This is a genomic window from Pseudomonas sp. G3-39 (genome assembly GCF_054790485.1).
Genome location: NZ_CP186497.1, coordinates 3,384,374 through 3,834,191, shown reverse-complemented (window position 1 = coordinate 3,834,191; position 449,818 = coordinate 3,384,374). Strand labels below are relative to the sequence as shown.

Here is a 449,818-nt window from a genome sequence, read left to right as displayed (position 1 = left end):
GTTTCAGGGTTGTTGCTTTCTTCAGGGAATGAAGCAATTTCGTCTTTTTCAGAAAAACTTCAATCCTGCTATTGACTTAGGTTCGCTACCTGCGTAAATTTCGCGGCCTCGGAGATGCAAACGGGTGATTAGCTCAGCTGGGAGAGCGTCTGCCTTACAAGCAGAATGTCGGCGGTTCGATCCCGTCATCACCCACCACTCCCCGAGAAACTTGCGAAAGCAAGAGGTAGGCTGAAAGTGCCTCCACCGACGCGCAGCGGTAGTTCAGTCGGTTAGAATACCGGCCTGTCACGCCGGGGGTCGCGGGTTCGAGTCCCGTCCGCTGCGCCATATTTTACGAGTCAGACATTGTCTGGTTCGCGATTGCAAAGCACCGAAGCTTTCAGTCAAAACGAGTTACTTGAGCGCAAGCTCAAAGCGATACGCAGCGGTAGTTCAGTCGGTTAGAATACCGGCCTGTCACGCCGGGGGTCGCGGGTTCGAGTCCCGTCCGCTGCGCCATATCTGTTTCAAGGACCACTGAACGCCTTGAAACACCGAAAGCAACCGCTGGTTGTTTCGGAATCGATAGCAAAGACCCTGGTCGAAAGACCGGGGTTTTTTGTGTCTGAAATTTGGCTTTCCTCTCTTCCTCCCTCCTCAATCCAGCGCAAATCCCTGTGGGAGCGAGCCTGCTCGCGAAAGCGGTGTGCCAGCTAATAATGTGCTGGCTGACAGTACGCCTTCGCGAGCAAGCCCGCTCCCACAGGGGGTTGTCGGTGTGCCCGGCGATCTGCTGCGGTGCCACGTCGCATTGATTTTTTGATTCTTTAGTCAAATTTTTGTAACTGGTTGTTTGCCGGACGCTCAGAAACCTTTAAAGTTAACCTTTCGGTCAGCTTTGCACTGTCAACACGCCCTTTGTTTCGCCAAGAAGGGCTTCTGCAAGACTCGAGATTCCCAGTAGATAACCAGAAGGGCGGACACATAACCGCCCAGAGGATGATCCATGTCCAACCGTGATATATCCCGGCGCTCGTTCCTCCAGGGCGGGCTGGTGGCGGGTGTGAGCGTCACGCTCACGCCGCTCAGCAGTCAGGCGCTGGCTGCCTTGATGGAAAACAGCGTCACCGTGCCGTCCGAGAAGTGGCTCGGCAACAACGGCAAGGCACGCCAACGTAACGACGCCCTGTCCAAGGTCTGCGGCAGCAAAGTGTTTGCCCGCGACATTCGCTCCAAGGACATGCCGGGCTGGCCTGAACAGCAAGGCCACGCCATGCTGCTGAAAACCATCAAGGCCGACCGAATCTACGAAGGCTACGACCTGTCGTGGCTGGGCGCGGACTTGCAACCTGACCGCATTGTCACTGCGGCCGATCTGGACAAGGACGGCATCGTCTTCCCCGAAGAACACGCGCCAGACCCTTTGCTGCCGGAAGGCAAAGTGCCGATGTTCATCGGCCACCCGGTGGCGATCCTGATCTGGAACGATTTCGAGCGTTTCCGCCAGGCCAAGAACAAACTCAAATTCAATGACAAGGCGATTCGTTACGGTGCACAAGTGCCGTACTACGAAGGCGACCCTTATGGCAGCTTCCGCTACGTGCGCGTGGGCGGTGCGACCTCGGCCGACGAAGACGAATTCGCCAGCCTGAAAGACTCGATTCTGTTCCCGATGCTGAAAAACCGGCGTCCGGTGTGGAATTCCCAGCCGAACCTGCACGGCAACCTGACCGAGCGCGGCCTGTTCTACGCCGACCGCATGAAAAAAGAGATCGATACGCCGCCGGACAACTGGCTGGTGTTCGACGAGCGCTACAAGACCCCGTCGATCGAACCGGCCGCCATGGAGCCGGACAACGGCAACGGCTGGTACGACCCGAAAACCAAGACCCTGCACTTCGTGGTCGCCACTCAGTGCCCGCTGGAAGCGGCGACCGAGACCGCGAAAATGATCGCGCCATCGCGCTTCGGCCTGGCAAACCTGAACATGCACCCGGGTTACACCGTGGGCTACGGTTCCAAAGACCACAACATCTTCGTCTACTACGCGGCCCTCGCTGCGCTGTATGGCGCCGGTGTGCCAATCCGTTTGGCCAACGACCGCTACGAGCAGTTCCAGAGCGGCATCAAGCGCCACCCGTTCGACATCCGCTACCAGCTCGCAGTGGACAAGAATGACTACAGCTTCAAGATTTTCCGTGCCGAGATGAGCGTCGACGGTGGCGGTCGCATCAACTACAGCCCGTCGGTGGCGGCAGTCGGTGCCACGGCAGCGCAGTCGATCTACTACATGCCGCAGAACGATCTGCAGGTCACCGCTTATCACTCGCGTGGTGTTGAAGCGGGTTCGATGCGCGGTTACGGCACCCTGCAAAGCATGGCCTCGACCGAAATGATGGTCGACGAAATCGCCAACCGCCTCGGCGTTGACGCGATTGATCTGCGTCGCAAGAACGCCTTGCGTTCGGGCATGAAAAACACCCAGGGCGCGATTCCGGCCGGTGCCCTGCGCCTGCACGAGATTCTCGACAAGGCCTCGGTGCACGAAGTCTGGAAAAGCCGCGACGCGATCAAGAAACAGCGCGAAGCTGCCGACCCGGACAACTGGTACGGCGTGGGTTTCGCCATTTGCCAGAAAGATTTCGGCACCGGTTCCGAAGCGCCGATGGCCAGCATCGAATTCACCGCTGAAGGTCGCATCACCCTGCGCCACATCGGTATCGAAATCGGCACCGGCATGTCCACTTCGCAGGCGCTGGTCGTTGCTGATTTCCTTGGCAGCCCGGCGCACGACGTGAAGACCGGCGAAACCGAATGGAAGGAAATGCAGCTGATCACCAGCGGCAACCCTTACATCATGAGCCAGGCCGAACAGGACAACCTGCTGCGCAACCCGCGCTGGGTTGGCAAGCTGGCCTCGGCGTCGTCCGCGACCAACTCGGCCTACTACTTCAGTCACGCCACCCGTGAAGCGGCGCGCGTGCTGTTCAACAACGGTTTGTGGCCGGCGGCCATGGAAATCTGGCGTCAGGGCCCTTACGGCGGTCAAGCCAACCCTTACGTGGTGCGTCGTGAAGATGCGCATTGGGTCGATGGCAAGCTCACTGCCAATGGCATGCAGCCATTGAGCTTCGAAGAGCTGGCCAAACGCGCTCACGAACGTGGTCTGGTCACCGGCGCCACCGTGCACGCGTTCAACCGCTGGAGCTGGGCCGAGGCCGAATACAGCATCGACGGCGTGCGCGAGCGTCTGCCGCTCGACGGTCTCGCAGTGAAGTACGGTGATGGCGCGCCGAAGGCGAAGAAAGCGTTGATGATCACGGCGGGTTTCCACCTGCTGGATCGCCAGAACATCAACTATCCGGTGGTCCAGTTGAACAACGCGGCGGTGACTTACTACAGCCCGGTGGCCACGTTGGTCGAGCTGAAGGTCAATAAAGGCTCGGCGGAAGTCGAGGTGCTCAACCACCATTCGTGGGTCGAGTGCGGTCGGGTGCTGGTCGAAGAACTGGTCAAGGGCCAGCTCGAAGGCGGGATTGCCATGGGCATCGGTCACGCGCTGATGGAAGAGATGCCGCTGTACGAAGGCGGACCGGGGGAGGGTGACTGGAACTTCAACCGTTATCGCCTGCCGATGGCCCGCCACGTGGCGGTGTGGAAGCAGACCGCGGAGATTCTGCCGCCGCTGTCGCCTAGCGATCCGTCCAAAGGCATCGCCGAAGTGGTGATGATCCCGGTGGTCGGTGCCATCGGTAACGCCGTGGCGCATGCCATCGGTAAACGTGTTCGCGATCTGCCAATCACTGCTGCGCGCATCAAGGAGGCCCTCAATGGCTAACCGTCCGCTTCAACTGACCCTCAATGGTCAATCCGTCGGCCCGGTGGACATCCCTGATGACCTGCCGATGATCGACTACCTGCACGAATACAAGAATCTCACTGGTTCGCGCCTGGGCTGCGGCCAGGGTATCTGCCACGCCTGCGTGGTGATCGTCGACAACCCGGACGGCACCAGTGAAGAAGTGCGCACCTGCATCACCGGCGCGCATTACTTCGAAGGCAAGAAAGTCCGCACCATCGAAAGTCACGCCAAGCGTGATGAGAGTGGCCAGGTCACTGAGCTGAACCCGATCCAGCAGCGTTTCGTCGACGAATTCGCCTTCCAGTGCAGCTACTGCGCGCCGGGGTTCGTCAACGCCGCGACGGTGCTGGTGGAGAAGCTGCAGCGCCAGCCGATCGTCAAAAGCCAACTGGAAAAAGTCATCGAGGACAGCCTCGGCCACCACATCTGCCGTTGCACCGGGTACGTGCGTTACTACAACGCCACGCGCAACGTGCTGACCGATCTCGGCCTGGTCAAGGAGGGTTGAGCATGAAGCATCTATTGACCCGCCTGACCCTGGCGGTCGGGCTGGCTGCGCCAGTGTTGTTTGCTCACGCTGATGATCAGGTCAAGCGCGGCGAATACCTTGCTCGCGCTGCCGATTGCATGGCCTGCCACACCGCACCGGGCGGCGCGCCGTTTGCCGGTGGTCTGCCGATCGTCTCGCCGTTCGGCACGATTTACGGCACCAACATCACCCCGAGTAAAGAGCACGGCATTGGTCTGTACAGCGATGACGAGTTCTTCGCTGCGCTGACCGAAGGCAAGCGTCGTGACGGGGCGAATCTGTATCCGGCGATGCCGTACACCTCGTATCACCTGATGCCGCGGGAAGACTCGGATGCGATTCATGCATACCTGAAAACCATCGAGCCGATCGAGCGCGCCGCGCCGGTCACCAGCCTGAGCTTTCCGTTCAACGTGCGTCCGGGCCTGATCGGCTGGAACATGCTGTACGGCAAGGCCTTGAAGCTGGAATCTACCGAAGGCAAAAGCGCAGCCTGGAAGCGCGGCCAGTACATGGTCGAGGTGCTCGGTCACTGCGGCGAATGCCACACACCACGCGGCCTGCCGGGCGCGATGCAGTTGGATAAACGCCTGACCGGCGGCATCCTCAACGGTTATCTGGCGCCGAGCCTGCTCGCCACCGATCTGGCGGCGCGCGGCTGGAATCAGCAGGATCTGAGCACGTTCCTCAAGCATGGCATGAGCGCCCAGGGCACGATGTTCAACGAGATGTTCCCGGTGTTCCACAACAGCACCCAGGGCCTGAACGATCAGGATCTGGCAGCGATGGCGACGTTCCTCCTCGGTGACAAACCACCTGCAGCCAAAGAGCTGACTGAAGTGTCGCTGGACAAACTCAGCCCGAGCGCCCAGCGCGGCCGTCAGGAATATTTGAACGTCTGCGCCGGTTGCCATGCCGCTGGTGGTGAAGGCAAACCGCACATCGCCGTGGCCATGCGTGGCAATACCACGCTGCGCCTGGAAGATCCGCGCAACCTGGTGCGGGTGATCGAGGACGGTATCGGTGAGCAGAAATTCGCCGGGTTCGAACATATGCAACCGATGCCGGGTTTCGCCGACAAGCTCAAGCCTGAGCAACTGACCGATCTGCTCAACTACCTGCGTCAAGGCTGGGGCGGCCAGTCGGCAGAGCTGGCGGTGAGCGACGTGCAGAAGCTGCAGGCTGACGCTCCAGCGGTCGAGCACAAGGCGCACTGACATGCAGCATCTCGATCTACAGGTTGTGCGGCGGGCACTGGAGTGGTCGGTGGCGGGGCAGCGCATTTGGCTCTCCACCGTGCTGACCACTTACGGCTCGGCGCCGCGTGCGCCGGGTTCGTTGCTGGCGGTGAACGATAGCGGCCAGTGGATCGGCTCGCTGTCCGGTGGCTGTGTCGAGGAAGACTTTCTCGAGCGCGTCGCTGAAGGCGCGTTTCTCGATGCGGTCAATGTCGTGCGTTACGGCGAAGGCGATGATCCGCGCTCGCGGGTCAGCTTGCCCTGTGGCGGCATTCTCGACGTACTGGTAGAGAAGTTTGACGCCGACTGCGAGGTGCAGGCGCATCTGCGTGAGCTTGAATCGGCGCTGCTCGGCCAGCGCCGTTTGATTCGCGAGGTCGATCTGGCCAGCGGTGCGCGCAGTCTGTTCACTGATCGCGAGCAGGGTGCGCGCATCGAGCGCGAGATTGATCGGGTGCGGATTCGCGTCGGTGCTGCTCAGCGTCTGTTGCTGGCGGGATACTCCAGCGTGGCGCAGGCCTGTGCCGAGTTCGCGGTGGGTCTGGGTTTCGAAGTGATTCTCTGCGATCCGCGCGATGAAGTGCTCGAAGGCGTGGTGCTCAACGGCGTGGAGATTCGTCGACAGTTGCCGTCAGTGTTCATCGCCGATGGCGGCTGTCATCGCGATACCGCGGTGGTGGCGCTGACCCATGATCCGCGCATCGACGATCTGGCGATGATGGAAGCGGTGCGCACCGAGGCGTTTTACATCGGCGTCATGGGCTCGCAGCAGACTTCGCAGAAACGCTTCGAGCGCTTGCGCAGGATTGGTGGGCTAGGGGAGGTCGAGCTGGCGCGGATTCATGCGCCAATCGGGCTTAACCTGGGCAGCAAAACACCCGCGGAGATCGCTTTGGCGGTGCTGGCGGATATCTTGCGGATTCGTAGCGGGATTAGCCGAGACCAACTTTGATCTGAATTCTGCAAATATTTGTGGCGAGGGAGCTTGCTCCCGCTGGACTGCGCAGCAGGCCTTCTTTTTAGATAAAAGAGAGTCCGCTGCGCGACCCGGCGGGAGCAAGCTCCCTCGCCACAGTTGTTTGCCAGTCAAGAAAACTGATCAGAACCCCAGCTTGTCACGCAACCCGTAATACCACGCACCCAATGCCGCAAATGGCGTGCGCAGCAACTGCCCGCCCGGGAACGGGTAATGCGGCAGATCGGCAAACGCATCAAAACGCTCGGCCTGTCCGCGCAACGCCTCGGCCAGTACCTTGCCGGCCAGATGTGTGTACGTCACACCATGGCCGCTGCAGCCTTGCGAATAGTAGATGTTATCGCCCAGGCGCCCAACCTGCGGCAGGCGCGACAGGGTCAGCAGGAAGTTGCCCGTCCACGCGTAGTCGATCTTCACGTCCTTCAGTTGCGGGAGCGCCTTGAGCATTTTCGGGCGGATGATCGCTTCGATGTTCGCCGGATCCCGCGCACCGTAAACCACGCCGCCGCCGAAGATCAGACGCTTGTCGCCGGTCAGTCGGTAGTAGTCGAGCAGATAGTTGCAGTCTTCGACGCAGTAATCCTGTGGCAGAAGAGATTTCGCCAGCTCATCGCCCAGCGGTTCGGTGGTGATTACCTGGGTGCCGCACGGCATCGATTTCGCCGCCAGTTCCGGTACCAGATTGCCGAGATAGGCGTTGCCGGCAACGATGATGAACTTGGCCCTGACCTTGCCTTGCGGCGTGTGCACCACCGGGTTGGCACCACGCTCGATGCGCACGGCTGGCGATTGCTCATAGATGGTGCCGCCGAGGGACTCGACCGCAGCAGCTTCACCGAGCGCCAGGTTCAGCGGATGAATGTGGCCGCCGCTCATGTCGAGCATGCCGCCGACGTATTGATCGCACGCCACCACTTCGCGAATGCGGCGCTGATCGAGCAGTTCCAGTTGCGTGTGGCCAAAGCGCTCCCACAGGCGCTTCTGCGATTCCAGGTGTCCCATCTGCTTGGCGGAGAGCGCGGCGAACACGCCGCCGTCCTTCAGGTCGCACTGGATGTCGTACTTGGCCACGCGCTCCCGAATGATCCGGCCGCCTTCGAAGGCCATCTGCCCGAGCAGTTGCGCCTGCTTTGGGCCAACCGTGCGCTCGATGACGTCGATGTCACGGCTATAGCTGTTGACGATCTGCCCGCCATTACGCCCCGACGCACCGAAGCCGACCTTGGCAGCTTCCAGGACTGTCACGCGAAAACCGTTCTCCAACAGAAACAACGCCGACGACAGCCCGGTATACCCGGCGCCGATCACACAGACATCCGTCTCCACATCATCCTGCAAGGCCGGACGTGGCGGTACGGCATTGGCCGACGCAGCGTAATAAGACTCTGGGTAAGGGGTGTTCGCCATCCTGCAGCCTCTGTTTAATATATTTTACGAGTGCGTCGATCCTACCCGAGTTGAAAAACCTCCGCCAGCCACCGGAAAAATCTTATCTGCCGGCCCGAAATTAAATATTTTGCATATTCATAGGGTTAGGTGAAAAAAAGGTGTTGACACCCCTCCGGAATTCCGTAGAATGCCGCCTCACAGCAGGCACGTAGCTCAGTTGGTTAGAGCACCACCTTGACATGGTGGGGGTCGTTGGTTCGAGTCCAATCGCGCCTACCAAACAAAATCCGCTCTGCTGGGCGGTCTAGAAGGGCTCACCGAAAGGTGGGCCCTTTTTTGTTGTCTGCGATTTGCCAAAGCCTTGTTTCAGGGGCTTGCTTCGATATCTTCAGATCTTTCGTTACCCTTAGTGCTTAGCGTGTTTCGAAATAACACGATCTGCTGATATGGCTTTCTGTTTATTTTTGGATCCGTCGAAAAAGTGTGGATATTGAACGGGTTACCGATATTTTTAACCGACCGGTTATCAAAAAAATGTTGTTGCAGTTCGTGAACTTCAGTAACATCTGTCCCGCGTTCACCACCACGGTTTATGCATTTTTAAATCCCAAGCTTCCATCAGCTGCTTGGGATTTTTTTTGCCTGCGATTTGGTGAATCGCGCTTTTTGTCTCCCGGCTTCCAGTGCGAAGCTTTCCAACCCCACGATCGTGTGCGGGCGCAACCGGCCTTTTTCGACTACTACTGACTGGCGTTTTCCAGGGATTTCTCAAAGGAGTTCGTTGATGCTGGTTCACTGGTTTCTCGCCGCTATTCATCTCTTGGCTTTTGCACTGGGCTTCTGGGCCGTGTTGACCCGTGGCACGGCGTTCAGTCGTCTGGCCGCTGGCGTCGGTGAGGCCAAGCGGGTTTTGCTCGCTGATAATCTGTGGGGGATTGCTGCGCTGGTGCTACTGGTGACCGGTGGCATGCGCGCCTTCGGTGGCTTTGAAAAGGGCACTGACTACTATCTGCACCAGCCGCTGTTTCATTTGAAGATGACGTTGTTCGTGCTGATTCTGCTGATAGAGCTGGCGCCGATGATCACGCTGGTCAAATGGCGGATCGAATTGGCGCGGGGCAAGGCGCTCGATACCGGACGTGCAAAGCTGTTCGCACGGATCAGCCATGTCGAGGCGCTGCTGTTGGTACTGATGATGATTGCAGCTACCGGCATGGCGCGCGGCGTGACGTTTGGCTAGCAGGGAGCAATTCCCTGTGTCCTCTCGGAAATGTCTGACAGCCAGGCTTGGCAGTCGCAGGTAGTATCGCGCTGCTGGAGAAAGGGAGGGGAGCGAATGAAGCGGAGAAGGGATGTGTCAGGCGCCGTGCCCAGTGGACTGGGGAGCGGATGGCAGTACGGCGCGTGAATCTTTAGCCAGTCATTACGCAGAGGCAAACGGACTGGCTACTGACTGCAATGCGGCTCAGGGAGTTTGTGGCTTGTCCGGGGCGGTCAGGCCAGCCTGAATGCGCTGATAGATCTCTTCACGGTGCACGGCAACGTTTTTCGGGGCGTTGATGCCGATACGGACTTGCTGACCGCTTACGCCGAGGATGGTGATCGTAATGTCATCACCAATATTTATGCTTTCACCGACTTTGCGGGTGAGTATCAGCATGGTCTTCTCCTTGATTGCTTTGTAGGGCACCTGATTCAGACAGTGCAGAGGTCGGTGGTACGTATAGATTAGTGCGAAGTCTCACGGTTTGGGTGCCTCTTTCTGACGCGCAGATGCGGCATTAATTCCCAGGGCGTAACTATACAGAGGCTGCAATCATCAATCTCGTTGTTTTGTGCCCATTTTGCGGGCCTCGCGAAGTATTTATGAATGTTAAGATCGCCGCTTTGTGATTTTCGAGGAAAGCGTTGTGCGCAAACTGGTCTGGATGGTCGCGGCACTGGCATTGGCGGGATGTGGTGAAGGCAAGAGTGTAGACGTGCAGAAGCCGAAAACGGCCGTCGCGGCCGCACCTGCGGCAGCGTCCGCCCCGCAATGGGACCTCGAAGTACGCGGCGAAACGCCTCAGGCTGTCAGTGACCTGAGTGGCTGGTTGATCGAGCATGCGTTCGTGCCGACCGTGATCAAGGACAGCAGCGGAAAGACGCGGATCCTGATTGGTCCGTTCAACTCCCAGGCCGACGCGCAAGCGCGCAAGGTAGAGGTGGATGCGGCATTGGTGAAGGCCAAGAAGCAGAACGTCGAGTCGGTGATCGTCGAGCATCCGCTCGCGCCGTAAGCAGCACTTTCAGCGGAGCGGCCTAAAGGACATCGCGGGCGATTCGTCTTATACGAGTCAATCACGATTTCCCGAAGGAGCTCCGCATGGCCTCCGCCGCTCCCTACAAACTCTTCAATGCGGTTTTGCACCGCAAGACGCTGGTGAGTCCGCACATGATGCGGATCACGCTCGCCGACCCTTCGATAGGTGGCATGGCCACTTGGGCGCCGGATCAGCGCGTCAAACTGTTCTTTCCTGCTGAAGATGGATCGCCTGCAAGTCTTGCGCAGGAGGAGGGCTGGTACAGCCGTTTTCGTTCGATGCTGGCGAGCCGCCGGCCAGCAATGCGCACCTACACCATTCGTCATTTGCGCGCCGAACAAGGTGAGGTCGACATCGACTTCGTTCTGCATGGCGAAACCGGTCCCGCGTCGCGCTGGGCGCTGCGTGCGCAGCCGGGAGCGTCGATGCAGATTCTCGCTCCCGACAGCGGTTTTTCCGCGCAGGACGCCGGCGGGTTTGAATGGAAACCGCCGCAGCTGCTCAAGGAGGTTTTGCTGGTGGCGGATGCCACGGCATTGCCGGCCGCCATGGGCATTCTTGACGAGTTGGCTGCCATGGCTGAACCGCCTCAGACTCAGGCGTACTTTGAAGTGGACAGCGTGCCAGACATGCTCCCGGTGCCGGATTGGTCTGGGCTGTCGGTGCAGTGGCTGATTCGCGATCAGGCGCCAGAAGTAGTGGCTGGGGCGCTGATGGTAGAGGCAGTGCAGCAGGCGTTCCTGCCGGCAGAGGATTCATCGGTCGGGCAAGCTGCCGAACTCGCCGAAGTCGATATCGACAAAGACATACTCTGGGAGATCGCCAACACGGCCCCTGAAGGATTTTATGGCTGGATTGCCGGAGAAAGCGCGGCGGTCATGCGTCTGCGCAAATACCTGATCAAGGAGTGCGGTATCCCCCGCGAGTCACTCAATCTGATGGGCTACTGGCGCTACAACAAGGCTGGCAGCTAAAAACAAAAAAGGCCTCGAACATCACGTTCGAGGCCTTTTCTTTTGCGCTGAAGAATCAGCCGCAGGCTTTCAGGTTTACCGGGCCGACAAATTCATTACCGCGTCCCATCACGCACGCCACGCTCTGATTGCGTTGACGTTCCCAGTCCTGCACTGGATAAGTTTTGTCCCACGCTTCGTACAGTTGCCGATCCTGTTTCGACAGGCGCAAGCCGTACTGCTTGCTCATGTAGAAATAGGTGCGCGCGATCATGCCGCGAATCGACGGACGCGGCATGACCTTCTTGGCCTTGAAATCGACCTGGGTCAGGCACGAGCCGTACTGCCCGGATTGCACCGGCAGCCAGCCATAACTGAAGTTGCTGCGGTCACCGTTGACCTCACCAATGCTCGGCACCAGGTTGTGCAGGTCGGCTTCGGCTTTCTGGTAACTCGGGTCATAGCGGGTGCAGTTCTTGCGCCCGCCCGACTGCCAGCATTGGCGCTGGTGACCGAACTCCCACGCCGGGACGATGTGCTCCCATTCGATGCGCGAGGCGCGTTTGGCATTTTTGCGCGGCACGTAACCGCATGCCTTCAAGTCAACCTTGTTGCCGGTGTACTTGCACCCGCAGTAAAACTCGGTGGACTGCGGTGCATAGAGTTTCCAGGCGGCCTTTTTGGCTTCGGTAAAGGTGCGGGGTGCGCCAGCCTGGGCGCCAAAAGCGATGAACAGCAGCAGCAAAGCAAAACAGCGGACACTCATTGAATCAATCTTCCTTCGGCACAACCCAAAAAATCTGCACGCCGCCATCGTCGCGATAGGCGAGTGTGACGTTGTCGTTCTCGTCGATTTCCTCGAGCAGTTGCTCCCATGCATCCACAGGCTCGTCCGGCAGGCGGAAGATCAGTGCGGCTTTGGCTTTTTGTGCGGTAGGAGAATTGATGATTTTCTGAACGCGCATGCCCATGCGTTCGTAAGCGTCAGGAGCATCAGGAGAGGTGGCCACGAGGTTATCCTTATTAAGCTGTACGTGCATACAGTATTTAACTGTAAGCATTTTCGCAACTGCTTAAAATTCAAGAAAATCCTCTGACAGCGCTTTTCCGATTTTGGTGTAGGTCGGGTCGATTATTTTGTATGAAAAAGTCGCGCTCAGCGTAAGTGGCAGCACCACCCGCCGCACGGGCGAGTGGTGAGCAGGTTGCCCGACCCGAAAGGGTCAGGCGAGGGCCAATCAATATTCCCAGAACATCCGCTGCAGTTCTTTGCTGTCGTTGGTTTTGGTCAGGGCGACCATGGCCAGGATGCGGGCCTTTTGCGGGTTCAGGTCGTGAGCGACCACCCAGTCGTACTTGTCGTCAGGTTGTTCGGCGTTACGCAGAACGAAACCACCGGCGTTGACGTGGGAAGAACGGATGATCTGCACGCCGTCTTTACGCAGGGCTTGCAGAGATGGCACAACGCGGGAGGACACCGAACCGTTGCCGGTACCGGCGTGGATGATGGCTTTGGCGCCGGCCTGGGCCAGGGCCTTGTAAGCGGTGTCATCGACGTTGCCGTAGGAGTAGGCGATTTCTACGTCAGGCAGGCTCTTGATGTTTTTGATGTCGAATTCCGAATCCATGGTGTGACGCTTGGCCGGCAAGCGGAACCAGTAGGATTTGCCTTCAACCACCATGCCCAGTGGACCCCAAGGGCTTTTGAACGCCTCGGTCTTGATGTTGATCATTTTGCTGACGTCGCGACCGGACTGGATCTCGTCGTTCATGGTTACCAGCACGCCTTTGCCGTGCGCTTCTTTGCTGCTGGCGACGGCGACGGCGTTGTACAGGTTGAGCATGCCGTCCGCCGACATGGCGGTGCCCGGACGCATCGAGCCGACCACGATGATCGGCTTGTCGGTTTTTTCCACCAGATTCAGGAAGTACGCGGTTTCTTCCAGGGTGTCGGTGCCGTGGGTGATGACGATGCCATCGACGTCTTTGCTGTCGGCCAGTTCCGATACGCGGCGACCCAGTTGCAGCAGGTTGTCGTTGGTGATGCTTTCCGAAGCGATCTGCATGACTTGTTCGCCACGCACGTTCGCCAGTTTGCTCAGTTCGGGGATGCCGGCGATCAGTTGTTCAATCCCGACTTTGGCCGCTTGATAGGTGGCGCTGTTGGCTGCGCTGGCGCCGGCACCGGCAATGGTGCCGCCCGTGGCAAGCACCACGACGTTGGCGAGTTTGGTCTGGGTTTCGACTTCTTTTGCCTGAAGGGCGGTGGGCAGGAGCAGGAGGAGGGCCAAAGCGCCCGGAACCAAGGTGTTGAAAGCAGATTTCATTATTTTTCTCTCTAGTAGTGAGACGGTGCTGATGCAGGTTCATCTAGATGCGCCCCGAGCCGATCTGAATGCCCGGGGTGCAGGCTAGGGAGCAGGATCTGTACCAGTGCTACTTTGCTTTAGAGAAATGTTTAACCTGATGATTTATATCAATATTTTGTAAGTTGGCGGATTCTTGAATGAATGGCTTGTCCGGGTTTCCGAACAAAAGAAGCTTTCGTGTTCGGTTCACCGAAAGGGACTGCACCTCCTGGCGACCGCAACGGCTTGCCGGTTCAGTTTTTCCGCTAAAGAAACCCGTCAGCAGGCCGATGGCTGTGGAAGGAAACGTTTATTTAGGGAGTTCACATGTCACTGACGATCGGTTTTTCAAATCCCGGCTCAGTCACCATTGGCGGTAAAACCGCAGCGACAATCAATGCAATGAACCAGGCGGAAGCAGATGCTGCCGACGAGGCGCTTGGCGTTGAAAAAGAACCGAGCAATCAAGTTCGCACCGGTGGTCCCGCGCAAGAAGCCAGCAAGGCGGATAGCGCTGACAGCGGCGACAGTCTGAGCGTGACCGTAAAAATGTTGCTCAAGCGCATGCAGGAATTGCAGAAGCAACTGCAGGAGCAGCAACAGCGACTGGCGGCGGCTCAGGCGGCGAGCTATCCGACGCCCGAGGCCAAGTCACAGGCGGTGATGTCCGTTCAGGGGCAGATCGCGCAAACTAGCGGCGCGCTGATGGAAGTCGCAGCGGCACTGGTCAAGGAAATGTCCAAGGATTCCACCAGCGGCAACCTGGTCAGCACCACGGCTTAAGCGGTAAGGGGTGAATCAGACGATTGCGCCCCGCAATACAACGACGATTTCTGATTGTTGACAAATGTCGGCGGGATTCGCATAGTTCGGTTTACGCAAACGTTTGCGCGGCTTCCCCGGTGCACTATTATCCGGAAGAGAGCGCTGAAGCTTACGCCAGCGCGAGCGTTGCTCACAATAATCATAAGATCGGAGTGAACCCATGAAGCTGCCATTCGCTGGACGTCTTCTTGCTGTCGCTATGCTGGCTGCCGCAGCCGCCGCACTACCTGTCTCTTCGGCTTTCGCCGAGTCCCCGGAAAAACCCAAAGTCGCACTGGTCATGAAATCCCTGGCCAACGAATTCTTCCTGACCATGGAAGATGGCGCCAAGGCCTACCAGAAAGAACACTCCGCCGACTTCGACCTGATCTCCAACGGCATCAAGGACGAGACCGATACCGCCGGCCAGACCCGTATCGTCGAGCAGATGATTCTGGCCAAGGTCAACGCGCTCGTTATCGCACCGTCCGATTCCAAAGCCATGGTGCCGGTGATCAAGAAAGCCGTCGATGCCGGCATCACTGTGATCAACATTGACAACCAGCTTGATCCGCAGATCGTCAAAAGCAAAAACATCAGCGTGCCTTTCGTAGGCCCGGACAACCGCAAAGGTGCGCGTCTGGTCGGCGAATACCTGGCCAAGCAACTGAAGGCCGGTGACGAGGTCGGCATCATCGAAGGCGTGTCCACCACCACCAACGCCCAGCAACGCACCGCAGGCTTCAAGGATGCGATGGAGGCGGCGCAGATCAAGGTTGTCTCCTTGCAATCCGGTGACTGGGAGATCGACAAGGGCAACAAGGTTGCTGCGTCGATTCTCAGCGAATACCCGGATGTGAAGGCGCTGCTGGCGGGTAACGACAGCATGGCCGTTGGCGCTGTTTCCGCTGTGCGTGCTGCCGGCAAGGCGGGCAAGGTACAAGTGGTCGGTTACGACAACATCAATGCGATCAAGCCGATGCTCAAGGATGGTCGTGTGCTGGCGACGGCCGATCAGTTCGCTGCCAAGCAGGCCGTGTTCGGTATCGAGACTGCGCTGAAAATCCTCAAGGGCGAAAAAGTCGACAGCGGCGTCAATGGCGTGATCGAAACGCCAGTCGAGCTGGTCACTAAGTAAGTCTTCCGGCGACACAACGGCGCTCGTCCGTCCGGACGAGCGCATGGAGAGTTTTTTATGTCAGTTTCCGCCCCGAACGCTGTCCTCTCGGTCAGCGGTATCGGTAAGACCTATGCGCAACCGGTGCTCACGGGCATCGACTTGACGCTGATGCGCGGTGAAGTGCTGGCGCTGACCGGTGAGAATGGCGCCGGTAAAAGCACGCTGTCGAAGATCATTGGGGGGCTGGTTACGCCCACCACCGGTCAGATGCAATTCCAGGGCAAGGACTACCGTCCGGGCAGTCGCACCCAGGCCGAAGAGCTTGGCGTGCGCATGGTCATGCAAGAACTCAATCTGCTGCCGACCCTGTCGGTGGCGGAAAACCTGTTTCTCGACAACCTGCCGAGCAACGGCGGCTGGATCAGTCGCAAGCAATTGCGCAAAGCCGCGATCGAGGCCATGGCGCAGGTTGGCCTCGATGCCATTGACCCGGACACCCTGGTCGGCGAACTGGGCATTGGCCATCAACAGATGGTCGAAATCGCACGCAACCTGATCGGCGATTGCCATGTGCTGATCCTTGATGAACCGACTGCGATGCTCACCGCCCGCGAGGTGGAAATGCTCTTCGAGCAGATCACTCGCTTGCAGGCGCGTGGCGTCTCCATCATCTATATCTCGCACCGCCTCGAAGAGCTGGCGCGCGTCGCGCAACGCATTGCCGTGCTGCGTGACGGCAATCTGGTCTGCGTCGAACCGATGGCCAACTACAACAGTGAGCAACTGGTCACCTTGATGGTCGGTCGCGAACTGGGCGAACACATCGACATGGGCCCGCGCAAGATCGGCGCCCCGGCCCTGACGGTCAAGGGCCTGACCCGCTCCGACAAGGTGCGCGATGTATCCTTCGAAGTGCGTGCCGGCGAGATCTTCGGGATTTCCGGGCTGATCGGGGCAGGGCGCACCGAATTGCTGCGACTGATCTTCGGCGCCGATCTGGCCGACAGCGGCACGATTGCGCTGGGTTCGCCGGCACAGGTGGTCAGTGTGCGTTCGCCGGTTGATGCGGTGAACCATGGCATTGCCTTGATCACCGAAGACCGAAAGGGTGAAGGCTTGCTGCTCAGTCAGTCGATCAGCGCCAACATCGCCCTGGGCAACATGCCGGAGATTTCCAGGGCAGGAATCGTCAATGCCAGCGACGAAATTTCCCTGGCGCAGCGTCAGATCAACGCCATGCGCATCCGCAGTTCCAGCCCAACTCAGTTGGTGTCGGAATTGTCTGGCGGCAACCAGCAGAAAGTGGTGATCGGCCGCTGGCTGGAGCGCGATTGCTCGGTGCTGTTGTTCGACGAGCCGACCCGCGGCATCGATGTCGGTGCCAAGTTCGATATCTACGCCTTGCTGGGCGAGTTGACGCGTCAGGGCAAGGCGCTGGTGGTGGTGTCCAGTGACCTGCGCGAGCTGATGCTGATCTGCGACCGGATCGGTGTGCTGTCGGCAGGGCGTTTGATCGATACCTTCGAGCGCGACAGCTGGACCCAGGATGATTTGCTTGCCGCCGCGTTCGCCGGCTACCAAAAACGTGATGCGTTGCTCAATGAAGCGGCGCCTAGGGATCTCCCATGAAAACTGCATCTTCCGCCGGCAAACGTAGTGGCAATTTCTACGGTCTGGGCACCTATCTGGGCCTGGCCGGGGCCTTGTTGGCGATGGTGGCGCTGTTCTCGATGATGAGCAGCCACTTTCTGTCCTATGACACTTTCAGCACGCTGGCCAACCAGATTCCCGATCTGATGGTGCTGGCGGTGGGCATGACCTTTGTACTGATCATCGGCGGCATCGACCTGTCGGTCGGTTCGGTGCTGGCACTTGCCGCTTCGACAGTCAGCGTGGCGATTCTCGGCTGGGGCTGGAGCGTGTTGCCGGCCGCGTTGCTCGGTATGGCGGTAGCGGCACTGGCGGGTACGGTGACCGGTTCGATCACCGTGGCGTGGCGCATTCCGTCGTTCATCGTTTCGCTCGGTGTGCTGGAAATGGCCCGTGGCCTGGCGTACCAGATGACCGGTTCGCGCACCGCCTACATCGGTGATTCGTTTGCCTGGCTGTCGAACCCGATCGCGTTCGGCATTTCGCCGTCGTTCATCATTGCCTTGCTGGTGATATTCATTGCGCAAGCTGTGCTGACCCGCACCGTGTTTGGTCGTTACCTGATCGGTATCGGCACCAACGAAGAAGCGGTGCGGCTGGCCGGGATCAATCCAAAACCGTACAAGATTCTGGTGTTCAGCCTGATGGGGCTGCTGGCCGGGATTGCCGCACTGTTCCAGATTTCCCGTCTGGAAGCTGCAGACCCGAATGCCGGCTCCGGTCTCGAATTGCAAGTGATCGCCGCCGTGGTGATCGGTGGCACCAGTCTGATGGGTGGCCGTGGTTCGGTGATCAGCACCTTTTTCGGTGTGTTGATCATTTCGGTACTGGCCGCCGGTCTGGCGCAGATCGGCGCGACCGAGCCAACCAAACGCATCATCACCGGCGCGGTGATTGTCATCGCGGTAGTGCTCGATACCTATCGCAGCCAGCGCGCCAGTCGACGGGGCTAACAGATGGCAACGATCAAGGATGTGGCGGCGCTCGCGGGGATTTCCTACACCACGGTTTCTCACGTGGTGAACAAGACGCGCCCGGTCAGCCAGGAAGTGCGGTTGAAGGTCGAGGCGGCCATCAAAAGCCTCGACTATGTGCCGAGTGCGGTGGCGCGTTCGCTGAAAGCCAAGACCACTGCGACCATTGGCTTATTGGTGCCCAACAGCCTCAACCCGTATTTTGCCGAGTTGGCACGGGGCATCGAGGATTACTGCGAGCGTAACGGCTACTGCGTGATCCTGTGCAATTCTGACGACAACCCGGAAAAACAGCGCAGCTATTTGCGCGTGCTGCTGGAGAAGCGCATTGACGGCCTGATCGTCGCCTCCGCCGGTGGCGACATCGGGCTCGCGCAAGGGCTGGCCGGGGTGAAAACGCCGATGGTCATCGTCGACCGCGGGCTGGATGGCGTCGACGCCGACCTGGTGCGTATCGACCATGAATATGGCGCTTATCTGGCGACGCGGCATCTGCTGGAGCTGGGCCATCGCGATATCGCCACCATCGGTGGTCCGTCGAGCACCAGCGTGGCGCAAATGCGTCAGGCGGGTTTTTGTCGGGCGCTGCAGGAGGCGGGCATCAAGGTGCGGGCCGAGCGCATGCTGGAAAGCGATTTCACCAGCACTGGCGGTTACAACGCGGCGGCGATCCTGCTTGAAAGCAATCCGCCGAGTGCGATCTTCGCCGGTAACGACATGATCGGGATCGGTGTGCTGCGCGCGGCGGCCGAGCGCAATGTGCGCGTACCGAGCGAGCTGTCGGTGATCGGTTTCGACGATATCCAGATGAGTCGCTACGTGTACCCGGCGCTGACCACGGTCGGCCAGTCAATCCTGCAGTTGGGCGAGATGGCTGCCGAAGTGTTGCTGCGAAGGATTGCTACCCCGAGTCTGGTCACCGATCAACGGATCGTGACCCCGAGTATTGTCTTGCGCGAATCGACTGCGTCGCTGTCCGGCGTATTCACCGAGTACCGCTGAAACCGAATTGACGAGTAGTGATGTATGCCAGCAAATGTAGTGGTAATAGGCAGCCTGAACATGGATCTGGTCACCCGGGCGCCACGGCTGCCCAAGGGCGGTGAAACGCTGATCGGTCATTCCTTTGCCACCGTGTCTGGCGGCAAGGGCGCCAATCAGGCAGTCGCTGCTGCGCGCCTGGGTGCGCGGGTGGCAATGGTCGGCTGTGTTGGCAACGATGACTACGGCGTGCAATTGCGTGAGGCATTGCTGGCCGAGCAGATCGATTGTCAGGCGGTGAGCACGGTCGAAGATTCCAGTGGCGTGGCGCTGATCGTGGTCGATGACAACAGTCAGAACGCCATCGTGATCGTTGCTGGCGCCAACGGTGCAATGACCCCGGCAGTGATCGACCGTTTTGATGCGGTGCTGCAAGCGGCCGACGTGATTATCTGCCAGCTCGAGATCCCGGATGCAACGGTAGGGCATGCGCTCAAGCGTGCACGTGCGTTGGGCAAGACGGTGATCCTCAATCCGGCGCCGGCCAGTCGTCCGCTACCGGCAGACTGGTTTGCCGCCATCGACTACCTGATCCCCAACGAAAGTGAAGCATCCGCGTTGAGCGGGTTGCCGGTCGATTCGCTGCAAAGCGCAGAAAGCGCTGCCAACCAGTTGATCGCAATGGGCGCGGGCAAGGTCATCATTACCCTCGGTGCGCAAGGTTCACTGTTTGCCAATGGCAAAGGTTTCGAGCATTTCCCGGCGCCGAAAGTGAAGGCTGTCGATACCACCGCCGCCGGCGATACCTTCGTCGGCGGGTTTGCCGCGGCGCTGGCCAGTGGCAAATCCGAGGCCGAGGCGATCCGGTACGGGCAAGTCGCGGCAGCGCTATCTGTGACCCGGGCCGGCGCACAACCTTCCATTCCAACCATGTCCGACGTACAGGCGTTCAAACCCGCATGAAAAAGACTCCTCTGCTCAACGTCGCGTTGTCGCGGCTGATCGCCTCCCTGGGCCATGGTGACATGGTGGTCATCGGTGACGCCGGACTGCCGGTGCCACCGGGTGTTGAATTGATTGATCTGGCGCTGACCCACGGCGTTCCGGATTTTGTCAGTACCCTGAAAGTCGTGCTCAGCGAGATGCAGGTGGAAAGCCATGTGCTGGCCAACGAAATTCTCGACAAGCAGCCGACCGCCCTGGTCGCGCTGGACGAGTTGCAGGAAGAGGGCGCCCTCGGTCGGCGCGATCTGCTGACGCATGAGCAATTCAAGGTTCTCAGCCGACAGGCGCGGGCGATTGTTCGTACAGGCGAATGTCAGCCGTACTGCAACATCGTGCTGGTGGCCGGGGTAACGTTCTAATCGGGTTCCGACCCTTTCATTTTCATCAGCACAAGGAATGCGCCATGCACCGCTATGCTCAAAAACTCCACCAATTGCTTCGGAGTCTGCTGCTTTTGTCTTTTATTACCGCCACCGGCGCTCAGGCTGCTGAAAAGATCGACCTGATCATCGACACCGACCCTGGCGCCGACGACGTGGTCGCTTTGCTGTTCGCCCTGGCTTCGCCGGATGAACTGAACATTCGTGCACTGACCACCGTGGCTGGCAACGTGCGCCTCGACAAGACATCGCGCAACGCGCGCCTGGCTCGCGAATGGGCAGGGCGCGAAGACGTTCCGGTGTATGCCGGTGCGCCGAAACCGCTGATGCGTACGCCGATCTACGCCGAGAACATCCATGGCAAGGAAGGCCTGTCGGGTGTCACCGTGCATGAGCCGAAAAAAGGCCTGGCCGAAGGCAATGCGGTCAACTACCTCATCGACACCCTGAAAAAAGCCAAGCCGCACAGCATCACCATCGCCATGCTTGGCCCGCAAACCAATCTGGCGCTGGCGCTGATCCAGGAGCCGGAGATCGTCAATGGCATCAAGGAAGTGGTGATCATGGGCGGTGCGCACTTCAATGGCGGCAACATCACCCCGGTGGCCGAATTCAACCTGTTCGCCGACCCGCAAGCGGCGGAAGTGGTACTCAAGAGCGGCGTGAAACTGACCTACCTGCCGCTGGACGTGACCCACAAGATCCTCACCAGTGATGCACGCCTGAAACAGATCGCTGCACTGAACAACAACGCAAGCAAGATTGTTGGCGACATCCTCAACGAGTACATCAAGGGTGACATGGAGCACTACGGCATCCCGGGCGGTCCGGTGCACGACGCTACCGTTATCGCTTACCTGCTCAAGCCTGAGCTGTTCACCGGTCGTTCGGTGAACGTTGTGGTGGATAGTCGCGAAGGTCCGACTTTTGGCCAGACCATCGTTGACTGGTATGACGGTCTGAAGGCGCCGAAGAACGCGTTCTGGGTGGAAAATGGGGATGCTCAAGGCTTCTTCGATCTGCTGACCGAGCGTCTGAAGCGCTTGAAGTAAGGCTGTGACCCGCAGGTGCCAGCCTGCGGGTTTTTATTTTCTCTCGGTGTCCTGCGTGCTCTCGTCGTCATGCTGGTACCGCTCGAACACTTGGGCGATAAACGTTTGTGCGCCCTGGGTTCCCATCGTCTTGACCAGCAGATCGATGCTGATCAATGCCAACTCCTCCGCACTGCCCGGGCTGTACGAGCTGTGCCCCTTCGGCCAATGAACCTTGATGTCGGCGGAGATGCTTACGGTGTTCATGAGTGCGCTCGAAAAGTCGGAAATGTCTGAAAGCGAGTTAACCACTTTGGCGGGCGTTTGGCACTGCGACTTAGGCATGAGCGCGGCGCTATGCGACACTTGGTCTTTTCCGGCTGATCCAAGGAATGTGCTGTGCAGATCGATATGAACACCCCCGACGGCCTGACACTCGACGCTGTGCGCCAGTTGCTGGCGTCGGCCAGCGATGATGAGCACACGCAACTGCGTGTGACCAAGGGTGGGATTGCCTATATCTCTTCCGGTGTGACCGGCGGCCAGGATATTGATGGCCTGCTGTTTCGCCTGGAGACCTGGGCCAAGGGCTCGGGTTATGTCGGCAATGTTGCGGCCAGCGATGAAGTCTGGGTGATGCAGATTTTCAACGCGCTGAAAGACAACTGGCCGAATCCGCCGCTTGATTACATCGACGTCTATTGAGCGTCGTTAATATTCGGTGACGATTGCGTGAGGATGCGGTGCCCGCACTTCAGGCAGACTCAGCGTTTTTCCGGGTCGTGGGGCAGGGTGATGGCACCGGCTGTGAAACCAAACGCCGGATTGGCGGTCGCACGATCTCAGCTTAACCATTTGAAAGAAGGAGGCTTCATGCCTTTGAAGTTCGCGTCTCTGGGTGCACTTATGGCCGTTGCCATGTTGGCCGGTTGCAGCACAACCTCCAGCGAGTCGGCAAAGGATCCTGTGGCGACCGATGCCGGTCATAGCCGCTGTGAAGCAAAAGCCGCGGAATTTGCCATCGGGAAAAAGGCTTCGCCGGAACTGCTCGATCAGGCTCGTGCCAAGGCTGGCGCGCAAAACGCCCGCTTCCTCAAGCCAACCGACATGATCACTCTGGAGTACCGTTCCGATCGCCTGAATCTGAACACCGACAACAACCTGGTGGTCACTCGCGTCAACTGCGGCTGATCGCAGACCGCTTTTGTTGCAGGCATAAAAAACCCCGTCACATGGACGGGGTTTTTTTAGTGCGCCAGGAAATTACTCTGGGCGAACTTGTGCAGCTTGCATACCCTTTTGGCCTTTCTCAGCCACGAAAGAGACGGTCTGGCCTTCTTTCAGGCTTTTGAAACCGTCGGATTCGATAGCTTTGAAGTGTACGAACAGGTCGTCACCGCCACCTTGAGGAGTGATGAAGCCGAAGCCTTTTTCATCGTTGAACCATTTAACGGTGCCGGTTTGGCGATTAGACATGGTGTATCTCCAAGAAACATATATTTTCAGTAGTACTGTGCTGCTCAGGCCAACTGGGCACACCGGAGTATCATAGTCGAAATGTTCGCTTTGGTAGCCCCCCGGACGTGCTGTTTGCTTTCATATTGCATCGATTTCAACCTCTGAAATGTCTGCAAGCCCCGGTTTCAGTGGCTTTCAGGCGAGTGAAGAGGGTGTAAAAAAAGCTATAAAACCTGCGTAAATTATCGATTTCGGGGTCTTTTTGGCGGTTTTCAACCTGCTGGACGCCCGAAAAAACATTCGTCAGCGCTTATTTCTGCACGCGGCAAACCGAGATTTCTTTCAGTGCGCGCTGACCCAGTTCACCACTTGGCGGGGTGTTCTTGTCCATCAGTTGCGCGATCTCTTGCGTGGTGAATTTCTTTTCCAGAACGTCGGCACCGCAAGCGCAATGTTTATTGGCTTCGGCCGGATTGACGCTCTTGCTGGCTGCGGCGGTGCAGTCGTTCATGTATTGGGCTTTGACGCCGGCAGGCCAGGCCGCGTTGGCGCTCAGCGGCAGCAGCAGGGCCAGCGGGGCCGCGAAAGCAAAAAGTCGGATGAGGCGCATGTCGGAAACTCCTTGGGTTGATATCGGCGACGATTCTCAGCCTATTTGAGGCAAAGCGTATATCCCAAGTTCACTTCGCGCCGCAAAAATGCGCAAATCAGCAACACCTCAATTCGATGACGTCGATGACCGCTCATCTGTGCTAGCATGCCGGGCTCAAGCGTTCTCAGGCTCCGGTTGGCCTTCAGCCCCGGCAGCGGTCAGCGTGCGAAAAATTCTGATTTGAATCCCAGTCACTCTGGTTCGGTTTTCCGGTTGGCCGCAAGGCTCCTGCCGCTGTAAGGCAGGCGTTCGTCATTGAATGGCCTGGATCGGATCTTGTACTGGCTCATCCCAACCCACGTGACCTTTGGTAGGGGTCACCACTAGGAGAGGAGGCGCCATGCCAACTATTACTCTTCCCGACGGCAGTCAACGTTCATTCGATCACCCGGTTTCCGTAGCCGAGGTCGCCGCATCCATTGGTGCCGGTCTGGCCAAGGCCACTGTGGCCGGCAAGGTCAACGGCAAGCTGGTCGACGCCTGCGACATCATCGACAGCGACGCGACGCTGCAAATCATCACGCCAAAGGATGAAGAGGGGCTGGAGATCATTCGCCACTCTTGTGCGCACCTGGTTGGCCACGCGGTCAAGCAGCTGTACCCGACTGCGAAAATGGTCATCGGCCCGGTTATCGACGAAGGCTTCTATTACGACATCGCCTTCGAGCGTCCTTTTACGCCGGACGACATGGCCGCCATCGAACAGCGCATGCATCAGCTGATCGACAAAGATTACGACGTCATCAAGAAAGTCACTCCGCGCGCCGAAGTGATTGAAGTGTTCAAGGCCCGCGGCGAAGACTACAAGCTGCGTCTGGTTGAAGACATGCCGAACGAGCAGGCCATGGGCCTGTACTACCACGAAGAATACGTCGACATGTGCCGCGGCCCGCACGTGCCGAACACGCGTTTTCTGAAATCCTTCAAGCTGACCAAGTTGTCCGGCGCCTACTGGCGCGGCGATGCCAAGAACGAGCAATTGCAGCGCGTTTACGGCACAGCCTGGGCTGACAAGAAGCAGCTGGCGGCTTACATCCAGCGCATCGAAGAAGCGGAAAAGCGCGATCACCGCAAGATCGGCAAGCGCCTGGGCCTGTTCCACACACAGGAAGAAGCGCCGGGCATGGTGTTCTGGCACCCGAACGGCTGGACTCTGTATCAAGTGCTCGAGCAGTACATGCGCAAGGTGCAGCGTGACAACGGCTACCTGGAGATCAAGACCCCGCAAGTGGTCGACCGCAGCCTCTGGGAGAAATCCGGGCACTGGGCCAACTACGCCGACAACATGTTCACCACCGAGTCGGAAAGCCGCGACTACGCCATCAAGCCGATGAACTGCCCATGCCACGTGCAGGTGTTCAACCAGGGCCTGAAGAGCTACCGCGAGCTGCCGATGCGTCTGGCCGAGTTCGGTGCCTGCCACCGTAACGAGCCATCAGGTGCGTTGCACGGCATCATGCGTGTGCGTGCGTTCACTCAGGACGACGCTCACATTTTCTGCACCGAAGAGCAGATGCAGGCCGAATCCGCGGCGTTCATCAAGCTGACCATGGACGTTTACCGCGATTTCGGCTTCACCGACGTCGAGATGAAACTGTCCACTCGTCCGGAAAAGCGCGTGGGTTCCGACGAACTGTGGGATCGCGCCGAAGCGGCACTGGCGGCGGCCCTTGATTCTGCGGGTCTGCCGTATGATCTGCAGCCGGGTGAAGGTGCGTTCTACGGTCCGAAAATCGAGTTCTCGCTGAAAGATTGCCTCGGTCGCGTCTGGCAGTGTGGTACCTTGCAGCTCGATTTCAACCTGCCTGTCCGTCTGGGCGCCGAATACGTCTCCGAAGACAACAGCCGCAAACACCCAGTGATGCTGCACCGGGCGATCCTCGGTTCGTTCGAGCGTTTCGTCGGGATTCTGATCGAGCATTACGAAGGTGCATTCCCTGCGTGGCTCGCGCCAACCCAGGCAGTGATCATGAATATCACTGATAAACAGGCAGATTTCGTTGCTCAGGTTGAAAAAACTCTCAACGAAAGCGGATTTCGTGCCAAGTCCGACTTGAGAAATGAAAAGATCGGCTTTAAAATCCGCGAGCATACTTTGCTCAAGGTTCCCTATCTTTTGGTTATCGGAGATAAGGAAGTCGAGATGCAGACTGTCGCTGTGCGTACTCGTGAAGGTGCTGACCTGGGCTCGATGCCCGTCGCCCAGTTCGCTGAGTTTCTCGCGCAAGCGGTTTCCCGGCGTGGTCGCCCAGATTCGGAGTAATTATTATTAAGCGTGAAATGAGACAAGATAAACGAGCTGCACCGAAAGCCCCGATCAACGAGAATATCTCGGCACGCGAGGTTCGGTTAATTGGCGCTGATGGCGAGCAGATTGGCATCGTCTCGATTGATGAAGCGCTTCGTATTGCTGAAGAAGCAAAGCTTGATCTGGTAGAAATCTCTGCTGACGCAGTCCCACCGGTTTGCCGGGTGATGGACTACGGCAAATCGATCTTCGAGAAGAAGAAGCAGATTGCAGCAGCGAAGAAAAACCAGAAGCAGATTCAGGTAAAAGAAATCAAGTTTCGTCCAGGGACGGAGGAAGGGGATTACCAGGTAAAACTGCGCAACCTGGTACGTTTCCTGAGTGACGGGGACAGGGCCAAGGTATCCTTGCGATTCCGCGGCCGTGAGATGGCCCACCAGGAGCTGGGGATGGAACTCCTCAAGCGGGTTGAAGCTGACCTGCTCGAGTACGGTTCGGTCGAACAGCATCCTAAGATGGAAGGACGCCAGCTGATCATGGTCATCGCCCCGAAAAAGAAGAAGTAATCAACAGGGCACGGCAGGCCTTCTGATTATGTTTATCAACTGAATGCGGAGTATCCGAACATGCCAAAAATGAAAACCAAAAGTGGTGCTGCTAAGCGGTTTCTGAAAACTGCTAACGGTATCAAGCACAAACACGCTTTCAAGAGCCACATCCTGACCAAAATGTCGACCAAGCGTAAGCGTCAACTGCGCGGTAGCAGCTTGCTGCATCCGTCTGACGTGGCAAAAGTCGAGCGCATGCTGCGCCTTCGTTAATTTTAGTCAAGAATAGAGGAAGTAACTCATGGCTCGTGTAAAGCGTGGCGTCATTGCCCGTAAGCGTCACAAAAAAATTCTGAAACTTGCTAAAGGCTACTACGGCGCACGCTCCCGCGTATTCCGTGTTGCCAAGCAAGCGGTAATCAAGGCAGGCCAATACGCCTACCGTGACCGTCGTCAGAAAAAACGTCAGTTCCGCGCTCTGTGGATCGCTCGTATCAACGCTGGTGCTCGTGTTAACGGTCTGTCCTACAGCCGTTTCATCGCTGGCCTGAAAAAAGCGTCCATCGAGATCGACCGTAAGGTTCTGGCTGATCTGGCAGTGAACGAAAAAGCGGCGTTTGCTGCGATTGTCGAGAAAGCTAAAGCCACCTTGGCTTAAGTACCCCCGACAGTCACCCGGCCTCACCTCTGTGGGGCCAGGTGTTAAACGTCATAAATAGGGGAAGAGCCTTCAAGCTCTTCCCCTATTTTGTATCTGGAGTCTGTACATGGAAAACCTGGATGCGCTGGTCTCTCAAGCACTAGAGGCTGTGCAAAGCGCTGAAGATATCAATGCCCTGGAGCAAATCCGGGTTCAATACCTTGGCAAAAAGGGTGAATTGACTCAGGTGATGAAGACCCTGGGGAATTTGCCGGCAGAAGAGCGTCCGCAAGTCGGCGCCCTGATCAACGTTGCCAAGGAGCGTGTTACAGGCGTTCTCAATGCGCGCATGGCTCTGTTTGAAGAAGCCGAACTGGCTGCCAAACTGTCTGCCGAATCCATTGACGTGACGTTGCCGGGCCGTGGCCAGACCTCCGGTGGTCTGCATCCGGTGACCCGGACTCTGGAACGAGTCGAGCAGTTCTTCACCCGCATCGGCTACGGCATCGCCGAAGGCCCTGAGGTCGAAGACGACTATCACAACTTCGAAGCGCTCAACATTCCAGGCCATCACCCGGCCCGGTCGATGCATGACACCTTCTATTTCAATGCGAACATGTTGCTGCGCACCCATACCTCGCCGGTACAGGTCCGCACCATGGAGTCCAGGCAGCCGCCGATCCGCATCGTCTGCCCAGGCCGTGTGTATCGCAGCGACTCCGATATCACCCACTCGCCGATGTTCCACCAGGTCGAAGGCCTGCTGGTCGATCGCGACATCAATTTCGCCGACCTCAAAGGCACCATCGAAGAATTCCTGCGGGTGTTCTTCGAAAAAGAGCTGGCCGTCCGTTTCCGTCCTTCGTACTTCCCGTTCACCGAGCCATCCGCTGAAGTCGACATGGAATGCGTGATGTGCAGCGGTAAAGGCTGCCGCGTCTGCAAGCAGACCGGCTGGCTGGAAGTCATGGGCTGCGGCATGGTGCACCCGAACGTGCTGCGCATGTCCGGCATCGATCCGGAAGAGTTCTCCGGTTTTGCCTTCGGCATGGGTGTCGAGCGTCTGGCAATGCTCCGTTACGGCGTGAACGACTTGCGTCTGTTCTTCGACAACGACTTGCGGTTCCTCGCGCAATTTCGCTAGTCGTAACGAATTCTTAGGAGAGCAGGATGAAATTCAGTGAACAATGGCTGCGTGGCTGGGTTAGCCCGCAGGTAAGTCGCGACGAGCTGGTTGCTCGTCTGTCGATGGCGGGTCTGGAGGTCGATAGCGTGACCCCGGCCGCCGGTGTATTCAGCGGCGTGGTCGTGGGCGAGGTGCTGAGCACCGAGCAGCACCCTGATGCCGACAAGTTGCGTGTGTGCCAGGTCAGCAATGGCGCGGAAACCTTCCAGGTCGTGTGCGGTGCGCCAAACGTGCGTCCGGGCCTGAAGATTCCGTTCGCCATGATCGGTGCCGAACTGCCGGGCGACTTCAAGATCAAGAAGGCCAAGCTGCGTGGCGTCGAGTCCAACGGCATGCTGTGCTCGCAAGCCGAGCTGCAGGTCGGTGAAGGCAACGACGGTCTGATGGAACTGCCGGCCGATGCGCCGGTGGGCGAAGATTTCCGTGTGTACCTGGATCTGGAAGATGCCAGCATCGAGGTCGACCTGACCCCGAACCGTGGCGACTGCCTGTCGCTGGCCGGTCTGGCCCGTGAAGTGGGTGCGCTGTACGACACGCCGGTCACTCGCCCGGTGGTCATGACCATTCCGGCTGTGCACGATGAAGTGCGTCCGGTAGAAGTGCTGGCGCCTGCCGCCTGCCCGCGTTACCTGGGTCGTGTCATCCGTAACGTTGATCTGTCCAAACCAACCCCGCTGTGGATGGTTGAACGTCTGCGCCGCGCCGATGTGCGCAGCATCGACGCTGCCGTCGACATCACCAACTACGTGATGCTTGAGCTGGGTCAGCCACTGCACGCTTTCGATCTCGCCGAAATCAATGGCGGCATCCGCGTGCGTATGGCGGAAGAGGGTGAGAAGCTGGTTTTGCTCGACGGTCAGGAAGTCAGCCTGCGTAGCGATACCCTGGTGATTGCCGACCACACCCGCGCTCTGGCGATTGCCGGCGTAATGGGTGGCGAGCACAGCGGTGTGTCCGCAACCACTCGCGACGTTTTCCTGGAAAGTGCCTTCTTCGATCAGATCGCTGTGGCGGGCAAGGCTCGTTCCTACGGCCTGCACACCGACGCCTCGCACCGTTACGAGCGTGGCGTGGACTGGCAACTGGCCCGTGAAGCCATGGAGCGCGCCACTGGCCTGCTGCTGGAAATTACCGGTGGTGAAGCCGGCCCGATCATCGAGACCGTCATTGAACAGCACCTGCCGTCGATCGCGCCGATCACCCTGCGTGCGCAGCGCATCACCCAGATGCTGGGGATGGAAATGGATTCGGCGCAGGTCGAGCGTCTGCTCAGCGCCTTGGGTCTGAAGATTTCCGCTGACGGCGCAGGGCAGTGGCGCGTAGAAGTGCCAAGTCACCGCTTCGACATCAGTCTGGAAGTCGATCTGATCGAAGAGCTGGCGCGTCTGTACGGCTATAACCGTCTGCCGGTTCGTTACCCGCAAGCGCGTCTGGCGCCGCAAGCGAAGGCTGAAGCACGCAGCGAATTGCCTGAGCTGCGTCGTCTGCTGGTAGCCCGTGGTTATCAAGAAGCGATCACTTACAGCTTCATCGATCCGAAACAGTTCGAACTGTTCAACCCGGGCGTTGAGCCGCTGTTGCTGGCCAACCCGATTTCCAATGATATGGCTGCCATGCGTTCCTCGCTGTGGCCGGGCCTGGTCAAGGCGTTGCAGCACAACCTGAACCGCCAGCAGGATCGCGTGCGTCTGTTCGAAAGCGGTCTGCGCTTCGTCGGTCAGCTGGAAGGTCTGAAGCAAGAACCGATGCTGTCGGGTGTTGTTTGCGGCAGCCGTCTGCCGGAAGGTTGGGCGCAGGGTCGCGACACCGTCGATTTCTTCGACGTGAAGGCTGATGTTGAAGCGGTGTTGGGCTTTGCCGGTGCACTGGATACCTTCACTTTCACTCCGGGTAAACACCCGGCGCTGCACCCGGGTCAAACCGCGCGCATCGAACGGGACGGGCGTGAAGTCGGCTTTATCGGTGCGATTCACCCCGAGCTGTCCAAAGCCCTGGGCCTGGATCGTCCGGTCTTCGTCTTCGAGCTGGTTCTGGCTGAAGTCGCTTCCGGAAAAATGCCGCAATTCCACGAGTTGTCGCGTTTTCCTGAAGTGCGTCGTGACCTTGCACTGATCGCACACAAAGACGTCGCGGCCTCGGCTGTATTGGACGTAATTCGTGAAAATGCAGGCGAATGGCTCACGGATCTCAGGCTGTTTGACGTGTATCAGGGTAAAGGTATTGATCCTGATAGAAAAAGCCTTGCAGTTGGCTTGACCTGGCAGCATCCATCGCGCACTCTTAATGACGATGAGGTGAATTCGACGACGCAAAATATCCTCACCTCGCTCGAACAAAGGTTGAACGCCACGTTAAGGAAGTGACGTATGGGGGCTTTGACGAAAGCTGAGATGGCGGAACGTCTGTATGAAGAGCTGGGCCTGAACAAGCGGGAAGCCAAGGAATTGGTTGAACTGTTTTTCGAGGAAATCAGGCACGCTCTTGAAGACAACGAGCAGGTCAAATTGTCCGGTTTCGGCAATTTCGACCTTCGGGACAAACGCCAGCGGCCTGGCCGCAACCCGAAAACGGGGGAAGAAATCCCGATCACGGCTCGCCGTGTGGTCACCTTTCGTCCAGGGCAGAAGTTGAAGGCCCGAGTTGAGGCTTATGCTGGAACCAAGTCATAACGACGAACTACCCGTCATCCCGGGCAAACGCTACTTCACCATTGGTGAAGTCAGCGAGCTGTGTGCGGTAAAGCCACACGTGCTGCGCTACTGGGAGCAGGAGTTTCCTCAACTCAACCCCGTCAAACGCCGCGGAAACCGCCGGTATTATCAGCGCCAGGATGTGCTGATGATCCGGCAGATCCGCGCGCTCCTTTACGATCAGGGATTCACCATCGGCGGCGCACGCTTGCGTCTGTCCGGTGATGAAGCCAAAGACGACACCACCCAGTACAAGCAAATGATCCGCCAGATGATCGCTGAGCTTGAAGATGTACTGGTGGTGCTCAAGAAATAAAAAGCTGCGTTTGAATACTTCCAGTTTTCAAAAGCTTGCGATATATTCTTGAGCGCTCTTCGAGACGAGGGGCGGGTTTCAAACCAGTCGGGGCGTAGCGCAGTCCGGTAGCGCACTAGCATGGGGTGCTAGGGGTCGAGTGTTCGAATCACTCCGTCCCGACCATTATTCCTGAGTAAAATCAGACACTTAAGCCGATCATCTAGATCGGCTTTTTTGTGCCTGCGCAAAGCTCGCGCAAAAAAAGGTCGCTGGATGAAAAATTTGGATCACTTGATAGACAAGCGGGATCCGGCGCTGCCCATCATTGAAAAAATGCTGGGGGAAGCCGTACTCAACTATCAGTTACTCCCTCCCTCCACCGAAAATGGCAGAGTTCTTTCAGGTCTTCAGCTCACGACTAAATCGACTTTAGGTGCGATCGCCTTCGAAACGGGTGGGCTGTTGATTGATCACGGCTGGTTACGTGAGCTCGGCTCCGGGCATCTGCAATTACCGCGAAATCTTCTGGATTGGAATGGCGGCCGTGCTGATGCTTATATGTTGGTCGCCGACGATGCCGCTGGAGGTTTTTTTGCTCTCAATGGCGGTGGTTTGGGTGAAGAAGTTGGGGCGATGTATTACTGGGCGCCTGACACGCTCTTGTGGGAGCCATTGCACATTGCTTACACCGACTTCCTTGGTTGGGCGTTGAGCGATCGGCTTGCGACCTTCTACGACGGTTTGCGCTGGAACGGCTGGATTCGCGACCTGCAGGCGCTGGAAGCGGATCAGTGCTTTTCGTTTTTCCCATTTCTCTGGACTCGGGAAGGCTCAGTCGAAAAGAGTCGCCGTACGGCGATTGATGTTAGCGAACAGTTCGAAATGAATGTCGAGTTGGCACGCAAGCTCGGCAAAGGTTCTGCGCAGTTACTCTGATGTCGGGTTAATACTCTGCCTGTCAGGGCTGATTTCCTTCTACTTCTTTACCTTCAGTGAGCCGAGCCATGTGCAGCAGTATTGCGGGGTTTGATAGACCGTACTGTCAGTGCGCTCGCCTCTGAAGCGCCACTAAATATTGGCGATCGGGTGCCGATACTTAGTCATCTAAATTCCGATCGAGCGAAGGCGCATGGACATCAGCAATACCAGCAGTGAATATCAAAAGCCGAAAAATCTCGCAGGGCTGGGCCGTCGCTGGGGTGGGCAGATCATCGATACGTTGATCACCTACTTTTTGATCCTCTTCGTAGGACGGCTGGCGGAGTTTATTGGTTTGCCGCCAAATGTGGTGGCTGTCCTGGCTCTTGGTACGGGTGTGGCGTATTACCTGTTTTCCGACGCAATGCCCAACGGGCAAAGCCTGGGTAAAAAGCTGCTGGGGATGTCGGTGATTGATGAGCGTAGCTACTTGAACTGCAATCTGTATCAATCGTTCATACGCAATATCACAACGCCGTTTCTGAACATCCTCGACTGGATTTTCATTTTCTTTGGCTCGCGCAAACGCCTGGGCGACATGCTTGCGTCAACAATTGTGATTCGTGTCAGGTGAGTCAAGTGGGCGACGGCAGTCGCCCAAGTGTTAAGGTTTCGAATCTTGCTGAATATCCTCCGAGTCACTGGAGGTTGCGGCGTCCTTCTGCGTTTCTTGCGGTTCGGCGCCGGAGTTTGAGCCTGACGCTTCTTCGCCTTTTTTATTGGCCTTTTCCTCGTTGGACTCTGAGCTTTGCGCCTGATTTGTGCCGGAGGAGGCCGTCGGTGTTGCTGCCGAACTGGTCTGCGTGAAGAGCGAGCCAGTCAACAGCAGGCTTGCAAGCGTCAGGGTTGCAATCGACTTGTTCATGATCTGAGTCTTCCGCGCGATGTGGGTAACTCTTTGGAGGCATGAACAGGCCTAAGGTGCTGGCCGTTGGACGAGCGGTAAAGTCACAGATACCCGGCCCAATGTGAAAGTAGAAGGATTTCTACCAAGCCGACCACAAACATGACCGCGACAAAGCGGCGCGAAAACACACGATTACTGCGCCGCCTTGATCTGAAGTCATCGTAAGCGACGAGTGCTGCCAGGAAATCAAAAAGCTCGCTCAAGTTGTAGTGGCTCTCATGGGGCATTATTTTTCGGGTGGCCGGCAATGAATGTCGAGCTTATGAGTGCATCTGCTTTCGTGCAAGCTGTGTGCCTCAGTCGAGGGCGCTATATTTTGCGGCCTTGCAAGTCGGCCCATTCAATCCCGAAGCGGCTCAGGTATTTTCTCAAGCGATCTGCATCATTCGGCTGCGCCTTGGCCTGGCGCGATACGCCGAACAGTCTGCGTCCGGCATCCGACAGGCTGTCCGCTTGCTGACATACTTCAAGCACCGCTTTCAATTGCAGTCGATCAAACAGGTCGAGGCTATCGGCGTCTCCCGGGAGGTCATCCGACACGCCGTCCGGTTGCGCCAGTCCCCACGCATAACGCAGTCGATCGATTTCTTCCTGCACTTGCGCCTCATCAATTCGTCCGCTGTCCGCCAGCGTGGCCATCCGGGTAATCGACGCTGACAGTTCGCGAAAGTTGCCCAGCCATGCCGCTTCGCGAGAGCTGGCGAAGGCGAGGTAGCGCCGCCGCGCTTCGAGGTTGAAGCGCACCAGTTGGCCGTGATCGCGAGCGTGACGTTCGAGCTCGAAATCGATGTTGGGCTCGATGTCTTCGCGGCGGCCGGCCAGGCCGGGCAAATCAAATGTCCAGAGGTTGATGCGTGCGTACAGATCCTCGCGGAACAGGCCTTCGGCAACGCGGCTGCGCAGATCGCGGTGAGTGCCGGCGATGATCAGGAAGTCGCTGTCGACCTCCTTGTCGGAGCCAAGCGGAAAGAAGCGCTTTTCTTCGATAGCCTTGAGCAGCATCGCCTGTTCGTCCGCGCCCAGCTCACCGATTTCATCGAGAAACAACATGCCGCCGTCCGCTGCCCGTAGCAGGCCGTCGCGGGCGTTCTGCGCTCCGGTGAATGCGCCTTTGACGTGACCGAACAGAGCCGACATCGCACCGTCGCCCCGCAGGGTGGCGCAGTTCACCTCAACAAACCGGCCCTGCATTTGATGGCGGCTGCGTTTGAGTTCATAGATGCGTCGGGCGAGAAACGATTTGCCGGCGCCGGTCGGACCGATCAGCAGCATGGGCGCCTTGGAGCGCACGGCCACGCGTTCAATCTGTTCGATGGAGCGGTTGAACGCCGCGTTACGGGTGGCGATGCCGGACTTCAAGAACTCCAGGCCCTCGAGGCGTTTGTTGGCGAAACGCGAGGCAATGCGGTCATAACGCGACAGGTCGAGGTCGATCAGCGCGTGAGTGCCGGTGGCTTGTTCATCTTCGCTTTTGCGTCGGGCGGGGGAGGTCTGGATCAGGCGCGCCGGCAGATAGCGTGCTTCGGTCAGCAGGAACCAGCAAATCTGCGCGACGTGGGTGCCGGTGGTGATGTGAACCAGATAGTCCTCGTGCTCGGTATCGAAGCTGTAGGCCGTCGTGAAGTCATGCAGTGCGCCGTAGACCTCTTCGAAATCCCACGGATTGCGCAGTGCCATGGGGTGCAGGTGTACCTCGGTTTCCGGCGAGACCTGCTGGATATCGGCGCGAACCCGTTCAGCGAGGCTGATGTCGCGCGCGTCGATACCGTGAATCAGTTCCAGACGATGGATCAACACGTCCGGTTGCTGGCACAGGCCAACGCTCGGTCGCCAGTGGCTCCAGCGATTGGCGCCTTTGCCAACGCGGTCCAGGGTGGCGCCGATAAAACCGATGGCGACGGTGCGTTTGTTGGGCATGGCTATCTCAAAAGATAAATGACGATATCAAATGATAGGTTTCTCACACTGGGTTTGTCTTCGGTTCAGCCCAAAGAAATCGATAAAAAATAAAAAAACTATATAAATCAATAAGATAAAAAATAAATTTTGCGCCTCTCAAAAACTGGCACAGCCGCTGCAATACCTATCGCAACGAACAGGACAACACAGCGAGACGCCACGATGGCCAACGTCAAACTCTTCAACACGCAATCGAAACAGCTGCCAGCCTGCGACACTTTGAATGCCTCCGGCGCCTCGGCATATGCCCACACGCCGAAGCATCAACTGGCCCAGCTGGCGGTCACCGGTTGCCTGAACCAGACGTTTTACGCCAGTGCAGAGAGTCAACTGGATCAAGTATTGAAGCTGGTGGCTGAACTCGACAGCCGTTTCGTGGCGAAGGCTGCTGTCTACGCTCGCCATAAGGGCCACATGAAAGACATGCCGGCGTTGTTGCTCGCGGCGTTGACGGCGAACCGTTCGGCGTTGGTACCTGAGGTGTTTGAACAAGTGATCGACAGCGGCAAGATGTTGCGCAACTACGTGCAGATCCTGCGCAGTGGCGCCACCGGGCGCAAATCCCTTGGTTCGCAACCCAAACGTCTGGTGCAGAACTGGCTGAACGGCGCGACCGAACGTCAACTGCTACAAGCGTCGATTGGCAACCAGCCATCGCTGGCGGACGTGGTGAAGATGGTTCACCCCAAGCCGGCTGAGGCCTGGCGCGAAGCGTTCTTCGCCTGGCTGATCGGCAAACCGGTGGATGTGCAGGCATTGCCCGAGTTGACCCGTGATTTGCTGGCATTTCGCAGCGGTGCGAGTCGCGAAGTCCCCGCGGTACCGTTTCAACTGCTCGGCAACGAAATTCTGAGCAAAGAGCAATGGGCGGCGCAGGCTTGCAACATGGGCTGGCAGGGGTTGCGCATCAACCTCAACACCCTGGCGCGGCATGGCGCGTTCGAGGTTCCGGGTTGCGTCGAGTACGTGGCCGCGCGACTTGCAGATCCGCAAGAAGTGGCCAAGGCGCGGGTTTATCCGTACCAGTTGCTGGCGGCCTACCGGATGGTTGGCGATAACGTACCGCTGCAGATCCGCGAGGCGTTGCAGGATGCACTTGAGTTGTCGCTGGCCAACGTGCCGAAGCTGGAAGGCGCGGTGGTGGTTTGCCCGGACGTATCGGGTTCAATGGGCAGCCCGGCGACCGGTTATCGTCAGGGTGCAACCACCGCAGTGCGTTGCATTGATGTGGCGGCACTGGTCGCGGCGGCGGTGTTGCGCAAACAGCCGGCGGCGCGGGTGATGCCGTTCGAAGTGACGGTGGTGGATATCAAGCTCAACCCACGGGACAGCGTGATCAGCAATGCGGAGAAACTGGCCGCGGCCTTTGGCGGCGGCACCAACTGCTCGGCGCCATTGAAGAAACTGGCGGACAGCAAGGCCAGGGTCGATACGTTGATTCTGGTATCGGACAACGAGTCCTGGATCGACACGCGGCGCCGTGGTGCCAGTGAGACCATGCTCCAGTGGGAGCGCATCAAGCGGATCAACCCGCAGGCACGGCTGGTGTGCATCGATATCCAGCCGGGTTATGCAACGCAGGCAGCCGACCGCGACGACATTCTGAATGTCGGCGGTTTCAGCGATGCGGTGTTCGATGTGGTCGAGCAGTTCACCAGCGGTCGTTACGGTGCCCAGCACTGGGTCGAAGCGATCGAGAAGATGCAATGAATTGATTTGTCACAGGCGCTGAATGCCGGTGGGACTACATCCAAGACGTCTCATCAAACCCTTGTCAGCGTGTGTGACGGCACGAATGCCTGATGGCTGTACATCTGAGGCCGGTTAACCCCGGTGCGCGGCGACGCGCAACAGTCATCAACTTTTGTCGTGCCACCTTATTGAAAAAGAAGGCAGCGAATGCAACAGGTACTCCATCGGAACGCGGGTTCGAATCCCGCCCCGGCAACGGGGGCTCGACTGGCAGAGCCACAGTGTCTGTTTTTTTGTCGCTGCACATGACGGAACAACGCCGAATCATCGGCCAACGAATAAAGAATAGAGAAATGAAAGCACACACTTACCAACTGCTCGAAGTCGCCAACGGCAAGCCGATCAAACTCTGGACTGAAGGCGTCCCGGTGGAAAACGAGGCCCGCGAGCAGCTGATGAACACGGCAAAGATGCCATTCATCTTCAAGCATCTGGCGGTGATGCCGGATGTGCATCTGGGCAAGGGCTCGACTATTGGCAGCGTGATTCCGACGGTGGGCGCGATCATCCCTGCGGCCGTCGGCGTGGACATCGGTTGCGGCATGATCGCCGCACGCACGTCGCTGACCGCAGCCGACTTGCCGGACAATCTGCAAGGTCTGCGCAGCGCCATCGAGCAAGCGGTGCCCCATGGCCGCAGTTCGAACCGTTCTCGGCGCGACAAGGGCGCATGGGACGAGATTCCGCAGCAAGCCGATCAGGCCTGGGCGGGGCTTCAGCCACGTTTCAAACTGATCACCGACAAGTACCCGAAACTGACCAACACCAACAACCGTGGGCATCTGGGCACGCTCGGCAGCGGCAACCACTTCATCGAAGTGTGCCTGGATGAAGCCAACCGGGTCTGGTTCATGTTGCACAGTGGTTCTCGCGGTGTCGGCAACGCCATTGGCAACCTGTTCATTCAGATGGCTCAGGCGGATATGCGGCAACACATCGCCAACTTGCCGGATCGTGACCTGGCGTACTTCGAAGAAGGCAGCCAGCACTTCGATGATTACGTGGAAGCGGTGAGCTGGGCGCAGGACTTCGCCAGACAGAACCGCGAATTGATGATGCGCGCGGTGATTCAGGCCACGCGCCAGATCATTCGCAAGCCGTTCGAGGTGGCGCTGGAAGCGGTCAACTGCCACCACAACTACGTGCAGAAAGAGCGGCATTTCGGCGAAGAAATCCTGGTCACCCGCAAAGGCGCGGTGTCGGCGAAGAAAGGTGAACTCGGGATCATTCCGGGTTCGATGGGCGCCAAGAGTTTCATTGTGCGCGGCCTGGGCAACGAAGAGTCGTTCAGCTCCTGCAGCCACGGCGCCGGCCGCACCATGAGCCGAACGAAGGCAAAGAATACATTCACCGTCGAAGACCAGATCCGCGCCACGGCGCATGTCGAGTGCCGCAAGGATGAAGCGGTGATCGACGAAATTCCGATGGCCTACAAGGACATCGACAAAGTCATGCACGCCCAGCGCGAGTTGGTGGAAGTGCTGCACACCCTGCGGCAAGTGGTGTGCGTCAAAGGATAAAAGGATCAGCAGTTATGGAATTTGCAGAACGCCACCCGCTGTGCGCCACGATGCGTGCGCGGGTACTGGAAGAGTTGGCGCGTGTAGAGCGCGAGCGCAATGTCACGGTGTTGTACGCCTGTGAGTCCGGCAGTCGGGCCTGGGGCTTTGCCTCGACCGACAGCGATTACGACGTGCGGTTCGTGTACGTGGAAAAACCGCAGTGGTTCGTTCAGGTCGACACGCCGCGCGCTGTGATCGAGCGGCCATTGGACGATGAGCTGGACGTCAGCGGCTGGGAACTGCGCAAGACCCTCGGGTTATTGCGCAAGTCCAATCCGACGTTGCTGGAGTGGCTCGACTCGCCATTGGTGTACCGCAGCGAAAGCGCGCAGGTTGCGCAACTGCGTGAGCTGGCCGAAGCGTTCTACAGCCCGCCGGCAGCCCGCAACCACTATCTGTCGATGGCGAAAAACAACTTTCGCCAGTACCTGCAAGGCGACAGCGTACGGTTCAAGAAGTACTTCTACGTGCTGCGGCCGTTGCTGGCGGTGCGCTGGATCGATCAGGGGCGTGGGCGTCCACCGATGACCTTCGCCGACCTGCTGACCACGGTCGACGACCGCGCACTGCTGGCTGAAGTCGACGAGCTGCTGGCACTTAAACGCAATGCCGACGAGCGCGCCTACGGCCCGCGTCGTCCGGCACTGCACAGGTTCATCAATGCCGAACTCGAACGCGATGTGCCCACATTACTCAGAACTCAGGAAGACTCGCGACGACTGGATGACTACCTCAGGGACATCGTCAGGTTGTATGCGTAAGGATTGAAATGGAACCGCAAGTGATTGAACTGGACGGCGCGATTGGCGGCGGTCAGGTGTTACGCAGCGCGCTGAGCCTGTCGATGGTGACGGGCCAGGCGTTTCGCATTAAACAGATTCGTGCCCGCCGCAGTCGGCCGGGATTGTTACGCCAGCATTTGACGGCAGTGATGGCGGCCGCCGAAGTCTGCGGCGCACGGATCGCGGGAGCGGAACTGGGCTCGCAGGAGTTGCGCTTCGAGCCGGGAGCGATTCGTTCGGGTGATTACCGGTTTGCGATCGGCACGGCCGGTAGTTGCACGTTGGTGTTGCAGACATTGCTGCCGGCACTGTTGCAGGCGCCGGGCACAAGTCGCGTACGGATCAGCGGCGGTACGCATAATCCGTTGGCGCCGCCTGTCGATTTCCTTACGCGCAGCTGGTTGCCGTTGATGCGGCGCATGGGTGCCGGCATTGAGCTGGATCTGCTGCGTCACGGCTTTGTCCCGGCCGGTGGCGGTGAGATCGACGTCACGGTGCAGCCGTCGCAACTGACGCCGCTGGACCTGTGTGAGCGTGGGGCGCTGCTGTCGCAGCAAGCCTTGGCGCTGACGGCCGGTCTCGCACCGAGCGTCGCCGAGCGTGAACTGAATCAGGTGGCGAAACGCATGCGCTGGGCAGCGGAAACTTTGCATCCGATCACGCTCGACCCGGCGCGTGGCCCCGGTAACGTGCTGTTACTGGAGTACGTGTTCGAGCAGGTCACCGAAGTCTTCAGTGCCTTTGGCCAGGTGTTGTTACGGGCGGAGAAGGTCGCTGATAGCGCAATCAATCAAGCGACAGACTGGTTACGCAGTGACGCTGCGGTGGCGGAACACCTCGCCGACCAGTTGCTGCTGCCGATGGCGCTGGCCGGTGGCGGATCATTCACTACCCCAAGAATGACCGAGCATCTGCACAGCAACATCGCGGTGATCGAGCGCTTCTTGCCGGTCACTATCGAATGCTCGGAAGCGGGCCCCGAGCGTCTGCGGGTTGAGGTCCGCAACGGTCGCTGACCGCGTCGCAAGCCCGGATCAATCTCGCGAATGCGGCAATTTGCTGGCCCCCAGGCTTGGGCTTCCCCGGCAAAATCGCCTTTTTTCAAAAGGTTAGGTTGGCTATATGCGGACGATTGTCATAACCGTTGCAACGCTTTCCCTGGCTGCTTTCGCTTCGGCCATTGAAGCGAGAGAGTTGAGCAAGAGTCACCGGTTTGCCTGTACGTGGGGCTCGGACATCGCCGCCGGCGCACAACAGTCGAAGCTCTCGGGGATCTCGTTGTACGGCGCGCGCAAGCAGTTGCAGGTGCGCAAGTTCCAGCAACCGTGGATGCGCATGACGGCAATGGGGATTACCGAGCAGACCTACAACAGCACGTCGAAGCTCAAACCTGCAGCGGTCAAGCAGACCTATTACGAACAATGCGTGCGGCATGAGCTGGCCCAGCGATAAATCGAAAAGCCCAACCTGAAGAGGTTGGGCTTTTTCATGCCTGACGAAACGTCGGCGTTACTTGTCAGTCTCGCAATTGACCATCCACGACACGCCGAAGCGATCGACCAGCATACCGAACCGGGCGGCCCAGAAAGTCGCCTCTAGCGGCATATCGACGCGACCGTCCTTGGCCAGTGCATTAAACACCCGCTCGGCTTCGGCAATGCTGTCGACGTTGAGTGAAATCGAGCAACCACTCATACCCCCGGTCGGCCGGTCAGGCGTGGTGTCCGAGGCCATGATCATCTGGTCGCCAACCTTCAGGCAGGTATGGATGACCAGGTTGTGGTGCTCTTTCGGTACGTGTTCGGCGGCGGGTGTTTCGCCGAAGGTCATGATTGCTTCGAGTTTTCCTTGCAGCGCTTGCTCATAAAAGGTGAAGGCTTCACGGCAGTTGCCGTTGAAGATCAGGTAGGGATTGATTCGCATGATGGCGTTCCTGGCAGTAGGCGCGGAGAGAGGCGATGTTCGCCAGGTTCCGCGAAAGGCGGTTAAACCATAGCAAAGCATTGGACGCCGCAACGGCCAGAGTTTTTCCAGATGTTTTTCTTCTGAAAACGCCGCGCTTCAGCACGGATAAAACCTGCGGAGTACCATGACACCCTGTACGACCTATCGAGCTTGTTCTGCCATGCCTTTGATTTCCCGCTTCAACGCCCTGTTCGATCAGGCCCGGCGCGCCTTGCTGTTGGTCTGGGCGACCTCACGCGGGTTATTTCTGGGCCTGGTGCTGGCGACCCTGATAGCGGGTGTCCTGCCGGCGCTGGCCGCATGGCTGGGTCAGCGCATTGTCGATGCGGTGGTGACGGCGATGCAGTTGCACGCGCAACAGGGCGATGCACCCCTGTGGCCGGTGTTGCGTTATGTGCTGATGGAGGCGGGCGTGCTGGCGTTGTTGTCCGGTACGCAACGGGCGCTCTCGGTGCAGCAGTCATTGTTGCGGGTGCAGTTGGGGCAGAAGGTCAACACGCTGATTCTGGAAAAGGCGCAGACCCTGTCGCTGGTGCAGTTCGAGAACTCCGAGTTCTACGACAAGCTGGTGCGCGTGCGCCGCGAAGCCTCGACCCGGCCGCTGGCGTTGGTGATGAAGTCGCTGGGGCTGATCCAGAACCTGATCATGTTGATCAGCTTCGGTGTGCTGCTGGTGCATTTTTCGCCGTGGGCACTGCTGTTGCTGGTGATCGGCGCGTTGCCGGTGTTCTTTGCCGAGGCGCATTTCTCCGGCGACGCTTTCCGCCTGTTCACCCGCCGGGCCCCGGAGAGTCGGCAGCAAAATTACATCGAAACCTTGCTGTCCCACGAAGCCTATATCAAAGAGGTCAAGCTGTTCGGCTTTGCGCCGTTGCTGCTGCAGCGTTATCGGGACACTTTTGCCAAGCTCTACGCCGAGGATCGGCGCCTGACATTGCGTCGTGATGGCTGGGGTTTCGGTCTCGGCTTGCTCGGTACAGGGGCGTTCTATCTGGCTTATGCCTGGGTGGTGATCGATGCGGTGCACGGCAATATCAGTCTCGGTCAGATGACCATGTACCTGGTGTTGTTCAAGCAGGGGCAGAGTGCGGTCAGCAGCAGCCTGAGTGCGATCAGCGGTTTGTATGAGGACGGTCTGTACCTGTCGAGCCTGTATGAGTATCTGGCCGAACCGGTGTTGGCTGATTGCGGTCATCTCACCGTCGGCGCGCATCCGGGTGATGGCCTGCGTTTTGAGAACGTCGGTTTCCGCTATCCGGGGGCCAGCCGTGCAGCACTGGAAGGCATCGACCTGCACCTGGTGCCGGGCAAGAGTGTGGCGCTGGTGGGGGAGAACGGCTCAGGCAAAACCACGCTGATCAAATTGCTGACGCGCCTGTATCGGCCCGATCAGGGGCGGATTCTGCTTGATGGCAGCGATTTGCAGGATTGGGAAGAGAACACATTGCGGCGGCGTATCGGCGTGATTTTTCAGGACTACATTCGCTACCAGTTCACCGTGGGCGAAAACATCGGCGTGGGGGATACCTCGGCGTTCAACGATGAATCGCGCTGGCAGGCCGCAGCGGCCGAAGGCATGGCCGCGCCGTTCATTGAAGGCCTCGACCGTGGCTATGCCACGCAGTTGGGCCGCTGGTTTGCTGGCGGTCAGGAGTTATCGGGCGGGCAATGGCAGAAGATTGCCTTGTCTCGGGCCTATATGCGCCGCGATGCCGACATCCTGATTCTCGACGAGCCGACCTCGGCGCTGGATCCGGCAGCGGAAGCGGCAGTGTTCGAGCATTTCAGCCAACACACCGAAGGGCGCATGACCTTGTTGATTTCCCATCGCTTTTCCAGTGTGCGCAATGCCGATCAGATCATGGTGCTGGAGGGCGGACGGATACTGGAGAAGGGCGATCACAACAGCCTGATCGCTGCAAACGGGCACTACGCCAAGCTGTTCGATCTGCAGGCTCGCGGCTATCGCTAGGAATCCTGCGCGCTGCGCACCAATGCTGGGCCGGCCACGCGCGGCGCGGGTTTGGACTGCATCATCGCATCGATCGCCTTGCGATAATTCTGCCCGCCCAGCGCCATGCTGTTGTTGTGGGTGGCACCCGGCACCAACAGCAGTCGTTTCGGTTGTCGGGCGGCGTTGAACAGTTGCTCGCTGAAACGTGGCGGCACGAATGCGTCGGCCATGCCGTGCACCACCAGCAATGGCATGTGAATCTCGGCGATCTTGTCGATGGAGTCGAATTTCTGCGACAGCAGCCAGCGCACTGGTAGCGAAGTGTTGGCCACGGCGGCAGCCACGTCGGCGAGAGAGGTGAAGGTCGATTCGATCACCAGACCTTTGACCGGCAGCGGTGTCTTGTCCCGTGCGGCGTCCTGGCCGAGTTCGGCGGCCAGATCAATAGCCACGGCGCCACCCAGTGAGTGGCCGTAGATCAGGCGCTTGCTCGGGTCGGGCTGCAGGAGTTTGAAGCGCTCCCACGCCACACGGGCGTCTTCATACACGCTGCTTTCCGAAGGCAGATCGCCCTTGCTCTGGCCGAAACCACGGTAGTCGATGGCCAGTACCGAGTAGCCGGCCGCGCGCAATTGCTCGATGCGGAACAGCTGTCCGGTGAGGTTCCAGCGCACGCCATGCAGATAGAGAATCGCCGGAGCGTTCGGTCGTTCCGCAGGCCACCACCAGGCATGAATATTCTGCCCGGCCTTGAAGCTCTTGGGCTGCAAGTCGAGTTCCTGCACGCTGCCCGGCAAGCCGTGATACCAGCCGGCCGTGCCCGGTTCGATGCGAAACAGCAGTTTGCGCTCGGTGTGCTCGAGCACCGCACAACTCGTCGGCACGCCAATGATCAGCGCAGCCATGCAGGCGAACGCCAGACGGCGACGACGCAAACGGGTCATGAAGGACAGGAACATTAAACGGTTCACCACAGCGCAGACAAAGAAGGCTTTTTACCAGAAGGCTCGGTCTGCGCGTGACTTTTTCGATCACCGTCTACTCGCAACGATTACAAAATGCTGCGGCTCAGCCCACGCGCAGAACGATTTTGCCGATGTGGTCGCCACCTTCCATGCGCGCATGCGCCTGGGCCGCATCGTTCAGCGAATAAACCTTGTCGATGATCGGCAGGCAGCGTCCGGCGGCCAGCGCCGGCCAAACGTGTTCGCGCAGTTGCTCGGCAATTTCGGCCTTTTCCTCAGCGGTTCGCGCACGCAGCAATGAGCCAGTGATCACCGCACGCTTGGCCATGATCGCCAGCAGGTCGATGTCGTTGGCCTTGCCGCCACCGAGAAAGCCCAGCATCACCAGCCGGCCATCCATCGCCAGCGCGCTGACATTACCGTTGAGGTACGAAGCGCCCATGATGTCGAGAATCGCGTTAACGCCTTGGCCAGCAGTTTTTTCGGCGATGACCGTGGCGAAATCCTGCTCGCGATAATTGATCGGCTGCCCACCCAGTTTGCTGATTGCCGCGCATTTATCGGCACTGCCTGCGGTGGCGAAGGCTTCGATGCCGAACTCGCGGCAGAGCATCAGCGCGGTGGTGCCGATGCCGCTGGTGCCGCCGTGAATCAGCACGCGCTGACCGCGCTGAACGTCGCCGAGGCCGAACAGGTTGGCCCACACGGTAAAGAAGGTTTCCGGGATAGCGGCGGCCTGCACCCAATCCAGTCCATCGGGGATCGGCAGGGTTTGTCCGGCCGGGACGTTGCAGTATTCGGCGTAACCGCCACCGTTGGTCAGTGCGCAGACCTTGTCCCCCACGGCAAACTGACTGACACCGGCACCCAGCGCCACCACTTCGCCGGCCACTTCCAGACCGGGGATCGGGTTCATGCCCGGCTTCATCGGGTATTTACCGGCCCGTTGCAGGGCGTCGGGGCGATTGATTCCGGCGGCATGCACGCGGATCAGCACTTCACCGGCTGCAGCGACGGGCAGGGGCACACGTTTGGCTTGCAAGACGTCCGGGCCACCGGGTTCAGTGATTTCGATCCGGGTCATTTCGTTGGGCAAAGTCATGTCGATTCCTGTTGCTTGAGGTTCTGAAGATGGGAGCGCAGCCCGCAGGCAATGATTCCCTTCAATTTTCACAGACGCGTGGTTCAGTCGCTGAGGGCAGCCATTTCAGGGCGTGCTCCAACAAAATCGCCACGACAATCGCCCCGGCGGCGATCACGAAAAGCATTGCGTGCTGACCGCCCGTGGCATTGAACAGCGCCGAATAGGCAAAACCGGCCAGCGCCTGAAACGTGGCAAACGATACGGTGGCGCGGCTCCAGGCGATTTGCTGGCGATGGTGATCCGGTACCAGTTCATGCACGCGGGCCAAGGCCAGCGGGACGATGCCCGGCGGGAATGAACCGATGATCACTGCCAGTACGGCCAACGCCATGAAAGAGTGGGAAACCGCCAGCAGTCCCAGCGCAATCGCCTGCACCACCAATACCAGCCGAATGCCCATCCGCGCGCCAAGCCGATCCGCGAGAAAGCCGTAACTTACCGGGCCGACAATTGCGCCCAGGCCATACATCACCCAAATCAGTGCACCAATCTGCGCCCCGGCACCGAGCCCGCGAGCCACGTAATCCACCAGAAACACCATGGCCGGCACCAGACCTGCGGCCATGAATGCGTATTGGCCGAACAGCAAATAGACGGCGGAGGGGGTTGGCTCAACCGTCGCGCCTGCGTGAGTGGCGGTCGGGTGCGGTAGATCAGCAGGCCAGCCAAACCAGCTTATTGCGGTCAGCAACAACGACAATCCGCCCAGTCCCAACCAGGTGGCGTGCAGGCCCATATTCAACAAGGGCGGGACGATGGTTCCGGAGGCGGCGATGCCCAGGCCGATACCGAGAAAAATCGCACCGCTGGCCAGTCCTTTGCGGGATGCCGGCACGTGGGACAGAACAGTCGCCGCCACCAGCACCATAATTGCGCCGCCGGTAATCCCCGACAACAACCGCCAGCCAAAGAACCAGATCACCGACAATGGAAATGCACAGGCAAAAAACGCTGCGGTGACCAGCAGCATCATCAGTCGCAGGGCGTTTTTATTGCCCAGTTGCCGCGCTATCGGCCGGCCGAGCAGGGCGCCGATCAGATAGCCGACCAGATTGGCTGCGCCGAGGTAGACCACGTCGTTGGCAGAAAACCACTGCGCCTGAATCAGCGAGGGAATAAGCGGTGTGTAGGCAAAACGCGCCAGACCAATGCCGACCAGGCTGGCGCAGAGTCCTGAGAAAATCGGTAACGCTGAGGTGGATGTACGCATGACAGCATTCCTGAGGAAGGTCTATGGCGCTCAGGATATCGGCTATCTTTGCTGCGGTAATGCAGCGATTTGGCTTTATAGTGATGCAAATTCGCATCGGTTGGGGGCAGCATGAACTGGGATGATGCGCGGGTATTTCTCGCGGTATGCAGGGAGTCGACATTACGCGGCGCAGCGCGGGTTCTGGGGGTGGATCAGGCGACCGTCGGGCGACGGATCACGGCGCTGGAAAAGTCCCTGAGCGCGACCTTGTTCCTGCGCACCTCCGACGGCTTCGCACTGACCGCAGTCGGCGAAGCCGCGCTCAAAAGCGTGGAAAAAATGGAGCATTCGGCGCTGGAACTTGAGCGGCAGATTCAGGGCCTGGATGATCGTCTGACCGGCAACGTACGCGTCAGCACCACCGACTCACTGGCCATCGACTTCCTGATCCCGGCCATGACCCGCCTGCACGCGCAGCATCCGGACGTGCGCGTTGAACTGGACGCCTCCACGCAGATCCTTAGCCTGGCCAAGCGCGAGGCCGACATCGCTGTGCGCAATACCCGGCCTGACAATCCCGATCTGATCGCGCGGCGGATTGCTCGCTGGCCCGTGGGATTGTTCGCTTCACAGGCGTATATCGACGCCCATGGCATCCCGCCGCAGGGTACGGCGTTCGAAGGCCATGATCTGGTGGTCTACCAGCCGTATTTGCAGACACACAAGGACATGACGCTGGTTTGCGAGCCGCTGCATCGCGGACGGATTGTCGCCAGCCTGAGTTCAAGTCTGTTGGTACGCCGCTCGATTGCGGCCGGCCTGGGCGTAGGAGAAATTCCGGTATACATGGGCGAGCGCGATGGCCTGATCAGGCTTTGGCCGGAGCGCAATCGCCCGCAACCGTATGAGGTCTGGCTGGTGACCCACGCGGACTTGCGCCACACCGCACGGGTCAGGGCGGTGATTGAGCAGATTGTCGAGGCGTTTGCACTGGAGAATGAGTGACGGCTCAAAGCGTTTTGGACAAGCTACAGCGTCTGACGAAACGCCCTACATCCACAGCAGAATCTGCCGGCTTGTGGGCTTGGAGCGCCAGTCCTAAGGTTGATGCAACTCGCAGCGCCAGGAAATCGGTGCGCCAGAGAAGGTATCGCTAACCCAGGGAAGGGGATCGGATTGAAAGCCAGGGAATTCGAGCAATATCAAAGCTTCGACACATTGAGCAAAGGTCGTAATACACAAATCATGAACGCTATCAGCCGTGAAGAATTCAACGCCAGGATCGAGACCATCGAGGCAAGGATGGATGCTCGGGTAGAGCGAGTGCACGCCGATATTCGAGAGTTCCTTTGCTCCCAGGCAGAGCGAGACAAGGCGAATGAGCGCATTCAGGTCGAACGGGATAAACGCTACGACTCGATGATTCAAGGCATTGCCATCGAGTCCAGAGAGGCGCTCAAAAAGGCGGGTACCGTAAATGCCAACGTCTGGATGGCAACGGCTGTGCATCTGTTTGGTGTGGTCAGCATTGTCGTCGGTGGCTATTTCGCCAGTCAGGCCAACCTGTATGCAGCGATACAAACAACATTGGCGGCGGTTCAGGCAGGCAAAGATGTCGGTGCAGCCAAGCCTGCCGAGCAGCCATCATCGGTGTTGCCAAAATAAAAAACGGCCTTCAATCGAAGGCCGTTTTTGTTGGCTAGGAAGCCCATGCCTCATGGCATTTGCGGCAGTTCTTGCGGACGCAAGTCAAACACCAGCACTTCGGCATCCACGCCATTGCTCAGGGTCAACGCCTGTTCCTCGCGAACCCGCACGCCGTCACCTTCCTGCAGCAACTGGCCGTTGAGTTCAACACTGCCGCGAGCCACATGCACGTAGGCGTAACGGTTGGCGGACAGTTTCAGGGTGGCGCTTTCCTTGCCGTCGAACAACCCGGCGTAAACCCGCGCATCCTGGCGCACTGTCAGCGAACCATCGCTGCCGTCCGGCGAGATGATCAGTTGCAGACGACCGCGTTTTTTCTGCGCGCTGAAGTGCTCCTGCTGATAGCGCGGTTTGGCGCCGCTGATCTCCGGCACAATCCAGATTTGCAAAAAGTGCACGGGTTTGGTGGCCGAATGGTTGAACTCGCTGTGCGCCACGCCGCTGCCGGCGCTCATCAGTTGTACGTCGCCAGGGCGGATCACCGAGCCGGTGCCCAACGTGTCTTTATGTTCCAGTGCGCCTTCGAGCACGTAGGAAAAGATCTCCATGTCACGATGCGGGTGCTGGCCGAAACCTTTACCGGCGGCAACGCGGTCATCGTTGATCACCAGCAGGTCGGAAAAACCCTGTTCACGCGGGTCGCGGTAGCTGGCGAAGGAAAAGGTGTGGAACGACTTCAACCAGCCATGATTGGCGAGGCCACGATCGGAGGCTTTGCGAAGAGTCAGCATGATGAAATCTCCTTGTGGGACGTGAATTCGTCCGAGTGAGGAGAAGATTACTGTTTACTCTGCGGGGTAATAAGTAGATGGAAATTGAAATACTGTCCGTTTCTGGTTGACAGTTGTGTGCGCTCGATCACGTATTTTTTTCCGACGACTGTGCCGCAGTTGGCCATAATGCTCAGCCAGTCTTGTCCGTCCATTTTTCATTATCAGTGATGTGTACCCCATGAAAACCGTGGCCATGGTGTTGTTCCCCGACTTTCTGCTGCTCGACATGGCCGGGCCGCTGGAAGTGTTTTCGGTGGCCAATCGCTATTTGAAACCGGAGTCGCACTATCAGCTGACGACCCTTGGCACCGAGCGCGGGCCGTTGCGTGCGTCCAACGGTGTGCTGGTACACACCGACCGGCATATCGAACAAGCCCTTGAGCGCTACGATTTGCTGCTGGTGCCAGGAGGGCCGGGGGCTTACAACGAAAAACACCCGGCGTTGCTGGCCTGGCTGAAAGCGGCCGTGCCCTGTGCCGAGCGATATGGTTCGATCTGCACCGGCGCCTTCGTGCTCGGCCATGCCGGGTTGCTCGACGGCTATCGGGTGACCACTCATTGGAACTACACCGAACGCCTGATCAAGGCATTTCCAAAGGCGAGCGTCGCCACCGACCAGATTTTCATTGAGGATCGCAATCTGATCACCTCTGGCGGGGTCACGGCCGGCATCGACCTGGCGCTGGCGCTGGTGGCGCAGGATCACGGCAAGAAGTTGGCCCAGGACGTCGCCAAAGTGCTGCTGGTGGTGATGAAACGTCAAGGCGGACAGGCGCAGTTCAGCCCCTTGATGGCGGCGGTGGCGCCTCAGGAAACACCGATCACCCGAGTACAGAATTACGTCCTGGACCATCTCGACGAAGTGTTCACTGTCGAGCGCATGGCAGGATTGGCCAACATGAGTGCACGGCACTTCGCGCGGACGTTTGTCCGCGACATCAATATGACGCCGATGGAGTTCCTGCAAAGTGCGCGTATCGACTGCGCACGAAATCTTTTGGAAACCACTGACCTGCCTTTGAAAACCGTGGCCTACAAGAGTGGTTTTGGCAGTGTTCGGCACATGCGTCTGTTGTTCGCGGAAAAACTCGGCCTTACCCCTGTGCAATACCGCGAACAGTTCAGCTAGAGCGGTTCTGTCCGTTGTGCGCACCCGGATGTCCGTGCTGCGCCCTGTGTGAAGGTTGTGCCGTCATCGCAGGCTGCCAAGATAGTTGGCATGAACAGCCTCAACGATTTGCACTCGGCGTCAGTCCTGTATTTCGGCCCTTACGCCTTTCATTTGCGCCAACGGCTGATCCTCGACGGGGATCGGCAACTGCGCATGGGCGGGCGGGCGCTGGACATTCTGCAGGTGCTGGTCGAGCGTGCAGGCCGAGTGGTCAGAAAGGAAGAGTTGATTGCACGGGTCTGGCCCACTTCGGTGGTCGAAGAGATCAATCTTCGCGTCCACATTGCCGCCCTGCGCCGGGCGCTCGGTGACGGTGAGAACGGCCAACGCTACATCGTCAATGTGCCGCAATGTGGCTACAGCTTCGTTGCTCCGGTGCACGGCGACAATTTTGAGCACGTGGCCCTGGAACACCTGCAAGCGCCACAACACAACTTGCCTGTGCGGCTGACGCCGGTGACCGGTCGCGATTCAGTGGTGGGCTCGATGGTGCGGCAATTGCCACTGTGCCGATTGATGACCGTGACGGGGCCTGCGGGTGTCGGCAAAACCACGGTGGCGTTGCGTGCTGCAGAGTTGCTGTTACAGCATTTTCGCGACGGGGTCTGGCTGGTGGACCTGGCGGTAGTCAACGACGCCACGCCACTGCTCGATTATCTGTTGCACACCCTCGAAACCGATCTCGTCACGCTGGCAGCGCGTCACAGCTTGCTGGTGCTGGATAACTGCGAGCATCTGCGTGAAGCCTGCAAGGCTCTGGTTGAACGTTTACTGGAGGCCGCGCCACGGTTGTCGATTCTTGCGACCAGTCGCGAAGCATTGCAGGCCAGTCTGGAGACCGTGCAAACCCTGCCGCCACTGGCCATTCCCAAGTCCTCAGCGTTGGGCAGTGTCGAAGAGACCATGAGCTATTCGGCCGTGCAATTGTTTGTCAGTCGTGCCCGAGCCCGGCAGCAGGGTTTTACCCTGCGTGAACAGGATCTCAATGCTGTGCGCGACATCTGTCGGCGGCTCGATGGGCTGCCACTGGCGATTGAACTGGCGGCGGCGCACATTGATGCGCTGGCGTTGGTCGGCTTGCAGTCACAACTCGACAATTGTTTACAGCTGCTCAGCCATGGTCGGCGTACTGCCGTGCCACGCCATCAAACCCTGAAAGCCGCGCTGGACTGGAGCTATCAGCACCTGAGTGAGCAGGAACAGCGGGTGCTGCAACGCCTGTCGGTCTTCAAAACGGCGTTTGCCATTGATGCGGCGATGGGCGTCATCAGTTGCGCGCTATTACCCCCGTCGACGTTGGCCCTGATGATTGATCGGTTGGCGCAGAAGTCTTTGCTGGCGGTGGAGCGGGGCAGTGCCGGGTTGCGCTATCGCATGCTCAACACCACCCGTCGTTACGCCCGCGAACAACTGGAACGCAGCGGTGAATCCAACGAGTACGAGCGTCGGCATGCGCGCTTCGTCAGCCGCAGTCGTTGGGTGTCAGGCTCGCAGTTGGCGGCCCAACTCGTCGAGTAACCAGCGCACCTTGCGCAGGTCCGGGGTGGCGTAGCCCTCGGTGAAGCGTTGATAGATCGGGTTCAATAACTCCAGTGCTTCGCGGTAGCGGTTCTGCCGTTGCCACAACTGCGCCAGCGAAGTAGCACTGCGCAGTTCCCAGGCCAGGGCGCCCTGGGTTTGCGCGATCGACAGTGCCTGGAGCAAGACCTTTTCGGCTTGCCGGGTGCTGCTGTCGGGGCAAGCCGATTGTTCAAGCAACATGCGCTCGGCCCGAGCCCGCAGAATCTCCGCCGTGCTCCAGCCTGCAGCTCCGCTGTGTGCCCGCTCAAGCAACGCATCATCAACAAAGCGGCTGTCCAGGGTCACCATGATTTCTCTGATCAGACCGCTGTCATCGGTCGCTATTGGCACGGCGGCATCGGCGTCGAGGACCTGCGCGTATTGCCGTGCCCAGCGATAGAACAGCAATACGGAATGCTTCTGCGCCTGCTCCAGCAACAGCTGCAGCAAAGCACGGGCGTTTTGCGCGTCACCGTTGTAATGAGCAATCAGGCAACTGGCCAGCGCCAGGGTGTAGCAGATCGAGGTGCCGTGGTTGATTTGCACGGCGATGTCCAGTGCCTGCCTGGCCGTACGCCAGGCCTGTTCAGGGAAACCTTGCAGCCACAACACCCGGGCCAGCACCGTCAGCGAGGCGACGCTCTGGTCGTACTGCACGCCGAAGCCATGGGTGAAACGGTTGGGATTGCCGTTTTGCGCCATGTGCTGAATCACTTGCTCGGCATGCAGGCGTGCCTGCTGCTGGTCGCCGGCGTAATGCAGCGCCAACACCCGCAGGCGATGTGTACTCAGCGACAACTGCGGGTCGCCGTGCAGGCCGAGGCGATCGAACTGTTCGCTCTGTTCCAGCGCCGATCGATAGTGGCCACAGCTGAGGTTGACCGCCATGTGCCCGGACACTGCACGCAGCTGGCCGGCCACGTCGTCGTACGCTTGCGCCAGCGCATGGGCATCGACGAACGCCGCGATGGTTTCCGGGGTACCACCCCAGGTGTGGTAGCAGGCGCTGCCGAGCGCCAGCTTCAGCGCGATCTTCACCCGAGGGCAAGGTTCGGCAGCGTTTTCCAGCAGGGCCAGCGCCTGACGCACGTAACCGCCGTATTCCTTGAGCAGCGACAACTCTTGCCACAGGGGCGCCGAGGTCGCGGCCAGATAAATCCCCACATCGTTGGGGCCTGCACCGTTCAGGCTCCAGTCGAGCGCCGCGCGCAGGTCTTCCAGACCGCGTGCGTAGCGTTCGATCCACAGTGCGGTTGAGGTGGTTTCCCAATCGGTCTGCCCCTGATACATCAGCGCCAGACAACGTTCAGCGTGGCGTTCGCGGGTTTCGGCGAGTTCGGCGCCTTGCTCGAGTTTTTCCAGGGCATAGCGGCGCGTGGTGTCGAGCAACCGATAAAACACTTCTTCGTCACCGACTTCGACGTTGAGCAACGATTTGGCGACCAGTTGGGTGATTGAGCCGAACACCTCGCCGGGCTGGATGTGCTGTCCACCGATCACCGCAGCGGCGGACTCCAGCGTGAAGCCACCCCGAAACACGCCGAGCCGGCGCAGGCAGGTCTGTTCGCAATCGGTCAGCAGGTTGAAGCTCCAGTCCAGCGTGGCACGCAGCGTCTGGTGGCGTTCCACGCTGCTCTGATTGCCGGTCGCCAATACCGGCAGACGCCCTTGCAACTGGCTGAGCAAACCCTGCAGGCCGAGTTCTCCAACCTGCGCCGCCGCCAGCTCCAGCGCCAGCGGAATGCCGTCCAGACGCCGACAGATTTCAAGCGCATCGGGCAACTCGGCGTCGCTCAATTCGAAGCCCTCGTGCGCGGCCAGGGCGCGTTCGGCAAACAGTTGCAGTGCCGAAAAACTCAACGCCTGCGCACGATCAAGCACGGCAATCGGCGGCGGGTAATCGAGGGATTCGAGACGTTGCACATACTCGCCTTCGGCACGCAGGCTCTCGCGGCTGGTGGCCAGAATGTGAACCTGCGGCGCACCGCGCAAAATGCTCTCGCTGAGCAGTGCCATGGCGTCGATCAGGTGTTCGCAGTTGTCGATCACCAGCAGCATCTGGCGCTCGCGCAGCGCATTGACGAGGTGGGTCAGCGGATCGTTGTCATGCGGCACCACATCCAACAGGGCCGCCAGGTGCGAGCAGATCATTCGTGCGTCGTTGATCGGCGACAGATCCAGCAGCCGGATACCGTCCCGATAGTGGCCGATCATCTGCTCGGCAACGCGCAGGGCCACGGTGGTTTTGCCGATGCCGCCGGGGCCGACCAGCGTGATGCAGCGCTGGCGTGGCAACTGCCTGATCAGGCTGTCGACCAGCGGCTGGCGGCCGATCATTCGCGTGCGGCGCAGTGGCAGGTTATGCCGGGTGCCGGTCTCTGCGCAGGTGTGCTGTTCGATCGATTGCAGCCTGATCGGTGCGACAAAGCTGTAGCCGCGCTGCGCCACCGTGACGATGTATCGCTGCCCGCCCTGACCATCGCCCAGGGCTTTGCGCAACGCCGCCATGTGCACCCGCAGATTGATGTCTTCGACGACGCTGTCCGGCCACACGCCGGCAATCAGTTGCTGCTTGCTCACGACATCGCCGGCATGCGCCAGCAGGATCAGCAGAATATCCATGGCACGTCGGCCCAGGCGTAACGGCTGCTCGCCTTCAAGCAGCAGCCGTTTGCCGGGCTGAATCCGATAGGGGCCGAAACCGAGGGCCTGATTCGGGGGAAGACTCAACAGCTCACTCCTGCGAAATTTTTATAATCCTGCCCACGGCGTGTGAAGCCTCCGTGAAGGGCAGCGCGGATCAGCGTCAGCGGCACGCAAGCCTTCTAATCCGCAGTTTTGCGGACATATTCCGCAGGTTCTGGCGTCAGTGCAACGTGCAGATTGCCGGCAATGCTCGAAAGTGATGCTGCGATCGGCATTTTTGCCCGCTGCAATGTTCAGACCAGCGCTTTGTCTCGCGGACAATTAACAACGATTAACTCGTCTGTGTTCGCTTCAACCCCAAAAATCCGATGAAGCAGGCCTGGACCTGACGGCTGCAATGGAGTGCACGCGTGCGGAGGGCGACGCAATGAGCAACGTGGTGGTGGTCTATCACAGCGGCTATGGCCACACTCGCGTCATGGCAGAAGCCGTGGCGCAGGGCGTCGAACGGCACTTGGGCAGTACCTGCCGGTTGGTGGCGGTAGAAGAGGTCGAGTTCTATTGGGATGAGTTGCACCGCGCCGACGCGATCATTTTCGGTGCGCCGACTTACATGGGCAGCGCCTCGGCGGGCTTCAAGCATTTCATGGAGGCCAGCGCGGCGTTCTATCTGGCAAAACCATGGCGCAACAAGGTTGCCGCCGGGTTCACCAATTCCGGAAGCCTGTGCGGCGACAAGCTCAATACATTGCTGCAAATGGCGGTGTTCGCCGCGCAACATTCGATGATCTGGGTGGGGCTCGACCTGCTCCCGGCGCGCTCGGTGGCGGGCTGCTTCGATGGTCAGTTGAATCGTCTGGGCAGCGCGCTCGGGGCCATGTCGCAATCCAATGTCGAACAGCCCCCCGAGCAGGCTCCGCCGCTCGAAGACCGGCGCACGGCGGCACACCTGGGCGAGCGGGTGGCGCAAGTGGCGCAGCGCTTGAGGCAGCAATGAAGCGCAGGGAAATGAGCTTGGCGCGCGACAGCGTCTAGACCGCCAGGCGTATGCCGACAGGCGCGGCCGCTGACTGCGGTCTTTCGGGCTTCATGCCCGGCACCTCACGACACCGCCAGGCGAACGGACTGATCCCTTCGCTGCGAGTGAAGATATGGCAGAAGTGTGCCTGATCACAGAAGCCACACTCCAGGCTGATCTGCGTCAGGCTCAAGTGAGTGAACCGGATCAACTGCTTGGCGCGAGCGATGCGCTGGGTGCGGATCCAGTCCTGTGGCGAGAGTCCGGTACTGCATTTGAACGCCCGGGAAAAATGACTGCGTGACAACGAACAGGCCTCTGCCAGTTCGGTGACTTCCAGGCTTTCACCCAGGCGATCGAGGATCAACTGTTTGGCCCGCCGTTCGCGTTGCGGACTGAGGCCGCCGATGCGCGGTGTGCGGGATTCGCTGGAGGGGGCGAGGGCGACTGTTTGTTGTAAGTGAGCCATGGCCAATGTCCGTGTCGGGGGGGTAACGCACGCTCGGCACGTTTCCCTCTGGTCAAAAAAACAATGTTTCGCAGAGGGTTTCATTGTTGGACGGGGCCGGAAGACTGACGAGTTAAACGTTGTTAATTGCGCCGCAAAACGTTGAACTCAGCACATCGCTGCAAGTCGTCGCCATCGACAAACACTTCCAATGGGTGCCGGTGAAATACGGCCCATACAAACGTGCGGCCAGCGTACCGTTGATCAAGTAAAGTACGGCGCTATCGCACCCGACTGAACACGACTTCTCAAGCAAGGAACTCGAGCCCATGAACCGTAACGATCTGCGTCGCGTCGACATGAACCTGCTGGTGATTTTCGAAGCGCTGATGTTCGAAAAGAACCTGACCCGCGTCGCCGAAAAACTGTTCATGGGCCAACCGGCGGTCAGTGCGGCGCTGGGGCGGTTGCGTGACCTGTTCGATGATCCGTTGCTGCTGCGCAACGGTCGCAGCATGGAGCCGACCGCCCGCGCGCTGGCGATTCTGCAGGAGCTGCAACCGGCGATGGATGTGATCTCCGGCGCGGTCAGCCGGGCCAAGGAGTTCGACCCGGCCAGCAGTTGCGATGTGTTCCGCATCGGCCTGTCGGACGACGCCGAGTTCGGTCTGTTTCCGCCGCTGCTGCGACAGCTTCAGCAGGAAGCACCGGGGATTGTCGTGGTGGTGCGCCGTGCCAATTATCTGTTGATGCCGGCGCTGCTGGCGTCCGGGGAAATCTCGGTCGGGGTCAGTTACACCACCGATCTGCCGGCCAACGCCAAGCGCAAGAAACTGCGCGACATTCCCTGCAAAGTGCTACGCGGCGATGATCGCCCGGGGCCGCTGACGCTGGACGAATACTGCGAGCGCCCGCACGCGATGGTGTCGTTCTCCGGTGACCTGAGCGGCAACATCGATCTGGACCTGGCCAAGGTTGGCCGGCGTCGGCGCGTGGTGCTCGGCGTGCCGCAGTTCAGCGGTTTGCGCGCGTTGCTTGCCGGGACCGAAATGATTGCCACCGTGCCGGACTATGCCGCGTGTGCGTTGGTCGAAGGCTGCGCGTTGCGCGCTGAAGATCCACCGTTCCCGATCGACGCCGCACAGCTGTCGATGGCCTGGAGCGGGGTGCACGACAACGACCCGGCCGAGCGCTGGCTGCGTTCGCGGATCAGCCAGTTCATGGCGGCGCCGCTGGATATCCCGCCTGCCTGACGCGCCAAGTTTCCCTGTGGGAGCGGGCTTGCTCGCGAAAACGGTATGTCATTCAACAATGATGCTGGCTGACCGGACGCCACTGTCGGATCGCCGCCCGCACCAGGCTCGCTCGCACAGGAATCCGACTCGCCTGAAAGAGAGCACATCCATTCAATTTTCCCTCGCCCGCACCGAGCATGATTCAACCCGATAAGGATTAAAGGGTAGGGTCATGAGCGCATCACAACACGATGAACAGGCACAGGATATCGGTCTGCTGTTTCTGCGGGTCAGCGGTGGACTGTTCCTGCTGTGGGTCCACGGTTTACCCAAGCTGCTGGATTTCAACGCGCAATTGCAGCAGATCGAAGATCCGTTCCACCTCGGCGCGCACCTCACACTCTGCCTGGCGATTTTCGCTGAAGTCCTCTGTCCGCTACTGATCGTCGCCGGGGTGCTGGCGCGATTGGCCTGCTTGCCTATTCTTTTTGTTCTGCTGGTGGCGCTGCTGGTCGTGCATCCGCAATGGAGTGTGGCCGAGGGGCAATTCGGCTGGTTGCTGTTGATCCTGTTCGCCACTGTGTTTATCGCCGGGCCGGGACGCCTGGCGCTCAATGTTCGTCTGCCCGGAGTGCTGCGTTATGCCTGAAGCCCTGAGTCCAAAAGCACCGGGGGTCGGTGAAACCGTGACCCTGATCGTCAAGCACCGGGTCAAGGCCGGATTCGAACAGCCTTACGAGGCGTGGTTGCGCAACATCGTCCGGGTCGCCGGGCAGCGCGACGGTCACCTCGGGGTCGACGTGGTGCGCGGCAAACTGGCCGGTCTCGACACCTACACCTGCGTCCTGCGCTTTTCCTCCACCGAGGCCATGCAGCTGTGGCTGGAGTCGCCGCAGCGTCAGGCGCTGGTGGATGAGGCGGCGCCGATGCTCGCCGATGGCGACCAGACTGAAGTCGCACCGGTCAACGAATTCTGGTTCGCGCCGCTGGCCGATGCCGCGAAGCCGCCGCCGCGCTGGAAGCAAGCGGTGATCACCCTGCTGGTGATTCTGCCGCACACGCTGTTGGTGCCGCTGATCTGGGGGCCGCTGCTCAAGCTGCACCCGCTGCTGTCCAACTACGTGGTCGCCACGTTCCTGATCACCCTGACCATCGTCCTGTCGGTGGTGTACGTGTTCATGCCCCGCGTGACCCGGTTGTTCGCGCCGTGGCTGGAAGCCGGTCAGGCCCATGCTCACGTCGAGCCGGCGAAACAGCCGTCACGCTGACACCCATTCATCTACTCGAAAGGAACTGCGATGAACGCCGATCTGATTCTGTTCAATGGCCAATTTCATACCGTAGACCGCAGCAAGCCGCTGGCCAGTGCCGTGGCGATCAAGGATGGCCGCTTTGTCGTCGTTGGCAACGACACCCAGGCCATGGCCCTGCGTGGTTCGGCCACGCAAGTGATCGACATGCACGGGCGCTGCGTGATCCCCGGTCTCAACGACTCGCACCTGCACCTGATCCGTGGCGGCCTCAACTACAACCTCGAACTGCGTTGGGAAGGCGTGCCGTCGCTGGCCGATGCACTGCGCATGCTCAAGGAGCAGGCCGACCGTACGCCGACTCCGCAGTGGGTGCGTGTGGTCGGTGGCTGGAACGAATTCCAGTTCGCTGAAAAACGCATGCCGACTCTTGAAGAGCTCAATCAGGCCGCGCCAGACACCCCGGTGTTCGTCCTGCACCTGTACGACCGCGCGCTGCTCAACCGCGCCGCACTGCGCGTCGCCGGTTACACCCGCGACACGCCGAACCCGCCGGGCGGCGAGATCGTGCGTGATGCCAACGGCAACCCGACCGGGATGCTGGTGGCAAAACCCAACGCGATGATTCTGTACTCGACGCTGGCCAAGGGGCCGAAGCTGCCGCTGGAATATCAGGTCAACTCGACCCGGCAGTTCATGCGCGAACTCAATCGCCTCGGCCTGACCAGCGCGATCGATGCCGGCGGTGGTTTCCAGAACTATCCCGACGACTATCAGGTGATCGAGCAACTGGCCAAGGATGATCAGTTGACCGTGCGCATCGCCTACAACCTGTTCACCCAGAAGCCCAAAGAAGAGCTGACTGATTTCCAGAACTGGACCGGCAGCGTCAAGTTGCACCAGGGCGACGATTACCTGCGGCACAACGGCGCTGGCGAGATGCTGGTGTTCTCCGCCGCCGACTTCGAAGACTTCCTCGAACCGCGCCCGGACCTGCCGCAGACCATGGAACAGGAGCTGGAACCGGTGGTGCGCCATCTGGTCGAGCAGCGCTGGCCGTTCCGTTTGCACGCCACGTACAACGAATCGATCAGCCGCATGCTCGACGTGTTCGAGAAGGTCAATCGTGACATTCCGTTCAACGGTCTGCCGTGGTTCTTCGACCACGCTGAAACCATCACCCCGCAGAACATTGAGCGGGTGCGGGCGCTGGGCGGCGGCATTGCGATTCAGGATCGCATGGCGTTCCAGGGCGAATACTTCGTCGACCGTTACGGCGCGAAAGCCGCCGAAGCCACGCCGCCGATCAAACGCATGCTCGCCGAAGGCATACCGGTCGGCGCCGGCACCGATGCCACGCGGGTTTCCAGCTACAACCCGTGGACCTCGCTGTACTGGATGGTCAGCGGTCGCACCGTCGGCGGTCTGGCCTTGTACGAAGAAGGTCTGCCACGCACTACCGCACTGGAACTGTTCACCCACGGCAGCGCCTGGTTCTCGTCGGAGCAGGGCAAGAAGGGCCAGATCAAGGTCGGGCAACTGGCGGATCTGGCGGCGCTGAGCGCGGACTTCTTCCACGTCGAAGAAGAAGCGATCAAGTGGATCGAGTCGGTGCTGACCGTGGTCGGCGGCAAGATCGTTTACGCCGCCGGCGATTTCGAAGACCTCGGCCCACGCTCGATCCCCGTGCTGCCGGACTGGTCGCCGGTGGTCAAGGTGCCGGGCCACTGGCGCCCGAACTCGCCTTTGCAGGCGCAAGTGCACCAGTGCGTCGGTGCCTGCGCAGTGCACGCGCACAGCCATGAAAAAGCCCGATTGTCCAACGCACCGGTCAGCGACTTCGCCGGTTTCTGGGGCGCGTTCGGCTGTTCCTGTTTCGCTTTCTGATCACTACAAAAAAGCGCCGGCCATCCGGTCGGCGCCTCACGCAACAACCATCCACCGAGGAGTTTCCCATGAGCGTTCCCTACAAGCGTCTGAACAAAGATGATGCGGTCGTGCTGCTGGTCGACCACCAGACCGGTCTGATCTCGCTGGTACAGGATTTCACCCCCAACGAGTTCAAGAACAACGTGCTGGCGCTGGGCGACATCGCCAAGTTCTTCAAGCTGCCGACCATCCTCACCACCAGTTTCGATGCCGGCCCGAACGGCCCGATCGTGCCTGAGCTGCGCGAGCAATTCCCCGATGCACCGTTCATTCAGCGCCCTGGCCAGATCAATGCCTGGGACAACGAAGACTTCGTCAAGGCGATCAAGGCCACCGGCCGCAAGCAACTGATCATCGCCGGTGTGGTGACGGACGTTTGCGTGGCATTCCCGACCCTGTCGGCCATTGCTGAAGGTTTCGAAGTGTTCGTGGTGACCGATTCTTCCGGCACCTTCAACACCACCGTGCAACAAGCCGCGTGGGCGCGCATGTCGGCCGCCGGTGCACACCTGCTGAACTGGTTCTCGGTAGCGTGCGAGCTGCAAGGTGACTGGCGCAACGACATGGAAGGCCTGGCGCATCTGCTGTCCGAACGCCTGCCGAACTACCGCAACCTGATCAACAGCTACACCAAGTTCACGGCCAAGTGATGCCTGAAGCCCCTCACCCTAGCCCTCTCCCAGAGGGAGAGGGGACTGACCGAGGGGTTTGTTCGCGATACGCCGACCTGCAATACCGAGCCGATCTCCGAAATTGAAGTACACGGAGATCGGCTCCCTTTCCCCCTCGTTTGGGGGGAGAGGGGACTGACCGAGGGGTTTGTTCGCGATACGTCGACCTGCAATACCGAGCCGATCTCCGAAATTGAAGTACACGGAGATCGGCTCCCTTTCCCCCTCGCCCCCTTGGGGGAGAGGGTTGGGGTGAGGGGGCTCTTGATCTTGCTCTCGCATCAGCGCTTTTGCAGCCAACCCAGAAAACCACCCTTGCGCACCGCCACCGGTTCGGCCATCAACGCCAGCCGGCTGTTCTGCTGTCGCACGGCCTGCAATTTGTTCAGCGCCTGGCCGACTTCGCTGCGCTGTTCCATGCATTGGCGGGTCAGCGCTTTGTCGAGGCGATAGATGATGCTCGACGTCAGCGCGGTGAACGTGGCTTGCGACGGGGTATCGGCGAGGATGCTCTGTTCGCCCATGACCTCACTCGGCCCCATGCGTCCGGCTTCGGTCTGGCCGTTGCCATCGGGCACGGTTGCACTGACCACACCAGTGGCGATGACAAACAGACTGTCGGGTACTTCATCCAGCCCCAGCACCACCTGACCGGCCGCGTATTGCTGCGCGACCATCGATTCGGCGAGGCGATCACGTTCTTCATGGCTCAGCGAGCGGAAAACTTTCACTTCATCGAGCAAGGCCCGGGCGCGGGTCGAGGGCTCGATCACGCCATCGGGGTGCCGGGAAATTCCTGCGGCTTCGAGATGCCGGTGGGCGAGGTCGAACAGTTGATTGCGCACCTCGCCTTTCTTGCTCAGTTCACTGATGAAACCGCTGGCGACATACTCCGACATCTCCTCACCGGCCTCTTTCAACACGGCTTTGGGCGGCGGATTGAGCAGCAGACTGCTGCTGCCTTGCAGCGTGCGGTCGAGGGCGTCGAGCACCCGCCGTGGGCGAATGTGATTCGGCACCTTGATGCTGATCGACACCCCGTGCAGGTTGGTCGGGCGACTGAGATTGACGATCTTCGCCTTGGCCGCCACCGAGTTCGGCACCACGGCCAGCGTGCCGGTGCTGGTCAACAGATGCGTGGCGCGCCAGTCGATGTCGATGACCTTGCCTTCGACGCCGTCGATCACCACGAAATCGTCGACCTGATATGGCTTGGTGGTGTTGAGCACGATCCCCGAGAACACGTCGCTCAAGGTGCTTTGCAATGCCAGACCAACGACGATCGCCACTACCCCGGAAGTCGCCAGCAAGCCCTTGACCGGCAGTTCCAGCACATAGCCGGCGGCCGCGACGATCGCCGCCAGAAACACCAGCGCACCGATCACGTCCTGCAACAGCCGACCGCTGTGGCCGATGCGCCGCATCAGTGCCAGACCGATCACCTCGGTGAGCACCCGCGCAGCGTACAGCCACCAGACAATTGCCAGCGCGGTCGCGCCCAGTTGCATCACCCGGTCATCGGCGAACAGCGGCGCCTGCAACGGGCTGATCTCGGCATTGATGATCAGTGCGCTGAACGCCAGAAACAGCGCCAGGCGAATGCCGACTCTCGGTGCGCGATGCTGAAACGGCGCGAGGTGCCAGAGCAGCGCATCGAGCAGCAGCAGGGCGGCGCTCCAGGACAGTGGGTGAGTGAGGAGGATGGACATGGCGATCTCCGGAACTGCATGAACGTTGGTGTTGAAGAGGCTTTTGTGGTGAGGGGATTCATCCCCGATGGACTGCGCAGCAGTCCCCTGCCTTTCTGGTTAGCGGCGGGGTCGCTTCGCAACCCATCGGGGATGAATCCCCTCACCACAAGGGTTCCTGCAGACAAAAAACTCGCCACACCGTCAGGTGTGGCGAGGGAGGGGGCTTAGTTCAGATGTGTTTTCAGCTCAGCCGCGGCCTGGCGCACGGCCGCTTTCACTTCGGGAATCTGGCTCAGCGGATTGAGCAAGCCAAAGTCATGAATCATCCCGTTGTAACGCACCGACGTCACCGGCACACCGGCCGCATCCAGATGCCGCGCATAGCCTTCGCCTTCATCACGCAACACATCGAACTCGGCGGTCTGCACCAGCGCGGCGGGCAGGCCCTTGAGCTGTTCGCTGCTGGCGTTCAGTGGCGAGGCGTGGATCTGTGCGCGCTCGGCCGGGTTGGTGGTGTAGTTGTCCCAGAACCATTGCATCATGCCCTTGGTGAGGAAGTGGCCCTCGGCGAATTGCTGGTACGAGCCGTCGTCGAACTGCGCGTTGGTCACCGGCCACATCAGCAGTTGGAAGCGCAGGGCCGGGCTCTGCTTTTCTTTGGCCATCAGCGCCACGACCGCTGCCATGTTGCCGCCGACGCTGTTGCCGGCCACCGCCAGACGCTTGCCGTCGACCCCGATCTGCTTGCCGTTTTTCGCGACCCATTGGGTCGCGGCGTAAGCCTGATTGATCGCTGTCGGATACTGCGCTTCCGGCGACGGCGTGTAATCGACGTAGACCGCGACCGCTCCAGAGCCGACCACCAGATCGCGAATCAAGCGTTGGTGCGTCGGGTAATCGCCCAATACCCAACCGCCGCCGTGGAAGAACATGAACACCGGCAATTCACCTTTGACCTTGGCCGGACGCACCACTTTGAGGTTGATCGTCTGGCCATCGACCTTGATTGCCTTGTCACTGACTTCAACTCCGGACAGGTCAACCTTTACCGAGGCCTGAGCGCCGGTCAGCACCGCACGGGCATCCTTCGGGCTGAGTTGCTCCAGCGGTTTGCCACCGCCGGCGGCGAGGGCTTCGAGGAACGCCTGTGTGTTGTGTTCGACACCCGGGCTGCCGGCGGCGAACGCGTTGCCGATGGACAGGGCGAGGAGGGATGCGGTCAGGGTTTTTTTGATGTTCATGCTCAATTCCATTTTCGAAAGTTATTGGTGTTGTGTCGGGCTGTTTTCAAACCGTGAGCACAGATTAATGAGCTGTCGAAAAGTGAAAAAGCGGCTATAAAGCGTTTGACTGTCTACCAGAGAGTGACAATGAACCCGTTCGAAGACATGCGTATTTTTTGCCAGGTCATGGACTCCGGCAGTTTCACTGCTGCGGCCGATCAGTTGGGCCTGTCCAAGCAGTTCGTCAGCCGCCGTTTGATGCAGCTCGAAGAGCGCCTCGGTGTGCGGCTGTTGAACCGTTCCACCCGACGCCTAGACGTCACGCCACTGGGCCAGAGCTACTACGAATCGGCGCTGCGTCTGCTGGGCGAAGTGGAACAGGTCGAGCAGGGCATCGCCGGGCAGACTGCCGAGCCGCGCGGGACCATTCGCGTCAGTGCACCGCTGTCGTTTGCCGTGGCGCATCTGGGCTGTCTGCTGCCGCTGTTCCTGCAGCGCTATCGCGATGTCACCGTGGAGGTGGATTTGAGCGACCGCCCGGTGGACCTGCTTGGCGAAGGTTATGACCTGGCGCTGCGCATTGGTGTGCTGGAAGACTCAACATTGATCGCCCGGCGCATCGCCGCCATCGAACGGGTGTACTGCGCCAGCCCGGCATATCTGGCCGAACGCGGCACGCCGCTCAATCCCGAAGACCTGCACAGCCACGACTGCCTGCCGTACGGCCATGGTCGTTCGGTGCAATGGCGCTTCAATGCGGGGCAGGGCAAGCCGCTGCTGGTCAATGTCACCGGACGCATGCGGGTGAACAATGGCGAGCTGTTGCGCGATGCGGCGGTGCAGGGGATGGGGATTACTTATCTGCCGACGTTCATCGTCGGCGCGGCGCTGAAGGACGGGCGGCTGATGCCAGTGCTCGACGACTACCGCCCCGAACCGCTGACCCTGTCGGCGGTGTACCCGCAACACCGCCAGGCTTCGCGCCCGGTGCAGGCACTGGTCGAATTCCTGCGCGAACGCCTCAACCAGATGTGACCACGCCAAAAGTGTGGGAGCGGGCTTGCTCGCGAAGAGGTCGTGTCAGTCGATGAAGATGTTGGCCGGACCGACGTCTTCGCGAGCAAGCCCGCTCCCACAGGTTGTGCGACGTGTGCAAATCTTGTGGGAGCTTTTTGCAGCGATGAGGCCCGGTCGCAAAAAGCTCTACGAAGCCGCCGCATTACCCCCTGTGGGAGCGGGCTTGCTCGCGAAAGCGTCCTGTCAGCCAACATCTCCGTTGCCTGACTCACCGCCTTCGCGAGCAAGCCCGCTCCCACAGTGGAACGGCGGTGCGGCTTACAAAGTCGCAACAACCGTACTGATCGGGCTGTTCTAGACTCGGGTCCGCTCAATCACGAGCATCGCCCGGAGTGCGCCATGGAAGTGCCCAACAATAAAACCGCCATCGACAGCAATCGACAGGCGTGGAACGATTCTGCTCGTCATCACCGTGAGTCGGCGGAATGGCAAGCGCTGTTGAACGACGTATCAAAGGCTGATTTCTCCTGCCTCGATGACACCTTGCGCGGTCAGCTGGAACAGGTCGGCGTCGATGGCAAAGCGCTGATTCAACTCGGTTGCAACAATGGTCGCGAAAGCCTGTCGCTGTTCGCCATCGGTGCGCGCAGTGTGGTCGGCGTCGATCAATCGGAGGCGTTTCTCGAACAGGCCCGTGAGTTGAACCAGCGCTCGCCGCACAACGCCGAATTCATCGAAAGCGATATCCATCACCTGCCGACTGCGCTGCACAGCCGCTTCGACGTGGCGCTGATCACCATCGGCGTGCTGAACTGGATGCCCGACATCGGTGAGTTCTTTCGCCATGTCGCGCTGACTCTCAAACCGGGCGGCAAACTGGTGATCTACGAAACCCATCCGTTTCTGGAAATGGTCGACCCCGACGCCGAAGACCCGTACCGCCTCGCCAGCTCCTACTTCCGCGCCGAGCCATTCGTGCAGGAAGAACCGATCGTCTACGTCGGCAAGGTCGAACAGCAGGCTGCCAAGTCCTACTGGTTCGTACACACCCTCGGCGCGATCTTCAGCGGCGCCATCGCGGCCGGCCTGAACATCGCGCACTTCAAGGAGTATGCGCATTCGAACCGGGAGGAGGTGTATGACCAGTATCTGAATCGCGAGGCGCAGATGCCGTTGTGCTTCACCTTGGTCGCTCGCAAAACCTGAGAATTTGTTGCTCCATCTGGCCTCATCGTGAGCAGGCTCACTCCTACACGTGATCGGTGTCGTACACAAATCCACTGTGGGAGCGAGCCTGCTCGCGATGGCGGCCAAAGAGCCGCCATCGCTTTTACGATTGAATCACGCCTGCGCCGCCGCACTCACCACCGGCCGCCCAGGTTTGCGCAGGGGGTCCAGGCGTGAGCCGTCATAGCGGCTTTCGCGGTAGAAGCGCCAGCGGCCGAACAGGCCGTAGACGTGGGTGACGCGGCCCTGTTCGTGGTAGCCCATGCGGATGTGCAGTTTCAGCGCCGGGATGTTGTGGGTTTCGCAGACGTCGACGACTTTGTCGCAGCCTTGGGCGGCCATGGCTTCCCAGAGCGCGACTTGCACGTCCACCGACAGGCTGGTGCCGAAATACGGGCGGGCCATTTCGCCGCCGAATTCGAAGAACTCGCCGGGTTTGACCGGGAACCAGCAGCCGTAATAGTGGCGGTCGTGGTAGTCGCGCATGCTGCCCCAGATGAATGCCACCGCGTGGCCGTCGGCATCCAGGTACATGTGCCCGGTGTGGCCCTCGGCGGCGAGTTCGGCCATGGTTTCCACGCGGTCGCCGAAGTGCTTGGCGAAGGCCCCGGTGTTGAGCTGGGTGATATCGACTTTGCGCAAACCTTCGTACGGGCGCAGCTTGTGCGGTGGCACCGGGGAAACCAGATCGCGCTCCATCCACAGCAGCTCCCAGTGGAAGAACACGTAGCGTTTCCACAGGGTGGCGAAGAGACGGCCGAGGCCCTTTTGACGAATGCGTTCGCGCAGTTTTTCGATAACACTCATGTTGCCCTCCGTGGCCGAAGCCCGGTGTGGTGGATGTTGCTGTTGGGGGGATGAATCAATCGAGTGCCGCGGCACCCCGTGAAAAATCCTTGTGCAGATCGGCATAGGACACCCGTGGCACACCCGGCAGCCGCTGCTCCAGCACGTGGCTCAGGGACTCTTCGGGGTTGAGGTAGGCATCACCGAAATCGCTGCCTAGCTGATTCGGGTGGGCAACGATTTCCAGCACGCCGTCGTTCGGCGCGGGGTCGTTACGCAGATCCACTGGCGTGCACACATAGTCCGCCGTGGCTCCGGTCAGACTCTGCAAGCGCCAGTTGAGCAAACCTTTGAATATGCGTTTCGGCAGACTGAGGTTCTGCCCCAGGTTGCGCGCCAGGCGAATCGGCACGCCTTGATGGGCAGCAAAGCGCGCGACGATTTCGCCGATCGGCCAGATGTTGTGCACGTGCTGATGCGAGTCGATATGGCTAGGTCGCACGCCATGTTCGACGCAGCGCTGCCACTGCGTCTGCAACTCTTCACGCACCGCTTCGCGATCTTCGCGACTCAGCCACAGGCTGTGCCGTGGCAGGCTCAGATCGAACACGCCGTGGCCGTCGCAGAAGGTGCGACTGCGCAGGATCGAAGCGCTTAACGGCCGCCCGTAAGTCAGGTTGAAGTGCAACCCGACCCGACCTTGAAGCGACGGATGCCGGGCCATCGCGCAGGCCGCTTCGAAGGCCGGCATGTTGGCCATGGCTGTGGCGCTACTGATAACCCCGGCCTGAAACGCGGCGAAGATCGTCGCGTTTTCGTTCGGGCTCAAACCGAAATCGTCAGCGTTGACTATGACTTGGCGAGGCATGATCGCCCTCCGTGGTGATGACGACAGGTGTGGGCGCCGATGCCGGTCTGGCCGCACGTCGCGCGCGCCATTGCTGCACCGTCGGTTTCAAGCGCTGCCAGAGCCGCAACCCCAGCCCCAGCAACATCCCGCTGGGGCGCCAGGAATAGAAACTCCAGCGCCAGTGTTCCAGTTGTCCGGTCATGCGTTCGTGCAGTTGGTGGCTGGAGTTTTCCAGACTGACCCGCGAGGCATCGATCCAGCACCAGTGCTCATCCAGCCCCCAGCGAATCCATTCCTCCAGCAACACCCGGCCGCTGCCCAGATCGGCGTATTGCGGCAGGAACGCGAGGTTGTAATCGTAGAGTCGACCCTGTTCCAGCAAGCCGAGGCGATAGCTGATGCAACGCCCGTTGAGTTCCAGCGTCACCACCCGCACCAGGCCCTGGCCGGCGAGGGCGGTGAAGGCGCGTTCGATCCATTGCCGACTGCGCTCGCTGGCAAAGATCCCCACGCCTTCGTCACCTTTCCAGCTCACCGCTTCGACTTCGCTGATCGCCCGCAACAGCGGACCCATGCTCAGCGCGTCGGGGCTGATGCGCCGCACCTGGGCGCCACACGCGGCAATCCGTTTGCGCGCCCGCCGCAGCTTGTAGCGCGGGTCGCCGGAGACCTCCTGGTGATCCGCGTCGCTGATCAGATGCACCGGCACCCGGCAACTGAGGCGGCGTTCGCCCGCAGAACTGTGGGCCATCCATTCGGTCAGGGCGCTTTCCTCACCCGCCGGCTCGGACAATTCGTTGAGTTGCAGCAGGGCGTGCGGCAGCTGTCGGCGGATCAGGTGCAAGGCTTCGCGCATGTCTTCGCCCTTGAGCAATGACAGCAGCGCCAGCCGGTCTGCCAGCGGATAGCCCAAGTGGTGCAGTACACGAAACGGCACGCCGGCAAAACGCTCGCGGCCCGCCACCAGCGGCAGGCACAGGCGCAATTCGTCCGCATCCCAACTGAGCAGGATGTGCAGGCGCTCACCCGCGCCCAGTGCCTGCTCCGCCGCGCACAACCAGCCCAGGTGGTTGAACGGCGTGTGATCCGTCACCTGCAGGCGCAGCGCTTCATAGGCGGCTGCCGGGAAGTCGGCGGCGCACAGTGAAGTGCGCCATTCGAATCGCGCCGTCATAGGCTCAGGCCGCCGTGGCTGTGACAGGTGGGCGGGACGGTTTGCGCAGCGCATCCAGTCGCGAACCGCTGTAGCGGGTTTCGCGGTAGAAGCGCCAGCGACCGAACAGGGTGTAGACATTCATGATCCGGCCTTGCTCGGTGTAACCCATGCGCAGGTGCAGTTTCAGCGCCGGGACGTTGTGGAACTCGCAGACGTCCACCACCTTGTCGCAGCCCTGGGCCGCCATGGCTTTCCACAGTTCCAGTTGCAGGTCCACCGAGAGTTCGCTGCCCCAGTAGGCACGGGTCAGCTCGCCACCGAATTCGAAGAACTCGCCGGGTTTCACCGGGAACAGGCAGCCGTAGTAATGCCGGTCGAAGTAGTCCCGTGCGCTGCCCCAGATGAACGCCACGGCATCGCCCTGATCGTCCAGGTGCATGTGTCCGGTGTGGCCTTCGTTGGCCAGCTCGGCCATGGTCCCGACGCGATCGCCGAAGTAGCGGGCAAAGGCGCTGGCGTTGTCGGCGGTGATCTTCACCACCCGCAGTGGCGGATACGGTTTGAGGCTGTGCGGTGGCACCGGACTGACCAGGTCGCGCTCCATCCACAGCAATTCCTGATGGAAAAACACGTAGTGCTTCCACGCCTTGGCGAGGGTGGCGCGCAGGCCTTTTTGTTTGATGTGCTGGCTGAGTTTGCTGACGGTACCCATGTTCTGTACTCCGGCGTTCCGGCAGGGCGAACAACTGTGGCGAGGGGCTCTGTGGCGAGGGGATTTATCCCCGATGGGCTGCGAAGCGGCCCCGCATTTACAGGCTAAAAGCGACGACTGCTGCGCAGCCGATCGGGGATAAATCCCCTCGCCACAAAAACTCCCTACCCACAAATCTTTGTTCGCTTTACCTTTTCTGATATTCGGAATTGGGTTCATGACGCGCTCCAGCTCAGGGCGAACAGGGTTTCTCCTGGCAAGTCGAAGCTGACGCGTCCGTCGCGGCAGGCGAATGGCGCGTCGCGGCTGCGGTTGTCCGCGCCGAAGTAACGCAGCGCACCGTTGTTCAGCGGGCACTTGGCGCCACTCAGGTCAACACGTTGCAAACGCGTGCCTTTGTTCACACCGAGCAGACCCCGCTGCTCGTCGCCGGCCATCGCCAGCACATCGACTTCAAAGCCATCGTTTTCTAGCCACAGCACTTGGTGCAGCCAATGCTGCGCGATGAACTGCTGGGCCAGACCTACCGGCTTCAACTCGAAACGCTCAGCGCCCAAAACCCGGATCATGCCCTTGGGATACTGCGGTTCATCGGCGGCCTGAAACCAGTTGAGCATCGTCAGCAAACCGTCCTGCGAAGCGTTGATCACCACCGAGGCCCACCACAGCGAGGCGTAGTGGGTTTCCTGATCGTAGGGGCTGAGGCTGGAGCCGCTGGACAGATTGGTCTGATCCAGCAGCAAGGCTTTGCGCGGCTGGCCGTGGGCGTCGAGGCCGACCAGTTCGGCGGCGCGGTGCACGCTGTCGCGGTAAACCCGGGTGGCGAGCAGGTCGCGGATCATCCATTCGTGCCACGCCAGTGCGTCGATCTGCTCGGCGGATTCACCGAGCAAACGTCGCGCCCAGTCGATGCCGCGCTTGTCTGCCGCGTTGTCGGCAAACGGCCCGTTGACCAGCCGTGAACTGGCCGGCATGGCGATGCGCACGCCGGCCCTGGCATTCGCCGGATCGCTGCGCACTTGCCTGGCCATGCTGGCGAAAATCGCCCGGTATTGCTCGAAGCTCGAATAGTTGAGGTTCGGCTCATCAGCAAAACCGATGTAGTGCGTGCCTTTGCCGCCCAAGGCGCGGGTGCCGGCCAGCCATGCATCGAGGCCGCCATTGCTTTGCACGTCGGCGCGCAGATCGGCCTGACGCTGGCTGCCGGCGAGCAGGGTGATGTCCTGACGGATGCCGAAGCGCTCCTGATAAGCCTGGCGGAACGCGTCTTCGAAGTGCGGATTTTTCGCCGTGACATCGACAAAGCTGTAGTAGCTGGCGGCGGTCGCTTTCAGCGCATCCAGCACCGCGTGACTACTGGCGGGTGGCATCACGTAGGGCAGGGCGATGCCCAGATCCGGGGTGCGGCCGAGGATTTTGTCATGCAGGGTCAGGTGGATCTGGCCGGACTCTTCGCGCACAGGTTTGAGTTGCTGCGGAGTTTGCGCAAACCGATTGGCCGTGCCGTCGAGCCAGAACGCCGCTTTGCCGCTGCCTTGCAGACGCAGGCGCCAGACCTGTTCGCGTTCGCTGACCGGCAACGCCAGTTGATCGAACTGCCAGTAGGCGCGATAGGGTTTGAGCGCCAGCGTCAGTGACTGATCATCGCCCACCCGTTGCGCCTGCAGCGCGTTGACCCCGCCATGAAACTTGCCGGCCAGCACCGCGTGTTCCCCCGGCGCCACCTTGAAATACAACTCGTCGCCGTTCTGCGTCTGCGCGCTGAAATGCACCTTGGCCGGTTCGAACAGCGCCACGGTGCGGTCGTCGTGTTCGACCCGGTAATTGCGGAAGCTGTAGCCGGGAATTTCCAGGCGATAACTGGCGGCACCCGGCAGCAACGCCCAGCTCTGGGTGCCACGGGTTTCGCTGGCTTTGATCAAGCGCTCGCCCTGCAATTTGCCCTGACCGTCGAGCAGGTACAGATGCTCTTCGTTGGCATCGGCCTGCCACGCCGGGGTCCAGCGCACGGTCACGCTGTCCGGGCGGTCGGTTTGCAGATACAGGCTGCCGTCGCGGATCTCGCCCCAGCGCATCGACGCGGCAAAGGCGTCCAGCGACAGGCCGAGACCGAGCAGCAGGACCAGGCCTTTCATGCGGCCTTCCGTTGCAACATCTGCCACATCGGCGCGATGTCACTGGGCAGGATGATCAAAGTTTGCCAGAACGCCACGCCGCTCAAACGGCAGTACAACACCAGCATCGCCACCGTCACCGCCAGATAGGCAATCGATGAAGCCGCCGCTGCGCCAATGATGCCGTAGGCCGGAATCAACACCAGGTTCAGCGCCAGATTGAGCAGGGCGCCGAGGCCCATCAGCAGCGACACCCTGCCGGGGCGGTTTTTCCCCAGCAGGTCCAGACGCAGGATGCTCGCGTAGCACAGGCCGAGCAGCCCCGGCAGCAAGGCGAGCAGCGCTGGATACGCCGGTTGGTAGGCGATGCCGAACAGGGTGACGATCAGCCAGTTGCCGATCACGGCCATGCTCAGGCACGCGCCGAGCATCACCGTGGCGGTCAGGCGCAGGGCCAGCGGAGTGACCTTGTCCATGCCTTCGTCCTGTTGCAACAGGCGTTTCATCAGCGGCGTGGTCACCGCTTCCGGCACGATCAGCAGCAGTTCGGCGGCGGCGCTGGCCATCGCGTAATGACCCAGCGCGGTGCTGCCGAGCAGGGCGCCGATGAACAGGTAATCCGAGCGCAGAATCACTTGCTGGAACAGCAGGTCCGGATGGCTGCGGGCGCTGTAGCGCAGCAGTTCGTTCTGGCTGGCGCGATCCCACTGCAACTGCAGCGGTTGCGCCCGTTTCAGCCAGACCCAACCGGCCAGCACTACCAGGCTGATCCCGGCCAGCCAACTGATCAACGCGGCTTCCAGCGCCGCGCTTTTCCACATCCAGAACAGCGCGAGAAACAGCAGCAACGGCGCCAGTGATTCGGTCAGGCGCAAGGCGTTGAACGCAACCACGCCACCGGAGGCGTTGTGCAGGGTCAGCAGGCCGCTTTTCAGCACGGTCAGCGGCACCGCCAGCAGCAACAGCCACGCCAGCAGACCAAGCTGCACGGTGACATCCAGTTCACTGCCGAACTCACGGACCAGCGCCACCACCAGCAGGGTAAGCAGACCCGCGAGCAAGCAACCGAACACCAGCACCTGACTCAGCAGCAGGCCCATCGGCCGTTGTTTGGCGGCCTGATAACCGACGGCTGAATTCAACCCGCCACTGGTGGCAGCGCTGATCAGATCGGGCAGGGTGCTAAGCAGCGCGAACAACCCGCGCTCACTCGGCCCTAGGATCCGCGCCAGCAACACGTTACGCAGCAGGCGCAAGGCGATCATCGCCAGTTTGGTGCCCATGCTCAGCGCCAGATGCTTGAGGTAATGGCTGCGGCTCATGGCCGGTTTCCACGAAAGATGCGCCACGAAAGCAGCTCAGGATTGCGCGCAGTACGCTGGCTGACACCGAAACGCGGCAGGTTCAGCGGATCGCCTTCACCGCGATAGATGCCGGTGCCGGTGCCCAGCGCGAACGGATAATCGTGCGCGGCAATCTGTTTTCTTACTCGCTCGTCGTTGTTGCCGTTGGGGTAGCAATACACCGGCAACGGCCGGTTGCAGCCGTTGCTCAAGGCGTCGCGGCTGCGGCTGATTTCTTCGCTCAGGCGCACATCGTCCAGTTCAGTGAGGATCGCGTGGCTGGCGCCGTGCGGGCCGAAACGCACCAGCCCCGAAGCCTCCAGCGCGCGTACCTGATGCCAGTCCAGCGCTTGCGGCTGCGCTTCGGGCGGGCATTCGTCGGTCAGGCGTTCGAGCATCGCCGGTTCAAGGGTTTTCAGGCTTTGCAGGTAATGCAGCAGCGACAGGCTGCGGCGATCGACGTCGATGTCATCCACCAGCACCGGCACCGGGTGGTGGATTACGTGCAGGCATTCGATCAAGTGCATGCGGGCCTTTTCGCCGTGGCTGCCCCACAGGGTTTCGCCAAGGCTTTCCCACCAGAAGCGCTGACGGCTGCCGATGAAATCGGTGGAGAGGAAAATGCTCGCTGGCACCTGATGTTTTTGCAGCAATGGGAACGCATTGACCGCGTTGTCGCGCCAGCCATCGTCGAAGGTCAGCGCCACCCTTGGGCGTTCGCTGCGCAGTGCGGTGGGCGTGAGGATGTCCATCAGCGGCACGCAATCGAAGTGCCGGCGCAGCCACACCAGCAGGTGCTCGAACGCCTTGGGCCCGACACACAGCTCATTGCGGTGCGGCAAGTCGGCGGCGCGGTCGTTGGCCAGCACCCGATGCAGCATCAGAATCACCCCGGCGCCGTGCAACTGGTTTCGTCCCACGGGCGAGTTGAGGTAAAGCCAGCCACTGGTGCGTTTTATCAGTTGTTTGATCGCCATGGCTTCGGTCCTCTCAACGGTTTTGTTCAGGGTTCCACTGGGCATATCGGTGGCCGCGCAGGAACTGCCACAGGCCGAGACTCATCCCGGCGAGGGTGACCAGCAGGAACGCGGCCAGACGAAACGGTTTGGGCAAGCGATGTTGCGAGTCCAGCAGTCCGGCCAGCGCAATGGCGTAGCCGAACAGTTGGGCGATCAGGGCCAGTCGATAGAAACCGTGGTCATCCCACAGCCAGAAGTTGCTCAGCAGCAGCGGCAGCAGGAGGATCGGTGCCAGGCGCCGAATCAGTTTGTGGCTGATCAGCGCCAGCGAATACAGGCCATGTTTGAGCGGGTTGAGCAGCTCACGGCGCTGGGCGAGGCTTTGCAGGCCACCGACGGTGACGCGTTGACGGCGGCGGAACTGTTTGTCCGCTTCGTCGACACCGTGGTCGATCACTTGCGCCTCGGGCACGTACACAATGCGCTTGAAGGCCACCGGTGCACAGGTGCTGAGAAAGAAGTCGTCGTTGACCTCCGCCGGCACGCTCTGGAACAGCTCGCGGCGCAGGGCGAGCAGGGCGCCGTCGGCCGAGACCATGCAGCCGGTGCGATTCTCCACCCGACGCAGCCAGCCCTCGTAATGCCGGTACAGACTGTCGCCGACGCTGAGGCCGCCGCCGGTCACCGGAATCACCATGTGCCCGGCGCAGGCCCCGACGTTGGAGTCGCTGAGTGGCGCGAGCAGGTAGCCGAGGGTTTCCCGCGACCATTGGTTGTCGGCGTCGGTGAACACCAGAATATCGCCAGTCGCCAGGGCTACGCCGGCATTCAGCGTCGCGGCTTTGCCTTGGCGCGGCAGGTCGAGGACAGTGATGCGCGAATCAACCACTTTGTGCGCGCGGGCCACGGTGTCGTCGGTCGAGCCATCGCTGGCGAGAATGATCTGCAGCGTGGCAGGCTGATAGTCCTGCGCCAGCAGCGTGCGCAACTTGTGCTCGATGTGTCGCGCCTCATTGTGCGCGGCAATCACGATGCTGATGTTCAGCGCTGGCGCCGGGCTGTGGCGCCAGGCCGGGAACAGCGGCGCCAGAACGGTCAGCAGCAGCGGGTAGCCGAGGTAGGCGTACACCGGCAGCAACAGGCACATCCAGAAAATGAATTCAGCCACGGGCAGGCCTCCTGGCGTTCCAATGACACAGACTGAGAATGAACGCGGCGCCCGCCAGGTGCAGACGCACCCAGTGCAGGCCCCACAGTTGCACGGTCAGGCCGATGTCGTGGTGTTTGATACTCTGCCGCACGCTTAGCACCAGCCCCGGCAGGAGGGTCAACGCGACCATGAACGCGGCGTGATGCGGGAAGCCGTCGAGCAACGCTGAAATCGCCAGAAAGTCGAGGATCCACACCGCAATCGACAGCAGCGGAAAGCGCAACAGACGCAGGCTGAAACCGTGAGTGCGCAGCAGTTGCAGATGACTGCCCTGACGCCACATTTCCTTGCCCATCCACTCGCGCCAGTTCATCTCATAGCCCCAATGCAGGGCCACGCTGCTGTTCACCGACAGCAGCCGCGCGCCTTGTTCGTGCAGGCGCAGGGTGAACTCCTTGTCCTCGCCGGTGCGCAGGTGTTCGTTGAAGCCGCCAACCTTGTCGAACCAGCACCGGCGCATCAGCAGGTTGGAACTTGGCAGCCAGTCCACCGGGTGCGAGCTCTGGCTGGACGGGCGCAGCGTGCGCCGTTGCCAGGCGGCGGCGTACCACGGCGCCGTGGCGGGGGTATGCAGGTCGAGGCCGAAGACGTCGGCCTGACCCTCGGCTTGCAGCTCGAACAAGGGCTTGAGCCAGTCTTCGGGCATTTCGACGTCGGCATCAATGAACGCGATCCACTCGCCGCTTGCCAGCAGCGCGCCGCGATTGCGCAGCGCACCGATCAGCAGGTCCGGCAGCACCAGCACCTGTGCACCGAACTGGCGGGCGATGTGCGGGCCGTCGTCGCTCGAACCGTTGTCGACCACAATCAACTCGCACTCGACATCGGCCGCATGTGCGGCTTTTTGCGCCGCCAGCAGCGTGCGACCGATGTGCCGGGCCTCGTTGTACATCGGGATGATGATGCTGATCCGGCTCATGTTCTGGCCTCGGTCAGTGGCGCTTGCTCGGCCTTGAGGCGCAGGACGCTGGTCAGCGCGAGCATGATCCACACGTACTTCTGGTTCGGTGCGCTGAGGAACATCAGGAACAGGGTCAGCGACAGGAAGCTCACCCCGAGGTGTGTCATCAGGTCCGCCTGCTGCCAGTCGCGTCGCAGCATCCACGCGGCGCGGGCGCGGATCAGGTTGTACAGACCGAGGCCGAGCATGCCGACAAACAGCAGGCCGGCGGGAATCCCCAGTTCACTGAAAATTTCCAGATAAGTGTTGTGGGCACGGCGGTACAGATCGCCGATCTTGCGGTTGGCGGAAAACGCTTTGGCGTAGCCGGTGGTCGCGTAGTGCAGCGGGAAGGTGCCGGGACCGGAGCCGAGCAGCGGGTTCTCGCGGATCATCTGCCCGCCGACCACGATGTACGAGGCGCGGCGGCCGAGGGATTCGTCATCGTGGCCCTTGGCCCCGGCGCTCAATACGCTCAGGGACTGGATGCGCGCGAGGTAACCGGCGGGCATTGCGTAGATCGCCAGCGGAATCACGATCGCCGCGCCGAGCATCGCGAACCCCAAGTGCCGTGGGCGAATGCGGGTCAGTTGCGTGCGGTAGTGCCAGCAGCCGATCAACAGACTCAGCGCCACCACCACCAGCCCCGAGCGCGATTCGGTCTTGGTCATGCCGCCCAGCAGTAACAAACAGCAGGCACCCCAGAACAAGCGGTGCAGCAGATTCGGCCCGCGAATCACCAGCAGCAGCGCCAGCGGAATGGCGAAGGCGATCAGCAAGGCAAACGCGTTGGGGTCTTCCAGAAGACCGGCAGCGCGCCCCTGATCCTGGAATTTGACCGAAAACATCGCCATGGCGCAGGTGGCGCTGACGCTCAGGGTCACCAGTCGGGCGAACAGGTCGAGATTCAGTTCACGGCCAATCAACAGGGTAATGACAAACAGGATCAGCCCGACGCTGAGTTCGCGCAGATGCCCCAGCGACATGCCCATGTCGTCGGTGTTGAGCAGGCTGAGGAAATACAGCACCAGAAACCACAGCAGAAACCGCCAGATATTGCTGCGCAGACGCTCGGACGGAATCTGATGCATGGCCAGTTGCAGCATCAGGATCACCGCCAGCGAGGCGCCGATCAGTTTGCTTCCGGACAATGCGCTGTCCTTGAAGAAACCTTCGAACGGCACCAGTGCGGCAATGCCCAGCAGGCCCCAGGCCGGCTTGCGATACAACACCGTGAAACCCACCAGGCCAATGACCGCGCCGGGTGCGAGAAACGGATAAGGGCTGGCGAGCAGACCGATGCACACCAGACCGAGCAGCGTGACGATCGAGAGCGGGAAAATCATGCGCGTGCCTCCCGTGCCGTGCGGATGTACAGCTGCGACCAGCGTTCGGCCAGGGCCTTGAGGTCGTAGCGATCCTGTTGCGTACGCTTTGCGTTGTCGCACAAATGCCGGGCCAGCTTCGGCTCGCTCAACAGGTTGTCGAGCTGACGGGCGAGGTCGGCGCTGTCGGCGGGTGTCGCCAGCAGACCGTTATGCCGGTGCTCGAGCACATCGGGAATGCCGCCGACGGCGAACGCCACCACCGGCACGCCGCTCTGCATCGCTTCGAGCAGAATCATCGGCGTGCCTTCGGTGCGCGAGCTGATCACCAGCGCATCCAGGCGCTGCCACCACGGTTGCATGGCAGTCTGGTAGCCGGGCAGACGAATTCGTTGGGTCAATCCGGCGGCGTCGATCCGCGCCTGCAGTGCTTCACGTTCCGGGCCGTCGCCGAGCATCACAGCGTCCAGTTGCGGATGCTGGTGACACAGCGGAATCAGCGCATCGAGAAACAGGTCCGGGCCTTTCTCGCTGCTCAGGCGCCCGACGTAACCGGCGAGCCAGCGCTGGCGGTCAACGGTGCTCACCAGCGCGTCAGCGGCGGGCAATCCGTTGGGGATCACCTGGAGTTTTTCTGCCTGCACGCTGGCCTGACGATGCAATACGGCGATGCTCTCGGCCACGCACACCACCCGATCCACCGACGCCGTGCGGCACAACTGCAGACTCAGCCAGGTGTAGAACTTCTGCTTGCGGCTGCGCGGGGTGAAGCCGTGTTGGGTGATGACCAGCGGCAAACGCAACAGCGTCGCACCGGCCCAGCCGAACAACAGCCCTTTGAAGTTGTGCGTATTGATCAGCGGCCGTTCGCTGCGCCGGGCCCGCAGGTGGCGCAACAGCTCACCCAGCCCGGCACAACCACGACAGTCCACCCCGGCCTCGCGAAAGCGTGCGATCAACGCCGGCGGTGCATCGAGGAACAGCACCTGGTGCTGTCCCGGTGTCGCCAGACAGTGATCGAGCAACATGCGCTCGGCCCCATAGAAGCCGCCGCTGCTGAGCAAGTGAATGATCGGCAGCGCGGCGTTCGGGGTGGACAGCGTGTTCAATTGCGCACCCAGTGCACGAAGCTTGGCACGGTCCAGTTCTTGTGCGGATTGCTCGGCAGCACGTTTTCGTCGTTGATCACCAGCAACACCGGCAGGCCCAGTTCGTGGGTGATTTGCGCCGGGTGTTTGAAACGGTGATCGAAGAACTCACGCACATAGACCAGGGCAATCGCCAGCAGCAGACCGGTGAACAGCCCGAACGGAATGATCAGCAGCGGTTTGGGGAACGCCGGCTCGGTCGGCTCGAACGGCGGGCTGAGCACCTTGGCGTTCGACAGGTCGTCGTTGAGCGAACCGGCGGTGCTGCTTTCGGCGAAGCGTTGCGCATAGGTCGAGAACGCCGTGTGCAGCGCGTCGATTTCCGTGTCCATCTGCCGCAGCTTGCTCTGGGTCTGCTGCAAGGTGTGGATGCGGTTCTTGAACTCGGCGATGCGCGCGGTTTTCTGATTGATCACCTGTTGCACCACGGCCAGGTCGTTGGTGCGTTCCTGAATGCGGTTGCTCACCACTTTGAGGAACTGCTGGCGAGTGCGGGCGATCTGCTCGCGGGTCAGCAGCATCGGCTCGCTGCCGGGCTGGAACACCGCGAGGTCATTCATGTAGCGGCTGACCTGAGTGGTCAGTTGCTCGCCCAACTGTTTGATTTCCCGATCCTCGAACGCCACGTTATCGACGGTGGTGGTGAAGGTGAAGGGGAAGGTGTAGTCGTTGAGCTTGTTGCTGCTGGCGGCCGTCAGCGCGGTTTTCAGGTATTCGAGCCAGCGCTGGCTCTGTAGCAGACGATCCTGGTACAGGTTCAGGGCTTGCTCTTCGGTGTTGATCGCGTTCAGGCGGAAGGTGATTTCTTCCTTCGGATCGGACGATGCAACACTTTCCAGCAGCGCTTGCCGATTACCTTCCAGCCCGTCGAGACGCACCTGATACAGGTGCTTCTTGGTTTCGTAGAAAGACTGCGGCAGGTCGATCGACTGCAGCGCCTGACGGCTGCCCAGATAGTTCTGCAGCAGAGTGGCGACGAACGTCGTGCCCTGATGCGGATCGGGGAAGCTGTAGACGATCGAGATCACGTTGGAGCCGGGCAGGGTCTCGATCTTCAGGCTGTTGATCGCATCTTGCGTCAGGCCGTCGAGCACGGTGTCACGCACCGGATCGGTTTGCAGCCCGAGCATGTTGCGCAGCGGGTTGATCAGGTACTGCCGCAGCGGCGACGTGACATAGCGGCGGAACGGTTCGCTCACCAGTTTGGCGAACACGCCCACCGGCGGGTTGTACTCGCCCTTGTCGCGCAGCTCGCTGATGGTCTGGCGGATCAGCGCCGGGGACCGCAGGATGTTGCTTTCGGTTTCCATGTCCGCCAGCGACGGCGGAATGAAGGTGGCGTTATCGACCGTCAGTGACGTGGTGGCGTCACCCTGGGAGAGTTTTTTCGACTGCACGATCACCTGAGCGGTGATATCGAAGCTCTGTTTGAGCACCAGCGGCAGCAGCAACGCGATGACTGCAAAGATCAGGAAGACCCGTTTCACCAATTGCTTGTTGGCGAAGAAGATCCTGAAGAACTCATGCAGGTAGTTTTCCTTTGGATTCATGATCGGTCACCTGAGAGTCAGTTGTTGTTACTGTCTTTGTTGTCGACGCGGTAGCCGAAGCTGAAGCCCACGCCCTGGAACAGCACCACGTCCGCCAGTTGCCGAGCCAGCTCACCGGCACTCGCCAGTTTGGTTTTCGGCACAAACAGCATGTCGTCCGGTTGCAGGTAGGCGATCTGCGACGCATCGCCCGACAGGGCTTTTTCCACGTCGTAGTGCACGGCCTGCACCTGGTTGCCGTTGCGCCGCATGATCACCACCGAGTCGAGGCGCGCCTTGACATTGGTGCCGCGCGCCAGGGTCAGCGCTTCAAGCACCGACACTGGACGGCGGATCGGGTAGGAACCCGGTTGGCCGACTTCGCCGAGCACGTAGATCTCGTTGCCGGCGGTGGACTTGAGCATCACATCGACGCTCATCCGCCCCGGCAATTGCGCGTACTTCTGGTTGAGGAAAGTTTCCAGTTGGTTGATGGTCATGCCTTGCAGCGGCACGGCGCCGATTTCCGGAAAGCTCGCATAACCGTCATTGCCCACGGTGATCTCGCGGCTCATGCCGGTGGCCGGGTGATTCAGTGCGCTTTTCAGGTTCTGCTCATTGGTCAGCGGGCTGATGACCTGCACGGTTAGCTGATTGCGGTTGGGCTGGAACAGCTGTTTGCGCTGGTAAGCACGCTGGATTTCATCGCGCGCCTCATCGGCGGTCAGGCCGGCGATTTTCACCGAGGTGTTGGCGCCGGGCAGGTTGATGGTGCCGTCGGGCAGCACCAACTGGTTGCCATTGAGCTGGCTGGCGGCGGTGAAGTTCAGGCCGATCTGGTCACCCGACTGCACGCGGTAGGCGTCCGAGCCGCTGGTGCTGATGTGGAAGATCACATCCAGCACGTCTTGCGGGCGCAAGGTCTGCTCGATCTTCGGCATGTCGGTGGCCTGGGCGTTAGCCGGGGTGGCGGTGAGAATGTTCACCGGCATGTTCTGGGTTTCGGAATTGCTCGAGCAGCCTGCAAGCGGCAGCATCAGCAGAACCAGTATCTTGGCGTTCATGGCGTCATCCCTCGCGTTTGCTTACAGGTTTTTGTAGAGCCACTTGGGCATGTAGTACTTGCGCCGGTTGAACACGCTGCCGACCACCTTCGCGCCGGCCTGGGTCAGGCGTTGCACGGCGGCCTGGGCGACTTCCCAGCGGGTGTCTTCGGCGCGCACCACGAACACCACGCCATCGACCTGAGTGGCGAGCACCAGCGTGTCGGCGGCGGAATACACCGCGTCACCGTCGATCACCACGAAGCGGTACTGGGTGCCAAGTCGGTCGAGCAGCGGGCTCAGGCGCTCGGCGGTCAGGTGTTCCAGAGTGCGGATCGGCCGGCCGTTGGGCAGCACATGGAAAGGCAGGCTGGAAACCTGCACCACGCAGTCCTGCAACAGTGGCGGGTTGTCCGGGTTGAACAGCAGGTCGCGCAGGCCGCGCTCCTTGCCCAGGTTCAATTGCTGCGTGAGGTTGCCTGCCGACTGGCTGGCATCGACCAGCAACACCTGGCCGCTGCTCATCTGCGCCAGTTGGCTGGCCAGTGCCAGGGCACTGGTGGTGGTGCCTGCGCCGGGGTTGGCGGCGGTCAGGAACAGGATCCGCAGATCCAGATCCAGCACGGTCGAAATCAGGTTCGATTCGCTGGGGTTGGCAATGCTCAGGCTTTTGTTGGTTGAACCGTCCATTAGCTTGCTCCGTGGCCGCTGAATACTTTGAAGGGGGTTTTCAACAAGATCTTCAGATCAAGCAAAAGGCTTTGCTCGGCGATATAGCTGAGGTCCAACTCAACGCGCTGGTCGAAGTCGATGTTGCTGCGCCCGGAGATCTGCCACAGGCCGGTCATGCCGGGGTAGATGCTCAGGCGCGCAAGGTGGTTGTCCTTGTAGCGGTAGGCGTTGAACGAGGTCGGCCGCGGGCCGACCAGGCGCATGTCACCGCTGACCACGTTGAACAGGTTGGGCAGTTCATCGAGGCTGGTACGCCGCAGGAAACCGCCGATGCCGGTGATGCGTGGATCCTTGTCGATCTTGAAATCGATGGCGTCGACCCCGTGCTTGTTGAGGTGGCGCAGCGATTCCTTCAGTTCTTCGGCGTTGCAGACCATGGTGCGGAACTTGTACATGCCGAAGGTGCGGCCGCGATAACCGGTGCGTTTCTGCACGAACATCACCGGGCCCGGGCTGGTGAATTTGATGGCCAGCGCCAGGCCCAGCAGCAGCGGCGAAAACACCACCAGAATCAGCAGCGCACCGAAGCAGGCCAATACCCGGTTGGTGCGTGACAGCGTCCATGGCCGGCCGCCGTCGCGGCCGGTCAGCCAGCCACGGCCCTGCCGGTGGATGGCGCTATCGAGGCGCATTCGGTGCTCGGGATCCATGCGCTTGTCGCGGCGCATCTGATTGATCGGTACACCTTGTTCATGTCCAGTCATGGGGTCCTCCGCTGATGTTCAGCCGCGAGCGGCGCGTGGGCGATAGGCAGTGGGGTAGTAGTCGCGAAACCAGGCGATGAAACGCCCCAGTCCTTCATCCAGCTCGATCCGGGGCTGGAACCCGGTGGCCTGGGCCAGATCATCGGTCTCGGCACAGGTGTTGAGCACATCGCCCGGTTGCAGGGGCAAGAGCTCGACAATGGCTTTCTGGCCGAGGTGTTTTTCCATCAGCGCCAGATAGGTTTTCAGCTCCACCGGGTGGTGGCCGCCGATGTTGAACAGGCACCACGGCGCCATGCTGCTGCCCGCGTCGGGATGTTCACGATCCCACTCCGGGTGGCTGTGCGGCGGATGGTCGGTGAGGCGCGCGATGCTTTCGACGATGTCGTCTATATAAGTGAAATCGCGCTGGTGCTCGCCGTAGTTGAACAGCTTCAGCGGCGTGCCTTCGGTGATCGCCCGAGCGAACTGGATCGGCGACATGTCGGGCCGACCCCATGGCCCGTACACGGTGAAAAAGCGCAGACCGGTGCTGGGAATGCCGAACAGATGGCTGTAACTGTGGGCCATCAGCTCGTTGGCTTTTTTGGTCGCGGCGTACAGCGACAGCGGATGATTCACCCCGTCATGCACCGAGTACGGCGTGTGCTGGTTGGCGCCATACACCGAGCTCGACGAGGCGTAGATCAAGTGCTCCACCGGATGGTGCCGGCAGCCTTCGAGAATATTCAGGAAACCGCAGAGGTTACTGTCGAGGTAGGCCTTCGGATTTTCCAGCGAGTAGCGCACCCCGGCCTGCGCCGCGAGGTGGATCACCACTTGCGGTTGCTCGCGGGCAAACAGCGCCTCAATCGCCGCGGCATCGGCCAGATCGATCCGCGCCAGCGGGAAATTCCCGACCTGATCGCGCACCCATTGCACCCGATCGTGTTTCAGCTGCGGGTCGTAATAGCCGTTGAAGTTATCCAGGCCGACCACCGCATGCCCGTCGCGCATCAGCCGCAACACGCAATGGGCGCCAATGAAGCCGGCTGCGCCGGTGACCAGGATTTTCATGGGCGCAGTCCTTCCGGAGCGATGTGGCGCAGGCCGATGCCGCTGTAATGCAGACCGGCGGCGGCCACGTGTTCCGGGTTGTAGAGGTTGCGACCGTCGACAATCACTTTCGAGCGCAGCTTGCTCGCCAGCAGCTCGAAATCCACTACGCGAAAATTCTTCCACTCGGTGCAGATCACCAGCGCATCGGCATCTTCCAGGGTGTCGTCGCGGGTGGCGCACAGGTGCAGGTCGTTGCGATAGCCGTACAGGCGCCGGCATTCGGACATGGCTTCCGGATCGTAGGCCTGCACGCTGGCGCCTTCGGCCCACAGCGCGTCCATCAGGTAGCGGCTGGGGGCTTCGCGCATGTCATCGGTATTGGGTTTGAACGCCAGGCCCCAGATCGCAATCGACTTGCCGGCCAGACCCTGCGGAAACTGCGCCTTGAGTTTGCCGAAGAGGATGTGCCGCTGGCTGTCGTTGACGTCGGTGACGCTGCGCAGCAATTTCAGCGGCATGCCGTTGTGTTCGGCGGTGTGCAGCAGGGCGCGCAGATCCTTGGGGAAGCATGAACCGCCGAAGCCGCAACCGGGGTAAATGAAGTGGTAACCGATGCGCGGGTCGGAGCCGATGCCTTTGCGCACCGCTTCGATGTCGGCGCCGAGCAGTTCGGTGAGGTTGGCCAGTTCGTTCATGAAGCTGATGCGCGTGGCGAGCATCGCGTTGGCCGCGTACTTGGTCAGCTCGGCGCTGCGGTTGTCCATGAACATCAGTTTTTCGTGGTTACGGCAGAACGGCGCGTACAGCTCGCTCATCTGTTCGCGGGCTTCGTCATCGCGGGTGCCGACGATGATCCGGTCCGGGCGCATGCAATCGGCGAGGGCGCTGCCTTCCTTGAGGAATTCGGGGTTGGACACCACGCGGACCTTGAGGGCGCTTTTGCCGCGACGCAGCAACTCTTCGCTGGCCTTGGCGGCGACCTGGTCCGCCGTGCCGACCGGCACCGTGGACTTGATGATCAGGGTGCGATCGGCCTCCATGTGCGAGGCGATCTCCCGAGCCACGTTCAGCACATGGGTCAGGTCGGCGGAACCGTCTTCATCGGCCGGCGTGCCCACGGCGATGAAAATCAGCTCGGCATGCTCCACCGCGTCGCTGGCCTGGGTGCTAAAGAGCAAGCGGCCGGCCTTGATGTTTTCTTCGAGGGTGCTGGAAAGACCTGGCTCACTAATAGGTGGCACGGCTTGTTGCAGTTGCTTGATCTTGTTGGGGTCAATATCGACACATAAAACCCGATGCCCTACATCTGCAAGTGCGGCGGCTTGAATTAATCCGACATAGCCGGTGCCAAATACGCTCACGTCCATCTGCGCACCCTCGATAGAGCGAAAAGAAGAAGTTCGGAAGAAGACTGTAAAAGGGGTATAGCGCAGGGTTTGGAAAGCGTGTCAGCAAAATGACATGTTGCACCTGTATAACACTTGAGCGCTTTTTGGCGATTGGCCATCAAGTCATTGCTGCGATTGGATTTGTTGTTTTTTTGCAGATTTGTTCAGATTTAAAATAAGCGATAAACGGTTGTAAGTCTTTAATTTAAAGGCTTCTAGCGTTTGGTGTGTGTCAGATTTGAGTCACCGGTTTTTTGACGCTTTCTAAAGAAAACAGTCAATTCTTGCGCTTTGATGGCTGGGTGCTAGTGTCAGGTTCTGACCGACAAACCTTTGACTCCCTGCCGTTTTGCACGAGCGGTATCGCCATGTTCAGATATGCCAAAGAAGTGCTTTTAATTGTTTATTTGCTGCTTTATTCCGAATATTACGTTGATCGGTTAAATGCTATCGGCGTCGGTTTTGCTGTACTTCTTTTTGGCGCGATGTTTTTGGCGCTTACTTTAGCGTTATATCTAACGGCTTATATTCGTCAGGCTCTCATTCGCCACTTATTCGCAATAACACTGTTTGTCTCGGCGGTGTTTTTCGATGTCTATACCCGGGTCACCGCGGATTACCTGAGCTACAGCAGTTTTGTCTCGCTGGTGTACTCCGGCGGCTTCATTCAGGAGGCCGCCTACCAGTATCGCGACGCGATCATTCATGGCGCGCTCAGTGGTCTGCTGTTGCTGTTTGGCATCGGTCTGAAACCGCGCCATGCACTGGTGGTGCCCAACACGTTGCGTGTGGCGGCGCCGGTGTGTGGTGTGCTGCTGTTGAGCGCGGTGTTGTTCCTGCGGGCGGGCGAGGGCGCGCGCGGTTTGCCGATCATGTACACGCCGCTGGCCTATCTGAACCTGTTCGCTTATGAAGCGCTGCACAACACGGTCGGCCCGCGCGAGCCGGTGACGCTGGCGCGCAACGCAGTGGCGATCAATCACGACATCGTGCTGATCATCGACGAAAGCATTTCCGGCAATTACCTGGACATCAACGCGCCGTTCGGAGTGCACAGCAACCTGAATCAGGCGCATCCGGGCGTCGACATTTTCAACTACGGCTACGCCGCATCCATCGCCAATTGCAGCGCCGACACCAACGTCACGTTGCGCTACGGCGGTACCCGTGCCGACTACATGCGCATCAACAGCACGCTGCCGTCGATCTGGCAGTACGCGAAAAAGGCCGGTTTGCGCACGGTGTACATCGATGCTCAGCGCACTGCCGGCAATCTGCAGAACCTGATGACCGACACCGAGAAAAAAGATATCGACGAGTTCGTCCAGTTTGACCAGACCAGCGTGCGTGACCGCGACATGGCCGCCGCCGCCAAGCTGATCGAGCTGCTCAACGATGATCAACCGGAGCTGGTGGTGATCAACAAGGTCGGCGCGCATTTCCCGGTGCACGACAAATACCCCGACGCCTTCATGGCCTACCGTCCGACCTTGCCGCGCGGGCAATTCACCGAAGTCGCCGACACCGGCAAACGCGACGGTTTCAACGGCCAGCCGAATGACTGGGTGCTGTACCGCAACGCCTACAAGAACACCGTGCTGTGGAATGTCGGCGAGTTCTTCGCCCGGGTATTTGCCCAGGCCAATTTGCACAATGCGCTGCTCATCTACACCTCCGATCACGGTCAGGACCTGCATGAACGCGGCAACCCCGGGCTCAATACCCACTGCGGCGGCGATCCGGTGGAGGAAGAAGGGCTGGTGCCACTGGTGGTGATTCAGGGCGATCAGCTGCACGGGCCGGACTGGGCGCAAGCGTTGCCGGCGAACAAGGATCGCTCCAGTCACTACAACATTTTTCCGACGCTGCTGCAGGTGATGGGTTATGACCTGGCGGGCATCGAGGCGCTGTACGGCAAACCGTTGACGCTGCCGACGGCGGACGACTTCACCTTCAACTACCGCTTCAATGCGCGGCTGGGGGCCAAGCCTGAGTGGAAGCACATTGATCTGAAGACCATCGTCACACCGGGTGCGGCGGCGACCAGTGTGGCGACCGGGGATTGAGATTTGTGTTGGATTCACTGCCCTCATCGCTGGCAAGCCAGCGCCCACAGTGTTTCAGGGTGTACTCAGTATTTGTGGACAACCTCAATCCCTGTGGGAGCTGGCTTGCCAGCGATGGGGCCAGTTCAAACACCGCTGATCTGAAGATATTTCCTACGGTGTTTGATGGTGAGTCCAGTATTTGTGAGCAACCTCAATCTCTGTGGGAGCTGGCTTGCCAGCGATGAGACCAGTACGAACACCACTGATCCAATCAGGCCGCTATCCGCTATCCTTGCCCCACATTGACCCAACGGATGGCGGCATGCTTCAGGTTCAAGGCGTGTTCAAAAGTTACCTCACCCCCCAAGGCCCGCTCCCGGTGCTGCAAGGCGTCGACCTGACGCTCGAAGCCGGTAGCAGTCTGGCGCTGATGGGCGAATCCGGCAGCGGCAAAAGCACCTTGCTGCACCTGATTGCCGGCCTCGACAAAATTGATCGCGGCAGCATCCACAGCGGCGAGCATCGGCTGGAGCAGATGAACGAAGCGCAACTGGCCGACTGGCGCCGCACTGAAATCGGTCTGGTGTTCCAGCAGTTCAACCTGATCGGCAGCCTGCGGGTCGAGGACAATCTGGCGTTCCAGGCGCGCCTGGCCGGGCGCCATGAACCGCGTTGGCAAGCGCATCTGGTGCAGCGTCTGGGGCTGGGCGATTTGCTCAAGCGTTATCCTGAACAACTTTCCGGCGGTCAGCAGCAGCGGGTGGCGCTGGCCCGGGCCTTGGCGTCGCGGCCGAAACTGCTGCTGGCCGACGAACCCACCGGCAGCCTCGACGAAGCCACCAGCGACGAAGTGCTGCGCCTGTTGCTCGAGTTGCTGGATGACACGCCGACCACGCTGTTGATGGTCACGCACAGCCCACGCGTGGCGGCGCGACTGGCGCAGCGGGTGGTGTTGTCCAGCGGCCGTCTGACGTGAACGTATTCTGGCAAACCCTGCGTGCGTTGCTCAGCCACTGGCGGCGGCATCCGGTGCAGTTTTTCAGTGTGCTGACCGGGTTGTGGCTGGCGACCAGTCTGCTGACCGGGGTCGAGGCACTGAACAGTCAGGCCCGCGACAGTTACGCCCGGGCCAGTCAGATGATCGGCGGCGAACCCCAGGCCAGTCTGGCCACACCGAGCGGTGCGACGTTCACCCAGCAGTGGTTCATCAATCTGCGCCGCGCAGGCTGGCCGGTGTCGCCGTTGCTGCAAGGCCGTTTGGTTCTCAAGGATCACCCGGATCAGCGCTTGCAACTGATGGGCATCGAACCGGTGTCGCTGCCGACGGACGCTGCGGTGGCCGGGCAGGCGATGCCGATCGAGCGCATCGTCGCGTTCTTCTCACCGCCGGGCAGCACCTGGATTTCCCCGGAAACCCTGCACGCCTTGGGCCTGACCGAAGGCGCCACGCCGCAAACCGCCAGCGGCCAGACGCTGCCGCCGCTGCACGCGCAAAAGGACATGGCGCCTGGCGTGTTGCTGGTGGACATCGGCGTCGCGCAAACCGTGCTCGAACAGCCCGGGCAATTATCGCGCTTGTTGCTGCCGAAGGATTTTCATGGCGAGCTGCCGGCCGCGTTCAATGGTCGGCTGCAGCTCAAAAGCAGCGCCGAGGAAAACAATCTGGCGCGCCTGACCGAGAGCTTTCACCTCAACCTGGATGCCTTGGGCTTTCTCTCGTTTCTGGTCGGACTGTTTATCGTGCACGCGGCGATCGGTCTGGCGCTGGAACAGCGTCGTGGCCTGCTGCGCACGTTGCGCGCCTGCGGGGTCAGTGCGCGGATGTTGATCGGCTGTCTGGTCGTCGAGCTCGGTGTGCTGGCGTTGGCTGGCGGGGTGTTCGGAGTCATCAGCGGTTACTGGCTGGCGAGCGTGTTGCTGCCGGATGTCGCCGCCAGCCTGCGCGGTCTGTACGGCGCGGAAGTGGCGGGGCAGTTGCGCCTGAGTCCGTGGTGGTGGTTCAGCGGTATTGGTTTGAGCCTGTTCGGCGCGTTGCTGGCCGGTGCCAATAGTCTGCTGCGTGCGGCACGCTTGCCGCTGTTGGCGGTGGCGGATCCGCAAGCCTGGCATCTGCAGCATGCGCGCTGGTTGCGCCGTCAGGGTTGGCTGGCGGCGGTGCTGGGCTTGATTGCGCTGCTGGCGTTGCTGTTTGGTGACAGCCTCGGAAGTGGTTTTGTGTTGATGGCCGGGTTGCTGCTCGGCGCCGCGCTGGCGTTGCCGGTGGTGCTCAGCGCAGTGCTTACTCCTTTGCTCGGGCGCAGTCGTTCGGTGCTGGGTCAGTGGTTTCTCGCCGATTGCCGCCAGCAACTGCCGGCACTCAGTCTGGCGTTGATGGCGTTGCTGCTGGCGCTGTCGGCCAATATCGGCGCCGGCAGCATGACCGCCGGTTTTCGCCAGACCTTCGACGACTGGCTCGAACAACGCCTCAGTGCCGAGTTGTACCTCAACCCGGTCAATCCGGCGCAATCGCGCGAGATGTACACCTGGCTCAAACAACAGCCGAACGTCAGCGCGGTGCTGCCCAACTGGCAAGTCGCGGTCACCCTGCAAGGCTGGCCGGCGGATGTCTTCGGGGTGATCGATCATCCTTATTACCGGCAGCACTGGCCGTTGCTCGAGGCGATCGCCGGTGATCCGTGGGCGCATCTGGCGAACGACGATTCAGTGATGCTCAGCGAACAACTGGCACGACGGCTGAAGGTGCGGGCGGGGGATCATTTGAGCGTGCCGACGCCGGGCGGGGCGTGGTCACCGCGGATCGTCGGGATCTACGCCGACTACGGCAATCCCAAGGGGCACGTGCTGGTCAACAGCAATCATCTGCTGCGGCTGTGGCCGTCACTGACACCGAACCGTTTCAACCTGCGCATCGCGCCGCCCGATATCCCGCCGTTTTTGCGCGCACTGCAAACGCGCTTTCAGCTTGATGACAGCCGCATCGTCGATCAGGCGCGACTCAAGGGTTGGTCGGTGCAGATTTTCGAACGCACCTTCGCCGCCACCGCCGCGCTCAACAGCCTGACCCTGGCGGTGGCCGGTGTGGCGCTGTTCATCAGCCTGCTGACCCAGAGCCAGAGCCGCCTCGGGCAACTGGCGCCGCTGTGGGCGCTGGGTGTGACGCGCCGTCAGTTGATGCTGCTTAACCTCGGCCAGACCTGGCTGCTGGCGGTGCTGACGCTGGTGCTGGCGTTGCCGTTGGGGATCGCGTTGGCGTGGTGTCTGGATGCGGTGATCAACGTGCAGGCGTTCGGCTGGCGCTTGCCGTTGCGGATCTTTCCGCTGCAACTGCTGCAGTTGCTCGGGCTGGCGTTGCTGGCGACGCTATTGGCCTCGGCATGGCCGCTGTATTCGTTGTACCGCACGCAACCGGCGGATCTGCTGAGGACGTTTGCCCATGAGGATTAACCGGGTTGCGCTGCTGTTCGCGTTGCTGCTGTTGGGCGGTTGCGATCAGCCTGTGCCTGAGCAGAAGGGTTTTGCCGGGCTCGGCGATCAGGCCGCGCAGTTCACACCGGTGGTGCCGGGGCGGGTGTTCAGCTTCCCGGCAGATCACGGCGCACATGATGGTTTTCGTATCGAGTGGTGGTATGTCACCGCCAATCTCAAGGATCAGCAGGGCCACGATTTCGGTGTGCAATGGACTCTGTTTCGCAGTGCGTTAAAGCCTGCGGCAGAGCAGCCGGGCTGGGGCAACCAGACGATCTGGCTCGGGCATGCCGCGGTGACTTCAGCCACCGCGCACCATGCCGCCGAGCGCTATGCCCGGGGCGGAGTGGGGCAGGCCGGGGTGAACGTGGCGCCGTTCGAGGCGTGGATCGATGATTGGCGCTTCGCCAGTCAGGCGCAGGATCCGCTGACCGATCTGCAACTCAGCGCCAGCGACAAAGCCTTCAGCTATCAATTGCACCTCACCTCCAGTCGTCCACTGGTGTTGCAAGGTGACAACGGTTTCAGCCGAAAATCCGAACAGGGTCAGGCTTCGTACTACTACAGTCAGCCGTTTTTTCAGGCCAGCGGCACCCTGCAAATCGACGGCCAGACCTACACCGTCAGCGGCCCGGCGTGGCTGGATCGGGAGTGGAGCAGCCAGCCGCTGGCAGCCAATCAGACCGGGTGGGACTGGTTTTCCCTGCACCTGGACAGTGGTGAGTCGCTGATGCTGTTTCGCACCCGGCAAACCGACGGCGCGCCGTATCTGACCGGCACCTGGATCAACGCCGACGGCCAGACCGAAACCCTGCACGGCGCGCAGATGAGACTCACACCCAAGGACACCGCAAAAGTTGTCGGCCGCCAGATGCCGGTGCGCTGGTCGATCAGCATTCCCGACAAACACCTCGACATCAGCCTCGACGCACTCAATCCCAATGCCTGGATGAACCTGCGCATCCCTTACTGGGAAGGGCCGGTGCGGATCAGCGGCAGCCATGGCGGGCGCGGCTATCTGGAAATGACCGGGTACTGAGTTTCGTACACAAACCCCTGTGGGAGCGGGCTTGCCCGCGAAGGCGCCGGTACAGTCACCCACAGAGCAATTGCCCGGAACTCCGCCCCGTCTACCACCCTCTACCGAACAATCCCGGCCCATTTCCGAGACCCCGGCGAGGAGCCCGCCCATGAGCGACGACCTGCAACCCCCAGATCTCACCACCTGGCAACGCCTGTTCGACGACCAGACCTACTGGCAGCAGTCCCCCGACGCTCACTATTTCGATCTGCAGCGCATCGCCGACGACCTGCTCGGTCAAGGCGCGATCGATCTGGAGCAGTGGCAGATCCTGCGCGCCAAGGCCGATGACCTGCACAAGGATTCGCCCGCCGCGAACGTCGCCAATGAACTGGATGACCCTGACGCCTGAGGAGAACCACCATGAAACCCGTATCCCCCAGCGAACACCCCGACGAACCCCGGCCACCGGGAGAAACCGAGCGCGACAACGACGCCCTGCGCCCGACCGACCCCAAACAGCGCGAGGACAGCGGCAAGGGCACCACCAGTGGCGAATCCACCGCGCAGGAGACCGCCGCGGCAGAAACGAAAGCCAAGCCCTGAACAGCGTCTATGCTCAGTGGCACATTCGGCGCCAAATACGCGTTGGCGCCGGTTGCTGCCATTCATTACAGGGAAAGTACCGCTTATGAAGCTCCACGCTCTGGCCAAGGCCATCACCCTCGCAACCGTCCTGTCCGCCACCAGCTTCGGCGCCATGGCGGCCGATATTCCGCTTTCTGCTACCGTCGAGGCCGATCAGGTCACCACCAAAGTGCTGGCTGTCGATGCGGCCAATCATCAGGTGGTGCTGGAAGGTGCCGAAGGTCAACAGGTTCACGTTCAGCTTAGCGACAAGGCGAAAAACCTCGCCAACCTCAAGGTCGGTGATCTGGTCAAAGTCGAAGTGCAGCGTTCCGTGGCGGCTTACCTCGATACCGATGTGGATAAAGGTCTGCCTGGCACCGTCGAGCGCAGCGGCGAGCTGCGCAACGCTCCGGGCACTGAAAACCCGGGCGGGGAGGCTTATCGCCAGATTCAGGTGCAACTGAAAATCACCAAAATTGATTTGAAGAATAATCAGGTAACCTTGGAAAACCCCCAAGGCCAGTCGAAAACACTCGACGTGAAAAAGCCTGAAATTCAAGCCAGGCTGAAAGATCTGAAAGTCGGGCAAAGCGTAGTTGTCACTTATACCGATGTATTAAAAGTGACCAGTCAGCATGAAAGCTGAGTATTAACTCTACAAGATGATTGTTCTTGTACAGATTATTGTATGAGAACAATCATCTGAAACGATTTGAGCCGTGCGTTGAAAGTTTCATGAAAGGATTTCGTCGATAAATATCTATTAACTTCTTCGTACATTAAATTTACCTTTAGGTATGACGACATATCCGCCAACTTCTATTAAAATCCTTCCCGTTCGCCCAGTGTCAGGGCTCTTTACCGGTGCATGGATTGCCAGGCCATTACACTGGGCGAACACCTCTTCGGAGCGGATGTATACAATTTAAGATAAAAAAAGGGCGACTTTGCAGTCGCCCTTTTTTGTGTTCGCGATTATACCGATGCCTGCCCCTCAAAGCGTTTGAGGGTGGCTTCATACATTTTGGTGCGGCGGTGGTTTTTGCCGTAGGTGCCGGCAGCGGCGACGGTTCCTGCCTGGATGTGATCCAGGTAGCGGAAAATCTTGCGCGGTGACAGCAGCTTGATGCCGTAGCCCAGACCGACCATTCGATCCTGCAGGGTATAACCGGGCACTCGGTCATCCATGCAAAAGTGCAGTCCCTGGGACTTCATCAACTTGGCGTTCCACAAGGTGCAAAAACTCTTGAGATGAGTTTCCCGATAAGGTTTCGGCTCTTTACTGTGCAGACCCAATGAGTTTTTCGCCCGGCGAATATAATGTTTGCAAAAGCGCGAAGTTAGTCGCCAGGTGTCTCTCAGAATCCCTCGATTGATTTGCTCGACACACCCGACTGCGGCGATGTCCGCAGACTTTGTACACTCACGCAGCATCATCGCGAAGACTTCCTTGTCGTAGACAAAGGTGTCGGTGTGCAGCAGAAACAGATAATCGGTTTCAACTTTTTCCAGCGCCAGATCCAGCGCCTTGCCATGCGCAATATGTCCCGCTTCTTTGCCGGGGGAGGGACGTTCGATCAGATTGATCCAGTCCAGCGAACGCAAGTAATCCAGGCTGGCGTCCGCCGAATCATTGTCCACCACCCAAACCGGAATGCGCTGCGCCTGAACGTGCTGACGCAATAACTCCAGGCACATCCGGGTGATGTCCGGGGTTTTGTAATTTACCAATACAAGACTGAAATTCGGCTGCGTAACGGCTGGTAAATCAAACTGGCTCATTCGGTAAGCTCATCCGCGGTTGATCGGCGACAGGTGTCTCTCGGGCCGGGATGCTAGCGACGCAAGCTTAGCTGAAGCTTAATTTGCTGTTCAGCAAGCCATTCGAAGTGTGTCGAGACACGACATCTCGCGCACGACGCAAGCCGTCCCACAGGCTAAACTGCGCGCCCCTAACACGCTTCAAGGACAAAACGGCGCCTGCCGTTGCCTCACGGATGAAACCACTTTCCCTCTACCACCCGGCCCTGTACTGGCTGCGCGTGTGGCAAAAAAGACTGTTCCGCCAGATCGCCTGGCGTTGCTCCAGCAAACGCTACGCACGCCTGGTTGCCGGCGCTGACCGTCTGCCATTCCGCTACCTCAAACACACCTCGAAACTCATCCGCAAACTCGGCGACTCCGACCTCGCCCTGCAACACAACAAAGTCATCAACCTGAAACTCGCCGTCGCCGCCATCGACGGCCTCATCATCGCCCCCGGCGAACACTTCTCCTTCTGCCGCCTCGTCGGCCGCCCAACCCGCAAACGCGGCTACGTTGAAGGCATGGAACTGTCCTTCGGCGAAGCACGCAGCGGTATCGGCGGCGGAATCTGCCAACTGAGCAACCTGATCCACTGGATAGCGATCCACTCACCTCTGATAGTGGTTGAACGCTCCAACCACAGCTTCGACCCATTCCCGGATGAGGGGCGAGTACTGCCATTCGGATCTGGCGCGGCGATTTTCTACAACTACGTTGATCTAGTACTGCACAACCCGACTGATCGGAGTTTTCAGTTGAAGTTGAACGTGGGGGTGACGCAGTTGGAGGGGGAGTTGTTGTGCGATCGGGTGCGGGCGTATCGGTATCACGTGTTTCAGGAAGGGCATCGGTTTGTGCGGGAGGGGGAGCGGGTGTATCGGGAGAATGAGATCTGGCGGGAAGTGCGGGAGAAGGGGCAGGTGGGGGAGTTGGTGGAGAGGGTGAGGTTGTATCGGAATCGGGTGGTGGTTAAGTATGAGGTGATGGACGAGTTGATCGGGTAGGGCGCACAAATAGCTACGATGATATTGGCGCCCACTGATCAGTTTCTGAAATAGAGCTCATCCAGTTGGCGTTTGCGTATGGATAGATACTCTTCCCATACCTTGGGGAAGTCTTCATCTTTGGTCAGCGGGAAGGTCAGATAGATGTGCCTTCCAACCACACTGATGTATTGCCTCACACGCTTGAAGGCGGGTTGTTCGTAAGCTGCCACGCTTTCGTCATAGGCGTCATGGTAGTGATGGATGCTCACTCGGTGCGGGGCGATCATGCACCGCGAGAAATCGATCACCCAGCAGCTGTCAACGGCTGTGCTCAAATAACCGTAGACACCGTCGCTGGATAGATGAATGCACGAATTAGCCTGGGTGCCGTCGTCATCGTTGACCAAAATGATCTTGTCCGCGAAGTAATTGATATTTCTGCCGTCAGGTCCTTGCAGGAGCAAGCTCCAGCCTTCGGCTCCCATGCGGAACTCACCGTTGTTTTCGAAGGTGGCGGTCCAGTTATTGGTGAGTGTGATTTGATGTTTATTCATGGGTGCTCATGTAAACCGAAGGGCCGCAAAGTAATGGGTATGGTTTCTGCATAGAGCCAAGAAGCTCACGAGCCAGATTTATGAAAGCGTTTAGGTTGTAAGATAATCACATCTATGTAATAAGAAACTGTGATCTTTTCCCGACATCGTCGGTAGTGTCTGAATGCACTACTGTCTATAAAAGTGTCAGTGAGCGCATTGCGCTACACTGCGCCGTCATTATTGTATGCCGTAATATTGGCTATATTAATATTTTTTGCTTGACATGTGGTTGTACAGTTATTTTCAAATTTAATTGTGGCTTTGTAGTCTGAGGATTTCCCCTCGATTGTTAAGGTGATGGTGCCGCTGAAGTTGAAATTCTCTATGTCTACTATGTAGAGCTGAAAATCATACTCGTTGTAATTCTTTGTCAGCCACTTTTTTAGGGGCTGCTTGCTCTATTTTGCTGGATAATTTTATGCATATAGAGTTTCCGTCCAGCATTACGTATGACATACGCATGCTTGAGGGGGAATATGTTTCTCCGAAAATCGACGTCCACTGCTTTTTGTTCGATATTGATGATGTCCACATGTTAGGTTGCTCAAAATGCTTAGTGGTTTCTACTAGATTCTTTGCTTTTACTAAGTTTTAAGTTGGTCATAGATTTAAGTTTAGCAAAAGGGAAGTATTTGTTTTTAATGTCTTCTGAGGTGTCTGTGGAATATGAATTTGTCCCTTTCATCTCTTGATTTTTCTTCATTTATTCGATGTCCATAGCTTTTCTATATTTTTCGAATGTGATAACGCATGCATCATCTTCATCGATTAACTTTTCATAAAAGCTGTCGTCATCAGCCCATTCGCAAAAAACGAGCTGTGTCTTGACTTTTTTATTGTATGTGTCTTTTGAGTTTAGGACCCAATAAGAAGAAAGTTTTTGATCTGTTATTTCAAAAAAATCTAGTGCGAACGGTTTGGGGTATTCATCGTAAGAGTCTGCGCATATATAAATCCATGGGCAATTATCCCAGAACTCTATACCGTAAACCGTATATTCTTTTCCAATTTCTATGTCTAGCTCACTGTCGCTGATCGAGATGTAACGCTCCAGTCTTGTTGCAGTATCTTGCGTAAAGCTGTTGTCTATTTTGTTTGTTTTGCATCTGACTTTCATTTTTCTTTATAGTCCCCAGGTGGCACGGATGGGTCGTTACCCCATGGTTTATATCATCAGTGCTGTGTTTTTTTCAAAAAGGTGACAGATTTGTTTTTTCAATATCTTTGAGTGCTATGGAAAATAATCTGTTTCCTTTGATCGCTGTCCTTATAGATGTAAGCGTATGGAAACTTCGCTGCTGATTATATCTATAAAAGTCTGTTGAGAATTATATGTTTGAAAATTTATTTAAGGTTTCCAAAATTTAATCCCTTCCATGTGGCGCTCAATGTCATCCATGTCATCATCTCCTAGTGTCGAATCAAAATTCTTGCTTATGATTTTTCTTACTTTGGCAAGTCGTTGGGTGACTCCTTCGTTATCAATGAAGTTAGTGGTGGCTTTTTGGTAGTTTTCGATTGGCTTGTCGGAGTAATAGCTACCCATTTTGTGCAGTGAAATTAATATGAACTCGATATCTGCTAGGACTTCGAGAGCATCTTCTCCGTTAAGAATAATTTTTTTGTTGGTTTCTAACATTATTTCCGCCGATTAAATGTGGGGTTTTCAAGCGTCACATTTCCTTTGGGTGTAAGATTTTTATGCCGTATCTACAGTTTTTTTATCCATTCAGGTTTAATAACGGGAAGTGATTTAAAGAGCGGGGTGGATTTGTTTTAGTGTTTTTTTGTAAAGTGTGAAAAATAAATTTTCCCTCTCGCTTTATTTGCTTTTGCTATATTGGTAGGTACTGGGTTTAGATGTCTGTATTTCACGATTCGATCATGAGTGATTCAATTTTTTTATAAATTCAATCTTGCTTTTGGTTCTGAACTCACCAAGAAAGACTTCGGAGTTTTTAACAGGTTTTCCTTTTTGGTCGTGATCGATTTTCAGAAAATCAATTACGAACTCTCCGTTGGGGTCGCCATCAGGTTCTACTCTAGAATCGAAGCAGTGCCCGCTACTTCGACGTACCCCGCCCAATAGTACTGAGCAGGTAAACCAGTCGGTGGTTTCTGGTGTAAATTCAACTTCAAAAAGGTTGTTGATTGTTACTGTCCAACCGCTTGGGACTCGAATCGGTTGAAGTTCATATTTGAGTTTTGGTCTAATTTTACATTGCCCATGTATTTTTTAATTAATTGAAAAAGTCGGCGGATTTATTTCCTTCAACAAAAAAATTAGCTCCCTCTGATTGCAGTTCGGCAACTAGAACGGGTATTCACACCGCCATGGAGTGGTGAAAAGTTCTGGGTCGATGTCATACTTCTCAAGAAGGGCGTTGATTTCCGCCTCAGAGTTCATGGTTTCTATTTTTAAGAGATTGATGTCTCGGTCGTCCACGCCGTCACTTATTTCAAGTGTTTCGGTTGGGATTGTAAATATCACTGTTGCATATCGGAAATTTTTCGATTGATGGATAAAGTCGTAATACTGATATGGATCACTGGTAAAGGGGTATTTGTAAATGGCGTATACTGAAATCCATTTTCTTAGTGAAGGATCTTCGGATTTTAGCTCTTGCGCAATGTTGTTGTAACCTGTTCCGTCGAGCCCATGCCATACGCTTCGTGGGATACATTTTTGTGTTGTCATTTTTGCCCCTCGAACGGATTTTGGTATTGCTTGCTCATATGTTGGTTGGGTGGATGGAGATTTCTTTTGCAATAATATCTACGTATATGGGTAGGGTATGTTTTTTTTGCTCAAGAGAAATTAGTATTATCGCATCCCCAATTTTTAATACACCGCAACCGTCGTCCTCAATAACGATTAACTCTCCTGTGATGTATGTGAATCCTAGTTCGAAGGATATGGAAGGCGTGTTTTTTGAGGAGGGGGTCAAGTTTTCTCCCCAAATGAACTCATCATCTATATTGATTTCGACATCAAGTGTTTGATTTGCGTTAGGGGGCGAACCTGTAAATACTGATAAGCCTTTTCCATAGGGTGTTGAATACTCGACAAGTATTTTATTGTGCGTACTTTTAACTATGCTTGCTATCGTAATATTCATTTATTTTGTTCCTAGTGGTACTCGTATTACGGTGTTGTCGACGTTCATTACATTGTTTATTAGATCTAGTGTCCACGTCTCTTCATGGTAGTGATGCTTATTCGGTTTGCTACTCATTTCGTGGTTACCATACCGAATACTTCTCTTGCCGTCGGCAGACACAATTCTATCGTTGTCTGGTAACCCAGTCCTAGGATGAATATTTGTATACGGCCCCTCACCTAAGAAATCTTCCCATCGTTTTACTGCATCTTGTGGTTTTACTGGTTTACTTCCATAAACCTCATTGTGATATCCCTGACCGATAGGTGGTGGTTCTGGGGGAGCGGAAGGTCCTGCGTCTTTGACTGTATCCCCTGAAGTAGACCCAGGGGTTGCACCTTGCGGTAATTTCTTATCCGCATCAGGACAGTTACCGCTCAAACCCAACGGATCCACCCACCCCGTAGGGTTAGGCACGTACTGGTAGTTATTCAACCCGCCCGCAAGCTTGATCGGGTCCGGCGTCAAAAACCGCCCAGTGCCCGGATTGTAGTAGCGGTGCCGGTTGTAATGTAACCCTGTCTCGGCGTCGAAATACTGACCCTGGAAGCGCAGCGGGTTATCGATTTCGCTGACGTCCAGCGCAGCGAGGTTACCGTAGGCGCGGTACTTCGCGGACCACATGATCTCGCCACTGTAGTCGGTGAGTTCCTGCGGTGTGCCGAGGTGGTCGAGTTGGTAGTAAAACGGCGTGGCTTTGCGCGGGCCTTCGCCATCAAGCATCGCCAGTGGACGGAAGCTGCCCGGCTCGTAAATGTAGCTGCGATAGCGATTGTCTGCGCTTTCGGCGATCAGCCGTTCGCCTTGCCACAAGAACTCGGTGGTCTGACCATCGACAGTTTTTTCGATACGACGACCGAAGGCATCGTATTTGTAGAACGCGGTGCTGCCACCCGGCAGGCTGACGCCGATTAGGCGATGCTGGCAGTCGTAGCGGTATTCGGTAACGAGTTTCTGGCCCGTGCCGCGACGTTCGCGGATCAGGTTGCCATAGGCGTCATAGTCGTAATGACGGTCGCCCTGCATCAGCAAGCGGTTGCCTTTGACGTTGGCGAGGTTGGCCGTGCCTTCGTTGTTCTGACCGAGCAGGTTGCCCGCCGGGTCGTGGGCGAAGCTTTCCGGTGTCGTGCCGCGTACGCTGACCAAGCGATCGAGCGGGTCGTAATGGTAGCTGCGATTGCCTTTGCGGCTGTCGTCAATGCCGGCGAGATTGCCGTTGGCGTCGTAGTTGTAGCGCCGCTGGAACAGGTTTTTATCACGCTGGCCGACGGTGTGTGCTTGCAGGCGGCCTTGTTCGTCGTATTGGTATTGGCTGAGCAACAGGCCTTGCTGGCGCTGTTGTTCGCGACCGGCGCTGAACTGGTGGCTGGTCAGGCGTGAGCCGTTGAGGTCGATGCTGCTCAGGCGTCCGCCGGACAGGTGACGGTAGTCGAGTGTGCTGCCGTCAGGGAGACGGCAGTGACTCAGTTGGCCAACGCTGTCGTATTCGTAACGCGTGGTGCCCCAGCCCTGGTGTTCGGTGATCAGGCGATCCTGCACGTCGTATTCATAGGCGAGCGGCCAGTGGCCGTCGTCGACATTCACCAGACGACCCAAAGCGTCGTAGCTGTAATGAATCTCTTCGCCATCGGCGAGGGTTTTTACCAGCAGACGGCCAGCGGTATCGCGCTGGTATTCGGTAACAAGTTCGCTGCCGTCATCACCGAATTCGGTTTTCTTCAGCAACTGGCCGTTGAGGTCGTATTCGTAGGCCGTGCGACGGCCGTCGAAGCCGGTTTCCTGTTGGATCAGGCCGTTCGAGTAGTAATCGAGCTGGTAATGTTCGCCGCGCTCGTTTTCGATGTCGGTGAGTAACAGACGCGAGTTGTCGTAGCGATAGCGCAGTTGGCTGCCGTCCGGATTGATGCGGCGGCTGACCAGGTGTAGGTTTTCCGCATACTCATATCGCGTGACGCGACCGAGTTCGTCGCGTTCGGCGGTGACGTTGCCATAGGCGTTGTAGGTGAAGGCACGTGTTGCGCCGCCCGGCAGCGTGACTTGTGCCAGGCGGTTGGCCGCATCCCATTGGTAGTGGGTGATGGCGCCGGATTCTTCCTGACGGGTAATCTGCCGACCCAGTGCATCGTAGCGATATTTACGCTGGCCGCCGTCCGGCAGGCGTTCTTCCAGTAACTGCCCGAGGTTGTTCCAGCCGAGTTGATGGCGGCTGCCATCGGGGTGGCGGATCTCCAGCAGGCGACCCTGGGCATCGTAGCTGTATAGCGTGGCATTGCCGTCCGGGTCGATTTGTTGGGTGATGTCGCCCTGACGGTTACGTTGGTACTTCCAGCTGGCTTTGCCGCGATGAACATCGCTGACGAAACCATTGATGTATTCATACGTGGTGGCTTCGTCTTCCGGCGGGATGACGGCAGTCATCAGTCCGTTGTCGTCGTACCGGTATTCGGTGACGGCACCCAACGGATCCTTTTCCGCGATCAACTGACCTTTGTCGTTGTACGCCTTGAGGTGTTCGGCGCCGTCCGGGTCGACCTTGCTGATCAGTCGCGCCTGGTCGTCGTGGGTGTAGACCTCTTCGCTGCCATCGGCGTTGGTTACCGTTACGCTGCCTTTATCGTCCCAGGCGTAATGCGCTTCCATCTGCGAGAAGTTGGCCCAGTGACGGATGCAACGAGACAGTTTGCCTTCGTTCTCCCACTCCCAATAGAAGGCCGCGCCGCCCGCCAGTTGGCGCTCCAGAATCACGTGCTGTTCGTTGTAGCGATAGCGCTCGGCTTCGCCGGCCGCGTTCTTCGCTTCGATCAGACGGTGCTGTGCGTCATAGCTGTACGTCACCAGCGTTTGAACGGTATTCCAGGCATCTTCCAGGTTGTCCGCTGGCAGGAACTGTTGATAGTCCACAGCGATAATGTGTTAGCGGTCGTAACGCAGCAGCAGGGCGCGACCGGCACCGTTATCGAGGCGCTTGATTAGACCGTGGATATCGCGCGTGACGTGCAGCCGATTGCCATAGCTGTCGCTGATGGCGATCAGGGTGGCGCCTTTGCTGTTGAAGCGGAAATGGTAGACGGATGAATTTTTGCCGTCTGGGGCCAGAATCAGAAAAGTGACAGATTTATTCTTGTAAGAAAAAACTGTCACCTAAGCTCGGTTCTCTTTTGTTTGCGTGTCTGTGGCGCTGAGAAGCGAAAAAGAGACAAGAGGTTAGTTTTATCATCATGGGTATATAAAATATACCTGTCAGTTCTCTTATTTCTTAATCATCTACACAGATGGAGTGAAAATTGAATGGTTCTAATTTTTTTCTGACAGAGTCTACTGCTTGTTCACTGGGTTTCTGTGTGCTGACAGATGCGTAGATGTCGTTTATGACTAAATCTGAATCGGTCTTGTTAATTTCTGAAATCAAGGAGGCTAGATTTCTATCAGAAAAATACTCATAAAGAAGAGTCAGTACAGGAAAGTAGTCTGGGGCGGATATACCTTCTGGGTAAGCCTGTTTCAACATGTGAAAAGCATCTAATAAGGACTCATCTAAATCACTTTTTGTCTTCACCTTTTACTCTCCTTTCAAAGGTACTGGGTCGTGAATGTGGACATCAAAATCAACGCCTTGACTGGATGCTCCTCGAACAAATTTGGCATCCGATGTCATTGTTTTAGCACCGATTTTATCTCCAGTACCAAAAATTATTTTATCGTTTTCGCCGACTTTTTTGGTCGTGGTTAACTTGATGGCCCTTTCAGATGGGTCGTCTGGAATGATCTTCACTTTTTCCATGAAACGTTCAGCCCGAGCTTTTTCTTGGGGGCCAGCAATTTTACTGGTGATGTTTTTAAATTCTCCAGCAGCTGTTTCAGTCATAACCATCTGTTTGCCTTGGACTTCGGCTTTCAGACCATGCCTGATAGGCGAGTTCTGCGAGACAAAGGCGTTCGCCGTTCCTGTATCGATATTAATTGGTGTTGGCTGCCCTTCATCTACTTTCACCTTTTCCGGCGGACTTTCGACCTTTCCTGACGATTGGGATGTGCTTTTAAGGCACTCGTTATTCAGGCCCAAAGGATCTACCCAGCCGGTAGGGTTGGGCACGTACTGGTAACTGTTCAGCCCACCTGCAAGCTTAATTGGATCAGGCGTCAAAAACCGTCCAGTGCCTGGATTGTAGTAGCGGTGCCGGTTGTAATGTAACCCTGTCTCTGCGTCGAAATACTGACCTTGGAACCGCAGTGGGTTATCGATTTCACTGACGTCCAGCGCTACCAGATTGCCGTACGCACGGTATTTCGCCGACCACATGATCTCACCGCTGTAGTCGGTGAGTTCTTGCGGTGTACCAAGGTGGTCGAGTTGGTAGTAAAACGGCGTGGCCTTGCGCGGGCCTTCACCATCGAGCATCGCCAGTGGGCGGAAGCTGCCAGGCTCATAGATGTAACTGCGGTAGCGGTTTTCTGCGTTTTCGGCGATCAGCCGCTCGCCTTGCCACAGGAATTCGGTGGTGTGACCGTCGACGGTTTTTTCGATGCGGCGGCCGAAGGCGTCGTACTTGTAACTCGCGGTACTGCCGCCCGGCAGGCTGACGCCGACGAGGCGGTGCTGGCAGTCGTAGCGGTACTCGGTGACGAGTTTCTGGCCTGTGCCGCGACGTTCACGGATCAGGTTACCGTAAGCGTCGTAGTCATAATGGCGGTCGCCTTGCATGAGCAGGCGGTTACCTTTGACGTTGGCGAGGTTTGCCGTGCCTTCGTTGTTCTGACCCAGTAGGTTACCCGCCGGATCGTGGGCGAAACTTTCCGGGGTTGCGCCGCGTACGCTGATCAAGCGATCCAGTGGATCGTAGTGATAGCTGCGGTTGCCTTTGCGGCTGTCGTCGACGCCGGCGAGGTTGCCGTTGGCGTCGTAGTTGTAACGACGCTGGAAGAGGTTTTTGTCACGCTGGTTGACGCTGTGTGCTTGCAGTCGGCCCTGTTCGTCGTACTGATATTGGCTGAGCAGCAGGCCTTGCTGGCGTTGCTGCTCGCGACCGGCGCTGAACTGGTGAGAGGTCAGGCGAGAACCGTTGAGATCGATGCTGCTCAGACGTCCACCGGACAGGTGACGGTAATCGAGCATACTGCCATCGGGCAGGCGGCAGTGACTCAATTGACCGACGCTGTCGTATTCGTACCGGGTGGTGCCCCAGCCCTGGTGCTCGGTGATCAAGCGGTCCTGCACGTCATATTCGTAGGCAAGCGGCCAGTTACCGTCGTCGACGTTGACCAGGCGACCTAGGGCGTCGTAGCTGTAGTGGATTTCCTTGCCGTCGGGCAGGGTCTTTACCAGCAGGCGGCCTGAGGTGTCGCGCTGGTACTCGCTGACCAGCTCACTGCCGTCATCGCCGAACTCGGTTTTCTTTAGCAACTGACCGTTGAGGTCGTACTCATAAGCCGTGCGGCGGCCGTCGAAGCCAGTTTCTTGCTGGATCAGGCCGTTGGCGTAGTAATCGAGGTGGTATTGCTCGCCGCGTTCGTTCTTGATTTCAGTGAGCAACAGACCTGCGTTGTCGTAGCGATAGCGCAGTTGGCTGCCGTCCGGGTTGATACGGCGGCTGACCAGATGCAGGTTGTCAGCGTATTCATAACGGGTGATGCGTCCGAGTTCATCGCGTTCGGCGGTTACGCGGCCGTAAGGGTTGTAAGTAAACGCGCGCGTGGCGCCTCCGGGCAGGGTGACTTGGGTCAGGCGATCAACAGCATCCCATTGGTAATGAGTGATGGCGCTGAATTCGTCTTGCCGGGTAATCAGCCGGCCCAAGGCGTCGTAGCGGTACTTGCGTTGGCCACCGTCCGGCAGACGTTCTTCGAGCAATTGACCGAGGTTGTTCCAACCTAATTGATGGCGGCTGCCATCGGGGTGACGAATTTGCAGCAGTCGGCCCTGACGGTCATAGCTGTACTGGGTTTCATTGCCGTGCGGATCGATTTGCTGGGTGATGTCGCCTTGCGGGTTGTAGTCGTACTGCCAGCGACCTTTGCCTCGTCTGACCTCGATCAGTTGGCCGTTGTAATAGTTGTAACGCGTGGGCTCGTCTTCTGGGGGAATCACGGCCAGCAACCGGCCAGCGTTGTTGTACTGATACTCGGTGATGGCGCCCATTGGGTCTTTTACAGCGATCAAACGGCCCTGATCGTCGTAGGCTTTTTGAGTTTCTGCGCCATCCGGAGCGGTTTCGCTGATCAGACGCGCATTTTCGTCATGCACGTAAACCTGTTCACTACCATCACCGTTGTAAACCGTTACCGTACCGTTGTCGTCCCACTCATAGCGTGTTTCCAGTGGCGAGTAGTTTGCCCAGTGGCGGACGCAACGGGAAAATTTGCCATCACGCTCCCACTCCCAGAAGAAGCTGGCGCCGCCTGCCAGTTGCCGCTCGAGAATCACGTGCTGCTGGTTGTACCGGTAATACTCGGTTTCACCGGCGGCGTTAGTTGCCGAAACGAGTTGATGTTGAGCGTTATACGCGTATGAGACTAGCGTCTTCAGGGTTAGCCATGGATCCTGGCGTTTCCCGGACTCGTCATATTCCGAACGTTGTTGCTGTTGATCCACGGCAATGATATGCCGGTCGTCGTAGCGCAGCAGTAAAGCCCGGCCGGCGCCATTGTCGATGCGCTGAATGCGCCCGACCAAGTCATAGCTGATGTGCACCTGGTTTTCATACGAATCACTGATGGTGGTCAGCCGGTTTGCGCGGAAATGATAGAAACGCGGTTTTGCCCCGGCCTGCGTAAGAATCAGTTCACCGGGTGCATCCCCCAGGAAAATCGCTGCTTGAGCAAGGCTGTTCGTGATGGCAGGTCTTTGCTCGGTCGGTATCGGGAACCGGGTTTGACGGTTTTCGTTGTCCGTCCACAGCACGCCTTCATCATTGATCTGCAGGCGATGAGAAAACGAGTGGCTCCAGCCCGGCCCCATGCGGTTATCGATTTCGACGGCGCTGCTGCGGTAGAGACGGGTCCACTCCAGGGGTAACAGGCCGCCCAGCTCACCGTCGGTGAGGGTGAGCAGTTCTTCACCGGTGACCATGGAAACGGGGTCACCGTTAGTGCAGGTTTTGTTGGCACACTGAGCGGGTTGATCAGCCTGGTTCTTGGCCTGGGCGGGCGCGTTTTCAACCTTCTCCTGCTGCTCGAGGCGGGTTTCGTTCTGGGTTTTGTTTCGTGCGTGGATTTGCGCGTCGTTTTCGACTTTCCCTCCTGTCGTGGGAGAGGGGCGCTTCGGAGCGGTGGCTGTTTGTGCAGGCGTATGATCAGCGACAGTAGCCACTGCTTTTTTGCCTGAATTGGTGACACCGTTGCCGTGAAACCTCAATGAAGCGGCTGCATCCGCATGGGCTTTGGAGCGAATCCTGCTGATTTCGATGAGCTTGGCGGTGACTTTCTCAACCATGTTGATCGCTTTTTGCGCTTGCAACGTGCCCTTGACCGTTTTAGCTCCTGCGCGCAATGCAACGCCCAGTCCACCTGTGAAAATGATCCCCAGCACGATATAGAGGATTTCCGACTTCAATCTGGCCAATACTTCGGTGCGGGTCTGCGGTGGCAGCATCGACACCCACGTCCAAACGGAAGAGACATAAACCCAAAGCAACGGCTCATCACTTGCGATTAGAAAACTGGTGCGAAGTGCTTCCGTGGAAGCGTTATAGATCTTCTTGATATTTTCGTCGGTGAAGAATTTTTTGAGCGTTTCATAGTTCTCGCGAGGGTGAGTCACCAGATGAAATAGCGACTTGATATCGCCCCAGATACCCATGACGAATTTCCAGAAACCATCCAGTTCGGATTGCAACTGCTGCCAGAAGCGCCCAGCGATCGAAGCGTCGTTATGTTCTTTCCACAACGGCAGGCAAGTGGTTGTCCATTCTGAAGACAACCACTTGCTTAGATCGCCGATGACGTCGTCGTAGGATTTGAACAGTCGATCGTTGTCTGCGCTGGTCAGGCCAGGGAAAAAGCTAATCCGGTACAGCTGGCGAGGCTTCAGGTCGCTGACGACTTCAATTCCGGTTGCCCCGATGGTTTTGCGCACGACTTCCCCTGCCACAGGGTTGTTCTTCGCATCGACGGGAGTCAGGACTACTGGCGTGTTGCCAATCGGCACAAAACGCGCCGATTCAAAACTATGAATCAGCGTGAGTTTTCCATTCTCGGGACAGGTAGCGAAATACACGGCTTTGTTCTTGCTGTCCGCCGCGACGGGTTTTTTGACCTCGTCCCCAACTTGAAATTGCTGCTCCATTTCCAGGCCAGGAATGACGCGGGCAGTGGAACGGTAACTTTTCAGGCAATTCTTGAACTCCGCAATGAGCGTGTTGAAGTCAGGCTGTTTAGCGGTGACATGAGCGATCGTATCCAATGGGGTCATACCACCACCTCTTTTTCCAAATAGGCCTTCAACAGCCCGGTAAAATTTTCTTCCGTGAGTGGCGTGCGTTTTACGAACCGCGCCACTTTTTGTTTCAGGTTTGATTCGGGGAAGGAGAAATACAGATCAGCATGTTCTTCTTGCAGCCACTGCAGCATATTGCCGATGACGGTCGACGGGTTTTCCTTGGTCAAGCTGTCCAGCAATGGTTTCGGCACCTCCCACCACGGCCAATCCTTCACCTTCGGCAGCACCCGTGTCCCAACCTCCAGCGTCTGCCCATTAATCAGATACCGCTCAAACACCGGCAGTACTTCTCCAGCCTTCTCCCCAAGCCCCTTCAGAATCGGATAAATATGCCGCCCATCCCAGAAGCGGAAAAACACCTCAGTCCCGTCGGGCATCTTCACCTGTGTCAGGCTGCGCAGGTGCTCGAACACGTCGTTCGGTTCGGCGTATGACACCGCCAGCCAGCCCCAGTCGAGGGCGTCGGTTTCGGCGATCCACGGCAGGAATGCCGAGTTCGGTTTGAGTTCGGTGACGTAGGGCATCACTGGTTGCCAAGTGGAGTAGGGCGTGCCGCCCCAGATTGGCAGGAGCTGGGCGGTGGGTTCGGTCAGGTACAGGGTTTTCAGCGCGTCGGCATCGCTTGCTGCGCTGACGATCAGGTACAGGCGCTCGCCACTCTGCAGCGGCTGTTGTGCCAGCCAGTCCTTGGGTGTCAGTCGATCAGATGGCACAGGCACCTGCCTTGCATTTTTCGCATTCTTCGCAGAACGGCGCGTTACGTTTGAGGGTGTTGATCTGGGCCGGGGTCAGGACCTGGCCGGCCTTGTCGGCGTCGGCCTGTTTCAGCACGCCGGGCATCAGCGGGGCGGCCCCGGTGCCGCTGCCGGGGCTGCCGCCGGAGTTGATGTTGATCGTCGGGCCGCTCATGGTCACGCCGCCGGCGTCGATCTTGATGAAGCTGCCGCCGCCGACCAGAGTCAACTCGGCGCCGGCTTCGAGCACGACTTTCATTCCGCTGCTGAGGTGGATTTCCTGGCCGGCATCAATGAACTGGCCGGTGCCGATCTTGATGTGCTGGTTGACGCCCACGGTCAGGTGGTCGTTGGCGCGGGCTTCGACTTTGCGGTCTTCGTAGACGGTGTGATGTTCTTCGGCTTTGAATTCCGTGTAGCTGTTCTGCTCGACGGTGTCGTGGCGTTCGTTGCCGACGCGGATCTTCTGGTCGTGCTCGATGTTCTCGTCCCAGTCGCGCTGGGCGTGGAGGAAGATCTGCTCCTGACCTTTTTTGTCTTCGATGCGCAGTTCGTTGTAACCGCCGCCACCCATCGAGCTCAGGGTCTTGAAGGTGCTACGGGTCTTGTTTGCCGGCAGCTCATACGGGACGGTGTTTTCCTTGTGGTACAGGCAGCCGCTGATCAGCGGTTGATCGGGGTCGCCCTCAAGGAAGGTGACCAGCACTTCCATGCCGATGCGCGGGATGGCGATGCCGCCGTACTGGGCGCCGGCCCAGGCGCTGGAGACGCGCAGCCAGCAACTGGTCTTGTCGTCGGCCTGGCCTTCGCGGTCCCAGTGGAACTGGACTTTGACCCGGCCGTACTGGTCGCAGTGGATCTCTTCGCCTTTCGGGCCGGTAACCACTGCGCTCTGGCTACCGAGGATGCGCGGTTTCGGGTGGCGCAGCGGTGGACGGTTCGGCACGTCCCACGGGGTCGCCTGGAAGCGGTTGCGATAGCCCTGATGGAAATCGTCTTTAAGGGCAGTGGTGTCGCTGGTCACCGATTCTTCCAGCACTTGCGGCTGCTTGCCTTCGTGCAGGACTTCGGTCAGCAGCCACAGGTCGTTCCACTTGGCCTTCGGGTGTTCGGTCAGGGCGAGGAAATGGCCGCTGACCAGCAGCGGCTGATCGCTCTTGCCTTCGGCAAGCTGGAAGTCGCTGCGGTGACGTTCTAGGGCGCGTTTGGCCAAGTGCTTGCCGCGCTCGCGGTCGATGAACCGGCCCGGGTAGTCGTAGTCTTCGAGGTCGGGCAGGGCGTCGCCACGGTTTTCGCTTTCCAGCGTCAGGCGCGGTTTTTCGAAGTCGTAATCGCGGCGCGTGGTACGGCTGGTGCGGGTTTCCAGACGCAGGTCGAAACGCTTGATCACCGGGTTGCTGGCGACCATGCCGGAGTCTTGCTGGTAGGCCACAGGCTGGAGTTTCGGGAACACTGTCTGGTCATCGCCGAACACCAGCTTGTGCGCCGTGGCGCTGTGCTGGAAGTGGTAGTGAATACCTTCTTCCTCGCACAGGCGCTGGATGAAATGCAGGTCCGATTCATCGTATTGCACGCAGTAGATGCGCTCGGGATAGATCGAACCGGTCTTGAACTCGTAGGCGTTGCTCTGGATGCCGTGCTCTTCGAGGACCATGCCGATGATTTTCGGCACCGTGAGGTTCTGGAAGATGCGTTGGTTGACGCGGTGCGCCAGGTACGACAATTGCGGGCGCAGGGTCACCGAATAGCGCGTCAGGCGCTTGCCCGAGTCACCTTGCGCGGCGCGGTAGATCTGGCCGTGGATGCCGCTGCCATCGGGCGACAGCTGCAGAAAGGCCGGTTTGTGCAGCAGGGTTTCGAGGTCCAGCGACGGCTGCTCACTGACCAGCTCCACCTCAAACACAAAAGGCTGGCTGATGGCTTCCCGGCCGGTCAGGGTAAATACCTGAAAATCGGCGGAGAGCCCTTCGATGGTCAGGGCAAAGTGGGTTTCATTGGCCGGCGCGAACATCCCTTGTTCCTCGTGCTGTACAGCGGCGCTCGTCGACGGCCGCAAAAAAAGCGGCTCAACGTACGCGAAATTCTGGAGGGGCGTAAACAACATCGACCAGCAGGGCTGGTCGATGCTTGTAACGATCAGCCGTAATTAAACGACTGGAGCACGCCAGTCATCGGAACCCGAAGTACCGGATACTTCGTGGGTCCAAGTGATTTTGCGGTAGGTGAACTGCACTTCTTCCAGGTGGGTGAAGTGCGAGTTGCCTGGATCCTGGCAGTTGTGCATTTTGTTGTTGATGGCGACGATGATCGCGTCTTCCAGTTTGGTGGTGTAGTAGTGCTCTTGGGTACCTTGAGCAGAAGTACGGTACCACTGGATAACGATTTCGCTCATGCGCTCGCCGGAGGTCAGAGCCGCTTGCAGCAGAGGCGAAGCCTTGTCGTAGACCTTGGTGATGATCACTGGCTTGTGAACGCGCTGACCGGTTGGCTGACCGGATTGTGGGTCACGCGGGATGATCACGTCGTGGCTGAAAGCCTGAACCATAACCTGGTCTTCGTGGCCTTCCTGGTAGGTGTTGCCAACGGAGTCGGCGGTGAAGGCGCCGGCAGTGATCAGGCCTTGTTTTTCGCCGGTAACCGACATGTACGCTGGTGTTGCCATGGGGTGCTCTCCTTGCGGATAAATTTAGGGTGCCCGGGAGGCGAAATCGCCCGGTGGGTGCCTGACTGTTATCAAGGAGCGTGCCAGGTTTGCCGAAGGTCCCGGCAACCGGGGGTGGAGTGGCTCTGGCGTGCGGTTTTGACGATGTTTTTTGCTGAATCGAGAGGGAAAGTGCGCAACTTCTTGCGCAGTACTGCGCAAGAAGTTGCGCACTTGGCTGTAAGCCACGCCAGTCAAGGCCTGCAGCGCGATGAATTGCCTTTTTCACCGAACAAGTGCGCAAGAAGTTGCGCAGTAAGGCCAAGGGCCAGCGTCGAGCGTTTCGCCTTGTTGTCGCGACTGCGCTAGAGGCAACATTTGATTCTGTGGCGAGGGAGCAAGCTCCCTCGCCACAGTCAGAACAGTTTCAGGTCCAAAACCTGGGCGCACTCCTCAATCGAACGCCGCTGCGTCTGGGCATACAACCCCAGCTCATCAATCGTCGCGCGGCCCAAGGCCTGTTCAAACGCCTGACGGTTCGAGTGTTCGCCATAGTGCGTCTGCGCAGCATCCCCAAGGTTCGACTGAAAAATCCCCGCCGCACTCACCGGCAGGAAATCTTCGTACACCAACGGTTCAGCTTTCACATGGCCCTCACGGAGCAAATCCTCCAGCGATGCCGACGTGAGGCTACCCGCTGCCAGGCCTTTTTCCGTAGGGAAGTAGCGAAAGTACGCCAGCTCCTGTTCGCGCATGCCTTCGACGCTGTCAGGAAATTCGCCAAAGTGCTGAGTCATCAGCTCGTTATAGCGTGCGGCGTTGCCTTCGTTGGGGAAGTCACCGAGTTCATCGCGGGCGGCATTCAGCAAACGGTCATACAGCGCTCGCCCCTTGGGAGTCAGCGCCGCACCGCGTTGTTCGATTTCGCCGAAGCGCGCGCTGTGGCTGCCACGGGTGTTGTGCTGGTCGGTGAAAGTGATCGGCTCATCCAGCGCTTTGAAACTGGTCTGGCGCAGCAGGATGGGGCAGTGCCGACGCGGCGGCCCTTCGATTACCGCTTTCGGGGTGATGCCATGCACCGGCATTTGCGCCTGAACCTTGTCGATGTCCAGCGTGCGCGGGGTCAGGTGGTTGATGTGCGGGCCTTTGAACGCCACCACATCGGCGATCAGACGGTGCTGAGCGCTGAGGGTCTGGTACTGCGCGGCGGTGACGGTTGCGCTGTGGTGCCAGCGAAAGGTCTCCAGGGCCTGCAGGACAAATTCCTCCGCTTCAGGCTCATTCAGCCCACCCGCTGACTCAGCCTGCTCGATCAGGTGCAAGACAGTAGGGGTAAAGATCGAACGCTGATTCAGTACCGATTCAGCAAACGCGCGCAGCTCGGGATCTTCGATCAGTTCCAGACGCAGCAACGAAGTGAACACCCGAAACGGACTGACCTGCAGCGCCGCTTCATGCACCGCGCGAAACGCCGTGGAGTGCACCGGCACGCCCGCCGGGGTCAGGTCGTAATAACCCACCGGTTGCATGCCCATCACCGCGAACAAACGGGCGAGGGTCGCCAGCTCCTTGGCCGTACCGACGCGGATGGCGCCGTGGCGCTCCATGTCCAGCCGTTGGATTTCACCGGTGCTGTCGAGCTGCCGTGCGATGTCCGGCTGAGCCGCCAGCACTTCGCGGTTGGTCTGATCCACCAGCTCCATCAGCGCGCCGTACAGCGGCACTTCTTCGCGGTACATGTCGGACATCGCTTTGGAGAAGCGTTGGCGGATCAGGTCGGGGCTGACGAAAGGCTGCACGGTCATGAAAAAAATTCCTGCCACGGTCACGGTTTGGATGGAGGAAAAGATCGCAGCCTTCGCCGACGGCGGCAAACGAAGAATCCTACGAACTTCATTCTGCCAACGACTGATCCACCAGTTCGATCCAGTGCAAAACCTGGGTGCGCCCGCCGCCGGCCAGATGATTCTGGCAACCGATGTTGGAGGTGACGATCAGGTCCGGGCGATCGCTCTCCAAGGCGTTGAGGCGGTTGTCGCGCAGTTGCCGGGCAAGGGTCGGTTGCGTCAACGAATAGGTGCCGGCCGAACCGCAACACAAATGCCCGTCCGGCACCGCCGTGAGGTTGAAGCCCAGCCGGGTCAACAGTGTCTCCACCGCGCCGCCGAGTTTCAGCGCATGTTGCAAGGTGCAGGGGCAATGCACGGCGATCCTGCGTTGGCTGGCGGCGCACAGTTTCTTCAAGGGTTCCCGGGCCAGGATCTGTACCAGATCCAGCGTCCGTTCGCTGATCTGCCGCGCCTTGTCGGCGTAGCGCGGATCCTGTGCCAGCAAATGCCCGTAATCCTTGATGAACGCGCCACAACCGCTGGCCGTCTGTACGATGGCTTCCGCGCCGTTTTCCAGGTGCGGCCACCACGCGTCGATGTTCTGCCGCGCGCGGTCGAGGCCCTTGGCCTGGGCGTCGAGGTGATAGTCCAGCGCGCCGCAGCAACCGGCCTCGGCCACCGGCGTCACGCTGATCCCCAACCGATCGAGCACCCGCGCCGTCGCATCATTGGTGTTCGGCGACAGGCCCGGTTGCACACAACCTTCGAGCAGCAGCACCCGCCGTGCGTGGCGCGGAGCAGGGCGTGTGCCAGACGCTGGCGAGCGCTGGGGCAATTTGCTTTCGAACAGGCGCGGCAGCAAAGGCCGGAACGTCGTGCCGACCCGCAACAAGCCCTTGAACACCCCGGGATTCGGCGCCAGTGCGCGCAGACCCTCGCGTAACAAGCGCTGGGCAGCGGGGCGCGGCACCGCCTGATCGACCACCGCCCGTCCGATATCCAGCAGGTTGTGATAGTCGACACCGGAAGGGCAGGTGGTTTCGCAGTTGCGGCAGGACAGGCAGCGATCCAGATGCAGTTGTGTCTGCTCGGTAGCGGGAGCGCCTTCAAGCACTTGCTTGATCAGATAGATGCGTCCGCGCGGCCCGTCAAGCTCATCGCCGAGCAACTGATAGGTCGGGCAGGTGGCGTTGCAAAAACCGCAATGCACGCAGGTACGGAGGATTTTTTCCGCCTCGGCCGCACGCGGCAGTTGTCGGGACTCTTCGCTGAGGGTGGTTTGCATGGCTAGAACTCCGCGTACATCCGGCCGGGGTTGAATAGCCCTTGCGGGTCGAGTTGCGCCTTGAGTTGCCGGTGATAACGCATGAGCGTCGGGGCTAGCGGCTGGAACGGTGTGTCGCTGGCACCATGGGTAAAGCTGGTGGCGTGGCCGCCGAGTTCCTGGGCGAGGATTTGAATGTGTTGGTGATCGGATTTCAGCCAGCGTTGCGCGCCGGCCCAGTCGAGCAACTGCTGGCCGGGCAAGTCCTGCGGCCCGAGATTGTTCGGCAGTGACAGGCGCCACAGCGGCAGACCTTCGTCGAAAAAGCTCAGGCGTTGCTCGTTCAGGTCGCGCCAGAACGTTGAATCCAGCGGCTCGCCGCCGAGCCGTTGATGCGCGGCGGTGACCGAGCCTTCGCCGCCCTCAAGGCGCAGATACAGGCTTTGCCCATCATGGCAGGCGCCGCTGATCGGCAACGGTTGCTGGCCCCACTCGGCAAGCCGCGCCAGCGCCCGCGCGCAATCGATATCGAGGCGAATGCTTAGACACTGGCGCGGTTTCGGCAGGACTTTCAGCGAGACTTCGGTGAGCACCCCGAGACAACCAAAACTGCCGGTCAACAGGCGTGAGAGGTCGTAGCCGGCAACGTTTTTCATCACCTCGCCACCGAAGCGCAAGTGCTCACCGAGGCCAGTGATGACCCGGGTGCCGAGGACAAAATCGCGCACCGAACCTGACCATGGCCGCCGTGGCCCGGACAGTCCGCTGGCGATCATCCCGCCCACCGTGGCGCTGTCGCCGAAGGCCGGCGGCTCGCAGGGCAACATCTGCCCGGCCGCGTCGAGCGCCGCGAGCAGCTCGCGCAACGGCGTACCGGCGCGCACGCTGACTACCAGTTCCGTCGGTTCATAGCGCACGATGCCGCGATGTGCGCGGACGTCGAGCACTTCACCGGCCACTTCGCGGCCGAGAAACGCCTTGCTGTTGCCGCCCTGAATCTTCAGCGGCGTGGCGTTGGCCCGGGCCTGGTTGACCTGATCGAGCAGCGCGCTGCTGGCGTCGAAATCAGCCATCAGAAGCGCTCCAGTTCGGGGAATGGCAGTTGTCCGGCATGAATGTGCATCGCACCGAATTCGGCGCAGCGATGCAGAGTCGGGATGTTCTTGCCGGGGTTGAGCAGGCCTTGCGGGTCGAACGCGGCTTTGACCGCGTGGAACAGGCTCAGCTCAGCGCTGTTGAACTGCGCGCACATCTGATTGATTTTCTCGCGGCCGACCCCGTGTTCACCGGTGATGCTGCCGCCAACCTGCACGCACAGTTCGAGAATCTTCCCGCCCAGCGCTTCGGCGCGATGCAGTTCGCCGGGCTGGTTGGCGTCGAACAGAATCAGCGGGTGCATGTTGCCGTCGCCGGCATGAAACACGTTGGCCACGCGCAAGCCGTATTCGGCGCCGAGGCGGGCGATGCCTTGCAACACGCCGGGCAACTCGCGGCGCGGGATGGTGCCGTCCATGCAGTAGTAGTCCGGCGACAAGCGGCCGATCGCCGGAAAGGCGTTTTTGCGCCCGGCCCAGAAGCGCACGCGCTCGGCTTCATCGCGGGCCTGCCGCACTTCGCTGGCGCCGGCCTCGAGCATGATCTCGCGCACCCGCAGGCAATCGTCGTGGACATCGGCTTCGACGCCATCGAGTTCGCACAACAGAATCGCCTCGGCATCAACCGGGTAACCGGCGTGGATGAAATCTTCGGCGGCGCGGATCGCCAGGTTGTCCATCATCTCCAGGCCGCCGGGAATGATCCCCGCGGCAATGATGTCGGCCACGGCGCGGCCAGCCTTTTCCACCGAGTCGAAACTGGCCAGCAAGACCTTGGCGACCTGCGGTTTGGGCAGCAATTTGACCGTAACTTCGGTGATGATTCCCAGCAATCCTTCGGAGCCGGTAAACAGCGCCAGCAAATCGAAACCCGGCGCATCGAGGGCGTCGCTGCCCAGCGTCAGACGTTCGCCCTCGATGCTCAGCACTTCGATTTTCAGCAGGTTGTGCACGGTCAGGCCGTACTTGAGGCAATGCACGCCACCGGCGTTTTCCGCGACGTTGCCGCCGATCGAGCAGGCAATCTGCGACGACGGATCCGGCGCGTAATACAGACCGAACGGCGCGGCCGCCTGGGAAATCGCCAGATTGCGCACTCCGGGTTGAACCCGTGCGGTACGGGCCGCCGGGTCGATGTGCAGGATGTTGTTGAAGCGCGCCATGACCAGCAACAGACCTTTTTCCAGCGGCAGCGCACCGCCCGACAACCCGGTGCCGGCACCCCGGGCCACCACCGGCACGTTGTGTTGATGGCAGAGCTTGAGCAGGGTCTGCACCTGATCGAGTCGCCGGGGCAGGGCGACCAGCATCGGCGTGGTGCGATAGGCCGAGAGGCCGTCGCATTCGTAAGGCTTGAGTTCGTCTTCACGCCAGAGCAGGTCGAGATCCGGGAGGGCGCGCTGCAGGGTTTTCAGCAACTCGGCCTTGTTCACCTCCGGTAGCGGGCCATCGAGGCGTTCGTCGTAGAGAATGTTCATTTCGACCCCATCGGCGGACGTGATTACCTGTGGTGAGGGGATTTATCCCCGATGGGCTGCGCAGCAGCCCCAACCCAGAGAATGCGGTGTGTCTGATTCAGCTTGGTGCTGGAGTTGGGGCTGCTCTGCAGCCAGTCGGGGATGAATCCCCTCACCACAAGGATAGTGTTGGGTTTCATCGCTGGTTTCCCAGAAACTCCCGATACAACCGCGCGGTATTCCCCGGTTGTTCGACCATCGGCATGTGCCCGACGCCATCCCACACTTCGACCCGCAGATTGGCGATGCCCTTGCTCCACACCGGCACGCTGCTGACGTCGATCAAGCGGTCCTTGCGCCCCCACAGCAGTAGCGCCGGGCATTTGATCTCGGCCAGTTTCGGCTCCATGGGTGGGCTGGCGCGAAAGTCGCGGAAGATCTCTTCCAGTTCATCACGCTGGCGTTCGTATCGCTGGGCGATGGCGTCCAGCACCAGCCCGGGCACCCACGGCGGCGAGGCCATGGTCATCGCATAAAACTGGCGGAACTCTTCCCGGGAGTTGATCAGGAACGGGTTATGCCCACGGGCGAGGTGGCGCTCCATGTCGCTGGCCTGCGGTGCAGTGACGCCGGCCGGGTCGATCAGCGCCACCGAGGCGATCCGCTCCGGGTAAGTTGCTGCCAGCCATGCCGCGATGTAGCCACCCATCGAGTTGCCGATCACGTGGACTTTCTCCACGCCGCACACGTCCAGCAGCTGGATCATGCGCTTGGCCTGCAGCGCAATGTCGTAGCCGCCACCGGCCTTGAACCCGGTTTCCCCATGACCGGCGATGTCCGGAATGATCACCCGGTACTGGCGGACAAAATGCCTGGCGAAGCGCAGCCACAGATTCTTCTCGGCGCTGTAGCCGTGCAGCATCAGGATCGCGCTGGCTGCTTCATAGGGACCACCCTGCCAGGTCGAGACGGTCATTTCGGCAATCGGCACCTCGATTTTGTGCAACTTGTACAACTTGGCCTCGAGCGCCGTGCTGAGGTCGTACAACCAATGCCCGACCGCCGGGTAACTCAACCAGCTCCAGGCCACGAAAACCGCGAGAGCGACAAACAGCACAAGCATCGACGTCTTCCTTTTACGTGTTCAGGACAGAATGTGGTCAGCCGGTTTCAGCGTCCGGGTCAACCGGTAGTAGCTGAAACTGAAGCCCGGAAATATCGCGATCACATGACCGCTCTTGCTCTGATACCAACTGTGACAGCCGCCGGACTTCCACACCGTGCGTTCCATCTCACGGTGGATCATTGCAGTGTAGGTACGTTCCGCTGCGGGGCGCACTTCGATGCTGCGCAGGCCTTTTGACTGCAGCGTGTGGATGCAGTCGAGGATGTAGTTCATCTGCGCTTCGATGATGAACAGCGCCGAGGTATGCCCGATGCCGGTGTTGGGCCCGGTGACGATAAACAGGTTGGGAAAGTCCGGCAGGCTGGTGCCCAGGTAGGCGCGCGGGTACTGCGCCCAGACGTCCTTGAGTTGCACGCCGTGCCTGCCGGTCACCGGATAGGAGACCACACCGTCGGTGGCGTCGTAGCCGGTCGACCAGATAATCAGATCGACATCGATGTGCTGGCCGTCGGTGGTGGTGATGCCGGTTTCGTCGATTTCGGCGATGCCTTGTTCGCGGCTGTGCAGCGTGACGTTGGGCCGGGTCAGCGCCGGGTAATAGGTGCTGGAAAGCAGGACGCGCTTGCAGCCGATAGTGAAGTCCGGAGTGAGTTTTGCGCGTAGAACCGGGTCCGGCACCTGCTGTTTGAGAAAGCGCAGGGCCTGACGCTGGACCAGATGAATCGCCGGTTTCGAATATTTGAAGGCGATGACCCGGGTTTCGAATTGCCAGTAGAGCAACCAGCGCAGCAGCTTGTAGGCCGGTTTCACCCCCAGCAACCAGCGCTGGAAAGGCCCGAACCTGCGATCGGCGCGCGGCAGCACCCAATGTGGCGTGCGCTGGAACACGTGCAATCGCTCGACTTCTGGAGCAATCGCCGGAATCACCTGCGCAGCACTGGCGCCGCTGCCGACGATGGCCACGCGTTTACCGCGGTAGTCGTAGCTGTGATCCCAATTGTTGGTATGAAAAGTCTTGCCCTGAAAGCGATCCAGGCCGGGGAAGGGTGGGATCACCGGTTGGCTCAACGGGCCGGAGGCGTTGATCACGAACTGAGCGTAGAAAATCCCCTTGCTGGTATGCACCGCCCAGCGCTGTTCGGCGTCGTCCCATTCGATGCGTTCGACGTTGGTTTGCAGCTCCACGCGCTCGCGCAGGCCAAAGCGCTCGATGACGTGTTCGGTGTATTGGTGCAGTTCAGCCTGGGCGGCGAACATCTGCGTCCAGCGGTACGGCGCGAAGGACAGCGAATACAGCGGCGACGGCACATCCACCGCCGCGCCGGGGTAGGTGTTCTGGCACCAAGTGCCGCCGAGGAAGTCGCGTCTTTCCAGCAGGCGAAAATCGTCGATACCGGCCTTGAGCAAATTGACGGCCGCACATTGGCCGCCAAATCCGCTGCCGATGATCAACACTCGGTAGGTCTGCATGGGCCTCCTTCTTATAGTCGTTTTTCCGTTTTCGTCCTTTCAGGTATAGCTAAAAATTTGCCCTGTGCGCGACGGCGATGGCGCGGTATTCAGCGGCTGGCCGGTGATAGCTATTTAACGGCTGCCTGTTAGACTTCCAGCACATCCGTCTGACGGTGTGCGCAGGTTCCGTTGAGTGGTCGAGGCCCTTATGCGAAACAAGGGGGGAAAGGGACTTTCATTGGCCAGGAGGCTTTATACATCGCGAACCCTCGGGCTGGTGCTGGGGCTGTTGTGCGTGAGCGCGGCGATGTACCCGCTAGACCCGCCGCTGTGGGTCTGGGCGTTGATGCTGTTCAATGGCCTGCTCTGGCCGCACCTGGCGTTTCAATGGGCCCGTCGTGCCAGCGTTCCTTACCATGCGGAACACCGCAATCTGTTGGTTGATGCCTTTATGGGCGGCTTCTGGGTCGCCGCCATGCAGTTCAATCCGCTGCCCAGTGCCACCACCATTTCGATGATGGCGATGAATAACGTCGCCATCGGCGGATTACGTTTTCTCGCCGCAGGCCTGGCGGCGCAGATCCTCGGTATCGGCGTCGGCCTGGTGGTTTTCGCCCCGGCGTTCATCCCGCAAACCTCGCCTCTGCAGCTTTATGCCTGCCTGCCGTTGCTGATGCTGTACCCGCTGGCGCTGGGCTGGATCTGCTTTCGCCAGGCCTACACGCTGGGCCTGCACAAGCGTGAGCTACTGGCCCTGAGTCGCACCGACAGCCTCACCGGACTGCTCAATCACGGCGCGTGGAAGGATCAACTGGAAATCGCCTTTCAACGTTGCCGCCGGCAGCAGCAGGGCGCAGCGATCGCGTTGATCGACATCGATCACTTCAAGGCGATCAACGACACCTACGGGCATGTGGCGGGTGACATCGTGCTGCGCCAGTTGAGCAAAATGCTCAAGCAGAACCTGCGCGCTGCGGACGTCGCCGGGCGCTATGGCGGCGACGAGTTTTGCGTGATCCTGCCTGACCTGCCGCTGTTCAATGCCGCGCAGGCCATGGAAGCCTTGCGCGAGCGTTTCGCCACCCTGGGTTACGAGCAGAACCCGGCGCTCAAGGTCAGTCTGAGCATTGGTCTGGCGGCTTACGAACCGGCACACGGCGACGCGACCCGTTGGCTCAATGATGCGGATCAGGCGCTGTACGAGGCCAAGGCGAGCGGGCGCAATCGGGTGATCTGCAACAGTGATGATCTGCCGAAGCAGGAACTGCTCGATTCGGTCTGACGGCCCAGCACAATTTCCTCCTACAGGTGTTCGGTGTCGGCCGCAGAGATGTCGCATCCGGTATAGAGCCTTGCGTCGATGTCAGGTACGGTTCAATTCCCCCCGACGCGAAACAAGGATCGATTCATGACGTTCTCATTTTCCCGCTCGCTGCTGGCCGCCAGCCTCGGCCTGTCCCTCGTCCTCAGCTCCGCCAGCGCCTTCGCCGAACCGCACAAGCAAGTGCTGGCGGATGCCGAGCAGTATCAGCCCGAAGCCCTGAAACTGCTGGAACGGCTGGTCAACATCGACTCCGGTTCCGGTTATGAACCGGGCCTGAAACAAGTCAGCGAGATCGCCATCGATGAGCTGAAGAAGCTCGGCGCCACCATCGAGCTGGTACCCAATACCCCGGAAAAATCCAACCACGTGCTGGCGACCTTCAAGGGCACCGGCAAGGCAAAAATCCTCTTGATGGCGCACATGGACACGGTGTTCAAGGAAGGCTCCGCCGCCGAGCGCCCGTTCCGCATCAAGGACGGCCGCGCCTACGGGCCGGGGGTGATGGACGACAAGGGCGGCATCGTCGCCGGGATCTACGCGCTGAAGATTCTGAAGGACCTCGACTTCAAGGATTACGCGCAAATCACCTTTTTGCTCGACGCCAGCGAGGAAACCGGTTCCGACGTCGCCACCGACCTGATCAAAAAAACCGCCAAGGCTCATGACGTGACCCTCAACCTCGAACCGGGGCGTCCGGCCGATGGTCTGGTGGTGTGGCGCAAAGGCAGCGCGACGGCGCTGGTCGAGGTCAAAGGCAAGGCGGCGCACGCCGGAGTCGCGCCGGAACTGGGGCGGAACGCGGCGATGGAAGCGGCGCACCAGATTCTGCAACTGGGCAAACTCGGCGACGAAGCGAAGAAAACCACCATCAACTTCACCGTGCTCGAGGCCGGTGATCGCACCAACGTGATCCCGGATCACGCCACCGCCAAGGCTGACGTGCGTGCGGCGGTGCCGGAAGAGTTCGACCGGATCGAGAAAGACCTGGCGCGAGTGTCGCAGGACAAGCTGATCGCTGAAACCGAAGTCACCACCAGCCTCAAACGCGGACTGCCACCGATGCCGCAAACGGCGGAGTCGGATCGCTTGATGGCCATGGCCCAAGGAATTTACGGCGAGATCGGCCGCAAGCTGACCGAGGAGGGCAGTGGTGGGGCGGCGGATGCCAGCCTGTCCGCCGGGGTGGGTACGCCGACGTTGGACGGTTTCGGAATTGTCGGCGGCAATATCCATACGCCTGAGGAATACGCCGAAGTGGCGAGCGTGGCGCCGCGGATTTATCTGTTGTCGCGGATGATCATGGAACTGGCCAAGCGCTGACTTCCTCGGATTGGCGGTGCTGCAACTGACGCCTTCGCGAGCAAGCCCGCTCCCACAATGGATCTGTGCCGAACACCAATGCTGTGTTCACTGAAGATCCACTGTGGGAGCGAGCTTGCTCGCGAAGGCGGCGGGTCAGGCTAGATGGGTGTTGAATGTGCCGACGTCATCGCGAGCAGGCTCACTCCTACATGGGATCTGTGTTCAACACCCATGCTGTGTTCACTGAAGATCCACTGTGGGAGCGGGCTTGCTCGCGAAGGCGGGGGGTCAGGCTAAATGGGTGTTGAATGTGCCGACGTCATCGCGTGCAGGCTCACTCCTACATGGGATCTGTGTTCACCACCCATGCTGTGTTCACTGAAAATCCACTGTGGGAGCGGGCTTGCTCGCGAAGGGGCCAGACCTGACGGAAGCTTATTCCTTGACGCTCATGTATTCCTTCGCCCACAGAATGTAATCCTCAGGCTGGGTATAGGTGTGCGTCAGCTCGGTGGCGCTCAGGTCCGAGGCCTGGGTGAAGATCTGGCGTTGTTCGCGCAGGCTGTCGTAGGTCGCCTTGATCGCGGCGAAGTAGGCGCCGTGGCCGTCGATGGTCACGCGCACCCCGAGTTCGGCCAGGCGCTTGTCGTCGCGCAGCGCCGGGTTGCCGTAGGTCACCAGCATCAGCGGGACCGTCAGGTGTTCGGCGATTTGCTCGAGCTGATCGAAGTCCTGCACCCCGACCATGCAGATGCCGTCGGCACCGGCGGCCTGATACTGCTTGGTGCGGCTGATGATTTCCTGATTCGGCAGAATGCCGGCATTGGTGCGGGCGATGATTGCCATTTCCGAATCGACCCGGGCTTCCAGCGCCGCGCGGATCTTGCCGACGCCTTCGGCGACCGAGATCAGGTCGGTGGACTTACGGCCGAATTGCGCCGGCAGCAGGGTGTCTTCGATGGTCAGGGCGGCGACGCCGGCGCGTTCCAGTTCGACGATGGTGCGCATCACGTTGAGGGCGTTGCCGTAACCGTGGTCGGCGTCGGCGATCACTGGCAATTGGGCGACGCGGCCGATGCGGGTGGCCTGTTCGGCGAATTCGCTGAGGGTGATCAGGGCAAAGTCGGGGGCGCCCAGCACCTGCAACGAGGCCACGGAGCCGCCGAGGATCCCCACCTCAAAACCCAGGTCTGCGGCAATGCGCGCGGACATCGGGTCGAACACCGAGGCGGTGTGGTAGCAGGTGTCGGAAGCCAGCAATTGACGGAAGTTACGGCGCAAATCTTGATGGGAAAGCCTGGTCATACGAGTTCCACCAATACAAAGGAATGGAACGGCTTGAGCAAAGGTGTCAACGCCGAAGAATGAAAAGGCTATCACGCGAATGGGTCAAGGTTCATGACGAATTTGCGAGTGAGGCGTTGATGAAGGATCCAGCGGCTGAAAGGTTTCATCGGCAGTCAGCGGATTTTCACTGGCTAAACCGCAGATCAGGCCGCTACCGCCTGTTGCTGTTGCCTGGGCAGCAGCACGGCGCGCACCGAATTGCCCGGTTGCAGTTGCAGGCGCTTGGCGGTGAGGCGATCGACCACCAGGGTATTGCCGACCAGACGACCGGGGGCCACGGTGATGCGGCAGTTCTCCAGGCGCCGGTTGTGGATCAGCCACAACGGTGCCTGATCGTCCGGCGTGCCGAGACTCAGGGTCAGCGCCAGGCTGTCGCGCACGGTACGAATGTTGCCGATCGGTGCTTCGATCACCGGGCCACCGTCGAAGATGTCGATGTAGCCCTTATGCACAAATCCTTCTTCGCGCAGGATCTTCAGCGCGGGCTCGGTATTGGGATGCGCCTGGCCGATGGCCGCCTGTGCCTGTTCGGTGAGCATGCAGGTGTACAACGGCTGGCGCGGCATCAGTTCGGCGATGAACGACTTGTTGCCCAGACCCGACAAGTGGTCAGCATGGCTGAAGTCCATCTGGAAGAAATGCCGGCCCAGACTGTCCCAGAACGGCGAGCAACCGAGTTCATCGGCACTGCCGCGCAGTTCGGCGATCATCTTCTCGCCAAACAGTTGCGGAAACTCGGCCACGAACAGCAGCCGCCCGAGCGACAGCAGCCGTCCATTGTTGCCATGGCGTTGCTCATGCTGAAGGAACAGCGAACACAGTTCCGACTGGCCGGTCAGCTCGTTATTGAGAAACAGCGTGGGGATCTGCCGCGAAATGCCCAGATCCGGTGCCGAACTCACGGTCAGGCCGACTCGGTAGTTGTACCACGGCTCGCGCAAGCCTACCGCGCCGGTCAGGGCGCTGACGCCGATCACCCGCAGGTCGTCATCTTCAAGCACGAACAGATAATCGGCGTCGGCCCGTTCCACTTGTCCGGAAAACGCGCGCTGGGCCCAACGCACCCGGTGGGCGAGGCGATCCTCATTGGCCGGGAGGGTGGTGAACCCCGGGCCGGCCTGTTGCACCAGGGTCATCAGTGCTGGCAGGTCGCTGACTTTGACCGGACGGACGATCATGCGGTAACTCCTTGTACGCGCCTGTTCGGGCACTGTCGTTGGGTGTGCAGCCGGTGGCGGTTCACAGGGCTATCACCCTGATCGTGCTGCCATCGGTGACCTTCAGTGCGGCACACAGATCCGGCGTCAGCGACAACGGTTGCTCAGGCTGGTAATCCAGTTCGGCGACGATGGCCCGGAAACCTTGCAGCGCGTCGTTACTCAGCAGGTAATGGCCACGCGTGTCGATCGGCGCTTGCTGGCGCACGCTGGCGGTCTGGCTGCGGGCGATCGAACGGATGTTTGCGGTGCGCGCATACAGGGTTGGGCCCGCATCGAACAGATCGATGTAGCTGTTGGTTTCAAAGCCTTCGCGTTCGAGGATGTCGAACGCTTCCTGACCGTCCGGGTGAATCCGGCCGATGCATTCCTGTGCTGCCGGGGGCAGCATCGGTACGTAAATCGGGTATTGCGGCATCAGTTCGGCGAGAAACGTGCGGCTTTGCAGGCCGCACAGGCGCTCGGCCTCGACGTAGGGCAGGTCGAAGAAGTGTTTGCCCAGTGCGTCCCAGAACGGCGAATGACCGTTCTCATCGCTATAGCCGACGATCTCGGTGATCACCGCATCGGCAAAGCGTTGTGCGTGAGCGGCGATGAACAGCAGCCGTGCCCGCGACAGCAATTCGGAAAAGGCGCTGCGCACCAGTGCGTTGTCGATGTGAAACCCGCGCAATAGCGTGTGTCCGCTGAGGTCGTGACACAGTGACAACGCCGGCACCCCGTGCTCGATGTTCAGTTCCCGCGAAGCACTGGTGAAGTGGCGATTGCGCAAGCTGTAGAACGGTTCGTTGAAACCGGCCGTGGCGAGGATCTCCGAGCAACCGACCAGCCGTTGAGTGTCGAGGTCTTCCAGCACGAAGAAGTAGTTCTCCGGGCCTTGCGCCTGAATGTCGTTGTCGAACGAGGCACAGGAGCCGGCGATTTTTTCGCGCAGGCGTTCGACGTCGTCAGGCAGCGACGTGACGCCGACCAGGCTGTCGCGGGCCAGCTGCTGCAATTGCGGCAGGTCGGTTGTCTCGACTGGGCGTAAGACCAGCATGGATGCACTCCTGTATCAAAGGGTCCGGTGATCCCCACCGAACCTGACTATCACTGTCGGTTGCCACGCTTTAAAGCGGCGGTCGCCTGATTTGATGTCAGACGCCGCTCTTTTTCTTGTCAGCCATTGCTCGGGTCAGGCAGCGCTGTGCTGGCGCCGAGCTTGTTCAGGAAGAACAGGTACACCAGACCCAGCGCAATCCAGATCAGGCCGAGTTTCTGCGCATCGACGCCCATGTTGTACATGATGGCGGCGACGATGATGAAGCCGATCACCGGGCAGATCAGATGGCGTACGACCTGACCGGACTTCTGCCGACGCCAGTAGTAGTTGATCACTGTCAGGTGCAGCAGCATGAAACCGCTGAGGGCACCGAAGTTGACCAGCGAGGTCAGGGTGTCGACCGAATTGATGAACAGGTAGCAGATCACCAGCGACAGCACCGCCACCAGATAAATGCTCAGGTACGGGGTGTTGTGCTTCGGGTGCACCTTGGCCAGGACTTTTGGCAACCTGCCATCGCGGGCCATGCCGAACAGCAGGCGCGACACTGCCGCTTGCGAGGTGATCGCTACTGCGACACCCCAGGCCAGCGCGGTCGCCACCCCGGTCAGGGTGGCCAGCCAGCTGCCAGCGGCGATTTCGGCGATTTCATAGAACGCGGTGTCGGCGGACTTGAAGCCCATGCCGGCGGCCAGATCGGTGGCGATCCAGGTCTGTACGACGAAAATCACGCCCATCACCACCAGCGTGATCAACGCTGCGCGGCCGACGCTGCGGCCCGGATCGCCTTTGATTTCTTCGGCGAGGGTCGAGATCGCATCGAAGCCAAGGAACGACAGCACGGCAATCGACACCGCTTGCATCAGCAGGGCGAAATTGAACGTTTCCGGGTGATACAGCGGCGCCAGGGTCAGCTCGCCGTTGCCGCCACCGTTGTGCAAAGCGTTCCAGGCATAGAACAGGAAAATCCCCAACACCACCAGCTGTGCCAGCAGGAAGATGATGTTCATCCGTGCGGTGAAGGTGATGCCGCGCAGGTTGACGAATGTCGCGCTGACCAGAAACGCCAGAATGAAGCCGACCTTCGGAATGTCCGGGTACAGATGGTTCAGGGCCATCGCCGCGTAGACGTACAGCAGCGGTGGAATCAGCAGGTAGTCGAGCAGCATCAGCCAGCCGGCGATGAAACCGACGTGTTGATTGAGGCCGCGTTGTGCGTAGGAATACACCGAACCGGCGATCGGAAACGCCTTGGCCATGCTGCCGTAGCTCAGCGCGGTGAACAGCATCGCGACCATGCCGATGATGTAGGCCAGCGGCACCATTCCGGGCGCCTCGGCATTCACGTAGCCATACACGCCGAAGGGGGCGATGGGGATCATGAAGATCATCCCGTACACCACCAGGTCGGTCAGTGTCAGGCTACGTTTCAACTCCTGTTTGTAGCCGAACTCTTCTATTTCCATGAAGCGCAACTCCTTGTCAGCCTATCCAGCGTTTTAGTTGTTATGTCGATCCATCGTTACAGCGTCAGCAGTCTTGCAGCATTCTTTACAGCAGCGGCGCCAGGCGCTCGGCCCACAACGATACCGCTTCGGGGCTGCGCAGCAGGTCGTTGCGCACCTCGATCAACACCGATTCCAGCCCCCGGGCATCGCCGTGCACTGGCACGGTCATGTCGCCCAGCGGATCAACCCGGTACGGCTGGTTGCCCGCGACGTTCAACGGGTGCTGGCCGAGGCCATCGATCACCCGTTGCGCATAGGCGCCGGCCTGACCGAACAGCACGCCGACTTCCAGTGAGCGCGGCTGGCCGTAATACACCGGGGTAAAACTGTGAATCCCCACTACCCGTACTGCTTGGCCTTGTGCAACGCGCTGGTCGATCAGGGTCTGCAGCCGGGCGTGAAACGGTTTGAACAGGGTCTGGCGCCGGTATTCGCGCGTGGCTTCGTCCAGCTCGCGGTTACCCGGCACCTGATAAATCTCGCTCTGCCCCGGAATGCTGTCGGGGGCATGCCGGGGCCGATTGAGGTCGATCAGCAGCCGTGAATAGTTGGCGCTCAACAGTGTCGCGCCGAGTGTCTCCGAGAGCTTTTCGGCCAGTTGCAGTGCGCCGATGTCCCAGGCGATGTGTTCGCGCGCGGCGGCATCGTCCAGGCCCAGATTGTTCAGGGCCTCGGGGATGTAGCGGCTGGCGTGCTCGCACACCAGAATCAACGGATGCGATGAATCTTCGCGGCTCAGGTTGTAGACCGGGCGGGTGTACAACCCCAGCTCGGCGGATTCAGTACAGGCGTGCATAGTGCTCACACAGGTCAGCGGGCGAGAGCTGTTCCGTCAGCGCCAGTTCCTCGGTTTTAAGGGCGTGGTAAGTGTCGAGCAGCGGCTTGGGCAGCCATTGATTGAAGGCTGCACTGTCACGCAGGCAATCCAGCGCCTGGGCCAGCGAGGCGGGCAGGGCCACAATGCCCCGGGCCTTGCGTTGCTCGTCGTTGAGTGAATCGGGAATTTCATCGGTGATCGCGTTTAGCGCCAGACGCTGTTCAATGCCCAGCCGTCCGGCGATCAGCAGCGCGGCCATTGCCAGATGCGGCGAGGCGGTGGCGTCCATCGCGCGGAATTCGAGGTTGTACTGCGCCGCCACGGATTTGCCGCCCAGGCTCACGGTCGGGCAGATGCGCAGCGCCGCTTCACGGTTCTGCTGCCCCAGACACGCATAGGACGCGCTCCAGTGGTGCGGCTGCAAACGCTCGTACGACACCGGTGTCGGCGCGGTGAACGCACACAGCGCCGGCAAATAATGCAGGATCCCGGCGGCCCAATGCTGGCCGAGGGTCGACAGACCGTTGCTGGTGCCGGCGTCGTAGAGCAGCGGCAGACCTTGCAGGTCGAGCAGACTGACGTGCAGGTGCACGCCGTTGCACACCGCGTCGGCCTTGATTTTCGGCGCGAAGCTGACGTCGACACCCATTTGTCGGGCGATTTCGCGGGTGATCTCGCGCACGTTGACCGCACGATCCGCCGCCGCCACCCCGAGGGTCGGCCGGCAGGTGATTTCGTATTGGTGCTTGCCGTATTCGGGCAGGAACATTTCCGGCTCGACACCGCCGGCGCGCAACGCGCTGAGCAGCCAGCCGCCGAACTCGGCCCCCTGCCGCTGGGCTTCAAGGGAAAACGCCAGATGCTCGGCAAAACCGGCATGCAGGTTGAATTCGTGTTCGAACGCCGCGTTGACCTGCAAACCGAGGTCGTCGCGATAGCGCTCGATTTCATCGCGCAACAACGTGCGCGGGCAAGCGCTCCACGGCCGGCCATCGGTCTCGCGGATGTCGCCATGGATGAAGTCCAGCGCCGGTGCTGCGGCGTCCGGGCCATTACCGACCGTCACGCGACTGGCCAGATCGGGAATCAACCGCAAATCACCATAAGCGCCCCATGGGTTGGTCGAGGCGATGATGTCCTGAGGCGTCAGTGCGCTGTTGGCTGGCACCCAGCCGCACCCGGCCGCTTGATAATGTTCCAGCTGATCGGTGGGAAACGAGCGGCCACGGGTGATGCCGATCAGGTCGGTGGTGACGATGGTGGTCATCGGCAACGGCGTCAGGCGCTCGCTCATGGACGCATCTCCTGCAAGCGGCCGAGCACGGTTTGTGTGTCAGTGATCCAGCAGTAACCCTTGATCGCGTTGAGGCAGGCGTCATGCCGCGCCGGGGTGTAGGTGGCGCAGGCGTCTTCGACCAGCGTCACCAGATAGCCACGGTCGGCGGCATCGCGCACGGCCATGTCGACGCACTGGTCGGTGACGATGCCGGCAATGATCAGGTGGCGGGTTTCGAGGTTGCGCAGTACGTAATCGATGTTGGTCGAGTTGAACACCCCGGACGAGGTTTTCGGCAACACGATTTCGTTTTCCACCGGGGTCAGGTCGTCGATGATCCGCGCCTGGGTGCTGCCCTTGGGCAAGTGCATGTCCGACAGTTTGTGATCCAGCGAGCGGTCGCGACCGTCGGCGGTCAGGCTTTCGATAATCGTGTGCAGCACATTCTGCCGCGCTTCGCGAAAGGCACTGAGCAAGCGGCGCTGGTTGGGCACCACCTGCATGTGCGCGCGGGTCAGGAAATACTCGGCATCCGGGCCGTTCAGGTGCGGGTCGAACTGCGGTTCGAGCCAGGCACGCTGCATGTCCACCAGCAACAGAGCGGTGTGACCGGTGACGAACGGCAAATCCCGCGGCGAGCGGTGGGGAAGACTGAACATCCTTATTTATCCTCCAGCAGATGGGTGTTGAAGTCGTTGCGCAGGGCGTCGATGCCTTCCAGGCGATCGGCCAGATCGGGGCTGCGCAGGGTCAGGCAGGCAATCAGCGCCTCGACCTGGGCCAGCGCCGGCACCATGGTGTCGAACGGCGAGGCCGATTCCACCGGAGCACTGATGATCAGGTCAGCCAGTTCACGCAGTGGCGAGGCATAGATGTCGGTGAACAGCACCACCCGCGCGTTGTTGTTCTTCGCCGCCGAGGCCACCCGCAGGGCCTGGGACTGGTAGCGCCGATAGTCGAACAGCAGCACCACGTCCTGGCGTTGCAGATCGAATAGGCGGTCGGGCAGTTGCGCGTTGTCCTCCAGGGCAAAGCAGCCGGGCCGCAGCAAGCGCAGGTGGTTGAGCAGGTAGTTGGCCATCAGGCTGCTGAAGCGCCCGCCGAAGCAGTAGATCTGGTGCCGGGTATCGAGCAGCCAGTCGAGCAGAATGCGCACGTCTTCGGGTTGCGTCAGAACCTGGGTTTCCACCAGCAGGCGTTGGCTGTCAGCCAGATAATGGCCCCAGGCATCGTCCTTGTTCAGGTGCGAACGCGGCTGCAACAGGGTGCGCGGCGAACGCAGACGGTGATCCATGTCGCTGAGCAGGGCGTCCTGAAACTCGGCGTAACCGCCGAATCCGAGCTTCTTCACCAGCCGCACGATGGTCGGATCGCTGACGCCGGCGTGCTCGGCCAGACGCGCCATCGGACCCAGGCCGTTGCGTGGATACTGGTCGAGCAGGGCGCGAATCACTTTGCGCTCCGACGGCGTCAGTTCCAGGCCGGGGTCGGTGATCAAGTCTCTCAGAGGGGGCATCCGGGCTCCTGCTGGATGAAGGGGGGGGGGTGTTGAATTCGTTTCACAATCCGTTAAAACAGTATTTATGTAACTCAGGTTACATGTCTAGTGAATTTTTAGCGTTGGCGATTCGACGTTTAAATAAGCTCACAACCCTGAGTAACAAGGGCTACACCTGAGTCTGTGCCTCTTGTAGTCCATTGCCTCCAGGCGTGTCAGACATTGCCGCTTTTTCTACTTCAGAGTACTGGGCTGGAGGTTCACGAGATCCCCTGAAGCGACCGTGTTACGGCACAATTGCCACAAGACCGGCGATTTGCCGCCGATTCAGCTGATGTTCATCGAGTGAAACCCTGTGCAGTCCACCCGTTTGACTTTGATTTGCCACGCGCGAACCGTCGCACAGAAATTGTCGCGCTTTCCTACGAACGAGCCTGTTGAAAATTCGCCATTCGCGATTGGCGCGTTGGCCGCGAAGTTCAGCGGTGCCAGCCGTTTGTTGTGCGGGCCGGAATTGCGTACGCGCCAGACCGCCGAATGGTTCGGTGCGCCGCCGCAGGTGGACGAAGCGCTGCGCGATTGCGATTTGGGGCGCTGGCACGGGCAAGCGATCAAGGATCTGCAAGTGCGCGAGGCCGAGGCCTTGCAGGCGTGGATCCATGATCCGCAGGCGGCACCGCATGGTGGCGAGTCGGTAATGCAGTTGAGCGAACGCGTGGCGGCATGGCTGACCAGTCTGCAAGGCGTATCGGGGCACATCGTCGCCGTCACCCATCCGTTTGTGGTGCGTGCGGCACTGATGCAGGTGTTACAGGGCGCGGCGTTCAACGCCATTGATGTTGAACCGTTGTCCATGGTTGAACTGCGGTTCAACGGCATCTGGCGGCTACGCTTGCCGGGTATCGATCTTGCGGGAGCACTGTAATGAAACGACTGCTGGTCATTGGCATCGGCGCCGGAAATCCCGACTACATCACGATGCAGGCGGTAAAGGCGCTGAATCAGGTCGACGTGTTCTTTCTGATGGACAAAGGCCCGAGCAAGGACAAACTGATCGATCTGCGGCGCGACATCTGTGCGCGCTACATCACCGACCCTGGGTATCGCTTCGTCGAATCCCACAGCCCCGAGCGCGCGCGCGGCGACGTGGACTACACCCGCGCGGTCGATGATCTGAACCGTGCCAAGCAGGAAACCTTTGAACGGCTGATCAATGAAGAATTGGCCGACAACGAATGCGGCAGTTTCCTCGTGTGGGGCGACCCGGCGTTGTACGACAGCACGATTCGTATCCTGCAGGCGATTCGGGTGTCAGGCCGCTGTGCTTTCGAGTTTGAAGTGATCCCTGGGATAACCAGCGTTCAGGCGTTGGCGGCGCAGCATAAAGTGCCGTTGAACAGCATTGGCCGGTCAGTCGAAATCACCACGGGCCGGCGTCTGGCGGCGGGGCAGGTGAGTGACACGGACAGCCTGGTGGTGATGCTCGATGCCGAGGACTCTTACCACAGCGTGGCGGATCAGCAGACCGAGATTTACTGGGGCGCTTACCTCGGCACGCCGGATGAGATTCTGATCAGCGGCAAGCTCAAGGATGTTGCGGATCAAATCGAGCGCACGCGCAAAGCGGCGCGGGCCGAGCATGGGTGGATCATGGATACCTATCTGTTGCGCAAGCCCTAGATTATGTCTGTCTGGGCTGGCCTCTTCGCGAGCAGGCTCGCTCCTACAGGGGGACCCATTTCAAATGTGGGAGCGAGCCTGCTCGCGAAGGGGTCATCACAGCCACCTCAGGATATCGCTTTGACCCCACGCCCAAACCGCTCCCGATACACCGACGGCGGCACCCCGACCACGCTGCGAAACGCCACGCGAAAACTTTCCACCGAGCGATAACCGCAGCGCAGGGCAATCTGCTCGGTGTTGTGCACGCTGCTCTCCAGTAATTCCCGCGCCCGGGCCAGTCGCTCGTGTTGCAGCCACGCTTTGGGCGATTGTCCGCTGGCTTCGGTGAAATGGCGCAAAAAGGTGCGCTCGCTCATCGCCGCTTCGCTGGCCAGATCGCGCACTTCCAGCGGTTGGTGCAAGCGCTCGCGGGCCCACTGCATCACCCGCGACAAGTCGTTGCGCGGCGTCGCGCTGACCGGCGTCGGGATGAACTGTGCCTGACCGCCAGTGCGTTGCGGCGACATCACCAGACGCCGGGCCACTGAATTGGCGACCTGGGTGCCGAAGTCCCGTGCCAGCAGATGCAGGCAGGCGTCGATCCCGGCGGCACTGCCCGCCGAGGTGATCAACTGGCCGGAGTCGACGTAAAGCACACCCGGATCGACCGCAATCGCCGGAAAGCGTCGCGCCAGTTCTTCGGTGTAGCGCCAGTGGGTGGTCGCACCGTGGCCGTCGAGCAAGCCACTGGCGGCCAGCACAAACACCCCTGAGCAAATTGACAGCAACCGCGCACCCTGGGCGTGGGCCTGTCGCAAGGCGCCGATCAGCGCCGGCGGCACCGGGGCCTCGCGGTCGCGCCAACCGGGAATGATGATGGTGCGCGCCTGCGCCAGCAGCTCCAGGCCGCCGTCGGCCAATACGTGAATCCCGCCCATGGCGCGCATCGGCCCTTGATCGACGGCGACGATGCAGTGCTCGTACCACGGGAAATCGAATTCCGGCCGGGGCAGGCCGAAAATCTCCACGGCAATGCCGAACTCGAAGGTACAGAGGCCATCGTAGGCCAGAATCGCAACCAATCCAGGTGAGTCAGGCATTTGGCGGAAAATTCCCGGTGAGTGTCTTGCGCGCCACTGTAGCGCCAAGCGCTGGCCCGATAAAGTCTGCTCACACCCCAACAGATGAAGGAGCCACACAACATGACCAGCCTGGTTCGCAACATTCCTGCTGCACCGTCGGCCATTGCCCTGATGCATTTCAGCAACCGTCTGACGTTTGAAACCGATTGTTCTGACGTGTACAGCAGCCAGGAGGCCGGTGAAGTCGATTTTGTCCTGGTCGATGTGCGCGGTCCTCTGGCGTTCGAGCGCGGTCACGTGCCGGGCGCGATCAACATTCCGACCCGCTTGCTGACCGCCGAAGGCCTGGCGGAGTATTCGACGAGCACGTTGTTCGTGGTCTATTGCGCCGGCCCGCACTGCAACGGCGCCAACAAGGCTGCGGTGAAACTGGCGGCGTTGGGTTACCCGGTCAAGGAGATGATTGGCGGCGTGACCGGCTGGCTGGATGAGGGTTTTTCGCTGAGTGTCGAACAGCCTGCCCGAGTTGTCATTGCCTGCGAATGCTGACAGTTTTTTCAGCCATTTCCTGAGCAGAATCGGAGTTTGTCCTACAGCCTTTGCACCATGTCGGCGCACTGTTGATCCCGGTCAACGCGTGCGCCGATTTTCTGTAAGTATTTGTCGCCTAAACACAATTTGCCCTGTGCGCCCCGCCATAGACTGCCGGCCACGTCGGTTTTTGCTGCTCAATGGCCATGACCGAACGCCAATCGAAAGCTGCCAATAAAAGCCTCCGCACACAGGAGTAATAAATGAAGAAGCTAGTGATGTTCGGTGCCCTGGCACTGTCGATGTTGTCCCTGACCGCAGTGGCCGAAGACGCCAAACCGATTCGTCTGGGGATCGAAGCCGCTTACCCGCCATTCTCGATGAAAACCGCTGATGGCAAACTCACCGGGTTCGACGTCGATATCGGCGATGCCCTGTGCAAACAGATGGATGTCAAATGCGTGTGGGTCGAGCAGGAATTCGACGGCCTGATCCCGGCACTCAAAGTGAAGAAGATCGACGCAATCCTGTCCTCGATGACCATTACGGATGACCGCAAGAAAAACGTCGATTTCACCATCAAGTACTACCACACCCCGGCGCGCTTCGTGATGAAGGAAGGCTCCGGTGTCAAAGACCCGCTGACCGAGCTCAAGGGCAAGAAAGTCGGCGTGCTGCGCGCCAGTACCCACGACCGCTACGCCACCGACATGGCCAAGGACGCCGGGTTTGAAGTGGTACGCTACGGCTCGCAACAGGAAGCCAACCTCGACATGAAATCCGGTCGTCTCGACGCGATGCTCGCCGACTCGGTCAACCTCAGCGACGGTTTCCTGAAGACCGACGCCGGCAAAGGCTTCGAATTCGTCGGCCCGACCTACGAAGACGCCAAGTACTTCGGCGGCGGCGCGGGCATCGCGGTGCGCAAGGGCGATACCGAGCTGGCCGAGAAATTCAACAAGGCCATCACCGAAATCCGCGCCAATGGCGAGTACAAGAAAGTCCAGGACAAGTACTTCGACTTTGACGTGTACGGCCATTAATACGCTGTAGAAAAAAGTGGTCCCGTTTGCGCGGTGGCCACTTTTTTTGTGCTCTGATTCATAGGAGAACCCTGTAGGAGTGAGCCTGCTCGCGATAGCGGTTTAACATTCAGCCGCTTTAGTGCCTGACACACCGCTATCGCGAGCAGGCTCACTCCTACAGGGGATCTGCGTGATCCAGCCATTCAGGAGTTTTCCCATGCAACGCATCGACCATGTCCTGCCCTGGAGCCATCTGGGCAGCGAACGTTCCCTCAGCGTCTTCCGTTACGGCGCGGGCAGCCGCAAGGTGTACATCCAGGCCAGCCTGCACGCCGACGAACTGCCGGGGATGCGCACCGCGTGGGAACTCAAGCAACGCCTCAACGCGCTGGAACAGCAGGGTCGTCTGCAAGGCGTGATCGAGCTGGTGCCGGTGGCCAACCCGATTGGCCTCGACCAGCATCTGCAAGGCAGCCACATGGGGCGCTTCGAGTTGGGCAGCGGGAAGAATTTCAACCGCGCGTTTGTTGAACTCAGTGCGCCGGTGGCGGCGCGCATCGGCGAGCAACTGGGCAGCGACGCCGAGGCCAACATCGCGCTGATCCGCCAGACCATGGGCCAGGTGCTCGATGAGTTGCCAGCCCCGGCCTCGCAACTGGAAGCGCTGCACCGCTTGCTGCTGCGCCATGCCTGCGACGCCGACATCACCCTCGATCTGCATTGCGATTTCGACGCGGCGATTCACATTTACGCATTGCCGCAACACTGGCCGCGCTGGCAATCGCTGGCGGCGCGACTGAAGGCCGGCGTGGCCTTGTTGTGCGAAGACTCCGGTGGCAGTTCGTTCGATGAATCGTGCTCATCGCCGTGGCTGCGTCTGGCGCGAGCGTTTCCGAGTGCGGCGATTCCCCCGGCGAACCTCGCCACCACCCTTGAACTGGGCAGCATGGGCGACACGCGGGTCGATCAGGCGCAGGCCAATTGTGAAGCGATTCTCGGCTTTCTCGCCGAGCAGGGCTTCATCAGCGGCGAATGGCCGGCGGCGCCGAGCGAATGCTGCGAAGGCATGCCGTTCGAAGGCACCGAATACCTGTTCGCGCCGCACCATGGCGTGGTCAGTTTCCTGCGCAATGCCGGGGAGTGGGTCGAGCAGGGCGATGCGCTGTTCGAGGTGGTGGATCCGTTGAACGACCGCCTCACCACCGTCCGCGCCGGCACCAGTGGCGTGCTGTTTGCGATTGATCGCGGGCGTTATACCCAGCCGGGGATCTGGCAGGCCAAGGTGGCGGGGCGTGAGCCGATTCGGGAGGGCAAGCTGATAAACGACTGACAGATTTCCTTGGATTTTCCGGCCTCATCGCGAGCAGGCTCACTCCTACATTTGGAATGCGTTTTCCCTGTAGGAGCGAGCCTGCTCGCGATAGCGGTCTCGCCAGCACCACAATCTTCAGAGAGTGTTAGGCTCACCGACGAACCCGACACTCTGTGAAGGAAGGCTCTATGTTGAAGGCGTTTGCCCTGTTAACCCTGCTGGCGTCCAGCGTCGTCCACGCGCAAACCACGCTGCAAAGCGATTTGCCACTGAAATACATCGAACAGGTTCACCCGGACGCGAACACTCGGCCGCTGGTGATTTTTCTGCACGGTTACGGCAGTAACGAAGCCGATCTGATCGGTATGAAGTTTCAGCTGCCGGCGCAGTACAACTACCTTTCGGTGCAGGCGCCGTTGGCGTTGGGCGAAGGGCGTTTCCAGTGGTTTCGCAAAAAAGGCGAAGGCGCCTACAACGGTGAGACCGATGATCTGAAGGCCAGCGGTCAGAAACTGCGGGAGTTTGTCGCCCAGGCGGCGAAGAAATATCACGCCAGCCCGGACAAGGTGTACCTGATCGGCTTCAGCCAGGGCGCGATGATGACGTACGAGGTGGGCTTGCGTCCGCCCGTGGCGGTCGGTGGCATCGCGGCGTTGAGCGGACGCCTTTTGCCGGTGTTGAAAACCGAGCTCAAGGCGCAGCAGCCACCGTTGCCGCTGAAGATCTTCATCGGCCACGGCACCGCCGATGATCGGGTGCCGTACCGCGACGGCACCGCGGCCAATGCGCTGCTGCAAAAACTTGCCTACAAACCCGAGTTTCACGCTTATCCCGGTGTCGGCCACAGCATCAGTTCTGCCGAACTGCGGGACTTGAACGCCTGGCTGCAGCAGCTCAATCCGTAAGGATCACTTGTCCTTGAGGATGGTTTTCACCAGCGCATCGTGACCGCTCTTGTCGCTGGCCCGGGAAATCACCTGGACCAGCGCCATGCGCTTGCCGGAGGCGGCGAGCAGCGTGGTATTGAGGGTCTGGCCGCCGCCCTGAGTGGCGGTGCTGTCGACCTGACGCACGCCGAGGCCGCTGCTTTTCTGGGTCAGGCTTTTTTCGCTGAGCTTGTTGAAGTCCGGCAGGGCCTTGCGCTGGTCATCGATGAAACTCGCCAGGCTGCCATCGAGAAATTCGTTGTCGTTGTCCTTGACGCTGGCGCCGCCGGCGATCTGGTTTTCCGCGGCGATCACCACAGTCTTGGTCGCCTGATTGGTGTACATCGTGCCCTTGGCACCGGTTGGCCCGGCCGGCAGCGGGTCGGCGGTGAAGCCTTTGGGCAGGACGAAGGTGAACTTGCCGTCGAGCATCGACACGTTGTTGGTCGAGGCCTTTTCCTTGGGCTTGGCTGCCTGGGCGTTGAGGGCGCCGAAACCGGCGACCGCCGCCAGCAACAGGACGACGGCTTTCTTGCTGAGCAATGACATGTGAATCTCCGAGGGATGGTCGCGCCAGGGCGGCGATGATCCCACGGAGCATGCCTGGCATTCCAGCGCGGTTTTTCAGGCGTTTGCGTCAGCCTTGAGGTTGTGGGCTTTTGGCGGGAGTCGGTCGGGCCAGCAGTTTGCGGGTGACCCCGAGCATGGCCACCGACACCGCGACACCGGTGATGAATCCGCTGAGGCCGAGACTCGGCAGGGTCAGCGCCGTCACCAGGCAAAACGCCGAAAACGAGTACATGCCGGTCGCCGTCGCCCGCAGCAATGCCGCGGTAAACGCCGGGCCGCGAGTCTGCTGAGAGAACACCGCCATCACACTGCCGAGCACCGGGAACACCGCGAGCAGGCCGCTCCAGCGCTCGCCCACGGTACTCGCAAGCATGGTCACCAGTAGCGTCAGCGCCGCGCCGGCAATCATCCGCCAGAGCAGTTTGTCCGACTTCGGTGCCGGGCCGCTCAGCACCGGCTGCACGTCGGGAAACAGGTACGGCGCGGCGAGCAGGGCAATCGCCGCCGCAGCGACCGAGAACGTCAGTGACGACGGAATCAGCGACAACACCAGCGCCAGTACCGCCCACACCGACAGTGACGCCGTCAGCGCCAACGGCCAGTTCGCCCGCTGCGCCACCTGCGCGTAGGTGATGCAGAACGCGATCATGGCGAACATCGCCGACAGCGCCGCCACCGCCGATTGCGCAGCAAACTGCGGCCCCTGTTCGATGGCGAGGAAAAACAGAATCGGCCCGACCACCACCGGCAGCCCCGACAGCCAACCGGCGACGCTTGGTCCCCAGCGCTTGCCGGCGAGAGAAATCAGCAGCAGAAAAGCGGGGATCAGCAGTAATTTGAGGATCAGCACGCGGGAGGCCTCCGGGGATGGAACGGCCAATGTAACCGATTGCTGCATTGATCGACAATTTTTGTATACAAAGTCTGCGAGTGATATCCGCTATGCTCTGAAGATCAGGTTTTAACGGAGTCGATGCCGCGATGAGCAAACCATCGAAGTTGCTGCGTGGGTGCTGTGGCATCGGCTTGTGGGCGTTGTTGCTGACGCCGACCTGGGCCAATTGGCAGGACGCCGTGCCCGGCGCGCAAATCATCGGCACCGGTGATTTCAGTGTGTTCGGCTTTGACGTCTACAACGCCCGGTTGTGGAGCGCGGCACGCCCGTTGTCCACCGAGCAGCCCTTCGCTCTGGAGCTGATCTATCGGCGCAAGATCTCCCGTGACGATCTGGTGCAGGCCAGTGTCGATGAAATCAAACGGCTGGCAGGCTCGAGCGTCAGTCCCGCACAACTGTCCAGGTGGCAAGAGCAAATGCAGCAATCGTTCGTCGATGTGCAGGCCGGCACGCGGATTACGGGCGTGTATCTGCCGGGGCAGGGTGCGCGGTTTTTTATCGGTCAGCAGTTGCAGCATGAAATCGATGATCCGCAATTTGCCCGGGCGTTTTTCGATATCTGGCTGGATCCGCGTACGCGCAATCCCGAACTGCGTGAGCAACTGTTGGGCATGAGCCGATAGAGTTTTTGTTCTTCAAGGCGCTGACTGAAACCTCTAAGCTGCGTCTTTCGAACTTGTTTCTGGATGTGTGCGTGAAATTCAGCTTACCCAAAATAGCCACCGCGCCGTTCTGCCCGCCGGAAGTGGCCGGCAGCGTCGCGGTGGATCCGAGCGCTTCGTTCTTCAAACGCGTGCTGCGTTTTGCCGGTCCGGGCTTGCTGGTGTCGATCGGCTACATGGACCCGGGCAACTGGGCGACCGCGATCGAGGCCGGTTCGCGTTTTGGTTACAGCCTGCTGTTTGTGGTGTTGCTGGCGAGCCTGGCGGGGATGGTCGTGCAATGCCTGTGCTCGCGGCTGGGCATCGCCACCGGCCGCGATCTGGCGCAATTGTCCCGCGAGCGCTACAGCACCCCGACCGCACGCCTGCAATGGGTGCTGGCGGAAATTTCGATCATCGCCACTGATCTGGCCGAAGTGCTCGGCTGCGCCCTGGCGTTTCACTTGTTGCTTGGCTGTTCGCTGACCTTCGGTATTGCCCTGACCGCCTTCGACACGCTGCTGGTGCTGGCCTTGCAGAACCGTGGCTTCCGTCGGCTGGAGGCGATCATGCTGGTGCTGGTGGCGACCATCGGCGTGTGTTTCTTCGTTGAACTGGTGCTGATCAAACCCTACTGGCCGGATGTGTTCGCCGGTTTCAAACCGTCGCTCTCGGCGATCAGCGATGCCGCACCGCTGTATCTGGCGATCGGTATTCTCGGCGCGACGGTGATGCCGCATAACCTCTACCTGCACACTTCGATCGTGCAGACACGGATGATCGGCAGGGACCTGGCCAGCAAGCAGGACGCGGTCAACCTGGCGCGCATCGACACTATCGGCTCGCTGGCGCTGGCGCTGCTGGTCAACGCGGCGATCCTGATTCTGGCGGCGGCTGCGTTTCACCAGTCCGGGCATACCGACGTGGTCGACATTCAGGACGCCTACCATCTGCTCGACCCGCTGGTCGGCGGCGCGCTGGCCAGTGTGCTGTTCGGCGTGGCGTTGCTGGCGTCGGGGCAGAGCTCGACGTTCACCGGGACCATCGCCGGACAGGTGATCATGGAGGGTTATCTGAACCTGCGGATTCCCTGCTGGCAGCGGCGTTTGATCACTCGCGGACTGGCACTGATCCCGGCGTTCCTCGGCGTGTGGCTGATGGGCGATAACGCGGTGGGCAAATTGCTGGTGCTGAGTCAGGTGGTGTTGAGCCTGCAGCTGCCGTTTGCGCTGTACCCGCTGATCCGCATGACCAGCGACAAGCAACTGATGGGGCCGTTTGTGAACCGGCTGCCGACCCGGGTGCTGGCGTGGGGCTTGTTTGCGGTGATCAGTGGGGCGAATGCCTGGTTGATTCTGCAGATGGTGGTGTGATTTTCAAAGCACCCTGTGGCGAGGGGATTTATCCCCGATCCAGTGCGAAGCGCTGGCAAAGATGTGTGTCGAGGCAATAAAAACTGGGGCTGCTGCGCATCCCATCGGGGATAAATCCCCTCGCCACAAAAGCGATGAAACCAGGCAGCGAGCGGATGTCGTGGATCCGTCCGCCGCCTGTATTGCTCCTTTGGGTTAAGCGCGCTCCAGCGCCAGCGCCACACCCTGACCGCCGCCGATGCACAGGGTCGCCAGACCTTTTTTCGCATCACGCTTGATCATTTCGTGCAGCAGCGTCACCAGCACGCGGCAGCCCGATGCACCGATCGGGTGACCGAGGGCGATGGCGCCGCCGTTGACGTTGACCTTGTCCAGATCCCATTGCAGATCCTTGGCCACTGCCAGCGATTGTGCAGCGAAGGCTTCGTTGGCTTCGATCAGGTCCAGTTGGCCGATGTTCCAGCCCGCCTTGTCCAGGCAGCGACGGGTGGCCGAGACCGGGCCGATGCCCATGATCGCCGGGTCCACACCCGCATTGGCATATGCGGCGATTTTTGCCAGCACCGGCAGGCCCAGGGCCTTGGCCTTTTCGGCGCTCATCAGGATGACTGCAGCGGCGCCATCGTTCAGCGACGAAGCATTACCGGCGGTGACGCTGCCGTCCTTCTTGAACGCCGGACGCAGTTTCGCCAGCGATTCGGCGGTGGTGTCGCCGCGTGGTTGTTCGTCGACCTTGAACGCCACCGGGTCACCTTTGCGCTGCGGGATCAGAATCGGGGTGATCTCATCGACAAAGCGTCCGGCCTCAATGGCCGCAGCGGCTTTGCGCTGCGAAGCGGCGGCGAAGGCGTCCTGCTGTTCGCGGCTGATCTCATATTTATCGACCAGATTCTCGGCAGTGATGCCCATGTGGTAATCGTTGAACGCATCCCACAGACCATCGCTGATCATGGTGTCGACGATTTGCGCGTGACCCATGCGCAGACCGGTGCGTGCGCCCGGCATCACGTAGTTGGAAAGGCTCATGTTCTCCTGACCGCCGGCGATGATCACCTCGGCGTCGCCGCAACGGATCGCTTGCGCGCCCAGGTGCAGGGCTTTCAGGCCCGAGCCGCAGACCTTGTTCAGGGTCATGGCCGGCACGGCGTGGGGCAGGCCGGCCTTGATCGCGGCCTGACGCGCCGGGTTCTGGCCAGCGCCAGCGGTCAGCACCTGGCCCATGATCACTTCATCGACCTGCGCACCGTCCAGACCGGTTTGTTCCAGCAACTGGCGAATTACCGCAGCGCCCAGATCCACGGCGGACACGCTGGCCAGCGAACCCTGGAAACTGCCGATCGCGGTGCGGGTGGCGGCAACAATTACGACGTCTTGCATTTTCGAATTCCTCACTGGGCAGCGAACTGCATTTCCGGTACGTGATCCGGGACGATCAGTTTACCAGCGGTTTTGGCGACGATTTCCTCGACGCTGACGCCAGGTGCGCGTTCCTTGAGGACAAAAGCGCCATTTTCGATTTCCAGGTAGGCGAGGTCGGTCAGCACGCGCTTGATGCAGCCGGCGCCGGTCAGCGGCAGGCTGCACTTGGCCAACAGTTTGGACTCACCGTCCTTGGAGGCGTGGGTCATGATCACGATGATGTTGTCGGCACCGGCCACCAGATCCATCGCACCGCCCATGCCCTTGACCAGTTTGCCGGGAATCATCCACGAGGCGATGTTGCCTTCAACGTCGACTTCGAACGCGCCCAGCACGGTCAGGTCGACATGCCCGCCGCGGATCATCGCGAAGGATTCGGCGGAGTTGAAAATCGATGCGCCGATGCGCGCGGTCACGGTCTGTTTGCCGGCGTTGATCATGTCGGCATCGATGGTGTCTTCCGTCGGAAACGGGCCCATGCCGAGCAGGCCGTTTTCCGATTGCAGCATGACTTCCATGCCGTCGGGAATGTAGTTGGCGACCAGGGTCGGAATGCCGATGCCGAGGTTCACGTAGTAGCCGTCCTGCATTTCGCGGGCGACGCGCTGAGCCATTTGTTCGCGGGTAAGTGCCATGTTTTTATTCTCCGTCAGCCTGGATTATTTGCGGATGGTGCGCTGTTCGATGCGCTTTTCGAACGTGCCGCAAATGACCCGGTCGACGTAGATGCCGGGGGTGTGGATCTGCGACGGATCCAGCTCGCCGGGCTCGACGATTTCTTCGACTTCGACCACGGTGATCTTGCCGGCGGTGGCCGCCAGCGGGTTGAAGTTCTGCGCGGTGTGACGGTAGACGACGTTACCGAAATGGTCGGCTTTCCAGCCTTTGACGATGGCGAAGTCGCCGGTGATGGACTCTTCCATCAGGTACTTGCGCCCTTTGAATTCACGCACTTCCTTGCCTTCGGCGACCGGGGTGCCGACGCCGGTGGCGGTGAAGAAGGCCGGGATGCCGGCGCCGCCTGCACGCATTTTCTCGGCGAGGGTGCCTTGCGGGGTCAGGATGACTTCGATGTCGCCCTTGAGCAATTGCTCTTCGAACAGTTTGTTTTCGCCGACGTAAGAGGCGATCACCTTGCTGATCTGGCGGTCGGTCAACAGTACACCGAGACCGAAACCGTCGACGCCGCAGTTGTTGGAGACCACAGTGAGGTCGCGCGTGCCCTTGCGTTTGATCTCGGCGATCAGGTTTTCCGGGATGCCGCACAGGCCGAAGCCGCCGGCGATCACGGTCATGCCGTCTTCAAGACCGGCCAGAGCTTCCTCGTAGGAACTCACGCGCTTGTCGAAACCTGCCATATGCACCTCTTTTATTGTTGGTCGGGCGGCTGGCTAGCCGAATGACTGGAGTGTCTCGCTGGAGAATATATTTGTTAAGTTGATTTTTAAGGTTGATTGATTGATAAAGTTAAACAATTGGCTGATTGCAGATACGGAAGCATAGCGCTCATGACCATCAAACAGATCCGTGCTTTCCTCGCTGTGGCTCAGAGCCTGAGCTTCGCCGTGGCCTGCGAGCGTCTGCACTTGTCGCAATCGGCCCTGAGCCTGACCATCAAGGCGCTGGAAGAGGGGCTGGGCGGGCGGTTGTTCAGTCGCAACACGCGCAATGTGGCGCTGACCGCCGAGGGCGAATCGCTGCTGCCGCTGGCCCGGCGTCTGATTGCCGACTGGGACAACGCCGAAGACGAAATGCGTCAGCGCTTCAGCCTGCAACGCGGGCGGGTGACGCTGGCGGCGATGCCGTCGTTTGCCGGCAACCTGCTGCCGCCGATCCTCAAGACCTTTCGCGCGCGCTATCCGAACGTCAATGTCACGGTCAACGACGTGATCAACGAGCAAGTGCTGGAAATGGTTCGCGACCGCCACGTTGAGCTGGGTGTCGCGTTCGAACCGATGCAGAACACCTCCCTGACCTTCACTCCGTTGTACATCGACCGCTTTGTCGCCGTGGTGCCACAGGATTCAGCGCTGGCCGGGCTTGGCGAAATCGACTGGCAGACCTTGCTGCAGGAACCGTTCATCACCCTGCAACGGCCGTCGACAGTGCGGGTGATGCTCGAAGAACACTTGCAGGCCCGGGGTCTGAAGCTGCCGGTGGAATTCGAGAGTCATCAACTGGCAACCGTCGGGCGCATGGTCGCCAGTGGCCTGGGGGTGAGTGCGGTGCCAGCGTTGTGCGCCGAGCAGATGCTGGAGCTGGGCGCGCATTGCCTGACCTTGAATGATTCAGTGGAGCGGGCGATTGGTGTGCTCACGGAGCCGGGCAATGAGCTGTCGGCGGCGGCGCAGGCACTGTTCGACATCCTCAAAGCCGAACATTGATCCTGTGGGAGCGGGCTTGCTCGCGAAGGCGGGGTATCAGTCGAGGAAAGTCTTGGCTGAAAGGACGCTATCGCGAGCAGGCTCGCTCCTACAGGGGATTTCGCGAGTCAGGAAGTCAAGCGTTGCACCAGCAACGGCAGCAGCTGTTCGCATGACGCCTCGATCTTCAGATCCAGCAGGTCATCGGCGCGAGTCTTGCCCAGATTGATCGCCAGCAACGGCTTGCTCCGATCGGCGATCACCCGGCACAGACGAAACGCCGAATACGCCATCAGCGACGACCCCACCACCAGTAATCCCGCAGCATTTTCTGCCGCCGCCATGGCCCGCGCCGCCGTCGGCTGCGCCACGTTCTCACCGAAAAACACCACGTCCGGTTTCATCCGTTCACCCTCGCAATACGGGCATTGTGGCGTCTGAAAACGTGCTTCGAAGGCCGGGTCGAGCAGGGTATCGCCGTCCGGCGCCTGCACCGCATCGACCCCGGCCAGATACGGATTCTGCTCGACCATCCGCTGCTGAATGTCGTCACGCGCGCTGCGCTGGCCGCAATCCAGGCACAACACACGGTGCAGGCTGCCATGCAGTTCGATCACGTCCTGACTGCCAGCCTGATCGTGCAGAGTGTCGACGTTCTGCGTGATCAAGGCGCTGACCAGACCCCGGCGCTGCAAATCGGCCAGTGCTTGATGCGCGGCATTGGGCCGCGCCTGACGCACCCGCGGCCAGCCAAGCATGGCCCGCGCCCAGTAGCGGCGACGGGATTCCGGAGCGGCGAGAAATTCCTGATACATCATCGGCTGCCGGCCCCGGCGTACACCCTCACTGTCGCGGTAATCCGGGATGCCCGACGGCGTGCTGATACCGGCGCCGGTCAGCACTACAAAGCCGCCATCGGCCATGACTTGGTGCAAGGTGTCGAGGTGTTCGCGGGTCGGGCTGTCGAGCATGGTCAGCACTCCGGGGAGGACGATGCCCGCAGGTTAGCATTAACCGTGTGGCGAGGGAGCTTGCTCCCGCTGGACTGCGCAGCAGGCCTGTTTTTGGGCTTGCTTTGCAATCCGACGGGAGCAAGCTCCCTCGCCTCCGGTGATAGCGGTGATTTATTTGCGCGCCTCCAGTATCAGATTGAACGGCGTCTGCGTCGCCCGGCGAAAATGCTTGAACCCGGCCTCGGTAAACACCTTGCGCAAGCGCATTTCACCGGCCTGCGCACCCAGCCCCAGGCCAACTTCCTGGGACAGCGAATTCGGCGTGCAGATAAAGGTCGAGGCCGCGTAAAACAGGCGTCCGACCGGGTTGATGTTGTCGTCCAGCGCATCATTGGCAAACGGCTCGACCAGCAGCACCGTGCCGTCCTTCTTCAATGATTTGAATGCATGCCGGGCCGCGCCGACCGGGTCGCCCATGTCGTGCAGACAGTCGAAGTAGCAGATCAGGTCATAGTCGTCGCCGGGGTAGTTTTTGGCGTTGTTCTGGAAGAACTTCGCCCGGCTGCTGACCCCTCCTTCTTCGGCGCGCTGGGTGGCGACGGTGATCGACGGCGCGTGATAATCGAAACCGACGAAGCGCGAGTTGGGATACGCCTGGGCCATGATCACCGTCGACGCGCCGTGGCCGCAGCCGATGTCGGCGACTTTGGCGCCTTTTTCGAGTTTGGCGACCACGCCGTCCAGCGCCGGCAGCCATTCAGCGATCAAGTGACCTTTGTAGCCGGGGCGAAAGAAGCGTTCGGTGCCGCTGAACATGCACGGATGGTGATCGCCCCAGGGCAGGGCGCCATTGCCGCGCATGGCTTTGACCAGTTTGTCCTTGTCGTGGAAAAACGAGGCCACCACACCGAGCCCGCCGGCGACGTACACCGGCGAGTCTTCCACGGCCAGTGCCAGCGCCTGCTCTTCCGGCAACCGAAACTGGCCATCGTGATGCTCCATATAGCCGGACGCGACATGTGCGCTGAGCCATTCGCGTACCAGACGCGGGTTGCAGGTGGTTTTTTCGGCGAGGGCTTGCGGGGTGATCGGCTGACTGTCGGCCATCGCCCGGTACAGCCCGAGTTCTTCGCCAACGATGACGTTCGCCAGCATCGCGGCGCCGCCCATGTCGTTGACCAGTTTGCCCATGAAGGCGTTGAGTCGTGTTTCGTCCATCACGAGTGCTCCTGATACAGGATCACCGTCCGGTGGCAAAACGTTGTCGAGGCATGGGCCGCTGGGCGGTGGTCACAGAAGTGGGCAGGGCACAGCTGACGTCGTCCTGCAATCCCCCTCGACTGGGTAATGAATCAGTCTAGCCGGGCTGGGGCAAGATGCAGTGTTTGTGCGCCATGCAAATTCCAATGTGGGAGCGGCGGTACGAAGCTTCGACTTGCTCGCGAACGCGGTGTGTCAGTCGATGCATCAGGGGCTGATATGCCGCTTTCGCGAGCAAGCCCGCTCCCACAGGGGGTTGGTATGGGGTTCAGCGCAGGGGCAGTTTGAGTTCGGCGCACAGGCCTCCGCCCTCGCGGTTGCTCAGGGTCAGCGATCCGCCGAGGGCCATGGCAAGTTGCTGGGCGATGGCCAGGCCCAGGCCGGTGCCGCCGGTGCTGCGGTTGCGCGAGTTTTCCACCCGGTAGAACGGCTGCATGACCTGTTGCAACTCGGCTTCGGCAATGCCTGGCCCGCGATCGAGGATTTTGATGCAAAGACCGTCGTCGATATCGACCTGCAACTGCGCGGCACCGGCGAATTTCAGTGCGTTGTCGGTCAGGTTCACCAGCACCCGGCGCAGGGCCTGGGGACGGGTATCGATCACCGCCGCGCTCTTGCCGCTCAGTTGCACGTCCTTGCCCATGTCCTGATAGTCGAACACCAGGCTGTCGAGGAACGAGTCGAGATCGGTGCGCCGGCTTTCCTCGGTCGAGCCGTGGATGCTGCGAGCGTACGCCACGCCTTCGCGCACCAGATGCTCCATCTCGCCGAGGTCGTTCCACAGTTTGTCTTTCTCGACCGAGTCGTCCATGAACTCTGCGCGCAATTTCATGCGGGTGATCGGGGTTTGCAGGTCATGGGAAATCGCCGCCAGCAGTTGCATGCGCTCCTTCAGATACGCAGCGATCCGCGCCTGCATCGCGTTGAAGGCCCGTGCGGCGTAGGCCACTTCGGTCGGGCCGTGTTCGTCGAGCATCACCGGGTGCGCGTTGGGGTCGAGGGATTCCACGGCATTGGCGAGGCGGGCGAGGGGGCGTATGGCAATGCGCACCGCCAGCCAGGTACAGGCGATCAGCAGCGCCAGTTGCCCGAGCAATACCCCCGGCAGCCACGGCGACAGGGGAGGCATGGCCGGACGCACATCGATGGTCAACGGGCTGCCGTCGCTGAGGCGCAAATGGGCCTGGAAGTGTTTTTTCTCTGCGGAAAATCGGCTGAAGGACAGCGGATGGGCGCCGCCGATCGCACCGCTGATCGAGGTCGCGGCCACCGGTACCTCCTCGGCGTCGAGCGGGGCGCCGGGATCGCCGTCGTTCAACCGATAATCGTAGTTGGTGCGAGCCAGTCGTGGCAGCCAGGCGGGGCGTTCCTGCGCGGGCAGGCGGTCGAGGATGGCAACCGACGTCGAAACGTCGTTTTGCATATTGCTTAGCATGGTGCTTCTGGCGCTTTGGAAACGCTCGTAATACTGCGCGCCAAACGACAGGGCCTGGGCCAGGATCAGCCCGATCAGAAAGATCAGCGACAACCGCGAAGCCAGGGTGCGTGGCCAATGCAGCTTGAGGCTCATGCCGAGGCCCCGAGGATCTCCACCGGCAGCGAGAACACATAACCCTCACTGCGCACGGTTTTAATGTAGGCCGGCTCACGCGCATCGTCGAGCAGGCGCTGGCGCAAACGGCTGACCAGCAGATCAATCGAACGGTCGAACAGATCGGCCTCGCGGCCCTGGGTCAGGTTGAGCAATTGATCACGGCTGAGCACCCGTTGTGGATGATCGAGGAACACCCGCAGCAAGCGGTATTCGGCACCACTGAGGGCGACCAGCGTGCCGTCATTGTCCAGCAGATGCCGGGCCGAGGTGTCGAGTTGCCAACGGCCGAAGGCCAGCAGGCGACCGCTTTCGGTGACCACCAGATTCGGTGGCAGCATGCGCGTGCGCCGCAGCACCGCGTTGATCCGCGCCAACAGTTCGCGGGCGGCGAACGGCTTGGTCAGGTAATCGTCGGCGCCCATTTCCAGGCCGATGATGCGGTCGGTTTCATCGTTGCGCGCCGTGAGCATCAGCACCGGCGTGGCCTTGTGTTTGCCCACGCGTAGTTCGCGGCACAGCTGTAGGCCATCATCGCCGGGCATCATGATGTCGAGCACAATCAGGTCGACGGTGTTGGCTTCGAGAAAACTGCGCATCTGCCGGCCATCGGCGACCACGGTGGTGCGCAGTCCGTTCTTCTTCAGGTAATTGCCGACCAGCTCGCGGATCTCGCGGTCGTCGTCGACGATAAGGATGTGATCGACATGTTCCATCGGTGCAGAACCTCTATCAAAGGGCAATGCCATGCAGTCTATCGAGCCTGCGCCGGCTTGCCTGCCCGGGTTTGTATTGCAGTGTATCTGGCGTAATGGCGGATACACACACATGCAAAAACGCGATTTTTTCAGGGTTTTGTATCGCTGTGTATCTCCGGGCGGCAGAGATACACAGCGATTGATAGCGACCGTTTCCTGACACAGACGCGATACCTCAAGCGCTTCAAATAGGCTCCATCGAGGCCCACACAGCTTGCCTCGGCTCAACCCATACAAGCCTTGAGGAAACCACCATGACGCACAAAACCGTTGTCGCCGCCTGCCTGTTCGCCGCCCTGAACATCTGCACCCTGTCGGCCCGGGCCGAAGCCGATGTCAGCCCGCACACCTACACCTACGGCACGCACCTGGACATCCAGAAAGTGCTGTCGATGACCGAGGACAACGCGGTGAACTGCGGCATTATCGATGCGCGCATGACGTACCTGGATTCGGCCGGAAAAACCCAGGTGCTGGATTACCGCAAATTTGCCGATGGCTGTAACAACCAGAACTGAGTGCTCAGATGCATCGACAGTCACCGCCCGCGCATATCAATGGCTCACAGGTCGCGCACCATGAGCCATTGCTCGTTGTCCCAGGCGCGAAAGCGCTCCAGCACTGTCCAGCCGCGTTTGGCGTAGTAGTCCTGCTTGTTCTGTGTGTGCAGATAGAAACGTGCGAAACCGCGCTGTTTCGCCGCCTGGCTGATGCCATCGATCAACCGCTCTGCCAACCCCTGGCCACGAGCTTGCGGGCTGACAAACACGCACGCCAGCCAAGGGCCGAGATCCGGACGCAGGGCCAGATCCGCCCGGGCCAGCGCCGCACCGCCGAGCAGACGCTCGCCGTCCAGCGCAATCAGGCATGACCAGTCGCCATTGTTCTGGCCGGCAGCGAACTCGCGTTGCCATTCGGCCAAGGGTTGCTCGGCGTATTCGTAGGCGAACTGGCGGTGGATCCACGCGGCGTAAGTGTCGCTGTGCTGCGGGTGATTGACGAGCCATTCAAGACGCAGGGACATGATGGAATCCATTCACGGAAGACGGGAAGGCATAAAAGCCGATTGCCCCACGCAATGGCAATCTCGGAGTGTCTCGAGGCCTTTACAAAAAACCGCCACTCATCGGCCCGGCCGTTGTTTTGCCGGCTCTTCGGACGATTGGCAGGGACGCCATCGACCCTCGGCGCGATAGTGGATGAGCAGGGCCACTGTCGGCCCTGTCACTGATAAAAAGAACGCGAGGTTGCCATGCCGAAATTCGTGATTGAACGCGAGATTCCAGGGGCCGGAAAGCTGTCGCCGCAAGAACTCCAAGCCGTATCGCAAACCTCCTGCCAGGTGTTGCGTGAACTCGGGCCACAGGTGCAGTGGCTGCAAAGTTACGTCACCGCCGACAAAATCTATTGCGTCTACATCGCCCCTGACGAAGAGCAGGTGCGCGAGCACGCCAGGCTGGGTGGATTCCCGGCCAACAGCGTGGCGCGGGTGATGACGGTCATCGACCCGACCACGGCCGAATGAAGTCCTTCTACCTGCTGCGGAGCACGATTGATGAGTACTCCCATTGATCTGACGGGTCTGAAAGAGCGCCAGAAAGTCGCCTGGGCCAGCGGTGATTACGCGGTGATCGGTACCACCTTGCAGATCGTCGGCGAAAACCTCGCCGAGGCCTGCGACCTGCACTGCGATGAGGAAGTGCTGGATGTCGCCGCCGGTAACGGTAATGCGACTCTGGCGGCGGCGCGACGTGGTTGTCAGGTGACCTCGACCGACTATGTCGCGGCGCTGCTGGAGCGGGGACAGGATCGGGCACGGGCCGAGCATCTGGATGTGATTTTTCAGGTCGCCGATGCCGAAGCGTTGCCGTTCGCCGACGAGAGTTACGACGCGGTGCTGTCGACCTTTGGCGTGATGTTTGCCCCGGATCAGGCGACTGCCGCAGCGGAACTGGCGCGGGTCTGCCGAAGGGGCGGGCGCATCGGTCTGGCGAACTGGACGCCGGAAGGTTTCGTCGGCCAGATGTTCAAGGTGCTCGGTCGCCACGTCCCGCCCCCCGCCGTGGCCCAGCCGCCGTCGAACTGGGGCACCGAAGCGTGGTTGCACAGCCACTTCAATGAGCGCGAATTTTTGCTGCAGGTCACCCGCCGCACCTTCAATTTCCGCTATCGCTCGGCGGCGCACTTCATCGACATTTTCCGTCACTGGTACGGGCCGGTGCACAAGGCATTTGCGGCATTGCCGCCGGAAAGCGGGCAGGCGCTGGAGAGTGATCTGGCGGATCTGCTGAACCGCTCGAACCGGGTGGGAGAGACGTCACTGGTGGTGCCGAGCGAGTATCTGGAGGTGGTCATCAACAAGCGCTGAATGTTCAGAATCATGCCAAAACCTGTGGGAGCTGGCTTGCCAGCGATGGCGGCCGTCCTGTCCAAACGATGTCGACTGGCAGTCCGAAATCGCTGGCAAGCCAGCTCCCACAGGTATTCGTGATTGGCAGGTCTGGTGCTATTTCAGGTGCGGCCGATCAAACCACTCCAGCGCCGTACGCCAGATGCAGATCCCCAGAAAGTACGCCGACGCCAGCAACCACAAACCCATCACCAGCGGATTGATCACCGGGTGATTAAGCACCAGCGACAGGCTGCACAGCAGCCAGATGGCCGTCACCGCGATGTTGATCGGCATGAACCGGCGTACCCGGAACGGGTGCAGGAACTTCATGCGGGTCACGGTCAGCAGCGCCAGACCGATGATGGTCAGAAAGGTGATCCACGGCCCCGGGTCGATGATGTACAGGCACAGGGCAACCACGTTCCACGCGGCGGGGAAGCCGACGAAGTAGTTGTCCTTGCTCTTCATGTTGACGTTGCAGAAACAGAACAGCGACGACACCAGAATCAGCGATACGCTCAGCAGCAGGGTGTAGTCGGGCAGGGGAATGTAGCGATAGATGAACAGCGCTGGGATGAATACGTAAGTCAGGTAGTCGATCACCAGATCGAGGATCGAGCCGTCGAAACTCGGCAGTACCGACTGCACATTGACCTTGCGCGCGAGCGCTCCGTCGAGACCGTCGACGATCAATGCCACGCCCAGCCACATCAGACAGTGTGTCGGCTGGTTCTCCAGCAGGGCGAGGGTCGCCAGAAAGGCAGTGACCACGCCGGTCGCGGTAAAACCATGGGCGCCCCATGCTTTGAGCCTGGCGATGTGTACGGTCGATATCACAGGGGCGTTCTCCAGAAAAATGAAGCATGCCGGGTATTACCCTTGGGCAAAGGGCGCCGGCAAACCGGGTCGGGGTTGCAGCTATCGACCGGTTTGGCCGGGATAAGGTTCACCACCTTTGAATCTTAGCTGGCCGCTCGAAAAATACCTCGGCGAAATCTGCAGGTGGCAGCCGGCGTCAGCCAGACGGTGCTGGCGCGCCGGCGTCGGCGGTCTATTGTTGCCTGACGCATTTATTGCCAATGGCTGAGGACGAGATCATGAACACCAGTGATTTGCTCGAACAACTGCTGCGGGGCCAGGCCTCGGTGGGACAACAAGGTGCTGGTTCGGCCGGCGCTGGGCTGGGTGGATTGGGCGATTTGCTTGGCGGTCTGTTGGGTGGCGGTGCAGGCCCCGGCGGCAGTGCGGTGCAGTCCGGAGGGCTGGGCGGTTTGGGCGGTTTGCTCGGTGGCCTGCTCGGCGGCGGTAGCGGTGGTGGCTTGGGCGGCGCGCTGGGTGGGGCACTCGGTGGCGGCGGAACACAAAGTCGTTCCGGCGGCACCAATTATGCGGCGCTGGCCTCATTGGGAATGATGGCGTTCCAGGCGTATCAGGCCTGGCAGCGCAGTCAGGCGTCGGCGGCGCCACAACAGATTCCGCCAACCGCAAATCTGCTGGCCGGGCCCGAAGTCGAGGAGCACGGGCATGCTGTGCTGCGGGCGCTGATCGCGGCAGCCAAGGCTGACGGCGAGATCGACCCCCGGGAACAACAGATGATCAACAGTGAAATCAGCAAGCACACCGACGATCCGCAATTGCAGCAGTGGTTCGAAAGCGAAGTCGCCAAATCGCTGGACGCCAACGAAGTCGCCACGGCTGCAAACGGCGACCAGGCCATGGCCGCCGAGATGTACCTGGTCAGCGTGATCCTGGTGGACGATCAGCAAGACGCCGAACGCAACTACCTGGATGAACTGGCTGCCGCGCTGCAGATCGACCCGCAATTGCAGGTGCACCTGGAGGCTCAGGCCAAAGGTCGGGCCTGAAGCACCGTCAAAAATCGCGGTCTCGGGCAGCCCTTGCCGGGACCACGATGCTCCGTCCGTCAGGGCAATTTTCATGTCGATTGAATTTTTCTCCGTAGCGGTTGCTCTGCTGATGTAGAGGCGTGAAACAACGCCCTGACCGGCCAACCGAGTGAGAACACTGACATGACTGCCCTGACCCCTCTGCATGCGCCGAGTGCGCAGCAACAGCCCATCACTGCCGACGGTGACCTGCGGCGTATTTATGAGGCACTGCTGCTTGAGGATGCGCCTGAAACCCTCGCACAGGACTTTCTTGCCGAGCAGTTGCAGCGCGCCGCGCTGTTGCCCGAGGAACTTCCGCAGGATCCGTCGGCGTGGCAAGGCTGGGTCGCCGAGCACTGCACAGAAGTTGCCCGGCAGTACGCCGATTACCTGCAACAGCGCCAGGCCGGCGGACCGCGCCAGTTCTTCAGCAACAAAGCCCATGCGCTGTACTTTCTGCAAGCCGTGGCGCCGACCAAACTGGTGGATGGCGCGTGGCTGTACGGTTTGTTGGCGCAGTGGCGCGACCCGCGTTTCGACGGGTTGCTGTGTACCTATCTGGAAGAGTTGGGCGACGGCAATCCAGCGCAAAACCACGTGGTGATCTACCGCAAACTGCTCGCTGAGCACGGTTTGCAGGACGCCAGCGCCATCGCCGATGAACGCTACCTGCAAGGTGCCCTGCAACTGGCACTCGGCGTCTGTGGCGAAAGCTTTCTGCCGGAGGTGATCGGCTACAACCTCGGCTACGAACAACTGCCGCTGCATTTGCTGATCAGCGCCTATGAACTCAGCGAGTTGGGCATTGATCCGTACTACTTCACTCTGCATGTGACCATCGACAACGCCAGCACCGGGCATGCGCAAAAGGCCGTGCAATCGGTACTTGACTTGCTGCCGCTGGAAGCCGATCGCGGCGAATTTCTGCGCCGGGTGTCGCTGGGCTATCGACTCAATGACTTGGGGCAGGGCAGTCGCGCGATCATCGAGGGCTTTGACCTGGAGCACGAAGTGCTGGCGATGCTCGAGCGCAAGCGCCCGTTCGGTCAGCACATGCACTCCGACTACTGCCGTTTCGAAGGCAAAACCGTCAATCAGTGGCTGGCCACTCCCGAACAGCTACCTGGTTTCCTGCAGGCAATGCAGGACAAAGGCTGGATCAAACGCAACGAAGATCCGCAAGCCAGCCGTTTCTGGCAGCTGATTGACGGCGACGGTGCGGCGATGTTCGGCGTGTTCAGTCCATATGAAAAGCAACTGCTGCACGACTGGATTGCCGGCGACTGGACCCCATCCGACCAACGCAAAGCGCCACGACGCAGCCGTCAGGTCGCCACCCCGGACGCCGCCGTGCCCGAACACGATCCCGATGTGCAGCGCCTGACGGCCGCACTGCAAGGTCAGGACGGACACGCACAAATGGCGACGCTGATCCCATGGTTGTCACCGGCCCGGCATGCCCACCCGGCGGGGCTGCTGGCGACACGTCGCTTCATCGAACTCAAATCCAGTCTGCGCTAAGGAAATCTCCATGAATCAGGAAGAACAACTGTCCGCCAATGATCTCACGCTGCTGCAACTCGGCCGGCGCTTGCAGGCCGACGGCTACCGTTTCATCACGCCGACGCCCTTGACCCATCAGCGGGTCAATCAGCGCGACGAAGGGCAGGTCGCAGATACCCTGCGCGACGTCTTCGGCTGGTCGCGGCCGTTCGAACCGGGGCTGTTGTCCGCTGACGAACAGCGGCAGTTGCAGGATGCTCAAGTGATTGATGTCTACGACGGCCGCTTGAAAAGCCGGGTGCGCTGGTCGAGTCTTGATGACTTGTTGTTCGTGCATTCCGGCTTTCCCACCGATGCCGCCGATTCGGTGTTTTTCGGCCCGGACACCTACCGTTTCGCGCAGCTGATTCACGCGCATCTGCAACAGAGCTTCGCGCCGATTCAGCGTGCGGTGGACATTGGCTGCGGCGCCGGCGTCGGCGCCATCCTGATTGCCCGCGCACGGCGAGAAGCGCAGGTGCTGGCGGTCGACATCAATCCCGCCGCGCTGCGCCTGACCGCGATCAACGCAGCATTGGCCGAGGTCGCCAATGTTGAGGTGCAGACCAGTGATGTGCTGCAGGGCACCGAAGGCAACTTCGACCTGATTGTCGCCAACCCGCCGTACATGGCAGACCCGGCCGGGCGTGCTTATCGGCATGGCGGTGGCTCGCTCGGTGCAGGGTTGTCGCTGCGCATCGTCGAGCAGGCGCTCAATCGACTGGCGCCCGGTGGCTCGTTGCTGTTGTACACCGGGGTAGCGATGGTCGATGGTCGTGATCCGTTTTTCGACACCGTGGTGCCACGCCTGGATTCGACGCGATTCGGCTGGACCTATCGCGAACTGGATCCTGACGTGTTCGGTGAAGAGTTGTTGAACCCCGGTTACCAGCGCGTGGACCGGATCGCCGTGGTCGCGCTGACCGTGACCCGCATTGGCTGACACAAGGCAGGTGCGCCATGAACAGGAACCTCGACGATTACAACCGCATGCGCGATTTCTCGGCGACCTCGGAGCCCGCCGCCGTCAAACGCCGTGGCCGCAGCAAGGCCACTGAACATGCGCTGCAGTTCTGCATCCAGAAGCACGACGCGTCGCACCTGCATTATGACTTTCGCCTCGAACTCGATGGCGCACTGAAGAGCTGGGCGGTGCCCAAGGGCCCGTCGCTCGATCCCAAGGTCAAGCGCCTGGCGGTGCACGTCGAAGATCATCCACTGGATTACGCGACGTTCGAGGGCAGCATCCCCGAGGGGCATTACGGCGCCGGCGATGTGATTGTCTGGGATCGTGGCGTGTGGATTCCCCTGGAGGATCCGGCCAAGGCTTACGCCAAGGGCAAACTCAAGTTCGAGCTGCAGGGCGAAAAGCTCTCCGGGATCTGGAACCTGGTGCGCACGCACATGCCGGGCAAGAAGGAAAACTGGTTTCTGATCAAACATCAGGACAGCGCCGCGCGCCCGCAAGACGACTACGACGTGCTCAGCGCCGAGCCGGACAGCGTGCTCAGCGAACGCACCCTGATCAGCAAACCCAAGCTCGCCGCCGAGCAAGCCAAGCCAGTGAAGAAGTCCCCGGCCAAACCGCGCAAGGCGGCGTCCGGGACGCTCACCGGTGCGCGCAAGGCCAAACTGCCGGCGCAGCTCAAACCGGAACTGGCGACTCTGGTCGACAGCGCACCCGAAGGACAGTGGAGCTACGAAATCAAGTTCGACGGTTACCGGATCATGGCGCGCATCGATCACGATCAGGTGCAACTCTTCACCCGCAACGGCCACGACTGGACGCACAAACTGCCGCAACAGGCGCAAGCGCTTGCCGAATTGGGGCTGGAATCGGCATGGCTGGATGGCGAAATGGTGGTTGCCAACGAACACGGTGTACCGGACTTCCAAGCGCTGCAAAATGCCTTCGAAGCCGGGCGCAGCGCCAGCATCATGTACTACCTGTTCGACATGCCCTATCTCAACGGCGTCGACCTGCGTGAGGTGCCGGTCGAGGAACGCCGCGCGGCGTTGTCCACGGTACTCGGTGGGCATGAACAGCCGTTGCTGCGCTTCTCCGAAGCCTTCGATGAAACTCCGGACGCGTTGCTTAACAGCGCCTGCCAGATGCAGATGGAAGGGCTGATCGGCAAACGCCTCGGCTCGCCCTACGTGTCGCGGCGCAGCAGCGACTGGATCAAGCTCAAGTGCAAGCATCGGCAGGAATTCGTGGTTGTCGGCTACACCGATCCGAAAGGTGCGCGCAGTGCTTTCGGTGCGCTGTTGTTGGGCCTGCATGATCGCGACAGTGGCGAGTTGCGCTATGCCGGCAAGGTCGGCACCGGCTTCAACGAAACCACGCTGAAAAGCATCCTCGCTCAGCTCAAGCCATTGCAGGTGAAGAAGGCTGCCGTGGTCAATCCGCCGAGCGGCTTCGAGGCCAAAGGTGTGCACTGGCTCAAACCCAATCTGTTGGCAGAAGTGGCGTTCGCCGAAATGACCAAGGACGGTTCGGTGCGCCACGCTGTGTTCCATGGTCTGCGCAATGACAAACCGGCCAAGTCGATTACCGAGGAGCGCGCGAAACCCGTGAAGACTTCAGCGAAAGCCACCCCGTCGAAAAAAGCTCCCTCGACGAAGAAAACTGCAGAATCAAAGAAAGCCACTGAGCCGAAGAAAGCCGAACCGGCGCCGTCCCAGCTGGGGCTGGCCAGCGGCAAAGTGCGCATCACCCACCCCGACCGGGTGATCGATGCGGTCAGCGGCGCCACCAAGATGCAACTGGCCGAGTATTACGCCAGCGTCGCCGAGTGGATCCTGCCGCAGCTCAAGGATCGCCCGGTTGCGCTGGTGCGGGCGCCGGACGGCATTGCCGGCGAGCTGTTCTTCCAGAAAAACGCCGAGCGCCTGGCGATTCCCGGCATCACCACGCTGGACAAGGACGTTACCGGGCAACCGGTGATGTTGATCAACAATGCCGAGGCCTTGATCGGCGCAGTGCAGATGAGCACGGTCGAGTTGCACACCTGGAACGCCACCACCGTCGATCTGGACAAGCCTGACCGCTTCGTCCTCGATCTCGACCCTGACCCTGCGCTGCCGTGGAAAAGCATGGTCGAAGCCACCGCACTGACCCTCACCGTGCTGGATGAACTGGGGCTCAAGGCCTTTCTCAAGACCAGTGGCGGCAAGGGCATTCACCTGGTGGTGCCGTTGACCCGCAAGCATGGCTGGGACGAGGTCAAGGATTTCAGCCATGCGATCGTCAGTCACATGGCCAAGCTGTTACCGGAACGTTTCTCAGCGGTGTCCGGGCCGAAAAATCGTGTCGGGCGAATCTTTATCGATTACCTGCGCAACGGTCTGGGCGCCACCACTATTTGTACCTATGCCGCGCGTACCCGTGAGGGCCTGCCGGTGTCGGTACCGCTGTTTCGCGAAGAAGTGGGTGAAATCAAGGGCGGCAATCAGTGGAACATCAGCAATGTCCATGAGCGCTTGAACGATGTCGGCGATGAGCCGTGGGCCGACATGAAGAAAACCCGCCAAAGCATCACCGCAGAGATGCGCAACCGGGTCGGGATGAAACGCTGATCAGGTATCGCGCAGCAAGTCGTGGGCGTTGAGCAGTTCGAAGGCGATTTCGGGGTGGTTGTTCAGGCCCCGGCGAATCGCGGCCGGGATTGACTTGCGCGTCTTGCGGCACAGCCCCGGCAGTGCCTCGATTTGAATCTCGATGCCGAGCATGCTGCGCACTTCATGAAAGCCCGGGGAGATTTCCACCCGCAGGCCCAACTGTTCGTGCATGCGCTGTTGCAGATGCCGCAAGTCCGCAAGGTCTTTGAGTTGTTCCAGGCGGGCGAGGAGGATTTTTTCCTGCTCGCGGGTCAGGCGCAGAATGCGCAGATCCGTGCCCGGCGTTTCCAGCAACGCGTCGCGCCCGCAATCGCAGGCGCCGGGCGGGCAGGGTGAGCGCAAAGGCGCAGGAGGCGCAAGAGTCGTCATGGCCTCCATCATAGAGGCCGTCAGACGGTTTTGCCTATGCGCCCTCAGCTGCCGTCCATCGGCCGCTGCGTCCCTGGCAACTACTGATTCAGGCCTTCGTAATGCACCAGAATCGCGTTGGCGAGGTCTTCATCGCTGGCATTGAGGCCGGGGTTGTCGTGCCGCACCTGTTGCAGTACCGACTCAAGATAAACCCCACGGATGGCCCCGCCGCTGGCGACGAACGCTGACAGGTCGTCGCGCGCCGGGATCACCATTTTGTGATCCTTGAAGGTCGAGTACAGCGACGCGGAAACGCCCGCCGAGGTGGCGACATCGCCGGCGTCGACACGGGCCAGAGCCGAGCCGACAGGGAGGCAGAGCAGGAGAGAAGAAATGAGCACTAACTTGCGCATGACGATGTTCCTCCACAAGCGCGAAGCAAAAAGGAAGGACTACATAATCTCAGAGGTGCGACCTTTGCCGGAGTTCCGTTCGAACACGCGGATACTTGCTGAAACGCTCTGAAGCGGCACATCTGCACAAATAAGCTTAACTGAAATCCTGAAAGGCGCATTCCGGCGCGCCTCAGGGGAGGAACCCACCGTGTCGATCAAATTGCGTTTGCTGCTGCTGATTGCCACCAGTCTGTTGACGGCGCTGATCGTGAGTCTGGTCAGCTATGTGGGGAATACGCGCATGTCCGCAGCGGTGAACGACAACGCGGTGAGCATGACCGCGCTGCGCAATCACATGGAAGCCGACATGATGCACGATGCGCTGCGGGCCGACGTGTATTCGGCGATGCTGGTGGGCTTGGGCAAAAGTACCGGCACGGCCGCAGAGGTGCAGGACTCAATCAACGAGCACGCCACGCATTTTCGCGAAGTGCTGGAAGAAAACCTCAAATTGCCGGTCAACCCGACGATCAAGTCTGCGCTGGAACACATAAAACCCAGCCTGGACACCTACATTGCAGCGGCCGAGCGCATTGTCGGTCTGGCATTGGACAACCCGGATAGCGCGCAACGGGAGCTGGGCACGTTCAATGCGGCCTTCAGTCAGCTCGAAGAGCAGATGGCGGCCCTCAGCGAACTGATCGAAAGCAACACCCGTGACACCAGCCAGGCCACCGAAAGCGCTATTCGCAACGCCAACATCGCCCTCGGCGCAGTATTGCTGGCCAGCCTGCTGCTGTTATTGGGGCAAGGGCGTTGGGTGACCCGCAGCATCATGGGGCCGCTGAAATCCGCCAACCAGATCGCGCAAAGCATTGCCCACGGCAACCTCAGCGAACCGATCAGCGAGCCGGCCGGCAAGGACGAGGCCAGTACGCTGATCCGCAGTCTGGCGACCATGCAGCGCGACCTGCGCAACATGATCGACGTCGTTCGGCGCAACGCCCATGGGGTCAGCGGCATGAGCGAGCAACTGAGCCACGGCTGCCATCAGGTTGCCGACAGCAGTCAGCAGCAAAGCGCCGCCGCCGGCACCATGGCCGCCGCCGCGAGCCAAATGACCGCCAGTATCGAGGAAATCACCCGTCATGCCGAACGCGCGCTGGGCATGGCCAATCAGGCCGAGTCGCTGGCCAAGAGCGGCGGGCAGGTGATCCATCAGGTGGTCAGCGACATGGACGACATCGCCCGCTCGGCGCAACAGTCGGCACAGGTGATCCGTACGCTGGATCAGGAATCCGAAGGCATCTTCAACATCATTCAGGTGATCAAGAGCATCGCCGACCAGACCAACCTGCTGGCACTCAACGCCGCCATCGAGGCAGCGCGGGCCGGCGAGCAGGGCAGGGGCTTTGCCGTGGTTGCCGACGAAGTGCGCAGCCTGGCGGCACGCACCAGTGCCTCAACCCAGGAAATCGCCGCGATGGTTGCACGGATCCAAAACAGCACCCGGGAGGCGGTCAGCAGCATGGAGGCCGGCGTGGCCCAAGTCGACAAGGGCATGGCGGTCACGGCTGAAGTCGAACGGGCGATTCGCGAAATCCTCGACGCCACCCTCAGCACCACGCAACTGGTCAACGACATCACCCGCACCATCGGCGAGCAAAGCCAGGCCAGCAACGAAATCGCTCATCAGGTGGAAATGATCGCCGGGATGTCCGAGGGCAACAGTAAAGTGATCGGGCAGACGGCCAATACCACCGATGAACTGTCGAGTCTGGCGGGGGCGTTGGCGTTGTCGGTGGATCGGTTTCGGTTGTAGTGCCGCCATCGCGAGAGCAGCCCATTCCCTGTAGGAGTGAGCCTGCTCGCGATGGATCCAACCCAGCCACCACAGGTTTCTGAATCATGTTCAGCCCAAACCGGCCGATAACGCCCACAGCGGAAAAAGACTCTCAAGTCGGGAACAGACGCGCGGGTTTGCCCTGACGTGATATTCTTCGCGCCAACTTGGTTTGACCTTATTCGGTTTGCCTGCCTTTGGGGCGGGCTGACGGAATCCCTGTCGCTCAAGTAGCTGAAGCCAATAATGATAAGAAGTCAGTTCAGAAGGGACATTAACTGAGGTCGATGCGGTACGTCGGCCTTGTGTGCCCACCCGTCAAAATTGAAGTGTGCCGGAATCTGCGACGCGAGCCTGAGCGTCATCAAAGCGGATCGCATACAGATAACAGCGGCGGGCGGAAGGCGTTTTATCATAGGTGCAACGGATGTTTAAGAAAGTGAACACAGCCTTGCTCGGGCTGGCTTTGGCGATGGGGATGTCGTCCGCCAATGCTGCAGAAGCAAAGAAAGTCGACGTTCTGCTGATCGGCGGCGGCATCATGAGCACCACCCTGGGTGTGTGGATCAATGAGCTGGAGCCAAGCTGGTCGATGGAAATGGTCGAGCGCCTCGACGGCGTCGCCCTGGAAAGCTCCAACGGCTGGAACAACGCCGGTACCGGTCACTCCGCCCTGGCTGAGCTGAACTACACCCCGGAAGACGACAAAGGCAACGTGACGATCCCGAAAGCGGTCGAGATCAACGAAGCGTTCCAGGTGTCCCGTCAGTTCTGGGCCTGGCAGGTTCAGCAAGGCGTTCTGAAGAACCCTCGCTCGTTCATCAACACCACGCCGCACATGAGCTTCGTGTGGGGCGATGACAACATCAAGTTCCTGAAAAAGCGCTACGAAGCCCTGCAAGCGAGCCCGCTGTTCGCCGGCATGCAGTACTCCGAAGACCCGGCTGTGATCAAGAAGTGGGTCCCGCTGATGATGGAAGGGCGTGACCCGAACCAGAAAATCGCGGCCACCTGGAGCCCGCTGGGTACCGACATGAACTTCGGCGAAATCACCCGCCAGTTCGCCGGTTACCTGCAGACCAAGCCTAACTTCGACCTGAAGCTGTCGAGTGAAGTCGAAGACATCACCAAGAACGCCGACGGCACCTGGCGCGTCAGCTACAAAAACCTGAAAGACGGCACCAAGACCGAAACCGACGCCAAGTTCGTGTTCATCGGCGCTGGTGGCGGCGCTCTGCACCTGCTGCAGAAGTCGGGCATTCCTGAAGCCAAGGAATACGCTGGCTTCCCGGTCGGCGGCTCGTTCCTGGTGACCGATAACCCGGCCATCGCCGAGCAGCACCTGGCCAAGGCCTACGGTAAAGCTTCGGTTGGCGCACCGCCGATGTCGGTTCCGCACCTGGACACCCGTGTTCTGGACGGCAAGCGCGTCATCCTGTTTGGCCCATTCGCGACCTTCAGCACCAAGTTCCTCAAAGAAGGCTCGTACCTGGACCTGCTGACCAGCACCACCACCCACAACATCTGGCCGATGACCAAGGTCGGCATCAAGGAATACCCGCTGGTCGAGTACCTGGCCGGTCAACTGATGCTGTCGGATGAAGACCGTCTGAACGCGCTGAAGGAATACTTCCCGAACGCCAAAGCCGAAGACTGGCGCCTGTGGCAAGCCGGCCAGCGCGTGCAAATCATCAAGCGTGATGAAGCCGCTGGCGGCGTGCTGAAACTGGGCACCGAAATCGTTGCTGCACAAGACGGCTCCATCGCCGGCCTGCTGGGCGCATCGCCAGGCGCGTCGACCGCTGCACCGATCATGCTGAGCGTGCTGCAGAAAGTCTTCAAAGACAAAGTCGCCACCCCTGAGTGGCAGGCCAAGCTGCACCAGATCGTGCCAAGCTACGGCACTCAGCTGAACAACGATCCGGCAAAAGTGGCACAAGAGTGGGCGTACACCGCCAAGATCCTCGAACTGCCAACTCCACCGGTGATCGGTCAGGCTGCTCCGGCTGCACCTGCACCTGCAACTGAAAAAGCTGAAGCACCGAAGGAAAATGCTGCACGTGACATGGCGCTGTAACTAGACGCCACATACGCAAAAGCCCACTGAACCGGTAATGGTCAGTGGGCTTTTTTTGTGGCGCCTGATCCTACTTTGGTTTCGCGCTTGCCAGATACGCACCAAGCCGCCGCCCCATCTCTTCGCCGAGAGCCTGCAACCCGCTCAACGGCCGCACCATCACCTCGAACTCGACAATCTTCCCGCTCTCATCAAAGCGAATCATGTCGATCCCTTTCAGTTCTTTCGTCCCCACCTTGGCGCTGAACTCCAAAACCACATTCAAGCCATCGGCAGTCGCCAGTTCGCGGTGGTATTTGAAGTCTTCAAACACGTCGAACACGGTGTTGAGGATCATCGTCACCACTGGGGCGCCGGGGTAAGGCGAGTGGGCCATGGGCGAGCGGAATACCGCGTTCGGGTCGAGCAGTTCGGGCAAGGCCTTGAGATTGCCGGTGCGGATCATCTCGTGCCAGTGCTTTAGGGATTCGGCGGCGTTGGGGTGCAGGTTCAGTTCGGACATTGACCACTCCTGGGATTGTTATTGTTCTTCGCGCGACGGCAATCACTCTAGTTCAAAGCGGCGGATCACGAACCGTTGTGTGCCGATCTGAATACCAGATCATGTCCGGAGCGGATCAGATGGGCATCTGATCCGTATTTTTCTGTTGGATCTGCCTCTGTAACCGGCTCAGTCAGGCGCTCAGAATAGCCCGGCAATTCGGTCACCCGCGGCAGCCCTTCATCCCGAAGCGCCCGGTGCACCGCAAGCTCAACATTAAGGAGAGCAGCATGAACAAGATGGCGATTTTCCTCGGTGGGTTTCTGACGTTGACCATTCTGATCGGAATGCTTGCGACGATTTCTCCGGTCTGAACCCCGGTCGTTTTACTCCAGACTCCAGCGCCCTTTTTTATCGAAGGGCGCAACTGTTTCTACTGCGCTGTAACTTCTCGCATCACACCGAACTGGACTGAACCGGGAGGCGGCGCAAGCGATTGAGGGTGTCTGTACCAGCCTCTACGAGCAAGCCCGCTCCCACATGGATTTGTGAACAACACAGATCCAGTGTGGGAGCGGGCTTGCTCGCGAAGAGGCCAGTAGCGTCACTGAAAAGCTCTCAAGCGAATCAAGGCGCGCCAAACACCATCGTCCAGTAAACCCCCTCATCACTGCGCGCCTCACTGGCGAACCCGGCACCGACCTGAGTGAACATCGGGTTCATCAGGTTGGCGCAATGGCCGGGGCTGGCCAGCCATCCGGCCATCGCCTTGCCCGGTGAACTCTGGCCGGCGGCGATATTCTCGCCGATCTGCCGACCTCGATAACCCGCCGCCCGGGCGCGATCCGCCGGCATATCGCCGTCCGGGTCGCGGTGGGCGAAATAGTTGCCGTATGCCATGGCTTTGCTGTGCCCTTGTGCGGCGGCGCCCAGCGCCGGGTTCCAGCTCAGGGGGCGGGCGGCGGCAAAGCGTTGGCGCCCGCACATCCGGGGGCGTGCCCGAGCGGCGTTGACTTCGGCGAGCAAGGCCTTGCCGACGCTGCGGTTGTCGCCGACACGACTGTCGAGCACCGGTTGCGCCAGCACCACTTGCCATTCACCACGGGAGCGGCTGACGCCGATGTCGGCGTACTGATCGTCGAGCAGTGCGCTGCAGTGGCTGTCTTGCAGCTGTTCGAAGGCTTCCTCGGCATCCCCGGCCCCAATGATGCGGATACTGCGTACCGCCACCGACGAATACCCCGAAGATTTCAATCTCTCGCGCAAGCCACCGCCGTAGCCATAGCCGATCGGCAGCGCCAGATTCGATTTCAGCGACAGTGGCGCCAGGCGCTGGGCCGGGCGGCGGTCGCAGCGTTGCGGATGGGCGCGGTAGTCGTTGATCGCGGCCACGAGTTGCCGCTCTTCGCTGGCGTGGGTGGTCTCGGTGAACAATGGGGCAAGGATCAGCAGGCACAGCGAAACGAAGCGTGATGAGCGAACGACATGGCGCATGGGACGGCAGACTCAGGGAAAAGGACAGTGCTGAAGTGGGCAGCCGCGGAATACGGCGCCACTAGGACTGGGCTTTTTGCACTTGGTTCATGCTGGCCATCTGGCTTTTTTGGTGGGTGATGAAGGGGAGGGCGATCCTTGGATTTTGTGTTGTTCGCACTGGCGCCTTCGCGAGCAAGCCCGCTCCCACAGGGGATTGCATTATCAAGGTGGGAGCGAGCCTGCTCGCGAAGGGGCCAGTTCAGCCAACGCAATAATCGGCTATCAGCGATCAAGCACTTCCTGCATCCACTGCAGATACTGCACCCGCTCGGAAATCGAGTTGTGCCCCGAATCCGGCACCACCCGCAGCGTCGCCACGCCTTTGGGGAAATGCGTCAGCAGCCGCTGCGTGCTGTCTCGTGGAATCACTTCGTCATCGCTGGCCGCCAACAGCAACGTCGGCACGCGAATGTGCGCGGCATAGCGGCCCGATTCGAAGCGATCCTTCAGCAGCCACTTCACTGGCAACCACGGATATTGGCGGACGGCAATTTCTTCGAGGCTGTTGTACGGCGTCACCAGAATCAATCTGGTCGCCGGACGCTGACTCGCCAGCCGCACCGCCACCCCCGATCCCAGGCTGCGGCCGATCACGGCAATCTGCGGATGGCTGGCGTACACCTGATCAAACAGCGCCAGCGCATCTTCGGCAATCGCTTCTTCCGAAGGTGAGCCGCCGCTGCCACCGAAGCCCCGGTAGTTCAGCAAAAACACCGCGTAGTCGGGAAAAGCCTCGCTGAGCGACGGCAGATTGCGCGACACATCTTCGGCATTGCCGCCAAAGTAGATCAGCGCTTTTGGCCCGGCATGCGCGCGCGTGGTCACCCACACATCGGCCTCCGGCATCGCCAGTTTCAGCCGCGAATCTTCCGTAGTCACGGCGTTGTCAGGCTGGGGGAAATAGATCAGCGAGCGCTGAAAAATGAACAGCGCCCCGCACAGCAACAGGTAGAGGGCGATGAGCAAGGCGACGAGTGACATCAGTTTTCTGGACATTCGACTAACTTTAACGGGGCGCGGGTGTTCGCAGTCGCAGTGTAGTCCAGCGAATCGGGCCGGCAGCCGTCGCACATAACGTGCAACAGATTCACGCAGCAGGGGAACCCGCATGAGCCACACTGAGGGTTGTTCCCGGCGCCGCTTGCTCACGCTGGCTGCCGGGGTTTCGGCGGTCCTGACCTTTGACCGGGCGTTGGCCACTGCCATCACGCCGACTGCCACTTCGCCGAGCCAGGCAGGAGACCAGACCATGCAGACCCGCGCCATCCCTTCCAGCTCCGAGCTGTTGCCCATAGTGGGCGTGGGCACTTATCGCGGCTTTGACGTTGCTCCCGGCGATCCGGCTTATAAGCTATTGCCAGCAGTGCTCGACGAGCTGTTCAAAAAGGGTGGCACGTTGATCGACAGCTCGCCGATGTATGGCCGCGCCGAGCAAACTACTGGCGAGCTGCTATCGATTCACGAACCGCGTTCACCCGCGTTTCTGGCGACCAAGGTCTGGACCCAAGGGCGCAAGGAAGGTATCGCGCAGATGGAGGAATCCTTCCGTCTGCTGCGCACCGAACGCATCGACCTGATGCAGATCCACAATCTGCTGGACTGGCAGAGCCATCTGCCAATCCTGCGCGAATGGAAAGAACAGGGGCGCATTCGCTACATCGGCATCACCCATTACACGCCGTCGGCCTACGATGAAGTCGAAGCAGTGCTCAAGGCCGAACAACTGGATTTTTTGCAAATCAACTACGCCCTCGATGACCGTGGCGTGGAGAAACGCATTCTGCCGCTGTGCCGTGAACGCGGGGTGGCGGTGATCTGCAATCGGCCTTTTGGCGGCGGCGGGTTGCTCGCCCGTCTCAAGGCCAAGCCGTTGCCGGCCTGGGTCTCGGACGTGCAGGTCAACAGCTGGCCGCAACTGGCGTTGAAGTTTTTGCTGTCGCACCCGGCGGTGACTTGCGTGATTCCCGGCACCGGCAATCCGCGCTACATGGCCGACAACGCTGGCGCCGGATTCGGGCCGATGCTCACCGATGCGCAGCGGCATCAGTTGATTGCGCTGCTGGGGTAGGCGGTCAACCGCGATACCGCAACGCCTCCACCAACAGCGCAAACGCCGGCGCAGCCTGCCGTCGGCTCGGGTAGTACAGGTGGTAACCGGCAAACGTCGGGCACCAGTCTGCCAGCACTTGCACCAGACGCCCGTCGGCCAGATACGGCGCGACGATGTTTTCCGGAATGTAGCTGAGGCCGAAACCGTCGACTGCGGCGTCGAGTAGCGGGTAGACGCCATTCAGCGTGACTTGCCCGGACACTCGTACCTTGAGGCTTTCGTCACCCTTCTCGAATTCCCAGGTGTACAGCCCGCCGTTGGTGGGCAGACGCAGGTTGTTGCAGGCGTGGTCAGTCAAGTCTCTTGGTGTTTGCGGGCGTGCACGGTTGGCGAAATAGGCCGGCGAGCCGACCACCGCCATGCGCATGTCCGGGCCGATGCGGGTGGCGATCATGCCTTGGGCCACGTCTTCGCCCAGCCGAATGCCGGCGTCGAAGCCTTGTCCGGCGATGTCGACGAAACCGTAATCGCAGATCACCTCGACGGCGATGTCCGGGTACTGGGGCAGGAATTCCTTGAGCACCGGGCGCAGCAGCCAGTTCAGCGAATGGTCGGTGGCGCTGATGCGGATCCGGCCGGCCGGGGTTTCGCGCAGGTTGCTCAGGGCCGCCAGTTCCTGTTCGATCTCTTCGAAGCGCGGGCCGATGGTCTGCAGTAAATGTTCGCCAGCCTCGGTGGGTGAGACGCTGCGCGTGGTGCGGGTCAGCAGGCGCAGGCCCAGACGCGCTTCAAGGGCGCGAATGGTATGGCTGAGCGCCGATTGCGAAACGCCGAGTTTGGCTGCGGCTTTTGTGAAGCTGCGCTCGCGGGCCACGGCAAGGAAGGCGAGCAGGTCACTGGCGTTTTCTCGAAGCATTGATGAGTGTCCTGCATAAGTTTTTTCGAATTCTAGTCGATTATCTGAAGAGTACGGCCCGGTAAAGTGCGGCTATTGATCACCGGAGACCATCGCCATGAACCCGATTGCCGCTTCTGCACTGACCCTGTCCTTACTGGCGGGTGAGGCCCAGGCCAACGAATCCCCGCGCGTCATTGTTACTCCCAACGGCTCGCAACCCTCGGCCCAAGGCCCGGCAGACTGGTTCACCGGCACTGTGCGTGTTGACGCGCCGTTCAAGGGCAGCGATGCCGCGCGTGTCAGCGGCGCCACGGTGACCTTCGAGCCCGGCGCACGCACGGCGTGGCACAGCCATCCGTTGGGTCAGACGCTGATCGTCACCGCCGGTTCAGGTTTTGTGCAGGAGTGGGGTCAGCCGGTTCGACAGATCCGTCCCGGCGATACGGTGTGGATCGCGCCGCAGGTGAAGCACTGGCATGGCGCCGCGCCGACCACGGCGATGACGCACATTGCGATTGCCGAAGTGCTGGACGGTGAAGTGGTGGAGTGGATGGAGCAGGTGAGTGCGGCACAATACCCAAGATCGGAATAACTTCCGCATCCTCGACCCCTAGCACCCCATGCTAGTGCGCTACCGAAGCCCTCACCCCATATCGCTTGGGGAGAGGGCTTGAATGTGCAGATGACTAGATCATCTCCGGCAACGAATCGAGGATCTTGTCCAGCGTAATCGGATACTCACGCACCCGCGCCCCGGTGGCGTTGTAGATCGCATTTGCCACCGCCGCACTCACGCCGCAAATCCCCAGTTCCCCCACACCCTTGGCTTTCATCGGCGATGAAATCGGATCGGTTTCGTCGAGGAAAACCACCTCCTGATGCGGGATGTCGGCATGCACCGGCACCTCGTATCCGGCCAGGTCATGATTGACGAAAAAGCCCAGCCGCTTGTCCACCGCCAGCTCTTCCATCAACGCCGCGCCGACGCCCATGGTCATCGCGCCGATCACCTGGCTGCGTGCGGCTTTCGGGTTGAGAATCCGTCCCGCCGCGCACACCGCGAGCATGCGCCGCACGCGGACTTCGCCGGTCGCTGCATCCACCGCAACCTCCACGAAATGCGCGCCGAAAGTCGATTGCTGATACTGCTTGGCGAGGTCGGCGAACTCGATGCTGTCCTCGGCCTCGACCACGCCATCTTTTGCCGCATCACGCAGCGGCAGGGTCTTGCCGCCGGCGCGCACCTGACCGTCAGCAAACTCGACGTCACTACCGCTCATGCCCAGCTTCGTCGCCACCGCTTCACGCAGCTTCATGCACGCGGCATACACCCCGGCAGTCGAGCAATTGCCGCCGAACTGGCCACCGGAGCCGGACGATACCGGGAAGGTCGAATCCCCCAGATGCACGCTGACGTCCGCCAGGTCCACGCCCATCATCTCGGCCGCGGTCTGCGCAATGATCGTGTAGCTGCCGGTGCCGATATCGGTCATGTCGGTTTCCACCGTGACCTTGCCGTCGCGCTCCAGCCGCACTCGGGCGCCGGACTTCAGCAGCAGGTTGTTGCGAAACGCGGCGGCGACGCCCATGCCGATAAGCCAGCGACCTTCGCGACGGCTGCCGGGAGTAGCATTGCGCTGGTTCCAGCCGAATTTCTCGGCACCGGTCTGCAAGCATTCGATCAGGCGTCGCTGGGAAAACGGACGCTCGGTTTTTACCGGGTCGACCTGGGTGTCATTGAGGATGCGGAACTGCACCGGGTCGAGCTTGAGCTGCTCGGCCATTTCGTCCATGGCGATCTCCAGCGCCATCAGCCCCGGCGCTTCACCCGGCGCGCGCATGGAGTTGCCTTCGGGCAGATCCAGCGGCGCCCGGCGCATGGTCACCCGGCGATTTTCCCCGGCATAAAGCAACTGGCTCGGTTGCGCGGCGACCTCGACTTTGCCGTCCTTGAGGTTGCCCGACCAGCCTTCGTGAGCGATGGCGCTGAGCTTGCCGTCCGCCGTCGCGCCCATCCGAATGCGCTGGATTGTGGCCGGGCGGTGGGTGGTGTTGTTGGCCATTTGCGGGCGGGCGAGGGCGACTTTCACCGGGCGGTTGGCCAGGCGCGCACCGAGGGCGGCGAGGATTGCGTCGGCACGAATGAACAGTTTGCCGCCGAAGCCGCCGCCAATGTACGGCGAGATCAGGCGCACGTTTTCCTTGGGCAGGCCAAGCGTCGTGGCGACGTCGCCGACGCTCCAGGCGATCATCTGATTGGAGGTCCACAAGGTCAGATGATCACCCTTCCAGGCGGCCAGGGTCGCGTGCGGCTCCATCATCGCGTGGGACTGATCGGGAGTGGTGTAGGTCTGGTCGAACTGCACCGGCGCAGCGGCGAAGGCTTTGTCGAAATCGCCGTGGGTGACGTCGGGCAACTCGTCGTCTTCGACGCCTTGGTCAAGCACTTTGGCCAGTTCGAACTCGCCTTTGGCCGCGACGTAATCGACCTTGACCAATTGCGCCGCAGCGCGAGCCTGTTCGAAGGTCTCGGCGACCACCAGCGCCACGGCCTGGTGATAGTGCTGCACCTCGGGCCCGGCGAGCAGCGGCGCCGAGTTGTATTGGCCTTTGCCAAGCTTGCCGGCATTGGCGGCGGTGACGATGGCCAGCACGCCGGGCGCCGCTTGTGCAGCGTCGAGATCGATGTGGCTGATGCGGCCCTTGGCGATGGCCGAGCCGACCATGAAACCGTAAGCCTGATTCGCCACGGCCTCGTGCTGCTCGTAGGCATATGGCGCCTGACCGCTGGTTTTCAACGGGCCTTCGATGCGGTCGGTGGGTTTGCCGACGACCTTGAGCTGGTCAATCGGGTTGGTGGTGGCGGGCGTGTCGAACTTCATGCTTCATCCCTCGCTTGCGCCAACACCGAGCCGAGCGTGCGCTCGACCAGCGTCAGTTTGAATTGGTTGTCGTGGGTTGGCGTGGCACCGTCGAGCAAGCGTTCGCTGACGGCTTTTGCGCCTTTGGGCAGCAACGCGTCGGCGTCTTCCACCCGCCACGGTTTCGGCGCAATACCGCCGACCGCCACACGGCCGCTGCCGTCCTTTTGCAGGATCAGACCGACCGACACCAGCGCGAAAGCGTACGACGAGCGATCGCGCACCTTGTGATAAATGTGCGTGCCGCCAACCGGGGCCGGCAGGGCTACCGAAGTGATGAATTCGCCGGGCGTGAGGCTGGTTTCGATGTTCGGCGTATTTCCTGGCAGTTGATGGAAATCGGCGATGGCGATGCTGCGTGTGCTGCCGTCCGGCTTCACCGTTTCAACCTGCGCATCGAGGGCGCGCATGGCAATCGCCATGTCGCTGGGGTGGGTGGCGATGCAGGCGTCGCTGACGCCGATCAGCCCCAATTGGCGACTGACCCCGCCAATCGCCGCGCAGCCACTGCCGGGCTGGCGTTTGTTGCAGGCCTGATTGACGTCGTAGAAGTACGGGCAGCGGGTGCGTTGCAGCAGGTTGCCGGCGGTGCTCGCCATGTTGCGCAACTGGCCGGAAGCCCCGGCGAGCAGGGCGCGGGAGAGCAGCGCGTAGTCCTTGCGCACGCGGCTGTCAGCGGCCAGGTCGGTGTTGCGCACCAGCGCGCCGATGCGCAATCCGCCTTCAGGCGTGGCTTCGATCTGATCGAGGCCCAAGTGGTTGACGTCGATCAGATGCAGCGGGGTTTCGATGTCGAGTTTCATCAAGTCCAGCAGGTTGGTGCCACCGGCGATGAACTTCGCGCCTTCGACCTGCGCCGCCAGCGTTGCGGCTGCGGCGGGGGAATCGGCGCGGCTGTAATTGAACGCTCTCATGCTGGCACCTGCGCGACTTCAGTGATGGCTTCGATGATGTTCGAGTAGGCGCCGCAGCGGCAGATGTTGCCGCTCATGCGTTCCTGGAATTCGCTGGCGATCAGTTGCGGGGCTTCGGTCAGGCTCGGGCTGACGTGGCTGGGAATGCCCTCGCGGATTTCCTTGAGCACCGCCACCGCCGAACAGATCTGCCCCGGCGTGCAATAGCCGCACTGGTAGCCGTCATGCTTGATGAACGCGGCCTGCATCGGGTGCAGGTTGTCGGGCATGCCCAGGCCTTCGATGGTGGTGATCTCGCTGCCTACATGCATCACCGCAAGCGTCAGGCAGGAGTTGATCCGGCGGCCGTCGGCGATGACGGTGCAGGCACCGCACTGGCCGTGGTCGCAGCCTTTTTTGCTGCCGGTCAGGTGCAGGTGCTCGCGCAGGGCGTCGAGCAGGGTGGTGCGGTTGTCCACCTCAAGGGCTTGGGGTTTACCGTTGACGTTGATCGTCAGTTTGGCCATGGCGGGTTGCTCCAGACTGGCCGCGTAGGCCTTGAGGCTAATGAAGGGGGGCATTGCAAACGCGGTGGCGGTCACCGCGCCGAGGATCAGGAATCTTCGTCGGGAAATCGTCATGCTTCGATTCCTCTCTGGCTTAATCAGGACGGCAGGGATTGAAGGGCCCAAACGGGCGCGCCGGCATGTTTACCGGTCTCGTTCTTGGAATGACCTGCGCGGAGGGGAAAAGGTTTTTGCGGATTTGCGCTATAGAGTTATGCGCATGGCTCATCAATTGGCTGGGCAATGCTTAACCTTGTGGGAGCTGGCTTGCCAGCGATGAGGTCGTGTCAGTCAGCCTTTCGCTTAAATGACACACCGCCATCGCGGGCAAGCCCGCTCCCACAGAGTTTGTGATCAATGCCCGCCAACCACCATGTGCGTAAACGGCGCCACATACGCCTGCAATGTCACCAGCCCGCCCACCAGGATGGCCAGCACGATCGAGTGGAAGAACACGTAGCGCAGAATCTCGCCCTCGTGCCCATACCAGCGGGTGGCAGTGGAGGCGACCACGATCGATTGCGCATCGACCATTTTGCCCATCACCCCGCCGGAGCTATTGGCTGCGGCCATCAGCACCGGGCTGATGCCCAGTTGTTCCGAGGTCACCCGTTGCAGTCCGCCGAATAGCACGTTCGAGGCCGTATCCGAGCCGGTCAACGCCACGCCGAGCCAGCCGAGCAGGGTGCCGAACATCGGGTAGAACACCCCGGTCGCGGCAAACGCCAGACCCATGGTGGCGTCCAGTCCGGAATAACGCGTGAGAAATCCCAGCGCCAGCATCGCGGCAATGGTGATCAACGAAAAGCGCACCACCCACAACGTGCGCAGGTATTGCTTGATCAGTTGCGGGATCGAATAGCCCATCAGCAGCCCGCCGACAATCGCCGCCAGCAGGATGCCGCTGCCGGTGGCAGTGAACCAGGTGAACTTGTAGATCGCCTCTTCGGCTTTCGGCGCCGGCACCACCGGTGGGACTTTCTGCACTTGCAGGTGCAGGGTGGTAAAGGTCAGCGCCGGCGAGAAAATCGGATTGGCCTCATTCAGCGGTTTGCCTTGCGCATCAAGTTTCACCGAATGGGTTACCGGATCCAGCGCCGGGCGCACGTCGAAGATGTTCTTGAAGCCCTGGGTGCCCCAGGCAAACACGAACACCGTGAGGATGATCCACGGCATCCACGCACGCATCACCGCCGGGCGCGCCTGATCGCGGAAGGCGGCGCTGGCGGTGACTTTTTCTTCCTCGACCCGGGAGTTGTCGACCCGCCCGGACAGGGCGGCCGAGGTGTACACCGTCGCCGGTTTCCAGACCCGCAGGAACAGGGTCAGGCAGGCCATGGAAATCAGCGCGGCGATCACGTCCACCAGCATCGGCCCGTGGTAGTTCGATACGAGGAACTGCGGCACGGCGAAGCTGACCCCGGCCACCAGAATCGCCGGCCAGATCTCCAGCATCTTGCGCCACCCGGCAAACGCCCAGATCAGCCAGAACGGCACCAGCACCGAGAAAAACGGCAACTGCCGACCGACCATCATCGACAGCTCCATCTCGTCCAGCCCGGTGACTTTCGCCAGGGTGATGACCGGCGTGCCGAGGGCGCCGAACGCCACCGGTGCGGTGTTGGCAATCAGCGCCAGCCCCGAGGCGGCTAACGGCGAAAAACCGAGGCCGATCAGAATCGCCCCGGTCACCGCAACCGGCGTGCCGAACCCGGCCGCGCCTTCGAAAAATGCACCGAAGCAGAACGCGATCAGCAGCAACTGCAAACGCCGGTCATCGGTGATTCGCGCCAGAGAATCCTGCAGCACTTTGAACGAGCCGTTCTCGGTGGTCAGGCGGTGCAGAAAGATGATGTTGAGCACGATCCAGCCGATCGGCAGCAAGCCATTGGCCGCGCCGAACAGCGCGGCTGAGCCGGCCATGCTCGCCGGCATACCGAAGGCGAAGATCGAGATGAGCAGGGCCGACGCCAACGCCAACAGGGCGGCCAGATGCGCCTTGACGTGAAAGAACGCCAGCGCCGCGAGCATCACCACCACCGGCACTGCAGCCATGAGCGTGGAGATCAACGGGTTGCCGAACGGGTCGTAAATTTGCTGCCAGACCATGGTCCACCTCTGCTTGTTGTTATCGAGGCGCAGATCCGTTGCGTGGGAGTCGCTAAGCAGCAGTATAGGTGGCATTTCGCCGCTGCCCGGATGCTGGCGGCGGGCCGATCAACGGTCGTGGTCGGGCAGTGAATCAAAGTCCTTTTGTCCGGTCGTATCAGCGGCTGCGCGCACTGCGTCCTGAAGGCGCGGGCAGTGACAGCCGTTCCGTGGTCAAGACTTTGGTGTTAGGGAAGTTTGAATGAAGCGTGCAACAACCTTGCTGTTGACGATATCCGCCGCTGTTTTGCTGGCTGGCTGTGTGGCGGACTTTGATGATGATCATCGCCACGGACGACATTACGACCGTGATCACGGGCGCTATTACGACCATGACCGGCGTTGGGATGACCGCGACGATGGTCGTCGCGACGGGCGTCGTTACTATCGTGATCGCGATGATGACTGAGTAGAAATCAAAAGGGCGTTCCCGCAACGGGAACGCCCTCGTCGATTAAAAATGAGCGCTCGCCCGGACGCTGGAATGCGCAGGCGCGGTGGCCTCGAGATCCAGCAGATGGGTGGCGAGTATGTCGCTCAGAAAGCGGAACTGATCGTTGATGCCGACCACTTCATTGCTGAAATGATTGCTCGCGGCGGGCATCAGCACATCGTCGAAATCTTCGTTGAACAGCAGCGCCTGGGACTTGCGCGAGACGACTTGCTGGTCGTAGTAGTTGCTGCCGAACACCGGGAAGCTCACGGAGAGGGTGATGGTGCGAATCATGATGGGTACTCCTCGTTGCGTCTCGGATGGGTGAATCGTGCCTTCGCCGGGCGGCGGGCGGAAGGCAATCGTGGCGATGGTGAATATCGACGGCGTTGATGGTTGATGTTCCCCCCCAGTAGGAGTGGGCTTGCTCCCACCTTGAAATGCGTCCCCCTGTGGGAGCGAGCCTGCTCGCGATGGGGCCAGCTTGGCCACAACCGACAAATGGCCCAATACCCGCACCTATACTCAAATCTGTTTTCCTCCATTCAAGGACTCCACCACCGTGAACCTGCGTGCACTGAGCCTCGCCGCACTGTGTCTGCTGGCTGGCTGCGCCTCCTCGGCGCGGGCTCCGGTGGCGCCGCGAGCAGTGGTGGTATCGCCGGCGATCTGGCAGCAGATCGATCGCGACATCGTCAGCGCCTCGCAGCAATCCACCGAGCAAGTCAAAGTATTTGCCCGGGGTTCGATGGAACATTGGCGCACTCGCGTCTATCAGCAAACTGAAGAAAATTTCATTCCGTGGTTCAGCAGCTACTGGACCCAGGAATGGCTGTCGATGAAGGTCAGTTGGTACACCATCAGTGCCGGCGGAGAGCAGGATGCGTCGGCCAAGCGCCTGGCGAGCTATCTGCTTGAGCAATATCAGGAAAGGGTGCTGGCACCGGTGGCGGTGGAGATCGATCCGGACGCGATCCTCGGGCAGGCCACGGCGTTCTACGCGCAACTGATGGCCCGGCAGATGCCGCTCATCGCCCAGCGTTACGGTGTGCCGGTGGCCCAGCTCAACGGGCGTCTGCAGAAGGTCCCGGCGATTGCCCTCGGCCCGCCGCCGGCGCGGGATGCGTCGCTGTATCAAATAATCAGCACCGAGCCGCTGAACACCTTGCCGGCGTATGCCGCGCTGATCGACAAGATCCACACCGAAGGCGGCAGCAAGGGCATCGCTTCGACCGACGCCGGCATGGCCCCCGTGGCCAAACGCGCCAGCCAGCGGATGGAGGCGGAAATGGCTCCACGCGGTGCCGCCAGCGCCGTGGCGGCTGCGGCGGGCAAGTTGGTCGGCGGGGTGATCTCGATCGGCGTGGCGGGCATCCGCGCGATCATCCAGGCCAACGACCGGCCCGACAGCGAAGCGCTGATTCGCAGCAGCCTGGGCAGCACGTTCGACAAGGCCTGGGCGAAACTGCTGCAGAACCCGACCACCGGGGTCATGGCCGGAACCCTGCATATCGCCGGGCAGGTCGAGGGCAGCCTTGGCGGGGGCGAACAACCGTCGGTCGGGCAGGGCGTGAATCGTGTCGAATGGCAACCGCCGCAATCGACTACCCGGCAGATCGAACCCAACGTGCAAGGAGAGTGATCATGGCTTACATCGATATTTTTGTAGCACCCGTGCCGAATGCCAATCGCGAACAGTACAAAAAACACTGTGAGATCGCCGCGAAACTGTTCAAGGAATACGGAGCGAAGGAGGTGGTTCAGTGCTGGGGCGATGACGTGCCGGAAGGCAAAGTCACGTCATTCCCGATGGCGGTAAAACTCAAGGACGGCGAGACGGTGTCGTCCGGCTGGCTGATCTGGCCCGACAAAGCCACCCGCGATGCCGGTATGGCAAAGATGATGGAAGACCCGCGCATGCAACCGGACGTCAATCCCATGGGGTTTGATGGACAGCGGATGATCTTTGGTGGTTTCAAGAACATTCTTGAAGCCTGAAACTCACCAGATTCCGTGTAGGAGTGAGCCTGCTCGCGATGGCGGTGTGTCAGTCAGCGGGTTTGCAAAATGTGCCGGCCTCTTCGCGGGCAAGCCACGCTCCCACAGGGTTTTGCGGATGGCGACGATCATGGGCACGCCACAAATCCAGTGTGGGAGCGGGCTTGCTCGCGAAAGCGGCGTGTCAGGCAATGTGAGGCTGAATGTGCGGACGCTTTCGCGAGCAGGCTCGCTCCCACATGGGGTGGTGGTCACTCCGGAGTGGGGGTGATCCGGCAGCCTTTGCGGTTGCGAATCTGCTCGTCCGTGGGCCGTTCGCGGACGAATTCGAAACGCGGTTCACCTTCGCTGTAATGCACCAGCCAGCCCCATTCCAGCTCGGTTTCATCCTGCCCGGGGCTGGGTGGCCGGGCCCACCACGGTTCTTTGCTGAGGATCTCGCGCATGGCGACCTCCGGTTCGATGGCAATCCTTGAACTATAGCCGGGTGTCGCCAGTCGCCAGAAGAGCCTGTGTAGAATCGGCTGATCGACGAGCGAAGGAGTTGGCCCATGACCGATGATGCGCGCAGGGATGAACCGTTCAAGCGACTGTTTTTTGCCCTCGACTGCCCGCCACCGCAACGCAAGGCCATCGCTCAGTGGCGCGGCGAGTTGGGGTTGCGCACTGGCAAAGCGGTGCCGGCGGATAACTTTCACCTGACGTTGCTGTTCCTTGGTGCCGTGCCGCTGGCGCAAATCCATGAGGTCTGCGAGGCCGCCGGCAAGGTGCGCACGCCGGGTGAGCCGTTGCGGATTGCGCTGGATCGGCTGCAGGTCTGGCATCGGGCCGGGATTCTGTCTTTGGCGCCGGAGCAGGCACCGCCGGGGTTGTTGCGTCTGGTGTATGCGTTGGAGCAGGCGATGCTGCCGTTCGGCTTCGAAGAATCACCGCGCGAGTTTCGCCCGCACCTGACCCTGGCTCGGGACTATCGAACAGAGGCGCCGGAGGCCACTACGCCGCCGGAGTTTTTCCTGCGCGCCGAGCGCTTTGCCTTGTTCGAATCGCACAAGGGTCGCTACCGGATTCTTCAGGATTGGCCACTGAATTGAGCGCAGAAAAAAAGGCGCCCGAGAGCGCCTGAAAATTCACCTGAGCCGAGGGAGCCAGGTGAGGCCGTTCATTGCAGGGTGCAGCGGTGGTAAGGCGCTGCGTGAACGGGAAATCGAAAGTCAGACACAGACCCTGTGGGAGCGAGCCTGCTCGCGAAGGCGTCGGCACATTCAGCATTTTGGTTAACTGAACCACCGCTTTCGCGAGCAGGCTCGCTCCCACATTTGGATCTGCGCTTGGCCTATTTACCGAGCTTCACCCGGGTCCAGCCGCGGGTCATGATCCGCTGCGTGGCAATCGGCTGATCCGGCACCGCATACAACGTCGCCATCACCGCCTGCGACGGATACGAACCTGGATCGTTGCGGATCGCTTCGTCCACCAGTGGCGTCGCCGCCGAGTTGGCGTTGCTGTAGCCGTTGCTGTTGGTGATCTCGGCGATGATGTCCGGGCGCATCAGGAAGTTCATGAACAGGTAGGCGTTCTCGACGTTCGCCGCATCGCGCGGGATCGCGACCATGTCGTAGAAACTGCCGGCACCTTCCTTCGGAATGCTGTAATCGATCTGCACTTTGTTGCCGGCTTCCACCGCGCGGGCCTTGGCCTGTAGCACATCTCCGGAGTAACCGACCGCCACGCAGATGTTGCCATTGGCCAGGTCGGAGATGTACTTCGAGGAATGGAAGTACGCCACGTACGGGCGGATCTTCATGAACAGCGCTTCGGCTTCGAGAATGTGCGCCTTGTCCTTGTCGTTCACCGGGTAGCCCAGATAGTGCAGGGCGGCCGGGATCATTTCGGTCGGCGAGTCGAGGAAACTGATGCCACATGCTTTCAGCTTCTCGGCGTTTTCCGGCTTGAACAGCAAGTCCCAAGAGTTGGTCGGGGCCTTGGCGCCCAGCACTTCCTTGACCTTATCCGGGTTGAAACCGATGCCGATCGAGCCCCACATGTACGGGAACGCGTGAGCGTTGTCCGGATCACTGGCGGCGGCGTTTTTCAGCAGCACCGGGTTGAGATTCTTCCAGTTCGACAGCTTCGATTTGTCGAGCGGCTGATAGACCCCGGCCTTGATTTGCTTGGCCAGGAAACTGTTGGACGGCACGACAATGTCGTAACCGGATTTGCCCGCCAGCAAACGCGCCTCGAGGGTCTCGTTGCTGTCGAACACGTCGTAGGTCACCTGGATACCGGTCTCGTCTTCGAACTTCTTGACGGTGTCCGGCGCGATGTAATCGGACCAGTTGTAAACACGCAGCACCTTGTCGTTGGCCTGGACGCCCGTGGCGATTGCGCCCATTAAGGACAGTGTCAGCAGAGTCCTGCCAAACATTTTCATCGGTGAAACTCCATTTTTTTTATTCAAAAACCCAACATAAAAAATCGGTGCACATAAAACCTGTGGCGAGGGAGCTTGCTGTGGTGAGGGGATTTATCCCCGATGGGTCGCGAAGCGGCCCCAAGCCAGGCACTTGCGGTGTAACAGGGACACCGCATGCAATGGTTTGGCGACTGCTTCGCAGCCGATCGGGGATGAATCCCCTCACCACAGTGTTCATCGGTGTTGCTTAGGCGGTGGCTGCGCGCTGAGGCTGCCACGCCTCGTTCGCGGTCTGATCCATCGCTTCCTGAATCGCACGCTTGCGGTTGGCTTCTGCCTTGCGGCCGAAGTACCAGACCAGGAAGGTCACCAGCGACACCGCGAGCAGAATCAGGCTGGCCACGGCGTTGATCTCAGGCTTCACGCCCAGACGTACTGCCGAGAACACTTCCATCGGCAGCGTGGTCGAACCCGGGCCGGAGACGAAGCTCGCCAGCACCAGGTCGTCCAGCGACAGGGCGAACGACATCATGCCGCCCGCTGCCAGCGACGGCGCGATCATTGGAATGGTGATCAGGAAAAACACCTTGAACGGCTTGGCCCCCAGATCCATCGCGGCTTCTTCGATCGACAGATCCAGCTCCCGCAGGCGGGCGGAGACTACCACCGCCACATAGGCGGCACAAAACGTGGTGTGGGCGATCCAGATCGTGACGATGCCACGCTCCTGCGGCCAGCCGATCAACTGCGCCATCGCCACGAACAGCAGCAACAGCGACAGACCGGTGATCACCTCAGGCATCACCAGTGGCGCCGTCACCAGACCGCCAAACAGCGTGCGACCCTTGAAGCGCGTCACTCGCGTCAGGACGAAGGCGGCGAGGGTGCCCAGTGCGACGGCGGCAATCGCGGTGTAGCAGGCGATTTCCAGCGAGCGCACCACCGAGCCCATCAGTTGCGTGTTGTCGAGCAGGCCGACGTACCACTTCACTGACCAGCCTCCCCATACTGTCACCAGTTTTGAGGCGTTGAACGAGTAGATCACCAGAATCAGCATCGGCAGATAGATGAACATCAAGCCGAAGATCAACATGAACTTGGAAAAACCGAAGCGTTTCATCCCCGTGCCTCCATCTCTTTGGCCTGGCTGCGGTTGAACAGCAGAATCGGCACAATCAGGATCAACAGCATCACCACCGCCAGCGCAGACGCCACCGGCCAGTCGCGGTTATTGAAGAACTCTTGCCACAGCACGCGACCGATCATCAGCGTCTCCGGGCCACCCAACAGTTCCGGAATCACGAACTCGCCGACCACTGGAATGAACACCAGCATGCAGCCGGCAATGATGCCGTTCTTGGCCAGCGGCACGGTGATTTTCCAGAAGTTGTTGAAGTTGCTCGAACCCAGATCTGACGCGGCTTCCAACAGGCTGCCATCGTGTTTCACCAGGTTGGCGTACAGCGGCAGCACCATGAATGGCAGGTACGCATACACCACGCCGATATACACCGCGGTGTTGGTGTTGAGGATCTCGATCGGGTGATCGGTCAGCCCGGTCCACATCAGAAACGCGTTGAGCAGACCGTTGTTGCTGAGGATGCCCATCCACGCGTAAACACGGATCAGGATCGCGGTCCAGGTCGGCATCATGATCAACAGCAGCAGGACGTTTTGCGTTTCCTTGCCGGTCTTGGTGATTGCGTAGGCCATCGGAAAACCGATCGCCAGGCACATCAGCGTGCTCAGCGCCGCGACCTTCAGCGAACCGAGGTAGGCCGACAGGTACAACTCGTCTTCGCCGAGCAGGGTGTAGTTGCCGATGTTGAGCAGCAGCTGGAATTTCTGTTCGGCGTAGGTGTAGATCTCCGAGTACGGCGGGATCGACAGCGCGGCTTCCGAGAAGCTGATCTTCATCACCAGGAAGAACGGCAGCATGAAGAACAGGAACAGCCAGATGAACGGGATGCCGATGACGAATTTTCGCCCGCTGGGCACCAGGCGCAGGAATTGCTGATTGAAGGTTCTCATGAGCGCAGTACCACGCCGCTGTCGTCTTCCCACCAGACGTAGACCTTGTCGTCCCAGGTCGGCCGCGCGCCACGGCGTTCGGCGTTGGCCATGAACGACTGGACGATTTTGCCGCCGGGCAGTTCGACGTAGAACACCGAGTGGCCGCCGAGATAGGCGATGTCATGCACCTTGCCTTCGGACCAGTTGTAGCGGGTCTCTGGCTTGAGCGTACTGACGAGCATTTTTTCCGGGCGGATTGCGTAGGTGATCGACTTGTCCTGCACCGAAGTGCTGACGCCGTGGCCGACGTAGATCTTCTGCTGCAGGTCCGGGCTGTGGATGATCGCGTGACCTTCAAGGTCTTCCACCACGGTGCCGTCGAAGGCGTTCACGTTACCGATGAATTCGCAGACCATGCGGCTGACCGGCGCTTCATAGATGTCGACCGGGCTGCCGATCTGGGCGATCCAGCCCAGATGCATGATCGCGATGCGCTCGGCCATGGTCATGGCTTCTTCCTGGTCGTGGGTCACCATCACGCAGGTCACGCCGACGCGCTCGATGATCTCGACCAGTTCCAGTTGCATCTGCGAACGCAGTTTTTTATCCAGCGCGCCCATCGGCTCGTCGAGCAGCAACAGCTTTGGACGCTTGGCCAAAGAGCGGGCGAGGGCGACGCGCTGGCGCTGACCGCCGGACAACTGATGAGGTTTGCGTTTGGCGTATTGGGTCATGTGCACCAGGCGCAGCATCTCTTCGACACGGGCATCGATTTCGCTGGCCGGCAAACGGTCCTGCTTGAGGCCGAAGGCGATGTTCTGCGCCACAGTCATGTGCGGGAACAGCGCGTAGGACTGGAACATCATGTTGATCGGCCGCTCGTACGGCGGCATGTCGGTGATGTCCACGCCGTCGAGCAGAATCCGCCCTTCGGTCGGGCGCTCGAAACCGGCGAGCATGCGCAGCAGGGTCGATTTGCCCGAGCCGGAGCCACCGAGCAGGGCAAATATTTCGCCCTGATGGATCTCCAGGGACACATCGTCCACTGCCGTGGTTTCGTCGAACTTCTTGGTGACACGATCGACTTTCACCAGAACCTTTTTCGGTTGCTGGTGGCCTTCAAGTGCCTTCCGGTAAGTGCTGGAGGCGTTTGCCATGTGAAACTCCCAACAGGTTTCAGTCGCCGGGCCAATGTGGCCTGGCTTAAGTGGATTGCAAGCCTGTAAGCGCAATTTCAGTCATTACATATCCCCCTGTAGGAGTGAGCCTGCTCGCGATGAGGCCATCTCAGTCGACATCTCTGTTGACTGGTCTACTGCTATCGCGAGCAGGCTCACTCCTACAGGGGAATTGCGCATGCCTGACTGACCTTGCGCTGCCGAGGGCTTGGTCGGCGCCGCCGTCCTGGCTGCCTGGGTCGTACTTGTTGTTATTACGGTTTGTTGTTTTCACGGATGACGGATGCGCACACGCGCAACCGCCGACCCCGTGGGGGCAGTAAACAGTTTTGAAATGCTGGGTTGAGTCAGCGCTGGTTGCGTCGCGCTGCCCGTTGCCGGCAGGCCTCGCCGAATGCCTGGAAAATCTTCAGGTAGTTCGGGTTGTCCAGCACCTGCCATTCCGGGTGCCATTGCACGCCGAGGGCGAAGGTCGGGCTGTGCTCGACCGAGATCGCCTCGATCAGGCCATCCGGCGCCACCGCTTCGGCACGCAGGCCGGGTGCGAGGCGGTCGATGCCCTGACTGTGAATCGAGTTGACCTGGAACTCGCCCGGCAACTCCAGCGCTTCGAACACGCCGCCCGCCAACACGCTCACGGCATGCGCCGGTGCGTATTGCACGGCCACGTCCGGGCTGTCGGCTTCACGGTGATCGAGCATGCCCGGCAGCTCGTGCACCTTTTGGTGCAGGCTGCCACCGAAGGCCACGTTCATTTCCTGGAAGCCACGGCAAATGCCGAGCACCGGAACGCCCGCGGCAATGGCTGCACGCAATAAAGGAAGGGTAGTGGCGTCCCGCGCCGGATCGTGATCCGTACCGGGTTCGCTGGCCGGACCTTGATAGTGGAAGGGCTCCACGTTCGAGGGTGAGCCGGTCAGCAACAGACCGTCGAGTTGACCGAGCAGGTCTTCGATTTCAGTCAGTTTGCCAAGGGAAGGAATGACCACTGGAAGACCCTGAGCGCCAACGCTGACAGCACGTACGTACTTGTCGCCGCTGATGTGATAGGGGTGCAGGCCAATCTGTTTGACGCACGCAGTAACGCCGATCAATGGCTTGAATGCCATTTTTATTCACCTCGAAGTTTGACACTTGAACGAGCTTTTCCGGAGCTTAGCCTCGTTGATTTTAATTAACAACTGCCATGTAAAAAATTCTAAACGCCGTTCATCCAATCTTCATGATTCCAGGCCTTGCGGCGCCTGCATTGGCACGTGAGTGTTAAAAAAAGCCCGAAAAATAAACGCTGAGCGGCCAGGTGTTCGCTATTGACTTCACTTTGCCTTTCGGATTGACTGGCTCGGCGAAACAGCGGTGAACATAATAATTAACAGCTAAATAGGTGCATCATGTCGGTCCCTCTGCGTGCCGTTCAACTCAACGAAGCAAACGCATTCCTTAAGAAACATCCTGAGGTTTTGTACGTCGACCTTCTGATTGCAGACATGAACGGTGTGGTGCGCGGCAAGCGCATCGAGCGCACCAGTCTTCACAAGGTTTACGAGAAAGGCATCAACCTGCCGGCCTCGCTCTTCGCCCTCGACATCAATGGCTCCACGGTGGAAAGCACCGGTCTGGGCCTGGACATCGGCGACGCCGACCGCATCTGCTACCCGATCCCGGGCACCCTGAGCATCGAGCCGTGGCAGAAGCGCCCAACCGCACAGTTGCTGATGACCATGCACGAGATCGAGGGCGAGCCGTTCTTCGCCGATCCGCGTGAAGTACTGGCCAACGTCGTGCGCAAATTCGACGAGCTGGGCCTGACCATCTGCGCCGCGTTCGAACTGGAGTTCTACCTGATCGACCAGGACAACGTGAACGGCCGTCCGCAGTCGCCACGGTCGCCGGTCTCCGGCAAGCGCCCGGTGTCGACTCAGGTGTATCTGATCGACGATCTCGACGAATACGTCGACTGCCTCCAGGACATTCTGGAAGGCGCGAAAGAGCAGGGCATTCCGGCTGACGCCATCGTCAAGGAAAGTGCCCCGGCGCAGTTCGAAGTCAACCTGCATCACGTCTCCGACCCGATCAAGGCCTGCGACTACGCGGTGCTGCTCAAGCGTCTGGTGAAGAACATCGCCTATGACCACGAGATGGACACCACCTTCATGGCCAAGCCGTATCCGGGCCAGGCGGGCAACGGTCTGCACGTTCACATTTCGATCCTGGACAAAGAAGGCAACAACATCTTCGCCAGCGAGGATCCCGAGCAGAACGCCGCGCTGCGCCACGCGATCGGCGGTGTGCTGGAGACCCTGCCTGCGCAAATGGCGTTCCTGTGCCCGAACGTCAACTCGTACCGCCGCTTCGGCGCGCAGTTCTACGTGCCGAACTCGCCGAGCTGGGGCATCGACAACCGCACCGTTGCAGTACGTGTGCCGACCGGTTCGGCTGACGCCGTGCGCATCGAACATCGCGTGGCTGGCGCCGACGCCAACCCGTACTTGCTGATGGCTTCGGTACTGGCCGGTATTCACCACGGCCTGACCAACCAGATCGAACCGGGCGCGCCGGTTGAAGGCAACAGCTACGAGCAGAACGAACAGAGCCTGCCGAACAATCTGCGCGACGCATTGCGTGAGCTGGACGACAGCGAAGTCATGGCCAAGTACATCGACCCGATGTACATCGACGTGTTCGTCGCGTGCAAGGAAAGCGAGCTGGCCGAGTTCGAGAACTCGATTTCCGACCTTGAGTACAACTGGTATCTGCATACGGTGTGATTTGCAGACCAACACCGATCCAATGTGGGAGCGGGCTTGCTCGCGAAAGCGGAGTATCTCGCAATGAAGACGTTGGATGTAACGACGCCTTCGCGAGCAAGCCCGCTCCCACAGGGGATTCGGTTACCCAATTCGATTGACGGGTGTTTGCCCGTCATCCACCCCCTTGTCGAGCCACAACCATGACCACCACACGCAACGACTGGGAACAACGCTTCCAGTCCCTGACCATCGAATCCCGCGCGTTCATCAACGGTGAATATCGCCCGGCGATCAGCGGCGCCACCTTCGAATGCCTGAGCCCCGTCGACGGCCGTTTTCTCGCCTCCGTGGCCAGCACCGATGAAGCCGACGCCAACCTCGCCGTCGAAGTCGCGCGCCAATCGTTCAACTCCGGCGTGTGGGCCAACAAAGCCCCGGCCGAGCGCAAACGCATCCTAATCCGCTTCGCCGATCTGATCCTGCAACACCAGGAAGAACTGGCGCTGCTGGAAACCCTCGACATGGGTAAACCGATCAGCGACTCGATGAGCATCGACATCCCGGCGACCGCCAATGCGATCCGCTGGAGCGCCGAGGCCATCGACAAGATCTACGACGAAGTCGCCGCCACCCCGCACGATCAACTCGGTCTGGTGACCCGCGAGCCGTCCGGCGTAGTCGCCGCGATCGTGCCGTGGAACTTCCCGCTGATCATGGCCAGCTGGAAATTCGCCCCGGCTTTGGCGGCGGGTAACTCGTTCATTCTCAAGCCTTCGGAAAAGTCGCCACTGACCGCGATCCGCATCGCGCAGCTTGGACTGGATGCCGGCATCCCGAAAGGCGTGTTCAACGTGCTGCCGGGCTTCGGCCACACCGTCGGCAAGGCGCTGGCGCTGCACATGGACGTCGATGTGCTGGCCTTCACCGGCTCCACGGCGATTGCCAAACAGCTGATGATTTATGCCGGCCAGAGCAACATGAAACGCGTCTGGCTCGAAGCCGGTGGCAAGAGCCCGAACGTGGTGTTCGCCGACGCCCCGGACTTGCGCGCGGCCGCCCAGGCTGCGGCCGGTGCGATCGCCTTCAACCAGGGCGAAGTGTGCACCGCCGGTTCGCGTTTGCTGGTCGAGCGTTCGATCCGCGAGCAATTCATCCCGCTGCTGGTGGAAGCGCTGCAAGCGTGGAAACCGGGGCACGCACTGGATCCTGCGACCACCGTCGGCGCGGTGGTCGATCAGCGTCAACTGGACAACGTGCTGCGCTACATCAGCATCGGTCGCGAGCAGGGCGCCGAGCTGATTGCCGGCGGCCAGCGCACCCTCGAAGAAACCGGCGGCCTCTACGTGCAACCGGCGATCTTCGACGGCGTGACCAACGCCATGACCATCGCCCGCGAAGAAATCTTCGGCCCGGTGCTGTCGCTGATCACCTTCGACACCGTTGAAGAAGCGCTGCAGATCGCCAACGACAGCATCTTCGGCCTCGCCGCCGGTGTCTGGACCAGCAACCTGAGCAAGGCGCACACTTTCGCCCGTGGCCTGCGTGCCGGCAGCGTCTGGGTCAACCAGTACGACGGCGGCGACATGACCGCGCCGTTCGGTGGTTTCAAACAGTCGGGCAACGGTCGCGACAAATCGCTGCACGCGTTCGACAAGTACACCGAGCTGAAAGCGACCTGGATCAAGCTCTGATTTTCTACAGCGGTGGTCGCCCTTGATGGGCGACCCTCGGAGAACAAAAAAATGAAGCAACAACACGTCAACAGCTACTACGCCGCCACGCGCAACGAAGTCATCGACTTCCCGACCCTTGAAGAGTCGGTCGAGTGCGATGTCTGCATCATTGGCGCCGGCTACACCGGCCTGTCCTCGGCGCTGTTTCTGAGCGAGGCCGGCTACAAAGTCACGGTGCTGGAAGCGGCGAAAGTCGGCTACGGCGCCAGCGGTCGCAACGGCGGGCAACTGGTGAACTCCTACAGTCGTGACGTCGATGTGATCGAAGAGCGCTACGGCGACAAGACCGCGGAAATCCTCGGCAGCATGATCTTCGAAGGCGCCGACATCATCCGTTCGCGGATCAAGGAATACGACATCCAATGCGACTACCGTCCGGGCGGCATTTTCGCAGCGATGAACAAGAAACAGCTCAACGGCCTGGCCGAGCAGAAGCGCAGCTGGGAACGTTACGGCAACAAGAACCTGAAGATGCTCGATGCCGCTGACATCCGTCGCGAAATCGGCTCCGACGCCTACGTTGGCGGCCTGCTGGACCTGCAGGGCGGCCACGTTCATCCGCTGAACCTGGCCCTCGGTGAAGCCGCAGCCATCGTGCGTCTGGGCGGCAAGATCTACGAGCAATCGGCTGCCGTGGAAATCAAATACGGCGAGCCGAACGTCGTGCGCACCGCCAAAGGCCAGGTGCGTGCCAAGTACCTGCTGATCGCCGGCAACGCCTACCTGCCACAAGGTCTGGACAATCGCGTGACCGCGAAAAGCATGCCCTGCGGCTCGCAGATCGTCGTCACCGAGCCACTGACCGAGAAGCAGGCGCGCAGCCTGATCACCAACAACTACTGCGTCGAAGACTGCAACTATCTGCTGGATTACTACCGCCTGACGGCCGATAACCGTCTGCTGTACGGCGGCGGTGTGGTCTACGGCGCGCGGGAACCGGACGACATCGAACAACTGATCCGGCCGAAGATCCTCAAGACCTTCCCTCAGCTCAAGGACGTGAAAATCGACTACCGCTGGACCGGCAACTTCCTGCTGACCATGTCACGCATGCCGCAATTCGGCCGCATCGAGAAAAACGCCTACTACATGCAAGGCTACAGCGGCCACGGCGTCACTTGCTCGCATCTGGCCGGCAAACTGATCTCGGAAATGATCCGTGGCGACGCCGAACGCTTCGACGCCTTCGCCTCGCTGCCGCACATGCCAATGATCGGCGGCCGCACCTTCTCCGCCCCGTTGACCGCCCTCGGCGCCGTCTACTACTCGCTGCGCGACCGTTTCGGCATCTAGTTACCTCCCCGGCGGCGGCCCCCAGGACCCCGCCGGTTTTTTACCTGAAACACCAAGGTGACCACTGTAGGAGTGAGCCTGCTCGCGATGGCGCCAGTACAGGCACCATCACTCCCACAGAAACACTGCAAACCCTGTGGGAGTCTGGCTTGCCAGCGATGACTCCCTGACAACCGCCACAAAGCCAACTGACACAAAAGTGATCCAACTGTGGGAGCGAGCCTGCTCGCGAAGAGGCCATATCAACCAACATCGTTGTCGACTGACACACCGCTTTCGCGAGCAGGCTCGCTCCCACAGTGACTGTATTAACAAGGCAAGAGGGACTTTTGCCCCACCGTCCATCGAACCTGCTGAGCAACACCGGCAAACGTGATTTAATAGCCGCCTTTCACGGTTCCGGGACACGGGAGCAACGTGATCCGCGCGCCTTGCGCGGCACCCGCCACCCACCCCCATTACCCTTAAGTACTACTCACATAAGGCTGTCATGGATACGGGTTCTCGACTCAAACTAGTACGCGAAAGCTACAAACTCTCCCAGCGCGAGCTGGCCCGGCGTAGCGGCGTGACCAATGCCACCATCTCCCTGATCGAACAGAATCGCGTCAGTCCTTCCGTCAGCTCGCTGAAAAAGCTGCTCGAAGGCATCCCGATGTCCCTGGCCGACTTCTTCACTTTCGACCAGCCCCCGCGCGAACACCAATACGTGTTCCGCGCCAACGAACAACCCGACCTCGGCCGCCACGGCCTGCGCCTGCTGCTGATTGGCGCCTCGGTGCCGAGCCGTCAGATGCGCTTGCTTCGTGAGCAGTACGCTCCGGGCGCGAGCTCCGGGGAAGAGCCGATCGTGCATGCGGAAGGCGAGGAGTGTGGGCTGGTGACGCGTGGAACGGTTGAGTTGACCGTGGATGGGCAGGTGAGTGTGTTGAATGCCGGGGATGGGTATTACTTTCCTACGACGCTGCCGCATAAATTTCGGAATATTGGGGCGGATGAGGCGGAGATTATCAGTGCGAATACGCCGGCGAATTTTTGATTTGTTTCACTTTGAAATTCAATTTAATTAATTGTGCTTGAGCATGTTTGCTGAAAGTGTACCGCTGAACTCGAAAGAGACAGCGGTACTTCTTTAAGGCGTGTAGAGCAGTTTTTTATAGATCAGTAAGTTCGAAGTTATTGCTTTTCGTGCTTAGGGTTTTCTCCAGGTAGTATCTTTATTATCCGATGATGGAGGGGGGTATTCTGGCAACTTTATTTTTATAGGGGGGAGTGTCTTGGGATCAGGTGAAGTCCGGTATTTTTCGCGATTGATTTCAAATTCCTGCGCAGTGATGAACTTTTGACTATTTTCATCGTAATACCAACCCTCTTTTATTTCCTCCGTGCATGAAACGCTCTCACCTTCAAAATGCATCGCCTCTGCCCCTCTCATGAGTCCAACTTTTATTATGCAATGGGCAGAAAACTCGTTGGACTTATTGTAGTAGGCATATAACGCACTCATGGATAATCTCCTGAACGATAAATATTGATCTTGCCGAAAACATAGGTTATCGCAGTAGCCGTTTTTTCTAACCTGTCATTACTGACAGGTTTTTAAATGAAAAACTAATAATCTGCCTTTTAATCAGTTATAACGCTTCACGTTTACTGACTCGACGGTACCGCTAGCAAAACGGACCATCCGGTTTTGGGGCCGCTTCGCAGCCCAGCGGGAGCAAGCTCCCTCGCCACATGAAGTGTTTTCCTACGAAGTTTTCAGATATCGAAACTGCGCGAAATGACTGGGCGACAACCATTCGTCCGACACACCGCACCTTCGCCACACACCTTCTTCCAATGCTGTAACTCCCCACGCAGAGGAAGAGCCACCATGCTGAACCATAAAATCGCGGTGTTTACCCTCGCGGCGTTGCTGTCCGGCAGCTCGCTGTATGCGATCGCGGCCGGCGATATGCCCACCCCAACGGCAAACGACGGCAACAGCCAGACTCGCGACCCGGCGTCCCCTGCCACCCATGCCGATCCGGATGCCAATTCGCTACCTGAAGGTGGGGATGGTGGCAAGACCGACAATGGGCCGGTGCCTTCTGCCTCCAAGCCCAGCTCCGCGGGTCAACCGTCCGATAGCAGCAGTGGGGGTAACGGCGGTGGTTAACGGATATTGCGCATTAAAAAGCCCGGTCTTTTGAGCCGGGCTTTTCTTTGCCTGTCGCAAACACAGATATCAAACGCTTACTTCGCCTTCCAATGCCCACCACCATTCTCACAATCAATTCGCGCCTGGGCCAAATGATCCACGTCATAGTAATACGTGGTCACTTGGGCGTTGTCGGGGATATTCAGCGCCTTGGCATTTTTGTCTTTGCTGGTGGAGTGAGGGTTGGCCAGGGATTCCTGAGTGATCGTGGCGATACACGTGGCCTGAAAGTGGTCGGCACAGTGCTCGACCTTGGTTTTCTTACTGTTGAGCATGTCTTTGCTTTCATTGCTGCACGACCAGTCGATGGAGCTGACGGGCATGCCTTCGTATTCGTAGCAGCTGTGCGTTTCCACCGCTGGCACCGAAGCGCTGGAGGATTGGGTCTGAACGTCGCAGCCTTCGGCCATGACGCAGGTGGGGATGACGGCGAACGTGGCGATTAGAAGCAGGAAGCGAATGTTCATCGGGGTTTCCTCTTCAGGGGCGCCGGGTCTGATCGAAGCTTTTGGCGCTTTCGCTTTATAGTTTCGAGATGGCGTGGAGGAGGGAGGTTCCATCGGGTTTTTGATTTGCTCCTGTGGCGTACACTGCGAAACAATCGGAAACATTAAGCGCCCAAGGATTGGAACATTGCCCATGATCGAAATCGGCAGCCGCAATAACGCGCTCCCCTCGCAGCATCCCTTTCACGACATCTATCTGTTTCACATTGACCCTGCAAAGCCAGACTCGCCTTTCTGTTTCGAGCAGTCGATGTCTGGCGGGCACATGGAACACGGCGGTGCGCGGTGGTTGGCGCTGGATGAGCTGTACGCCTGGCCGGGCGAGTGGCGTGAACACCTGAGAAAAGCTGATTGTGCGTGGGTTGTCGAGTTGATCGATGCCCATCCAAATGCCGATCAGTCCACCGTGGTCTCGCTGATCCTTCAACGTCATTCCGGGCCTGCGAAGCCAACCGGACGGCTTGCAGCGATCCGCAACTGGCTCAAACGCAACATCCACATTGGCGGCCGCTATGGCGTTTAAACCACGGAGACTTCCATGACCCAGACCCTCGAACGCGCTATCTCCATCGCCGCCACCGCCCATGCCGGGCAGGTCGACAAGGGCGGTGCGCCGTACATTCTGCATCCGCTGAAAGTCATGTTGCGCATGACCACGCTGGAAGAACGCATCGTCGCCGTGCTGCACGATGTGGTTGAGGATTGCGGCGTCAGCCTCGATGACTTGCGCAAGGAAGGTTTCAGCGAAGAGGTGCTGACGGCGATTGAATCAGTGACCAAAGTGCCGGGCGAGTCTTACGAGGATTTCGTCGAGCGTGCGGCGCAGAACCCGATCGGTCGGGTGGTCAAGCTGGCGGATCTGGAAGAGAACAGCGACCTGTCGCGGATTGCCTCGCCAAGTTGGGAAGATCTGGAACGGGTCGAGAAGTATCGGCGGGCGATCGGGCGGTTGCGCACGTAAAAACGAACACCCCCTGTAGGAGCCTTCGGCAGCTCCTACATGGGATTGATGTCGGGTCAGTTGAATAGCCAGGAAGGCGAAGAATATGAAATCGATTCTGTGTTTGTTGATCGCTGCTGCTGTCGGCGCTGCGTTGCAGGTCAGCGGTGTTCCTCATGGCCTGTTGCTGGGGGCGATTCTTGTCACCGCATTGGTCGCCACCAAGTTCGGGTTTGCCCCCGCCACCCCTTATGGTCTGGGCTACATCCAGGTCACGCTGGGCATCGCCACCGGGCTGATGTTCGAAGCGTGGGACAGTGCGACGGCTTCGGCGATGTTGCCAAGCCTCGGCGTTCTGCTTCTATGCCTGACGGTACAGATCGCCCTCGCCGGATGGTGGCTGACCCGCGGCGCTGGCTGGAACCGTACCGATGCGCTGTTGGCGGTGTACCCCGGTGCATTGGCGGCGGTGTTCGATTTGCTGGAGTCGGAAAAGGCTTCGAGCAAAGTCATCATCGTGCACCTGATGCGCTTGCTGTTGATCACGGTGCTGGTGAGCTTTTTGATTCCCGGGCAGGCATCGGTGGCGGTGGTTGAAAGCGCTCCGTTGAGCACGGGTATGGCGTTGACCGTGCTGGCGCTGATCGGCTTGAGCATCGTCATCGGGCGACTGCTTTTGGTGATCGGCGTGCCTGCGCCATTCATGTTGACGGCGATTCTGCTCACTGCCGTGTTTGTGAAATCGGGATGGCTGCACGGCTTTCACATGCCGGACTGGAGCCTGAACCTGGCGGCGCTGATTCTCGGCGTGCGGATCGGCTCGCGCTTTCAGGGACTCGGCCTTGCGGAGCTGGGGCGGCACGGGCGGACGGCGTTGGTGTCGGTGGGGATGATGATCGTGGTGGCGGCGGCATTTGCCGAAGTGGCGGCGCGCTGGCTGGGCAGTGATCCGCTGTCGCTGTGGCTGGCGTACATGCCGGGGGCGATCGAGACGATTGCGATTGTCGCGTTTGCCGGTGGCTTGAATGTAGTGTTCATCCTCACGCACCACTTGGCGCGGATGGTGCTGCTGCACTTTGCACCGGCGTTGCTGGTGCAGGTGCGGCGGGTGCGGGAACAAAGCTGATCCGGCCTGGACGTCGGGCCGGTGCGCCTACAGCACATTAGAAGCAAAAGATCGCAGCCTTCGGCAGCTCCTACACAGGAATCACGTTTTCCCTGTAGGAGCTGCCGAAGGCTGCGATCTTTTCCGGGCATCAACGCAAATGCGCGGCGAAGCCTTCTTCACCCGGAGCAATATCATCCTTGAGCGTCAACGCCGGGATCTCGTAATCCCCGGCATTCTGCTGCCGATACGCTATCGGCCGCGTGCTCCACAATTCATCCAGACGCGTGCCCAGCGCCTCGCAGGTCTCGGCAAACCGCGCTTGATCCATGCGGCTGGCGCGGTACACCAGGAAGGGCGGCACCACGTCGAAACCGGGGTAGAACAGCACGCCGTGCTGGATCGGAAACAGCAAATCATCAATCGGCCCGTTGATCCCGCGCGGGCTGTAGTGAGAATCCCAGCCTCCGGTGGTGACCAGCAGCATCGCGCGTTTGCCTTTCATCTTGCCTTCGCCGTAGCGCTCGCCCCAGCGCGCATCGGAGTGTTCGCCGACACCGTAGGCAAACCCGTAGGCATACACGCGCTCGACCCAGCCTTTGAGGATCGCCGGCATGGTGAACCACCACAGCGGGAATTGCAGGATCAGCGCGTCGGCCCACAACAGCTTTTCCTGCTCGCGGGCGATATCGGCGGACTGCCGGCCCTGTTGGTAAGCCAGTTTCGAATCGATCGAGGCGTGGAATGGCCGGCTTTCATCGCGACCGGGGGCGTCATCGGCGTCGATCGTGGTCTTCCAGTTCATCGCATACAGGTCGGAGACCTGCACGGTGTGACCGGCGGCTTGCAGACGCTGGACGGTGAAGTCCCTGAGCGAGCCGTTGAGCGAAGTGGGTTCGGGGTGGGCGTAGACCAGTAGCACATTCATGTGGCAACTCCTTGGTTGAATGCAGGCAGGATCAATCCTTGATCGGTATATTGGAAATGAATGTCTGATATGTCAGGTATAGCCATGAATAATTTACGACGTCTGGACATCAACTTGCTGTTGACCCTAGACGTGTTGTTGGCAGAACACAACGTAACCCGCGCCGCAGAGCGCTTGAGCCTGTCGCAGCCGTCGGTGAGCGTGCACCTGGCCAAGCTGCGCGAGATCTTCGGCGACCCGCTGTTGCTGCCCGGGCCACGGGGCATGCGCCCGACGGCGCGGGCCGATGAACTGCGCGAGCCGTTGCGCGAGGCGCTGGAAGCACTGGAACGCGCGGTGGCGCCGGCCAGTGCCTTCGATCCGGCGCAGGCCCGCCACATCTGGAAAGTTGCGGCGACGGATTACGGCGAATCGACGGTGGTGCTGCCAGCGCTCAGCGGTTTGCGCACTCAGGCGCCGGGCACGCGGCTGGCGGTGCTCGATCTGGTGCCGGCACAGTTGGCCAGGCAGGCGGAGCAGGGCGTGTTTGACCTGGCGCTGCACATCACCGAAGAGGCGCCGCTGGATCTGCATCAACGGGTGCTGTTCACCGAGCATTACGTGTTGGCCGGTCGCGTCGGGCATCCGGGGTTGAAGCGTAAGCCGACTCGCGAACAGTTCTGTGCGCTGGAACACGTGATGGTGTCGCGCGAGGGCGGGGGCTTTTTCGGGGTGACCGACAAGGCGCTGGCCGAGGTCGGCCTGGCGCGCAAAGTGGTGCTGTCGGTGCCGCATTTTCTGATGGTGATGTCGGTGCTGGCGAGTACCGATCTGGTGGCGATGCTGCCGTCACGCTTGGTTCGCGACAACCCGGCGTTGCAGGTAGTCGATGCGCCGTTGCCGGTGCCGGGCTACGAAATGGCGATGTTCTGGGGCGAGCGCGCGCATCGCGATCCGGCACACAAATGGTTGCGTGAGCATCTGGCGGCGTCGGTGTGACGGATCAGGCGTGGCCCAGGGCAATCGCAAAAGACACCACGATCATGCACGCAAACGCAAAATTGAGATTCATCAGCTGTTCATCCTGAGCCTTTTTAAAGTGAGGCCATTCTGAACAGGCTGAATGCAAAGAAAAAATTCGGCATGTTGATTCCAATGATCGAAACAATTGATACCCGCCGGTTTGTGTTTGCCCAAAGCTTTCGCTAGTCTCGGCAAAACCTGCAACTACAAGCATAAACAGGCAAAACCATGCACGATCATTCGGTCACCGAACTCCCGTCCCTGCGCCGGCAGAAAATCCTCCTGATCCTCGAACGCGACGGCAAGGTCATGGCCTCCGAGTTGAGCCAGCACTTCGCTGTGTCCGAAGACACCATTCGCCGCGACCTCTCCGAACTGGACAACGCCGGCCTGGTGCAGCGCGTGCATGGCGGGGCGCTGCCAAGGCCCAAGGACAGCGGCAAGGATTACTTCACCCGGCTGGATGAGACTGATGAGGTGAAGGTGCGTCTGGCGCAGTTGGCGGCGCAAAAGGTCGAGGATGGGCAGATTGTGCTGTTCGATTCCGGCTCGACCGCGTTGCAGGTGGCGCGCTCGTTGCGCGCGGATATCCAGATCACTGCGGTGACCGCCGCGCCGATGACAGCGATTGCCTTGTCCGAATACAAGGGGGTGAAAGTGATTCTGGCCGGGGGACAACTGAACCCGCGCACGATGTCGGCCAGTGGGCATGAAGCGGTGCGCATGCTGGCCGGGATCAAGGCGGATCTGGTGTTTACCGGGGTCTGTGCGATTCACCCGGAGGTGGGCATCACCTCGCTGCATTTCGATGAAGTGCCGGTGAAACAGGCGCTGCTCGACAGCGCGACGCGGGTGATTGCGGTGACCACCGCGGACAAGCTGGGGGCGGTGGAGCCGTTTGTGGTGGCCGCGTGTACGCGCCTGCATACGCTGATTACCGAGCGGCATGTGGCGTCGGGGAGTGTCGAGGATTATCGGCGGTTGGGGATTGTGGTGGAGCAGTTGCCGGACTGAGATTTGTAGTGAGGCTGCTGGCCTCTTCGCGAGCAAGCCCGCTTGTGTCTGAGTAAGGGGATAAACTCTGGGGTGAGAGGGGTGGATGGCAAGCTGTGAGTCCGCGGTGCTTGAAGCACGAGTGGGAGCAAAGCTGCCATCCACCTTTCTACTCTGGCCCCTAAGCCCGAACAGTTGGACGAGCGCCACTCGAATCACAAGCGTGGGCAAAGCCAGAGCACTCTCACTTCTGAGTGTAAGAGGGTTTTGCCATGATTTCCTGGGTCGGCATCGATATCTCCAAATCCAATCTGGTCGTCTGGGTTCAACCACAGAAAGACGGCTTTGAAGTTCCCAATACCGTTGAAGGCTTTGATGTGCTGGTCGCGCGTTTAGGTCAGTACACGGTTGGCCGCGTGTTGCTGGAAGCCACAGGCGGCTATGAACGCAAGGTCATGGCGGCATTGCAGCAGGCAAGTTTCAGCGTGTTGAGGATCAATCCTCGCCGGGCCAGAGCCTTTGCCGTAGCAATGGGCAAGAACGCCAAAACCGATCCCATCGACGCGGCGGTTCTCGCCGATTTTGCCGAAGCGCTGCATGCGTCTCGCGAAAAGCCCATCTCGCCTGAGCGTGAAGCCCTGCGCGAGTTGATTCAATTACGCGAGCACTTCGTCCAGCAGCGCGACGACAACAAGCGTCGACTCCAGCAGGCCCAGTTGCCTGCGGTTGTAGAGGCGATCAAGGACCATATTCGCTACCTGCAAACCCAGATCAAGCAGCTCGGCAAAGCCATCGATCAAAGCATGCGTGAGCTGGATGCGGAAAAAGCCGATCGGCTTATCTCTGTCAAAGGCATCGGCACTGTGGCGACCGCCAGCTTGCTGGTTTATCTACCCGAACTCGGCGAGCTGGATCGCAGGGAGATCGCCGCACTGGCGGGAATCGCCCCCTACAACGACGACAGTGGAAATCACAGCGGGAAACGTCAGATTTACGGAGGGAGAGCGCGCGTCAGACGTGCGCTTTACATGTCGTGCTGGGTCGTTATCCGTTGCCAGGCCGACTTCAAGGCCCGTTATGAATCCTTAAGAGAACGGGGCAAGAGCGCGAAAGTCGCGCTCATCGCCTGTATGCGAATACTGCTGATCAGACTGAATGCCATGCTGCGAGACGGCACAGAGTGGCGGTGACGAACGGTGGTAGTAAGACAGTTGCTCCCACATTTGGAATGCATTTCAATGGTGGAGCAGTTGCCGGAGTGAGATTTGTGTGAGGCTGATGGCATCATCGCGAGCAGGCTCACTCCTACAGTTGGAACGCGTTTCCCTTGTAGGAGTGAGCCTGCTCGCGATGGGGCCGGTGCGGTCAACGCAACTTTTCAAGCATCTGGTAATACCACATCCCCGCCGCCAGCAACGGATTGCCCAGCCAATCCCCCATCGGTACCCGGATGTGTTGGCACTGCGCAAAGGTCTCGAACTGTTCCATCTGCCCGGTGATCGCGCGGCTCATGATTTCGCCCATGATGTGGGTGGTAGCGATGCCGTGTCCGGAATAACCCTGGCAATACCAGACGTTTTCCGAGAGCTTGCCCAGTTGCGGGATGCGGTTGATCACGATGCCCATCGCGCAGCTCCACTGGTAGTCGATCTGCACCCCTTTGAGCGCGGGGAAGGTCTGCTCGATGCACGGGCGCAGCTCGGCGGCGATGTCCCGTGAATCCTTGCCGCTGTAGTTCGCGCCGCCGCCGAACAGCAGGCGCCCGTCGGCCGTGAGGCGGTAGTAGTCGAGGACGAAACGGCAGTCGTACACCGCGAGGTCTTCGGGATTGATCTGCCGCGCCAGATCACCCAGCGGCGCGGTGGTGACGATGCCGCCCATGGCCGGGAAAATCTTGCCCTTGAGCTGGCCCGGTTCGAGCTTGTGATAGACGTCGCCGGCGAGCATCACTTGATTGGCATCGATCTGGCCGTGGGCGGTGCGCACGCCTGGCGTCTTGCCGTGAATGATTTCCAGCACCTCACTGTTCTCGAAGATCAAGGCACCTAGACTTTCCGCCGCCCGCGCTTCGCCGATACACAGGTTGAGCGGGTGCAGATGCATGTTGCGGGTGTTCTTGATTGCGCCGTGGTAGAGGTCGCTTTGCAGCAGGTCGCGCACCTGACTGCGGTCTAGCAGGCTGACCTCATCACCCAGGCCGCGACGCACGGCTTCGTCGTAATCCTGGCGCAAACCGTCCATGTGGCTTGGCTTGTAGGCGGCGTGCAGATGGCCGTGCTTGAGGTCGCACTGGATGCCGTATTTCGCCACACGCTGCCGGATGATTTCATGCCCGCGCCAGCGCAGGTGCCAGATGAAATCGTCGACTTCATCACCGAGTTTCGGGCGCATCTGTTTGCGCATCGCACCGTCGCCGGAGAGGCTGCCGGTGACTTGTCCGCCATTGCGTCCCGTGGCGCCCCAGCCGATCTTGTGGCTTTCGACGATGGCGACTTTCAGGCCTTTTTCGGCGAGTTCGACGGCGGTGGCGACGCCAGTGAAACCGCCGCCGATGATCACCACATCGACCTGATGCCGGCCCTGCAGGGTCGGGTAGTCGGTGTCCTGGTTGAGGGTGGCGGTGTAGTAGGAATTGCAGCGTTGGGTCATGTCGGTGTCCACACAAATTCTTCGGTTGTACGCGGTCCCCTGTAGGAGTGAGCCTGCTCGCGATGAGGCCATGTCAGACACATTATTGCTGAATGACACACCGCTATCGCGAGCAGGCTCACTCCTACAGGGGTTAGTGGTGAGGCTTCAGGCTTCGGTCAGATACCAACGCCAATCCTGTTCACCCACCTCGGCCATGAACTGCCGGTACTCGGCACGCTTCACCGCCAGATACACCCCGAGAAATTCCTGGCCCAGGGCATCCCGTGCCCACGCAGAATTCTCCAGCGCCTGCAGCGAAGTCAGCCAGTCGGTCGGCAGCAGTTCCTTGGCTTGCGCGTAGCCGTTGCCCTCGACCGGCGCACCCGGATCAAGACTTTCGCGAATCCCGCGATGGATCCCGGCGAGGATCGCTGCCGCCGCCAGATACGGGTTGGCGTCGGCGCCGCAGATGCGGTGTTCGATGTGCCGGGTGTTGGCCGGGCCGCCCGGTACGCGCAGGCTGACGGTGCGGTTGTCGACGCCCCAGGTCGGCGCCAAAGGCGCATAGCTGTTGGCCTGGAAGCGGCGGTAGGAGTTGGCGTTGGGGCAGAACAGCAGCAACGTATCGAGCAGCGAGGCGAGCATGCCGCCAATCGCGGTGCGCAGCAGCGGGGTACCGGCCGGGTCTTCGGAAGCAAACAGATTGCGCCCTTCGGCATCGGCGAGGCTGACGTGCATGTGCATGCCGGTACCGGCCAGATCATCGAACGGCTTGGCCATGAACGTCGCCTGCATGCTGTGCTTGTGCGCCACCGCTTTGACCAGACGTTTGTAGCGCACCGCCTGATCCATCGCGAGCAACGCGTCGCCGTGTTCGAGGGTGATTTCCACCTGGCCCGGGGCGTATTCCGAGATCGCCGTGCGCGCCGGAATGCCGTGCAGTTTGCAGGCGCCGTAGAGGTCGGCGAGGAACGGTTCGATCTGCTCCAGTTCACGCAAACCGTAGACCTGGGTGTGTCGCGGTCGGCCACCGTCGGCGTCCAGCGCCGGTTGCGGACGGCCGTTGTGATCGCGTTTGGCGTCGAGCAGATAGAACTCCAGCTCGCACGCCATCACCGGGTGAAAACCCTCGGCCTTGAGGCCGTCGATCACCTTGATCAGTAGATGACGCGGGTCGGCGATGCTCGCCGGCATTCCCTCGCTCGGGTGCATGCTGACCTGCACCGCTGCGGTCGGAATCTGCCGCCACGGCAGGCGCACCAGACTGCCTTCGAGCGGGTAGGCGCGGCAGTCGATGTCGCCGACGTCCCACACCAGCCCCGAGTTTTCCACGTCCTCGCCCTGCACGGTCAGGCCAAGGATGGTGCTGGGCAGCGGGCGTCCGCTTTCGTATACAGCGAGCAGTTCCTCGCGGTGCAACAGCTTGCCGCGCGGCACGCCGTTGGCGTCGAGGATGAACAGCTCGATCATGTCGATATCGGGGTTCTGTTCAAGGAACAGGCGTGCGTCTTCGATGGCTGCGAATTTCATGGTCAATCACTCACGATGGCGCCGCACAGGCGCGCAGATTCGGGCCGGACACGACGCGGTAAATAGGCGTGGGTGTCCTGGCAGGGATATCAAAAAGAAAAAAGTATTTCGCTAATGCCCGGCAGTCAGAAGTGACACTGAACCTGTGGTGAGGGGATTTATCCCCGACGGCGCGCGTAGCGGGCCAAAAAGATAGGGACTGCTGCGCAGTCCATCGGGGATGAATCCCCTCACCACAATGGATCTTTTCTGACTGATGGAAATCAGCAGGCGATATCCGGCGGGCGTGCGGAGTGACGCAGCTTGGAACGGCGCAGGGCCATGGGGAGATTGACGATGCGATTCATGCGCGGCCCCTGTGACAGAGGGCGCACACAGCGGAGACGTTCAACCTTTCTGGTTGTTGTGGTGACGTGCTCATAACGCGTGTTTCCGTTGGCGGAAAACGTCGGTGGCGGGGCAGGCCCGCCGACCGGTGTGCCCGGATAGTAAGGGGGAATTCGCGGGCGTGTAAACGGGAGATTCGCAGGCCAGGATTCAGCGCATCAGATGAAAGCCCAGCCCGGCAAGGGCGCAAACGATCAACACTTCGATCACCCCGCGTTTGAAAATGAACAGTGCCAACGCTGCCAGCAGCGCCAGCCCGATCGAAAACAGATCCGCGTGCCCGGCAAAACCGTTGGGCCAGAACACGTGATAAGCGAAGAAACACGCCAAGTTGAGAATCACCCCGACCACCGCTGCGGTGATCGCAGTCAACGGTGCGGTGAACTTCAATTCGTTGTGCGTTGATTCCACCAGCGGCCCGCCGGCGAGGATGAACAGGAACGAGGGCAGGAAGGTGAACCAGGTCACCAGCGTCGCCGCCAATGCACCGGCGGCGAACGCATGTTCTGCGCCGAACGCCGGTTGCACGTAGCCGCCGATGAAACCGACAAACGCCACCACCATGATCAACGGCCCGGGCGTGGTTTCGCCGAGGGCGAGGCCGTCGATCATTTGCGTCGGCGTCAGCCAGCCATAGTGCCCGACCGCGCCTTGATAGACATAGGGCAACACCGCGTAAGCGCCACCAAACGTCAGCAACGCGGCCTTGGTGAAGAACCAGCCCATTTGCGTGAAGGTGCCATCCCAGCCGAACAGCGCGGTCAGCAGGCCCATCGGTAAACACCACAGCGCTGCGCCAACCAGCAGCAGACGCCACAGTTTCGGCAGGCTGAATCGCGCATGCTCAGGTGTCGGTGTGTCGTCATCGATCAGCGCCGGGCCGAAGGATTTGGCACTGCTGCGCTGCCCGCCATTGTTGAAGCGCTGTGGCGCCAAGCGTCCACCAAAATAGCCGAGCAATGCCGCGCCGAGGACGATCAGCGGGAACGGCATATTCAAGGCAAAAATCGCCACGAATGACGCCCCGGCGATCGCCCACAACCAACTGTTTTTCAGCGCCCGCGAACCGATACGGTGCGCGGCGTGCAAGACGATCGCGGTCACCGCCGGTTTGATTCCATAGAAAATTCCGGCCACCACCGGTACATCGCCGAACGCGATGTACAGCCACGACAGCGCAATCAGGATGAACAGCGACGGCAGCACGAACAGCGCCCCGGCGATCACCCCGCCCCAGGTGCGATGCAACAGCCAGCCAATGTAGGTTGCCAGTTGCTGGGCCTCGGGGCCGGGCAGCAACATGCAGTAGTTGAGTGCATGCAGAAAGCGCCGCTCGGAGATCCAGCGCCGGCGCTCGACCAGTTCCTGATGCATGATCGCGATCTGCCCGGCCGGGCCGCCGAAACCGATGCAGCCGAGCTTGAGCCAGAAGCGCCAGGCCTGGCGCAAGGTGACGGGAGCGGGGCGGGGCAGGTTGTTGGGCGCTGTGCTCAAACGAAACTCCGGAGTTTAATCCTGGCGGAGTGGCTATCTAATCAGACTTTCAACCCTCACCCCAGCCCTCTCCCAGAGGGAGAGGGGGCCGACCGAGGTGTCTGGCGTCATCCATCGACCTGAAAGATCGAGTCGATTATGGATTCAGAGCCAATCTTTCAATTCGGTGAATTTCTTCAATATTCCCCAATCAGTCCCTCTCCCTCGGGGAGAGGGCTAGGGTGAGGGGCTTTTGCTCTTCAGGCATGCGCCAGACTCCAGCGCAGTGCCGCATTCTGATCACTCTCCCGCGCCTCGACCCAGTGCGAACCCTGCGCCGTGCTCTCACGCTTCCAGAATGGTGCACGAGTCTTGAGCACGTCCATGATAAACGCGCAGGCTTCGAACGCCATGTGCCGGTGCTTGCTGCTGACGCCAACAAACACGATCGGCTCGCTGACCGCCAGTGCGCCGACCCGATGCACAATCTCCACACCCAGCAGCGGCCAGCGCTCGCGCGCTTCGTCGGCGATCCGTTCGAGGGCTTTTTCGGTCATGCCCGGATAGTGTTCGAGGAACAGCTCGTTCACGCTCTGGCCAATGTTCAGATCGCGCACATAGCCGATGAAATTCACCACCGCGCCGACCCGTGGATTGCGCGCATGCAGGTCGGCGGTCAACTGGCCGACGTCGAAGCTTTTGTACTGAACTCGAACCGTCATGCTCAGCCCCCGGTGACCGGTGGGAAAAACGCGATCTCGTCGAAGTCTTCGATCGCCGCGCTCGGTTGGCACAGCTCTTGGTTCAACGCACACATCAGGTTGCCGGCGCCAAGCACTTCGCGCCATTCTTCACCACGGGCCATGAGCATCTGCCGCACGTCCTCGATACAGGTCAGATCGTCGCTCAGGGGGATTTTTTCCCCGCCCAGATTCAGGCGATCACGGTAGCTGGCGAAGTAGTTGATCAGGATCATTGCGCGTCCTCCCATTGAAAGTGTCCGGAGCGGCCGCCCTGTTTGCTCAGCAGGCGGATGTCGCCGATGACCATGGCCCGGTCCACGGCTTTGCACATGTCGTAAATGGTCAGCGCCGCGACGCTGGCGGCGGTCAGGGCTTCAAGTTCGACGCCGGTCTGGCCGGTGAGGCGGCAGGTGCTGGTGATTTGCACGCGGTCCGGTTCGCAGGCCTTGAGTTCAACGTGAATCGAGCTGAGCAGCAGCGCATGGCACAGCGGGATCAGTTCGTGGGTGCGTTTGGCCGCCTGGATTCCGGCGATGCGCGCCACGGCGAAAACGTCGCCCTTGGGGTGACCGTTGGCCTGGATCATCTGCAGCGTTTCCGGGCGCATCTGCACCCAGGCCTGCGCCGTGGCTTCGCGGCGAGTCGCGGCTTTGTCGCTGACGTCGACCATGTTGGCGCGGCCCTGATCATCAAGGTGGGTGAGGGTGTTGCTCATGGCAAAAGCTCCTGGATCGGGCTGTAGATTCGGGGGGCGTTGCGGTGCGGTACGTGGATCAGATTGAGCCGATGCTTGAGCGCCCAACGCACCGTCAACGCGGTGGGGGCGGACAGGCTGACAAGGGTGCCAAGTCGGGCGCGCACGGCTTTGTGGATCAGCTCCAGGCTGCAACGGCTGGTGACCACCACGAAGCCCTGGCGCGCATCGACGTCAGCGATTTGCATCGCGCCGATCAGCTTGTCGAGGGCGTTGTGCCGGCCAATGTCTTCGCGGCACAACAGCGCCTCACCGCTGGCATCGAAGTACAGCGCCGCGTGCAGGGCGCCGCTGCTGCGGGCCAGTTGCTGAGCCTGTTCGATGCGTTGGCGGATACCGTCAAAATGCGCGGCCGGCGGCAGCGCGCAGGGTTGCAGAATCTGCAGTTGCGGCAACGCCTGCTCCAGCGCCTCGACGCCACAGATGCCGCAGCCGCTGGTGCCGGCCATCTGCCGACGATGATCTTTCAGCGCCCAGAACGCGCGACTGGATATCTGCACCTCGGCCTGACAGGCCTGATCGAAATGGCTCAGGCGGATGTCGTAGATCTCGTCGACGCTGTCGATGATCGCGTTGCTCAGGCTGAAGCCCCGGATGAAATCTTCAAGGTTGCCGGGCGAGACCATCATCACCGCCTGGCTCAGGCCATTGAAGGTGATCGCCAGGGCGATCTCCGCGGCCAGGGCGACGTGCGAGAGCGGGGCGTGCGGCAGGTATTCGCGAAACGCCACCTGTGACGGTTGCGGTGCGGGGGCGTTGGGTTCGGTGTTGGATTCGACGTGGCAGAGCATCTTGAAAAGTCCCGAAGCGCTGAAGTGGGTTCAGGCTACGGGGGTGGTGAAAGTGCGTCCAATCGCTTGTTCTGATCTGGTGATTGGGTGGGTCGATCACCGCTGTTATATCCGAAATGTGTATTCGCTGGGCGGTCCTCTTCGCGAGCAAGCCCGCTCCCACAATTGAAATGCATTCAACCTGTGGGAGCGGGCTTGCTCGCGAAGACGGTCTGACAGCCAGCATCAATGTCTGGAGAGATTACTCAAGCAACCGGCAACTCAACCCCGAACAACTTGCGCGCCTCGGCAAAACACTTCTCGGCTATCGCCGAACGCGGCTCGGTCTTGCGCATTACCAGCCCCAGCGGCGCCAGCACGCTGGCATCCGGCAGTTGCATGAACGACAGGTGTTCGATTGGCTCTTCCAGCCCGCTGTCCAGTGGCATGATCGAGCAGCAGAAACCCTGGTGAATCGCCTGCAGCAACTGGTAGGTCGAATCACTTTCCATGATCGGCTGCGGATTGAGTCCGCGACTGCGGAAGCTCAGGTCGATGGATTTGCGGTAATGCATGCCGGTGGTGATCATCCCCAGCGGCAGTTCGGCGGCGTCTTCCCAGCTCATTTCCGAGCCTTCGAAATGGTAGTGACGGTTGTCGTAAAGCAGACCGACGCGGGTTTCGCCGATCTCGAAAAAATCGAAATAGTTCGGGTTGACGTGGTCGAGGTAGCACACGCCCAGATCCAATTGGTTGTTGCCCAAACCGGCGATGATCTCGTCGGAACTCCCCGACGACAGGCTGAATTTCAGCTCCGGATAGGTCCCGGACAAACTCTGAATGTAATTGACCGGGTTGAAATTGCTCAGCGGCACCAGACCCAGGCGCAAGCTACCGACCAGTTGCCCGCGGCACGCCGCCGCTTCGGCGAACAGGCCGTCATGCGCGGCCAGCAGTGTGCGCGCCCAGGCCAGCACCCGTTCGCCGGCCTGGGTGAAACCCTCGAAGCGCTGACCGCGATTGACCAGCACCAGATCCAGCTCATCTTCCAGATTGCGCAGACGCATCGACAGGGTCGGCTGGGTGATGTGGCAGCGGGCGGCGGCCTGGCCGAAGTGTCGGGTTTCGTCCAGTGCGATCAGGAACTTGAGTTGTTTGATGTCCACGCAGGCACCTGCTCGTTGAGAAATTGAATGGAGTATTGACGCAGATGCGCGCAGCGCACGAAAAACGCGAGGTGTGACGATCTCACCTGCCTGTATCTGCGTCCAATCGGAAGAATTGAAAAGCCTATCGATCAGCTCTATCGCCCATGGTTTCAAAGGCGTCGGCCGAGGTCAACGGCGCCGATAGAGCAGCTCGATAATGTGGTTGGCCAGAGTGATTAGACAGTACTCATAAGTGGCACTTAGGCTGCTTGGCAATCTGATTGACTACTGCCGGAGATTCCCATGAGTGCGAAAGCGGATGCCCTGTTTGTTCCCCTGAACATTGCCGTACTGACCGTCAGCGATACTCGCGATTACGCGAGCGACACGTCCGGCCAATTGCTGGTCAGCCGCTTGCTGGAGGCCGGTCATACCTTGAGCGAGCGCAACCTGCTCAAGGATGACCTGTACAAGATTCGCGCCCAGGTCGCGCACTGGATTGCCGACGACAGCATCCAGGTGGTGCTGATCACCGGCGGCACCGGCTTCACCGGGCGCGACAGCACGCCGGAAGCAGTGGCCTGTCTGCTCGACAAGCAGATCGACGGGTTTGGCGAGTTGTTCCGCGCCATTTCGATTCTCGACATCGGCACCTCGACCGTGCAAAGCCGCGCGCTGGCCGGGCTGTCCAACGGCACGCTGGTGTGCTGCCTGCCGGGTTCGACCGGTGCCTGCCGCACCGCGTGGGAAGGCATCCTTGCCGAGCAACTGGATAACCGCCATCGCCCGTGCAACTTTGTGCCGCACCTCAAATCAGTCGCTGCTTGTGGGCCGCGCGGATGAGCAAGGCAGGGTTGATGCCGGTCGAGGACGCCCTCGATCAGTTGCTCGGCATGGCCAATGAGCAACGTCTGGCCGACAGCGAAACTCTGCCGCTGGACGAGGCGCGTGGGCGGGTGCTGGCCAGTGATCTGGTGGCGACACTCGACCTGCCGCCATGGCCGAACAGTGCCATGGACGGTTATGCGTTGAACCTGACCGATCTGCATCGTCAGCCGCTGAAGGTGTCGCAGAAGGTCTACGCCGGTCTGGCACCGGACGCGCTATTGCCCGGCACCTGCGCGCGGATCTTTACCGGCGCACCGTTGCCGCCCGGCGCTACCTGCGTCGAGATGCAGGAGAACGTCGAAGTGCTGGAGGACGGCCGCGTGCGTTTTTTGCAGCCGCTGAAAGCGGGGCAGAACATTCGCGCACAGGGTCAGGAAAACCGCGTCGGCGACATCCTGCTGCGTGCCGGCAAACGCCTCGGGCCGTTCGAACTGGCGGTCGCCGCCGGACAGGGGCTGGCACAGTTGCACGTGGTGCGTCGCCCGCGTGTGGCGCTGCTGTCGACCGGTGACGAACTGGTCGAACCGGGCCTGCCGCTGCGTCCCGGCAGCATCTACAACAGCAATCGTGTGCTGCTCGGCCACTGGCTGAAGGAACTGGGCTGCGAGGTGATCGACGCCGGGATCCTCCCGGATCGCCCGGCGCAGACGCGGCTCAAGCTTGAGCAACTGCAAGTGGCGGCTGACCTGATCCTGACCACCGGCGGGGTGTCTGCCGGCGATGCCGATTGCCTCGGGCAGGTGCTGCGTGAGGACGGCAAACCGCTGCTGTGGAAGCTGGCGATCAAGCCTGGCAAACCGCTGACCGTGGGCCATTTCGGCACGGTGCCGGTGATTGGCCTGCCGGGCAATCCGACCTCGGCGCTGGTGACCTTCGGCCTGCTTGCGCGACCGTATCTGCTGCGCATTCAGGGCGTGGAAGAGGTCATGCCGTTGAGCTTTACGGTGAATGCCGGGTTCGCCTGGAACAAGGCTGGCAGTCGTCGAGAGTACTTGCGGGTTCGGCTGGAGGCGGGGCGCGCGGTGTTGTATCCGAACCAGAGTTCCGGCGTTTTGCTCGGAGCGACCTGGGCCGATGGGCTGGTGGAGGTGCCGGAAAACAGCACTCTCGACATTGGCGATCCGCTGCGTTTCATTCCCTTCAGCGAACTCTTCTGACCCCGACACAAATCAGAACTGTGGGAGGATTGTCATGACGAATCCTCGGAGCTAGGGTTTAAGAGCTTGTTGGGGTCTACCGTTGCGCTGGCTTGTCTCTATCGTCGGTTTACCGATGAATTCCTTATTGGCGCTTTGGGTAGAAGGGGCGGGACGAGAAGTCTCCCACGGTCTGTACTGGTCAGAGTCAGAATCGAGTCTGTAGTCCCGCCCACCCCTTCAAGTCTAAACATACAAGCGAGCCTGCTCGCGAAGGCGGCGTGTCATACAACATCAATGTTGACTGACAGGCACTCTTCGCGAGCAGGCTCGCTCCCACATTCGGATGTGTGATGATCAGCCATTCTGCGGGGTGTACCTGGAACCTGTAGGAGCGAGCTCAGCTCAGCACATAGTCCACCGGCAGCAACATCGGCGGCAGGTCGGTTTCGCCCAGTTCGCTGAGAATGTCACGCTCGATGGTGCGCACCAGCGAGTCGGTCGCCAAATCGTTTTCATCGCGGCCGAACGGGTCTTCCAGCTCATCGGCAATCGCATCCAGACCAAAGAACGTGTAGCTGACAATCGCCGTGAACAGCGGGGTCAGCCAGCCCAACGGTTCGGCCATGGCGAACGGCAGCAGGACGCAGAACAGGTAGATCGTGCGGTGCAGCAGCAAGGTGTAGGGGAAGGGCAGAGGGGTGTTTTTGATCCGCTCGCACACCGCTTGTGCCTGAGTCAGGCTGGTCAGGTGATTGGCCAGCAGCATGTAGCGCCACTCGCTCAGTTCACCGCTTTGATGCAGATCCGAACATTGCTGGCCGACCTGCTGCAGAATCCGCCCGCTGTAGTCCGGCACCTGCGCATCGTGTTGCGGGGTGATCCACTTGCTGCTGGCCGCCGCTTCGCTTTCCCGGCGCAACCGCGCGTTCAACGCATGAGCAAACCCGCAGAGGTTGAGCAGCAACGGCTTGCGCTGCGCCGATTCTCGGATGACATGGGTTTCGCGAATTACCGAACGAATGTGCACCAGCACATCGCCCCAGGCCTTGCGCGCTTCATACCAGCGGTCGTAGCAGGCGTTGTTGCGAAAATTCATGAAGATCGACAGTGACAGCCCGAGCAGGGTGAACGGCGTGGCGTTGACCTTGGTGAAGTTGCTCGGGTGGAGCATTTCAATCAGCACGATGGCAGAAGCCAGCAGGGTGACCATCAAGGTGCGCAGGGCGATACGTTTGGCGATCGAACCCTTCAGGGTGAAGAGGATGGCGAATTGGTTGACCTTGGGTCTGATGATCATGCTGGGCGATCCCGGTTACGCAGGGTGAGGGCGGCTCAGCCGCCGGTCATGTTCATGAAGCGCACGACCTGAACGTCGTCGTTCACTTCGAAATTGTGCCGATACGGCTTGAGTTTCATCGCTTCGATGATGGCCTTCTCCAGCCGCTCTGGTTGCCCCGGATGAGCGCGCAGCACGGCTTTGAGATCCACCGAATGCTCGTTACCCAGACACAGTAGCAGGCGCCCCTCGACAGTCAGCCGCACCCGGTTGCAAGTACCGCAGAAATTGTGGCTGTGCGGCGAGATAAAGCCCAGACGAATATCCGGCGCCTCGGCCAGCCGCCAGTAGCGCGACGGGCCCTGGGTCGACTCGGCGGAGTCGATCAGGGTGTAGCGCTCGGCGATTTTTTCGCGCACCTGGGCGCTGGAGAAAAACGACTCGGCGCGGCTGTGTTCGCTGATGATCCCCAGCGGCATTTCCTCGATGAAGGAGACGTCGAGCTGGCGGTCGATGGCAAAGCTCACCAGATCGTTGATCTCCTGATCGTTGCGCCCCTGCATCACCACCACGTTGAGTTTGGTTCGGGTGAAACCGGCCTTGCGCGCCGCATCGATGCCGCTGATCACCTGTGCCAGATCACCGGTGCGGGTCATTTGCTTGAAACGATCCGGGTCGAGGCTGTCGAGGCTGATGTTCAGTCGCTTGACCCCGGCGTCGAACAGCGGCGCGGCGAGTTTGCCCAGCTGCGAGCCATTGGTGGTCATGCACAGTTCACGCAGGCCGGGCAGGGCGGCGATCTGCTCGCACAGCTTGACCACGCCCGGACGAATCAGCGGCTCGCCGCCGGTCAGGCGAATCTTGCGCGTGCCCAGCGCCACGAAGCTCTGCGCCAGTTGATAGATCTCCTCCAGCGTCAGCACTTGCTGGCGCGGCAGAAACTGCATGTCCTCGGCCATGCAATACACGCAGCGGAAGTCGCAGCGGTCGGTGACCGACATGCGCAGATAGTCGACGCGGCGGTTGTAACCATCGATCAAGACACGCTCTGACATGACAGCCTCGCAGAAGTGGGAAGTCCGCATGGACGGAACCGGTTAGCGCAGATTATGGGCAACTTCAGATCTCGTCCAATCACTGTTTATGACTGCTTGATTGAGCGCGTCGATGATCAATTATTTTCTCTGGAAAGTTACCGCTTTAGTTTCGCAACACCGCGTAAATAAAGGGTTTTTCGCCGTGATAGAGGGTTTCGATAATGTGGTCATAAATAGCAATTAGACAATGTTTTGTAACGGTTCATATCCTTGCTCCGGCAACTGAAACGACCACTTTATTGCTGTGCAAAGTCGGCCGTCGCTGTTTAACCAAGATCAGGTTCATGCCTGTGTGCATCGTCATGGAGATGTCCCATGTCACAAGTCGACCGTTACAAACCTTACAAGGGTGCCGCTGCCGGTTGGGGGGCTGTGATCAGCCTGACCAAAAGCTGGCTGGGCAGTGAAAACGCCCTGAAAAACATCCGCGCCATGCTCAAGACCAACCAGAACGGCGGCTTCGACTGCCCGGGCTGTGCGTGGGGTGAAGCGCCCGGTGCGAGCATGCTCAAGTTCTGCGAGAACGGCGCCAAAGCGGTGAACTGGGAGGCTACCGGGCGTTTGGTCGACCCGGCGTTCTTCAACAAGTACACGGTATCGAGCCTGGCCGAGCAGAGCGACTACTGGCTGGAATATCAGGGCCGGCTGACCCACCCGATGCGTTACGACGCGCGGGTCGACCGCTATGTGGAAACCACCTGGGAAGATGCGTTCGCGCTGATCGCCGAACATCTCAAGGGCCTGAAATCGCCGCACGAGGCCGAGTTCTATACCTCGGGCCGGGCCAGCAACGAAGCGGCGTTTCTCTATCAGTTGTTCGTCCGCGCCTACGGCACCAACAACTTTCCCGATTGCTCGAACATGTGCCACGAAGCCAGTGCGGTGAGCATGGGCGAGACGCTGGGCGTGGGCAAGGGCACCGTGGTCTACGAGGATCTGCATCATGCCGACGCGATTTTCGTCATCGGCCAGAACCCCGGCACCAACCACCCACGCATGCTCGAACCGCTGCGTGAAGCGGTGAAACGCGGCGCGCAGGTGGTGTGCATCAACCCGCTGAAAGAACGTGGCCTGGAACGTTTCCAGAACCCGCAGAACCCGCTCGAGATGCTCAGCAACGGTTGGGAAGCGACCAACACCGCGTACTTCCGCCCGGCGCTGGGTGGCGACATGGCGATGATTCGCGGCATGGTCAAATTCCTTCTGCAGTGGGAGCGTGAAGCCCAGGCCAGCGGTGGCGAACCGGTGTTCGACCATGCGTTTATCGCCGAGCACACCTCGGGTCTGGACAGCTACCTGGCAGAAGTCGACGCCACGACTTGGGAGCACATCCTCGAGCAGTCCGGCGTGCCGTTGCACGACATCGAACTGGCGGCGCGCATGTATGGCCGCGCCAAAAGCGTGATCATGTGCTGGGCCATGGGCCTGACCCAACATGTGCACTCGGTGCCGACCCTGCAGGAAGTCATCAATCTGCAATTGCTGCGCGGCAACGTTGGCCGTCCGGGCGCCGGTCTGTCGCCGGTGCGCGGGCACAGCAACGTGCAGGGCGACCGCACCATGGGCATCAATGAACTGGCGCCGAAGGAGCTGATGGACGCGCTGGAAAAACGCTTCAACTTCAAAGTGCCGCGCATGCACGGGCACAACACGGTGATGGCGATCGGTGCGATGGAGCGTGGCGAAGCCAAAGTGTTTATCGGTCTGGGCGGCAACTTCGCTCAAGCCACGCCGGACACCCCGCGCACTCACGAAGCGATGCGCAAACTCGACCTGACCGTGCACATTTCGACCAAGCTCAACCGCAGCCATCTGGTCACCGGACGCGACGCATTGATCCTGCCGTGCCTCGGTCGCACCGACATCGACATTCAGGCCGAAGGCCCGCAAGGCGTGACCGTGGAAGACACCTTCAGCATGGTGCATTTGTCGTTCGGTCAGTTGAAACCGAAGTCGGCGCACTTGAAGTCCGAGCCGGCGATCATTGCCGGGATTGCCGCCGCGACCTTGGGCAAGCATCCAATCGACTGGGAGTGGGCGGTGGGCGATTACGGACGCATCCGCAACCTGATCGGCGACGTGATTCCGGGCTTCGAAAACTTCAACGAAAAACTGCTGACCCCGGGTGGCTTCCACCTTGGCAACGACGCCTCGGATCGGGTCTGGAACACCGAGTCGGGCAAAGCCCAGTTCACCCCGTGCGTGCTGCCGGAACACCTGATCAGCGAAGGCGTGCGCAACCTGCCGGTCAAGCCGGATCTGATCCTGCAGACCATGCGCTCCCACGACCAGTACAACACCACGCTGTACGGGCTCGACGACCGTTATCGCGGGGTCTATGGCATGCGCGACGTGATCTTCGCCAACGAACAGGATATCCAGCGTCTCGGTTTCGAACCGGGGCAGAAGGTCGATCTGGTGGCGCTGTGGGATGACGAGCGCGAGCGTCGGGTCAGCGGGTTCACCCTGATCGCCTACGACATTCCGCCCGGTCAGGCGGCGGCGTACTACCCGGAAACCAACCCGCTGGTGCCGCTGGAAAGCTATGGCGACCGGACCTACACGCCGACCTCGAAATTCGTCGCGATTCGCCTCGAAGCGGCCAAGGTCAGCAACCTGATCCCGTCATCGCTGGCCTGACCCGCTACCTATAAAAATTCATAGCAATTTGACTGGCTGCAGGCGTTCGCGCCTGGCGGTGGCCCGGCGACGTGCTGCCGCTTTTCAGCCTGGATGAGGACATCATCATGCTCAACATGGAGGCACTGGACCTGGCGCGAATTCAATTCGCGTTCACGGTTTCGTTCCACATTATCTTCCCGGCGATCACCATCGGCCTGGCGAGTTTCCTCGCGGTACTTGAAGGCCTGTGGCTGAAAACCCGTGACGACACCTACCGCGATCTCTACCACTTCTGGTCGAAGATCTTTGCCGTCAACTTCGGCATGGGCGTGGTCTCGGGGCTGGTCATGGCGTACCAGTTCGGCACTAACTGGAGCGGCTTTTCCGACTTCGCCGGGAGCATCACCGGGCCGTTGCTGACCTATGAAGTGCTGACGGCGTTCTTCCTTGAGGCCGGTTTCCTCGGGGTCATGCTGTTCGGCTGGAACCGCGTCGGCCGTGGCTTGCACTTCTTCGCCACGGTGATGGTCGCTATCGGCACGCTGATTTCAACGTTCTGGATTCTCGCGTCCAACAGCTGGATGCAGACGCCGCAGGGCTTTGAAATTGTCGACGGTCGGGTGATGCCGCTGGACTGGCTGGCGATCGTGTTCAACCCGTCGTTTCCGTTCCGTCTGGCGCACATGGCGATCGCCGCGTTCGTCGCCACGGCCTTCTTCGTTGGCTCGTCGGCGGCCTGGCATTTGCTGCGCGGCAACAATACCGCGCCGGTGCGCAGGATGTTTTCCATGGCGTTGTGGATGGCGCTGATCGTGGCACCGATTCAGGCGGTGGTCGGTGACGCCCATGGCTTGAACACCCTGGAGCATCAACCGGCAAAAATCGCCGCCATCGAAGGCCACTGGGAAAACGCCGACAACGGCCCGACGCCGCTGGTGCTGTTCGGCATCCCCGACATGCAGGCGGAGAAGACCAAGTACGCGCTGGAAATCCCGTACCTCGGCAGCCTGATCCTGACCCACAGCCTCGACAAGCAGATCCCGGCGCTCAAGAGCTTCCCGAAAGAGGATCGGCCGAACTCGACCATCATCTTCTGGAGCTTCCGCGTGATGGCCGGGCTGGGCATGTTGATGATCCTCGTCGGTGTGCTCGGTCTGGCGCTGCGCCGTGGCGGCAAGCTCTATCAGCATCGCGGCTTCCAGCGTCTGGTGTTGCTGATGGGGCCGAGCGGGTTGATCGCGTTGCTGGCCGGCTGGATCACTACCGAAGTCGGGCGTCAGCCGTGGGTGGTTTACGGCCTGATGCGCACCCATGACGCCGCGTCGCACCACTCGGTGGCGCAGATGAGCACCTCGCTGTTGCTGTTCGTGGTGATCTACTGCTCGGTGTTCACCGTGGGCATCGGCTACATGATGAAACTGGTGCGCAAGGGCCCGCAGCCCCATCACGAACATCCGCCGGAGGGCGATCAGTTGCAGACTCCGCGCCGGCCCATTTCGGCGGCTACCGCCCCGATGAAGGAGCATTGAGTCATGGGTATTCAAGGTATCGATCTCTCGTTGATCTGGGGTGTGATCATCGCCTTCGGGGTGATGATGTACGTGATCATGGACGGCTTCGATCTGGGCTTGGGGATCCTGTTTCCGCTGATCCCGGATGAGCAGGAGCGCGACGTGATGATGAATACTGTCGCCCCGGTGTGGGACGGCAACGAAACCTGGCTGGTGCTCGGTGGTGCGGCGTTGTATGGCGCGTTTCCACTGGCCTACGGGGTGATTCTGGAGGCGCTGTACCTGCCGCTGATCCTGATGCTCTGCGGGCTGATTTTCCGTGGCGTGGCGTTCGAGTTTCGCTTCAAGTCGTCAGCGCAAAAGCGTCACTGGTGGGACAAGGCGTTCATCGGCGGTTCGCTGCTGGCGACGTTCTCCCAGGGTGTGGCGATCGGCGCCTACGTGTCGGGCATTCCCGTGGTGAATCGGCAGTTTGCCGGTGGCGGCCTGGACTGGCTGGCGCCGTTTCCGCTGGTATGCGGCCTCGGTCTGGTGGTGGCTTATGCGCTGCTGGGCAGCACCTGGTTGCTGGTCAAGACCGAAGGCATGCTCGAGTCGCGGATGCGTCTGTTCACTCGGCCATTGGCGTGGTTGCTGCTGGCGATGGTGGTGGTGATTGGCGTCTGGACCCTGCAGTTGCACCCGGAACTGGCTACGCGCTGGTCCAGTCATGGGCACTTGATGGTGTTCGCCGGGTTGGTGGTGCTGGCGCTGCTGGCGTTGTTCGGGCTGCTGCGCACCTTGCGTCAGCGTCACACCCACTGGCCGTTCGTGTTCACTCTGGTGTTGATGCTGCTCGGTTACATCGGCCTGGCGCTGAGCATCTGGCCAAACATCATCCCGCCATCGGTGAGCCTGTGGGCGGCGGCGTCTCCGCCTTCGAGCCAGTTGTTCGCCCTGATCGGCGCACTGTTCATCCTGCCGGTGATCCTGATGTATACCTTCTGGAGCTACTACGTATTCCGCGGCAAAGTGAGGATTGGCGATGGCTACCATTGATTCGCGTGAGGTCAGATCCTCCCGCTGGTACCAGCGTCTGGGCTGGTTGTTGCTGATCTGGTTCGGCAGCGTGGTATCGCTCGCGGTAGTGGCGAGTGTGCTGAAACTGGCGATGTATGCAGCGGGGATGAGAACCCACTGACAACAGAAAAACCGGAGCCATGACTCCGGTTTTTTTGTACCGCCCCATCCTTCGGATGACTGATTAACCTGTGGGAGCTGGGGGTTGATTGGAGGAGGTGAGAACACTGCCAATTATTGTGGGAGCTGGCTTGCCAGCGAAGGCGATGGGTCAGCCGACATCGATGTTGACTGTGCTGGCCTCATCGCTGGCAAGCCAGCTCCCACAGGGGATGGGGGTTATTGGAAGAGGTGAGAACACTGCCAATTATTGTGGGAGCTGGCTTGCCAGCGAAGGCGATGGGTCAGACGACATCGATGGTTGACTGTGCTGGCCTCATCGCTGGCAGGCCAGCTCCCACAGGGGATGGGGGTTATTGGAAGAGGTGAGAACACTGCCAATCATTGTGGGAGCTGGCTTGCCAGCGAAGCCGATGAGTCAGTCGACATCGATGTTGACTGTGCTGGCCTCATCGCTGGCAAGCCAGCTCCCACATGGGATGGGGGTTATTGGAAGAGACGAGAACACTGCCAATCATTGTGGGAGCTGGCCTGCCAGCGAAGGCGATGGGTCAGTCGACATCGATGTTGACTGTGCTGGCCTCATCGCTGGCAAGCCAGCTCCCACAGGGGATGGGGGTTATTGGAAGAGGTGAGAACACTGCCAATCATTGTGGGAGCTGGCTTGCCAGCGAAGGCGATGGGTCAGTCGACATCGATGTTGACTGTGCTGGCCTCATCGCTGGCAAGCCAGCTCCCACAGGGGATGGGGGTTATTGGAAGAGGTGAGAACACTGCCAATCATTGTGGGAGCTGGCTTGCCAGCGAAGGCGATGGGTCAGTCGACATCGATGTTGACTGTGCTGGCCTCATCGCTGGCAAGCCAACTCCCACTGGCAACACTAGTGTTTTTGGGAGTTACTGCGCCCCAAACATCGCGGTCCAGTAAATCCCGGCGCTGCTCTTTGGATCGGTCGCGTAGGCGGCGCCGAGTTCCTTGTATTGCGGGTTCATCAGGTTGGCGCAGTGGCCGGGGCTGGCGAGCCAGCCGTCGACGACCTTGCGCACGGTGTCTTGCCCGGCGGCGATGTTTTCGCCGACCAGTTGGCCGCTGTAGCCGGCCAGTTCGGCGCGGTCTCCGGGTGTGCGGCCGTCGCGGTCCTTGTGGTCGAAGTAGTTGTTGTTGGCCATGTCGCGGCTGTGATCCTGGGAAATCGTGCCCAGGCTCGCGTTCCAGGCCAGTGGCCCGGCCGCGGCAAAGGCCTGGCCGCCGCATTGACGCGGTTGGGCGCGAGCAGCGTTGAGTTGTTCGAGCAACTTCTGGCCTTCGCTCTGCGCATCGCCGAGCTTCGCCGACAGCAGTGGTCGTGCCAGCACAATTCGCCAGTCACGATCGGCGCGGCTGACACCGACATCGACGAACTGCGGATCCAGCACCACCTGACAGAAGCTCTCCTGAATCGCCTGCATCGCCGACGCCGCATCCCGTGGGCCGTTGAGGGTGATCGCCTGCACGTTGACCATCGGGTAGCTGGCGCTGGCCATGGCCTGTTGCAGATCGACCGCACCGGCGGCCGGCAGTCTCAGCCGTGGGTCGGCCGACAGCGGTGGCAGTTCACTGGACGCCTGGCTGCCGCAACGCTGCGGTTGGCTGCGGTAGGCATTGATCGACTCGATCAGTTGCGACTCGTCGGCAGCCATGGCCGAGGCGGCCACGGCCAGCCCCACGGCCAGCGCGGCGAAACGCAAAACGGATGGCATGAAGCGCATGGAAATCTCCCTTGAGCTGAGTGCGCTCATGATGCGCGAAAGGCCCCCGGTCAGTGCAATGTCTTTTTCTTCATCGTGCGGATTTTTCTGCGGAACAATGCGCCGAAATTTGCCGTCTACACTCTCCGAAGGCCCCGGGAACCGGGCGTCTCCCCCACGAAACACCTTGCCCGGAACGGGCGCTGCCGGAAGAACAGACATGGGATTGAAATGGTTGGCTGGCTGTTTCGCATTAACCCTTATGGCCGGCGTTGTGAGCGCCACCGAACAGGCGCCGATCAAGGCCAAGGCCGAAGAGAAGGCTCAAGTGCTGGAAGAGAAGGCCGCCGACAAAGTCAGCGCGGCACCGGCACCCAAATCCGAAGCGATCACCCCCACCGAAGTGCAGGCGGTTGACCCCGCTGGCACCGCGCCGCTGGACGATCCGATCACCTGTCTGGCGCGCAGTATCTATTGGGAAGCCAAGGGCCGCGATACGCTGGAAATGGAGGCGGTGGCCAACGTGGTGATGAACCGCCTCGGCCATGACGGCTTCCCCGACACCGTGTGCGCAGTGGTCAAGCAAGGGTCGGAAACCAAGAGCTGCCAGTTTTCCTGGTGGTGCGACGGCAAGGCCGATCAGGTCAAGGAAGACGCCGAATACACTCTGGCCAAGGACATCGCCGGCAAGGCGCTCAACCGCCAGTTGCCGGATCGGACCCATGGCGCGCTGTACTTTCATGATCGCAACGTGCATCCGAGCTGGGCCAGGGAATACCGAAAGACCGCTGCGGTCGGCAAATTCCTGTTCTACAAACCGTCTGGGGGCGATGCGCGTTAAACGCAGACTTCTCGTACACAATTGCGCAACCAGCGGTGCGCCGGGTCGGCGTCCATGCGCGGGTGCCAGAGCATCGACACGCTGATCGGCGGCATCCTGAAGGGCAGGGCGAAGCTGTGCAGGCCCATGCGCAGCTTGCTGGTGTGACGCTCCGGAACCGTGGCGATCAGGTCCGATTCGCGCACCAGCGTCAGCGCCGCCGAAAAGCCGCCGAATGACGTGACGATATCCCGCGTCAGACCTGCGGCGAGCAACGCTTCGTCGACCGGGCCGCTGCTGCGCCCGCGCCGTGAGATCAGAATGTGCTGGCCGCCGGCAAAACGTTTGCTGCTGATCTTGCCCGAGCTCAACGGATGGCCCTCACGAACCACACCGATCCAGTGATCCTCAAACAGAATGCGGCTGTGCAGCGTCGGGTCGGTGCTGTCGTCGACCACGCCGGTCTCCAGATCGACCCGGCCTTCGCGCAGCGGCGTGCTGTCCTTGTCGGCTTTCTGCACAAAGCGCAGGCGCACGCCGGGTGCTTCTTCAGCGATGCGCGCGAGCAGCGCGGCGGCGAAGGTTTCGACAAAACCGTCGGTGTTGCGCAGGGTGAAGGTGCGCTGCAATTGGCCGGGATCGAGCACTTCGGCGGGACGCAACACCGCCTCGGCTTCCTGCACCAGAGCGCTGACCCGCTCACGCAATTCCAGCGCACGCGGGGTCGGCACCAGACCTCGGCCGGCGCGCACCAGCAACGGATCGCCAGTGGTTTCGCGCAGCCGGGCCAGGGCGCGGCTCATCGCTGACGGGCTCAGCCGCAGAATGTGCGCGGCGCGGGCGACGCTGCCTTCGCGCAACAACACGTCGAGGGTGATCAACAGGTTCAGATCCGGTGTGCTCATGACATGGCGTTCCGTGCAGGTATCAAGTGCAAAGCATGCGTCTTGCGCCTTGCCTTGTCGAGACGCAGGCTATGCCGTCTGACCTTTGCACCAGGAGCGCCCGATGCCCGGATCCCCCTTGCCCCCTCAAGCCCGCTGGGCGCTGACCAGTCTGGCGCTGTCGATGTTGATGCCGTCGCTGGACACCAGCATCGCCAATGCCGGATTACCGACCTTGGCTGCAGCGTTCGAGGCGACGTTTCAACAGGTGCAGTGGATCGTGCTGGCCTACCTGCTGGCGGTCACCACGTTGATTGTCAGCGTCGGGCGTCTGGGCGATGTGTTCGGGCGGCGGCGACTGCTGCTGATCGGCATCGGCATTTTTACCAGTGCTTCGCTGTGCTGTGCGCTGGCGCCGGGGCTGGGCTGGTTGATCGGCGCGCGGGCCGTGCAGGGCCTTGGCGCGGCGATCATGTTCGCCTTGACGGTGGCGCTGGTGGCGGATGCGGTGCCCAAGGCGCGGGCGGGCAGTGCGATGGGCTTGCTGGCAACCATGTCGGCCACCGGCACCAGCCTCGGGCCATCGCTGGGCGGTCTGCTGATCACGCATGTCGGCTGGCCGTCGATCTTTGTCCTCAACGTGCCGTTGGGCCTGCTCAACGCGTGGCTGGTTTATCGATATCTGCCGGCGGATCGGCCAGCGAAGTCGAGGGTCGCGTTTGACTATCTCGGCAGCGGGGTACTGGTGTTGACGCTGGCGGCCTACGCGCTGGCGATGACAGTTGATGGATTCACCCTGATGTTGTTGCTGGTCAGCCTGTGCGGAGCAGGGGTGTTTGTTGCGGTCGAGATGAAAGCCAGGGCGCCACTGATTCGTTTGTCATTGTTCGCCGATGCGCGACTGAGCAGCAGCCTGGCGCTGACGTTGCTGGTGACGACGGTGATGATGACTACGCTGGTGGTCGGGCCGTTTTACCTGAGCCGGGGCCTGGGACTGGGCAGCACCGTGGTCGGCCTGGCATTGTCGGTCGGGCCGCTGCTGGCGGCGTGCGGCGGGGTGCCGGCGGGGCGTCTGGTGGATCGCTTCGGTGCGCGGCGGGTGGTGCCGGGGGCGTTGTTCGGTTTGGCCGGTGGTTGCAGTTTGTTGGCATTGTTGCCGATGAGTCTCGGTCTGCCGGCGTATCTGCTGCCGATGGCGGTCATTGCCAGCAATTACGCGTTGTTTCAGGCGGCCAACAATAGCGGGTTGATGGCCATGGTCAGTCAGGATCAGCGCGGCGTGGTGTCGGCCCTGCTCGGGCTGTCACGCAATCTCGGACTGATCACTGGCGCGGCGTTCATGGGTGCGGTGTTTGCCTTCGCTACGGGCGACCCGACGCAAGCCCCGGCCGAGGTCATCGGCAGTGGCTTGCACAGCACGTTCGGGGTTGCGGCGGCGCTGATGGTCGTGGCCCTGATCGTCAGCTGGCGTGGGTACTCAAGATGCTCGCCACTTGCTGCGGCTGGCAGTTGAGGTACGGCGAGGACTTCAGCCAGCGCTGGTCTGGGTACCAGGAGAACATGAACTGGCCGTCCTTGAGTTTATCGATCACCTGCTTCGCCACTTGCGGGCGCACCGCCGGGCAACCCTGGCTGCGACCGATACGGCCCTGACGCTTGCTCCACAACGGATTCACGTAGTCGGCGGCGTGGATCACGATGGCGCGGTCGCGGGCCAGGTCATTGAAGCCCGGTTCCAGACCGTCCATGCGCAGCGAATAACCGTGGGTCCCCTCGTAACTTTCCTGGGTGCGGAACAGACCGAGGCTGGACTGGTAACTGCCTTCGCGGTTGGAGAACTGGGTAGCGAAATTTTCCCCGGAATTTGAACCGTGGGCGACCAGATCGCGCAGCACCAGTTTCTTTCTGTTCAGATCGAAGATCCACAGCCGGCGGGCGGTGGAGGGCTGCGAATAGTCGATGATCGCCAGGTGGCGTGAGGGTCTCGCACCATTGTTCACTGCGCATTGCATGGCGCTCAAGGCACCTTTCAGCGCTTGGGGATTGAGTTCCGGCGCGGCGTGGGCGAGGCTGGTGAAGAGCACCGGCGATGGTTTGCCGGCGGCGAAAGCTGGGCTGCTCACGACGACGAGGGTCGCGGTGGTCAGCAGAAGTCGGCGCAAATACGTCAACATTTATAAAGTGTCCTCACTTGCTACTTATTTGGCACTTTGGCTCCTGACTCCCAGTCATACCCGACAGACCCCTGTTTCGAGCCTGACTGTTCAGCGCACCTGATGTAAGGTTGACCGTCATTCAGACGGCCACGGATTGGAGTAAAGCAGTTGTTCAAAAAGTACGCATGCTACTTGAGCATTTGTTTGCTCGCTGCGCCGTTTGTCGCTTGCGCCGATGAGCCGCTGCCAGCGTTGCAGACCCTGCCGACGCCGCCGGCGGAAATGCCGCTCGAGCCGCAAAGTCCGCTGCAAGCGGTGCTGATCGGTTTACCCCAGGCGTGCCCGGCGATTGCCGCGCACCTGAGCGGCGCGGCGCTGACGCAATTGCAGGCGTTCTATCAGCAGCAGGACTGGCTGCCGGTGTGGGCCAGCGAGTCCGGGCGTTTGCCGGCCTTGCGCGCGCAGTTACAGCTGTTGGCCGATGATGGCCTCAATCCCAAGCGCTACCCGGTGGCGGCCAACCCGCCGCAGGACGGCGAGTTGTGCGCCGATATCGACATCAGCCGCTCTTATCTTCAAGCCCTGCAGGACCTGCATTACGGTCGTCTGCTGCAATCGCATTTCGAGCCGCTGTGGCATTCCGATGACACCCCGCGTGATCGTCAGGCGGAATTGCTGGCGATCGCCGTGCCCGGTCTGCAGGACATCAAGACTGCGTTCGATCTGGCGCGCCCGCGTCTGGCGCAATACCAGAGCCTGCGCCACCTCTACGCCAGCCAGCGGCTGCAGGCCTTGCCGCACTGGCAGTCGGTGGGCAACGGCCCGTTGCTGCGCCCGGCGATGGAAGACAAACGCGTGCCGGAACTGGCCCAACGCCTGTTCAACGAAGGCTATCTGACCCACGCCATCGGCACGCCCGGCAATGCCTATGAGGGTGTGCTGGTGGAAGCGGTGAAGAGCTTCCAGGCCAACCATTCGTTGCAGGCCGACGGGGTAGTCGGGCCGGGGACGATTGCCGAGCTCAACATCAGCCCGCTGACGCGCCGCGAGCAGTTGCGGGTCAACCTTGAGCGCTTCCGCTGGCTGGCGCAGGACATGGAACCCGACGGTTTGCTGGTCAACGTCGCCGCCGCTGAACTGACCCTGTATCAGGCCGGCGTGCCGGTCTGGCAGACCCGTACCCAGGTCGGTCGCGCCGAGCGGCAGACCCCGCTGCTCAAATCCCGGGTCACGCGCCTGACGCTGAACCCGACCTGGACCGTGCCGCCGACCATCTGGAAAGAAGACAAGCTGCCGGCGATCCGCAAGGACCAGACCTTCCTCAGCCGGCAGAATCTGCAGGTGCTCGACGCCCATGGTCAGCCGTTGGCCGCAGCGGATATCGACTGGGACAACCCCGGCAACATCATGCTGCGCCAGGAGGCCGGGCCGCGTAATCCGCTGGGGCAACTGGTGATCCGCTTCCCCAACCCATTCGCGGTGTACCTGCACGATACGCCGAGCAAGGCCCTGTTCGACAAAGGCCCGCGCGCCTTCAGCTCCGGCTGTGTGCGGGTCGAGCACCCGATGCAACTGCGCGACCTGTTGCTGACCCCGGCGGAACGTACGCGCACCGACACCTTGCTCGCCACCGGCAGCACCCACGAATTCCGCCTGTCGGCACCGGTTCCGATCCTGATGACCTATTGGACGGCGCAGGTCGGCAAGGATGGGCAGGTGCGTTATGCGCCGGATATCTACAGCCGCGACAGTGCGCTGCTCGCCGGTCTCGACGGCGCACACTGAATTCCAGTCATACATACAACCCTGTAGGAGTGAGCCTGCTCGCGATAGCGGTGTATCAGAAAGATCAACTTCACAAATACACCGCTATCGCGAGCAGGCTCACTCCTACAAAGGGGTTTGTGTGATTCCGCAAGCTTGCGCAGCGTCTAGCCCCAGTGTCCCCGCAATCCCATGGGGCGAGACTTCGGAACCCGGCATGCAAGCGCTGTTGAACGAGATTCTTGACGCTGTCCGGCCCTTGATCGGGCAGGGCAAAGTGGCTGACTACATTCCCGCCCTCGGCACCGTGCCGGCCAATCAGCTGGGCATCGCCGTGTATGGCAACGACGGCGAAATGTATTGCGCCGGCGACGCCGAGACGCCGTTCTCGGTGCAGAGTATTTCCAAGGTGTTCAGCCTGGTGCAGGCGATCGAGCATTCCGGTGAGGCGATCTGGGAGCGCCTGGGGCACGAGCCGTCCGGCCAGCCGTTCAACTCGCTGGTGCAACTGGAGTTCGAACGCGGGCGCCCGCGCAATCCGTTCATCAACGCCGGGGCGCTGGTGATCTGCGACATCAACCAGTCGCGTTTCGCCGCGCCAGCCCTGTCGATGCGCGACTTCGTGCGGCGCCTGTCGGGCAATCCGCAGGTGATCGTCGATGGCAAGGTCGCCGAATCCGAGTACCAGCATCGCGCCCGCAATGCGGCCATGGCGTACCTGATGCAATCGTTCGGCAACTTCCACAACGACGTCGAAGCGGTGCTGCGCAGCTACTTCAGCCACTGCGCGCTGCGCATGAACTGCATCGATCTGGCCCGCGCATTCTGCTTCCTCGCCAACGACGGTTTCTGCAAACACAGCGGCGAACAGATCCTCACTCGGCGCCAGACTCAGCAGGTCAACTCGATCATGGCCACCAGCGGCCTGTACGACGAGGCCGGCAACTTCGCTTATCGCGTCGGCTTGCCGGGCAAGAGCGGGGTTGGCGGCGGCATTGTCGCGGTGGTGCCGGGGCAGTTCAGCGTGTGCGTGTGGTCGCCGGAACTCAATGCTGCCGGTAACTCGCTGGCGGGGATGGCGGCGCTGGAGATGCTCAGTTCGCGGATTGGCTGGTCGGTGTTCTGACCCGATCTTCCAAACACTAAAAAAACCCTGTGGGAGCGAGCCTGCTCGCGAAAGCGTCGTGCCTGTCGATGCATCTCTCGCTGATCCACCGCATTCGCGAGCAGGCTCGCTCCCACAAGGGTTTTGTGTTGCCTCGGAGAGCGCAGTTCCTATACATTTTCCGGCCGCCCCTCATATGGTGAATCCGCTTCATGTCTCTTGCGCTCGAACGTCTAGTCGCTGGCACGCCGATCCCTTTCGCTGGTAACCGCGTGACCGTGGTCAGCCCCGAACTGGCGGCGCGGTTTCAGCCCGGTGACCACCTGCTGGTCGAGCAGGTGAGTGGCGAGCTGTTGCTGATTCCGGTGGTCGATCAACAAGCGGCTGCGGTGGCAATCGAGCGTGCTGAAGCGGCATTCACTGCATTGTCGGCAGTCTCCGACGAAGCCATCAGCCACTTCTTCGATCTGTTCGCGCAACGCCTGGAAACCGCGGAGTGCTGGAACCTGATCGAAGCCGCCAACCTGGCCGACATCGAACGCGCCAAGGCCCGTGGCCGCTCGACCACCCGACTGTTCGCCGACGAACGCATGCGCCGCGACATGATCGCCGGTCTGCGCGCCTGGCGGGATGCGCCGGCCACGCGCGGCAAGGTCATCAGCAGCGTCGAACACGACGGCTGGAAGGTCGAGCAAGTGGTGTCGCCGCTGGGCATCGTGGCTTTCGTGTTCGAAGGACGGCCGAACGTGTTCGCCGATGCCGCCGGTGTACTGCGCACCGGCAACACCGCGGTGCTGCGCATCGGCAGCGATGCATTGGGCACCGCGCAAGCAATCGTCACTCACGCGCTGAATCCGGCGCTGGCCGATGCCGGTCTGCCGGCGGGTGCGGTGTCGCTGGTGGAAAGCGTCAATCACGCCGCCGGTTGGGCGATGTTCGCCGACCGGCGTCTGTCGCTGGCGGTGGCCCGGGGTTCGGGCCGCGCGGTCAGCCAGTTGGGCAGCATCGCCCAGCAGGCGGGCACGGCGGTCAGCCTGCACGGCACTGGTGGCGCGTGGCTGATAGCCGATCGTCACGCCGATGCCACACGTTTTGCCGCCGTGGTGCGCAACTCGCTGGATCGCAAAGTCTGCAACACCCTGAACGTTTGCCTGATTCAACGCGATCGCGCCATCGAACTGGTGCCGCTGTTTCTCGATGCGCTGAAGCAGGCCGGCAGCGCACGCGGGCAGGGCTGCAAATTGCACATCGTCGCAGGCAGCGAAAGTTACCTGCCGGCCGAGTGGCAGAACGCGACAGTCGAGGTCTATCGCGCCGAGGGTTATCAGACCGAAGCCCTGGCCGAAGTGCTGGCGGAATCCGAATTGGGCTGCGAGTGGGAGTGGGAAGAAACCCCGGAAGTCAGCCTGATGATCGTCGACGATCTGGATCAGGCGATCGCGCTGTTCAACCGCTACAGCCCACAGTTCACGGTGTCGCTGATCAGCGAGGATGCTGCTGCGCAAGAGCGTTTTTACAACGCCGTGAACGCGCCGTTTGTGGGTAACGGGATTACCCGTTGGGTCGATGGCCAGTACGCGCTGAACAAGCCGGAACTGGGGCTTTCGAACTGGGAGAGTGGGCGCCTGTTTGCGCGCAGTGCGATCCTTTCGGGGGATGGCGTGTTCACGGTGCGTAGTCGTATGACCCAGATCGACCTCAGCGTAAAACGCTGAAAACGCCTTATCCCGATTGATGCACACCGGCCCTGTGGCGAGGGGATTTATCCCCGATGGGGCGCGAAGCGGCCCCAAGAGATCGGGCCTGCTGCGCAGTCCATCGGGGATAAATCCCCTCGCCACAAGTTCCTCTTCACCTCAGCGGACTTGTATCAGGCAACTGCGCTGGCGTTTGCCTGAATGGCACAAGTCGCCGGCTGCTCAGCCAGAGGCACAAACGTGCGGCGATCCGCCGCCAGCGCATTGATCGAGCCGGTCTCGATGTCATACACCCAGCCATGCAGATTCAGCAGGCCTTTCTCCTGGGCCAGGCGCACGCTCGGGTGGGTCTGAATATTCGCCAGTTGCGCGATCACATTTTCCCGCACCATCGAACTCAATTTCGCCGCGTCATTGGCGTGCGGCCGCGCCTCGTTCACCACTTTCGCCGACTCGGCATGTTGCAGCCAGCCGCTGACGGCGGGCAGATGATCCATGCATTTGCACTGGGCAATCGCGGTCATCGCGCCGCAATCGGAGTGGCCGCAGATCACGATGTCCGTCACCCCAAGCACCGCCACCGCGTATTCCACCGTTGCCGACACCCCGCCCGGATGCGGGCTGTAGGACGGCACGATATTGCCTGCGTTACGGATCACGAACAGCTCGCCGGGTTCTTGCTGGGTCAGCAGTTCCGGGACGACGCGGCTGTCGGAACAGGTGATGAACAAGGTGCCCGGGGTTTGAGTGGTCGCCAAGTGCTTGAACAGCTCGGTGCGTTGCGGAAACGCCTCGTTCTGGAACTTCAGAAAGCCTTCGATCAGGTTTTTCATGGTGTTGTCCTCTCAGTTCGAACAGCCGGTGCCGAATTCGCTGTATTGAAGAATGTGTTTTGCGCCGTGGCTGTCGAGGTAGGTCATCTCGACCGGTACAGCGCCGCAGACGTCGGTGACCGGGGTGATGCTCACGATTTCAGCAATATCCAGAGTCATGCCGTATCGGTAGGCAATCGCCTCTTCATCAGCCTGGGCCTGGGCGGCAAGGCCGGCGAGCAGGGTCAGGGTCAACAGAATTTTGTGCATGGGGCAGCCTCCAGGCAGATGTGGTGACGACTTGGCAATTGAGGTTTGGATGGGCCCGCACACGGGGTGCGGGCCGGGGTGGATCAGAACGGACGCAGCGGCAGGAACTTGCCGTCGAGGGTGACCACGGCGCGGGAGCCGCCCTCCGGGTCTTCGACTTTCTTGATGTCGAGCTTGAAGTTGATGGCGCTGATGATGCCGTCGCCGAACTGCTCGTGAACCAGGGCTTTGAGGGTGGTGCCGTAGATCTGGATCATCTCGTGGAAGCGGTAGATGGTCGGATCGGTCGGCACGCCGCTGAGGCTGCCGCGCAGCGGGATGATCTGCAGGGCGGCAACGGCGTCGGCGTCCAGTTCGAGTTTGTCGCCAACCACTTGCGCGGCGTCTTGTGGCAGCGGGTGCTGGCCGAGCAGGGCAGCGGTGACGTAGGCCAGGCTCAGGCCGGTGCCATCGGCAAGATCTTGCCATGACAGATTCTTGCGGGCCTTGATGTCGAGAATGCGGGTGGTCAGGGCCAGGCTGGCATCGTTATAGGCGTGGGACTGTTGCATGGTGTCACTCCTTTCAAGGTTGGCTTGCTGTGTGGGAGCCATCTTCTGCCGATTGATCCATAGCGTCCAAGACCGATATACAATGCTTCGCATAAGCACTGCCTATAGATGGTGATCCCATGCTGCTGCGACATTTGCGATATCTGCTGGCCGTTGCCGATCACGGCGGCTTCACCCGGGCGGCGGAGGCGTTGCATGTGTCGCAGCCGACCCTGTCGCAACAGATCCGCCAACTGGAAGAAAGCCTCGGGGTGAATCTGTTCGACCGCACCTCGCGCACCGTTAAACCCACCGATGCCGGTGAGGCTTACATTGAGTGTGCGCGGCGCGTGTTGGTGGAACTGGAGGCGGGCAAGCGGGCGTTGCATGACGTTAAGGATCTGTCGCGGGGGCGCTTGCGGCTGGCCATGACGCCGACGTTCATGGCCTATCTGGTCGGGCCGTTGGTACGTGATTTCGCCGCACGCTATCCGGGTATCCATCTGCAGATTTTCGAGCTGTCGATGGATGATATCGAGGCGGGGCTGGCGGACGATTCGCTGGACATCGCGATTGCCTTTACCCCGGTGCGCCACCCGGACATCGAGTGTATCCCGGCGTTTACCGAAACCCTGGGGATCATGGTCGGGCGCGAGCATCCGTTGTACGACAGCAGCGCGGTGCTGACATCGAGTGATCTTGCGCAACTGGATTTCGCCTTGCTGGCACCGGATTTCATCACCCGGTTATCGATCGATGAGTATTTCCGTCAGCAGGGGGTCACGCCACAGGTGCGGATCGAGGTGAACTCGGTAAGTACGTTGCTGGAGGTGGTGCGGCATTCGCCGATGGCGACGATGTTGCCCGAAGCGATTGCCAGCGAAGACCGGGCGTTGCGTCGCTTGAGCGTCGAGAACGAAGCGCCGCAGCGTGGGGCGGCGTTGTTGCGGCGGCAGAATAATTACCACAGTGCGGCGGCGCTGGCGTTTGTGAATCTGGTCCTGCAAACGAAAATCTGACCAACAACACAGCCCCCTGTGGGAGCGGGCTTGCTCGCGAATGCGGTGTCTCAGTTGAGGTGATGGTGACTGACCCGGCCCATTCGCGAGCAAGCCCGCTCCCACAGGATTGTGTGGTGAATTGCGGATATAAAAAGGGCCTGCTTCTGTTGGAAGCAGGCCCTTTTTATTTATTGAAGTTGTAACTCAGTAGAACCGGTCAATCACCCGAACTTCATTCTTGTTCTGCATCGAATCCCACGCCTGTTTCAGCGTCTGCAGCACATTGCCGATGAAGTCCTTGTCGGCCGCAGCTTTCTTGCCGACATAACCGTGGCCGCGGCGGTACATCTTCAGGCGGGCCAGCAGGTTCTGGTTGCTGCGGTCGAATTCTTCTTCACCAGCGTGGGGTGACAGGCAGTCGATATGCACCTGACCCGACTTGCTGATCCAGAGAATGTGGCTGTCGTGGCTGTCTTTTTGCGCAGCGAACATACGAGCCAGTTCTTCGATAGTAGGTTGATTGTTCAGATTCATGATGTTTGCCCCTTGACCAGTCTGGTGATCTTTCAAAGTTGATTCGCTAATACAGGTAGCCCATCGGTTAGTTGATCCCTGGCACCGAAACCAGGACGTCAGCGGTCGCCCGTGTGAAGTACGGGGTCATGCGTCTGTTGCATGTAGTCGTGTTGAATAACTGCTACGCAATAGCGTCACAACGAGGAGAAGCAGCGAAAACCGGGAGGCTCCTTGACGACGTTTTCAGGGTCGACCACAAGCGTCTTGAGAATTTTCGCCAGCGCTTCTCGTCCTTGTACTGGACGTTCAGGCCAGGTCAGCTCTTCAATCTGCCTTGTGGGCAGCGTGTATCCGGAAAAAACAACTCGGCGGTCAGACGAGTTTGCTCAAGCGTGTTACCGATGTTCCCGATCGGGGAACGTCTTCATCATGCAAAAGCAAAACGGTGCCGTCAACGGTTTTGTAGTGATTATTTTTGCTCACTACATATTGTCGGACAAAGCGGTTTTGGAATGAGAAAAGTTCCGTTCAGGCAACGGATGCGGGGGCGCGCAGGACGTAGAAGGTGCAGGGGTAACCGTCCACGGCGCGCTGCTGGCGGGTGACTGCGCCGCCAGTCAATTCGGGGATCAACCTGGCCCAGAAGCGCTGCGCAGGCAGGTTGGCGTCGATGTGAAAAATCTGCCATTGACCGGGCAGACGGCTCAAGAGGGCAGAGACGACAAACTGCGCGACGCCTTGGCCACGAAAACGCCGGGTGAGGAAGAAGTAGCCGATGTTGTGTTCGGCGCCGTCGATGTGGGTGTCGTTATCCACGGTCACGAAGCCGGCCAGTTCACCGTCGACGCGGATCAGGAACGGTTGGGTAGCGGGATTGCGCCAGTAATCGTCCTTCTGCTGAATGCTGAAGAAGCCGTGTTCGCCGAGTTTCAGTGGTAGCCATTGGCTGAAGTCGTACATGTAGAACTGCATGAGGTTTTCGATGGTTTGCAGTTCGTCGCGGTAGGCGGGGTGCAGTTCGATGGTGGGCATTGGGTTAACTCCCTGCGGTGATGAACCCGATAATGTGAACTCACACCTTGTGGCGAGGGGATTTATCCCCGATGGACTGCGCAGCAGTCCTCTAGTTTAAGTAAAAGCTGGGGCCGCTTCGCAGCCCATCGGGGATAAATCCCCTCACCACAGAATCCCCCACCAGAGTAAAGATCATTACTTCGTTGTGCGTTTGGCTGCCCCGGCGGTTTTACTGCGCGTCGATTTGCGTTTCTTCTTCCACGGCGCAGCAGCCTTGCCGGCCGGTGGCGGGCCGCTGATGGTCAGGCTCAGCGCAGAACAGCGGGTGACCTGCTTGCTCATCCACGCCGCCTGTTTGGTGACGAACTCTTCCAGGCTCATTTCGCCACTCTGCACCATGTCCAGCGCCTGTTCCCAGATGGCGGTAGTGCCGGGATCGGCAATCGCCCGGGGCACGGCGTCGATCAGGCTGAAGGCCGCCGGCGTCGCGGCCAGCGCCTTGCCGTTCTTCACCAGATAACCTCGATCCAGCAGACCCTGAATGATCGAAGCGCGGGTCGCTTCGGTGCCGATGCCGGTGGTGTCCTTGAGTTTCTGTTTGAGCAACGGATCTTCCACCAGTTTGGCGACGTTCTTCATCGCCTTGATCAGGTCGCCCTCGGTGTAGGGCTTCGGCGGCTGGGTCCACAGATCCTTGAGGTTCACGCCGGCCACGGCGCAATCGATACCCTGACTCAGCGCCGGCAGGGTTTGCGGGGCTGGCGCTTCACGGCCCTTGGCCGGGGCGAGGGCTTCGGGCAAGGCGCGCTTCCAGCCCGGTTCGATGATCTGCTTGCCGACGGCACGCAACGCTTCCCCGGCGCAATCGAAGTCGGCCTGGGTGCGATCGTATTCATGGTTGGGCAGAAATTGCGCCAGATAACGCGCACGAATCAGGGTATAGACCGCCCGTTGCTTGCCGCTCAGACGCTCGAGATTTTTTGCTGCCGCCGTGGGGATGATGCCGTGGTGGGCGCTGACCTTGGCGTCGTTCCACGCCCGTGAGCGGCGCTGCGGGTCGAGGTGACCGTTCAACACGTCAAGGCTCGGGTCGGCCTGACGCAGTGCCGCCAGTATCCCCGGCGCTTCACTGTGCTGGCTCAGCGGCAGAAAGCCGCAATCGCTACGCGGGTAGGTGATGACTTTGTAGGTTTCGTAGAGCGCCTGGGCGATGTCGAGGGTTTCCTGGGCGCCGAGACCGAGTTTCTTCGAGCAGACCTCCTGCAGGGTGCCCAGATCGAATGGCAGCGGTGCCACTTCACGCATGCGTTCAGTGCGCAGTTTGACCACCCGCGCACTGGCGGCGCTGTTCAGAGCGGCGGCTGCCTGCTGGGCCAGCGCCTGATTCAGGCAGCGATCCTGATCGTCGCAAGCGTCGGAGGGCGCACGCCATTGCGCGGTGAACGGCGTGCCATCGTGCAGCAGGTGCACATCGATCGCCCAATACGGCACCGGCACGAAATCGGCGATGCTGCGGTCGCGGTCCACCACCAGCCGCAGTGTCGGCGTCTGCACCCGGCCGACCGGTAGCACGCCCTGATAGCCGGACTGCCGGCCCAATAGCGTGAACAGGCGACTCATGTTCATGCCGATCAGCCAGTCGGCCCGCGAGCGCCCCAGCGCCGAGTGATACAGGCTGAAGGTTTCCGCCCCTGGCTTCAGCGCGGCCAGAGCCTTGCGGATCGATGCTTCATCCAGCGCCGACAGCCACAAGCGGCGGATCGGCCCGCGATAGCGGCAGTGCTCGACCAGTTCCCGGGCAATCATCTCGCCCTCACGGTCGGCGTCGGTGGCGATGATCAGTTCGCTGGCCTCGCCAAGCAGGCGCTTGACCGCCTTGTACTGGCTGGCGGTGCGCGGCTTGACGGTCATTTTCCATTTGTCGGGAATGATCGGCAGATCCGCCAGCACCCAGCGCTTGTAGCGCGCGTCGTAGGCATCCGGCGGCGCGGTTTCCAGCAGATGGCCGATGCACCAGGTCACTGTGACGTCCGTTCCCAGCCAGCAGCCGTCGCCCCGACGCCTGGCGCCCAGCACGGCCGCGATGTCTTTGGCCTGGGAAGGTTTTTCACAGAGGTACAGCCGCATAACCACCGTCGTCGATCAGTTCACTGGAGGTGCACAGGATGGCCGCAGTTGGCGCTCGGGGCAACTTTTATCTGTATGGATATACAGATCAAAACATTGCCGGAGATGACCGGTATTACCGGGACGTCGCGAGCGGCTATCGAGAAATCGATTGGCAAGGCAGTTGACGCCCGTGTCAGGTTCAACGGGCTTCTCAGAAACGCGAGTGACCGGACGATCTCGCCAGTGGATCGCCGTGCTCGACGCGTACTGCCAACTCTGAAACAAGGAAGTCCCACCATGGCTCAAGCCAAAGCAAAATCCAGCAGCGCCTATGACGAAGTGAACGCCTTCAGCCACCTGTACGACCGTGGCGTCGGCCTGGTGAACGGCAAACCGTCGTTCACCGCCGATCAGGCAGCCGACGAAATCCTGCGCAAAAACCTGTCGTGGCACGACAAGAACGGCGACGGCAAAATCTCCCTGACCTACACCTTCCTTACCGAGAAACCGGCAAACTACAACCCGAACCTCGGCAACTTCAGCCAGTTCAGCGCTCAGCAAAAGGCTCAAGCCATACTGGCCATGCAATCCTGGGCCGACGTGGCCAAGGTCACGTTCACTGAAGGCAAGGGCGGCGACGGCCACATGACCTTCGGCAACTACGACGTCAGCACCGGCGGCGCAGCGTTCGCCTACCTGCCGAGCGGCGGCAGCTATGACGGTCAGTCGTGGTACCTGATCAACAATCAATATCAGGTCAACAAGACCCCGGACACCAACAACTACGGGCGTCAGACCCTGACCCACGAAATCGGCCACACCCTTGGCCTGTCGCACCCGGGCGCCTACAACGCCGGCAACGGCAGCCCGACCTACAACGACGCCAAGTACGCCGAAGACACCCGTGGCTACAGCCTGATGAGCTACTGGAGCGAAGCCAACACCGACCAGAACTTCAGCAAGGACGGCAGCGGCGCCTACGCCTCGGCGCCGTTGCTCGACGATATCGTGGCGGTGCAGAAACTCTACGGCGCCAACTATGCAACCCGCGCCGATGACACCACCTACGGTTTCGGCTCCAACGCCGGCCGCGATTTCTACAGCGCAACATCGGCGGCGTCGAAAGTTGTGTTCTCAGTGTGGGACGGTGGCGGTAACGATACGCTGAACTTCTCCGGCTTCACCCAGAACCAGAAGATCAACCTCAATGAGGGTTCGTTCTCTGACGTTGGCGGGCTGGTCGGCAACGTATCGATTGCCTATGGCGTGACCGTGGAGAATGCGGTTGGCGGTTCGGGCAATGACCTGCTGATCGGCAACTCGGCCGTCAACCATCTGTTCGGCGGAGCCGGCAACGACATCCTTTACGGCGGTGGCGGCGCGGATGTGCTGTGGGGCGGCGAGGGCGCAGACACCTTCGTGTTCGGCGCAGCCAGCGATTCGACCGACAACCAGCCGGACTGGATCATGGATTTCAAGAGCGGTGTGGACAAGATCGACCTCTCGGGCATCGCTGCGTTTGCCACGGGGGCGGCGTCACTGAACTTCGTCAGCAGTTTCACCGGCCACGCGGGCGATGCGATTCTGACTTACTACGCGCAGAACGGTCAGACCGGGCTGCTGGTCGATCTGACCGGGCAGGGGCAGGTTGACTTTGCCGTGGGTGTGGTGGGGCAGGCGGTGGCGACTGATATCGTGGTTTGATGCCAGAAGAGCAGCCCTCACCCTAACCCCCTCCCGAAGGGAGAGGGTTGGGGTGAGGGACCTTGGCCGTTCGGCTGCAAAATCACCCTGGTCTGAACCTATGAGCTATACCTGAACCGGTCTCTCTGCGCCGTATTCAGGAGTAACCCCAATGAGCACCACCGGCCTCAATCCCGTCATCACCCTCGAAGAACTCCCCGGTTGCCTGCTGGTGAAATTCCACGGCATCCAGGTCGCGGCGTCCTCGCATGTGCTGGTGCTCCATGAGGCCAACTACCCGCCGGTGTACTACGTGCCCCGCGAAGACATCGACGAGAAATACTTCGCCCGCACCGACCACACCAGTTACTGCCCGTACAAGGGCGATGCGAATTACTTCAGCCTGCAAGTGCCGGGGCATGAGGGGGCGAATGCGGTGTGGACTTACGAAAATCCGAAAGTCTCGGTCGCGCCGATTCGTGACTACGTGGCGTTTTATCCGGATCAGGTGAAGTTTGAGGTGATCAAGGCTGACGCTTAGTTCCTGGAGGAAGAGATTTAATTGTGGCGAGGGGATTCATCCCCGATGGACTACGCAGTAGTCCCCTTTTTCACGGGGGGCGCTACGCACCCCATCGGGGATAAATCCCCTCGCCGCAGGTTTTTTTACCAAAGGATCATGTTTCAGATTCAGTTCTTATCGAGATCGATATTCTTCGTCTCTCGCAGACAGATCATCCCCACCACCAGGCTGACCCCGGTAATCAGCACCGGGTACCACAGCCCATAGAAAATATCCCCGGTGTACACCACCAGCGCGAACGACACCGTTGGCAGGAAACCGCCGAACCAGCCGTTGCCGATGTGATACGGCAGGGACATCGAGGTGTAGCGGATGCGCGTCGGGAACAGTTCGACCATCAGCGCAGCCAGCGGGCCGTAGCACATGGCCGAGATGATGATCAGCGCGACGATCAGCGCCACGATCATCGGTTTGTTGATCTGTTGCAGGTCGGCCTGTTGCGGGTAGCCGGCGAGGGTCACCGCGCCGCGCAGGGCCGATTCGTCGTAGCCGTCGATCTTCACGTCGCCGATGCTCACCTGCACGCCACTGCCGGCCGGAGCGGCGACGCTGGAGTAGGGCAGGCCCTGCTTGACCAGGAAGGTCTTGACCTTGTCGCACGGGCTGTCGAATTTGGCCTTGCCCACCGGGTCGAACTGGAAGGTGCAGGTGGCCGGATCGGCCAGCACGGTGATCGGCGCCTGACGGCTGGCCTGATCGATAGCCGGGTTGGCGTAATGCGCCAGGGATTTGAAGATCGGGAAGTACAGCGCGGTCGCCAATAGCAGGCCGAGCATCAGCACTGGTTTGCGTCCAACCTTGTCCGACAGCCAGCCGAAAATGATGAAGAACGGCGCACCGATCACCACACTGATGATCAGCAGGCTGTTGGCCACCGCCGGGTCCATTTTCAGGAACTGGGTGAGGAAGAACAGCACGTAAAATTGCGCAGCGTAGAAGGTCACCGCTTGCCCGGCGTTGATGCTGAACAGCGCGATCAGCACGACCTTGAGGTTCTCCCATTTGCCGAAGGATTCGCGGATCGGCGCTTTCGAGGCTTTGCCTTCCTCTTTCATTTTCAGATACGCCGGCGACTCGTGCAGGCTCAGGCGGATCCAGGTGGAAATGCCCAGCAGCACGATCGACAGCAGGAACGGGATGCGCCAACCCCAGACTTCAAACTGATCGCCAGTGAAGTAGCGGCAACCGAGCACCACCAGCAGCGACAGCAGCAGGCCGAGGGTTGCAGTGGATTGAATCCAGCTGGTGTGGAAGCCGCGTTTGCCGATCGGCGCGTGTTCCGCCACATAGGTCGCGGCGCCGCCGTATTCACCGCCCAGGGCCAGACCCTGAAGCATGCGCAGCACCACCAGAATGATCGGCGCGGCAATGCCGATGCTGGCGTAGGTCGGCAGCAGACCGACGCAGAACGTGGCGATGCCCATCAGGATGATGGTCGCGAGGAAGGTGTATTTGCGCCCGATCATGTCCCCCAACCGACCGAACACCAGCGCCCCGAACGGCCGCACGATAAACCCGGCGGCAAAGGCCATCAGCGCGAAGATGAACGCCGTGGTGTCGTTGACCCCGGCGAAAAACTGCTTGCTGATCACCGCCGCGAGGGCGCCGTAGAGGAAGAAGTCATACCACTCGAACACCGTCCCCAGGGACGAGGCGAAGATGACTTTCTGCGTGGCATTGCTGGTGCTGGCGCCGCTCGCGGCGTCCAGCGGCTGAGCGTGTTCTGACATATCGGTATCCCTCACAGTGATTGTTTTTGTTGTTCCACTGGTGTTGCGTGTCCGGGTGAGTCTTGAATTGACGCAGTTCTTGTAGGAGTGAGCCTGCTCGCGATGGCGGTGTATCAGCCAACGGAAATGTTGAACGTTATTCCGTCATCGCGAGCAGGCTCGCTCCTACAAGGGTGGAGTTCGGAGCGGTTGGGTTGAGGATCAACTGCGCCGCCTTCTCGGCAATCATCAGCGTAGGCGAACAGGTGTTGCCCGAGGTGATGCGCGGCATGATCGAGGCGTCGGCGATGCGCAGGCCGGGCACGCCATGCACGCGCAATTGCGCATCGACCACCGCTTCCGCGTCATTGCCCATGCGACAGGTGCCGACCGGATGGAAAATCGTCGTGCCGATTCGCGCCGCCGCTTCGTGCAGTTGTTCTTCGCTTTGCAGGCTGTCGCCGGGCAGATATTCCACCGGTTTGAACGCTTGCAGGGCCGGGGCGCTGACGATACGGCGGGTCAGGCGGATCGCGTCGGCGGCCACGCGCAGGTCTTCAGGATGGCTGAGGTAATTCGGTTGAATCAGCGGTGCTTCCTGCGGATCCACCGAACGGATGTCGATACGGCCACGGCTCTGCGGACGCAGATCACACACCGACGCGGTGAACGCCGGAAAGCTGTGCAGCGGCTCGCCAAAGCGCTCCAGCGACAGCGGCTGCACGTGGTATTCAAGGTTGGCGGAAGTCTGCTCCGGCCCGGATCGGGCAAACGCCCCGAGCTGACTCGGCGCCATCGACAGCGGCCCGCTGCGGTCATACAGATAACGCAGGCCCATGCCCATCTTGCCCCAGACGCTGCCGGCGATCTGATTCAGGGTCCGAGCGTTCTGCAGTTTGTAGATCAGGCGCAGTTGCAGGTGATCCTGCAGATTGCCGCCGACCCCCGGCAGCTCATGAATCACCCCGATGCCGAGGCGCTCGAGCAGCGGACGCGGGCCGATCCCGGAGCGCTGCAGAATGCTCGGCGAACCCACGGCGCCAGCGCAGAGGACGATTTCCTTGCGCGCCTTGAAGTTTTTCACCTGACCTTCGTGACGCGCGCTGACCTTCGATGCGCGACCGTTTTCCAGCAGCACCCGATCCACTTCAACCCCGGTCAGCACCGTCAGATTGACCCGCTCGCGAATCGGTTTGAGAAAGGCCTTGGCCGCGTTCCAGCGCACCCCGGCCTTCTGGTTGACCTGAAAGTAGCCGCAACCCTCGTTGTCGCCCTGATTGAAGTCGTCGATGCTGGCGATGCCGCTCTGCTCGGCTGCGCTGCGAAACGCGTCGAGAATCGGCCATGACAGCCGCTGTTGCTCGACCCGCCATTCACCCTTGGCACCGTGAAATTCAGCGGCGCCGGCAAAGTGGTTTTCGCTCTGTTTGAACAGCGGCAGCACGTCGTTCCAGGCCCAGCCCGGATTGCCCTCGGCGGCCCAGCCGTCGTAGTCACCAGCCTGGCCGCGCATGTAGATCATGCCGTTGATCGAGGAGCAGCCACCGAGCACTTTGCCGCGTGGGTAGCTCAGGCTGCGACCTTGCAGGCCGGGTTGCGCTTCGGTCTTGAAGCACCAGTCGGTGCGCGGGTTGCCGATGCAGAACAGGTAACCCACGGGGATGTGAATCCATGCGTAGTTGTCGCGTCCGCCGGCTTCGAGCAGCAGCACGCGCTGCTGTTTGTCTGCCGACAGTCGATTGGCCAGCAGGCACCCGGCGGGGCCGGCGCCGACCACGATGTAGTCGTATTCTTCAAGGGAAGTCTGCATTCCCTGACCTCGCTTTTTGTTTTTATTGTCGGACACTCTAGTTGTTAGCTTTCGTTAAAAGAATGTTAGTTTTTGCGCAGCTGCTGTGCGTTTTCAAACAGCCTGGATTGACGATAGCTGACAAGGACAACCCATGTTCGACTGGAATGACCTGCGGTTCTTTCTTGAGTTGCAACGCAGCGGCCGCCTGCTCACCGCTGCCCGGCGCTTGAACACTACTCACGCCACCGTGGCCCGACACATCGAGGCGATCGAAAAAAGCCTCGGCACCGCGCTGTTCGTCCAGCACGCCCAGGGCTATGAAATGACCCCGGCAGGCGAGGCGCTGCTCAAGCACGCCGAAGCCATGGAGAACGTCGCGCTGCTGGCCCAGGAAGAAATCACCCAGTCCACCGCACCGCTGGGCAAGATCCGTGTCGGCGTCACCGAAGGGCTGGGCATCAAGTTTCTCGCCAGCCGGATGATCGGCCTGTTCGAACGTTATCCGGGACTGGAAGTGGAACTGGTCGCCGTGCCGCGCTTCGTCAGCATCCTCAACCGCGAGGCGGAAATCAGCATTCATCTGGAACGTCCGGCGGCCGACATGCTGGTCACGCGCAAACTCACCGACTATCGGTTGGCGCTCTACGCCAGCCAACGCTACCTCGACAACGCACCGCCGTTGCGCAGCCGCGAAGACCTTGCGCGGCATGCGTGGATCGGTTATGTCGATGACCTGCTGTTCAGTCAGGAACTGATGTTCCTCAACAGCTTCTGCCGCAGCCCGCGCGTGGTGTTCCATAGCACCAGCGTCATCGCCCAGCAGGAAGCGGCGCGCTCGGGATTGGGCATTGCGGTGTTGCCTTGCTACATGGCCGCGTCGGATCCGGATCTGGTGGCGTTGTTGCCGGATGACAGCATCGAGCGCAGTTACTGGATCAGCACCCGGCGCGAGCTGCACAAGTCGGTGCGGCTGCGGGTGGTCTGGGACTATGTCGTCGGCCTCTGTGAGGCGGAGCAAGGCCTGTTACGCGGCTGATCCTGCCCACACAAATCCCTTGTAGGAGTGAGCCTGCTCGCGATAGCGGTGTATCAGGCGACTTCTGCTTCACAGACATACCGCTATCGCGAGCAGGCTCACTCCTACAAGGGATCGCATCTGGGGTTGAATAATATATGGATATCCGTATATTCGGTTTTCCATATGTTCGAGCCCGCCCCCCATGCTCACCCCCACCGAACTGTTCAAAAGCCTGGCCGATGAAACGCGTGTCCGCGCCACCTTGCTGATTGCCGAGCAGGGTGAGCTGTGTGTCTGCGAGCTGATGTGTGCCCTCGACGACAGCCAGCCGAAAATCAGCCGCCACCTCGCGCAACTGCGCAGCAATGGGTTGTTGCTCGATCGCCGTCAGGGTCAGTGGGTCTATTACCGGCTCAACCCGGATCTGCCGGATTGGGTTCACCAGATCCTCAAGGTCACGGCCACGGCCAACGCCGATTGGCTCAAGGACAATGCCTGTCGCCTGCACAACATGGACGGCCGTCCTGCCCGCGAAACCGCGTGCTGCTGAATTTCAAATATCCCCGGAGCTATCCATGCGTGTCCTGTTCATGTGCACGGCCAACAGTTGCCGCAGCATCCTTTCCGAAGCCATGTTCAATCATCTGGCGCGCGAGGGTTTCGAGGCGGTGAGCGCCGGCAGTTTCCCCAAGGGCCAAGTGTTGCCGCGCAGCCTGACGACGCTGCAACAGGCCGGTATCGCTATCGACGGTTTGTACAGCAAAGGCAACGACGCCTTTGAAGGCAACCCGCCGGACATCGTCATCACCGTCTGCGACAAGGCAGCGGGCGAAACCTGCCCGGTGTACTTCGGCCCGGCGATCAAATGCCATTGGGGGCTGGAAGATCCCTCTGATGTGAGCGGTGACGAGGCCGCAGTGGATGCCGCGTTCCGTGCCACGCTGGCGATCATCGAGCGCCGCTGCGCAACCTTCCTCGGTCTTCCTTTCAAATCACTCAGCCGCGTTGAGCTTCAGCGCGAACTGGATCGCATCGGCTCCCTCTGAGCCGGAGGACATATGTCAGAGCACCTGCCCAATCTTGATCACAGCCTGTTCGAAGGCCGGATCACATCACCTTCGCACGAACACAAACCACGCATCCTGCTGCTCTACGGTTCGACCCGCGAACGCTCCTTCAGCCGTCTGCTGGTGGAGGAGGCCGCACGCTTGCTGGAGCACTTCGGTGCCGAGACGTGCATCTTCAATCCGTCCGGTCTGCCGTTGCCTGACGACGCCCCGGTCGACCATCCCAAAGTCCAGGAACTGCGCGAGCTGGTGCTGTGGTCGGAAGGTCAGGTCTGGTGTTCGCCGGAACGCCACGGCGCGATGTCGGCGGTGTTCAAGGCGCAGATCGACTGGATTCCGCTGGAGCTCGGCGCGGTGCGTCCGACCCAGGGCAAAACTCTTGCGGTGATGCAGGTCTGCGGCGGTTCGCAGTCGTTCAACGTGGTCAATCAACTGCGCGTGCTGGGGCGCTGGATGCGCATGTTCACCATCCCCAATCAGTCTTCGGTGCCCAAGGCGTTCACGGAATTCGACGAGGCGGGGCGGATGAAACCGTCAGCGTTTTATGACCGCGTGGTTGATGTGATGGAAGAGCTGGTGAAGTTCACCGTGCTGCTGCGCGAGCGCCAGGATTTTCTGGTGGATCGCTATTCCGAACGCAAGGAAAGTGCCGAGCAGTTGATGGCGCGGGTCAATCAGCGCTCTATCTGAAATGCACAAACCTTCTAGCCTCAACCCGCCAATTGTGGATTACTGGCCCCAGCCCACCACTGTACGCACGCCATGAGCAACTGGATCGACCTTGCCCGCGACCGGGAAACCGGCATCGAAACCCTGCACGCGCATTTCGCCGGGCACGCGCACGCCTACGATCCGCACTGGCACGAAACCTACCTGATCGGCTTCACCGAGCAAGGCGTGCAGCGCTTCAACAGCCGTCGGGCGCGGCACGACAGTACCCCGGGCAAAGTCTTCATGCTCGAACCCGGCGACATCCATGATGGCGATGCGCCGAGCCCGGACGGCTTTACCTATCGCATGCTCTACCTGCAACCTTCGTGGCTGGAGCAGGCGCTGGACGGTTTGCATCTGGGCAGTTACGGCAGCGGCTTGCCGGGGATCGGCAGTGTGCTCAACGATGATCCCGAACTGGCCCGCGCCACCTTGTTTGCCTTCAATGCGCTGCATAAGCAGGACGTGCGCATGGTGCGCGATGTGGCGCTGGATGCGTTGCTGGAGCGACTGGCGATTCATCTGTACCGGCGACCGCAACCCACCGCCGTATCCCGCGCGCCATTGATCGCCCGGCAGGCGCGCGATTATCTGGTGGCCTACCACGAGCAGGACATCAGCCTGCAAACCCTGGCCGACGTCTGCGGCACCGACCGTTTCCGCCTGACCCGCGCGTTCAAGGCGGCCTACGGTCTGGCGCCGCACGCGTGGCTGATCCAGCTGCGCCTCAGCCGTGGCCGGCAGATGCTCGCCGCCGGCATGCAGCCAGTGGAAGTCGCCAGCCGCCTCGGCTTCGCCGACCAGAGTCATCTGGGCCGCTGGTTCGTGCGTGCCTACGGCATCACGCCGGGCGCCTATCAGCAACGCGCCATCGGCACGTTTCGACGCTGAACAAACGTTCAAGACCACCACGCTGCTCAGCCATCACAGTAGGCCCTGACTTTCTACAGGGCCGTGCCATGCTTGCGTTCATCCTCTTTGCCTTCGTTGCCTCGGTCACCCCGGGGCCGACCAACCTGATCGTCCTCAGCACCAGCGCCCGACGCGGCTGGCGGCCGTGCCTGCCGATCATTCTCGGCGCGGGGGCGGGCGCTGCGTCACTGGTGTGGGTGGCCGGTGCGGGTGCCAGCACCTTGATGCTGCCCGGCGTGCGCCCGGTGATCAGTGCGCTGGGGATGGGCTGGATGCTGTGGCTGGCGTGGCAGATTTTCACCGCGCCGGCCACCGCCATCGATCCCGCTGCCGGCGAGGAAAAAGCCGAACTGGGCCTGCTCGGCGCCGCGCTGTTGCAATGGGTCAACCCCAAGTCGTGGATGATGGCGATTGCCGTGATCAGCGTATTTACCGCGCAAGGGCAGGGCTTGAACGCGTTGTGCCTGGCGTTCTTTCTGGTGTCGTTGCCGTGTCTGGCGCTGTGGGCGTTGCTCGGTCGCGGTGCTGCGCGCTGGTTGAGCAATCCGGCGCAGTTGCAGTGGCTGAACCGGATTCTGGCGGTGTTGCTGGTGGTGTCATCCGCTGCTGCGTTGCTGCACAACTGAGGCGAGGCGTTGAGTGAGATAACAGAGGTTTTTTTCACAAAATTTGCAGGTGAAGTGAGGATAATGAGCGGGCAATCTGCAAGGGGTCTTGAGGCTGCAAGGGCAGGGTGGTGCAATCGGTTCGCCCTGCCATTGCGACGAGACCGTCGCTCACGACAATCACGAGGCACGTTATGACTCGCGACACCGCCGTCACCCGTTATGGAAAACTCTCAATCACCCTGCACTGGCTGATGCTGGCGCTGTTCGTCGGCGTCTATGCCTGTGTCGAAATCAAGGGCTACATGCCCAAGGGCAGCGAAGCACGCGGCCTGCTGATGGGCTTCCACGGCCTGTTCGGCGCGAGCATCTTCATCCTCGTCTGGGTGCGTCTGCTCGGCCGCTTGAGCCCACGCCCGCCGATCACTCCGAAGCCGCCAGCCTGGCAGACCGGCATCTCGCACCTGATGCACCTGGCGCTGTACGTGCTGATGATCGCCACGCCGATCCTCGCCTGGCTGATGCTCGCCGCGGCCGACAAACCCTTCCCGTACTTCGGCTTCCACGTCCCGGCACCAGTCGCCATCGACCCGGACTTCGCCAAACAGCTCAAGTACTGGCATGAAACGCTGGGCAGCGCCGGCTACTGGCTGATCGGCTTGCACGCGGCGGCGGGGCTGTTTCACCACTACTGGGTGCGGGATAACACGCTGGTGCGGATGTTGCCGGGCCGCACCGAATAACCCTGACCTCCTTCAACCCTCGATCCCTGTGGGAGCGAGCTTGCTCGCGAAAGCGGTATGTCAGCCACTGATGATGGCGTCTGACACGGCCCCTTCGCGAGCAAGCTCGCTCCCACAGGTTTTTGTGGCGTCTCGAAGAGCGGGGCAGTTGCCGCAATCGTACTTCGCGTCCACTCTATGGCATGCCGACAAGGAGCGTCGCCGACCCTCCGTCGTGACCCAAGGGAGCTTGCAGCATGAGCGAAGACAACAAGGTAAAAGGCCCGGCGTCGTACTTCCCCTCCATCGAAAAAAAGTACGGCCAGCCCATCGATCACTGGCTGAACCTGCTCGCCGGCATCCCCGACAAGAAACACATGGAACTGGTGGCGTGGCTCAAGGATGAACACGGCATGGGCCACGGCCATGCCAACGCCTTGGTTGCGCATCATCTGACGGTTAAAAAGTGAGGGCAGGGCAGCGATGAATTTCTCCCACCGGCCAGTGACGGCCGACGACGTCAAAACCATCTGCAGCTTTCCGCAAGGCGAACAAGAGCTGTTCTTCATGTTCCCGAAAGCGAGCTTCCCGCTGACGGAAGAACAAATGCACACCGCGATCAGCCAGCGCTTCGACTCCACGGCTTTTCTGGCCAACGGCGAATTCGTCGGTTTCGCCAACTTCTACCGTGCCGAGCACGACGGCGTCTGCTGTATCGGCAACGTCATCGTCGCGCCATACGCCCGGGGCCAGGGTGTCGCTCGCTACATTGTCGAAACCATGACCGCGGTCGGCTTTGAAAAGTATCAGGCCAGGGAAGTGCAGCTCTCCTGTTTCAACGAAAACACCGCAGGGTTGCTGCTCTACCCGAAACTCGGCTTTACCCCGTTCTCCATCGAAGAGCGCGCGGCGCCGGGTGGCAGACGCGCAGCCCTGATCAACATGACCCGCCACCGACAATAGCCATCCCCCAACCCCTGTGGGAGCCGGGCTTGCCCGCGATGGCGTCCGCCCGGCCAGACGTGCTCCCGAGCCTTGCGCAGAACCTGTGGGAGCTAACACTCCAGGCGACGCATCAATTGTTGAGGGCTGTGCTAATCCGGGCCTAGTAAATGAATCAACAACAAAGCGAACAAGAATGGACACACTGAAAGAAGACTCGCGAGCAGTAAAGGTGGCAGCGGCTTGGCAGTCGCTGACCAAGCAGATGCTCAATGCAAAAGCGGTGCACCGGATCGAGCATCTGGTTTCCAGGCATCACCCTGTCAACGTACCGTCGAGTGCAGGAGTTTATGCATTCTGGTGGATGGGCTGCCGTAAGCTTCTCATGAGCGCTAATCGGCATATTATTCTGAAGGGGCCGGGAGGCTCTGATGTCGATGTGCGTTACCACGACTGGTGGCCGGCAGACGCACCGTACCCGTGTTTGTATGTCGGTAAGGCGACCGATTTAAAGCGTCGGCTGAGGGAACACCGTTTGCCTGGTACACCTGGTCGCGCGCACCCACCGTTAACCCAGAACAATAAGGCCAAGCCTCGAACAACCTCATGCCAGTTGCGGTTTGGCATCGAACACGTTTTTCCTCGGGAAGCTGATCCCCTGACATTGATAAACAACAACATCGGGTTTTCCTGGTGCGATGACTTTTCGGATAACGCGGTCGCTGAGCGTTTCTTTGCCGAAGACAAACTGGTTGGGCACCTTCGGCCCTGGTTCAACATCGATTCAGAGCGGTGATGTGCGATGAGGGGCTCTTGCCACTTGTTGAGACTTTTCAAAGGGTTTGATGATGTCAGAAGCAATCTCACGCTTGATCTACCGACGCCCGAAGCCAGCAGACCTGCCTACCGTTTTCGCCATTTTCGGCGACCCACAAACCAACCTGTTCAACCCCGCCGGCCCCATGACCGACATCACACAAGCCGAAGCACTGCTGAATCGCTGGCTGCAACACTGGGAAGCCCACGGCTACGGATGGTGGGCAATCAGCAGCGCACAAGCCCCTGAGCAGATCCTCGGATTCGCCGGCATCGCCGCTCATGACTACCTGAGGAAAACGGTCACCAATCTCGGCTATCGTTTCGCCGTGGAAGCATGGGGCCACGGCTATGCAACAGAGGCCGCACAAACCGCGCTAACCCACGCCTTCGACCATCTCGGGTTGCCTGAAGTGTTCGGCTTGGTCAGGCCGGATCATGTGGCCTCGATCCGCGTTCTTGAGAAAATCGGCATGCGCCGTATCGATGAGTTAGACGACGTACCGGGCAAAGCACCAAGTCTGATATTCCGCATCCAGCGGGACGACATTTGAACAAGGCACGTCATTCGAAACGCGTCCCCTGTAGGAGTGAGCCTGCTCGCGATGGCGCCCGCACAAGCGACACCGCACTCTATCCATAAAAGCCATCAACCAACCACCCAATCACTCAAACCTCCTCACCTCTAAGCTGACGACTCATCAGATCACAACTCGCCGACCACGACGTCAACCACTCCGGCATCTCGGGCGACTGTTCAGGCAACCCCAACTCTCTGACAAACTCACCCGGCGCAATCGTGCCTTTCGCCGAACGAAACAGCCCACGCATGACCACCACGCCGATCACCCGTCCCTTGCTCACGAAGCGATGCTCCATGAAGCTCCATTTGTCGTCCCAGCCAAGCATCCGGCTGTGAATTTCAAACGCTTCAAACAGCTTCAGTTCACGCCGAAATTTGCCCCAAGTATCGCCAACAATCGGCAACGCTTTAGCGCGCAACGCCACCCGAAACGCGCCACTGCGCAACACAAAATCCATGCGCCCGACGTCAGCCATAGTGAAGTAGCGACCATTGGTGACATGCCGATTCAAGTCGAGATCCAGCGGCCACACGCGCATGCGGATAACGGTGGATTCCAGCGCATTGACCGGCTTGCGCCACGGTCGGCGAAAAAGCATGCAGAGCAGTCGAAACCACAGATTCATCAGTACGTCAGCCAGTTGAAAAGAGCGCTGCACTCTAGCGAGCCGAGCGATGGCGAGGTAGGTGCGTAAATGACTTTTTTGAACGGAACAGTGCATTCCGATCATTGCCGGGTTGGTGTGGGATCGGTAGCCCGTTGAACCGACGGATAAACAGGAAAGAATCATGGTGTTTACATGAAGCGTGCCGTTACCACCGAAGCCCTACAACGCCTTGCGCCATCGCCTACGAGTACGCCAGAATCCGCCGGCTTGTGCGTCTGGCGCACCCTCCGTACCTTGATTCCTGTCACTGCTCATCAGTGATCGGGTCTGCAAGCCCGCCGGAAAACCAGTCGCATAGCTACGCCAAATGGACGCTCGTTGGTGTCCACAAAATGGCAGCTTTGTGCGGGAGACCTTCGGGTCTGCCGGGTTCCTGGTTTCCCGGTCTTGCAGACCCGCGCACAGCTGCCACCCATCATCTGCAAGTGATGCTGGTAGCTCCTAATGAACAATCAGGAGTTTCACCATGATCAAACCAACACCCAACCCGCCAGAAACCGACCTCGCATCCCCCTACGAATCCCTCGATTCGAAAAAACTCCACGAAGCCGCCGAACGCGCCCTCGACCATTACCTGTCCCCGGCCACCCAAATCATGGCCAGCCCGCACAAGCCCGAACCCATGTACCTCGCCAACCCGAAGTGCGACACCGAATCCCTGCTCGCGAACGCCAGCGAAACCCTCGGCTCCGCCAGCGAAATGCTCAACAACTTCGCCGCCACACTCGACATTTCCCACCGCAAAACCGCACTGGGCATCGCCCAGGTCGTCATGCTCGGCGAACTCGCCGTAAACCAGGCCCTCGACAACGTCGAAATCGCCCACTAGCCATGCCCGTGCGACGAGCCAAACCCTCGTCGCACCCAGCAATTTCAACCGAGCTGGCACAGAGCCACGCCTTGCGCCCCCAAGCCTCGGCTGTCACCCTTCGGCCCGTTCTTCAAGGATCAGAACAAGGAATCAAGGATTGAGTGGCTACGTTCCCAACCCCCCGAAAAACTACCGCTACGAAGAAGCCAAACCCGTCGACATTCATGCCCAGCGTTGGGCTGAGTACGAGAAACACGGGAAAGAACCTGCGCGCGAGCCTGAGAAAATCGGCATTGCGTTGAGGATTGGGGTTTTCTTTGATGGTACTGGTAACAACGCAAACAACTCCGCTGCGGGGTTGCTCTGCGGTGCTCATCATCCCATTGCGCCGCAGGATATCGATGCCAGTTGCAAGCCGTACATGAGTGATCCGGATAGCAGCTACGGTAACGACGTCAGTAATGTTAAAAAATTGAGTGACCTGTACTTCGCACCTCAACAGGCCGAAGGAGACAGTTCTCAAAAGCAAGCGTTTCGTATGGTCTATGTCGAAGGGATCGGAACTCGATCAGGAGAAGAGGACAGCACGTTTGGTGCGGGGACTGGTCGAGGAGAAACTGGCGTTGCTGGTCGGGTTCAGCTTTCGTTTACCGATATCAAGCTGCGTATCAAGGACGTCTTGGATAGCCATCCCAATAGCGAAATTACCTCTCTGACGTTTGACACCTTTGGTTTTAGCCGTGGCGCCGCTGCCGCTCGACACTTTGCCAACGAAATCGTACGCGGAAAACAAGGTCCTCTAGGGGACGTTCTACGCAGTAATGCCCGTGCTTTCAGCCGAACCTTTGTCGAGCAATACAACGGTAGTATCAGGATGGGCTTCATCGGTCTTTTCGACACTGTGCCGTCAGTTGCAGGTTGGTCAAATCTGGGCAATGTGAAAAGTCCCATCGCCACGGGTATTAAGCTGTACCTCGATCGACGTTTTTTCACAGATGTCATTCAACTCTCTGCGCGCGACGAGTGCCGAGCGAACTTCGCCTTGAGTCGGGTCAAAGCTGATCATTTGGAGATCACGCTGCCAGGCGCCCATTCTGATATCGGCGGCGGCTACCGCGATGAGGTTGAGGAGTGCGTACTTGTCAGTCCCATGCAAACGCTTGAGGTCTCGCAATTTACCGACGTCTCTACCACTTCGATCTACCTTGATGCGATGGCTATAAAAGATCAGTGGCTAGCTAAAGGTTGGCCTACGGAAATGTTGGAAGTCGTTACCCCTGATCCCCTTCTTCTGCCAATCGATAGGCAGGATCGACTTAGTCCTCGCAAGAAGCGCGTTTATGCGGCCTTGCAACTCAAGCGTCCAGTGAGCGGCATGCTGTCCAGGGTATATCTGCGAGTGATGCTCCAGCTTGCAAAAGAGAAGGGTGTTAAGTTCAACGACATTCCTGATACCCCAGAATTGGCAGTTCCCACTGAGCTTCGTGCGCTGTGTGATCGATTTCTGGCAGGTGATTACAACATCACCCCGCAAGAGGAAAAACAACTGAAGCTCAAGTACATTCATATGTCTGCAAATTGGAATCATCCTCTCGGGCGAAGAGATGGCAGTGGTATCCGTGCCGTTTACATCAATGCCCCTACGACCGATTCGATTCGCGTGCAACATCCACACGTACCTGACTGGGCACTCTGGTAATGAAAATACTTTTAGCCTTGCTATGCGCGCTGGTAATTACCGGCTGCCAGTCTGCTGATCCACTCTCAGCCAAAAATGATCCGAAGTCCGAATGGTGGGAGCTGGCGTTTATTGAGCCGGACTACATGAAGGTCTGGGTTGAAAACAGTTCTGTTCAAGACATTAACGGCAGGATTTTCTACAAAACCGGCGGCGGCACCGCTGCTGGGGGAGAACCTGAAGATGGTACAGAGTCAGCCCGGGGATGGACAGGTGGGGTTGGCGGTAGCGGGAGGAGGGTGGTGGGAGCAGACCTGCCCGTTCGCATCTGGGTCCGTTGGCAATCAATCGTCGAACAGAAAACCTGGCAAGCATGGGTAGATATTCCAGAGGAGGCACGAAAGTTGATGGTGACGTCCGTCAATCAGCGCTGCCCGCAGACTCCCGATCAGGAGGCAAGATTTATGGCGTCGGTCTATCTAGGTCTAGCTCCCGGTGGCGTCGTGCAGGTTTGGGTAAGAGACTCATGTCATCACCCGGTCAAAGTAGCGCGAGCACAGGCCGAAATTGAGCCACTGGGGCCGAGCCAAGGCAAGAACGAAGGGCGTTACGCCTATCCGGTGAGTGAAAAGGCCAAGCGGTATATCGATAAATATGGCATTCCATACGGGAGTTGGTAGTCGTGGCAATTGAATAGTTGGGTGCTTTGGCAATGAGAATGCTCGTAACCTTGTTGGGCGGCTTGATCGTCACTGGTTGTCATGTCACAAGCACCAACTCTGGTGAAAACGATCCCAAGTATCCTTGGTGGGAGCTGGCATTTATCAAACCCAACTTCATGAACGTCTGGGTTGAAGACAGCTCCGTGGAGGACATCAACGGTAAAGTCGTTCTACGTGCCGGGGGAGGGAACGCCAGTGGTGCAGAACCGACTGATGGCAAGGAGTCTGCGCGCGGTTGGATTGGTGTCGGAGGTACAGGCAAACCGGTTATCGGTGCAGGGTTACCCAAGCGCATCTTCGTCCGCTGGCAATCGATACCGGAACAAAAAACCTACAGGGTTTGGGTAGATATTCCTGAGGAGGCCAGACAGGTGATGGTGACGTCTACCCACCAGCGTTGCCCGGAGACTCCTGAGAAAACGGCACGCTTCATGGCCTCGGTCTATTTGGGACTCGCACCGGGTGGAGTGGTGCAGGTGTGGGTGAGAGACCTTTGTCGGCGCCCAGTTAAAGTCGCTCGCGCTCAGGCTGAGTTGGAGCCGCTGGAGCCTGAGTTGGGCAAGAACGGCGGTCAATATGCTTATCCTGTGAGCGAAAAGGCTAAGCGGTATATCGATAAGTACGGCATTCCGTTTGGGAGTTGGTAACCGTCATCTGATGAAACTACTTACAACGATGCTTTGTGTTCAGTTGATCAGCGGGTGCCAGTCAAACGATCCGCTTTCAGCAAAGAACGACCCTAAATCTCCATGGTGCGAACTCGGTTTACCGAACCTAACGACATGAAGGTCTGGGTTGGAGACAGCGCCGTGGGAGATGTAAAGGGCAAGACGGTTCTACGTACTGGCGGTGGAACCGCGTCGGGCGGGTAAAGTCACGGAAAAAATGGATCTGATATTGAGGAATTTGTTTGGCTTACAACAATTTTTTCTCGAGATATAGGGAGGTGTAAAAATGGTGCCAGATCACTATTGATGTACTAGTCTCGTTCCTCACAATTCTAACGTGCCTAATGAGTAGCGGGGATTGCATTCTTAAACAGTTCCTCAAGCTTTTTGTTGCATCAAGGTTTTCTAGTGTAGTCACTCCGCTTGACATCGTGCCTTGAGCGACTAGCATTCTTATAATTGCCATTCTCAGTAACCTCGCTGTTATTATAAGGATGCTGTATGCCCTCATTGTCGCTCACTGATTTGGTTGATGTTTTTTCAAAGGCCGGTACTCCTCGGGTCACTAAGGTTCGCGAAATCAAGAACCGGGAAGCTTATTCTCCTGCGACGGATTACTATCGTCGTTTTCGCGAGGGGGTGGTTGAGATTCATTCTTTGGGTAGGTCTAAAGATTCGCTTGGTGAAATTCTGCAAACCTTACCAGCCAATAAGGTAGAAAATTATTCTGAGATGGTTGAAGGATATAGGAAGTGGTGGGGAAGAAAAGAAATAACTTGGTTTAATCCGCCAAGAGGAAGCTATTCTTATCATAATTTCACTATCTCTGTTAATCCTGAGTTGGGCGTTGAATTTGATGGGCGTCGACACGTAATAAAGCTTTATACAAAAGCTGATACATTGGCTAAGAATAGAGTTGATCTCGTACATTCCATTCTGGAATTGTCATTGTCGGCACTTTCTCTTGAGAGGGATAGGTTGTGCGTACTTGATGTTCGCAACTCGAAGTTATTTGTGTCTAATGGGATAATGGCTAATGCCCAGGCAATTATAGATGCTGAATTAGCTTATATTGAAGCTCTTTGGCCAAGTCTCTGATCTTATCGATCGCGCTTTAGATATATTAGATAGTCAGATGAGGAATAGGCGGGCAAACAATATTTCAATAATGGTGATCTGCCCCCTATTTCACTGTAATCGAAAAAACCTAGATATTCAAAGAATAAACAGTCGTTTCTTCGGGGTATAGTGATCTAGAAATTTTTTCAATTTGACCTGCAGAAATATATTTTGATAAGTCCTCAGTAATTATAGTCTTACTTCCAAGTGGATATCTGGTGAATAGGTCATACATTTTCCGGGTATTAGCAAGGGATGAGTCGCTTTTCGCCAAATGCGATAATAATTTCTGAATGAAAAGCCCTAGGGCGCTATCTGCCGGCCTAGCTTCTCCTTCGTCATGATATTCATATACTCTTTCGAAAGTCATGTTCATTGGCTCATTATCAACATCGTAGCAAAAAATTGTGCGAGTTCCCGCCAAACAAAAACTATTAAGCGAAAGTACTGCATCGACCATGCACAGTGATGGACCTAAATCAAAGTGATGCTTTGCAAGCGCATCGAGAACAGACTCATATGCAGGCTTGTATTTATTTTCGATATCACTAGAAAGGGCCAATACGCCGTAGAAAATTGGTATTTTATCAATTGGATCACTTGAGCTTGTACCATTTAAAAGCTTTGCCGTATGAACAGCATCTTTTATATGTTGCAAACGCAAGCTTAGTTTGCATTCAAAAGCAGCCACAACAGACTCGATCGGATACACCTTGGTTTTAAAAATAGCTTTAGGAAAATTTTTGTCCACTATCAATATATCAATTTGAGGAGATATCAATGGGCCTGTCCCAGCGATCACACCTTTAAGAACGACTTCATATTGTGGTAGCAGATCTTGCAATAGTTCTACCCAAAATTCCTCAGTTGCGTCACCCGCTGTACCATGATCTAATCCAGTATAAATGTTTTTAATTAAAAAACACTCTGCGCCTAGCCTGCGCTCTCGCTCTAAAGTTGAATAATAAATTACTCTATCATCGGGTTGCCATTTTTCTCGCGTGCGAGTTTTCAGTGAATCCAAACCCCGATGATAGGCGACTTCCCCTATAACCTCACGAAAGCAGCGAAGCCAAATACTTTCACGGATCCAATCCGAACTAGGCTGACGCATCATCACCTACCATGAATAACTTAGATTTTTTAATTTGCTTTTTTTGATTGGTCATTTTATTGCCGTTTTGGTTTGTTTGTCTTTTGCACTTGACGATAGATTTATAAGGTATTTGCCTCATTATTTTGAAGCTTGCGCATGCGAGTTCGGATGAAGTCTAGCAACGGTTTTTCAGGTTTGATTTTGACGCTCTGTCCGTTGGAGCAATGGATTGTTATTCGAATAGTGGCGATATCGAGCTCGGTTAGACAATCATTTCCCATTGTCGCAACCCAATTGGTTTCAGATTCAAGCGGAAAACCAAAATGCGCTTGGTCACCATCATTGAGTACGCGCAGCAAGCTTTCGCAGTACTCGGTTGGAGCGCCTATTTTTAAGACGCCATATTTTTTTTTAATAAGTCCATGCTGAATAGAGATATTTGAAATTTTGAACTGTCTATCTCCGGTGTTGGTTACCATTATGGACGCGAGGTGCACGGGTGCCGCGCCGCCACCGACTATAACCCGCACCCCGCAAATGACCGATAGTTGCACGCGTTGTGACGTATGTGCCAGGTACAATGCCACCATCGCTGCCGACACAGATCCGAACGCAGAAGCCCAATCGGCTACCGAGCCCCAGTTAATCCCCGTTACATCCATTATCAAACCTCTCATGCTGTCATAAAGCTATCCAACTGGGTCAATTTTGACCCGCCGCATGACCGGCGAATTGAATAGCACCCAATATTTTAGACTCTTCTGACCGACAGCTTTTGGCCGAAAGCAGCCTTATCCGTAATTCCCTGTAACTCCAAGTACTGCCAGATCAACGGAATCTATTAGCGGTATCAATCAGCAACGATCTCAAACGCACCACTCCCCAAAACCTCCCCATTAACCAAAACCCTAACCCCATGCCGCCCCACAAAATGCCTCCGCGTCGTAAAATCCTTAATAACCTGCCGCCTCCCCACAACCACCTCCCCAAACCCCGCCAACCCCACCGTCTTCAACTTGAACACTTTCCCCGAAACCCCGCCATTCGCCTTCACATAGTCAATCGCATAATCAATCACCAACCGCTGTTCATGCGCCACCGTCGACTTCACTGTAAACGACAACGTAATCGCCTCACCCAACCGAACCACCGCCGGCTCAACCCGCACGTCCAGCAACTCAACTTCAGCCTTGGCCCCCGCACCAATCACCGTCAGCGCACGCAGATCGCCCTGTTTGATCAAGCTGCGCAGCGCATGCTTGGCAATCCATGCCGTGTGTTTGTTCTCCAGTGGCCAGCCTTCAATCGTGTCCAGCACCCATTCCGGATGCTCTTTGGTCACGTCATTCAGATGGTTCGCCACGGACTTGCGTACGTACAAACTCTCGTCGGCTTTCAACCGGTCGAGGATGCCGGCGGCCAGTTGCGGGTTGGCTTGCACGGCTTCCAGGCGGAATGACCAGGGCAGGCGGGGGCGGGTGCCTTCGCTGGCGAGGCGGCGGACGTGGTGGTTTTGGTCTTGGGTCCAGTCGTGCATGAGTTCCAGTGAGCGTTCGAGGTCGCTGCGCAGGAAGTGGCGGATGGCGAATTCGGAGGAGCCGAAGGTGGTGAAGTATTTCAGTGCTTGCATCGAGGTATCGAAGGCGTGGCCGCCGTAGCTGGCGACGTAGTGCGGCAGGCACATGCTGACGAATCCGCTGTTGAGGCGGGGGGCGAGTTGGCGCAGGACTTCGAGGGAATCTTCGTAGTCCAGCGGCAGCACGGCGTGCAGGCTTTCGCTGACGCGGGCCATGCGTTGCATCACCGACAATTCCGCCAGCCCTTGGTTGGCGTGCTTGAGAAACGCCTTGGCCTTGAACGCGGGGTACACGGCGCTCATTTCGCTGGCGATGTGTTGCAGGCGTTCGGCGTTGAAGATTTCCTTTAACGCCGGGGCGGCGGTGTCGGTGGTGCTCATGGTCAGGTCATCGGGGTGCTGACGAACGCTTCGAGGGTTTCGGCGTACGCGGTGTATTGGGCGATGTGCGGGTAGCGGCGGGTGTCGATCTGGTCGGGGACGACGAGGTCGGTGAAACTCCACGCCACGGCGAGGCTGATGCCGGCCTGGGTGAGGGTGCCGTCGGTGGGCAGGCCGGTTTTTTCCAGTTCCTGTTCGAGGGCGGTGAACGCGGCGGCGAGTTGGCCCTCGACGCGTTCGACCCACGGTTGGTATTGGATGTCGGCCGGGCGCAGGTTGCGTTCGTAGTAGAGCTGCACGGCTTTTTCGCAGGCGGCGAGGCTGAGGCCGATCAGGCGCAGGGCGTGGGCGCGTTGTTTGAGGTCGCTCGGCAGCAGGCTTTTGCCGCTGGCGGCTTCGAGGTAGTCGAGGATGAGGGTGGAGTCCATCAGGACCACGCCGTCATCGAGGATCAGCGTGGGCGCCTTGACCACCGGGTTGATCTGCTGGAATTGCTCGAAGTGGCGGAACACCGAGACCGATTCATGTTCGAGGTCGATGCCGAGGCGTTTGGCGGAGATCGCCACGCGGCGCACGTAAGGGGAGTCCAGCATGCCGATCAGTTTCATGACGCGTTCCTTCAAGTCGAACCGGTGGGAAGGCATAACCTAGCCGAGCCTGAGGCAAATGTCAGTCGTCAAAACCGGCTTGTTCGTGAATCTCATCCACATTCAATTCCAGCCGATACGCCACCGCCACGAACAACGCCTGACACAAACACAAGGTCGCACTCAACGAACGAAACGCCAATGCGCTGCCCTCATTCACCAGCAGCAGGCTGTTGGCGTTTTTGGCCAAGGGCGAGAGGTGGCTGTCGGTGAGGATCAGGGTGCTGGCCTGTTGCTGGCGGGCGTAACGCAGGCAGTGCTGGGTTTCCTTGGCGTAGGGGGTGAAGCTGATGGCGATGACCAAATCACCGCTACGCACGCTGCGCATCTGTTCGCGATAACTGCCGCCCAGCCCGGAAACCAGGTGAATGCGCTTGTGAGTGTGTTGCAAGTTGTAAACGAGGTAGTCGGCGACGGCGAAGGAGCGACGCACGCCGACCACATAGATGTTGTCGGCGTTGACGATCAGGTCGACGGCTTTTTCGAACGCGACGTCGTCGAGTTCGCGGCCCAGGCGTTCGATGCCGGAGCGGGTGGCGTCGATGCATTCGCGGGCGAGGTCGCCGTCGCTGGCTTGTTGCGACTGGTTGGCGATCATGCTGCGGATGCGTTGCTGGTAGTTGTGCACCGGCGAGGCTTTGTGGGTGTAGGCGGCGCGGAACAGCGCCTGCATTTCGCTGAAGCCGCTGAAGCCGAAGCGTTGCGAGAAACGTACGATGGCGGACGGATGCACCTCGCATTCCCGGGCGATGTCGCTGATGCGATCGACCATGATCCGGTCGCTTTGCTGGCTCATGTAGCTGGCGATGCGTTTGAGTTGGCGCGGCAGGGTGTCGTATTCGTCGGTGATCAGTTGCAGCAGACGCTCGGCATTGATCGGGGGGCTGGCGAGGGGGCGCTCGTCGTTGGCCGGCAGATCGGGGCGGGGCATAAGTCTTCCTTTAGGCTGATCAAATCACACAAAGTGCTGGATTGTGGCTGATGTTAGGAGGGCTTTTGGGGTTCTGCTTGGCTGAAACGATGCACCGGGAGTAGAAAAATTCGCGATGAGACGCCAGCGGTTAGCCGTTTGTCTTCTATATACAGCCGTTGGACTGAATTTCTTGCTATAAACGCACTCCGATGACCGCCATGAAGCCTGTGTCAGACCCGTTTACGGCTGTTGTCGGACAAATTCCCGGTATTTACAGTTGCTGAGGCCTCAAACGGGCCTTAGACTGCCGCCCCTTCGTAAATTGAGTGCCGGGTGGCGTTTGCAATAAACGATGCCTTTTCGTCGACCGGACACGGTTCGCCGGAACGCTCCCTATTTCGCCTTAATGCACGTTTTTTTATAGAGATATCAATGACAAAGGACAAGTTGCTGGCCATGCCGGCAGATGACTACATGAATGCCGAGCAACACGCTTTCTTCACTGAGCTGTTGCAGAACATGAAAGTCGAAACCCACGAGCGCATTGAGCAAAACCGTATCGCCATCGAAAGCCTGGACACTCCGGCCGACCCGGCGGACGCGGCTTCGGTTGAAGAAGAGCGCACCTGGCTGGTGAACGCGATCGATCGCGACCAGCGCATGCTGCCGCAACTGGAACAAGCCCTTGAGCGCATCAAGGAAGACAGTTTTGGCTGGTGCGACGACAGCGGCGAGGCCATCGGCCTGAAACGCCTGCTGATCAGCCCGACCACCAAGTACTGCATCGAAGCTCAAGAGCGTCACGAGCAGATCGACAAGCACCAGCGTCAGGCCTGATTCCATGGCTGCCCCCTGAATCGGGGGCGCCTGCAAAAGATCGCAGCCTTCGTCAGCTCCTACACGAGCTGACGGGGCTGCGATCTTTGCTTTTGCTCGTCTGCGATATGTTGCGCGCCGTTCCATTGACCTGCTGCAGACTCCACGACTAACGGACCATGGATAATGGCGTTCTAGTGGCGTTTAATGCAGTCACAACAATGAGAACATGCGTGGGGTGTTGATATGACGAGAGATGGATCTCTGGTTGGGGCTTTGCCCGCACCAGTGCTGTTGCCGAAAAACCGCTGGATCGCTCCGACCCTGCAAAGCATCGCCCTGATGCTGTTGCTCGCCGGCATGACGCTGGGTGGATGGTCGCTGTACATCGGCCTGCCGCTGGCGGTGCTGATTGTCTGGCTGCCGCGCCTGCGCTCGCGGGCCACCCCTGATGCTGCGCCTGTCGATGCCGGTAGCGCGATTTCCGAACTCACCCGCGATCTTTCCTACACCACCAGTCATAACGCGCTGTCAGCCGCCGGTGTGGCGTTTTCCGTCAAGCAACTGGCGAGCAAACTCGAATCGCGACTCGACGCGGCGGCGCAGATTGTCAGCAACGCCGAAGTGATGATCGCCACTGAACACGCCACTTCGCAGCTCAGTCGTGAAGCGCTGGACGCCGCCAGCGAGGCGCATCACAGCAGCGCGGCGGGGCGCACCGAACTGGTGGATTCGATTGCGCGCATGCATCAACTCAGTCAACGCGCCAACGCTAGCCGTGAGCTGATCGAAGCCCTGAGTCTGCGCAGCGACGACATTCAACGGGTGACTTTGGTGATTCAGTCGATCGCCAGCCAGACCAATCTGCTGGCCCTGAACGCGGCGATTGAAGCGGCGCGGGCGGGCGAGCATGGTCGGGGATTTGCGGTGGTAGCGGACGAGGTGCGCGGTCTGGCAGCGCGGACTGCCTCGGCGACCGGCGAGGTCGGGGAGATGGTTGCCGACATTCAGCAGCGTACGGCGCAAGTGGTGGAGCAGATCCGCGAGCTGTCCAGTGATCTGCAGACCGGCGTCGAGCAGGTCGAGAACACCGGCCAGCATCTGGAAAACATCGCACGGCTGGCGGCCGGGGTGGAAACCCAGGTCGGTGAAATCGCCCGTGGCGCGGAAACCAATCGCGAGCAGCTCGACAGTCTGTTCAAGGCCATCGAGCAGATGCGCAGTGATCTGGCGATCAGCGATCAGCAAACCCGACGCCTGGCCGAGGCCGCTGTGCAGATGGAAGGGCAGGCGGAAACCATCAGCGAGCGTCTGGCCGAAGTCGGTCTGGATGACTATCACCAGCGCGTCTATGACCTGGCGCGTGAGGGCGCGAGTCAGATTGCGGCGCGGTTCGAGGCGGATGTCGAGCAGGGGCGGATCAGTCTTGAGGATTTGTTCGACCGTCAATATCAACCGATTCCCGGGACGCAGCCGGCGAAGTTTCAGACCCGTTTCGACCGCTACACCGATCAGGTGCTGCCGGCGATCCAGGAGCCGTTGCTGCCGCGCCATGAGGGGTTGGTCTTCGCCATCGCCTGCACGCAGCAGGGTTATGTGCCGACGCACAACCTGGCGTTCAGTCAGCCGTTGACCGGTGACCAGCAGGTAGACGCGGTGGGTAACCGCACCAAACGCAAGTTCGCTGACCGCACCGGGATTCGCTGCGGCAGCCATCAACAGGCGGTGTTGTTGCAGACCTACACCCGCGATACCGGCGAGCTGATGCACGACTTGTCGGTGCCGATCATGGTCAAGGGCCGGCATTGGGGCGGACTGCGCCTGGGTTACAAACCGGAGAATCCGCGCTGATCGATTGTTACCGCTCGCGCAATGAATCTGTGCACGGGCGTTGCTGTTTCCTCTGCGATGAAGTCATTAGTATGGCCGTTAGTTAGGTAGCTAATGAAATCGAGAGGTCAGTATGTGCAGAGTCGATGTCGCGGTGATGATTGGCAGTGGTGTGCCCGCCGGATTGCGCGCGATGGGCCAGAGCGTCTGCTGGGTGGTGTTGCTCAATGGTGAGCGGCGTGGCACCGCGTTCGCCAGTCGCGACGAGGCGGAGGAGTGCAAGGCTGCCTGGCTCGCGCAACTGATGGCCGAGCCTGGCGACAGCCTGCACTGACATTTATTAACGTCCGTCGTGCAGGCGTACGTTCAATTCATCGACCATCACCGCTTCTTCGCCGTCGGCGCGCAGCCACTCCTTCAGCAGTTGCGCCTGTTGCGGTGTCCAGAAGTCGGCATCGATCAACTTGGTTTTGGCGTCCAGCGGATGCGCTTCGATGAAATCGTCGATTGCCCCGTTTTCCGACGGCAGGCCCAGTTGGTCGAACAGGGTTTTCAGATCATATGCAGGCAGTTCCATCGTGTACTCCTTTTGCGTGTGCCGGAATGGCGCTGTCGCTCGCTCTTTATCTGAGGCAGCCGTTGGACAAGAGTTCGATCCGTGATTCAAGCAAGCGGGCGAGGGCGCACGCTTCGTTGTGGTCTTCGCGGAAACCTCTTACACGACCGGTGGAAGATTCCTTGATATGAAAGAACGCGTTACCTGCCGGGACCACCTGAAATCGCGGGGTCTGAACGCTTTGTGCGTATTGCGCAAGTTCCGGCAAATCAGTGCCGTGCAGCACGAAAGGCGTATCCATGACTGGTTTGGAGGGCTGGGCAAAGTGAGTCAGAGTGCACATATGAAGTCCTTTTCATGAGATAGCCGACGGTTACAGGTCGGTTCGGGTAGTCGGAAGCAGCATCGCTGCTCTAGAATCGCCAGTGTCTGCTGGCGACAGGTGCCTATCTAAAGCAATTTTTTACCGGCGATATGTCGGAAAAGGGCTTTTTTTCGTCAGTTTTTTCCCTAAAGTTTGTAGTCCGTCTTCGTTGCGCTTCAATGAAGATTTTTCCTTCAAGGCCTGGCGAACGTCGAGGCAAGTTTCTCGCCTGACTTTCCAGTAGTCTTGCGAACTTGTGATGTATGGGCGCTCCGCTTGTTTCAGGTGTACTGAAGTCATTCGGTAACAGCATCGGCCTGGCCGTTTTTTTTGCCGTGCGCGTTTTGGCGCCGGGTACTTTTTCAGATGTGGGGATGTTTCTTTGGCAGTCAGTAACCTCGATATGCATGCTTTGTTCGTGTTGGGTGATTTGCGTGCAAAGCTGGTCAAGCTGTTCCAGTCGCGTTTTGTTTACATCACCGAACAGAACGCCGAAGGCATTTACGTGGCCGAGATCGACACCGAAAGTGCGTTGGTGGTCGATGACAAACCGGGGCTCAAGCTCAAGGTCGGCGATCATTTCAGTGCGGCCGTGCTGCCTAGCCGTGAAGGCGGCAAGATGGACATCCGCTTTCGCGAAATCAAACTCACGGTGTACGGCCTCGGCGATTACGCCTTTGTCGATACAGCGGATGGTCACGCGATCCTGTTCAAGGAAGGTCACAGCGTGGTGACGGTGTTCGCCGCGAACCAGCAACTGCAGGAAGGCCTGACCAAGACCCTGAAAGCCGTTACCGGTAAAGCGGCGAAGTGGCGCAAGGGCGAACTGATCACGTTCAAGGCCAGCGAGTGATCGGTGGTGTGAGTCGCGCCGACTTCCATTCGCAAAACCTTGACCGTGCGCGTGAGGAGGCATTGCGCCTGTTCAACGCCAAAGCCGAATTGCAGGGCGCGTGGCTGAACTGGGTGGCAGCGCAGATCTACACCTTGCGGCCTGCGGAATACGCCAGCATGGTCAGACGCGAGCTGCAAAGCTTGCAGGAAAAGTCTGAAACATAACCTCGCCGGGATTGGCCCCCGGAAAAAGCAGGAACCTCGGCTACAGTCAGTTGACTGAGTATTCAGAGGCTTGCGGTCTTCTGCCAGGCCATCCTGCTATTGCTGTGAACAGCACGAGGTGCAAAGCATGAAAGGAATTCGACGGCTATTGGCCGCCAGCGTGGTTTCGTTCGGTGTACTGACGGCCGCGCAGCCGGCAGCGGCGGCACAGGCACCGATTCATTTTGCCGACCTGAACTGGGAAAGCGGCAGCCTGATCACCGATGTCCTGCGGATCATCGTCGAGAAGGGCTATGGCCTGCCGACCGATACGTTGCCCGGCACCACCATCACCCTGGAAACCGCGCTGGCCAACAATGACATTCAGGTCATTGGCGAAGAGTGGGCCGGGCGCAGTCCGGTGTGGGTCAAGGCTGAAGCGGAGGGCAAGGTCGTCAGTCTCGGCGATACGGTCAAGGGCGCCACTGAAGGCTGGTGGGTGCCGGAATACGTGATCAAGGGCGACCCGGCCAAGGGCATCAAACCGCTGGCGCCGGACTTGCGCAGTGTCAGTGATCTGAAGAAATACAAGGACGTGTTCAAGGACCCGGAAAACCCGAGCAAGGGTCGGTTCCTCAACAGCCCGATCGGCTGGACCTCGGAAGTGGTGAACAAACAGAAGCTGACCGCTTACGGCCTGCAGGACGATTACACCAATTTCCGCAGTGGATCGGGCGCGGCGCTGGATGCCGAGATCAGCTCTTCGATCCGTCGGGGCAAACCGGTGCTGTTCTATTACTGGTCGCCGACGCCATTGCTGGGCAAATTCAAACTGGTGCAGCTGGAAGAGCCACCGTTCGATGCCGAGGCGTGGAAGACCCTGACTGATGCCGATAACCCCAATCCGAAACCGACCCGTTCGCTGGCATCGAAGCTGTCGATTGGGGTGTCTACGCCGTTCCAGAAGCAGTATCCGCAGATCGCGGATTTCTTCAGCAAGGTGGATTTCCCGATTGAGCCGCTGAACAAGGCGTTGGCCGAGATGAGCGAGAAACACACCGCACCACGTCAGGCGGCTGAGGCGTTCATGAAGGCGCATCCGGAGGTGTGGCAGGCGTGGGTGCCGAAGGATGTGGCGGATAAGGTGGCGGCTGATCTGAAATAGATAGTTGAGACTGCTGGCCTCTTCGCGAGCAAGCCCGCTCCCACAATTGGAGCGCTCTGTCCTGTGGGAGCAGTCTCACTCCCACAATTGGAACGCGCGTTCCTGTGGGAGCGGGCTTGCTCGCGAAGCTTTCAGGCTTTTAGAACTTGGTCTGCACCGCCAACTCAAAGGTGCGCGGTGTACCCAGATAGTAAGCCGGCGACACATGCGCAAACTCGGCATACACCTCGTTGGTCAGGTTGCGCACTCGGCCGGTGACGGTGGTGTGCGAGTCGACCTTGTAGCTGAGGAAGCTGCCGAACAGCGTGTACGACGGCACGGTCATGGTGTTCGCCGTGTCCGCATACACCGACGCCACATACCGCGCATCGACCCCACCTTGCCATTGCGGCGAAAAATCGTAAGTCAGCCATAGATTGCCGACCCGATCCGGGACGTTGGTCGGTGTATTGCCCTTGCGTGAAACCACCGCACCGGCGGCGTTCTTTTCGGTGAAGTCATCGTACTGCGCATCGACCCAGGCGAAGTTGCCTTCGGCCAACAGCTTGTCGGTAATCCGCAGGGAACTGGCGATCTCGATGCCCTTTGAGGTTTGCTGCCCTACCGGGATGCTGCTGGTCGGGTCCAGCGGATCAGTCACAGCGAAGTCCTTGCGCTCGATGGTGTAGGCGGCAACTGTCGCCGAGCCACGGCCATCCAGGTAGTCGAACTTGCTGCCGATTTCCCATTGCTTGCCGGTCGACACGTCGAAGTCCTGCGTGCCATTCGGTTGCTCGGCGGCGGTGCTGTATTGCACGTAGATGTTGGCGGATGGAATGAACTGGTAGGTCAGGCCGACGCGTCCGGTGACCGGCTCCCAACTGCGTTTGAGGTGCTTGGGATTGGCGGCCGTCACCGTGCGATGGTTGGTCACGTCGAGGTCGATGTCGTCGTAACGCAGGCCGGTGAGCAACGTCAGTTTGTCGGTCAGTGCCAGGCGGTTTTCCACGAACAGCGCCTTGGTGGTGACCTCGTTGGTCTTGTCGCTGATCAGTGTCGGGTTGGTGCCGGGAATATCATAGAAATGCCCCGGACGGTAGTTGTTCGGATCGACCGTGCTTGCGCCTTTGATATTCAGCGGCGAGTTGGTGGTCTGGTTGACCTTGTACTCGAAACCACCGGACCAAGTGGTGTCGAGGCCGAACAGGGTGTTGTCGTGGCGCAGCTCGAACTGGTTGCCGTTCTGCTCACCCTGATGCCGCACTTGATAGGCGGTGGAGCGGTTCACTGCGGTGTTGTCGGCGTTGTACTGGTAGGTCTCGAGGTTGCGGTAATCGCGTTGGCTGTCGAGGTGATACAGCGTGTTGCGCAGGGTGGTGCTGTCGTTGATCCGGTAGTCGATGATCGAGCGCACCCAGATCGTGCGCTGTTCGTAGCGCCCGTCCTCGACGTTGTAGTTGTTGAAGCGGTTGTGTTTGTCGATTTTCAACTCGCCGGCTTTGGGGTTGAGCACCGGCGTGCCCCAGTACGGGCTGTCTTCGTGTTCGTCCTGATATTCCAGGGCCAGGGTGTGCGACAGATCCGGCGTGAGGTCGCTGAGCAACGAGAACGCCACGCTCCAGGCATCGCGCTCCTGACGGTCGATGTAGCCGTTGCTGGTGTTGTGGCTGACATCGAGCCGCGCGTAGTGCTGCACGTCGGCGCTCGGGTCGGTCAGCGCGTGGTTGAGGCCGAACGCGGTTTCGGTGGTGTCGTAGCTGCCGTAGCTGACGCGACCTTCGGCGGCTTGTTCGTCGCGGGTCGCCAGTTTGGTCACGTAGTTCAACGAGCCGCCGACCGAGCCGGCGCCGTTGATCAGCGACGACGGGCCGCCCACCAGTTCGACTCGATCATAGATCCATGAATCCACCGGTCGGGCGAGGCCCCCGGAGACGTTGATGCCATTGAACATCTGGGTGATCTGGCTGCTGGTGAAACCGCGATAGGAGACGAATCCGCCAAAGCCCGGTGGTGCGCTGGCATTGACCCCGGGCAGGGTGTTGGCGGCGTCCTGAAAGTTCTGCGCGCCGTGGCGTTCGATGTCGTTGCGGTTGGCGACGGCCACCGAGGCCGGCGTGTCGCGCACGCTCAAGCCGAGGTGCGAAGCCATACCGCTGGATTGGTCGAGGTTCAGGCCCGGTTCGCTGGTGGATTCGCCGTCGATGGTGATCGGCGCCAAATCCACGGTGGATTGCGCCCAGGCGTTAAGGGACAGGCAGCCGCACAGGCTCGCCAGCAGAGGAATATGTTTCATCGTTGAATCCTGAATGCTTGTCTAGGAATCAGCGCACAGGCGAACGCCGCGCGTTGGCGCAGTGGGCTGAAAAATCAAAAAGGCAAAGACACTCAGGCGAGCGGCGGGGCACGAGGATTGGCCGAAGGCCAGGTGAAGCGGGCAGGGAGGTCGGCGCTGACGATGGGCGCCAGCGGCGGGCTGTGTTGCTCGGGCAGCACCGCGAGGGTCAGGCTGGAGTTGAACGCCGGGCCCATGCCGCCGCCGACCGAGCACAGCGGGCAGCCAAACGCCTTGGACAGGGTCGGCAATTGTTCTTCGCCGGGATTGCTGGTCAGTGGCGCTTGGGTGGCCGGGTCGACCGTACAGAACTGGCCGCCGATGCCGTTGAGCTGCATCCCGACCATTTGCCCGTGACCGATGCTGCAGGCGAACACGTTGAACAGGACGCAGCAATAAAGCATCCAGGCCAGCAGTGAGCGATCGGAACGGGTGAATTTCATGGGGCGGCACTTTACCGTACCGCTGATCGGTCGTGCACTTCAAAAAATGCCGACTAGGATGTTTTGTTCAAATCCCTCGAAAGGATTCTCGACCATGACCTTTGTGTTGGCTCAATGGCTGGTGACGATATTTGCGGCAATCAGCCTGGTACACGTGTATTGGGCGCTGGGTGGGCAGTGGGCGGCGGTGGCGGCGGTACCGCAAGTGCCGGTGCGAGGGCTGGTGGCGACGGTGCGACCGGCCTTCAAACCGTCTGGCTGGATCACGCTGTTGGTGGCGGCAGCGTTATTGGTGATCGCCGCGCTGGTGTGCATGCGGGTCGGTTGGGGCATGCCGCCGGTGCATCACAAAGCGTTGCAATGGGTGATCAGTGCGATTGCGTTATTGATGTTCGCCCGGGCGATCGGCGATTCGAATCTGGTGGGGTTTTTCAAGGAAGTGAAGGGGTCGCGGTTTGCGCGGCTGGATACCTGGGTGTATTCGCCGCTGTGTCTGGTGTTGGGGGCGGGGTTGTTGGCGGTGGCTTGGGTCTGAGGTTTGAGGTGATCCGGAGATTGCTATCGCGAGCAGGCTCACTCCTACATTTGGAATGCGTTCCCCTGTGGGAGCGGGCTTGCCCGCGAAGAGGCCAGACCAGGCAGCGTAAAAGTTGAAGTTAACTACCGCTCTCGGTCCTGCGACTGCTCACCTCAGCCGGCACATCATCCCCGGCCATGCGCTTGCGGAACAACGCCGCCCGCGCCAGCAGCAGGGTGGTCACCGGCACGGTGATCGCCAACAGAATCGGAATCAGCCAGGCATGCATCACCGGCCCGGACTTGAGTGCCGAAAAACAGATGATCGACGCCAGTGCCACACACCATGCGCCCAGCGTCGAGGCCAGCGCCGGCGGGTGCATGCGCTGGAAGTAATCCTTCATGCGCAGCAATCCGGTCGCGCCAATCAGTGCAAACACCCCGCTGAGCACCAGCAGGATCGCCACCGGAATCTCCACCCACAATGACAATTCAGCATTCATTCGATCACCTCGCCACGCAGCAGGAATTTCGCCAGCGCAAACGAGCCGACGAAGCCGAACAGCGCGATCAGCAGCGCCGCCTCGAAATAAGTGTCACTGGAATAACGAATGCCCAGGGTCAGCATCATCAGCATGGCGACGATGTACAGGTAATCCAGCGCGAGTACCCGATCCTGTGCCGACGGCCCCTTGAACAGGCGAATCAAGGTCAGGACCATTGCCAGCGAGAACAGGAACAGCGTCAGCAGAATCGCGTTCGACAGCAGCGGGCTCATTCGAAAATCTCCATCAACGGCTGCTCGTAGGCAGTCTTGAAGTGGTGGATGAAGTGCGCCTCGTCATCCAGATCCCAGACATGCAGCAGCAGAATGCTGCGATCCAGCGCCAGCTCCGACCACACGGTGCCGGGCACCACGGTGCAGATCATCGCCAGCGCCGCCAGACCGTTGGCATCGCGCAGGTCCAGCGGGACTTTGACGAAGCCTGAGCGCGGCGGGCGGCGACCGGCGTTGAGCACGCCCCAGGCGACGATCAGGTTGGAGAGGATCACGTCACGGCCGACCATCAGGAACAGGCGCAAAATCGTCAGCGGGCGGCGGATGCGCACCTGTTTCGGACGCAGCTTGCGCATCATCAATGGTGCGGCGAACCCGAGGATTGCGCCGAGCAGCAGGTTGCCCGGGCTGACAGACAGGTTCAGCGTCAGCCACAAAACCCACAACGCCAGTGACAGTAATGGAGCCGGAAACACGCGCTTCATGGCTGCACCTCCAGCATCGCCGCTTTGGCTTCAGGGCTGGGAACGGCGCGGGTGCCGAGCACCGCCATTACGTATTGCTGCGGGTTGTTCAGCGCGTCGGCGGTGGCCTGGGTGTAACGCAGCAGCGGTTCGGCCTTGAAGGTCAGCGCGATGCTCAGCCCCAGCAACAGGAAGATCGGTGCGCATTCAAGCTTGCGCAGCAGCGGCGAAGGGCGCTCCTCGGGCGTCCAGAAACGCTGGATGCCCATGCGCGCGAATGCCATCAATGAGGCCAGTCCGGACAGGATCAGCAGCGCCAGCAACGCCCAGGCTGCGTTCGAGATCGGTGCCTCGCCGCCCAGCCCCAGCGGATTGAGCAGCGCACCGATCAGGTTGAGCTTGCCGATGAACCCGGACAGCGGCGGCATGCCGATGATCAGCAGCGCGCAGGCAATGAAACTCAGGCCGAGAAACGCCATGGTCCACGGGATGACCTGACCGACCACGGCTTTCTGCTCGTCATCGAGGTTGATGCCTTTGGGCGGTTGCAGGGATTCCTGCGGACGCGGCAGCAACTCGCTTTCGTCCTCCAGCGGGATTTCGTTGGCCGAACGCGAACGCTCGATCAACTCCGCCAGCAGGAACAGCGCACTCAGTGCCAGGGTCGAGCTGACCAGATAGAACAGCGCCGCGCCGATCAGGTTTGGCTGGGCGAAACCCACCGCCGACAACAGAATCCCCGCCGACACCAGAATGCTCAGGCTGGCCATGCGCTCCAGACGCTGTGCAGCCAGAATCGCCAGCGCCGCGCAGGCGATGGTCGCCATGCCGCCGTAGATGAGCCAGTCGCCACCGAAGAAGGCCGAGGCTCCGGCCTGACTGGAAAACAGCAGCGTCCACAGGCGCAGCAGGGTGTAGACGCCGACCTTGGTCATGATCGCGAACATCGCCGCCACCGGCGCGCTGGCCGAGGAGTAGGCCGGCACCAGCCAGAAGTTCAGCGGCCACATGCCGGCCTTGGCCAGGAATGCCACCGCAAGAATCCCCGCGCCGGCGTGCAGCAACCCACGGTCGGCTTCCGGAACCAGCGGAATTTTCAGCGCCAGATCGGCCATGTTCAGCGTACCGGTGACGCCATAGATCAGCGCCGCGCCAATCAGGAACAGCGACGAGGCCAGCAGGTTGATCGAGATGTAATGCAGCCCCGACGACACCCGCGCCCGACCCGAACCGTGCAGCAACAGGCCATACGAGGCGGCGAGCAGCACCTCGAAGAACACGAACAGGTTGAACAGGTCGGCGGTGAGGAAGGCGCCATACAGGCCCATCAGCTGAATCTGGAACAACGCGTGGAAGCTCGATCCCGCGCCGTCCCAGCGCGCCATGGCGAACAGCAGGGCGCTGACGCCGATGATCCCGGTCAACACCAGCATCAAGGCCGAGAGGCGATCAACCACCAGCACGATGCCGAACGGCGCCTGCCAGTTGCCCGGCAGATACACGCCGATGGAACCGGGCACGCCGGTGGTTTGCGTCCACTGCAGCAGCATCACCGAAATGAACAGGCCGACGAGGCTGGAGAACAGGTTGATTTTCGCCTTCAGCGGCCGATGCTTCTCGCCGAGCATCAACATGATGGCGGCGGTCAGCAGCGGCAGCAGGATCGGTGCGGCGATCAGGTGAGTCATCGCCATCATTCCTTGGGCTCCCGGCCGTCGACGTGGTCGGTGCCGGTCAGGCCCCGCGACGCCAGCAGCACCACCAGAAACAGCGCGGTCATGGCGAAGCTGATGACGATCGCGGTCAGCACCAGTGCCTGCGGCAGCGGATCGGTGTAGTGCAGCAGGTCCTGGGTCACGCCGTCCTTGATCACCGGCTCTTTACCGATGAACAGGCTGCCCATGCTGAAGATGAACAGGTTGACCGCGTAGGACAGCAGGCACAGGCCCATGACCACCTGAAACGTCCGTGGTCGCAACACCAGCCAGACCCCGGAGGCGGCGAGCACGCCGATGGCGATTGCGATGACTTCTTCCATCAGACGGCTCCTTTGCTGGCGACGGACTTGGGCAGCGACGCGGTCTTGTGACCCCGCACCGATTGGTGGGCGAGGGCGGTGAGGATCAGCAGCGTCGAGCCCACGACCACGGCGTACACGCCGATATCGAAGAACAGCGCGCTGGCGATATGGATCTCGCCCAGCAGCGGCAAGGCGAAATGCCAGGTGTGGGTGGTCAGGAACGGATAACCAACCGCCATCGCCCCGAGACCGGTGGCGGTGGCGAACAGCAGCCCGGTGCCCATCCAGCGCAGCGGTCGCAGGCTCATTTGCGCCTCGACCCACTGCGTGCCGGCGACCATGTATTGCAGGATGAACGCCACCGACATCACCAGTCCGGCGACGAAACCGCCGCCCGGCTGGTTGTGACCGCGCATGAACAGGTAGCACGACACCACCAGCGCAATCGGCAGCAACAGGCGCACCAGCACCGCCGGCACCATCATGAAGCCGAGCGCGGTGTCGCTGGCGCTGCGCGGGTTGACCAGATCGGTGACCACGTCCGGCGCGAGCAGGCGTTGCTGGGCCGGCAGTTGCAGGCTTTCTTTCGGCGGGCGGAAGCGTCGCAGCAGGGCGAACACGGTCAGCGCCACGGCCACCAGCACGGTGATTTCACCGAGGGTGTCGAAGCCGCGGAAGTCCACCAGCATCACGTTGACCACGTTGCTGCCACCACCCTCGGGCATGGCGCGACTGAGGTAGAACGAGGAAATGTCGTTGGGCGTTTGCCGCGTCAGCATCGCGTAGGACAGCAGCGCCATGCCGGCGCCGACGGCAATCGACAGCAGCAAGTCGCGCAAGCGGCGCACGCGGGCCTTGCGCAGGCTCGACGGCAGTGGCGAGACTTCTTCGATGCGTCGCGGCAGCCAGCGCAGACCGAGCAGGATCAGCACCGTGGTCACCACTTCCACCGCCAGTTGCGTCAGGGCCAGATCCGGCGCCGAGAACCAGACGAAGGTCACGCAGGTCATCAACCCGCAGACGCTGACCATGGTCAGGGCGGCGAGACGGTGATACTTGGCCTGCCATGCGGCGCCGAGCGCGCAGGCGATTGCCAGCAGCCACAGGGTGACGAACACGATCGAACCCGGAATCTTCGGCCGGTCGCCCCAGCTCAGGCTGCTGTGCAACATCGGGATCAGGCCGGCGAGCACTGCCGCCAAGACCATCAGGAACAGTTGCATTTGCAGGCGGCGGGTGCCGAGTCGGCGTTCGACCCGACGGGCCATGCGCATCATCAGCACCAGGCTGCGCTCGAACAGGCGCTTGCCGTTGAAGCGGCCCACCAGTGGCGGGTATTTGAAGCGGCCACGCTTGAGCTGATTGCGCAGCAGCAGATAGACCACGATGCCGCCGGACATGGCGATCAGACTCATGATCATCGGCGCGTTCAGCCCGTGCCAGATCGCCAGGCTGTATTCCGGCAAGGTCCCGCCCACCACCGGCAGCGCGGCGGCTGCGAGCAGCGGGCCGACCACTTGGGCCGGGAAGATCCCGACGACCAGACAGGTGAACACCAGCAGCTCGACCGGCGCACGCATCCAGCGCGGCGGTTCGTGCGGGGTGTGTGGCAGATCGGTAGCGGTCGGGCCGAAGAACACGTCGACGGTAAAACGCAGCGAGTAGGCGACGCTGAATGTACCGGCGATGGTCGCGACAATCGGCAACGCTGCTTCGACCCACGCGGTGGCGTTGATGAACACGGTTTCGGCGAAGAACATTTCTTTCGACAGGAAGCCGTTGAGCAACGGCACGCCAGCCATCGACGCACTGGCGACCATGGCCAATGTGGCGGTGAACGGAATCAGTTTGATCAGGCCGCTGAGTTTGCGGATGTCACGGGTGCCGCTTTCGTGGTCGATGATCCCGGCGGCCATGAACAGCGAAGCCTTGAAGGTCGCGTGGTTGAGAATGTGGAACACCGCGGCAACGGCTGCCAGCGGACTGTTCAGGCCCAACAAAAGAGTAATCAGTCCGAGGTGGCTGATGGTCGAGTAGGCCAGCAGACCCTTGAGATCGTTCTGGAACATCGCGCAGTAGGCGCCGAGCAACAACGTACACGCACCGGCGCCGCTGACGATGTAGAACCATTCTTCACTGCCGGACAGCGACGGCCACAGGCGCGCAAGCAGGAACACCCCGGCCTTGACCATGGTCGCCGAGTGCAGATAAGCCGAAACCGGGGTGGGCGCCGCCATTGCGTGCGGCAGCCAGAAATGGAAGGGGAACTGCGCGCTTTTGCTGAGGGCGCCGATAAGGATGAGGGGAAGCAGGATAGGGTAGAGGGCATGTGCGCGAATCTGATCGCCGGCGGCCAGGACCTTGTCCAGGTCATAGCTGCCAACGACATGGCCGAGGATCATGACCCCCGCCAGCAGGCATAGTCCCCCGGCACCGGTGACCATCAGCGCCATATAAGCGCCACGCCGGGCATCCGAGCGGTGGTGCCAGTAGCCGATCAACAGGAACGAGAAGAGGCTGGTCAGCTCCCAGAAGAACACGATCTGGATCAGGTTGCCGGAGATCACCAGCCCGAGCATGGCGCCCATGAACGCCAGGAAAAAGGCGAAGAAGCGCGGCACCGGGTCGTCCGGCGACATGTAATAACGCGCATATAAAGAGACCAGAGCGCCGATGCCCAGCACCAGCAACGAGAACAACCAGGCGAAGCCGTCCATGCGCAGGACGAAATTCAAACCGAGGCTGGGCAGCCACATGAATTCTTCGCGGATCACCCCGCCGTGGGCGATTTGCGGGTACAACAGCGCGACCTGCACGGTGCCGATCAAAGCGACCAGACCTGCCAACAGGGATTCGGTATTACGCGCGTTGTGTGGCAGCACCGCTGCCAGACAGCTGCCAATGAATGGCAGAAGCAGTAGAACTATCAGGGACATAGGCTTCTAATCTGCGGAAGTTTGTGAAGCATCATACGTGCCAGCTCCCTGATTACCAAACGCCAGGATGTCTCAGAATCCTACAAAGTAGTCTGAAAAATTTGGTTTGGCATTGTTTCAGGGGGAGGGATGTTGTGACGGATGGCCCTTTCGCGAGCAAGCCCGCTCCCACATTTGAAATACATTTCAAGGTGGGAGCGGGCTTGCTCGCGAAGGCGATGGGTCAGGCACTAAAGATATTGCGGATTAACCTTGGGTCTCCCGCTCCAGCTCAGCGTCTTCTTCGACAACCTTACCCTTGGTTTTCAACTCACTGACAATCACCGCCGCCACAATCAACCCTGCACCCACCAAGGCAATCGCCGGCAAGCGCTCCCCGGCAAGCCGCCCGACGATCCCGGCCCACACCGGTTCACCGGCGTAGATCAAGGTCGCCCGGGTCGGCGAAACGCTTTTCTGCGCCCAGTTCATCGCCACCTGAATTGCCGCACTCGCCGCGCCGAGACCCAGTGCGGTCACCAGCAAGGTCCAGGAAAAATCCGGAAGCGTTTCACCGGTCGGCACCACCAGCAGAAACGACAGCACCGAGGTCGCCGCCAGCTGCACCACGGTCACCCGGCGTACATCGACTTGACCGGCATAGGTGCTGATCAAAATGATCTCGGCGGCGATCGCGATGGCGCTGATCAGGGTGGCGATTTCGCCGGGGCTGAAGTTCAGCGCAGCCCCGGACGGCCCGGACAACAACATCAAACCGGTAAACGCCAGCATGATGCCGATGCTTGGCATCAACCCCGGACGACGGCCCAGCACCAGCCATTGCAGCAACGGCACGAAGGGCACGTACAGCGCGGTGATGAATGCCGACTGACTGCTCGGGATCGTTTGCAGACCAACCGTCTGCAAGCCGTAACCGAGCATGATCGCCACGCCGATGAACGATCCGGCCTTGAGCTCGAACAGGGTCAGTTCACGCAAGTGGCGCCAGGAGAACAGCGCAACAATGGCGGCCGCAGCGGCAAAGCGCAGGCCGACAAAGAACATCGGCCCACTGACGGTCATGGCGTGTTGCACCAGCAGAAACGTACCGCCCCAGACCATGGTGATCAGCACCAGCACGCACTCGGCCTTGCTGAAACGGGAGAAGCGAAGAGGCGTGGGGGAGCTGTTCACTGACGTCATGTCCTTGCGCACTATAAAAGGCAGGACGCACAATGCGCCCAACGTTGCGCAGTATACTGCCCAACCCCACCGAGTGAGCAATATAGTGCACAAAGATTCCAGCCAACGGGCGTCCGTCCTGCAACACGTCAGTCACAACGTCCGGCGCCTGCGCCACGCTGCCGACATGAGCCAGACCGCGCTGGCGGAAAAGTCCGGCGTCAGTCGGCGCATGCTGGTGGCGATCGAGGCCGGGGAAAAGAATGTCAGCCTGACCACTCTCGATCGCGTTGCCGAAGCGCTCGACGTGGCCTTCAGCGACCTGATCCAGGCCCCAGACGCACGCGATACCAGCCGCATCAACGAGGTGGCGTGGGCCGGGGTGATTCCCGGGAGCAAAGCGGTACTGCTATCCAAGGCCACCGCCACCCGTGAAGTCGAACAGTGGGAATGGTGTCTGCAACCGGGCGAGGTCTATCCGTCGCAACCCGACGCCGATGGCTGGAGCGAGCAGATTTATGTGTTCGAAGGTTGCCTGACGCTAACGGTGGGTGGTGTGACCAATACCATTGCGAGCGGCGAGTTTTTCATGTTTGCCAGCAACCAGCCCCATGGCTATCGCAATGACGGGCCGGTGGCGGTGCGCTTTGTGCGCAATGTGGTGATTTGAATGAGTCAGAACGCAGACATCCTGATCATCGGCGGTGGCCTCAGCGGCACGATGCTGGCCGTGCAATTGCTGCGACTGCCCGGCCATCGTCGGATCCTGATCATCGAACCGCGCGCCGAACTCGGTCGCGGTGAAGCTTACAGCGCCGTTGAACTGGGCCACACGCTCAACGGCAATGCGGCGCGCATGAGTGTCGACCCCGATAACCCCGATGACCTGACTCAATGGCTGACCGCGCACATCGCTGCCGGTGGCTGGCCGGAATCTGCCGAGCAGAATGTGCCAATCAGTGAGCTGTTCCCTCCACGCGGGCTGTTTGGCGTTTATGTGCAGCAGCGTCTGGCCGAGGCGCGCGTCGTTGGTGCGCAGCATGGTTCGACCGTCGAGCACGTTCGCGCTGAAGTCGTCGATCTGCAAACTGATGCGGATTCGGTGCAAATGAGCTTGAGCAATGGGCAGACTCTGCGCGGCGCCTATGCCGTGCTCGCCACGGGCATGTTCCCCGCCGCACGCACGCCGCAGAAAGAGTCCAGCGGCCTGAATGCCGCAGCGCTTGATCCGTGGGATGTCGCCGCCATGCGTCAGCTCGATCCGCAGTCAACCGTGCTGATCATCGGTTCCGGCCTGACCATGGTCGATGCAGTGGTTTCGCTGGAGCAGGCCGGGCATCGCGGGCCGATCGAAGTGTTTTCCCGTCACGGACTGTTACCCCATGTGCGGCGCCAACCGCCGGCGTGGGTGGATTTTCTTGCCGAAGATCAGAGCATTCGCAAACCTCGACAGTTGTTGCGCGAGCTGCGCAGGCATTGCCGCGAGGCGATCGCTCAGGGCATCGATTGGCAGGCGCCGCTGGACACGGTGCGGGCCCATATCGGACGGCTGTGGAGTCAGGCGACTGACGTGCAGCGTCGACAATTCGTACGCCATGTGCGGCCGTGGTGGGAAAGCCATCATCATCGTTCGCCGCCGCTGAGTGCCCAATTGGTCGAGCGGTTGCAGGGCGAAGGGCGGTTGCGGATTCAGGCAGCGTCGTTCAAAGGGTTAGAGCCTTGCGCGGAGGGCGGCGTGAGCATTCGCATTCGTCGCCGTGGTGATGCTGAAACCTGCTTAATTCATGGCGCAGCGCTGATTAATTCCAGCGGCATTGAATATGACTGGCGTCGGGTCGCGCGGCCATTGCCGCAGCAGTTGTTGGCGCGCGGACTGGTGCGGTCGGGGCCGTTGGCGTTGGGGATCGCGGCTGCGATTGATGGTGCGGTGCTGAACGAACACGGGCAGGTAGCGAACCGGCTGTTCGCCATGGGCCCTCCGTTGCGAGGGATGTGGTGGGAGAGTACGGCGGTGACGGATGTGGCGTCACAGGCGAAGGCGTTGGCTCTGAGGCTGGTGCGGTGAAGTCGAGGTTGCCGTTGGTCGGAATAAAGGCCCCGCCTGTAATTTCTGACAGTTGTGGACCTCCGGCGGCAGGGTCCTAATGGCTACGCAGCGATACCTTCGCGTGCTCAACCTGTTTTTAGAGGAATAAAGAAATGGCTAAGAATCTTGAACAACTTGTAATCAAAGAAGCTGTAGGCGGCATCGTAAAAATGACCGATGTCCCTGAGGGTGCTACTGCACAGATCCCGCCGGGTTTTTTGGCGGAGAGTGATCACATTCCATTTTTCGTTCAGGTTATTTTAGATGGCACGTGGATCGGTGAAAGATTTTCCGGTACCACTCCTTATTCGGAGACTATCGAGATAAAAGTACCTCGCGAAGACTTGCTAGAACATGCAGGCCCGCAGGGCGCTAAGTTTGCCTATGTGGTGAATTTGGGCGGAAATGAAGTGGACGCACCTTTTACGGAGTACAAAATTATTCATTAGGTTAGAGGTCTGTCGGGAAAATCCATTGGCATCCGGCGTTTAGGGCGCCGCATGTCAATGGAAGTCTTGCTTTGATCGCTGGCAAGACAGCTCCCAAGGTTTTGGGTGTGCCTGAACGTGTGTTACGCCACCACCCTATAGCACGGCACATACGCCGCGCCGCCCGGCAGTTTCATCCGGTGCTGGGCGACGAAGGCTTTGAGCAGCGCGTCGAGCGGTTGCATGATCGCCGCGTCACCACGGATCTGGTACGGCCCGTGCTCTTCGATCAAGCGGATGCCCTTGTCCTTGACGTTGCCGGCGACAATCCCGGAGAACGCGCGGCGCAGGTTGGCGGCCAGTTCGTGGGGCGGCTGGTCGCGGTGCAGCTTGAGGTTGGCCATGTTCTCGTGGGTCGGATCGAACGGGCGCTGGAAGCTTTCGTCGATCTTCAGCAGCCAGTTGAAGTGGAACGCGTCGTTGCGCTCGCGGCGGAACTGCTTAACCGCTTTGAGGCCGGCAGTCATCTGCCGGGCGACTTCGGCCGGGTCGTCGATGATGATCTCGTAGTGCTGCTTCGCCGCATCGCCGAGGGTGGCGGTGACGAAGGCATCGAGTTGTTCCAGGTACGGCGCGGCATGTTTCGGCCCGGTCAGGATCACCGGGAACGGCAGGCCGGCGTTGTCCGGGTGCATCAGGATGCCCAGCAGGTACAGGAACTCTTCGGCGGTGCCTGCGCCGCCCGGGAAGATGATGATGCCGTGGCCAACACGCACGAACGCTTCCAGACGTTTTTCGATGTCCGGCAGGATCACCAGCTCATTGACGATCGGGTTCGGCGCCTCGGCGGCGATGATCCCCGGCTCGGTCAGGCCGAGGTAGCGCCCGCCATGGATGCGCTGCTTGGCGTGGGCGATGGTCGCGCCCTTCATCGGGCCTTTCATCACGCCGGGGCCGCAACCGGTGCAGATGTCGAGGCTGCGCAAGCCCAGTTCGTGGCCGACTTTCTTGGTGTATTTGTATTCTTCGGTGTTGATCGAGTGGCCGCCCCAGCACACGACGATTTTCGGCTCCACACCCGGACGCAGGGTGCGCGCGTTGCGCAGCAGGTGGAACACGTAGTCGCTGATGCCTTGCGAGGTGCTGAGGTCGATGCGTTGGCTGTCGAGTTCGTTTTCGGTGTAGACGATGTCACGCAGGGCGCTGAACAGCATCTCGCGGGTGCTGGCGATCATTTCGCCGTCGACGAACGCGTCGGCCGGGGCGTTCAGCAGTTCGAGGCGCACGCCGCGATCCTGCTGGTGAATGCGGATTTCGAAGTCCTTGTAGGCTTCGAGGATGGTCTTGGCGTTGTCGACATGCGCGCCGGTATTGAGGATGGCCAGGGCGCACTGGCGGAAGAGGGTGTAGGTGCTGCCGGATCCGGCTTCGCTCAGTTGCTGAACTTCACGTTGAGAAAGAGTTTCCAGGCTGCCTTTCGGGCTGACCGAGGCATTGATTACGTGTCGTTGGGTCATGCAATGATCCTTAAAACGATGTCATCCCTGAACCAGGCGGATGGCATCCGAATAGTGTGTATCCATGAATGAAGATGGCACGATCTGCGCTGTACCGCCATGTCCCCGTTGGACGCTGAAAAGATGAAAAGGGCCCCCAGCATAGCTAAATCCCCGAGAGAGGCGATAATGCGCAGCGAGTTTTTTCCGTTGCCCTTTTATCGCTCAAGGAAGTCATGCCTGATGTTCGAGATCCAGCCGATGGACCCAGCAACGTTTCGCCAGCAGACGCGCCGCAGCACGTTGATCATTGCCGTGCTGTTCCTGGTGCTGGCGATGGTGCTTTCGACGGCGGCGGTGGCGCTGTTCGGCGAGCCTGGCGGGGATAACCTGCGGTTCAATGTCGGCGGGGTGTTCGTCGCGTTTCTGCTGACGGCGGCGCTGCTGCGCGGGCAGTTCTGGCAGCAGCCGTGGATGGCACCGGCGGTCTACAGCTGGCGGCTCAAACGCAGTCTGATGAGCGTGACCAACGTGATGCATCAGGTGACCGCAGCGGTGGAACAGAATGATCCGACCGCGATGAAGGTCTTGCGCTTCTATCATCTGGGACTGACCCAGATGCACGAACTGGACGGTAACTCCAGCGATCACGCGCAATTGCACCGGGAAGTCGAAGCGCACAAGGAGCGGATGCAGGCACTGGGTCTGGAGATCGACCAGAAGCGCCTGGATCCAGCCTGGCTGCAAACCTTGAAACCCGCCGCGCGTTAAAACGGAATACGGCTGGCGCGGCGCAGTTTCCACGCACGGGCCAGACGCCCGTAGACCAGCAGGTTGATCACCAGCACCACGCTGCCCAGCGCCAACTGGATCTGTGGCGTCAGACCTGCGGGGTAGATGATCGGCCAGATGTAGTGCTCGATGAAGCCGCCGGCGTATTCGGTCTGCCCGGCGGCGTGGCGCATCAGGTTTTCCCAGTAGGTCAACGGACAGGTCAGGTGCAACACCTCGACCGCCACGCCCCATGCAGCCGCCGGCAGATGCAGCCACATCAGGCGTGGCCACTTGAGCACCAGCAGCCCGCCGAACAGCACAAACAGAATGAATGACAGATGGAACAGCACCAGCCCGTCGGCTGCGATTCGGTACAGCATGTCGTCTCCCTGACGTGGTTGTGAAGGCCTCCATGGTACGCCGACAGCGGACTCGGGACGCGGCGATTTAGCGCAAGTGCGCAAGATTGTTCAAGCCACGAAGGGGCACTTGCTGGCAGAGTCTGCGACCGTTTCCTCGGTTGAAGAGCGTTATGTCTGACTCACTTATGCCGCGCCGTGCGTTTCTTCGCGGCGCTGCGGCGATCATGCCGTTATCACTGGCGACGGCGCCGTGGGGGCTGCTGGCCGGCTCCATGGCGATCGAAGCCAATCTCACGCCGTTACAGGGGCAGGGCCTGTCGAGCATCGTGTTTGCAGGGGCCGCGCAACTGGTGGCGATCGGTATGCTCAAGGGGGGTGCCGGGATTTTCTCGATCCTGCTGACCACGCTGCTGCTGACCTCGCAGCATTTGTTGTACGGGATGAGCATGCGCTCAGTGATTTCGCCGCTGCCCGGGCGCTGGCGCATCGGCCTGGGCTTTTTGCTCACCGATGAGCTGTTCGCCCTGACCAGCCAGCATGACCGCCAGCAGTTCAATCGCTGGTACGCATTGGGCGTCGGTCTGACGTTCTATATCGCTTGGAACCTGTTCACCCTGGCCGGCATCGTCTTGGGCAGCAGCATTCCGGGGCTTGAGCACTTAGGGCTGGATTTCTCGATTGCCGCCACTTTCATCGCATTGATCACCCCGGTGGTGCGTAACGTGCCGACCGTGGTGTGTGTGGCGGTGTCTTTGTTCTGCTCGGTGTTGTTCAGCTATTGGCAGTGGGGCTCGGCACTGGTGTTGTCGGGCCTGGCCGGGATGACCGCAGGATTTGTCTGCAACAAGTTGTATCGGGGGCGCGCATGATGGTCTGGGCAGTGATTTTCGGCATGGGGATTCTGGTGTTCCTCAACCGTTACGTGTTTCTCGAACCGCGCCTGCCGCTGCGTTTGAGCAGCAACGCACGGCAGTTTCTCGGGTTTGCCGTACCGGGCATGTTGACCGCGATCTGCGGGCCGATCGTGTTCATGCCGGACAAACAGCTGAATCTGCAGTGGGATAATCCGTATTTGCTGAGTTCGCTCGTAGCGATCGGGCTGGTGCTGTACACCCGCAATACCTTGCTCAGCATGCTTTTGAGCATGGGGTTTTTCTTTTTGCTGCGCTGGTGGTTGTAAGTTGCCGGGAAAAAACTGTTCTAAGCTGGTTGGATGACTATTTTCGACAAGGCGAGGTGCACATGACGACCGAGCAAAAGCGTCCCGATGAAGACGAAGAAGTAGACGAGCCCAGCGAAGAAGAAATCGAGCGTGAGAAACGCAAGGAACAGACGTGGAAGCACGACGATGGCAAGGAACTCACCGGGCCTGACGTGAAACTCTGAGAGCCATCTGCAAGAAGCCCCGCAATAGCGGGGCTGCTTTTTTTCAGAGGTCTTCCAGGTGCGGGAAGTCCGGGTGTGAAGCCCGATAGCCCAGGGTCTTGTCGAGCCACGCATTGAGCTCGTTGACCATCACCGGTGGGTGCCCGGGATAGCTCTGGAGGGTCGTGCGCAAGACGCGTTCGATGTCCGGCACCGAACGCAGGTTTCGGGTCTTGATGTAGTGGCCGATAAAACAGTCGAGTTGAAAGCGTTCTGTCATGGACAGATAAATACACTCCAGGCCGTTGGCCTGTTTGATTGCAAAATCGTCGCGCAACTTAGTTCTCTGCAAGGCTTGTTAAAGTTGTAGGGGATTCCTGGTTTTGCTGACTCTTTGGTCAACTGGTATGCCAAACGGAAATGCGGCGCGCATGCTATCCGTAGTGCATGTAAATGTATGTATGACGGTTGAAATGTCAGACAGGCGGTTAGTTCGCTCAAACGACTGTTTTTCTCGGGCTGTCTCAACAATGAAACACCAGCTGTAAAGATCTTGCGTCAACTACAAGGTAGACGCGTGAGAACGTGGATCTTTAAGCCACTTCTTCAATCAGCCCTGCACCCTGATTGCGTGAATTGCCGACTGCCTTGCCGACTTTGTGCCAGGCGAAGGCATCACTGGGTTCGCCTTCAAACAGGAGCATCTGTTCGGCGCGTTCAACAGGCGTGGCGCTGTCGAGCCACTCGGCAGCCATGTCAGCGCGAAAGACCACGGGTCTTCGATCATGAATATCGAGCAGGCCGCCGACGCTGTCGGCGGTGATGATCACAAAACCATCGTCGTCCCGGCCATCGCTGCCGGGTGTCGGAAATTGTCCGATGGCCGCACAGAAAACCGGCCCTTGATCGGCACGACGGATCAGCCACGGCTGTCGGGTTTTGTCCGGGCCGTCGACCCATTCGAACCAGTTGTCGACCGGCACGATCAACCGATGACGCCAGATCGCCCGGAAGAACGGCCCATGGGCGACTTTCTCCACGCGCGCGTTGATTGGCGCCGCGCGGTCCTTGGCCCAGTGCGGGCGCCAGCCCCAGCGCAGGTTGTCGGCATACAGGCGTTGATCATGTTGATGGAGCACCGCGAGTGACGTGGTCGGCGCCGCGTTGTATCGCTCCAGCGCAGCGTCGCCGACGTGATTGATCAGCGCATCGGGAATGCTCAGCACCGCGACAAAGTCGTGAATGCCGCGGTACTGCGAGAGTCTTCCGCACATGCGCCGAATCTCTGGATGGACGCTTTCAGCATAGTTGGCTCTGGCCAATCAATCCTGCGCCTCCTGACCGGTGAAGGTGTCGCGCCAGATCAGCCAGCGGCGTTCCAGCACCGCGAGCAAACCGTCGCTGAGTTTGCCGAGCAAGGCGAGCACGATAATCGCCGCCAGCACGATGTCCGGGCGCGAGGTTTCGCGGCCGTCGCTGAGCAGATAACCGAGGCCCTTGGTCGCAGCGATCAGCTCGGCGGCCACCAGAAACATCCACGCCAGACTCATGCCGCTGCGCAGTCCGGTGAACAGGCCGGGCAGAGCGGCGGGCAGCAGAATCCGCCGCACCAGTTGCCAGCGGCTGAAGCCATAGATGCGCCCGACCTCGACCAGTTTGCGATCGATGTTGCGAATCGCCGCGACCACGTTGACGTACACCGGAAAAAACGCGCCGATGGCGATCAGCACGATCTTCGAGGTTTCATCGATGCCGAGCCACAGCAGCAACAGCGGCACCCAGGCCAGACTCGGAATCGAACGCAGCGCGGCGAATGTCGGTTCCAGATACGCTTCGGCCTCACGACTGAGCCCGACCCACGCGGCGAACACCAGCGCCAGGCTGGCGCCAATTGCAAAACCGAGCAACACCCGCAACAGGCTGGCGCTGATGTGTTTCCACAGGGCGCCTTCGGCGAGGTCGGTGAGGGTCAGGGCGATCTCGCTCGGAGCAGGCATTTGATAGGACGGCAGCCAGCCGAGGCGCACGATGAACTCCAGGGCGACCACGATCAGCAGCGGCAGAGCCAGACCTTTCAGGCGCCGGCGCCATGTCGTGTTGAGAGATGAAGGACGCGGCCGCGACAAGCTGCGAGGCGGCGCGGGCAGTTCGTTACTGCGAGTGCTCATACGTGGGCTCCGCTCACAGCGAATCCGCGTCGGGCGCGGATGGGCTGTGAGTCTGGTCGGTTACTGGCGGGCGACGGCTTGCTGCACACCACTGTCGAGCAACTGATCGATGACTTGATCGACATTCACTCCACGCCGCACCAGTTCCTCGGAGACCAGAATCGGTGCTGCGGCTTTCGACGCTTGCACATCGTTGGCGGTCAGTTGTGGACTGCTCAGGTCGGTGCGCGACAACTGCAGTTTGGCCACGTCCAGCGGCAGACCGGATTCCTTGGCAAGCAGGGCAGCGAACTCGTCGGGATTTTTCAGCGCCCATTCGCGCGCCTGCTCGTAGGCTTTGATCACGGTATCGATGGTTTGCGGATGTTCCCTGGCGTACTGCTCGGTGACGCTGACCACGCCGTAGCTGTTGAATGCCGGGTTGCGATACAGCAGACGTGAACCGGCCTGCACCTGGCTGGCGGCCATGTGCGGATCGAGTCCGGCCCAGGCGTCGACATCGCCTTTTTCCAGCGCGGTGCGGCCGTCCGGATGTTGCAGGTGCACCAGTTCCACGTCGTCTTTCTTCAGCCCGGCCTGTTGCAGGCTGCGCAGGGTGAACAGGTACGGGTCGGTGCCTTTGGTGGCGGCGATTTTCTTGCCCTTGAGGTCGGCGAGGCTCTGGTACGGCGAATCCTTGCGCACTACCAGCGCGGTCCATTCGGCACGGCTGTAAACGTATACCGACTTGATCGGGCTGCCGTTGGCCCGGCTCAGCACTGCAGCGAGGCTGGCGCTGGAGGCGAAATCGACGCCACCGCTGTTCAGGTATTCCAGCGAACGGTTACTGCCCTGGCTCAGCACCCAACTGATTTTGGACTGTGGCAGGGCCTTTTCGAGAAAACCGAAATGTTTGAGCACCAGACTCACGGGTGAGTAGTAAGCGTAATCCAGATGGACTTCCGCAGGCGGCGCTTCGGCGGCTTCGGCCAGCGGTTGCAGGCTCAATGCCATGGCGCTGGCGACCAGCAGCGTTTTGAGGCGGGTAAACGGTAAGAACGATGTCATGGGGCGCTCCGGCAAAGGCACTGGTTGTTATGTCCAAAAATATATTTTTATCGGCTGCGTCCTGCATGAATGGAATATTGCAGGCTCTGTGCCATGTGCGTTTCGACCCATGTTTACGGGGTTTTCCCCGGTTTTAGCGCCTTTCAACTGTTGCATGGGAAACATTGTGGCAAGGCACTGTTGCGCAGCGGACAGTGAGCATTCCGAGCGCTGAGCTTATGCCTTAATCGAATTTAAAATCGGTTTATCAACAGCGTTATGGTCTATGCAAAATCTCGTCGCAGGACCTCCCCATGAAGCTCTCTCGTTTGCTCCGCAGCACACTGATGACCGCATTATTCACCGCACCGCTTGCCCACGCCGCCGAGCCGTTGGTCCTGCACGTCGGAGACCAGAATTACTACAACATCCGCGCTTCGGTCGAAGCCTCCGGCGTGTTGAAAGACGCGCCTTACAGCGTCGACTGGAAGCACTTCCAGGCCGCCGCGCCACTGGCCGAGGCGTTGCAGACCGGCTCGCTGGATCTGGGATTTCTTGGCGATTCGGGTTTTCTGTTTCTCGCCGCCAAACAGGCGCCGGTGAAACTGATCGGTGTGTCGCGGCAGAACCCGGACACTATCGCCTTGCTGGTGCCGAAAGATTCGCCGGTGAAAACCATCGCTGATCTGAAGGGCAAGAAAGTCGCCTACTGGCCCGGCGCCTGGAGCCAGCAGCTGACCTTGCGCGCCCTGGAGCAGGGCGGTCTGCCGGAAAATTACGTCGACTTCGTCAAGTTGATGCCGATTGATGCGGCAGCGGCATTGCCACAGGGCAGCATCGACGCGTTCCCGGTGTGGGAACCGTACATCTCCCAGCAAATCGTGTTCTCCGGTGCGCGGCCGATTCTCACCGCGAAAAACCTGATGCCGGGACTCAGCGCGATTGCCGCGTCGGCGCCGTCGATCGACAGCAAGCGTGCCGCGATTGCCGATTTTCTCGGGCGTTTGAAACAGGCGCGGGCCTGGGTCGACAGCCACACTGACGAATACGCGGACCTGTGGGCGAAGAAAGCCAATCTCGATCAGCAGGTTTCACGGCACTGGTTGCGTCAGGCGCACATGACTGTCGGGCCGGTGGATCAGCAGGCGGCGGTCGACCTGCAAGGCACCGCGGACTTCCTGTTCAAGGTCAAGGCACTGCCGGCGCCGCTGGCCACCGCCGGGGTCATCGATACCTCGTTTCAACAGGCTCTGGCTAACTGAGCGAGCGCCGGAACCAAAGCCTGTGTACCCTATCCAAATCTGGCTCGCGAAGCCGGGCGCAGGGATGGATCAGGGCGAGGGAGTTTTGCCAGTCGACAACAGGGCCGCAACGGCCAGGCGCAAGGCAAAACATGAAATACGCGTTCAATCTTCTCTGTGCAGCGGCCATCGCGCTTGGGCTGGCCGGCTGCATTGCCGCGCCGATCGAAATGACCGCGCAAACCGAAACCCGGCTCAATGCCCAGGCCCCGGTGCGTTTTCTGCTGACCTTCGATGATGGCCCCAGCGCCTCGAGTTTCTGGAACCCTTCGGCGACCGTGCTCGATAGCCTCAAGGTCAACCCGGTGCAACCGGACATCAAAGCGGTGTTCTTCGTCCAGACCCGCGCGCCTCGCGCCGGTAACAGTGACATTGGTCGCGGCATCATGCGGCGCGAGCACGCCGAAGGGCACATCCTCGGATTCCACACCGCCACCCATTGGCACACCAATCATCGCTCGCTCGATCCGCAAGAACTGGAGCAGTCGTTGCGCAACGGCACGGCGGATATCGCCGCGATCACCGGAGCAGCACCGATCCTGCTGCGCCCGCCATTCTGGAATTACGACAAGCGCACCTTCGCCGCGTATCAGCAGCATGGCTTGCACGTGTTGTTGACCGATTTGAGCGCCAATGACGGCAAGATCTGGGGCTTCAACGCCAGTCCCCGACGTCGGGCGAATATGCTGCGCCAGCTATCGGAAGTCCGCGAGCGCATTGCCCTCGGCGAATTTCCGACCGTAGACGGGGTGATTCCGGTAGTGGTGACCTTTCATGACCTCAACCGCTACACCGCGCGGCATACCCGCGAATACCTGCAAATCCTGCTCGACAGCGCCGCCGCCACTGGCGTGAAACTGGCGGACAAACCGTTCTACGATGATCACGCGGCGCTGCAGAAAGCGGCGCTGGCGCGCACGGTTCAGCAGAGTTCGCAGCCGGTGCAGTTGCCGGGGATGTGGAACTGGATCTGGGATCATGACGCGCACTGAGGCTGGGCGAAAAATGTGATCGGGTTGGCACTTGCTTGGGCGGCAGATTATTGATCGCTCATCTATGCTGAATCGGTCGACCGACTCATCGCCTGCGAGGCGTGCGCCCATGTTAGCCATTGCCGACATCTGCCGGATTGTCGAATCCGGCTTTCCGTCGCTTGAATGCGAATGCACACAAGTGGAGCAGGGACTGTTGCGGATCAAGGTGTATGAGCCTGACTCCGGGCGAGTCGAGTTGTTGCTCAATGGCGTCTCACCGGAACACTTGGTGACGATCCGTGATATTTCCAATTTCATCGGCGAATTGCGTACGGAAATGAGCGCCGGGCGCCGGGCATTCGCCGGCTGATGCCTTACAAGCGCCGCTGAAACGCCTGCACGATGCGTAACGTCGCCTCGCTGGTGGGTAGATTCTGCACCGCGTCCAGCGGATGCCAGATGCATTCGGTGATCTCGTTTTGCGGGCGCAACTGCTCAAGATCGAGCACCGACGCCTCGTAGACATGATGCTGGGTGCTGCCGCTGTGCAGTTCCATCAGATACAACATCTGCTCGGCATCCAGTGCTGTTTCTTCCTGCAGCTCGCGCATCGCCGCCCCGGCTTTGGTTTCCCCAGGCTCGACCTTGCCGCCGGGCAATGTCCAGCGGCAGCGGGGTTTGCGCACCAGGAGAACGTGTCGATCCTGCTCGCAAATAACGGTGGCGCGTACTTTCATCTGTTACCTGTTTACTGCGTGTCACATAAATGAAATAAAACTGCAATATTCGAGCCGGGCCCGGATTCAAAGGTTCCCTCGGGGTTTTGAGTGTTTGGCCTGGCGGAAAGTGCCAGAGCCTTGGCGCATCGCGATGGCGACACCCGGTCGGCACAACAGCGGCATCCGGGTGTAAGTTAAAAAGGCAGAGCTGAATCCACCGTCGGCAAAAAGGAGGTACCCATGAGCATTCCGGTCTTGAACAAAATGCACATGAACGGCTACGACGTACTCAGCGTGAACAACGGCCCGTGGCGGGTTTGTACTCAAGGCGATCGGCTTGCGTCGTTCGATAGCAGAGAGGAGGCGCTGGCCTATGCCGCTGCGTTGCCGGGTTACAGAAAACGCTCGGTGCGAGCGCGAAGTCACACTGCAAATTGAAGCAAATGTAACGAAAGAGCCCCGGTGATTGCCGGGGCTTTTGTTGGGGGCAGGGGGTGGTATCAGTGGACTTTGGTCCGGCTGATGGAGCGCGTCTTCACTTCCCTGGCATACAGCTGCAGGCGTTCTTCATCACTTTGCAGCACCTCGCAGGACCTGAGTACCGCCTGGGCATCCGCTTCATTGCCGCTCTTGCGCAGCTGTTCGGCGATGCGTTTGAGGTCGACCGCCGACCATCTCAGATCCGATGCAACGGCTTGCAGGTCGCGCTGAAGTTCGTGTTCGTATTCATTGAGCCGCATGATCACCTCCGGAACATTCTCGGTAGAACAGAGTAGTCGCATTTTTCTTCGATGATGCGCAGCTCGTCTGCCACCGGGCTGCATGCATGTAAATATTTGTCCAAATGCCCTTGTAGCGGGGCGTCGGGATGGATGTACAACCGGTTACACGTTACATTCGCTTTTTTTCAGATCAGGGAAACACCATGCGGATATGGATCGGGAGTTTGGCGTTGGCATTGCTGGCGGGTTGCTCATTGCCAGCATCGCTGGTGCCGGGCGAGCCAAATCTCAGCAAAACCACCACCAAAGCGCCTAAAGACTATGCCGCGTGCTTGTTGCCGTTGTGGCAGCAGGACATTCCTAAGACCACGCAGACGTCCATTTCCAACGGCTACCGGATCAAGGCGCCGAGCCTCGTCACCGCCGACGAGATTCTCGACATCATCAAATACAAGGACGGCAGCCGCGTTTCCCTGTATCAGGGACCGCCATGGGCCAAGTCCGGGTCGTTGCGCAAATCGGTGCGTGACTGCCTGTAAAGCCCAGCCTCCGCAGCAAAAGCCAGCCCCACAAAAAGCAGAAACCGGATCAATGGTTTCTGCTTTTTTTTGCTTTGCGAAATGCGCTGTGACAGATCGGCACGAGGCGTATCCCCAGTGTGCGCTAGGCTTTTGAGTGCCGCCCGGTAACCGGAGGGACATGCCTTTCAAGGAGCCACGGATCATGGATGATCTGGTCAAAGAAGTTATTCCGTTGTTGCAGTATCTGATTCCCGGATTTGTTTCTACCTGGATTTTCTACACGCTCACTTCATTCAAACGGCCTGATACGTTTGGGCAGATTGTGCAGGCAATGACAAACTGCACAAATGGTTACGAAGTAAAAATGTAACGAATAAAAACTCATACCCCAGCGAGTGGTACAGCACCTTTGCCCGCCACAATCGCCTGGTAACGCTGCATTTGACGGATGAAAGGCGATTGTTCGGCTGGCCCGTCGAGTGGCCTTCCGGCCCGCTGGAGGGGCAGTTCATCATGCTGAATCCAGGCTGGCTGGGGGAGGATGGCGTGGCGTTGCCTTTTGGCGCCGAACTATTGGTGATAGATTCCTCGAAAGTCCAGTGGGTCGAATTCAGTTCTGTCGAAGAGGTTTCATCATGAGCGCAAAAGAGCCTACTCCCATGCCGCCCAGCGTCAGGCGCCTGTTTTATGGCCCGGATGGCAAGCTGCTGGCCAAGCCCCTCGTCAAGGGGCCGAGTGCGCCGCCACCGCTAAAGCGCCAGTACCGGGATTGACTGAACGCCGCTCATCGAGCGGCGTTTCGTTATGTTTTGCATTTGTGGGGGCTGCGGTCAGAGCGTATCCACCAACCAATCCCTGAACGCTTTCAGTGACGGTAACGCCTCATTACGCGGCGGATACACCAGGTAGTAGCTGCGCCGGCTGGTGATCGGCTCCCCCAGTTGCTGCAGCTCGCCGTTAAGCAATTCATCCTCCACCAGAATCCGTGGCACCAGCCCCACGCCAATATTCGCCCGGACGGCCTGAATCAGGTGCGAAGTCATTTCAAAGCTCGGCCCGATGCGCATGCTGCGGTGGGGCAAACCATGATGCGTGAACCATTCCGCCCAGGCCTGGGCATTGCTGCTGACATTGAGCAGTAGCTGCCCGGCGATGTGCTGTTCCGCATCATCGCGTTCGGCCAACGACAACTGCGCACTGGCAATCACCACCAGTTCTTCAGTGTGCAGGGGCAGGGCGCTCAGCCCCGGCCAATCCCCCGCACCGACACAGATCGCCGCATCGATTTCGCTGGTGTCGAAGTCGATCGCTTCGATGCGTGAATGCAAGTGCACGGTCATGCCGGGGTGTGCGGTGTAGAAGTCCTTGAGTCGCGGCAGCAGCCATTTCGAGCCGAAGGTCGGCAGCGTCGCCAGACGCAAACTGTGAATGCCGGAACCGAACGCCATGGCCTGCAACGTCGCGCTGCGAATCTGTCCGAGGGCTTCGGCCAGTTCGCGCTGATACATGCGCCCGACATCGGTGAGCACCACTTGCCGGCCTTCGCGGCTGAACAGGCGCATGCCGAGCATCTTTTCCAGAATCTGCACCTGACGGCTGACCGCGCTTTGCGTCAGCGACAGTTCATGGGCGGCGCGGGTGTAACTTTCATGGCGTGCGGCGGCCTCGAAGGCCAGCAATAACGACATTGAAGGGGTGAGGGTTCGCGGATTCATTCGTTTTAGTCATGGATTGCGGGTCGATTTTACGTTTGTCCCGACGGCGCCAAGCAATGAACATAAGCACCATGAGATGGCGGGAGCGTGACGCAATCATTCATTGCGCACAACTGTTCACCGCCACACGGCCCGATTTTGACCGAGATTTCCCGACCGATGATTGCCCAGCTGTCGCCCGCCACTGCATTGACCGCCGATTACCAGAAGTTCCTCAAAGCCCTGAAAGCCAGTGGTTTTCGTGGCGAGATCAGCGCCGATTACGCCAGTCGCGTGGTGCTCGCCACCGACAACTCGATCTACCAGCGCCTGCCGCAAGCGGCAGTGTTTCCGAAGGATGCCGAGGACGTGGCGCGGGTCGCGCGGCTGATTGCCGAACCGGCCTATCAGCAAGTGGTGATCACTCCACGTGGCGGCGGCACCGGCACCAACGGCCAGTCGTTGACCGATGGCATCGTCGTCGACCTGTCGCGGCACATGAACCGCATTCTGGAAATCAACGTCGAAGAGCGCTGGGTGCGGGTGCAGGCCGGGGTGGTCAAGGATCAGCTCAACGCCGCGCTGAAATCAGCCGGGCTGTTTTTCGCCCCGGAGCTGTCGACCTCCAACCGCGCCACCGTCGGCGGCATGATCAACACCGACGCCAGCGGCCAGGGCAGTTGCACCTACGGTAAGACCCGCGACCATGTGCTGGAACTCGACATGGTCCTGCGCGGTGGCGAGCGTCTGCACGGCGCAGCGCTGGCGGAAGACGACCTGACAGCGCTGTGCGCCCGTGAAGATCGGGTGGGTGAAGTTTATCGCTGTGCGCGGCAGATCATTGATGAGCAGGGCGAGCTGATCAAACAGCGCTTCCCGGATCTCAACCGCTGCCTGACCGGCTACGACCTGGCGCACCTGCGCGAGGCCGACAACCGCTTCAACCTCAACAGCGTGCTGTGCGGCGCCGAAGGCTCGCTGGGGTTTGTGGTTGAGGCGAAGCTCAACGTACTGCCGATCCCCAAACACACGATGCTGGTGAACATTCGCTACGCCGGGTTCATGGATGCGTTGCGCGATGCCCGGGCGCTGATGGCGCTCAAGCCGCTGTCGATTGAAACCGTGGATTCCAAGGTGTTGCTGCTGGCGATGCAGGACATCGTCTGGCACGGCGTCGCCGAGTACTTCCCGGAAAGTGCCGAGCGGCCGACGCTGGGGATCAACCTGGTGGAATTCTGCGGCGACGATCCAGAGGATCTGCAACGCCGGGTCGAAGCCTTCCTCGAACATCTGAGCAGCGACGCAACAGTTGAACGCTTGGGGCATACGCTGGCCGTCGGCCAACCGGCGGTGAACAAGGTCTATGGCATGCGCAAGCGTGCGGTGGGCTTGCTGGGCAACGTTGCCGGTGAAGCGCGGCCGCAGCCGTTCGTTGAAGACACCGCCGTGCCGCCGCAGCATCTGGCCGAGTACATCGCTGAACTGCGCGATCTGCTCGACAGCCACGGTTTGCAGTACGGCATGTTCGGCCACGTCGATGCCGGCGTGTTGCACGTACGGCCGATTCTCGACATGAAGGATCCGCAGCAAGCGGCGCTGGTGCGCCCGGTGTCCGACGGCGTCGCGGCGCTGACCCAGCGTTACGGCGGCCTGTTGTGGGGCGAGCACGGCAAAGGCCTGCGCTCGGAATACGCGCCGGCGTTTTTCGGTGAGCTGTACCCGGCGTTGCAAGCGTTGAAAGCCGCGTTCGACCCGTTCAATCAGTTCAACCCGGGCAAGATCGCCACCCCGGCCAATACCGCTGCGGCGTTGCTGAAAATCGACGAAGTGACCCTGCGCGGCGAACTCGATCGGCAGATCGATGAAAAAGTCTGGCAAAGCTACGGTGCGGCCATGCATTGCAACGGCAACGGCGCCTGCTACAACTTCGATCCCGACGACGCCATGTGCCCATCGTGGAAAGCCACCCGCGAGCGTGCGCAATCGCCCAAGGGTCGTGCATCGCTGATCCGCGAATGGCTGCGTTTGCAGGGCGAGGCAGGGGTGGATGTGCTGTCGGAGGCGATCCGTCGTCCGGCATTTTTCCGCAACCTGTGGACACGCTGGCGCAACAGCCGCGCGCAGGATGCAGACTTTTCCCATGAGGTGTACGACGCCATGGCCGGCTGCCTGGCGTGCAAGTCCTGCGCGGGACAGTGCCCGGTCAAGGTCAACGTGCCGGAATTCCGTTCGCGTTTCCTTGAGCTGTATCACAGCCGTTATCTGCGCCCTGCGCGGGATTATCTGATTGCCTCGCTGGAGTACAGCATTCCGTACATGGCGCGGATTCCGGCGCTGTACAACGGTTTGATGGGCGCAACCTTTGTGCGCAAACAGTTGGAGCGTCTTGGCGGCATAGTCGATGTGCCGTTGCTCAGTCGCTTTGATTTCCACGCTGCGCTGCGCCGCTGGAAGGTGCAGCCGGCGACGGTTTCCACGCTGTCGGCGCTGACCCCAGCCCAGCGCGAGCGCAGTGTGGTGCTGGTGCAGGATGCCTTCACTCGTTACTTCGAAGCGCCGCTGCTAGCGGATCTGCTGGAGTTGATTTCACGACTTGGCTATCAGGTATATCTGGCACCGTTCAGTGCCAACGGCAAGCCGCTGCATGTGCAGGGTTTCCTGTCGGCGTTCAACCGCGCGGCGCTGCGCAATGCCCGGCAACTGCGTGAACTGGCCGATGTCGGTGTGCCGTTGCTGGGACTGGACCCGGCGATGACGCTGGTCTATCGCCAGGAATACCTGAAAGTGCCCGGCATGGACCACTGCCCGGAAGTCGCGCTGGTACAGGAATGGCTGCTCAAGGTGATGCCGGAGCAGGCTACTGCCGATGCGGCCCGGTCATTCCGTCTGCTGGCACACTGCACCGAGAAAACCAACGCGCCGGCCGCCACTCGCCAGTGGGAACAAGTGTTCGAGCGAGTCGGGCTGAAACTGGCGACGCAGGCCACCGGCTGCTGCGGCATGTCCGGCACCTACGGCCATGAAGCGCGCAACCGCGAAACCTCGGCGGTGATCTACGAGCAATCGTGGGCGCGGCAGGTCGAAGCCCCGGCGGATCAGGGCGAAGCACTGGCCACCGGCTATTCGTGCCGCAGTCAGGTCAAGCGCCAGTCGGATCGGGCGCTGCGCCATCCGTTGCAGGTGCTGCTTGAGGTGGTGCGTCGCTGAGCGGTTCGTCGTCCGGGGCATTGTCCCAGATCAGCCGTGGGTCGAAACTCATCGCCGAGAGCATGGTGAACACCACCACCATGCCGAAAAACAGGATGCCCGGGCGTGGTTCGATATCGCCCAGCGCCTGGAATTTCACCAGCGCCGCGACCAGGGCGACCACCAGCACGTCGAGCATCGACCAGTAGCCGATCAGCTCGACGAAACGGTACAGCTTCGAACGCTCACGGCGCGCCCAGTCGCTGCCCCGCTGCACGGTGATCAGCAGCAGCGACAGGGCGACGAATTTGATCCCCGGCACCGCGATGCTGGCGATGAAAATGATCAGTGCGATGTCCCACGCGCCGCCCTCCCAGAACTCCAGCACGCCGCTCATGATCGTGCTGTCGGCGCCGTTGCCGAGCATCACCGTGTTCATCACCGGCAGTAGATTGGCCGGCACGTAAAACGCCAACGCGGCGAACAGATAGGCCCAGGTGCGCGTCAGGGAGTTGGTCTTGCGCCGATGCAGCGGCGCATCGCAGCGCGGGCACTCGTGCGGCTCGTCGGTCATGTCACAGGCCAGACCACAGCTGTGGCACAGGCACAGATTCAGTTCGCTGGCGGTCGCGGGTCGCTTCATAGAATGTCCCACAGATCACGAATGTCGCGGCCGGCAATCCGGATCATCATCAGGCTCAGCACCGCCAAAGCGAACAGGCCGATACCCGGCAGCACATCGAGCAGCCCGGCCAGTTTGAATACCGCGACCATCGCCCCCAGCAGACACACTTCGAGCATGCTCCACGGACGCAGGGTTTCCAGCCAGCGCATGCACAGCTTGAAGCCCGGCGCCCGGCGCGATGACAAGGCGAAACTCAGCACCCAGATCAACAGCACCAGTTGAAACGCCGGGGCGATGATGATCGAAATCGCCGCGACCATCGCCATGAAGGTGATCGGCCCCTGACTCAGCGCCAGTACCGAATCCCACAGCGTCGCGCTGTTCTTCAGGCCCTTCATGCTGATGCTCATCACCGGATAGAAATTGGCGAACAGCCACAGCATCGCCGCAGTGAAACTCAGGGCCAGCCGCTGCTCGACGGTCAAGCCGTTGTAGCGCTGCAGCACGCCGCCGCACCGCACGCAGAGGGTTTTCTGGTGTTTGCCGAGCACGACCTTTTCGTACACACAGTCGCAATGCTCGCAGATGATCAGGTGTTCGGTTGAGGTCATGGGCAACGCTCGACAGCAGGCGCAAAAGCGCAGGGGGCGCCTGATCACTATAGAAGCCTGACGTGATTGGGCAAATGGCGTTTGGCTTGGGAATCGACTTTTAGTGTTATAGAGTAACGCGAATTTTTGGCGGGGCGTGCGGTTGCGATCCCCTGATTCATTTGCTCGTTGGCGAAATCTCCATGACGATTGTGTGTACCCGTTCCAACCCGCTGCCGACCGGCCGCTTGCTGTCCATTGATGCGTTACGCGGTCTGGTCATCCTGTTCATGCTGCTGGATCACGTGCGTGAAACGTTTCTGTTGCACCGTCAGGTGTCCGACCCGATGGACATCGCCAACACCGAGCCGGCGTTGTTTTTCAGTCGCACGTTGGCGCATCTGTGCGCACCGGTGTTCGTGTTGCTGACCGGATTGTCTGCGTGGCTGTTCGGCGAGAAGTACGCGGGCAAGGCCGATGTCAGTGCCTTCCTGTTCAAGCGTGGGCTGTTTCTGGTAGTGCTGGAATTCACCTTGGTGAACTTTGCCTGGACGTTTCAGTTGCCGCCGAGCGTGATCTATCTGCAGGTGATCTGGGCGATTGGCTTGAGCATGATCGCGTTGTCGCTGCTGGTCTGGTTGCCACGCTGGTTGTTGCTGACGTTGAGTCTGGCGATCATTGCCGGGCATAACCTGCTGGACGGGCTGCATTTCGCGCCGGAGTCGGCACTGCATGTGCCATGGGCGATCCTGCATGATCGGGGCTGGATCGAGGTCGGTGACAGTCTGCGCTTGCGCACTTCTTATCCGCTGTTGCCGTGGATCGGCGTGATCGGTCTGGGTTATGCGCTGGGCCCATGGTTTGCCCGTGCGGCCGACGCCGGAGTTCGTCAGCAGTGCCTGTTGCTGGCTGGTATTGCCGGACTGCTGGGTTTCGTCGGACTGCGGCTGCTCAACGGATACGGCGAAAAGCCTTGGGCGGTTGAAGACACGACCGTGCAAACGCTGATGGCGTTTTTCAACATCACCAAGTACCCGCCATCGCTGCTGTTCATCAGCCTGACGGTGAGCATCGGATTGCTGTTGTTGCTGGTGTTCGAACGGCTGCAGACCCGGCGCTGGATTCGCTGGCTGACGGTCTTCGGTTCTGCGCCGATGTTCTTTTATCTGCTGCATCTGTACGTGCTGAAGGTGCTGTACCTGATGGCGCTGGCTCTGTTCGGACTGAATCAGGGTAGCCATTTCGGATTCGACTCGGTGCCGGCAATCTGGCTGGTGTCGGTGCTGCTGGCGGTGGCGCTGTACCCGGCGGTGCGCTGGTTTTCCGCGCTGAAATCGCGGCGCCGCGATATTGCCTGGCTGAAATATCTGTAAGCCCTAGTGACTACTGCGCTCGCGCGCGAAGTCGATAAAAGCCTTGAGCGGCGCCGGTACGTGGCGCCTGCTCGGGTAGTACAGATGCAGGCCCGGATAGTAGGGGCACCAGTCGGCCAACAGCTGAATCAGACGCCCCGATGCCAAGTGTTCGCTGACCATGTCATCGAACACATACGCCAATCCCAGACCTTGCAGTGCAGGGCCGACCATCAAGCTGACGTCGCCCAGGGTCAGCGGGCCGTTGACCTCGATTTCCTGGGCAATGCCATCGCGTTCGAATTCCCAGCGATACAGCGTACCACTGGGGTAGCGGTGGCGCAGGCAGGGCAAATCGCGCAGATCTTCGGGTTTTTGCGGCGCAGGATAGCGTTCGAGGAATGCCGCCGAAGCCACCACCACCGAACGCATCGCCGGGCCAATCGGCAGCGAGACCATGTCGGCCTGCAGTCGATCGCCAAAGCGCACGCCCGCATCAAATCCGCCAGCGACGATATCCAGCAACGCTTCGCTTTCGACCACCTCCATGCGAATGTCCGGATACGTCTGCAAGAACTCGCTGGCAATCGGCAGCAATACCAGTTCGCACGCCTGGCGTCCGCAGGTGATACGCAGGTTGCCGGTGGGTTTGTCGCGAAAATGGTTGAGGTCTTCCAGTGCATCGTCAATGTCGCGGAACGCCGGTTTCAGGCGCGCGTAAAAGCGCTCACCGGCCTCGGTCAACGCCACGCTGCGGGTGGTGCGATTGAATAGACGCACACCGAGGCGATTCTCCAAAGCCTTTACCGAATGGCTCAGGGCTGACGGGGTGAGCCCGAGTTCGACGGCGGCCTTGCTGAAATTCAAGTGCTGCGCCGTACAGAGAAATACGCAAAGGTCTGCCGCTGAGGGTGATTTCATCTGTGAATCCCTTTCACAAAGTCATGCAAAATTGCTGGGATTATCGCATCAATCTAACGGCCTTAAAGTCGCAGCCTGGCAATTTCTTTAAAGGATGAATGCATGACAACGGTCGCTCATCAACCAGGCGCGCATAACAAGGTGCTGATCCTCGCGGCCGTGTGCCTGTCGGCATTGGTACTGCCCTTGAGTTTTACCGGTGGCGCGGTGGCGACGCCCGCCATTGGTCGTGATCTGGGCGGCAGCCCCGTGGCCCTGACCTGGATCACCAATGCGTTCATGTTGTCATTCGGCAGTTTGCTGATGGCGGCGGGAGCGTTGGCCGACGTCTATGGGCGTAAACGCCTGTTCAGCTTCGGCATGTTGCTGTTCACCGCAGCATCGATTGCGCAGAGCCTGGCACCGTCGGTGTACTGGCTGGATGGGCTGCGTGCAGTGCAGGGCGTGGCCGGTGCTGCGGCGTTGGCCAGCGGCTCAGCGTCGCTGGCGCAAGAATTCGAAGGCCATGCGCGAACCCGCGCGTACAGCGTACTCGGCACCACATTCGGCATCGGTCTGGCTTTCGGGCCGCTGCTGGCCGGTGCGTTAATCGAGGCGTTCAGCTGGCGGGCGATTTTTGTTTTCACCGCGCTGATCGGCGTAATCGCCATGGTCTTCGGCCTGCCGCGCATGCGCGAAAGCCGCAACCCGGATGCCACGGGACTGGATTGGCCGGGCACGATCACCTTCAGTGCGATGTTGGCGCTGCTCACCTTCGGCGTGATTCAGGCCCCGGAAAGCGGTTGGGACAGCGCGCTGGTGGTCGGTCTGCTGGGCGCTTCGGCATTGTTGCTGGGGTTGTTCGTGATGATCGAAAGGCGCGTCAAACATCCGATGCTCGATCTGACCCTGTTGCGTTTTCCGCGCTTCATCGGCGTGCAGATGCTGCCGATCGGCACCTGTTTTTGCTACATCGTGCTGGTGGTGATGTTGCCATTGCGCTTTATCGGCGTGGAAGGCTTGAGCGAAATCGATGCCGGCCTGCTGTTGCTGGCGCTGTCGGCGCCCATGCTGGTGGTACCGATGCTGGCGGCGTCGCTGACCCGGTTTGTCTCGGCGGGGATTCTCTCGGGGATCGGTTTTCTGATCGCTGCGGTGGGCTTGCACGGGTTGAGCCTGTACAACGTCGGCGAGCCAAAATCCGCCTTGGTCATTGCGATGCTGTTGATCGGGATTGGCACCGGTTTGCCGTGGGGCTTGATGGATGGTCTGTCGGTCAGCGTCGTGCCGAAGGAGCGCGCGGGGATGGCGGCGGGGATCTTCAATACCGTGCGCGTGGCGGGTGAGGGTATTGCGCTGGCGGTGGTGGGCGCCGTGCTGACTTCGCTGCTGCATACCGATCTGACGGGTACAGTGGCAGGCAGTGTCGATGCGGCGTTGATTGCCGAGACCGCGCACCGCGTCACCACGGGGGACATGGCGCATGCGCTCAACACCGTTCCGGGGCTGGCCAAAGAGCGTCTGGTGCAGGGTTATGCCACGGCGTTTCAGTACCTGTTGCACATCCTGACCGGGATCACTCTAGCTTCGGCGGCAGTGGTGCTTGGGCTGTTGAGCAAGGATCGGGCGGTTACGCAGCCGCAAAAAACAGCGCCCGACTTGCTATAGCGGTGTGTGCGGAATTTTCGAGTGTGGGAGCGGGCTTGCTCGCGAAGGCGTCAGGTCAGTCACTATCAATGCTGAACATGCCGGCCCCTTCGTGAGCAAGCCCACTCCCACCAGTGCGTGTTGGAGTCCTGATTATTTACGATCCAGCCACACCGTCTGCGCGTTGCAGAACTCGCGCACGCCGAAGTGCGACAACTCGCGACCGAAACCGCTTTTCTTCACGCCGCCGAAAGTCACGCGCGGGTCACTGGCCGAATAGCCATTGATGAACACGCCTCCGGTTTCCAGTTCGCTGCTCAGTTGCTGGGCCAGCGCGACGTTGGCGGTGTAGATCGTCGCGGTCAGGCCGAAGTCGCTGTCGTTGGCCAGGGCCACGGCGTGGGCGCAATCGCGGGCAGTGATGATCGATGCCACCGGGCCGAACAGTTCCTGTTTGAACGAGGTCATGCGGTCCGTGACATCGGCCAGCACGGTCGGCTCGTAGTAGTTGCCCGGGCCTTGGGCCTTACCGCCGCCGAGCAGCAGGGTGGCGCCTTCTTCGAGGGTGTCGCGCACTTGCTGGTCGAGTTCATCACGCAGATCGAAACGCGCCATCGGCCCGATGTAGGTGTCGGCGGACAGCGGATCGCCGACTTTCAATTGACGCGTGGCCTCGACGAATTTGCGGGTGAACTCTTCGACCACGCCTTCTTCGATGATCAGGCGCTTAGCGGCGGCGCAGACCTGGCCGGAGTTCTGGTAGCGGCCAATCACGGCGGCCTGCACGGCTTCGTCCAGATCAGCGTCATTGAGCACGATGAACGGATCGGAACCGCCCAGTTCCAGCACGCATTTCTTCAGCGCGGCACCGGCCTGAGCACCGATGGCCATACCGGCGCGCACGCTGCCAGTCAGGGTGACAGCGGCGATGCGCGGGTCGGCGATGGCGCTGGAAACGCCTTCCGGGGTGACGTTGATCACTTCAAACACGCCATCGGCGAAACCGGCGCGCTTGAACGCGTCGCGCAGCAGGTAGGCGCTGCCCATCACGTTCGGCGCATGCTTGAGCACGTAGGTGTTGCCGGCGATAAGCGCCGGAACGGCACCGCGCAGCACTTGCCAGATCGGGAAGTTCCACGGCATCACCGCGAGGATCGGGCCGAGTGGTCGGTACTCGATACGCGCCTTGCCGCCTTCAACCTGAGTCGGTTCGGCGTCGAGCATGGCCGGACCGTTTTCCGCGTACCACTCACAAAGCTTGGCGCATTTCTCGATTTCGCCACGGGCCTGGGCGATCGGCTTGCCCATTTCCAAGGTGATCATGGTCGCCATGGCTTCGGCGCTGTCGCGCAGAGCGCCGGCGAGGGCGGTCAGGGCGCGGGAGCGATCCTGCAGCGGCTTGCGTTTCCATTTCGAGAAACCGAACGCGGCGCGGGTCAACGCGGCGTCGAGGGCTTCGGCGGATTCAAAGGCGTAGTGACCGATCTGTTCGCCGGTGGCGGGGTTGATCGAGATGGCGTGGGTCTGGCTGGAAATCTGGCTCATGGCTGGCTCCTGCGAGTTCAGTGGATGGGCCTAGAGTAGGGTGGCGTTTGTTTTCTGGAAACTGAATAATAAAGATCGTTTCTTTCACGATTGGAGAATGACTGTGGATCTGGTGCAGCTGGAAATCTTCAAGGCCGTTGCCGAGCACGGCAGCATCAGCGCCGCCGCGGCGCAGATTCATCGCGTGCCATCGAACCTGACCACGCGGATCAAGCAGTTGGAGCAGGACTTGGGCGTTGACCTGTTTATCCGCGAGAAAAGTCGTCTGCGTTTGTCGCCCGCCGGCTGGAGTTTTCTCGAATACGCGCGGCGCATTCTCGATCTGGTGCAGGAAGCGCGGGCCACGGTCGCCGGTGAAGAACCGCAGGGCGCATTTCCCCTCGGTTCGCTGGAAAGTACCGCCGCCGTGCGCATCCCCGAACTGCTCGCGGCGTACAACCAGTTGCATCCCAAGGTCGATCTGGATCTGTCGACCGGCCCGTCCGGGACAATGATCGACGGCGTACTCTCCGGACGATTGGCGGCGGCATTCGTCGATGGCCCGGTGCTGCACCCGGCGCTGGAAGGTGTGCCGGCGTTCGAGGAAGAGATGGTCATCATCGCGCCACTCAATCACCCCCCGGTGCGGCGCGCGGCGGATGTGAACGGCGAGAATATCTATGCGTTCCGCTCCAACTGCTCCTATCGGCATCACTTCGAAAAATGGTTCAGCACCGATGCTGCCGTGCCGGGCAAGATTTTCGAAATGGAGTCGTATCACGGCATGCTTGCCTGCGTCAGTGCAGGGGCCGGGCTGGCGCTGATGCCGCGCAAGATGCTGCAGAGCATGCCTGGCAGCGCAACCGTGAGCGTGTGGCCGCTGGCGGCGGATTTTCGCTATCTGACCACCTGGCTGGTGTGGCGCCGGGGCACGGTGTCGCGCAGCTTGAGCATGTTCGTGCGTTTGCTGGAGGAGCGCGGGGTGGTGCGTGCGGAAGAGTAATTAACACGTTGTGTCATGACTGTATCTTGATCGGCGTTTCGCAATATAAAAAACTATACAGCGTAGCCATGAGGAACAAGCAAATGAGTGCAGCCCTGAGCGGAAAAGAAGCAGTCGGTGAGCGGTTTGTGCTGGAAACGATGCGTCATGCGCAGGGCCTGACCTGGAACGCCGTTGACGCCATCGCCCAGGTGATCAAGCCCGGCATGCGTGAGTCCGAAGCCCAGGAGCGGGGCAAGCAGATTCTCGCCGAACTGGGCATGGACCGCATCTGGCATCCACTGCTGATTCGCTTCGGCGCCAATACGCTGAAGGCGTTCAAGGAGCGTTCCGAAGGCGATCCGGTGCTCGGTGACAACGATATTTTCTTCATTGACATGGGCGTGGTCTGGCAGGGGCACGAAGGCGATGCCGGCGCAACCTTCACCACCGGCTCCGATCCGGAAATGATCGCCTGCGCGGCGGCGTCCAAGGAGCTGTTCAAGCGTGTCGAGGCACTGTGGCGCCAAGGCGTGAGCGGTGTCGAACTTTATCGCTATGCCAGCGATCAGGCTGAAGCCATGGGCTGGAAACTCAATCTCGATATCAAGGGCCACCGCGTCAGCGATTTCCCTCACGCGATCCATCGCGGCGGCAATCTCGGCGATTTCGACCAGACGCCAAATGCCGGGGTGTGGATTCTGGAAATCCAGATCGCCCACCCGCAGCGACCGTTCGGCGCGTTTTATGAAGATCTGTTGATCTGATTGTCACGGCGTACCGTTTCTGCCGTACAGGCGAAAGCCTTCGCGTTGGCTCAGACGCTGGTAATACGCGCTGACGGCGGGATAGTCCGGATGCGCGAGCGGCGTTTCGAACCAGCGGTTGACTGACAGCCCGATGGGGATATCGGCGAGGGAAAACCGGTCGCCACTGACGTAGGCGCCAGTCTTCTGCAACTGTTGATCGAGGATGCCCATGGTCTGCGACCACTGCTCGATGCCCTTGGCCAGAGCGGCGCTGTCCTGATAATTCGCTGACTGGCGCACCAGCGACATGAATGCATACGACCACGACCGGTTCAACTCCGACGCTTGCCAGTCGATCCACTGATCGACCCGCGCACGAACTCGCGGCTCGGCGGGGTAGAGGTCTGCGCCGCCATAGTTGCCCGCCAGATAACGAATGATCGTGTTCGATTCCCACAGGGTGAAATCGCCGTCCTGAATCACCGGCACCATGGCGCAGGGGTTGAGGGCGAGAAACTCCGGGGTGTCGGTGGGTTTGAAGCTCGAGCCCCAATCCTCACGCTCGAACGGGATCTGCAGTTCAGCGCAGGTCCACAGCACTTTGCGCACGTTGATCGATGACGCCTTGCCCAGAATTCGCAGCATGAGTTTTCCCTGTCTCGTGGGTGCCTGTCGGGGCAACAAGAAATACCACACCACAACGCAGAAGGCCCGCGCATGGCGGGCCTTCTTTTTACATCGAATCAATCTCAGTGACTGCCCACCAGTTTCCCGCCCATCATCCGCCGCCGATAGGCGCTGTCACGATTGGCCAGCCAGAAGTACAGCGGCGACGTCACCAGCAACCCCACCAGCCACGACAGGTCCGCGCCGTTGATGTGCGCCGACACCGGGCCGACGTACAGCGGGGTGTTCATGAACGGGATCTGCACCGCAATGCCGATCGCATAGGCCAGCAACGCCTGCGGGTTGTAACGTCCGTAGATGCCACCGTCGACCTGGAAGATCGACTGGATGTCGTACTGGCTCTTGTGAATGGCGTAGAAGTCGATCAGGTTGATCGCCGTCCACGGCACCAGCACCACCAGCAGCACCAGCACCATGTCGACGAAGTGGCCGATGAAGTCCTTCGACGCGCCGACGGCGGCGAAGCAGCAGGCCAGCAGCACGATGATCGAGATCACCGCACGGCTCTTGGCGGTCGGAATCCAGCGATAGGCAAAGGTCTGCACCAGGGTGATCAGCGACAGCACCGCGCCGTACAGGTTGAGGGCGTTGTGGCTGATCACGCTGAGCAGGAATAGCACCAGCATCAGTGGGCCAATCGAGCCGGTGGCGATTTTGACCGCGTCCATGGTGTCCATGCCCACGGGTGTCGCGAGCACGGCGACGGCACCGAATATGAACGCCAGACTCGAGCCCAGCGCCGAACCCAGATACGTGGTCCAGAATGTCGACGAGACTTTGACGTCGGCCGGCAAGTAACGCGAATAGTCGGACACGTAAGGCGCAAACGCGATCTGCCACAGCGCGGCGAGCGACACGGTGGCGAGCCAGCCGGAAAGGTTGAAGCTGCCGCGGGTGAGGAAGTCGTCGGTTTGAATATGGGTGAAGATGTAGCCGAAACCGACGACGATGCCGATCCCCAGCACCCAGGTGCCGATGCGGTTGAGCACGTGGATGAAGCGGTAGCCGATGATGCCGATGATCCCCGAGCCGAGGGCGCCGATGACGATGCCGACCGGCACCGGCACGCTGTCGACCACGCCGTGCAGCGACTTGCCGGCCAGCACGATGTTGGAGGCGAAAAAGCCGATGTACATGACCCCGGCAATCAGCACCACCAGCAGAGCACCGAGCGAGCCGAACTGTGCGCGGCTCTGGATCATCTGCGGAATGCCCATCTGCGGGCCTTGCGCCGAGTGCAGCGCCATCAGCACGCCGCCGACCAGATGACCGACCAGAATCGCGACGATGCCCCAGACCAGATTCAAGTGGAACAACTGCACGCCCAGCGCGCCGGTGACGATGGGCAACGGCGCGATGTTGCCGCCGAACCACAGCGTGAACAGATCCCTGACCTTTCCGTGGCGATCTTCGGGGGGCACGTATCCTATCGTGTGTTTTTCAATGAGCGGCGCGGATGTTGTTGCAGAGGTGGACATGACGAACTCCAAGGCAAGGATGAGTACGTGGACGTACTTCGGTAAGCGCCGACACGGACGGCGCATTTCTTGTTGAAGCGATCATGTGCAAAGGTCCGGGATAGATAAATTAGTAAGTTTGTTGCTTCAGACCTTAAAAAATATATGCCGCGTGTAATGCGTAGCTCCGGTATGTTCAGGCTTCACTCTGTCCTGGATTTACACAGTTTTGTGGTGAGGAGATTTATCCCCGATGGGCTGCGAAGCGGCCCCTCTTTTGACTTTAGAAACAGGGGCCGCTTCGCGCCCCATCGGGGATAAATCCCCTCACCACAGAACCCCTGACTACAGATAAATGTCCTGACAACAGATAAATCTCCTCACCACAAAAGCGTTGTCTCACTTGCAGAGGTTTTTATATGGCCGCCTACAACCTGCGCCAGCTCAAATACTTCGTCACCACCGCCGATTGCGGCAGCGTCGCCGAAGCCTCGCGCAAGCTCTATATCGCCCAGCCGTCGGTCTCCACCGCGATCAAGCATCTGGAAGAAAGCTTCGGCGTGCAGCTGTTCATCCGTCATCACGCCCAGGGCGTGTCGCTGACGCCCAGTGGTTCGCGGTTTTATCGCAAGGCGCTGGAATTGCTGCGAGTGGCGCATGAGTTCGAGCAGAACGCGCTGGCGGACAACGATGTGGTCTCGGGGCAGATCGATATCGGCTGTTTCGAAACCGTAGCGCCGTTGTACCTGCCGCGCCTGATCGCCGGGTTCAAGCAGCGCTGGCCGGGCGTGGAAATCCGTATTCGCGATGGCGAACAACAGGAACTGGTGCAGGCGCTGACCGCCGGCAGCATCGATGTGGCGATGCTCTTTGAACATGACCTCGACACCACCATCGACACCACGCCGCTGATGCCGCCGCAGCAGCCCTATGCGTTGCTGCCGGCCGACCATCGCTTTGCACAACAGGCTAAAGTCTCGCTGCACGATCTGGTGCTGGAACCGATGATCCTGCTCGACGTGGTGCCCAGCCGCACCTACTTCGTGAGCATCTTCGAAGAGCGCGGACTGACCCCGCACATCGTCTTCAGCTCACCGTCGATCGAGATGGTGCGCGGCATGGTCGGGCGCGGATTCGGCTTTTCGATTCTGGTGACCCGACCGTTCGGCGAGTACACCTACGACGGGCAGAAAGTGGTGTGCGTACCGCTGGCGGAAACCGTGACCGGCTCGGGCTTGTCGGCAGCCTGGCTGCGTCGGGTACAACTGACCAAACCGGTGCAGTTGTTCGTTGATCATTGCCGTGAGGAATTGGCCCGACTGCACGCTTGAAGGCAGGCAGTCAGGCCGAAAGGATCAGGCGCGAATCGAGGCCAGCATCCGTTGCAGCATCGCATCGCAGGCATCGAGTTGTGCGCGGCTGACAAACTCGTCCGGTTTGTGCCCCTGATCCATGCTGCCGGGGCCACAGACCACGGTGGGAATACCCGCCGCATCGAACAGCCCGCCCTCGGTGCCGAACGCCACGGTGCCGTATTCCCGTGAACCGCAAAACGCCGCAATCAGCGCCGCCGCCTGACTCTGCGCATCGGTAGCCAGGCCGGGATAAGCCGACAGCTCACTGAAACGAATCGCACTGTGCTTACTCACTGCCCGCATGCGCGGCAGCACTTGCTGCTCGGCGTAAGCTTGCAACTGTTGTGCGACCTGGGTTGGATCCTGCGAGGGCAGGGCGCGGATTTCGAAGTCGAAGCGACAGTCGGCAGGGACGATGTTCAGCGCTTTACCGCCGCTGATCACTCCGGTCTGCACCGTGCTGTAGGGCGGATCGAAACGCTCGTCGTGATGCTCGGGCGCCTTCAGTTGCTGGCCGATGCGCCCAAGCTCACCGATCAGCTCGGCGGCGTACTCGATGGCGTTGACCCCCAGCGGTGCGTAGGCCGAATGACACGGATGGCCGTGCACGTCGCAGCGCATCGCCAGTTTGCCTTTATGGCCGAGCACCGGTTTCAACTCGGTCGGTTCACCAATGATGCACAGCAGCGGTTTGACCGGCCGCTGCTGCAGCTCGGCGAGCAACGAGCGCACCCCGAGGCAGCCGACTTCTTCGTCATAGGACAGGGCGATGTGCACGGGCATGCGCAGCTCTGCAGCGACCAGCGCCGGCACCAACCCCAACACGCAGGCGATGTAGCCCTTCATGTCGGCAGTGCCTCGCCCGAACAGCTTGCCGTCGTGTTCGCTGAGTTCGAACGGCGCTACTGTCCAGGGTTGACCATCGACCGGCACCACATCGGTGTGCCCCGAGAGCACGATGCCCGGTTGCTCCGCCGGGCCAATGGTCGCGAACAGGTTGGCCTTGCTGCGCTCGGCGTTGTAGATCAGCTCGCACGGCACATCGAAGCCTGCGAGGTAGTCGCGCACGAACTCGATCAGTTGCAGATTGGATTCGCGGCTGGTGGTGTCGAAGCCCACCAGCGTCCTGAGCAACCCGACGTTGTTCATCGATCATCCCCGGCAACGCCATAACCCGGCGCCTTGGCCGGATCGAGGGCGCGGTCGATGTAGTCCTGCAACTGCGGCTGATAGGCGTCCCAGAGTTTTTGCAACTGGCCGATCGGGTCTGCGTCTGCCCAATCAACGCGCAAATTGACGATCGGCCAGGTCTGTTCGCCGACCACCACCACGGCCGCCGAATGCACCGGCCCGGCTTCGCCACCGAGGGCTTGTGCGGCGTGCAAGGCCTCAAGCAAGCGGTCGGCCAACTGGCCTTCGCCGTCCTCAAAGGCACTGACCATCGCTTCGATTACCGAGCGCCCGGCGAGCATGTTGCCGGCGGCCACGCATTGTTCGCCGGAGACCGCGTTGTGCACGCCGAGGGTTTGCGCGCCGCTGAAATGCGCGGTCTGGCCGAGGTGGTTGATCGCGGTGATCTGCCGGTATTGGCTGTAGCCGTTGCGAGTCAGCACCTGGTCCAGCGCAGCGTCGGGCGCGTGGCCTTGCTCCATCAATGCAAGGACTTCCGGGCCGAGGGATGGCAGGGTGATATTCTGGCTCGACACCGCGCCAACCCCCGGCAGCAACCACGGGCAGCGTGCGCCGACGGCGATGCTGGAGGAACTGATGGCGACACCGAACTGGCCGGTTTCGGGGCAACGGGCTGCGATTGAAAAGGTCATGGTCTAACTCCTTGTGTGTCTGGGCCGGCCTCTTCGCGAGCAGGCTCGCTCCCACAGGGGATTGCATTTCAATGTGGGAGCGAGCCTGCTCGCGATAGCCGCGACTCGGTCTGCCGACTTACTCGGGAATCACCGCCACCACATCAATCTCCATCAGCCACTGCGGCTGCCCCAGTGCCGACACCACCAGCCCGGTGGAAATCGGGAACACGCCTTTGAGCCACTTGCCGACTTCCTGATACACCGGCTCGCGGTAGCGCGGGTCAATCAGGTAGGTGGTGGTCTTGACGATGTGGCTCATGTCGCTGCCGGCTTCCTCCAGCAACTGTTTGACGTTGCGCATCGCCTGTTCGGCCTGTGCGCGCGGATCACCGAGGCCCACCAGATTGCCGTCGAAATCGGTGCCGACCTGACCCCGCACATACACGGTGTTGCCGGCGCGCACGGCCTGGCACAAATCGTTGTCCAGGGTCTGGTTCGGGTAGGTGTCCTTGGTGTTGAACATACGGATGCGGGTGTGGGTTGGCTTGCTCATGTACAGCTCCAGACTGAGTGTTCAGCGGCGCACCGGGCACCGCCGCGAAAGAGGGCAATCAAGCGTCGACGGTATCGGCGGCCTTGGTGCTGGCGGTCGAATGCAGGGCGGCTTCACGCTGCTCGGCATCCTTGTAATCGAGGTATTTACGCTGGGTGGCGATGTGGTCGGCCACGTGTTTGGCGTCATGCCACACGCCCCAGATGAACGACGAACCTCGCCGCGACTGCCATGGCAGCCCGAGGAAATACACCCCCGGCTCGCTGGACACGCCGCGCTGGTGCTGCGGTTTGCCCTTGTCGTCAAACGCTGCAACCTGCAGCCAGGAATAATCCACGGCGAACCCGGTGGCCCAGATGATCGAAGTGATCCCGGCTTCGGCCAGATCCAGATCGAGCAGCGGATCTTTCACGCAATCGGGATCCGGATAGGTTTCGCGCGCCTCGGGTTCTTCGGGAAGATCCAGGCCATTGCGTTCGATGTAGGCATCGGCGGCATCCAGCAGGGCGAGGTAGTTGTCATCGCCACGCTTGAGGTTGTCCACCAGGTCCTGCTTGAAGGTCACCACGCCGTTGCTGAACGACTCGGTCACGCCGACGAGGGTCATGCCGCGATGGGCCAGACCACGAAAATCGATGGTGCGCCCGCCATGGGCGCCGCTGACCGCGATGGTCACGTGCTCACGACCGGGTTTCATCGCTGCCTGATCCCACTCGCCGAGCACCCCCAGCCACCAGCAGAAATCACGGTTGCGATAGGCACGCGGCGGACGGTCATGCGCACCGACCGACAGATAAACCTGCTTGCCGGAACGCTGCAGTTCATCGGCGATCTGCACGCCCGACGACCCGGCACCCACCACCAGCACCGCGCCTGCGGGCAGTTGCTGCGGATTGCGATAGTCAGCGGAGTGGATCTGCAACAGACGCGGGTCTTGCGGGGCGATCGGCGGGATCACCGGGCGCTGGAACGGGCCGGTTGCCGCGACCACGCGGCTGGCCTCGATCACGCCTTCGGAGGTCTCGACGGTGAAGCCCGGACGCCCGACATTGCGCACCACGCTTTTGACCTCGACCCCGGTGCGGATCGGCGCGTTGAATTTCTTCGCGTAGGCTTCGAAGTAGTCCGCCACGCGCTCCTTATGGGCGAAACCGTCGGGATCGACATCATCGAATTCCAGCCCCGGGAAGCGGTCGTGCCACGCCGGACCGTTGGCTACCAACGAGTCCCAGCGCCCGGTGCGCCAGCGTTCGGCGATGCGACTGCGCTCCAGCACCAGATGCGGCACGCCGAGTTTGCTCAGGTGCTCGCTCATCGCCACACCGGCCTGTCCGGCCCCCACGACAAGCGTGTCTGTTTTTATTATTTCAGTGGTCATTTCTACATCCTTCCTGGCAAGGCAAGTGGATTCGGATCGCTTCAGGCTTGTCCGTTTTGCTTGCGGTCAGACTAGGCAGGAGGGGGGTATCGGTAAAATATTATTAAGCTGGGATGTGAATACAAATTGCTGAAGCAGAAGGGGCGAAGCCAGTAAAAACGCGGCTTGCAGGACAGGGGGAGGGTTGTCCCGGGCAGGAAAACCCGGGACAGGAAGGTGAAAATTCACTTTAAGGGGGGGGAGCGTCGCGTCAGTTACCGTCGGCGACCTTGCGTTCGATTTCATCGGTCTTGCGCTTGAGTTCTTCGGCGTCCTGTTCCTTTTCGCGAATGGACGTCGGTGTAATCACCTCATCCACGGCGCGGGTGTCGTCGTCGCTGTCCTGCAGATCGCGGCGCACCACATCCACCGGTTTACCCGAGGAATCGAGCGATGGTGCGTTATGCGGGGTTGCAGGCTTGCTGTCGTCGGTGCTTTTCATTTCTCATACCTCCATTGACTTACAACGTTGGATACGACGACATGACACGAGTTCGAGAAATTTCACGGGTGACCGCTGCCACCCTCGGCTGTGCGCTGCTGATCGCTGCCAATTCAGCACACGCCGCCAGTTTCGACTGCGCCAAGGCCCAAGCGGCAGACGAAAAAGCGGTCTGCGCCAACCGCACGCTGAACGATCTGGACGTAACCATGGGCGAGTTGTTCAGCCTCGACAAACGCCTGCTGCCGATGGGCGGGCGCGATGCTTTGATCGGTGAGCAGCAGGACTTTCTGAAAAGCCGTCAGGCCTGTGGCGCGAAGGTTGGGTGTTTGACTGGTCTGTATCAGAAGCGGGTTAACGCGCTGCGCAGCATCATCGAGACGCGGGTGATGACGCAGGGGCCGTTTTGACGGACTGGTTGACCCTCCGGGCGATGCATAGCAGCATCCCGGGCAAACCATTCGCCAACAGGAAATTGCCACGATGTCTGGCTCTGATGATCTTGATGAGTTGCTAGAGCGTGTGAACGACGAGCGATCGTTCATCACATTTATTCAGGCACTGGGTGCCGATTTCGCCCGTGAGCGGACGATGAACGAACCGCTGTTACCCTATGGTCGGGGCGCGTTGGGTTGGGAAAATGGATCTGTGGATGCGTTTCTTGAGGCAGCAGGTGCCTGGGCAATCGACAGTTTCAGGCAGGTGGCAGCAGAGGAATCTTCGGCCAACGTATGGCAGCGCTGCGCGAGCATTTTGCTGGCCGGCAAGTTTTATGAGTGAACCGGGCGAGCATCAAGAACAGAGCAGGAAAATGTGTGATGAGTAGGCCGTTGAGTGAAGCTGACCTTCATCTGGTCATGTTGGAAGCGATTGAAGAAGGTTTGACCATCGATCTGCAACCCTTTTGTGAGCGGCTGCAGGTCGACCGTCGCGATCTGCTTAATCAAGTCACGATCGCCGTAGCCAGAGATTTCCTGTCCAACACGCGTGATTTTGAGTTTGGCGATGAAGTGATGAATGCACTTATCAACCCCATGGTTGGTGTGTCGATGCATGAAGAAATGCCCCAGCCAGCCTTTGACATCTATCAGGCATTTGATGCCGGCGAGTATCTGCACACAGGCGATGCGCTGGATGTTTGCCCTTGGGAGAAACATACGCGGCCGGGGCTGGAGAATATTTTGCGTAATCATTTGCCTACGGTGGAGTAATAACCCGGCGGTTGCCGAGTATGCAAACCGTCAGAGCAAACTCCACGACACCCCGACATAAACCCCGAGCCCTTCACCCGGCGTGGACCGTGCTGCATCGAGACCCTTGTCGTCATACCCCGGCGTGACCGTCGCGGCGTAGTGCTTGTTGGTCAGGTTGCGCAGGTCGAGCCAGGTCTGCCAGTCGTTTTTCGGCGCGTTGTAGCCGACGGTGGCGCCGAACAGTGCGTAGGGATCGGCGTAGTAGCTGTTGGCGTAATCCACCGCGACTTTGGACACCAGTTGCGTGTTGACTGCCGCGAAGAAACCCTGCGGCCAGTCGTGGCGCAGTTCGCCCTGGTAGTAGTGCATCGGCAGGCCGGGCAGGCGGTTGTCGCCGAAGCGCTGGTCGTCGCGGTAGTGGAAATCGCTGAAGGTGTAAGCCTGACGCAGGCTCAATTTACGTCCGTCGGCGGCCGACCACAGCGTGCTTTGCAGACTGGCTTCCACGCCTTGGTGCACGGTGGGGCTGGCGTTGAGTTCGTACGGGGTGACGGCGTTGGCATCCGGCAGTACCGACAGCAATTCGTGGCGCACCTGGGCGTAGTACCACGCCAGGCTCCACTGGCCGAGGGTGCTGTCGCCGCGACCGCCGAGTTCGAGGGTGGTCGCGGTCTGGTTCTGCAGTTTGATCGGGTCGCTCTGGGTGCCGGTCGCCGCACCGTTGCCGGCCGGGAAGCGGATGTTCGAGCTGTAGATCAGCGACCATGGGTGCGGTGCTTCGACCGAACGGCTGAGGTTGCCGAACAGTTGCAGGTCCGGCGTGACCTGATAACGCAGGCCCAGACGTGGCGCGTAACCCCAGTCGTTCATGCTGGTCTTGCCGCCGCTTTGCGGGTAGGTGACGGCGCTTTCGCGGCGGGTGTAAATGGCGGCGAGGCCCGTGGTCAGCCACAGGTCGTCGGCGATTTCCAGGTCGTTGCCCACGTGCAGAACGGTGTCCGAACCCTGATAGGTGAAGTTGCGCATGCGGGTGCCCGGCGCATACGCGGCGGTGTTGCCGGACGGGATGCGTACGAACTCACTGGCGCCGTCGTTCGGCAGGTGTTTGGTGGTGCGCAGGCCCACAGTGCTGCGGCTTTCCATGCCGAACAGGGTGTCGCGGCGCTTGTAATCGAACGTGCCGCTGACATCGGTGTAGGCCACTTTCAGACGGTTCGGGCCTTCGCGCAGGTCCATCGGGTAGTCGTGATAGACCAGCCCGGTCTGGATGCTCGAATCGTCGTCGATGTAGTAGGTGGTCTTGTTGCCGATGAAGGTGCTGCCCGGTTGTTTGCGGCTGTCATCGCGCGCCACGTAGGCCGGGTTGGCCGCCCGTGGAGTGTGCTCGATCGAGTGTTTGGTCACGCGGCCGGCGAGATCGTTGTCGGTCTCGCGATAGCGGAAATAGAAGCGGGTTTCCAGGTTTGGATTGAAGCGATAACCGAAGTTGGCGATCACGCCTTTGCTCTCGCTGGCGGTGTGATCCTGATAGCCGTCGGCGTTCGAGTCGGTCAGCGACAGGTAGTAATCGAAGTCGCCCAGCACCTGCCCGGAACTCACCTGACGCTGCTGATAACCGTGACTGCCGGTGGCATAGCGCACTTGCAGTTTCGGCGCGTCGTAACCGGTGTGGCTGACGTAATCGACAGCGCCGCCCAGCGCCAGCGCGCCGCGATCAAAACCGTTGGCGCCGCGCAGCACCTGCACATGGTCGAGCCACAGCGGTTCGAGCAATTCGTAGGGCGTACCGCCGGGGCCGGTCAGCGGCAGGCCGTCGAGCATCGTGTACAACCCCGAGGCATGCGCGCCCGGTGCGCGGTTGATCCCCGAACCACGGATCGAGATTTTCACCCCTTCATTACCCGCCGATTGCGCGTAGACCCCCGGCTGATACGCCAGCACATCCTGATTGCTCGCCACACGGCCCTGCAACGGCTGGCGCAGGTCAACCACGTTGCTGCCGCCTGGCACCTGCGCCAGACGCGATTGGGCCTCGGCCACAGAGGCGTCGACGTCGCTTTGTTCTTCAGCCGAAATCAGCACCTGTCCCAACTCCATGCTTTTGGGTTCCTCGGCCATGACCGGGCAGGCGAGGGCCAGGCCCAGCAGGGCAGAGGGCAGGGATTTGAGCGACGGCATCGAAGAAACTCCAGGCAGACAGGAACGGGCAATGAACAGTGCGACGCAAGAAGGAACGACGGAAACACATGGCAATTTTGCTTTTTTAACGGGGTGCTGCGTGGCAGGCGGGGGCAGGATTGCTCAGGAGGCGGCAGTCAGGGCCATACACGCAGACGACTGGCCGGGCTCTATCGCGGCCAGTCGTCCGGCGTATATCTGGATCAAGCAATTTTCAGCGCCATGAGAATGTCCAGCGGTGTCTGGGCAAATGCCCGGGCCTGTTCGGTCATCTCGGCAAGGTTTTCTTCGGCCGTGAGCAGCGGCTGGTCACCCTTGTGCAGCACTTCGCCCTGATCACCGATGACGGCCCACGCCAACTGCGCCCAGTCTTGCGGGTCGGTCATGCCTTGCTTGATCGAAATCAGGAACAACTGCTGCACGCGGCTGATCGGTACGCCACCGCCGGTGACCGGACTGGCCAGCACCTGAATGTTGTTGTTGAACAGCGCGCGTTTGCACAGTTGCAGGTTGAGAGTGTCGCAATGTTCCTGCACCTGCCTTTCGGCGGCTTCGCTCTGGCACGGCGCGGCGACGCCCATGCCGATCAGCACGGTGACAGCCTGCACCAGGTCGTCGTAAGACACGGAGCCGACGGCCATCGACAACTGCTGCAGGGTTTTCGGTGCGTAGGCACTGGCAGCGAGCGCTTCGAGCACCGGGCTGTAAATCTCTGTTTGCAGCGCAGCCTCGCCGGCGGGACCAGTGACCGTGCCGGGAATGCTCTCAATCGCTTGCAGCAGGACAAAACGCGTTCTCAGCAGGCCATCGCGTTGCTCGGCGGCAGACAGCCGATTGGCGCCGCGTACGTACAGATCCCGGCGGAAGTTCTGATTGATGAAGTAGTCGCGCGCCTGTTCGCGCATGATCGGGTGCTCGATACCTTCCAGAAAGTCCATGCCCTCTGCACTCAGATTCAGCGCAGCCACGGTGTCCAGCGGTACGGCCGTAGTGGCGTAGTCGAGTTTGGCTGCGGTCATGGCATCGACCACGTCGATGAAATACATGCAGTCCCAGTTGCGATTGAAATACTCGTGGGCCACGTACTGACGGTTCTGGCCCTTGATGCTCTGCAACTGGGCACCCAGGGCCGGCGCCGCTCTGGCGTACTTCGGATTGGCCGCCAGCAGCGTTTCGGAAAACTCCATCGCGGCATCGATGCGTTTGGCCGGGCTGGTCGAGGCCTGGCTGGCAAAGCGATTGTGCAGGCTGAACAGATTGCGCAGTGGCGCCGAAGGCGACCAGCCCGGGAAGCAGTTGTAGCTGACGTACAACATGCCGCCGGGCTTGAGCTGGCGACGGGCGAACTCGACGATCAGTTGCTGATTGTCGCGGCTGACCCAGGACCAGATGCCATGCAGGCTGATGCTGTCGAACGCCGGCAGATCATCGCGGGCCAGCAGTTGCTCGAAGCTGTCGTCATACAGACGGGCCTGGCTGTTCCAGTCGTTCGCCAATGCGATGGCATGCGCGGCCTGAGATGGCGTGAAGTCGGTGCCAACGTAGTTGCCCGGGTTGGCGGCGGCGTGGATGTTGATGGAAACACCCTGGCCAAAGCCCAGTTCGCAGTGGTAGCCGCCGGCGTTCTCCAGCGTGGCAAAGCCACGCAGCAACAGGCAAAAGCGCTGGAACACCGGGTTGATTTCCCGGCTGTACGAGTAGGTGTAGCCCTCGTCGGTGAAATACCCTTCGTTCCAGGCATTGCTCATGGGTGCATCCTTCAATTCGCGAGTGAGAGCCGCTCTTATAAGGGGTTGGCAATGTGCACCACAAGCGGAAAAACATGTAAGTGAATCTTACGATTGCCGAGGCGTTTAGACGTCTGTCTGCCATCGCTGCTGTGGGCCGCAAATCGGTCATGCAGTCTTTCGGGCCAGCGCCCGGGTTAATTCGAGCACCATGCCCTGTAGGAGCTGCCGCAGGCTGCGATCTTTTGATGTTGATCTTGAAAGTCAAAAGATCGCAGCCTGCGGCAGCTCCTACAGGGGCGCGTGTGGAGTCAGCGCCCGTGCGCCGCGTCCGCCAGTTGCCCGGTATCGACCCGCACGAACACCGAATCGCCCACCGCCGTCAGCACTTCTCCGGCGTACACCTCGCAGATCACCCGAGTTTTGCGCCCGACGTCGCCTTCGACCCTGGCGCGCAAGGTCAGGGTGACGCCCATCGGTGTGGGTTTGATGAACTTGAGGCCGAGGTTGCCGGTGACGCAGTCGATGCGCGGCAGGCTGCCCGGCTCGCGATGTTCGTGGCGGTAGTGGTAAGCCATCGCGGTCCAGTTGGAGTGGCAGTCGACCAGCATCGCCAGCAACCCGCCGTACACCAGGTCCGGCCAGCCGCAGTATTTGTCTTCCGGCAGTTGTTCGGCCATGACGTGCACGCCGTCCTCGTGCCAGTAGCTTTTGACGTGCAGGCCATGGGGGTTGCGGCTGCCGCAGCCGTAGCAGACGCCTTCGGGGGCGGCGAGGTCTTGCAGAGGCGTTTCGGAACGGGTCATGGGTCTGATCATCCTGAAGTGGTGAGCCCGGTCAGGCGCAGGCGGTTGCGCCCACCGCGCTTGGATTCATACAGCGCGGCGTCGCCTTGTTCGATCAATGCCGCGAGGCTGGCCGGTGGCTGGTTGAACAGGGTGGCACCGATGCTCAGTGTCACCGGCTCTGGTGTCGGGAAGGCTTGCGCGGCGCTGCGCTGAAATTGATCGCGCAGGGCGTCGCCCAGTCTGACGATGTGATCACTCGGCGCGTTGCTCAGCAAAATCACGAACTCGTCGCCGCCCAAACGCGCGGCCAGCGCCTCATCGGTGGTCTCGGCGCGGATCATTTCGCTCAACGCCACCAGCAAACGGTCGCCGGCGCTGTGGCCGTACTGATCGTTGACCGATTTGAAGTTGTCGATATCGATCAATAGCAGGGCGCCGGGATGCGCCGCAGACACGCCCCGCAGCAGGCCCGGCGCGCGCATGTCGAGGGCGCGGCGGTTGTAGAGCGCGGTCAGTGGATCGCGGGCGGCCAGTCGGGCGATCTGCTCCTCGCGCCGGTAGCGTTCGGTGCCGGTCATCGACAGTGCGATCAGCATGATCGCCATCGCGCCCTCGACCAGCGAGATCTGGATGATGACGCCACGGAACGCAGCCAGGTCGATCAGCGTGCCGGGGATCACTACGGTCAGGGCCTTGGCCACATAGAAAATCCCATGCCCGAGCAGCACGTAGCGCAATTGCACCGCACCGACGCTCAGCGATTTGCCATGCGGGCGCAGCAGCAGGCTGGCCTTGAGCGTCGAGGCAGCGACCAGCAGCGAGTTGGCGGCGAGCATGACTTTCGACCATAGCGGCCCGTCCGGCAGCAACAGCATCACCAGCCAGCAGACGAAGATCAGGTACCAGGCCGGTGACAGGCGGATCTGCGTAAAGCGCGCCACCCCCAGCAGAAACAGGAAGTGCGCGGTCACCAGCAAGCCGTTGGCGAACCAGATGCCGATCAGCAAAAAGCCGTTGCTACGCAGCAGAGCCAGGGTGGAACCGACGGTGATGGTGGCGAAACCGGCGCTCCAGAACAGCAGCGAAGGCTCACGAATGCTGCGCCACTCGACCGCCAGATACAGCGCGGCGGCGGCTGCGAGAGCGATCGAGATGGTCAGCATCGTTGGTGGGTCGAGCGGCATTTCCGGGGGAGCCTGTCAGAAGGTCGGTAAGGCCGCCGATTGTAAGCGTTCGGGGCCGTTTTGGCAGGCGCCGCATACGATCATCACCGACCGGCGTCCACGCTCATTCGTGAGGCGTGAGCCAAGTGTCGACGACCCGCCGATCCAGTTCTTCCCAGTACGCCATGCCCAGCACCCGGGTGGTGTTCAACCCGCGCAAATAGCCACGCAACTGATTGGCGGTATCGCGCTTGAGCTGCGCATCGGTGATGTCCTTGTCCAGCAACACGTTTTCGTACTGCACCAGGTATTCCGCCACCCGCTCGCGAAAGTCCTGCAAAACCGCGTCGCGGATCAGGTCAAAGGTTCTCAAATCGGCGTCCTCACTGTTGTTTTATTCATTGTGGATGAGTGTGTACCCGTCTTTATCGTCGGTAACTATCGCTAGAAGTAATAGTGACCATCACGAAACGCAAGTTCAGCTTTGCTGGCAATAGGCGGAAAATTGCCCTCATTGAAAACGCAGCTCAAGGAAATTGCGCGATGAAGACACTGACCCGACTGGCGCTGACCGCTCTGCTGATGAGCGGCATGGTAGCCACGGCACCGTCTTACGCCGACGACGCCTGTGCGTGTCATCTTCAGCCAATCGCCGGCAGCAGCGCGACTTTGCAGCATTCACAGACCGTGGGTGTGTTGTACAGCGAAAACACCCGGGAAAACCTGCAATACCTGACGCGCTACCACGATATGGCGCTGCACGGCGCCAAGGATGCACTGGATTCGCGAATCCGCGCCGCCTTTGTCAGCAGCTCCGACCCGGAACTGGCGATCGACTGGTTGCTCAGCTCGTTGCAGCGCCAGTTCATGTCGGTGACCGTTTACGACAACCTCGATGCGCTGATTCTGGCGCATCCGGACATCGTGGTGAAACTGGATACCTTCAACCGCTTGCTGACTCAGCAGAACAGTCTGTACGAGGCGCACTTTATCGCGCGTTTCTACGATGCCGACCTGCAATACATCGGCAAGGCCGAAGGCTCGGTGGAGAAACAGATCCCGGCGGTCTGGGTCCACGACAAAGCGGCGCACGAGATTGCCGCGCAGATCGAGCAGCAACGTGACCTGCAACTCAATGCCTTGAAGCAGTTCGATGCCTCGCTCAAGGCGCTGGTGGCTTCCAGCTGAACACTCAAAACCAAAAGGGCAGCGGCGGCGCCGTGACGCTGAATCGCTGCCAGATGAACCGAACCTTTATTTTCAGGATGACCCCGATGCGTGCTTTGTTTGCCCCGACCCTGGCCGTTGCTTCCTTGCTGCTCGCCGGTTGCGCCTCCGCACCGAACGACCCGACGCTGACCTTGCAGACCAACAAGACTCCGGCGCAATACGCCGATTGCGTGGTGCCGAAGCTGCAGGGCAGTGCGCTGAACCCGACCGTTTCGCAGACCCAGCGCAGCTACCGGATCGTGGTGCCAAGCAAGGTGTCGGCAGACAACGTGCTGGAAGCCTACAAGGCCGGCAACGGCGGCAAGGTGTTCATCTACGAGCGCCACTTGCTGGCTTCGAACTTCCTGCCTTCCAGTTTTGAACGCGCCGCCCAGGACTGCATCTGATCCGGCTGCACAAACCGTTTTAACCGAGCTCCTTTGGTTGGCCGCAACCAACCAATACTTTGCCCCGCACCTCATTCGGTTGCGGGGCTTTTTTTGTCTGACGTTTGCTGCTGTGGCGACGCCGACAATCGACCGCTCGCCCGGAGTCGTCGGCTTCTTGCACCGTCATATTGAAATATGGTTGTATGGTGCAACTAAATTTCAGCGGTGATGTGTCATGAGTATCCCTACAGCCTTGATCGAAGAAATCCGTACAGCGTCGCGCACGATGGTGCGTGAATTCGGTTTCCTGCGCGCCACCCTGGCGGCGACCGACTATTCCGCCTCCGGCGTGCACGCATTGCTGGAAATCGAGGCCGGGGACGGCGTCAGCGCTGCACAGCTGGCGCAAAGCCTTGGTCTGGAAAAGTCCAGTGTCAGCCGCATGGTCGGCAAACTGATCAAGGCCGGGGAGATCGAGGAGCGTGCCGCCGAGGACGCGCGGGTCAAGCATCTGCACTTGACGCCGCAGGGCCGGCAGACCGTCGCCGACATTCATGCCTATGGCCAGGCCCAGGTCAGCAAGGCATTGGACACGCTCAATCCGTCGCAACAACAGAGCGTGGCGCAGGGCCTGTCAACCTACGCGCATGCGCTCAAGACCATCCGTCTGGGCGCCGACCGGCCACTCACGCCGAACCTGCACATCAGCGCCGGCTATCGCCCCGGGCTGATCGGCCGCGTGGCGCAAATGCATGCGGATTATTATTCGCGGCATTCCGGTTTCGGCGCGATCTTTGAAAGCCGCGTCGCCCGTGAAACGGCGGAGTTTGTCGGGCGCCTCGATCAGCCCTGCAACCAGATCTGGGTAGCCACGCTTGATGAGCGCATCGTCGGCTCGATCGCAATCGACGGCCAGGATCTGGGCAACAATCAGGCGCATTTGCGCTGGTTTATCCTCGACGACGGCTGCCGCGGCAGTGGCGTGGGCCGGCAGCTGCTGAGCGCGGCAGTGGAGTTTTGCGATCAGCAGGGTTTTGATGCGATTCAGCTCTGGACCTTCAAGGGCCTCGACGCCGCGCGCCGACTGTACGAAGCGGCCGGGTTCGAATTGACCATGGAAGAGCAGGGCAGTCAGTGGGGTAGCGTGGTGACGGAACAGCAGTTCACCCGAACAGCCGTCTCACGCTGAAGGTTGATTCAGCGTCATCACGTAGGCGCTGAACATGTCCGCCAGCCGGTCGGCGAAAGCCGTGATTTCCAGATCGCTGCGCGCAGTGCCGGAAAAGTCTTTGCCCACCGAACTGAGCGTGGTCAGGATCAGATCGCAGGCCGCGATGCGGGTTGGCTCATCGGATTCCGGCAGCAAATGCTGCATGAACGTGGCGAAGATCTGCCGTCCGGCCGTGCGCACTTCGTGGGCCTCGGGCGCATCGCGATACAGCGGCGCCGCGTCATTCAGCGCACCGCGCATCTGCGCTTCCTCGCACTCCGAACGGATGAAAGCCTGCACCAGTGTGCGCAGACGCGTCAGGGGCGGCTGTTGATGATTTTCCAGAATCTGCTGCAGCATCTGCGTGGTGTGCAGCCACTCATCACTTTGTAATCGGAACAGGATCGCCGCCTTGTTGGGGAAGTACTGGTACAGCGAGCCGATGCTCACGCCGGCCTTTTCCGCGACCCGTGCGGTGGTGAATCGGGGCGCGCCATGCTCGGTCAAAACCTGAATAGCCGCCTGCAGAATCGCCGCGACCAAGTCAGTCGAGCGTGCCTGCTGCGGCTGTTTGCGCGAGGAAATACGGGCGGTCTGACGATTGCTCATGGGCGGCTCGGGCCTCGGGGGAAACGCGAATAGCGGATCGAGTGAATCACTTGCATCATTTAAATGCGACGAATCACTCGCATCTTAATCCCCCATTGACGGAAAGCAATCATGACCACCCTGACTTCTGAACCATTGGCCAGCCTGATCGAACGCCTCTACAGCCAGGCCAGCGCCGCCACCAGCCCGGTGCTGGAAACGGTGTCGGGCGAGGAGCGCGAGCGCCTGATGCACAGCAAGACCGAGTACCTGCAACTCTACGCCATGCTCAAGGACCTATGGCTGCCGGTCTCGCGCGACACCGGCAAACTGCTGTACATGCTGGCGCGCAATACCAAGGCCAAAGCGATTGTCGAGTTCGGCACCTCGTTCGGCCTGTCCACTCTGCACCTGGCGGCGGCACTGCGCGACAACGGTGGTGGCGTGCTGATCGGCAGCGAATTCGAACCGTCGAAAATCGCCCTGGCTCGCCATCACTTCATCGAGGGCGGCATCAGCGATCTGGTGGAAATCCGCGAAGGCGATGCTCTCGTCACACTCGCCAGCGACCTGCCGCCGTCAGTCGATTTGCTCCTGCTCGATGGGGCCAAGGCGTTGTACGGCGACGTGTTGAGGCTGGTGGAAAAACACCTGAAGCCTGGCGCACTGGTGGTGGCGGATAACACCAACTATTGCCCGGAATATCTGGCCCACGTGCGTGCGCCACAGAACGGTTACCTGTCGGTGCCATTTGCTGATGACATCGAGCTGTCGATGCGACTGGGCTGAGTCCTGCTTACCCCAAGGGCAAACCACTACAAACGCATGCCCATTTCGACAGCTCGAGTCTCAAAGCCGAACTCCGCATACATCCGCGCGGCACGGTTATTGAACGGCCAGACGTTCAAACGCAGATCCTGGGCATCCTGTTCGATCGCCCAGTTTTTCACCAGATTCATCAGCCCACGGCCGATGCCCTGTCCCGAAAACTGTTTGGCGACACACACCGAGCCGATGCGAACGACATTCTGCGGTTGCATCAACGGCCCTGAACTGGCCGACAGGCTGGCCGTGATAAACGCCGCAGGTTGATCGTCGACATGGGCGATGAACACAACGTGACCGGGTTTCTCGAACAGCGCTGACCAGTGGGGCAGGTCGCGGGAAAAGTCCGCGGTGGGAGGGGCATAGATGTCGGGGCGGGCATTGTGATGCACGTCGTTAAGCAATTGCCCCAGCTCACACATGCTCAACGCGTCTGCGCTCGTCGCGGTGCGGTAAGTGATTTGTTCCATGTCGTGCGGTGCTCCTTGATTACGCGCAAGCCGCGAACGGCGCTGTTGATCGCTATTGTTCCAGCCAGTCAGGATAGATCTGCACAAAGTGCTGCTGCAGCCATTCGACAAATACCTGAACTTGCGCAGCCAGATGCGTGCGGCTGGGGTACAGCAGTGATACCGGGCGCGGGGTGGGCCGATAGGCGCTGAGGATTTCCACCAGGGTGCCGCTGGCCAGATATTCGGCCACGGTGATGCCTGGCGCCTGAATGATTCCAAAGCCCGCTACGCCGCACTGCACGTAGGCATTCGACTCGGTGACGGTGATGCCGGCGTTGCTGATGAACGCGCGGTCTTTGCCTTTGACCGAGAAGTGCCAGGGCAATGTCCTGTTGTTTTGGCCGGAAAGAAAATTCACCCCGCGATGGGCATTCAGATCGTCGAGTGTCCGCGGTTCGCCGTGTTCCTGCAGATACTCGGGGGCTGCGCACGTGACCATGGTTGCCATGGCGATCGGGCGAGCGATCAAGGTCGAGTCCGGTAACTCGCCAATTCGTAACGCGCAGTCGATGCCTTCACCGATCAGGTCGACCGCCCGATCAGTCACGCCCAGCACCATGTCGATCCCGGGGAAGGCGCTGGTGAAGGTTTTCAGGTTTTTGATGAAGTCCAGTTGCGCGAACGCGGTCGGGATATCGACCCGAAGCCGGCCTTCGAGCGTTGCTCCGCTGCGGTCGAACATCGAAGTGGCGGCCGAGATATCTGCGAGAATTTCCTGCACTCGCTCATAGAACAGTTGGCCTTCGGTGGTGAGCGCGACTTTTCTGGTGGTGCGCTGAAACAGACGCACACCCAGGGATGTTTCCAGCTCCTGGATGTAACGGGTGACCTGGGGGCGCCCGATGTCCAGCGATTCGGCGGCTTTGGTGAAGCTGCCGAGCTCGGCAAGCCGAGCGAACAGTCGCATCGATTGCAGCAATTCCATGATCGGGACCTGACGGAATTCAATTGTTGCTTGAGGATAGAATAATCATGTGCCTTTTTGCGTATTTATTGCGCGAGCCCAACAGCGAAAGATGTGCCCAGGCAAACCCTTGGTGGTTTGCAGCCATTGATCCGTTTTTGGAGATTCGCAATGAAAGCCTGGTTACTGAAAGATTTCGGCCTCGACAATCTGCACCTGGAAGAGACAGCGACCCCGCAGCCACAGTCCGGCGAATTGCTGGTAAAGGTCGGCGCCGTGTCCCTCAATTTTCGCGACAAGGCGATCGTTGACGGCATCTACGAGCCGCACATGGTGCCCAAACCGTTGATTCCGGTGAGCGACGCAGCGGGCACCGTGGTCGCGGTGGGTGACGGCGTCAGCCGCTTCAAGGTCGGCGATCGGGTCAACTCGCATCTGTATTCCCGCTGGCTGGATGGCGAGCCGGGGCCGAATGAACCGGACTACTGCTTTGGTTCGCCGCTGCCCGGCGGACTGGCCGAATACATGATCATCCACGAAGACAGCGCCGTTGCCGCGCCGGACAACATGAGCGACGAAGAGGCGGCGACGTTGCCGATTGCTGCGCTCACGGCGTGGTACTCACTGGTCGACTTTGGACAGATCCAGCCCGGCCAGACAGTGCTGGTACAAGGCACGGGCGGGGTGTCGATTTTTGCCGTGCAGATCGCCACGGCGCTGGGCGTCAAAGTGATCGCCACATCGAGTAGCGAGCACAACCTGCAAGCCGTGAAGGCACTGGGAGCGGTCGCGGGCGTGAACTACAGAACGACACCGAACTGGGCCGATGAAGTGTTGCGACTGACTGACGGCAAAGGCGTGGATCTGCTGCTCGACGTGGCTGGTGGCAACGGCATCAATCAGTCGGTTGCAGCGACCAAGGCTTCCGGGCGCATTGCACAAATCGGCTTTTTGACCGGGCAGACCGTTGCACTCAATCTGATGCCGCTGATTTTCCGCCAGACCACCCTTCGCGGTATCGCCGTGGCGCCGCGCTCATCCTTCGACCGGATGAACGTCTTCCTCAACCAGCACAAGATTCGCCCGGTGATCGATCAGGTGTATCCGTTCGAGAAAGCGCGCGAGGCGTACGAGCATCTGGCAAAGGGCGCGTTTGGCAAAGTGGTGATCAAAGTCGCCTGATATAGGCACAGGGCCAAGCAACGGGGCTCAATGCGATTGCGCCAGACCCTGTTGCGCCTTGGAGCTGGCGATCGAAAACGCCTTCGGCAAATTGGCGCCATTCTTCGCGGCCAGGATCTCGGCCATCACGCTGACCGCGATCTCCGCCGGTGTCTTGCTGCCAATGTAGATGCCGATCGGTCCGTGCAGCCGTTCGAGTGACGCCTGGGTCTCACCAAAATGCTCGATCAGACGTTCGCGGCGCAGCTGACTGTTGCGCCGCGAACCGATGGCGCCGATGTAAAACGCCGGGCTGTGAAGAGCTTCGAGCAGTGCCAGATCGTCGAGTCGCGGATCATGGCTCAAGGCGACGATGCAGGTGCGCAGATCGACCGCGAAGTCGCGCACCACGTCATCCGGCATGCCGATGATGCGCTCCACACCGTTCACCGCCCAGGTTTCGATGTATTCGGCACGCGGGTCGCACACCGCGACCTTGAAGCCGTTGAACAGCGCCATGGTCGCCAGATACTCGGCCAGCGCGCCGGCGCCGATCATCAGCAGCCGATACCCCGGCCCGAGAGTATTGAGCATCCGGTGGCCGTCGAAACTGAATTGCTCAGGAGTTGCCGTGGCTTGCAGTGTGACGCGACCGCTATCCAGTGCCAGGCAGCGGCGCACCAGTTGCCCGGCATCCAGTTGCACCAGCAGTTCGTCGAGCACCTGCCAGGACGGGTTGAACTCCAGAATCAGCTCAAGCGTGCCGCCACAGGGCAAACCGAAACGATGCGCCTCGTCGGCGCTGACGCCGTAGCGCACCACCTCGGGCACACTGTCCTTCAAGCCGCTGCCGCCATGCGCGGTGGTGTAGCGCTGGATCAGGTCGTCCTCGATGCAGCCGCCGGACACGCTGCCCACCACGCGACCGTCGTTACGCAAGGCCATCATCGACCCTGTCGGGCGCGGCGAAGAGCCCCATGTGCGAGCCAGTCCCGCGCGGTGCGCAGGACCAGCAAGTCGATGCTTTCCATCAAACGTTCCTCTAACGCATTTGCAGGATGATCGGGCTACTGCTGGCCGGATCCGTACGTTCACGCAGCTTGTTGACGGCCTGCGCTTCAATGGCACCGCCCTGATTGCCCCAGGTGCTGCGCATGAAGGTCAGCACTTCAGCGATCTCTTGATCCGACAACTGCTCGCGGAAGGCTGGCATGCGATAGGCGTCCGGTACTCCGGCGGCCACCACCCGTTGCGAACCGTTGAGGGTGATGTTGATCGCCGAGGCGCTTTCCTTGGCCAGTGCCGAGGTGGCGCCGGCCAGCGGCGGCATCCATTCCGACTGGCCCTTGCCGTCCAAACCGTGGCACGAAGCACAGCGCGTGACGTAGGTATGGGCACCGGGCGCGTCCAGACGTTCCGTCGCCGAAACCGTTTGGTACTGCCATGGCTGGCCGTCGCGCTGACGGTCCCCCGGCAATGACTTGAAATAGCGGGCGATCGCAGTCAGATCGTCATCGCTCATGAACTGCGTGGAGTTGTTGAACGCCTCGGTCATTGAGCCATAAACCACTGCATGTTTGTTACGCCCGGTCTTGAGGAACTGCACGATCTCCGGTTCGCTCCAGCGGCCCAGACCGGTGTTGTGGTCGTCACGCAGACTTGGCGCGTACCAGCCATCGAGCAAGGCGCCGGCGAGGTACGGCGTGGCGGATTCATCCAGGGCCTTCTCGTTGAATGCCAGCCCGCGCGGCGTATGGCAACTGCCGCAGTGTCCCGCGCCTTGAACGAGATAGGCGCCGCGATTCCACACTTCATCCTGCGACGGTTTGGCCACGTAAGGTTCGGTATCGGCAAACACACCGTTCCACAACGCAATCGGCCAGCGCAGGTTCAACGGGAAAGGAATCGCACTCGAGATATTCGCCTGCTTGACCGGTGTCACGCCTTTCATGAAAAACGCGTACAGCGCCCGCACATCATCGTCACTGAGCTTGGCGTAGGACGGGTAGGGCATCGCCGGATACAGACGACGGCTTTCAGGTGCCACGCCGTGGCGCACCGCACGGTCAAAGTCCGCGAGGCTGTAGCGGCCGATGCCGGTTTCCGGCTCCGGGGTGATGTTGGTCGCGTGGATCGCGCCCAGTGGTGTGGCCATTTCCAGGCCGCCAGCGAACGGCGCACCGCCCGGCACGCTGTGGCATGCCACGCAGTCGCTGAGTCGGGCGACGTATTCGCCACGAGCGACCAGCGCCGGGTCGATATCGGCCACGGCGGTGTGGTTGTTTTCAAGGCGCGAGACAGGCTCGCGGGTGACATACCAGGCCAGCAGGCCTGCCGCGACCAGGCACGGCACTGCCAGCCAGCCAGCGGTTCTTGCGAATCGGCGGTTATTCATGGACGCTCCGGCGCTGATCAAGTGAAGGTGTGTCGGCTCATGGGCAGGCTGCGCACCCGTTGCCCGGTCAGCGTTGCCACCGCATTGGCGACGGCGGGCGCGACAGCGGGCAACGGTGGTTCGCCGATGCCGCCCATTTTTTCCCCGCTCTCGACAACACGCACGTGGACCCGGGCCATCCGCGCAGGCGGCAGGATCGGATACAGGTCGTAGTTGCGCGCGCGCGGTTTGCCATCAATCCACACGGCTTCCTCCACCAGGGTCTGCGACAGGCCCAGCGCCACCGCGCCATTGACCTGCGCTTCGACAATCGCCGGATTGACGATGCTGCCGGGGTCGATTGCCTGCCAGATGTCGTGCACCTTGACCTGACCGTTCTCGATGGAGACCTCGGCGATTACCGCCGTCTGGGTACCGAACGGCGACGCCATCGCCACGCCTCGGGCGCGTTTGCTGCCGTCCGCCGCGGTAAACGGCCCGCGCTTCCAGCCACCCGACAGCTCGCCCACTGCTTGCAGCAGCGTGGTCAGTCGCGGGTTGTCTCGCAGCAGATGCAGGCGCAATTCGAACGGGTCCTTGCCGCCCTTGTCGGCCAGTTCGTCAAGGAACGATTCATAGAAGAAGTCGTTGAGCGAGTTGCCCACCGAACGCCAATAACCAAGCATCGCCGGGCCTTTGGCGTAGATCTGCGCGATGCGCTTGTTGGGGATCGCATAGGACTTGCCCGACAAGCCTTCAAGCGCCGTCGGGTCGAGTTTTTCACCCTGTTTGCCGGCCAGCGCCTCGGTCGGGCCTTCGGTGGCGCTGATTGCTTCGATCGCCAGCGGCCAGCCGTCGTTGTCCAGCGCGGCGCGGAAATTCACGGCGGCTACGGGACGCAGCACGTCGCGCAGGAACTCCTCCTCGCGACTCCAGATCAGTTTGACCGGGCGGCCAACTGCCTTGGACAGCTCGATCGCCTGAGGGTAGGGACTGGCGGCGTCGTAAAGGAAATGCCGACCGAAGAAGCCCCCGAGCAATGGCGAATGCAAGGTGATGCGCGACGGGTCCAGCCCGGTGCGTTTGGCGATGTCCGCTCGGAACATGTCCGGCGCCTGATTCGGCAGCCAGATTTCCAGCGAACCGTCGGGATTGAATCGGGCCAGCGCCGACGGCGGCTCCAACTGGCCGTGGTTCAGGTACTGGTTGTGGTAAGTGGCGTCAATCCGCGTCTTGGCGCTGGCCAGAACTGCAGCCACGTCGCCCTCATTTTCATCATCCCTGGCCGGGCCTTTGTCGTCAGCCAGGCGCTTGAGCCAGGCATCACTGGAAAAGTCCGCAGGCATCGGCCGTACCTTGCTGTCGGCTGTTGGTTCCTGCCAGTCGACCTGAATCGCTTCCACTGCACGTTTGGCGTGCCACCAGCGCTCGGCCACCACCGCCACGGCCCCCGGCAGGCGATGCACGGAATGCACGCCTTTCATTGCCTTGACCTGCTCTTCGTTGCGCAGGTTACCCACGGTCATGCCCAAACGCGGGGCATGTTGAACGGCAGCATGCAGCATGTCGTCGACCTTCAGGTCGATGCTGTACAGCGCTTTGCCCACGGACTTGTCGTAGGCATCGACGCGCTTCACCGGTTTGCCGATCCAGCGGAACTGGCTCGGATCACGCAGTTGCACCGAGGCCGGATCGGGCACCGGCAGATCCATGGCGTGCTCGGCCAGTTCGCCGTAGGCCAGCGAGCGGCCCGACCTGGCGTGCACGACTTTGCCGGGTTCGGTGCTCAGTTCGCTGACCGGCACCCCAAGTTTCTGCGCACCGGCCTGCAGCAGCATGGCGCGGGCGAGGGCGCCGAGGCGGCGCATCACCGGGTAACTCATGCGCACCGACATGCTGCCGCCGGTGATGCGCATGCCGTTTTCCATGACTACATAGGCTTCGCCGGGCGGTGCGGCTTCGACCAGGAACGTCGACGGGTCGGCATCCAGTTCTTCACCGACGATCTGCGCCATCGCGGTGAACGTACCTTGTCCGCCTTCCATGAACGGGCAGAGCAGGCGCACGCGGTTGTCCGGGCGGATTTCCAGAAACGCCGGCACCTGCGTGCCACGCTCGGCAGTCGCGGCCGCCACTGCGGCTTGCACCCGAGTCGTGCCCAGCGGCAGGCCGAAACCGAGCACCAGTGCGCCGACAGCGGTGCCGGCCAGGAAACGTCTGCGCGACACGTTGATTGGTTCGTGCAGAGCCAGTGCTGATGCTTCCTGAGCAGGATCGATACGCACGTTCATCAGGCGTCTCCCTTGCCGGCCAGTTCATGCACGGCGGCATGAATGGCGTTGTACGTGCCGCAGCGGCACAGGTTGACCATCGCCGCCTCGATCTGCGCATCACTTGGTTTGGGGTTCTGCTTGAGCAGTGCCGTGGCGGCCATCACCTGCCCGGACTGGCAGTAGCCACATTGGGCGACCTGCAGATCAACCCAGGTCGAGACCACCCGTTTGCCCACGTCATCGGCCTCGATCGCCTCAATGGTGGTGACCTCGCGGCCGACCACACCGGCCACCGGCGTGACGCACGAGCGCACCACGTTGCCGTCCACCAGCACGGAACAGGCGCCGCACTGCGCCAGTCCACAGCCGTACTTGGTGCCGGTCATGCCCAGATCATCGCGGATCACCCACAGCAGGGGCGTATCGGCGTCGGCATCGACCTGATAGGTTTTCTGGTTGATTCGTAGTTCCATGGTTCACCCGCTCGATCATCGGTTGACGTGCATTTTTATAAGCGGTGAAACGCTGCGTGGCGCCTCACCGGTAAAGCGTGTTCTTTTGCTCAACTGGCCGTATTGCCCAGTGCTTCTGCGGCGAAGGGGTCGCCACGCAGCAGCGCGATGTCCCGACTGGGTGCGGTGCCGTACAGGCGTGCGTATTCGCGGCTGAACTGCGAGGGACTTTCATAACCGACCGCAAACGCCGCTCGCGAAACGTCCAGACGCTCCATCAACATCAGCCGGCGCGCCTCGTTCAATCGCAGCCATTTCTGGTACTGCAGCGGGCTCATGCCGGTGAGCTGGCGGAAGTGGTGGTGAAAAGTCGGTGCGCTCATCTGCACCCGCGCCGCCAGTTCATCGATGCGCAGCGCCTCGGTGTAGTTGACCTTGAGCCAGTCGATGGCTTTGGCAATGCGATAACCCTGGCCATCGACGGCCGTGATCTGCCGCAGCCGCGCGCCTTGGTCGGTATGGAGCAGCCGATAGTGGATTTCCCGCAGCACCAGCGGCGCCAGCACCGGGATCGCCTCAGGCTCGTCGAGCAATGTCAGCAGGCGCTCGAGCGCGCCTTCCAGAGCGGAAGACATGTTGCCAATGCCAGCGCCGGTGTTCGTCGACGGCTGCCGTTTCGCAGGCAAGCCACCTTTGCTGAGGATCTCGGCGAGCATGCCGACATCCAGTCTCAGCACCAGCCCGACACAGGGCTGTTCGGGGCTGGCTGCAAGCACTTCGGAATTGGCGGGCAGATCCAGCGAGGTGACCAGAAACCGCGAAGGGTCGTAGCGGTAACCCTCACCGCCGACCCACAAGCGCTTTTCCCCACGGCCCACCAGAATCAGGCTCGGCTCGATCATGCACACGGTCGGTGGCGCCGGCTGATCGCGACGAAACAGCGACAGGCCGGGTATCGACGTGGCGAAGTCGCCCGCTACGCTCACGCGCGAGTCAATGTTCAACGCCAAAGGTGATTCGTGGCGCAGCGGGGTAGGGATCATGTCGGGCAACTCCTGTTGAACGAACTCTAATCCGCTGCACAGGCGATTCCTATACACCACCCTGCATCCTCAGAGGATCAGGCAAGCATTCAAGAGGAATGCACTAGGGCAGAGGTGAATCGACCGGGAGAATGTATCAAACCATTACAGGAGAGCCGCGATTCGACAACGCGATCCTGACGCCTCTCGCAATACAGGTAATTCCAATGACTTCCCTTTCTACAGAACAACGCGGCTGGAGCGCCGTGCTGGCCATGTCGCTGGCCGCCTTCGCCCTGGTCGCTTCAGAATTCATGCCGGTCAGTCTGCTGACGCCGATTGCCGCCGAACTGCACATCAGCGAAGGTCAGGCCGGGCAGGGGATTTCCGTGTCCGGTGCATTCGCCCTGATGACCAGCCTGGTGATTGCAGCGGTCGCTGCTCGTGTCGAGCGCAAGAAGCTGCTGTTGGGTCTGACCTTGCTGATGATCGTCTCGGGGACGGTTGTCGCGTTCGCGCCGGGCTACCCTTCGTTCATGTTCGGACGGGCCCTGATCGGCATCGCGATTGGCGGTTTCTGGTCGTTGTCGGCGGCAACCGCGATGCGTCTGGTGCAGCCTGACCAAGTGTCCCGGGCACTGGCGATCGTCAACGGCGGAAACGCGCTGGCGACGGTAATTGCCGCTCCGGCGGGGAGTTTTCTCGGCGCGTTGATAGGCTGGCGCGGCGCATTCTTCTGCGTAGTTCCGGTCGCCGTGCTGGCGGCCGTGTGGCTGCTGATCAGCCTGCCGTCCTTCAAACTTGAGCGTCAGGCCGGTAGCGGCAACGCCTTGCGGCTGATGAAGCAATGGCCGGTCGCCTTGGGGATGGTCGCTGTCAGCGTCTTTTTCATGGGGCAGTTCATGCTGTTTACCTACCTGCGGCCCTTTCTGGAGGGGGTCACCGGGGTCAGCGTTGCAACCCTGTCCTTGATGCTGCTGGGGCTGGGGCTTGCCGGTTTCATCGGGACCTTTGTGATCGAAAGATTCCTCGGCACTGGCCTGTACCGCACGCTGACAGTTATCCCGCTGATGATGGCGGTCATTGCGCTGGCGCTGGTGAACTTCGGCGCTTCGCCGCTGCTGACTGCGGTGCTGCTGGGCCTGTGGGGGCTGGTCGCCACGGCGGCTCCCGTGGGCTGGTGGACATGGCTGGCGCAGACGCTGCCGGAGGATGCCGAAGCCGGCGGAGGCTTGCTCGTGGCCATCGTGCAACTGGCCATCGCCGCAGGGGCCATCGTCGGTGGACTGGCGTTTGATCTGAGCGGTTATAAAGCCACCTTCGAGCTGAGCGCGGCGGTGTTAGTGATTGCGTCGGTGCTCGCCTGGTGCGCCGGTCGCAGTGCGACTGAAGTTCATCTGGTCGAGTCGAACGCGGCCGGCTGACGGGGACACGTTGTCATTTGAGCGTAACGACGACCTTGCCCTTGGCGCGCCCCTGCTCGACGTACTTCAACGCCTCTGCCGTCGAGGCAAACGAGAAGCTGCGGTCAATCACCGGTCGGATGATTGCCTCCTCGACCAGCGTGGCAATTTTTTGCAGTTGTGCACCATTGGCCCGCATGAAGACGAACGTGTAGCTGACCGCCTGCTTGCGCGCCTTGCGCCGGATACCGAAGCTCAACAGGCGCATGACCTGTTGCAGTGGCCAGGACAAGCCTTGTTCTTGGGCGAACTGTGCTGTGGGCGGGCCCGAGATGGAAATGAGCTGGCCGCCGGGCTTCAGGACCTTGAGTGATTTTTGCAATACGTCCGCGCCGAGGCTGTTCAACACCACGTCGTAGTCGTGCAGGACGCTTTCGAAGTCTTGCTGTTTGTAGTCGATGACCAGATCGGCGCCCAGTGCCTTGACCCATTCGACATTCGTGGTGCTGGTGGTCGTGGCGACGAAGGCGCCGAGGTGTCTGGCCAACTGGATAGCAATGCTGCCAACACCACCGGAGCCTGCGTGAATCAGTACTTTCTGGCCCCTTTTCAGTTGTGCGGTTTCGACCAGTACTTGCCACGCCGTCAACGCGACCAAGGGCAGGGATGCGGCTTGCGCCATGCTGGTATTGACGGGTTTTCGGGCGACCGCGTTTTCGTCCACGGCGATCAATTCGGCAAACGTTCCGATCCGCGTTTCCGGCGGGCGAGCGTAGACCTCGTCTCCCGGTTTGAACTGCGTCACCTGTGAGCCAACCTCCACCACCACACCCGCCAGATCATTGCCCAGTATCAGCGGTAATGCATAGGGCAGAATCAGCTTGAACTCGCCGCTGCTGATCTTCGAATCCAGAACATTGACGCTGCTGGCGTGTACCTCGATCAAGACATCACGGGCACCCACCACAGGGGCAGACGCTTCGCCAATGCGTCCGGTGTTCTTTCCATAGCGATCAATCAGAAATGCTTTCATCGTAGTGCGGCTCTTGGCGGTTGTAAGGAGGGTAGCTGGCGCGTTGCGGTGTTGCTGCGCCGTGTCGTCAGGCGTCGAGGAATGCCTGGGCCTTGGCGACAAAATCAACGCAGTGCTGGAAAATCCCGCCGTGCCCGGCATCCTCGTAAATCACCAGTTGTGCGTTGGGAATGCGCTTGGCCAGCGCCATCGAGTTGACGCTGGGCACCATGATGTCGCTGTCGCCGTTAACGATAAGCGTGGGTATGCGCAAGCGTCCGAGGTCTTGCGGCGGCTGTTGGCCCCACGCGGTGATCGCTTTCAACTGGCGCAGAAAAGCGCTCGGTGTCGGGCTTTTGTCGCGATTGTTTTTGCGTGCTTTCAGGCGTCGCAGATACTGCGCCGCAGATCGACGGCCATTGGCTGACGAGGTGAAGAACAGGTAGACCTTGGGATCGCGCAAGGTCAGTAAGCCTTTGAGGATCAATGGCCACGTCACCGAACCGACTCTGTCGATGCCGTCGCCACCGGCCGGGCCGGTACCGGTCAGAATCAAGCGACGCACCAGATCGGGCGCCTTCAGGGCGATGTCCTGAGCAACGAAGCCGCCGAGCGAGAATCCCAGTACATCAACGGTTTCCAACCCCAGCGCCCGGATCAACTGAATGGCATCGTCAGCCATTTCGCCGATGGTCAGTGGCGCGGTTCCACCAGAGCCGCCAATACCGCGATAGTCGGTGGTAATGACCCGTCGTGTTCGTGCCAGGCCATCAATGATCGCGGGATCGAAGTTGTCCAGCACGGCGCCCCAATGGTTGAACAGCACCAGAGGCACGCCGATAGCGGGGCCGATGTCGCGGTAAGCGAAGCGAACGCCGTTGACCGTGATCGACTGGTTCGCCGCGTTGCTGAATGGCGTCGACGCGCCAGTGTGGTTATTTGCCAGGGTTTGATTCATTTCTGCTCCGGATCGCGGGCCGGATTCGATGCAGTGACTTGCGCCTGCATCGAATCCGCCGCGCGTGTTCGCTACCAGACAATCACTGTGGGTCCAGGTAGCGCTGGGCAACCGCAGACTGACGGATTTGCCCGATCAGGCCCTGACGTGCGCCTTGCAGATCATCCCAGCGTTGCGCTTCGTGCAGCGGCGGGATGGTTACCGGTTCGCGGCGATCGAAACCGACCAGAGCGGCATCCACCAGATCGCCCACTTCCATGATGTCACTCAAGGTGTTGATGTCGATGCCGGAGCGATCCCAGATCTCCGTACGGGTGGCGGCGGGGAGTACGGCTTGCACGTAGACGCCCTGAGGTGACAGTTCCAGGCTCAGTCCCTGGGACAGGAACAGGACGAAGGCCTTGGTCGCACCGTAGACGGTCATGCCGAACTCCGGTGCCAGACCCACCACCGAACCGACGTTGATGATCGCGCCGTCACCGGCCTTGACCAGACGTGGAGCGATGGCGCTGGCCAGGCGCACCAGCGCGGTGGTGTTGAGGGCGACCAGTTGCGCAACGCTGTCGGTGCTTTGGTCGATGAAGTTGCCGGAGAGGGCAGCGCCGGCGTTATTGACGAGGATGCCGATACGGGCGTCGTCGCGCAGGCGGTTTTCAACGGTGCTCAGATCAGCGAGTTGGGTCAGGTCCGCCGGGATCACATCGACGGTGACATCGTGTTCGCTGCGCAAGCGGGCTGCAAGTGCGTCCAGGCGTGCCTGGTCGCGGGCGACCAATACCAGATCGTGGCCGCGTTGCGCGAAGCGCTCGGCGTAGACCGCGCCAATGCCGGTGGAGGCGCCAGTGATCAGAACAGTAGGGCGGGTGCTCATGGGGGATCTCTCTTTCAGGGTGTGAGAAACGGAACGCGCTCAGCTGGCGCTGACGCTCGATTCAGCCAGCGTCGGGTAGTCGATGTAGCCTGCCGCACCGCCGCCATAGAGGGTGGCGGGATCGAACGCGGACAAAGGCGCGCCCTGCTTGAGGCGCTCCACCAGATCCGGATTGCCAATGAACGGGCGACCGAAGGCGATCAGGTCGGCCTGGTCTTCGGCGAGCTGCGAAGTCGCCAGGTCCAGGTCATAGCCGTTGTTGGCGATGTAGGTGTTTTTGAAGCGCTGGCGCAGTGCGCCGAAGTCGAAGGGCGCCACGTCGCGCGGGCCCCCGGTCGCGCCTTCGACCACGTGCAGATAAACCACGCCGAGGGCATCGAGTTGCTCGGCGACGTAATCGAATTGCGCCTGCGGATCGCTGCTGGAGACGCCGTTGGCCGGCGACACCGGAGACAGGCGCACACCGGTGCGATTGGCGCCGATTTCATCAACGACGGCCGCCGTCACTTCAAGCAACAGACGCGCCCGGTTTGCAATCGAGCCGCCATAGGCGTCGGTTCGCAGATTGGCGCTGTCCCTGAGGAATTGATCGAGCAAATAGCCGTTCGCGCCGTGAATTTCCACGCCATCGAACCCGGCGGCAATCGCGTTTGCCGCAGCCTGGCGAAAATCCGAGACGATCCCTGGCAGTTCAATGGTCTCCAGCGCGCGCGGCGCCGAGACATCTTCAAAGCGATTGTTGACGAAGACTTTGGTGGCGGCGCGCAGCGCAGAAGGGGCCACGGGGGCGGCGCCGTTTTCCTGCAGATCAACGTGCGATACGCGGCCGACATGCCACAGCTGCAGAAAAATTTTTCCGCCCTTGGCATGGACTGCATCGGTCACCTGGCGCCAGCCGTCAATCTGCGCCGGCGTGTAGATTCCCGGGGTGTCCTGATAGCCCTGACCTTGTCGGGAAATCTGCGTGGCTTCACTGATCAGCAAGCCTGCGCTGGCGCGTTGGCTGTAATAGGTGGCCGCGAACTCGCTGGGTACAAAGCCTGCGCCTGCACGGTTGCGAGTCAGCGGTGCGAGGACGACGCGGTTCGACAACGTCAGGTCGCCAAGTGTGTAAGGGGTGAACAGCGTCTGGTTACTCATCTGGTATTTCTTCCGTGCCCGTTGGTGGAGATCGGTGTGCGTGCAATTAGGATGATGATCGAAATCTAAACTGTCAACGGTTTTGATTATGACCAGCATCTATGTATGATTGGCGCAAGCATTCCCAATGAACACGAGGTACTGCACGTGCGAGTGACCAAGGCCCAGGCGCAGGCCAATCGAGAACACATCGTCGAGACCGCTTCCGAGCTGTTCCGTGAGCGTGGCTTTGACGGCGTCGGTGTGGCGGATCTCATGGCGGCTGCCGGTTTCACCCATGGTGGTTTCTACAAACATTTCGGCTCCAAGGCCGACCTGATGGCTGAAGCCGCTTCCTGCAGTCTTGCCAAGTCGCTGGCAGGTGCCGAAGCGCTCGACGTGCCTGGCTTCATCGATGTCTACTTGACAAGAGAACATCGCGACGGACGTGGCAGCGGTTGCACCATGGCCGCGCTGTGTGGCGACGCGGCGCGTCAATCGGATGAGGTGAAAACGACGTTTGCCGAAGGGATCGAGCGCACCCTGCAGACCCTGGGAGACAAATATCCGACCGGGCCGGACGCCGTGGCGGGCGAAGGGAGAAAGAAAATGATCGACCTGCTGTCGCGGGCTGTCGGCGCGATTGTGCTGTCGCGTGCCTGTCCGGATGATTCCGCCCTGGCCGACGAGATCCTTGAGGTGTGCCGCGCTGAAATGCTGGCTTCGTTGCCGGTTGACGAAGAGGTGGTCTGAGGCGGCGCTCGCTCAGTAAACCCAGCACAAAAACGCCCGTACAATCAGCGGCCAACCAACGGCCCGCCACTCAAAAAAAGCGCCGTCAAATCGCAGATTGACGGCGCCTCCTGCTCAGATCCAGACGTCGTTGTCAGCCGTGCGCTCGCCACCTTCGTGCCCGGTGTTACGCACACCCCGAGGCTCGATCATCATCAGGCGCGCTTCTCCTTCCGCTGCCGTCCGATGTTCGATCCCGCGCGGCACGACGTACAGCTCACCCGGTTCGATGTATACGCTGCCATGGGGCAGGTCGATCCGCAGCGTGCCCTCGATCACAATAAAGGCCTCATCGGTTTCCGGGTGGGAGTGCCAGATGAATTCACCTTCGATGCGAACCACTTTGAACTGGTAGTCATTCATTTCGGCGACCACACGGGGGCTCCACTGCTGATCGATCAGCGCGGATTTCTGCGCCAGATTGATGGCGTGCAGTGCTGGTACTTTGCTGGTATGTGGCATGACAAATCCTCTATCAGACAGAAGTCGTCAGCCTAGCGGAGGGGTTATTGGCGATGCTTGTACGATCCTGCAAGTTGCCTTTGCCCCAGGACGCGTTCCAGCCAACGCGACGGAGATACCCCATAAGTGCGGGTGAAGTGCCGGGTCATATGACTTTGGTCGTGAAAACCCGCAGCCAGGGCGGCATCGACCAGTGAGAATCGGTCAAGCAGCAGCGTGCGCAATACATCCAGGCGGCGCAGGGTCACGAAGCGATAGGGGCTGGTGCCAAACAGCACTCTGAAGTCCCGAGAGAGGCTCCATCTTTCACGACCGCTGGCGCGCTCCAGCATTTCCAGCGTAATGCTCTGGTGCAGGTGAGCCATGATCAATTCCCTTGCGCGCTCGGCTGCCGGGTAATCGAGCAGTTTGCGCCCGCGAGGTTTGCCGGCCACGGCGCGCAGGGCCATTGCCAGATCAAACAGGGCGTCCTGTTCTTCCAGCGGATCAAGTGAGTAATCCATCGCCTGGACGAACGCTTCGCTGGCGCGATACAGGCGTGGGTCGCTGGACAGACCGCCGGCGATGAAGGGTAGCGGTTCACCCTTCAACACCTGCTGAATCAAAGCCGGATCGACATAGGCCATTCGATAGCGAAACCCCGCTTCGGTCCCGGCCATGCCATCGTGCAGTTCATCAGGATGCAGGAGCAAGGTGTTTCCCGGTAAGCCGTGGCGCAGGCTGCCCTTGTAGTGAAAGCTTTGCACGCCAGAGAGTGTGCGACCGATCGAGTAAGTATCGTGCCGATGTGGGTGGTAGCCATGGCCGCCAAACCGGGCTTCGATACGTTCTATCCGCCCCGGCTGTGTGCTGCGCACTACCCAATCGGAATCTGGATCTGGTCTGGACTGTTCCATGGTTTCACTGTCCTTGAGAGAAGCCTGCTGCGAGCGATGATAGCCAACCTGATCGAAAGCAGGGTGTCACCGTTGCCCTCGCGTATTTTGCGCCAGACGCTCACGCCAGTTGCCACCGTGAGTACGCTGGCACGCCTCCTCGGAGTCGAAACGCACGTTGCGCTCTGAAGGGGACAGGTCGATATCGGCCTCCCTCAGCGCAGTGGCCGTCAGTTCGAAGAGGCGTGCCTTGGCGTCAGTCAGGGCGAGGTTTTTGTCGGCTTCGGTGTCGAACACCCAAATGACGTTCAGGGTCGCCGCCAACGCGTTCAGGTCAGCGGTGTGGGTCAGCCAGGTGAAGCCCTGGATTTCAGCTTTTGCGGCTTCACACGCGTCGGTGAGCGTGGCAATCAAGCGCCGCTCGATCCGCGCCAGTTCTCGTTTTCCAGCAGGCATTGCAGATCCTTTGACGACAGTGGTGGTGTGGTCTCAATGTAATTGCTGAGGTTCACAAATTCTCATATCCAACCCAAATACCCTGTGGGAGCGAGCTTGCTCGCGAAAGCGGTAGGTCTGTTATGTCAGTGTTGACTGACTTGGCGCCTTCGCGAGCAAGCTCGCTCCCACAAAGGTTGCTGTGAACCGGGATGCCCCTGTCCAGCGCAAATCTTTGTGGGAATGTGGCGTCAGTCCAGATCGCTGGCCTGATGTCGCTCCGCAACCTGACTGGCCTCGTCACCCCAGGTGCGATTGACGCGCTGGCCACGAATCACCGCAGGGCGTTGGGCGATGTCCTCTGCCCAGCGCTGCACGTGGGTGTATTCGTGGGCCGCTAGAAATTCGGCGGCCGCATACACGTTGTTGCGCACCAGTTGGCCGTACCACGGCCAGACCGCGATGTCGGCGATGGTGTAGCTGTCGCCCGCCAGATAGCGGCTTTCCTTGAGGCGTCGGTCGAGTACATCGAGCTGACGCTTGGCTTCCATGGTGAAGCGGTTGATCGGGTATTCGAGCTTCTCCGGCGCATACGCATAGAAGTGCCCAAAGCCGCCGCCCAGATAAGGCGCAGAGCCCATCTGCCAGAACAACCAGTTCAGGGTTTCCGTGCGGCCAGCCGGGTCTTTCGGCAGGAAGGCGCCGAATTTCTCTGCCAGATACAGCAGGATCGAACCGGATTCGAATACCCGAATCGGCGGCTGTACGCTGTGGTCGAGCAGCGCCGGAATCTTCGAGTTCGGATTGATCTCGACAAAACCGCTGGAGAACTGATCGCCCTCGTTGATGCGGATCAGCCACGCGTCGTACTCGGCCTCGGTGTGCCCCAGTGCGAGCAATTCTTCCAGCAGGATGGTCACCTTGACGCCATTGGGCGTCGCCAGTGAATACAACTGCAGCGGGTGTTTGCCCACTGGGAGGGTCTTTTCATGCGTCGGCCCGGCAATCGGGCGGTTGATGCTAGCGAAATGGCCGCCGGACGGGGCTTCATGTTTCCAGACTTTGGGCGGTACGTAGGGCGCTTTACTCATGAAATGGGCCTCATGGTGAACTTGCCGAGAATGACCTGACGGGTATCAGACCTGACAGCATAAACGCTCTAGCTCAAGACTGCGCAACCCCCGGAATGATCAAACACGCCGCCAGACCCATCAACGCGATCCCGATGACCTTGTCGAGGAGCCGCTGTTTTTCCAGCAGGCGCCGGCGTAACCGTTCGGTGGAGAAAAACAGCGCGACCAGGCTGAACCACAGCCAATGAATGACCGACATGAACAGGCCATAGGCGAAGTTCATCGTCAGCGAACTGCCTGGCTCCACCACCTGACTGTACGCCGCCACCACGAACAACATGGTTTTCGGATTCAGTGCATTGGTCAGAAAACCTGAGCAGAACACCTTCCAGGCACGGGGTGCCAAAGCGCTCGCCTCGGCAAATGTCAGTACAGATTTATTGGTAAAGGACTTGATGCCCAGATAGACCAGGTAGCCGGCACCCAGCAGCTTCATCATCCAGAACAGCATGGGTGACTGAGTGATGATCAGCGCCACCCCGAACACCGTGTAGAACACGTGAACCTGCACGCCACAGGCGATGCCCAGCGCAGCCAGCAAACCACTGCGCCGCCCGTAGGCATAACTGTTGCGAGTGACCATGGCAAAGTCCGGGCCGGGGCTGATCACCGCCAGAACAGTGATGGCGATTACCAGAAACAATTCATTCATCCATACGCTCCATCGCGTTATTTGCGCTACTTGAATTCACAGATACAACGCCTGCAGCATCGCCGCCAACAACGTGGATGGAATTAACAGGCCCTGAGTGGCGACATGATGGAGAAGTGTCTTTGGCAAAAAAAACGATTTATAGTCGCGAAAATCTGTGAGAAATCATCGTCTATATGAACCTGCCTCCGCTGGCTGCCTTTCGCTTCTTCAACACCGCCGCCCAGACCCAGAGTTTCGTCAAGGCCGCTGAGTTGCTGCACGTCACCCACGGCGCGGTCAGCCGCCAGGTGCGCTTGCTGGAGGAGGCGATCGGGGTCGAATTGTTCGAGCGGCGTAACCGCGCGATTTTTCTCAATCACGCGGGACGCTTGCTGTTCAACGTCACCGCGCCGATGTTCGAGCAATTGCAGAACACGGTTTATCGCCTGCAGCGTGAAGTCCACGACGATGTGCTGGTGGTGTCCTGCGAGCCAACCATCGCCATGAAGTGGTTGATCCCGCGCTTGCCTGACTTCCACAGCGCACACCCACAGTTGCAGGTGCAATTGCTGACGGCCGGCGGACCGATCGACTTCGCTCGTTCAGGCGTGGATCTGGCGATCCGCCGCGACGATTTCCATTGGGACGAGACCGTGCACGGCGTGACTATTTGCGAGGAGTGGATCGGTCCGGTTTGCGTGCCGTCCAGTCGTCCTGACGGCGAGCATTTGCGCGGCGCCTGCCTGCTGCACAGCAAGACGCGCCCGCAGGCGTGGGACAACTGGATGCGACAGACCCGGATCAGCGCGGCAGGGGGCAGTCGGGTCGATTACGAGCATTTCTACCTGTGCATTCAGGCCGCGCTGGCCGGGCTGGGCGTCGGTATGGCGTCGTTTCTGATGGTGCAGGACGAACTCAAATCCGGCCAGTTGATCGCGCCGTTCGGCTTCGTTCGCGACGGTTCGAGTTATTGCCTGCTGTCACCGCGACCCTTCGAACAGAGCGCCAATGCCATGCTTTTTCGTGAGTGGATTAGCCAGCAGATGAGTGCGTGCAGCCAATGGCTCGGGGGTGATCTGCAGCCTTGAAGACAGAGCGCTGCATTCATCAGCCAGGCATGATCAACGGGCTTGCATCGGCCAGCGCCTGTTCAGGTGCTCCGTCAAATAATCCATGAAGGCTCTGACCTTCGGCGTCATCGCCGCACGTTCCTGCACGCAGGCATAGATGTCCATCGGTTCGACATAAGCCTGTTTCTCACGCTGGAGATCGTCGAACAGCGGCACCAATTGCCCGCTTTCAAGGTAGGGCGCGGCGACGAATTCGGCCAGGCGCGTGACACCTGCGCCGTTGACTGCCATTTGCGCCAAGGCATCGATGTCGTCGCTGATGGCGGTGGCGTTGATCGGGGCGTCGTAGCGCTGACCGTCGCGGATGAGGCCCCAGCGCAGAAAGCGTCCATCCAGTGGATAGCGAAACGCGAGGCAGGCGTGGTGTTGCAGCTCTTGCGGTGATTGCGGCACCCCGGCGCGCGCAAGGTAGACGGGGGCGGCGCAGAAGATGAACGGCAGGGAAACAATCCGGCGCGCGACGATGCCGTCTTCCAGTTGCGGTTTGATCCGCAGGCTCAGGTCGATGCCGTCCTGGATGTGATTGATCTTGCCGTTGGTGGTCGACAGCTCGACCAGCAGGCGCGGATGCAGCGCGGCGAAACTGGCGAGTAACGGTGCCAGGACGTGGCGGCCGAATGCGCTGGTGGAGGCGATGCTCAAGCGGCCCTGCAATTCGCTTTCATCGTTGATGATTGCGCTTTGCGCCGACTCCAGATCAGCCGCAATACGCCGCACCTTTTCGTAATACAACGCGCCGTTTTCAGTCAGCGCCATGCTGCGTGTGGTGCGCTGCAGCAGGCGAACGCCGAGGTGCGTTTCCAGGCGACTGAGGGTCTGGCTGACCGCTGCCGCACTGACGCCCAGGGTCTTGGCGGCGCCGACGATCGAGCCGGCTTCAACCACTTTGATAAAACTGGCAATCGCCGCCAACAGATTCATCCGTGTCCCGCCGCGTGGGTTTGATTCGTAAGTTGTGCTTTATAAAGTACCTGCGGCGGGCCGTCTAGTTGAGGGCAGGGGGCTTTGCTAAGGTGCCGGCTCCCTGTCAATGGATGGAAAAGCCATATGAATCAAAGAACCACTACCGAGGCCTTGTACTCGACGCGTCGCAAGTTGTCGTCACGGGCGACGCCGTATGTGTTTGCGTTGTACATGGCGACGATCATGGCGTTCCTGATGTCGCTGGTGATCACCGCCGCCAACTCGGGGATTGATAACGACTACCTGAGTAATGCGCTGCACGCCTATAAGCTGGCGATGCCGGTGGCTTTCCTTTGCATCCTCGTGGTGCGGCCGATCGTGATCAAACTGGTGGCGATGACGGTGCATCCGCATCGTTGAGATACACCTCAGAAAAACTCGTCGAGCAACTGATAAAAGGCGATTTTTTGCTGATCCGGTTGCACTCCGTAAGCCTCGAAAAATACCGGCAGCCATTGCTCGCCCAGGTTGTAGGCGATGCTGTGGGCTGCCAGTGCCAAGTCCTGAAACCGATCGGCAACCCCCAGTCGCCCGCAGTCGACGAAACCGCTGAAGCGACCGTTGTCGGCGAGCAAGTTGGGCAGGCATGCGTCGCCATGGGTCACCACCAGGTCTTCGCTGTGCGGGCGCGCGGTCAGCATCTGCTCGAACACCGCTTCGGCGCTTTGGCCGAGGCGCGAATCGTCGAAATCTTCTTCATCGATCAAACCAGCCAGCAGGTGCTCGCGGGCCAGGGCGATTTTCGCATCGAGGCGATGATCGAACGGGCAGTGTTTGATGTCGAGCGCATGCAAGGTGCGCAGGGCATTAGCCGCGAGCGAGACAATTTGCTGCGGTGCGAGATGCTCGCTGCTGGCGAGGTCACGCCCCGGTACGGCAGTCATCAGCAACCAGAAGCGCTCACTTTCTTCGACGCTGTCGAGCACGCGCGCCGCTGGCAGATCCTGCTCCGCCAGCCAGCACAGGCGCTGTACTTCGCCGGGCAATTCGGCAAAGGAAATCCGTGGTTCCGATTTGACGAACAGCGGGTCTGATCCAGCGGGCGTGAGGCGGAACACGGCGGCTCGGGATTCACCGATGGTTTGTTGTTCGTAGCGGATATCAGCGAAGCGTTGGCGCCATGTCGGTGGCAGATCCATTTTCATTGGTTCCTTGTGACAGTGGGCGCCAGTGCGCCTTCAAGAATTCGATAAACACTTTGACCTTGCGCGTGCTGCGCCGGTGCGCCAGGTACAGCACGTAAATCCACGGGCCGAATGCGCTTGGCTCACGCCAGTACTCGGGCATCACCTCCACCAGTTCACCGCGCGCCAGATACGGCGCGGCGCTCCATTGCGGCAGAAACTGCAGGCCCTGGCCCTTCAGCAGGCACGCCAGCAGGAAGTCGTAATTGTCGCTGGCCACCCGTGGATTCGGCTGGGTCAAACGTATCCGCCGGTCCCCTTGCTTGACCCACCAGAAATGCCGGTTGAGCAGCGGATGACGGAAGATCAGCCAGTCGTGCTGCTGATAGTTGTCCAGTGACACCTCTTTGCCCTTGCGCGCCAGATACGCCGGGCTGGCGCAGAGCACCACCTGATTCTCGACGATGGGTTGGGCGATCACCCCCGGCAGATCGATCGGGCCGTCACGCAGTGCCAGATCGTACCCGCCGTCCACCGGGTCGTCATAGCTGTCGCTCAAGTCGACTTCCAGATGCACCTGCGGATGGGCGTCGAGAAAACGGCAGCAGACTTCGTTGAGGAACGCCGGGGCGAAGGAGGGTGGCGCGGTAATGCGCAGGCCGCCGCTCAACTCGTGCTTGAGCTGTTCGACGCCTTCGCAAGCCAGTTGCAGTTGCATCAGCGCCTGCCGCGCACCGTCCAGATAAATCCGTCCGGCCTCGGTCAGCGCCATGCGTCTGGTCGTGCGGTCGAACAGGCGCGTGCCGAGCTCGTCTTCCAGCTGCGCCACGGCTTTGGTCAGGGCTGACGGCGTCTTGCCGAGCACATCGGCGGCGCGGCTGAAATTGCCGTGTTCGGCGGTGGCGACGAACATGGTCAGGGCACTCATCTTGTCCATTGATCTATTCCTGCTGGGCACAGAAGTTGTGCGCGAGGTGGCATTCAGTTATCGCCAGGGCTTGGATAGGCTTGCTCGCAGCCTAACAAAAATAACGAGAAGCCTCATGAAGCAGCTACTGACCCTGATGGTGTCATCGGCACTGGCCTGTGCCTCACTGGAAAGTCTGGCGTCCGCCGATCTGATCCTGCACAACGCCAGGGTCTACACCGCCGAACCCGGCCAAGCCTTGCAGCAAGCGGTTGCGGTGGAAAACGGCAAGATCCTCGCCGTGGGCATGGATGCGCAGGTGATGCGTCTGAAGACGGCGGCCACGCAAGTGATCGACCTGCACGGCAAGGTGCTGATGCCGGGCTTCATCGACTCGCATTCGCACACCATCAAGGGCGGTCTGCAGATGTTGCAGGCCAACCTCGACGGGCAACTGTTGCCGCTTGATCAACTGGAACAGCACCTGCGGCAATGGCGTCAGGACGGCAAGGCGCAGCGTGGAGAATTCCTCAGTGTCGGCGGATTGCCGTCGACTTACTGGAGCGACATTGCCGGCCTCGAACAGCGCTTCAATCAGGGCGAATGGGCGAACCAGCCGATCCTGCTGCTGGGCTGGGATCTGCACACCGGTTGGGCCAATCGGGCCATGCTCGACCGCGCTGGCGTGACGGCTGAAAAGATCAAGGCACTCAAAGGCGAAGAGCAGGCAACCATCGGCCACCACCCCGACGGCAGCCCGGATGGCTTCCTTGTCGATGCCGGTCTGTACCCGGTGCAGGCCCTGCTGCCGCCGCCGACGGCTGATGAGTTGCTGGCGGGCGGGCGCGCGGCGCTGAACTACTACAAGAGCCTGGGGATCACCGGGTGGCTGGATCCGCTCGCCAACGAAGTCCCCGGCAGTGACGTTACCAACACCTCGCTCGGCGTGCTGCCGACCTACAAAAAACTCTCGGAAAACGGCGAACTCACCGCTCACGTTGCGGCGCTGCTGATGGCGGACTCCAAGGCTACGCCGACCGACCTTGATGAGCTGGACAAGGTGCGCCAACAGTTTCTCGGGGTCAGCAACCTGACTCTGCCGGGGATCAAGATCTTCGCCGATGGTGTGGCCGAAGTGCCGGCGCAAAGCGCGGCGATGCTTGAGCCTTACCGCAACTCGAAAAACACCGGTGAGCTGCTGATCGACCCGGCGCACTTCGGCGAGCTGGTCAGTGCCGCCGATGCCCGTGGCTGGCTGGTGCACATCCACGCCATCGGCGACCGTGCGGTACGTGAATCGCTCAACGGCATCGAGCAGGCGCGCAAGGATCGGCAGAGCGGCATCGCCCATTCGATCACCCACCTGCAAATGGTCAACCCAAAGGAATTCGCCCGATTCAAGGCGTTGAATGTGATCGCCTCGATGCAGATGTTCTGGGCCGCTGCCGACGAGTCGAGCATGGATCTGGTCAAGCCTTACGTCAGCGCGATGGCCTTCATGTACACCTATCCCGCGCGCTCGCTGCTCAAGAATGGCGCGACCATCGCCGGTGCCAGTGACTGGCCGATCACCACCCCCGAACCGTGGAAGGCGATCTATCAGGCCGTCAGCCGCAAAGGCCCGAAAGGCGTGCTCAACGCCGCTGAAGACATCGACCGCCAGACGATGTTCCAGGCCTACACCCTCAACGCAGCCAAAGTGCTGCGCCTGGAAGACCGGATCGGTTCGCTCAAACCCGGCAAGCAGGCCGACATGATCGTCCTCGACCGCGATGTGTTCAGTGTCGAGCCGCAGGCCCTGCGCGACACCCAAGTGCTCAATACCTGGTTTGCCGGGCGCGAAATCTACCGCCGCAAGCCTTGACGGCATCTCTCTGTAAAGTAACCAAGGAAACCTTTTCGTGAATGTTCATTGCTTTGTCACCGACACCCGCAACCCACAGATTCGCGGGCAACAGATTGGCGCCACCTGGGCGGCTCAGATCCGCCAGACCGTCGAGCTCTATCTGGATTTCTTCAATCAGGTCGGTGTGCCTCAGGCACAGGTGCAGACCATCGGCGAAGCCAGTCTGCAAACCCTCCAAAGCTGGTGCCCGAGCCTAGCCGAAGAGATCGTCGCCACTGCTGAGGGCGCTGGCGTGCCGCTGTGGCAGCTCGCCAGCCTGAATGCCCGCACCGAGATACTCGCGGTGATGCCGGCGTCCACCGAAGGCGAGTGTTCCACCGCGGTGTTTGCGCCCAACGGCGCATTGGCGCCGCGCACTATTCAGACCTGGGACTGGCACGATTCGCTGGTGCCCAACGGGCTGATTCTGCAACTGACTACGGCCGCGGGCATGACGGTCAAGCTGTTCACCGAATTCGGCATGCTCGGCAAGATTGGCGTCAACAGTGCGGGGCTGGGATTGCACTTCAACATCCTGCATCACGCCAGCGACAACGGGTCGGCCGGGGTGCCGGTGCATGCGATTGCCCGGCGCATCCTCGAAGAAGCCAGCAGCGTTGACGAAGCGATTGCGCTAGCACGTTCAGCGCGGGTCAGTGCCTCGACGGTACTGACCGTGTTCACCCGTGAGGATTCGAATCCGCGTGCGGTGAGCGTTGAAATGTCGCCAGCCTTCACCGCCGTGGTGCGGCCCGACGCCGACGGCTGGATCACTCACACCAACCATTTTCTCGATCCCGAACTGAGTCTGGGCGAGCGCACGCCTGATGCGTCCACGACCTACGCGCGTATTGCCCACGTCAACACGGGGCGGCCGAACATGACCAACGGCAACCTCAGTCAGCGGGCTGACGCCATGTGTGGCGAGGCGGGCGTAGACGCGCCGATCTGCTTCCACCCGGATCTGAGCATGCCGGCCACCGAGCGTTGGGAAACCTTGCTGACCATCGGCATCGACACTGAAAACAGCGTGCTCGAATACGCCGCCGGCAACCCCGCGCAGCTGGCCCGAAACGGCTATCTGCGCTTCTGAATCGCTGCCTCCAATAAAAACAAAACGAGCAATACACATGGCTACCGAGATTGATCGCATGAGCGGTTCCCCGTCTGCGCTGAGGACGTTTTTCGTCTCCGGCATGGGCACCGCCCTGGAGTTTTACGACTTCGTGATTTACGGCACCGCTGCCGCGCTGGTGTTTCCCAAGGTGTTCTTCCCGCAGATGGATCCGCTCACCGCGACCCTGGTGGCGTTCGGTGCTTTCGGTGCCGGGTTTTTCGCCCGCCCCCTTGGCGGCATGGTGTTCGGGCATTACGGCGACAAACTCGGCCGGCAGAAAATGCTGGTGATCACGCTGCTGCTGATGGGCCTGAGCACGCTGCTGATCGGGTGCCTGCCGGACTACGCAACGCTCGGTGCCGGCGCACCGGTGTTGCTGGTGCTGCTCAGACTGGTGCAGGGTTTCGCCGCCGGTGGCGAGTGGGGCGGTGCGGCGCTGTTCGGCATCGAGTCGGCGCCGCCCGGGCGACGTGGGCTGTGGGGCAGTTTCACCAGCATGGGCATCGGTATCGGCGGGATTCTTGGCGCCGGGGTGTTCGCCATTGTCAGTGTCGCGGCGCACGATGACTTGGCCGGATTCGCCTGGCGCATTCCGTTCTGGCTCGGCGGTGTGCTGGTGCTGATCGGTCTGTATGCGCGCTTGCAAAAACCGCTTGAACAACCCGCCGAACCGCAGACGCACGTGCGCATGCCGTTGCTCGAAGCGCTGCGCGCACGGCCCAGAGCCATGCTGCTGTGCACCGGTATCGCTTTCGGCTACGTGACCATCGCCTACATCGGCAGCACGTTCTTTCTGTCGTACGCCACGCAACTGGGCTATGGCAGCACCGATGCGCTGGTTTTCGACTTGTCGCTGTCGATCGCCATCGTGATCACCGCGCCGTTGTTTGCCTTGCTCTCGGATCGCATCGGACGCCGCAAGGTGATGGTTCTCGGCGCGGTGATCATGGCCCTCGGTTTCTTTGCGTTTTTCCCACTGGTCGGCCTCAAGAGTCTGCTGATTTCTACCGCTGCCTATATCGCCATCGGTGCGTTCATGGGCGCCACGCAGGGGCCTATTCCGGCGTTCCTGGCGGAACAGTTTCCCCGGCACATGCGCTATTCGGGAATGTCGGCGGCCTATCAGATCGGCGCGGCGCTGGGCGGCGGGACGGCATCCAGTGCGGCCACGGCGATTCTGCTCGCCAACAATCACAACGCCTTCGGGGTGGCAGTTTACGGCGCGATTGCGCTGGGCATCGTCGCGTTGTGCTCGTTGCTTCTGAAGGAAACGGCGCACCTGAGCCTTGCCCAGATCGATGAGGCCGAGTGGGCTTCAGCTGTTCCCGCTGTCACTGGCTAGCGGTAAAAACAATCGAAACTTCGCGCGCGTCCCGACTGTCCAGACCCATGTACTGCCCGGCGGATATCTCGCCGGGCAGGCTTCATGCATCGGTGACAGGCGAGGAACGAGATGACGACGACAGTGGGAGATTTTCTGGTTGAGCGGCTCAGCCAATGGGGCGTCACGCGGATTTTTGGTTATCCGGGAGATGGCATCAATGGTGTGTTCGGCGCGCTCGCCCGAACCAATGGCAAGATCGAATTCGTTCAGGCCCGGCACGAAGAAATGGCCGCTTTCATGGCCTCGGCCCACGCCAAGTTCACGGGCGAGTTGGGCGTGTGCATCGCCACTTCGGGACCGGGTGCTTCGCACCTGATCACCGGGTTATACGACGCACGCATGGATCATCAACCGGTGCTGGCGATTGTCGGCCAGCAGGCGCGGACGGCGCTTGGCAGTCATTACCAGCAGGAGCTGGACCTGGTCTCGATGTTCAAGGATGTGGCCGGGGCGTTTGTGCAGCAGGCCTCGGCGCCGTCGCAGGTGCGGCATTTGCTTGATCGCGCCGTGCGTACGGCGGTTGGCGAACGGCGGGTGACGGCGATCATCCTGCCCAATGATCTGCAGGATCTTGAGTATGAGCCACCGGCGCGGGCGCATGGCACCGCGCATTCCGGCGTCGGATACACCAAGCCGAAAGTGCTGCCCTACGAGGCCGATCTGCAGCGCGCCGCTGATGTGCTGAACAGCGGTGAAAAAGTCGCGATTCTGGTGGGCGCCGGTGCACTGCAGGCAACGGATGAAGTGATTGCAGTTGCGGAAAAGCTCGGTGCTGGCGTCGCCAAGGCGTTACTCGGCAAGGCTGCGTTGCCGGACGATTTGCCGTGGGTCACCGGCAGCATCGGCCTGCTGGGCACCGAACCGAGCTACAAGATGATGCACGAGTGCGACACCTTGCTGATGATCGGCTCGGGTTTCCCCTATGCCGAGTTCCTGCCCAAGGAAGGTCAGGCGCGTGGCGTGCAGATCGACCTGCAGCCCGACATGCTGAGCCTGCGGTATCCGATGGAGGTCAATCTGGTCGGCGACTCCGCCGAAACCCTCGCTGCACTGCTGCCGTTGCTCGAACAGAAAACTTCGCACAAGTGGCGCAAGAAAATCGAAGGCTGGCGCAACAGCTGGGAGAAAACCCTGGAAAAACGCGCGATGTCCAAAGCCGATCCAATCAATCCGCAGCGGGTGGTGTATGAGCTGTCACCGCGCCTGCCGGATCAGGCGATCATCACCAGCGACTCGGGTTCCTGTGCCAACTGGTACGCCCGTGACCTGAAAATTCGCCGCGGCATGCAATGTTCGTTGTCCGGTGGCCTGGCCTCGATGGGCGCTGCCGTGCCGTACGCGATCGCCGCCAAGTTCGCCCACCCCGAGCGCGCGGTGATTGCGCTGGTGGGTGACGGCGCGATGCAGATGAACAACATGGCGGAGCTGATCACCGTCGCCAAATACTGGCGCCAGTGGAGCAGCCCGAAGTGGATCTGTGCGGTGTTCAACAACGAGGATCTGAATCAGGTCACTTGGGAGCAACGAGTGATGGAGGGCGATCCGAAGTTTGAAGCGTCGCAAAGCATTCCCGACGTGCCGTATCACCTGTTCGCCATTTCCATCGGCCTGAAAGGAATTTTCGTCGACCGTGAAGAAGACGTCGCCGCGGCCTGGGAACAGGCGCTGGCCTCGGACGTGCCGGTGCTGATCGAGTTCAAGACCGACCCTGACGTGCCGCCATTGCCGCCGCACATCAAGCTCGAACAGGCAAAGAAATTTGCCACGACCTTGCTCAAGGGCGACCCCGACGAAGCGGGCGTGATCGTGCAAGCCGCCAAGCAGGTGCTGGCCAGCGTCCTGCCCGGCAAAAAATAATCGTGTAGGCGCTTCGTCGCGCTCCAATCTGTGAGCACCGCTGAACTCTGTGGGAGCGAGCTTGCTCGCGAAAGCGTTGTGTCAGGCACAGCGTTTGTGGATGTATCGACGCCTTCGCTGGCAAGCCAGCTCCCACAGGTCCTTTGTCGTGCTCCAAGTCTGTGAGCGTCGCCGAAATTGTGGGAGTGGGCTTGCTCGCGAAAGCGTTGTGTCAGGCACAGCGTTTGTGGATGTATCGACGCCTTCGCTGGCAAGCCAGCTCCCACAGGTCCTTGGTCGTGCCCCCAATCTGTGAACGCCGCCGAAATTGTGGGGGCGGGCTTGCTCGCGAAAGCGCTGTTTCAGGCGCAGTGGATTGTGGATGTGCCGACGCCTTCGCTGGCAGGCCAGCTCCCACAGGTCCTTTGTCGTGCTCCAGGTCTGTGAGCATCGCCGAAACTGTGGGAGCGGGCTTGCTCGCGAAAGCGCTGCGTCAGGCGCAGTGGATTGTGGATGTGACGACGCCTTCGCTGGCAAGCCAGCTCCCACAGGTATTTCGCCATCCCTGAAATCTGTGAACGAAGACCGTGGAGATTTTCATGCGTGAAGCGGCGAGGGTGCTTTTTTGATGTTCATCGGTTGCGCAGGCTGGAGTCTGGGGCGTGAGTATTGGCCGCAGTTCCCGGCTGAGGGTACGCATCTGCAGCGTTATGCGGCGCGGTTCGACTGTGTGGAAATCAACAGCTCGTTCTATCGCCCGCATCGGCGTCAGACCTATGCGCGCTGGGCGGACTCGGTGCCGCCGGGTTTTCGTTTTTCGGTCAAGGTGCCAAAGCAGATCACGCATGAATTGCGTCTGCAGAACTGCGATCAAGCGCTGGACGAGTTCCTCGGACAATGCGAGGGGCTGACTGACCGGTTGGGCTGTCTGCTGGTGCAACTGCCACCGTCGCTGACATTCACACCTGAAGTTGTCGAAGCGTTTTTCGTGGCGTTGCGCCAACGCTTCGCCGGTGCCGTAATGCTTGAGCCTCGGCATGAGTCATGGGTGGCGGCGGCGCCGATGTTGCAGACGTATCGGATTGCCCAGGTCGTGGTCGATCCGTCGCGGATCACTACCGATGGTTCGGCGCAGGGCTGGGCGGGTTTGCGCTATTGGCGGCTACACGGTTCGCCACGCATCTACCACAGCGCCTACGATGAGCGCTATCTGCAAGCGCTGGCAGAGCAAATGAAAGTCGCGGCAGCAGAGGGTGCCGCGGCCTGGTGCATCTTCGACAACACTGCCAGTGGTGCCGCGCTGGGTAACGCGTTGGCACTGGCAGCGTTGATGGCAGATTGAAGCAGGCGGACAACTACTCTTAGAAGGTTGTCGCGCCGACGCACATCAGCGGTTCAGGAAACCCAACAGGTCTTCGTTCAGCGCCTGGGCGTGTGTCACGGCAAAACCGTGCGGTGCTCCGGCGTAGACCTTCAACTCGGCGCCTTTGATCAGTGCCGCCGCCTGCTTGCCGGTGGTTTCGAACGGCACGATCTGATCGCCGTCGCCGTGGATCACCAGGGTTGGTACGTCGATCTTCGCCATGTCCGGACGGAAGTCGGTTTCGGAGAACGCGGTAACGCAATCCACGGTGCCTTTCAGCGAGGCGAGCAGGGCGACGTTCAGGGTTTGCGTGAGCACGCCGTCGGAGACTTTCTGGCCCTGATTGATGCCGTAGAACGGCGCGGCGAAATCAGCGATGAATTGCGCGCGATCCTTGAGCAGACCGGCCTTGATCCCGTCGAACACCGAGGTGTCGACGCCCTGCGGGTAGTCGGCGTTCTTGCCGAACAGTGGCGTCACTGCACCGAGCAGTACCAGCCCGGCAACGCGCTCGCTGCCATGGCGGGCGATGTAGCGGCTGACGTCGCCGCCGCCCATGGAGAAGCCGACCAGCGTCACGTCGCGCAGGTCGAGGTGGTTGATCAGTTGCGCGATGTCATCGGCAAAGGTGTCGTAGTCGTAGCCGGTCCATGGTTGATCGGAGCGGCCGAAACCACGGCGGTCGAAGGCAATCGTGCGGTAGCCGCGACTGCTCAGGTATTCCATCTGGTATTCCCACATGTCGGCATCCAGCGGCCAGCCATGGCTGAACAGTACGGGTTTGCCGCTGCCCCAGTCCTTGAAATAGATCTGTGTGCCGTCATCGGTAGTGAATGTGCTCATGGAAACTCCTTGCTGTGGGCAATCGTTCAGGAAGGCCGGATGCCGCATTGGCCGCCCATCACTATCGGTGCAAATCGCGGCTGTCACTTGTACGCAAGTGCTCAATTGCCATGGCGGGTGGCGTGGTTCTTTTCCAGCTTCACAGTTATAAGATGCAACCACACGCTGGATTTGACGGAGAAACACCCTGTGAAGCGCAAAAGCCTGCACGGCGACGCCTGCCCGGTCGCCCGTACGTTGGACCTGATCGGCGACTGGTGGTCGCTGCTGATCATCCGCGATGCGCTGGAGGGCATCCGCCGCTTCAGTGATTTTCAGAAGAATCTGGACATCGCCAAGAACATGCTCAGCGCCCGGCTCAAGGCTTTGGTCGAGCAGGGGATCTTGCAAACGGTGCCCGCCGCCGATGGTGGTGCCTATAAGGAATACGTGCTGACCGAACGCGGCAAGGAGCTGCAGACGGTGATCGTCGCGCTGTCGCAGTGGGGCGGGGAGCACCTGTATGCGCCGGGTGAGCCGGGTTCGGTGATGGTTGATGCGCAGCAGCGGCAGCCGATCAGGAAACTGGAATTGCGTTCAGCGGATGGCCGCTTACTGGCACCTCAGGACGTGGCGACGAAGTTGGGCGTTGCGCACTGAACCAAGGATTCCCCTCGGAAAACCGCAGCCGCATCGATTGTTCAATCCCTGTTACAAACCCGACAAAAGGTTGAAACGATTGTTTGACGTCAAAATGATGGCCATCTAATATCGCGCCACTATTTTGATGTCATTCCGTATCGAGGGATCGAACATGTACCCACCCGCCCTCGCGGCGAGGTTGTGCGCAGCTTTGCTGTGCCTGTCTCCACTCCAGATTGCCTTCGCTGCACCCACTCCCGGTGAAACCGACCTGATCCGCGATCGCCAGAATCGCTTGCTCGAAGAGCAGCAGCGGCGTCTTGAAGACCTGAAAAATCTCCCCGGCAAAGAGGCCGGTCCGGCGCAACCAGCGGCGCCCACCGACACCCGTTGTTTCCCGATCAAGGACATCGAACTCAAGGGCGCCGACAGTCTGTCCGACAGCGACAAAACCCGCCTGCTCAAGCCCTACATCGACCAGTGCCTCGGGGTGCCGCAACTCAACGAGTTGCTCAAGGTCATCACCGACCATTACATCGAGAAAGGCCTGGTCACCAGCCGCGCCTACCTGCCGCAGCAGGATCTGTCTGGCGGGCATCTGAAAGTGCTGGTGGTCGAAGGCAAGCTCGAAGGCATTAAAGGCGCCGAGAACAGCAAGCTTTCGGAGCGTGAGCTGGCGATGGCCTTTCCCGGCAAGTCCGGCGATCTGGTCAACCTGCGCGAGATCGAGCAGATGGTCGATCAGCTCAATCGCCTGCCGTCCAATCAGGCCAAGATGGAGCTGGCGCCGGGCAAAAACGTCGGCGGCAGTGAAGTGTTGGTCACCAACACGCCGCAGAAGCCATGGCGTGCCGGACTGTCGCGCAGCAACGATGGCCAGCGCAGCACCGGCGAACAGCAGTGGGGCACCACCTTCGATTGGGACAGCCCGCTGGGCCTGGCCGATCAGTTGAGCCTGCGCGGTGGTCACGATGCAATGACCGATCACCAGCACACCTCCAGCAACGCCATGCTCAATTACAACTTGCCGTGGGGCTGGTGGAACTTCAGCTACACCTACAGCCAGAGCGACTACCGCTCGCAGATCGCCGCCAACGGCTACAACTTCAAGCAGACCGGCGACAGCGAAAACCATCAGCTGCGCGTCGAGCGGGTGATCCATCGCGACTCGGTGAGCAAGACCTCGCTCAGCGCCGGTCTGTCCTACCTGCGCACCAACAACTTCATCGAAGACAGCAAGCTCAAGCTGAGCAGCAACCGCATCAGCGAAGCGCAGTTCGGCTTCAACCACGGTCGCCGCATCGGCAGCGCCTTCGTCAACTTCGACGCCGGCATGCAGGAAGGCATCGGCGCGTTCGACGCGCAGGGCAGCCACGATCCAGGCCCGGGCGAACCGGACGCACGCTACCGCAAATACACCGCGACCCTGAGCTATCTGCAACCGTTCAAAGTGTGGGGCGAATCCTTCAGCTTCAGCAGCCTGATGACCGGCCAGCGCAGCGAAGACGTGCTGTTCAGTCCGCAGCGCACCAGCCTTGGCGGGTCAGCATCGATCCGTGGCTACAAGGATCAATCGCTGTCCGGCGACAGCGGCGGCTACTGGCGCAACGACCTGCGCTGGAGCCGACCGGTGACGGCCGAATGGCTGCGCCCGGTGTTCGCTGAATACGGCACCAGCCTCGGTTACGACCAAGGCGTGATTCGCGGCGACCGTTACAACGGTGATCAGCACGGACGCATGTCGAGCAACTCGCTGGAACTGTTCGCCCGCGGTGAGCATGTGGCCGCCAGCGTGACCTTTGCGCATTCCCTCGAACGCCCGGACGTGCTGACCGAGCGTGAAGCGCCGATCTATTTCCGCCTCGACTTTTTCATCTAATTCAAATTCTTCGAGACCATCGACATGGATGTTCGTCAGTTCGCCTTCCTTGCAGGCCAGCCTTCTGCGGCCGTAAAAAACCGTGAGTCGTTTCTGGGCATGCCCAAGCGCGGGCTGGCGTTCCTGCTGGCGAACGTGATGTTCTGGCAACCGATGTGGGCGCAGGCCGACGGCATTGTCGTGGCCAACCCGAACACCGCGCTGGACCGGGCCGGCAATGGCGTGCCGATCATCAACATCGCCACGCCCAACGGCAGCGGGCTGTCGCATAATCAGTTCCACGATTACAACGTCGGCGCGCAGGGTGTCATCCTCAACAACGGCTCGGCGCAGACCTCGAACACCCAGTTGGCCGGGCACATCATTGGCAACCCGAACCTGAAAAACAGCGGTTCGGCGCAAGCTATTCTCAACGAAGTCATCAGCGGCAACCCAAGCCAGTTGCGCGGTTACACCGAAGTGGCAGGGCAGTCAGCGCGAGTGATCGTCGCCAACCCGTATGGCATCACCTGTAATGGCTGCGGCTTCATCAACGCACCGCGCGTGACGCTGACTACCGGTAAGCCGGTGCTGGATGGCGCGGGCCGGCTGGATCGTTTTCAGGTTGATCAGGGTTCTGTGGCGATCGAAGGCGCAGGCCTCAACGCCAATAACGTCGACCGCTTCGAAATCATCACCCGTAGCGCGAAGATCAACGCCGAAATTCAGGCGCAGAATCTGACGATTGTTGCCGGGCGCAACGACGTCAACGCACAAACCCTGAATGCCACGGCCCGTGCCGATGACGGCAGCACCAAACCGCAACTGGCGATTGACTCCTCGGCGCTGGGCGGGATGTATGCCGGGGCGATCAAACTGGTTGGCACCGAGGCCGGGGTCGGCGTGAAGCTCGACGGTAAACTGATCGCCAGCGGTGGCGATATTCAGCTTGATGCCAATGGTCAATTGAGCCTGGTTGATACCTCGGCGACCGGTGCGGTCAACGTCAAGGCGGCCAGTCTCGATGCGCGCGGGCCGGTGTATGCCGGCACGACATTGAACGTGCAAACCCAAGGCAATCTGACCAACCGCCAGACCCTGGCTGCCCGCGACAGTATCAACCTCAGTGCCGGTGGTCAGCTGACCAACGCCGGAGTCATCGAGGCCGGGGTCAACGCCGACGGCAGCCGTAACGCCAACGGTGATCTGAGCCTGAGTGCGCAAAACCTCGACAACACTGGCAAAAGCCTCATCGCCGGCCGCAATCTGACAGTCAGCACTGCGCAAACCCTGAGCAACCAGGGCGGTACGCTCAGCGGACAAACCACGGCGATCACGGCGGGCACGCTGGACAACCGCAACAGCGGCCGCGTGCTCGGTAATGCGACGCTGAACGTCACCGCCAATCAGCTATTCAACACTCAAGGGGTGATCCATAGCTCGGGCCATCTGACCGGTAGTTTCGGTCAACTGGACAACAGCAACGGCGAGTTTTCCAGCAGCGGCCTCACCCGGCTCAACGCGGCAACGGTGAACAACCGCAGCGGTCAGATCCTCGGCGATCTGGGGCTGAATATCGACCTCAGCGGCGCGCTGGACAACCGTGACGGCGTGCTCGGGTCCGGCCAGTTGGTGAGTCTGCAGGCGGCCAGCCTGGATAACCGCGATGGCGGTGTGCTCGTCAGCGACGGTAGCCTGACCGTGCGTCTGCGCGGCGCACTCGACAACCGCAACAAAGGCGAGATCACCGCCAAGGGCGCCATCGATGCGCAAGCCGGCAGCCTCGACAACCGCGACGGCAAACTCATCGGTAAAACCACCCTGGCACTGCGCAGCGATACCGCGGACAACCGTGCCGGCGTGATCCAGGCCGATCAGCAATTGACACTCAACGTCGACCGTCTGGACAACCGCGACAAGGGCCAGATCACCGGCAAGTCCGGTATCGCTTACGCCGGTACACGTCTGGACAACAGCGGCGGACTCATCAGTGCGGTCGGTCCGGTGAGCCTCAACGCGGGCGAAGTGCAAAACGCCGCAGGTCGGATCTCCAGCCAAGGTGATCTGACTGCGGCCATCGGGTTGCTGCAACAGCAGGGTGGTGCGCTGGTCGCTCAGGGCAATCTGAGCCTGACCGGCAAGACGCTCGACAACCGCAATGGCGGTCTGGTCGGCACCACAAAAGCGCTGACCCTGACAGTCGACGACATCGACAACCGCAACGGCGAAATCTCCAGCAGTCTGCTGTTGAACATCAAGGGCCAGCGCCTGGACAACAGCGACAGCGGCAAGCTGCTGGCCGGCACCGACCTGGGCCTCGCCGTGGCGAAACTGATCAACCTGAATCAAGGCCTGATCAGCGCCAAGGGCGCAACCACGCTGACCGGCAGCAGCCTGGATAACAGCGGCGGTCGCTTCAACAGTCTCAACGGTCTGGTGATTACCCTCGACGATGCCTTGATCAACGCGCAGGGCACTATCAGCAGCGAGGGCACGCTGACGGCCAATCTTGGCCGGTTCGACAACAGCGCCGGTGGCCTGAGCACAGCCGGCGTATTGTCGGTAACTAGTCGTGGCGCGGTGCTCAATCGGGCGGGTTCGATCAACACCGACAGCTCCTTGACCCTGACCAGCGCCAGCCTCGATAACAGCCAGAAAGGTTTGATCAGCGCCAAAGGCGCCAGTCATGTCGATACCGGTGATTTCGATAACAGCCTGGGCGGCAAACTCACCAGTGAAGCGTCTCTGACGCTCAAGGCCGCTCAGGTCAACAACGCCACTGGCCGGATTGCCAGCCAGCAAGCGTTGAACGTATCGGTCACCGGGCTGGATCAGCAGGGCGGCGAACTGTTCAGCAAATCCGACCTGACCCTTGATTTGAACCACGGCCAATTGAACAACCAGAACGGTTTGATCAACGCGCCCGGCACCCTGCTGCTGAAAAACCTCAATGGCGTGAACAACCACAGCGGCGAGATCTCCAGCCAGCAAGCATTCACCCTCGCCGCCAATGACCTGGATAACAGCAACGGCAAGCTGATCAGCCAGCAAGGGCTGACGCTGCGTATTGCTCAAGCGCTGAATAACCTCAAAGGCGTAATTTCTGCGGCGGCACTCGACAGCCATTCCGTGAGCCTCGACAACCAGGATGGCTTGATCAGTAGTCGCGGCCCATTGCTGCTGACCACCTACAAGACCTTGAACAACCAGTCCGGCACACTCATCGCCGACGGTGAACTGACGCTGACCGCTGATACGCTGATCAACCAGCAGGGCAGCATTGCCGGCAAGTCCGATGCCAGTGTTCAGGTCAAAAACCTGAACAACCAGAACGGTAAACTGATCGCCACCGGTATGCTCAAACTGAGCGCCGAGACCCTCGACAACCGCCAGGGTGGCTTGCTCGGTTCGATCAAAGCCATGACCCTGACGGTCGATGCGCTGGACAACCGTGGCGGCGAAATCACCACCAACAGCGATCTGCTGCTGACCGGTAAAAAACTCGATAACAGCGATGGCGGCAAGGTCTTCACCAGCAACGCACTGACGCTCACGGTCGATCAGTTGCTCAACCGCAACAAGGGCCTGATCGACACGGGCACGCTGCTGAAGCTGCAAGGTCGTACGCTGGACAACAGCGGCGGTGAATTGCTCAGCCAGAAGGACATGCTGCTGAACCTCAGCGGCGACTTCACCAACCAACTCGGCAAAGTCAGCAGCGAAGGCGCGCTGACCGTCAATACTGCGCAACTGAGCAATACCGGTGGCAGCCTGTCCAGCGCGGCGGATCTGACCCTCGACAGCAGCGGCAACATCGATAACCAGGCAGGCAGGATCGTCACCGATGGCGCCCTCGTGCTGAAAAGTACTGGCCTGGATAACCGGCAGAAGGGCACCCTCAGTGGCAAAGGCGCGGTCACGGTCACGACCGGTGACTTCGATAACAGCAGCGGTTCGCTGAGCAGCGCCGACACGCTCAATCTCGTCGCCGGCCAGGTAACCAACAGCGATGCCGGCAGTATCGGCAGCCAGGGCGCACTGACCGCATCGGTGACAGGCTTCGATCAACAGGGCGGCAAGCTACTCAGCAACACGCGCCTTAGCCTGGACCTGAACCAAGGCCAGTTGAACAACATCAACGGCGTGATCAGCGCGCCCGGCACTCTGCTGCTCAAGCAACTCAACGGCGTCAACAACCAGGGCGGCACGATCTCCAGCACTGAAGCGTTCACCTTGACCGCGCAAAGCCTGGACAACAGCAACGGCAAACTCCTGAGCAATCAGGGCCTGACCCTGCGCATTGCCAACGCGCTGGACAACGTCAAGGGGCTGATCGGCGCGGCGTCGATTGATGTCCGGGCAGGCAGCCTGAACAACAGCGGTGGCAGCCTGGTCAGTCGTGGCGATCTTGAACTCACGGTCGATGGCCTGCTGCGCAACGATGCCAGCGGCCTGATCAGTGCCGCGCAGGCGCTGAACATCAGCAGCGCCGGTCTGAACAACCAGAGCGGCACGTTACTGGGTGTCAGCGCAGTCACGCTCAATGCGATGGCGCTGAACAACCGTGACAGTGGTTTGATCAACAGCAAGGGCAATCTGAAGCTGACCGCGACCAGTCTCGACTCCAGCAATGGCGGTGAAATCTCCGCCGCGCGTGACATCGATCTGACCCTGACTTCGTTGACCCAGAACGGCGGCCGCCTGTTGGGCGACCAAGCCATCACGCTGGACCTGGCCAACGGTGACCTCGATAACCAGAACGGCCTGCTCACCGCCAAAGGCCCGCTGACCATCAAGCGTCTACGCGACCTGAACAACCAGCGCGGTGAGATCTCCAGCAACCTGGGTTTCGACGTCATCGCTCGTACCGTGAATAACAACGCCGGCAAGTTGATCAGCGGCGAAAAACTCTTGCTGCGTGGCACCTCGATCACCAACCAGAAAGGCTTGCTGTCCGGCTGGCAAGGGTTGAGCGTCAGCGGCGACAGCCTCGACAACCGCGACAGCGGCACACTCTCCAGCAAGCTCGGCGATGTCGCGGTCGAGCTCAAGGACGCTTTGCTCAACAGTGGCGCCGGTGCGCTGGTCGCCGAGGGCAGCCTGACGGTCAAGGCCGGCAGCCTCGATAACAGCAACAAAGGTATTTTGAGCAGCGGAGCAGGGCAAAGCCTGACGCTGAGTGGTGCGCTCAATAACAATCAGGGCGGTTTGATCGCCAGTGATGCGGCGCTGGTTCTAGTCAGCATGGCGCTGACCAACGTCGGCGGCGCGATCAATGCGCAACAAGCAATCACCGCCACGGTTTCGCGACTGGACAACAGTGGCGGCCAGATCGCCAGCAACGACGCGATCACCCTCAACCTCAGCGGCGACCTCAACAACAACGGTGGCCGACTGGCTGGCGCGGGATCCGTGCTGATCAAGGGCGTGACCGACCTGAGCAACCAGAACGGCCAGATCGCCAGCCAGAAGAATCTGGACCTGTCGACCGGCACGCTGGACAACAGCAACAAGGGCACCATCGCCGCCAATGATCTGCTACAGATCACCGCCAGCGGCGCAGTGCGCAACAATGCTGACGGCTTGATCTACAGCCAGAACTCCGCGCTGCAACTGAAGGCGGCGAGCCTGAACAACGGCAAAGGCGCGCTGCAAAGTGAAACCGGCCTGACCCTCGATGTCAGCGGCGACCTCGACAACCAGAGCGGCAAGGTCATCGCACAAAACGGTGATGTGAGCGTCAACGCCGCCAACATCGATAACCGCGGCGGCATCCTGTCCAGCATCAAAGGCGCACTCGAAGCGCGGACGGTGGGTGTGCTGCGTAATGGCTACGACCTCAACAACAACCGCCAGGGCGGCATCATTCAGGCGCAGGGTCTGAAGCTGACGGCATTGGCGGGGCTGGACAACAACGGCGGACGCATCTCCGCGCAAGCGACAGACGCGAACATCACCACGGCCGGATTCAATAACCGCAACGGTGTGCTTTATGCCAAAGGTCTGGTGAGCGTCAGCGGCACCAACCTGGACAACGGTGCCGGGCAGATTGCCGGTGAGCGCATCGACTTCGGCCTCAGCGGCGCGCTGAGCAACGTTGCGGGCGTCATTGAAAGCAACACGCAACTCGCCGTCAGGGCGGCCAACGTCAACAACCAGAATGGTCGTCTGCGTTCGCTGGGCAACTGGGGCAAGACTGATTTGCAGATCGGTGGCCAACTCGACAACCGTAACGGCGTGCTGGAAACCGCCAACACCGACATGACCGTCAACGTCGGCAGCTTCCTCAATGACGGCGGGCAACTCAACCACGTCGGCCGCGGCAAGTTCGAGATCTCCACGGCCAATGTGATCGGTGCGGGGGGCAGCATCACCACCGGTGGGCTGCTGGAACTCAATGCTGATACCTGGAACAACTCCAGCGTGATTCAGGCCGGAACCTTGAACGTCAATGTCCGGCAATTCAGCCAAAGTGCCAACGGCAAGTTGCTCGCCTCGGATGTATTACAGCTGCGGGGCGGCAACTGGACCAACGATGGCTTGATCGCCAGTGATGGCTTGATCGATATGCAGTTGAGCGGCGGCTACAGCGGCAATGGCCGGCTGTCGAGCCAGCGCGGCACTTACCTCTCTGCAGCACAGATGAACATCGGCGCGAACGGCAGCTTCGCCGCGGGTACGACCTCGACCATCAGTGTGGGCGGGGCCCTCGTCAACGCCGGGCGCATCACTTCCGGCGAAGACCTGACCGTCAATGCCGGTAGCTTGACCAACTACGGCACCCTCGGGGCGGCGCAGAACCTGAACATCAACACACCTTCGTTGCTCAATGATCGCGGGCTGATTTTCAGCGGCAACGACATGACACTCAGTGTGGGCAATCTGACCAACCAGAACGGTGATTTCTACGGGTTGGGGAATGTGACCATCAAGGGTTACGGCGGCGCCGCGCGGGCTGCTGGGGTCTACAACATCTCCGGTTCGATGGAGAGCGGTGGTGGGTTCCAGATCAACGCCGATGTTTTCGAGAACCGTACCGAAGGTCCGGTGATGTCGGGCGATCGCAAACTGATCTCGGGTTATATCGCCAATATTTGCAATGACTGCAGGGGCGGTACTTTCACCTTCACACTGATAGCTCGCGAGCTTTTTCAAAGTACTGACACTGATAGCAGCGCGTCAGCAGTGCTCAATGTCGGCAAGGATTTCGTTTTCAAGGGTGGTACGTTTCTTAATAGCAAAAGTACTATCGCCGCGAGCGGCAACATCGACATCACTGCTGACAACTTGAAGAATATCGGTGCAAAAAGCGGGACGATCGAGCGCTCAAGTACTTACGTACTCACCATGGGGGGCGGTACTACGACGCAATTTCTCGAAGACGTCGTAATGCCCTACAACCAGCGAAACAATCCTGATTTCCCGTATGTGTATTACATCGATCCGTCAGGCGGCATCCGTAAGGCCATCCCGAAATCCGGTCGTATCAGAGAGGGCAACCGCGACGGTGAGTGGTATGACGTGGTTTCGCTCAAAGACAGTGAAACGGGCGCCGTTGTTAGTGCGTTGCGTGGATACGGCATCGCACTTCCGGCTCTGAACTACGGCTTTGAAACCACAACTCCCTCCCTGTATGACCCGAACAATCTGGTTGAACTGCCCGGCCAGTTGACCCAGTACAAAGCGGAGTCTGTCACTGAAATCGCCGTGGACAGCACCGGTGCTGCCAGTACCAACACTGGCCGCAACGCAGTCATCCAGGCAGGCGGCAACGTATCGATCACCGCCGCCAAGGAACTGGAAAACAGCGTTATCCACCAAGACTACGGCTCGACCGGAGGCACCAACAAGGTCGGCAACACCAACGTCGGCACCACTGGCACCACCGTTATCCGGATCAACAGCCAACTGCCGCCGGACCTCGCCCAGCAGCAGGTCAACCCGCTGTCCCTGCCAGGCTTCTCCCTGCCAACCGGGGAGAACGGTCTGTTCCGCCTGAGCGGGCAGGGCGCCGCTGATACTGCGCCAGTCGCCGCGACCGGCCCGGCGCCGACCTGGACCGTGGGCGGGCAAACCGTCGCCACGGAAGCTCACGTCGTGGCTGGCAGCAGCGGCGGCCCGCGTAACCTTTTCATTGACGCGCCGCCCGCGGTCTCCGACAGCACGCGCGCAGTAGATACGTTCCACCGCACCCCAAGCATCGTGCAGGCCTTGGCCAGCACGGTCGACGTCAACGTGCCGGTGAACGCCGCCGGCCCGGGCATGAAAGACCGCGGCAACGACGCCAAGGAGTCGATCGACACCCGTCCGGTGACCCGCGTCACCGGTCTGCCGGACACCAAGGCGCCGTCCTACGCGCACAAATACCTGATCGAAACCAACCCGGTGCTGACCGACCTCAAGTCGTTCATGAGCTCCGACTACCTGCTGGAAAAACTCGGCTACGACCCCGACCAGAGCGCCAAGCGCCTCGGCGACGGCCTCTACGAACAACGCCTGATCCAGCAAGCCGTGACCGCCCGCACCGGCCAGGCTTTCATCGACGGCCAGACCTCCAACGAGGGCATGTTCAAGTACCTGATGAACAACGCCATCGCCAGCAAGGACGCCCTCAACCTGTCGGTAGGCGTCGGCCTCACCTCGCAGCAAGTCGCCGCGCTGACCCACGATATCGTCTGGCTCGAAGAGCACGAAGTGAACGGCGAAAAAGTGCTAGTGCCGGTGGTTTATCTGGCGCAGGCCAATGGTCGTCTGGGTCCTACCGGGGCGCTGATTGCCGGTAATGATGTGACGCTGATTGCCGGTGAGAACCTGGATAACGTCGGGACGTTGAAGGCGACGAATAATCTGTCGGCGACGGCGGGTAATAATCTGATAAATAGTGGACTTATTCAGGCTGGGAATCGTCTGGATCTGTTGGCGACCAACGACATTATCAATAAATCCGGGGGCGTCATCACCGGGCGTGAAGTGTCGCTGAACACACTCAGTGGAGATGTAATCAACGAGCGCACTGTTACTTCATCCGACAGCAGTACACGTTTCGGTACTCAGCATCACGATTTCGCCGATACAGCTGCACGTATCGAAGCCACCAATGACCTGAGCATCATGTCCGGCCGCGACATTAATATCTCCGGTGGTGTGCTGCAAAGCGGTCGAGACATGGATCTTGATGCCGAGCGCGATCTCAATATCGCAGCGACACAAGTCACTAACAGCGTATTTCACGACAGCAAACACAACAGCAGTGACGTCACTCAACTGGGTGCGAACGTCAATGCGGGACGCGATTTCACAGCGCAGGCCGGTCGCGACTTGGCAGTGATCGCCAGCCAGATTGATGCTAAGCGCGATGTCTCGATGAGCGCTGCCGAAAACTTGATCATCAGTTCTGCGGCGGACGAACAGCACTCTTTGTCCAAGGGCAAGAAACTTACCGTTCAGGAAGATCATGTCAGCCAGGTCATGTCGGGGGTGACGGCAGGCGGCAGTGTGGCGCTTAGTTCTGGCGAAGATCTGACCGTCGTCTCCAGCCGGGTCACGGCGGGCGACGAGGCGTATCTGGTAGCGGGTAACAACCTGAATATTCTCGCGGCCCAGGACACTGATTATTCGCTGTACGACAAGAAGAAAAAGGGCTCTTTCGGTTCCAGTAAGACCAAGCGTGATGAGGTGACCAAGGTCGACAACATTGGCAGTGTGATCACCTCGGGTGGTGACATGGTCCTGGTGAGTAATGGCGATCAACATTACCAGGCCGCCAAACTGGAAAGTGGCAATGATCTGACCATCACCAGTGGCGGCTCCGTTACTTTCGAAGGCGTCAAGGATCTGCATCAGGAGAGTCACGAGAAGAGCAGTTCAAGCTCGGTTTGGAGTTCTGCGAAGGGGCGAGGGAATACCGACGAAACACTGCGTCAGACCGAACTCACAGCTAATGGCAATCTGGTAATCAATGCTATTGACGGCTTGAATATCGACCTGCGCGACATCAACCAAAAGTCGGTCAGTCAAACGATCGACGCCATGGTCAAAGCAGACCCGGGGCTCGCCTGGTTGAAAGACGCCGAGAAACGCGGTGATGTTGACTGGCGCATGGTCAAGGAAACCCACGAATCGTTCAAATACAGCAACTCCGGAATGGGGCCGGCAGCCATGCTGGCGGTGGTCATCATTGTTTCTGTGCTGACAGCAGGAACCGGAACAGCCGCGACGATAGGGGCTACTGCAGGTCAAGCGGCTTCGTCTGCGGCAATCGCTGCGGGTGCTTCCGCATCTACGGCTGCTACCATTGCCGCGGCTGCATCTGCGGCAGCCACGGCGGCGTTTTCTGCAGCGGTAGGGCAGGCTGCCACCAGTGCAATCAACAACAAGGGCAACTTGGGCGATACCTTCAAGGATGTGATCGCTTCAGAGAGTTTCAAAAGTTACGTTTTCGCTGCAATCACGGCAGGTATTGCCTCGAAGTTCGGATACAACCCCACAGATCTGAACTTCGATCTGGACAGTGTCCAGAGCGTAGCTATGAAGGCGACGTTTGATGCCTTGGCGAAAACGGCGGTCATGGGCGGGAGTCTTCAGGACAATCTGGTTTCTTCAGCACTTGGCTCCGTCGTTGCCATCGGTGGCGCGGTTGCAGCTAATAAGATTGGTGATATCACCGTATTCGACCAAGGCAAAGTCACCAAGGTTGTGATGCATGCCGCGCTGGGCGGTTTGATGGCCGAAGCGATGGGTGGCGATTTCCGTACCGGTGCGATTGCAGCGGGGGCGAATGAGGCGCTGGTTGATTTTCTGGCCGACAAACTGTTGCCGGTAGGTGTTGACAAGAACAGTGCGGTTTATCAGCAAGGGGTAAACAAGTTACTGGCAGCCTCGCAGTTGGTTGGCGTACTGACGGCTGCAATTACAGGTGGGGATGCGTCCACTGCTGCTGCTGTGACAGCCAATGCAACCCAGTACAACAATCTTGACCATCCGTCCGCCGAACGATTGCTCAAAGAGCTTGAGGGATGTCGATCAACTGCTGGTTGTAGTGCGCAAACGATCCGCGACATCGTCACTAAGTATGAGGATCTGTCCGCCCAACGTTCGATGGCAATCAATGATTGCAAAAGTCGGGCATGTGTTGATGAAATCCAGAGCAGCGCCGTTTCCATGGATACTCCGGTGGCGAAGGATCTGTTGAATTTCCTTCGCAGAAATGTTTCTTACGACATGGTGGGTTTGCTTAATGGTAACCCCTGGTCGATAGCCGTTCCATCGCAGGGCGTTGACGGTTGGGGGGCTTTATTTACCTCCGATAAACAGATGGCCTTCGCCAAAAACCTGGCAGAAGGTTGGTTGACCCCCGACGAGATGGCTCTCGCAGACCAGTGGGCAAAAGATACCAGTTGGCTGGATCAGCAAGCGGGTCAGCCGCTAACGCTGCAACAGCGGGCGACGTTGATGACTGAGCTGCAGATGACCGCAGGGATGTTACTTATTGGCAAAAGCGCCCCTTACCAAACTGGTATAGAGTTTAAGCCAAAATGGACGCGAAAGAGCGTGGGCCAAATTGATGCTTATACCTCACCTTCAGAAGCAATAAAAACGCTGGAAGCCAACGGTTACAACAGAACGTTTTCAGGGGACGGAACGGTCTCCATGCTGACCAAAGGAGACAGGACTTATAAGTTCTATCCGATGTCTACGTCGACAAAAGAACCTACGGCAGAATTGCTAATTAAAGGCATCGACAGATCGATTGTCAAAATCCGATTCAAGGTTGAGTAAATGAGCCTGTCAAAAGTGGAATTTAAAGAAGTGAATCGCATAACGGCAGCGTTAGCGAGGCACCTTGATTTGGAAAAAGATCTTCCTGCGATGGTCTTTCTTGATTCAGGGCTTGAGTATTATTTTTTTGAAAGGCCAGTGCTAAGTAGTACTGATGTTCTCAGTGACTTGGTTCGCTTGAACTATGAAGTTTTCTCGACAGACGTATTCGCCTTGTTCAGCGCACCTTCTGGCTTGTGCTACCTTTTCGATGGGAACAATGTCGATGAAGGTATCGAAGTCTTGAATTCTGGCTTTCGGGACTTTTTCAAAGGCACTGCGGATTACCCGATGATCATCGGTAATCTAGGTTTTGATTGGCTATTGTTTGAAAGTGCTTACGAAGAGTTTGGTGTGCTGGCTCTGAGTAAGGCCAATGCCAAGTTAAAATTTTCTGAGGGCGTAGGGCGTAATTTGATCCGTTCCAAGGAGTTTCAAGCCCTTAAAGGTCGTGATGGAACTTTGGACACAATCATTGACGCGTTTCATGATTATTTCAATGATGAAGGTGGGCGGGTCCCGCTCGAATAAACCATACCACTTCCGCTTGTTCCTCCCGGTATTGGAGATCGAACCATGAATGCTCTGCAACAGGATCTGGTGATCGATCTCCCGTGTGGAAAAGTGTTGAGAAGAAGGCCCTCAAGGTTGTTTTTTTTCGGGCTCCGCTGTGCCAGCATGTAGGTGCGGCCAGACCACGTTTAGATAAAGGGGCACGGGCCACAGCTTTGAAATTTATTTAAGAAACGTGGTCTGTCCGCGTTTTCCCCACGTGATCGCTATCTAAAAATTCAATTGAATGTATTTACAGTGGAAAATTGAATATGCGAGTCGATAGTATGTTTAATCAGGCTAGAGCTATGGTTGCAGGGAACTATAGCTACGCGATTGATGAACTTGGTTTTCGTCCGGAACAAGCGTTTGCGTATACTCAAGATGAATTGGAGCGTCTTATGCGAAAGGATTCTCCTGGCGCTAACGCAGTTCTTCAGACCGCTATTTATATGGAAGGCATTCGTCGTGGGTTAAGGCTGTCAAGGGAAAGTCAATACGCGATTGATATGTTGGAATTTTTGGCAGATACGTACGAAAAGTGCAGCGTTGAGAGTCTTGTAGAAATCGGCGTTGATGATAAAGAATTAGAGATTATCCAGTCTGATATGGACACTGTTAGCAAAGTGTTTTTGTGATTGGAATTATTAGGCCGGGTTTCAATTGCTGCTGAACTGAAAAGCCCCGAACTGCTCGGAGCTTTTTATTTGGACTGGCGATCGGCAGTGACTTAACGAAACGCCGGCACCACATCCCTGATAAATAGCTCCAACGACTTCTTCTTCTCCGCATGCGGCAAGCTGTTGTCACACCAGAAACTGAACTCATCCACCCCAAGTTCCTGGTAATACTTGATCCGCGGAATGATCTCTTCCGGCGTACCAATCATCGCCGTCTTGTGCAGGCTCTCCAGCTCAAACTCCGGGCGGCCAGCAAATTTCTCTTCTGGGCTGGGAGCGAGGAAGCCGTTGACCGGTACTTCCTTATTGCCGAACCACGCATCAAACGTGCGGTAAAAACGTGAGATCGCTTTAGCGCCGACTTTCCAGCCGCCCGGATCGTCAGCCGAATGCACGTGGGTGTGACGCAGCACCATCAGTTGCGGACGCGGCACGTCTGGATTGTTGTCGAGCGCGGTCTGGAATTTGTTCTTCAGGTCGACGACTTCTTCGTCGCCTTTCATCAACGGCGTGACCATCACGTTGCACCCGTTGGCCACGGCGAAATTGTGCGAATCCGGGTCGCGGGCGGCGATCCACATTGGTGGATTCGGCTTCTGAATCGGCTTCGGCACGCTGGTGGAGGTGGGGAATTTCCAGATGTCGCCGTCGTGGGCGTAGTCGCCTTGCCACAGGGCGCGGACCACCGGGACCATTTCGCGCAGGGCCTGACCACCGCTGGAGGCGGGCATGCCGCCGGCCATGCGATCGAATTCGACCTGATAGGCGCCGCGCGCGAGGCCGACTTCCATGCGTCCATTACTGATCACGTCGAGCAACGCGCATTCACCGGCCACCCGCAGCGGGTGCCAGAACGGCGCGATGATGGTGCCGGCGCCGAGGTGGATGGTGGTGGTTTTGGCGGCGAGGTAGGCCAGCAGCGGCATCGGGCTGGGTGAGATGGTGTATTCCATCGCGTGGTGTTCGCCGATCCACACGGTGCTGAAACCACCGGCCTCGGCCATCAGGGTCAGTTCGGTCAGGTCTTCGAACAGTTGGCGGTGGCTGACGCTTTCGTCCCAGCGTTCCATGTGGATGAACAGGGAAAATTTCATGACGCTTCCTCGGATCTTTTATTGTTGAGGCTACAAAACCTGTAGGAGTGAGCCTGCTCGCGATAGCGGTGTGTCAGAAAACACTTCGACATCTGCTAAACCGCTATCGCGAGCAGGCTCACTCCTACAATTGTTCCATTCAGGCCAGAACGGGCAGGGCGCCCATCTTGCCGTGGCAATACACCAGCGGCCCGGTGTGCTGCTCCGGGACGATTAGGTTCTTCACCGCGCCGACCATGATCGCGTGGTCACCACCTTCGTATTCGCGCCATAACTCACATTCGATGATAGCCGTCGCGTTGGCCAGGATCGGGTTGCCCAGCTCGCTCAACGTCCACTCGATGCCCTGCGCCTTGTCCTTGCCTTTACGGGCGAAGGCATAAGCTTCGCTTTGCTGGCCGCCGGACAGGACGTGGATCGCGAATCGCTTGTTCTTGATCAGCACGGGATAAGAATCGGAGCTGTAGTTGGGGCAGAACAGCACCAGGGCCGGGTCGATCGACAGTGAACTGAAGGCGCTGGCGGTGAGGCCGACGATCTGGCCGTCATCGTCCAGTGTGGTGATGACAGTGACGCCGGACGGAAACGAGCCCATGACTTGTTTGTAGATGGCAGCATCGATCATTGGACGGTCCTCGGGTGTTGTGACGCGATTTTTATGTATTTGTTGGTCTGATGGTATACCAGTATTTTTTCTTTGCAAGGGCTTTTAGGCTGAACCGATAAACGTGGTGCTTTCGTCGGAAACTCAGCGTTTATTGGGCTTTCGGCTGGCCTGCAGGCCGCAGTATCAGTGAGGATGGCGGATCAGCTAGCGCCGCAAACTACGGATCAGTCTTGTGAAATGTTTGGAATACCATAATATGGTCTGCATCTGAGGAGCGGCCCAGAGTCCCCCCGGTTTGGCTTCATACAAAGATAAGAACAGACAAACTCGAGTTCATGCATATGTCCCAGATGTCCCGGCAAGATCCGTTGATCGAGAATCACACGGTCGACTACGTCCCACTCGCGGAACGCCACGGGAAGGCCCGCGACCTTTTCACCTTATGGTTCAGCACCAACATCGCGCCACTGCCCATCGTCACCGGCGCCATGGTGGTTCAGGTGTTCCATCTCGACTTGCTTTGGGGGCTGCTGGCGATTGCGCTGGGGCACCTGATCGGCGGCGTGGTGATCGCCCTGGCCTCGGCGCAAGGCCCGCGCATGGGCATTCCGCAAATGGTTCAGAGTCGTGGTCAGTTCGGGCGTTACGGCGCACTGCTGATCGTGTTTTTTGCGGCGCTGATCTACATCGGTTTCTTCATTTCCAACATCGTGCTGGCCGGTAAATCGATTGTCGGCATCGCACCGTCGGTACCGGCGCCGCTGAGCATTCTGATTGGCGCACTGGCGGCCACGGCGATTGGCGTGATCGGCTACAACTTCATCCATACACTGAACCGCATCGGCACCTGGGTGATGGGCAGTGCGTTGCTCGCCGGTTTCATCTACATCTTCGCCCACGACTTGCCGGCAGACTTCCTGACGCGCGGCAGCTTCAACCTGTCGGGCTGGCTGGCGACGGTGTCGCTGGGGATTATCTGGCAGATCAGTTTCTCGCCGTACGTTTCCGACTATTCGCGTTATCTGCCGGCGGATATCGGTATCGCCAAACCGTTCTGGGCGACCTATTTGGGAGCGACGCTGGGGACGATTCTGTCGTTCAGCTTTGGCGCCGTGGCGGTGCTGGCAACGCCTGAAGGCACTGAAGCGATGGCTGCGGTCAAGCAGTCCACCGGTTGGCTCGGGCCGATTCTGATGGTGCTGTTCCTGCTCAATATCATCAGCCACAACGCGCTGAATCTGTACGGCGCGGTGCTGTCGATCATCACCTCGATCCAGACCTTTGCCAGTCAGTGGACGCCGAGCATCAAGGTGCGTGTGCTGTTGTCGAGCGTGGTGCTGGCGGGGTGCTGCGTGGTGGCGCTGGGGGCCTCGGCGAATTTCATTTCGCAGTTCATCGGACTGATTCTGGCGTTGCTGCTGGTGTTGGTGCCGTGGGCGTCGATCAACCTGATCGACTTCTACCTGATCAAGCGTGGCAGCTATGACATCAGCTCGATTTTTCGCGCGGACGGCGGCATTTACGGGCGCTTCAATCTGCACGCGATCATTGCCTATTTCATCGGGATCATTGTGCAACTGCCGTTCGCCAACACTTCGCTGTACGTCGGGCCGTACGCCAATCTGGTGGACGGTGCGGATCTGTCGTGGCTGTTCGGCCTGGTGGTGACGGTGCCGTTGTATTACTGCCTCGCCACGCGCGGGCAGACGCAGAAGCAACGTGGCGAGGGGATTTATCCCCGATCGACTGCGAAGCAGTCGTGAAATCAGCGAGTGCGGCGCCCTTTGAAATATAAAGGGGGCCGCTTCGCGACCCATCGGGGATAAATCCCCTCACTACAAGTGATCTCCTCCTAGACTCCGCATTCCAGCGGTCATTCAAATTGGCCATTTCGATCCCCTTTTGGCCCGTCAACCACTGTGCCGCGGCCCCGCGGTCGGCAAGAATCAAAGCCATAACGAAACGCTGAACCTTCCTTGCCCTTGGCTATCTTTGCAGCCGCTGCCGTGTACAGAACATAAAAACCATCGATCTCACGTCGCAATCCGGGGAAACAACCATGGTCACGATGAAACGCATTCTGGGTGCCACCGTGTGTGGGCTGACGCTGCTGGCCAGCGCGGTACACGCCGAGCAGCGCGAGCTGCGGGTCTACAACTGGGCGGATTACGTTCTGCCGTCGGTGCCCAAGGATTTCGCCGCGAAGACCGGCATCAAAGTGACCTGGGACACCTTCGACACCAACGAATCGCTGGAGGCCAAGTTGCTCACCGGCAACTCCGGCTACGACCTGGTGGTGCCGTCGAACCAGTTCATCGACACTCAGATCAAGGCCGGGGTGTTCCAGAAACTCGACAAGTCAAAACTGCCGAACTGGAGTCATCAGGATCCGGCGCTGCTCAAACTGCTCGACGCCAATGACCCTGGCAACCAGTACGGCGTGCCCTACATGTACGGCACGGTACTGATCGGTTTCAACCCGGCCAAAGTCAAGGCAGCGCTCGGCGACAACGCGCCGGTGGACAGCTGGGATCTGGTGTTCAAGCCGGAGAACATGGAGAAGCTCAAATCCTGCGGCGTGGCGATGCTCGATTCGCCGTCGGAAATCCTCCCGCTGGCCCTGCATTACCTCGGTCTCGATCCGAACAGCCAGAACCCGGCCGACTATGAAAAGGCCAAGGATCTGATGCTGAAGATTCGCCCGTACGTGACTTATTTCAACTCGGCCAAGTACATGACCGACATCGCCAATGGCGACATCTGCGTGGCCATCGGTTACTCCGGCAGCTTCTACCAGTTCGGTAATCGTGCGAAAGAGGCGGGCAACGGTGTGGTGGTTGACTGGCGCTTGCCGAAGGAAGGCGCGCCGATCTGGTTTGATACTTTCGCCATTCCGAAAAGCGCGAAGAATGTCGAAGAGGCGCATGAATTCCTCAACACCTTGCTCGATCCGAAAGTCATTGCGCCGATCAGCGACTTCCTCGGCTACCCGAACGTGAACAAGGACTCGATGCCGCTGGTGAACAAGGACATCACCGGCAACCCGAACCTGACGCCAACGCCTGAGGCCCTGAAAACCCTTTATGTAGTCCAGCCACTACCGCAAAAACTCGAACGCGTGCGCACGCGAGTGTGGACCAGCATCAAGTCCGACAAGTAACGCCGCGGTCACCTGTAGGAGTGAGCCTGCTCGCGATGCGTCGTGTCAGCCGACATTCAATAAAGGTGTCGGCTGACCCGACGCCTTCGCGAGCAAGCCCGCTCCCACAGGTGATAGTCAGTGGATGGAGGATCCGGAGCTGGCCGAGATCAAAGGGTGGGAGTGGGCTTGCTCACGAAGGGGCCGGCACATCCAGCATCAATGTCGGCTGACACGACGCATCGCGAGCAGGCTCACTCCTACAGGTTTTGTGGCGCGTTTTTACTCATCACCAGACTCAACACCACCGATCCCAGAATCACCCCGCCGACCACCGCCAGTGACCACTCCACCGGCATGTGAAACCAAGGCATCAGCGTCATCTTGCCGCCGATGAACACCAGCACAATTGCCAGTCCGTACTTGAGTAAATGAAAGCGGTCGGCCATGTCCGCCAGCAGGAAGTACAGCGCGCGCAGGCCCATGATCGCGAAGATGTTCGAGGTGAACACGATGAACGGATCGGTGGTGACCGCGAAGATCGCGGGGATGCTATCGACTGCAAACATCAGGTCGCTGGCCTCGATCAGCACCAGCACGAGGAACATCGGCGTGGCCCAGCGCACGCCGTTCTGCAGCACGAAAAAGCGCTCGCCGTGAAAGCCCTGGGTGATCCGCATGTGCCCGCGCACCCAGCGCAGAAGCGGGTTTTTGTCGAGGTCTGGTTGTTGCTCGGCGAACATCAGCATCTTGATCCCGGTAATGATCAGGAACACCCCGAAGGCATACAACAGCCACTCGAACTGCGACACCAGCCACACCCCGGCGAAGATCATCGCCGTGCGCATCACTATCGCCCCGAGTACGCCGTACAGCAGCACCCGGCGCTGCAATTCCGGTGGCACGGCGAAGTAGCTGAAGATCATCACGAAGACGAACATGTTGTCGATCGACAGTGACTGCTCGATCAGATAACCAGTGAGGAATTCCAGCGTCTTGCGCTGGGCAATTTCGGCGCCGAACTCGCCGTGCAGATACCACCAGAGCAACCCGGCGAAAGCCAAGGCCAGTGCGCACCAGGCGATCACCCAACAGGACGCTTCCCGCACTGAAACGCGGTGTGCCTTGCGTCCGCCGAAGACGAACAGGTCCAGTGCAAGCATGGCGAGAACGAAGATGATAAACGCGCCCCACATCCATGGTTCGCCAATATTGATGTTGGTGGTTGGCATGGTTGGCTCCCTGGCTTTTATTGAATTAGGGTCAGGCAGGGCCATGCTAGCGGCGAGTTTAGATGTAAGAAAAATCGCTTATTTCTTAGCGACAGTTCGGGAAAAACGAAGTGTTGTACTGATGATGCGCGCATAGCGGTATGATCGCCGCCTTCATTGGGTCGGGCGAATGCCTTGTCCGGCAACGAAAAGGAGTTTCGTAATTGAATCAGCCAGTCAATGAGTTGCGTGCAGAAGAGGGGTTGGAACGCTACCGGAAATACTTGCGCATCGAGGTTTCGTTATTCATTGCGGCGATGCTCGGCGCATTCGTACTCAATGGCTACGCTCATCTGGAAAAATATTATCTGGTGCTGGATGTGCCGTTTGACCGATTGAATATCAGTGGTCAAAAGCTTGCTGCGTATGGCGCTGCAGGACTTGGCGCGATGATCGGCGCGTTACTGTTCGCCATAGCATTTGTCATTGCCGTTTCATTGATCATTGCCTTGACTGAGCGGCCGGGAAGGCTGCCGGTATCCCCGACAAATCCTCTGTGGCTTGTGAGGTTTCGCCAACGTGCAAGTGAATTGAACATCGTGTTCAAACTCTTCGCTTTTTCCGCAGTCCTGGCCGGATTTTCCATTCTGGCCTGGTATCTGACCGTCCACGTACCCTCGATGTCGGGCAGAAAATCTGCCCTGGATACCGCCGCGAAGTGCGAGGAGCGCACCTTGACCTTCCGCAGCCTGGACCGCTACACCGCCTGCCAGGTCGCAGAGTCTGAGGACATGTTGTATCTGCTCAAGCGCGACTCAAAAAACAACACCCAGGTTTCGTTTTATACCTTTCAGCTCCCCAAAGCCGGCCTTGTTGAAAGTAAGGGAGAAAGCAAGAAAATGAAATTCGATCCGGATGATGACGACGCGAAATAACATGACTGTCGGCATCAGGACCGATCAAGTGCGCGCACCTGATCGGTCATCTGGCGTGCCCGAGGAGGCTGCAGCTGCCGCCTCGGGTTAGTTATTTGCCACGGGCCAACGCCGGAGTACGCGGCGGCACCTGACGCTTCGATCCGGTAGCCTCAAACGCCGAGGCCAGACGCAACAGATTCGAGTCATCGTAAGCACGACCGGCGAAGGTCAGGCCGACCGGCATGCCGATGTCGGCCATGATCCCCATCGGCACGGTGACAGTTGGCACGCCGAGGTGCCGGATCGCCAGATTGCCGTTGGCGACCCAGACGCCATTGCTCCAGGCGATGTCTGCCGATTCCGGATTGATATCGGCATCTGCCGGGCCGACGTCGGCGTTGGTCGGGAACAGCACCGCGTCGAGTTTCAGCGCATCCATCCAGTCTTCCAGATCAAGCTTGCGGGTCTTTTCCAGACCGCGCAGGCCATCGGGCAGCGTCGGGATCTGGTCCCACGGAGTGATTCCGCGCTCGGCCATGCGCACGTATTCGTCCATGCCGGCGGCCAGATCGCCTTCACGGTTGGGCAGGGTACCCGGGTCGTGCGGGAAGATTTTCGGCCCGTCGACATCGGCCAGGCGATTGAGCTTCGGATCGCCGTTGGCGCGCAGGAAATCGTCGAAGGCCCAGGCCGACAGATCCCACAGTTCGTGGTGCAGGAATTCCTTGGAGACGATGCCGCGATTGAACACGGTCGGCGCGCCGGGGCGGTCGCCTTCGCAGTTGGAAACCAGCGGAAAATCCACTTCGATGACTTCGGCGCCGGCCGCTTCCAGCGCGGTGCGGGCCTGGTTCCACAGGTCGATCACCGAAGCGCGGGTGTTGATCCGCTGCCCGGTCGGGCCGCCGATACCCGGTGCTTCACTGTTGCCGGCTTCAGGGTCGGCGTTGATGTACATCTTCGGTACACCGAGGCGTTTGCCGGCCAGTGCATCGGACTTCACCGCCAGTTCGGCGTAGGACGCCGGGCGTACCGAGGCAACGCTCGGGATCGGCACCCACGGCTGCAGGCGCCACAGATCGCCACGGGTGTCGGGGTCTTCGGCGACCACCACGTCGAGCACCTCAAGCAGATCGGCCATGGTCCGGGCGTACGGCACGACCACGTCCATGGTCGGCGTCAGCGGCCAGTTGCCGCGCACCGAAATTACTCCGCGCGATGGCGTGTAGGCGCACAAACCGTTGTTCGATGCCGGGCCGCGACCGCTCGACCAGGTTTCTTCCGCCAGACCGAACGCCGAGAAGCTCGCCGCGGTCGCGGTGCCGGCACCGTTGGACGAGCCGGAAGCAAACGGTGCAGTCAGATAAGCAGCGTTATACGGGCTCTCGGCCCGGCCATAGACGCCACGCTGCATGCCGCCATTGGCCATCGGCGGCATGTTGGTCTTGCCCAGGCAGATCGCTCCAGCGGCGCGCAGGCGTTCGATGGTGAAGGCGTCGCGATGTGCCACCAGATCGGCGAATGCCGGGCTGCCGGAAGCCGCAGTCAGACCCTTGACCAGATAGCTGTCCTTGGCGGTGTAAGGGATACCATCCAGCGGGCCGAGGGTTTCGCCCTTGGCCCGGCGCGCGTCGGACGCCCGGGCTTCGGCCATTGCTTCGGGATTGCGCACCACCACGGCATTCAGTGCGGTGGCGGTGTTCGGGCCGTCGTAGGCGTCGATCCGGGCCAGATAGGCCTGCACCAGTTCAACCGCGGTGGTCTGGCCGGCTTCGAGCGCCGCGCGTAATTGAGCAATGGAGACTTCAGTGACTTCGATCATGCTGTTACCGCCGACAGGTTCGCTAAAGGGGTGGGTCATTATGGTTATCGTCGAAACGTGTGAAGAATTACCGATGGGCGAAACTCTACCCTGAACTTTGCCGAATGGCATGTGCTAATTCGATAAATATCGACAAAACTCAGCGAAAAAATTCCCCCGGTGTCTCGCCAAACTGTTGGCGGAAGGCTGCGATGAACGCCGAGGTCGAGTCATAACCGCAGGCCAGAGCCACGTCGGTGACGCGTTCGCCACGTTCCAGCGGGGTCAGTGCGCCAAGCAATCGCAAGCGCTGGCGCCAGGCGCGGAAGGTCAGGCCGGTGTCGCGTAAAAACAGGCGGCTGAGGGTTTTTTCGGTGACGCCGAATTTTTCGCTCCAGTGCTGCAGTGTGGTCTGCTGTTCCGGATGTTGCTCCAGGCTTTGATAGATCTGTCGCAGGCGGCTGTCCTGGGGGAGTGGCAGCATCAGGTCGATCTGCGGCGCCTCGGCCAGTTGATCGAGGATCACCTGGGCCAACCGACCATGTGCGCCACCCTCGTCATATTCCACCGGGACCAGACTGAACGCACGAATCAGCTCGCGCAGCAGGTCGCTGACGCCCAACACATGACAACGCTCCAGCGCCCAGCCAGCCACGCTGCAATCGATGTACAGGCTGCGCATTTCCGTGTGCGGCGAGCTGAACACTCGGTGCGGCACGCCCGCCGGAATCCACACCGCGCGCTCGGGTGGCGCGACGAAACGCCCGGCGCTGGTCTGCACCTCAAGCACGCCCTGAATCGCGTACGACAATTGCACCCACGGGTGACTGTGACGCCGGGTCAGTGCGCGATTGGGCAGCGATTCGGTGCGCCCGTACAGCGCACGGGGCAGGCTAGGCAACCCGGGAATGCTGCGCCGGAAGCTTTTCTCATGTCCTTTAGGCGGCATCTGTCGGCTCTTCGGCGTTAGTCGGTAATTTCTGCTCACGTTAGAGTCGCAGTCACGTACTGGCAACCCCCGGATGAGCAAACCATGACCCGCCCAAGATTCCTGCCCGACAACTTCACCCTGACCCTGATTGGCGTCGTGCTGCTGGCCAGTTTTCTGCCGGCCAGCGGGCAGGTCGCGGTGGGGTTCGGCTGGCTGACCAACATTGCCATCGCGCTGCTGTTCTTCCTCCACGGCGCCAAGCTGTCGCGTGAATCAATCATCGCCGGGGCCGGCCACTGGCGCCTGCACCTGTTGGTGTTCGGTCTGACCTTTGTGCTGTTCCCGCTGCTCGGGCTCGCGTTGAAACCGCTGCTGTCGCCGCTGATTGGCGACAAGCTGTACATGGGCATGCTGTATCTCTGCGCGTTGCCGGCCACCGTGCAGTCGGCAATTGCCTTCACCTCGCTGGCCCGAGGCAATATCCCGGCGGCGATCTGCAGTGCAGCGGCGTCGAGCCTGTTCGGGATCTTTCTCACGCCGTTGCTGGTGACGCTGCTGCTGAACGTGCACGGCGACGGCGGTTCGACCCTGGATGCGATCCTGAAGATCAGCGTACAACTGCTGCTGCCTTTCATTGCCGGGCAGATCGCTCGGCGCTGGATCGGCGCGTGGGTCGGGCGCAACAAGAACTGGCTGAAGTTTGTCGATCAGAGCTCGATTCTGCTGGTGGTGTACGGCGCATTCAGCGAGGCGGTCAACGAAGGTATCTGGCACCAGATTCCGGTAGTCGATCTGCTGGGGCTGGTGGTGGTCTGCTGCATTCTGCTGGCGCTGGTGCTGTTGGCATCGACCTTGCTGGGCAAGGCGTTCGGTTTCAGCCAGGAAGACCGCATCACCATTCTGTTCTGCGGTTCGAAGAAGAGCCTGGCCACCGGTGTGCCGATGGCACAGGTGTTGTTTGCCGGCAGCACGATTGGTGTGTTGATTCTGCCGCTGATGCTGTTCCATCAGATTCAGCTGATGGTCTGTGCGGTGCTGGCGCAGCGTTATGCCAAGCGGCCGGAATCGGTGCCGGAGCTGATGGCGCAGGTTGATCCATAATGCAGTGATGCCCGGCGGTCAGCCATCGCGAGCAGGCTCGCTCCCACAGTTGACCGCGCAGGGCATTACAGCGCAAGAATCCTTCAGTCCTGAGTCACGTGTTTCGGGCCGGCCAGTGCCCAGGCAATCAGGCCAAACAACGGCACGAACACGATGGCGATAATCCACACGCCTTTGTTGCTGCCTTTGCCTGCGCTCTTGCGCACGCGGTTGATCGCCCACAATTCAACGATCACAAGAACGACGGCGAGTACGATCCAGACGGGTTCAATTTGCATGGGCTACCTCCTGATGGTCTTTCAGTTAGGTGAGTCCAAGCGCGCAGGGTTCATTTAAATTGTGCCGCTGCCTCCCGAATACTTCACCGCAGCGGCTGCCCGCGACGGCACATTGAGCGTTCGCAACAGCGACGACACGTGGATGCGCACGGTGAACGGCGAGATATCCAGTTCCCGGGCGATCTCCTTGTTAGTCTTGCCTTGGGCGATCAGCCGTAACACATCCTGCTGACGCGGGGTGAGGGCGGTGCCGGTCTCCAGCGGCAGCAGCCCGGAAGGCGCGTACCTGACCAGCACTTCGCCTTCGCGGATCGCCAGAATGGCCTGACCGATCTCATCCGGGACAATGTTCTTGCCGATGAAACCGTCGATGCCGGCCGCCATCACCTCACCAATCAACGCCTCGTCGTCGACCATCGACACTACGATCAAAGTGGTGCGCGGCAGTTTTTTGCGCAGCTCGGCGAGTTGGCTGATGCAGGTCAGGCCGGGGAAGCGCAGGTCGAGAATCAGTGTGTCCGGCTCGCTGCCGTCGGGCAGCAAGGCCAGCACGGCGTCGAGGTCGCCGGCCTCCTCGATAGTCGCCTCGGGCAACAGGCGCTGCACGGTGCGCCGCATGGCTTCGCGAAACAACGGGTGATCGTCGGCTATGATGATGCGGCATGTCATGACGTGACCCTCCCTGGATCAGCGTGGTTTACGGCATGCACCTTAGCACCGCGTACGCAGATTGCCTGCCGGCCGCTGCTGAATCTGACGACTGTCGCACAAGGACGTTGCCCATGAAGTTCGAGAAAAACACCGAGCTGGATCAGACCAATCTGCGGATCATCATCGCCAGCATTGCCATGGTTTACATCTGCGTGCTCGGTGTATTGCCGGGTCAGCGCTTCGATGTCTATCTGCCGGTGGTGGTCTACATCACGCTGTTTCTGCTGGCGTCGATTGTCCTGCGCCAGGCCATCGCGCGCTGGCCGGGGCATTACCCGGCGCGACGAATATTCGCGATGATCCACGATTACACCGGCACCTGTTTCGGCCTGGTGCTCGGCGGTGAAGCGGCGTTGCCGCTGTACGCGGTGATCATCTGGGTCAACCTGGGCAACGGCATGCGCTATGGCTCGCGCTATCTGGCGATTGCCACGGGGTTGGCGCTGCTGGCGTTGCTGGCGGTCTATCGGTTGACGCCGGTGTGGCAGGCGCAACCGTACATGGTGCTGATGTTGATGCTCACCAGCACCGTGATTCCGTTCTACGCACACTTGCTGCTGGAGCGCACGCGCAAGGCCTCCGAAGAGGCGGTCGCGGCCAATCTGGAGAAATCGCGGTTTCTCGCTCAGGCCAGCCATGATCTGCGCCAGCCGATTCACTCCATCGGTCTGTTCACGGCGTGCCTGCGTGAATCGCGTCTGGGCGAGCAGGAGCGGCAACTGGTCGACAACATCGACCGTTCGCTGCTCAACGTCTCGCAGTTGTTCCGTTCGATTCTTGACCTCTACACCCTCGACAACGGGCGCATTCTGCCGAGGCTGCAGGTGTTCAATCTCGGCGAGTGGCTGGCCGACCTGATCCGCCAGAACGCCGAGGCGGCGCGCTGGGCCGGTGTGGAATTGCGCCTGCGTCCGTGCCAGCACTGGGTAGAGAGCGATCCGGCGTTGCTCTCGACCATGGTGCAGAACGTGCTTTCCAATTGCTTCAAATACGGCGCGCAACGCCCGGTACTGATCGGCGTGCGCAAGCGTGGCAACGGGCTGGCCATAGTGATTTATGACCGCGGCAACGGCATTGCCGAGGAGCATCTGCCGAAGGTCTTCGAGGAGTTTTATCGAGTGCGTCAGGTGCGCGACAAGGACGTGGAAGGCGTCGGCCTCGGACTGTCGATCGTCAAGCGTCTGGGGCAGTTGATCGGCGTCGATGTGGCCTTGCGCTCGCAGCTTGGGCGCGGCACGGCGGTCTCCCTGTATGGCTTGCCGGTGGCCGTGACGCCGCAGTTGCCGGTCATGCGTGACGATGTGCGGCAGGCCGGCCTATTGACCGGGCTGAAGGTGTGTCTGGTGGAGGATGATCGCAACGTCTTGCTGGCGACCTCGGCGCTGCTCGAGCGCTGGGGCTGCGTGGTGCAAGGCGAATTGAGCGGGCAGGGGCTGGTCACCGATTGCGACATCATCGTCGCCGATTACGATCTGGGTCCACATTCCACGGGCATCGAGTGCATTGACGAGGTGCGGCGCCAGCGTGGCTTTGCGGTGCCAGCGATGATCATTACCGGGCATGACATCGAGAAAATACAGGCGGCCTTGCACGACCGCCAAATTGCCATCCTGTCCAAACCGGTACGCCCGGCCGAGCTGCGCGCGACCTTGCGCAGCCTGCGCGACCGGCAAACCGAGCCGGCCGAGCAGGTTTGACTCAACGCTTGCAGAGGTAGTCCTGAGTGATGGTGGTTTGCAGGCAGTTGAACTGGCCCATGGTGCGGCAGATGTTCTTCTCGGAACCGGTCACCTCGGCGTTCTTGTAGCCCCAGGTCTTGCAGCGCTCCATCGCGACAGTCAGACCTTGTGCGGCGTTGGTCTGGCCGCTTTCGAACTGACCCAATTCGTAGGAGACCTGGACCACGCCGTCGTTCTTGCTACCACCGGTGGCTTCCCATTGTTTGGGTGTGGCGCAGCCTGTCAGAGCGAGGGCGGTGAGAGTGAGAGTTGCGATCAGGATTTTCATGATGGAACGTAGTCCTTTACCGGGAGGAGGGATTACTGGAACGGAATCGGTGAGGCGCCTTTGGGCAGGCACGACAGCGGCGGGGTCATGATGCCCATGCTCGCCACGGCGATAATCGCGCCGCTGGGCAACTCGCAGTTGTACTCGCCGGCGGGGGTGTACGCGGTATAGTAGGTGAGGGTGCTGTCGCTGCGGATGTTGTCGATTTTCGACACCGGTTTACCGATGACCGTCTGCGCGCGTTCTTTCATGCTGGCTTCGGTAGGTTTGGCGGTCTGGCAGCCGCTGGCACCAAGCAGCAGAGCGCTGACGATGGCCACTTTGCACAAGTTGGAATGCAGTTTCATGGTGTTTCTTCCTTGGTGTTTTTCTGATTTCCAGGCACGACGATCCCGCGCACTGCACAGCGGCAATGTTGGGGAGCAGCGGGGGTTGCGAGGGAATATAACGCCGGTGGGCGGTGCGGTCGATTAGCACAAATGTGCTAGTGCGGCGGAGGGAGAGGCGACCCAATGGGTCGCCCCGCGCCGATTACTGAGGGGAGTTGAACTGGTCGGAATAGCTGCCGGTCATCAGCGCCGAAGCGACGCGATCAGAACCGACGCCGACGCGTGAGTAGGCATAGCGATTGGCGCCGACCTTGTCGGTGCCGTCGGAAGCCAGTGCGCCTGCGCCGACATGATCAGAGCCATCGGAGGCGACTGCACCAGCCCCGACATGATCAGAACCGTCCGAGGCGACTGCACCAGCCCCGACGTGATCGGAACCATCCGAGGCGACTGCGCCAGCCCCGACGTGATCGGAACCATCCGAGGCGACTGCACCAGCCCCGACATGATCAGAACCGTCCGAGGCGACTGCACCAGCGCCGACATGATCGGAACCGTCCGAGGCGACTGCGCCAGCCCCGACATGATCCGAACCGTCCGAGGCGACTGCACCAGCGCCGACGTGATCGGAACCGTCCGAGGCGACTGCACCAGCCCCGACGTGATCGGAACCATCGGAAGCCACTGCACCAGCGCCGACGTGATCGGAACCATCGGACGCCACTGCGCCAGCACCGACATGATCAGAGCCATCGGACGCCACTGCAGCGGCTCCGACATGATCCGAACCATCAGAGGCCACCGCCTGCGGCTGCGCAGCCCAAACCGTTGGCAACATCACGGTCGCCGCGACCGCAAGAATGGCGCCTGACAAAAGCGTGTGTTTCATGATTTTCTCCACGACCCATCAGCCACACAGCATTCGTTGGCCCGGGGTTGACCAGGTTGGCAATTGGCACGGGCGCGCTCGATGGGCGCACGGGTGTCGACGTTTTTGCATGAAACCGCGTTAGCGAACTGAAAAGTATAGATCGGCAAAATGCAGGCGCAGGTGCGACAACATGCAAGCGATAGTCGGTTAACTTCCTTGCACAGGGGCGCTTGAAGGAAATCAGTCTAAAAACACCACCCGCGACTCGATGGCTTTTGCTAGCCTCAAAGGTGTAGGCGAAGACGCAGACTGATGCGCAAGCGGATAGCAAGGGGACGTGGGGCGCGTTCCGAAGGGTACACGGTTAGAAAGATCTCCGCGCTGAGATCCAGCCCTTATGCCGTGTGAGGCAGCAAAGCACCGCTCTTTTTCCATGGTTGCTTTTGTACTGTGAGAGGCCCGATAAACCTTGTAAGCCAGAGACCAGCACTGGCCGCCTACTCGAACACCAAAGCCCGCATTGCTGCGGGCTTTGTCGTTGTTGCAGGGTCAGATCTTCGTCAGCGCGTACGCCAGATCGGCGCGCAGGTCTTCGAGATCTTCGACCCCCACCGACAGGCGCACCAGGCCGTCGCCGATGCCCAGTTTGGCGCGGGTTTCAGCTGGAATGGTCGCGTGGGTCATGATCGCCGGATGCTCGATCAGGCTTTCAACGCCGCCCAGGCTCTCGGCCAGGGCAAAGATCTTCACGTTTTCCAGAAAGCGCCGTGCACCCTCCAGATCACTGTTCAGATCCACCGAGATCATCCCGCCAAAACTATGCATCTGCCGTTTGGCCAACTCATGCTGCGGGTGCGACGGCAGGCCCGGGTAGTAGACGCGTTTGACCTGCGGTTGTTGCTCCAGCCACTTGGCCAGTTCCAGCGCGTTGCTGCAATGACGCTCCATGCGCAGCGCCAGAGTCTTCACCCCGCGCAGGGTCAGGAACGCGTCGAACGGGCCGGAGATCGCGCCAACCGCGTTTTGCAGGAAGCCGAGTTTGTCCGCCAGTTCGGCATTCTGCCCGACCACCGCGATACCACCGATCACGTCGGAGTGACCGTTCAGGTACTTGGTGGTCGAGTGCAGCACGATGTCGAAACCCAGCTCCAGCGGGCGCTGGATATAGGGGCTGGCGAAGGTGTTGTCGGCAACGCTGATGATCCCGCGTGCGCGGCAGATGCGCGCAATCGCGGCCAGATCCGACAGGCTCAGCAGCGGGTTGGTCGGCGACTCGACAATCACCAGGCGGGTGTCGTCCTGCAGCGCCGCTTCGAACGCCGCCAGGTCAGTCAGATCGACGTAGCTGAAGCGATGCCCGGCGCTGCGCTGGCGCACCTTGTCGAACAGGCGGAACGTGCCGCCGTACAGGTCATTGCCGGAGATCACGTGCGAACCGGCATCGATCAGTTCGAGCACGGTGGAAATGGTCGCCAGCCCGGAAGCGAAAGCGAACGCGCGGGTGCCACCTTCCAGATCCGCCACGCAACGCTCCAGGGCAAAACGCGTCGGGTTGTGCGAGCGCCCGTAGTCGAAGCCCTTGTGCACGCCGGGGCTGTCTTGCAGGTACGTCGAGTTGGCGTAGATCGGCGGCATCAGCGCGCCGGTGGTCGGGTCAGGCGTCTGCCCGGCATGGATCACCCGGGTCGCGAAGCCTTGGGATTTATCGTCGTGCTGACTCATGCGAGGGATCTCCGTAATTGGTTGAGCATGTCGGTGCGGGTAATCAGGCCGTGGAAGCCCGAAGCATCGGCGATGATCGCGACGAGGCCGCGACTGAGCACCGCTTCCAGCTCGGCGAGGTTGGCACCGGGGGCGAGGGTTTGCAGTTTGTCGGTCATCACGCTGGACACCGATTGACTGAAGCGCGCAGCGTCTTCGTGCACGGGCAGCAGGATGTCCGACTCGTCGATCACCCCGACCAGTTGTTTGCCTTCCACCAGCACCGGCAGCTGCGAAACATCCGCCAGACGCATGCGCTGGAACGCGGTCAGCAGGGTGTCATCGGGACCTACGCTGATCACGCGGCCGTCTTCGAAGCGCCGGGCGATCAGATCGCGCAGGTCGCCATAGCGCTTGCGCTGCAACAGGCCTTGATCGGTCATCCACTGGTCGTTGTAGACCTTCGACAGATAGCGTGTGCCGGTGTCGCAGACAAAACTGACCACGCGTTTCGGCTCTGTCTGTTCGCGGCAATAACGCAGCGCGGCGGCGAGCAAGGTGCCGGTCGACGAGCCACCGAGAATGCCTTCGGCCTTGAGCAACTGGCGGGCGTGATCGAAGCTTTCTTCATCGCTGATCGAGTAAGCGTGGCGCACGCTGGTGAGGTCGGTGATCGATGGAATGAAATCCTCACCGATGCCTTCTACCGCCCATGAACCGGGCGTCGGCATGGTGCCGTCGCGGCTGTACTGAGCCATCACCGAACCCACCGGGTCGGCGAGGACCATTTCCAGATCCGGCTGCACACGTTTGAAGAAACGGCTCAGGCCGGTCAGGGTGCCGGCGGAACCGACGCCAACCACGATCGCATCCAGATCATGCTCGGTCTGCGCCCAGATCTCCGGCGCGGTGCTGCACTCGTGTGCCAGCGGGTTGGCGGGGTTGTTGAACTGGTCGGCGAAGAACGCGCCGGGAATGTCTTTTGCCAGGCGTGCGGCCACGTCCTGGTAATACTCGGGGTGGCCCTTGCCGACGTCCGAGCGAGTGATGTGCACTTCGGCGCCCATGGCTTTCAAGTGCAGGACTTTCTCGGTGGACATCTTGTCCGGGACTACCAGCACCACGCGGTAGCCTTTGGCCCGGCCGACCAGCGCCAGACCCAGACCGGTGTTGCCGGCGGTGGCCTCGACGATGGTGCCACCCGGTTGCAGGCGCCCGTCGCGTTCAGCGGCATCGATCATCGCCAGACCGATGCGATCCTTGATCGAGCCGCCGGGGTTTTGTGATTCCAGTTTGAGAAACAGTGTGCAGAGGCCGGTATCGAAGCGGGTAACCTGTACCAGCGGCGTATTGCCGATCAGCCCAAGTACGGCAGGGCGTGAATCCTTTGACATTTCTTCACCTCTTGTAGTGGTGTTGATCGCGTTCCATTCGCGGGGAAAAGCTCGCGTGCAACATAGGCTTAGACATGATCCGTCGCAACCTTTAACCCGCCGCTGCGCCAGCCATTTTGATCTAACCATAGAACAGAATCGAAGCCTGCAAGCGCCCGGTTTCAGAGGGTTTACATCAAGGCGCCATCGAGTATTGAAAGGGCGTCGTGAGCTTCGCCTGCAGCTTGATCTGCGGATGAATATCCTGCAGGGCAAACCGTGTTTTCAGCGGAAAACAGCTCACATCTGATCATGAGAGAAACTCGTGATCATCAAGATTAAAATGAGTTTGTCTCACTAGCGCTTGATCTCGACAATGGCCGCCATCAACAAGACATTGGAGTTGTTTGTCATGGCACTGGCCCATTCCCTCGGATTTCCGCGCATTGGTCGCGACCGCGAACTGAAAAAAGCGCAAGAGGCGTTCTGGAAAGGAGAACTGAACGAGGCCGGCCTGCGTGAAGTGGGTCGTGAACTGCGCAAGGCCCACTGGGACCTGCAAAAGAACGCCGGCATCGAGCTGCTGCCAGTGGGCGATTTCGCCTGGTACGACCAGGTGCTGACCCATTCGCTGATGTTCGGCGTGGTTCCCGAGCGCTTCCGACCGCACGACGGCAAAGCCACGCTGCAAACCTTGTTCGGCATGGCCCGTGGCGTCAGCGACAGTTGCTGCGGCGGTGCCCATGCGCAGGAAATGACCAAGTGGTTCGACACCAACTACCACTATCTGGTCCCGGAATTCAGCGTTGATCAACAGTTCCAGCTCGGTTGGGAACAGTTGTTCGAAGAAGTCGAAGAAGCCCGCGCACTGGGGCATAACGTCAAACCGGTGATCATCGGCCCCCTGACTTATCTGTGGCTGGGCAAGGCCAAAGGTGCCGAGTTCGACAAGCTGGAATTGCTTGATCGTTTGCTGCCGCTGTATGGGCAGATCTTCGCCCGGCTGGCCGCACTCGGTGTGGAATGGGTGCAGATCGACGAGCCGATTCTGGTGCTCGACCTGCCGCAGGAATGGAAGAACGCTTTCGAGCGTGGGTACAACCAGATCCAGCGTGATCCGCTGAAGAAACTGCTCGCCACTTATTTCGGTGGTCTGGAAGAAAACCTCGGTCTGGCCGCCAATCTGCCGGTCGACGGTTTGCACATCGACCTGGTACGTGCAGCGGAACAGTACCCGACCATCCTTGATCGCCTGCCGGCCTACAAGGTGCTGTCGCTGGGTGTGGTCAACGGCCGCAACGTCTGGCGCTGCGACCTGGAACATGCGTTGGCGACGTTGCAGCATGCGCATGAGCGTCTGGGGGATCGGTTGTGGGTGGCGCCATCGTGCTCGCTGCTGCACAGCCCGGTGGATTTGGGCCGCGAAGACCAGCTCGATGCCGAGCTGAAAAGCTGGTTGGCGTTTGCCGTGCAGAAGTGCGAAGAAGTCGCCGTGCTGGCACAGGCGGTCAACGAGCCGGAGGCGCCGAAAGTGCTGCGCGCCTTGGCCCAAAGCCGCTCGGTACAGACCAGCCGCGCCGCCTCGCCGCGTATTCACAAACCGGCGGTGCAGGCCCGTGTGGCGGCCATTACCGCGCAGGACAGCCAGCGTCAGTCGCCGTTTACCCGACGTATTGCCAAGCAGCGCGCCGGCCTTGATCTGCCGCTGTTCCCGACTACCACTATCGGCTCATTCCCGCAGACCGCGTCGATCCGCCTGGCGCGTCAGTCGTTCAAGCAGGGCAAGCTGAGCGAAGCCGAATACACCGAAGCCATGTACAGCGAGATCCGTCACGCCGTGCAAATCCAGGAGCAACTGGGCCTCGACGTACTGGTGCACGGAGAAGCCGAGCGCAACGACATGGTCGAGTACTTCGCCGAGCAACTCGACGGCTACGTATTCACCCGTTTCGGCTGGGTGCAGAGCTATGGTTCGCGCTGCGTGAAACCGGCAGTGATCTTCGGCGACCTGAGCCGCCCGCAAGCCATGACCGTGGACTGGATCCGCTACGCGCAAGGCCTGACCGACAAGGTCATGAAGGGCATGCTGACCGGCCCGGTGACCATGCTGATGTGGTCGTTCCCTCGCGAAGATGTGTCCCGTGAAGTGCAGGCACGGCAGTTGGCGCTGGCGATCCGTGACGAAGTGGTGGATCTGGAAGCCGCCGGGATCAAGATCGTGCAGATCGACGAAGCCGCATTCCGCGAAGGTCTGCCGCTGCGCCGCGCGCAATGGCAGCACTATCTGGACTGGGCAACCGAAGCGTTCCGCCTGTGTGCCTCCGGTGTACGCGACGAAACGCAGATCCACACGCACATGTGCTACAGCGAATTCAATGATGTGATCGAGTCCATCGCCGCCATGGACGCCGATGTGATCACCATCGAAACCTCGCGCTCGGACATGGAACTGCTGGAGGCGTTCGAGGCCTTCGATTACCCGAACGAGATCGGCCCGGGCGTCTACGACATTCACTCGCCGCGGGTGCCGGATGCTTCGGAAATGGCCAATCTGCTGCGCAAGGCAGCGCAGCGAGTTCCGGCCGAGCGGTTGTGGGTCAACCCGGATTGCGGTCTGAAAACCCGTGGCTGGCCGGAGACAGAAGCGGCGTTGGTACACATGGTCACCGCCGCCCGGCAACTGCGCAAAGAACTGGCCTGAGGAGACACCCACCAAACCCTGTGGGAGCGAGCCTGCTCGCGAAGGCGGCGTGTCAGTCGAATAATGTTTCTCTGATACACCGCTTTCGCGAGCAGGCTCGCTCCCACACTGAGTTCAGTGATCGGTCAGTGACGGCTCATCAAACCATGCAACACACCGAGGCGCAGTCCCGGTTCCGACGGCACCATCTGCGAAATGCCAAACACCTTGAACGCCGCCAGCATCAGCACCAGCCCTCCCGGGAGGATGCTCTGGCGATGCGGCTGCAAGCCTGCCAGCTTCAATTGCTGAACGTTCTTCACCTTCAGCAGCAACAGCGACAAACGCAACAACCCACCATAGGTGATGCCATCCTGACCGAAGTCATTCAAGCGATTGGCCTTGAGCACCTTCGCCAGCATCCGCGCCGTGCCGGAGGAACCAATGGTCTGTTGCCAGCCCTGCGCGCGATAGCGGCGGGCGACTTTTTCGAATTGCAGGATCGCCACGCGCTCGGCTTCTTGCAGTGCGCCGGGAGCAATGCGCCCGTCGGGGAAATAGCGTGCGCCCAGGCTACCGCTGCCAATGGCGATGCTTTCGGTGAGCAGCGGTTGCGACCCCTGGCCGAGAATCAGCTCGGTGGAACCACCACCGATGTCGACCACCAGCCGCATGTCCTCCGCCCCCGGCAGGGTATGAGCGACGCCGGCATACACCAGTTGCGCCTCTTCATGGCCGGAGATGACGTCGATGCGAAAACCCAGATGGCGTTCGGCACTGTGCAGAAACAACTGCGCATTGTCGGCCTCGCGCACCGCGCTGGTCGCCACGGCCCGCACCTTGCCGGCCTCGAAGCCGCGCAGTTTCTTGCCGAACCGCGCCAGCGCCTGCCAGCCACGATCCAGCGCCATTTCGTCCAGTGCACCGCCGTCGAAGCCTTCGGCCAGCCGCACCGGTTCACGCAGGGTTTTGACTTCCTGAATCATGAAGCCTTTTCGACTGCGAACCGACTGGCCGATCATCAGGCGAAACGCATTCGAGCCCAGGTCGATGGCGGCAAACAGCGAGGCGTCTTCTTTCATGGGAATCCCTGCAAGCATCCGTCGAAGGCTCAAGACGGTTTGCGAGGATTCTGCGATGCGCTTGATGACATCCTGATGACGGGGCAGGGGCGGTTCAGTGAATTGTTGGTTGTCATGACACTGTCATTATCCGGCGACTATCCTGACCCCAATACATCGCGTGTTCTTAAAGTTTTTGCTGCCTCTTTGGGCAGCTTTTTTTTTGCCCGCGATTTGGCAAGCCGTGCGCAAGGTTTGCAATCGTGGGCGTCCCTTGGCTAATATACGATCCATATACACTTCGTATCGGATTCGGATATGGGCATCGTAAAAATTTCAGAAGACATGCATGAGAACCTGCGCATCTCCAGCACCGCGCTCAGCCGCTCGATCAACGCGCAGGCCGAGCACTGGATGCGCATCGGCATGCTCGCCGAGCTGCACCCCAACCTCGACCACAGCGCCATTTGCCGCTTGCTGATCCGCGCCGAACAGAACGGCGGGCTGGATCTGCATCAACTGACTCAGGAAGCCGTCAGCGCATGAGAAATCAGATCAAGATCAATACCCCTGCGGAAATCGCGAAGTCGCGTGCGGCGGGCAAACTCGCCGCCGAAGTGCTGGCGATGCTGGTGCCGCACGTCAAGGCTGGGGTGACGACCGATGAGCTGGATCGGTTGTGCAACGATTACATCGTCAATGTGCAGAAAGCCATTCCGGCCAACGTCGGTTATCACGGTTTCCCGAAAACCGTCTGCGCCTCGGTCAACGACGTGGTGTGCCACGGCATCCCGTCGGGCACACCGTTGAAAGACGGCGACATCGTCAACCTCGACATCGCAGTGATCAAGGACGGCTGGTTCGGCGACACCAGCCGCATGTACGTGGTCGGCGAGGCGACGCCTGAGGCGCTGCACCTGATCAAGACCACTTATGACGCGATGTGCGCGGGTATTCGTGTGGTGAAACCGGGCGCCACGCTGGGCGACATCGGTCATGCGATCCAGAGCCTGGCGGAGAGCGAAGGTTTCAGCGTGGTGCGTGAATACTGCGGGCATGGCATCGGCAAGGTGTATCACGATGAACCGCAGATCCTGCATTACGGTTTTCCCAATCAGGGCATGAAGCTCAAGGCGGGGATGATCTTCACCGTCGAGCCGATGCTCAATGCCGGCAAGCGCCATGTGAAGAACATGCCGGACGGCTGGACGGTGCTGACCAAGGATGGCTCGCTGTCGGCGCAGTGGGAGCATATGGTTGCGGTGACCGAAACCGGCTTCGAAATCCTCACCGCCTGGCCGGACGAAATTGAAGGTTTCACTCCGATCGCCTGAACACCACCAGACCCCTGTGGGAGCAGGCTTGCTCGCGAATGCGTTGTGTCATTCAACATAAACAGTGACTGACACACCGCCTTCGCGAGCAAGCCCGCTCCCACAAGGGGATTTGCAGTGCTGCCGAGATTCTCAGTGAGAACCGGCCGCTTTGTTGAGGTCGCTTTCAGTCCATTCGGTGTAGACGCAAGCATCGGCAGTAGCCCAGCGCACTCGCACCGGATCGCCAGCCTTGAGCGGCATGCCCGCCGCCGACAGCGCTTTAACCGTCATCGAAGTACCGCCCGACGTCACCACGCTGCACGTCTGGCTTTCGCCAAGAAACAGCACCTCCACGACCTTGGCCGACACCTCATTCCAACCCGCTGCCAGCGGCTCCTCGCTCGCCTGCTGCACGCTCAGCGCCACCGCTTTTTCCGGCCGCACCATCAGCAGCACATCCTGCTCGGTGTGCAAGCCGGCAGTCAGGCGAATCGACAACGACTGCCCCTCGAAACTCGCCGCCGCATTGCCCTGCGCCTTGAGCTTGAGGAAGTTCGAGTTGCCGAGGAACGACGCGACAAACGCATTCGGCGGATTCTGATACAGGTCATAACCGCTGCCCAAACCAACAATCTTGCCGTGACTGAAAATCGCGATGCGCTGCGACAGGCGCATGGCTTCTTCCTGATCGTGGGTCACGTAGACGATGGTGATGCCCAGGCGTCGATGCAGCTGGCGCAGTTCATCCTGCAAGTCTTCACGCAGTTTTTTATCCAGCGCACCGAGCGGTTCGTCCATCAGCAGAATGCGTGGCTCGTAGACCAGCGCCCGGGCGATGGCGACGCGTTGCTGTTGCCCGCCAGAGAGTTGCGAAGGGCGGCGATGGGCGAATTGTTCGAGCTGCACCAGTTTCAACATCGCATCGACACGCTTGTCACGTTCGGCGGCGGCGAGTTTGCGGATCGCCAGCGGGAAGGCGATGTTGTCGCGCACCGACAGATGCGGGAACAGCGAATAGCGCTGGAACACCATGCCGATGTCGCGCTTGTGCGGCGGCACGTTGACCAGCGACTGACCGTTGACCAGGATCTCGCCGCTGCTCGGGGTTTCAAACCCGGCGAGCATCGACAGCGTGGTGCTTTTGCCCGAGCCGCTGGAGCCGAGGAAGGTCAGGAACTCGCCGTCCTTGATGTCCAGCGAGATGTTGTCGACGGCGGCAAAGTCGCCGTAGTGCTTGTTCAGATTGCGCAGGCTGACCAGGGGTTTGTCGTTCTGCTGGGATGCGTCTTTGATCACGGCACTCATGTCGTACTCCTGGGCGCTCAGGCGCTGATTTCGTTGCGCCGGCGCAGCGCGGCGGCGATCACCATGACCAATACCGACAGGCCGATCAGCAGCGTCGAAGCGACGGCGATCACCGGGGTCAGGTCCTGGCGCAGGGTGGTCCACATTTTCACGGGAAGGGTTTGCAGGGTCGGGCTGGCCATCATCACGCTGAGCACCACTTCGTCCCACGAAACCAGAAAGGCGAAGAGGGCGCCGGCGACCATGCCCGGACGGATCGCCGGGAACGTCACCTTGAACACCGCTTGCAGGCGTGAGGCGCCGCAGATCACCGCCGCGTCTTCAATCGACTGATCGAACAGCTTCAGCGAGTTGATGATCGAGATGATGGTGAACGGCAGCGCGACGATCACATGGCTGACCACGAAGGCAAACATGGTCCCGGTGTAACCGAGTTTGAGAAATAGCGCGTACACCGCCACCGCGATGATCACCAGCGGCACGATCATCGGCAGGGTGAACAGACCGTAGAGCATTTCCCGACCGGGAAAGCGCCCGCGCACCAGCGCAAACGCGGTTGGCAGACCGAGGGCCACGGCGCAGATCGTAGTCAGCACGGCAACCTTGAGGCTGGCTGCCGCAGCGTTCATCCAGTCGGCGTTGGAGAAGAACTGGCCGTACCATTTCAGCGTCCAGCCCGGCGGCGGGAACACCAGCCACTGCGATGAGCCGAACGACAGCAGGACGATGAACACGATCGGCAACAGCAGGAACAGGCCGATCAAACCGGTGGTTGCGTAGAGCCCGAAACGCATCCGCCGGCTCATGGCATTGGGAGTCAGGAGCATCTCGGCTTACCTCGCGTTGCTGGCGCCAACCGGGGATTCCGGCTGAAGCTTCAGGTAGAAGTAGAACAGCACCAGCGTGATCGCGATCAGCAACGCGGCGCCGGCACTGGCCAGGCCCCAGTTGAGGAACGATTGCACCTGCTGAATGATGAACTCCGGCAGCATCATGTTCTGCGCCCCGCCGAGCAGCGCCGGGGTCACGTAGTAACCGAGCGACATGACGAACACCATCAACCCGCCGGACGCCAGACCCGGCCGGCACAGCGGCAGGAACACCCGGAAGAAATTGGTCCAAGGACTCGCGCCGCAGATCGAGCCGGCCTGCAGGATCATCGGATCGATGGCCTGCATGGTCGCCTGCAACGGCAGGACGATGAACGGGATCATGATGTAGCTCATGCCGATCACCACGCCGGTCAGGTTGTGCACCATTTCCAGTGGCTGATCGATGATGCCTAGCGCCATCAAGGCCTTGTTGATCACGCCCGAGGCTTGCAGCAGCACCAGCCACGAATAGGTGCGGGCGAGCAGGCTGGTCCACATCGATAGCAGCACGATATTGAGGATCCAGCGGCCCCAGCCGCGCGGCACCAACGTGATCGCCCAAGCCAGCGGAAAGCCCAGCAACAGGCTGAAAATCGTCACCAGCCCGGCCACGGAAAAGGTGTTGAGCAGCACCCGTGCATACGCCGAGTTGGCGAACAGTTGTTCATAGTTGCCAAGGCCCGGGGTAGGTTCCAGCACGCCGCGCAACAGCAGGCCAATCAACGGCGCGAGAAAGAACAGGCCGAGGAACAGCAGTGCCGGGACCAGGTTGCCGGCACCTTTCCAGCGTTGTCTGAAGGTGTGGGTCGAGCCGGCAACGCCGGTGGCGCTCCCGGTCACCGTTGCAGGACGAGGCGCAGCAGCCGCCATTTTCATTTGACCAGCCATTCGTTCCACCGTGTCGCGATGGCCGGGCCGTTCTTGGCCCAGTACGCGAAATCAAGAGTGATCTGATCCTTGGCGTAAGCCGTCGGCAGGTTCGGGGCCAGCACCGAGTCCAGGCGCGCCACGCTGTCGACGTTGACCGGGGCGTAGGCGGTCAGGTTGGAGAAGTCGGCCTGGCCTTTGGCACTGCTGGCGTTGGCCAGGAACTTCATCGCCGCGTCCTTGTTTTTCGAACCTTTTGGAATCACCAGAATGTCGGCCATGACCAGGTTCTGTTTCCAGCTCACGCCGACGGGTGCGCCGTCTTCCTGCAGCGCGTGAATGCGGCCGTTCCAGAACTGACCCATGCTCGCTTCACCGGAGGCCAGCAGTTGCTGCGACTGCGCGCCGCCGCCCCACCAGACGATGTCTTTCTTGATGGTGTCGAGTTTCTTGAAGGCGCGATCCAGATCCAGCGGGTAGAGCTTGTCGGCCGGCACGCCGTCGGCCAGCAGCGCCAGTTCGAGCACGCCGGGGCTTGGCCATTTGTACAGGGCGCGTTTGCCGGGGTAGGTCTTGGTGTCGAACAGCGCGGTCCAGTCTTGCGGCTTGGCCGCGCCGAGCTTGCCTTCGTTGTAGCCGAGGACGAAGGAGAAGAAGAACGAGCCGACGCCGTAATCGCTGACGAAACGCGGGTCGATCTTGTCGCGCTGGATGACTTTGAAATCGAGGGGTTCGAGCAGGCCTTCGGAAGCGGCGCGCAGGGCAAAGTCGGCTTCGACATCGACCACGTCCCATTGCACGTTGCCGCTTTCGACCATGGCTTTGAGTTTGCCGTAGTCGGTCGGGCCGTCTTGCACCACGGTGATGCCGCTGGCCTTGCTGAATGGATCGGCCCAGGCCTGTTTCTGCGCATCCTGGGTGCTACCGCCCCAGCTGACGAAGTTCACGCTTTCGGCGGCCATTGCAGCCTGGCCGGTCACGCTCAGCAGTCCCGCAAAAAGGATTGCGGTTGCAGCTTTGTTCAACACCATTTTTACGCCCTCATTGTTGTGTTTTTGAGCGGGCTTGCGTTGTTGCCCGCCTGTCGGGAGCAGTAGCCGGACGGTTTTTCAGGTCGCCCGGTCTATGGAATATCATATTATGGTATTCCAAACTTTGTGCAAGCACTTTGCCTTACCGGTTATCTGGCGGATGGGCTTTTTGTGAGCTCGAGGGAATTAAATTGAAATGCAAAACCCTGTAGGAGTGAGCCTGCTCGCGAAAGCGGTGTGACGTTCTGCGATGATGTTGGCTGATCCACCGCTATCGCGAGCAGGCTCACTCCTACAGTTGGAATTGTGGTTGGCGTGGATTATTCGCTGAAGGGAATGCTCTCGACCACTTCCAGGTCATACCCGGTCAGCCCCGCATACTTCAGCGGCGGCCCAAGATGCCGCAGCTTGCCCACCCCCAGGTTCTGCAGAATCTGCGCCCCGGTGCCCACCTCCGAATAAATCCGTGATTGCGAGCGGCTGAACTGCCGTGGCGGCTGGGTCAGTTGCGGCACGCGCTCGAGCAGCGCCTGCGACGATTCATGATTGGCCAACACCACCACAACCCCATTACCTTCCGCCGCGACCCGTTGCAGCGCCGCCCACAACGTCCAGTTGCTCGGCCCGCTGTACTCGGCGCCGACCAGATCACGCAGCGGATCAATCACATGCACACGCACCAGCGTCGGCTCTTCGCGGCGCAGATCGCCCATCACCATCGCCATGTGCACGCCACCCTCGATGCGGTCTTCGAAAGTGATCAGACGGAACGTGCCATGCACCGTCGGCAGCTCACGTTCGCCGATGCGTTCGATGGTGTGCTCGGTGCTCAGGCGATAATGAATCAGGTCAGCGATGGTGCCGATCTTGATCCCGTGCTTGCGGGCGAACACTTCCAGATCCGGGCGGCGGGCCATGGTGCCGTCGTCGTTCATCACCTCGACGATCACCGAGGCCGGGGTGAAACCGGCGAGGCGGGCAAGGTCGCAGCCGGCTTCGGTGTGGCCGGCGCGGGTCAGCACGCCGCCTTCCTTGGCGCGCAGCGGGAAGATGTGCCCAGGCTGCACCAAGTCTTCGGCGCGGGCGTCTTTGGCCACAGCGGCCGCGACCGTGCGTGCGCGGTCAGCTGCAGAAATGCCAGTGGTGACCCCGACCGCCGCTTCAATCGACACGGTAAACGCGGTACTGAACACGCTGCCGTTGCTCGGCACCATTTGCTCAAGGCCCAGGCGCTGGCAGTGCTCGTCAGTCAGTGTCAGGCAAATCAGCCCGCGCGCCTCACGCGCCATGAAGCTGATCGCCTCGGGTGTGCAGCAGTCGGCGGCCAGCAGCAGGTCGCCTTCGTTTTCCCGATCTTCGTCATCGACCAGCAGGACCATTTTGCCGAGGCGATAATCTTCGAGGATTTCTTCGATGCTGTTGAAGGCCATGCTGGACTCTCAGGGTTTGTTGGAAATATATTGGTATACCATAATACAAAATCAACAAAGAGGTCACTATGAAGGCGTACTGGATTGCCCACGTGGATGTCGACGATGCCGAGCACTACAGCCAATACACCCAGCGCGCACCGGCAGCCTTCGCCGCGTTCGGCGCGAAATTTCTAGCCCGGGGCGGACGCAGCGAAGCGCTGGAGGGCAGAGCTACTCCTCAGCGTAGCGTGGTGATCGAATTCGAGAACTATGAGAAGGCCGTGGCGTGCTACCACTCGGCGGCGTATCAGGAGGCGAAACGTTATCGCGAGGAATGGGCGAGGGCGGAGATCGTCATCGTAGAAGGCATCGCACCACTTTAAGCAACACCGCTAAACACTGTGGGAGCGAGCCTGCTCGCGAAAGCGGTCGTTCATTCAACATTTGTATCGACTGACCCGACGCCTTCGCGAGCAGGCTCGCTCCCACAGGGGGATAGGTGGTGATCAGCGGATGAAGTGGATCTTGCCGCTGTCATCATTGCCCATGTAGATCCCATACACCCCGGCCTGACGCTCCTCGATGTAACGCTCAAGAATCTGCCGGATCGCCGGGTAATAGATCTGCTCCCACGGAATGTCTTCAGGGGCAAAGAACTTGTAGTCGAGGGTCTCAGGGCCGAACTGCCCGGTGATCTCCAGCGCGATGGCGCGGAAGATGATGTACACCTCGCTGATCTTCGGCACGCTGAAGATCGAATACGGCGAGACGATTTCCGCGCGCACGCCGCTTTCTTCCCAGACTTCGCGCAGCGCCGCCTGCTCGGTGGTTTCGCCGCTTTCCATGAAGCCGGCGGGCAGGGTCCAGGTGCCCGGGCGTGGCGGGATCGCCCGTTGGCACAAGAGGTATTTGCCGTCCTGCTCGATGATGCAGCCGGCGATGATCTTCGGATTGACGTAGTGGATGTAGCCGCAGCCGCGGCACATCAGGCGCTCGTGCGTATCGCCCGGCGGTACCTGCTGACCAAGGTCAGGGCCACCGCATTTCGGGCAAAAGCTCGGGCTGAACATGTCAGTGACCTATACGCGGTTCTTTCAGCGCGATCGGCAGGGTGATGTTCGGCGTGGCGCCGGTCTCTTCCTGTTTGCGCTTGAGGTAATCGAGGGCCACGGCAGCCGCGGCGCGCACGTGATCGACACAGGCCTGATGCGCCGCCAGCGGATCGCCGCTCTTGATCGCCTCGACCATTTTTTCCATCTCGTGGTTACTGGCGCCGCGACGGTTTTCCTGAGACACCGAGGTCGCCCGCAGGTAGCTGATGCGCGCCTGCAACTGGCGCAATTGAGTGGCCGCAACGTGGTTGCCCGAGCCTTCGAGCAGCACGTCGTAGAAGCCCTGTACCGAGTCGATCACCTGTTGTAGCTCGCCGTCCTTGAGCGCCTTGCGGTTCTCGTCGAGGGCTTTTTCCAGGGCCTTGATGTCCTTGGCCTTGGCACGCAGGGTGAACAGCTGGACGATCAGGCCTTCGAGCACGCAGCGCAGCTCGTAGATGTCGACTGCATCGGCGAGGGTGATGATCGCCACCCGTGGGCCTTTGGCATCGGCGAACTCGACCAGGCCTTCGGACTCCAGGTGACGCAAGGCTTCGCGCACCGATGTGCGGCTGACACCGAGGCGATCGCACAGATCGCGCTCGACCAGACGATCGCCGGGCATGAGCTGGAAATTCATGATCGCGCTACGCAGTTTATCCAGCACGATTTCGCGCAGGGTAACGGGGTTGCGATTGACCTTGAAGCTGTCGTCGAGTGGCTGGCGTTTCATGGGGTCCGCTCTTTGCTGTGGCTGTCCATGCCAGACGGGCATCAAAACAGCCGAGGGGTTAACTAGAGGCCTCGGCGTCGGCTTCGGCGAAGGCTTCACGGGCGAGCCGGAAACTGTCCACGGCTGCCGGGACGCCGCAATAAATACCGACCTGAAGCAGAATTTCGCGTATTTGCTCACGACTCAGGCCGTTACGCAAGGCGCCGCGCACATGCAGCTTGAGTTCGTGCGGGCGGTTGAGCGCCGAGATCATCGCCAGGTTGATCATGCTGCGCTCCTTGAGCGACAAACCTTCGCGACCCCAGACATGGCCCCAGCAGTATTCGGTGACCATTTCCTGCAGTGGGCGGGTGAAGTCGTCGGCGTTGTCGATGGAGCGCTGCACGTAGGCTTCGCCCAGCACCTGGGTGCGGATTTTCAGGCCTTTTTCGTACTTTTCGTTACTCATCATTCCTCCTGACACCCTGCTTCCCCTGTGGGAGCGGGCTTGCTCGCGAATGCGTCGTGTCAGTCGACATCAATGTTGAATGATCCACCGCATTCGCGAGCAAGCCCGCTCCCACAAGGGGGATCTATGTATCCATCAGGCCAGGGTTGGCAACGGCCCGAGCTTGCCCTTGTGATAAATCATCGGCGTCACCGGTTGCTCGGGCAGGATCAGGTTCTTCACCGCGCCGACAATGATCGCGTGATCACCACCGTCGTATTCACGCCACAACTCGCACTCAATGATCGCCGTGGCCTTGGCGAGGATCGGGTTACCGAGTTCGCTCAAATGCCACTCGATGTGCTTGGCCTTGTCCTTGCCTTTACCGGCGAAGGCGTAGGCCTCGGCGGTCTGGTCGGCGGACAGCAAATGGATCGCGAACTTCTTGCTGTCGCGCAGCACCGGGTAGGTGTCGGAAGCGTAGTTGGGGCAGAACAGCACCAGCGCCGGATCAATCGACAGCGCGCTGAAGGCGCTGGCGGTGATGCCGACGATGGCGCCCTCCGGGTCGAGGGTGGTGACCACCGTGACCCCTGACGGAAACGAGCTCATGACGTCTTTGTAAATGCCGGGTTCGATCATGTCGCAGGACTCCTAGCGCATCACAAACGGATCAGGCATCGGAGCCTGAGAGAGATTGATCCACACCGTTTTCAGTTCGGTGTAGGCCAGCACCGAATCGATGCCGCTTTCGCGTCCATAGCCACTGTTCTTGAAGCCGCCGATCGGCGCCATCGCCGACACCGCACGGTAGGTATTGACCCAGATGATTCCCGAACGCACATCCCGCGCCAGACGATGGGCGCGGCCCAGGTCGCGAGTCCAGATGCCGGCGGCGAGGCCGAATTGCGAGTCGTTGGCGATTGCCAGCGCCTCGGCTTCGTCTTTGAAGCGAATCACCGATGCCACCGGGCCGAAGACTTCTTCCTGCATGATCTTCATCGAGTTGCGGTCGCACTCGAACAGCGTCGGCTCGTAGAACCAGCCGTCACCGAGATCGGTCGGACGCTTGCCGCCGGTGCGCAACCGCGCGCCTTCAGCAAGGGCATCAGCCACCAGACCTTCGACCACCGCCAATTGCTGCGCGGTGGCCATCGGACCCATTTCGCTGTGGTCTTCCTGCGGGTTGCCGATGCGGATGCGCTGGGCGCGTTCGACCAGGCGATTGACGAACTCGTCGTAGATTTCGTCCTGCACCAACAAACGTGAACCGGACACGCAGCTCTGGCCTGAGGCCGCATAGATCCCGGCAATCGCGCCGTTGATCGCGCTGTCCAGATCGGCGTCGGCGAAGATGATGTTCGGCGACTTGCCGCCGAGTTCCAGCGACAGCTTGGCGAAGTTTTCGGCGCTGCTGCGCACCACGTGCCGGGCCGTGGCCGCGCCGCCGGTGAAGGCGATCTTGCGGATCAGCGGATGGCGGGTGAGGGCGGCGCCGGTGCTCGGCCCGTAACCGGTGACAACGTTGACCACACCCGGCGGAATCCCGGCTTCGAGGGCCAGACGTGCCAGCTCAAGGATGGTCGCCGAGGCGTGCTCGGACGGTTTGATCACGATGGTGTTGCCGGCGGCGAGGGCCGGGGCCAGTTTGATCGCGGTCAGGTACAGCGGGCTGTTCCACGGAATGATCGCGGCAACCACACCCATCGCTTCGTGCACGGTGTAGGCAAACAGGTCGGGCTTGTCCAGCGGCAGGGTGCCGCCTTCGAGCTTGTCGGCGAGGCCTGCGGTGTAGTGGAAGAACTCCGGCAGATAGCCGACTTGACCCCGGGTTTCGCGGATCAGCTTGCCGTTGTCGCGGCTTTCCAGCTGCGCCAGTTGTTCCTTGTTTTCTGCGATCAGGTCACCGAGACGCCGCAGCAGTTTGCCGCGTGCGGTGGCGGTGAGGCCGCGCCAGGCCGGGCTGTCGAATGCGCTTTGTGCTGCTTGCACCGCGCGTTCGACGTCGGCTTCATCGGCATCGGGCAGTTCGGCCCAGGCTTGCGCGCTGGCCGGGTTGAGGCTTTCGAAGGTCTTGCCGGAGAGGGCGTCGACCCATTCTCCGCCGATGCACATCTGGAAGCGTGCGAGTGTCATGCAACGATCCCCTTTATAGGGTTTTGTCGGGAGTGTGCGTAGTCGAGAAATTCCAGCAGCGTCTGATTGACCAGCCGCGGCGACTCTACCGGCATCATATGCCGTTGCTCGGGCAGCACCGCAACCTTCGCGCCGGGGATGCGCCGGGCCAGTTGCTCGGCCATTTCCGGGGTGGAACCGGGGTCGAGTTCGCCGGTGGCGATCAGCGTCGGTGCCTGGATGCTGCCGAGGTCGTCGGCGCGGTACATGTCCTGCGTGGCGAACAATTCGTAGGTGGTCAGGTAACCCTGCGGGTCGTTGCCGGCCAGGGTCTGACGAATGGCTGCGATCTGCGCCGGGTTGGCCGCCTGATATTCACGGCTGAACCAGCGCGACAGCGCCGCTTCGGCATTGGCATCCGGCCCGTGTTCCGCCGCTTGTGCAGTGCGCGCGATGACCCCGGCACGCTGTTCTTCACTGCGGTTGAACACGCTGTTAAGCACCACCAGGCTTTGCAGGCGCTCCGGGTAGTGCAGGGCAAACGCCCGTGCCACCAGTCCGCCCATGGAGAAACCGATCACCGCAGCCTGAGGCAGATTCAGGTGATCGAGCAGCTCCAGCAACTGATCGGCATAACCGAGCAGGCCGGTGCCGCTGGCCGGGCGCGGGCTGGCGCCGTGGCCGAGCATGTCGTAGGCGATCACCTGGTATTGGGCAGACAGGCCAACGATCTGGCCGCCCCACATTTCTTTGTTCAGGCCCACGCCGTGGATCAAGACCACGGGCTGGCCTTGGCCGGTCGCCAGGTAACTGGTGCCAGCCGGGGTGAGTTCAGCGGTGAGCCGAATCATGGAGCGCTCCTGCAATGCCTTTTTATTGTGATTACTGGGCTTTTTCGGCGGCCAGTTCTTCCAGATCGATGTAGCGGTTGCCGATGCGCGGGTGCAGGCGACCACCGTCGGCGCAACCGAGCACCACCACGATTTCGTCGGCACGCGGCGCGTCTTCGATCTGCATTTCCAGGGTGATGTAGTGCGAACGCTGGCCTTCGTCGTCCTTGTGCATCATCGGGATCTGAATCGAAGTGCCCGGGCCGCCGCGCTTGTTGGTGAAGCTCAGGTAGCTCTTGGCCTTGACCGCCTCGCGGTAGTGGTTGCCGAAGCGCAAGGTGTGGATCACCGCCGAGGCGTGTTCGATCTCACCGTCGGCGCCGACCACTGCCGCTTTGCCGTACGCCTCGATCTTCTCGGCGCCGCCGATGATGCCCACCAGACGCTCGACCATCATGGCGCCGAGGTCGGAGCAGTTGGCGCGGATCTGCGGTTTCAGATCCTCGACGAAACCGTTGCCGACCCACGGGTTCTTCATCACCACAGCCAGCCCGACCATGGTCACTGGCTTGTCCGTGGCCTTGCCGCCTTCGATGAAGGTTTCTTCGACATAGCTGACGATCTTGCGAATTTCGAAACTCATGAGCTGCTCCGTAGGGGGATTGAGAGTGTCTGTGCGTCTGATGGTATACCATAATACCGATCGTGCAAGTCCCCCATGCAAGATTTGCCGCATCCATCCGGCGAATGGCGCTGTATTCACTGCCAGCCCCAATCTCACAAACACCATTACACCCTGTGGGAGGGGGCTTGCTCCCGAAAGCGGTGGATCAGTCGACATCTCGGGTGCCTGACACAGCGCCTTCGGGAGCAAGCCCCCTCCCACGATGGAAATCACCGCTGACAGGGGGGGCATCCGGTTAACAAAAGATAACGTGGCGCCGATTGTCAGACGTTTCCAAAGCCCGATAGGATGAGCCAGCTTCCCAAGGCGCTCTGGACTGCGGGTTTCACGGCTATGCTTGTGACCTGTCAGTTACCACGAGCACCCTTGCGGCGCCCTAAGGCCCAATGGCCTAACAATAATAAATAGGGGAAGGTCTATGAGTCGTTGCCGCCCGCCGGCGTTTCGCAACACCGCGTTGCTGGCCACAGCCCTCACACTGCTGGGCTGTGCTGTCTTGTCGGCACCCGTGCTGGCCGCCGAAGCGCCCGCCGACGGGGTGTATTCCACCGAATCGGCCAAAGCCGCCAAAAGCCTGATACTCGATGTTGTCCACGCCGGCACCCGGTTGGTGGCGGTGGGTGATCGCGGGCACATTCTCTATTCCGACGACCAGGGCAAGACCTGGGCCCAGGCCAAGGTGCCGACCCGGCAACTGCTGACGGCGGTGTATTTCGTCGACGACAAGCACGGCTGGGCGGTCGGCCACGACGCGCAGATCCTCGCCAGCGAAGACGGCGGCCTGACCTGGAGCAAACAGTTCGAAGACCTCAAGCGCGAAGCACCGCTGCTCGACGTCTGGTTCCAGGACGTTAATCACGGTGTTGCGGTCGGTGCTTACGGTGCGCTGCTGGAAACCACCGACGGCGGCAAGAACTGGCAAGACGTCAGCGACCGCCTCGACAATCAGGATCAGTTCCACCTCAACGCCATCGCCGCCGTCAAGGACGCCGGGCTGTTCATCGTCGGCGAGCAGGGCAGCATGTTCCGCTCCCCGGACTGGGGTCAGACCTGGGAAAAACTCCAGGGCCCGTATCAAGGCTCGCTGTTCGGCGTGATCGGCACCGCGCAAGCGCAAACCCTGTTGGCCTACGGCCTGCGCGGTAATCTCTACCGCTCCAGCGATTTCGGCTGCACCTGGCAGCAGGTCGAACTCAAGGCCGCGCGCGGTGCGCTGGAGTTCGGCCTGTCCGGCGCCACGCTGCTCGCCGACGGCTCGATTGTGATCGTCGGCAACGGCGGCTCGGTGATCAGCAGCAGCGACAACGGCGAAACCTTCAGCGTGTTCAACCGCCCGGACCGCATCTCGCTGTCCTCGGTCACTGCGGCCGGCGACGGCAATCTGATTCTGACCGGGCAGGGCGGCGTGCACACCACGCAGCCCAACGGCGCCGAAATCAATAATAAGAAGGCGGGGCTATGACTTCCTTGATCACTCCTCAGCAGGACAAAGCGACGCTCCTCGAACGTCTGATTTTCAACAACCGCCCGGCCGTGATCCTGATCTGCCTGGTGGTCAGCATCTTCCTGTTCTGGCAGGCCACGCTGATCCGGCCGTCCACCAGTTTCGAAAAAATGATCCCGCTCAAGCATCCGTTCATCGAGAAGATGATGGAGCATCGCAACGATCTGGCGAACCTGGGCAACACCGTGCGTATTTCGGTGGAAGCCAAGGACGGCGACATCTTCTCCAAGGAGTACATGGAGACGCTGCGGCAGATCAACGACGAGGTGTTCTACATCTCCGGCGTCGACCGCTCCGGCCTCAAGTCGCTGTGGAGTCCGAGCGTACGCTGGACCGAAGTGACCGAGGAAGGTTTTGCCGGCGGTGAAGTGATTCCGCAGAGCTACGACGGCTCGCCGGACAGCCTCGACATGCTGCGCAACAACGTCCTCAAGTCGGGCCAGGTCGGGCGTCTGGTGTCCAACGACTTCAAATCGAGCATCGTCGACATCCCGCTGCTGGAGTCCTACCCGGACCCGCAGGATCAGGGCAAGCTGCTGGCGCTGGACTACCGCCAGTTCTCCCATGAACTCGAAGACAAGATCCGCAACAAGTTCGAAGCGCAGAACCCCAACGTCAAGATCCACATCGTCGGTTTCGCCAAGAAGGTCGGTGACCTGATCGACGGGCTGGTGATGGTGGTGATGTTCTTCGGCATCGCTTTCGTCATCACCCTGATTCTGCTGCTGTGGTTCACCAACTGCCTGCGCAGTACCGTCGCGGTGTTGAGCACCACGCTGGTGGCGGTGGTCTGGCAGCTCGGGCTGATGCACTTCTTCGGTTTCGGGCTGGATCCGTACTCGATGCTGGTGCCGTTCCTGATCTTCGCCATCGGCATTTCCCACGGCGTGCAGAAGATCAACGGGATCGCCCTGCAATCGAGTGAGGCGGACAACGCCCTGACTGCGGCGCGGCGCACCTTCCGGCAATTGTTCCTGCCGGGGATGATCGCGATCCTCGCCGACGCCGTCGGCTTCATCACTCTGCTGATCATCGACATCGGCGTGATCCGCGAACTCGCAATTGGCGCGTCCATCGGCGTGGCGGTGATCGTGTTCACCAACCTGATCCTGCTGCCGGTGGCGATTTCCTATGTCGGCATCAGCAAGCGCGCCATCGCCAAGAGCAAGAAGGACGCGAATCGCGAGCATCCGTTCTGGCGCTTCCTGTCGAACTTCGCCAGCCCGAAAGTCGCACCGATCTCCATCGCTTTGGCGCTGATCGCCTTCGGTGGCGGCCTCTGGTACAGCCAGAACCTGAAAATCGGCGACCTTGATCAAGGCGCGCCGGAGCTGCGCCCGGACTCGCGCTACAACAAGGACAACAACTTCATCATCAGCAATTACTCGACCAGTTCCGACGTGCTGGTGGTGATGGTCAAGACCGCCACCGAAGGCTGCTCGCGCTACGAAGCCATGGCGCCGATCGACGAACTGATGTGGAAGATGCAGAACACCGAGGGCGTGCAGTCGGCAATCTCGCTGGTGACCGTGTCCAAGCAGATGATCAAGGGCATGAACGAGGGCAACCTGAAATGGGAAACCCTGTCGCGCAACCCGGATGTGCTGAACAACTCGATCGCCCGCGCCGACGGCCTGTACAACAACAGCTGTTCGCTGGCGCCGGTGTTGATCTTCCTCAACGACCACAAGGCCGAAACCCTCGACCGCGCGGTACACGCGGTGCAGGAATTCGCCAAGGCCAACAACAAGGACGGTCTTGAATTCATCCTCGCTGCCGGTAACGCCGGGATCGAAGCGGCCACCAATGTAGTGATCAAACAGGCCGAGCTGACCATCCTGATCCTGGTGTACATCTGCGTCGCGGTGATGTGCATGATCACCTTCCGTTCATGGGCGGCGACCCTGTGCATCGTCCTGCCGCTGGTGCTGACCTCGGTGCTGGGCAACGCGCTGATGGCGTTCATGGGCATCGGCGTCAAAGTCGCGACCCTGCCGGTGGTGGCGCTGGGCGTGGGCATCGGCGTCGACTACGGCATCTACATCTACAGCCGTCTGGAGAGTTTCCTGCGCGCCGGTCTGCCGTTGCAGGAAGCCTATTACCAGACCCTGAAATCCACCGGCAAAGCGGTGCTGTTCACCGGTCTGTGCCTGGCCATCGGCGTGTGCACCTGGATCTTCTCGGCGATCAAGTTCCAGGCCGACATGGGCCTGATGCTGACCTTCATGCTGCTGTGGAACATGTTCGGTGCGCTGTGGCTGCTGCCGGCGCTGGCGAAGTTCCTGATCAAACCGGAAAAGCTGGCGGGGCAGAAGGGCAACTCGCTGTTTGCTCACTGATCCGGATGCCTGAAACGACGAAGCCGCAACCTTGGGGTTGCGGCTTTTTCATGCCTTGAACTTCACGCTGAACCCCTGTGGGAGCGGGCTTGCTCGCGAATGCGGTGTGTCAGATAAGTTTGTGCCGACTGACACACCGCATTCGCGAGCAAGCCCGCTCCCACAGGGGATTTGTGGTGTGTCAGGAGAGCTCGGTGCCGAGCACAACACTCAGCGCACTGCGCGCATCATCCAGCTGCACCAGCGTCGCGTGGCGGGCGCCAAGGGCATCACGGTTCTCGATCGCCGTAAGAATCGCTTTGTGCCTCGGCAGCGCCAGTTCATGCAGATTCGGGCGCTGGTTGGAATGCTTCAACGCCTCGGCAATCGCCACCGAAAGCATGTTGCACAGGTTCGCCAGCAGATCGTTATGGGTCGCGTCAGCGATGCGGCTGTGGAAGTCCAGGTCCGGTTGTAGCAAGGCTTCCGGCGTCGGCGCTGATTCCATGCGTTGATAGGCCTCGCCGATGGCGGCGATGTCGGCCTCGGTCGCGTGCTGGGCGGCGAGGGCGGCAGCGGCCGGTTCGATGATGCTGCGCACACTGGTCAGCACATTGAAGAATTCATTCTGCGGGCTGCTTTGCATCAGCCAGTGCAGCACATCCGGGTCGAGCATGTGCCACTCGCGACGGGCCTTGACCACCGTGCCGACCCGCGGTTTTGAATACACCAGCCCCTTGGCCACCAGCACTCGCGTGGCTTCGCGCAACACCGGGCGACTCACCGCGTATTCCTCGCACAACAGCGCTTCGGCGGGCAGTTTGTCATCGGGCAAAAAGCGTCCGGAGACGATCTGCATGCCCAGTTCCTGGACAATGCGCGAGTGCATGCTTTTACGGTCGGAAGGTTTGCGGTAATCCATGGGGAACGGCGCGATCCTGAGCGATGGAGATGCCGCGCATCATAGCAGGCGTGCGGCGATCTTGAGGCCGATGCATAGCAAATGTAGGAGTGAGCCTGCTCGCGATGGCGGTGTGTCAGTCAGCATGTGTAACAACTGGCGGACCTTTATCGCGAGCAGGCTCACTCCTACAGTAGATCTGCGGGGTTAGTGAGAATGACGCGGGACTTCCGCCCCTCGACAACCGACGAGGAAGTCGAAGTCACAGCCCTGATCCGCCTGCAGCACATGATCGATGTACAGCTGACGATAGCCACCCGCCAACAACTGCTGCGGTGGCTGCAGATCCGCCATGCGCGCCGCCAGTTCGGCATCCGGAATATCCAGATGCAACCGCCCGCTGGCGCAATCCAGCTCGATCCAGTCGCCTTCCTGCACCACCGCCAACGGCCCGCCGGCTGCCGCTTCCGGGGCGACGTGCAACACCACCGTGCCGTACGCGGTGCCGCTCATTCGCGCATCAGAAATGCGCACCATATCGGTCACGCCTTGAGCCAGCAGCTTGGCCGGCAAGCCCATGTTGCCGACCTCGGCCATGCCCGGATAACCCTTCGGCCCGCAGTTCTTCATCACCAGAATCGAATCTTTATCGACATCCAGTTCCGGATCATTGATCCGCGCCTTGTACATGTCGAAGTTCTCGAACACCACCGCACGACCGCGATGTTGCATCAGCTCAGGTGTGGCGGCGGACGGCTTGAGCACCGCACCCAGCGGCGCCAGATTACCGCGCAGCACGCAGATGCCACCGTCAGCGCGGATTGGATTGTCGAGGGTGCGGATCACTTCGTCCTCGCCGTAGATCGGCGCGTCTTTGGTGTTCTCGCCCAGCGATTTACCGTTGACGGTCAGCGCATTGGGATTGGGGATCAGATTGGCCTCGCCGAGACGGCGCAGCACCGCCGGCAAACCACCGGCGTAGTAAAACTCTTCCATCAGGAAACGCCCGGACGGTTGCAGGTCGACGATGGTCGGCATGCCGCGTCCGATACGGGTCCAGTCGTCCAGATCCAGCTCGACACCGATGCGCCCGGCGATGGCTTTCAGGTGAATCACCGCGTTGGTCGAACCGCCAATAGCCGCGTTGACCCGAATGGCGTTTTCAAAGGCTTCCTTGGTCAGAATCTTCGACAGGCGCAAGTCTTCGCGAACCATCTCCACCGCGCGCATGCCGGACATGTGCGCCAACACGTAACGTCGCGCATCGACGGCCGGAATCGCCGCGTTGTGCGGCAGGGACGTGCCCAGTGCTTCGGCCATGCAGGCCATGGTCGACGCGGTGCCCATGGTGTTGCAGGTGCCCGCCGAGCGTGACATGCCGCCCTCGGCCGCGAGGAAGTCGTCAATGGTGATAGTGCCGGCCTTGACCTGCTCGCTGAGCTGCCAGACCACCGTGCCGGAGCCGATGTCCTTGCCCTTGTGCTTGCCGTTGAGCATCGGCCCGCCGGTGACGACGATCGCCGGCACATCGCAACTGGCCGCGCCCATCAGCAGCGCCGGAGTGGTCTTGTCGCAGCCGGTCAACAGCACTACGCCGTCAATCGGGTTGCCGCGAATCGCTTCTTCGACGTCCATGCTTGCCAGGTTGCGGGTGAGCATGGCGGTGGGGCGCAAGTTTGACTCGCCATTGGAGAACACCGGGAATTCCACCGGAAAGCCACCGGCCTCGATCACCCCGCGTTTGACGTGCTCCGCAATCTGGCGGAAATGCGCGTTGCACGGGGTCAGTTCCGACCAGGTGTTGCAGATGCCGATGATCGGCTTGCCATGAAACTGGTGGTCGGCGATGCCCTGATTCTTCATCCAGCTGCGGTACATGAAGCCGTTCTTGTCGGCAGTGCCAAACCATTGGGCCGAGCGCAGTGTGGGTTTCTTCTCAGACATGATCGATTCTCTTATTGTAAGACTATTGTTTGCGAGTCACGGCTAAACATAAGCGCAAAATCGCCGCTTTGGAAGTGTTGTTGGGTAATTAGTATTACTATATAGTCGTTTTCGACGGAGGGATTGGCCCTGGCGGTTTTCCGCGAGAGGCGTCCCCCGAGGTTCTATAAAAACAACAATCGGAGACCGATCCCATGAGCCAGGAACTGCGGCTTGTCCGGCGCATCACGCTGAAACTGATTCCCTTCCTGATCCTGCTGTACCTGATCGCCTATGTGGATCGCTCCGCCGTCGGCTTCGCCAAGCTGCACATGGGCGCCGACATCGGCATCGGTGATGCGGCCTACGGTCTCGGTGCCGGACTGTTTTTCATCGGCTATTTTCTTCTCGAAATCCCCAGCAACCTGATGCTCGAGCGCTTCGGTGCGCGGCGCTGGTTCGCGCGGATCATGATCACCTGGGGCGCGATCACCATCGGCATGGCGTTCGTCCAGGGCCCGCACAGTTTCTACGTCATGCGCTTTCTGCTCGGCGCGGCGGAGGCGGGGTTCTTCCCCGGCGTTCTCTACTACATCACCCAATGGTTCCCGGTGCGCCATCGCGGCAAGATCCTTGGCCTGTTCATCCTCTCTCAACCGATCGCGATGATGATCACCGGCCCGGTGTCCGGCGGCTTGTTGGGCATGGACGGCATCCTCGGCCTGCACGGCTGGCAGTGGCTGTTCATCGTCATCGGCACCCCGGCAATTCTGTTGACCTGGCCAGTATTGCGCTGGCTGCCCGATGGCCCGCAAAACGTGAAGTGGATGGATCAGGCCGAGAAAGACTGGCTGACCGGCGAACTGAAAAAGGATTTGCAGGAATACGGCCAGACCCGTCACGGCAACCCGCTGCATGCACTCAAGGACAAACGCGTATTGCTGCTGGCGCTGTTCTACCTGCCGGTGACCCTGAGTATTTATGGCCTCGGCCTGTGGCTGCCGACGCTGATCAAACAGTTCGGTGGCAGCGATCTGGTGACCGGTTTTGTCTCGGCGGTGCCGTACATCTTTGGCATCGTCGGTCTGCTGATCGTGCCGCGCAGCTCCGACCGCATGAATGATCGCTACGGCCATCTGGCGGTGCTCTATGTACTGGGCGCGCTGGGCCTGTTCTTCAGCGCGTGGCTGACCCTGCCGGTGGCGCAACTGGCGGCGCTGTGCCTGGTGGCGTTCGCGCTGTTTTCCTGCACCGCGGTGTTCTGGACCTTGCCCGGGCGGTTCTTTGCCGGTGCGAGTGCGGCGGCGGGGATCGCGCTGATCAACTCGGTGGGCAACCTCGGTGGCTACATCGGCCCGTTCGTGATCGGGGCGTTGAAGGAATACACCGGGAATCTGGCTTCGGGGCTGTATTTCCTCAGCGGGGTGATGGTGTTCGGTTTGATTCTTACCGGAATCGTCTACCGCGTGCTTGAGCGCAAACACGTGCTGCCGGTCGAGCAGTTCGCCGCCAGTGCACGCGGTGCCACCCGAACCTGACTAGACAACGCTGGCCCCTGTGGGAGCGAGCCTGCTCGCGAAGAGGCCATCACATTCAACATTGTGGGTGACTGACACACCGCTTTCGCGAGCAGGCTCGCTCCCACAGGGGAACGGCGGTGTTTTTGAGGGAATAGGAGAAATTTATGCATCTGGTTCAATTCGAATTGATTAACGGCGAGCGCCGCGTCGGCGTGGTCGACAACGGGCTGATCCGCGAAGTGCAGGACGCCCGCAGCGTACGCGATCTCGCGCTGGCCGCGATTGAGGCCGGCGGCACTCTGGAGCAGCAAGTACAAACCCACGGCCTCGGCATCAGTCATGACTACGCGCAGTTGCTCAAAGACCGGCGCATCCTGCCGCCGCTGGATCACCCGGACCCGGCGCACCTGCTGGTCAGCGGCACCGGCCTCACGCACCTGGGCAGCGCCTCGGCGCGGGACAAGATGCACCAGCAGGCCGGCGACGAAGCGCAAATGACCGACACCATGCGCATCTTCAAATGGGGCGTGGAGGGCGGCAAACCGGCGGCGGGGCAGGCGGGCGTGCAGCCGGAATGGTTCTACAAGGGCGACGGCAGCATCGTCGTGCGTCCGGGCGAGGCGTTCCCGTTGCCACCGTTTGCCGAGGATGCCGGCGAGGAACCGGAAATGGCCGGGCTCTACGTCATCGGCCACGACGGCAAACCGTATCGCCTCGGTTTCGCGGTGGGCAACGAGTTCTCCGACCACGTCATGGAGCGCAAGAATTACCTGTACCTGGCCCACTCGAAACTGCGCAGTTGCAGCTACGGCCCGGAACTGCGCACCGGTGAATTGCCGCAGCATCTGGCCGGCAGCAGCCGCATCCTGCGTAACGGCGAAGTGCTGTGGCAGAACGAATTTCTCAGCGGCGAAGCCAACATGTGTCACAGCCTCGCCAACCTTGAATACCACCATTTCAAATACCGCCAGTTCCTGCGTCCCGGCGACGTGCACATCCACTTTTTCGGCACCGCGACCCTGTCGTTCGCCGATGGCATCCGCACCCAACCGGGCGACCGGTTTGAAATCAGCCAGGCCGAATTCGGCGCACCGCTGGTCAACGGCATAGCCCCGGCAGCAGCGGCTTTTCAACCGGACAGCATCGGCACCCTTTAAGGAGCTCCCATGACTCAGATTCTCGGTCACAACTACATTGGCGGACAGCGCAGCGCAGCGGGCAATGTGAAACTGCAAAGCGTCGACGCGACCACCGGCGAACAGCTGCCGTACGATTTCATTCAAGCGACTGAAGCCGAAGTCGATGCCGCCGCCAAAGCCGCCGCCGCAGCGTACCCGGCCTATCGCAGCCTCAGCGCCGAACGTCGCGCGCAATTTCTCGACGCGATTGCCGATGAACTGGATGCCTTGGGTGATGAGTTCGTCGCGCTGGTCTGCCGCGAAACCGCGCTGCCTGCGGGGCGGATTCAGGGCGAGCGCGGGCGCACCAGCGGGCAGATGCGCCTGTTCGCCAAAGTCCTGCGGCGCGGTGATTTCTACGGCGCGCGAATCGATTTGCCATTGCCGGATCGTCAGCCATTGCCGCGTCCAGATCTGCGCCAATACCGCATTGGCCTCGGCCCTGTCGCAGTGTTCGGTGCGAGCAACTTCCCGCTGGCGTTCTCGACGGCCGGTGGCGACACCGCTGCGGCGCTGGCCGCCGGCTGCCCGGTGGTGTTCAAGGCCCACAGCGGCCACATGGCAACCGCTGAACTTGTTGCCGACGCACTGATTCGTGCCGCCGAAAAAACCGCGATGCCGGCAGGCGTGTTCAACATGATCTACGGCGGTGGCGTTGGCGAATGGCTGGTCAAGCATCCGGCGATCCAGGCAGTGGGTTTTACCGGTTCGCTCAAGGGCGGTCGGGCACTGTGCGACATGGCAGCGGCGCGGCCGCAACCGATCCCGGTGTTCGCCGAGATGTCGAGCATCAACCCGGTGATCGTTCTGCCGCAAGCCTTGGCCGAGCGCTCGGAAACCATTGCCCGCGACCTGACCGCTTCGGTGGTGCAGGGCTGCGGTCAGTTCTGCACCAATCCGGGATTGGTCATCGGTATCCGCTCGCCGCAGTTCAGCGCCTTCGTCCAGCAAGTCGCCGGACTGATTGGCGACCAACCGGCGCAGACCATGCTCAACGCCGGCACCCTCGGCAGCTATGGCAAAGGCTTGCAGAAGCTCTTGGCGCATTCCGGGATCGAGCACTTGGCGGGCCAGCCGCAGCAGGGTAATCAGGCGCAGCCGCAATTGTTCAAGGCCGATGCCAGCCTGTTGATCAACGGCGATGAAGTGCTGCAGGAAGAAGTGTTCGGCCCGACCACGGTGATCGTCGAAGTGGCCGATAAGGCGCAACTGAGCGCGGCATTGCACGGCCTGCACGGGCAACTGACGGCGACCATTATCGGCGAGCAGGCCGACTTCGAACGCTTCCCGGAACTGACGCCGCTGCTCGAACAGAAAGTCGGACGGATCCTGCTCAATGGTTATCCAACGGGTGTGGAGGTGTGTGATTCGATGGTGCATGGCGGGCCGTATCCGGCGACATCGGATGCGCGTGGAACGTCGGTGGGGACGCTGGCGATCGACCGGTTCCTGCGCCCGGTGTGCTTCCAGAACTACCCCGACAGCTTGCTGCCGGAACCGCTGAAGAATGGCAATCCGTTGCGCATTCAGCGGCTGGTAGATGGCAAGCCCTCACGCGACGCCTTCTAACCCACACCGCAAATCCCCTGTAGGAGTGAGCCTGCTCGCGATAGCGGTTTCACATTCGACATCTTGGTTGGATGACACACCGCCATCGCGAGCAGGCTCACTCCTACAAGGGCCGGGCACGACAATGAGCTATCATTGGCCCTTTCCCCCCTAAGAAAGACTGTTTGCCATGACTGCCCAAACCCTTCTCAACGCCCTCGAACACTGCGGCATGGTCGAAATCGACGGCCTGCACGCCTTCGAATTCGCCCTCGACGAAGACGACAACCTGCACATCGAATGCATCGACGGCCGAGAGGCCAAGCATTGGGAATTCACGCCGGCTCAGGTTGAAGCAGCAACGTTTGATGAAGACCTGAAAAGCTGGCTGATCATTGGCTACGCCAGCGACACCAAGACCACCGGCGAGCACCGTTTGGTCTGCCTCGGTGATGTAGTCAGCAGCAGCGACGACGAGGAAGATGATCAATGAACATGCGTAAATTCTGGCCACTGCTGATGGCCGGCAGCGTCGGTGCGATGGGCCTGTCCAGTGCCAGCGCCGAGACCTATCAATTGCTGGTGGGCTCCTACACCGCCGGCACCAGCCAGGGCATCTATCGAATGAATTTCGATAGCGCCACCGGACAGATCGCTGCCAAGCCGCTGCAAGTGGTGAAGAGCGAAAACCCGTCGTGGCTGACCCTGTCCAAAGACCAGAAGCAACTGTTCGTGGTCAACGAAAACGGCCCCGGCCAGAAAGATCCGGTCGGCCGCGTCAGCAGCTACTCGATCGATCCGAAGACCCACGCCCTGACCCTGATCAATCAAGTGCAGAGCCTGGGCAACGAGCCGACCCATTCGAGCCTCAGCGGCGATGCCAGCCATCTGTTCGTCAGCAACTATTCGGTGGTCGAAGATCCGGGCGGCACCCTCGCGGTGTTGCCGGTCGGCGCTGACGGCAAGCTCAAACCGGTGGTGCAGATGAGTGCGCACCCGGCGAGCCGGGTCAACCCCGAGCGTCAGGCCTCGAACCACGTGCACTCGACGGTGTCCTCGCCGGATGGTCGCTATGTGTTCTCCAACGACCTCGGGGCGGACAAGGTGTTCATCTACCAGTTCGACCCGAAGGCCAACCCGGACCTGCCACTGACCCCGGCGAAAACCGCTTCGGTGAGCCTGCCGGCCGGCAGCGGCCCGCGTCATCTGCTGTTCAGTGCCGACGGCAAGCATGCCTGGCTGACCATGGAAATGAGCGCGCAGGTCGCGGTGTTCGACTACCACGACGGCGTGCTGACCCAGACGCAACTGGTCGATCTGGCCGCCGGTCAGCCGACCTCGGACAAAGCCGCCGCCGCTCTGCATGCGTCGGCCGATGGCAAGTTCCTCTACGTCAGCAACCGTGGCACCGCCAATCAACTGCTGGTGTTCAGCATCGATCCGGTGACCGGTCAGCTCAAAGAGCTGCAAAAGCGTTCGGTAGAAGGCGATCACCCGCGTGAGTTCAGCCTTGATCCGAGTGGCAAGTTTCTGCTGATCGCCAACCAGAAGAGCAACGAAATTGTCGTCGTCGAGCGCGATGCCAAGACCGGTCTGCTCGGCAAAACCGTGCAAAAACTGCCGATGGACGCCCCCAGCGACCTCAAGTTTCTAGTGCGACAATAAGCCACAGGCCCCGGTTTGCGGGGCCTGTCTCGTTGTATTAATCGCGCTGATATCCGGTAATGCTACAAAGCATTTCAAGCGATCAACCCTCGAGCGTTAAGTTTGCTTCACGGCCCAACCGGGCAAAGCAAGCCAACCGAACACGAGGGTTACCGCCATGAACTTCAATCTCTTCTCGATCATCGCCGCTTCCGCCATCTCCGCCACCGTTGCATTGCCAGCCAGTGCCAACGCTGAAATCAGCAGCAAAAAATCCCACACCCAGAGCTACACCCAGAAATACCTGCAACAGAGCGCCAACTTCTACGCCGCACTGGATCACAAAGCCCAACACTGAAATGCCCGCTTCGAACAACTCCCTGTAGGAGCTGCCGAAGGCTGCGATCTTTTGATCTTGTTTTTAAAAAGCAAAATCAACAGATCGCAGCCTTCGGCAGCTCCTACACGTGTGCGTGTGTTTTTCGCAGCCTGATAGGTTTCTTGAACCGCGCAAATAGACCGGCTAAATAATCAACCAAGCTGATGTTTACTATGGCAAACCCTGAGTGGTTACCGCGGCTTTTTTGATCGATCCTGACGGCACTGAAACATGCCCACGGAGCACATCATGGCCAGTTCAATCATTACCTCAGCCAAGCGCGGCGCCTACCTGGCCATCGGTCTTTACCTGGCCTTGGTGCTGTTTGTCAGCATCGCCGCGCAAACTCAACACAGCTTCGACGCACCGATCCAGGTCGCACACCCCGGCATCCAGTTCGAACACCGCGCAGACGTGCTGGTTGATCGCGCTGAACTCGCAGGAGTGGGCGGCGCATGAAAGGCTACAGACTCTGGGTCATCGCCGGGCTGGCACTGATGACCAATGGTGCGGCGTTGCTCGGCTTTGGCCAAGGCTCGGTGGGTGCGCTGGCTCGGGCCATAGAGGCCAATCACAGCATCGCGCACAACATCGAACGGGCCAACTCCCAAGGGTTGCTGGCCGGCAATCCGCCGATCAAGGCTGAGGTCGATTTTCTCGGGCCGTTTGAAGTGGATTGCATGGCACTCGGCATGTGCAACGCCTTGGCTTAGACAACCCGATCATTGTGGTGAGGGGATTCATCCCCGATGGGCCGCGAAGCGGCCCCAGACCCGGCGAACCGGATTATTCTGATACACCGAGGTGTCTGATTTCAGGGCAGCTTCGCCGCCCATCGGGGATGAATCCCCTCGCCACAAGGAGTTCGGTACCAGGAGTTCGGGTTACTTCTTCATGATCGCCGTGAACAGCTCGGACTCAAGAAAACTTTGCAACCACGCTTGCAACCGCACATAAGGCGTCTGCGCAAACCACTCGCGATCCACATGCGCAAACTGCCGAACGAACGGCAGCAACGCGATATCCGCGAGACACGGATGATCACTCAGCAAATAATCCCGACCTTCAAGCAACCCATCCAGCCGCTGCAAAAACAACGCCCCCTCAGCCCGATAAACCTCCATCGGCTGCTCGGGGTAGCGCTCGGCATATTTATAGCGGTTCAAATGCACCTTGAACCCTTGATCATTAGCCTCAATCAACCCGGCAATCCGTGAATCCCCGCCGAGTAGCCAATCGTCCGGATCATGCTGCGCCAACGCCCAGCGCATGATCTCCAGACTTTCATCAATCACCTGCCCATCGGCATCCAGCACCGGCACCGTGCCTTTGGGCGAGATCGCCAGCATCGCGGCCGGTTTGGCCTTGAGGCTGACTTCGACAATCTCCACCGGCACCCCCGAATAACGCAGGGCCATTCGCGCGCGCATCGCGTACGGGCAGCGGCGGAACGAGTACAGCGTGTTCATTTCACCTCCAGGGTGCTCAAGCCGTTGCCCTGGCGTTGCACCTGAATCTGCACCGGAATCCGTTCGTGCATTTCCTGCACGTGGGAAATCACTGCGACCTTGCGACCCTGCGCCTGCAAACCGTCGAGGGCGTCCATCGCCAGTTGCAGCGATTCCGGGTCGAGGCTGCCGAAGCCTTCGTCGATGAACAGCGATTCGATTTTCAGCGTGCTGGAGGCCATCGATGCCAGCCCCAGTGCAAGGGCCAGCGACACCAGGAAAGTCTCGCCGCCGGACAGCGAATGTACCGAGCGCAATTCGTCGCCCATCTCGGTATCCATCACCAGCAGGCCGAGCATGCTGCCACCGCGTTTCAAGCGATAGCGTTTGACCAGTTGGCGCAACTGCACGTTGGCGTGATGCACCAGCAGGTCGAGGTTGTAGGCCTGGGCGATCTTGCGGAAGGTGTCGCCGGTGGCCGAGCCGATCAACGCATTCAAACGCGCCCAGCGCTGGTACTCGGCATAGGCGTCGGCGATCTGCTGCGCGAGTGCCTGATTGGCATTCTGCCGGCGCTGATCTTCAGCCTGTTCGGCGCGCAGTTCGGCGCACTGTTGCTCGCTGAGGTTGAACTGGTTCTGCAGCTCGGCGAGGGCGCTGGCGAGTTGCTCGGCATCGAGATTACCGTTGTGCTGCGCCTGATGATCGGCCAGGCGCTGATCACGTTCCTGCAGCAGCACTTTGGCCTGTTCGATGGCTTTTTCGTTGTGCTGCAAGCGTTGGCGCAGTTCGCTGAGCTGCGTGTCATCGACGCGCAGCAGGTCTTCGAGGCCGCCGTCATCCAGCTCAGGATGGCGTGCGCGCCAGTCGGCAATCTTCTGCGTCAGTTCGCTGTCTTCGCTTTGCAGCGCCTGTAAGCGTTCTTGTTGCGCCTTGAGTTCGGCGCCAATTTGCACAAGTTGCGTACGCACGCTCTGCAGTTCCGCAGCGGTGCTGGTTTCGGCGTTGCGCGCCTGATCCACAGCCTGTTCCAGTTGCTGTTGCCAGTGCTCGGCGCTGCTGTGTTCGCCCAACAGTTGCGCCAGTTTCGCCTGACTGGCCTGCTGCTGCTCGGCCAGTGCGCTGAATTGCTGCTCGGCGCTTTGCAGCTGCTGGACGCGGCTGAGCTGGCGATCCTGTTCCTTCTCCAGCGTCTGCTGGCGCTGCTGCTGTTCGGCCAACTCTTCCTTCTGCTGATCAACCTGCGCCAGACGTTCGGCAATCTGCCGATCCAGCTGCATGAAGGTTGTCGCCGGCTCGATGCGCAAGGCCTCGAGGGTTTCGACTGGCAGCAAACTGGCGAACGCGCTGAGCTCTTCGTCGAGACGCTGACGGTCGCTGCTCAGTTCGCGTTGTTGGTTGCTCAAGTGTTGCGCCGCTTGCTGATGCGCAGTTTCGGCATTACGCAGTTGCTGGGTCAGGCGCGCCGCATCCTGTTGCAGGGTGAGCAGGGCGCTCTGGCGTTGTTCGTCCTGAGTGATGCTCTGATTCAGTTGATCGTTCTGCCGTGTCAGCCAGGCGTCACGCTTGTCGGCGTCCTGATTGAGCAACTGAGGCGCCAGCGGATGCGCCTGCAAACTCGGCGCCAGTGCCTGAAGCTGGGCGGTCAATTGCTCCTGCTGTTGCAACAGCTCTTTCTGCCGGGCGATCACGCCCCCGACGTCGGCGCGCAGCTCGGTGAGTTTTTCCTTGAGCTGATCCACCGCTTGCTGCGCGTTGGCCTGCTCGGATTCATCGTGACGGCCGAGGCTTTGCAGCAGCGCTTCCGGCTGATGATACGGATGCTCGTTGCTGCCACAGACCGGGCACGGCTGATCGTCCTGCAACTGCGCGCGCAGCTCTTCGACACTGGCACTGCGCGCCAGACGCTGGCGCTCGAGCAGTTCTCGGGTGACGTTAAGGGTTTGTTCGGCGACGGTGAGTTCGGCCTTGGTTTTCACTCCGTCCTGGGTCAGACGCTCGCGTTCCTGCTGTGCATCGAGCAGACGCTGTTGCAGCTCGGCGCCGCGTTTTTCCAGCTCCTGCTGACTGGCCCAGAGCCGTGTCAGGTCTTCGATGGCGCGCAGCTGTTTGCGGTTGTCCTGTAACAGAGTGCCAAGGATGCCGATCTGCTCGGCGACGGCATCCGGCTCGGCGCCGGCCTCTTTGAACAGCACTTCCAACTGCTGTTTTTGCGTAGCCAACGCGTCGGCGCTGTGCGCGGCGTTCTGTTCGAGGGTCGCCAGTTCGGCCTGGCCCTGGTTCAGGCGATTGCCGATCAGCATCAGCTGTTGCAGGCGATCGCGATAGGCATTCCATGCGTCGCTGAGCGGCGCCAGATCCGCACTCTGCTCCAGCTCGGCGGCGATTTTCTGCAGGCGTTCAGCGACTTCGGCCTGTTTCGTCTGCAAGGCCTGAATCGCGCTCTGGCCTTCGGTGCAGGCTTGCTCGGCGGACTGGCGGGCCTCGGCGCTGAGGGCGGTGTCCTTGGCGAGACGGGCGAGGGTGCTTTGCTCCTCGAATGCCTGACGCAGCAGCGGGGCGCTGTCGCTGTGTCGCTGCTGCGCTTCGCTGAGGGCGACTTTCGCCGACTCGAGCGCCTGTTCCAGTTGTGTCTGGCGTTCGCCGAGTTCGCCGTGTTGGCGAGTGTGCGCGGCAATCTGCGCCGCCAGCGGCGTCAGCTGCACATCGAGTTCGGTCTTGCGCGCGAACTGGTGACGTTGCGGGGCGAGTTGTTCCAGGCGCGTCAGTTTCAGGCGCTCGCCGGCCAGGCCTTCCCACTGTTGCTGCGCACTCTGCAATTGTTCGGCGGCGGCTTGCTGCGCGTCCTGCAACTGGCGCAAATCCCTGAGCCAGCTGTGCTGTTGTTCCAGTTGCTTGAGCTGCGCTTGCTGCAACTTCAATTGCTGCTGGGCAGCGTTGAAGCGTTCGTCCAGCTCGGCGCGGGCTTCGGGGGCCAGTGGAGTGACGCCAGTGGCCTGATCCTGCAGCAGCTTGTGCGCTTCGCGGGCCTCTTTGGTCTTGTCGAACGCGCGGCGGCCGAGGCGGGTGTAGAGCGCGGTGTCGGTGAGTTTTTCCAGCAGTTCGCTGCGGTCGTTGTCGTCGGCCTTGAGGAACGCGCTGAACTCGCTCTGGGCCAGCAGCACGGCACGGGTGAACTGTTCGAAATTCAGGCCCAGCGCGGCTTCGAGTTGGGTCTTGTATTCGCCTTTCTGGCTGGCGAGCAGTTGATCCTGATCGATGTTGCGCAGGCTCTGCCGGCTGGCCTGCAATTTGCCGCCAGCCTTCTCGCGGGCACGGTTGGCTTCCCAGCGCGCACGGTAACGGCGGCCATCGACGCCGACAAAATCCACTTCCGCGTAACCTTCACCGGTCCCACGGCGCAGCAAGGTGCGCGGGTCGCCGGTGGTGATTTCGCCGTCCGCATCCGGAACCTTGGCGTCACGGCCAGTGTTGTTCAGCCGCGGCACGGCGCCGAACAACGCCAGGCACAGAGCATCGAGCAAGGTACTTTTACCGGCGCCGGTCGGCCCGGTGATCGCAAACAGGCCAGCACTGGCCAGTGGTTCGGCGGTGAAGTCGATTTCGAACGGCCCGGCCAGCGAGGCGAGGTTCTTCAAGCGAATGGCGAGAATCTTCATGGCTGCTCGCCCTCCAGTTGTACGTCCTGCAGCAGTTCGGCGAAGTCCTTGAGCGTCTGCTCATCGACCTCGTTGCCATAGTTGTCGAGCCAGGCGCGACTGAACAGTTCTTGCGGAGTGAGTTGATCCAGTTCGACCAGCGCGCTGCCGTCGTCGCTACCCTCGGCGCCACGGTTGCCGGCGTACTCGGCGGCGATCCGCACCAGACGCACGGCTTTGCCTTGCAGAGCGTTTTCCACCTGATGGCGCAGATCCGGCTGCGGCTCATCGAGGGTTACGCGCACTTCCAGCCATGGCTGGCGCTGGGTTTCGGCGAGCAGATCGATGTTCGGCAGGTCGGCCAGTTGCAGCAGGATCTCCGCCAGCGGCGCCGGGCCGATGCGTTGCAGGTTGACCGAGCGCGGGATCAGTTTCGGTTCGACGCTGACCAGGGTTTCGCCATCGAGGGTGATGTCGAGAATCTGGTGCTGATAGCCGATCTCCGAGAACGACAGCGGAATCGGCGAGCCGCTGTAGCGAATGCGTTCTTCACCGTTGACCTTCTGCGGCTTGTGCAAATGGCCGAGGGCGACGTAGCTGATGCTCGGCCCGAACAGGCTGGCGGGCAGCGCTTCGGCGTTACCGATGATCAGGCTGCGCTCGGAGTCTTCCGAGACCGAGCCGCCCGCCATGTGCGCGTGGCTGATGGCGACCAGCGCCTGACCCGGCTGACGCTTGGCATTCGCCGCTTCGATCAGCCATTCATGCACCTGACCGATACCGCGCAGATAGTTGTCGCCCAGATGCGCACCGGTCACTTCGGCTGGACGCAGGAACGGCAGCGCCAGGCACCACGCGGCGATTTCGCCTTGGGTGTTCGGCAGCGGCAGCAACAGCCGTTCGGCGTCGAGCTGGCCGTCATCCAGCCACAACACCCGCCCCAGCGCATGGGTGCGCAAGCGGCGCATCAACGGCGCCGGCAGCTCGATGCGCGAGCCGGAATCGTGGTTGCCGGCGATCATCACGATGGTCAGCAACGGCTGCTGCTCGTGGGCGCTGACGATGAAGTCGTAGAGGCGTTCCTGAGCTTTGACCGGCGGATTGACCGTGTCAAAGATGTCCCCGGCAATCAGCAGCACATCCGGCTGCGCCAGTTGCAGTTGGCGCAGCAGCCATTCGAGAAAGCACGCATGCTCGAAATCGCGCTCCTGGCCGTGCAGGTTTTGCCCAAGGTGCCAGTCGGAGGTGTGGAACAGACGCAAGGTGGACTCCGCTACATAAATAGGTGATGGCCGCGGGGAAATGATGGGCGGCTAAAGAGGGGGGAGTTTACTGGCAAACGGGCGGACTTGCCCAAAGGCTTGAGAGATCAGGAGGTCGTGGCGGATGCCGTCTGTCGCTACTGTCAGATCTGACAGTAGCTGGCCGGCAGCTTCGGGTGATGGGATACCGCAGTCGCCAAGGCGTCAGGCCGGGGCTTTCTGTCACTTGAGGATTTGCTTGTATGAAAACGCAATCACCATCAGCCTCTACGTCTTCTGATCCAGGCGTGAGCGCGCTCAAGCCCATAAGGATCACCAAACTCAAGACTCCCGTGCAGGGCTATGACGGTGGTTTGCCGGTGGCCGCCGTGGAGGGAGGCGTCGAATTTCTGGTTCCTCCCTGGCTGGTCATGGAGGCGGGTGATCTGCTTGAGGTGTTCTGGGGCGACCTGCAGGCGCCGGTCTGGAGTAAAGACATCGAGCCGGAAGATGAAAACGAACTCATCAAAGGGGTTATCGATGAGGGGCATATCCGCAGAGGGGAGGCCTATCCGGTTTTTTATCGAGTGACCCGGCCGTTTCAGGAACCTGAGTCAACACCGCTGCAAAGGTTCTTCGTCAAACTGGATCGCCCCGGCGGCTTCGATGACGACCAGTCAACGCCCGGCAACCAGAACCTGCGCTACCACATTCTCCAAAGCATCATCGACAACGGCGTCGGCCCTGGGGAGGCCGCGGCGGGTGTGCCGATCACGATCCTGCCGTACCCCTTCATGCGTATCAACGACCGTGTAAAGGTGGCGTGGGGCAGCGTAGAGAAAAACGTCCTTGTCGAGCAAAAACATATTGGCGACCCTGACGACCCTAACTACAGCCCGCTGGTCGTGACCATCGATCAAGCACTGATCGAGGAGGCGGGCGACAGCGCCGGGGTGATCGTGGTGTACCAGGTGATCGATGAGTGTGGCAATTATCCGGATCCACGGTCACCGTGGTCGGCGGAAACCCGCATCTTGGTGGATCTGAAAGGAAGTCGTCTGGATGCGCCTATCGTGCTGGAGGCCGATCCTGTCAGCAATGTCATCGATCTCGACGAGTTGCAAGATGACGATGTGAACGTTCTGGTCAATACCCCCGCTAGCGTCTTCAAGTTGCAGGACATTGTCGCATTGACCTGGCAAGGCACTAACGCCGAGGGCGCGCCGATCAATCATGGCCCGCTGGAGTTGCCGGTGACGCGAGTCGGCGTTGCGCTGACGTTCACTGTCCCGAACGACAAGGTGTGGGCCATCGCCAAAGGCCGGGCCAGTGTCTCTTACGTACTCAAGCGAACAGGCGAGGCTGATCGGCCGTCGAAGAGTGTCGGTATCTCGGTAGAGGGGGAGGCCATCCGTCTGCCGGCTCCTACGGTGGATGAAGCCCCCGCCGGTACGCTGGACCCGAACGAGCATTGGGCCACCGTGCGCATTCCATGGTTTGCGGGACGCGCCGCCAGTGACCTGTTGACGCTGATCTGGGAGGCCACGCGTCCCGGCGGCGGCATCGTCTATTACGAAGACTCGCGCCCGGTTGGCGATGTGCCGGATGACGAGCCGGTGTTGCGCAATGTCTCGAACGCGGAGATCCAGCGTTTCGACGGCTTGCAGGTCTCGGTGTTTTACACCGTTGCCAATGATGATGAGGCGACACTCAACGTGCGCGAGTCGTTGCGGTTCGAGATGCAGGTGGGCGAAGTGCAACCGCTGTTCGTGACGCCGCGCGTGGAGGAGGCGGTGCCTGGCACGTCGTTGATCGATCCGGAAGCCGTCCCGCCGCTGGGCTGTAAATTGATTGTGCCGTATCTGCAGACACAGCCCGAAGACCTGGTGAATTATCGCTGGCGCGGTACAGGCAGTAATGGCAGCACCAGTGGCTCACTGCGTCTTACAGCGCAAACTGCGGGTAGGGAAGTGCCGTTCACGGTGCCTAAACAGTTTGTGACCAACAATCTCAATCGCCGGATTGTCATCGACTATTTCATCGTGCGTGACGGCAAAACCCTGGGTTACTCCTTTCCACTGACCTTGCGGGTCGGCAATGCCCTGCTGGATTTCGATCCGCCCTCAATTGACGGCGCGCGCGGCGACCAGATTGATGCGAGCGCGGTGCCAGCGGTAGGTGCAACCGTGCGTCTGGCTGCGGCGTATGGCTTGAGGGTGGGCGACAGCGGTGAGATCCGCTGGATCGGCGTTGCCGGAGGCGGCACGGCGATCGTGCCGTTTCGCGTGGAGAGCGGAGAAGCGGGGCGCGACAAACTGATCAGCGTGCCGCAGTCGGTGGTGTTGGCCAACGTCGGGCGGGAGATCTCGCTGGACTGCACCGTAGTGCGTCAGGCCGGTGGTCGCCAGTATTCGCGGGTGGCGGTTTATGACGTGCGTGCAACGCTGGGGACAGGACGCTTGCTGGTGATGGGCGCGCGCTCGCGGGGTAATTACCAGAATTATGGCGGCGGGACTGCGTGGTTGACCGCGCTGGATGCAACCACCCGCCATCCGGTCAGGGCCTGGTGGCGTTATAACGGCGAGGAGGGCGAGGTCAGTGGCACGACGTTCCGTGACACTCGGCCGGATCGGCTGCTGCATGTGCGGATCAGTGATGATCAGGTGACGATCAATCCGCAGAACCTGTGCGGGAACGGTAATTTTATAGCCAGCCAAGAAGAAAATAGCGCCGCCTTTGCGGCGCGCACCGAACGTGGAGCCCTGGTGGCATGGGGTAAGCCTGCCCGTGGTGGGGATCTGGGGGATTCGTTACCGGCCATTTCTGATGCCATATCGCTGAGTGCTTGCGGTTATGCCTTTGCGGCACGACAGGCCTCGGGTGCGGTAGTGGCTTGGGGGCTGAGTGGAAACGGAGGAGAGGTGTCGGAACCCATCAGTCCTTTGCGGGATATCGTAGCGGTAAGCGGCAACGGTTATGCGTTTGTCGCGCTACGTCGTGATGGGAGTCTGGTGGCGTGGGGAAGCCCTACTTGGGGTGCAGCACTTCCAGAGCCGGTAGCTGCACTGAGGGATGTCGTCAGAGTGATTGGCAACCTCCACGCCTTTGCTGCGCTTCGGGCTAATGGTTCGGTGGTGGCTTGGGGGCACCAAACCCATGGAGGTAATGTGCCTGCGGCCATCGCGGCGTTGATTGACGTTGTTGATGTAGTCGCTACCGACTACGCCTTTGCAGCCCTGCGTGCCAATGGTGCTGTAGTTGCATGGGGAGACTACGGTTACGGGGGATCCGTGCCTGGCAGGATCAAACTGCTTACAGACATTGTGGAACTGAGTGGGGCCGAAGCAGCCTTTGCCGCACGACGCAGCAATGGAAGCGTTGTTGCTTGGGGGTACCCTTCAGCTGGCGCAAGCGTTCCTGCGCCGATCGCCTTATTGACAGACATCCGCACGGTAACGGGTAACAATGGATCATTCGTTGCACTGCTCGGCAGCGGGCGTGTCGTGGGATGGGGACGTCAGGCAATCCCAACACCGATTGCATTACTGACTGACGTCGTACAGGTGGTATGCGGGGGAGTTGCTTTTGCTGCGCTGCGAGCCAACGGCACCGTTGTAGCCTGGGGGACCGCTGATCGAGGTGGTGAGATCCCGGATTACATTGCCGCAAGACTGGTCAACGTCCGCGCCATTTATGGCAACACCCATGCCTTCGCCGCGCTGACCTCCAGCGGCGAAGTCGTGACCTGGGGCCGTGGCCCGGCCGGCGGTAACAGCGATGCCGTCGCCGATCAGCTCAACGGCAAAATCTTCTACGAAGCTACAGCGTTGTCCCGTGGTCTGGGAATGCGTGAGACACGACTGCTTGAAGCGGCGGAAAGTGAACAAACCTCATAACACCGCCAACGCCTGAAAGATCGCAGCCTGCGGCGGCTCCTACACGTGATCCCTGTAGGAGCTGCCGCAGGCTGCGATCTTTTGCTGTTTACTTCGGATAAAGCGGCGGCAACCCGCTGTCACCCACCGGATCCTGCACCCGTTCCGCCGCCGGAATGGTACGGATCGCCCGCCACAGATCTTCGCCTTGCCAATGCTGGCCGGTCTCGCTGTACAGCGCGCCATTGAGCCCATCCAACGCATCCGACAACGGCACAAACCGCGCCGCCATATCTGCCAAAGTCTCCGGCTGCTGCCGCGCCCATGCATCCAGCGCCTGGCGCGTCGCTTGCGGATCATTCGCCTGGCACGCCCGTTTGATGTCGTCCAGCAAAGTGCGCGGGCTCGGCCCGGTTTGGGCGGCGCGGTGCACCGCCGGTTGCCAGCGCGCACGCCACCACAGGCCGAAGCCGAGCAGGGTGGTGCAGGCGAGGATCAGCGTGCTGAGTTTCCACCACCACAACACATCGTTATCGACGGCGTTCACTTGCAAGGTGCCGGCCGGGGTGTCGACCTGCAGGCTCGGGTTGTTCGCTACTTGCAGGGTGCGCGCCGGCAGGCTGGTGTGTTCCAGATGGTCTTCAAAGGTGTTCCACCAGATCACGTCGACGGTCGGCAACTCGATCGCACCGCTGCGGCTGGGCACCAGCGCTTCGCGTTCTTCACGGCTGCCGATCAGGCCGCGCTCGCCGCTCTGGTTGCTCAGCACCGGTTGATCCGGGTAACGGCGCAGGCCGTTGGCCTCGGTGGCGGGCAGGGCCGGCAGTTGCGAACTGGCCAGGCCTTCGGCTTTTAAAGTCAGGCTGCGGGTCAGGGAGTCGCCGACCTGAAGGTGATCCGGCTCCGGGTTCCAGCTTTCGCTCAGGCTCAGGCTTCGTGCGGGCAGCCATGGCGCATCGGCGGGGTAGGTCAGGGGTTTCGGTTTGACCGTCAGCGGAATCTCTGAGGAGCTGACGTGCAGCAGCTTGCCCGGTTTCGGGCCTTGCGCGGTCGCGTCCTGGGCGGGCTGGGTATCGACCAGCGTGGCACTGAACGTCTGCGGGGCGATGGTCAGCAAACCGCTGTGCTGCGGGTAGATCGCATAGCGCATCTCGATCACGCCATGGCGCACGCCGTTGATGTCTTTCTCGTAAGTGCGGGTGTCGCCCAGTTGCTCGATGCGTGCATCGGCGATCTGCAGCGGGGTCAGGCTGCTGTCGTCGTACAGCGACACCGAGTGGTAGATGCGCAGGGTCAGGATCGCCTGGGCCTGCACGTACACGCTGGACTGGTCGAGACTGGCCTCGATGAACACCGGGTCCAGGTTGTTTTTCTCTTCGCGGATGTCGCTTTCGACCACTTGCACGGTGATCGGCTGGCTCTGCACCTCGCCCAGTTGCAGCGGCGGAATGACCACACTGCCGTTCTCTTTCGGCAGCAGGGTGATGATCCAGCGCGTGGTGGCGCGGTTGTCGCCATTGAGGGTGTTCAACTGATTGACCTGACGTGTGCCGCGCACCTCGAACAACGGTTCCAGCGGCGCCAGGTCGGGTTTGCCGAACTGCGTGACATCATCCGTTTCGAGGGTGAGTTCGACCGTCTCGCCGGAGTTCAGGCGACTGCGATCCACGCTGGCCGTCAGCTCGGCCGCCTGGGCGGTGGCCGTGCAGAGCAGCAGGGGCAGCAAGAGAGCGGTGAAACGGGTCATCGAGTTTTTTCCTGATCCTGATGTTGTTGCTGTTCGTACCAGAATTTGCGTCGCAGCAGTTCGCCCGGATCGTCGGGGATCTTGCCCAGCCATTGTTCCAGTGCCTGACGTTGCTCGCCTTCGAGGTTGTCCTCGCTCGGACGCAGCGTTGGCACGGTGTCGGTTTCTTCCGCTTCATCGTTGCCCGGCACTTCATTGGGTCCCGGTTGCGGCGGGGTGGTCAGCGGCGGCTCGTTGGCGGACTCGCCGGGCTGGGCCTCGCTCGGGGTGTCACTTTTCACCGCAGGTGGCGGCGTGGTCGCTGGCGGTGGTTCATCGCCGGGCACATTTGGCTGAGCCGGTTGCGGTTGTGGCTCGGCTGGCGGCGGAGTGTTCTTCTGCTTGAGCAGATTTTCCACCAAGGCCTTGTTGGTCAGCGCCGGGCGCAAATCCGGTTGCAGTTCCAGCGCCTGTTCATAGGCATCGATCGCCGCTTCCAGCTCACCACTTTTTGCCAGCGCGTTGCCACGATTGTAGTGGGCGCGGGCATCGCTGCCTTCGGCGAAACGCTGAGCGGCGCCACTGTAATCGCCGGCCTCGTACAACGCCACCCCTTGCCACTGATGATCTTCGAAGTGTTCGGCAGCCTCGGCCGGGCGTTTCTGCTTGAGCAAGTGCAGGCCCTGTTGATCGGGGCGCAGCCACAGGTCCTCGAAGTCAAAAGCGTAGCTCGGCTGCGGCAGGCACAGCAGCAAGGGCAGGCAGAACAACCAGCCACGTCGTCCGGCGCAGGCGGCCAGCAGCAATAGCGGCAACAACAGCCAGTAACCCTGATCGGCCCAAGTGTCGAGGCGCACGGTCTGGCCATCGTCGCGCAGGCTGCGCGGGCCATCGAGCAGACCGAGGGCGCGCAAATCGGACTCGTCCAGCCGCGCGTTGTGGTACTCGCCGCCGACACTGGCGAGGAATGCGCCAAGGCCCGGGCTGTCGAGTTGCGGCACGCGGATCGCGCCTTGTTCGTCCTTGAGGAAACTGCCGTCCTCCTGAGCGATCGGCGCGCCTTCAGCGGTGCCGATGCCGAGCATCAGCAGTTGTGCCGATTGCTGGCCGAGGGCGTGGCGAATGCCTTGGCGTTCTTCTTCGGTCAGCGAGGAGCCGATCAGCAGAATCCGTCCCTGACCGAGCGCACCCTGCTTGAGCAAGGCCAATGCTTTGCTCACGCCGAGATCAGCGCGGTGACCGCTTTCCGGCATCAGCGACGGCTTGAGGGCGTCGAGCAGATTGCGACTGGTCGCCAGGTCATCCGACAGCGGCACCAGCGTGTGCGCGCTGCCGGCGTAGACGACGATCGCGGTCTGCGCGTCGCTGCGTACCTGCAACAGGTCGAACAGCTTGCGCCGGGCCTGTTCCAGTCGCGTTGGCGGTGAGTCGGTGGCGAGCATTTCCGGGGTCAGCTCCAGCACCACCACCAACGGGTCGGCAGGTTTCTGGCTGGTCTGTTCGACGCGCTCCCAACTGGGCCCGAGCAGGGCGACGATGGTCAGCAGCCACGCCACGCCAAGGGCGACCCACGGCAGCTTGCTGGCGCGCCCATTGCCACCGCTGAGCAGCGTCGCGTGGAACGCCGGCGGCAGAATCATTTGCCAGCGTCCGGCGCGTTTCTGCCGGTGCCAGAGTTGCCAGATCAGCCAGCCCAGCAGCGGCAGGAGCAGCAGCCACCAAGGGCGGAACCAGTGCGGCCAGAGCGCGATCATCGGCGCCTCCGCGGACGCAGGCGCTTCAGACGCTCGCGCCAGTCAGGCAGCGGACTTTGCAGATACAGCTCCTTGGTAAACAGGCGTTGCAGCGGGTTGTCCGGCCACAATTCGCGGGCGACCAGCAACAGGCTAAGCAGCAGGGCCAATGCCAGTGGCCACTGATACAAGGCTTGCGCCGGGCGTGCCTGGGTTGGTTGCTGGGTCACCGGTTCGAGTTGATCGAGGGTGTCGCGGATCGCTTGCAGCTCTTTGCCGTCGCGGGCGCGGAAGTATTGGCCGCCGGTGGCGTTGGCGATCGCTTTGAGGGCCGGCTCGTCGAGGTCCAGGCTCGGATTGACCCCGAGCAGGCCGGTGCTGCCACTGTCTTCGGGGTCGGCGCCGATGCCGATCGGGTAGATTCTCACCCCTTCGCTGGCGGCCAGTTTCGCTGCGGTCAGCGGATCGATTTCGCCGCCGTTGTTGGCGCCGTCGGTGACCAGAATCAATACCCGGCTTTGCGCCGGACGCATGCGCAAGCGCTTCAGCGCCAGACCGATCGCATCGCCGATGGCGGTGTTCTTGCCGGCAATGCCGATGCGCGCTTCATCGAGCCAGACGCGCACGGTATGGCGGTCAAACGTCAGCGGTGCCTGCAGATAGGCCTGACTGCCGAACAGGATCAGACCAACGCGGTCGCCATCACGGCTTTCAAGGAAATCGCCGAGCAGATGCTGAACCAGCGACAAGCGACTGACGTCTTCGTCCTGCCACTGCATGTCGGGAAAGTCCATCGAGCCGGACACGTCCACCGCCACCAGCAGATCGCGGCCGCTGGCGGCAATCGGCAACGGTTCGCCGAGCCATTGCGGGCGGGCGGCGGCGCTCAGTAGCAACAGCCACAGCAGCAGGAACGGTGCTTGCTGGCGCCACGCCGGCAGGTTGGCGCGGGCCCGGCGCCGTGCCAGACCTTCGAGGTCGGAGAGGAAACTCACGCGCAGCGCCGGCTCGCCGCTGTCGGCCACTGGCAACACCAGACGCATCAGCCACGGTAGCGGCAGCAGCACGAAGATCCACGGCCAGGCGAACTCAAACATGCTTGCGAATCCAGGTGTCGACGGCTTGAGTCAGGCCGGCGATGGCTTTGTCGTCGAGTTTGCATTCGGGTTTGTAAGCACCTTCGACCAGCACCATCCAGCGCGTCAGGCCAGCGGCCGGGCAACGGTTGTCGAGAAACGCCAGCCATTTGCGGCCATTGAGCGTGTGGCTCTGGCTGTAGGGGTAGTGGTTGCGGCACAGGCGTTTGAGCAGACCGTTGAGCTGCTGCAGCCAGGCACCGGCCGGTGCGCCGTCGTAGGGTTTGGGCATCTGTGCCAGTTCGGCCAGCGCGGCGATGCGCACGGGGTCGAGCGGCTGTTCGGCGCGCACGATCGGGCGTTTCCTGGTCGGAATGAACCGGCGCAAACGCCACACGGCGAAGCCCAGCAACGGCAGCAATAACAGCAGCAGCCACCAGCCCGGTGCTGGAGGCCAGAAGTCGATCGGCGGCGGGGAAATCAGCGGTTGCAGTTGTTCGAGGCCGTTCATCGACTGCTCCCCGGGCGCTGCGGATTGAGGAACTCGCGCATCTGCTCGACCATTTCGCTTTGCGTGCTCAACGGCATCAACAACACCCGCAGTTTTTGCGCGAGCAATTCCCAGCGGGCGATGCGTGCTTCGGCCTGAGCGCGATAGGTCTGGCGCAGCTCGAAATTCAGCGTGTCGAGTTCCAGCTGTGCGCCTCTTTCCGCGAATCTCAGCAGCCCGGCGGCGGGCAGGGCGTGATCCAGTGGATCGGACAGCGGCAACAGCAACAGATCGCAGTGCCGCGATAGCAGGCTCAGTTGCTGCTCGGCGCTGTCGGACAGCGCGCGCTCGTCGCAGATCACGATCACCAGACTGCCTGGACGCAACACTTCACGCGCCCGGCGCAGCGCCACGCCGAGGGCGTCGCGGTCCGGCTCGCGTTCGCTGTGCAGCGACTGATTGACTTTCACCAGGCGGTTGAGCAATTGCAGCAGGCTCTGCTTGCTGCGGCGCGGTTTGATTTCGTAATGCTCGTTGTCGCCGAACACCAGTCCGCCGACCCGGTCGTTGTGCCCCAGCGCGGCCCAGCCGATCAACGCCGCCGCTTGCGCCGCGAGCACCGACTTGAACATCAGCCCGGAGCCGAAAAAAAGCCGCGTGCTTTGCTCGACCATGATGAAAATCGGTCGCTCGCGTTCTTCATGGAACAGCTTGGTGTGCGGCTCCTGGGTGCGCGCGGTCACGCGCCAGTCGATTGTGCGCACGTCGTCGCCGGCCTGATAGACCCGCACCTGATCGAAGTCGACCCCGCGACCACGGAATTTCGAGTGATGCAGGCCGATCAGCGGACTGCGCTGACTGGGTGTGGAAAACAGCTGCACTTCGCGCACACGGTGGCGCATCTCGATCAGATCGGTGAGGCTGATGCGGATGCCCGGTTCGGACGGCAGGGGGGCGTTCATGGGGGTCAAGCGACGGCTACGACGTCGAGAATCCGCTGCACCACCCGATCCTGATCGATGCCGGCGGCTTCGGCTTCAAACGACAGAATGATGCGGTGACGCAACACGTCGAACAGCACCGCCTGAATGTCTTCCGGGCTGACGAAGTCGCGCCCGGCCAGCCAGGCGTGGGCCCGGGCGCAGCGGTCAAGGGCGATCGAGCCGCGTGGGCTGGCGCCATAGGCGATCCACTCGGCCATTTCCGGGTCGAACTTGGCCGGGGTGCGCGTGGCCATGACCAGTTGCACCAGGTATTCCTCCACGGCGTCGGCCATGTACAGACCGAGGATTTCCTTGCGCGCAGCGAAGATCGCCTGCTGGCTGACCCGGCGTTCCGGTTTGGTTTCGCCATTCAGCGCTTCGCCACGGGCCTGCTGCAGGATCCGGCGTTCGACGGCGGCATCCGGGAAGCCGATCTTCACGTGCATCAGGAAGCGGTCGAGCTGCGCTTCGGGCAACGGGTAGGTGCCTTCCTGCTCGATCGGGTTCTGCGTCGCCATCACCAGAAACAGCGGCGACAGCTCGTAAGTGCTGCGCCCGACACTGACCTGACGTTCGGCCATGGCTTCGAGCAGCGCCGATTGCACCTTGGCCGGGGCGCGGTTGATTTCGTCCGCCAGCACCAGGTTGTGGAAGATCGGCCCTTGCTGGAACACGAAACTGCCGGTTTCCGGACGATAGATCTCGGTGCCGGTGATGTCGGCCGGCAGCAGATCCGGGGTGAACTGGATGCGATGGAACTGGGCTTCGATGCCCTCGGCGAGTTCTTTGATCGCTTTGGTCTTGGCCAGACCCGGAGCGCCCTCGACCAGCATATGGCCGTCGGCGAGCAGGGCGATGAGCAAACGCTCGATGAGTTTTTCCTGGCCGAGAATCTGCGTTGAAAGAAAGGTTCGCAGCGCCAGCAGCGCTTCACGATGTTCCATCGGTGACTGTTCCTGGAAAGGGTGGCCGCAGGCGTTCGGATAACGCCGGGGCTGGGGGCGTTACTTTAATCCATCGAGGGGGGCGGCGACTAACGGCATTTTGCGCAAAGTGCGGGAAATGACTGGGGGATTTGTTGGAATTTTGTAGCCGGAGAAAGGTGCAGTGTTCTTTCGGACGCCTTCGCGAGCAGGCTCGCTCCCACATTTGAACGGCGTACACCCGTCAAAGTGGGAGCGAGCCTGCTCGCGAAGGGGGCAGTCCAGACAACGTCAAATTTCGCCTCATCGCTGGCAAGCCAGCTCCCACAGGTATTAGAGGTGCGAATGCGATCGGCCACTGTGGGAGCTGGCTTGCCAGCGATGAGGCCAGTCCAGCCAGCATCAAATCTGGCTGATATAGGTCCCGGTGCCATCCAGGATGTTCTTCAGGGTTTCTTCAACTTCAGCCAGATCAACCATGTCCGGGTTGAAGGTGATCTCCAGCACATCATCGCCATTCAACGCATCGGCATCTGCCGCAGCGATTTCGATCTTCAGCAGGGTCTTGGACAGGGTGACTTTCACGCCGTCGAGCGTCGAAGGCTCGCCATCCAGGGTGATCTCCAGCTCGTCCTCGTCCGGGTAGCGGCTCATCAGAAACATGTCGCCCTTGTCGCTATGGCAGCAGAGCATGGCCATGTTGTCTTCTTCGTCGTCGCACGGGTTGACGATCAGTAGGGCGGTGGTCATTTGCATGGGGGAATTCCTGGCCGAGGGGCGCTAAGTGCAATCGAAAGCGCGATTTTGCCAGCCTTGGCGCATTTGCGCTGCTCTCTTGCGTGGGTTGCTTTGTTGATGCCTGCAACAAGAGGGTGCGTGAAACCTGGCGGAATCAATGAACAAGGAAAATTCCGACAGATGAATTCTGGGTTGAGGGTTGAAATTTCCGAGGACGCCGCAGGAAAAATTACTTGTTTGGACTTGGCAGCCGTTTTCTGCTTTTTCGCTTGTTTTATCGCCACGATTGTCATTATTTTGCGGTTCGAACGCAAAGGAGTGCGTCATCTCAAACCGAAAAAAGGGACCTCTTTCAATGCATCCGTATTTCGAACGCGCTGAGGAAATTGCACACCTGTCCGACGATCAGATCGAGCAGATTTATCAGCGATATCTGGACGGGGAAAAAAGCGCTGCGCTTCTGGTCGAGTATCAGATCCCTGCCACTGTTCGCAGCTTGCTCAAGGTTTTGCCGCCGATTGTCAGTCAGGATCTGAAGTGCCCTTATTGCGATGTGCCGATGTGGGTACGTCGGCACGCCCGGGGCACTCCGGTCTCGCAGCGTCATCCTTACAAGTGCATAAGGTGCGAGCACCGATACTCAGCATCCGCCCGCCATGGCCGACGCATGGCGTGTACTTGCCAGGCATGTTGCCAGGCTCATCAGCAACAATTGGCGGCGCAGGCCGAGCGTGATCGACGCGAACTTGAATCGCGCTTCGGTGTACCGAGTCCCGCGGTGCCGTATTCGACCCTTGGGTTTGTGCAGAAGCTGACGTTGCTGGCCTTGCTTGACGATGGCAATGCCAACCATCCCGAATGGATCGCGCCGTTGAGCGCGACATCCCGAAGCGAACATCTGGCACCGAGCGTCGAGGCCAGCGAGGAAAGATTGAAGAGTCTGCACGAGGCTGGCGTGTTAACGGTCGCGACGAGCTCTGATATCAGGGCCTTCGATCGCACTGAGGGTTGCAGTATCAGTGACTATTGCGCAGTGCGCTGGCAGCCTAATGTGGCACTCGGCGGAGTTGCGCGCTGTAATCGGGAAAGTCTGTACCTGACGCTCTATCAGGAGTTATCCGGCGAGATTCAGGTCGCCTGGAAGAGTGAACTCTACGGGCTGATTTTCGATCTGGCCCGAGAAGAATCGCTTCAATACATCCGTGTGCTGGCCAACGAAGTCAGTTTTTCGTTCACGGCCGAGGCGCGTGCCGAAACGGTTGTGGGGCAACTCCTGCAGGATTTTTCCGTAAGCCAGCTCTACTACTTCGCCCGCCTGGCAGTAAAAAACGCTGCGCACTTCTACGCCACCGGCAACTCCAAAGGTCGCAATCATGCGTCCAACACCATCCCGCGCAACATGCTCGGGACCGCTCAGGACGCCCTGACTCGGAACTGGCGCAAAAACGCACACCGCGATTCGCGGGTACCGCAATCGGCGTTGCATCGGTTGTTGTATGACGTAGTGCTCAAGGACAGCGGTGCCGGGTTTTCCAAGTCGCCGGGAATGTATTGGCGCGATGAACTGGTGCCGCAGTTCTTCTCCCGTGCAGCTTTTGACAGCGACCTGCTCGGTCATTTGAGGCTGTTTTGCCGAGAGTGTGATTCCAGCAATATCGACGCCAGCATGGATAAATTGATCCTGAAAACCATGTGTTACGACTGTGCCACCGTGAGCAAATTCAGGGCTTTCGAGGAGCTGCCTGACTGATGTTGATGGTGGGGGGCTAAGCGGCCCAGGAAAAGGGAAGGCATAAGCTCAATGTGGCTGCTTTCCTTTTTTTCTTCGAGGTGGTTCCTGAGGATGTTGCCTTGAATCTTTTTTGAGTTCTGAGGGCTGTTTTCTAAAGTGCATGATTGTGCGGTAAGGAACGTAAAACAGGAGCTGAAAAAGAATCGGGGGGAGTAAGAACACGAAAAGAAAAACTCCTGAAGAGTACGTTGAATAGAATAGAAAATTCTGACCCATGATCCTCAGTTTTGAGTCGCGGCTCATGAGGTCGGTGGAGTTTAAATAAGCTTCATAGGTGAAGGTAGAGCAAAATAAAAGCAGGACAATGAGCGATAAGGAATATTTTATGAGTGAGAGTTTGTTTGCTCTTTCAAATATCTGGTCGGATATTTTTAAGCATCTGTACAGGAATATTAAGCTGAATATTGGCGCAAATACCGCAATGTAATTCGTGGTTATCCTGGAGCTTAGAGGGAGTTTGGACGACCAGAAGCCGATGTTTTCGATCAGATAGTTTTGTAGAGCAGAATCGAGCAGCATAGGATGGTGCTCGTTAATGATTGGAACTATCAGGTTGATGAGGAGGATCGGCGCCAGCATGGATATAAAACATGCGGTTGATATGGATGGCTCAGGAGTGTTTTGCACCGTGTAATCCTTGTTGGGTGGCCGGCTCAATTAATTGAACCGGCGGGCAGAGTATTAATGCGCTGGCGTCGTTTCAACTAGCGTGAAAATCGTGTCATTTATCTTTTCTACGGTTTTGGCATCGAGTAAAGCGGCAACGCCAGCCACGAGGAGGCCGGTAGCGACTACAGCAATTACGGGTGGAAACGAAAAAGCAGCTAGCACTGGTGGTGCTATGAGAGCGACCAGCAACCCTGCTCCGGCTCCTGCGGCAATGCTTTCGAATTCGAGTAACAGGGGTTTCCAGTTTCCATCCTGAAAACCGATGATTGCCTTTTCCACAACAGAATGCACCTGCACGATTTTTCCGGTTACGCCAAATCCTTTGGCGAGCCGATTGACACTGTCCATGTAGGTCGCCTTGTCCAGCGCGTTCAGTGCGTCGACAACCGCACGGGTATCCTGCGGGCTGAGCCTTGCATTCGGGTTGGTTCGCACCTGCTCGAACGTTCGCAGCGCCTCGTTGTAGCTCCTGATCTTTTTCCCTGATACATCCTTTTGAAGATCCATCACCACTTGATGCAGCTTGACGCCGTATTTCTCGAGGATGAATTTGTTCGCGTCGGCGACGTAAGCCACCGCGCGTTTGTAGTCATCAATACGTTTGGCCTCCGCTTCGGCAGCGATCCGCTGTTTTTCTTCCTCCAGTCGCAGAGCAGCCTGAAGCGCCTGCTCTTGTCTTTGCGCCTCTTCAGCTTGTCGCGCCGCTTCGGCGGCCTGCTGTTGGGCGAGGGCCTCGGCCTGTCGCCGAGCTATTTCGGCATACAGTCTGGTCTGGCGGTCTTGAAGATTTGCGATTTGTTCGTTCAGAAGCATGGCGTCGTAAGTGGCTTGTAACTTCGCATATTGTTGCGACGTTTTAATATCCCTTAATTTTTGCTGCAGCTCGGTGTTTTTTTGAAAAAGTAATTCATTGACAATATTGGTGGCTTTGTTTAGCCATGTATCGGGAGTAGGGTGGGTCAGCGGTGGGTGCCTGCTGTCTATAATATTCAACTCAGTTTGCAAGCCTTGCTCTAAATTGTGCTTTTTTTCCAGATAGTCACTTTCTATCGCCAGTGTGAGCCCATGCATCGGGTTGCCCAGCGGATAGTTCTTGAGAATATCTCCGCGAATGGTGCCAGGGTTCAAATTGATAATTTCCCAAGAGCCATCGCCGTAGATTATCGTTGTCGGAAGTTCAAGTTGTCGCATGTGATGATTCCTTTCTTTGATGGAGACCCGTTCCGTGGGTCAGGTTGACAAATGATGTCTGGTTTTTTATGGGGTGCGCTTATATAGATAGCACTGCAGATTTTTGCGTTCAAATCGTGCTGTAGGAATTCGGTCTTCAAATTATGTGAGACATTTCTTGTCAGTTTGTAAGCATTCTTTAGTGTGTTTCTACTTGTTGTTTTTATTGGTTTTTTTAGTGCGAACAATCGAAGGCTGTGTAAGCTTTGGCTGGGTGATTTTCCAAGGAGGAAAGGTGTGGCAGGAACGAATTTCAGGTAATCGGTCATTTCAGGTGCGCTTGCCTGTTGAACGGCCACCTGAAGCGCGAGAATTCTCTTTGGCTGCTAATGTTTACCGGTGCGCGGGCCCGCGTTTACGTGCCAATGACCGAATATGTCGCAGCACCGCAAGCAGACACATTGTCGCACCCATTAAGCTGCGCAACGGATGAGCACCCGTAAAGACATTGTCGGCGGCCTCGACAGTCGTTTTTGCAGATGCCCATTCAATGGAAGGTGAATGTGACCTGAGTGTCTCGTCCAGCTTCACCCACCTGTCCCCCTGTTTCCTCTGCCCGAGAATCAGGAACAGGGCGACACAAGCCCCGCAAGGGGTGTTGCACGCGACGCTTTCCATCAATAACAAGCTTAAGCGGAGTACCACAGATGGCGTTCTTCACCGCAGCCAGCAAAGCCGACTTCCAGCACCAACTGCAAGCGGCACTGGCGCAGCACATCAGTGAACAGGCACTGCCACAAGTGGCGCTGTTCGCTGAACAATTCTTCGGCATCATTTCCCTGGACGAGCTGACTCAACGTCGCCTCTCCGACCTCGCTGGCTGTACTCTTTCCGCGTGGCGCCTGCTTGAGCGCTTCGATCACGCGCAACCGCAAGTGCGCGTCTACAACCCTGATTACGAACGCCACGGCTGGCAATCGACCCACACCGCTGTCGAGGTCCTGCACCACGACCTGCCGTTCCTGGTCGACTCGGTCCGCACCGAGCTGAACCGCCGCGGCTACAGCATCCACACCCTGCAGACCACCGTGCTCAGCGTACGCCGTGGCAGCAAGGGCGAGCTGCTGGAAATCCTGCCCAAGGGCAGCACCGGCGAAGGCGTGCTGCACGAGTCGCTGATGTACCTGGAAATCGACCGCTGCGCCAACGCGGCCGAACTGAATGTGCTGAGCAAAGAGCTGGAGCAGGTGCTCGGTGAAGTGCGCGTCGCGGTCGCTGATTTCGAGCCGATGAAGGCCAAGGTGCAGGAGATCCTCACCAAGCTCGATAACAGCGCATTCGCCGTCGATGCCGACGAAAAGACCGAAATCAAGAGCTTCCTGGAATGGCTGGTGGGCAACCACTTCACCTTCCTCGGCTACGAAGAGTTCACCGTTGTCGATCAGGCCGATGGCGGCCATATCGAATACGACCAGAACTCCTTCCTCGGTCTGACCAAACTGCTGCGCACCGGTCTGACCAACGAAGACCGGCACATCGAAGACTACGCAGTGAACTACCTGCGCGAACCGACCCTGCTGTCGTTCGCCAAGGCTGCGCACCCGAGCCGCGTACACCGTCCGGCCTACCCGGACTACGTGTCGATCCGTGAAATCGACGCCGACGGTAAAGTCATCAAGGAACACCGCTTCATGGGCCTGTACACCTCCTCGGTGTATGGCGAGAGCGTGCGGGTCATTCCGTTCATCCGTCGCAAGGTCGAAGAAATCGAACGCCGCTCCGGCTTCCAGTCCAAGGCTCACCTGGGCAAGGAACTGGCGCAGGTACTCGAAGTGCTGCCGCGTGACGACCTGTTCCAGACCCCGGTCGACGAACTGTTCAGCACCGTGATGTCGATCGTGCAGATCCAGGAACGCAACAAGATCCGCGTGTTCCTGCGCAAAGACCCGTACGGTCGCTTCTGCTACTGCCTGGCCTACGTACCGCGCGACATCTATTCCACCGAAGTGCGCCAGAAGATCCAGCAGGTGCTGATGGAGCGCCTGAAGGCCACCGACTGCGAGTTCTGGACCTTCTTCTCCGAGTCCGTACTGGCTCGCGTGCAGTTGATCCTGCGTGTTGATCCGAAGAACCGCATCGACATCGATCCGCTGCTGCTGGAAAAAGAAGTGGTACAGGCCTGCCGCAGCTGGCAGGACGACTACGCCGCACTGACCGTCGAAAGCTTCGGCGAAGCCCACGGCACCAACGTGCTGGCGGATTTTCCGAAAGGCTTCCCGGCGGGTTACCGCGAGCGTTTCGCGGCGCACTCGGCTGTGGTCGACATGCAGCACCTGCTGAGCCTGAACGAAAAAAATCCGCTGGTGATGAGCTTCTATCAGCCGCTGGGCCAGGTGTCCGGTCAGCGCGAGCTGCATTGTAAGCTGTACCACGCCGACACCCCGCTGGCACTGTCCGACGTCTTGCCGATTCTGGAAAACCTCGGTCTGCGCGTGCTGGGTGAGTTCCCGTACCGTCTGCGCCACACCAACGGTCGCGAGTTCTGGATTCATGACTTCGCGTTCACTGCGGCGGAAGGTCTGGAGCTGGATATCCAGCAACTCAACGACACCCTGCAGGACGCATTCGTCCACATCGTCCGTGGCGATGCCGAGAACGATGCGTTCAACCGTCTGGTGCTGACCGCCGGTCTGCCATGGCGCGACGTGGCGCTGCTGCGTGCCTACGCGCGTTACCTGAAGCAGATCCGACTGGGCTTCGACCTGGGTTACATCGCCAGCACCCTGAACAACCACACCGACATCGCTCGCGAGCTGACCCGGTTGTTCAAGACCCGTTTCTACCTGGCGCGCAAGCTGGGCAGCGATGATCTGGAAGACAAGCAACAGCGTCTGGAACAAGCGATTCTGACCGCACTGGACGACGTTCAGGTGCTCAACGAAGACCGCATCCTGCGTCGTTACCTGGACCTGATCAAAGCCACCCTGCGCACCAACTTCTATCAGACTGATGCCAACGGCCAGAACAAGTCGTACTTCAGCTTCAAGTTCAACCCGCACGCGATCCCTGAGCTGCCGAAGCCGGTACCGAAGTTCGAAATCTTCGTTTACTCACCACGCGTCGAAGGCGTGCACCTGCGCTTCGGTAACGTGGCGCGCGGTGGTCTGCGCTGGTCCGACCGTGAAGAAGACTTCCGTACCGAAGTCCTCGGCCTGGTAAAAGCCCAGCAAGTGAAGAACTCGGTCATCGTGCCAGTGGGTGCGAAGGGCGGCTTCCTGCCGCGTCGCCTGCCACTGGGCGGCAGCCGTGACGAGATCGCGGCCGAAGGCATCGCCTGCTACCGCATCTTCATTTCCGGTCTGCTGGACATCACCGACAACCTGAAAGACGGCGCGCTGGTGCCGCCGGCCAACGTCGTGCGTCATGACGACGATGACCCGTACCTGGTGGTGGCCGCGGACAAGGGCACTGCGACCTTCTCCGACATCGCCAACGGCATCGCCATCGACTACGGCTTCTGGCTGGGTGACGCGTTCGCCTCCGGTGGTTCCGCCGGTTACGACCACAAGAAAATGGGCATCACCGCCAAGGGCGCGTGGGTCGGCGTACAGCGCCACTTCCGCGAGCGCGGCATCAATGTCCAGGAAGACAGCATCACTGTGGTCGGCGTGGGTGACATGGCCGGTGACGTATTCGGCAACGGCCTGTTGATGTCCGACAAGCTGCAACTGGTTGCCGCGTTCAACCACATGCACATCTTCATCGATCCGAACCCGAACCCGGCGACCAGCTTCGTCGAGCGTCAGCGCATGTTCGACCTGCCGCGTTCGGCCTGGACCGACTACGACACCAGCATCATGTCCGAAGGCGGCGGCATCTTCTCGCGCAGCGCGAAGAGCATCGCCATCTCGCCGCAGATGAAAGAACGCTTCGACATCAAGGCCGACAAGCTGACCCCGACCGAACTGCTGAACGCCTTGCTCAAGGCACCGGTGGATCTGCTGTGGAACGGCGGTATTGGTACTTACGTCAAGGCCAGCAGCGAAAGCCATGCCGACGTGGGCGACAAGGCCAACGACGCACTGCGGGTGAACGGCAACGAGCTGCGCTGCAAAGTGGTGGGCGAGGGCGGTAACCTCGGCATGACCCAACTGGGTCGTGTGGAATTCGGTCTGAATGGCGGCGGTTCCAACACCGACTTCATCGACAACGCCGGTGGCGTGGACTGCTCCGACCACGAAGTGAACATCAAGATCCTGCTGAACGAAGTGGTTCAGGCCGGCGACATGACCGACAAGCAACGCAACCAGTTGCTGGCGAGCATGACCGACGAAGTCGGTGGTCTGGTGCTGGGCAACAACTACAAGCAGACTCAGGCTCTGTCCCTGGCGGCGCGTCGTGCCTACGAGCGCATTGCCGAGTACAAGCGTCTGATGAGCGATCTGGAAGGCCGTGGCAAGCTGGACCGTGCCATCGAGTTCCTGCCGACCGAAGAGCAGATCAACGAGCGCGTTGCGGCAGGCCATGGCCTGACCCGTCCCGAGCTGTCCGTGCTGATCTCGTACAGCAAGATCGACCTCAAGGAACAGCTGCTGAACTCGCTGGTACCGGACGACGACTACCTGACCCGCGACATGGAGACGGCGTTCCCGCCGACTCTGGTCAGCAAGTTTTCCGAAGCCATGCGTCGTCACCGTCTGAAGCGCGAGATCGTCAGCACCCAGATCGCCAACGATCTGGTCAACCACATGGGCATCACCTTCGTTCAGCGACTCAAAGAGTCGACCGGCATGAGCCCGGCGAACGTGGCTGGCGCCTACGTGATCGTGCGTGACATCTTCCACCTCCCGCACTGGTTCCGTCAGATCGAAGCGCTGGACTATCAGGTCTCCGCTGACGTGCAACTGGAGCTGATGGACGAGCTGATGCGTCTGGGCCGCCGTGCCACACGCTGGTTCTTGCGTGCCCGTCGCAACGAGCAGAACGCTGCCCGTGACGTCGCGCACTTTGGTCCGCACCTCAAGGAGCTGGGTCTGAAGCTCGACGAACTGCTGAGCGGCGAAATCCGTGAAAACTGGCAGGCGCGTTATCAGGCTTACGTCGCGGCCGGTGTGCCGGAGTTGCTGGCGCGTATGGTGGCGGGTACCTCGCACCTGTACACCCTGCTGCCGATCATCGAAGCGTCCGACGTCACTGGCCAGGATCCGGCAGAAGTGGCCAAGGCCTACTTCGCCGTGGGCAGTGCGCTGGACATCACCTGGTACCTGCAACAGATCAGCGCGCTGCCGGTTGAAAACAACTGGCAGGCCCTGGCCCGTGAAGCGTTCCGTGACGATGTGGACTGGCAGCAACGTGCGATCACCATCTCTGTCCTGCAACAGGGCGACGGCACTCAGGACGTGGAAGCACGCCTGGCGCTGTGGATGGCACAGCACGAAAGCATGATCGAGCGCTGGCGCGCCATGCTGGTGGAAATCCGTGCTGCGAGCGGCACTGACTACGCCATGTATGCAGTAGCCAACCGTGAACTGCTTGACCTCGCGTTGAGCGGGCAGGCGGTGGTGCCTGCGGCTGCTGCGAATGCCGAGCTTGAACTGGCCTGAGTAGTGGTTGAATGAAGAAGCCCCGGTGTCGTGAGATGCCGGGGCTTTTTTATGTCTGAATTTTGTGTTGATTAATCTGGCCTCATCGCTGGCAAGCCAGCTCCCACAGGTTTCTCGGGTGTTCACAGAATTTGTGCTCACTGCAGATCCCTGTGGGAGCTGGCTTGCCAGCGATGAGGGCCTTACTTTCAATACAAGTCAGGTGCTTGTTTGTTATCCAGCATCGACACTTTCTCTGTCGGCCTGGTCAATAAATTACTCAGCGATTGATCAAACTTCTGCAACGCCCGAACTTGCACCTCCTGCTGTTGATTAATATCAGCGACGATCTCTTCCGAACGTTTGAAGTCCGCCCAAACCGGTGTCAGTTCTTTGGCCTCCGAACCTTTCGCCGTGCCGATGTAATTCAACTTCGCATCATAGAAGTCCGCACTGACATCGGCCTTAATGTCGGAGCTGCGCGAGGTAATCAACTGGCTGTGGGCGTCGACGATCGCCACCACATCGGGGTGCGCCGCGCGCAGGCTCTGCATGTCCGGGTACACCGTCACCGAGCCGAACTGCCGTTGCAGCGAGGCCTTGACCCAGTCCACGGCCATGTCCGGTTTCGAGGTGTTGACGTAGGCGTCGTGGATCGGCTGCACCAGCAGGCTCTGGCCGAAACCGGTGCCGGCGTTGGCCTGATAGTCACGCAGATATTCACGGTTGGTCTGGGTACTCGGGCTGTAGACCACGCCCAGTGACACGCCGGGACCGCTTTGCACCTGGGCGGCGCTGCTGCGGCCGACCGGTTGGGTGAACAGGGTATCGAGGGACGACACCGCTTTCGGCGCGGTGGGTACTGAACAGGCGGACAAGGCTAAAACCGATATCGCCAGGCTACTGGCAAAGGCAAGTTTCATGGTGAGTCTCCCGTGAAGCAACTTCAGTCGGAAAGTCAGCGTTGTCGCGGCTGTGGGTGACGGGCGCACGACAGTTGACTCAGACTAAACCCGCCAACCTGTAAATAAGCTGACAATTTTTCCAGTTATGGCGATGCATTAGTTTTATTGGCTTTAAGGCAAATCGGTTAATTGCCTCGGGAAATAAAAAGGCGCAAAACAGTGTTTTGCGCCTTTTTATTTATGGCTGTGCCAACAACCATCAGTTTTTCAAGGGGATCAGTACTTGCTCGTCCGGGGCTAACACCATGAATACCAGCAACTTCGCCGGTTTGCTGTTGCTGGCGTTTTTTGACACCAGATGTTCGGAGCCGGCCGGTTCGTACCAGAACTGGCCTTTCTTGTAGGTGATCGGCTGTTCGCCCTTGACCTGGGAAATCACTTCGCCTTCGAGCACGTAGGCCATGGCGGTGCCGTCGTGTTTGTGGGCGATCGAGGATTGGCCGGGTTTGTAGTCGACTTCGATCATCATGGCTTTCTTGCCGGGGGCGTTCTTCAGCATCTGGTCTTGCAGGACGGTGACTTTTTCCGACGGGTCGTGAGCCAGGGCGGCGGCAGACATGGACAGGGCGAGAACGGCGGTGAAGAGGTGCAGGGCTTTCATGGTGGATCACCTGTGGGAGGGGGTGGTGACCACAGTAGTCTGCGGGGTGGGGTATTCAAACGGCCAATATTCGGGAAGATCGGGTGACCAATCTGGGGGATATCAGCGCTTTCGAATACGCCATCGCTGGCAAGCCAGGCTCCCACAGGTTCTGCTGTCGTTCATATGATTGTTAACAACACGAAACCCTGTGGGAGTCTGGCTTGCCAGCGATGGCGTCAGTAAGTCAAATGATCGGAAAGGAGTTGAAATCCACACTATTGGCCAGACGGCTATCGATCAGGTCAATAAACCCCTGCGCTTCGGGCCGGTTGAAGTGCGCCTGCATCGCCGCTTCCGACTGCCAGCGTGCACTCACCGTCCAGCGCTGGCTGTCCTCGGGGCAGCGGTCGACCATGTAGGCGTCGCAGCCCGGTGTCTGGCGCAGGGTGTCGACGATCTTCTGCAACTGTCGGCCGAGTTCTTCCGAACGCCCGGCGGCGGCGCGCACCTGGACGGTGTTGATCACTTCGTTAGACATTGCTCACACTCCTGAATCAGGCCGGACGAATCCTGCTCATTGAGGGATAACGCCCGTGCAGAATAGGCCTGCACCTGCTGATCACCAATAACCAATCGGCGGTTAATCGCCCAGACCAATCATTCACGCCACTTGTTGCAGAATGTCGCGCAGGCGATCCAGAGCGGTGTCGATATCGAGGGTTTCAATGGCGCCGAAGCCGAAGTACAGACCGCTCTTCACCGGTTGCCGGTAATGGAATCCGTCGATGGAATACAGCCCGACCTCGACTTTTTTCGCCAGTTCGATCACCAGCGGCAGGTCGATCGGCACCTTGCACAGCACCGCCATGTGGAACCCGGCACTGGGCGGTATCGCTTCCAGCCAGGGCGACAGATCCGTGGCCATGCGCGCCAGAATCCGTTCACGGCGCTGGGCGTAAATCGTATGGCAACGGCGGATGTGCTTGAGCAGGCAACCTTCGGCGATGAACTTGGCCAGCGCCCATTGCGGCAGGGTCGAGGCGTGCAGGTCGGTGAGTTGTTTGGCGCGGATCACCGCCTCGAGAATCGCCGGCGGCAGGATCGCGTAACCCAGGCGCAACTCCGGCAGCAGGGTCTTGGAGAAGGTGCCGACGTAGGCAACGATGCCGCGCTGATCGAGGCTGAACAGTGAGTCCGTAGGCCGCCCTTCGTAGCGGAACTCGCTGTCGTAGTCGTCCTCGATGATGATCGCGCCTAGCTCATAAGCCCTGGCGAGTAAGGCCTCGCGGCGCGCCTGGCTCATCGGCATGCCCAGCGGGAACTGGTGCGACGGCGTGACATAAATCATCCGCGTGCCCTCGGGAATCTGCTCGACCACAATCCCCTCGGCATCCACCGGGATTCCGACCACCTCGGCGCCGTGGGTGCCGAACAGCAGGCGCGCGGGCGGATAACCCGGGTCTTCCATCGCCACTCGACTACCGGGGCTGATCAGCACGCGGGTGATCAAGTCCAGCGCCTGTTGCGCGCCGTTGCACACCACGATGTCCTCGTCCTGACAGTTGATCCCGCGCGAAAACGCGATGTGCCGGGCAATCGCATTGCGCAGCGCCGGCAGGCCTTCGGGCACGCTGTAGAAACCTTTGGAGCCGGCCATCTGGCGCATCGCGTGCGACACGCAGCGGCGCCAGTCGTCATGCGGGAACTGGCCCTTGCTGGTGGCGCCGCCGATGAAGTCGTAGCGCAGCGAGCCTTCCAGCGACGGGTGGCGCAAGAACACCGGCAGGTTGCGCCAGCGCTCGATCACCTCGGCGCTGGCCAGTTCGGTGTGGCTTTGCTTGCGCTGAATCTGCGCCGGGCGGGCGTTGACGTAGGTGCCTTTGCCGATCACCCCGGTGAGGAAATTTTCGTAAGTCAGCTGCGCGTAGGTGTCGGAAATGGTCTTGCGCGAGATCCCCAGTTGCTCGGCCAGCAGACGGCTGGGCGGCAACTGCGTGCCGGCGGCCAGGCGCCCGGACTCGATGGCGCCGCGCAACTGGTTGTATAGCTGGCCGGCGAGGTCCTTGCGGCCATTGATCACGACGTGAAGTTCCATACCGACGCGGCTCCGGGGGGGCGATTGAAGTGTCGGCCAGATTAACGCTGTTGCGTGAATGGCAGTAGTTGCCTACCCGAAAAACTCCAAATTGGTCACTAACCCATGTGGGAGCGAGCCTGCTCGCGAATGCGGTGTGTCATTCAAAAATGGGCTGACTGACCTGACGCCTTCGCGAGCAGGCTCGCTCCCACAGGGGATCTATGTAGAGGAAGAGGGCAGTGGTGTAGCGATATTCCGTGGAATTGGGGCTGTAACGCCGGCAGTTCTGCGCTTACCGTGAACTCATCACTCCGCTTCCCGAGAGCTGCCATGTCCCCGCGTCTGGACTACTACAACGCATCGCCCAAGGCGATGAAAGCGATGATCGCCATGGAGGCGCTGACCAGCGACCTGAGCATCGAGGCGCCGCTGTTGCAACTGATCAGGATCCGCGCCTCGCAGCTCAACGGCTGCGCGTTCTGCACCGACATGCACTCGGTGGACGCGCGGCGGGCCGGGGAGAGTGAGCGGCGTTTGTATGCGATCGCGGTGTGGCGCGACAGCGGCTTTTTCAATCCGCGTGAGCGGGCGGCGTTGGCCTGGGCCGAGGCGGTGACGTTGTTGGCCGGGAGTCATGTGCCGGACGATGTTTATCAGTTGGCCAAAGCGCAGTTCAGTGAGGCCGAACTGGTGGATCTGACCATGGCCGTCACCACCATCAACAGCTGGAATCGCCTGGCGGTAAGTTTCCGCCAAACCCCGAGCGATTGACGTGCATACCCTGTAATTGGGGTATTTCTAGTGATTGAGGTATTCCTTGTGGTGAGGGGATTTATCCCCGATGGCCTGCGCAGCAGGCCTATAACAATCCGACGCGGGTCCTTCAGATAAACCGAGTCAGCGGGATTGACGACTGCTGCGCAGCCGATCGGGAATAAATCCCCTCGCCACAGGTGTGTTTCCCCTTCCTCTAGGTGTGTGAGTTTCTTAGCCTCAGGTGTTTGATTCATTTATTGGTTAATGGGGATGTTCCGTTATTGGCGGGTGGGCGTTGTGGTTTGACTGAGGTGCCGAAGGTGTTGCCCATGCGTGTTCCAGTTGCGGCCGGGGTTGCGAGGCCAACCTGATTCGGTGGCCGTTTGTTCACCGGCACATTCAGCGCCTCCTGATTCTTCTGCGCAGCCGCAGCACCCTCGGGGTTGTTACCCATCTGCTGACTCAAACAATCGTAATTCGGCGCCTTGTAGCCACCCACCGTCACCTCCACACAGCCCAGCGGCTGCTCGGCGTGGGCGCTGGCGAAGGCGCTCAGCAGCAGCCCGCCGAGGGCGAATTTCCACAGTGATTTCATGCAAGCCTCCTGGCCGGCCCGAAGCGGCCGTTCTCTGTATGGAGTCTAGTGCAAGCCTTGCGCGAATCCCGTGATGGTTTTTTTGCACCGCCCGTCACACCAGATTCATAAACAGCCATCAGGATGACGGTTTTCAGGGGTACGTCAGCCGTGCAGCGAGGCAGTTCCAGGGACGGTCTTCAGCGTTCAGCGACTCTCGTGCGCCGGGTGAGTCTGGGGCTGCTGCTTGGCTGGTTCAGCGGCGGGGCGACAGCCGAACCGGTGCCGGCGGACTTGCGTATGACGCTGCACATTCCGGCGCAGGATCTGGCCCGGGCGCTGGATCAGTACAGCCACGCCACGGGCGTTGCGGTGCTGGTCGACAGCCAGTTGAGTCGTGGCCGGCGCTCGTTGGCGGTCGATGGCGAATACACCGCTGCCGATGCGCTGCGCCGTTTGCTCGGCGGCAGCGGCCTGATGGCGCGTTATGCCCGCGACGATGCGTTCACCCTGCAAGTGGCGCAGGTCGAGGACGTGCCATCGGCCCTGGAGAAGTCCACGCCGGCAAGCGCCGCCGTGAGTCGCAGTTACGCCACCGCGGTGCAAGCGGCGATCGAGCGCAACCTGTGCCGTTCGCCGCTGACCCGTCCGGGCAGTTATCGCGCGGTGTTGCAGGTCTGGGTCGGGCGCGACGGCGTGGTGCAGCACAACCGGTTGGTCACCACCACCGGTGATGTACGGCGCGATACCGCGCTGGTGGAGAGCTTTCGCAATCTCAGGATCGACCGGCCGACGCCCAGCGCGTTGCGTCAGCCGGTCACGTTGCTGTTGTTACCGGAGTCGTCAGGGAAACGCATGGAATGCACCAAATGGGAAGGAGTTTCCGGGGGATGAAAGACACCGGACAAGGTTCGATGGTCCAGCTGTTCCTGACGTCCTACGAGGACTTTCGGGTGCGCTTGCGCCGCCGTCTCGGCTCGGAAGACCTGGCCAACGACGTGCTGCACGAAACCTACCTGCGGGTCGACCGCATGGAAACGCCGCCGAACCTGCTGCGGCCCAATGCCTATCTCTATCGCATGGCCCTGAACATCGCCGCCGACCGCCGTCAGGCCGATGCGCGCCTGCTCACCGGCGAGGAAGTCGAAGAGCTGCTGCAAATCGGCGACGAGGCGCTGGACCCGGCGCGGGTGGTCGGTGGGCAAAAGGAAATTCAGTCGCTGCTCAGCGCCCTTTACGAGCTGCCCGCACGGCGTCGCAGAATCTTCATCGCGGCGCGGCTGGAGGAGGCGCCGCACCTGGAAATCTCCCAGCGCTTCGGCATTTCCACGCGCATGGTCGAGAAGGAAATCAAAGCTGCATTGGGCTTCTGCGCGGCGAAACTGGAAAGAAAAGTGTTTCAGCGGTTCGGTCGCGGGGCCGGAAAACCGTCATCTGAATAGTGCCCGATCAATTCGTTGAGAATTTGCGCGTTTGAACATCTTTCGACTGACACCTGCCAAGCCATCGGCGGCCGACAATCTGCACAGCGAAGCCCACGACTGGTTGGTCCTGCTGACCTCCGGCCGCGCCACCGTGGCCGACGCCCGCGCGTTACGCCAGTGGTGCGCGCAGAGCGCCGAACATGCCCAGGCTTTCGAGCAGGCCAAGGTGTTGTGGCACAACCTGCAGCCTGCCGCTGAAATGCTGCAATCGCCTCGGCGCTTCGGTCGCCGGGCATTTCTCGGTGGTGCCATCGCTGCATCGGCGGCGTTCCTGCTGGTGCGCGGCACGATTCCGGGTGGCTTCGAAGGGCTCGGCGCCGATTACATCACCGAAGTCGGCCAGCAGAAGCGTTTTGAACCGGCCGACGGCGTGCGCCTGGAACTTAACACCCAGACCCGCATCAACCAGCGTTCTGGCGATGATGGCGTGCAAGGTTTTGAGCTGGTCAGCGGTGAGGTTGAAGTGCAGACCGCGCGGCTGCCATTGGCGATGCAGGCCGGGGGAGGGTGGTTACGGGCGAGCCAAGCGCGGTTCAATTTGCGCAACACCGATCAACAGGTCTGCGTGACGTGCCTCGATGGTTCGGTGGACGTCAATGTCGATGGCCGCAGCCTGCGTTTGCAGCCGGGTGAGCAACTGACCTACGACGCGCAGCAAGTGGGCGCAGTGCAAAGCGTCGACACCGCAGCAGTGATGAACTGGCGCCAACAGGTACTGGTATTCAACGGCGCGACCCTCAGCCAGATGATCGACGAGATCAACCGCTACCGCCCCGGCATGTTGCTGCTGCTCAACCGCGAACTCGGCCAACGCCGCGTCCAGGCCCGCTTCAACCTCGACCAACTCGCCGGCGTTGCGCTGCTGATTCGCGACGCCTACGGCGTCAAATGCACCGAACTACCCGGCGGAGTAGTCGTCCTCAGCTGACCCCAATCCCACCAACCCCACCACCCCTGTGGGAGCTGGCTTGCCAGCGATGACGCCCTAACAGCCAACCACCCTCCAACTGACCAAACCCAATCCAACTGTGGGAGCGAGCCCGACCTTCCAGCCAACTCATCTCTCTCAGACTGCATACCATCCACTTGTAGGAGTGAGCCCGCCCGCGATGACGGCCCGACAGCCGACCAATATCTACCAGCTGCACTCAGTCTATGTGGGAGCTGGCTTGCCAGCGATGGCGGCCTACCAGCCACCCCCCTCCATCTGACCAAACCCAATCCAACTGTGGGAGCGGGCTTGCTCGCGAAGGCGTCCACTCAGCCAAATCATCATCAACTGACCCACTGCATTCGCGAGCAAGCCCGCTCCCACAGGTTTTTGCAGTGATGCTAGCTACTGCAGCGGCCCCATCACCTGCCGATACCGCTCCACCCCCTGCGCCGTCTCCCGCGTCAACCGCACCTCCAACCCCAACGGATCCTCCCGCCGATTGCCACTCAACTGCCGCCAACCCTTATCCACCTCCCAAACCCGCACCTGCACATCACTCACCCCATCCAACACCGCCACCCCAGCCCCCGGCGCCGGCAACGGATAACGACTGCGCGCCTCAGCCACCGCCCGATACAACGTATCCCCCTTGACCCACCACCGCACCCGCTGCAAAGCCCCAGGCTGATCCGGCGCACTGCGAATAATATCCAGCCGAAACCCCTTGCTGTCACTGCTCCGCACCGTCAGCGCAGGTGGTGCACTCGGCGGCTCATCATCCACGCCAACCTTCTTCGGCTCACTCAACTCCACACCCGCACGCATCTCCACATCACGCTGCAACTGATTCAACGCCCGCAACAAACGGTCGCTCTGCTCACTGCTCGCCTGCAAATGACTGTCCGCCCGCGTCTCACTGTCCAGCCCGCGCCAGGCAATCAAACTGACCACCGCCATCAACAGAATCGCAACCATCACCTCGATCAGGGTAAAGCCCCGTTGGTCGTTCATTGCACACTGATCCTTCCACTGGCATCACGCAGCACACTCAGCCGATTCAGCCCATCAGACAGGGTCAATTGCAGCGGCGGATTGATCCACTCGGCGTTAAGCACAACCTTCTGCTTCGGCTCCACCCGCACCTCCAGCTTCGGACTCTGCCAGGTGCGCGGCCGCAATTGCGGGTCATCCTTGAAATGCTCAAAACCCCGACCACCGTCACCGCGCCGACTGAACCGAAAGCCCTTGCCATCACTCACCCAAACAATCGGCCGACCATCCGCCCGCGCCTCCGCCTGCGCCACCTGCAGCAACTGCGCCACCCGCTCGGCATCCTTGCGCAGCAACTGCAGTGGATCCGGCTTGATACTCAGACTGATCGCCGCACTGGCAATCCCGATAATCACCAGCACCACCATCAGCTCGATCAGCGTAAAGCCCTGTTGCTTGCCCACCTTCATCGGTTGCGCGCTCCGTTGCGTCCTGCCCCGTCCAAAAAAGCATCCTGCACGGCCAACATGTAAGACGTGTGAAATAAAACCGTGAGAATTGCCGCGTAGCCTGTCAGCAGGGACAAAAAGGAGATTCAGCCCATGATGCTCGCCACCCGCATATCCCCCCCGCAAACCGTCCAGGCCCTCGCACTGCTCGCCGCCCTGATCGGCGTCGCGACCTGGTCGTCGCTACTCCTGACCTCCGCCGAATCGCATACCCCACCAGCGCCCCCACAAATGCTCGCGGCGCGCAGTGATAGCCCGGCGTTGCAGTGGTTTTCCAACCAGACGGCGCCGGTGGATATCAAGGTGAGCGGGGTGATGGCGGGGAGTCGCGGAGCGGTGGCGATTTTGAGTTTGAACGATGGACAGCCGAGGAGTTTTTTGCAGGGGGAGAGGGTGGGGCCTGGGGTGAAGTTGGTGGCGGTGGAGGGGGATGGGGTGGTGATTGAGCAGGGGGGGGAGAGGGTAAGGTTGGGGGTGGAGAGGTTGGGGGAGGGGGTGGTTTTGCCGAAGTTAACTCGGCCCTGATTAGCAGGGTTTTCGACCAGAAGCGGAGCGCCAGGAATGTTTCATTCGGAGACTTCTTCATGATGGCGTATTGACTCCTCGCCCGAACTAATGCAAAGATCCCGTCATGCCCCTAGGGGGTGAACGGGTGCCCTAAAGCTCTGGATTTAGCTATCAGAGAGATGTGCGGTAGAAGTAGAGAAAGCCTCGAAACTGCTGGATTTAGCGATTTATTTTTGCGTGGTTGCATCCGTGGGAAAAAAGCTCAGCATTCGTGTTGGGCTTTTTTTTTGATTGAATGAGAGGGATCTATGATATTAGAAAAACAACTGCTCAAATTTATCCAAGCTGAGGCAGAGAAACTAAGTGATCGCCACCATGCGTATCACAATTCAGTGAATTTGGAGTTTGAGCGTAAATCTAAGAGATTGTTGGATCCAGGGAAAAAGGTCGTTACGTTGCCACCTCACTGGTCCGAAGATAAAAAATTTAACCCTTTTCACGTAAATAAAAATCGAAAAAAAATTGCTCACTCCATAGCAAAAAAAATACTTTTAGGTACATATATTCCAAACTCTCCTGCCTCCATGAAGGTTCGTAAACCATCAGGGGGGTATCGCACGGTATCAATTTATCAAATTCCAGATGCTGCGGTGTCATCTCTATTTTATCATCAGCTTCTTAGAAAAAATAAACATAGATTAAGCTCCTTTGCGTACGCGTATAGAGATGATCGTAATGCTCACTTTGCAATTCAGGATATCTCTTTGGAACTTGGGCAAGCCCCAAGGATATTTGTTGCAGAGTTCGATTTCTCTAAATTTTTCGACAATATTCGGCATGATTATCTTTTTGAGCAGTTTGACCAGAACGGATTTTCAATCAGTGAAAGTGAACGTAAAGTAATTCAAGCATTTCTTGGGCCTTCCGGTAAAGGGATACCTCAAGGTACGTCAATTTCGTTGTTTTTAGCGAATTTAGTTTGCTGGAATCTCGACAAGAAACTTGAGCTTGCGGGGTTGAGATTCGCTCGTTATGCGGATGATACAATTATTTGGGCAAACGACTATCAAAAAATTAACATCGCTTACGATATTATTTACAGGTTTTCCGCGGAAACCGGCGTAGCTATCAATTTAGAAAAATCCGAAGGTATAAGTTTACTTTGTCCTAAGGATCATAAGAGCGAGTTTGCGCAGTGTAAGGATTCTGTAGATTTCTTAGGGTATACACTCTCGAAAGAGAAAATATCAATAAAAGAAAAGTCTGTCCTAAAAATAAAAAAAGAAATTAGCTATATATTATATAAGCATTTGATTCAGCCGCTAAAATCCTCGGTGCTTAAGTCTCTGAGTATCCCGGCGAACAATAAAGATGTTGATCTTCTACGAGCAGTATCTGAGATACGTAGATTTTTATATGGGGATTTAACTGATGAAATGATATCTAATTATATAAATGGAGCTAGTAGTCGAATATTTTTCAAAGGTACAATGAGTTTCTATCCTCTACTCAATGATGAGATGCAACTCCGTCAATTAGATACGTGGTTGGTTTTGGCGATTTTTAAATCTATTAAGCTTCGAAAGAAACTACTGGCAAGGCACGGATACAACAGAGCGCACTCATCTCCATTTAATATACGAAAAAGAGATATCGCTTCAACGTTGCGTAGGCAGAAAGATGGCGGGAAGAAAAAATTGCAGATACCAAGCTTTTTCTTCATTTATCAGGCGTTAAGAAAGGGGTTGTCTGATATGGGTGTTGAGGGTGTCATGAATCCGAAATCAAATATGTATAATTATTAAGTCATTAGTTTGGCGTGGAAATATTTAGCCTAAGGACTTGATGAGGTATGATTTTTATGCCGATATTTCCAGTTGTAACTGACCATATCGGCAATTTCCTTTCGTCTGCTAGGAGAAGGGCTAAGGTGAGTTGGGGCCTATCAGGGGGGATGAAGAAGAATTTTATGGATTTATTATCTGAGAAGTAACCAGCCTCTTTATGTTCTGAAAATGTAGGTGCGTCCATTGTAATTGGCTAGTAACATTATCCTGAGCAGCCTGCAGCCAATTTGAAGCTTTCGCCAGATTGTACTTTTCCTAATAGCGCAACCGCTGCTTCAGAGTACTTTCTAGTAAAACTACTCTCAGATTTACCAGTTTTTAATTTGAAATGGTAGGGGTTGTCTGAGTTTTTCATGTCAAAGCCAGTCGTTTCCTCTAGCAGTTCAATAAGCTTGTGAGCACCATTCCAACTAGTGAATCCCAATTTCTCCGCTACCATTTGAAGAGTATATGGATAGTTAGCGTTCACGCTAGCCGGTCCGTCAAGCGATGTAATGCCCAATATTTTTGCAAAATTCTCGTCATTTTCCACAGCGTGTTCAAGCATTGAAAAATTTACTTCTACATGTTTTGATAATGTATCTCTCCTAACTAAGTTA

420 protein-coding genes, 5 tRNA genes and 4 pseudogenes (1 of these 429 only partly in view) are annotated in these 449,818 nt (G+C 60.2%); 204 read left to right on the top strand and 225 right to left on the bottom strand.

What is annotated here, in order from left to right; translation table 11 throughout:
• Window positions 1–122: 122 nt before the first annotated feature.
• The 7 genes from ACOYXG_RS17010 to ACOYXG_RS16980 all read left to right on the top strand — a co-directional run bounded on the left by ACOYXG_RS17010 (window position 123) and on the right by ACOYXG_RS16980 (window position 6,563).
• Window positions 123–198, top strand: a tRNA-Val gene (locus ACOYXG_RS17010).
• A gap of 55 nt (window positions 199–253) precedes the next feature.
• Window positions 254–330, top strand: a tRNA-Asp gene (locus ACOYXG_RS17005).
• Between the two features lie 94 nt (window positions 331–424).
• Window positions 425–501 (top strand) — tRNA-Asp (locus ACOYXG_RS17000).
• Between the two features lie 487 nt (window positions 502–988).
• Window positions 989–3,820, top strand: a complete 2,832-nt coding sequence (locus ACOYXG_RS16995) for a xanthine dehydrogenase family protein molybdopterin-binding subunit (protein WP_460352935.1) — start codon at window positions 989–991, stop codon at window positions 3,818–3,820.
• Window positions 3,813–4,352, top strand: coding sequence for a (2Fe-2S)-binding protein (locus ACOYXG_RS16990; RefSeq protein ID WP_003226408.1), 540 nt, complete (start codon window positions 3,813–3,815; stop codon window positions 4,350–4,352). The genes ACOYXG_RS16995 and ACOYXG_RS16990 overlap by 8 nt, the downstream gene beginning before the upstream one ends.
• A gap of 2 nt (window positions 4,353–4,354) precedes the next feature.
• Window positions 4,355–5,590 carry a c-type cytochrome gene (locus ACOYXG_RS16985; protein WP_460352933.1) on the top strand — a complete coding sequence of 412 codons (1,236 nt, stop codon included), beginning with the start codon at window positions 4,355–4,357 and terminating at the stop codon, window positions 5,588–5,590.
• A gap of 1 nt (window position 5,591) precedes the next feature.
• A complete protein-coding gene (locus ACOYXG_RS16980) occupies window positions 5,592–6,563 on the top strand; it encodes an XdhC family protein (protein WP_460352931.1) in 972 nt (323 codons plus the stop codon).
• Window positions 6,564–6,710: 147 nt separating this feature from the next.
• Here ACOYXG_RS16980 and ACOYXG_RS16975 read toward each other — a convergent pair whose 3' ends face one another.
• Window positions 6,711–7,994 (bottom strand): NAD(P)/FAD-dependent oxidoreductase, encoded by a 1,284-nt coding sequence (locus tag ACOYXG_RS16975; protein WP_460352929.1) that lies wholly within the window; start codon window positions 7,992–7,994, stop codon window positions 6,711–6,713.
• Window positions 7,995–8,178: 184 nt separating this feature from the next.
• Here ACOYXG_RS16975 and ACOYXG_RS16970 point away from each other — a divergent pair.
• The 3 genes from ACOYXG_RS16970 (at window position 8,179) to ACOYXG_RS16960 (ending at window position 9,216) form a co-directional block, all read left to right on the top strand.
• Window positions 8,179–8,255, top strand: a tRNA-Val gene (locus ACOYXG_RS16970).
• A gap of 204 nt (window positions 8,256–8,459) precedes the next feature.
• The gene (locus ACOYXG_RS16965; RefSeq protein WP_460352927.1) at window positions 8,460–8,723 is read left to right on the top strand and encodes a hypothetical protein; all 264 of its coding nucleotides are present in this window, start codon (window positions 8,460–8,462) and stop codon (window positions 8,721–8,723) included.
• Between the two features lie 37 nt (window positions 8,724–8,760).
• Window positions 8,761–9,216, top strand: coding sequence for a DUF2214 family protein (locus ACOYXG_RS16960; RefSeq protein ID WP_460352925.1), 456 nt, complete (start codon window positions 8,761–8,763; stop codon window positions 9,214–9,216).
• A 225-nt stretch (window positions 9,217–9,441) separates the two neighbouring features.
• On the opposite strand, the gene csrA is transcribed toward ACOYXG_RS16960, so the two are convergent.
• Window positions 9,442–9,636 carry a carbon storage regulator CsrA gene (gene csrA, locus ACOYXG_RS16955; RefSeq protein ID WP_003179932.1) on the bottom strand — a complete coding sequence of 65 codons (195 nt, stop codon included), beginning with the start codon at window positions 9,634–9,636 and terminating at the stop codon, window positions 9,442–9,444.
• A 250-nt stretch (window positions 9,637–9,886) separates the two neighbouring features.
• Here csrA and ACOYXG_RS16950 point away from each other — a divergent pair, with 250 nt between their 5' ends.
• Both ACOYXG_RS16950 and ACOYXG_RS16945 read left to right on the top strand, forming a co-directional pair.
• On the top strand, window positions 9,887–10,255 hold the full coding sequence (locus ACOYXG_RS16950; protein ID WP_047293271.1) for a sporulation protein: 369 nt from the start codon (window positions 9,887–9,889) through the stop codon (window positions 10,253–10,255).
• A gap of 86 nt (window positions 10,256–10,341) precedes the next feature.
• Window positions 10,342–11,253 carry a siderophore-interacting protein gene (locus ACOYXG_RS16945; protein ID WP_460352922.1) on the top strand — a complete coding sequence of 304 codons (912 nt, stop codon included), beginning with the start codon at window positions 10,342–10,344 and terminating at the stop codon, window positions 11,251–11,253.
• A gap of 55 nt (window positions 11,254–11,308) precedes the next feature.
• Here ACOYXG_RS16945 and ACOYXG_RS16940 read toward each other — a convergent pair whose 3' ends face one another.
• The 3 genes from ACOYXG_RS16940 to ACOYXG_RS16930 form a co-directional block, all read right to left on the bottom strand.
• Window positions 11,309–11,998 (bottom strand): endonuclease, encoded by a 690-nt coding sequence (locus ACOYXG_RS16940; protein ID WP_003226397.1) that lies wholly within the window; start codon window positions 11,996–11,998, stop codon window positions 11,309–11,311.
• Between the two features lie 4 nt (window positions 11,999–12,002).
• Entirely contained in the window at window positions 12,003–12,293 is a 291-nt protein-coding gene (locus ACOYXG_RS16935) for a DUF1654 domain-containing protein (protein WP_003226395.1), read from the bottom strand.
• Between the two features lie 177 nt (window positions 12,294–12,470).
• Window positions 12,471–13,559, bottom strand: a complete 1,089-nt coding sequence (locus ACOYXG_RS16930; RefSeq protein WP_027611548.1) for an asparaginase — start codon at window positions 13,557–13,559, stop codon at window positions 12,471–12,473.
• A 348-nt stretch (window positions 13,560–13,907) separates the two neighbouring features.
• Between ACOYXG_RS16930 and ACOYXG_RS16925 the strand changes: the two genes are divergently transcribed.
• From ACOYXG_RS16925 to ACOYXG_RS16890, 8 genes are all read left to right on the top strand, one after another.
• Window positions 13,908–14,363, top strand: a complete 456-nt coding sequence (locus ACOYXG_RS16925) for a hypothetical protein (RefSeq protein ID WP_460352919.1) — start codon at window positions 13,908–13,910, stop codon at window positions 14,361–14,363.
• 202 nt (window positions 14,364–14,565) lie between these two features.
• Window positions 14,566–15,522, top strand: a complete 957-nt coding sequence (locus ACOYXG_RS16920; protein WP_003226388.1) for a sugar ABC transporter substrate-binding protein — start codon at window positions 14,566–14,568, stop codon at window positions 15,520–15,522.
• A 57-nt stretch (window positions 15,523–15,579) separates the two neighbouring features.
• Window positions 15,580–17,133, top strand: coding sequence for a sugar ABC transporter ATP-binding protein (locus ACOYXG_RS16915; protein ID WP_027611550.1), 1,554 nt, complete (start codon window positions 15,580–15,582; stop codon window positions 17,131–17,133).
• Window positions 17,130–18,107, top strand: coding sequence for an ABC transporter permease (locus ACOYXG_RS16910; RefSeq protein WP_007961238.1), 978 nt, complete (start codon window positions 17,130–17,132; stop codon window positions 18,105–18,107). The genes ACOYXG_RS16915 and ACOYXG_RS16910 overlap by 4 nt, the downstream gene beginning before the upstream one ends.
• Before the next feature lie 3 nt (window positions 18,108–18,110).
• Entirely contained in the window at window positions 18,111–19,130 is a 1,020-nt protein-coding gene (locus tag ACOYXG_RS16905; RefSeq protein WP_115989378.1) for a LacI family DNA-binding transcriptional regulator, read from the top strand.
• Window positions 19,131–19,154: 24 nt separating this feature from the next.
• A complete protein-coding gene (rbsK, locus tag ACOYXG_RS16900; protein WP_096796175.1) occupies window positions 19,155–20,072 on the top strand; it encodes a ribokinase in 918 nt (305 codons plus the stop codon).
• Window positions 20,069–20,473 carry a D-ribose pyranase gene (rbsD, locus tag ACOYXG_RS16895; RefSeq protein WP_027611553.1) on the top strand — a complete coding sequence of 135 codons (405 nt, stop codon included), beginning with the start codon at window positions 20,069–20,071 and terminating at the stop codon, window positions 20,471–20,473. The genes rbsK and rbsD overlap by 4 nt, the downstream gene beginning before the upstream one ends.
• Before the next feature lie 44 nt (window positions 20,474–20,517).
• On the top strand, window positions 20,518–21,546 hold the full coding sequence (locus ACOYXG_RS16890) for a nucleoside hydrolase (protein WP_096796176.1): 1,029 nt from the start codon (window positions 20,518–20,520) through the stop codon (window positions 21,544–21,546).
• 33 nt (window positions 21,547–21,579) lie between these two features.
• On the opposite strand, the gene ACOYXG_RS16885 is transcribed toward ACOYXG_RS16890, so the two are convergent.
• Entirely contained in the window at window positions 21,580–21,792 is a 213-nt protein-coding gene (locus ACOYXG_RS16885; protein ID WP_460352914.1) for a hypothetical protein, read from the bottom strand.
• A gap of 132 nt (window positions 21,793–21,924) precedes the next feature.
• Here ACOYXG_RS16885 and ACOYXG_RS16880 point away from each other — a divergent pair, with 132 nt between their 5' ends.
• Both ACOYXG_RS16880 and ACOYXG_RS16875 read left to right on the top strand, forming a co-directional pair.
• Complete coding sequence (locus ACOYXG_RS16880; RefSeq protein WP_103367625.1) at window positions 21,925–22,230, top strand: hypothetical protein; 306 nt, start codon at window positions 21,925–21,927, stop codon at window positions 22,228–22,230.
• Between the two features lie 168 nt (window positions 22,231–22,398).
• Window positions 22,399–22,716 (top strand): I78 family peptidase inhibitor, encoded by a 318-nt coding sequence (locus ACOYXG_RS16875; RefSeq protein WP_007961248.1) that lies wholly within the window; start codon window positions 22,399–22,401, stop codon window positions 22,714–22,716.
• Window positions 22,717–22,788: 72 nt separating this feature from the next.
• Here ACOYXG_RS16875 and ACOYXG_RS16870 read toward each other — a convergent pair whose 3' ends face one another.
• Together ACOYXG_RS16870 and ACOYXG_RS16865 are read right to left on the bottom strand one after the other, a co-directional pair.
• A complete protein-coding gene (locus ACOYXG_RS16870) occupies window positions 22,789–23,001 on the bottom strand; it encodes a cold-shock protein (RefSeq protein ID WP_003179963.1) in 213 nt (70 codons plus the stop codon).
• A gap of 292 nt (window positions 23,002–23,293) precedes the next feature.
• Window positions 23,294–23,593: a hypothetical protein gene (locus ACOYXG_RS16865; protein ID WP_003226370.1), complete on the bottom strand. Its 300-nt coding sequence runs from the start codon at window positions 23,591–23,593 to the stop codon at window positions 23,294–23,296.
• Between the two features lie 382 nt (window positions 23,594–23,975).
• Between ACOYXG_RS16865 and thrS the strand changes: the two genes are divergently transcribed.
• The 11 genes from thrS to ACOYXG_RS16810 all read left to right on the top strand — a co-directional run bounded on the left by thrS (window position 23,976) and on the right by ACOYXG_RS16810 (window position 32,797).
• Window positions 23,976–25,898, top strand: a complete 1,923-nt coding sequence (gene thrS / locus ACOYXG_RS16860) for a threonine--tRNA ligase (RefSeq protein ID WP_007961251.1) — start codon at window positions 23,976–23,978, stop codon at window positions 25,896–25,898.
• Entirely contained in the window at window positions 25,898–26,449 is a 552-nt protein-coding gene (infC, locus tag ACOYXG_RS16855; protein ID WP_170929410.1) for a translation initiation factor IF-3, read from the top strand. Before thrS ends, infC begins: the two co-directional genes overlap by 1 nt.
• Window positions 26,450–26,509: 60 nt before the next feature.
• A complete protein-coding gene (gene rpmI, locus ACOYXG_RS16850; RefSeq protein ID WP_002553160.1) occupies window positions 26,510–26,704 on the top strand; it encodes a 50S ribosomal protein L35 in 195 nt (64 codons plus the stop codon).
• 28 nt (window positions 26,705–26,732) lie between these two features.
• Entirely contained in the window at window positions 26,733–27,089 is a 357-nt protein-coding gene (rplT, locus tag ACOYXG_RS16845) for a 50S ribosomal protein L20 (protein ID WP_002553161.1), read from the top strand.
• Between the two features lie 109 nt (window positions 27,090–27,198).
• Window positions 27,199–28,215: a phenylalanine--tRNA ligase subunit alpha gene (gene pheS / locus ACOYXG_RS16840; protein WP_047597387.1), complete on the top strand. Its 1,017-nt coding sequence runs from the start codon at window positions 27,199–27,201 to the stop codon at window positions 28,213–28,215.
• 26 nt (window positions 28,216–28,241) lie between these two features.
• Window positions 28,242–30,620 carry a phenylalanine--tRNA ligase subunit beta gene (gene pheT, locus ACOYXG_RS16835; RefSeq protein WP_460352910.1) on the top strand — a complete coding sequence of 793 codons (2,379 nt, stop codon included), beginning with the start codon at window positions 28,242–28,244 and terminating at the stop codon, window positions 30,618–30,620.
• 3 nt (window positions 30,621–30,623) lie between these two features.
• On the top strand, window positions 30,624–30,926 hold the full coding sequence (gene ihfA, locus ACOYXG_RS16830; protein WP_002553164.1) for an integration host factor subunit alpha: 303 nt from the start codon (window positions 30,624–30,626) through the stop codon (window positions 30,924–30,926).
• Entirely contained in the window at window positions 30,907–31,263 is a 357-nt protein-coding gene (locus ACOYXG_RS16825; RefSeq protein ID WP_003179985.1) for a MerR family transcriptional regulator, read from the top strand. The genes ihfA and ACOYXG_RS16825 overlap by 20 nt, the downstream gene beginning before the upstream one ends.
• A gap of 88 nt (window positions 31,264–31,351) precedes the next feature.
• Window positions 31,352–31,428, top strand: a tRNA-Pro gene (locus tag ACOYXG_RS16820).
• Window positions 31,429–31,518: 90 nt separating this feature from the next.
• The gene (locus ACOYXG_RS16815; protein WP_460352908.1) at window positions 31,519–32,181 is read left to right on the top strand and encodes a DUF2625 family protein; all 663 of its coding nucleotides are present in this window, start codon (window positions 31,519–31,521) and stop codon (window positions 32,179–32,181) included.
• A gap of 193 nt (window positions 32,182–32,374) precedes the next feature.
• Complete coding sequence (locus tag ACOYXG_RS16810) at window positions 32,375–32,797, top strand: RDD family protein (protein ID WP_097088693.1); 423 nt, start codon at window positions 32,375–32,377, stop codon at window positions 32,795–32,797.
• Window positions 32,798–32,827: 30 nt separating this feature from the next.
• Here the strand turns inward: ACOYXG_RS16810 and ACOYXG_RS16805 are convergent, their stop codons facing one another.
• Both ACOYXG_RS16805 and rtcR read right to left on the bottom strand, forming a co-directional pair.
• A complete protein-coding gene (locus ACOYXG_RS16805; protein ID WP_027611570.1) occupies window positions 32,828–33,088 on the bottom strand; it encodes a hypothetical protein in 261 nt (86 codons plus the stop codon).
• A gap of 351 nt (window positions 33,089–33,439) precedes the next feature.
• A complete protein-coding gene (gene rtcR, locus ACOYXG_RS16800) occupies window positions 33,440–35,047 on the bottom strand; it encodes an RNA repair transcriptional activator RtcR (RefSeq protein ID WP_460352905.1) in 1,608 nt (535 codons plus the stop codon).
• Between the two features lie 204 nt (window positions 35,048–35,251).
• Here rtcR and ACOYXG_RS16795 point away from each other — a divergent pair, with 204 nt between their 5' ends.
• The 5 genes from ACOYXG_RS16795 (at window position 35,252) to ACOYXG_RS16775 (ending at window position 40,637) form a co-directional block, all read left to right on the top strand.
• Window positions 35,252–36,799: an RNA-binding protein gene (locus ACOYXG_RS16795; RefSeq protein ID WP_460352903.1), complete on the top strand. Its 1,548-nt coding sequence runs from the start codon at window positions 35,252–35,254 to the stop codon at window positions 36,797–36,799.
• 335 nt (window positions 36,800–37,134) lie between these two features.
• A complete protein-coding gene (locus ACOYXG_RS16790) occupies window positions 37,135–38,361 on the top strand; it encodes an RtcB family protein (RefSeq protein ID WP_027611573.1) in 1,227 nt (408 codons plus the stop codon).
• Window positions 38,362–38,375: 14 nt separating this feature from the next.
• On the top strand, window positions 38,376–39,164 hold the full coding sequence (locus ACOYXG_RS16785) for a nucleotidyltransferase domain-containing protein (RefSeq protein ID WP_460352901.1): 789 nt from the start codon (window positions 38,376–38,378) through the stop codon (window positions 39,162–39,164).
• 8 nt (window positions 39,165–39,172) lie between these two features.
• Window positions 39,173–40,201 (top strand): RNA 3'-terminal phosphate cyclase, encoded by a 1,029-nt coding sequence (gene rtcA, locus ACOYXG_RS16780; protein WP_247269516.1) that lies wholly within the window; start codon window positions 39,173–39,175, stop codon window positions 40,199–40,201.
• Window positions 40,202–40,307: 106 nt separating this feature from the next.
• Window positions 40,308–40,637: a hypothetical protein gene (locus ACOYXG_RS16775; protein ID WP_007961262.1), complete on the top strand. Its 330-nt coding sequence runs from the start codon at window positions 40,308–40,310 to the stop codon at window positions 40,635–40,637.
• 57 nt (window positions 40,638–40,694) lie between these two features.
• Here the strand turns inward: ACOYXG_RS16775 and ACOYXG_RS16770 are convergent, their stop codons facing one another.
• Entirely contained in the window at window positions 40,695–41,108 is a 414-nt protein-coding gene (locus tag ACOYXG_RS16770; RefSeq protein WP_097088705.1) for a VOC family protein, read from the bottom strand.
• A 202-nt stretch (window positions 41,109–41,310) separates the two neighbouring features.
• Between ACOYXG_RS16770 and ACOYXG_RS16765 the strand changes: the two genes are divergently transcribed.
• Window positions 41,311–43,122, top strand: a complete 1,812-nt coding sequence (locus ACOYXG_RS16765) for an ABC transporter ATP-binding protein (RefSeq protein ID WP_103367631.1) — start codon at window positions 41,311–41,313, stop codon at window positions 43,120–43,122.
• Here the strand turns inward: ACOYXG_RS16765 and ACOYXG_RS16760 are convergent.
• The 3 genes from ACOYXG_RS16760 to ACOYXG_RS16750 all read right to left on the bottom strand — a co-directional run bounded on the left by ACOYXG_RS16760 (window position 43,119) and on the right by ACOYXG_RS16750 (window position 46,423).
• A complete protein-coding gene (locus tag ACOYXG_RS16760) occupies window positions 43,119–44,063 on the bottom strand; it encodes an alpha/beta hydrolase (protein ID WP_285375849.1) in 945 nt (314 codons plus the stop codon). The genes ACOYXG_RS16765 and ACOYXG_RS16760 overlap by 4 nt on opposite strands.
• A 109-nt stretch (window positions 44,064–44,172) precedes the next feature.
• Window positions 44,173–45,171, bottom strand: a complete 999-nt coding sequence (locus ACOYXG_RS16755) for an NAD(P)H-quinone oxidoreductase (RefSeq protein ID WP_150369105.1) — start codon at window positions 45,169–45,171, stop codon at window positions 44,173–44,175.
• Between the two features lie 61 nt (window positions 45,172–45,232).
• On the bottom strand, window positions 45,233–46,423 hold the full coding sequence (locus tag ACOYXG_RS16750; RefSeq protein ID WP_460352897.1) for a YbfB/YjiJ family MFS transporter: 1,191 nt from the start codon (window positions 46,421–46,423) through the stop codon (window positions 45,233–45,235).
• Window positions 46,424–46,534: 111 nt separating this feature from the next.
• Here ACOYXG_RS16750 and ACOYXG_RS16745 point away from each other — a divergent pair, with 111 nt between their 5' ends.
• Complete coding sequence (locus tag ACOYXG_RS16745) at window positions 46,535–47,410, top strand: LysR family transcriptional regulator (RefSeq protein WP_460352895.1); 876 nt, start codon at window positions 46,535–46,537, stop codon at window positions 47,408–47,410.
• A 171-nt stretch (window positions 47,411–47,581) separates the two neighbouring features.
• A complete protein-coding gene (locus tag ACOYXG_RS16740; RefSeq protein ID WP_223849601.1) occupies window positions 47,582–48,070 on the top strand; it encodes a hypothetical protein in 489 nt (162 codons plus the stop codon).
• A 50-nt stretch (window positions 48,071–48,120) separates the two neighbouring features.
• Here ACOYXG_RS16740 and ACOYXG_RS16735 read toward each other — a convergent pair whose 3' ends face one another.
• On the bottom strand, window positions 48,121–48,843 hold the full coding sequence (locus ACOYXG_RS16735; RefSeq protein WP_095136690.1) for a pirin family protein: 723 nt from the start codon (window positions 48,841–48,843) through the stop codon (window positions 48,121–48,123).
• 220 nt (window positions 48,844–49,063) lie between these two features.
• On the opposite strand from ACOYXG_RS16735, the gene ACOYXG_RS16730 reads away from it, so the two are divergent.
• Window positions 49,064–50,014, top strand: coding sequence for a GlxA family transcriptional regulator (locus tag ACOYXG_RS16730; protein WP_103367636.1), 951 nt, complete (start codon window positions 49,064–49,066; stop codon window positions 50,012–50,014).
• Window positions 50,015–50,104: 90 nt separating this feature from the next.
• A complete protein-coding gene (locus tag ACOYXG_RS16725) occupies window positions 50,105–51,574 on the top strand; it encodes an ATP-binding protein (protein ID WP_027611584.1) in 1,470 nt (489 codons plus the stop codon).
• Here the strand turns inward: ACOYXG_RS16725 and ACOYXG_RS16720 are convergent.
• A complete protein-coding gene (locus ACOYXG_RS16720) occupies window positions 51,539–54,346 on the bottom strand; it encodes an ATP-binding protein (protein ID WP_460352891.1) in 2,808 nt (935 codons plus the stop codon). The two genes, ACOYXG_RS16725 and ACOYXG_RS16720, sit on opposite strands and share 36 nt — an antisense overlap.
• Before the next feature lie 343 nt (window positions 54,347–54,689).
• Here ACOYXG_RS16720 and ACOYXG_RS16715 point away from each other — a divergent pair, with 343 nt between their 5' ends.
• A complete protein-coding gene (locus ACOYXG_RS16715) occupies window positions 54,690–55,259 on the top strand; it encodes a flavodoxin family protein (RefSeq protein WP_027611586.1) in 570 nt (189 codons plus the stop codon).
• Between the two features lie 34 nt (window positions 55,260–55,293).
• On the opposite strand, the gene ACOYXG_RS16710 is transcribed toward ACOYXG_RS16715, so the two are convergent.
• Complete coding sequence (locus ACOYXG_RS16710; protein ID WP_097088725.1) at window positions 55,294–55,749, bottom strand: helix-turn-helix domain-containing protein; 456 nt, start codon at window positions 55,747–55,749, stop codon at window positions 55,294–55,296.
• Window positions 55,750–55,868: 119 nt separating this feature from the next.
• On the opposite strand from ACOYXG_RS16710, the gene ACOYXG_RS16705 reads away from it, so the two are divergent.
• From ACOYXG_RS16705 to ycaC, 6 genes are all read left to right on the top strand, one after another.
• A complete protein-coding gene (locus tag ACOYXG_RS16705) occupies window positions 55,869–56,000 on the top strand; it encodes a hypothetical protein (protein WP_263399141.1) in 132 nt (43 codons plus the stop codon).
• 57 nt (window positions 56,001–56,057) lie between these two features.
• Window positions 56,058–56,981 carry a LysR family transcriptional regulator gene (locus tag ACOYXG_RS16700; protein WP_096796195.1) on the top strand — a complete coding sequence of 308 codons (924 nt, stop codon included), beginning with the start codon at window positions 56,058–56,060 and terminating at the stop codon, window positions 56,979–56,981.
• 214 nt (window positions 56,982–57,195) lie between these two features.
• Complete coding sequence (locus tag ACOYXG_RS16695) at window positions 57,196–57,612, top strand: DoxX family protein (RefSeq protein ID WP_096796196.1); 417 nt, start codon at window positions 57,196–57,198, stop codon at window positions 57,610–57,612.
• Complete coding sequence (locus ACOYXG_RS16690; protein WP_095136682.1) at window positions 57,605–58,231, top strand: antibiotic biosynthesis monooxygenase; 627 nt, start codon at window positions 57,605–57,607, stop codon at window positions 58,229–58,231. The genes ACOYXG_RS16695 and ACOYXG_RS16690 overlap by 8 nt, the downstream gene beginning before the upstream one ends.
• Window positions 58,232–58,261: 30 nt before the next feature.
• A complete protein-coding gene (locus tag ACOYXG_RS16685) occupies window positions 58,262–60,100 on the top strand; it encodes an amidohydrolase (RefSeq protein WP_103367640.1) in 1,839 nt (612 codons plus the stop codon).
• A 68-nt stretch (window positions 60,101–60,168) separates the two neighbouring features.
• Complete coding sequence (ycaC, locus tag ACOYXG_RS16680; protein WP_007961287.1) at window positions 60,169–60,792, top strand: isochorismate family cysteine hydrolase YcaC; 624 nt, start codon at window positions 60,169–60,171, stop codon at window positions 60,790–60,792.
• A gap of 302 nt (window positions 60,793–61,094) precedes the next feature.
• Here ycaC and ACOYXG_RS16675 read toward each other — a convergent pair whose 3' ends face one another.
• Both ACOYXG_RS16675 and ACOYXG_RS16670 read right to left on the bottom strand, forming a co-directional pair.
• Window positions 61,095–62,522, bottom strand: coding sequence for a mechanosensitive ion channel domain-containing protein (locus ACOYXG_RS16675; protein ID WP_460352886.1), 1,428 nt, complete (start codon window positions 62,520–62,522; stop codon window positions 61,095–61,097).
• Between the two features lie 206 nt (window positions 62,523–62,728).
• Entirely contained in the window at window positions 62,729–63,745 is a 1,017-nt protein-coding gene (locus ACOYXG_RS16670; RefSeq protein ID WP_027611593.1) for an alpha/beta hydrolase, read from the bottom strand.
• A 129-nt stretch (window positions 63,746–63,874) separates the two neighbouring features.
• Here ACOYXG_RS16670 and ACOYXG_RS16665 point away from each other — a divergent pair, with 129 nt between their 5' ends.
• Window positions 63,875–64,762: a LysR family transcriptional regulator gene (locus ACOYXG_RS16665; protein ID WP_096796201.1), complete on the top strand. Its 888-nt coding sequence runs from the start codon at window positions 63,875–63,877 to the stop codon at window positions 64,760–64,762.
• A 381-nt stretch (window positions 64,763–65,143) separates the two neighbouring features.
• Window positions 65,144–65,950, top strand: a complete 807-nt coding sequence (locus ACOYXG_RS16660; protein WP_027611595.1) for a class I SAM-dependent methyltransferase — start codon at window positions 65,144–65,146, stop codon at window positions 65,948–65,950.
• Window positions 65,951–66,085: 135 nt separating this feature from the next.
• Here the strand turns inward: ACOYXG_RS16660 and ACOYXG_RS16655 are convergent, their stop codons facing one another.
• The 17 genes from ACOYXG_RS16655 to ACOYXG_RS16575 all read right to left on the bottom strand — a co-directional run bounded on the left by ACOYXG_RS16655 (window position 66,086) and on the right by ACOYXG_RS16575 (window position 84,927).
• Window positions 66,086–66,778, bottom strand: coding sequence for a GNAT family N-acetyltransferase (locus tag ACOYXG_RS16655; RefSeq protein ID WP_027611596.1), 693 nt, complete (start codon window positions 66,776–66,778; stop codon window positions 66,086–66,088).
• A 55-nt stretch (window positions 66,779–66,833) separates the two neighbouring features.
• The gene (locus ACOYXG_RS16650; RefSeq protein ID WP_460352883.1) at window positions 66,834–67,625 is read right to left on the bottom strand and encodes a ChbG/HpnK family deacetylase; all 792 of its coding nucleotides are present in this window, start codon (window positions 67,623–67,625) and stop codon (window positions 66,834–66,836) included.
• Entirely contained in the window at window positions 67,597–68,781 is a 1,185-nt protein-coding gene (locus tag ACOYXG_RS16645; RefSeq protein ID WP_285375833.1) for a GNAT family N-acetyltransferase, read from the bottom strand. Before ACOYXG_RS16645 ends, ACOYXG_RS16650 begins: the two co-directional genes overlap by 29 nt.
• Window positions 68,782–68,785: 4 nt before the next feature.
• The gene (locus ACOYXG_RS16640) at window positions 68,786–69,475 is read right to left on the bottom strand and encodes a GNAT family N-acetyltransferase (protein WP_258675175.1); all 690 of its coding nucleotides are present in this window, start codon (window positions 69,473–69,475) and stop codon (window positions 68,786–68,788) included.
• Window positions 69,476–69,690: 215 nt separating this feature from the next.
• The gene (locus ACOYXG_RS16635) at window positions 69,691–71,610 is read right to left on the bottom strand and encodes a hypothetical protein (RefSeq protein ID WP_460352880.1); all 1,920 of its coding nucleotides are present in this window, start codon (window positions 71,608–71,610) and stop codon (window positions 69,691–69,693) included.
• Complete coding sequence (locus ACOYXG_RS16630) at window positions 71,607–72,911, bottom strand: lipopolysaccharide biosynthesis protein (protein WP_460352878.1); 1,305 nt, start codon at window positions 72,909–72,911, stop codon at window positions 71,607–71,609. The genes ACOYXG_RS16635 and ACOYXG_RS16630 overlap by 4 nt, the downstream gene beginning before the upstream one ends.
• The gene (locus ACOYXG_RS16625; protein WP_098964582.1) at window positions 72,908–73,909 is read right to left on the bottom strand and encodes a polysaccharide deacetylase family protein; all 1,002 of its coding nucleotides are present in this window, start codon (window positions 73,907–73,909) and stop codon (window positions 72,908–72,910) included. The genes ACOYXG_RS16630 and ACOYXG_RS16625 overlap by 4 nt, the downstream gene beginning before the upstream one ends.
• A gap of 13 nt (window positions 73,910–73,922) precedes the next feature.
• The gene (locus tag ACOYXG_RS16620) at window positions 73,923–75,059 is read right to left on the bottom strand and encodes a glycosyltransferase (protein WP_150369071.1); all 1,137 of its coding nucleotides are present in this window, start codon (window positions 75,057–75,059) and stop codon (window positions 73,923–73,925) included.
• Window positions 75,052–76,020 carry a glycosyltransferase gene (locus ACOYXG_RS16615; RefSeq protein ID WP_460352875.1) on the bottom strand — a complete coding sequence of 323 codons (969 nt, stop codon included), beginning with the start codon at window positions 76,018–76,020 and terminating at the stop codon, window positions 75,052–75,054. The genes ACOYXG_RS16620 and ACOYXG_RS16615 overlap by 8 nt, the downstream gene beginning before the upstream one ends.
• The gene (locus tag ACOYXG_RS16610) at window positions 76,017–77,387 is read right to left on the bottom strand and encodes an O-antigen ligase family protein (protein WP_460352873.1); all 1,371 of its coding nucleotides are present in this window, start codon (window positions 77,385–77,387) and stop codon (window positions 76,017–76,019) included. Before ACOYXG_RS16610 ends, ACOYXG_RS16615 begins: the two co-directional genes overlap by 4 nt.
• Window positions 77,384–78,475: a glycosyltransferase family 4 protein gene (locus ACOYXG_RS16605; RefSeq protein ID WP_115989419.1), complete on the bottom strand. Its 1,092-nt coding sequence runs from the start codon at window positions 78,473–78,475 to the stop codon at window positions 77,384–77,386. The genes ACOYXG_RS16610 and ACOYXG_RS16605 overlap by 4 nt, the downstream gene beginning before the upstream one ends.
• Window positions 78,472–80,064, bottom strand: a complete 1,593-nt coding sequence (locus tag ACOYXG_RS16600; protein WP_097088755.1) for a GumC family protein — start codon at window positions 80,062–80,064, stop codon at window positions 78,472–78,474. The genes ACOYXG_RS16605 and ACOYXG_RS16600 overlap by 4 nt, the downstream gene beginning before the upstream one ends.
• A 17-nt stretch (window positions 80,065–80,081) precedes the next feature.
• Window positions 80,082–81,107, bottom strand: a complete 1,026-nt coding sequence (locus ACOYXG_RS16595) for a polysaccharide biosynthesis/export family protein (RefSeq protein ID WP_103367654.1) — start codon at window positions 81,105–81,107, stop codon at window positions 80,082–80,084.
• Between the two features lie 21 nt (window positions 81,108–81,128).
• Window positions 81,129–81,776 (bottom strand): CpsD/CapB family tyrosine-protein kinase, encoded by a 648-nt coding sequence (locus ACOYXG_RS16590; RefSeq protein WP_007961335.1) that lies wholly within the window; start codon window positions 81,774–81,776, stop codon window positions 81,129–81,131.
• Entirely contained in the window at window positions 81,776–82,522 is a 747-nt protein-coding gene (locus ACOYXG_RS16585) for a sugar transferase (protein ID WP_096796214.1), read from the bottom strand. The genes ACOYXG_RS16590 and ACOYXG_RS16585 overlap by 1 nt, the downstream gene beginning before the upstream one ends.
• An 18-nt stretch (window positions 82,523–82,540) precedes the next feature.
• Window positions 82,541–83,578 carry an NAD-dependent epimerase gene (locus tag ACOYXG_RS16580; RefSeq protein WP_460352869.1) on the bottom strand — a complete coding sequence of 346 codons (1,038 nt, stop codon included), beginning with the start codon at window positions 83,576–83,578 and terminating at the stop codon, window positions 82,541–82,543.
• Complete coding sequence (locus tag ACOYXG_RS16575; RefSeq protein ID WP_096796216.1) at window positions 83,575–84,927, bottom strand: UDP-glucose dehydrogenase family protein; 1,353 nt, start codon at window positions 84,925–84,927, stop codon at window positions 83,575–83,577. Before ACOYXG_RS16575 ends, ACOYXG_RS16580 begins: the two co-directional genes overlap by 4 nt.
• Before the next feature lie 389 nt (window positions 84,928–85,316).
• Here ACOYXG_RS16575 and ACOYXG_RS16570 point away from each other — a divergent pair, with 389 nt between their 5' ends.
• From ACOYXG_RS16570 to ACOYXG_RS16540, 7 genes are all read left to right on the top strand, one after another.
• On the top strand, window positions 85,317–87,014 hold the full coding sequence (locus tag ACOYXG_RS16570) for a sulfatase-like hydrolase/transferase (protein ID WP_460352866.1): 1,698 nt from the start codon (window positions 85,317–85,319) through the stop codon (window positions 87,012–87,014).
• Between the two features lie 304 nt (window positions 87,015–87,318).
• Entirely contained in the window at window positions 87,319–87,972 is a 654-nt protein-coding gene (locus ACOYXG_RS16565; RefSeq protein WP_460352864.1) for an ABC transporter ATP-binding protein, read from the top strand.
• A complete protein-coding gene (locus ACOYXG_RS16560; RefSeq protein ID WP_460352862.1) occupies window positions 87,969–90,440 on the top strand; it encodes an ABC transporter permease in 2,472 nt (823 codons plus the stop codon). Before ACOYXG_RS16565 ends, ACOYXG_RS16560 begins: the two co-directional genes overlap by 4 nt.
• Entirely contained in the window at window positions 90,430–91,500 is a 1,071-nt protein-coding gene (locus tag ACOYXG_RS16555; RefSeq protein ID WP_027611614.1) for a lipocalin-like domain-containing protein, read from the top strand. The genes ACOYXG_RS16560 and ACOYXG_RS16555 overlap by 11 nt, the downstream gene beginning before the upstream one ends.
• 151 nt (window positions 91,501–91,651) lie before the next feature.
• Complete coding sequence (locus ACOYXG_RS16550) at window positions 91,652–91,894, top strand: hypothetical protein (protein ID WP_027611615.1); 243 nt, start codon at window positions 91,652–91,654, stop codon at window positions 91,892–91,894.
• Window positions 91,895–91,905: 11 nt separating this feature from the next.
• Window positions 91,906–92,088 carry a hypothetical protein gene (locus ACOYXG_RS16545; RefSeq protein ID WP_027611616.1) on the top strand — a complete coding sequence of 61 codons (183 nt, stop codon included), beginning with the start codon at window positions 91,906–91,908 and terminating at the stop codon, window positions 92,086–92,088.
• An 85-nt stretch (window positions 92,089–92,173) separates the two neighbouring features.
• Window positions 92,174–92,758 (top strand): hypothetical protein, encoded by a 585-nt coding sequence (locus ACOYXG_RS16540; protein WP_460352859.1) that lies wholly within the window; start codon window positions 92,174–92,176, stop codon window positions 92,756–92,758.
• Window positions 92,759–93,087: 329 nt separating this feature from the next.
• On the opposite strand, the gene ACOYXG_RS16535 is transcribed toward ACOYXG_RS16540, so the two are convergent.
• Window positions 93,088–93,894 carry a glycosyltransferase family 2 protein gene (locus ACOYXG_RS16535; RefSeq protein WP_027611618.1) on the bottom strand — a complete coding sequence of 269 codons (807 nt, stop codon included), beginning with the start codon at window positions 93,892–93,894 and terminating at the stop codon, window positions 93,088–93,090.
• A gap of 215 nt (window positions 93,895–94,109) precedes the next feature.
• Here ACOYXG_RS16535 and ACOYXG_RS16530 point away from each other — a divergent pair, with 215 nt between their 5' ends.
• Entirely contained in the window at window positions 94,110–94,922 is an 813-nt protein-coding gene (locus ACOYXG_RS16530; RefSeq protein WP_460352857.1) for a VanW family protein, read from the top strand.
• A 38-nt stretch (window positions 94,923–94,960) separates the two neighbouring features.
• On the opposite strand, the gene ACOYXG_RS16525 is transcribed toward ACOYXG_RS16530, so the two are convergent.
• The 18 genes and pseudogenes from ACOYXG_RS16525 to ACOYXG_RS16440 form a co-directional block, all read right to left on the bottom strand.
• Entirely contained in the window at window positions 94,961–95,458 is a 498-nt protein-coding gene (locus ACOYXG_RS16525; protein WP_460352855.1) for a hypothetical protein, read from the bottom strand.
• Between the two features lie 203 nt (window positions 95,459–95,661).
• Window positions 95,662–95,874, bottom strand: a complete 213-nt coding sequence (locus ACOYXG_RS16520) for a hypothetical protein (RefSeq protein WP_460358491.1) — start codon at window positions 95,872–95,874, stop codon at window positions 95,662–95,664.
• A gap of 329 nt (window positions 95,875–96,203) precedes the next feature.
• Window positions 96,204–96,617: a hypothetical protein gene (locus ACOYXG_RS16515; RefSeq protein ID WP_460352853.1), complete on the bottom strand. Its 414-nt coding sequence runs from the start codon at window positions 96,615–96,617 to the stop codon at window positions 96,204–96,206.
• A 231-nt stretch (window positions 96,618–96,848) separates the two neighbouring features.
• The gene (locus ACOYXG_RS16510; protein WP_027611622.1) at window positions 96,849–97,139 is read right to left on the bottom strand and encodes a hypothetical protein; all 291 of its coding nucleotides are present in this window, start codon (window positions 97,137–97,139) and stop codon (window positions 96,849–96,851) included.
• A 672-nt stretch (window positions 97,140–97,811) separates the two neighbouring features.
• A complete protein-coding gene (locus ACOYXG_RS16505; RefSeq protein WP_460352851.1) occupies window positions 97,812–98,198 on the bottom strand; it encodes a hypothetical protein in 387 nt (128 codons plus the stop codon).
• Window positions 98,199–98,232: 34 nt separating this feature from the next.
• Entirely contained in the window at window positions 98,233–98,619 is a 387-nt protein-coding gene (locus ACOYXG_RS16500; RefSeq protein ID WP_027611624.1) for a hypothetical protein, read from the bottom strand.
• A gap of 404 nt (window positions 98,620–99,023) precedes the next feature.
• A pseudogene (locus tag ACOYXG_RS16495) lies at window positions 99,024–101,736 on the bottom strand (RHS repeat-associated core domain-containing protein); the annotation flags it as partial.
• 181 nt (window positions 101,737–101,917) lie between these two features.
• Window positions 101,918–102,217 carry a DUF3349 domain-containing protein gene (locus ACOYXG_RS16490; protein ID WP_103367665.1) on the bottom strand — a complete coding sequence of 100 codons (300 nt, stop codon included), beginning with the start codon at window positions 102,215–102,217 and terminating at the stop codon, window positions 101,918–101,920.
• 3 nt (window positions 102,218–102,220) lie between these two features.
• Window positions 102,221–107,068: a DUF1308 domain-containing protein gene (locus ACOYXG_RS16485; RefSeq protein ID WP_103367666.1), complete on the bottom strand. Its 4,848-nt coding sequence runs from the start codon at window positions 107,066–107,068 to the stop codon at window positions 102,221–102,223.
• Window positions 107,065–107,808: a DUF4123 domain-containing protein gene (locus ACOYXG_RS16480; protein WP_460352848.1), complete on the bottom strand. Its 744-nt coding sequence runs from the start codon at window positions 107,806–107,808 to the stop codon at window positions 107,065–107,067. The genes ACOYXG_RS16485 and ACOYXG_RS16480 overlap by 4 nt, the downstream gene beginning before the upstream one ends.
• Entirely contained in the window at window positions 107,798–109,840 is a 2,043-nt protein-coding gene (locus ACOYXG_RS16475; protein ID WP_460352846.1) for a type VI secretion system Vgr family protein, read from the bottom strand. Before ACOYXG_RS16475 ends, ACOYXG_RS16480 begins: the two co-directional genes overlap by 11 nt.
• 135 nt (window positions 109,841–109,975) lie before the next feature.
• Window positions 109,976–110,491 (bottom strand): Hcp family type VI secretion system effector, encoded by a 516-nt coding sequence (locus tag ACOYXG_RS16470; RefSeq protein WP_003226246.1) that lies wholly within the window; start codon window positions 110,489–110,491, stop codon window positions 109,976–109,978.
• 395 nt (window positions 110,492–110,886) lie between these two features.
• On the bottom strand, window positions 110,887–112,275 hold the full coding sequence (gene hglS, locus ACOYXG_RS16465) for a 2-oxoadipate dioxygenase/decarboxylase HglS (protein WP_460352843.1): 1,389 nt from the start codon (window positions 112,273–112,275) through the stop codon (window positions 110,887–110,889).
• Window positions 112,276–112,363: 88 nt separating this feature from the next.
• Complete coding sequence (glcF, locus tag ACOYXG_RS16460; protein ID WP_460352841.1) at window positions 112,364–113,584, bottom strand: glycolate oxidase subunit GlcF; 1,221 nt, start codon at window positions 113,582–113,584, stop codon at window positions 112,364–112,366.
• 2 nt (window positions 113,585–113,586) lie between these two features.
• Window positions 113,587–114,636, bottom strand: coding sequence for a glycolate oxidase subunit GlcE (gene glcE / locus ACOYXG_RS16455; RefSeq protein WP_460352839.1), 1,050 nt, complete (start codon window positions 114,634–114,636; stop codon window positions 113,587–113,589).
• The gene (gene glcD / locus ACOYXG_RS16450) at window positions 114,636–116,135 is read right to left on the bottom strand and encodes a glycolate oxidase subunit GlcD (RefSeq protein WP_460352837.1); all 1,500 of its coding nucleotides are present in this window, start codon (window positions 116,133–116,135) and stop codon (window positions 114,636–114,638) included. The genes glcE and glcD overlap by 1 nt, the downstream gene beginning before the upstream one ends.
• A 175-nt stretch (window positions 116,136–116,310) precedes the next feature.
• A complete protein-coding gene (locus ACOYXG_RS16445) occupies window positions 116,311–117,237 on the bottom strand; it encodes an alpha/beta fold hydrolase (RefSeq protein WP_330206986.1) in 927 nt (308 codons plus the stop codon).
• Window positions 117,238–117,258: 21 nt separating this feature from the next.
• Entirely contained in the window at window positions 117,259–118,710 is a 1,452-nt protein-coding gene (locus tag ACOYXG_RS16440) for a flavin-containing monooxygenase (RefSeq protein WP_097088797.1), read from the bottom strand.
• Window positions 118,711–118,900: 190 nt separating this feature from the next.
• Here ACOYXG_RS16440 and ACOYXG_RS16435 point away from each other — a divergent pair, with 190 nt between their 5' ends.
• A complete protein-coding gene (locus tag ACOYXG_RS16435) occupies window positions 118,901–119,974 on the top strand; it encodes a diguanylate cyclase (RefSeq protein WP_096796510.1) in 1,074 nt (357 codons plus the stop codon).
• A 126-nt stretch (window positions 119,975–120,100) separates the two neighbouring features.
• Complete coding sequence (locus ACOYXG_RS16430) at window positions 120,101–121,336, top strand: M20/M25/M40 family metallo-hydrolase (RefSeq protein WP_460352834.1); 1,236 nt, start codon at window positions 120,101–120,103, stop codon at window positions 121,334–121,336.
• Between the two features lie 417 nt (window positions 121,337–121,753).
• On the opposite strand, the gene ACOYXG_RS16425 is transcribed toward ACOYXG_RS16430, so the two are convergent.
• The 8 genes from ACOYXG_RS16425 to ACOYXG_RS16390 all read right to left on the bottom strand — a co-directional run bounded on the left by ACOYXG_RS16425 (window position 121,754) and on the right by ACOYXG_RS16390 (window position 130,041).
• Window positions 121,754–122,623: an isocitrate lyase/PEP mutase family protein gene (locus ACOYXG_RS16425; protein ID WP_007968750.1), complete on the bottom strand. Its 870-nt coding sequence runs from the start codon at window positions 122,621–122,623 to the stop codon at window positions 121,754–121,756.
• Between the two features lie 185 nt (window positions 122,624–122,808).
• Window positions 122,809–123,843 carry an arginine N-succinyltransferase gene (gene astA / locus ACOYXG_RS16420; protein ID WP_134786762.1) on the bottom strand — a complete coding sequence of 345 codons (1,035 nt, stop codon included), beginning with the start codon at window positions 123,841–123,843 and terminating at the stop codon, window positions 122,809–122,811.
• Window positions 123,844–123,904: 61 nt separating this feature from the next.
• A complete protein-coding gene (locus ACOYXG_RS16415) occupies window positions 123,905–124,921 on the bottom strand; it encodes an arginine N-succinyltransferase (RefSeq protein WP_460352831.1) in 1,017 nt (338 codons plus the stop codon).
• A gap of 119 nt (window positions 124,922–125,040) precedes the next feature.
• On the bottom strand, window positions 125,041–126,390 hold the full coding sequence (locus ACOYXG_RS16410; RefSeq protein ID WP_460352829.1) for an APC family permease: 1,350 nt from the start codon (window positions 126,388–126,390) through the stop codon (window positions 125,041–125,043).
• Between the two features lie 85 nt (window positions 126,391–126,475).
• The gene (locus ACOYXG_RS16405; RefSeq protein ID WP_096796506.1) at window positions 126,476–127,228 is read right to left on the bottom strand and encodes an N-formylglutamate amidohydrolase; all 753 of its coding nucleotides are present in this window, start codon (window positions 127,226–127,228) and stop codon (window positions 126,476–126,478) included.
• The gene (locus ACOYXG_RS16400; protein ID WP_097088808.1) at window positions 127,212–128,543 is read right to left on the bottom strand and encodes a type I glutamate--ammonia ligase; all 1,332 of its coding nucleotides are present in this window, start codon (window positions 128,541–128,543) and stop codon (window positions 127,212–127,214) included. Before ACOYXG_RS16400 ends, ACOYXG_RS16405 begins: the two co-directional genes overlap by 17 nt.
• Window positions 128,540–129,184, bottom strand: a complete 645-nt coding sequence (locus ACOYXG_RS16395; RefSeq protein ID WP_027611640.1) for a cysteine hydrolase family protein — start codon at window positions 129,182–129,184, stop codon at window positions 128,540–128,542. The genes ACOYXG_RS16400 and ACOYXG_RS16395 overlap by 4 nt, the downstream gene beginning before the upstream one ends.
• A gap of 2 nt (window positions 129,185–129,186) precedes the next feature.
• Complete coding sequence (locus ACOYXG_RS16390; protein WP_027611641.1) at window positions 129,187–130,041, bottom strand: MurR/RpiR family transcriptional regulator; 855 nt, start codon at window positions 130,039–130,041, stop codon at window positions 129,187–129,189.
• Window positions 130,042–130,489: 448 nt separating this feature from the next.
• On the opposite strand from ACOYXG_RS16390, the gene ACOYXG_RS16385 reads away from it, so the two are divergent.
• The gene (locus ACOYXG_RS16385; protein WP_460352825.1) at window positions 130,490–130,948 is read left to right on the top strand and encodes a histidine phosphatase family protein; all 459 of its coding nucleotides are present in this window, start codon (window positions 130,490–130,492) and stop codon (window positions 130,946–130,948) included.
• Window positions 130,948–131,703: a precorrin-6A synthase (deacetylating) gene (gene cobF / locus ACOYXG_RS16380; RefSeq protein ID WP_460352823.1), complete on the top strand. Its 756-nt coding sequence runs from the start codon at window positions 130,948–130,950 to the stop codon at window positions 131,701–131,703. The genes ACOYXG_RS16385 and cobF overlap by 1 nt, the downstream gene beginning before the upstream one ends.
• 107 nt (window positions 131,704–131,810) lie before the next feature.
• Here cobF and ftrA read toward each other — a convergent pair whose 3' ends face one another.
• Window positions 131,811–132,785: a transcriptional regulator FtrA gene (ftrA, locus tag ACOYXG_RS16375; RefSeq protein ID WP_460352821.1), complete on the bottom strand. Its 975-nt coding sequence runs from the start codon at window positions 132,783–132,785 to the stop codon at window positions 131,811–131,813.
• Between the two features lie 102 nt (window positions 132,786–132,887).
• Here ftrA and ACOYXG_RS16370 point away from each other — a divergent pair, with 102 nt between their 5' ends.
• From ACOYXG_RS16370 to ACOYXG_RS16355, 4 genes are all read left to right on the top strand, one after another.
• Window positions 132,888–133,316, top strand: a complete 429-nt coding sequence (locus tag ACOYXG_RS16370) for a rhodanese-like domain-containing protein (protein WP_460352819.1) — start codon at window positions 132,888–132,890, stop codon at window positions 133,314–133,316.
• Window positions 133,317–133,561: 245 nt separating this feature from the next.
• Complete coding sequence (locus tag ACOYXG_RS16365) at window positions 133,562–134,341, top strand: ABC transporter substrate-binding protein (RefSeq protein WP_003226194.1); 780 nt, start codon at window positions 133,562–133,564, stop codon at window positions 134,339–134,341.
• A gap of 199 nt (window positions 134,342–134,540) precedes the next feature.
• On the top strand, window positions 134,541–135,653 hold the full coding sequence (locus ACOYXG_RS16360) for a M14 family metallopeptidase (protein ID WP_460352816.1): 1,113 nt from the start codon (window positions 134,541–134,543) through the stop codon (window positions 135,651–135,653).
• A 170-nt stretch (window positions 135,654–135,823) separates the two neighbouring features.
• Window positions 135,824–136,540: an alpha/beta hydrolase gene (locus tag ACOYXG_RS16355; RefSeq protein ID WP_460352814.1), complete on the top strand. Its 717-nt coding sequence runs from the start codon at window positions 135,824–135,826 to the stop codon at window positions 136,538–136,540.
• 3 nt (window positions 136,541–136,543) lie between these two features.
• Here ACOYXG_RS16355 and ACOYXG_RS16350 read toward each other — a convergent pair whose 3' ends face one another.
• Together ACOYXG_RS16350 and ACOYXG_RS16345 are read right to left on the bottom strand one after the other, a co-directional pair.
• Window positions 136,544–137,110 carry a DcrB/PsbP domain-containing protein gene (locus ACOYXG_RS16350; protein WP_027611648.1) on the bottom strand — a complete coding sequence of 189 codons (567 nt, stop codon included), beginning with the start codon at window positions 137,108–137,110 and terminating at the stop codon, window positions 136,544–136,546.
• A gap of 88 nt (window positions 137,111–137,198) precedes the next feature.
• Window positions 137,199–137,981: a hypothetical protein gene (locus ACOYXG_RS16345; RefSeq protein WP_097088822.1), complete on the bottom strand. Its 783-nt coding sequence runs from the start codon at window positions 137,979–137,981 to the stop codon at window positions 137,199–137,201.
• Window positions 137,982–138,112: 131 nt separating this feature from the next.
• Here ACOYXG_RS16345 and ACOYXG_RS16340 point away from each other — a divergent pair, with 131 nt between their 5' ends.
• Window positions 138,113–138,649, top strand: coding sequence for a chalcone isomerase family protein (locus ACOYXG_RS16340; protein ID WP_097088823.1), 537 nt, complete (start codon window positions 138,113–138,115; stop codon window positions 138,647–138,649).
• Between the two features lie 71 nt (window positions 138,650–138,720).
• Entirely contained in the window at window positions 138,721–140,040 is a 1,320-nt protein-coding gene (locus ACOYXG_RS16335) for an Nramp family divalent metal transporter (RefSeq protein ID WP_336838778.1), read from the top strand.
• A 195-nt stretch (window positions 140,041–140,235) separates the two neighbouring features.
• On the opposite strand, the gene ACOYXG_RS16330 is transcribed toward ACOYXG_RS16335, so the two are convergent.
• The 3 genes from ACOYXG_RS16330 to ACOYXG_RS16320 are packed head-to-tail and all read right to left on the bottom strand — an operon-like array spanning window position 140,236 to window position 142,817.
• On the bottom strand, window positions 140,236–141,417 hold the full coding sequence (locus tag ACOYXG_RS16330; protein ID WP_027611652.1) for an acetyl-CoA C-acetyltransferase: 1,182 nt from the start codon (window positions 141,415–141,417) through the stop codon (window positions 140,236–140,238).
• Between the two features lie 11 nt (window positions 141,418–141,428).
• A complete protein-coding gene (locus ACOYXG_RS16325; protein WP_096796497.1) occupies window positions 141,429–142,094 on the bottom strand; it encodes a CoA transferase subunit B in 666 nt (221 codons plus the stop codon).
• Window positions 142,095–142,118: 24 nt separating this feature from the next.
• The gene (locus ACOYXG_RS16320) at window positions 142,119–142,817 is read right to left on the bottom strand and encodes a CoA transferase subunit A (RefSeq protein WP_007919568.1); all 699 of its coding nucleotides are present in this window, start codon (window positions 142,815–142,817) and stop codon (window positions 142,119–142,121) included.
• A gap of 150 nt (window positions 142,818–142,967) precedes the next feature.
• On the opposite strand from ACOYXG_RS16320, the gene ACOYXG_RS16315 reads away from it, so the two are divergent.
• On the top strand, window positions 142,968–143,843 hold the full coding sequence (locus tag ACOYXG_RS16315) for a LysR family transcriptional regulator (protein WP_097088825.1): 876 nt from the start codon (window positions 142,968–142,970) through the stop codon (window positions 143,841–143,843).
• Between the two features lie 107 nt (window positions 143,844–143,950).
• Here the strand turns inward: ACOYXG_RS16315 and ACOYXG_RS16310 are convergent, their stop codons facing one another.
• The 4 genes from ACOYXG_RS16310 to ACOYXG_RS16295 all read right to left on the bottom strand — a co-directional run bounded on the left by ACOYXG_RS16310 (window position 143,951) and on the right by ACOYXG_RS16295 (window position 148,342).
• Window positions 143,951–144,793 carry an NAD-dependent protein deacetylase gene (locus tag ACOYXG_RS16310; RefSeq protein WP_460352809.1) on the bottom strand — a complete coding sequence of 281 codons (843 nt, stop codon included), beginning with the start codon at window positions 144,791–144,793 and terminating at the stop codon, window positions 143,951–143,953.
• Window positions 144,794–144,946: 153 nt separating this feature from the next.
• Window positions 144,947–145,993, bottom strand: a complete 1,047-nt coding sequence (locus ACOYXG_RS16305; protein WP_460352807.1) for a class I SAM-dependent methyltransferase — start codon at window positions 145,991–145,993, stop codon at window positions 144,947–144,949.
• A gap of 310 nt (window positions 145,994–146,303) precedes the next feature.
• A complete protein-coding gene (locus ACOYXG_RS16300; protein WP_150369006.1) occupies window positions 146,304–147,605 on the bottom strand; it encodes an ATP-binding protein in 1,302 nt (433 codons plus the stop codon).
• Window positions 147,602–148,342 carry a response regulator gene (locus ACOYXG_RS16295; protein ID WP_027611658.1) on the bottom strand — a complete coding sequence of 247 codons (741 nt, stop codon included), beginning with the start codon at window positions 148,340–148,342 and terminating at the stop codon, window positions 147,602–147,604. The genes ACOYXG_RS16300 and ACOYXG_RS16295 overlap by 4 nt, the downstream gene beginning before the upstream one ends.
• Window positions 148,343–148,638: 296 nt before the next feature.
• On the opposite strand from ACOYXG_RS16295, the gene ACOYXG_RS16290 reads away from it, so the two are divergent.
• Window positions 148,639–148,902 carry a DUF2790 domain-containing protein gene (locus tag ACOYXG_RS16290; protein WP_027611659.1) on the top strand — a complete coding sequence of 88 codons (264 nt, stop codon included), beginning with the start codon at window positions 148,639–148,641 and terminating at the stop codon, window positions 148,900–148,902.
• 44 nt (window positions 148,903–148,946) lie between these two features.
• Here ACOYXG_RS16290 and ACOYXG_RS16285 read toward each other — a convergent pair whose 3' ends face one another.
• The gene (locus ACOYXG_RS16285) at window positions 148,947–149,408 is read right to left on the bottom strand and encodes a GNAT family N-acetyltransferase (RefSeq protein WP_460352803.1); all 462 of its coding nucleotides are present in this window, start codon (window positions 149,406–149,408) and stop codon (window positions 148,947–148,949) included.
• Between the two features lie 228 nt (window positions 149,409–149,636).
• Here ACOYXG_RS16285 and ACOYXG_RS16280 point away from each other — a divergent pair, with 228 nt between their 5' ends.
• Both ACOYXG_RS16280 and ACOYXG_RS16275 read left to right on the top strand, forming a co-directional pair.
• Window positions 149,637–149,909: a DUF4242 domain-containing protein gene (locus tag ACOYXG_RS16280; protein ID WP_007962415.1), complete on the top strand. Its 273-nt coding sequence runs from the start codon at window positions 149,637–149,639 to the stop codon at window positions 149,907–149,909.
• 30 nt (window positions 149,910–149,939) lie between these two features.
• The gene (locus ACOYXG_RS16275) at window positions 149,940–150,752 is read left to right on the top strand and encodes a class I SAM-dependent methyltransferase (protein WP_414888425.1); all 813 of its coding nucleotides are present in this window, start codon (window positions 149,940–149,942) and stop codon (window positions 150,750–150,752) included.
• 138 nt (window positions 150,753–150,890) lie between these two features.
• Here the strand turns inward: ACOYXG_RS16275 and pcsA are convergent, their stop codons facing one another.
• Entirely contained in the window at window positions 150,891–151,613 is a 723-nt protein-coding gene (gene pcsA / locus ACOYXG_RS16270; RefSeq protein ID WP_027611662.1) for a phosphatidylcholine synthase, read from the bottom strand.
• 260 nt (window positions 151,614–151,873) lie between these two features.
• Between pcsA and ACOYXG_RS16265 the strand changes: the two genes are divergently transcribed.
• The 4 genes from ACOYXG_RS16265 (at window position 151,874) to ligD (ending at window position 157,786) form a co-directional block, all read left to right on the top strand.
• On the top strand, window positions 151,874–152,641 hold the full coding sequence (locus ACOYXG_RS16265) for a tellurite resistance TerB family protein (protein WP_460352800.1): 768 nt from the start codon (window positions 151,874–151,876) through the stop codon (window positions 152,639–152,641).
• Between the two features lie 165 nt (window positions 152,642–152,806).
• Window positions 152,807–154,186 carry an iron-containing redox enzyme family protein gene (locus ACOYXG_RS16260; protein WP_460352798.1) on the top strand — a complete coding sequence of 460 codons (1,380 nt, stop codon included), beginning with the start codon at window positions 152,807–152,809 and terminating at the stop codon, window positions 154,184–154,186.
• Between the two features lie 10 nt (window positions 154,187–154,196).
• Window positions 154,197–155,150, top strand: a complete 954-nt coding sequence (locus ACOYXG_RS16255) for a methyltransferase (protein WP_460352796.1) — start codon at window positions 154,197–154,199, stop codon at window positions 155,148–155,150.
• 17 nt (window positions 155,151–155,167) lie between these two features.
• Window positions 155,168–157,786 (top strand): DNA ligase D, encoded by a 2,619-nt coding sequence (ligD, locus tag ACOYXG_RS16250; protein WP_460352794.1) that lies wholly within the window; start codon window positions 155,168–155,170, stop codon window positions 157,784–157,786.
• On the opposite strand, the gene ACOYXG_RS16245 is transcribed toward ligD, so the two are convergent.
• On the bottom strand, window positions 157,787–158,209 hold the full coding sequence (locus ACOYXG_RS16245; protein WP_134786741.1) for a hypothetical protein: 423 nt from the start codon (window positions 158,207–158,209) through the stop codon (window positions 157,787–157,789).
• Between the two features lie 68 nt (window positions 158,210–158,277).
• Window positions 158,278–158,592, bottom strand: coding sequence for a DUF2388 domain-containing protein (locus ACOYXG_RS16240; protein ID WP_007962425.1), 315 nt, complete (start codon window positions 158,590–158,592; stop codon window positions 158,278–158,280).
• Between the two features lie 190 nt (window positions 158,593–158,782).
• On the opposite strand from ACOYXG_RS16240, the gene ACOYXG_RS16235 reads away from it, so the two are divergent.
• Together ACOYXG_RS16235 and mqo are read left to right on the top strand one after the other, a co-directional pair.
• The gene (locus ACOYXG_RS16235) at window positions 158,783–160,396 is read left to right on the top strand and encodes a methyl-accepting chemotaxis protein (protein ID WP_460352791.1); all 1,614 of its coding nucleotides are present in this window, start codon (window positions 158,783–158,785) and stop codon (window positions 160,394–160,396) included.
• A 448-nt stretch (window positions 160,397–160,844) separates the two neighbouring features.
• Window positions 160,845–162,494: a malate dehydrogenase (quinone) gene (gene mqo / locus ACOYXG_RS16230; RefSeq protein WP_460352789.1), complete on the top strand. Its 1,650-nt coding sequence runs from the start codon at window positions 160,845–160,847 to the stop codon at window positions 162,492–162,494.
• 70 nt (window positions 162,495–162,564) lie between these two features.
• Here mqo and ACOYXG_RS16225 read toward each other — a convergent pair whose 3' ends face one another.
• From ACOYXG_RS16225 to ACOYXG_RS16215, 3 genes are all read right to left on the bottom strand, one after another.
• The gene (locus ACOYXG_RS16225; protein ID WP_247842432.1) at window positions 162,565–162,996 is read right to left on the bottom strand and encodes a nuclear transport factor 2 family protein; all 432 of its coding nucleotides are present in this window, start codon (window positions 162,994–162,996) and stop codon (window positions 162,565–162,567) included.
• A 606-nt stretch (window positions 162,997–163,602) separates the two neighbouring features.
• On the bottom strand, window positions 163,603–164,469 hold the full coding sequence (locus ACOYXG_RS16220) for a CAP domain-containing protein (RefSeq protein ID WP_460352786.1): 867 nt from the start codon (window positions 164,467–164,469) through the stop codon (window positions 163,603–163,605).
• A gap of 264 nt (window positions 164,470–164,733) precedes the next feature.
• The gene (locus ACOYXG_RS16215; RefSeq protein WP_460352784.1) at window positions 164,734–165,507 is read right to left on the bottom strand and encodes an alpha/beta hydrolase; all 774 of its coding nucleotides are present in this window, start codon (window positions 165,505–165,507) and stop codon (window positions 164,734–164,736) included.
• 112 nt (window positions 165,508–165,619) lie between these two features.
• Here ACOYXG_RS16215 and ACOYXG_RS16210 point away from each other — a divergent pair, with 112 nt between their 5' ends.
• On the top strand, window positions 165,620–166,579 hold the full coding sequence (locus ACOYXG_RS16210) for an aldo/keto reductase (RefSeq protein WP_460352782.1): 960 nt from the start codon (window positions 165,620–165,622) through the stop codon (window positions 166,577–166,579).
• Between the two features lie 4 nt (window positions 166,580–166,583).
• Here the strand turns inward: ACOYXG_RS16210 and ACOYXG_RS16205 are convergent, their stop codons facing one another.
• Window positions 166,584–167,477: a LysR family transcriptional regulator gene (locus ACOYXG_RS16205; RefSeq protein WP_460352780.1), complete on the bottom strand. Its 894-nt coding sequence runs from the start codon at window positions 167,475–167,477 to the stop codon at window positions 166,584–166,586.
• Between the two features lie 97 nt (window positions 167,478–167,574).
• On the opposite strand from ACOYXG_RS16205, the gene ACOYXG_RS16200 reads away from it, so the two are divergent.
• A complete protein-coding gene (locus ACOYXG_RS16200; RefSeq protein ID WP_336838788.1) occupies window positions 167,575–168,051 on the top strand; it encodes a (R)-mandelonitrile lyase in 477 nt (158 codons plus the stop codon).
• Window positions 168,052–168,145: 94 nt separating this feature from the next.
• On the opposite strand, the gene paoC is transcribed toward ACOYXG_RS16200, so the two are convergent.
• The 4 genes from paoC to ACOYXG_RS16180 form a co-directional block, all read right to left on the bottom strand.
• Window positions 168,146–170,341: an aldehyde oxidoreductase molybdenum-binding subunit PaoC gene (paoC, locus tag ACOYXG_RS16195; RefSeq protein WP_460352778.1), complete on the bottom strand. Its 2,196-nt coding sequence runs from the start codon at window positions 170,339–170,341 to the stop codon at window positions 168,146–168,148.
• Window positions 170,338–171,294 carry an FAD binding domain-containing protein gene (locus ACOYXG_RS16190; RefSeq protein ID WP_460352776.1) on the bottom strand — a complete coding sequence of 319 codons (957 nt, stop codon included), beginning with the start codon at window positions 171,292–171,294 and terminating at the stop codon, window positions 170,338–170,340. Before ACOYXG_RS16190 ends, paoC begins: the two co-directional genes overlap by 4 nt.
• A complete protein-coding gene (gene paoA / locus ACOYXG_RS16185) occupies window positions 171,291–171,914 on the bottom strand; it encodes an aldehyde dehydrogenase iron-sulfur subunit PaoA (protein ID WP_096796475.1) in 624 nt (207 codons plus the stop codon). The genes ACOYXG_RS16190 and paoA overlap by 4 nt, the downstream gene beginning before the upstream one ends.
• Window positions 171,915–172,193: 279 nt before the next feature.
• The gene (locus ACOYXG_RS16180) at window positions 172,194–173,948 is read right to left on the bottom strand and encodes an L-lactate permease (RefSeq protein ID WP_460352773.1); all 1,755 of its coding nucleotides are present in this window, start codon (window positions 173,946–173,948) and stop codon (window positions 172,194–172,196) included.
• A gap of 241 nt (window positions 173,949–174,189) precedes the next feature.
• Here ACOYXG_RS16180 and ACOYXG_RS16175 point away from each other — a divergent pair, with 241 nt between their 5' ends.
• Window positions 174,190–174,396, top strand: coding sequence for a hypothetical protein (locus ACOYXG_RS16175; RefSeq protein ID WP_096796473.1), 207 nt, complete (start codon window positions 174,190–174,192; stop codon window positions 174,394–174,396).
• Between the two features lie 45 nt (window positions 174,397–174,441).
• On the opposite strand, the gene ACOYXG_RS16170 is transcribed toward ACOYXG_RS16175, so the two are convergent.
• The gene (locus ACOYXG_RS16170; protein ID WP_096796472.1) at window positions 174,442–174,714 is read right to left on the bottom strand and encodes a hypothetical protein; all 273 of its coding nucleotides are present in this window, start codon (window positions 174,712–174,714) and stop codon (window positions 174,442–174,444) included.
• Between the two features lie 268 nt (window positions 174,715–174,982).
• Between ACOYXG_RS16170 and ACOYXG_RS16165 the strand changes: the two genes are divergently transcribed.
• Window positions 174,983–176,062, top strand: coding sequence for a hypothetical protein (locus tag ACOYXG_RS16165; RefSeq protein ID WP_460352771.1), 1,080 nt, complete (start codon window positions 174,983–174,985; stop codon window positions 176,060–176,062).
• Between the two features lie 2 nt (window positions 176,063–176,064).
• Window positions 176,065–176,418: a DUF1428 domain-containing protein gene (locus ACOYXG_RS16160; protein ID WP_027611682.1), complete on the top strand. Its 354-nt coding sequence runs from the start codon at window positions 176,065–176,067 to the stop codon at window positions 176,416–176,418.
• A gap of 251 nt (window positions 176,419–176,669) precedes the next feature.
• Here ACOYXG_RS16160 and ACOYXG_RS16155 read toward each other — a convergent pair whose 3' ends face one another.
• A complete protein-coding gene (locus ACOYXG_RS16155) occupies window positions 176,670–176,864 on the bottom strand; it encodes a hypothetical protein (RefSeq protein ID WP_336838793.1) in 195 nt (64 codons plus the stop codon).
• 105 nt (window positions 176,865–176,969) lie between these two features.
• Here ACOYXG_RS16155 and thpR point away from each other — a divergent pair, with 105 nt between their 5' ends.
• Window positions 176,970–177,509, top strand: coding sequence for an RNA 2',3'-cyclic phosphodiesterase (thpR, locus tag ACOYXG_RS16150; protein WP_135296114.1), 540 nt, complete (start codon window positions 176,970–176,972; stop codon window positions 177,507–177,509).
• A 242-nt stretch (window positions 177,510–177,751) separates the two neighbouring features.
• Here the strand turns inward: thpR and ACOYXG_RS16145 are convergent, their stop codons facing one another.
• The 5 genes from ACOYXG_RS16145 to ACOYXG_RS16125 form a co-directional block, all read right to left on the bottom strand.
• Window positions 177,752–178,849: a polyamine ABC transporter substrate-binding protein gene (locus tag ACOYXG_RS16145; protein WP_123588331.1), complete on the bottom strand. Its 1,098-nt coding sequence runs from the start codon at window positions 178,847–178,849 to the stop codon at window positions 177,752–177,754.
• 229 nt (window positions 178,850–179,078) lie between these two features.
• Entirely contained in the window at window positions 179,079–179,951 is an 873-nt protein-coding gene (locus ACOYXG_RS16140) for an ABC transporter permease subunit (RefSeq protein WP_282413481.1), read from the bottom strand.
• The gene (locus ACOYXG_RS16135) at window positions 179,948–180,829 is read right to left on the bottom strand and encodes an ABC transporter permease subunit (RefSeq protein ID WP_460358488.1); all 882 of its coding nucleotides are present in this window, start codon (window positions 180,827–180,829) and stop codon (window positions 179,948–179,950) included. The genes ACOYXG_RS16140 and ACOYXG_RS16135 overlap by 4 nt, the downstream gene beginning before the upstream one ends.
• 29 nt (window positions 180,830–180,858) lie before the next feature.
• The gene (potA, locus tag ACOYXG_RS16130) at window positions 180,859–182,001 is read right to left on the bottom strand and encodes a polyamine ABC transporter ATP-binding protein (RefSeq protein ID WP_041073459.1); all 1,143 of its coding nucleotides are present in this window, start codon (window positions 181,999–182,001) and stop codon (window positions 180,859–180,861) included.
• A gap of 368 nt (window positions 182,002–182,369) precedes the next feature.
• Window positions 182,370–183,131, bottom strand: coding sequence for a gamma-glutamyl-gamma-aminobutyrate hydrolase family protein (locus ACOYXG_RS16125; RefSeq protein WP_460352766.1), 762 nt, complete (start codon window positions 183,129–183,131; stop codon window positions 182,370–182,372).
• Window positions 183,132–183,413: 282 nt separating this feature from the next.
• Here ACOYXG_RS16125 and ACOYXG_RS16120 point away from each other — a divergent pair, with 282 nt between their 5' ends.
• The 4 genes from ACOYXG_RS16120 to ACOYXG_RS16105 all read left to right on the top strand — a co-directional run bounded on the left by ACOYXG_RS16120 (window position 183,414) and on the right by ACOYXG_RS16105 (window position 188,837).
• Window positions 183,414–184,790: a glutamine synthetase family protein gene (locus tag ACOYXG_RS16120; protein WP_027611689.1), complete on the top strand. Its 1,377-nt coding sequence runs from the start codon at window positions 183,414–183,416 to the stop codon at window positions 184,788–184,790.
• A 182-nt stretch (window positions 184,791–184,972) separates the two neighbouring features.
• Entirely contained in the window at window positions 184,973–186,463 is a 1,491-nt protein-coding gene (locus tag ACOYXG_RS16115) for an aldehyde dehydrogenase (protein ID WP_096796465.1), read from the top strand.
• A gap of 51 nt (window positions 186,464–186,514) precedes the next feature.
• The gene (locus tag ACOYXG_RS16110) at window positions 186,515–187,798 is read left to right on the top strand and encodes an NAD(P)/FAD-dependent oxidoreductase (protein ID WP_115989464.1); all 1,284 of its coding nucleotides are present in this window, start codon (window positions 186,515–186,517) and stop codon (window positions 187,796–187,798) included.
• A 490-nt stretch (window positions 187,799–188,288) separates the two neighbouring features.
• On the top strand, window positions 188,289–188,837 hold the full coding sequence (locus tag ACOYXG_RS16105; RefSeq protein ID WP_003226097.1) for a cupin domain-containing protein: 549 nt from the start codon (window positions 188,289–188,291) through the stop codon (window positions 188,835–188,837).
• Window positions 188,838–188,990: 153 nt separating this feature from the next.
• Here the strand turns inward: ACOYXG_RS16105 and ACOYXG_RS16100 are convergent, their stop codons facing one another.
• The gene (locus ACOYXG_RS16100; RefSeq protein WP_097088873.1) at window positions 188,991–189,305 is read right to left on the bottom strand and encodes a hypothetical protein; all 315 of its coding nucleotides are present in this window, start codon (window positions 189,303–189,305) and stop codon (window positions 188,991–188,993) included.
• A 369-nt stretch (window positions 189,306–189,674) separates the two neighbouring features.
• Here ACOYXG_RS16100 and ACOYXG_RS16095 point away from each other — a divergent pair, with 369 nt between their 5' ends.
• Window positions 189,675–189,959 carry a hypothetical protein gene (locus ACOYXG_RS16095; protein ID WP_460352762.1) on the top strand — a complete coding sequence of 95 codons (285 nt, stop codon included), beginning with the start codon at window positions 189,675–189,677 and terminating at the stop codon, window positions 189,957–189,959.
• 77 nt (window positions 189,960–190,036) lie between these two features.
• On the opposite strand, the gene ACOYXG_RS16090 is transcribed toward ACOYXG_RS16095, so the two are convergent.
• The gene (locus ACOYXG_RS16090; protein ID WP_460352760.1) at window positions 190,037–190,468 is read right to left on the bottom strand and encodes a hypothetical protein; all 432 of its coding nucleotides are present in this window, start codon (window positions 190,466–190,468) and stop codon (window positions 190,037–190,039) included.
• 172 nt (window positions 190,469–190,640) lie between these two features.
• Between ACOYXG_RS16090 and ACOYXG_RS16085 the strand changes: the two genes are divergently transcribed.
• The 3 genes from ACOYXG_RS16085 (at window position 190,641) to ACOYXG_RS16075 (ending at window position 192,573) form a co-directional block, all read left to right on the top strand.
• Complete coding sequence (locus tag ACOYXG_RS16085) at window positions 190,641–191,030, top strand: hypothetical protein (protein WP_460352758.1); 390 nt, start codon at window positions 190,641–190,643, stop codon at window positions 191,028–191,030.
• 15 nt (window positions 191,031–191,045) lie between these two features.
• Window positions 191,046–191,468 (top strand): HD domain-containing protein, encoded by a 423-nt coding sequence (locus tag ACOYXG_RS16080; protein WP_460352756.1) that lies wholly within the window; start codon window positions 191,046–191,048, stop codon window positions 191,466–191,468.
• Between the two features lie 85 nt (window positions 191,469–191,553).
• Complete coding sequence (locus tag ACOYXG_RS16075; RefSeq protein WP_460352754.1) at window positions 191,554–192,573, top strand: AbrB family transcriptional regulator; 1,020 nt, start codon at window positions 191,554–191,556, stop codon at window positions 192,571–192,573.
• A 130-nt stretch (window positions 192,574–192,703) separates the two neighbouring features.
• Here ACOYXG_RS16075 and ACOYXG_RS16070 read toward each other — a convergent pair whose 3' ends face one another.
• The gene (locus tag ACOYXG_RS16070; RefSeq protein ID WP_258675059.1) at window positions 192,704–193,480 is read right to left on the bottom strand and encodes an NAD(P)H-dependent oxidoreductase; all 777 of its coding nucleotides are present in this window, start codon (window positions 193,478–193,480) and stop codon (window positions 192,704–192,706) included.
• A gap of 84 nt (window positions 193,481–193,564) precedes the next feature.
• Here ACOYXG_RS16070 and ACOYXG_RS16065 point away from each other — a divergent pair, with 84 nt between their 5' ends.
• The 3 genes from ACOYXG_RS16065 (at window position 193,565) to ACOYXG_RS16055 (ending at window position 196,665) form a co-directional block, all read left to right on the top strand.
• Window positions 193,565–194,458, top strand: coding sequence for a LysR family transcriptional regulator (locus ACOYXG_RS16065; protein ID WP_171061869.1), 894 nt, complete (start codon window positions 193,565–193,567; stop codon window positions 194,456–194,458).
• Window positions 194,459–194,710: 252 nt separating this feature from the next.
• Window positions 194,711–195,496 carry a DeoR/GlpR family DNA-binding transcription regulator gene (locus tag ACOYXG_RS16060; protein ID WP_460352751.1) on the top strand — a complete coding sequence of 262 codons (786 nt, stop codon included), beginning with the start codon at window positions 194,711–194,713 and terminating at the stop codon, window positions 195,494–195,496.
• 251 nt (window positions 195,497–195,747) lie between these two features.
• Window positions 195,748–196,665: an IS110 family RNA-guided transposase gene (locus ACOYXG_RS16055; RefSeq protein ID WP_460352749.1), complete on the top strand. Its 918-nt coding sequence runs from the start codon at window positions 195,748–195,750 to the stop codon at window positions 196,663–196,665.
• Window positions 196,666–196,840: 175 nt separating this feature from the next.
• Here the strand turns inward: ACOYXG_RS16055 and ACOYXG_RS16050 are convergent, their stop codons facing one another.
• From ACOYXG_RS16050 to ACOYXG_RS16015, 8 genes are all read right to left on the bottom strand, one after another.
• Entirely contained in the window at window positions 196,841–198,124 is a 1,284-nt protein-coding gene (locus ACOYXG_RS16050) for an NAD(P)/FAD-dependent oxidoreductase (RefSeq protein ID WP_460352747.1), read from the bottom strand.
• Window positions 198,125–198,271: 147 nt separating this feature from the next.
• Window positions 198,272–199,636: a glutamine synthetase family protein gene (locus tag ACOYXG_RS16045; RefSeq protein ID WP_150368938.1), complete on the bottom strand. Its 1,365-nt coding sequence runs from the start codon at window positions 199,634–199,636 to the stop codon at window positions 198,272–198,274.
• 537 nt (window positions 199,637–200,173) lie between these two features.
• On the bottom strand, window positions 200,174–201,517 hold the full coding sequence (gene chrA / locus ACOYXG_RS16040; RefSeq protein WP_103367724.1) for a chromate efflux transporter: 1,344 nt from the start codon (window positions 201,515–201,517) through the stop codon (window positions 200,174–200,176).
• Between the two features lie 239 nt (window positions 201,518–201,756).
• A complete protein-coding gene (gene moaE, locus ACOYXG_RS16035) occupies window positions 201,757–202,218 on the bottom strand; it encodes a molybdopterin synthase catalytic subunit MoaE (protein WP_098964456.1) in 462 nt (153 codons plus the stop codon).
• A 2-nt stretch (window positions 202,219–202,220) separates the two neighbouring features.
• Window positions 202,221–202,472: a MoaD/ThiS family protein gene (locus ACOYXG_RS16030; RefSeq protein ID WP_095136553.1), complete on the bottom strand. Its 252-nt coding sequence runs from the start codon at window positions 202,470–202,472 to the stop codon at window positions 202,221–202,223.
• A complete protein-coding gene (gene moaC / locus ACOYXG_RS16025) occupies window positions 202,469–202,954 on the bottom strand; it encodes a cyclic pyranopterin monophosphate synthase MoaC (RefSeq protein WP_027611706.1) in 486 nt (161 codons plus the stop codon). Before moaC ends, ACOYXG_RS16030 begins: the two co-directional genes overlap by 4 nt.
• Window positions 202,951–203,784 carry a formate dehydrogenase accessory sulfurtransferase FdhD gene (fdhD, locus tag ACOYXG_RS16020; protein ID WP_103367726.1) on the bottom strand — a complete coding sequence of 278 codons (834 nt, stop codon included), beginning with the start codon at window positions 203,782–203,784 and terminating at the stop codon, window positions 202,951–202,953. The genes moaC and fdhD overlap by 4 nt, the downstream gene beginning before the upstream one ends.
• 245 nt (window positions 203,785–204,029) lie before the next feature.
• Window positions 204,030–204,929, bottom strand: a complete 900-nt coding sequence (locus ACOYXG_RS16015; RefSeq protein ID WP_027611708.1) for a LysR family transcriptional regulator — start codon at window positions 204,927–204,929, stop codon at window positions 204,030–204,032.
• 285 nt (window positions 204,930–205,214) lie between these two features.
• On the opposite strand from ACOYXG_RS16015, the gene moaB reads away from it, so the two are divergent.
• Both moaB and ACOYXG_RS16005 read left to right on the top strand, forming a co-directional pair.
• Window positions 205,215–205,754 carry a molybdenum cofactor biosynthesis protein B gene (gene moaB, locus ACOYXG_RS16010; protein ID WP_027611709.1) on the top strand — a complete coding sequence of 180 codons (540 nt, stop codon included), beginning with the start codon at window positions 205,215–205,217 and terminating at the stop codon, window positions 205,752–205,754.
• Window positions 205,751–206,956: a molybdopterin molybdotransferase MoeA gene (locus ACOYXG_RS16005; protein WP_460352742.1), complete on the top strand. Its 1,206-nt coding sequence runs from the start codon at window positions 205,751–205,753 to the stop codon at window positions 206,954–206,956. Before moaB ends, ACOYXG_RS16005 begins: the two co-directional genes overlap by 4 nt.
• 379 nt (window positions 206,957–207,335) lie before the next feature.
• Here the strand turns inward: ACOYXG_RS16005 and ACOYXG_RS16000 are convergent, their stop codons facing one another.
• A complete protein-coding gene (locus tag ACOYXG_RS16000; protein ID WP_183780640.1) occupies window positions 207,336–208,235 on the bottom strand; it encodes a bestrophin family protein in 900 nt (299 codons plus the stop codon).
• 35 nt (window positions 208,236–208,270) lie between these two features.
• On the bottom strand, window positions 208,271–209,269 hold the full coding sequence (moaA, locus tag ACOYXG_RS15995) for a GTP 3',8-cyclase MoaA (protein WP_096796449.1): 999 nt from the start codon (window positions 209,267–209,269) through the stop codon (window positions 208,271–208,273).
• A 357-nt stretch (window positions 209,270–209,626) separates the two neighbouring features.
• Between moaA and ACOYXG_RS15990 the strand changes: the two genes are divergently transcribed.
• From ACOYXG_RS15990 to ACOYXG_RS15975, 4 genes are all read left to right on the top strand, one after another.
• Window positions 209,627–211,951 (top strand): FdhF/YdeP family oxidoreductase, encoded by a 2,325-nt coding sequence (locus tag ACOYXG_RS15990; protein WP_027611713.1) that lies wholly within the window; start codon window positions 209,627–209,629, stop codon window positions 211,949–211,951.
• Between the two features lie 107 nt (window positions 211,952–212,058).
• A complete protein-coding gene (locus tag ACOYXG_RS15985) occupies window positions 212,059–213,462 on the top strand; it encodes a cytochrome ubiquinol oxidase subunit I (RefSeq protein WP_095136770.1) in 1,404 nt (467 codons plus the stop codon).
• A 3-nt stretch (window positions 213,463–213,465) separates the two neighbouring features.
• Window positions 213,466–214,482, top strand: a complete 1,017-nt coding sequence (cydB, locus tag ACOYXG_RS15980; protein ID WP_115989476.1) for a cytochrome d ubiquinol oxidase subunit II — start codon at window positions 213,466–213,468, stop codon at window positions 214,480–214,482.
• Window positions 214,469–214,624, top strand: coding sequence for a DUF2474 family protein (locus tag ACOYXG_RS15975; protein WP_098964444.1), 156 nt, complete (start codon window positions 214,469–214,471; stop codon window positions 214,622–214,624). Before cydB ends, ACOYXG_RS15975 begins: the two co-directional genes overlap by 14 nt.
• Before the next feature lie 896 nt (window positions 214,625–215,520).
• Here the strand turns inward: ACOYXG_RS15975 and ACOYXG_RS15970 are convergent.
• On the bottom strand, window positions 215,521–216,372 hold the full coding sequence (locus tag ACOYXG_RS15970; RefSeq protein ID WP_460352739.1) for a CAP domain-containing protein: 852 nt from the start codon (window positions 216,370–216,372) through the stop codon (window positions 215,521–215,523).
• Between the two features lie 199 nt (window positions 216,373–216,571).
• On the opposite strand from ACOYXG_RS15970, the gene ACOYXG_RS15965 reads away from it, so the two are divergent.
• Complete coding sequence (locus tag ACOYXG_RS15965) at window positions 216,572–217,192, top strand: cell wall hydrolase (protein ID WP_460352737.1); 621 nt, start codon at window positions 216,572–216,574, stop codon at window positions 217,190–217,192.
• On the opposite strand, the gene ACOYXG_RS15960 is transcribed toward ACOYXG_RS15965, so the two are convergent.
• On the bottom strand, window positions 217,189–218,076 hold the full coding sequence (locus ACOYXG_RS15960) for a LysR family transcriptional regulator (RefSeq protein ID WP_027611719.1): 888 nt from the start codon (window positions 218,074–218,076) through the stop codon (window positions 217,189–217,191). The genes ACOYXG_RS15965 and ACOYXG_RS15960 overlap by 4 nt on opposite strands.
• A gap of 103 nt (window positions 218,077–218,179) precedes the next feature.
• Between ACOYXG_RS15960 and ACOYXG_RS15955 the strand changes: the two genes are divergently transcribed.
• Window positions 218,180–219,568, top strand: coding sequence for an MFS transporter (locus ACOYXG_RS15955; protein WP_460352734.1), 1,389 nt, complete (start codon window positions 218,180–218,182; stop codon window positions 219,566–219,568).
• Here the strand turns inward: ACOYXG_RS15955 and ACOYXG_RS15950 are convergent.
• A complete protein-coding gene (locus ACOYXG_RS15950) occupies window positions 219,516–220,229 on the bottom strand; it encodes a murein L,D-transpeptidase catalytic domain family protein (RefSeq protein WP_027611721.1) in 714 nt (237 codons plus the stop codon). The two genes, ACOYXG_RS15955 and ACOYXG_RS15950, sit on opposite strands and share 53 nt — an antisense overlap.
• Window positions 220,230–220,379: 150 nt before the next feature.
• On the opposite strand from ACOYXG_RS15950, the gene ACOYXG_RS15945 reads away from it, so the two are divergent.
• From ACOYXG_RS15945 to ACOYXG_RS15935, 3 genes are all read left to right on the top strand, one after another.
• Window positions 220,380–221,996 (top strand): L,D-transpeptidase family protein, encoded by a 1,617-nt coding sequence (locus ACOYXG_RS15945; protein ID WP_460352732.1) that lies wholly within the window; start codon window positions 220,380–220,382, stop codon window positions 221,994–221,996.
• Window positions 221,997–222,192: 196 nt separating this feature from the next.
• Window positions 222,193–223,101 (top strand): glutaminase B, encoded by a 909-nt coding sequence (glsB, locus tag ACOYXG_RS15940; RefSeq protein ID WP_027611723.1) that lies wholly within the window; start codon window positions 222,193–222,195, stop codon window positions 223,099–223,101.
• Between the two features lie 191 nt (window positions 223,102–223,292).
• Entirely contained in the window at window positions 223,293–224,795 is a 1,503-nt protein-coding gene (locus tag ACOYXG_RS15935; protein ID WP_460352729.1) for an aldehyde dehydrogenase family protein, read from the top strand.
• A 155-nt stretch (window positions 224,796–224,950) separates the two neighbouring features.
• On the opposite strand, the gene ACOYXG_RS15930 is transcribed toward ACOYXG_RS15935, so the two are convergent.
• The 3 genes from ACOYXG_RS15930 to cynS form a co-directional block, all read right to left on the bottom strand.
• Entirely contained in the window at window positions 224,951–225,610 is a 660-nt protein-coding gene (locus ACOYXG_RS15930; RefSeq protein WP_460352727.1) for a carbonic anhydrase, read from the bottom strand.
• Window positions 225,611–225,622: 12 nt separating this feature from the next.
• On the bottom strand, window positions 225,623–225,859 hold the full coding sequence (locus ACOYXG_RS15925) for a DUF2790 domain-containing protein (protein WP_096796353.1): 237 nt from the start codon (window positions 225,857–225,859) through the stop codon (window positions 225,623–225,625).
• Between the two features lie 83 nt (window positions 225,860–225,942).
• A complete protein-coding gene (gene cynS, locus ACOYXG_RS15920) occupies window positions 225,943–226,410 on the bottom strand; it encodes a cyanase (RefSeq protein ID WP_097090280.1) in 468 nt (155 codons plus the stop codon).
• 119 nt (window positions 226,411–226,529) lie between these two features.
• On the opposite strand from cynS, the gene cynR reads away from it, so the two are divergent.
• Window positions 226,530–227,408 carry a transcriptional regulator CynR gene (gene cynR, locus ACOYXG_RS15915; RefSeq protein WP_460352725.1) on the top strand — a complete coding sequence of 293 codons (879 nt, stop codon included), beginning with the start codon at window positions 226,530–226,532 and terminating at the stop codon, window positions 227,406–227,408.
• A gap of 186 nt (window positions 227,409–227,594) precedes the next feature.
• On the opposite strand, the gene ACOYXG_RS15910 is transcribed toward cynR, so the two are convergent.
• The 3 genes from ACOYXG_RS15910 to ACOYXG_RS15900 form a co-directional block, all read right to left on the bottom strand.
• Window positions 227,595–227,924 carry a hypothetical protein gene (locus ACOYXG_RS15910; protein ID WP_007966852.1) on the bottom strand — a complete coding sequence of 110 codons (330 nt, stop codon included), beginning with the start codon at window positions 227,922–227,924 and terminating at the stop codon, window positions 227,595–227,597.
• Between the two features lie 510 nt (window positions 227,925–228,434).
• Window positions 228,435–228,938, bottom strand: a complete 504-nt coding sequence (locus ACOYXG_RS15905; protein ID WP_460352722.1) for a GNAT family N-acetyltransferase — start codon at window positions 228,936–228,938, stop codon at window positions 228,435–228,437.
• A 177-nt stretch (window positions 228,939–229,115) separates the two neighbouring features.
• Complete coding sequence (locus tag ACOYXG_RS15900; RefSeq protein WP_460352720.1) at window positions 229,116–231,047, bottom strand: DNA topoisomerase III; 1,932 nt, start codon at window positions 231,045–231,047, stop codon at window positions 229,116–229,118.
• A 279-nt stretch (window positions 231,048–231,326) separates the two neighbouring features.
• Here ACOYXG_RS15900 and ACOYXG_RS15895 point away from each other — a divergent pair, with 279 nt between their 5' ends.
• Window positions 231,327–232,733, top strand: coding sequence for a serralysin family metalloprotease (locus tag ACOYXG_RS15895; protein ID WP_097090284.1), 1,407 nt, complete (start codon window positions 231,327–231,329; stop codon window positions 232,731–232,733).
• 151 nt (window positions 232,734–232,884) lie between these two features.
• Complete coding sequence (locus ACOYXG_RS15890; RefSeq protein WP_103368892.1) at window positions 232,885–233,253, top strand: DUF427 domain-containing protein; 369 nt, start codon at window positions 232,885–232,887, stop codon at window positions 233,251–233,253.
• Window positions 233,254–233,402: 149 nt separating this feature from the next.
• Here ACOYXG_RS15890 and ACOYXG_RS15885 read toward each other — a convergent pair whose 3' ends face one another.
• A complete protein-coding gene (locus ACOYXG_RS15885; RefSeq protein WP_097090285.1) occupies window positions 233,403–235,025 on the bottom strand; it encodes an MFS transporter in 1,623 nt (540 codons plus the stop codon).
• 136 nt (window positions 235,026–235,161) lie between these two features.
• Window positions 235,162–236,814, bottom strand: a complete 1,653-nt coding sequence (locus ACOYXG_RS15880) for a GMC family oxidoreductase (protein WP_460352717.1) — start codon at window positions 236,812–236,814, stop codon at window positions 235,162–235,164.
• Between the two features lie 133 nt (window positions 236,815–236,947).
• Between ACOYXG_RS15880 and ACOYXG_RS15875 the strand changes: the two genes are divergently transcribed.
• From ACOYXG_RS15875 to ACOYXG_RS15825, 11 genes are all read left to right on the top strand, one after another.
• Window positions 236,948–237,832, top strand: coding sequence for a LysR family transcriptional regulator (locus ACOYXG_RS15875; RefSeq protein WP_045122518.1), 885 nt, complete (start codon window positions 236,948–236,950; stop codon window positions 237,830–237,832).
• Between the two features lie 184 nt (window positions 237,833–238,016).
• Entirely contained in the window at window positions 238,017–238,364 is a 348-nt protein-coding gene (locus ACOYXG_RS15870; RefSeq protein ID WP_095136524.1) for a metalloregulator ArsR/SmtB family transcription factor, read from the top strand.
• A gap of 25 nt (window positions 238,365–238,389) precedes the next feature.
• A complete protein-coding gene (locus ACOYXG_RS15865; protein ID WP_103368888.1) occupies window positions 238,390–238,860 on the top strand; it encodes an arsenate reductase ArsC in 471 nt (156 codons plus the stop codon).
• 12 nt (window positions 238,861–238,872) lie between these two features.
• Window positions 238,873–239,571, top strand: coding sequence for an arsenical resistance protein ArsH (arsH, locus tag ACOYXG_RS15860; RefSeq protein WP_460352714.1), 699 nt, complete (start codon window positions 238,873–238,875; stop codon window positions 239,569–239,571).
• A 72-nt stretch (window positions 239,572–239,643) separates the two neighbouring features.
• Window positions 239,644–240,483, top strand: a complete 840-nt coding sequence (locus ACOYXG_RS15855) for an AraC family transcriptional regulator (RefSeq protein WP_460352712.1) — start codon at window positions 239,644–239,646, stop codon at window positions 240,481–240,483.
• Between the two features lie 68 nt (window positions 240,484–240,551).
• Complete coding sequence (locus ACOYXG_RS15850; RefSeq protein ID WP_460352710.1) at window positions 240,552–241,130, top strand: LysE family translocator; 579 nt, start codon at window positions 240,552–240,554, stop codon at window positions 241,128–241,130.
• A gap of 173 nt (window positions 241,131–241,303) precedes the next feature.
• Window positions 241,304–241,852 (top strand): cytochrome b, encoded by a 549-nt coding sequence (locus ACOYXG_RS15845; protein ID WP_346833928.1) that lies wholly within the window; start codon window positions 241,304–241,306, stop codon window positions 241,850–241,852.
• A 236-nt stretch (window positions 241,853–242,088) separates the two neighbouring features.
• Window positions 242,089–242,301 carry a DUF4287 domain-containing protein gene (locus ACOYXG_RS15840; protein WP_460352707.1) on the top strand — a complete coding sequence of 71 codons (213 nt, stop codon included), beginning with the start codon at window positions 242,089–242,091 and terminating at the stop codon, window positions 242,299–242,301.
• Between the two features lie 13 nt (window positions 242,302–242,314).
• Window positions 242,315–242,794 (top strand): GNAT family N-acetyltransferase, encoded by a 480-nt coding sequence (locus tag ACOYXG_RS15835; protein ID WP_336837036.1) that lies wholly within the window; start codon window positions 242,315–242,317, stop codon window positions 242,792–242,794.
• 175 nt (window positions 242,795–242,969) lie between these two features.
• Window positions 242,970–243,569 carry a GIY-YIG nuclease family protein gene (locus ACOYXG_RS15830; RefSeq protein WP_098964404.1) on the top strand — a complete coding sequence of 200 codons (600 nt, stop codon included), beginning with the start codon at window positions 242,970–242,972 and terminating at the stop codon, window positions 243,567–243,569.
• 52 nt (window positions 243,570–243,621) lie between these two features.
• Complete coding sequence (locus tag ACOYXG_RS15825; RefSeq protein WP_097090294.1) at window positions 243,622–244,143, top strand: GNAT family N-acetyltransferase; 522 nt, start codon at window positions 243,622–243,624, stop codon at window positions 244,141–244,143.
• A gap of 115 nt (window positions 244,144–244,258) precedes the next feature.
• On the opposite strand, the gene ACOYXG_RS15820 is transcribed toward ACOYXG_RS15825, so the two are convergent.
• Complete coding sequence (locus tag ACOYXG_RS15820; RefSeq protein WP_095136509.1) at window positions 244,259–244,798, bottom strand: thioesterase family protein; 540 nt, start codon at window positions 244,796–244,798, stop codon at window positions 244,259–244,261.
• 508 nt (window positions 244,799–245,306) lie between these two features.
• Between ACOYXG_RS15820 and ACOYXG_RS15815 the strand changes: the two genes are divergently transcribed.
• From ACOYXG_RS15815 to ACOYXG_RS15790, 6 genes and pseudogenes are all read left to right on the top strand, one after another.
• On the top strand, window positions 245,307–245,669 hold the full coding sequence (locus ACOYXG_RS15815) for a DUF6124 family protein (protein WP_103368881.1): 363 nt from the start codon (window positions 245,307–245,309) through the stop codon (window positions 245,667–245,669).
• A 139-nt stretch (window positions 245,670–245,808) separates the two neighbouring features.
• Window positions 245,809–247,350, top strand: coding sequence for a DUF2235 domain-containing protein (locus ACOYXG_RS15810; protein WP_285373783.1), 1,542 nt, complete (start codon window positions 245,809–245,811; stop codon window positions 247,348–247,350).
• A complete protein-coding gene (locus ACOYXG_RS15805) occupies window positions 247,350–248,009 on the top strand; it encodes a DUF2931 family protein (protein ID WP_285373784.1) in 660 nt (219 codons plus the stop codon). The genes ACOYXG_RS15810 and ACOYXG_RS15805 overlap by 1 nt, the downstream gene beginning before the upstream one ends.
• Before the next feature lie 32 nt (window positions 248,010–248,041).
• Window positions 248,042–248,698 carry a DUF2931 family protein gene (locus ACOYXG_RS15800; RefSeq protein ID WP_285373785.1) on the top strand — a complete coding sequence of 219 codons (657 nt, stop codon included), beginning with the start codon at window positions 248,042–248,044 and terminating at the stop codon, window positions 248,696–248,698.
• Window positions 248,699–248,708: 10 nt separating this feature from the next.
• Window positions 248,709–248,920 (top strand): annotated as a pseudogene (locus tag ACOYXG_RS15795) (DUF2931 family protein); the annotation flags it as partial.
• A gap of 300 nt (window positions 248,921–249,220) precedes the next feature.
• Window positions 249,221–249,817, top strand: a complete 597-nt coding sequence (locus tag ACOYXG_RS15790; protein WP_285373786.1) for a hypothetical protein — start codon at window positions 249,221–249,223, stop codon at window positions 249,815–249,817.
• Between the two features lie 109 nt (window positions 249,818–249,926).
• Here ACOYXG_RS15790 and ACOYXG_RS15785 read toward each other — a convergent pair whose 3' ends face one another.
• The 5 genes from ACOYXG_RS15785 to ACOYXG_RS15765 form a co-directional block, all read right to left on the bottom strand.
• The gene (locus tag ACOYXG_RS15785) at window positions 249,927–250,955 is read right to left on the bottom strand and encodes a DUF6602 domain-containing protein (RefSeq protein ID WP_460352702.1); all 1,029 of its coding nucleotides are present in this window, start codon (window positions 250,953–250,955) and stop codon (window positions 249,927–249,929) included.
• Window positions 250,956–251,053: 98 nt separating this feature from the next.
• A complete protein-coding gene (locus tag ACOYXG_RS15780) occupies window positions 251,054–251,596 on the bottom strand; it encodes a hypothetical protein (protein WP_223008783.1) in 543 nt (180 codons plus the stop codon).
• Between the two features lie 188 nt (window positions 251,597–251,784).
• Window positions 251,785–252,891, bottom strand: coding sequence for a DNA alkylation repair protein (locus ACOYXG_RS15775; protein WP_460352700.1), 1,107 nt, complete (start codon window positions 252,889–252,891; stop codon window positions 251,785–251,787).
• Window positions 252,892–252,893: 2 nt separating this feature from the next.
• Window positions 252,894–253,499 (bottom strand): glutathione S-transferase, encoded by a 606-nt coding sequence (locus ACOYXG_RS15770; protein ID WP_115989508.1) that lies wholly within the window; start codon window positions 253,497–253,499, stop codon window positions 252,894–252,896.
• A 61-nt stretch (window positions 253,500–253,560) separates the two neighbouring features.
• Entirely contained in the window at window positions 253,561–254,469 is a 909-nt protein-coding gene (locus tag ACOYXG_RS15765; RefSeq protein WP_115989509.1) for a MurR/RpiR family transcriptional regulator, read from the bottom strand.
• Window positions 254,470–254,883: 414 nt separating this feature from the next.
• On the opposite strand from ACOYXG_RS15765, the gene ACOYXG_RS15760 reads away from it, so the two are divergent.
• The 3 genes from ACOYXG_RS15760 (at window position 254,884) to ACOYXG_RS15750 (ending at window position 257,431) form a co-directional block, all read left to right on the top strand.
• The gene (locus ACOYXG_RS15760) at window positions 254,884–255,288 is read left to right on the top strand and encodes a TraR/DksA family transcriptional regulator (protein WP_003225981.1); all 405 of its coding nucleotides are present in this window, start codon (window positions 254,884–254,886) and stop codon (window positions 255,286–255,288) included.
• Between the two features lie 225 nt (window positions 255,289–255,513).
• On the top strand, window positions 255,514–257,118 hold the full coding sequence (locus tag ACOYXG_RS15755; protein WP_460352697.1) for a methyl-accepting chemotaxis protein: 1,605 nt from the start codon (window positions 255,514–255,516) through the stop codon (window positions 257,116–257,118).
• A 112-nt stretch (window positions 257,119–257,230) separates the two neighbouring features.
• The gene (locus ACOYXG_RS15750) at window positions 257,231–257,431 is read left to right on the top strand and encodes a hypothetical protein (protein WP_007966907.1); all 201 of its coding nucleotides are present in this window, start codon (window positions 257,231–257,233) and stop codon (window positions 257,429–257,431) included.
• A 6-nt stretch (window positions 257,432–257,437) separates the two neighbouring features.
• Here the strand turns inward: ACOYXG_RS15750 and ACOYXG_RS15745 are convergent, their stop codons facing one another.
• Together ACOYXG_RS15745 and ACOYXG_RS15740 are read right to left on the bottom strand one after the other, a co-directional pair.
• Complete coding sequence (locus tag ACOYXG_RS15745; RefSeq protein ID WP_095136495.1) at window positions 257,438–257,674, bottom strand: DUF2789 family protein; 237 nt, start codon at window positions 257,672–257,674, stop codon at window positions 257,438–257,440.
• Between the two features lie 46 nt (window positions 257,675–257,720).
• Complete coding sequence (locus tag ACOYXG_RS15740) at window positions 257,721–257,996, bottom strand: hypothetical protein (protein WP_027612961.1); 276 nt, start codon at window positions 257,994–257,996, stop codon at window positions 257,721–257,723.
• Window positions 257,997–258,420: 424 nt separating this feature from the next.
• Here ACOYXG_RS15740 and ACOYXG_RS15735 point away from each other — a divergent pair, with 424 nt between their 5' ends.
• The 3 genes from ACOYXG_RS15735 to ACOYXG_RS15725 all read left to right on the top strand — a co-directional run bounded on the left by ACOYXG_RS15735 (window position 258,421) and on the right by ACOYXG_RS15725 (window position 260,220).
• Window positions 258,421–258,870 (top strand): hypothetical protein, encoded by a 450-nt coding sequence (locus ACOYXG_RS15735; protein WP_179353311.1) that lies wholly within the window; start codon window positions 258,421–258,423, stop codon window positions 258,868–258,870.
• Window positions 258,871–258,878: 8 nt separating this feature from the next.
• Window positions 258,879–259,076 (top strand): hypothetical protein, encoded by a 198-nt coding sequence (locus tag ACOYXG_RS15730; protein WP_027612962.1) that lies wholly within the window; start codon window positions 258,879–258,881, stop codon window positions 259,074–259,076.
• A gap of 127 nt (window positions 259,077–259,203) precedes the next feature.
• Window positions 259,204–260,220, top strand: coding sequence for an ABC transporter substrate-binding protein (locus ACOYXG_RS15725; RefSeq protein WP_443535192.1), 1,017 nt, complete (start codon window positions 259,204–259,206; stop codon window positions 260,218–260,220).
• Between the two features lie 139 nt (window positions 260,221–260,359).
• Here ACOYXG_RS15725 and ACOYXG_RS15720 read toward each other — a convergent pair whose 3' ends face one another.
• Both ACOYXG_RS15720 and ACOYXG_RS15715 read right to left on the bottom strand, forming a co-directional pair.
• Complete coding sequence (locus ACOYXG_RS15720; RefSeq protein ID WP_460352693.1) at window positions 260,360–262,492, bottom strand: TonB-dependent receptor; 2,133 nt, start codon at window positions 262,490–262,492, stop codon at window positions 260,360–260,362.
• A 92-nt stretch (window positions 262,493–262,584) separates the two neighbouring features.
• Window positions 262,585–262,974 carry a DUF2946 domain-containing protein gene (locus ACOYXG_RS15715; RefSeq protein ID WP_097090306.1) on the bottom strand — a complete coding sequence of 130 codons (390 nt, stop codon included), beginning with the start codon at window positions 262,972–262,974 and terminating at the stop codon, window positions 262,585–262,587.
• A 94-nt stretch (window positions 262,975–263,068) separates the two neighbouring features.
• On the opposite strand from ACOYXG_RS15715, the gene ACOYXG_RS15710 reads away from it, so the two are divergent.
• Complete coding sequence (locus tag ACOYXG_RS15710) at window positions 263,069–263,509, top strand: DUF3995 domain-containing protein (protein WP_460352691.1); 441 nt, start codon at window positions 263,069–263,071, stop codon at window positions 263,507–263,509.
• 121 nt (window positions 263,510–263,630) lie between these two features.
• Here the strand turns inward: ACOYXG_RS15710 and ACOYXG_RS15705 are convergent, their stop codons facing one another.
• From ACOYXG_RS15705 to ACOYXG_RS15675, 7 genes are all read right to left on the bottom strand, one after another.
• Window positions 263,631–263,993: a Na+/H+ antiporter subunit G gene (locus ACOYXG_RS15705; RefSeq protein WP_027612967.1), complete on the bottom strand. Its 363-nt coding sequence runs from the start codon at window positions 263,991–263,993 to the stop codon at window positions 263,631–263,633.
• Complete coding sequence (locus ACOYXG_RS15700; protein ID WP_003225959.1) at window positions 263,990–264,268, bottom strand: K+/H+ antiporter subunit F; 279 nt, start codon at window positions 264,266–264,268, stop codon at window positions 263,990–263,992. Before ACOYXG_RS15700 ends, ACOYXG_RS15705 begins: the two co-directional genes overlap by 4 nt.
• Window positions 264,265–264,753: a Na+/H+ antiporter subunit E gene (locus ACOYXG_RS15695; protein ID WP_115989518.1), complete on the bottom strand. Its 489-nt coding sequence runs from the start codon at window positions 264,751–264,753 to the stop codon at window positions 264,265–264,267. Before ACOYXG_RS15695 ends, ACOYXG_RS15700 begins: the two co-directional genes overlap by 4 nt.
• Complete coding sequence (locus ACOYXG_RS15690) at window positions 264,750–266,429, bottom strand: monovalent cation/H+ antiporter subunit D (RefSeq protein ID WP_098964383.1); 1,680 nt, start codon at window positions 266,427–266,429, stop codon at window positions 264,750–264,752. Before ACOYXG_RS15690 ends, ACOYXG_RS15695 begins: the two co-directional genes overlap by 4 nt.
• The gene (locus ACOYXG_RS15685) at window positions 266,426–266,770 is read right to left on the bottom strand and encodes a Na+/H+ antiporter subunit C (RefSeq protein WP_003225953.1); all 345 of its coding nucleotides are present in this window, start codon (window positions 266,768–266,770) and stop codon (window positions 266,426–266,428) included. Before ACOYXG_RS15685 ends, ACOYXG_RS15690 begins: the two co-directional genes overlap by 4 nt.
• Entirely contained in the window at window positions 266,770–269,688 is a 2,919-nt protein-coding gene (locus tag ACOYXG_RS15680; protein ID WP_095136487.1) for a monovalent cation/H+ antiporter subunit A, read from the bottom strand. The genes ACOYXG_RS15685 and ACOYXG_RS15680 overlap by 1 nt, the downstream gene beginning before the upstream one ends.
• 246 nt (window positions 269,689–269,934) lie before the next feature.
• On the bottom strand, window positions 269,935–270,870 hold the full coding sequence (locus tag ACOYXG_RS15675) for a DMT family transporter (RefSeq protein WP_336836999.1): 936 nt from the start codon (window positions 270,868–270,870) through the stop codon (window positions 269,935–269,937).
• 85 nt (window positions 270,871–270,955) lie between these two features.
• Between ACOYXG_RS15675 and ACOYXG_RS15670 the strand changes: the two genes are divergently transcribed.
• From ACOYXG_RS15670 to ACOYXG_RS15660, 3 genes are all read left to right on the top strand, one after another.
• The gene (locus ACOYXG_RS15670; protein ID WP_460352687.1) at window positions 270,956–271,519 is read left to right on the top strand and encodes a helix-turn-helix domain-containing protein; all 564 of its coding nucleotides are present in this window, start codon (window positions 270,956–270,958) and stop codon (window positions 271,517–271,519) included.
• On the top strand, window positions 271,520–272,914 hold the full coding sequence (locus ACOYXG_RS15665) for an FAD/NAD(P)-binding protein (protein ID WP_460352685.1): 1,395 nt from the start codon (window positions 271,520–271,522) through the stop codon (window positions 272,912–272,914).
• Between the two features lie 134 nt (window positions 272,915–273,048).
• Window positions 273,049–273,384: a hypothetical protein gene (locus ACOYXG_RS15660; protein WP_096796386.1), complete on the top strand. Its 336-nt coding sequence runs from the start codon at window positions 273,049–273,051 to the stop codon at window positions 273,382–273,384.
• A gap of 122 nt (window positions 273,385–273,506) precedes the next feature.
• On the opposite strand, the gene ppnN is transcribed toward ACOYXG_RS15660, so the two are convergent.
• Entirely contained in the window at window positions 273,507–274,880 is a 1,374-nt protein-coding gene (ppnN, locus tag ACOYXG_RS15655) for a nucleotide 5'-monophosphate nucleosidase PpnN (protein ID WP_027612974.1), read from the bottom strand.
• Between the two features lie 222 nt (window positions 274,881–275,102).
• On the opposite strand from ppnN, the gene ACOYXG_RS15650 reads away from it, so the two are divergent.
• On the top strand, window positions 275,103–275,630 hold the full coding sequence (locus ACOYXG_RS15650; protein WP_247268944.1) for a DUF3087 domain-containing protein: 528 nt from the start codon (window positions 275,103–275,105) through the stop codon (window positions 275,628–275,630).
• Here the strand turns inward: ACOYXG_RS15650 and ACOYXG_RS15645 are convergent.
• Window positions 275,627–276,013: a DUF2784 domain-containing protein gene (locus ACOYXG_RS15645; RefSeq protein ID WP_027612976.1), complete on the bottom strand. Its 387-nt coding sequence runs from the start codon at window positions 276,011–276,013 to the stop codon at window positions 275,627–275,629. The two genes, ACOYXG_RS15650 and ACOYXG_RS15645, sit on opposite strands and share 4 nt — an antisense overlap.
• Before the next feature lie 152 nt (window positions 276,014–276,165).
• Between ACOYXG_RS15645 and ACOYXG_RS15640 the strand changes: the two genes are divergently transcribed.
• From ACOYXG_RS15640 to ACOYXG_RS15630, 3 genes are all read left to right on the top strand, one after another.
• Window positions 276,166–276,864 (top strand): AzlC family ABC transporter permease, encoded by a 699-nt coding sequence (locus tag ACOYXG_RS15640; protein ID WP_183780536.1) that lies wholly within the window; start codon window positions 276,166–276,168, stop codon window positions 276,862–276,864.
• Window positions 276,864–277,175: an AzlD domain-containing protein gene (locus ACOYXG_RS15635; RefSeq protein WP_460358485.1), complete on the top strand. Its 312-nt coding sequence runs from the start codon at window positions 276,864–276,866 to the stop codon at window positions 277,173–277,175. The genes ACOYXG_RS15640 and ACOYXG_RS15635 overlap by 1 nt, the downstream gene beginning before the upstream one ends.
• A 62-nt stretch (window positions 277,176–277,237) precedes the next feature.
• Window positions 277,238–277,381, top strand: coding sequence for a hypothetical protein (locus ACOYXG_RS15630; protein WP_178085259.1), 144 nt, complete (start codon window positions 277,238–277,240; stop codon window positions 277,379–277,381).
• A gap of 43 nt (window positions 277,382–277,424) precedes the next feature.
• Here ACOYXG_RS15630 and ACOYXG_RS15625 read toward each other — a convergent pair whose 3' ends face one another.
• From ACOYXG_RS15625 to ACOYXG_RS15610, 4 genes are all read right to left on the bottom strand, one after another.
• Window positions 277,425–277,697: a hypothetical protein gene (locus ACOYXG_RS15625; protein ID WP_095136479.1), complete on the bottom strand. Its 273-nt coding sequence runs from the start codon at window positions 277,695–277,697 to the stop codon at window positions 277,425–277,427.
• 256 nt (window positions 277,698–277,953) lie between these two features.
• On the bottom strand, window positions 277,954–278,634 hold the full coding sequence (locus ACOYXG_RS15620; RefSeq protein WP_097090315.1) for an SOS response-associated peptidase: 681 nt from the start codon (window positions 278,632–278,634) through the stop codon (window positions 277,954–277,956).
• A gap of 48 nt (window positions 278,635–278,682) precedes the next feature.
• The gene (locus tag ACOYXG_RS15615) at window positions 278,683–279,528 is read right to left on the bottom strand and encodes an ABC transporter permease (protein ID WP_460352680.1); all 846 of its coding nucleotides are present in this window, start codon (window positions 279,526–279,528) and stop codon (window positions 278,683–278,685) included.
• Window positions 279,529–279,588: 60 nt separating this feature from the next.
• Window positions 279,589–280,575 (bottom strand): aliphatic sulfonate ABC transporter substrate-binding protein, encoded by a 987-nt coding sequence (locus tag ACOYXG_RS15610; RefSeq protein ID WP_460352678.1) that lies wholly within the window; start codon window positions 280,573–280,575, stop codon window positions 279,589–279,591.
• A gap of 293 nt (window positions 280,576–280,868) precedes the next feature.
• Here ACOYXG_RS15610 and ACOYXG_RS15605 point away from each other — a divergent pair, with 293 nt between their 5' ends.
• From ACOYXG_RS15605 to ACOYXG_RS15595, 3 genes are all read left to right on the top strand, one after another.
• Entirely contained in the window at window positions 280,869–281,816 is a 948-nt protein-coding gene (locus ACOYXG_RS15605; protein ID WP_460352676.1) for an ABC transporter substrate-binding protein, read from the top strand.
• A gap of 131 nt (window positions 281,817–281,947) precedes the next feature.
• On the top strand, window positions 281,948–282,847 hold the full coding sequence (locus ACOYXG_RS15600; RefSeq protein WP_460352674.1) for a polysaccharide deacetylase family protein: 900 nt from the start codon (window positions 281,948–281,950) through the stop codon (window positions 282,845–282,847).
• Window positions 282,848–282,956: 109 nt separating this feature from the next.
• A complete protein-coding gene (locus ACOYXG_RS15595; protein ID WP_003225919.1) occupies window positions 282,957–283,199 on the top strand; it encodes a DUF1652 domain-containing protein in 243 nt (80 codons plus the stop codon).
• Between the two features lie 4 nt (window positions 283,200–283,203).
• On the opposite strand, the gene ACOYXG_RS15590 is transcribed toward ACOYXG_RS15595, so the two are convergent.
• A complete protein-coding gene (locus tag ACOYXG_RS15590) occupies window positions 283,204–283,566 on the bottom strand; it encodes an NUDIX hydrolase (protein WP_027612985.1) in 363 nt (120 codons plus the stop codon).
• A 222-nt stretch (window positions 283,567–283,788) separates the two neighbouring features.
• On the opposite strand from ACOYXG_RS15590, the gene ACOYXG_RS15585 reads away from it, so the two are divergent.
• Window positions 283,789–283,986 (top strand): DUF2188 domain-containing protein, encoded by a 198-nt coding sequence (locus ACOYXG_RS15585; protein WP_460352671.1) that lies wholly within the window; start codon window positions 283,789–283,791, stop codon window positions 283,984–283,986.
• Window positions 283,987–284,048: 62 nt separating this feature from the next.
• Here the strand turns inward: ACOYXG_RS15585 and ACOYXG_RS15580 are convergent, their stop codons facing one another.
• Entirely contained in the window at window positions 284,049–284,288 is a 240-nt protein-coding gene (locus ACOYXG_RS15580) for a hypothetical protein (RefSeq protein ID WP_027612987.1), read from the bottom strand.
• 185 nt (window positions 284,289–284,473) lie between these two features.
• Between ACOYXG_RS15580 and ACOYXG_RS15575 the strand changes: the two genes are divergently transcribed.
• Both ACOYXG_RS15575 and ACOYXG_RS15570 read left to right on the top strand, forming a co-directional pair.
• Window positions 284,474–284,809, top strand: coding sequence for a hypothetical protein (locus ACOYXG_RS15575; protein ID WP_003225912.1), 336 nt, complete (start codon window positions 284,474–284,476; stop codon window positions 284,807–284,809).
• A 184-nt stretch (window positions 284,810–284,993) separates the two neighbouring features.
• Window positions 284,994–285,430: pseudogene (locus tag ACOYXG_RS15570) on the top strand (hypothetical protein).
• 191 nt (window positions 285,431–285,621) lie between these two features.
• Here the strand turns inward: ACOYXG_RS15570 and ACOYXG_RS15565 are convergent.
• Entirely contained in the window at window positions 285,622–286,506 is an 885-nt protein-coding gene (locus ACOYXG_RS15565; protein ID WP_460352668.1) for a LysR substrate-binding domain-containing protein, read from the bottom strand.
• A gap of 159 nt (window positions 286,507–286,665) precedes the next feature.
• Between ACOYXG_RS15565 and ydiJ the strand changes: the two genes are divergently transcribed.
• On the top strand, window positions 286,666–289,692 hold the full coding sequence (gene ydiJ / locus ACOYXG_RS15560; RefSeq protein ID WP_460358482.1) for a D-2-hydroxyglutarate dehydrogenase YdiJ: 3,027 nt from the start codon (window positions 286,666–286,668) through the stop codon (window positions 289,690–289,692).
• On the opposite strand, the gene ACOYXG_RS15555 is transcribed toward ydiJ, so the two are convergent.
• Complete coding sequence (locus ACOYXG_RS15555) at window positions 289,625–290,314, bottom strand: paraquat-inducible protein A (protein WP_027612991.1); 690 nt, start codon at window positions 290,312–290,314, stop codon at window positions 289,625–289,627. The two genes, ydiJ and ACOYXG_RS15555, sit on opposite strands and share 68 nt — an antisense overlap.
• A complete protein-coding gene (locus tag ACOYXG_RS15550; RefSeq protein WP_003225887.1) occupies window positions 290,311–290,907 on the bottom strand; it encodes a paraquat-inducible protein A in 597 nt (198 codons plus the stop codon). Before ACOYXG_RS15550 ends, ACOYXG_RS15555 begins: the two co-directional genes overlap by 4 nt.
• A gap of 182 nt (window positions 290,908–291,089) precedes the next feature.
• Between ACOYXG_RS15550 and ACOYXG_RS15545 the strand changes: the two genes are divergently transcribed.
• A complete protein-coding gene (locus tag ACOYXG_RS15545) occupies window positions 291,090–292,259 on the top strand; it encodes a DUF1624 domain-containing protein (protein ID WP_460352665.1) in 1,170 nt (389 codons plus the stop codon).
• 3 nt (window positions 292,260–292,262) lie between these two features.
• Here ACOYXG_RS15545 and ACOYXG_RS15540 read toward each other — a convergent pair whose 3' ends face one another.
• Window positions 292,263–293,159: a LysR family transcriptional regulator gene (locus ACOYXG_RS15540; RefSeq protein ID WP_460352663.1), complete on the bottom strand. Its 897-nt coding sequence runs from the start codon at window positions 293,157–293,159 to the stop codon at window positions 292,263–292,265.
• Window positions 293,160–293,261: 102 nt separating this feature from the next.
• Here ACOYXG_RS15540 and ACOYXG_RS15535 point away from each other — a divergent pair, with 102 nt between their 5' ends.
• A complete protein-coding gene (locus ACOYXG_RS15535) occupies window positions 293,262–294,806 on the top strand; it encodes an MFS transporter (protein WP_460352661.1) in 1,545 nt (514 codons plus the stop codon).
• A gap of 132 nt (window positions 294,807–294,938) precedes the next feature.
• On the opposite strand, the gene ACOYXG_RS15530 is transcribed toward ACOYXG_RS15535, so the two are convergent.
• On the bottom strand, window positions 294,939–296,330 hold the full coding sequence (locus ACOYXG_RS15530; protein WP_460352659.1) for an aldehyde dehydrogenase family protein: 1,392 nt from the start codon (window positions 296,328–296,330) through the stop codon (window positions 294,939–294,941).
• Between the two features lie 103 nt (window positions 296,331–296,433).
• Here ACOYXG_RS15530 and ptrR point away from each other — a divergent pair, with 103 nt between their 5' ends.
• Together ptrR and ACOYXG_RS15520 are read left to right on the top strand one after the other, a co-directional pair.
• On the top strand, window positions 296,434–297,312 hold the full coding sequence (ptrR, locus tag ACOYXG_RS15525; RefSeq protein WP_097090372.1) for a putrescine utilization regulator PtrR: 879 nt from the start codon (window positions 296,434–296,436) through the stop codon (window positions 297,310–297,312).
• 83 nt (window positions 297,313–297,395) lie between these two features.
• On the top strand, window positions 297,396–298,058 hold the full coding sequence (locus tag ACOYXG_RS15520) for a M24 family metallopeptidase (RefSeq protein WP_460352657.1): 663 nt from the start codon (window positions 297,396–297,398) through the stop codon (window positions 298,056–298,058).
• Between the two features lie 3 nt (window positions 298,059–298,061).
• On the opposite strand, the gene ACOYXG_RS15515 is transcribed toward ACOYXG_RS15520, so the two are convergent.
• Together ACOYXG_RS15515 and ACOYXG_RS15510 are read right to left on the bottom strand one after the other, a co-directional pair.
• Window positions 298,062–298,685, bottom strand: coding sequence for a glutathione S-transferase family protein (locus tag ACOYXG_RS15515; RefSeq protein WP_460352655.1), 624 nt, complete (start codon window positions 298,683–298,685; stop codon window positions 298,062–298,064).
• 104 nt (window positions 298,686–298,789) lie between these two features.
• Window positions 298,790–300,205, bottom strand: a complete 1,416-nt coding sequence (locus tag ACOYXG_RS15510) for a purine-cytosine permease family protein (RefSeq protein ID WP_460352653.1) — start codon at window positions 300,203–300,205, stop codon at window positions 298,790–298,792.
• A 398-nt stretch (window positions 300,206–300,603) separates the two neighbouring features.
• Between ACOYXG_RS15510 and ACOYXG_RS15505 the strand changes: the two genes are divergently transcribed.
• Window positions 300,604–301,515, top strand: coding sequence for a LysR family transcriptional regulator (locus ACOYXG_RS15505; protein WP_095136462.1), 912 nt, complete (start codon window positions 300,604–300,606; stop codon window positions 301,513–301,515).
• A gap of 24 nt (window positions 301,516–301,539) precedes the next feature.
• Here the strand turns inward: ACOYXG_RS15505 and argE are convergent, their stop codons facing one another.
• The 5 genes from argE to ACOYXG_RS15480 form a co-directional block, all read right to left on the bottom strand.
• Window positions 301,540–302,688 carry an acetylornithine deacetylase gene (gene argE / locus ACOYXG_RS15500; RefSeq protein ID WP_460352651.1) on the bottom strand — a complete coding sequence of 383 codons (1,149 nt, stop codon included), beginning with the start codon at window positions 302,686–302,688 and terminating at the stop codon, window positions 301,540–301,542.
• Window positions 302,685–303,362 (bottom strand): DUF1028 domain-containing protein, encoded by a 678-nt coding sequence (locus ACOYXG_RS15495; protein ID WP_460352649.1) that lies wholly within the window; start codon window positions 303,360–303,362, stop codon window positions 302,685–302,687. Before ACOYXG_RS15495 ends, argE begins: the two co-directional genes overlap by 4 nt.
• Before the next feature lie 118 nt (window positions 303,363–303,480).
• Entirely contained in the window at window positions 303,481–303,897 is a 417-nt protein-coding gene (locus ACOYXG_RS15490) for a RidA family protein (protein ID WP_003225869.1), read from the bottom strand.
• A gap of 58 nt (window positions 303,898–303,955) precedes the next feature.
• Window positions 303,956–305,275: a flavin-containing monooxygenase gene (locus ACOYXG_RS15485; RefSeq protein WP_460352647.1), complete on the bottom strand. Its 1,320-nt coding sequence runs from the start codon at window positions 305,273–305,275 to the stop codon at window positions 303,956–303,958.
• Window positions 305,276–305,525: 250 nt separating this feature from the next.
• Window positions 305,526–305,756: a hypothetical protein gene (locus ACOYXG_RS15480; RefSeq protein ID WP_460352645.1), complete on the bottom strand. Its 231-nt coding sequence runs from the start codon at window positions 305,754–305,756 to the stop codon at window positions 305,526–305,528.
• Window positions 305,757–305,797: 41 nt separating this feature from the next.
• Between ACOYXG_RS15480 and ACOYXG_RS15475 the strand changes: the two genes are divergently transcribed.
• From ACOYXG_RS15475 to ACOYXG_RS15465, 3 genes are all read left to right on the top strand, one after another.
• Complete coding sequence (locus ACOYXG_RS15475) at window positions 305,798–306,166, top strand: lysozyme inhibitor LprI family protein (RefSeq protein ID WP_460352643.1); 369 nt, start codon at window positions 305,798–305,800, stop codon at window positions 306,164–306,166.
• A gap of 73 nt (window positions 306,167–306,239) precedes the next feature.
• Window positions 306,240–306,536 (top strand): DUF7660 family protein, encoded by a 297-nt coding sequence (locus tag ACOYXG_RS15470; RefSeq protein ID WP_460352641.1) that lies wholly within the window; start codon window positions 306,240–306,242, stop codon window positions 306,534–306,536.
• Between the two features lie 38 nt (window positions 306,537–306,574).
• Window positions 306,575–306,967: a hypothetical protein gene (locus tag ACOYXG_RS15465; protein ID WP_460352639.1), complete on the top strand. Its 393-nt coding sequence runs from the start codon at window positions 306,575–306,577 to the stop codon at window positions 306,965–306,967.
• 30 nt (window positions 306,968–306,997) lie between these two features.
• On the opposite strand, the gene ACOYXG_RS15460 is transcribed toward ACOYXG_RS15465, so the two are convergent.
• The 5 genes from ACOYXG_RS15460 to ACOYXG_RS15440 all read right to left on the bottom strand — a co-directional run bounded on the left by ACOYXG_RS15460 (window position 306,998) and on the right by ACOYXG_RS15440 (window position 313,178).
• Window positions 306,998–309,127: a TonB-dependent receptor family protein gene (locus ACOYXG_RS15460; RefSeq protein ID WP_460352637.1), complete on the bottom strand. Its 2,130-nt coding sequence runs from the start codon at window positions 309,125–309,127 to the stop codon at window positions 306,998–307,000.
• Window positions 309,128–309,330: 203 nt separating this feature from the next.
• Window positions 309,331–310,875, bottom strand: a complete 1,545-nt coding sequence (locus ACOYXG_RS15455) for a class I SAM-dependent methyltransferase (protein ID WP_336836933.1) — start codon at window positions 310,873–310,875, stop codon at window positions 309,331–309,333.
• Between the two features lie 290 nt (window positions 310,876–311,165).
• Entirely contained in the window at window positions 311,166–311,660 is a 495-nt protein-coding gene (locus ACOYXG_RS15450) for a PaaI family thioesterase (protein ID WP_027613009.1), read from the bottom strand.
• Between the two features lie 8 nt (window positions 311,661–311,668).
• A complete protein-coding gene (locus tag ACOYXG_RS15445; protein ID WP_460352634.1) occupies window positions 311,669–312,826 on the bottom strand; it encodes a GGDEF domain-containing protein in 1,158 nt (385 codons plus the stop codon).
• 103 nt (window positions 312,827–312,929) lie between these two features.
• A complete protein-coding gene (locus tag ACOYXG_RS15440; RefSeq protein ID WP_047598324.1) occupies window positions 312,930–313,178 on the bottom strand; it encodes a hypothetical protein in 249 nt (82 codons plus the stop codon).
• A gap of 170 nt (window positions 313,179–313,348) precedes the next feature.
• Here ACOYXG_RS15440 and ACOYXG_RS15435 point away from each other — a divergent pair, with 170 nt between their 5' ends.
• From ACOYXG_RS15435 to ACOYXG_RS15425, 3 genes are all read left to right on the top strand, one after another.
• Complete coding sequence (locus tag ACOYXG_RS15435; protein WP_007960530.1) at window positions 313,349–313,993, top strand: hypothetical protein; 645 nt, start codon at window positions 313,349–313,351, stop codon at window positions 313,991–313,993.
• Between the two features lie 86 nt (window positions 313,994–314,079).
• On the top strand, window positions 314,080–314,421 hold the full coding sequence (locus ACOYXG_RS15430; protein ID WP_095136448.1) for a YajG family lipoprotein: 342 nt from the start codon (window positions 314,080–314,082) through the stop codon (window positions 314,419–314,421).
• Window positions 314,422–314,638: 217 nt separating this feature from the next.
• The gene (locus ACOYXG_RS15425; RefSeq protein WP_460352631.1) at window positions 314,639–315,592 is read left to right on the top strand and encodes a bifunctional helix-turn-helix transcriptional regulator/GNAT family N-acetyltransferase; all 954 of its coding nucleotides are present in this window, start codon (window positions 314,639–314,641) and stop codon (window positions 315,590–315,592) included.
• Here ACOYXG_RS15425 and ACOYXG_RS15420 read toward each other — a convergent pair.
• Complete coding sequence (locus ACOYXG_RS15420) at window positions 315,584–316,222, bottom strand: TetR family transcriptional regulator (RefSeq protein WP_097090341.1); 639 nt, start codon at window positions 316,220–316,222, stop codon at window positions 315,584–315,586. The genes ACOYXG_RS15425 and ACOYXG_RS15420 overlap by 9 nt on opposite strands.
• Before the next feature lie 111 nt (window positions 316,223–316,333).
• On the opposite strand from ACOYXG_RS15420, the gene ACOYXG_RS15415 reads away from it, so the two are divergent.
• On the top strand, window positions 316,334–316,990 hold the full coding sequence (locus ACOYXG_RS15415; protein WP_097090342.1) for an O-methyltransferase: 657 nt from the start codon (window positions 316,334–316,336) through the stop codon (window positions 316,988–316,990).
• A 26-nt stretch (window positions 316,991–317,016) separates the two neighbouring features.
• On the opposite strand, the gene ACOYXG_RS15410 is transcribed toward ACOYXG_RS15415, so the two are convergent.
• Window positions 317,017–317,496 (bottom strand): GNAT family N-acetyltransferase, encoded by a 480-nt coding sequence (locus ACOYXG_RS15410; RefSeq protein WP_460352628.1) that lies wholly within the window; start codon window positions 317,494–317,496, stop codon window positions 317,017–317,019.
• Between the two features lie 52 nt (window positions 317,497–317,548).
• Entirely contained in the window at window positions 317,549–318,445 is an 897-nt protein-coding gene (locus tag ACOYXG_RS15405) for a LysR family transcriptional regulator (RefSeq protein WP_177408971.1), read from the bottom strand.
• A 168-nt stretch (window positions 318,446–318,613) separates the two neighbouring features.
• Between ACOYXG_RS15405 and ACOYXG_RS15400 the strand changes: the two genes are divergently transcribed.
• Window positions 318,614–319,624: a zinc-dependent alcohol dehydrogenase family protein gene (locus ACOYXG_RS15400; protein WP_460352626.1), complete on the top strand. Its 1,011-nt coding sequence runs from the start codon at window positions 318,614–318,616 to the stop codon at window positions 319,622–319,624.
• 27 nt (window positions 319,625–319,651) lie between these two features.
• Here ACOYXG_RS15400 and ACOYXG_RS15395 read toward each other — a convergent pair.
• From ACOYXG_RS15395 to ACOYXG_RS15375, 5 genes and pseudogenes are all read right to left on the bottom strand, one after another.
• Window positions 319,652–320,634: pseudogene (locus tag ACOYXG_RS15395) on the bottom strand (XdhC family protein).
• Window positions 320,635–320,645: 11 nt separating this feature from the next.
• Entirely contained in the window at window positions 320,646–321,998 is a 1,353-nt protein-coding gene (locus ACOYXG_RS15390; RefSeq protein WP_460352624.1) for a c-type cytochrome, read from the bottom strand.
• A 17-nt stretch (window positions 321,999–322,015) separates the two neighbouring features.
• Window positions 322,016–324,268 carry a xanthine dehydrogenase family protein molybdopterin-binding subunit gene (locus ACOYXG_RS15385; RefSeq protein ID WP_460352622.1) on the bottom strand — a complete coding sequence of 751 codons (2,253 nt, stop codon included), beginning with the start codon at window positions 324,266–324,268 and terminating at the stop codon, window positions 322,016–322,018.
• A complete protein-coding gene (locus ACOYXG_RS15380) occupies window positions 324,268–324,723 on the bottom strand; it encodes a (2Fe-2S)-binding protein (RefSeq protein WP_027613020.1) in 456 nt (151 codons plus the stop codon). Before ACOYXG_RS15380 ends, ACOYXG_RS15385 begins: the two co-directional genes overlap by 1 nt.
• An 89-nt stretch (window positions 324,724–324,812) precedes the next feature.
• Window positions 324,813–325,745 (bottom strand): AraC family transcriptional regulator, encoded by a 933-nt coding sequence (locus ACOYXG_RS15375; protein WP_460352619.1) that lies wholly within the window; start codon window positions 325,743–325,745, stop codon window positions 324,813–324,815.
• A gap of 206 nt (window positions 325,746–325,951) precedes the next feature.
• Here ACOYXG_RS15375 and ACOYXG_RS15370 point away from each other — a divergent pair, with 206 nt between their 5' ends.
• Entirely contained in the window at window positions 325,952–327,148 is a 1,197-nt protein-coding gene (locus tag ACOYXG_RS15370) for an MFS transporter (protein WP_460352617.1), read from the top strand.
• A 13-nt stretch (window positions 327,149–327,161) separates the two neighbouring features.
• Here the strand turns inward: ACOYXG_RS15370 and ACOYXG_RS15365 are convergent, their stop codons facing one another.
• The 4 genes from ACOYXG_RS15365 to ACOYXG_RS15350 all read right to left on the bottom strand — a co-directional run bounded on the left by ACOYXG_RS15365 (window position 327,162) and on the right by ACOYXG_RS15350 (window position 331,108).
• Window positions 327,162–328,160, bottom strand: coding sequence for an NADP-dependent oxidoreductase (locus tag ACOYXG_RS15365; protein ID WP_460352615.1), 999 nt, complete (start codon window positions 328,158–328,160; stop codon window positions 327,162–327,164).
• Between the two features lie 67 nt (window positions 328,161–328,227).
• Window positions 328,228–329,097 carry an alpha/beta fold hydrolase gene (locus ACOYXG_RS15360; protein WP_460352613.1) on the bottom strand — a complete coding sequence of 290 codons (870 nt, stop codon included), beginning with the start codon at window positions 329,095–329,097 and terminating at the stop codon, window positions 328,228–328,230.
• An 82-nt stretch (window positions 329,098–329,179) separates the two neighbouring features.
• A complete protein-coding gene (locus ACOYXG_RS15355) occupies window positions 329,180–329,968 on the bottom strand; it encodes an SDR family NAD(P)-dependent oxidoreductase (protein WP_460352611.1) in 789 nt (262 codons plus the stop codon).
• A 39-nt stretch (window positions 329,969–330,007) separates the two neighbouring features.
• Complete coding sequence (locus ACOYXG_RS15350; RefSeq protein ID WP_460352609.1) at window positions 330,008–331,108, bottom strand: alkene reductase; 1,101 nt, start codon at window positions 331,106–331,108, stop codon at window positions 330,008–330,010.
• Between the two features lie 105 nt (window positions 331,109–331,213).
• Between ACOYXG_RS15350 and ACOYXG_RS15345 the strand changes: the two genes are divergently transcribed.
• Window positions 331,214–331,840, top strand: a complete 627-nt coding sequence (locus tag ACOYXG_RS15345) for a TetR/AcrR family transcriptional regulator (protein ID WP_225135339.1) — start codon at window positions 331,214–331,216, stop codon at window positions 331,838–331,840.
• A gap of 114 nt (window positions 331,841–331,954) precedes the next feature.
• On the opposite strand, the gene ACOYXG_RS15340 is transcribed toward ACOYXG_RS15345, so the two are convergent.
• From ACOYXG_RS15340 to ACOYXG_RS15320, 5 genes are all read right to left on the bottom strand, one after another.
• Complete coding sequence (locus tag ACOYXG_RS15340; protein WP_096796429.1) at window positions 331,955–332,341, bottom strand: cupin domain-containing protein; 387 nt, start codon at window positions 332,339–332,341, stop codon at window positions 331,955–331,957.
• Between the two features lie 44 nt (window positions 332,342–332,385).
• Window positions 332,386–333,237, bottom strand: a complete 852-nt coding sequence (locus ACOYXG_RS15335; RefSeq protein ID WP_460352606.1) for an AraC family transcriptional regulator — start codon at window positions 333,235–333,237, stop codon at window positions 332,386–332,388.
• A gap of 66 nt (window positions 333,238–333,303) precedes the next feature.
• On the bottom strand, window positions 333,304–333,672 hold the full coding sequence (locus ACOYXG_RS15330) for a hypothetical protein (RefSeq protein WP_460352604.1): 369 nt from the start codon (window positions 333,670–333,672) through the stop codon (window positions 333,304–333,306).
• Window positions 333,673–333,902: 230 nt separating this feature from the next.
• Complete coding sequence (gene yghU, locus ACOYXG_RS15325; RefSeq protein WP_460352602.1) at window positions 333,903–334,742, bottom strand: glutathione-dependent disulfide-bond oxidoreductase; 840 nt, start codon at window positions 334,740–334,742, stop codon at window positions 333,903–333,905.
• Between the two features lie 73 nt (window positions 334,743–334,815).
• Window positions 334,816–335,436, bottom strand: coding sequence for a LysE family translocator (locus ACOYXG_RS15320; protein ID WP_460352600.1), 621 nt, complete (start codon window positions 335,434–335,436; stop codon window positions 334,816–334,818).
• Between the two features lie 176 nt (window positions 335,437–335,612).
• Here ACOYXG_RS15320 and ACOYXG_RS15315 point away from each other — a divergent pair, with 176 nt between their 5' ends.
• The gene (locus ACOYXG_RS15315) at window positions 335,613–336,506 is read left to right on the top strand and encodes a LysR substrate-binding domain-containing protein (RefSeq protein WP_097090358.1); all 894 of its coding nucleotides are present in this window, start codon (window positions 335,613–335,615) and stop codon (window positions 336,504–336,506) included.
• Between the two features lie 33 nt (window positions 336,507–336,539).
• Here ACOYXG_RS15315 and ACOYXG_RS15310 read toward each other — a convergent pair whose 3' ends face one another.
• A complete protein-coding gene (locus tag ACOYXG_RS15310) occupies window positions 336,540–337,469 on the bottom strand; it encodes a LysR family transcriptional regulator (RefSeq protein WP_460352598.1) in 930 nt (309 codons plus the stop codon).
• Between the two features lie 126 nt (window positions 337,470–337,595).
• On the opposite strand from ACOYXG_RS15310, the gene ACOYXG_RS15305 reads away from it, so the two are divergent.
• Window positions 337,596–337,871, top strand: a complete 276-nt coding sequence (locus ACOYXG_RS15305; protein WP_047598350.1) for a DUF2798 domain-containing protein — start codon at window positions 337,596–337,598, stop codon at window positions 337,869–337,871.
• A gap of 8 nt (window positions 337,872–337,879) precedes the next feature.
• On the opposite strand, the gene ACOYXG_RS15300 is transcribed toward ACOYXG_RS15305, so the two are convergent.
• On the bottom strand, window positions 337,880–338,650 hold the full coding sequence (locus ACOYXG_RS15300; protein WP_460352596.1) for an APH(3')-II family aminoglycoside O-phosphotransferase: 771 nt from the start codon (window positions 338,648–338,650) through the stop codon (window positions 337,880–337,882).
• Window positions 338,613–339,572, bottom strand: coding sequence for a LysR family transcriptional regulator (locus ACOYXG_RS15295; RefSeq protein ID WP_460352594.1), 960 nt, complete (start codon window positions 339,570–339,572; stop codon window positions 338,613–338,615). Before ACOYXG_RS15295 ends, ACOYXG_RS15300 begins: the two co-directional genes overlap by 38 nt.
• Before the next feature lie 106 nt (window positions 339,573–339,678).
• On the opposite strand from ACOYXG_RS15295, the gene ACOYXG_RS15290 reads away from it, so the two are divergent.
• From ACOYXG_RS15290 to ACOYXG_RS15270, 5 genes are all read left to right on the top strand, one after another.
• Entirely contained in the window at window positions 339,679–341,406 is a 1,728-nt protein-coding gene (locus ACOYXG_RS15290) for an amidohydrolase (protein ID WP_460352592.1), read from the top strand.
• A 37-nt stretch (window positions 341,407–341,443) separates the two neighbouring features.
• Window positions 341,444–342,520 carry a C45 family autoproteolytic acyltransferase/hydolase gene (locus ACOYXG_RS15285; protein ID WP_460352590.1) on the top strand — a complete coding sequence of 359 codons (1,077 nt, stop codon included), beginning with the start codon at window positions 341,444–341,446 and terminating at the stop codon, window positions 342,518–342,520.
• A gap of 37 nt (window positions 342,521–342,557) precedes the next feature.
• Window positions 342,558–343,886 carry an MFS transporter gene (locus tag ACOYXG_RS15280; protein WP_460352588.1) on the top strand — a complete coding sequence of 443 codons (1,329 nt, stop codon included), beginning with the start codon at window positions 342,558–342,560 and terminating at the stop codon, window positions 343,884–343,886.
• A 111-nt stretch (window positions 343,887–343,997) separates the two neighbouring features.
• Window positions 343,998–345,785 carry a thiamine pyrophosphate-requiring protein gene (locus tag ACOYXG_RS15275; RefSeq protein WP_460352586.1) on the top strand — a complete coding sequence of 596 codons (1,788 nt, stop codon included), beginning with the start codon at window positions 343,998–344,000 and terminating at the stop codon, window positions 345,783–345,785.
• A gap of 607 nt (window positions 345,786–346,392) precedes the next feature.
• The gene (locus ACOYXG_RS15270; protein WP_460352584.1) at window positions 346,393–347,106 is read left to right on the top strand and encodes a DUF72 domain-containing protein; all 714 of its coding nucleotides are present in this window, start codon (window positions 346,393–346,395) and stop codon (window positions 347,104–347,106) included.
• 45 nt (window positions 347,107–347,151) lie between these two features.
• Here ACOYXG_RS15270 and ACOYXG_RS15265 read toward each other — a convergent pair whose 3' ends face one another.
• The gene (locus tag ACOYXG_RS15265; RefSeq protein ID WP_460352582.1) at window positions 347,152–347,970 is read right to left on the bottom strand and encodes an alpha/beta fold hydrolase; all 819 of its coding nucleotides are present in this window, start codon (window positions 347,968–347,970) and stop codon (window positions 347,152–347,154) included.
• A gap of 189 nt (window positions 347,971–348,159) precedes the next feature.
• On the opposite strand from ACOYXG_RS15265, the gene ACOYXG_RS15260 reads away from it, so the two are divergent.
• From ACOYXG_RS15260 to ACOYXG_RS15240, 5 genes are all read left to right on the top strand, one after another.
• Entirely contained in the window at window positions 348,160–348,609 is a 450-nt protein-coding gene (locus ACOYXG_RS15260) for a winged helix-turn-helix transcriptional regulator (RefSeq protein ID WP_460352580.1), read from the top strand.
• A gap of 154 nt (window positions 348,610–348,763) precedes the next feature.
• The gene (locus tag ACOYXG_RS15255; protein ID WP_460352578.1) at window positions 348,764–350,470 is read left to right on the top strand and encodes a ShlB/FhaC/HecB family hemolysin secretion/activation protein; all 1,707 of its coding nucleotides are present in this window, start codon (window positions 348,764–348,766) and stop codon (window positions 350,468–350,470) included.
• 24 nt (window positions 350,471–350,494) lie between these two features.
• Window positions 350,495–362,227 carry a two-partner secretion domain-containing protein gene (locus ACOYXG_RS15250; RefSeq protein ID WP_460352576.1) on the top strand — a complete coding sequence of 3,911 codons (11,733 nt, stop codon included), beginning with the start codon at window positions 350,495–350,497 and terminating at the stop codon, window positions 362,225–362,227.
• Window positions 362,228–362,797 (top strand): hypothetical protein, encoded by a 570-nt coding sequence (locus ACOYXG_RS15245; RefSeq protein ID WP_414888331.1) that lies wholly within the window; start codon window positions 362,228–362,230, stop codon window positions 362,795–362,797.
• A gap of 293 nt (window positions 362,798–363,090) precedes the next feature.
• A complete protein-coding gene (locus ACOYXG_RS15240; RefSeq protein ID WP_414888330.1) occupies window positions 363,091–363,456 on the top strand; it encodes a hypothetical protein in 366 nt (121 codons plus the stop codon).
• Window positions 363,457–363,548: 92 nt separating this feature from the next.
• Here the strand turns inward: ACOYXG_RS15240 and ACOYXG_RS15235 are convergent, their stop codons facing one another.
• Window positions 363,549–364,592 (bottom strand): LLM class flavin-dependent oxidoreductase, encoded by a 1,044-nt coding sequence (locus ACOYXG_RS15235; protein ID WP_225135307.1) that lies wholly within the window; start codon window positions 364,590–364,592, stop codon window positions 363,549–363,551.
• Between the two features lie 139 nt (window positions 364,593–364,731).
• On the bottom strand, window positions 364,732–365,217 hold the full coding sequence (locus tag ACOYXG_RS15230; RefSeq protein ID WP_086790921.1) for a flavin reductase family protein: 486 nt from the start codon (window positions 365,215–365,217) through the stop codon (window positions 364,732–364,734).
• Between the two features lie 323 nt (window positions 365,218–365,540).
• Here ACOYXG_RS15230 and ACOYXG_RS15225 point away from each other — a divergent pair, with 323 nt between their 5' ends.
• Window positions 365,541–366,962, top strand: coding sequence for a purine-cytosine permease family protein (locus tag ACOYXG_RS15225; RefSeq protein WP_460352572.1), 1,422 nt, complete (start codon window positions 365,541–365,543; stop codon window positions 366,960–366,962).
• A 296-nt stretch (window positions 366,963–367,258) separates the two neighbouring features.
• Window positions 367,259–368,359, top strand: coding sequence for a polyamine ABC transporter substrate-binding protein (locus tag ACOYXG_RS15220; RefSeq protein WP_027613051.1), 1,101 nt, complete (start codon window positions 367,259–367,261; stop codon window positions 368,357–368,359).
• A 239-nt stretch (window positions 368,360–368,598) separates the two neighbouring features.
• Here ACOYXG_RS15220 and ACOYXG_RS15215 read toward each other — a convergent pair whose 3' ends face one another.
• The gene (locus tag ACOYXG_RS15215) at window positions 368,599–369,570 is read right to left on the bottom strand and encodes a TerC family protein (protein ID WP_460352570.1); all 972 of its coding nucleotides are present in this window, start codon (window positions 369,568–369,570) and stop codon (window positions 368,599–368,601) included.
• A 203-nt stretch (window positions 369,571–369,773) separates the two neighbouring features.
• Here ACOYXG_RS15215 and ACOYXG_RS15210 point away from each other — a divergent pair, with 203 nt between their 5' ends.
• Complete coding sequence (locus tag ACOYXG_RS15210) at window positions 369,774–370,484, top strand: hypothetical protein (RefSeq protein WP_027613053.1); 711 nt, start codon at window positions 369,774–369,776, stop codon at window positions 370,482–370,484.
• Window positions 370,485–370,575: 91 nt separating this feature from the next.
• Here the strand turns inward: ACOYXG_RS15210 and ACOYXG_RS15205 are convergent, their stop codons facing one another.
• Together ACOYXG_RS15205 and ACOYXG_RS15200 are read right to left on the bottom strand one after the other, a co-directional pair.
• Window positions 370,576–372,288 (bottom strand): amidase, encoded by a 1,713-nt coding sequence (locus ACOYXG_RS15205; protein ID WP_460358478.1) that lies wholly within the window; start codon window positions 372,286–372,288, stop codon window positions 370,576–370,578.
• A gap of 139 nt (window positions 372,289–372,427) precedes the next feature.
• Window positions 372,428–373,216 (bottom strand): helix-turn-helix domain-containing protein, encoded by a 789-nt coding sequence (locus ACOYXG_RS15200; protein WP_115989574.1) that lies wholly within the window; start codon window positions 373,214–373,216, stop codon window positions 372,428–372,430.
• An 84-nt stretch (window positions 373,217–373,300) separates the two neighbouring features.
• On the opposite strand from ACOYXG_RS15200, the gene ACOYXG_RS15195 reads away from it, so the two are divergent.
• Entirely contained in the window at window positions 373,301–374,299 is a 999-nt protein-coding gene (locus tag ACOYXG_RS15195) for a bile acid:sodium symporter family protein (protein WP_460352567.1), read from the top strand.
• An 83-nt stretch (window positions 374,300–374,382) separates the two neighbouring features.
• On the opposite strand, the gene ACOYXG_RS15190 is transcribed toward ACOYXG_RS15195, so the two are convergent.
• Window positions 374,383–374,577 (bottom strand): PLD nuclease N-terminal domain-containing protein, encoded by a 195-nt coding sequence (locus ACOYXG_RS15190; RefSeq protein WP_027613057.1) that lies wholly within the window; start codon window positions 374,575–374,577, stop codon window positions 374,383–374,385.
• A gap of 54 nt (window positions 374,578–374,631) precedes the next feature.
• Window positions 374,632–375,246 (bottom strand): LuxR C-terminal-related transcriptional regulator, encoded by a 615-nt coding sequence (locus ACOYXG_RS15185; protein WP_460352565.1) that lies wholly within the window; start codon window positions 375,244–375,246, stop codon window positions 374,632–374,634.
• Window positions 375,247–375,359: 113 nt separating this feature from the next.
• Between ACOYXG_RS15185 and ACOYXG_RS15180 the strand changes: the two genes are divergently transcribed.
• Window positions 375,360–376,985 carry an ATP-binding response regulator gene (locus ACOYXG_RS15180; RefSeq protein ID WP_460352563.1) on the top strand — a complete coding sequence of 542 codons (1,626 nt, stop codon included), beginning with the start codon at window positions 375,360–375,362 and terminating at the stop codon, window positions 376,983–376,985.
• 1 nt (window position 376,986) lies between these two features.
• On the opposite strand, the gene yecR is transcribed toward ACOYXG_RS15180, so the two are convergent.
• From yecR to ACOYXG_RS15155, 5 genes are all read right to left on the bottom strand, one after another.
• Complete coding sequence (yecR, locus tag ACOYXG_RS15175; protein ID WP_027613060.1) at window positions 376,987–377,295, bottom strand: YecR family lipoprotein; 309 nt, start codon at window positions 377,293–377,295, stop codon at window positions 376,987–376,989.
• 32 nt (window positions 377,296–377,327) lie between these two features.
• Window positions 377,328–377,642, bottom strand: a complete 315-nt coding sequence (locus ACOYXG_RS15170) for a hypothetical protein (RefSeq protein ID WP_027613061.1) — start codon at window positions 377,640–377,642, stop codon at window positions 377,328–377,330.
• 184 nt (window positions 377,643–377,826) lie between these two features.
• Window positions 377,827–378,513 (bottom strand): phage infection protein, encoded by a 687-nt coding sequence (locus tag ACOYXG_RS15165; RefSeq protein WP_460352560.1) that lies wholly within the window; start codon window positions 378,511–378,513, stop codon window positions 377,827–377,829.
• Window positions 378,514–379,044: 531 nt separating this feature from the next.
• The gene (locus ACOYXG_RS15160) at window positions 379,045–380,217 is read right to left on the bottom strand and encodes a cystathionine gamma-synthase (RefSeq protein ID WP_460352558.1); all 1,173 of its coding nucleotides are present in this window, start codon (window positions 380,215–380,217) and stop codon (window positions 379,045–379,047) included.
• The gene (locus tag ACOYXG_RS15155) at window positions 380,214–381,590 is read right to left on the bottom strand and encodes a pyridoxal-phosphate dependent enzyme (RefSeq protein WP_007965728.1); all 1,377 of its coding nucleotides are present in this window, start codon (window positions 381,588–381,590) and stop codon (window positions 380,214–380,216) included. The genes ACOYXG_RS15160 and ACOYXG_RS15155 overlap by 4 nt, the downstream gene beginning before the upstream one ends.
• A gap of 391 nt (window positions 381,591–381,981) precedes the next feature.
• Between ACOYXG_RS15155 and metE the strand changes: the two genes are divergently transcribed.
• On the top strand, window positions 381,982–384,270 hold the full coding sequence (gene metE, locus ACOYXG_RS15150; RefSeq protein ID WP_460358476.1) for a 5-methyltetrahydropteroyltriglutamate--homocysteine S-methyltransferase: 2,289 nt from the start codon (window positions 381,982–381,984) through the stop codon (window positions 384,268–384,270).
• 125 nt (window positions 384,271–384,395) lie between these two features.
• Here the strand turns inward: metE and ACOYXG_RS15145 are convergent, their stop codons facing one another.
• A complete protein-coding gene (locus tag ACOYXG_RS15145) occupies window positions 384,396–385,331 on the bottom strand; it encodes a Ppx/GppA family phosphatase (protein ID WP_247268994.1) in 936 nt (311 codons plus the stop codon).
• A 297-nt stretch (window positions 385,332–385,628) separates the two neighbouring features.
• Between ACOYXG_RS15145 and ACOYXG_RS15140 the strand changes: the two genes are divergently transcribed.
• Together ACOYXG_RS15140 and map are read left to right on the top strand one after the other, a co-directional pair.
• A complete protein-coding gene (locus ACOYXG_RS15140; protein WP_025111624.1) occupies window positions 385,629–385,856 on the top strand; it encodes a ParD-like family protein in 228 nt (75 codons plus the stop codon).
• Window positions 385,853–386,644, top strand: a complete 792-nt coding sequence (gene map / locus ACOYXG_RS15135) for a type I methionyl aminopeptidase (RefSeq protein ID WP_460352554.1) — start codon at window positions 385,853–385,855, stop codon at window positions 386,642–386,644. Before ACOYXG_RS15140 ends, map begins: the two co-directional genes overlap by 4 nt.
• A gap of 132 nt (window positions 386,645–386,776) precedes the next feature.
• Here the strand turns inward: map and ACOYXG_RS15130 are convergent, their stop codons facing one another.
• The 5 genes from ACOYXG_RS15130 to ribBA all read right to left on the bottom strand — a co-directional run bounded on the left by ACOYXG_RS15130 (window position 386,777) and on the right by ribBA (window position 392,131).
• Entirely contained in the window at window positions 386,777–387,931 is a 1,155-nt protein-coding gene (locus tag ACOYXG_RS15130) for an ABC transporter ATP-binding protein (protein WP_460352552.1), read from the bottom strand.
• 17 nt (window positions 387,932–387,948) lie between these two features.
• Window positions 387,949–388,758 (bottom strand): ABC transporter permease, encoded by an 810-nt coding sequence (locus ACOYXG_RS15125; RefSeq protein WP_025111627.1) that lies wholly within the window; start codon window positions 388,756–388,758, stop codon window positions 387,949–387,951.
• A 6-nt stretch (window positions 388,759–388,764) separates the two neighbouring features.
• A complete protein-coding gene (locus tag ACOYXG_RS15120; RefSeq protein WP_115989584.1) occupies window positions 388,765–389,679 on the bottom strand; it encodes an ABC transporter permease in 915 nt (304 codons plus the stop codon).
• On the bottom strand, window positions 389,676–390,701 hold the full coding sequence (locus ACOYXG_RS15115) for an ABC transporter substrate-binding protein (RefSeq protein ID WP_460352550.1): 1,026 nt from the start codon (window positions 390,699–390,701) through the stop codon (window positions 389,676–389,678). Before ACOYXG_RS15115 ends, ACOYXG_RS15120 begins: the two co-directional genes overlap by 4 nt.
• Before the next feature lie 320 nt (window positions 390,702–391,021).
• Entirely contained in the window at window positions 391,022–392,131 is a 1,110-nt protein-coding gene (gene ribBA / locus ACOYXG_RS15110) for a bifunctional 3,4-dihydroxy-2-butanone-4-phosphate synthase/GTP cyclohydrolase II (RefSeq protein ID WP_285373845.1), read from the bottom strand.
• 68 nt (window positions 392,132–392,199) lie between these two features.
• Between ribBA and ACOYXG_RS15105 the strand changes: the two genes are divergently transcribed.
• On the top strand, window positions 392,200–392,496 hold the full coding sequence (locus ACOYXG_RS15105; RefSeq protein ID WP_103367400.1) for a DUF1330 domain-containing protein: 297 nt from the start codon (window positions 392,200–392,202) through the stop codon (window positions 392,494–392,496).
• Window positions 392,497–392,619: 123 nt separating this feature from the next.
• On the opposite strand, the gene ACOYXG_RS15100 is transcribed toward ACOYXG_RS15105, so the two are convergent.
• The 7 genes from ACOYXG_RS15100 to ACOYXG_RS15070 form a co-directional block, all read right to left on the bottom strand.
• Window positions 392,620–393,183, bottom strand: coding sequence for an NUDIX hydrolase (locus tag ACOYXG_RS15100; protein WP_098964282.1), 564 nt, complete (start codon window positions 393,181–393,183; stop codon window positions 392,620–392,622).
• Window position 393,184: 1 nt separating this feature from the next.
• Window positions 393,185–393,937, bottom strand: a complete 753-nt coding sequence (locus ACOYXG_RS15095; RefSeq protein WP_007968636.1) for a GntR family transcriptional regulator — start codon at window positions 393,935–393,937, stop codon at window positions 393,185–393,187.
• Between the two features lie 58 nt (window positions 393,938–393,995).
• Complete coding sequence (locus ACOYXG_RS15090; protein WP_027613073.1) at window positions 393,996–394,385, bottom strand: carboxymuconolactone decarboxylase family protein; 390 nt, start codon at window positions 394,383–394,385, stop codon at window positions 393,996–393,998.
• Between the two features lie 135 nt (window positions 394,386–394,520).
• Window positions 394,521–395,006, bottom strand: coding sequence for a flavin reductase family protein (locus ACOYXG_RS15085; RefSeq protein WP_003225715.1), 486 nt, complete (start codon window positions 395,004–395,006; stop codon window positions 394,521–394,523).
• Window positions 395,007–395,018: 12 nt separating this feature from the next.
• Entirely contained in the window at window positions 395,019–396,500 is a 1,482-nt protein-coding gene (locus tag ACOYXG_RS15080; protein WP_096797225.1) for an aldehyde dehydrogenase, read from the bottom strand.
• A complete protein-coding gene (locus ACOYXG_RS15075) occupies window positions 396,497–397,330 on the bottom strand; it encodes an alpha/beta fold hydrolase (protein WP_330206142.1) in 834 nt (277 codons plus the stop codon). Before ACOYXG_RS15075 ends, ACOYXG_RS15080 begins: the two co-directional genes overlap by 4 nt.
• 31 nt (window positions 397,331–397,361) lie before the next feature.
• The gene (locus tag ACOYXG_RS15070) at window positions 397,362–397,952 is read right to left on the bottom strand and encodes an amino acid synthesis family protein (protein WP_025111640.1); all 591 of its coding nucleotides are present in this window, start codon (window positions 397,950–397,952) and stop codon (window positions 397,362–397,364) included.
• A gap of 460 nt (window positions 397,953–398,412) precedes the next feature.
• On the opposite strand from ACOYXG_RS15070, the gene ACOYXG_RS15065 reads away from it, so the two are divergent.
• Both ACOYXG_RS15065 and ACOYXG_RS15060 read left to right on the top strand, forming a co-directional pair.
• Complete coding sequence (locus tag ACOYXG_RS15065) at window positions 398,413–399,456, top strand: WD40/YVTN/BNR-like repeat-containing protein (RefSeq protein ID WP_460352544.1); 1,044 nt, start codon at window positions 398,413–398,415, stop codon at window positions 399,454–399,456.
• Window positions 399,453–401,837 carry an efflux RND transporter permease subunit gene (locus tag ACOYXG_RS15060; RefSeq protein ID WP_460352542.1) on the top strand — a complete coding sequence of 795 codons (2,385 nt, stop codon included), beginning with the start codon at window positions 399,453–399,455 and terminating at the stop codon, window positions 401,835–401,837. The genes ACOYXG_RS15065 and ACOYXG_RS15060 overlap by 4 nt, the downstream gene beginning before the upstream one ends.
• A gap of 181 nt (window positions 401,838–402,018) precedes the next feature.
• Here the strand turns inward: ACOYXG_RS15060 and ACOYXG_RS15055 are convergent, their stop codons facing one another.
• Both ACOYXG_RS15055 and ACOYXG_RS15050 read right to left on the bottom strand, forming a co-directional pair.
• The gene (locus tag ACOYXG_RS15055) at window positions 402,019–402,738 is read right to left on the bottom strand and encodes a FadR/GntR family transcriptional regulator (RefSeq protein ID WP_027613080.1); all 720 of its coding nucleotides are present in this window, start codon (window positions 402,736–402,738) and stop codon (window positions 402,019–402,021) included.
• 186 nt (window positions 402,739–402,924) lie between these two features.
• Window positions 402,925–404,661, bottom strand: coding sequence for an IlvD/Edd family dehydratase (locus ACOYXG_RS15050; RefSeq protein WP_096797271.1), 1,737 nt, complete (start codon window positions 404,659–404,661; stop codon window positions 402,925–402,927).
• A 194-nt stretch (window positions 404,662–404,855) separates the two neighbouring features.
• On the opposite strand from ACOYXG_RS15050, the gene ACOYXG_RS15045 reads away from it, so the two are divergent.
• From ACOYXG_RS15045 to ACOYXG_RS15010, 8 genes are all read left to right on the top strand, one after another.
• Window positions 404,856–406,178: an MFS transporter gene (locus ACOYXG_RS15045; RefSeq protein WP_007968618.1), complete on the top strand. Its 1,323-nt coding sequence runs from the start codon at window positions 404,856–404,858 to the stop codon at window positions 406,176–406,178.
• 146 nt (window positions 406,179–406,324) lie between these two features.
• Window positions 406,325–407,317, top strand: a complete 993-nt coding sequence (gene araD1, locus ACOYXG_RS15040) for an AraD1 family protein (RefSeq protein ID WP_460352539.1) — start codon at window positions 406,325–406,327, stop codon at window positions 407,315–407,317.
• A gap of 9 nt (window positions 407,318–407,326) precedes the next feature.
• Window positions 407,327–408,907, top strand: coding sequence for an aldehyde dehydrogenase (NADP(+)) (locus ACOYXG_RS15035; RefSeq protein WP_285373851.1), 1,581 nt, complete (start codon window positions 407,327–407,329; stop codon window positions 408,905–408,907).
• Between the two features lie 169 nt (window positions 408,908–409,076).
• A complete protein-coding gene (locus tag ACOYXG_RS15030; protein WP_460352537.1) occupies window positions 409,077–409,379 on the top strand; it encodes a DUF5629 family protein in 303 nt (100 codons plus the stop codon).
• Window positions 409,376–410,551, top strand: coding sequence for a lactonase family protein (locus tag ACOYXG_RS15025; protein ID WP_097087150.1), 1,176 nt, complete (start codon window positions 409,376–409,378; stop codon window positions 410,549–410,551). Before ACOYXG_RS15030 ends, ACOYXG_RS15025 begins: the two co-directional genes overlap by 4 nt.
• Window positions 410,552–410,708: 157 nt before the next feature.
• Window positions 410,709–410,888 carry a hypothetical protein gene (locus ACOYXG_RS15020; protein WP_097087152.1) on the top strand — a complete coding sequence of 60 codons (180 nt, stop codon included), beginning with the start codon at window positions 410,709–410,711 and terminating at the stop codon, window positions 410,886–410,888.
• Between the two features lie 270 nt (window positions 410,889–411,158).
• Window positions 411,159–411,368, top strand: coding sequence for a hypothetical protein (locus ACOYXG_RS15015; RefSeq protein WP_027613086.1), 210 nt, complete (start codon window positions 411,159–411,161; stop codon window positions 411,366–411,368).
• Window positions 411,365–411,622: a hypothetical protein gene (locus tag ACOYXG_RS15010; RefSeq protein WP_047598405.1), complete on the top strand. Its 258-nt coding sequence runs from the start codon at window positions 411,365–411,367 to the stop codon at window positions 411,620–411,622. Before ACOYXG_RS15015 ends, ACOYXG_RS15010 begins: the two co-directional genes overlap by 4 nt.
• A gap of 171 nt (window positions 411,623–411,793) precedes the next feature.
• Here ACOYXG_RS15010 and ACOYXG_RS15005 read toward each other — a convergent pair whose 3' ends face one another.
• Genes ACOYXG_RS15005 through ACOYXG_RS14995 form a run of 3 tightly spaced genes read right to left on the bottom strand, consistent with a single transcriptional unit; the run spans window position 411,794 to window position 417,257 of the window.
• Window positions 411,794–412,378: a glutathione S-transferase gene (locus ACOYXG_RS15005; protein ID WP_460352534.1), complete on the bottom strand. Its 585-nt coding sequence runs from the start codon at window positions 412,376–412,378 to the stop codon at window positions 411,794–411,796.
• Window positions 412,375–416,016, bottom strand: coding sequence for an AAA family ATPase (locus ACOYXG_RS15000; protein WP_460352532.1), 3,642 nt, complete (start codon window positions 416,014–416,016; stop codon window positions 412,375–412,377). Before ACOYXG_RS15000 ends, ACOYXG_RS15005 begins: the two co-directional genes overlap by 4 nt.
• Window positions 416,013–417,257 (bottom strand): exonuclease SbcCD subunit D C-terminal domain-containing protein, encoded by a 1,245-nt coding sequence (locus ACOYXG_RS14995; protein WP_460352530.1) that lies wholly within the window; start codon window positions 417,255–417,257, stop codon window positions 416,013–416,015. Before ACOYXG_RS14995 ends, ACOYXG_RS15000 begins: the two co-directional genes overlap by 4 nt.
• Before the next feature lie 242 nt (window positions 417,258–417,499).
• Here ACOYXG_RS14995 and ACOYXG_RS14990 point away from each other — a divergent pair, with 242 nt between their 5' ends.
• Window positions 417,500–421,132, top strand: coding sequence for an RCC1 domain-containing protein (locus ACOYXG_RS14990; RefSeq protein ID WP_460352528.1), 3,633 nt, complete (start codon window positions 417,500–417,502; stop codon window positions 421,130–421,132).
• Window positions 421,133–421,220: 88 nt separating this feature from the next.
• On the opposite strand, the gene ACOYXG_RS14985 is transcribed toward ACOYXG_RS14990, so the two are convergent.
• The 7 genes from ACOYXG_RS14985 to ACOYXG_RS14955 all read right to left on the bottom strand — a co-directional run bounded on the left by ACOYXG_RS14985 (window position 421,221) and on the right by ACOYXG_RS14955 (window position 428,798).
• The gene (locus tag ACOYXG_RS14985; RefSeq protein ID WP_460352526.1) at window positions 421,221–422,858 is read right to left on the bottom strand and encodes a BatD family protein; all 1,638 of its coding nucleotides are present in this window, start codon (window positions 422,856–422,858) and stop codon (window positions 421,221–421,223) included.
• Window positions 422,855–424,591, bottom strand: a complete 1,737-nt coding sequence (locus ACOYXG_RS14980; protein WP_460352524.1) for a tetratricopeptide repeat protein — start codon at window positions 424,589–424,591, stop codon at window positions 422,855–422,857. Before ACOYXG_RS14980 ends, ACOYXG_RS14985 begins: the two co-directional genes overlap by 4 nt.
• Entirely contained in the window at window positions 424,588–425,667 is a 1,080-nt protein-coding gene (locus ACOYXG_RS14975; RefSeq protein ID WP_103369416.1) for a vWA domain-containing protein, read from the bottom strand. Before ACOYXG_RS14975 ends, ACOYXG_RS14980 begins: the two co-directional genes overlap by 4 nt.
• Window positions 425,660–426,157: a DUF4381 domain-containing protein gene (locus ACOYXG_RS14970; protein WP_007968588.1), complete on the bottom strand. Its 498-nt coding sequence runs from the start codon at window positions 426,155–426,157 to the stop codon at window positions 425,660–425,662. Before ACOYXG_RS14970 ends, ACOYXG_RS14975 begins: the two co-directional genes overlap by 8 nt.
• The gene (locus ACOYXG_RS14965) at window positions 426,154–427,098 is read right to left on the bottom strand and encodes a DUF58 domain-containing protein (RefSeq protein ID WP_027613096.1); all 945 of its coding nucleotides are present in this window, start codon (window positions 427,096–427,098) and stop codon (window positions 426,154–426,156) included. The genes ACOYXG_RS14970 and ACOYXG_RS14965 overlap by 4 nt, the downstream gene beginning before the upstream one ends.
• Before the next feature lie 5 nt (window positions 427,099–427,103).
• On the bottom strand, window positions 427,104–428,063 hold the full coding sequence (locus tag ACOYXG_RS14960) for an AAA family ATPase (RefSeq protein WP_003218556.1): 960 nt from the start codon (window positions 428,061–428,063) through the stop codon (window positions 427,104–427,106).
• 381 nt (window positions 428,064–428,444) lie between these two features.
• Complete coding sequence (locus tag ACOYXG_RS14955; RefSeq protein WP_011334588.1) at window positions 428,445–428,798, bottom strand: hypothetical protein; 354 nt, start codon at window positions 428,796–428,798, stop codon at window positions 428,445–428,447.
• A 337-nt stretch (window positions 428,799–429,135) separates the two neighbouring features.
• Here ACOYXG_RS14955 and ACOYXG_RS14950 point away from each other — a divergent pair, with 337 nt between their 5' ends.
• Window positions 429,136–430,530: a hypothetical protein gene (locus ACOYXG_RS14950; RefSeq protein ID WP_460352520.1), complete on the top strand. Its 1,395-nt coding sequence runs from the start codon at window positions 429,136–429,138 to the stop codon at window positions 430,528–430,530.
• A gap of 723 nt (window positions 430,531–431,253) precedes the next feature.
• Here ACOYXG_RS14950 and ACOYXG_RS14945 read toward each other — a convergent pair.
• On the bottom strand, window positions 431,254–432,432 hold the full coding sequence (locus ACOYXG_RS14945) for a colicin-like pore-forming protein (protein ID WP_460352518.1): 1,179 nt from the start codon (window positions 432,430–432,432) through the stop codon (window positions 431,254–431,256).
• A gap of 686 nt (window positions 432,433–433,118) precedes the next feature.
• Between ACOYXG_RS14945 and ACOYXG_RS14940 the strand changes: the two genes are divergently transcribed.
• Window positions 433,119–438,014, top strand: a complete 4,896-nt coding sequence (locus ACOYXG_RS14940; RefSeq protein WP_460352516.1) for an NAD-glutamate dehydrogenase — start codon at window positions 433,119–433,121, stop codon at window positions 438,012–438,014.
• Window positions 438,015–438,202: 188 nt separating this feature from the next.
• Here ACOYXG_RS14940 and ACOYXG_RS14935 read toward each other — a convergent pair whose 3' ends face one another.
• The 4 genes from ACOYXG_RS14935 to pdxR form a co-directional block, all read right to left on the bottom strand.
• Entirely contained in the window at window positions 438,203–438,916 is a 714-nt protein-coding gene (locus ACOYXG_RS14935) for an ATPase (RefSeq protein ID WP_460352514.1), read from the bottom strand.
• Between the two features lie 241 nt (window positions 438,917–439,157).
• Window positions 439,158–439,559 carry a cupin domain-containing protein gene (locus ACOYXG_RS14930; RefSeq protein ID WP_115989607.1) on the bottom strand — a complete coding sequence of 134 codons (402 nt, stop codon included), beginning with the start codon at window positions 439,557–439,559 and terminating at the stop codon, window positions 439,158–439,160.
• A 226-nt stretch (window positions 439,560–439,785) separates the two neighbouring features.
• Window positions 439,786–440,079 (bottom strand): putative quinol monooxygenase, encoded by a 294-nt coding sequence (locus tag ACOYXG_RS14925; RefSeq protein ID WP_096797255.1) that lies wholly within the window; start codon window positions 440,077–440,079, stop codon window positions 439,786–439,788.
• A 123-nt stretch (window positions 440,080–440,202) separates the two neighbouring features.
• A complete protein-coding gene (gene pdxR, locus ACOYXG_RS14920) occupies window positions 440,203–441,636 on the bottom strand; it encodes a MocR-like pyridoxine biosynthesis transcription factor PdxR (protein ID WP_460352511.1) in 1,434 nt (477 codons plus the stop codon).
• 312 nt (window positions 441,637–441,948) lie between these two features.
• Between pdxR and ACOYXG_RS14915 the strand changes: the two genes are divergently transcribed.
• Complete coding sequence (locus ACOYXG_RS14915) at window positions 441,949–442,389, top strand: carboxymuconolactone decarboxylase family protein (RefSeq protein ID WP_460352509.1); 441 nt, start codon at window positions 441,949–441,951, stop codon at window positions 442,387–442,389.
• Between the two features lie 235 nt (window positions 442,390–442,624).
• On the opposite strand, the gene ACOYXG_RS14910 is transcribed toward ACOYXG_RS14915, so the two are convergent.
• Window positions 442,625–442,969 (bottom strand): hypothetical protein, encoded by a 345-nt coding sequence (locus ACOYXG_RS14910; protein ID WP_096797252.1) that lies wholly within the window; start codon window positions 442,967–442,969, stop codon window positions 442,625–442,627.
• A 207-nt stretch (window positions 442,970–443,176) separates the two neighbouring features.
• On the opposite strand from ACOYXG_RS14910, the gene ACOYXG_RS14905 reads away from it, so the two are divergent.
• The 3 genes from ACOYXG_RS14905 to ACOYXG_RS14895 are packed head-to-tail and all read left to right on the top strand — an operon-like array spanning window position 443,177 to window position 445,360.
• Complete coding sequence (locus tag ACOYXG_RS14905; protein ID WP_460352507.1) at window positions 443,177–443,842, top strand: secretin and TonB N-terminal domain-containing protein; 666 nt, start codon at window positions 443,177–443,179, stop codon at window positions 443,840–443,842.
• Window positions 443,839–444,390, top strand: coding sequence for an RNA polymerase sigma factor (locus ACOYXG_RS14900; protein WP_027613107.1), 552 nt, complete (start codon window positions 443,839–443,841; stop codon window positions 444,388–444,390). The genes ACOYXG_RS14905 and ACOYXG_RS14900 overlap by 4 nt, the downstream gene beginning before the upstream one ends.
• Before the next feature lie 31 nt (window positions 444,391–444,421).
• A complete protein-coding gene (locus tag ACOYXG_RS14895) occupies window positions 444,422–445,360 on the top strand; it encodes a FecR family protein (RefSeq protein WP_460352505.1) in 939 nt (312 codons plus the stop codon).
• Window positions 445,361–445,768: 408 nt separating this feature from the next.
• On the opposite strand, the gene ACOYXG_RS14890 is transcribed toward ACOYXG_RS14895, so the two are convergent.
• Window positions 445,769–446,377 carry a prepilin-type N-terminal cleavage/methylation domain-containing protein gene (locus ACOYXG_RS14890; protein WP_460352503.1) on the bottom strand — a complete coding sequence of 203 codons (609 nt, stop codon included), beginning with the start codon at window positions 446,375–446,377 and terminating at the stop codon, window positions 445,769–445,771.
• A complete protein-coding gene (gene gspH, locus ACOYXG_RS14885) occupies window positions 446,374–446,826 on the bottom strand; it encodes a type II secretion system minor pseudopilin GspH (protein WP_047293930.1) in 453 nt (150 codons plus the stop codon). The genes ACOYXG_RS14890 and gspH overlap by 4 nt, the downstream gene beginning before the upstream one ends.
• 132 nt (window positions 446,827–446,958) lie before the next feature.
• On the opposite strand from gspH, the gene ACOYXG_RS14880 reads away from it, so the two are divergent.
• Window positions 446,959–447,390: a type II secretion system protein N gene (locus tag ACOYXG_RS14880; RefSeq protein WP_460352501.1), complete on the top strand. Its 432-nt coding sequence runs from the start codon at window positions 446,959–446,961 to the stop codon at window positions 447,388–447,390.
• A gap of 290 nt (window positions 447,391–447,680) precedes the next feature.
• Window positions 447,681–449,177 carry a reverse transcriptase domain-containing protein gene (locus tag ACOYXG_RS14875; RefSeq protein WP_460352499.1) on the top strand — a complete coding sequence of 499 codons (1,497 nt, stop codon included), beginning with the start codon at window positions 447,681–447,683 and terminating at the stop codon, window positions 449,175–449,177.
• 244 nt (window positions 449,178–449,421) lie between these two features.
• Here ACOYXG_RS14875 and ACOYXG_RS14870 read toward each other — a convergent pair whose 3' ends face one another.
• Window positions 449,422–449,818, bottom strand: partial view of an SIR2 family protein gene (locus tag ACOYXG_RS14870; protein ID WP_460352497.1) — the final stretch only. It continues 986 nt past the right edge of the window; the window shows 397 of its 1,383 coding nt (coding positions 987–1,383); the start codon falls outside the window, past its right edge; the stop codon is at window positions 449,422–449,424.

Bases quoted from the DNA above. Each gene is read 5' to 3' on its own strand.
- ACOYXG_RS16995 (WP_460352935.1), top strand. From the start codon at position 989: ATGTCCAACCGTGATATATCCCGGCGCTCGTTCCTCCAGGGCGGGCTG.
- ACOYXG_RS16990 (WP_003226408.1), top strand. From the start codon at position 3,813: ATGGCTAACCGTCCGCTTCAACTGACCCTCAATGGTCAATCCGTCGGC.
- ACOYXG_RS16985 (WP_460352933.1), top strand. From the start codon at position 4,355: ATGAAGCATCTATTGACCCGCCTGACCCTGGCGGTCGGGCTGGCTGCG.
- ACOYXG_RS16980 (WP_460352931.1), top strand. From the start codon at position 5,592: ATGCAGCATCTCGATCTACAGGTTGTGCGGCGGGCACTGGAGTGGTCG.
- ACOYXG_RS16975 (WP_460352929.1), bottom strand. From the start codon at position 7,994: ATGGCGAACACCCCTTACCCAGAGTCTTATTACGCTGCGTCGGCCAAT.
- ACOYXG_RS16960 (WP_460352925.1), top strand. From the start codon at position 8,761: ATGCTGGTTCACTGGTTTCTCGCCGCTATTCATCTCTTGGCTTTTGCA.
- csrA (WP_003179932.1), bottom strand. From the start codon at position 9,636: ATGCTGATACTCACCCGCAAAGTCGGTGAAAGCATAAATATTGGTGAT.
- ACOYXG_RS16945 (WP_460352922.1), top strand. From the start codon at position 10,342: ATGGCCTCCGCCGCTCCCTACAAACTCTTCAATGCGGTTTTGCACCGC.
- ACOYXG_RS16940 (WP_003226397.1), bottom strand. From the start codon at position 11,998: ATGAGTGTCCGCTGTTTTGCTTTGCTGCTGCTGTTCATCGCTTTTGGC.
- ACOYXG_RS16935 (WP_003226395.1), bottom strand. From the start codon at position 12,293: ATGCTTACAGTTAAATACTGTATGCACGTACAGCTTAATAAGGATAAC.
- ACOYXG_RS16930 (WP_027611548.1), bottom strand. From the start codon at position 13,559: ATGAAATCTGCTTTCAACACCTTGGTTCCGGGCGCTTTGGCCCTCCTC.
- ACOYXG_RS16925 (WP_460352919.1), top strand. From the start codon at position 13,908: ATGTCACTGACGATCGGTTTTTCAAATCCCGGCTCAGTCACCATTGGC.
- ACOYXG_RS16920 (WP_003226388.1), top strand. From the start codon at position 14,566: ATGAAGCTGCCATTCGCTGGACGTCTTCTTGCTGTCGCTATGCTGGCT.
- ACOYXG_RS16915 (WP_027611550.1), top strand. From the start codon at position 15,580: ATGTCAGTTTCCGCCCCGAACGCTGTCCTCTCGGTCAGCGGTATCGGT.
- ACOYXG_RS16910 (WP_007961238.1), top strand. From the start codon at position 17,130: ATGAAAACTGCATCTTCCGCCGGCAAACGTAGTGGCAATTTCTACGGT.
- ACOYXG_RS16905 (WP_115989378.1), top strand. From the start codon at position 18,111: ATGGCAACGATCAAGGATGTGGCGGCGCTCGCGGGGATTTCCTACACC.
- rbsK (WP_096796175.1), top strand. From the start codon at position 19,155: ATGCCAGCAAATGTAGTGGTAATAGGCAGCCTGAACATGGATCTGGTC.
- rbsD (WP_027611553.1), top strand. From the start codon at position 20,069: ATGAAAAAGACTCCTCTGCTCAACGTCGCGTTGTCGCGGCTGATCGCC.
- ACOYXG_RS16890 (WP_096796176.1), top strand. From the start codon at position 20,518: ATGCACCGCTATGCTCAAAAACTCCACCAATTGCTTCGGAGTCTGCTG.
- ACOYXG_RS16885 (WP_460352914.1), bottom strand. From the start codon at position 21,792: ATGAACACCGTAAGCATCTCCGCCGACATCAAGGTTCATTGGCCGAAG.
- ACOYXG_RS16875 (WP_007961248.1), top strand. From the start codon at position 22,399: ATGCCTTTGAAGTTCGCGTCTCTGGGTGCACTTATGGCCGTTGCCATG.
- ACOYXG_RS16870 (WP_003179963.1), bottom strand. From the start codon at position 23,001: ATGTCTAATCGCCAAACCGGCACCGTTAAATGGTTCAACGATGAAAAA.
- ACOYXG_RS16865 (WP_003226370.1), bottom strand. From the start codon at position 23,593: ATGCGCCTCATCCGACTTTTTGCTTTCGCGGCCCCGCTGGCCCTGCTG.
- thrS (WP_007961251.1), top strand. From the start codon at position 23,976: ATGCCAACTATTACTCTTCCCGACGGCAGTCAACGTTCATTCGATCAC.
- rpmI (WP_002553160.1), top strand. From the start codon at position 26,510: ATGCCAAAAATGAAAACCAAAAGTGGTGCTGCTAAGCGGTTTCTGAAA.
- rplT (WP_002553161.1), top strand. From the start codon at position 26,733: ATGGCTCGTGTAAAGCGTGGCGTCATTGCCCGTAAGCGTCACAAAAAA.
- pheS (WP_047597387.1), top strand. From the start codon at position 27,199: ATGGAAAACCTGGATGCGCTGGTCTCTCAAGCACTAGAGGCTGTGCAA.
- pheT (WP_460352910.1), top strand. From the start codon at position 28,242: ATGAAATTCAGTGAACAATGGCTGCGTGGCTGGGTTAGCCCGCAGGTA.
- ihfA (WP_002553164.1), top strand. From the start codon at position 30,624: ATGGGGGCTTTGACGAAAGCTGAGATGGCGGAACGTCTGTATGAAGAG.
- ACOYXG_RS16825 (WP_003179985.1), top strand. From the start codon at position 30,907: ATGCTGGAACCAAGTCATAACGACGAACTACCCGTCATCCCGGGCAAA.
- ACOYXG_RS16815 (WP_460352908.1), top strand. From the start codon at position 31,519: ATGAAAAATTTGGATCACTTGATAGACAAGCGGGATCCGGCGCTGCCC.
- ACOYXG_RS16810 (WP_097088693.1), top strand. From the start codon at position 32,375: ATGGACATCAGCAATACCAGCAGTGAATATCAAAAGCCGAAAAATCTC.
- ACOYXG_RS16805 (WP_027611570.1), bottom strand. From the start codon at position 33,088: ATGAACAAGTCGATTGCAACCCTGACGCTTGCAAGCCTGCTGTTGACT.
- rtcR (WP_460352905.1), bottom strand. From the start codon at position 35,047: ATGCCCAACAAACGCACCGTCGCCATCGGTTTTATCGGCGCCACCCTG.
- ACOYXG_RS16795 (WP_460352903.1), top strand. From the start codon at position 35,252: ATGGCCAACGTCAAACTCTTCAACACGCAATCGAAACAGCTGCCAGCC.
- ACOYXG_RS16790 (WP_027611573.1), top strand. From the start codon at position 37,135: ATGAAAGCACACACTTACCAACTGCTCGAAGTCGCCAACGGCAAGCCG.
- ACOYXG_RS16785 (WP_460352901.1), top strand. From the start codon at position 38,376: ATGGAATTTGCAGAACGCCACCCGCTGTGCGCCACGATGCGTGCGCGG.
- rtcA (WP_247269516.1), top strand. From the start codon at position 39,173: ATGGAACCGCAAGTGATTGAACTGGACGGCGCGATTGGCGGCGGTCAG.
- ACOYXG_RS16775 (WP_007961262.1), top strand. From the start codon at position 40,308: ATGCGGACGATTGTCATAACCGTTGCAACGCTTTCCCTGGCTGCTTTC.
- ACOYXG_RS16770 (WP_097088705.1), bottom strand. From the start codon at position 41,108: ATGCGAATCAATCCCTACCTGATCTTCAACGGCAACTGCCGTGAAGCC.
- ACOYXG_RS16765 (WP_103367631.1), top strand. From the start codon at position 41,311: ATGCCTTTGATTTCCCGCTTCAACGCCCTGTTCGATCAGGCCCGGCGC.
- ACOYXG_RS16760 (WP_285375849.1), bottom strand. From the start codon at position 44,063: ATGTTCCTGTCCTTCATGACCCGTTTGCGTCGTCGCCGTCTGGCGTTC.
- ACOYXG_RS16755 (WP_150369105.1), bottom strand. From the start codon at position 45,171: ATGACTTTGCCCAACGAAATGACCCGGATCGAAATCACTGAACCCGGT.
- ACOYXG_RS16750 (WP_460352897.1), bottom strand. From the start codon at position 46,423: ATGCGTACATCCACCTCAGCGTTACCGATTTTCTCAGGACTCTGCGCC.
- ACOYXG_RS16745 (WP_460352895.1), top strand. From the start codon at position 46,535: ATGAACTGGGATGATGCGCGGGTATTTCTCGCGGTATGCAGGGAGTCG.
- ACOYXG_RS16735 (WP_095136690.1), bottom strand. From the start codon at position 48,843: ATGCTGACTCTTCGCAAAGCCTCCGATCGTGGCCTCGCCAATCATGGC.
- ACOYXG_RS16730 (WP_103367636.1), top strand. From the start codon at position 49,064: ATGAAAACCGTGGCCATGGTGTTGTTCCCCGACTTTCTGCTGCTCGAC.
- ACOYXG_RS16725 (WP_027611584.1), top strand. From the start codon at position 50,105: ATGAACAGCCTCAACGATTTGCACTCGGCGTCAGTCCTGTATTTCGGC.
- ACOYXG_RS16715 (WP_027611586.1), top strand. From the start codon at position 54,690: ATGAGCAACGTGGTGGTGGTCTATCACAGCGGCTATGGCCACACTCGC.
- ACOYXG_RS16710 (WP_097088725.1), bottom strand. From the start codon at position 55,749: ATGGCTCACTTACAACAAACAGTCGCCCTCGCCCCCTCCAGCGAATCC.
- ACOYXG_RS16700 (WP_096796195.1), top strand. From the start codon at position 56,058: ATGAACCGTAACGATCTGCGTCGCGTCGACATGAACCTGCTGGTGATT.
- ACOYXG_RS16695 (WP_096796196.1), top strand. From the start codon at position 57,196: ATGAGCGCATCACAACACGATGAACAGGCACAGGATATCGGTCTGCTG.
- ACOYXG_RS16690 (WP_095136682.1), top strand. From the start codon at position 57,605: ATGCCTGAAGCCCTGAGTCCAAAAGCACCGGGGGTCGGTGAAACCGTG.
- ACOYXG_RS16685 (WP_103367640.1), top strand. From the start codon at position 58,262: ATGAACGCCGATCTGATTCTGTTCAATGGCCAATTTCATACCGTAGAC.
- ycaC (WP_007961287.1), top strand. From the start codon at position 60,169: ATGAGCGTTCCCTACAAGCGTCTGAACAAAGATGATGCGGTCGTGCTG.
- ACOYXG_RS16675 (WP_460352886.1), bottom strand. From the start codon at position 62,522: ATGTCCATCCTCCTCACTCACCCACTGTCCTGGAGCGCCGCCCTGCTG.
- ACOYXG_RS16670 (WP_027611593.1), bottom strand. From the start codon at position 63,745: ATGAACATCAAAAAAACCCTGACCGCATCCCTCCTCGCCCTGTCCATC.
- ACOYXG_RS16665 (WP_096796201.1), top strand. From the start codon at position 63,875: ATGAACCCGTTCGAAGACATGCGTATTTTTTGCCAGGTCATGGACTCC.
- ACOYXG_RS16660 (WP_027611595.1), top strand. From the start codon at position 65,144: ATGGAAGTGCCCAACAATAAAACCGCCATCGACAGCAATCGACAGGCG.
- ACOYXG_RS16655 (WP_027611596.1), bottom strand. From the start codon at position 66,778: ATGAGTGTTATCGAAAAACTGCGCGAACGCATTCGTCAAAAGGGCCTC.
- ACOYXG_RS16650 (WP_460352883.1), bottom strand. From the start codon at position 67,625: ATGCCTCGCCAAGTCATAGTCAACGCTGACGATTTCGGTTTGAGCCCG.
- ACOYXG_RS16645 (WP_285375833.1), bottom strand. From the start codon at position 68,781: ATGACGGCGCGATTCGAATGGCGCACTTCACTGTGCGCCGCCGACTTC.
- ACOYXG_RS16640 (WP_258675175.1), bottom strand. From the start codon at position 69,475: ATGGGTACCGTCAGCAAACTCAGCCAGCACATCAAACAAAAAGGCCTG.
- ACOYXG_RS16635 (WP_460352880.1), bottom strand. From the start codon at position 71,610: ATGAAAGGCCTGGTCCTGCTGCTCGGTCTCGGCCTGTCGCTGGACGCC.
- ACOYXG_RS16630 (WP_460352878.1), bottom strand. From the start codon at position 72,911: ATGAGCCGCAGCCATTACCTCAAGCATCTGGCGCTGAGCATGGGCACC.
- ACOYXG_RS16625 (WP_098964582.1), bottom strand. From the start codon at position 73,909: ATGGCGATCAAACAACTGATAAAACGCACCAGTGGCTGGCTTTACCTC.
- ACOYXG_RS16615 (WP_460352875.1), bottom strand. From the start codon at position 76,020: ATGAGCCGGATCAGCATCATCATCCCGATGTACAACGAGGCCCGGCAC.
- ACOYXG_RS16610 (WP_460352873.1), bottom strand. From the start codon at position 77,387: ATGATTTTCCCGCTCTCGATCGTCACGCTGCTCGGTCTGGTGTGCATC.
- ACOYXG_RS16600 (WP_097088755.1), bottom strand. From the start codon at position 80,064: ATGAATCCAAAGGAAAACTACCTGCATGAGTTCTTCAGGATCTTCTTC.
- ACOYXG_RS16595 (WP_103367654.1), bottom strand. From the start codon at position 81,107: ATGAACGCCAAGATACTGGTTCTGCTGATGCTGCCGCTTGCAGGCTGC.
- ACOYXG_RS16590 (WP_007961335.1), bottom strand. From the start codon at position 81,776: ATGGACGGTTCAACCAACAAAAGCCTGAGCATTGCCAACCCCAGCGAA.
- ACOYXG_RS16585 (WP_096796214.1), bottom strand. From the start codon at position 82,522: ATGACTGGACATGAACAAGGTGTACCGATCAATCAGATGCGCCGCGAC.
- ACOYXG_RS16580 (WP_460352869.1), bottom strand. From the start codon at position 83,578: ATGAAAATCCTGGTCACCGGCGCAGCCGGCTTCATTGGCGCCCATTGC.
- ACOYXG_RS16575 (WP_096796216.1), bottom strand. From the start codon at position 84,927: ATGGACGTGAGCGTATTTGGCACCGGCTATGTCGGATTAATTCAAGCC.
- ACOYXG_RS16570 (WP_460352866.1), top strand. From the start codon at position 85,317: ATGTTCAGATATGCCAAAGAAGTGCTTTTAATTGTTTATTTGCTGCTT.
- ACOYXG_RS16565 (WP_460352864.1), top strand. From the start codon at position 87,319: ATGCTTCAGGTTCAAGGCGTGTTCAAAAGTTACCTCACCCCCCAAGGC.
- ACOYXG_RS16555 (WP_027611614.1), top strand. From the start codon at position 90,430: ATGAGGATTAACCGGGTTGCGCTGCTGTTCGCGTTGCTGCTGTTGGGC.
- ACOYXG_RS16550 (WP_027611615.1), top strand. From the start codon at position 91,652: ATGAGCGACGACCTGCAACCCCCAGATCTCACCACCTGGCAACGCCTG.
- ACOYXG_RS16545 (WP_027611616.1), top strand. From the start codon at position 91,906: ATGAAACCCGTATCCCCCAGCGAACACCCCGACGAACCCCGGCCACCG.
- ACOYXG_RS16540 (WP_460352859.1), top strand. From the start codon at position 92,174: ATGAAGCTCCACGCTCTGGCCAAGGCCATCACCCTCGCAACCGTCCTG.
- ACOYXG_RS16535 (WP_027611618.1), bottom strand. From the start codon at position 93,894: ATGAGCCAGTTTGATTTACCAGCCGTTACGCAGCCGAATTTCAGTCTT.
- ACOYXG_RS16530 (WP_460352857.1), top strand. From the start codon at position 94,110: ATGAAACCACTTTCCCTCTACCACCCGGCCCTGTACTGGCTGCGCGTG.
- ACOYXG_RS16525 (WP_460352855.1), bottom strand. From the start codon at position 95,458: ATGAATAAACATCAAATCACACTCACCAATAACTGGACCGCCACCTTC.
- ACOYXG_RS16515 (WP_460352853.1), bottom strand. From the start codon at position 96,617: ATGAAAGTCAGATGCAAAACAAACAAAATAGACAACAGCTTTACGCAA.
- ACOYXG_RS16510 (WP_027611622.1), bottom strand. From the start codon at position 97,139: ATGTTAGAAACCAACAAAAAAATTATTCTTAACGGAGAAGATGCTCTC.
- ACOYXG_RS16505 (WP_460352851.1), bottom strand. From the start codon at position 98,198: ATGACAACACAAAAATGTATCCCACGAAGCGTATGGCATGGGCTCGAC.
- ACOYXG_RS16500 (WP_027611624.1), bottom strand. From the start codon at position 98,619: ATGAATATTACGATAGCAAGCATAGTTAAAAGTACGCACAATAAAATA.
- ACOYXG_RS16485 (WP_103367666.1), bottom strand. From the start codon at position 107,068: ATGACCCCATTGGATACGATCGCTCATGTCACCGCTAAACAGCCTGAC.
- ACOYXG_RS16475 (WP_460352846.1), bottom strand. From the start codon at position 109,840: ATGTTCGCGCCGGCCAATGAAACCCACTTTGCCCTGACCATCGAAGGG.
- ACOYXG_RS16470 (WP_003226246.1), bottom strand. From the start codon at position 110,491: ATGGCAACACCAGCGTACATGTCGGTTACCGGCGAAAAACAAGGCCTG.
- hglS (WP_460352843.1), bottom strand. From the start codon at position 112,275: ATGACCGTGCAGCCTTTCGTCAGCCCCGACCTGATCCGCCAACGCTTC.
- glcF (WP_460352841.1), bottom strand. From the start codon at position 113,584: ATGCAAACCACCCTCAGCGAAGAGTCCCGACAACTGCCGCGTGCGGCC.
- glcE (WP_460352839.1), bottom strand. From the start codon at position 114,636: ATGGCTGATTTCGACGCCAGCAGCGCGCTGCTCGATCAGGTCAACCAG.
- glcD (WP_460352837.1), bottom strand. From the start codon at position 116,135: ATGAACATTCTCTACGACGAACGCCTCGATGGCCCGCTACCGGAGGTG.
- ACOYXG_RS16445 (WP_330206986.1), bottom strand. From the start codon at position 117,237: ATGCTTGTGCTGTTTGTCGCTCTCGCGGTTTTCGTGGCCTGGAGCTGG.
- ACOYXG_RS16440 (WP_097088797.1), bottom strand. From the start codon at position 118,710: ATGCAGACCTACCGAGTGTTGATCATCGGCAGCGGATTTGGCGGCCAA.
- ACOYXG_RS16435 (WP_096796510.1), top strand. From the start codon at position 118,901: ATGCGAAACAAGGGGGGAAAGGGACTTTCATTGGCCAGGAGGCTTTAT.
- ACOYXG_RS16430 (WP_460352834.1), top strand. From the start codon at position 120,101: ATGACGTTCTCATTTTCCCGCTCGCTGCTGGCCGCCAGCCTCGGCCTG.
- ACOYXG_RS16425 (WP_007968750.1), bottom strand. From the start codon at position 122,623: ATGACCAGGCTTTCCCATCAAGATTTGCGCCGTAACTTCCGTCAATTG.
- astA (WP_134786762.1), bottom strand. From the start codon at position 123,843: ATGATCGTCCGTCCGGTCAAAGTCAGCGACCTGCCAGCACTGATGACC.
- ACOYXG_RS16415 (WP_460352831.1), bottom strand. From the start codon at position 124,921: ATGCTGGTCTTACGCCCAGTCGAGACAACCGACCTGCCGCAATTGCAG.
- ACOYXG_RS16410 (WP_460352829.1), bottom strand. From the start codon at position 126,390: ATGGAAATAGAAGAGTTCGGCTACAAACAGGAGTTGAAACGTAGCCTG.
- ACOYXG_RS16405 (WP_096796506.1), bottom strand. From the start codon at position 127,228: ATGCACGCCTGTACTGAATCCGCCGAGCTGGGGTTGTACACCCGCCCG.
- ACOYXG_RS16400 (WP_097088808.1), bottom strand. From the start codon at position 128,543: ATGAGCGAGCGCCTGACGCCGTTGCCGATGACCACCATCGTCACCACC.
- ACOYXG_RS16395 (WP_027611640.1), bottom strand. From the start codon at position 129,184: ATGTTCAGTCTTCCCCACCGCTCGCCGCGGGATTTGCCGTTCGTCACC.
- ACOYXG_RS16390 (WP_027611641.1), bottom strand. From the start codon at position 130,041: ATGCCCCCTCTGAGAGACTTGATCACCGACCCCGGCCTGGAACTGACG.
- cobF (WP_460352823.1), top strand. From the start codon at position 130,948: ATGAAACGACTGCTGGTCATTGGCATCGGCGCCGGAAATCCCGACTAC.
- ftrA (WP_460352821.1), bottom strand. From the start codon at position 132,785: ATGCCTGACTCACCTGGATTGGTTGCGATTCTGGCCTACGATGGCCTC.
- ACOYXG_RS16370 (WP_460352819.1), top strand. From the start codon at position 132,888: ATGACCAGCCTGGTTCGCAACATTCCTGCTGCACCGTCGGCCATTGCC.
- ACOYXG_RS16365 (WP_003226194.1), top strand. From the start codon at position 133,562: ATGAAGAAGCTAGTGATGTTCGGTGCCCTGGCACTGTCGATGTTGTCC.
- ACOYXG_RS16360 (WP_460352816.1), top strand. From the start codon at position 134,541: ATGCAACGCATCGACCATGTCCTGCCCTGGAGCCATCTGGGCAGCGAA.
- ACOYXG_RS16355 (WP_460352814.1), top strand. From the start codon at position 135,824: ATGTTGAAGGCGTTTGCCCTGTTAACCCTGCTGGCGTCCAGCGTCGTC.
- ACOYXG_RS16350 (WP_027611648.1), bottom strand. From the start codon at position 137,110: ATGTCATTGCTCAGCAAGAAAGCCGTCGTCCTGTTGCTGGCGGCGGTC.
- ACOYXG_RS16340 (WP_097088823.1), top strand. From the start codon at position 138,113: ATGAGCAAACCATCGAAGTTGCTGCGTGGGTGCTGTGGCATCGGCTTG.
- ACOYXG_RS16330 (WP_027611652.1), bottom strand. From the start codon at position 141,417: ATGCAAGACGTCGTAATTGTTGCCGCCACCCGCACCGCGATCGGCAGT.
- ACOYXG_RS16325 (WP_096796497.1), bottom strand. From the start codon at position 142,094: ATGGCACTTACCCGCGAACAAATGGCTCAGCGCGTCGCCCGCGAAATG.
- ACOYXG_RS16320 (WP_007919568.1), bottom strand. From the start codon at position 142,817: ATGGCAGGTTTCGACAAGCGCGTGAGTTCCTACGAGGAAGCTCTGGCC.
- ACOYXG_RS16315 (WP_097088825.1), top strand. From the start codon at position 142,968: ATGACCATCAAACAGATCCGTGCTTTCCTCGCTGTGGCTCAGAGCCTG.
- ACOYXG_RS16310 (WP_460352809.1), bottom strand. From the start codon at position 144,793: ATGCTCGACAGCCCGACCCGCGAACACCTCGACACCTTGCACCAAGTC.
- ACOYXG_RS16305 (WP_460352807.1), bottom strand. From the start codon at position 145,993: ATGGACGAAACACGACTCAACGCCTTCATGGGCAAACTGGTCAACGAC.
- ACOYXG_RS16300 (WP_150369006.1), bottom strand. From the start codon at position 147,605: ATGAGCCTCAAGCTGCATTGGCCACGCACCCTGGCTTCGCGGTTGTCG.
- ACOYXG_RS16295 (WP_027611658.1), bottom strand. From the start codon at position 148,342: ATGGAACATGTCGATCACATCCTTATCGTCGACGACGACCGCGAGATC.
- ACOYXG_RS16290 (WP_027611659.1), top strand. From the start codon at position 148,639: ATGACGCACAAAACCGTTGTCGCCGCCTGCCTGTTCGCCGCCCTGAAC.
- ACOYXG_RS16285 (WP_460352803.1), bottom strand. From the start codon at position 149,408: ATGTCCCTGCGTCTTGAATGGCTCGTCAATCACCCGCAGCACAGCGAC.
- ACOYXG_RS16280 (WP_007962415.1), top strand. From the start codon at position 149,637: ATGCCGAAATTCGTGATTGAACGCGAGATTCCAGGGGCCGGAAAGCTG.
- ACOYXG_RS16275 (WP_414888425.1), top strand. From the start codon at position 149,940: ATGAGTACTCCCATTGATCTGACGGGTCTGAAAGAGCGCCAGAAAGTC.
- ACOYXG_RS16265 (WP_460352800.1), top strand. From the start codon at position 151,874: ATGAACACCAGTGATTTGCTCGAACAACTGCTGCGGGGCCAGGCCTCG.
- ACOYXG_RS16260 (WP_460352798.1), top strand. From the start codon at position 152,807: ATGACTGCCCTGACCCCTCTGCATGCGCCGAGTGCGCAGCAACAGCCC.
- ACOYXG_RS16255 (WP_460352796.1), top strand. From the start codon at position 154,197: ATGAATCAGGAAGAACAACTGTCCGCCAATGATCTCACGCTGCTGCAA.
- ligD (WP_460352794.1), top strand. From the start codon at position 155,168: ATGAACAGGAACCTCGACGATTACAACCGCATGCGCGATTTCTCGGCG.
- ACOYXG_RS16245 (WP_134786741.1), bottom strand. From the start codon at position 158,209: ATGATGGAGGCCATGACGACTCTTGCGCCTCCTGCGCCTTTGCGCTCA.
- ACOYXG_RS16240 (WP_007962425.1), bottom strand. From the start codon at position 158,592: ATGCGCAAGTTAGTGCTCATTTCTTCTCTCCTGCTCTGCCTCCCTGTC.
- mqo (WP_460352789.1), top strand. From the start codon at position 160,845: ATGTTTAAGAAAGTGAACACAGCCTTGCTCGGGCTGGCTTTGGCGATG.
- ACOYXG_RS16225 (WP_247842432.1), bottom strand. From the start codon at position 162,996: ATGTCCGAACTGAACCTGCACCCCAACGCCGCCGAATCCCTAAAGCAC.
- ACOYXG_RS16220 (WP_460352786.1), bottom strand. From the start codon at position 164,469: ATGCGCCATGTCGTTCGCTCATCACGCTTCGTTTCGCTGTGCCTGCTG.
- ACOYXG_RS16215 (WP_460352784.1), bottom strand. From the start codon at position 165,507: ATGTCCAGAAAACTGATGTCACTCGTCGCCTTGCTCATCGCCCTCTAC.
- ACOYXG_RS16210 (WP_460352782.1), top strand. From the start codon at position 165,620: ATGAGCCACACTGAGGGTTGTTCCCGGCGCCGCTTGCTCACGCTGGCT.
- ACOYXG_RS16205 (WP_460352780.1), bottom strand. From the start codon at position 167,477: ATGCTTCGAGAAAACGCCAGTGACCTGCTCGCCTTCCTTGCCGTGGCC.
- ACOYXG_RS16200 (WP_336838788.1), top strand. From the start codon at position 167,575: ATGAACCCGATTGCCGCTTCTGCACTGACCCTGTCCTTACTGGCGGGT.
- paoC (WP_460352778.1), bottom strand. From the start codon at position 170,341: ATGAAGTTCGACACGCCCGCCACCACCAACCCGATTGACCAGCTCAAG.
- ACOYXG_RS16190 (WP_460352776.1), bottom strand. From the start codon at position 171,294: ATGAGAGCGTTCAATTACAGCCGCGCCGATTCCCCCGCCGCAGCCGCA.
- paoA (WP_096796475.1), bottom strand. From the start codon at position 171,914: ATGACGATTTCCCGACGAAGATTCCTGATCCTCGGCGCGGTGACCGCC.
- ACOYXG_RS16180 (WP_460352773.1), bottom strand. From the start codon at position 173,948: ATGGTCTGGCAGCAAATTTACGACCCGTTCGGCAACCCGTTGATCTCC.
- ACOYXG_RS16175 (WP_096796473.1), top strand. From the start codon at position 174,190: ATGAAGCGTGCAACAACCTTGCTGTTGACGATATCCGCCGCTGTTTTG.
- ACOYXG_RS16170 (WP_096796472.1), bottom strand. From the start codon at position 174,714: ATGATTCGCACCATCACCCTCTCCGTGAGCTTCCCGGTGTTCGGCAGC.
- ACOYXG_RS16160 (WP_027611682.1), top strand. From the start codon at position 176,065: ATGGCTTACATCGATATTTTTGTAGCACCCGTGCCGAATGCCAATCGC.
- ACOYXG_RS16155 (WP_336838793.1), bottom strand. From the start codon at position 176,864: ATGCGCGAGATCCTCAGCAAAGAACCGTGGTGGGCCCGGCCACCCAGC.
- thpR (WP_135296114.1), top strand. From the start codon at position 176,970: ATGACCGATGATGCGCGCAGGGATGAACCGTTCAAGCGACTGTTTTTT.
- ACOYXG_RS16145 (WP_123588331.1), bottom strand. From the start codon at position 178,849: ATGAAAATGTTTGGCAGGACTCTGCTGACACTGTCCTTAATGGGCGCA.
- ACOYXG_RS16140 (WP_282413481.1), bottom strand. From the start codon at position 179,951: ATGAAACGCTTCGGTTTTTCCAAGTTCATGTTGATCTTCGGCTTGATG.
- potA (WP_041073459.1), bottom strand. From the start codon at position 182,001: ATGGCAAACGCCTCCAGCACTTACCGGAAGGCACTTGAAGGCCACCAG.
- ACOYXG_RS16125 (WP_460352766.1), bottom strand. From the start codon at position 183,131: ATGGCATTCAAGCCATTGATCGGCGTTACTGCGTGCGTCAAACAGATT.
- ACOYXG_RS16120 (WP_027611689.1), top strand. From the start codon at position 183,414: ATGTCGGTCCCTCTGCGTGCCGTTCAACTCAACGAAGCAAACGCATTC.
- ACOYXG_RS16115 (WP_096796465.1), top strand. From the start codon at position 184,973: ATGACCACCACACGCAACGACTGGGAACAACGCTTCCAGTCCCTGACC.
- ACOYXG_RS16110 (WP_115989464.1), top strand. From the start codon at position 186,515: ATGAAGCAACAACACGTCAACAGCTACTACGCCGCCACGCGCAACGAA.
- ACOYXG_RS16105 (WP_003226097.1), top strand. From the start codon at position 188,289: ATGGATACGGGTTCTCGACTCAAACTAGTACGCGAAAGCTACAAACTC.
- ACOYXG_RS16100 (WP_097088873.1), bottom strand. From the start codon at position 189,305: ATGAGTGCGTTATATGCCTACTACAATAAGTCCAACGAGTTTTCTGCC.
- ACOYXG_RS16095 (WP_460352762.1), top strand. From the start codon at position 189,675: ATGCTGAACCATAAAATCGCGGTGTTTACCCTCGCGGCGTTGCTGTCC.
- ACOYXG_RS16090 (WP_460352760.1), bottom strand. From the start codon at position 190,468: ATGAACATTCGCTTCCTGCTTCTAATCGCCACGTTCGCCGTCATCCCC.
- ACOYXG_RS16085 (WP_460352758.1), top strand. From the start codon at position 190,641: ATGATCGAAATCGGCAGCCGCAATAACGCGCTCCCCTCGCAGCATCCC.
- ACOYXG_RS16080 (WP_460352756.1), top strand. From the start codon at position 191,046: ATGACCCAGACCCTCGAACGCGCTATCTCCATCGCCGCCACCGCCCAT.
- ACOYXG_RS16075 (WP_460352754.1), top strand. From the start codon at position 191,554: ATGAAATCGATTCTGTGTTTGTTGATCGCTGCTGCTGTCGGCGCTGCG.
- ACOYXG_RS16070 (WP_258675059.1), bottom strand. From the start codon at position 193,480: ATGAATGTGCTACTGGTCTACGCCCACCCCGAACCCACTTCGCTCAAC.
- ACOYXG_RS16065 (WP_171061869.1), top strand. From the start codon at position 193,565: ATGAATAATTTACGACGTCTGGACATCAACTTGCTGTTGACCCTAGAC.
- ACOYXG_RS16060 (WP_460352751.1), top strand. From the start codon at position 194,711: ATGCACGATCATTCGGTCACCGAACTCCCGTCCCTGCGCCGGCAGAAA.
- ACOYXG_RS16055 (WP_460352749.1), top strand. From the start codon at position 195,748: ATGATTTCCTGGGTCGGCATCGATATCTCCAAATCCAATCTGGTCGTC.
- ACOYXG_RS16050 (WP_460352747.1), bottom strand. From the start codon at position 198,124: ATGACCCAACGCTGCAATTCCTACTACACCGCCACCCTCAACCAGGAC.
- ACOYXG_RS16045 (WP_150368938.1), bottom strand. From the start codon at position 199,636: ATGAAATTCGCAGCCATCGAAGACGCACGCCTGTTCCTTGAACAGAAC.
- moaE (WP_098964456.1), bottom strand. From the start codon at position 202,218: ATGACGGTTCGAGTTCAGTACAAAAGCTTCGACGTCGGCCAGTTGACC.
- ACOYXG_RS16030 (WP_095136553.1), bottom strand. From the start codon at position 202,472: ATGATCCTGATCAACTACTTCGCCAGCTACCGTGATCGCCTGAATCTG.
- moaC (WP_027611706.1), bottom strand. From the start codon at position 202,954: ATGAGCAACACCCTCACCCACCTTGATGATCAGGGCCGCGCCAACATG.
- fdhD (WP_103367726.1), bottom strand. From the start codon at position 203,784: ATGCTCTGCCACGTCGAATCCAACACCGAACCCAACGCCCCCGCACCG.
- moaB (WP_027611709.1), top strand. From the start codon at position 205,215: ATGAGTGCGAAAGCGGATGCCCTGTTTGTTCCCCTGAACATTGCCGTA.
- ACOYXG_RS16005 (WP_460352742.1), top strand. From the start codon at position 205,751: ATGAGCAAGGCAGGGTTGATGCCGGTCGAGGACGCCCTCGATCAGTTG.
- ACOYXG_RS16000 (WP_183780640.1), bottom strand. From the start codon at position 208,235: ATGATCATCAGACCCAAGGTCAACCAATTCGCCATCCTCTTCACCCTG.
- moaA (WP_096796449.1), bottom strand. From the start codon at position 209,269: ATGTCAGAGCGTGTCTTGATCGATGGTTACAACCGCCGCGTCGACTAT.
- ACOYXG_RS15990 (WP_027611713.1), top strand. From the start codon at position 209,627: ATGTCACAAGTCGACCGTTACAAACCTTACAAGGGTGCCGCTGCCGGT.
- ACOYXG_RS15985 (WP_095136770.1), top strand. From the start codon at position 212,059: ATGCTCAACATGGAGGCACTGGACCTGGCGCGAATTCAATTCGCGTTC.
- cydB (WP_115989476.1), top strand. From the start codon at position 213,466: ATGGGTATTCAAGGTATCGATCTCTCGTTGATCTGGGGTGTGATCATC.
- ACOYXG_RS15975 (WP_098964444.1), top strand. From the start codon at position 214,469: ATGGCTACCATTGATTCGCGTGAGGTCAGATCCTCCCGCTGGTACCAG.
- ACOYXG_RS15970 (WP_460352739.1), bottom strand. From the start codon at position 216,372: ATGCGCTTCATGCCATCCGTTTTGCGTTTCGCCGCGCTGGCCGTGGGG.
- ACOYXG_RS15965 (WP_460352737.1), top strand. From the start codon at position 216,572: ATGGGATTGAAATGGTTGGCTGGCTGTTTCGCATTAACCCTTATGGCC.
- ACOYXG_RS15960 (WP_027611719.1), bottom strand. From the start codon at position 218,076: ATGAGCACACCGGATCTGAACCTGTTGATCACCCTCGACGTGTTGTTG.
- ACOYXG_RS15955 (WP_460352734.1), top strand. From the start codon at position 218,180: ATGCCCGGATCCCCCTTGCCCCCTCAAGCCCGCTGGGCGCTGACCAGT.
- ACOYXG_RS15950 (WP_027611721.1), bottom strand. From the start codon at position 220,229: ATGTTGACGTATTTGCGCCGACTTCTGCTGACCACCGCGACCCTCGTC.
- glsB (WP_027611723.1), top strand. From the start codon at position 222,193: ATGCAAGCGCTGTTGAACGAGATTCTTGACGCTGTCCGGCCCTTGATC.
- ACOYXG_RS15935 (WP_460352729.1), top strand. From the start codon at position 223,293: ATGTCTCTTGCGCTCGAACGTCTAGTCGCTGGCACGCCGATCCCTTTC.
- ACOYXG_RS15930 (WP_460352727.1), bottom strand. From the start codon at position 225,610: ATGAAAAACCTGATCGAAGGCTTTCTGAAGTTCCAGAACGAGGCGTTT.
- ACOYXG_RS15925 (WP_096796353.1), bottom strand. From the start codon at position 225,859: ATGCACAAAATTCTGTTGACCCTGACCCTGCTCGCCGGCCTTGCCGCC.
- cynS (WP_097090280.1), bottom strand. From the start codon at position 226,410: ATGCAACAGTCCCACGCCTATAACGATGCCAGCCTGGCCCTGACCACC.
- cynR (WP_460352725.1), top strand. From the start codon at position 226,530: ATGCTGCTGCGACATTTGCGATATCTGCTGGCCGTTGCCGATCACGGC.
- ACOYXG_RS15910 (WP_007966852.1), bottom strand. From the start codon at position 227,924: ATGAATCTGAACAATCAACCTACTATCGAAGAACTGGCTCGTATGTTC.
- ACOYXG_RS15905 (WP_460352722.1), bottom strand. From the start codon at position 228,938: ATGCCCACCATCGAACTGCACCCCGCCTACCGCGACGAACTGCAAACC.
- ACOYXG_RS15900 (WP_460352720.1), bottom strand. From the start codon at position 231,047: ATGCGGCTGTACCTCTGTGAAAAACCTTCCCAGGCCAAAGACATCGCG.
- ACOYXG_RS15895 (WP_097090284.1), top strand. From the start codon at position 231,327: ATGGCTCAAGCCAAAGCAAAATCCAGCAGCGCCTATGACGAAGTGAAC.
- ACOYXG_RS15890 (WP_103368892.1), top strand. From the start codon at position 232,885: ATGAGCACCACCGGCCTCAATCCCGTCATCACCCTCGAAGAACTCCCC.
- ACOYXG_RS15885 (WP_097090285.1), bottom strand. From the start codon at position 235,025: ATGTCAGAACACGCTCAGCCGCTGGACGCCGCGAGCGGCGCCAGCACC.
- ACOYXG_RS15880 (WP_460352717.1), bottom strand. From the start codon at position 236,814: ATGCAGACTTCCCTTGAAGAATACGACTACATCGTGGTCGGCGCCGGC.
- ACOYXG_RS15875 (WP_045122518.1), top strand. From the start codon at position 236,948: ATGTTCGACTGGAATGACCTGCGGTTCTTTCTTGAGTTGCAACGCAGC.
- ACOYXG_RS15870 (WP_095136524.1), top strand. From the start codon at position 238,017: ATGCTCACCCCCACCGAACTGTTCAAAAGCCTGGCCGATGAAACGCGT.
- ACOYXG_RS15865 (WP_103368888.1), top strand. From the start codon at position 238,390: ATGCGTGTCCTGTTCATGTGCACGGCCAACAGTTGCCGCAGCATCCTT.
- arsH (WP_460352714.1), top strand. From the start codon at position 238,873: ATGTCAGAGCACCTGCCCAATCTTGATCACAGCCTGTTCGAAGGCCGG.
- ACOYXG_RS15855 (WP_460352712.1), top strand. From the start codon at position 239,644: ATGAGCAACTGGATCGACCTTGCCCGCGACCGGGAAACCGGCATCGAA.
- ACOYXG_RS15850 (WP_460352710.1), top strand. From the start codon at position 240,552: ATGCTTGCGTTCATCCTCTTTGCCTTCGTTGCCTCGGTCACCCCGGGG.
- ACOYXG_RS15845 (WP_346833928.1), top strand. From the start codon at position 241,304: ATGACTCGCGACACCGCCGTCACCCGTTATGGAAAACTCTCAATCACC.
- ACOYXG_RS15840 (WP_460352707.1), top strand. From the start codon at position 242,089: ATGAGCGAAGACAACAAGGTAAAAGGCCCGGCGTCGTACTTCCCCTCC.
- ACOYXG_RS15835 (WP_336837036.1), top strand. From the start codon at position 242,315: ATGAATTTCTCCCACCGGCCAGTGACGGCCGACGACGTCAAAACCATC.
- ACOYXG_RS15830 (WP_098964404.1), top strand. From the start codon at position 242,970: ATGGACACACTGAAAGAAGACTCGCGAGCAGTAAAGGTGGCAGCGGCT.
- ACOYXG_RS15825 (WP_097090294.1), top strand. From the start codon at position 243,622: ATGTCAGAAGCAATCTCACGCTTGATCTACCGACGCCCGAAGCCAGCA.
- ACOYXG_RS15820 (WP_095136509.1), bottom strand. From the start codon at position 244,798: ATGAATCTGTGGTTTCGACTGCTCTGCATGCTTTTTCGCCGACCGTGG.
- ACOYXG_RS15815 (WP_103368881.1), top strand. From the start codon at position 245,307: ATGATCAAACCAACACCCAACCCGCCAGAAACCGACCTCGCATCCCCC.
- ACOYXG_RS15805 (WP_285373784.1), top strand. From the start codon at position 247,350: ATGAAAATACTTTTAGCCTTGCTATGCGCGCTGGTAATTACCGGCTGC.
- ACOYXG_RS15800 (WP_285373785.1), top strand. From the start codon at position 248,042: ATGAGAATGCTCGTAACCTTGTTGGGCGGCTTGATCGTCACTGGTTGT.
- ACOYXG_RS15790 (WP_285373786.1), top strand. From the start codon at position 249,221: ATGCCCTCATTGTCGCTCACTGATTTGGTTGATGTTTTTTCAAAGGCC.
- ACOYXG_RS15785 (WP_460352702.1), bottom strand. From the start codon at position 250,955: ATGATGCGTCAGCCTAGTTCGGATTGGATCCGTGAAAGTATTTGGCTT.
- ACOYXG_RS15780 (WP_223008783.1), bottom strand. From the start codon at position 251,596: ATGGATGTAACGGGGATTAACTGGGGCTCGGTAGCCGATTGGGCTTCT.
- ACOYXG_RS15775 (WP_460352700.1), bottom strand. From the start codon at position 252,891: ATGAGCACCACCGACACCGCCGCCCCGGCGTTAAAGGAAATCTTCAAC.
- ACOYXG_RS15770 (WP_115989508.1), bottom strand. From the start codon at position 253,499: ATGAAACTGATCGGCATGCTGGACTCCCCTTACGTGCGCCGCGTGGCG.
- ACOYXG_RS15765 (WP_115989509.1), bottom strand. From the start codon at position 254,469: ATGCCCCGCCCCGATCTGCCGGCCAACGACGAGCGCCCCCTCGCCAGC.
- ACOYXG_RS15760 (WP_003225981.1), top strand. From the start codon at position 254,884: ATGACAAAGGACAAGTTGCTGGCCATGCCGGCAGATGACTACATGAAT.
- ACOYXG_RS15755 (WP_460352697.1), top strand. From the start codon at position 255,514: ATGACGAGAGATGGATCTCTGGTTGGGGCTTTGCCCGCACCAGTGCTG.
- ACOYXG_RS15750 (WP_007966907.1), top strand. From the start codon at position 257,231: ATGTGCAGAGTCGATGTCGCGGTGATGATTGGCAGTGGTGTGCCCGCC.
- ACOYXG_RS15745 (WP_095136495.1), bottom strand. From the start codon at position 257,674: ATGGAACTGCCTGCATATGATCTGAAAACCCTGTTCGACCAACTGGGC.
- ACOYXG_RS15740 (WP_027612961.1), bottom strand. From the start codon at position 257,996: ATGTGCACTCTGACTCACTTTGCCCAGCCCTCCAAACCAGTCATGGAT.
- ACOYXG_RS15735 (WP_179353311.1), top strand. From the start codon at position 258,421: ATGCATGCTTTGTTCGTGTTGGGTGATTTGCGTGCAAAGCTGGTCAAG.
- ACOYXG_RS15725 (WP_443535192.1), top strand. From the start codon at position 259,204: ATGAAAGGAATTCGACGGCTATTGGCCGCCAGCGTGGTTTCGTTCGGT.
- ACOYXG_RS15720 (WP_460352693.1), bottom strand. From the start codon at position 262,492: ATGAAACATATTCCTCTGCTGGCGAGCCTGTGCGGCTGCCTGTCCCTT.
- ACOYXG_RS15715 (WP_097090306.1), bottom strand. From the start codon at position 262,974: ATGAAATTCACCCGTTCCGATCGCTCACTGCTGGCCTGGATGCTTTAT.
- ACOYXG_RS15710 (WP_460352691.1), top strand. From the start codon at position 263,069: ATGACCTTTGTGTTGGCTCAATGGCTGGTGACGATATTTGCGGCAATC.
- ACOYXG_RS15705 (WP_027612967.1), bottom strand. From the start codon at position 263,993: ATGAATGCTGAATTGTCATTGTGGGTGGAGATTCCGGTGGCGATCCTG.
- ACOYXG_RS15700 (WP_003225959.1), bottom strand. From the start codon at position 264,268: ATGAGCCCGCTGCTGTCGAACGCGATTCTGCTGACGCTGTTCCTGTTC.
- ACOYXG_RS15695 (WP_115989518.1), bottom strand. From the start codon at position 264,753: ATGAAGCGCGTGTTTCCGGCTCCATTACTGTCACTGGCGTTGTGGGTT.
- ACOYXG_RS15690 (WP_098964383.1), bottom strand. From the start codon at position 266,429: ATGATGGCGATGACTCACCTGATCGCCGCACCGATCCTGCTGCCGCTG.
- ACOYXG_RS15685 (WP_003225953.1), bottom strand. From the start codon at position 266,770: ATGGAAGAAGTCATCGCAATCGCCATCGGCGTGCTCGCCGCCTCCGGG.
- ACOYXG_RS15680 (WP_095136487.1), bottom strand. From the start codon at position 269,688: ATGTCCCTGATAGTTCTACTGCTTCTGCCATTCATTGGCAGCTGTCTG.
- ACOYXG_RS15675 (WP_336836999.1), bottom strand. From the start codon at position 270,870: ATGACGTCAGTGAACAGCTCCCCCACGCCTCTTCGCTTCTCCCGTTTC.
- ACOYXG_RS15665 (WP_460352685.1), top strand. From the start codon at position 271,520: ATGAGTCAGAACGCAGACATCCTGATCATCGGCGGTGGCCTCAGCGGC.
- ACOYXG_RS15660 (WP_096796386.1), top strand. From the start codon at position 273,049: ATGGCTAAGAATCTTGAACAACTTGTAATCAAAGAAGCTGTAGGCGGC.
- ppnN (WP_027612974.1), bottom strand. From the start codon at position 274,880: ATGACCCAACGACACGTAATCAATGCCTCGGTCAGCCCGAAAGGCAGC.
- ACOYXG_RS15650 (WP_247268944.1), top strand. From the start codon at position 275,103: ATGTTCGAGATCCAGCCGATGGACCCAGCAACGTTTCGCCAGCAGACG.
- ACOYXG_RS15645 (WP_027612976.1), bottom strand. From the start codon at position 276,013: ATGCTGTACCGAATCGCAGCCGACGGGCTGGTGCTGTTCCATCTGTCA.
- ACOYXG_RS15640 (WP_183780536.1), top strand. From the start codon at position 276,166: ATGTCTGACTCACTTATGCCGCGCCGTGCGTTTCTTCGCGGCGCTGCG.
- ACOYXG_RS15635 (WP_460358485.1), top strand. From the start codon at position 276,864: ATGGTCTGGGCAGTGATTTTCGGCATGGGGATTCTGGTGTTCCTCAAC.
- ACOYXG_RS15630 (WP_178085259.1), top strand. From the start codon at position 277,238: ATGACGACCGAGCAAAAGCGTCCCGATGAAGACGAAGAAGTAGACGAG.
- ACOYXG_RS15620 (WP_097090315.1), bottom strand. From the start codon at position 278,634: ATGTGCGGAAGACTCTCGCAGTACCGCGGCATTCACGACTTTGTCGCG.
- ACOYXG_RS15615 (WP_460352680.1), bottom strand. From the start codon at position 279,528: ATGAGCACTCGCAGTAACGAACTGCCCGCGCCGCCTCGCAGCTTGTCG.
- ACOYXG_RS15610 (WP_460352678.1), bottom strand. From the start codon at position 280,575: ATGACATCGTTCTTACCGTTTACCCGCCTCAAAACGCTGCTGGTCGCC.
- ACOYXG_RS15605 (WP_460352676.1), top strand. From the start codon at position 280,869: ATGAAGCTCTCTCGTTTGCTCCGCAGCACACTGATGACCGCATTATTC.
- ACOYXG_RS15600 (WP_460352674.1), top strand. From the start codon at position 281,948: ATGAAATACGCGTTCAATCTTCTCTGTGCAGCGGCCATCGCGCTTGGG.
- ACOYXG_RS15595 (WP_003225919.1), top strand. From the start codon at position 282,957: ATGTTAGCCATTGCCGACATCTGCCGGATTGTCGAATCCGGCTTTCCG.
- ACOYXG_RS15590 (WP_027612985.1), bottom strand. From the start codon at position 283,566: ATGAAAGTACGCGCCACCGTTATTTGCGAGCAGGATCGACACGTTCTC.
- ACOYXG_RS15585 (WP_460352671.1), top strand. From the start codon at position 283,789: ATGAGCATTCCGGTCTTGAACAAAATGCACATGAACGGCTACGACGTA.
- ACOYXG_RS15580 (WP_027612987.1), bottom strand. From the start codon at position 284,288: ATGCGGCTCAATGAATACGAACACGAACTTCAGCGCGACCTGCAAGCC.
- ACOYXG_RS15575 (WP_003225912.1), top strand. From the start codon at position 284,474: ATGCGGATATGGATCGGGAGTTTGGCGTTGGCATTGCTGGCGGGTTGC.
- ACOYXG_RS15565 (WP_460352668.1), bottom strand. From the start codon at position 286,506: ATGAATCCGCGAACCCTCACCCCTTCAATGTCGTTATTGCTGGCCTTC.
- ydiJ (WP_460358482.1), top strand. From the start codon at position 286,666: ATGATTGCCCAGCTGTCGCCCGCCACTGCATTGACCGCCGATTACCAG.
- ACOYXG_RS15555 (WP_027612991.1), bottom strand. From the start codon at position 290,314: ATGAAGCGACCCGCGACCGCCAGCGAACTGAATCTGTGCCTGTGCCAC.
- ACOYXG_RS15550 (WP_003225887.1), bottom strand. From the start codon at position 290,907: ATGACCTCAACCGAACACCTGATCATCTGCGAGCATTGCGACTGTGTG.
- ACOYXG_RS15545 (WP_460352665.1), top strand. From the start codon at position 291,090: ATGACGATTGTGTGTACCCGTTCCAACCCGCTGCCGACCGGCCGCTTG.
- ACOYXG_RS15540 (WP_460352663.1), bottom strand. From the start codon at position 293,159: ATGAAATCACCCTCAGCGGCAGACCTTTGCGTATTTCTCTGTACGGCG.
- ACOYXG_RS15535 (WP_460352661.1), top strand. From the start codon at position 293,262: ATGACAACGGTCGCTCATCAACCAGGCGCGCATAACAAGGTGCTGATC.
- ACOYXG_RS15530 (WP_460352659.1), bottom strand. From the start codon at position 296,330: ATGAGCCAGATTTCCAGCCAGACCCACGCCATCTCGATCAACCCCGCC.
- ACOYXG_RS15520 (WP_460352657.1), top strand. From the start codon at position 297,396: ATGAGTGCAGCCCTGAGCGGAAAAGAAGCAGTCGGTGAGCGGTTTGTG.
- ACOYXG_RS15515 (WP_460352655.1), bottom strand. From the start codon at position 298,685: ATGCTGCGAATTCTGGGCAAGGCGTCATCGATCAACGTGCGCAAAGTG.
- ACOYXG_RS15510 (WP_460352653.1), bottom strand. From the start codon at position 300,205: ATGTCCACCTCTGCAACAACATCCGCGCCGCTCATTGAAAAACACACG.
- ACOYXG_RS15505 (WP_095136462.1), top strand. From the start codon at position 300,604: ATGGCCGCCTACAACCTGCGCCAGCTCAAATACTTCGTCACCACCGCC.
- argE (WP_460352651.1), bottom strand. From the start codon at position 302,688: ATGAACAACGTCGGGTTGCTCAGGACGCTGGTGGGCTTCGACACCACC.
- ACOYXG_RS15495 (WP_460352649.1), bottom strand. From the start codon at position 303,362: ATGACCTTTTCAATCGCAGCCCGTTGCCCCGAAACCGGCCAGTTCGGT.
- ACOYXG_RS15490 (WP_003225869.1), bottom strand. From the start codon at position 303,897: ATGAGCAAGCCAACCCACACCCGCATCCGTATGTTCAACACCAAGGAC.
- ACOYXG_RS15485 (WP_460352647.1), bottom strand. From the start codon at position 305,275: ATGACCACTGAAATAATAAAAACAGACACGCTTGTCGTGGGGGCCGGA.
- ACOYXG_RS15480 (WP_460352645.1), bottom strand. From the start codon at position 305,756: ATGAAAAGCACCGACGACAGCAAGCCTGCAACCCCGCATAACGCACCA.
- ACOYXG_RS15475 (WP_460352643.1), top strand. From the start codon at position 305,798: ATGACACGAGTTCGAGAAATTTCACGGGTGACCGCTGCCACCCTCGGC.
- ACOYXG_RS15470 (WP_460352641.1), top strand. From the start codon at position 306,240: ATGTCTGGCTCTGATGATCTTGATGAGTTGCTAGAGCGTGTGAACGAC.
- ACOYXG_RS15465 (WP_460352639.1), top strand. From the start codon at position 306,575: ATGAGTAGGCCGTTGAGTGAAGCTGACCTTCATCTGGTCATGTTGGAA.
- ACOYXG_RS15460 (WP_460352637.1), bottom strand. From the start codon at position 309,127: ATGCCGTCGCTCAAATCCCTGCCCTCTGCCCTGCTGGGCCTGGCCCTC.
- ACOYXG_RS15455 (WP_336836933.1), bottom strand. From the start codon at position 310,875: ATGAGCAATGCCTGGAACGAAGGGTATTTCACCGACGAGGGCTACACC.
- ACOYXG_RS15450 (WP_027613009.1), bottom strand. From the start codon at position 311,660: ATGACCCGTTCCGAAACGCCTCTGCAAGACCTCGCCGCCCCCGAAGGC.
- ACOYXG_RS15445 (WP_460352634.1), bottom strand. From the start codon at position 312,826: ATGCCGCTCGACCCACCAACGATGCTGACCATCTCGATCGCTCTCGCA.
- ACOYXG_RS15435 (WP_007960530.1), top strand. From the start codon at position 313,349: ATGAAGACACTGACCCGACTGGCGCTGACCGCTCTGCTGATGAGCGGC.
- ACOYXG_RS15430 (WP_095136448.1), top strand. From the start codon at position 314,080: ATGCGTGCTTTGTTTGCCCCGACCCTGGCCGTTGCTTCCTTGCTGCTC.
- ACOYXG_RS15425 (WP_460352631.1), top strand. From the start codon at position 314,639: ATGAGTATCCCTACAGCCTTGATCGAAGAAATCCGTACAGCGTCGCGC.
- ACOYXG_RS15420 (WP_097090341.1), bottom strand. From the start codon at position 316,222: ATGAGCAATCGTCAGACCGCCCGTATTTCCTCGCGCAAACAGCCGCAG.
- ACOYXG_RS15415 (WP_097090342.1), top strand. From the start codon at position 316,334: ATGACCACCCTGACTTCTGAACCATTGGCCAGCCTGATCGAACGCCTC.
- ACOYXG_RS15410 (WP_460352628.1), bottom strand. From the start codon at position 317,496: ATGGAACAAATCACTTACCGCACCGCGACGAGCGCAGACGCGTTGAGC.
- ACOYXG_RS15405 (WP_177408971.1), bottom strand. From the start codon at position 318,445: ATGCGACTGTTCGCTCGGCTTGCCGAGCTCGGCAGCTTCACCAAAGCC.
- ACOYXG_RS15400 (WP_460352626.1), top strand. From the start codon at position 318,614: ATGAAAGCCTGGTTACTGAAAGATTTCGGCCTCGACAATCTGCACCTG.
- ACOYXG_RS15390 (WP_460352624.1), bottom strand. From the start codon at position 321,998: ATGAATAACCGCCGATTCGCAAGAACCGCTGGCTGGCTGGCAGTGCCG.
- ACOYXG_RS15385 (WP_460352622.1), bottom strand. From the start codon at position 324,268: ATGAACGTGCGTATCGATCCTGCTCAGGAAGCATCAGCACTGGCTCTG.
- ACOYXG_RS15380 (WP_027613020.1), bottom strand. From the start codon at position 324,723: ATGGAACTACGAATCAACCAGAAAACCTATCAGGTCGATGCCGACGCC.
- ACOYXG_RS15375 (WP_460352619.1), bottom strand. From the start codon at position 325,745: ATGATCCCTACCCCGCTGCGCCACGAATCACCTTTGGCGTTGAACATT.
- ACOYXG_RS15370 (WP_460352617.1), top strand. From the start codon at position 325,952: ATGACTTCCCTTTCTACAGAACAACGCGGCTGGAGCGCCGTGCTGGCC.
- ACOYXG_RS15365 (WP_460352615.1), bottom strand. From the start codon at position 328,160: ATGAAAGCATTTCTGATTGATCGCTATGGAAAGAACACCGGACGCATT.
- ACOYXG_RS15360 (WP_460352613.1), bottom strand. From the start codon at position 329,097: ATGAATCAAACCCTGGCAAATAACCACACTGGCGCGTCGACGCCATTC.
- ACOYXG_RS15355 (WP_460352611.1), bottom strand. From the start codon at position 329,968: ATGAGCACCCGCCCTACTGTTCTGATCACTGGCGCCTCCACCGGCATT.
- ACOYXG_RS15350 (WP_460352609.1), bottom strand. From the start codon at position 331,108: ATGAGTAACCAGACGCTGTTCACCCCTTACACACTTGGCGACCTGACG.
- ACOYXG_RS15345 (WP_225135339.1), top strand. From the start codon at position 331,214: ATGATTGGCGCAAGCATTCCCAATGAACACGAGGTACTGCACGTGCGA.
- ACOYXG_RS15340 (WP_096796429.1), bottom strand. From the start codon at position 332,341: ATGCCACATACCAGCAAAGTACCAGCACTGCACGCCATCAATCTGGCG.
- ACOYXG_RS15335 (WP_460352606.1), bottom strand. From the start codon at position 333,237: ATGGAACAGTCCAGACCAGATCCAGATTCCGATTGGGTAGTGCGCAGC.
- ACOYXG_RS15330 (WP_460352604.1), bottom strand. From the start codon at position 333,672: ATGCCTGCTGGAAAACGAGAACTGGCGCGGATCGAGCGGCGCTTGATT.
- yghU (WP_460352602.1), bottom strand. From the start codon at position 334,742: ATGAGTAAAGCGCCCTACGTACCGCCCAAAGTCTGGAAACATGAAGCC.
- ACOYXG_RS15320 (WP_460352600.1), bottom strand. From the start codon at position 335,436: ATGAATGAATTGTTTCTGGTAATCGCCATCACTGTTCTGGCGGTGATC.
- ACOYXG_RS15315 (WP_097090358.1), top strand. From the start codon at position 335,613: ATGAACCTGCCTCCGCTGGCTGCCTTTCGCTTCTTCAACACCGCCGCC.
- ACOYXG_RS15310 (WP_460352598.1), bottom strand. From the start codon at position 337,469: ATGAATCTGTTGGCGGCGATTGCCAGTTTTATCAAAGTGGTTGAAGCC.
- ACOYXG_RS15305 (WP_047598350.1), top strand. From the start codon at position 337,596: ATGAATCAAAGAACCACTACCGAGGCCTTGTACTCGACGCGTCGCAAG.
- ACOYXG_RS15300 (WP_460352596.1), bottom strand. From the start codon at position 338,650: ATGGATCTGCCACCGACATGGCGCCAACGCTTCGCTGATATCCGCTAC.
- ACOYXG_RS15295 (WP_460352594.1), bottom strand. From the start codon at position 339,572: ATGGACAAGATGAGTGCCCTGACCATGTTCGTCGCCACCGCCGAACAC.
- ACOYXG_RS15290 (WP_460352592.1), top strand. From the start codon at position 339,679: ATGAAGCAGCTACTGACCCTGATGGTGTCATCGGCACTGGCCTGTGCC.
- ACOYXG_RS15280 (WP_460352588.1), top strand. From the start codon at position 342,558: ATGGCTACCGAGATTGATCGCATGAGCGGTTCCCCGTCTGCGCTGAGG.
- ACOYXG_RS15275 (WP_460352586.1), top strand. From the start codon at position 343,998: ATGACGACGACAGTGGGAGATTTTCTGGTTGAGCGGCTCAGCCAATGG.
- ACOYXG_RS15270 (WP_460352584.1), top strand. From the start codon at position 346,393: ATGTTCATCGGTTGCGCAGGCTGGAGTCTGGGGCGTGAGTATTGGCCG.
- ACOYXG_RS15265 (WP_460352582.1), bottom strand. From the start codon at position 347,970: ATGAGCACATTCACTACCGATGACGGCACACAGATCTATTTCAAGGAC.
- ACOYXG_RS15255 (WP_460352578.1), top strand. From the start codon at position 348,764: ATGTACCCACCCGCCCTCGCGGCGAGGTTGTGCGCAGCTTTGCTGTGC.
- ACOYXG_RS15250 (WP_460352576.1), top strand. From the start codon at position 350,495: ATGGATGTTCGTCAGTTCGCCTTCCTTGCAGGCCAGCCTTCTGCGGCC.
- ACOYXG_RS15245 (WP_414888331.1), top strand. From the start codon at position 362,228: ATGAGCCTGTCAAAAGTGGAATTTAAAGAAGTGAATCGCATAACGGCA.
- ACOYXG_RS15240 (WP_414888330.1), top strand. From the start codon at position 363,091: ATGCGAGTCGATAGTATGTTTAATCAGGCTAGAGCTATGGTTGCAGGG.
- ACOYXG_RS15235 (WP_225135307.1), bottom strand. From the start codon at position 364,592: ATGAAATTTTCCCTGTTCATCCACATGGAACGCTGGGACGAAAGCGTC.
- ACOYXG_RS15230 (WP_086790921.1), bottom strand. From the start codon at position 365,217: ATGATCGATGCTGCCATCTACAAACAAGTCATGGGCTCGTTTCCGTCC.
- ACOYXG_RS15225 (WP_460352572.1), top strand. From the start codon at position 365,541: ATGTCCCAGATGTCCCGGCAAGATCCGTTGATCGAGAATCACACGGTC.
- ACOYXG_RS15220 (WP_027613051.1), top strand. From the start codon at position 367,259: ATGGTCACGATGAAACGCATTCTGGGTGCCACCGTGTGTGGGCTGACG.
- ACOYXG_RS15215 (WP_460352570.1), bottom strand. From the start codon at position 369,570: ATGCCAACCACCAACATCAATATTGGCGAACCATGGATGTGGGGCGCG.
- ACOYXG_RS15205 (WP_460358478.1), bottom strand. From the start codon at position 372,288: ATGATCGAAGTCACTGAAGTCTCCATTGCTCAATTACGCGCGGCGCTC.
- ACOYXG_RS15200 (WP_115989574.1), bottom strand. From the start codon at position 373,216: ATGCCGCCTAAAGGACATGAGAAAAGCTTCCGGCGCAGCATTCCCGGG.
- ACOYXG_RS15195 (WP_460352567.1), top strand. From the start codon at position 373,301: ATGACCCGCCCAAGATTCCTGCCCGACAACTTCACCCTGACCCTGATT.
- ACOYXG_RS15190 (WP_027613057.1), bottom strand. From the start codon at position 374,577: ATGCAAATTGAACCCGTCTGGATCGTACTCGCCGTCGTTCTTGTGATC.
- ACOYXG_RS15185 (WP_460352565.1), bottom strand. From the start codon at position 375,246: ATGACATGCCGCATCATCATAGCCGACGATCACCCGTTGTTTCGCGAA.
- ACOYXG_RS15180 (WP_460352563.1), top strand. From the start codon at position 375,360: ATGAAGTTCGAGAAAAACACCGAGCTGGATCAGACCAATCTGCGGATC.
- yecR (WP_027613060.1), bottom strand. From the start codon at position 377,295: ATGAAAATCCTGATCGCAACTCTCACTCTCACCGCCCTCGCTCTGACA.
- ACOYXG_RS15170 (WP_027613061.1), bottom strand. From the start codon at position 377,642: ATGAAACTGCATTCCAACTTGTGCAAAGTGGCCATCGTCAGCGCTCTG.
- ACOYXG_RS15165 (WP_460352560.1), bottom strand. From the start codon at position 378,513: ATGAAACACACGCTTTTGTCAGGCGCCATTCTTGCGGTCGCGGCGACC.
- ACOYXG_RS15160 (WP_460352558.1), bottom strand. From the start codon at position 380,217: ATGAGTCAGCACGACGATAAATCCCAAGGCTTCGCGACCCGGGTGATC.
- ACOYXG_RS15155 (WP_007965728.1), bottom strand. From the start codon at position 381,590: ATGTCAAAGGATTCACGCCCTGCCGTACTTGGGCTGATCGGCAATACG.
- metE (WP_460358476.1), top strand. From the start codon at position 381,982: ATGGCACTGGCCCATTCCCTCGGATTTCCGCGCATTGGTCGCGACCGC.
- ACOYXG_RS15145 (WP_247268994.1), bottom strand. From the start codon at position 385,331: ATGAAAGAAGACGCCTCGCTGTTTGCCGCCATCGACCTGGGCTCGAAT.
- ACOYXG_RS15140 (WP_025111624.1), top strand. From the start codon at position 385,629: ATGGGCATCGTAAAAATTTCAGAAGACATGCATGAGAACCTGCGCATC.
- map (WP_460352554.1), top strand. From the start codon at position 385,853: ATGAGAAATCAGATCAAGATCAATACCCCTGCGGAAATCGCGAAGTCG.
- ACOYXG_RS15130 (WP_460352552.1), bottom strand. From the start codon at position 387,931: ATGAGTGCCGTGATCAAAGACGCATCCCAGCAGAACGACAAACCCCTG.
- ACOYXG_RS15125 (WP_025111627.1), bottom strand. From the start codon at position 388,758: ATGCTCCTGACTCCCAATGCCATGAGCCGGCGGATGCGTTTCGGGCTC.
- ACOYXG_RS15120 (WP_115989584.1), bottom strand. From the start codon at position 389,679: ATGAAAATGGCGGCTGCTGCGCCTCGTCCTGCAACGGTGACCGGGAGC.
- ACOYXG_RS15115 (WP_460352550.1), bottom strand. From the start codon at position 390,701: ATGGTGTTGAACAAAGCTGCAACCGCAATCCTTTTTGCGGGACTGCTG.
- ribBA (WP_285373845.1), bottom strand. From the start codon at position 392,131: ATGGCCTTCAACAGCATCGAAGAAATCCTCGAAGATTATCGCCTCGGC.
- ACOYXG_RS15105 (WP_103367400.1), top strand. From the start codon at position 392,200: ATGAAGGCGTACTGGATTGCCCACGTGGATGTCGACGATGCCGAGCAC.
- ACOYXG_RS15100 (WP_098964282.1), bottom strand. From the start codon at position 393,183: ATGTTCAGCCCGAGCTTTTGCCCGAAATGCGGTGGCCCTGACCTTGGT.
- ACOYXG_RS15095 (WP_007968636.1), bottom strand. From the start codon at position 393,937: ATGAAACGCCAGCCACTCGACGACAGCTTCAAGGTCAATCGCAACCCC.
- ACOYXG_RS15090 (WP_027613073.1), bottom strand. From the start codon at position 394,385: ATGAGTAACGAAAAGTACGAAAAAGGCCTGAAAATCCGCACCCAGGTG.
- ACOYXG_RS15085 (WP_003225715.1), bottom strand. From the start codon at position 395,006: ATGATCGAACCCGGCATTTACAAAGACGTCATGAGCTCGTTTCCGTCA.
- ACOYXG_RS15080 (WP_096797225.1), bottom strand. From the start codon at position 396,500: ATGACACTCGCACGCTTCCAGATGTGCATCGGCGGAGAATGGGTCGAC.
- ACOYXG_RS15075 (WP_330206142.1), bottom strand. From the start codon at position 397,330: ATGATTCGGCTCACCGCTGAACTCACCCCGGCTGGCACCAGTTACCTG.
- ACOYXG_RS15070 (WP_025111640.1), bottom strand. From the start codon at position 397,952: ATGAGTTTCGAAATTCGCAAGATCGTCAGCTATGTCGAAGAAACCTTC.
- ACOYXG_RS15065 (WP_460352544.1), top strand. From the start codon at position 398,413: ATGAGTCGTTGCCGCCCGCCGGCGTTTCGCAACACCGCGTTGCTGGCC.
- ACOYXG_RS15060 (WP_460352542.1), top strand. From the start codon at position 399,453: ATGACTTCCTTGATCACTCCTCAGCAGGACAAAGCGACGCTCCTCGAA.
- ACOYXG_RS15055 (WP_027613080.1), bottom strand. From the start codon at position 402,738: ATGGATTACCGCAAACCTTCCGACCGTAAAAGCATGCACTCGCGCATT.
- ACOYXG_RS15050 (WP_096797271.1), bottom strand. From the start codon at position 404,661: ATGTCTGAGAAGAAACCCACACTGCGCTCGGCCCAATGGTTTGGCACT.
- ACOYXG_RS15045 (WP_007968618.1), top strand. From the start codon at position 404,856: ATGAGCCAGGAACTGCGGCTTGTCCGGCGCATCACGCTGAAACTGATT.
- araD1 (WP_460352539.1), top strand. From the start codon at position 406,325: ATGCATCTGGTTCAATTCGAATTGATTAACGGCGAGCGCCGCGTCGGC.
- ACOYXG_RS15035 (WP_285373851.1), top strand. From the start codon at position 407,327: ATGACTCAGATTCTCGGTCACAACTACATTGGCGGACAGCGCAGCGCA.
- ACOYXG_RS15030 (WP_460352537.1), top strand. From the start codon at position 409,077: ATGACTGCCCAAACCCTTCTCAACGCCCTCGAACACTGCGGCATGGTC.
- ACOYXG_RS15025 (WP_097087150.1), top strand. From the start codon at position 409,376: ATGAACATGCGTAAATTCTGGCCACTGCTGATGGCCGGCAGCGTCGGT.
- ACOYXG_RS15020 (WP_097087152.1), top strand. From the start codon at position 410,709: ATGAACTTCAATCTCTTCTCGATCATCGCCGCTTCCGCCATCTCCGCC.
- ACOYXG_RS15015 (WP_027613086.1), top strand. From the start codon at position 411,159: ATGGCCAGTTCAATCATTACCTCAGCCAAGCGCGGCGCCTACCTGGCC.
- ACOYXG_RS15010 (WP_047598405.1), top strand. From the start codon at position 411,365: ATGAAAGGCTACAGACTCTGGGTCATCGCCGGGCTGGCACTGATGACC.
- ACOYXG_RS15005 (WP_460352534.1), bottom strand. From the start codon at position 412,378: ATGAACACGCTGTACTCGTTCCGCCGCTGCCCGTACGCGATGCGCGCG.
- ACOYXG_RS15000 (WP_460352532.1), bottom strand. From the start codon at position 416,016: ATGAAGATTCTCGCCATTCGCTTGAAGAACCTCGCCTCGCTGGCCGGG.
- ACOYXG_RS14990 (WP_460352528.1), top strand. From the start codon at position 417,500: ATGAAAACGCAATCACCATCAGCCTCTACGTCTTCTGATCCAGGCGTG.
- ACOYXG_RS14985 (WP_460352526.1), bottom strand. From the start codon at position 422,858: ATGACCCGTTTCACCGCTCTCTTGCTGCCCCTGCTGCTCTGCACGGCC.
- ACOYXG_RS14980 (WP_460352524.1), bottom strand. From the start codon at position 424,591: ATGATCGCGCTCTGGCCGCACTGGTTCCGCCCTTGGTGGCTGCTGCTC.
- ACOYXG_RS14975 (WP_103369416.1), bottom strand. From the start codon at position 425,667: ATGTTTGAGTTCGCCTGGCCGTGGATCTTCGTGCTGCTGCCGCTACCG.
- ACOYXG_RS14970 (WP_007968588.1), bottom strand. From the start codon at position 426,157: ATGAACGGCCTCGAACAACTGCAACCGCTGATTTCCCCGCCGCCGATC.
- ACOYXG_RS14965 (WP_027613096.1), bottom strand. From the start codon at position 427,098: ATGAACGCCCCCCTGCCGTCCGAACCGGGCATCCGCATCAGCCTCACC.
- ACOYXG_RS14960 (WP_003218556.1), bottom strand. From the start codon at position 428,063: ATGGAACATCGTGAAGCGCTGCTGGCGCTGCGAACCTTTCTTTCAACG.
- ACOYXG_RS14955 (WP_011334588.1), bottom strand. From the start codon at position 428,798: ATGCAAATGACCACCGCCCTACTGATCGTCAACCCGTGCGACGACGAA.
- ACOYXG_RS14950 (WP_460352520.1), top strand. From the start codon at position 429,136: ATGCATCCGTATTTCGAACGCGCTGAGGAAATTGCACACCTGTCCGAC.
- ACOYXG_RS14945 (WP_460352518.1), bottom strand. From the start codon at position 432,432: ATGCGACAACTTGAACTTCCGACAACGATAATCTACGGCGATGGCTCT.
- ACOYXG_RS14940 (WP_460352516.1), top strand. From the start codon at position 433,119: ATGGCGTTCTTCACCGCAGCCAGCAAAGCCGACTTCCAGCACCAACTG.
- ACOYXG_RS14935 (WP_460352514.1), bottom strand. From the start codon at position 438,916: ATGAAACTTGCCTTTGCCAGTAGCCTGGCGATATCGGTTTTAGCCTTG.
- ACOYXG_RS14930 (WP_115989607.1), bottom strand. From the start codon at position 439,559: ATGAAAGCCCTGCACCTCTTCACCGCCGTTCTCGCCCTGTCCATGTCT.
- ACOYXG_RS14925 (WP_096797255.1), bottom strand. From the start codon at position 440,079: ATGTCTAACGAAGTGATCAACACCGTCCAGGTGCGCGCCGCCGCCGGG.
- pdxR (WP_460352511.1), bottom strand. From the start codon at position 441,636: ATGGAACTTCACGTCGTGATCAATGGCCGCAAGGACCTCGCCGGCCAG.
- ACOYXG_RS14915 (WP_460352509.1), top strand. From the start codon at position 441,949: ATGTCCCCGCGTCTGGACTACTACAACGCATCGCCCAAGGCGATGAAA.
- ACOYXG_RS14910 (WP_096797252.1), bottom strand. From the start codon at position 442,969: ATGAAATCACTGTGGAAATTCGCCCTCGGCGGGCTGCTGCTGAGCGCC.
- ACOYXG_RS14900 (WP_027613107.1), top strand. From the start codon at position 443,839: ATGAAAGACACCGGACAAGGTTCGATGGTCCAGCTGTTCCTGACGTCC.
- ACOYXG_RS14890 (WP_460352503.1), bottom strand. From the start codon at position 446,377: ATGAACGACCAACGGGGCTTTACCCTGATCGAGGTGATGGTTGCGATT.
- gspH (WP_047293930.1), bottom strand. From the start codon at position 446,826: ATGAAGGTGGGCAAGCAACAGGGCTTTACGCTGATCGAGCTGATGGTG.
- ACOYXG_RS14880 (WP_460352501.1), top strand. From the start codon at position 446,959: ATGATGCTCGCCACCCGCATATCCCCCCCGCAAACCGTCCAGGCCCTC.
- ACOYXG_RS14875 (WP_460352499.1), top strand. From the start codon at position 447,681: ATGATATTAGAAAAACAACTGCTCAAATTTATCCAAGCTGAGGCAGAG.